Source organism: Streptomyces sp. TG1A-60 (genome assembly GCF_037201975.1).
GTDB lineage: Bacteria > Actinomycetota > Actinomycetes > Streptomycetales > Streptomycetaceae > Streptomyces.
Map to the genome: position 1 here is coordinate 6,266,632 of NZ_CP147520.1, position 461,373 is coordinate 6,728,004.

Consider the following 461,373-nt stretch of genomic DNA (forward strand, 5'->3'; position numbering starts at 1 on the left):
TGGCCATCGCCTTCCCGGACACCAGGGCCGGAAGCATGCGCTCGGCCGGGCCCGGATCGTCGAGCGCGGCCAGGAGAACCGCCGCCGTCACCGTCTCCACCAGCGGGCCCGGCACCGCGTGCCGCCCCAACTCCACGAACGCGACGGCCAGTTCGACGGGCAGGGGGCCCACCCCGTCGTACGCCTCGGGCGCCGCCAGCGCGAAGACGCCGGCCTCGGCGACCCGGGACCACAGCGCACGCCCGGCCTCGTGCTCGCCCCGCCCCCAGGCCCGTACGACCGACGGCGTGTCGGCGGCCGTCAGCATGGCGTCCAGCGACGCGGCGAACGCCCGCTGCTCGGTGTCGAGGAGGAAACGCATCAGCGCCGGCCCTTCGGCAGGCCGAGGAGGCGTTCGGCGATGATGTCGCGCTGGATCTCGTTCGTACCGGCGTAGATCGGGCCCGCGAGGGAGAAGACGTACCCCTCGGACCAGTCGGTGTCCGCCGACTCGCCCTCCTCGCCGAGCAGTTCGAGTGCCGTTTCGTGCAGGGCGATGTCGTACTCGGACCAGAAGACCTTGTTCAGGCTGGACTCGGGGCCGAGTGCCTCGCCGTCGAGGAAGCGGGAGGCGCTCGCGTAGGTGAACAGCTCGTAGGCGCGGGCACCGATCAGCGCGTCGGCCACGCGGTCATGCTCGGCGGCGGGACGGCCCCGTGCCTGCCAGAGCTCGAACAGGCGGTTCGCACCGGCCAGGAAGCGGCCGGGGGAGCGGAGCATCAGACCGCGCTCGTTGCCGGCGGTCGACATCGCGATGTGCCAGCCCCGGCCGGGCTCGCCGATGACGTCCTCGTCCGGTACGAACACGTCGTCGAGGAAGAGCTCGGCGAAGGCCGGCTTGCCGTCCAGGCGGCCGATGGGGCGGACCGTCACGCCCGGTGCGCGCAGGTCGAACATCAGGTACGTCAGCCCCTGGTGGGGTTTCGGCGTGCCCGGCTCGCTGCGGAACAGGCCGAACGCCCGGTCCGCGAAGGCGGCGCGTGACGACCAGGTCTTCTGCCCGCTCAAGCGCCAGCCCCCGTCGGTGCGCACGGCCCGGGAGGTGAGGGAGGCGAGGTCGGACCCGGCCTCGGGCTCCGACCAGGCCTGGGCCCAGACCACCGCGCCGGAGGCCATCGGCGGCAGCACGCGGGCCCGTTGCCCGGCCGTGCCGTGGTCGAAGAGGGTGGGGGCGAGGAGGCTGATGCCGTTCTGGCCGACGCGCCCCGGGGCGCCGGCCGCGAAGTACTCCTCCTCGAAGATCAGCCAGCGCGGCAGCCCCGCGTCACGGCCGCCGTACGCCGTCGGCCAGTTCACCACCGACCAGTGGCCGGCGGACAGTTCGGCCTCCCAGGCGCGGTGGGCGGCGAAGCCCTCCTCGGTCTCCAGGGAAGGGAGCGGTTCGGGCGGGACATGGGCGCGCAGCCAGGCGCGCGCCTCGGCGCGGAAGGCCTCGTCGGCGGGGGAATGGGCGAGGTCCACGGGTCACCCTTCTTGCCTGACAGACGTCTGACCGGTCCAGCAAACGTTTGACTGCCCCCGGCGAACGTTTGGTGTCCTGCCTGCCAAACGCTCTCCGGCTTCCCTAACAAGTGTTTGGTAGGTTAACGTGCCGCCATGACCGACGTCGAGAGTCCGGCCTACGTCCCCGGCCACGGGCTGCTCCGCGGACGCACCGCCGTGATCACCGCGGCGGCCGGCGCGGGTATCGGCGGGGCGACCGCGCGGCGCTTTCTGGAGGAGGGCGCGCGCGTGCTCGTCAGCGACGCCCACGCCCGGCGGCTCAAGGAGTACGAGGCCGAGCTGGCCGGAGAGTTCGGGGCGGAGTCCGTCGGGGCCGTGCCGTGCGACGTGACCGACGAGGAGCAGGTGCGGACACTGTTCGACACGGGCGTCCGGCTGCACGGACGACTCGACGTCGTCGTCAACAACGCGGGCCTCGGCGGCACGTCGCACCTCGTCGACATGACCGACGAACAGTGGTCGAAGGTGCTGGACGTGACCCTGAACGGCACGTTCCGGTGCACCCGGGCCGCCCTGAGGCTGATGCGCGCGAGCGGTGGCGGCGTGATCGTCAACAACGCCTCCGTCGTCGGCTGGCGTGCCCAGGCCGGACAGGCGCACTACGCGGCGGCCAAAGCGGGCGTGATGGCGCTGACCAGGTGCGCCGCCGTCGAGGCGGCCCAGTACGGGGTGCGGGTCAACGCCGTCTCGCCGAGCCTCGCCATGCACCCCCACCTCGTGAAGGTCACCACCCCCGAGCTGCTGGAGGAGCTGACCGCGCGGGAAGCCCTCGGGCGGTACGCCGAACCCTGGGAGGTCGCCAACGTGATCGTGTTCCTGGCGTCCGGCTACTCCTCGTACATGACGGGCGAGGCCGTGTCCGTCAGCAACCAGCACCCCTAGGACAATGGACAGCGTGCCGACCAAGAAGAAGCCCCAGGTGACCACCGGGCCCGCCGCTCCCGCCCGCCGTCGGGAACTCCTCGACATCGCCGCCGCGGTCTTCGCCGAGCAGGGCTACAACGCCACGACCGTACGCAGGATCGCGGACAACTCGGGCATGCTCGCGGGCAGCCTCTACTACTACTTCGACTCCAAGGACGCGATGCTCGAGGAGATCCTGCGGACCTTCCTCGACGAACTCTGGGACCAGTACGACACGGTGCTCGGCGCCGGACTGGGCCCCGGGGAAACCTTCCAGGCTCTGGTCACCGAGTCGTTCCGGGCGATCGACCGGCACCGGGCCGCCGTCGCGATCTACCAGAACGAGGCGAAGCAACTGATCGCGCAGGAGCGCCGGTTCGCGTTCCTGGAGGTGTCGCAGCTGAAGTTCGAGAAGACCTGGCTGTCCACGCTGGAGCGCGGGGTCGCCGTGGGAGAGTTCCGGGCCGACCTCGACACGAGGGTCACCTACCGGTTCGTGCGCGACACCGTCTGGGTCGCCGCGTCCTGGTACAGGCCGAGCGGACGGTACAGCCCGGAACAGATCGCCCGGCAGTACCTGTCGATGGTGCTGGACGGGATCGCCGTACGCACCTGACCCATCGAAGCGCAGGGGAGTCGTCATGGCCGAGGCCTACATCGTCGAAGCGGTCCGTACACCCGTCGGGCGGCGCGGGGGAGGGCTCGGCGGGGTGCACCCCGCCGACCTGGGCGCCCACGCGCTCAAGGCGCTCGTCTCGCGCGCCGGTGTGGACCCGGCAGCCGTGGAGGACGTCGTCTTCGGCTGCCTGGACACCGTCGGACCGCAGGCCGGTGACATCGCCCGGACCAGCTGGCTGGCCGCCGGGCTGCCCGAGGAGGTGCCCGGCACGACCGTCGACCGCCAGTGCGGCTCCTCCCAGCAGGCCGTTCACTTCGCCGCCCAGGCCGTGCTCTCCGGCACCCAGGACCTGGTGGTCGCGGGCGGCGTCCAGAACATGACGATGATCCCCATCGCCTTCGCCTCCCGCCAGGCCGCCGTTCCCCTCGGGCTCACCGACGGGCCGTTCGCGGGCAGCGAGGGCTGGCGGGCACGGTACGGGGACCGGCCCGTGAACCAGTTCGCCGGCGCCGAGATGATCGCCGCGAAGTGGGGCATCAGCCGCCGCGACCAGGAGGAGTACGCGCTGCGGTCCCATCAGCGGGCCGTACGGGCCGTCGACGAGGGCCGCTTCGCGCGCGAGACCGTGCCCTACGGGGACGTCACCGCCGACGAAGGGCCGCGCCGGGACACCTCCCTGGAGAAGATGGCCGCCCTGAAGCCGGTCATCGACGGCGGCACCGTCACCGCCGCCTGCTCCTCCCAGGTCTCCGACGGCGCCGCCGCGCTGCTCCTCGCCTCCGAACGGGCCGTACGGGAACACGGGCTCACCCCGCGCGCCCGCGTCCACCACCTCTCCGTACGCGGCGAGGACCCCATCCGCATGCTCACCGCCCCCATACCGGCGACCGCGTACGCCCTGAAGAAGACCGGCCTCCCCCTCGACGCCATCGACCTCGTCGAGATCAACGAGGCCTTCGCGCCCGTCGTGCTGGCGTGGCTGAAGGAGACGGGAGCCGACCCGGAGAGGGTCAACGTCAACGGCGGCGCGATCGCCCTCGGACACCCCCTGGGCGCGACGGGCGCCAAGCTCATGACGACCCTCCTGCACGAACTGGAGCGCACGGGCGGCCGGTTCGGGCTCCAGACGATGTGCGAGGGGGGCGGGCAGGCCAACGTGACGATCATCGAGCGGCTGTGACGGTCACCGGGGCGGCCCGGGCGGCTGTGACGGTCACCGGGCGGCTGCGAGGCGCTCCCGCACCTCCTCCGCCTCCTTCATGATCCGCTCCACCAGCTCCGCGCACGACGGCAGGTCGTCGATCACCCCGGCGACCTGCCCGGACGCCATCACCCCCAGGTCCGTACGGCCGTCCACCATGGCGGACCTGAGCAGCACGGGCGTGTTGGCGGCGAGCAGGACCTGGCTCCAGGTGAGGTCCTTGCCGTGCCGCAGCGCGAGGCCGTCGCGGACCATGCGGCGCCAGGTGAGGCCGGAGAGCCGCCGGAAGCCGGCCGCGTGGCGTACGGCGCGCAGCAGGGCGCGCGTACGGCCGGACGCCTCCAGGGCGTTCACGAACTCCGTGCGGAGCATGCGGTGCGGCAGCCCGTCCACGGCGGTCGTGACGGTGACGTCCCTGACCGTCGCCGCCAGATAGCGGGCCTTCACCGCGTCGGGCACGGTCGAGTCCGAGGTGAGCAGGAAGCGTGTGCCCATGGCCACCCCGGCCGCCCCGAAGGCCAGCGCGGCGAGAAGTCCGCGCCCGTCGTGGAAACCGCCGGCGGCCACGACGGGAATGCCGACGGCGTCCACGACCTGCGGCAGCAGGACGGTCGTCGCCACCTCGCCCGTGTGCCCGCCGCCCTCGCAGCCCTGCACGACGACCGCGTCCACACCCCACGCGGCCACCTTCTCGGCGTGCCGCCGGGCGCCGACGGACGGGATCACGACGACGCCCGCGTCCTTGAGCTCGGCGATCAGCTCCCTGGACGGCGCGAGCGCGAAGGACGCCACCCGGACACCCTCCTCGACGATGATCCGCACCCGTTCCCGCGCGTCCCCCGCGTCCGCCCGCAGGTTCACCCCGAAGGGCAGGCCGCCGGTGCGGGCCTTCACCTCCCGTACGGCCTCCCGGAGCCTCGCGGGCGTCATCGTCGCGGAGGCCAGGATGCCGAGCGCGCCCGCGTTCGCCGTGGCGGAGACCAGCCGGGGGCCGGCGACCCAGCCCATGCCGGTCTGGACGATCGGATGGCGGACGCCGACGAGCCGGGTGAGGGCCGTGTCCATCCCCGCTACCCCCTGACCTCGCGTGCACGGGTGTTCTCCGGGTCGATCACCTCGCGGATCAGCCTCAGCTCGGCCTCGGTGGGCTCCCGGGTGTACGGCACCTCGTCCGGGACGGCGAGGCCGAAACCGGTCGCCTCCCCGACCTGCTCGACCGTGACACCCGGATGCAGTGAGGCCAGCCGCATCGAGCGGTCGGGAGTGGCGAAGTCGAAGACGCCGAGGTCGGACACGACGCGGGCGATGCGGTGGAAGCGGGCGGCGGCCGGATGCTCGGCCACGCGGTCGTAGCCCACCCCGCACACCATGTCGACCTTCTCGACGAAGACCCGCCGCGAGTGCTTCGGCACCCAGTAACTCGTGGCGTGGTTCACGGTGTTGACGGGGGCGCCGCGCACACCGAGCAGCTGGCGGCGGGGTCGCTCCCAGTCGCCGACGCAGGAGATGTTCTGGTTGCCGTGGCGGTCGAGCTGGCTCGCGCCCATCATCACGTGCCGCCGGCCGCCCGTGACGAGCGCGAGGTGCCTGCGGTAGGGCAGCCAGCCCTCCGGCGTGCCGTCGAGACCCACGAGCATGGCCTCGCCGTCGGTCAGCAACAGGTCCGGCGAGAAGGTCCACCTGGCGAGCCGCGCCCCAAGCGACGGGATCAGACCCATGGGACTGGCGAGGATCTCCCCCGCCCCCCGCCAGGCCTCGGCACAGGCGATCACGCAGTACTCGGTGCGGGTGACTCCGCTCATGACCCCTCCCTGACCGCCGACTGGTACGCCCCCTCGTCGCCGCTGAGATACCGCGCCGCGAACTGGGGCCAGGGAGTCGTCGCGTACCTCTTCTGGAAGGCCTCGTCCCGGCCGTAGTCGGGTGCGCAGGAGGTGAAGTGCGCGCCGTTCGGGGCCTCGATCACGCCCGTCACCACATGGCGGCCGACCAGCAGCGTCTGGGGCGGGGCGTCCTTCGTCAGCTCGGCCGTGTCCACGAGCCGTTCGCAGGAGACGTACGCTGTGTCGGCCGCCTCGCAGAAGAGGTCGTCGAAGTACGGGTCCGGGCCGAGGTACTGGCCGTTGCCGAGCCGGTCGGCCCGGTTGACGTGCACGAACGCGGCGTCCAGGCGCAGCGCGGGCATGGCGGCGAAGGTCTCTCCGTCGTCGTACGGCGATGTCACGGTCCGCAGAGCGGGGTTGACCCGCATCACGTCCGAGCCGATCCCCGCCCGTACCGGCAGGAAGGGCAGCCGGTTGGCGGCGGCACGCAACCCCCACATGAACATCGCCTCGTCGACCTCCATCAGCTCGAAGGCACCCCGCTCGCGTGCGGCGCGGAAGTGCGGTTCGAGGGGGACGGAGTCGAGGGTGACGAAGGCGGCGACCAGTTTCCGGATGCGTCCGGCGGCGGCGAGCATGCCGATGTCCGGGCCGCCGTACGCAACGACCGTGAGATCGGTGATCTCCGACCGGAGCAGCGCTCTCACCAGTGCCATGGGTTTGCGGCGCGAGCCCCAGCCGCCGATGCCGAGGGTCATCCCGCTCGCCAGCCGCGAGACGGCCTCGTCGGCGGTCATCGTCTTGTCGCTCACCTAGGTCCCCTCATCCCCGGCCTCCCCGCCGTCCTTCCCCGCTGCCCGTCCCCGGTCGTCCCCGGCCCTCCCGAAGGTGCCGCGGATCTCGTCGGCCACCCCGCTGAGGTTCGCCTCGAAGGTGAAGCCCTGCTCGAATCGGTAGCTGCGGCGGACGTCGACGGGGTCGACACCGTTGATCGCGGCCTTGGCCAGCCGGAGCAGCCGACCGTCCTTCGCGGCGATCTCGCGCGCCAACTCCAGCGCTGCGGCGGGCAGTTCGGCGCGCGGTACGACCCGCCACACCGAACCGTGCGCCCGCAGCTCGGCCGCGCTCGCCGTACGGGAGGTGTAGTACAGCGCGCGCATCAGATGCTGCGGCACCAGCCGGGCCAGATGGGTCGCCGCACCCAGCGCGCCCCGGTCCAGCTCGGGCAGCCCGAAGGTCGCGTCCTCGCTCGCCACGATCGCGTCCGCGTTGCCCACCAGGCCGATCCCGCCGCCCAGACAGAACCCCTGCACGGCGGCAACCACCGGCACCGCGCACTCGTACACGGCCGCGAAGGCCTCCGCGCAGCCGTGGTTGGCGCCGATCAGCGCGCGCTGTCCCGCCGCCTGGATCTCCTTGATGTCCACCCCGGCGTTGAACCCGCGCCCCTCGGCCGCCAGCACCACACACCGCACCTCGGGATCGCGGCCCGCGCCGCGCACGGCGTCGGCCAGCTCGAACCACCCGCGCACCGGCAGCGCGTTCACCGGCGGGAAGTCGACCGTGACAGCGGAAATCCCCTTTTCCGGGGACGAGGTGGAGACACCCATCAGAGCATCAGCTACCTTCCACCTAACGTTTGTTAGGTATGTCTCTTGGGTGGAAGGTAGCAGCGGATGCGGCTCAACGGGAAGCTCGCCGTCGTCACCGGCGGCACACGCGGCGTCGGCGCCGGCATCGCGCGGGCCTTCACCGAAGCCGGCGCCGAGGTCGTGACCTGCGCCCGCCGCCCGCCCGAAGGGCCCCTCAAAGGCGCCGAGTTCATGCCACTGGACGTACGGGACGCCGGCGCCGTACACCGCTTCTTCGCCGAGCTGCCCCGCGTGGACGTCCTCGTGAACAACGCCGGCGGCACCCCGTGTCGCCCGCTCGCCGAGACCGACGCCCACCACCACGCCCGCGTCATCGAACTCAACCTCACCGCCCCGCTGACCGTCTCCCTCGCCGCCCACGACCACCTCCGGCGGGCCCGGGGCACGATCGTGATGATCGGCAGTGTGAGCGGCAGCCGCCCGTCGCCCGGCTCGGCGGCGTACGGCGCGGCCAAGGCGGGCCTGGAACACCTGGCGCGCTCGATGGCCGTGGAGTGGGCCCCCGAGATACGCGTCAACACCCTCGTCCTCGGCATGGTCCGCACGGAACTCGCCCACCTCCACTACGGCGACGAGCACGGCATCGCCGCCGTCGCCCGCACGGTCCCGCTGGGCCGCCTCGCCGCCCCCGCCGACATCGGCGACGCCGCGGTCTTCCTCGCCTCCGACGCGGCGGCGTACATCACCGGAGCCTCCCTCCTCGTCCACGGCGGCGGAGAACGCCCCGCCTTCCTCGACGCGGCGACGGTCAACGACGAGCAGCCGACGGCCGGCAAGGAGCAGGCGACACCCGGCAAAGAGCAGTCGCCGACCGACAACGAGCATGCGATGCCCGGCAGGGAGCAGGCGACGGCCGACCTGAACCAAAAGGGCTGACATGGACAAAGAGAAAAGGGAGACCGTGATGAGCGGTACCGACCGGCTCTGCGAAGGACGCGTCGTGATCGTGACCGGCGCCGGCCGTGGCCTCGGCCGCGCACACGCGCTCGCCCACGCCGCCGAGGGCGCCCGCGTGGTCGTCAACGACCTCGGCGTCGGCCTCGACGGCACCCCGCACCCCGACAGCCCGGCCGCCCAAGTCGCCGACGAGATCCGCGCAGGCGGCGGGCAAGCGATCGCCCACGACGGGGACATCGCCACGACCGACGGCGCCGCCTCCCTCGTCCGCACCGCCCTGGACACGTACGGCCGACTCGACACCCTCGTCAACAACGCCGGCTTCCTCCGCGACCGCATGCTCGTCAACCTCGACGAGGACGACTGGGACGCCGTCCTCCGCGTCCACCTCAAGGGCCACTTCCTCCCCCTGAAACACGCCGCCGCGCACTGGCGCGCCGAGACCAAGGCCGGCCGCACACCCACGGCGAGGATCGTCAACACCAGCAGCGGCGCCGGCCTGCTGGGCTCACTCGGCCAGGGCAACTACAGCGCCGCCAAGGCCGGCATCGTCGGCCTCACCCTCGTCGCCGCCGCCGAACTGGCCCGCTACGGCGTCCAGGTCAACGCCATCGCCCCCGCGGCGCGCACCAGAATGACCGAAGGTGTCCTCGCCGAAGCCATGGCCGCGCCCGACGCCGGCTTCGACGCGATGGCCCCGCAGAACGTCTCCCCCCTGGTCGTCTGGCTCGGCTCCACCGCGAGCACCGGCGTCACCGGCCGCGTCTTCGAGACAGAGGGCGGGCGCATCACCGTCATGGAGGGCTGGCACCCGGGCCCGAGCGCGGACAAGGGGGCACGCTGGAGCCCGGAGGAAGCGGGGGCGACCGTACGGAAGCTGCTCGCGGAGGCGCGGACACCCGGACCGGTGTACGGGTCCGGGTGAACAGGCGGCCAAAGCTCTTTCAGGGGCGCGGGCAACCGCGCGACCAACCACGACGAACCCGCACCCGCCGAACGCACCGCGCCCCCACCCCCTCACGCGCCCAACAGCCCACCCGCGCCCGAGAGACCTACGTGTCACACTCCAGAACCGTCCGGCACAACCCGCACCGCGCCCGGACCCGCCCCCGAACCGGCACCCTGATCCGCTGATGACACGTCGGACAAGGAAACGACACCCGCAGCGGCCCCCGCCCCTCGGACGTGAACACATACGCCACCCCCGACGCCGGCGAGGCCGACCGCAGGTCCTGCGCATGGCGCCGATCCCGCGCGTACCGCCGCCGCCCGGCCCACCCCGCCGAGGTCATCGGCGGCTGCTGCTCGTCCCGGCGAGCCCGCGCACGGCCCTGCGCGTACGCGGAATACGCCTGGGCACTGGTGAACCAGACCGAAGGGTCCTCCCCGAACAACCGCGCCCGCTTGGCCAGCACGTACCCGAACTCCTCCGGCGTCAGATACCCCAGCTTCTGCGACGACGCGGCGTCCTCCCGGTACGCGTCCAACAGCAGCCATCCCGCCCCCAGATACGTCGCCGCCGTGTCCGTGAGGATCTCGTTCTCGCGGGTGCCGGGAAAGGACAACCCGAGGCGGTGCAGACAGACATGCATGACCTCGTGGGCGAGGGCGGCCCCGATGTCTCTGCGATGTGTGCGGAAGCGGTCGTTGAGCTCGACGAAGTACTCGGGCCCGGCCGCCAGCTCGACATGCGCCGCGTGGGTCATCTCCCGGAACCCGACGATCAACCGGGCGTCCGGCAGCCGATAGTGCCGCACCAGCTCACGAGCCACCCGCTGAGCACCCAGATGGAGATCGTCCGTGTCGCAGAACGCCACGTCGACCGGGGCCACACTGGTGGCGAAGGTCTGGATCGTGTCGTACGACAGCCGTTTGTACAGCGCGGTGATCGACGCCCGCACGGTGTCCAGGTGCGGGAAGCCGTGCTCGACAGGTCCGCCGTTCGCCACGTCCGTACCCCCAAAGACGCCTCGATACGTCCACTCTAAGGCGGTGCGCACGGATCCTCGCCGACAGCCGCACCGGGCACCGCGCGCAGGCGGGCGGGGCGGGCGACGCACCGTCGGCGCCGTAGGGTGACAACCATGACCACCAGCAACACCGACGAGGCGAACACCACCACGAACGCGCCGGACGCCGAGGTCGACGCGCGGGTACGGGCGGAACTCACACGCCTGCGGGACAGCATCGACAACATCGACGCCGCCGTCGTCCACATGCTCGCCGAACGCTTCAAGTGCACCCAGCGGGTCGGCCACCTCAAGGCCGCACACCGCCTCCCCGCCGCCGACCCCGGCCGCGAGGCACAACAGATCGACCGGCTGCGCGGGCTCGCCGAAAGCGCCAAGCTGGACCCGGCGTTCGCGGAGAAGCTGCTCAACTTCATCATCGCCGAGGTCATCCGGCACCACGAACGCATCGCGGACGGCGCACTGGACGGCACGACCGGCACGACCGCCACAGCACCCGACGCAGGGGAGTGACATCGAGTCCTCCAGAGGCATCCCGCGCGAGCACTCCTAGCCAGGAAACGGCTACCCACAGCGAGAAACCGGGGGTCCGGGCGACCGATCGCGCACCACCCCACCACGAGCCGACGGTCCCCGACGTCCGCATGTCCGCCGCCTACCGCCTCCGCGTCGCCGACCTCGTCACGAAACCCGCCGCCCCATGGCCCCCGCCCAACGGGCTACAGGCGACGGAACACCAGGACAGCGGCCGTGTCCCCGCGCGGCCCGCGGGCGCGAAGAACCGGGCACAGGCCGCACACGGCCGGGCAAACGGCGCGCACGACCGGACATAGGTCGCGTACCAGGCCCGCCCCTGTCCCGTGCCCAGGGCATCAGGCAGCATGTCCCTCATGTCCGTACTGACGCGCGACGAAGCGCATGCCCGTGCCCGGATCCTCGACGTCCACCGCTACGAGATCGCCCTCGACCTCACGCGCGGCGACGAGACCTTCCACTCCCGTACCGTCATCCACTTCACCGTGCGGGGAAGAAGAAGGCCGCGGACACCTTCGTCGAGCTCAAGCCCGCACAACTGCGCTCCGTCACCCTCGACGGCAAGCCCCTCGACCCCGAGACCCTCGACGGCAACCGCCTCCCCCTCAAGGGCCTCACCCCGGGCGAGCACGAACTGCGCGTCGACGCCGCCATGCGCTACTCCCGCACCGGCGAGGGCATGCACCGCTTCACCGACCCCACCGACGGCGAGACCTACGTCTACACCCAACTCTTCATGGACGACGTCCAGCGCGTCTTCGCCGCCTTCGACCAGCCCGACCTCAAAGCCGTCTTCGGCCTCACCGTCACCGCCCCCGAAGGGTGGACCGTCCTCGCCAACGGCATCACCGCCCAGCAGAGCGACGGCAGTTGGCGCGCCGCCACCACCCCGCTCATCTCCACCTACCTCGTCGCCGTCGCCGCCGGCCCCTGGCACTCGGTACGCACCGAACACCGCGGCCTGCCCTTCGGCCTCCACTGCCGCCGCTCCCTCGCCCCCCACCTGGACAACGACGCCGACGAGATCCTCGACATCACCCGCGCCTGCTTCGACCGCTACCACGAGAAGTTCGAGGAGCCGTACCCCTTCGACTCCTACGACCAGGCCTTCGTCCCCGAGTTCAACGCCGGCGCCATGGAGAACCCCGGCCTCGTCACCTTCCGCGACGAGTTCGTCTACCGCTCCGCCGTCACCGACACCGAGCGGCAGACCCGCGCCATGGTCATCGCCCACGAGATGGCCCACATGTGGTTCGGCGACCTCGTCACCCTCACCTGGTGGGACGACATCTGGCTGAACGAGTCCTTCGCCGAGTACATGGGCTACCAGACCCTCACCGAAGCCACCCGCTTCACCGACACGTGGGTCGACTTCGGCATCGCCCGCAAGGCCTGGGGATACGACGCCGACCAGCGCCCCTCCACCCACCCCGTCGCCCCCGAGGCCGTCGACGACACCGCCGCCGCCCTCCTCAACTTCGACGGCATCTCCTACGCCAAGGGCGCCTCCGCCCTGCGCCAACTGGTCGCCTGGCTCGGCGAGAAGGACTTCCTCACCGGCATCAACGCCCACTTCGCCCGCCACCGCTTCGGCAACGCCACCCTCGCCGACTTCATCGACAACCTCGCCGGCGCCACCGAACGCGACGTCCACGCCTGGGCCGACGCATGGCTGCGCACCACCGGCGCCGACACCCTCATCCCCGAACTCCGCGCCGACAACGGAAACTGGCACCTCGACATCCGCCACCAGGGCAGCCCCGGCGTCCGGTCCGCACCCGACCCGGCCCGTGACCGCGACGGCCTCACCCACCTCTCCACCCTCCAGACGCCCGGCGCCCGACGCCCGCACCGCATCAGCGTCGGCGTCTACGACCACGACCTGAACGACCCCGGCCGACTGACCCTGCGCACCCGCGTCGAAGCCGACCTCCCCGCCGACGAGGACATCGGCATCAGCGCCACCGGCCCCCGCCCCGCACTCGTCCTCCTCAACGACGGCGACATCACCTACGCCAAGATCCGCCTCGACGCCACCTCCCAGGAAACCGCCCTCAGCCGCCTCTCCGGAGTCCCCGACCCCCTCAGCCGCGCAGTCCTGTGGAACACCCTGCGCGACATGGTCCGCGACGGCCAACTGCAGCCCGCCGCCTACCTGGAGGCCGCCCGAACCCACCTCCCCCACGAGAGCGACCTCGCCGTCGTCCAGGGCGTCCTCGCCTTCGCCACCACCCAGGTCGCCGACCGCTACCTCGCCCCCGACCAGCGGCCCGCCGGCCTGTCCACCCTCACCTCCCTGTGCCGCGACCTCATCCGCCGCACCGAGGACGGCGACAACCCCGGCCTGCGCCTCACCGCCGTACGCCACTTCATCGACGTCGCCGCCCACCCCGACACCATCGCCGCCTGGCTCGCCGACGGCACGGCCCCCGGCGGCCCCGAACTCGACCCCGACCTGCGCTGGCGCGTCCTCGCCCGGCTCGCCGTCCTCGGCGCGGTGGACGCCGCCGCGATCGCCGAGGAACTGGAGCGCGACCCGAGCGCCACCGGCCAGGAGGGCGCCGCCCGCTGCCAGGCATCCCTGCCCGAACCGGAGGCCAAGAACGCCGCCTGGGAGGCGATGTTCGCCACGGACCAGCTCTCCAACTACCTCTTCACCGCCACCGCCCAGGGGTTCTGGCAGCCAGAACAGGCCGACACCCTCCAGGAGTACGTCGAGCGCTACTGGGCCGACGCGGTGGCCCTGGCCACTCGCCGAGGGCCCGCCATGGCGGACGCAGCCGGGCGGTGGGCCTTCCCGGTGTACGCCGTGGACGCGGAGACCGTCGGACTGGGGGAACGGTGCCTCCGGGACGACAAGCCGATTCCGGCACTCCGACGCAAACTGGTCGACCAACTGGACGACCTGCAAAGGGCGTTGCGCGTGCGCCGGGCGTAGAAGCGCCACGGGGCGCGCCGGTGGGGGCGCCGCCGCGAGCGGTGCCCCCCGTACCCTCTTTTGGTGGTACTTGACGGCCTTTCCGGGCTCGGCACCCGATCGGCGTACAAGATGGGATTCCCCGTGCCCCGGAGGATCCCATGACCGCCCCGCCCCTCGCCTCAGGACCCCAAGGCCCCGGCGCCCTAAGGCCGTTGCTCGACACCGTGCTCGTCGCACTCCGGGAGGGCGCCGACGCACGGAACGGCCCCCTCCCCGCCGGGGGCCCGGAAGCGGTCACGGCGCGGATGCGGGACGCGCTCGGGGAAGCACTCCCCACCGAAGGCGAACCGGACGCGCTCCACCGACTGATCCGGGCCCTCGCGGCAGACACCGCCGACCCCGCCCACCCCCTGTGCGCGGCCCACCTGCACACCCCGCCCCTGGCCGTGGCCGCCGCCGCGGACCTGGCCGCCTCCGTACTGAACCCCTCCCTCGACTCCTGGGACCAGGCCCCGTCCGCCTCCGCACTCGAAGCCCTGGTCACCCGGGCCCTGGCCCAGGAAGTGCGTGCCGCCGACGCCCTGGTCACCACCGGCGGCACCGAATCCAACCACCTCGCCCTCCTCCTGGCCCGGGAGACACACAGCGCGACACACCGCGCGGTACAGCTCGTCTGCGGAGCCAACGCCCACCACTCCCTCCTCCGCGCCGCCTGGCTCCTCGGCCTGCCCGAACCCGTCACGATCCCCACCCCGGCCGGCACCCTGGACCCCGCCGCCCTCGACGACGCCCTCACCCACCTCCACGGACCCCTCCTGGTCGCGGCCACCGCCGGTACGACCGACGCCGGACTCATCGACCCGCTGCCCGAGATCGCCGACCGCTGCGAGGCCCACGGCGCCCGCCTCCACATCGACGCCGCCTACGGCGGCGGCCTCCTCCTCAGCGACCGGCGCCGAGACCGACTGGACGGCCTCACCCGCGCCCACACCGTCACCCTCGACCTGCACAAACTCGGCTGGCAACCGGCCGCCGCCGGCCTCCTCGCCGTACGCGACACCGCGGACCTCGCCGCACTGCACCACCAGGCCGACTACCTCAACGCGAGCGACGACACCGAAGCCGGCCTGCCCGACCTGCTCGGCCGGTCACTACGGACCACCCGCCGCCCCGACATCCTCAAAATCGCCGTCACCCTCAAGACCCTTGGCCGCACAAGACTCGGCGACCTCGTCGACCACGTCTGCGACCTCGCCCAGGAGTTCGCCGCACTCATCGAGGCACACCCCCGCTTCGAGCTCTACGACCGGCCCACCCTCAGCACGGTCCTCTTCCGCCCCGCCGGGGCCTCCGACGACACCGTGGCAGCCGCACGCCGCCACCTGCTGCACGACGGCCGGGCCGTCATAGGTCGCGCCCTCCTCGACGGCCGCCTGTGGCTCAAAGCCACCCTCCTCAATCCCCACACCCGGCCCGCCCACCTCGCCGCCCTGCTCGACCTCGCAGACCTGCTCGACCCCGCAGACCCCGCAGAAGGACACACCCCCACATGAGCACGCCCCCACCACACGAAGACCACGCACCCGAAGCCCCCCGCGACCTCGTCGGCATCGGCATCGGACCCGCCAACCTCTCCCTCGCCGCCCTCGCCCACCCCCTCGCCGAACTCGACGCCGTCTTCTACGAACAGCGCCCCACCTTCGACTGGCACCCCGGGCTGCTCATCGAGGGCGCCACCATCCAAGTGCCCTTCCTCGCCGACCTGGTGACCCTCGCCGACCCGATGAGCCCCTGGTCCTTTCTGAACCACCTCAAAACCCGCGACCGGCTCTACCCCTTCTACTTCGCCGAGCGGTTCCACATCCAGCGCGCCGAGTACGACACCTACTGCCGATGGGTCGCCGAGAACCTGCCCGGACTCCACTTCGCCCACCAGGTCGACTCCGTGCGCTGGAACCCCGAACGCGACCTGTTCGAGGTCGACTTCACCCAGCTCGACGACAACGGAGAAACCGCGGCGCCCGGCCGCACCCACACCCGGAACATCGTGCTCGGCGTCGGCACCGAACCCCATGTGCCCGAACCCCTCAAGCCGCTCGTCGAGGCACCCGGCGTGCCCGTCATCCACGCCGCGGACTACCTCGGCGAGCGCGACCGCCTGCTCGCCGCCGACCACGTCACGGTGATCGGCGCGGGACAGTCCGGCGCCGAGGTCTTCCTCGACCTGCTGCGCCACCGGCCCGCCGGACGCGAGGGACTGCACTGGCTCGGCCGTACGGAGGCGTTCGCCCCCATGGAGTACTCCAAACTGGGCCTGGAACACTTCACACCCGACTACACCCGCTACTTCCACGCCCTGGCCGAACCGACCCGGGACCGGCTCGTGGCCGCCCAGTGGCAGCTCCACAAGGGCATCGGCACCGACACGATCACCGCCATCCACGACGAGCTGTACCGCCGCACCCTCGACGGCGGCTGGCCCGACGCCGTCCTCACCCCCGGCGTCAACGTCCGCACAGCCGGCCGCCTCGCCACCACCAGGGTCGAGCTGCACCTCGAACACATCGAACAGGGCACCCGCTCCCGCCTCACCACCGACGCCGTCGTCCTCGCCACCGGCTACCACGAGCGCCCCCTGGACCGCGTCCTCGCCGGCCTCGACCCGTACATGCGGCGCGACAGCCGCGAGCGGCCCCGCGTCGACGAGAACTTCCGCATGATCCTCGACCCGTCCGTCACCGCCTCCGGCTGCCACGTCTACGTCCAGAACGCCGAACTGCACACCCACGGCGTCGGCGCCCCCGACCTCGGCCTCGCCGCCTGGCGCAGCGCCACCATCCTCAACACCCTCACCGGCAAGGAGCCCTACCCGCTCCCCAGCCGCACGGCCTTCACCACCTTCGGCCTCGAACGCCGGCCGCGGATCCCGCACGCCCGGCAGGAGAAAGCCCTCACCCCCCTGACCCCGCTCACCGACACAAGGTAATCGAAAAGTAGAGAAGTGGGGCAAGAGGGATGACGGCCGCAGAAAACCTGCCTACCTTTCGGCCGTGACCAGCACCCCCGCAGGCAAGGCCTGGATCGACGCACACCACTCCGCCGTCATCGACCCCCGCGAAACCCTCGAACTCTTCGAGGTCCGAGGCTTCACCGACCAGACCGTAGCCAGACCCTGCGCACCGCCGGCAGCGGCGAACCACTCCGCGTCCACCTCGGCAACCGCTACGGCCACACCCCCCTCCACATCGGCGGCACCACCTCGCCCGCCGCACCGAAGGCAGCGCCACCGACACCACCCTCCTCCTCGCCGGCGCCGAGACCGCCACCGTCCCGCCCGGCGAGGAGATCACCACCGACCCCGTCGAAGGCACCGTCACCGCCGGCGAGGAACCGACCCACGCCGTCATCGACATCGCCGCCGCCGTCACCGACCCGGAACAGCCCACCCGGATCCGCGACGACCACAACAGCGGCGACGGCCTCCACGTCAACGACGCCGGCGCGAAAACCATCGCCGACGCCGTCGACCTCAGCCCGCTGACCCTGTGACAGACCAGAAACCGCCCGGGAAACCCCTAGAAGACCGGCGTACCGTCCCGCGTCAGCTTCCAGTCCACCGACGCGAACTCAGCCGGATCGATCGACCCCTTCGCCTTCACCCACGCGATCATCGTGTTACGGATCTCGTCCGAGTTCGACCACAGCAGCTGGGCCGCGGCCACATGCGGGAAGTTACCGCCGCCGTTGGCCCGGTAGTTGTTCACCGCGAACACGAACTTCTGATCATCCGCCAACGGCGCACCCTCGAACCGGACATTCACGACACGCGACCCCGCCGGCCTGGCGATGTCGATCTCGTACGACAGACCGCTCACCGCGTCATAGTTGTAGTCCGGCGTACCGTCCGCATTCGTCAGCTCCGCCGGATCGACCACCGCGTCCGGCGCCGTCCGCACGAAATAGTTCGCCGAGAACTCCAGGTACGCCTTCATCTGCGCACCCGTCATCAGACGCGCCTCCAGCGTGTTCTCGAAGACATACAGACCCGCCACATCCCGGATCGTCACATCACCCGCCGGAATCCTCGCACTCCGCGAGAACGCCGCCGCCTGCGACAGCACCGGCAGCGACGCGTACTCCGTCGCGGCCAACGCCTGCCGCACCGTGTCGGCCTGAATGTGGTTGATCAGATCAATGATCGCCACATCCTTGTACGGCGCCTCCACCGACGTCATCTCCGCGGCGTTCGTACCGATCACCTGGTTGACATACGCCACGACCTTCTCGTGCTCGTCACCCAGCAGCCTGACGATCCCCGGGTCCTCCTCCACCGTGTTGGAGTTCAGGACCTGAGCACCCACCTTCTCGACCTTCCAACAACCCCTGCTCCACACCAACTCGAAGTCGAACAGCGTCAGCCGCTGCCCCCACTTCAACGGTTCCGAGAGCAGGACCCGCTGACCGGTCTTCTTGTTCGTGACGAAGTACTCCGCGATCTCCGTGTGCGCGTGCCCCACGAGAATCGCGTCGATCCCCGGCACCTGCTCGGCCACCAGCCCCGCCGCGTTCTCGACATACGGCAGCTGGTCACCGTACGACGACGTACCCGACGACCCACTGTGCGCCGACACGATGACGACATCCGCCCCCATCGACCGCAGCCTCGGCACCCACTTCGCCGCCTGCTCCTCCAGCCCCGGGAACGTCATCTTCCCCTGCACGTTCGCCTTGTCCCAGATCGCGATACCCGGATTCGTCAGCCCCAGCACCGCCACCTTCACATCACGCCCGTGCGGCGTACGCAGCCGGTGCATGCTGTACGGCGGAAACGCCGGCCGAAGCGTCTTCGCGTCCAGCGCGTTCGCCCCCAACAGCGGGAAACGACACTGCTCCTGGAACTTCCGCAGCACCGGAATGCCGTAGTTGAACTCGTGGTTGCCCAGCGCCGCCGCGTCATAGTCGATCGCGTTCATCGCCTGCGCCATCGGATGCACCGGACCACCCTTGGCGGTGATCGGGTCGACCTTCGCGTAGTAGTACGACAACTGCGTGCCCTGGATCGTGTCACCGGCGTCGATCAGCAGCGTGTTACGACGCCCCTTCTCCTCCCGGATCCGGTTCACCAGCGTGGAGATCTTCGCCAGACCGACGTCGTTGTGCGCCTTGTCGTCGAACTCCCGGTCCGTGAAGTAGTCCCAGTTGAAGACATTGCCATGCAGGTCCGTCGTCCCCATGACCGTGAACGCGTACCGCTTCGGGGCCTTCTTCCCCCACCCCTCACTGTGGCCGCCCGCGCACTCGGAGCCATCGCCGAACCGGCGACGGCAACACCCGCACCGGTCACAGCGGACTTCTTCAAGAACTTCCGGCGATTCAAGGGCATATCGGGACACTCCTCGGGCGAACGAACGATCTCAACGCGCGTAGACAGCGTCGGCACCAACGCCAGTGCCCACACCAAGACACGCGCGCGCTGACGTGACAACGCGCGTAGATTCTGACCCGCCCCCTCCCCACCGCAACAGACCCCCCAGGTTGCGATCTGGTGACCAGCCACCCCCTCCACCACCCCACAGGTGACAGAGTGGGACGTTATGACCACCAACCCCGAGGAACCCCAGCCCACCGCCCCGCCCTACGGCACCCCCGACGCACCCCGCATCGCCGTCCGCGGCGAAGCACACCTCGAAGTCGACCCCGAAATAGCCCGCATCACCGCCACCGTCCTCGCCCGCGGCAAAGACCGACGCGCCGCCCTCGACGACCTCACCCGCCGCAACACCACCGTCCTCGACCTCATCAAAACCTACGGCGAAGCAGTCGAACGACTGGAGACAGGCGCCTTCTCCATCACCCCCGAACTGAAGGAGAAAGGCAGAGGCGAACGCATCCACGCCTACCACGGCCGAGTCCACATCACCGCGGACCTCACCGACTTCACCGCCCTCGGCGAACTCACCACACGCCTCGCCGACCTCGACCTCACCCGCGTCGACGGCCCCTGGTGGTCCCTCCGCCCCGGCTCACCCGCCCACAAACAAGCCCGACAAAAAGCCGTCAAGGAAGCCGTACAACGCGCGAGGGAATACGCCGAAGCCCTCGACACCACCCTCGCCGCGCTCGTGGAACTCGCCGACATCGGCGCCGAGAACACCCAACCCCACCCCGCCGCCGGCAGCCGCATGCGCTCCCTGTCCGCCGCAACCGAGGACACCACCCCACCCCTCGACCTCGAACCCCAACGCCAACGCCTCTACGCCCAGGTCAACGCCCGCTTCACCATGCTGCCACCACACCTGTGACCCGCCCGGCCGTGGGAGGGGTCGGTGTTTGGGGCCTACGTAGGCGTCCATGAGGGCGACGGAGGCCTTCTTGGCGACGGAGATGTCGTACGGGTCGCCGTTGCGGGGTGCAGTGCGTCCACTCGACACCGAGCTTGTCCAGGGTGGCGGTGTAGAGCTGTCGGATGTCGTCGGAGACGTTGGTGCAGAAGTAGCGCGGGTACTCGTAGCGCTTGCGTACACCGCCGACGAGGCGGGTGGTCCAGTTGGTGAGGCGACATCCGTCGGAGTGGATGAGGCCCCGGACGAACTCCCACGGGTGGGCATCGACGATGTCCTGCTGCCAGGGTTCGAGCACGATCCGGCGCTCGTGCTTCTTGCCGGGGCCGTGCTGGGGGAAGAGGCATCGCATGTGCGTGGAGTACAGCTTCACCTCTCGGCAGCCTTTCCGCCGAACCCTGCACACGGAGTTCCCCGGGAGTGCCGTCCGCATGGCTCTTTCGCACAGGTCCATCAGCCCGGGATGTGCCTCGGTGCACGAGATGGACAAGCTGGGCGATCGCATGGCGCGGTTCTGGACGATGTGGCCGTCGCCCAGTTGGAGCCCGAGCAGGTAGCTGTACGCCGACTCGTCAAGCGCTCGTCCGTCGCACCGCGGGCAAAGAGTCCTGTGCCGCCCGGGGTGCTCACCACGCTTCGCCCGGTCGAGATGCTTCCAGTAACCGATCGTTCCTAGCGGCACGTTGAGCTTGCGTGCCACGCTCGCGTTCGTTGCGCCGCCGCGTAGCAGTGTAAGGGCCCTCTGTCGAACTTCAGTGCCATGGAAGTTCATGCAGTCACTTTGCGTTATCTACCTTGACGGCATGCAGCAATAAGCGGATGTTCACGGGAACGTGGACATCCGCTTGAGGGTGGTGACCTTGGACTTGAAGGAAAAGTGCCCTGGGTGGGACTCGAACCCACACTGTATGGTGTTTGAGACCATTGTCTGCTGCCAATTGGACTACCAGGGCCTAGGAATCGAAGGCTCACTCCGACTCCGTGCTCACTACTTTACCGCAGCTAGGTACTCTCTTGTCAGCAGTACCCCTGCCTGGAACAAGGAGCCCACGTGACCGCCCCCGAGTCGCCCCAGCCCCTCGACGCACCCCGCGACGACAAGTCGCACGTGCCTCCGCTGACGACCCGTGTCGTCATCGCCGAGGACGAGGCGTTGATCCGCCTCGACCTGAAGGAGATGCTCGAAGAGGAGGGCTACTCCGTCGTGGGCGAGGCCGGTGACGGTGAGCAGGCCATCGAGCTGGCCCGGGAGCACCGGCCGGATCTGGTGATCCTGGATGTGAAGATGCCGAAGATGGACGGTATCTCGGCGGCGGAGAAGATCGCCGAGGAGGGTATCGCCCCGGTGTTGATGTTGACGGCCTTCTCGCAGCGGGATCTGGTCGAGCGGGCTCGGGATGCGGGTGCGATGGCGTATCTGGTGAAGCCGTTCAGTAAGAGTGATGTGGTTCCGGCGATCGAGATGGCGGTGTCTCGTTTCACGGAGTTGAAGGAGTTGGAGAAGGAGGTCGCCGACCTCACTCTGCGTCTGGAGACTCGGAAGCTGGTGGACCGGGCGAAGTCGATTCTGCAGACGGAGTACGGGTTGACGGAGCCGGCGGCGTTCCGGTGGATTCAGAAGACGTCGATGGACCGTCGGATGTCGATGCAGCAGGTGGCTGAGGCGGTCATTCAGGATGCCGACGAGAAGAAGGCGCAGAAGTAGCGCGGCGGTTGGGTGGAGCCCTCGGTCCGGTCCTGCTTGGGCAGGGTGATGGCGGCTGGGGGTTTCGTGTTGTTGGCGCGGGTGTGGGTCGTGGGGGGGAGGGGGCGATCGGTGCTGTGCGGGTGGTGGTGAGGGTCGTTCCGGGGGCCTCGCGGTGGCTGGGATCGTGTTGGTTTCGTGCCTGCCTGTGGCTGTGTGGGGCGCGTCTGCGCACGTCAGGTGGCTCTTGTGTGGCTCTTGTGCGGTGTGCTGCCGGTGGCTGAGATGTTCGCTTGTCGGTCTGTGGTGTCCTGTTTCCGGCGTATGGCTGAGGTCACAGGGCGATCACACATCCGTCCGTGACCTATCCGTTCGGTTGGGCGTCCGAATACATTCCGGGCACACCGCACGTGTGGGTGGTGTCGGAGCAGGGGATGACGTTTCTTCTGCCGGGAGGATCGTTCGCGCCAGGGAGTCCTTACGTGCTGAACAAGACCATCGTCAGGCTGGCCATTCCGGTGGCCGTGGGAGCGTTGGCGCTGACCGGTTGTGGCGGTGGCGGCTCGGGTAGTGGTGACGGCGCTCTGAAGATAGCCTTCCAGGGCCCGCTTTCGGGTGACAATGTCGCACTGGGCGAGAACATGCAGAACGGTGTTCAGCTGGCCATTGAGCAGGCCAATGCGGGTGGTGACCTCGACTTCGAGCTCGAGTACGTCGCGGCGGACGACCAGGGTCTGCCGGACAAGGCGCCGGCTGCCGCGCAGAAGCTGATCGACGACGAGAGTGTCGTCGCGGTTGTCGGTCCTGCTTTCTCGGGTGCGACCATCTCGTCTTCGCCGCTGTATGCGGAGTCGGGGCTGGTGACGGTGTCGCCGTCGGCGACGAACCCGACCATCACGGAAGCGGCGAACGGATTCACCAGTTTCCTGCGTGGTGTGCCCAACGACAACATGCAGGGTAAGGCCATGGCCGACTTCTTCGTGAAGGAGATCGAGGCCAAGAAGGTCTACCTGATCGACGACAAGACCGACTATGGAGTGGGGCTGGCCGGGGTTGCCGAGGAGAACCTCAGGGCCGCGGGCGTCGAGGTCGTGAAGAAGAGCGTTCCGGCGAAGACGCCGGACTACAGCGCCACGGCCAAGGACGTCGTGAACTCCAAGGCCGATGCGCTGATCTACGCGGGTTACTACCAGGACCTGTCACCGTTCGCGAAGAAGCTGAAGGAGGCGGGCTACAAGGGCGCCGGTATCTCGGGTGACGGCTCCAACGACGCCAAGTTCGTCGAGCTCGCCGGTGACTCCTCCGAGAACTGGTACCTGACCTGCCCCTGCACGGACTCGACCGTGGAGGAGGGGACGAAGAAGTTCGCGGAGGACTACGAGAAGAAGTTCAACCGCGCTCCGGGTACGTACTCGGCTGAGGCGTACGACATCACCAACATGGTGATCGAGGAGATCAAGAAGACGGGTGCCGACGTCGAGCGTGAGGCGCTTCGTGATGCTCTCGCCAAGGCCTCGTACAAGGGTCTGACCAAGACCTTCTCGTTCGGTGAGAACGGCGAGTTCAAGGGTGAGGACGTCTTCATCTATCAGGTGAAGAGCGGCAAGATCGACTACCAGGGCAACGTCAAGGACCTGGTCGGCTGAGGCCGGGGCGCTAGCGGCTGACGCCAGCGACGTGGGGCCGGGAGGCAGTGGTCACCTCCCGGCCCCACGTCTGCGAGGGGCGCGGTCGCCGTCTGGTCCGAAATGTTCCACTGCGGGTCGCTCTCGCCCACGAGCGCAGCGGCTTGCCCGGTTCCCACGAGGAAGTCTGCTCCATGTCCCTTCAGGAATTCTGGGACTATCTCGTCCTAGGGTTGATGCTCGGCTCTTTGTATGCCGTCATCGCTATCGGCTACACCCTTGTTTACGGTGTGCTGCAGCTCATCAACTTCGCGCACAGCGAGGTGTTCATGATGGGCGCGTACGGCAGTCTTGTCGTCCTTACTCTTGTCGATCCGGGGGACAGTCCGTCGGCGCTGGCCTCGATCGGGTTCGTCGCGTTGGCGATGGCGGGTTCGGCGTTGTTCGGTGGTGTCACGGCGTATGGTCTGGAGAAGGTCGCGTACCGGCCGTTGCGTCGACGTGGTGCGCCGCGTCTGATCTTTCTGATCACGGCGATCGGTGCTTCGTTCTTTCTTTACAATCTGGCGGGCAAGCTGTTCGGTCGTGATCCGCTGCCGTTGCCGGAGATGTACGAGAACAAGCCGGTGTTCACTCTTTTCGGTGCCGGCGTGAATGTCACTCAGCTGCTTCAGTTCACGACGGCCGTGGTGATGATGATCGCTCTCGATCTGGTCGTGAACCGTACGAAGCTCGGCAAGGGTATTCGGGCGGTCGCGCAGGACGCCGAGGTGGCGGGTCTGATGGGTGTGGACATCGACAAGGTGATCTCCCGTACCTTCATCATCGGTGGTGTGTTGGGTGGTGTGGCGGGTTTCTTGTTCGCCAACCTCAATCAGGCCTCGTACACGATGGGTTTCATACCCGGTATCACCGCGTTCGCGGCGGCTGTTGTGGGCGGTATCGGAAACATTCGTGGCGCGATGTTGGGCGGTGTTCTCATCGGCCTGGTGGAGACGATGACGGTGCCGTTGCTCGGTGACGAGTGGCGGAGTGTGTCGGCGATGGTCGTTCTGATTCTGGTGCTGATGTTCCGTCCGGTGGGCATCCTCGGTGAGCGAGTGGGGAGGGCGGCATGAGTGTCGCGGAGACCTCCAGGGATCTGACTCCGTCGGAGGCGGGCAAGTTGCGTCGTACGGCGTGGTATCAACAGCCGCGGTTCACCCGGTTGTGGGCGATGGTGGCGCTGGGTGTGCTGCTGGCGCTGGTGACGGGTGAGCAGGGCAACACGCGGGACATCTTCTTCTCGGTCAGGTCGACGTTCACCGGCGGTGGCCTGTGGGTCTGCCTGGGCCTGACGGTGGGTGTGTGGGCGCTGCGCGAGTTCGCCGGGGAGCCCCTGAGGGGTGTTGTGGCGAAGGAGAGAGCGAAGGCGGACGCGGGTGGTCCGCTCGGTGGGGCGCGGACGTGGGTGCGGGCGGCGCGGGCGCGGGTGCAGGCGGACAAGCGGCTGCGCTGGGGTCTGTTGCTGCTGGTCGTGGTGTTGGCGCTGGTGATTCCGTCCGGTCTGGAGCGGTATTGGCAGACGGTGCTGGTGGACCAGATCGCCATCTTCGTTCTGCTGGCGATCGGCCTGAACGTGGTCATCGGGTGGGCGGGTCTGCTGGATCTCGGGTTCTTCGCCTTCTTCGCGGTGGGTGCGTACTCGACGGCGTACTGGACCGGGCATCTGCCGGTCGAGCCTCCGATGGTGCTGAACAACTTCTGGGTGATCCCGATCGCGGTGGTGACCTGTCTGATCACGGGTGTGTTGCTGGGCGCGCCGACGCTGCGTCTGCGCGGTGACTATCTGGCGATCGTCACTCTGGGCTTCCACGAGATCATCTATCTGGTGGCTAAGAACGCCGATGGTCTGACGGGTGGCCCGCAGGGTGCGCGGTTGATTCCGGACTTCTCGATCGATTTCGCCGGGATCGACTACAAGTGGTCGATCGACCCGCTGCCTTACTGGTATCTGCTGGTCTTCTTCATCGTGATCGTGATCGTCCTGTTCTCGCGGCTGGAGCACTCCCGGGTGGGGCGGGCGTGGACGGCGATCCGTGAGGACGAGATCGCGGCGGCGGCGAACGGCGTGGACACGGTGCGGTTCAAGTTGATGGCGTTCGCGATCGGCGCTTCGACGTCGGGTGTCGCGGGTGTGGTGTTCACCAGTAAGTACGGGTACATCAACCCGGAGGTGTTTCCGCTGCTCCAGTCGATCCTGGTGCTGGCCTATGTCATCTTCGGTGGGATGGGCTCGATTCCGGGTGTGCTGATCGGTGCCGCGTCGCTGGTGTGGTTGCCGGAGGTGCTGAAGGACTACGTGGACCCGTCGGACCGGTACATGTACCTGGGTGCGCTGCTTGTGATCATGATGATTTACCGGCCGCAGGGTGTCTGGCCTTCTCGTCGTCGTCAGCGTGAGCTGAGGATGGCCGAGGAGGGTGTCGGGGATGCGGATGCGATGTCCGAGCCGGCGGGAGGCAGGTTCTGATGACCACTGATGTGACGAGCGAGCCGACCGCGGCTCCCGGGCCCGCGTCCGGCGACGCGGAACTGGTGTTGCAGACGTCGGGTGTGACTCTGCGGTTCGGCGGGCTGACCTGCTTGGACCATGTTGATCTGGGGATGCGGCGGGGTGAGATCCTGGCCGTTATCGGTCCGAACGGGGCGGGCAAGACGTCGCTGTTCAACTCGCTCACGGGCGCCTACACCCCGCAGGAAGGCAAGATAGTCTTCCGGCCGAAGGGCGGCGGCGAGAAGTCCCTGCTGGGCAGCAAGCCGCATGTCGTCAACCGGCTGGGTGTGGCCCGTACGTTCCAGAACATCCGGTTGTTCTCGGCGCTCACGGCGTTGGAGAACGTGAAGATCGCGGCGGAGACCCGGCTGAAGGCGGGTCCGGTCTCGATCATGCTGGGGTTGCCGAACGCGCGCAGGGCCGAGCGGCTGAGTGACGAGCGGGCGCACCGGCTGCTCAGGTTCGTCGGTCTGGAGGGCAAGCTCAACGAGATCGCGGGCAGCCTTTCCTACGGAGATCAGCGCAGCCTGGAGATCGCGCGGGCGTTGGCCACCGACCCGCAGGTTCTGCTTCTGGACGAGCCGGCGGCGGGCACGAACCCGACGGAGAAGCTGGAGTTGGAGCAGCTGATCCGCCGTATCAATACCGAACTGGGCGTGAGTGTGCTGCTGATCGAGCACGACATGCGGTTGGTGATGTCGGTGGCGGACCGCGTGCTGGTGCTCAACTTCGGCAAGAAGATCGCCGAGGGGACGCCCGGTGAGGTGCAGCAGCATCCGGCCGTGATCGAGGCCTATCTCGGTTCCTCCGCGGAGGACGCGGCGGTGGTCCAGGAGATCATCGCCGAGCATGAGCACCAGTCGGCGGCGGACGCGGAGGACGGCCAGTGAGCACGACCACGGATGTGGAGAAGAAGCCGGGCGGTGCCGAGGGCGCGGGTGGCACGCTGCTCGAACTCAAGGGTCTGCGGGTGTCGTACGGCGCCATCGAGGCGATCAAGGGTATCGATCTGACGGTGGCCGAGGGCGAGATCGTGGCTCTGCTCGGTGGTAACGGCGCGGGCAAGACTACGACGTTGCGTACCATCTCCGGCATGCTGCAGCCGCGTCAGGGCGAGGTCTGCCTGCGTGGTCAGCGGATCGACGGCATCAAGTCGCACGAGTTGGTGCAGTTCGGTGTCGGGCATGTGCCTGAGGGGCGGCGGGTGTTCGCGACGATGTCGGTGCGCGAGAACCTGGAGATGGGCGCGTACCGTTTCAAGTCGGTGGACTCCGCTGACATGGACCGGGTGTTCAAGCTCTTCCCTCGGCTCGCGGAGCGGCGTTCGCAGCAGGCGGGCACCTTGTCCGGTGGCGAGCAGCAGATGCTGGCGATCGGGCGGGCTCTGATGAGTCGGCCGGAGTTGTTGTTGCTGGACGAGCCGTCGATGGGTCTGGCGCCGCTGATCGTGCAGCAGATCTTCGAGATCGTCCAGGAGATCAACGAGCAGGGCACGACGGTGTTGCTGGTGGAGCAGAACGCGACCCAGGCGCTGGGGCTGGCGAACCGGGGTTATGTCCTGGAGACGGGGTCGATCGCGATGTCGGGCGATGCTCAGGGGCTGCTGGCGGATCCCCGGATCCGGGCTGCGTACCTTGGCGAGGGCGCGGCCTGAGGCTTCTGGCCGACGGTGCGTGGCGGGAGCCGGGAGGCCTTCGGGCTTCCCGGCTCCGGTTGTTTCCAGGACTCGCCGGTGGCTGGTTCGGGGGAGTGGAGGTTCGTCCTGCGGGGGTGGGGTCACCGTGTGATCGCCGTGCGGGTCGGCATGTGTGCCGTGATCACCTCGATTGCCGCTCCTGATGTGCGTCGGCCGGTTCGGGAAGGGGCCCGCTGTCCCGTAGCAGACACGTCAGGCGTGCGGTGCACACCCGCTTGCCGGTCTCGTCGCTGATGACGATCTCGTAGGTCGCCGTCGAGCGCCCGCGGTGCAACGGTGTGGCGACACCGGTCACCAGCCCGGACCGGGCGCCCCGGTGGTGCGTGCAGTTCAGGTCGACCCCTACGGCGATCTTGGAGCTGCCCGCGTGCAGCATGGAGCCGACCGATCCCAGTGTCTCCGCGAGGACGGCGGACGCGCCGCCGTGCAGCAGCCCGTACGGCTGGGTGTTGCCCTCGACCGGCATGGTGCCGACGACGCGGTCCGCCGAGGCCTCCACGATCCGCACGCCCATCCGGGTCCCCAGGTGGCCCGCGGAGAACATGGCGACCAGGTCGATACCGAGGACCGCGTACTCGTCGATGACCTCTTGCGGGAACTTCACGTGGTGCTGCTCGCCCATGGGGCTCCGTTCGTCGTCGGTCGCGTTGCGCCGCCGGCGGTCGTACGCCGGCCCGACTGAGCGAACGCTCAGTCGGTCGACGATTGTTCCAGACGGACCACGACGGACTTGCTGGCCGGGGTGTTGCTGGTGTCGGCGGTGGAGTCCAGCGGCACCAGCACGTTGGTTTCCGGGTAGTACGCGGCGGCGCAGCCGGGGGCCGTCGGGTAGTGCACCACCCGGAAGCCGGGCGCGCGGCGCTCGACGTCGTCCTTCCACTCGCTCACCAGGTCCACGTACGATCCGTCGGTGAGTTTCAGCGCCCGCGCGTCCTCGGGGTTGACCAGCACGACCCGGCGGCCGTTTCTGATGCCGCGGTAGCGGTCGTCGAGGCCGTAGATCGTGGTGTTGTACTGGTCGTGTGAGCGGAGCGTCTGCAGTAGGAGGCGGCCCTTGGGCAGTCGCGGGTACTCGACCGGCGCGGCGGTGAAGTTGGCTTTGCCGGTGGCCGTGGGGAAGCGGCGCTCGTCGCGCGGGGCGTGCGGGAGCGCGAAGCCCGCGGGGTCGGCCACGCGCGCGTTGAAGTCCTCGAATCCGGGCACCACGCGTGCGATACGGTCGCGGATCGTCGCGTAGTCCTTCTCGAATTCCTCCCACGGCGTGTGGCTGTTCTGGCCGAGCACCCGCCGGGCGAGCCGGCACACGATCGCCGGCTCGGACAGCAGCCGGCCGCTCGCCGGCTCCAGGCGCCCGCGTGAGGCGTGCACCATGCCCATGGAGTCCTCCACGGTCACGAACTGCTCGCCGCCGCCCTGGAGGTCACGCTCGGTGCGGCCCAGGGTGGGCAGGATCAGAGCCCGCGCGCCCGTGACCGCGTGCGAGCGGTTCAGCTTCGTCGACACGTGCACGGTCAGCCGGGCCCGCCGCATCGCCGCTTCCGTCACCTCCGTGTCGGGGGACGCCGACACGAAGTTGCCGCCCATCGCGAAGAACACTTTCGCCTTGTCGTCGCGCATGGCCCGGATGGCCCGTACGACGTCGTAGCCGTGCTCCCGGGGCGGCGCGAAGCCGAACTCCTTCTCCAGTGCGTTCAGGAACGCCGGGGCGGGCCGCTCGAAGATGCCCATCGTGCGGTCGCCCTGCACGTTGGAGTGGCCGCGCACCGGGCACACGCCCGCGCCCGGACGGCCGATGTTCCCGCGCAGCAGCAGGAAGTTGACCACTTCGCGGATGGTCGGCACGGAGTGCTTGTGCTGGGTGAGGCCCATGGCCCAGCAGACGATCGTCCGCTCGGAGGCGAGGACCATGCGCAGCGCCTCGTCGATCCGCTCGCGGGTGAGGCCGGTCGCGGTGAGCGTCTCGTCCCAGTCGGCGGCGCGGGCGGCCTCGGCGAACTCCTCGAACCCGTGTGTGTGTTCGCGGACGAACTCCTCGTCGACGGCGCCCCCGGTCTCCAGGATCAGTTTGTTCAGGAGGCGGAACAGGGCCTGGTCGCCGCCGATGCGGATCTGGAGGAACAGGTCGGTCAGGGCGGCGCCCTTGAGCATGCCCTGCGGGGTCTGCGGGTTCTTGAACCGCTCCATGCCCGCCTCGGGCAGTGGATTGACCGTGATGACGCGCGCGCCGTTCGCCTTCGCCTTCTCCAGCGCGGAGAGCATGCGAGGGTGATTGGTGCCCGGGTTCTGGCCGGCGACGACGATCAGGTCGGCCTTGTAGAGGTCCTCGAGCAGGACGCTTCCCTTGCCGACGCCGATCGTCTCCGACAGCGCGGAGCCCGACGACTCGTGGCACATGTTGGAGCAGTCCGGCAGGTTGTTCGTGCCGAACTCGCGGGCGAACAGCTGGTACAGGAACGCGGCCTCGTTGCTCGTCCGGCCCGAGGTGTAGAAGAGAGCCTCGTCGGGGGAGCCGAGGGCGTTCAGTTCCTCGGCGACGATGTCGAAGGCACGCTCCCAGGACACCGGCTCGTAGCGGTCGCCTCCCTCGGGGAGATACATGGGGTGCGTGAGCCGCCCCTGCTGCCCCAGCCAGTAGCCACTTCTGGTCGCCAGGTCGGCGACGGTGTGGGCGGCGAAGAACTCCGGGGTGACCCGGCGCAGCGTGGCCTCCTCGGCGACCGCCTTCGCGCCGTTCTCGCAGAACTCCGCCGCGTGCCGGTGCTCCGGCTCCGGCCAGGCGCAGCCCGGGCAGTCGAAGCCGTCCTTCTGGTTGACCCGCAGCAGCGTCAGCGCGGTCCGCTTCACCCCCATCTGCTGCTGCGCGATCCGCAGTGTGTGTCCGATCGCCGGCAGCCCCGCCGCCGCGTGCTTCGGCTCCGCGACCTGCGGCGCGTCCTGGACCGGATCACTCTTCGGCGCCTTGCCGGCCATAGCTGCTCCCCATTCGCGGACATGTGCCTGTGGGCGTGAGGGTACGACTCCCGATCCTCGCACGTGTCACCGACAACGGCCGAGGCCGGTCGGCCCCGCTCCCCGGGGCGAGCTCCTTGCCTCCGCCTGTGCCGTCCCGGAGCGCTGTCCCGGCCCTTCGGGCGATATCCCGGCCGGCCCTCGACCCGTCCCTGGGGTCCGGGTGTCAGTGGCACGTGGCAGGATCGGGTCCGTGGCAGAGACAGCATCGAAGCAGACCGACAGCACCCCCGAAAGCGGCAGCCGTCCCCGGCTCATGCTCATGGACGGGCACTCGCTGGCCTACCGCGCGTTCTTCGCGCTGCCCGCGGAGAACTTCACGACGGCGACGGGCCAGCCGACCAACGCGATCTACGGCTTCGCGTCGATGCTGGCGAACACGCTGCGCGACGAGGCGCCCACCCACTTCGCGGTCGCGTTCGACGTCTCCCGCAAGACCTGGCGCTCCGAGGAGTTCACCGAGTACAAGGCGAACCGCTCGAAGACCCCGGACGAGTTCAGGGGCCAGGTCGAGCTGATCGGCGAGCTGCTCGACGCGATGCGCGCCGTCCGCTTCGCCGTCGACGGCTTCGAGGCCGACGACATCATCGCCACGCTCGCCACCCGGGCCGAGGCCGAGGGCTTCGAGGTCCTCATCGTCACCGGCGACCGCGACTCCTTCCAGCTCGTCAGCGAGCACACCACGGTGCTCTACCCGACGAAGGGCGTCTCGGAGCTGACCCGGTTCACACCGGAGAAGGTGTTCGAGAAGTACGGCCTCACCCCGGCCCAGTACCCGGACTTCGCGGCCCTGCGCGGCGATCCGTCCGACAACCTCCCCGGCATTCCCGGCGTCGGCGAGAAGACCGCCGCGAAGTGGATCAACCAGTTCGGTTCGTTCGCGGATCTCGTCGAGCGCGTCGAGGAGGTCAAGGGCAAGGCCGGCCAGAACCTCCGTGACCACCTGGAGGCGGTCAAGCTCAACCGCCGCCTCACCGAAATGGTCCGCACGGTCGAACTGCCCAAGGGCGTCGCGGACCTGGAGCGTGCCGCGTACGACCGCAAGGCCGTCGCGATGGTCCTGGACACCCTGGAGATCCGCAACCCGTCGCTGCGCGAGCGCCTGCTGGCCGTCGACCCGGCCGCCGAGGAGGGCGACGCCGGGCAGCCGGCCGTCCCGGGCGTCGCGGTGGACGGCACGGTGCTCGGCTCCGGTGAACTGGCCCCCTGGCTCACCGAGCACGGCACGGCGGTTCTCGGTGTGGCCACGGTCGACACCTGGGCCCTCGGTACCGGCTCGGTCGCCGAGATCGCGCTCGCCACGACCGGGGGGCCGGCCGCCTGGTTCGACCCGACGCAGGTGGACGAGAGGGACGAGTCCGCCTGGGCGGCCTGGCTCGCCGACACCGCCCGGCCCAAGGTGTTCCACAACGCCAAGGCCGCGATGCGCGTCTTCGCCGAGCACGGCTGGACCGTCGAAGGCGTCACCATGGACACCGCCCTCGCCGCCTACCTGGTCAAGCCGGGCCGCCGCTCCTTCGACCTGGACGCGCTCTCCCTGGAGTACCTGGGCCGCGAGCTGGCCCCCGCCGCCACGGCCGACGGCCAGCTGGCGTTCGGCGCGGACGAGGGCGCCGAGGCCGACGCGCTGATGGTGCAGGCCCGCGCGATCCTCGACCTCGGCGAGGCCTTCGAAGAGCGCCTGGCGGAGGTCGGGGCGGCCGAGCTCCTGCGGGACGTGGAGCTGCCCACCTCCGCGCTACTGGCCCGCATGGAGCGCCACGGCATCGCGGCGGACCGGGCCCATCTGGAGGCCATGGAGCAGATGTTCGCCGGCGCCGTGCAGCAGGCGGTGAAGGAGGCGCACGCGGCGGCGGGGCACGAGTTCAACCTGGGCTCGCCCAAGCAGCTCCAGGAAGTCCTCTTCGGTGAGCTGGGCCTGCCCAGGACCAAGCGCACCAAGACGGGCTACACCACGGACGCGGACGCCCTGGCCTGGCTCGCCGGCCAGACGGACAACGAACTGCCGGTCATCATGCTCCGCCACCGCGAGCAGGCGAAGCTCCGCGTCACCGTCGAGGGCCTGATCAAGGCCGTCGCCGCGGACGGCCGCATCCACACCACCTTCAACCAGACGGTCGCCGCCACGGGCCGCCTGTCGTCGGTGGACCCCAACCTCCAGAACATCCCGGTCCGCACCGACGAGGGCAGGGCCATCCGCCGCGGCTTCGTCGTCGGCGAGGGCTTCGAGTCCCTGATGACGGCGGACTACAGCCAGATCGAACTGCGCGTGATGGCCCACCTGTCCGAGGACGCGGGCCTGATCGAGGCGTTCACCTCCGGCGAGGACCTGCACACCACGGCCGCGGCCCAGGTGTTCGGGGTCGAGCCCGCGGCGGTGGACGCGGAAATGCGCCGCAAGATCAAGGCGATGTCGTACGGCCTGGCCTACGGCCTGTCCGCGTTCGGCCTCTCCCAGCAGCTGAACATCGACGCGGGCGAGGCCCGTGCCCTGATGGACGCGTACTTCGAGCGTTTCGGCGGTGTACGGGACTATCTGCGCCGGGTCGTCGACGAGGCGAGGGCGACGGGTTACACGGCGACGCTCTTCGGTCGCCGCCGCTACCTCCCCGACCTCAACAGCGACAACCGTCAGCGCCGCGAGGCCGCCGAGCGGATGGCCCTCAACGCGCCCATCCAGGGCACCGCAGCCGACATCGTCAAGATCGCCATGCTGAACGTCGGCCGTGCCCTGGACGAGGCCGGCCTCACGTCCCGCATGCTCCTCCAGGTCCACGACGAGATCGTCCTCGAAATCGCCCACGGCGAACGCGAGCGCACCGAGCGACTTCTCCGCCACGAAATGTCCAAGGCCGTGCACCTGCGGGCCCCCCTCGACGTCTCGGTCGGCTACGGCCCGGACTGGGAATCGGCGGCCCACTAGAAACCAGGAAGTTCGGTGTGGGGGCCCGGCACCACGACCGGGCCCTCACAGCCGGGCCTCTACGAACGGGCTCCCACGACCAGGGCGGGCCGCCGACCGGCCGGGCCGTCAGCGGGGCCGGGCTGCTTGCGCGGGGGCTGACTCTCCGGGCGGTTGGACCACTGACGGGGCGGGCCCCCATGGCCCGGGCGGGCCGCCGACGGGCCGGGCCGTCAGTCGGGCCGGGCTGCTTGCGCAAGGCGGGCCCTTCGCCGGATCGGTTCCCACGGACGTCCGGCAAGGAGGCGACCCCGCTCGCCACCGGTCGTACGGCGACGTCGGCGCCGCACCCGGGCGGGTTGACCCGCCTCGCCGCTCACCCCCACCCGCCGCGACGGCGAGCGACCACCACGGCGGTGGCCGACGGTGCCGGGCCGGCCGGCCCCACCGCGAGTCCCGCTCCGGCCGCCCGTATCACCCGCCTGGTCCTCGCCGAGGCGCCCCGGGCGGAGCGTCGGCGTAAGGATGCCCGCATGGGTATACGCACGCTCCGCCGCCGTACACGGACAGCTGCCACCCGCCTGTCAGGGGTGCGGACCCGGCTCACCCGGGCACACCCCGGTCTCCCCTGGGCACGCACACGCGTCCGGCGGCCCCACAGTCACTACCCCTGGGCGCTGACCCACCCCGTGGCGGCCCTCCTCGGACACGTACCGCCGTACACGCCCCGCGCCGCCGAGCCCCGCATCCCCCGCGGCGCGCCCACGCGGCGCCCCGCACTCAGCGGGGGACCGAGCTGTCCGCCGCCGCCTCGACTGCGAGCGCGGTGGCGGGAGGAGCCGGGCGCCAGACCCTGACGCCGACGCCGTGGAGGACCACGCCGAGGACGAGCCCGGCACCCGCCCCGAAGCACACGGTCGGGATCACCTCGTACGGCTTGGCGACCGACCCCCAGTACGCCCACCAGCGGGCCACCCGCTGCACCGCCGCGACCAGCGCGCAGCCCCCGATGACGGCGCCAGCCACCCACCGGTCGGCCGAGGACAGCATCGGCACGCCGACCGGCTCGACCGCCGGCTGCCGCCGCAGTGCCAGCGTCACGAAGACGACGATGACGACCGCCGCGACCGCGGAGCCGCCGTACTGGAGGTACCAGTAGAGCGGCGAGCCCGCGATCTCCTCGCCGAGGACGGGGAACAGCCGCACTCCCCACCGGTCGTGATGCGTGAACGCGTCCCACACGACATGGGTCAGCGAGCCGAGGGCCGCGGAGACGTACCACCACAGGACCAGCGAGGGACTGAACCGCCGCACTCCCGCCCCGCAGCGCACCAGCGCGGCCACCCGCCCCTGCCGCCCCCTGGGCAGCAACGCCACCAGCGGCTCACGCAGCACCAGCCACAGCCCGACCAGCGCCCAGGTGACGAGGACGTCGACGGTGAAGACCCCGGCGAAGGAGTGCGTGACATCACCGAACTCCATGGCCTCGGGCAGCACACTCGCCATGTAGTAGGTCATGTCGGGCGCGAACGAACCGGCGACGAGCACCGACGGCACCAGTGGCCCGCGCCCGGCCCCGTTCCCCCGCAGGGCGGGCAGCACGGCGGCGGCGTGGCTGAGCGTGAAGGGCAAGTCGTCCCCCTGTGACGGACTTTGGCCGGACGGTTCGGCCCGGCGAGGACCGGTCGCCAGTATGCGCGACTCGGGTCCGCGTATCCGACAAGCTCTTGGACGACAGGAAACCGATAAGGGAAACCGGTGAAAATCGGGGCACGAACGGGTGTCCGTGCGGCGGAAGTTGTCGTAGGGTCACCTGGGTCCTCGCGCCTGTGGGTCGCGAGGCCACGGGAATTCCGGAAAGGAAACACCGGAACCGGGCAACCAAAATCGGAACTCCGGAGTCGGTGTACCAGGACAGGGAAACCGGTCCGCTGAAAAAGACAAATGACTGACAGGGTAGTAAATCGGTAGAGCGCCAAGGCGGTCGACCACCGGGGAGGGGTTCACTCAATGGCGGCGCAGTTCGGTTTGAGGCTCCGCAAGGGGGCGGCGAACACCGCCCTGGCAGCGGCCACGGTAGCGGCGTTGGCCGCGTCCCAGGCCCCGGGAGTGACGACCGACAGCGCGGGCAGACAGACCATGGGAGCGCCCACGCCGGACGCGAGCCCCCGCGCCGAGGACACCGCGTCGGGCAACTCGCGGTACTACACGGACCTTCCGCCCCTCGACAGCCCCGACCCGGCGCCCGGTATCGGTGACGGCTCGACCACCACCGGCGGCACCGAGCGTGGCATACCCGCGACCGTCATCGACGCCTACAAGAAAGCCGAGGCGTCCCTGCGCGAGTCCAAGCCCGGCTGCAATCTGTCCTGGGAACTCCTCGCCGCCATCGGCAAGGTCGAGTCCGGCCAGGCCCGCGGTGGCCGCGTCGACGCCGACGGCACGACGTACTCGAAGATCCTCGGCCCGATCCTCAACGGCGGCGCGTTCGCGAACATCCCCGACACCGACAACGGGGCGCACGACGGCGACACCACGTACGACCGGGCCGTCGGCCCCATGCAGTTCATCCCCTCCACCTGGCAGTGGGCGGGCCGCGACGGAAACGCCGACGGCGCCAAGGACCCCAACAACATCTACGACGCCGCCCTCGCCGCCGGCCACTACCTGTGCCGCTTCGGCTGGGACCTGTCCAACGCCGGCAATCTGCGCAGCGCGGTCCTCAGCTACAACAACTCGACGGAGTACTACCACCTCGTCATGAGGTGGCTGAACCACTACCGCGCGGGCGCCCACGAGATCCCGGACGGCACCGGCTCCCTGCCCGAGACGCCGAGCGGCAACAGCGGCAACAGCGATAGCGGAAACAGCGACAGCGGCAGCGGCAGCCGTGACAACGGCTCCGGCGGCCCCACGACGAGCCCCAGCCCCACGCCCCCGACGACGCAGAAGCCGGGCACAGGCAAGCCGGGCACAGGCAAGCCGGGCACAGGCAAGCCGGGCGGTGGCGCGAACACGCCGGAGCCGCCCCCCACCACGCCACCCACCTCCACCGACACGGTCCACCACCTGGAGAACGCGGGTGCGGCGAACCTCACGGCCATGGCCGGCGACACCTTCACAGACAAGGTCGTCGCCCGCACCGAGACCAAGGCCGGCAAGGCCGTGACGAAGGTCCGCGTCCGCTTCACCGTCGTCGGCGACACGGACACCACCTTCACCGGCGGCGAGAAGTTCGCGACCGTCGTCACCGACAGCGCCGGCAAGGCCACCGCTCCCGCGCTCGTGGCCGGCGAGAAGACCGGGAAGGTCACGATCCGCGCCACCGTCGTGGGCCGCTCGGTCGCCGCCCTCGACTACACGGCCACCGTCACCGCCCGCCAGGCCGACGCCCTCGCCCGCACCGACGACACCGTGCTGACCTGCGTCCCCAACGGCGAGTTCGCCGAGCAGGTCGAGGTGAAGGCCACCTACAAGGGGGAGATCGCGGACAAGGTCGCGGTCAAGGCCACCCTCATCAAGTCCCTCCTCGACGTCACCGAGAACGACAAGGGCCCCTACTTCGAGGGCGACGCGGGCGAGGAGCCCGTGCGCACCCTGGCCCTGGAGACCGACGAGAACGGCCTGCTGAAGCTGCCGAAGCTCCACTCCGACGGCACCACCGGCACGTTCCAGCTCCGCATCGAGACCGAGGGCGGCGCGACCCTCACGGTCGAACTGACGGTGGAGGCGGCGCCCGAGACGCCCGAGACGCCCGAGACGCCCGAGACGCCCGAGCCGACCGAGCCGACCGAGGCTGCGTCGCCCAGCCCCAGCGCTTCGTAGTCGGCGTCGGCCCTCCACGTACGGCCATGGCGGCGCTCCTCTCCTGAGAGGGGCGCCGCCGTTGTGTGCGCGACGTGTTCTCATCTCGCCCGGCCGTTGCTACGGTGCCGGACCTGACGAACTATCAGTTCCCGTCGGGAACGGTCGGTTCCCCTCGCCAGGCCCCTAGTCGGGAGGTCCGTATGCGTGCCCTGATCGCCGCCGCGACCGGTCTCGCCCTCGCCTTCGCCCTGGCGTTCACGATCGCGCAGCTGGGCTCACCCACGGGCGAGACATCACCGAAACCGTTGCTGACGACGGTCCCCGCACATCCATAGCCGACGGTGGCCGCACCGCCACAACCGCCCGGGAGGGAGGCCGAGATGCGCCGGAGGACCGGCCTGATCCTGCTCGCGCTCGCCGTGTTCTTCACGGCGCTGTCCCCGCTGCTGCGCTGGTACGTCTTCCCCGACGTGGTCAAGGTCCCGGCGAACCAGTACCAGGACATGGTCCTGGAGGCGAAGGACGCCACCCTCCTCGACTACGGCACGATGACCGCCCGGAAGGTCCCCGAGGTCACCATCGTGCAGACCCTCAAGGGCAATGTCGAGGCCTCCGAGGAGATCGAGAAGACGGCCGGCCGGGACGTCGTCGTCTGGGACGGCCTGTCGTACATCCAGGGCCCGGACGGCGAGACGGTCTCGAGGATCCCGGAGCGCTACATCTTCGACGCCCACACCCAGGAGCCCGTCCACGCCAAGGGCGAGATGGTCGACGGCGACCCCGTCCAGCGGAAGGGCCTGGAATTCAAATGGCCCTTCCTCACGGAGAAGAGGGACTACGAGTACTTCGACGCCCAGGCCCGGATCACGGCCCCCATCCACTACAAGGGCACCCAGGACTTCCGGGGCGTGGAGGTCTACTACTTCGAACAGACCATCCCCTGGACCGAGGTCCCCTTCCCCCGCACCATGCCCGTGGAAGGCATCACCCGGGAGACGGTCGCCCAGACCGGCACCAGTCGCTGGTACACCACGGTCCGCAAGTTCTGGGTGGAGCCCGTCACCGGCGCCCCCGTCTACGGTGAGGAGATCCACGAGGAGGAACTCCGCGGCGGCACGCTCCTCGGCGACCGCGAGAAGGTGACCGCCTTCGCCGGGCACGTGAAGATGCGCGAGGACTACATCGAGCACACCGTCGGCCTGGTCAAGTCCCAGCGTCTCCTCGTCCTCCTGATGACCTCCTACCTGCCCTGGGGCTTCCTGGGCCTGGGCGTCCTGTTCCTCGCGCTCTCCCTCTACGTCGAGGCCCGTGGCCGCAGGCCCGGCGCACCGGAGTCCAGCAGGCCCCCGGCATCCGAGCCGGTCAGCGCCTGAGGCGCGCGTTCGTGTACCGGGTGGGCTCGGCGGTCGCCGGGTCCTCCGGCCACGGATGCCGGGGATACCGGCCGCGCAACTCCGCCCGTACGGCCCTGTACCCGTCCCGCCAGAACGAGGCGAGATCGGCGGTCACGGCGGCGGGCCGTCCGGCGGGGGACAGCAGATGCACCAGCACCGGCACCCCGGCCAGCACGGGCGACTCCCGAAGCCCGAACATCTCCTGCAACTTCACCGCCAGCACCGGCTGCTCGGGCCGCGCGTAGTCCACCCGGATCCGGGACCCGCTCGGCACCTCGATCCGCTCCGGCGCGAGCTCGTCCAGCCGTACGGCGTCCCCGGTGGCCCACGGCAACAGCCGCTTCAGTGCCTCCCCGGCATCGATCCGCCCGAGATCCGCCCGCCGCCGTGCCCGGCTCAGCTCGGGCTCCAGCCAGTCCTCCACGCGCGCGTGCAGGGCACTGTCGGACACATCGGGCCAGGGCTCGCCGAGCCGCGCCCGCAGGAACGCGATCCGCTCCCGCAACCGTCCCGCACCCTCCGACCACCGCAACAACCCGAGCCCTTCGACCCGCAACCCTTCGACAAGTGCCTCCCGTACGAGCCCGGCCGCGGCCTCCCGCAACGGCCGCACGCCCACCTCCACGGCCCCCAACCGCTCCACCCGCCGCGCCACGACGTCCCCGTCCCGCCACGCGACCTCCTCCCCCTGGCTGTGCAAAGCCCCGGCCGCCTCCCGGGCCACCTCTTCGTCGACGACCACTCCGAGCCGTACCCGCGCGAGCCCGGCCCCCACCCCCCGGTCGGCCACCGCCACCGCCACCCACTGCCCGCCCCGCAGCCCGGACCCTTCCCCCACCTCGGCCCGAGTCCCGGAAACCATGAGATACGACCCCCCGTCCCCGCGGGCAACCCGCTCGGGAAACGCCAGCGCCACCACCACCCCCACGCCCCGCTCGTCCCCGGCGGGCCGTTCGGAGCCCGCACTTCTCCCCGGAGTGCCGGGGCACGGTTCGCCCGGCAGCCGCGCCGCGGGCGCGGGCGCCGACGCGGACCGCAGGCGCCGGACCTCGGTGCGCCAGCGCGCGGCGTAGGCGTCACCCCCGCGCCGGACGCTCCGCAGCACGGCGGCCAGGTCGTCGCCGTACGCCCGTGAGGGCTCCTCGCTGAGCAGGGCCACGACCTCCGCCGCGCGCTCGGCACCGACCAGGGGCGCCGCGTCGAGGAGGGCTCGGGCCAGCCGGGGGTGGAGGCCGAGCCGGGACATGCGCACACCCCGTTCCGTGGCGTGCCCGGCGGAGCCGACCGCGCCGATCGCGGACAGGACGCCCCGCGCCGCCGCCATCGCCCCGCTCGGCGGAGGATCCAGGAGGGTGAGCCCGGAGGCGTCCGGATCACCCCAGCAGGCGGCCTGCAGGGCGAACGCCGTCAGGTCGGCCACCTTGATCTCCGGCGCCGGGAAGCGCGGCAGACGGGCGTCCTCGGCCTCCGCCCAGCACCGGTAGACGACGCCGGGAGCCTCACGCCCGGCCCGCCCGGCCCGTTGCCGCCCGGCGGCCTGCGAGGCCCGTACGGTCGTCAGGGCGCTCAAGCCGCGCGCGTGGTCGACGCGTGGCTCCCGGGCGAGCCCGGAGTCGACGACCACCCGCACCCCGGGCACCGTCAGCGACGACTCGGCGACGGCCGTCGCCAGGACCACCCGGCGCCGCTCCCCGCCGGCCAGCACGGCGTCCTGCACGGCAGCCGGCGCCCGCCCGTGCACCTGGAGCACGTCCACATCACCGAGATCCCCGAACTGCCCCGCCACCCGCGCGATCTCGCCCACCCCCGGCAGGAAACAGAGGACGTCCCCCTGCCGCTCGGCCAGCGCCCGCCGCACCACCGACACCACATGCGCCAACAGCGCCGGGTCCACCCGCATCCCGTGCGGCGGTCGTACGGGGCGGGCCGGCGGCGCCCACACCACCTCGACGGGGTACGAGACCCCGTCCGCCGCGACCACCGGCGCCCCGCCCAGCAGCCGGGCCCAGCCCTCGGCGTCCGTCGTCGCCGACGCCGCCACCAGCCGCAGCTCGGGCCGCAGTGTCCCGCGCACGTCGAGCAGGAACGCCGCCACCGTGTCCGCGTCCAGATGCCGCTCGTGGCACTCGTCGAGCACGACGACGTCGACGCCCGGCAACTCCTGGTCCCGCTGCAACCGTTGCAGCAGTACACCGGTCGTGACGACCTCCACGCGCGCACGTGGTCCGACGACCCGTTCACCCCGAACGGTGTAGCCGACACTCCCGCCGACCTTCTCGCCCAGCAGCCACGCCATCCGCCGCGCCGCCGCCCGCGCCGCGATCCGGCGCGGCTCGGCGACCACCACCCGCCGTACCGGCCCGCCGTCCAGGAGTCCCGCCAGGGCCAGTGGCACCAGCGTCGTCTTGCCGGTCCCGGGCGGCGCGACGAGGACAGCGCTCCCGTGCCCCTCCAGGGCGTCGTCCAGGCCGGGCAGGGCATCGCGTACGGGCAGCGCGTCCAGGGCGTCGTAACGGATCACGCCCCCAGTGTCGTACGCCCGTGAGAACGTCCTCCACGAACGTCCTCCGTGCGCGCGTTCCTCTTCTGCCGCCCCGCCGTCGCCCTGCGTCCGTCGCTCGTCGTCTCAGTCCCGCTCGCACACGAAGATCGCCGTTCCCGGGATCAGGTTCCCGCGCAGCGGCGACCAGCCGCCCCACTCGGAGGAGTTCCACGCGGGCCACTCCGGCTCGACCAGGTCGACCAGCCGCAGGCCCGCCGCCACGACGTCCCGGACACGGTCGCCGATCGTCCGGTGGTGCTCGACGTACACGGCCCGCCCCTCCTCGTCCTGCTCGACGTACGGCGTGCGGTCGAAGTAGGAACCGGAGACGGACAGGCCCTCCGGGCCGGGCTCGTCGGGGAAGGCCCAGCGGATCGGATGGGTCACGGAGAAGACGAGGCGCCCGCCGGGACGCAGGACGCGGCGCACCTCGCGCAGCACCCGCACCGGGTCGGCGACGAACGGCAGCGCCCCGTACGCCGAGCACGCCAGGTCGAAGGAGGCGTCCGCGAAGGGCAGATCACCGGCGTCCGCACACACCAGAGGGAACGATCCGCCGATGCTCAGGGCGTGCTGGAGCTGACGGTGGGAGATGTCCAGGGCGACCGGCCGGGCCCCCTGGGCGGCCAGCCAGCGCGAGCACTGCGCGGCGCCGGCGCCGATCTCCAGGACGTCCCTGCCCTTCAGCTCCTCGGGCGGCCCCAGCAACTCCGCCTCGACCTCGTCGAGCCCCTCCGGGCACCACACGAAGCGGTCGTCGCCGAGGAACGTGCCGTGCTCGGTCTGGTACTCGTCCGCGTTCCGGTCCCACCAGCCCCGGTTGGCACGGGAACTCTCCGTCACCCCGGCCTCGCGCCGGGTGGCCTCCGGCTCGGCGGCGTCGTGGCCGCCGACGGCCCCGGGGACCTCGACGGTTTCGTGGACATCGGGCTCTTGGATGATCGGCTCCCTCGTCGTACTCTTCCGTAACCCGCGTGGCGCGGCCCGCTCCGGCGGTGTCACGAAAGGGGTGTCTCAGGCCTGCGTGGCCTCCCGGGACACGTTTGGTGCCGGGTATGTGGTGTTCCGCCCCGGGTGTGCGCCTTCGCGCATTGACCCTGCCTGGCTGCCCCCGTATGCTACAAGTTGCGCTGCGGGCCTGCGCACCTCAGACGTAGCAGGCTGCGCTCGCATCTGTTGTATGTCCCCTCGGTTGTCGAGGCGTCATCACCGGTTTCCGGTGGGCGCTTCCTTGGCTGTCCGGCTTCTTCAGAGCGAAACGGGCTCCCGGCGTGAGCAGTACCTACGACTTCAATGTCCGTACCGGAGCCCTTTCCCACATGACGAGCAGCACCGAGACCACCGCAACCACCCCGCAGGTAGCGGTCAACGACATCGGTAACGAGGAAGCCTTCCTCGCCGCGATCGACGAGACGATCAAGTACTTCAACGACGGCGACATCGTCGACGGCGTCATCGTGAAGGTCGACCGGGACGAGGTCCTGCTCGACATCGGTTATAAGACCGAAGGTGTGATCCCGAGCCGCGAGCTCTCGATCAAGCACGACGTCGACCCCAACGAGGTCGTCGCCGTCGGTGACGAGATCGAGGCCCTTGTTCTCCAGAAGGAGGACAAGGAAGGCCGCCTGATCCTCTCGAAGAAGCGCGCCCAGTACGAGCGTGCCTGGGGCACCATCGAGAAGATCAAGGAAGAGGACGGGATCGTCACCGGTACCGTCATCGAGGTCGTCAAGGGTGGTCTCATCCTCGACATCGGCCTCCGTGGCTTCCTCCCGGCCTCCCTGGTCGAGATGCGCCGCGTCCGCGACCTCCAGCCCTACGTGGGCAAGGAGCTCGAGGCGAAGATCATCGAGCTGGACAAGAACCGCAACAACGTGGTCCTGTCCCGCCGCGCCTGGCTGGAGCAGACCCAGTCCGAGGTCCGCCAGACGTTCCTCACGACCCTGCAGAAGGGTCAGGTCCGCTCCGGCGTGGTCTCCTCGATCGTCAACTTCGGTGCCTTCGTGGACCTGGGTGGCGTCGACGGTCTGGTCCACGTCTCCGAGCTGTCCTGGAAGCACATCGACCACCCCTCCGAGGTCGTCGAGGTCGGCCAGGAGGTCACGGTCGAGGTCCTCGACGTCGACATGGACCGCGAGCGCGTCTCCCTGTCACTGAAGGCGACCCAGGAAGACCCGTGGCAGCAGTTCGCCCGGACCCACCAGATCGGCCAGGTCGTGCCCGGCAAGGTCACGAAGCTGGTTCCGTTCGGTGCGTTCGTCCGCGTGGACGAGGGCATCGAGGGTCTGGTCCACATCTCCGAGCTGGCCGAGCGCCACGTGGAGATCCCGGAGCAGGTCGTCCAGGTCAACGACGAGATCTTCGTCAAGGTCATCGACATCGACCTCGAGCGTCGTCGCATCAGCCTCTCGCTGAAGCAGGCCAACGAGGCCTTCGGTAGCGACCCGGCCTCGGTCGAGTTCGACCCGACGCTGTACGGCATGGCCGCGTCGTACGACGACCAGGGCAACTACATCTACCCCGAGGGCTTCGACCCCGAGACCAACGACTGGCTCGAGGGCTACGAGACCCAGCGCGAGGCGTGGGAGGGCCAGTACGCCGAGGCGCAGACCCGCTTCGAGCAGCACCAGCAGCAGGTCATCAAGTCCCGCGAGGCCGACGCCGCTGCCGCGGCCGAGGGCGGCGGCGACACCGCGGGTGCGGCTCCGGCCGCGGGCGGTGGCTCGTACTCCTCCGAGGGTGCGGACACCTCCGGTGCCCTCGCCTCGGACGAGGCGCTTGCCGCGCTCCGCGAGAAGCTGGCCGGCGGCCAGAGCTGAACACCCACGGCTGAGGTCTAGCCGATGACACCTCGGGCCCGCGTCCTGCACGGACGGGGGCCCGAAGTGTGTCCGGATGGCCCCGACAGGGGCGCCCGGAGGGGGAGTTGACGTCACCCGCGTCCGACGCTTCTCGTACCGCTCCACGACCCGCGCGGCGTTCCCGGGAATGCCGGGCAGCCGTACCACGTTGTGGAGAGGGAACACGAGGAGGAGCGGTCACAGTGCTTGATCCGCAGGGTTTGTACACATGGGAGCAGAAGGGCCTGGCAGTCGTCGACATGGCGCTCGCGCAGGAGTCGGCGGGACTTGTCCTGCTCTACCACTTCGACGGATACATCGACGCGGGCGAGACCGGCGACCAGATCGTCGACAGGATCCTCGGCTCGCTGCCCCACCAGGTGGTGGCCCGCTTCGACCACGACCGGCTCGTGGACTACCGGGCCCGCCGCCCGCTGCTGACGTTCAAGCGCGACCACTGGGCCGACTACGAGGACCCGGCCCTGGAGGTACGCCTCGTCCAGGACGCCACCGGAGCCCCCTTCCTGCTGCTCTCGGGCCCCGAACCGGACGTGGAGTGGGAGCGCTTCGCCGCCGCCGTCCAGCAGATCGTGGAGCGGCTCGGCGTACGCCTGTCGGTGAACTTCCACGGCATCCCCATGGGCGTGCCGCACACCCGCCCGGTCGGCCTCACCCCGCACGGCAACCGGGCTGAGCTGGTGCCCGGGCACCGCAGCCCCTTCGAGGAGGCCAAGGTCCCCGGCAGCGCCGAGTCCCTTCTGGAGTACCGCCTCATGCAGGCCGGACACGACGTGCTGGGTGTCGCCGCCCACGTCCCGCACTACATCGCCCGCTCGCCCTACCCGGACGCCGCCCTGACCGTCCTGGAGGCCGTCACGGCGGCCACCGGCCTGGTCCTGCCCTCCGTCGCGCACGCCCTGCGCACAGAGGCGCACCGTACGCAGACGGAGATCGACCGGCAGATCCGGGAGGGCGACGAGGAACTGGTCGCCCTCGTCCAGGGCCTTGAGCACCAGTACGACGCCGCCGCGGGTGCCGAGTCACGGGGCGACATGCTCGCAGAACCCGTCGAGATCCCGTCCGCCGACGAGATCGGGCGCGAGTTCGAGAAGTTCCTGGCGGAGCGGGAGGGCGAGGGCTGAGCCCACTTGGAGCCCGCCCCCACGACTGTGTCAGCGGCAGGGCCTAAGCTGCCGGGCATGCTGAGAGTGGGTTTGACCGGTGGTATCGGCGCCGGCAAGAGCGAGGTGTCGCGGCTGCTCGTGGAGTGCGGTGCCGTGCTGATCGACGCGGACCGGATCGCGCGCGAGGTCGTCGCACCGGGCACTGGCGGGATCGCGGCGGTCGTCGACACCTTCGGCGAGGGCGTCCTCGCGCCGGACGGCACTCTGGACCGCCCCAAGCTGGGCTCCATCGTCTTCGCGGACCCGCAGCGGCTCGCCGCGCTGAACGCGATCGTGCACCCGCTGGTGGGTGCCCGCTCCAGAGAGCTGGAGAACTCCGCCGCCGACGACGCCGTCGTCGTCCACGACGTCCCCCTGCTCACGGAGAACGGCCTCGCCCCGCTGTACGACCTCGTGATCGTCGTGGACGTGGCCCCCGAGACCCAGCTCGACCGTCTCGTACGCCTGCGCGGCATGACGGAGGAGGACGCACGCGCCCGTATGGCCGCCCAGGCGACGCGTGAGGAGCGCCTGGCGATCGCGGACATCGTCGTCGACAACGACGTACCCCTGGACGCTCTCCGACGGCGGGTACGGGAGGTGTGGGCCGATCTCACGCAGCGGGCACACATGTCCCGGGAGCGATCCGAGCACCCACAGGAATAGCCGGCCCGCCGGGTGCGTTGAAGCGTCCCAGCAAGGGAAGGATTCAGCCGTGCCCGAGACCAGCGGTTCCACCGGACGTACCCCGGAAACGCACGTCATCGACTTCCGCGCCGCCGAGCAGCTGCTCGCCGCGAGGGACCCGCGGGGCGCGGTGAAGCTGCTCGACCGGGTCATAGCCGAGCACCCCGAGAACACGGCGGCCCGGCTGCTGCGCGCCCGCGCGTTCTTCGCCGCGGCCCAGCTGCGACCGGCCGAGCTGGAGTTCACCATCGTCCTGGAGCGCGAGCCGGACAACGCGTTCGCGCACTTCGCGCTGGCCCGCACCTATCAGCGCCAGGCCCGCCCCGAGCAGGCCAGGCGTCACTTCCGGCTCGCCGCGGCCCTCGACCCGAACCCGGAGTACCTGGAAGCGGCACGGTTCGACTCCTGACGGCCCCGGCGCACTCGGCCGCTACACCGCCGGACGCCGACGACCTGCTCGACGCGTTGCTGGACCTCGCCGTGCGTCGAGCAGGTCGGCGCACATGCTGGAACGGGTGCGCGGGGCCCGCACGATGTCCCTACCGGGGGCCCCGAGGAGCGGCGCGGGACGCTCGCCACCTGCCTGCGGCATGTCGCGGACGACGGCTTCGTGCTGATGGGCAGTCGACGGAAAGCCCCTCGGCACAGTGGGGGCGGCGCCTACGTGGGGCGGCGATGGCGCTCGGCGTTCGCGGCCTCGGCCAGGCCCCGGAGGCGTTCCATGTCCCGGCGGTCGCGTTTGGTGGGGCGCCCGGTGCCTCGGTCACGGATACCGGCGGGGGCGACGGCCTCGCGGGGCGGGGGCGGCGGGGAGTTGTCGACGTAACACTCGGCGGCGACGGGCGCACCGACCCGTTTGCGGATCAGGCGCTTGACGACGACGGTCCGCTCCCGGCCCCCGGCCTGGCGGAGCCGCACCTCGTCGCCGACACGCACCGCGTACGCGGGCTTGACGCGTTCGCCGTTGACGCGGACGTGGCCGCCCCGGCAGGCGGTGGCGCTCATCGAGCGGGTCTTGACCAGGCGGACGGACCAGATCCAGCTGTCGACGCGCACGCTCTCGCCGCTCGTGGGGCGGGTGGCCTCGGCGGCTGCCGCCGCCGGGTCGGAAACCCGGTTCGTGGTGCCCGGGCCGCTCGCCCGCTCCTCCATACCTTCCGTACCTTCAGAAGCCATGCCTTGACCTTAGCTCTCCACCAGGCCCCCTCGGGGAGGCGATCGCCGGCCGTACCGTGGAGGCATGGGCAGCGGCAACGGTGGTGGCGGCGACACGGGGCTGGCCGCGCTCGACGCGCGGATCACCGGGTGCCGTGCCTGTCCCCGGCTGGTCGAGTGGCGGGAAGAGGTGGCGCGGACCAAGCGGGCCGCGTTCGCCGACCAGGAGTACTGGGGGCGGCCGGTGCCGGGCTTCGGACCGCCCGACCCGGCGCTGTTGATCCTCGGGCTCGCCCCCGCCGCGCACGGGGCGAACCGGACCGGACGGATGTTCACCGGCGACCGCTCGGGCGACGTGCTGTACGCGGCGCTGCACGACGTGGGGCTCGCCTCGCGCGGCACGGCGGCCGGCCCTGACGACGGACTGGAGCTGTACGGCGTACGGATCACCTCACCCGTGCACTGCGCGCCGCCCGCCAACAAGCCCACCCCCGAGGAGCGGAACACCTGCCGGCCGTGGCTGGTCCGGGAACTGGAACTGCTTCGGCCGACGCTGCGGGCCGTGGTCGTGCTCGGTGCCTTCGGCTGGCAGGCCGCCCTGCCCGCGCTCACCGAGGCCGGCTGGGACGTGCCCCGACCGCGCCCCGTCTTCGGCCACGGCACTCACGTACCCCTCGACGGGCTCGAGCTCTTCGGCTGCTTCCACGTCAGCCAGCGCAACACCTTCACCGGCCGGCTGACCCCTGCGATGCTGCGGGAGGTCCTGCGGACGGCGGCGAGGACCGCGGGGCTGGACGTCGCGCCGTAGACGCACACCGGGAGCGTCGGGACGGCCCGGCCCGGCGGAAAAGCGGCTGCCGATGCCGTCCTGCGCCGGTTAGGGTCCGCCAATGCCTCTCTATCCGCAGATCGGACCGTACGACCACGGCATGCTCGACGTGGGGGACGGCAACCGCGTGTACTGGGAGGTCTGCGGGAATCCGCGGGGCAAGCCCGCGGTCGTGCTGCACGGCGGGCCGGGGTCCGGGGCCAACGCGTGGTTCCCGCGTCTCTTCGACCCCGAGGCGTACCGGATCGTGCTGCTCGACCAGCGCGGCTGCGGGCGTTCGACACCGCCGGCGAGCGCGTACGGGACCGACATGAGCGTCAACACGACGGATCGTCTGATCGCCGACCTGGAGCTGCTGCGGCGGCACCTCGGGATCGGTCGCTGGCTGGTGTGGGGCGTGTCGTGGGGGTCGGTGCTGGGGCTGCGGTACGCGCAGACGCATCCGGAGGCCGTGACCGAGCTGGTCCTCACCGGCGTCGCCACGGGTTCCGACGCCGAAGTCGCCCTGCTGACCAGGGGACTCGGGCAGTTCTTCCCGGAGGCCTTCGAGCGGTTCCTGGCCGAGCTGCCCGAGGACGAGCGGGAGGGGAACCTGGCAGCCGCGTACAACCGGCTGATCGAGTCGTCCGACGAGGCGGTGAGGGCGCGGGCTGCGCGCGCCTGGACCGACTGGGAGACGGCCATCGCCGCGCAGCCGCCCCGCTCCGTGCCGCGCTACGAGGACCCCGTCTTCCGCTACGCCTTCGCCCGTACCGTCACCCACTACTGGGGCAACGGCCACTTCCTCGGCGAAGAGAACGACGAGGGGGCCGTCCTGCGCGACGCTCCGCTGCTCAAGGGCATCCCGGGGACCCTCGTCCAGGGCAGCCTCGATCCCAACAACCTCCTCGGCATCGTCTGGCGCCTCCACCACGCCTGGCCCGGCAGCGAGTTGGACGTCATCGACGACGTGGGCCACAACGCGGGCGCACCGGACATGGCGGAAGCACTGGTGGCGGCGACGGACAAGTACGCCAAGGGCTGACGAGGAGGGCGGGGCGTTCGTTGACGTGGGGTCGCTGCTCCGGCGCCCACGATCGCAGCTCCGCTCACCAGCCCGCGTCACCGGGGTTCACGGTGCGCCGTCGTGGTCTTTCCCTTCGTCGTACGCGCTGATGTCGTGGCCGTCCTCGCCGCTGTCGCCGAACAGGTGGCGCACCGTGGACCGGTAGTTCGTCCGGACGTGGGTCAGTGCGTGGGCGCGGGCCCGGTCCGGGTCGCCGGAGGCGATGGCCTCGTACAACTCACGGTGTTCGGTGAGGAGTTGCGGCCACTCGGTGTTCTGGCGGGTCAGCCAGCGCAGGCGGCCGTCGACCGGCTCCATGACGGAGATGAGCAGACTGTTGCCCGCCATGGCCAGGACACGGTCGTGGAAGCGGGTGTTGATGTCGGTGATCGTCTCGGCGTCCCCCGCGCGGGTCGCCACCGCCGCCCGGTCGAGCAGGGCCGACAGCTCCGCCAGGGACCCGGGGGTGGCGCGGGAGGCGGCGAGCCCGGCGGCGTACACCTCCAACGCCTCGCGCAGTTCGAAGAGTTCCGCCACGTCCGCCGGGGTGAGGCGGCGGACGACCGCGCGGCGCGGGGTCTCGAAGCGGACGAAGCCCTCGGCGACCAGGGCGCGGACCGCCTCGCGGACCGGGACCCGGGAGACCCCGAGGTGGTCGGCCAGCTCGCGCTCCACCAGCCGGTCGCCCGGGCGGAGCCGCCCCGCGATGATGTCCTGCCGCAGAGTCCCGAGGACACGCTCGCGCACCGCGCCGAGGGGTTCGATCTTCGCTCCTTCAGGAGCCAGGGAGCTCATGGGGCAATCTTCGCCGACTCGTGGGGTCTTTTACGTGACGTTAACAGCGGCGACATCGGTCGGAACCGTTGACGGGAGGACCATGAACGCAGTTTGGTATACCAAACTCCCTGCGGTGACTCCCTCGCCGCACCGGCACCCGCACCCGTCCCCCACACTCGTCCCCGCATCCACCCTCGTCTCCTCTCGCTCCTGGAGGCCCAGTGTCCCTCGCCGACAGTGCCGAAGCCACCGGCACCACAGCGTTCGTCCCCGACCCCCGCCTCACCAACGAAGACCTCGCTCCCGCCGGGAAGCGCAACTGGAAGGTCTTCGACCTCTTCGCCCTGTGGATGTCCGATGTCCACAACCTCGGCAACTACACGTTCGCCGCGGGTCTGCTGGTCCTCGGCATGAACGTCTGGCAGGTCTTCACCTCGCTGCTCGTCGGTTTCGTGATCATCTACATCGGGATGAACTGGATGGGGAAGATCGGGCAGCGCCACGGCGTGCCCTTCCCCGTGGTCAGCCGCATCAGCTTCGGCGTCTGGGGCGCCAACATCCCGGCCCTCATCCGGGCCGTGATCGCCATCATGTGGTATGGCATCCAGACCTACCTCGCGTCCGTCGCGGTCAACATCATGCTGCTGGCCGCCTGGCCGGGCCTGGAGTCCTGGACCCACAACTCCTTCCTCGGCCTGCACCAGCTCGGCTGGATCAGCTTCGTCGCCCTCTGGCTCGTCCAAGGGCTGATCATCAGTCAGGGCATGGAGTCGGTCCGCAAGTTCCAGGACTTCTGCGGCCCGGCGATCTGGGTGGTCATGATCGCGCTGGCCGTGTGGATCCTTGCCAAGGCCGGCTGGACCATCTCCCTCACCTCGACCCCGAACCCGGTCTCCGTCGGCGAGCAGTGGCGGCAGTGGTTCGGCGCGATCGGGCTGGTCCTCGCCACCTACGGCACGCTGATGCTCAACTTCTGCGACTTCTCCCGCTTCGCGCCGGACTACCGGACGGTCAAGCGGGGCAACTTCTGGGGCCTGCCGATCAACTCGACCGCCTTCGTGGTGTTGTCGGTCATCGTCACGGCCGGCTCGATCGAGGTCTTCGGCAAGGCGATCACCGAACCGGCCCACCTCGTCGCCGAGATCGGCAACACCTGGGTCCTCGTCCTCGGCGCGCTGACCTTCGCCATCGCCACCATGGGCGTCAACATCGTCGCCAACTTCGTCTCACCGGCGTACGACCTCGCCAACGTCTGGCCACAGAAGATCACGTTCAAGGTGGGCGGACTGATCAGCACGGTCGCGGCGCTGGTCGTGACCCCGTGGAACCTCTTCTCCAACCCCACCGTCGTCCAGTACTTTCTCGGCGGCCTGGGCGCGTTCCTCGGCCCGCTGTTCGGCGTGATCATGCTCGACTACTTCTGGGTCAAGCGCGGCCGTATCGACGTCGACGAACTCTTCAACGCCGAGCCCGGCTCCCGCTACTACTACCGCAAGGGCGTCAACCCCAAGGCGCTGTGGGCGTTCCTGCCGACCGCGGCGGTCTCGGCCGTCCTCGCCCTGGTACCGGCCTTCGACGCGGTCGCCCCGTACTCGTGGTTCATCGGAACGGCGCTGGCCGCCGGGCTCTACGCGGTGCTGTGCCGGGACGAGCGGGCGGCGGTGTCCGCGGGTGCCGGGCCGGTCGGCGCCGGCAGCGGTACCGCCGAGTCTGCGCCCGTGGAGGGCTGAGCGTGCGCATCGTCGTCACCAACTGCAACACGACGCAGGAGATGACCGAGGAGATCGTGCGAGGTGCCCGGGCCGCCGCAGGCCCGGGCACCACCGTGACCGGACTGACCCCCGCCTGGGGACCCGAGTCCGCGGAGGGCTGGCTCGACAGCTACCTCTCCGCCGCCGCCGTCCTCGACACCCTGCGGACCTATGAGGAGCCGTACGACGCCGTCGTCATGGCCGGGTTCGGCGAGCACGGACGCGAGGGCGCGCGCGAACTGGTGGATGTCCCCGTCGTCGACATCACGGAGGCCGCCGCCCACCTCGCGTGCCTCCTCGGGCGGCGCTACGGGGTCGTCACCACGCTCGAACGCTCGTGCGGGCAGATCGAGGACAGCCTGGAGGCCGCCGGGGTGGGCCGCAACTGCGCGGCGATCGTCGGCACCGGGCTCGGCGTACTCGACCTCGCCGACTCCGACCGCACCACCCGAGCCTTCCTCACCGCTGCCCAGCGGGCCCGCGAGGCCGGGGCCGAGGTGCTGGTGCTGGGGTGCGCCGGGATGACCGGACTGCAGCGGACGGTGGGGGAGAAGCTGGGCGTGCCGGTCGTCGACGGAGTGGGGGCCGCCGTGAAACTCGCCGAGTCGCTCGTCTCGCTGGGGCTGACGACCAGCCGGGCGGGGGGTTATGCGAAGCCGCTGCCCAAGCGGAGGAGCTGGGGGGCCGAGGCGCGGTAGGGGGTGTCGCGGAGGGCGGGGCGCGGGCGCCGCAGAGAGCGCCGCTCGGTCGGCGCCGGCGGCTGCGGGCCTGTGGTGGCCGGACGCGTGGTTCCTCTCACCCCCTGAAGCCGGCGGAGGTGCGGCCGGGAGCCGCAGCGGGTCAGGTGCGAGAGCCGGAGCGGGACCGTGGCTTCGGGCTCCGTCGCAGTGATGTACAGGGCCCGGGGGCCGGCTACGTCCCCGGGCCCACCTCTTTCCGGACCGTTCTCCGGATTGCGTGCATAAAGAACATGGCCTTTCCCCGTATCGTCACATCGCGGTAATACGAGCGTCCCGTTCTCTCCAGGTCCCGGATCTACGGTGGAGGCCAGCACCCTCACCCATGCCCCGGCCGCCGTCGCCCGAAGGCACATTCCCGTCCTCATCCGACGACAGGAGCCCCGTGTCCCGCCGTGCCGCCCTCGCTCTGCCGCCCTGGCTCGCCCACCCGCTGCGCGCGCAAGGGGGACCGGTGCCGTGGAACGCGGTGGTACGAGGGGCGCTGGCCGGTGGACCCCTGCTGTGCGGGGCCCTGCTCCTGGGCCGGCCCACCGTCGGCGTCCTCGCCGCGCTCGGGGCCATGCTCGCCGGGGTCAACGACCGGCCCGGCAGCCGGCGCGTCTCGGTGAAGCGGCTCGGGGTGCCCGCGCTCGCCGGGGCCTCGGGGCTGCTCGTCGGGACGTACGCCGGACAGAACGCCCACGCCGTCGTCCTCACCCTGCTGCTCACCGCGCTCGGGTTGCTCGCCGGCAGTACGAGCGCCGTCGGGCCCGTGGCGTCCGGCGCCGGTACGCAACTGCTGGTGGCGACCGCCGTCGGGGCCGGGATGCCGTTGCAGGAGCCGGGGTGGGAACGGGCGCTCGCCTTTCTCGCCGGCGCCGGGTGGCTGCTCGTCTTGCGCCTCGTCCTGCCCACCCCCGCGGCCCTCACCGCCCGTGACTACCGGTTCGACGGGGAACGGGCCGCCGTGGCCGACGTCTACGACGCCATCGCCGCGCTGCTGGACGCCGTCGGCACACCGGACGCGATCGCCCGGAGAGCCGCGCTGACCGCCGCTCTCGATCACGCGCAGGACGTGCTCGCCGGGCCCCGGCTGTGGCGGTACGCGGGCTCGTCCGCCGAACGGCGGCTGCACGCCCAGTACACCGCCGCACTGCCGCTCGCCGAGGCGGCGACCGCGCTGGCCTGGACCGGGGACGCCGTCGTCGGCCGTGCCTCGGCAGGGCCCCGGCGGCTCGCCGCCGCCGTGCGCGGCAACACCGGTACCGGCCCGCTGCCCGCTCCCTCCCGATCCGCACCCGCCCTGCGTGCCCTCGACGACGCGCTCCTGCGCGCCGCCGAGGCCTTCGACCGAGGCGGCGACCCACACGACCTGCACACTCGCCGCCGCACCGTCGGATCGCTCGCGCGGATCGCGCTCGGGTCCGGCGGACGCGAGTACGGCCTGCGGGTCGCCCTCTCGTTCGGGGCCAGCGCGGCTGTGGCGCAGGTGCTGCACCACGAGCACTGGTACTGGCTGCCCGCGACCGCCGTCTTCCTGGTCAAGCCCGACCTCGGGCCGCTCGTCTCCCGGGTGCTGAGCCGGGCCGCGGGCACCGTACTGGGCGCCGTGGTCTTCGCCGGGTTCGCCGCCGTACTGCCCCGGCCGGAAGGGCTCGTCGCGCTGGTCGCGGTCAGCGGGGCGCTCATCCCCGTCGCCATGCGGCACTTCGCGGCCCAGACCGCTGTCGTGACCGTTCTCGTCCTCGCCCTCATCATGGTCGGCGGCGATCCCCAGGCCGCCTGGAGCCGTATCGGCGAGACGCTGCTGGCCTGCGCCATCGTCCTGGTCGTCGGCCACCTGCCGATGCCGAAGGGCGAGCGCGGCGGGGGCGTACGCGCCCGGCTGACCGAAGCGGCGACCGCCGCGCACGCCTACCTCACGCACGTCCTCAACGAGTCGCACGGGCCGAGCGGGTCGAGCGGGACCTCTGGGGGGAGTGTGACCTCCGGTGGCAGTGGGGCGCCCGTATCGAGCCAGGCCCCCGTGCCGAGCGGCGCGTCCACGCCGGGGAGTGCCACGCCGAGCGGCGCGTCCAGGCCGAACGGCGTGTCCGTGTCCGTCGGCGCCGCCCTGCCGGGCGAGTCGGACGACCGCGCCGCCCGCTGGGCCCTACGCCGCGAGGCCTACCGCACGCTCGCCCGGGCCCGCACCGCGATCGCCCTCTCCGCAGCCGAACTGCCCGCCCTGGCCCGGCACACCGAGGGCACCGACGAGGTCGCCGTCACCCTCGAACGGCTCGTCGACACCACCACCGCCTGCGCCGTGCACCTCGACGACACCGGACGGCTCACCCGCCACCACACCGAGCAGCTCACCGCGGTCCTCGACGAACTCGCGCGACACCAGAAACACGCGGGCATCCGCCTCCCCGACGTACCGGACCCGGCCGACCTGCTGCCGAGGCCGGACCGCACGGCCTGACACCCCCGCCCACCCACCCGCCGAATGCCCGCTCCACACCCCTCCGGGCCCCGCCACCGTCGTACCGTGACGGCATGGCGCCGTCTCCGTCCCGCTTCCCGATCTCCGCCGATCTCCTCGTCACCGGTTGCACCGCCCTCGTAGACGTGCGGACCGTGGCACATGGAGTCACTGGAATGTGTGGTTCTTGAGAGGTGCCTCACGATCCGTCGTTGACCGAGTGTCAACTACGTCTCAGTACCGTCACTCGGCGAGCCGTTCACCCCTGGTTGTCGTTTAACTCTATGAATCACGAGTGACGAGCTCCGGGTGCAGCGCGACATGGAGGTGCAGGGTGAACGGGCGAATGGTGCTGGGTCGCTTTCCCGCCGGTGGGCCGCGCGGCTCGTGGCCGGCGGAGGAGTTCGCGCACGCGGCGCGGCTGGAGGGCCAGCAGGCCGAGGTCGTGATGGACATCGCCACGGACATGTTCCTGGTCATCGTGCGCGGCGCCGACACCTCGGCGGGTGCCGCGGCCTGAGGTCAGCCCGCCTTCGGGGCCGGCACCTTCGCCGCCGGGGTGTGTCCTGACGGCACCTTCGCCGCGAACTGCTCCGCCTGGAGGGAGTACAGCTCCGCGTACACCCCGCCCGTGGCCAGCAGCTCGTCCGGGGTGCCGGACTCCACGAGCCGGCCCTGGTCGAGGACGTGGACCAGATCGGCGTGGCGGACCGACGCCAGCCGGTGGGTGATCAGGACGACCGTCTGGCCGGTGCCCGCCAGGGCGCGGATCTTCTCGAAGACCTCCAGCTCGGCGCGGGCGTCGAGGGCCGCCGTCGGCTCGTCCACGATCAGGATGTGCCCGCGCCGGTACGCGGCCCGCGCGATCCCCAGCCGCTGCCACTGGCCGCCGGACAGCTCGTGCCCGCCGCTGAACCCGCGCACCAGGAGTGTGTCCAGGCCGCGCGGCAGGTCCTCCATCACGTCCTGTGCCCCGGCCTCCGCGACGGCCGAAGTGAGGCGCTCCTCGGTGAGCGGTGCCGAAGGGCGGCCGATCGCCAGGTTGACGCGGGCTGTGAAGGGCCACCGCTTGAAGTCCTGCGCGACCATCGCGATGCGCTCGGCGAGCTGCCGCCGGTCGGCGGTCGCCGTGTCCACGCCGTCCCACATGATCTTGCCGTGGTCCGGGGTGTACAGCCCGGCTAGCAGCTTGACCAGGGTCGTCTTGCCCGAGCCGTTCTCACCGACCAGGGCCACGATCTTGCCCAGCGGCACGGTCAGGGTGACGTCGTCCAGCGCGGGGCGGGTGGCCTTGCCCGGGTAGGCGAAGGTCACGTTCTCCACCCGGATCTCGCGTGGGTCCTCGGGCAGCGGGTCACCGCCCTCCGGGATCGCGCGCTTGGCGGCCTCCACGTACAGGCGCTCCATGTCGCCCACGAAGAGGGCCTCCTCGTGCAGGGAGTTCACCTCCAGGACGAGCGTGTCCAGGCTGGAGGATCCGGTGCGGATCGCGATGACCGCCGTACCGGCCACGGACAGCGCCATGGCGTCGGCGAGCAGCAGGCCGCCCAGCGTCGCGTACGTCGTCACGGTGGCCAGACCGGTCCAGAGGGCCGCGTACAGGCCCGTACGGGCCGCCAGCCGGGCCAGTCGTGCCTGCTCGGCCTCCGCCGTCTCGGACATGGAACGGAAGTGGCGCAGCAGGAACGGGCCGACGCCGTGCACCCGGATCTCCGGGGCGGCCTCCGGCTCGATCAGCAGGGAGCTGAGCAGATATCCCGCGCGCGCGTGCTGCACCCAGGCGTGGAAGGACTCGTAGCGTCGGCGGGCTGTCGTCAGGGCGCTCCAGGCGCTCGGCAGGGTCATCGTGAGCAGCAGCGGCAGCAGGGCCGGGTGCAGCACGGTCAGGACGCCGGCCGCGGCGATCAGCGAGATCAGGGCGTTCACCACACGGGCCGAGTAGCTGATCATGCGGCGGGCCGACTGGGCGCCGTACTTCGCGGTGTCCAGCAGTTTGTGGAAGCCGTCGTCCTCGATCGCGGACAGCTCCACGGCCGCCGCCCGCTCCAAGTAGAGCTCGGTCGCCACCCGCTCCACCTTGGGCTCCAGTCGGCCCGTGGCATACGTCGACGCCGCCCGCAGCAGTGTGGCCACCAGCATGACGACGGCGATGGCGACGAGCGCGGGGACGGCTCCCCGCAACCGCTCCTCGACCGTGCCGTCCGCCATCAGCCGGGCCAGGACGGCGTTCATCGCGAGGAGGTTCACCGCCTGGGCGAGGCCACGGCCCGTCTCGGCTGCCAGGACGGTCCGGGCGGCCCGCCGGTCCGCCTGCCAGGCCAGCCGGAAACTCGACCCGAGCAGCGACGGCAGCCGCCGCACCATCGCGCGGAAATTCAGCTCCAGGAACGCGTCGGCATGCTGCGACCAGCCCATGTCGGACCGCAGTGGCCCGCCGAACAGCAGCAGCTCCGACTCGGACGTCTCCGGCTTGCCCCTGTCACGCGCCTTTCGCACCCGCGGCCTCCCCGTCGTCGCCGACGGCCACTATTGCGGCACCCCCCGTTCCCGGCCAGGGCGCACGGTAGTGATATCCCGGCCCACCCGGAGCGCGCGGGGCGCGCGGAGGCAGGAAGGCGTGCGCGGCGGACCCACAGGCTTTCGAGGGGCTGAAGGCTCCTTCAGGGGCGCGGGGAACCGCGCGACGAGCGCCCACACACCCGCAGCGGTGAAACCACCGCACATCCCTGGACGCCAAGTGCGGGGCTCTTGGCAGTAAGGCCCCCACCCGGCGGAGTCCTACGCGATCATCGTCCGCGACCAAGCCGGCGTAGTCCCGGTGACCCGGCACAACGCCAGATACAGCGGTATCGGCGGCGTGTAGGGAATGGCGCCCTCCGGCCGCAGGATCAGCCCGGGCACGGCCGAACCGTCGGAGACCAACGCTCCGGTGGTGTAGCGGACCGGCGCGGGCCACTCCAGCGCGTGGTCGGAGTCGGCCGGCACGATCCACCACCAGTGCGCGCGGTCGGCGTAGACACAGCCCACACGGGGCAGCCGGGGCAGGACCTGCGGTCCGAAACGGGCCGGGACGGCAACCGCGTCGCACCCCATGGGCGCGGTCATGCCCTCGGGCAGGGGAAGCGGGCGCGACGCCGGGGCGGGACGGGCGCGGCGCAGACGGGTCAGGGTGTCGAGGCTCACCACGCGAGCCACTCTGCCCCCGCCGGGGAGCGGAGCGGGACCGATCGACGCGCTCACACCCATTCGGCCCCCGTCCGACGTCCCGCGTCCCCGCGAACGTCCACTTCCGTACGACGTTCGGCACCCGGATGCCGCCCGGACGCCGTACGGCCCTCGGCACCTACGTGGCCCTCCACACCCACACACCCCCCGGCGCCCGTTCGGCGGAACGCCTCCGCCTCGTCCTCGCGGTCCTCCGTGGGCGGCTTCTTCGCGCCCCAGCCCAGGTCGGACCGGGGGGCCGGCATGCCCGTGCCCGCGTCGGGGGAGACGGCACCGGCGACGAGCGCACGCGGTACCTCCGCCCACACCAGGAGCCCCAGACCGACCGGCTGTGCGCCCCAGGAGCGGCAGAGGGCCTCTATGAGGAGCAGTCCCCTTCCGTGTTCCTCCTCCGGCCGCTGCGGCGAGGGGTGCGGCTCACCGGGAGCGCAGCCCTCGTCCCGTACCGCTATGCGCACCGTGTCGGCGCCGGCCTGCAACTCGCAGACGATCTGGGTGCTCGCGGTGTGCACGATCGCGTTGGTCACCAGTTCGGACACGACCAGGGCCGCCGTGTCGCAGGTGTCCTCGCAGAGGGCCCAGCCCGTGAGCTGGGTACGGGTCACACGCCGGGCCTGGGCCACGGCACCCGGGTGCGCGGCCAACTCGAATCGAAACCGGCGCTCGGCGATTTTCTTCTCGGGGCGCGCCCCGGCGGCCGGACCGGGACCGACACGGTCTCCGGCGGCGTCTGTTCCTAACGGCGCGGGGGGCGGAATCACGCTTGCCACTATCGCCTCGCCGTGAACACTTGGCAAGTGTCACTCTGAAAATTGCAGAGTGCCGTGTGACTCTTTGAACGGTCATGGCACACTGCACGCAACAGCACGTGTAGCGGCGCCAGTTGGATATCCCTCGCACAACGTCCGTATGTACGCGCAGTGTTCGTTTGTGTACATGGGCATGTGTGGCCCGCGAGGGCTTCCGAACGGCGCCGCCGGGCTGTCAGGACCCGGACGGCCGGAGGCCGGCGCAGGTCAGTACGGCTTCATGGGGTCAAGGCAGTCACAGGGTCAGTGGGTTCAGGGTCGGATGGAGGGGCGAGATGAGCGAGCCGAGGTCCGCGCCGACGGTCGGCCAGGTCGTCCTCGGCCGACGTCTGCTGGACCTGCGTGAGCGCGCGGGCATCAGACGTGAGGACGCCGCGCGCGTCCTGCATGTCGCCGCCGCCACGATCCGCCGTATGGAGACCGCCGAGGTCGCCCTCAAGATCCCCTACCTCCAGCTCCTGCTGAAGGCGTACGGGGTCGGCGACGAGGAGGCCGAGACCTTCGTCCGGCTCGCCGAGGAGGCCAACAAGCCCGGCTGGTGGCAGCGTTACCACGACATCCTGCCGGGTTGGTTCTCGATGTACGTCAGCCTGGAGGGCGCGGCCGGTCTGATCCGCGGCTACGATCCCCACTTCGTCCCCGGGCTGCTGCAGACCGAGGACTACGCGCGGGGTGTCATGACCTCGGGCGCCATCGGCCAGACCCGGCCCGAGGACATCGAGCGCCATGTCGCCCTGCGCATGCGACGGCAGGAACTGCTCACCCGTGAGGACGCGCCCCGGCTGTGGTTCGTGATGGACGAGACCGCCCTGCGCCGCCCCATCGGCGGGCCGCGGGTCATGCGCGACCAGCTCGACCGACTGCTGGAGGCCATGGAGCTGTCCCATGTGACGCTGCAGGTCGCCACGTTCGACACAGGACCGCATCCCGGCACGTACGGGCCGTTCGTCCTGTTCCGTTTCGCCGTGCCCGAACTTCCGGACATGGTCTACAGCGAGTACCTGACCGGCGCCGTCTACCTGGACGACCGCTCCGAGGTGGCGACCCACCTGGAGGTCATGGACCGCATGGCGGCGCAGGCCGCCACGGCACAACGCACGAAGGAGATCCTCCGGGATCTCCGCAAGGAGCTCTGAAGACACCGAATGGAACTCATCAAGTCGCAGTCGCGCACGCACACGCAGTCGCACATACGCGTCTACAACGGCATGCCCGCCCGGGAGCTGGGCAGCGAGGGCTGGCACAAGCCCTGGAGCGGCGGCAACGGAGGCAACTGCCTGGAGGCCATGAAGCTCGCCGACGGCCGTATCGCCGTACGGCAGTCCACCGACCCCGACGGGCCGGCGCTGATCTACTCGCCCGACGAGATGAACGCCTTCATCGAGGGCGCGAAGGCGGGGGTGGCCGACTTCCTGCTGTCCTGAGACTTGTTGCGCACTCCCTGTTGTTCAGCCGATTCCCCTATGTTGGCCCTGAGTTGATCACCTACTGCCGCAGAACGTCATGGAGCTAGTCATGAGCGGGCGTCCCCCCGTCGGCATCAACACGAGCAGACCCCATCCCGCGCGGATGTACGACTGGTACCTCGGCGGCAAGGACAACTACCCGGTGGACGAGACGATGGGCAAGCAGATGCTCGACCTCGGCTCAGCGGGACGACGTGAGAACCGGGTGCGGCGCCGTCCCGGGGGCGGCGCCCCGCCGCGCGCACCTTCTCCGTGTTCGCCGTGAGGTTCGTCGTCATCGAGCACTCTCCAGGACCGGAGGTCGACAGGGGGACGCGAGGGAGGGGCCCTGCGCCTGACGACGGAACGAAGGACGGGCGCAGATCACCGCCGGATCGTATGGCCCCATGACGTGCAGGGTGACGTACCTCCTGGCGTCAGTGATCCCACCGTCGTCGTTCGCCTTACGACCGCGGGCCGCCTGCCCGCCAATGGTCCACCGGCCGCCGACGGCCGACTGTCACCGCGTCGCTCACCTGGGCGGCAGCACCCCGCACAGCGCCTCCACCGCCGCCCCGTACGCGTGCTCCGCGGGCGTCGCGTACCCCACGACGAGCCCGTCCGGCGCGGCCCCCGTCGCCTCGGGGTGCCGGAACCCGGCCAGTCCGTCCAGCGCGACGCCCCGCCAGGCCGCCGCCTTCACCGCGGACCGCTCGGTCCCGGGCGGCAGCCGCAGCACCGCGTGCAACCCGGCCGCGATCCCGGTGACCTCGATGTGCGGCGCCTGCGCGGCGAGAGTCGCGACCAGACGGTCACGCCGTACCCGGTACCGCTGCCGCATGCGCCGCACATGACGGTCGTACGCCCCGGAGACCACGAAGTCCGCGAGCGCCAGCTGATCCGGGACGCTCACCCACGCCTCCCGCTCGCCCTTCGTCTCCAGCACGGCGTCGACGTAGCGCTCCGGCAGGACCATCCACCCCAGGCGCAGCGCCGGCGACAGGCTCTTGCTGACCGAGCCGATGTGCACGACCCGCTCGGGATCCAGCCCCTGCACCGCCCCGACGGGCTTGCGGTCGTAGCGGAGCTCCCCGTCGTAGTCGTCCTCCAGGATCACCCCTCCACGCGCGCGTGCCCAGTCCACGACGGCGGCACGCCGGGCGGCATGCAGCGGCCCGCCCGTGGGGAACTGATGCGCGGGCGTGAGCAGCACGGCCCTCTCCCGGCCCAGCCCGTCCACACGGGCACCGTCCTCGTCCAGCGGCAGCGGAACGGTCCGTACGGAGGCCGCCGCCAGCAACTCCCGGTGGAAACCCAGACCGTACGACTCCACGGCCAGCGGCCCCCGCAGTACCCGGCCGTGGAACAGCAGCCGCAGCGCGTGCGCGAACCCGGAGCAGATCACGATCCGCGACGGCTCGGTACGCACCCCACGCGCGCGTGCCAGGTACTCGGTGAGCGCCTCGCGCAGCTCGACCCGCCCGGCCGGATCGCCCGGCCCGAACGCCTCGCTGGGTGCCCGCGCCAGCGCCCTGCGGTACGACGCGGCCCAGGCCGCCCGCGGGAACGCCGACGCGTCCGGTGTGCCCTGCCGCAGGTCGTGCAGCGGCCCACGCGCGCGTGGCGGCGCCTTTCGGGGTACGCGCGAGGGCGCGCCCAACGGTTCGGCCCGCTCGGCGACCCGCGTACCCGAGCCCTGCCGCGCCGTCAGCCAGCCCTCGGCGACCAGCTCCGCGTACGCGTCGGCAACCGTGTTGCGGGCGACACCGAGGTCCGCCGCCAGCGAGCGGTACGGCGGCAGCCGGGCCCCCGGAGCGAGCCGTCCATCACGCACCGCATCCCGCAACGCCCGGATCAGCGCCGCCCGCCGCCCACCGGAACCGGACAGTTGGAGATGCAGGTCGGCCCCGATCCGCTCCGCCGAATTGACCCACGAATCCACCATGGAAATGCACCCTACGGCAGGTCCTTCCGCCTCGTAGATTCATGGTCATGACGACGAACGCGACGACAGACGTGACGACGAACAGCAGCGCGGCGGCGACCCCGGTGGCCGCACCCCCTCGCCTCGACTTCGCGAAGTCCGCCCGGAACGTATTCCGCGCCCTCATCGGCTTCGACGCGGCGGCCCGTGAGGGCATCGACCCGGCCCTGGTCGAACTGATCCAGATCCGCGCCTCCCACCTCAACCACTGAGGCTCCGCCAAGCTCGTTTCCGCAGTTCAGTGGGGCTGGTGTGATGCGTTGGTGAGGTCCTCACGCTGGCAGGTGGCGTGATCGTCGGGGCGAGATCATCCGCCCGCTCCGTCAGCGCTGTACTTCGCTGTTCGCCAGAACGAGCAGGGCCCGCAGGAGCGTGGTCGCCTGCCGGGTGTCCGTGCGGAGTTTGGTCAGGATCCGCCATGACTTGAGGTTCGCGAAGCCATGTTCGTTGGCGGCGCGTTCGCGGCTGACCAGGCGGTTCGCTTCCCTCTCGGCGACGGTCAGCTTGTGGTTGCGGGTGGCCTTGCGGCCGGTGATGATCACCGGGTCGTCTTCGGGCTTGTCGTCGAGGCCGACGAAGCCGAGGTCGGCCAGGGCGCCGAGGCCGGCTTCCCTCAGGTGTCCGGTGATCTTGTTGTGGCGGGCGGTGGTGATCTCGCTGGACCGGCCGGGCTTGGCCGCGGAGATCCAGATCAGGTTGCCCTTCTCGTCGGTGACAGCGAGAAACAGCAGGCCATGGGCCTTATGTTTGCCGGAGTAGTTCTTCCGGTCGTCCCTCCCGGTGCGGCGGTGGGTGCGGATCAGGGTGCCGTCGAGGAGGACCACGACCCCGCCGCTGCGGGCGATCTTCTTGCATGCGCGGTCCAGGCGCGGGGCGCGGGCGGCCAGCAGCTTGACGACTTCCTTCACCCAGCGGCGGACGGTGGATTCGCCGACCTGGTTGCCGCCGGCCATGTCGGCCAGGCGCTGGTCGTGACGGAGTACGGCGAGCACGATGACGGCCTGCTTACCGGGTTCGGCCTTGCGCCAGACAGAGCGCATCCGGTTGCGGCGTTGGCGTATCAGGTCGGCGACGAGATCGATGGTCCGCTTCGACAGCGGGAGGCGGACCTGGTAGACAACATCCCGAGGGCCCTCGGCGGGCTGGTTTTTGGTCACACACTTACCAACTCCCGCCGGGGGCACTCGCGTTATGGCAGGAATCGGCCCGTCCGGCCAGCGGCGTTACTGGTCAGCGGGGAAGGTAACGCCCGGACGCGGTACGTGAGAGCCAGCCCCGGTCGGCAAGTTTGCGCAGCTGGCCCCGGACCGGCTCGATCTTCGCCGGACTCGCCTCCCGGCCCAGCCCGAGGGCGACGTCCTTGGCCATCACCGGACCGTCCGCCCCGGCCACGATCTCCATGATCCGTCGATATTCTGAGGTCAGGACCTCCAGTCCCATCCCCTCGACGCGGTCCGGCACCACTCGCATCCCGCCCGCACCCGGACCCACCGTCACAACGGCCGGCTCCGGCTCCGGCTCCGGCTCCGGCTCCGGCTCCGGCTCCGGCTCCGGCTCCGGCTCCGGCTCCGGCGACACGATGCCCGGCGGTCGCCGTCCACCATCAGTGGCCTCGGCCCACTGCCCGAACACCACCTCGGCGGCCTCCAACCGGGCGACCTCCGTTTCGAGTTCACCCAGCTCCTTGCGCAGCAGCTCGGCACGTTTCGCCAGCTCAAGCCGCCGCTCGATCGTCCACGCCAGCACGTCCGTCATGAACATCCCTCCCAGCGCAGAACCTACGCGGCGACCCCCGAACCTCACTCCAGAACCCACGAGAACACCTGCGCCAGACGATCTCGTGCTAACGATCACCCCACCTGCCAGCGTGAGGACCTCACCGACCCATCACACCAGCCCCACTGAACTGCGGAAACGAGCTTGGCGGAGCCTCACTGCGCCTACTGCCTCCACATGCACACCAACGACGCCCGCAGGGCCGGCGAGAGCGAGGACCGGCTTCACATGATCCCGGTGTGGCGCGAGGCCCGGCACTTCTTCACCGCCCGCGAACAGGCGGCCCTCGCCCTCACCGAAGCCGTCACCCTCATCGCCGACGGAGGCGTCCCCGACGACGTCTACGCCGACGCCGCCACCCACTTCGACGAGACCGAAGTAGCCCACGTCCTCGCCCTCGTCCTCACCATCAACACGTGGAACCGCATCGCCCTCGCCACGGGCAAGCAGGCGGGCACGGACGACCGTTAGAACCCGGGACCGCCCAGGCGGCGACGCGCCGGGTGCGAACAGCGCCGCTCGCGGCTCGGCGGTGCCGAACCGGGCCGCAACCCGACGACCTCGTGGGCGACTCGCCCCCACCGTTGACCTCTACGTCGTCATCGGCCGGTCGTACGGTCCGATCGGAGCCGGGAGCCGGCCGGCCCCGGTCAGCCGGTGGTCGACCGCGGCGGCCACCGCCCGCCCCTCGGCGATCGCCCAGACGACCAGGGACTGCCCGCGAGCGGCGTCCCCGGCGGCATACACTCCGGGCGCGTTCGTCGCGAAGTCCGGCCCCCGCGCGATCGTCCCGCGCGGATCGAGATCGAGGCCGAGCTGGTCGACGAGCCCGTCACGGCGGTCCGGCCCGGAGAAGCCGAGGGCGAGCAGGACGAGGTCGGCGGGCAGCGTCCGCCCGGTGCCGGGCCGCGGCTGCCGCCTCTCGTCCACCTCGACCAAATGCAGCGCCCGTACGTGCCCCGCCTCGTCCCCCGTGAAGCGGAGCGTGGACGCCGCGAAGAGCCGCACGTCCGCGTCCGCCGCGGGTGCCGTCCGAAGGTCGTGCGCCTCCTCGTGCGCCGCCGAGAGCCGGTAGACCTTCGGATACGTCGGCCAGGGGTCGACGTCCTCGTCCCGCTCCGTCCCCGGCAGCGGATAGATGTCCAGCTGGGTCACGGACGCGGCCCCTTCCCGGACCGCCGTCCCCAGGCAGTCCGCCCCCGTGTCACCACCCCCGACGATCACGACATGCTTCCCGGCCGCCGACAGCGGCGACACCTCCAGATCCCCCTCGCACACCCGGTCGGCCAGCGGCAGATACTCCATCGCCTGATGGATCCCGTCCAACTCCCGCCCAGGCACGTCCAGTTCCCGCCAGGCCGTGGCACCCGTGGCTATCACCAGGGCGTCGTACCTGGCGCGAAGCCCGGCCGCCCCGATGTCCCTCCCCACGGCGGTCGACGTACGGAACTTCGTGCCCTCCGACCGCATCTGGTCCAACCGCCGGTCCAGATGCCGCTTCTCCATCTTGAACGCCGGGATCCCGTACCGCAGCAACCCCCCGGCTCGGTCGGCCCGTTCGTACACGGCCACCGTGTGCCCGGCCCGCGTCAGCTGCTGCGCGGCCGCCAGCCCGGTCGGGCCGGACCCGATGACGGCGACCGTCCTCCCCGTCAGCCGGTCGGGCGGCCGGGGTGGTGTGAGCCCGTCCTCCCAGGCCCGGTCCGCGATGGCCACCTCCACGTTCTTGATGGTCACCGCGGGCTGGTTGATCGCCAGTACGCACCCCGTCTCACACGGCGCGGGACACAACCGCCCGGTGAACTCGGGGAAGTTGTTCGTCGCGTGCAGCCGGTCGCTCGCCGCCCGCCAGTCCTCCCGTGCCACGAGGTCGTTCCACTCGGGAATCAGGTTCCCCAGCGGGCAGGCGTCGTGGCAGAACGGGATGCCGCAGTCCATGCAGCGGTCGGCCTGCCTGCTGATGATCGGCAGGAGCGCCCCGGGAACGTACACCTCGTCCCAGTCCCGCACCCGCTCCTCCACGGGCCTACGGGGCCACTCCTCGCGTGGGGTCGTCAGGAAACCTTTGGGATCGGCCATGGCCGTCTCCCTCACGTAGTGGTACGCGTCCGGGCGCGGCCGTACACCGGCGGGCTCGGATCATCGACTTCGGATCAGTGACTTCGGATCAGCGGCTGGGACCGGTGTGAGGCGCGAGGCGCAGGGCGTATGGGGTGACGCTCGGGCGTTCTCTTGCGGCCCTTCCCGCCACGATACGACGCGTCCGCCGAGCCCGCCTCAGGCGAGCGCCAGTAGATACGAGAGGGCCGCGCCGGCCGAGGCGACCGTCCGGACGTGGTTCCACATCGTCCACTCGCTCACATATCCGCGCCAGTACGTGGCGGCCTCCGAGGTGCCCGCGTCCAGCTTGGCGAGCCTGTCGTTGCGCGGAACGTTCGCCATTATCGTGACCCCGAAGCAGCCGAACAGATACAGCGCGCTGCCCAGCAGCAACTCCACCCGGCCCTCGCCCGGCCACAGCACGAACGTCACGACGGCGAGCACCGCGCACAGCACCGCCGTACCTGCGAACACCAGCATGAACGCCGGGGTCAGCGCACTGACATTGATCGCCTGCATCGCCGCCACACCCTGCGCCGACGGCAAGGACGCCAGCCCCTTCATCACGAACGTCGAGAACCCGCAGAACACGCCCGCCACGACCCCCGTCCCGAGCAGTCCCAGCACCGTCAGCACGAAGTACGGCCCATCGATCATGTCCGCTCCCGCCTCGATCCCCAGCCCCAAAGATCCTGCCCACCACCTGTCATCACCACAAGTGAACAACCGACCGACGACGGTCACCATGGCCGAGACACGCGGCTCCGTACATGAGCGTCCACGCCGATGCGGCAACCGCCTTCCGCTGGAGTGCGGCCACGAGGACGCGGAGGCGTACTACGACGGCTGGTTCGACACCGCCGCCCTGTGGCGCGAGGTATTCGGCCCACTCGACCCCGGGGGCACGGGCCGGGTCCTGCCCGACCTGTGGGACCCCACCACCGACCGCGCGACCCGCAGCGCCTACGTCCAACTCCCTGCCGACTCCATCCTGTTGATGCATGGCCCCCTCCTCCTGAAGCACTGGTTCCCCTTCGATCTGACCGTGCACGTCCTTCTCTCCGCGGGCGCCCTGCGCCGCCGGACACCCGAGAACGAGCAGCGGACCCTCCCCGCCTTCGAGCGCTACGCGACCGAGACCGATCCGGCCGCCACCGCCGATGTTTTGGTGCGCGCCGACGACCCGCGACACCCGGCGTGGAACGCCTGACGGACGGGAGGATCCCCGATCCATCAGGCCCATCACGACGCCTTTACCTGCGCGATCGCAGGAAGCGCGTCGACCCTCCCGAGGAGAAGGACGACGAGGTCCGCGTGATCATCCGTCTCGTCCCGGAGCGGATCGTCCACGTCGCTGCCTGGACCGCAGCCCGGGGCGCGTCGTGCGGGGCCGTGTCCTTCCGCATGCGGTTCCCCCGGGGCGCGGCAAGAATGTAGGACGCCGGGACTAGCGGTGCACCCTGCGCCGCGCCGGCCGTCCGGCATCGGGAGGTACTACATGACCACCGCCGGAGACATCATGCATCGTGGCGCCCAGTGGATCCCCGCCCACGAGACCCTGGACCGCGCCGCCCAGCTGATGCGCCAGCTGAACGTCGGAGCGCTCCCCATCAGCGATCAGAACGAACGGCTCTGCGGCATCCTCACCGACCGCGACATCGTCGTCGGCTGTGTCGCCCTGGGCCGTGACCCGTCGAAGATCACAGCGGGCGAGCTGGCGAAGGGGACACCGCGCTGGATCGACGCGAACGCCGACGTCAGCGAGGTGCTGGAAGAGATGAAGGGCCACCAGATCCGCCGACTCCCGGTGATCGAGAACAAGCGCCTCGTCGGCATGATCAGCGAGGCCGACCTGGCCCGGCATCTCCCCGAAGACCAGATCGCCTCCTGGGCCGAGAGCGTCTACGCGAAGGGCGCGACGCACTGACCCGAACGATCCCCTTCTCTCCTCGCTGCCGCTGGTCCCGGAGTCACAGCCAGCCGTTGCGCTTGAAGCCCCGGTAGAGGGTGATGCAGCCGACGGCTATGACTCCCAGGACCAGCGGGTAGCCGAATTTCCAGTGCAGCTCGGGCATGTGCTCGAAGTTCATGCCGTAGACCCCGCACACCATGGTCGGAACCGCGATGAGCGCCGCCCACGCCGTGATCTTCCGCATGTCCTCGTTCTGCGCGACGCTGACCTGCGCGAGGTGCGCCTGCAGAATCGAGTTCAGCAGTTCGTCGAACGCGGCGATCTGCTCGGTGGCTCGCAGCAAGTGGTCGGACACGTCCCGGAAATAGGCCTGTATCTCCGGATCGACCACCCGGATCGGCCGTGAGGTGAGCTCCAGGAGTGGGCGGGACAGCGGGGCCACCGCCCGCTTCAGTTCGAGCAGTTCGCGCTTGAGCTGGTAGATGCGCCCAGGGTCGACACGTGCGCCGTTCGCGGCGAACACATCGGTCTCGACCTGGTCGATGTCCGTCTGCACGGAGTCCGTGACGCTCAGATAGTCGTCCACCACATGGTCCGCGACCGCGTGCAGGACCGCCGCCGGCCCCTTGGCCAACTGCTCGGGATCCGCCTCCAGTTCCTCGCGCAGCGGGCCGAGTGAGCCGTGCCGTCCGTGCCGTACCGTGATCACGAAGTCGGAGCCGACGAAGACCATGATCTCGCCCGTGTGCACCACCTCGCTGGTCGCGGTGAGTTCGGTGTGCTCGACATAGCAGACCGTCTTGAACACCGCGAACAGAGTGTCGCCGTACCGTTCCAGCTTCGGGCGCTGATGGGCCTCGATCGCGTCCTCGACCGCCAGGGGATGCAGGTCGAAGAGCTCGGCGATGCCGGCGAACTCCCGCTGCGTCGGCTCGTGCAGACCGAGCCAGACGAAGCCGTGGTCATGCCTGCGGACCTGTTTGACGGCCTCGACGACATCGCGACCGCCGGGGGAGCGGACGCCTTTGTTGTACGTCACGCAGTTCACCACGGAGGTGCCCAGCGGGGAGCGTGCCGGGTGGCTGAGGTCGACGCGAGGGCGACGCCGGGCCAGCCGTGCCATTCTGCTCAGGCCGCCTACCTTGTCGAGGCCCGTGACCTTTCGCAGATTCCCTGCCATGGACATCTGGATCTCCTTGCGTGGATCTCCTCGCACCCGTACCTCGTGCCTTGTCGCGTCAGTTTGCCAGGGTCGAACGAGGGCCGGGTAAGGCTGTGGGAACGGAACGTTCCGCTTCACTTGTGGCGTTCCCGGCCGCTCGGGCCGCTCGGGCCGCTCGGGCCGCTCGGGCCGCCGCCGGAGCGGACCTCGCGTACTGCGGGAGAGTCGTTATTACTGACAAGCGGATCAAATGGGATGATCACGACATGATGCGCACCGACGGGTATCTCCTCGACCACCGGCAGGCCGAGACGGGGCGGAGCCCCGACGCCTTCGCCACGCTCTTCGACCGCACGACCTTCCGGCACCTGGAGGGCTTCGGCCTCGGCTCCGGCTGGCGCTGCTGGGAGGTCGGCGCGGGCGGTGCCTCCGTGGTCTCCTGGCTGGCGAAGAAGGTCGGACCTACCGGCAAGGTCATGGCGACCGGTACCGACATCTCATGGGCCGTTCCCTCGGTCACCCGCCCCCCGGTCGAGGCCCTCGTCCACCATGTGGGCGTCGACCAGTCGCCGGGGGAGGGCTTCGACCTCGTCCACGCCCGGCTGGCCCTCGTCCACGCGCCCGACCGCGAGCAGGCGTTGCTGTCGATGATCAAGGCGCTACGTCCCGGCGGGCGGCTCCTGATCGAGGACGCCGATCCCGCCCTCCAGCCCTTGGCCTGCCTCGAAGAAACCGGACCCGAGCAGCAACTCGCCAACCGGCTCCGCCAGGCCGTCCGCGCCCTGCTCGCCGAACGCGGGGTCGACCCGGCGCACGGCCGCAGACTTCCGCGCCTGCTGCGCGCGGCGGGCCTGCGCGGTGTCGAGGCCGACGCCTACTTCCCCGTCGCCTCACCCGCCTGCGCCGCCCTGGAGTCCACGACGGTCCACCGGCTCCGCGAAGCGCTCGTCACGGCTGACCTCGCCACGGACGAGGAGATCGACCGGCATCTGGCCAACGTGGCCTCCGGCACGATGGACCTCGCCGCTCCACCGCTGATCTCGGCGTGGGGGCGCAAGGTGTAACTGAGGTACGGGGGCCTGCTCTGCCCCATGGCGGGGCGGTCCACGTCGCACCGTCGACGGCACGGACATCAGTGGGGCGACGGCGGCCTCCCGCCCACCTTCTCCACCGCCAGCGCCCCCGCCCCGCACCCTTCGGCCGCCGCTTCCTCAACCCCCGCGCCCGCGAGCAGCGCGGCCAGGAACGCCCCGGTGAAGGCGTCACCCGCGCCGGTGGTGTCGTGGGGCGTGGCGGGGACCGCCGGCACCCGGGACTCGACGCGGCCCGCACGGGCGACCAGCGCACCGTCGGCCCCCTGCTTGGCGACGACCAAGGGAACGAGACGGCTCAACTTGGCCGCCGCGTCGGCCGGATCGGGCAGCCCGGTCAGCAGGAACGCCTCGTCGCGATTGGGCAGCAGTACGTCGGCCCCCTCGATGAGCCCGAGGAAACGGTCCACACCGAGCCGCGTGAGGAACCCCGCCGACGCGGGATCCACACTCACCGGCACCCCACGCGCGCGTGCCGACTCCAGCGCCACGGCGACCAGCGCGCGGCTCGACTCGGAGAAGAACAGATAGCCCGACAGATGCAGTCGCGCGACCCCGTCGAGCAGGGACGGGGCCCAGTCGGCCGGGTCCAGCCGCAGCGAGGCCCCGCTGTCCGTGAGGAATGTGCGCTCGGCCGCGTCGCACGCGTCCACCAGGCAGATCACCGTCCCCGTCGCCGCCGCCGGATCGACGACCAGGTGGGGCCGCACTCCCGAAGCCCGTAGCTCCCGCTGGTGCCACTCGGCCCCGTCCGTGCCCACGCGCCCGAGCAGCCGCACGTCCGCGCAGCCCCGATAAGCCGCCCAGCAGGCCACGTTGGCACCCGCCCCGCCCGGTAGGGTCCGGATCGCGGAGGCCGTGTCGGTGCCCGGCGAGAGCGGCCCGCGGTGCCGGGCGACGACATCCGTGACCACGTCACCCACGACGAGCAGCGCCCCACCCACCGCACAGCCGGGCCCGTGCACCCCACCCTCGGACCCGGCGGCCCCGCACCGCCGTCTCATGCCCCGGCCCAGGCCGCCGCGATGCGCGACGCGAGCCGTACGTTGCCCCGTACCGCCGCCAGGTTGGCGCCGAGGGAGGCGCCGTCGGTGTGCCGTACCAGGTAGCTCAGCAGGAACGGTGTGACCGCCTGGCCCGTGACGCCCTCCGTCTCGCACGCCCGCAGCGCCTCGTCGAGCACCCGCGCGTGCAGTTCGGGATCGAGCTGCTCCTCCTCGGGGACGGGATTGGCGACGATCAGCGCCGACTGCGGGCCGTCGAGTGCGTCTTGCGCGCGCATGACGTCCGCGACCTCGCCCGGCGACCCGAGCGTCCACTCCACCGGGTGACCCGAGTCGGACAGATAGAAGCCGGGGAAGCGCTCCGTGCCGTACCCGGCGACCGCGACACCCAGCGTCTCCAGGCGCTGCAAGGTCGCCGGCACGTCCAGGATCGACTTCACGCCCGCGCACACCACGGTGATCCGGGTACGTGCCAGAAGCCCCAGATCGGCGGACTCGTCCTGGGTCACCGTCCACTCCCGGTGCACGCCCCCGAGCCCGCCCGTCGCGAACACCCGTACGCCCGCCAGGGCCGCCAACTGGGCGGTCGCCGACACCGTGGTCGCACCGCTCGCCCGCGAGGCCACGGCGAGCGGCAGATCGCGGTGGCCGAGCTTGCGGATGCCGTCCTCGTTCGCGACCCGCTCCAACTGCTCCTTGTCGAGGCCGATGTGGGGCCGCCCGTCGAGGACGGCGATCGTCGCCGGTACGGCGCCCTCCCGCCGTACGACGTCCTCCAGCTCCAGCGCCACCCGCAGGTTGCGCGGTCGGGGCAGCCCGTGCGCGACGATCGTGGACTCCAGCGCCACCACGGGGCGACGCGCGTCGAGCGCTTCCCGCACATCTTCGGACATCAGCAGCACGCGCTTGCCTCCTGTCAGACGTTCTTCCCTCATCTCTGGCAGACGGCGCGCCCGGCCAAACCCTTGCGAGCTGTGGTGCGGGACACCAGCCTGGAACGCATGACCGACAACACGATGCGTCTCGACCATGTCGTCCTCTGGGTCCAGGAGCCGGTCACCGCTGCCGACTTCTACGAGAAGGCCGTCGGCCTGGAACCCTTGAGGATCACCGAATACGCCGCAGGACAGGTCCCCTTTCCCTCCATACGCCTCAACGACGAGACCATCCTCGACCTCATGCCGCTCACCATGGCCGAGCGTATGAGGATGGTCCCCGGCGCCGCAGACAGCGCCGGCCACCCCGTCAACCACGTCTGCCTCGCCATGCCGGCCGACGACTTCGACGAGCTGCGCGCCCGCCTGGAGGAACGCGCGGTGCCCGTCTCGGACATCTCGAACGACTCCTTCGGAGCGCGTGGAAAGGCCCGGCGCAACTTCTACTTCCGCGACCCCGACGGCAACGTCTTCGAGGTACGGCACTACGCGTAGTGTCCGAACGTCCGAACGTCCGGACAATAAGGGAACTTCAGGGCCCGCGGCCCCTCAGAACAGCGGCTCCGGAAGGATCCCTTCGAGTGCCAGCAGCTTCCGCTTGGTCTCCAGGCCGCCGCCGAATCCGCCGATGCCGCCGGCGCTCTCGACCACGCGGTGGCACGGCACCACCACCGGCAGCGGGTTCGACCCCATCGCGACGCCGACCGCCTGGGCCGCGCCGGGCTGCCCCACACGCCGTGCCAGGTCGCCGTAGCCCACGACCGAGCCGTACGGCACGCCGGAGGCGAGCTCGCGCAGCACCTGTCGGTTGAACCCGGATATCAGCGACCAGTCCAGCGGCAGCTCGAAGTCCTGCCGCCGACCCGCGAAGTAGGCCTCGACCTGGCGTATGGCCTCGGCCAGCTGAGGGGCGGCGGGGTCCTCGACGGGCGCGGTGCCGAGACGTGAGGCGAGCCGGTCGAGCGCCGTGTCCCGCACCGCCTCCGTGGCGTGGAACACGACGTTCACCAGGCCGTCGTCCGTCGAGGCCAGCAGCAGCGGGCCGATGCCCGTGCCGACGACGGCCCACACGACCTGCTGCTCGTCCCGCGCATGACTGTTCATGCGACCACCGTACGGTCCGCCACTGACAACGCCCCTGGCGTGCGCCCCGCCCGGGAACGCACGCCACCGGTCAGGCCGCCCCGTCAGCTCCGTGTGGCCTCGCTGACCACGTCCGGCTTGTTGGTGATGATGCCGTCCACGCCGTAGCCCGCCACCTCGCGGGCGTTGTCCGCGTCGTTCACGGTCCAGGCGAGGATCTCCAACGGCTTTCCGTGCGGACCGTCGAGTGCGTGGATCGTGGCGACGTACGACTCGGAGATGGTCGTGTACGAGGAGTTGATCTGGTCGCTGAACGTCGCGTACTCGGGCAGGTCGGCGATGTCCGGGGTGCCGAGGAAACCGGTCTTCACCGCCGGGCGCAGCTCGTGGATCCGCCGTACGGTGTCGGCACTGAAGCTCTGGATCACCAGTTTCCTGAGCCGCGACGGGCTGAGCCAGCCCTCGTTGCCGAGCACCTTCAGGGTCTGCTGTTCGATGCCCGGATAGAGCCGGGGGTTCTTGATCTCCAGGACGAGCTTCTGGTGATTGCGTGACACACGCCTCATGTACTGCTCCAGCGTCGGCACGCGCGCGCCCGCGTAGTCGCTGCCGAACCAACTGCCCGCGTCCAGGCGGGCGATCTCGGCGGCGGTGAAGTCCGCCACGTTCCAGGGCGCGCGGTCCGGATAGAGCTCCTCGACATCGGTCGTCCGCGCCAGTGACGCGTCGTGGACGATGACGAGCCTGCCGTCCTTGGTCCGCTGGACGTCGTTCTCGACCCAGCTGAAGCCCATCTCGTCGGCCTTGTCGACGGCGGCCAAGGTGTTCTCGGGCGCGTACGCGGAGGCTCCGCGGTGCGCGACGACCAGCGGACCGTCGGTGTCGGGAGCCGCGTGGGCGGCGGAGGTGGGGAGCAGGAGGACGGCCCCCATGAACACTGTGGTCGCGGCGGCAACTGCGCGCACGTGCATGCGTACTCCTCGCGTCGATCGATCACTGTCAGCTCAAGAGTTACAGCAGAGAGTCAACGGCAGGAGGGCGCAGGATGGCCATGAAATGAATGGAGTTGTCCAAGTCCAATCACGAGCACCGCACAAGTGGGGCAAGGACGTGTTTCTTTGCCGGAAAATCGTTCGACCATTCCGGTGGGGGTCATACTCTCTGCGACAACCCTGACCGTCGTGGCGGTCCTGGGGGTGGGGCATCGCAGGGAATCCAGGGACGCGACAGGACGGGAAAGGCAGCCGCGGATGCAGGGCACGATCGACGGCTTCAGCTACGGACTCGTCACACCGGTGGTGGCCTATCTCATGGCCTGCCTCGGGGGCGCGCTCGGCCTGCGCTGCACCACCAGGTCGATGTTCGCCGACGGCCGCCTGCGGATCGGCTGGCTGGCGCTGGGCTCGGCGGCCATCGGCTCCGGCATATGGACCATGCACTTCGTCGCGATGATGGGGTTCAAGGTCCTGCAGACCCCGATCCACTACGACCCGCTGACGACGTTCGCGAGCCTCGCCGTCGCGATCGTCATGGTCGGCATCGGGATCTTCATGGTCGGCTCCAAGGGGGCGAACGGAGCCGCGCTCTTCACCGGCGGCACCGTCACCGGCCTCGGCATGGCCTCCATGCACTACCTGGGCATGGCGGGAATGCGCCTCAACGGCACGCTGCAGTACAACACCCTCACGGTGGCCGCCTCGGTCGTCATCGCCGTGGTGGCCGCGATCGCCGCCCTGTGGGCCGCCGGGCAGATCCGCGGCTTCCTGTGGAGCGTGGGCGCCAGTCTCGTCATGGGGGTCGCGGTCAGCGGCATGCACTACACGGGTATGGCCGCCCTCAGCGTCCACCTGCACAGCGCGTCGCCCGCCCCGGTCGAGGGCTCCTCGTCCGCCGCCCTGCTCGCCCCGCTGATGATCGGCCCGCTGGTCTTCCTGCTCCTCGCGGGCGTCGTCGTGATGTTCGACCCGTTCATGATCATGTACAGGTTCCACGCCCACCCCGTCGAGCGGCGGCCGGGCATCCCGGCCCAGGCAACCGCCCACACCTGCCGACGCCAGGAGTCCCACACCGCTCACAAGCACCGCGAGCGGAGTTCCCGCACCCCGCAGCGCCGCTGACCGCGCTCCCGGGAAACCACTGATCGGAGCCCGTTGTCAGTGCGGGGCCGTACGGTGGATTGCATGCGGCCCGTTTCCAAGATCGAACGCACGGTGGCGCCCTTCGAGGTCGTCAGTCCCTACCAGCCGAGCGGCGACCAGCCCACGGCCATCGCCGAGCTCGCCCAGCGCATCGGAGCGGGTGAGAAGGACGTCGTCCTGCTCGGCGCGACCGGCACCGGCAAGTCCGCCACCACCGCGTGGATGATCGAGAAGCTCCAGCGCCCCACCCTCGTGATGGCGCCGAACAAGACCCTGGCCGCCCAGCTGGCCAACGAGTTCCGCGAGCTGCTGCCGAACAACGCCGTCGAGTACTTCGTCTCGTACTACGACTACTACCAGCCAGAGGCCTACGTCCCACAGTCGGACACCTACATCGAGAAGGACTCCTCGATCAACGAGGAGGTCGAACGCCTGCGCCACTCCGCGACGAACTCGCTGCTCACCCGCCGCGACGTGGTCGTGGTCGCCTCCGTCTCCTGCATCTACGGCCTCGGTACGCCGCAGGAGTACGTGGACCGCATGGTCCCGCTCAGGGTCGGCGACGAGTTCGACCGGGACGAGCTGCTGCGCCGCTTCGTGGACATCCAGTACACGCGCAACGACCTGGCGTTCACCCGCGGCACCTTCCGCGTCCGCGGCGACACCGTCGAGATCTTCCCGGTGTACGAGGAGCTCGCCGTCCGCATCGAGATGTTCGGTGACGAGATCGAGGCCCTCTCCACCCTCCACCCGCTCACCGGCGAGATCATCAGCGACGACGAGCAGTTGTACGTCTTCCCGGCCTCCCACTACGTCGCCGGCCCCGAGCGTCTGGAGCGCGCCGCCGACGACATCGAGAAGGAACTCGGCGAGCGCCTCGCCGAGCTGGAGAAGCAGGGCAAGCTCCTGGAGGCCCAGCGGCTGCGCATGCGCACGACGTACGACCTGGAGATGCTCCGCCAGATCGGCTCCTGCTCCGGCGTGGAGAACTACTCGATGCACTTCGACGGCCGCGAGCCCGGCTCACCGCCGAACACCCTGCTGGACTACTTCCCGGACGACTTCCTCCTCGTCATCGACGAGTCCCATGTGACCGTGCCGCAGATCGGTGCGATGTACGAGGGCGACGCCTCCCGCAAGCGCACCCTCGTCGACCACGGCTTCCGGCTGCCGTCCGCCCTGGACAACCGCCCCCTGAAGTGGGAGGAGTTCCAGGAGCGCGTCGGCCAGACGGTCTACCTCTCGGCGACCCCCGGTCAGTACGAGCTGTCCCGCTCGGACGGCCATGTCGAGCAGATCATCCGTCCCACCGGCCTGGTCGACCCCGAAGTCGTCGTCAAGCCCACCGAGGGGCAGATCGACGACCTGGTGCACGAGATCCGGGCACGCACCGAGAAGGACGAGCGCGTCCTCGTCACCACCCTCACCAAGAAGATGGCCGAGGACCTCACCGACTACTTCCTGGAACTCGGCATCCAGGTCCGCTATCTCCACAGCGACGTCGACACCCTCCGTCGCGTCGAACTGCTGCGCGAGCTGCGCGCCGGAGAGTACGACGTCCTGGTGGGCATCAACCTCCTCAGGGAGGGCCTCGACCTTCCCGAGGTCTCCCTGGTGGCGATTCTCGACGCCGACAAGGAGGGCTTCCTGCGCTCCGGGACCTCGCTGATCCAGACCATCGGCCGCGCGGCGCGCAATGTGTCGGGCCAGGTCCACATGTACGCCGACAAGATCACCCCGGCGATGGAGAAGGCCATCGACGAGACCAACCGGCGCCGGGAGAAGCAGGTCGCGTACAACAAGGCGAACGGCGTCGACCCCCAGCCGCTGCGCAAGAAGATCAACGACATCGTGGCGCAGATCGCCCGTGAGGACGTCGACACCGAGCAGCTGCTCGGCACGGGCTACCGCAGGGGCAAGGACGGCAAGAGCGCCAGGTCCCCCGTGCCCTCCCTCGGAGGCAAGGGGACCAGGTCCTCCGAGGGCAAGGCCAAGGAGACCGTCCCGACCGACCGCCCCGCGGCCGACCTCGCCCAGCAGATCGAGGAGATGGCGGAGCGGATGCGCGCGGCAGCCGCCGATCTGCAGTTCGAGATCGCCGCCCGGCTGCGTGACGAGGTCTCCGAGATGAAGAGGGAACTGCGGCAGATGAAGGAGGCGGGCCTGGCCTGACGGCCCCGGTCAGCGCGGGGAAGAGATCCTGCCCCCGGCACGGGCGCGCCGTGTTGCAAGACCGACACGAAGTGCGACACCGGCTGCGGCAATGTCAGTGCCGCTGCGTAAGGTGCTGCACATCCGTGGACTCCGCGGAAGCGGGGGACAGTTCGAGAGGGGAATCAGCGCGTGACCGTCAACATGACCAAGGGTCAGGCCATCAGTCTGCAGAAGCACGACGGCGGCAACCTGACCGCGGTGCGCATGGGTCTCGGCTGGCAGGCTGCTCCCCGGCGCGGCCTGTTCGGCTCCCGCACCCGCGAGATCGACCTCGACGCCTCCGCCGTGCTGTTCGCGGACAAGCAGCCCGTCGACGTCGTCTTCTTCCGCCACCTGGTGAGCGACGACGGCTCCGTCCGTCACACCGGCGACAACCTCGTCGGCGGTGTCGGCGCAGGCGACGACGAGGCGATCCTCGTCGACCTGGCCCGGGTCCCGGTCCACATCGACCAGATCGTCTTCACCGTCAACTCCTTCACGGGCCAGACCTTCCAGGAAGTGCAGAACGCGTTCTGCCGCCTGGTCGACGAGACCAACGGCCAGGAGCTCGCGCGTTACACCCTCGCGGGCGGCGGCCAGTACACGGCCCAGATCATGGCCAAGGTTCACCGCGCGGGCACGGGCTGGCAGATGACCGCCATCGGCTCGCCCGCAAACGGCCGCACCTTCCAGGACCTGATGCCGGCGATCGTGCCGGTCCTGTAGGCAGCCCGACGCACCACGCAGGAAGCGACACAGGGGGACGAGTCGATGACGGCCGAGCTGGTCCGGGGGCAGAACCATCCGCTGCCCGAGGTCCGACTGGAGATCCGCGTCGCGGCCGGCACGCCGATCGTGGCCGGAGCCACCCTCGTCGACGAGCACGGCCGGGTGCGCGGCGTGGAGTGGATCGCCCACCCGGGGGCGCCCACCCTGCCGGGCATCGAGGTGTCCCAGCAGGCGGCGGCCGACCACCGCCTCGCCGTGGACCTCGACGCCGTGGCGCCGTCCGTGCACCGGCTGACCGTGCTGCTAGCCCTGCCGTCCGGGACCGGCGGCCCGGCGCGATTCGGCACCGTCGCCGCGCCTTTCGTCGCGGTCACCGGCCTCGACGGCACCGAGGTCGCCAGCTACACGATCACCGACCTGGAGGCGGAGTCCGCCGTCATCGCCCTTGAGCTGTACCGCAGGCAGGGCGCCTGGAAGGTCCGCGCGGTCGGCCAGGGGTACGCGGGCGGCCTCGCGGAGCTGCTCACCGACCAGGGCCTGCCCGAGGCCCAGCAGCTCGCCGGCCGCATCCACGAGGCCGTGGCCCGGGGCCTCGCCCGCTCGGTGGCCACGCCCCCGCCCCGCCCGCCGGACACGGACCGCTCCCGCCAGACGACCGCACCCGCAGCGGGCCCCGACCAGGCCCACGGCGGTACGCCACCCCAGGGCGTGACCGGGAGCACATCACCGCAGCGGGGAGACCGACCCACCTCCCCGTACGGCAGCACGCCCCCGTACGGCGCCCACGCCGCCACGCCGCCCGACCATGCGGCGGCCCAACACGGTGGCCCCGATCCGGTCGACCCGTCCAGCGGTACCCACCCCGCCGCGCCCACCGCCGGCGGCTCCGTCGACTACGCTCACCCCCGCCGCCGGACCACCGCATCGCCGCCGCCCCCGCCGACCGCGCGTTCGGCCCAGCCGGGACAGCCCGCGCAGCCCGTCGCCGGTGACGCGACCGGCTGGTCCATGGACGAGCGGCTCTACAACCAGGTGTGGGGCATGTTCGAGGATCTGTCCCGCACCACCGCCGCTTACCGCAGCGCCGTCGACTTCGCCGAGTCGCGCATGGAGCAGGAGCTCGACAAGGTCCTCTCCGACCCGCGCAGCCGCATCGGCGGTCAGGGCGACGCCGCGCGAGAGGCCGCCCGTGACAAGCACGCCCAGCTCGTCGACCAGGCCAGGACCGCTCTCGACCGCGACCTCGTCCAGCTCCGGGCCGAGGCCGAGGTCGTCGAGCCCGCGCTGCCCCCGGCGTACGCGAGCTGGGACAACCCGGTCTGGCACGGCTACCGGGTGCCGATGGAGATCCCGATGGCCCTGCGCCTCGGCGACCTCCGGCTGCCGGAGAGCGAGGGCGTGCGCATCCCGATGCTGGTCCGGTTGCCGCTGGAGCGCGGCCTGTGGGTGGACAGCGGCCGCTCAGGTTCCCGCGACGCGCTCGTCGACGCCGACGAACTGCGCCGTCTGGCGCTGGACACGGCGGTGTCGCTCGCGGCACGCCTGCTCGCCGTCCATCCGCCGGGCGAGTTCGCGGTGCACGTCGTCGACGCGGCCGGGGCCGCTTCCTCCGCGCTGGCACCGCTGGTGCAGACCGGTGTGCTCGCCGGGCCGCCCGCCGCCGGGGCCGCGGGAGCCTCGGACGTCCTGGGGCGGCTCACCCAGCGGGTCGACCTCGTGCAGATGGCGGTGCGCGGCGACGCGGCCGACTCACTGCCCCCCGGCCTCGACACGGCCGAGCAACTGCTGATCGTCAATGACTTCCCGCACGGTTTCGACGACCGCGCCGTGACCCAGCTCCGCTACCTCGCGGACGAGGGCCCGGCCGTGGGCGTCCATCTGATGATGGTCGCGGACCGGCAGGACGCCGTCGCGTACGGGCCGCTGCTGGACCCGCTGTGGCGTTCGCTGCTGCGACTCACGCCGACCCCCGACGACCACCTCGCCGACCCCTGGGTCGGGCACGCGTGGACGTACGAGCCGTCGAGCGTCCCACCCGGCAGTCGGGTTCTGCACCACGTACTGGACCGGGTCGCCGACGCCCGCCGCTCCTGGAACCGCTGACGTCCCACCCCGTACCAAGCGCTCGTAAAGCCATCCGACCAGTGGTTTTGATGCTTTCTCTGCCTCGCTCTTTACCTAATCTTGGTGATTGGGGTACTCTTTTCGGACGGAGGGGAGTACTCCCTACATGCTGCGGCGCACCCGTCAATACGGATCGATCCGATCCCGGGGCGTCGGCCCGGCGACACCAGGCGGTGTGGAACGCCCTGGAGGACCGGGTGGAAGAGACCTCCGGCAGCGACGACGCTGAATTTGCCGTTACGTACTGCCGGAGGCGCAGTGGATGTTTCCACGACCCTATGGGTCCTGACAGTTGTGGGCCTTGCCGCCCTCATCGCGGTCGACTTCTTCATCGGCCGCAAGCCACATGACGTGTCCATCAAGGAAGCCGGAATCTGGACGGTCGTCTGGATCGTCCTGGCCGCCCTGTTCGGACTCGGGCTGTTCGTCCTCGCCGGCGGCCAGCCGGCCGGAGAGTTCTTCGCGGGCTTCATCACCGAGAAGTCCCTGAGCGTCGACAACCTCTTCGTCTTCGTCCTGATCATGGCGAAGTTCTCGGTGCCCTCGCAGTACCAGCAGCGGGTGCTGCTGGTCGGTGTGCTCATAGCTCTGGTGCTGCGCGCCATATTCATCGCCGCGGGCGCGGCGATCATCGCCAGCTTCTCCTGGGTCTTCTACATCTTCGGCGCGTTCCTGATCTACACCGCCTGGAAGCTGATCCAGGAGGCCAGGGCGGACGAGCCGGAGGAGGAGTACGAGGAGAACAAGCTCCTCAAGGCCGTCGAGAAGCGCTTCGGTGTCGCCGACCGCTACCACGGCACCAAGCTGTGGATCGAGCAGAACGGCAAGCGCGTCATGACGCCGATGCTGGTCGTGATGCTCGCCATCGGTAGCACGGACATCCTCTTCGCATTGGACTCCATTCCGGCGATCTTCGGCCTGACCCAGGACCCGTACATCGTCTTCACGGCCAACGCGTTCGCGCTCATGGGCCTGCGACAGCTGTACTTCCTCATCGGCGGTCTGCTGAAGAAGCTGGTCCACCTGTCCTACGGTCTGTCCGTGATCCTCGGCTTCATCGGCGTGAAGCTGGTGCTGCACGCCCTGCACGAGTCCGGGGTGCATGTCCCCGAGATCTCCATCCCGGTGTCGCTCGGCGTGATCTGCGCGGTCCTGGTCATCACCACGATCAGCAGCCTGATCGCCTCCAAGAAGCAGGCGGCGGCCGAGGCCGACCAGGAGAAGGACGAAGACGCCGAGAAGGACAGCGTCGAGGCCTGACGGAGGCCGATACCGCAAGCACATCACTGATGGGTCGGGGCCCCGCACGACCGGAGACGCGGATCACCGCGTCGACCCGGAGTGCGAGGCTCCTTCCACGTCTGGCAGGCTCACCGCCTGCTCGCTCGACTCCGGTCGCCGGTGACGTGACGGACTGCCGTCGTCCCGGTGACCGCGGTGGTCCTGCGCGCTCCCACCTGGAGTCGCGATCTGCCCGGCGTGGCCGGCGTGATCACCGAGGCCGACCACGCCGAGGCGCCGTCGGCGCGCACCTCCGGGAACAGCGTCGGACTGCTGGGCCTTTGCGCTCGCCGATGTGGTCGGCCTCGCCGAGGGAGTCTCGCCCACCATCGAGTCCGGCGTCGGGGCGGCCCGGCCTGCCGCACACCGTCGTCGGTGTGATCATCGCGCTGCTCGTGCTGCTGCCCGAGCATGGGGAACATCCACAGCGCGGCGGCGGCGCAGCCCGTCAGACACATCGGGCGCCGCCCGTACCGGTCGCCGAGGACCGCCACCAGCGGCATCAGGGCGACCCTTCACCCACCACGGGGCCCAGGACGCAGGTCAGCATGACGGTAGTACGGCTCACGCCGAGCCGTTCGGTCCCGTAGGAGAGGGGCCAGGTCGTCACCGAGTAGAAGATCGCGTATCCGATAGAGAGCGCCCCGGCCATCAGCAGGACGAGGCGCCAGTGCCCGCGCACCACCTCGGCGAGCGGCACGCGCGCGTGGTCGTCGATCTCCAGGAACTGGAAGCTCTTCGTGAGCGACGAGCGCAGCCAGAGTGCCGCGACGGCCAGCACGCCCGCCGCCCAGAACGGTACCCGCCATCCCCAGGCGGCGAACTGCGCCTCCGTCAGGCCTGCCGACAGCGCCAGCATCACCCCGTTGGCCAGCAAAAATCCCACGGCGGACCCGACCTGCGGGAAGCCCGACCACAGCCACGCCGCTCGGCGGCGCGTGCTCGTGAGCGAGGCGGTCGCCAGTCGCAGCATGGAGGGCGGTTTCACAGCGCGTGCAGCGCGCATGCCGCGTCAACTGCCCACGGTGACGGGCGGCTACGGAGGCGCGCGGAGGCCCGTTCGACGTCGGTGCGTCCCAGGAGGCGTCAACGCGTCTCAGTAGGTCACGGTGATGCGCCGGGCGGGCCCGTCCACCCGGATCACACCTCCGTAGGGGATGACGAGCTGTGGGTCGGTGTGCCCGAAGTCCACGTCGAAGACGATCATGCTGTCGGGGGCGTACGTCCGCATGGCGCGCAGTACGGCCTCCCGCTGACCGGCCGCGTAACGGGCCGCCTCCTCGGGCGTGTTGGGCCGCTCGAAGGACCAGCTCTTGGGGCGGCCCATCAGCAGCGCGGCGAAGCGCCGGAGCAGGCCGCGCTCGCCCATATTCCGCAGGATGCGGAAGACCTCCTCGCCGCTCGGCAGTTCCTCCGAGGTCTCCAGGAAGAGCACACCGCCGTCGAGGACGGACAGGTCGCGCGGTACCTCGCGGTCGGCCATCAGCAGCCAGCCGAGGATCTCCAGACAGCCGCCCCACGTGCGCCCCTCCACCACACGCTCGGGGTTCACCCAGGTCCATCCGGTGCCGGGCACGGTCTCCGGCTCCGCGTCGAAGGTCGCAGGGTCGGCCCAGTCGCGGTTGACGTCGTTGAAACGCTCGGCGGGGCGCAGCTCGTACGGCCCCGAGGTGAACAGCGCCGCGCGCAGGGAGTCGGCGGTCAGCCGGTCCATGGCGCCGGGCCGGCCCAGCGAGGTCATCACGGTGCCGCCGTGATAGCCCACGACACCGGCGTTGTACAGGAACGCCAGCAGGTTCGTGTTGTCGCTCATGCCGAAGAACGGCTTGGGACGGTCCCGCAGCAACTCCCGGTCGAGCAGCGGCAGCACGCTGATCTGGTCGTCGCCGCCGATGGATGTGAAGACGGCCTTGACGTCCGGGTCGGCGAAGGCCGCGTGGATGTCGTCGGCCCGCTCCCGCGGCGTCGTGCCCATCTTCCGGGTCGTCGGGTACTCGACCGGTTCGAGGCCGTACTCCTCGCGCAGCCGCTCCAGGCCCAGTTCGTAAGGGCGCGGGAACAGCTCCGGCAGACCGGCGGACGGCGATATGACGGCTACGCGATCGCCGGGGGCGGGCTTCGGAGGACACGAGGGGGGTGTCATGTGGGGAGGGTACGGCCTCTCACCGTGCTGTTCACCGTGATAAACCGGGTCCGAGCAGCGGTCCCCGGCGGGCCGCGCACCCCGAACGGACCGGAGGAAACGTGCCCCGCACCCTGGCCAACGCCCCGATCATGATTCTCAACGGCCCCAACCTGAACCTTCTGGGGCAGCGGCAGCCCGAGATCTACGGTTCCGACACGCTCGCCGACGTCGAGGCGCTGTGCGCGAAGGCGGCGGCGGCGCACGGCGGCACGGTGGACTTCCGGCAGTCCAACCACGAGGGCGAACTGGTCGACTGGATCCACGAGGCGCGGCTCAACCACTCCGGCATCGTCATCAACCCCGGTGCCTACTCGCACACCTCCGTGGCCATCCTGGACGCCCTCAACACGTGCGACGGGATGCCCGTGCTGGAGGTCCACATCTCCAACATCCACCGGCGCGAGACGTTCCGGCACCACTCCTATGTCTCCCTGCGCGCCGACGGGGTCATCGCCGGGTGCGGGGTGCAGGGCTATGTGTTCGGCGTGGAGCGGGTCGCCGTGCTGGTGGGTACGGGGAAGGCCGAGGCCTAGCAGCGTCGACTTGCCGGAGCGACACCAGGTCGTTGAGGAGGGGCGGCACCTGTCGGCGTACCGCCTGGGGAGCACGACGTGCCGCAGCGCCTGCCGGTTGGCGGGGCGTGCCGGAGGGCATCGCGGGAGAGTGCGGGCGGGGCCGCCGGCCGAGGGCGGGGATGGAGAGGCCGGCGGCCCGTCCGCGCGGGAGCCGTCATCCCGTGCGGACCTGCCTCCAGTGGACTACGCCACGGGGTGCGACGGGAGCGCGCGCGTGCCACCGGCGCGTGCGTTCGATTCACACGGGGCGCGTGCGAGGTCCGCCGCGCCCGGGGCGGGCGGCTCACCGGCTGCCGTTCGGCGCGGGGGGGTCACCAGCCCCGCGCGTGCCACTCCGGCAGGTGGGGGCGCTCCGCGCCGAGCGTCGTGTCGTCGCCGTGGCCCGGGTAGACCCAGGTCTCGTCGGGCAGCACGTCGAAGATCTTCGTCTCCACGTCGTGGATCAGACGGGCGAACGCCTTCGGGTCCTTGCGGGTGTTGCCCACGCCGCCCGGGAAGAGGCAGTCCCCGGTGAACACATGCGGATGCCCGTGCGGGTCGTCGTAGACCAGGGCGATCGAGCCCGGCGTGTGCCCCACCAGGTGGCGCGCGGTGAGTTCCACGCGCCCCACCCGGATCGTCTCCCCGTCGTCGACGGGGACGTCGGTCGCCACCGGGATGCCCTCGGCGTCGTCCCGGCCCGCGTGCGTACGGGCGCCGGTGGCCGCCACGACCTCGGCGAGCGCCTGCCAGTGGTCGCCGTGCTGATGCGTGGTGACGACGGAGGCGATCCCGTCGTCACCGATCAGGGTGAGCAGGGTGCCGGCGTCGTTCGCGGCGTCGATCAGCAACTGCTCGTCGGTGGCCCGGCAGCGCAGCAGATACGCGTTGTTGTTCATCGGACCGACCGCGACCTTGGAGATCATCAGGTCCGGCAGCTCGTGCACGTCCGCAGGACCGCCGACCTTCACCGCTCCGCTGTACGTCATGGTGGCAGCCTATAGCGGGGGCAGTGACGGGAGCGCCCCTCCTTCGACGCGCAGCGCGCTGCCGTCGCGGCGCCCCGCGAGCCAGCCGAGGAGGTCGGCCCGGCTGCCGCTGACCGTGAGGTCGAGGTGGGGCGGCCGGTAGCCGCTGTCGGGCTGCTCTGCGGTGACGCCCTCGACGGCCCCGGTGGGGATCATGCGCCCGTCGTCCTGCTTGATCAGCAGAGCGGGGACACCAGGGTGGTCGCGGAACCGGTCGGCGAGGAACTTGATCTCGCGCTGGACGAACTCCGCCGGCAGGTCCTCCAGCTCGTATCCGATCCCCAGGTCCACATGGTGCAGCTCCACCTCGATCCAGCGCCGGAACGGCAGCCGGGACGCCGAATCCGTGACCCCGTTGCGGAGCTCGACGGTGCGGGACCAGTCCCCGGTGACCGAGGCGGCGTCCTGAAAGCGGCCCGCGCTGTCGCGTATGTCGGCGAGCTGGGCCTGCAGGGGCCGGGGCGCGTCCCGCTCGATGGCGGCGTCCCGGGCCTCCCCGGAGACGTACATGGGACGCCCTTCGAGGACGTTCACGAGCGCGTCCGCGTTGCGGGCGAGGTGGGCGAGGATGTGACCGCGGGTCCAGCCGGGCAGCCGTGACGGCTCGGTCACAGCTGCGTTGTCCAGTTCGGCTGCTGCGGTGAGCAGCCGGTCCGTCGCTTCCCGTACAGAGGCCAGGTCACGTGCGTGATCCATCATGACGCCGACCCTAGCCCCGCCACACCTTCGGGTTGAGGAATCCGGCCAGACCCACAAATCGAATGCACGTGCTATATGGTCGGGTGCGGCGTCGGGCATGCTGGAAGACCCGGGATTGTTGTGGAACGGGGAAACAGGACCGGTGCTGTCAGTGGCTCCCCCTAGTCTGTGGAAGACGGGGCCCAGGCCCCTGTCACCTCACTCAAGAAAGGTGCGGACCGGCGTGGCCGACCGTCTCATCGTCCGTGGCGCGCGCGAGCACAACCTGAAGAACGTCTCGCTCGACCTGCCACGCGACTCGCTCATCGTCTTCACGGGCCTGTCGGGGTCGGGCAAGTCCTCGCTGGCCTTTGACACGATCTTCGCCGAGGGGCAGCGCCGGTACGTCGAGTCGCTCTCCTCCTACGCCCGCCAGTTCCTCGGGCAGATGGACAAGCCGGACGTCGACTTCATCGAGGGGCTGTCCCCGGCGGTCTCCATCGACCAGAAGTCGACCTCGCGCAACCCGCGCTCGACGGTCGGCACCATCACCGAGGTCTACGACTATCTGCGGCTGCTCTTCGCGCGCATCGGCAAGCCGCACTGTCCCCAGTGCAGCCGCCCGATCTCGCGCCAGTCGCCGCAGGCCATCGTCGACCGCGTGCTGGAGCTGCCGGAGGGAAGCCGCTTCCAGGTGCTGTCCCCGCTGGTGCGGGAGCGCAAGGGTGAGTTCGTCGACCTCTTCGCCGACCTCCAGACCAAGGGGTACAGCCGCGCGCGGGTGGACGGCGAGACCGTCCAGCTCTCCAACCCGCCCACCCTGAAGAAGCAGGAGAAGCACACCGTCGAGGTGGTCGTCGACCGTCTCACGGTGAAGGACTCCGCCAAGCGCCGCCTCACCGACTCCGTGGAGACCGCCCTCGGCCTCTCCGGCGGCATGGTCGTGCTCGACTTCGTCGACCTCCCCGAGGACGACCCCGAGCGCGAGCGGATGTTCTCGGAGCACCTGTACTGCCCGTACGACGACCTGTCCTTCGAGGAGCTGGAGCCCCGCTCCTTCTCCTTCAACTCGCCCTTCGGTGCCTGCCCCGACTGCAGCGGCATCGGCACGCGCATGGAGGTCGACCCCGAGCTGATCGTCCCGGACGAGGACAAGTCGCTCGACGAGGGCGCCATCCACCCCTGGTCGCACGGACACACCAAGGACTATTTCGGCCGCCTCGTCGGAGCCCTCGCCGACGCGCTGGGATTCCGGACCGACATCCCCTTCGCCGGTCTCCCACAGCGCGCGAGGAAGGCGCTGCTGCACGGCCACAAGACACAGATCGAGGTCCGCTACCGCAACCGGTACGGACGTGAGCGCGTGTACACCACGGCCTTCGAGGGCGCGGTGCCCTTCGTGAAGCGGCGGCACAGCGAGGCGGAGAGCGACGCCGGCCGCGAGCGCTTCGAGGGCTATATGCGCGAGGTTCCCTGCCCGACCTGCGAGGGCACGCGTCTGAAGCCGATAGTCCTCGCGGTCACGATCATGGAGAAGTCGATCGCCGAGGTCTCCGCGATGTCCATCAGCGACTGCGCGGACTTCCTGGGCGAGCTGAAGCTCGACGCCCGCGACAAGAAGATCGCCGAGCGGGTGCTGAAGGAGGTCAACGAGCGGCTGCGGTTCCTGGTCGACGTGGGCCTGGACTACCTGTCGCTGAACCGCGCGGCCGGCACGCTCTCCGGCGGTGAGGCACAGCGCATCCGCCTGGCCACCCAGATCGGTTCCGGTCTCGTCGGCGTCCTGTACGTCCTGGACGAGCCCTCCATCGGTCTGCACCAGCGGGACAACCACCGGCTCACCGAGACCCTGGTCCGGCTGCGCGACATGGGCAACACGCTCATCGTCGTCGAGCACGACGAGGACACCATCAAGATGGCCGACTGGATCGTCGACATCGGCCCCGGCGCGGGCGAGCACGGCGGCAAGGTCGTGCACAGCGGCTCCCTGAAGGAACTGCTGGACAATGCCGAGTCGCAGACCGGGCAGTACCTGTCGGGCAGGAAGGCCATCCCGCTGCCCGACATCCGCCGCCCGCTCGACCCGACCCGGCAGCTCACGGTGCACGGTGCCCGGGAGAACAACCTCCAGGACATCGACGTGTCCTTCCCGCTGGGCGTCTTCACGGCCGTCACCGGCGTCTCCGGCTCCGGCAAGTCCACGCTGGTCAACGACATCCTGTACACGCACCTGGCACGCGAGCTGAACGGCGCGAGGAGCGTACCGGGGCGGCACACGCGCGTGGACGGCGACGACCTCGTCGACAAGGTCGTGCACGTCGACCAGTCGCCGATCGGCCGCACCCCCCGGTCCAACCCGGCGACGTACACCGGCGTCTTCGACCACGTCCGCAAGCTGTTCGCCGAGACCACCGAGGCGAAGGTCCGCGGCTATCTGCCCGGCCGCTTCTCCTTCAACGTCAAGGGCGGTCGCTGCGAGAACTGCGCGGGCGACGGCACCATCAAGATCGAGATGAACTTCCTCCCGGACGTCTACGTCCCGTGCGAGGTCTGCCACGGCGCCCGGTACAACCGGGAGACCCTGGAGGTCCACTACAAGGGCAAGTCCATCGCCGATGTGCTGAACATGCCGATCGAGGAGGCGACGGACTTCTTCGAGGCCGTCCCCGCGATCGCCCGCCACCTCAGGACGCTGAAGGACGTCGGCCTCGGCTACGTCCGGCTCGGCCAGTCCGCGACCACCCTGTCCGGCGGCGAGGCCCAGCGCGTCAAGCTCGCCAGCGAGCTGCAGCGCCGCTCCACCGGACGCACGGTCTACGTCCTGGACGAGCCGACCACCGGTCTGCACTTCGAGGACATCAGCAAGCTCCTCAAGGTACTGTCCGGCCTGGTCGACAAGGGCAACACGGTCATCGTCATCGAGCACAACCTCGACGTCATCAAGACCGCCGACTGGGTCGTCGACATGGGTCCCGAGGGCGGCGCCGGCGGTGGCCTCGTCATCGCCGAGGGCACGCCCGAGCAGGTCGCCGGGGTTCCGGCCAGCCACACGGGAAAGTTCCTGCGCGAGATCCTCGGCGCCGACCGCATCAGCGACGCGGCCTCGGTGAAGGCCCCGCGCGGGGCGGCGGCCAGGAAGACGGTCGCCGCCAAGTCGACCGTGAAGAAGACGGCGACGGCCCGGACGGCCAAGAGCCCGGCGACCGGGATGGCGGCGGCCACGGCGAAGAAGGCCGTGCCCGCGAAGAAGACCACGCGGGCACGCAAGGCCTGAGCCACCGGGGGCACCAGGTCGTGCCAACTCCAGCGGGACACGGCGGCCTGTGGGAACTCCCCGCGGGCCGCCACCCGTGCCAGGGGTTTTCACAGCGGCCCCCAGCACCTCGGCAGGCGACGTACGCCCCGTCTCGACGCGGCGAACGTCGCTTGCCGAGGCACTAGTAGTGCTCCGTTAGGTGGTGCTGACCTGCGGCGATTCGACGACGCGGTGGAACGGACACGCCCGAGCCACGGTGGTTTCCGCAGGTCGTGACCGAGGGCCTGGCGCCGCCAAGGCCCGGCGCCACTCGGTGGGTCCGCACTTGACGAAGCCCTACTAGAAGTCCTCGCCCACCTCCGCCGCGTACGGCGGTTCCGCGCCCGCGCGGGAGCAGGTGATCGCCGCGGCGCGGGCGGCGAAGCGCAGCAACCGGGTCCAGTCGTCGGCGCCGAGAGCCGCGAGGGCTGCGGCGCAGAGGGTGTCCCGGGCCGACAGACCGTGGAGGAGCGCCGCGTTGACCGTGTCCCCGGCGCCGATGGTGTCGACGACGTCGGTCTTCTCGCCCGGTACGGAGTGCTCCGCGCCGGCGCGGGTGTGGACGGTCAGACCGTCACCGCCGTGGGTGATCACTACGGCCGAGGGGCCGGAGCCCAGCCACTGGCGCGGGGCGCCGCCCAGCCACTCCGCGTCCTCCTCGGAGAGCTTGAGCAACGACACCGAGGGCAGCCAGCTCGTGAATCGGGCCCGGTAGGCGTCCGCGTCGGGGATCAGGCCCGGCCGGATGTTCGGGTCGAGGGCGGTGAACACGCCCTGGGCGGCCGTGGTGTGCAGCAGCTCCTCGTAGGCGCTCGCGCCCGGTTCCAGGACGAGTGAGCAGGTGCCGAAGGACACGGCCCGGGTGCCCTCGGGGAGCCGGGCGGGGGCCTCGAACAGGCGGTCGGCGCTGCCCTCGACGTAGAAGGAGTACCGGGCCGAGCCGCCCTCGCCGATCGAGGCCACCGCGAGAGTCGTGGGCTCGGGGCCGCGCTGTACGGGGGTCACGTCCACGCCCGCGTCGCGCAGGCCGTCCAGCAGGGCCTCGCCGTAGGCGTCGTACGACACCCGGGAGCAGAAGGCGGTGGGGGAGCCGAGGCGGCCGAGTGCGACGGCCGTGTTGTAGGGGCCGCCGCCGCGTGCCGGCCGCAGGTCCACGAGCGGCGCCGCGCCCCGGGGGACCAGGTCGATCAGGGCTTCACCGGCGACGACGATCACAAGGCGGATCCTTTCTCGGGGCTCTCGGCCGGAAAGTATCGCAAACGCGTGCGTACCACGACGGGCGACCACCTTCGTGACCGGCGAGTCACTCCCGGTCCCGGTCGATCCGGCCGCTCACTCCCAGTCCCACCCGATCCCCACGATCCCCGTCCGCACCCGGGGTTCGACGAGGTGGACCGAGCGGTGCAGGCCGCTCAGCGGAAGGGTCTGCCGGTGGCCGCGGGGGGCCGCCGCCGAGTGCTGGCTGAAGCGGTGGCAGCGCACGGGCAGGGCCCGTTCGTCGAAGCGCACCTGGAGGGCGTACTGCCCGCCCGTGGCGCGGAAGCCGCGGACGTACTCGGTGCAGACACCGGCCGTGCCGTCGTCGAAGCCGTAGCGGAAGAGGAACGTGTCGCCGCTGCGCAGCCGGGTGTCGAAGAGGAGTTCGGCGGCCAGGACCCCGGTGTCGTGGTCCCACCGCACCCGCCCCCTGCGGCAGTTCTCCAGGGCGCGGACGGCCATCCGCTCCGGCGCGCAGCCCGGGTCGCCGTGGTGGACGGCCACGTAGCGGTCCACTCCGTCCCGGTGGGCGCGCACGATGTGCTGGGACTCGCGGCCCAGCAACTCCCGGGACGCGCCGACGCGGACCCGCTCGTGGTGCCCGATGGTGTGCACCCCGCCGTCGAGCGGCACTCCCAGGTCGGTGACAAGCCGTTTCAGGACTCCGGAGGCATCCACCACGGAGCGGTACGAGCGTCCGGCGGGCCTCCCCGGCCCGGTGTGGTCGTCGGCCCGGACGAGCAGCCGGATCAGCGACTCGTCAGGGAGCTGGAGGATCTCCTCCAGGGCCCGCACGGCCCGCAGTGACTCGGGGCGCTGCGGGCGCCGGGCGCCCTGCTGCCAGTAACTGAGGCTGGTGACACCGACCTTGACGCCGTGGCGCGACAGATGGTGCTGTACGCGCTGCAGCGGCAGCCCGCGGGCGGCGATCGCGGCGCGCAGCGCGACATGGAAGGGGCCGCCCCGCAGGACCGACTCCAACTGCGCCGTGGCGACTTCCGTGACCGTCGCGACGTCCGCGTGCTCTGTGACGTGCCGCATGCAGGGGCCTTTCTGTGGAGGAGTGCGCAACGGCCGGTCGGACCGCACGGGCCGACGGGGGCGCCCGTTGGTCGCTCGGGGGCTCTCGGCGGCCGTCCGTCTTCACATCCGTACGACGGCGTTCCTCGCCCCGAGTTCCCCGCATTGAAGCGTGTTGACCAAGTCCCGACAACACCTGGTGCGTGACATGGCCGGACACCGTCGCCGAGATCCTCAATGGGCCGGGGACCCGTGATCCGGCCCCAGGAGGTCCCGCAGCGCCTGTCCCGAGAGCTTCGACTTGTGAAGAAATCCCCGGGCGGGACTGGCGGCGACGAGTTCCCGGATGTCGTCCAGCGGGTGCGTGGAGGTGAGGATGATGACGACGGACGAGGCGGTGCGCGCGAGCCTCGGCGCGAGCTCCAGCCCGCTCTCGCCGTTGAGATCGATGTCCAACAGGACGAGATCCGGGGTCAGTTCCACGGCCCGCGCGAGCGCTTGCGCACCGGTGGAGGCCACCCCGACGACACGTATCCCGTCACGCTCCAGAAGAGTGCGGGCAGCCTCCAGGAACCGGGCACTGTCATCGACGATGAGACAGCGCATGAACATGGTCACAGCATCCCAAGGTGCTCAGGGTCGCACATTCCGGCTAGCCGGAAAGTGTCGCCGCCGCCGCATTCCCGTCAGCCGGAATGTGCTGAAGTCCTCTGCCGGATCAACCGGTTCCCTCTCACCCGGGGAACCGCACACAGCACGAGGAGTACCATGTCGCTGCCCTGGGGGCCGTGCAGTCCGGTCGAGTGGGGGTGTGCGATGAAGACGCCGCGCCGGGACCTCGGAAGAAGTCGTGTCCGCCGTGCCCTGTTCGCGGGCGTGGCGGCCGTCGCCATGCTGTTGGCCGGATGCAGCGGTGTCGGAGACGGCCGGGTGGACGGAGGGGACAAGGCGCCGGGCGACACGACCTGCGACGGGAAGATCGACGGCACCGCCCACATCACCATGTGGTTCCACGCGGGACAGAGCGGTGAGCTGAGTACGCTGCGCAGCCAGGTCAAGGAGTTCAACAAGGCCCAGCGGCAGGTCCGGGTCGAACTGGTCACCCTGCCCGAGCAGCGCCCGTACACCGAACTCGTCCTGTCCGCGGCGGCCAGTGGAGACCTGCCGGACCTGCTCGACTTCGACGGCCCGAACCTCTACAGCTACGCCTGGTCCGGCACGCTCAGGCCGATCGACTCCTGCGTGCCCGCGAAGACCCGCGGCGATCTGCTCCCCTCGATCCGCCGCCAGGGCACGTACGACAAGCGGTTGTGGGGCGTGGGCACCTTCGACTCCGGACTCGGCCTGTACGTACGGCCGTCGGTACTGAAGGAGGCGGGCGTCCGCGTCCCGAAGGGCATCGACGACGCCTGGACCGCCGACGAGTTGACGAAAATCCTGCGCAAGCTGCGCACGGTGGGCTACGAGGCGCCGCTCGACCTGAACTTCGTCGACTCGGCACGGCCCGACGAGTGGAACACCTACGCCTTCGCCCCGGCGGTGTGGTCCGCGGGCGGCGACCTCATCGACCCCGAGGAGTTCCGCGCGGCCGACGGCTTCCTCAACGGCCCGGAGTCCGTCGGGGCGCTCACCACCCTGCAGAAGTGGGTGCGGGAGGGGTACGTCGACAAGGGCAAGGACAAGAGCGCGTTCGTCAAGGGCCGCAGCCCCATCTCCTGGATGGGGCACTGGAAGTACGGCGAGTTCAGCGAGGCGCACCCCGGTGACGTGGCGATCGTGCCGCTGCCCGACTTCGGCACGGGCACCGTCACCGGCATGGGTTCCTGGCAGTGGGGCATCCCCTCCGGGGACGCCGACGGCGACGCGGTGTGGCGTTTCCTGGAGTACCTGCTGCGGCCGGAGCAGGTGGTCAGGATGAGCCAGGCCAACGGCGCGATCCCGGCGACGGAAGGGGCCGTGAAGCTCTCCCCGCTGTACGACGAGGACGGCGCGGAGCGGCTGTTCATCGAGCAGCTGCGCAGCGGCGTCGCCCGGCCCAGGCCGCAGACACCGGCGTACCCGGCGGTCACCAAGGCATTCGCCGCCGCTGTCGCCGAGATCGTCTTCGCGGGGGCCCCGGCCCGGCGGACGCTCGACCGGGCGGTCGAGACCATCGACCAGGACCTGGCCGCCCATGACGGCTATCCGAAGAGCGGACCATGAGCCGTGCCACCGGACCCCGGCGCGGCACTCCGGGGGCGCCCGGCCGCCCCGGCCCTCCGAGGGCACCCCGCCGTAGGCTGCCGGCACTTCTGCTGTGCACGGCCCTGCTGCTCGGAGGCTGCGACACGGGCGGGGACGGCACCGACAACACCCGGCGGGGCGCCGACGCGACCTGCGACGGGCGGATCGACGCCCCCACGCAGATCACCATGTGGTTCCACACACCGGCGGCGCGCGGCGAACTGGAGGCCGTGCGCGCCCAGGTGAGCGCCTTCAACACGTCCCAGGACGAGGTGCGGGTCCGACTGGTCCGGCTCCCGGAGGGAGACTACGGCGACCTCGTCCGCACGGCGGCCGACGACGGCGAACTGCCCGACCTGCTCGACTTCGACGCCCCGAAGCTGTTCAGCCACGCCTGGGCGGGCGACCTCCGGCCGATCGACTCCTGCGTACCCGAGGCCCTGCGGGCGGACCTGCTCCCCTCCGTCCTCGAACAGGGCACCTACCGGGGCAGGCTGTGGGGCCTCGGCACGTTCGACTCCGGACTCGGCCTGTACGTACGGCCGTCGGTGCTCAGGAAAGCGGGCGTGCGCGTTCCGAAGGGCACCGGCGACGCCTGGACCGCCGAGGAGTTCACCGGCATCCTGAAGAAGCTGCGCGCCCTGGGCTACGAGAGGCCGCTGGACCTCCAGCTGACGTGGGCCGGCACCGAATGGGGAACGTACGGGTTCGCCCCGGCCGTGTGGTCGGCGGGCGGTGACCTGATCGAACGCCCCACCTACCGAACGGCCGACGGAGTGCTCAACGGGCCGCAGTCGGTCAAGGCGCTGACGACGCTGCAGGGCTGGGCGAAGGCGGGATACGTGGACGAGAACAAGGACTTCGACGCCTTCCAGAAGGGCCGGAGCCCCGTGTCCTGGACCGGCCACTGGTGGCTCCGGCGCTACACCGAGGCCCACCCGGACGACGTCGCGCTCGTGCCGCTGCCCGACTTCGGCACGGGCCCCGCCACCGGGATGGGTTCCTGGCAGTGGGGCATCCCCGCGGGAGCGGCCGACGGCGACGCCGTCTGGCGGTTCCTCGCCTTCCTGCTGCGCCCCGACGAGATCCTGCGGCTGACCGACGCCAACGGTGGGATACCCGCCACGGGCACCGCGATCGAACGTACCGAGGCGTTCGCCGACGACGGCCCCGGACGGCTCTACATCGAACAGTTGCGCAACGGGACCGCCCGCCCCCGGCCGCAGACCCCCGCCTACCCGGCGATCACCGAGGCCTTCGCCCGCGCGTTCGAGAAGATCATGCGGGGTGCGGCCGTCAAGCCCGCCCTGGACGAGGCGGTGCGCGCCGTCGACAAAAACCTCGCCGACCACGGCCACTACCCCCGACCGGGCCGTGAGGCCCGGCCGTGCTCCGCCCACCGTCCCGCGACCGAGGCGCCGCCCCGCGCCCGGCCATGGCGAGATTCCGCCGCCGCACGGCGGACGCCGACACCGCCCCGTTCCTGGCCCGGCTTCGCGTCGGCCCCAAGCTGATGCTGCTCGTCCTGCTGCCGGTCACCAGCCTGCTGGCCTTCACGGCCTTCGCCGCCGTCACCCAGTGGGAGGAGGCACGGACCCTGCGCGACTTCGACACCGCGATCCAGGTGTCGTTCGCGACCAGCGAGGTCGCCGGCGCCGTCGCCCGCGAGCGGATCGCCGCGGTCGAGGCCCGGCTGAGCGCCGGGCCAGACACCCCGCGCGGGCAGTCCGAGGCCCAGCGGGCAACTGACGACGCGCTGCGGCGGGCCGTCGAGGGAGCCGTCGACCGGCAGGGGCCCGACGTCGCCGGGGTCCTCGACGCCGTACGCCGGCAACTGCACGCACTCCGGGTCCGGACAGGCACCGGTTCACTCGACGCGCAGACCGTGGCCCGGCGCTACGAGGTCATCGAGAACAAACTCCTCGACGTCGTCGCCGCCCTCGAATCCGGTCGCCCCACCAGGGCCGCGGGCCGTGCCGCCGACGCCCACATCGCGATGCTGCGGGCCATCGCCGCCGCCCAGAGCGAACGGGCGGAACTCGCCATCCTGTTCCACGCACCCGGCGAGGGCCACGCCACCGCGGCGGCGGGCCGCTGGACCGAACTGGAGAAGGCCCAGCTGAGGGCGTTCCGGCAGACCGCCTCCGACGAACTGGACGCCGAACTGCACGCCGCCATCTTCCAGGCCCCCGGACGCGCCGTCCGCAAGGCCCGCGACCTGCTCGCCGACACCGACCCCCGGCCCGCCGACTGGCCCTCGTACGAGCGCTGGCTGACCGACTCCGAGGCCTACGTCGACGCCCTGCACGGAATCCAGGACCGGGCCGCCCGGGATCTCGCCGTCACCGCCGAACGCGATCTGCGCACCGCGCGAACCCGGGCCTTCACCGAACTGGCCGTCTCCCTCGCCGTCCTGGGCCTGGTCACCCTCCTCGCGCTGGCCCTGCGCCGCTCCATCACCCGCCCCCTCGGACAGGTCTCCGAGGGCGCCCGAGCCCTGTCGGACGGCGACCTCTCGTACGACATCCGCTACGCGGGACGCGACGAACTCGGGGACGTCGCCGACACGTTCCGCGAACTGCGGGTGACCAGCGAGCGGCTGGCCGGCGAGATCCGGGCCATGAACACGGCGATCGACGCGGGCCGGCTCGGACACCGGGCCGACGTCGACTCCTTCGACGGCACCTGGGCCCAGCTGCTGGGCGGCATGAACGGCACCATGGCGTCCTTCGCCGCCGCCCACGGCCGGCGCAGACGCGCCGAACGGGAGCTGGAGGGCATCTTCAACCTCTCCCTGGACCTGCTCTGCATCAGCGGCGTCGACGGCTACTTCAAGCGGGTCAACCCGGCCTTCGAACGCACCCTCGGCTACCCGATCGAGACGCTGACCTCCCGGCCGCTGCTGGACTTCGTCCACAAGGAGGACCGGGACAGCACCCGGGAGGCCATCGCCCTGCTGGCGAGCGGCACCGACGTCGCCGAGTTCGAGAACCGGTACGTCCGCGCCGACGGCACCGACCGCTGGCTGCAGTGGAGCGCCCGCTCGGTCCCCGAGGAAGGTCTCGTCTACGCCGCCGCCCGCGACGTCACCGACAGCCGCCTGGCCTCGCTCGAACAGGCCGCGCTGCGCCGGGTCGCCACCGCCGTCGCGCGCGGGGTGCCGCCGTCCGACGTGTTCGCGACGGTGGCGCGGGAGGTGGGGGCCCTGCTGGGCACGGTCGCGGCCGTCCTGCGGTACGAGCCCGACGGCACCGTCACGACCCTCGGCAGCGCGCAGGCGGGGGCCGACGCCGCGCAGGGCGTCCGCATGACGCGCCGTGAGGCTGCCCGGCAGACGATCGACGAGGTGGCCCGGACCCGGTGCGCCGCCCGCTCGGACACCTCCGCGGGCGCCCCCATCATGGTCGACGGCCGGCTGTGGGGAGTCGTCGTGGCGGCCTCGCTCCTCGACCCGCTGCCCGGGGGCACCGAGTCCCGGCTCGCCGACTTCACCGAACTCATCGCCACCGCCATCGCCAACGCCGACAGCCGCGCCCAGCTGACCGCCTCACGCGCGCGCGTGGTGGCCGCCGGAGATGCCTCCCGGCGCCGGATCGAACGCGACCTGCACGACGGCGTCCAGCAGCGCCTGGTCTCCCTCCAACTGGAGCTGCGGATGACGGAGAGCCTGGTGCCGGACCGCTCCTCGGAACTCGCCCGGCAACTGGACCACCTGGGCAAGGGCCTCGACGACACCTTCCAGGACCTGCTCCAGGTGGCCCGCGGCATCCACCCGTCCGTCCTCTCCAAGGGCGGCCTGGGCCCCGCCCTGCGCACGCTGGCCCGCCGCTCCGCCATTCCCGTGGAACTCGACCTCGGCTTCGTAGGCGCCCGCTTCCCGGACCAGGTCGAGGTGGCCGCGTACTACGTCACCTCCGAATGCCTCACCAACGCCGTCAAGCACGCGTGCGCGAGTGTGGTGACCGTGGCGGCGCGGGAGCACGCGGGCCTGCTGGAGCTGGTCATCCGCGACGACGGCGTCGGGGGAGCGGAACCGGACAAGGGTTCGGGGCTGATCGGGCTCATCGACCGGGTGGAGGCGATCGGCGGCCGGTTGACCGTGGCCAGCCCGCCGGGCAGCGGTACGACGCTGAGCGTGCGCCTGCCGGTGGCCCCGCCCACGGCGGCCGGGGACGTGCCGCCGCGCGGCTGACCGCCCGGAGCGTACGCGGTGAGGCCCGTTCAAAGGGGGGAGTGCGGGACTCGGTACGGACGTGCGTTCCGGGCGGTCGGACCGGACGGCGGAGACGGCCGTCCGGCTCTGGGGGCAGGCGGTCGGCCCGCCGTCTCTCGCCGGAGTCGGCCGGTCCACCCGCGGCTGCACTCCTTCGAGCATGGCGCGCACCCGTTCAGGTGTCGTCCCGGCCCTCCCCCAACTAGGCTTCCCGCTAGCCGTAAGACCCGCGTTCCGGCAGGCTGTCGGGACGAACGGGACGGGTCGGGCGAGGGGGAGGCCGAGACCATTGGACGCCGATCAGCATCCGGCGCGCGGACGAGTGGTGCTCGCGGACGACGACGTGCTGCTGCGGGAGGGGCTGGCGAGCCTCTGCGAGCGCGTCGGCTACGAGGTGGCGGGCCAGGCCGGCGACGCCTCCGGGCTCATGGAACTCGTCGAGACCGAGATTCCGGACATCGCGATCGTCGACATCCGGATGCCTCCGACCCAGTCCACCGAGGGACTCAAGGCGGCCGGCACCATCCGGGAGCGGTACCCGTCGGTCGGGATACTGGTCCTGTCGGCGTTCGTCGAGGTCGAGGACGCGCTGGAGCTGCTGGCCGGGGGCCGCAGCATCGGCTATCTGCTCAAGAGCCGGATCACCGTCGTCGACGAGTTCCTGGAGACCCTCGACCGCATCCGCCGGGGCGGCTGCGTCGTCGACCCCTCGCTGGTGCGGGAACTGGTCGCCGCGCAGCGCCGCGACGACCCCCTGTCCATGCTCAGCAACCGGGAGCGCGAGGTGCTGGCGCTCATGGCGGAGGGGCGCTCCAACGCCGGCATCGGCAGACGCCTGTGGGTCACCGAGGGCACGGTCGAGAAGCATGTGCGCAGCATTCTGGGCAAGCTCCGCCTGCCCGGGGAACCGGACGACCACCGCCGGGTCCTGGCCGTGCTGACGTTCCTGGAGACACGCTAGTGCCGCGACAGGCCACGTTCGCCCCGTCGCACTAGACCCCGGCGGGCGCGGCCCCCGTCCACAGGCGCCCCGCGATGTCGGTGCCCGCCAGTAGGCTGTGGAACATGGCCGATCCCTCCAGCTACCGCCCCGCCCCGGGGCAGATCCCGGACTCTCCCGGGGTGTACAAGTTCCGTGACGAGCACCGCCGGGTGATCTACGTCGGGAAGGCGAAGAGCCTGCGCCAGCGCCTGGCGGCCTACTTCCAGGATCTGGCGGGCCTCCACCCGCGCACCCGCTCGATGGTCACCACGGCCGCCTCCGTGGAGTGGACCGTGGTGTCCACGGAGGTCGAGGCGCTGCAGCTGGAGTACTCCTGGATCAAGGAGTTCGACCCCCGGTTCAACGTCAAGTACCGCGACGACAAGAGCTACCCGTACCTCGCGGTCACGATGAACGAGCAGTACCCCCGCGTGCAGGTGATGCGCGGTCACAAGAAGAAGGGCGTGCGCTACTTCGGGCCGTACGCGCACGCGTGGGCGATCCGCGACACCGTCGACCTCCTGCTGCGCGTCTTCCCCGTCCGCACCTGCTCGGCCGGCGTCTTCAAGAACGCGGCCCGCACCGGCCGCCCCTGTCTCCTCGGCTACATCGGCAAGTGCTCGGCCCCCTGCGTCGAGCGGATCTCCGCCGAGGACCACCGCGAACTGGCCGAGGAGTTCAGCGACTTCATGACGGGGCGGACGGGCGCGTACATCCGCCGCCTGGAGAAGCGGATGACGGACGCGGCCGAGGAGATGGAGTACGAGCGGGCCGCCCGCCTGCGCGACGACATCGAGGCCCTGAAGAAGGCCATGGAGAAGAACGCGGTCGTGCTCGCCGACGCGACCGACGCCGACCTGATCGCCGTCGCCGAGGACGAGCTGGAGGCGGCCGTCCAGATCTTCCACGTACGCGGCGGACGCGTGCGCGGCCAGCGAGGCTGGATCACCGACAAGGTCGAGGCCGTCACCACCGGTGACCTCGTCGAGCACGCGCTCCAGCAGCTCTACGGCGAGGAGACCGGGGACTCCGTGCCCAAGGAGGTCCTCGTCCCGGCGCTGCCCGACCCCGCCGGGCCCGTCCAGGAGTGGCTCACCGGGCGCCGCGGCGCCCAGGTGTCCCTGCGCGTCCCACAGCGCGGCGACAAGAAGGCCCTCATGGAAACCGTCGCGCGCAACGCCCGCCAGTCGCTCGTCCTGCACAAGACCAAGCGTGCCTCCGACCTCACCACCCGCTCCCGCGCCCTGGAGGAGATCGCCGAGGCCCTCGACCTCGACAGCGCCCCCCTCCGGGTCGAGTGCTACGACATCTCCCACCTCCAGGGCGACGACGTCGTGGCCTCCATGGTCGTCTTCGAGGACGGGCTGGCCCGCAAGAGCGAGTACCGCCGCTTCCAGATCAAAGGCCGTGCCGGAGACACGCAGCTCTGGCACGGCCAGGGGCAGGACGACGTCCGCTCCATGCACGAGGTGATCACCCGCCGCTTCAAGCGGTACCTCGCCGAGAAGGAGAAGACCGGCGAATGGGGGACGGCGCGGCCGAGCCCGCCGGAGCCGCCGGGGACGGTCCCGGCGGCCCCGCGAACGCCCTCAAGGACGAGGACGGCCGTCCCAGGCGCTTCGCCTACCCGCCCCAGCTCGTCGTCGTCGACGGCGGGCAGCCGCAGGTCGCCGCCGCCCGCCGCGCCCTCGACGAGCTGGGGATCGACGACATCGCCGTGTGCGGCCTCGCCAAGCGCCTGGAGGAGGTGTGGGTGCCCGGCGAGGACGACCCGGTGATCCTGCCCCGCACCAGCGAGGGGCTGTACCTGCTCCAGCGCGTCCGCGACGAGGCCCACCGCTTCGCCATCACCTACCAGCGCACCAAACGGGCCAAGAGGTTCCGGGCGAGCCCCCTGGACGACGTGCCCGGCCTCGGGGAGGCGCGCAAGCAGGCCCTGCTGAAACACTTCGGCTCGCTGAAGAAACTGCGCTCCGCCACGATCGACCAGATCTGCGAGGTCCCCGGCATAGGCCGAAAGACGGCCGAGACGATCGCCGCGGCCCTCGCCCGGGCGGCTCCGGCGGCCCCCGTCGTGAACACGGCCACTGGAGAGATCATGGAGGAAGAGGAGCCCGGCACGACGGCGGACCCCTCTGGGGATCCCGTGACCGCGGGCCTCCCGGACCGGCGGCGAGGGCAGGAGCCATGACCGAGCACACAGAGCGCCCAGAACTCCCCGGACGCGCGGAGCGTCCGGAAGAACAGCACCAAGAGCACACAGCGGGGCGCGGGGAAACCCACACCGCGGTGGGCGACCATGCCGCACAGCACCCTGCGCCACAGGAAGACGGAGCACACGTGAGTACGGGCATCGAAACGGCCGGGGTCCCCGAGGCGGCCATCCCCGAGCTGGTCATCATCTCCGGCATGTCCGGCGCCGGACGGTCCACGGCCGCCAAGTGTCTGGAGGACCTCGGCTGGTTCGTCGTCGACAACCTGCCGCCCGCGCTGATACCCACCATGGTGGAGCTCGGCGCCCGCTCCCAGGGGAACGTGGCACGGATCGCGGTCGTCGTCGACGTCCGAGGCCGCCGCTTCTTCGACAACCTCCGCGACTCCCTCGCCGACCTGGAGACGAAGAACGTCACCCGGCGGATCGTCTTCCTGGAGTCCTCCGACGACGCCCTGGTGCGCCGCTTCGAGTCGGTGCGCCGCCCGCACCCCCTCCAGGGCGACGGCCGCATCGTCGACGGCATCGCCGCCGAGCGGGAACTGCTGCGCGAGCTGCGCGGCGACGCCGACCTGGTCATCGACACCTCCAGCCTGAACGTGCATGAGCTGCGCGCCAAGATGGACGCCCAGTTCGCCGGCGACGAGGAGCCCGAGCTGCGGGCCACCGTCATGTCCTTCGGCTTCAAGTACGGCCTCCCGGTCGACGCCGACCTGGTCGTGGACATGCGCTTTCTGCCCAACCCGCACTGGGTCCCGGAGCTGCGCCCGTACACCGGCCTGAACGAGGAGGTCTCCGCGTACGTCTTCAACCAGCCCGGCGCCAAGGAGTTCCTCGACCGCTACACCGAGCTGCTCCAGATGATCGCCGTCGGCTACCGCCGTGAGGGCAAGCGGTACGTGACCATCGCGGTCGGCTGCACCGGCGGCAAGCACCGCTCGGTCGCCACCTCCGAGAAGCTCGCCGCCCGCCTCGCCTCCCAGGGCGTCGAGACCGTGGTCGTGCACCGGGACATGGGGCGCGAGTGACCGGACGTACCGCGTCGCGGCTGGGCAGGCTGCGCCGGGCCACCCCCGAGGGCCGTGAGGGCAGGCCCGTCGAGGCACGCGGGGCGAGACCCCGCCGCCGGGGCGCCCAGCCGAAGGTCGTCGCGCTCGGCGGCGGCATGGGCCTGTCCGCCTCGCTCGCCGCGCTGCGCCGGATCACCGGTGACCTCACCGCCGTGGTCACCGTGGCCGACGACGGCGGATCCAGCGGGCGCCTCCGCGACGAGCTGGGCGTCCTGCCGCCCGGCGACCTGCGCAAGGCACTGGCCGCGCTGTGCGGTGACGACGACTGGGGCCAGACCTGGGCCCGCGTCATCCAGCACCGCTTCCAGTCCCAGGGCGACCTCCACGAGCACGCGGTCGGCAATCTGCTGATCGTCGCCCTGTGGGAGCAGCTCGGCGACCACGTCCAGGCCCTGGACCTGGTCGGCAGGCTCCTGGGCGCCCAGGGCCGCGTCCTGCCCATGTCGGCCGTGCCCCTGGAGCTCCAGGCCCTGGTCAAGGGCCACGACCCGGCCCGCCCGGACGACGTCGACACCGTGCGGGGGCAGGCGACCGTCGCGCTCACCCCCGGCGAGGTGCAGTCCGTGCACCTCGTACCGCACGACCCGCCGGCCGTGCCCGAGGCCGTGGCGGCGGTCCGCGACGCCGACTGGGTGGTCCTCGGCCCCGGCTCCTGGTTCTCCTCGGTGATCCCGCACCTGCTCGTGCCCGAGCTGCTCGACGCCCTCACCGAGACCAAGGCCCGGCTCGTGCTGTCGCTGAACCTCGCTCCGCAGCCCGGAGAAACCGATGGCTTCTCCCCGCAGCGTCATTTGGAGGTTTTGGTACGACACGCCCCTAAACTCGCCCTGGACGTGGTGCTGGCCGACGAGGCCGCCGTGCCTGACCGCGACTTGCTGACCGACGCCGCCAAACGGTTCGGTGCCGCGGTCGAGCTGGCGCCGGTGGCCCGGACCGATGGATCTCCGAGGCATGACCCGGAGCTGTTGGCCGCCGCGTACGACCGTATTTTTCGGATGCATGGAAGGATCGGCCCATGGCGATGACGGCAGCGGTGAAGGACGAGATCTCCCGGCTACCCGTCACCCGGACCTGCTGCAGAAAGGCGGAGGTCTCGGCGATCCTGCGGTTCGCGGGCGGGCTGCACCTGGTGAGCGGCCGCATCGTGATCGAGGCGGAGCTGGACACCGCGATGGCGGCCCGCCGCCTCAAGCGGGACACCCTGGAGATCTTCGGCCACAGCTCCGAACTGATCGTGATGGCGCCCGGCGGACTGCGCCGGGGTTCCCGTTACGTCGTCCGGGTGGTCGCAGGCGGTGACCAGCTGGCCCGCCAGACCGGCCTGGTGGACGGCCGGGGCCGCCCGATCCGAGGCCTGCCCCCACAGGTCGTCTCCGGCGCCACCTGCGACGCCGAGGCGGCCTGGCGTGGCGCGTTCCTGGCGCACGGCTCGCTCACCGAGCCCGGCCGCTCGTCCTCCCTGGAGGTGACCTGCCCGGGCCCGGAGGCCGCCCTCGCGCTGGTCGGCGCCGCCCGCCGGCTGTCGATCGGGGCGAAGGCACGCGAGGTGCGGGGTGTGGACCGGGTCGTCGTACGGGACGGGGACGCGATCGGTGCGCTCCTGACCCGGCTGGGCGCCCACGAGTCCGTGCTGGCGTGGGAGGAGCGGCGGATGCGCCGCGAGGTCCGCGCCACGGCGAACCGGCTCGCCAACTTCGACGACGCCAACCTGCGCCGCTCGGCCCGTGCCGCCGTCGCCGCCGGTGCCCGCGTGGGCCGCGCCCTGGAGATCCTCGGCGACGACGTCCCCGAGCACCTCGCCGCCGCCGGACGGCTGCGTATGGAGCACAAGCAGGCATCCCTGGAGGAGTTGGGTGCGCTCGCCGACCCACCGCTCACCAAGGACGCCGTCGCGGGCCGGATCCGCCGGCTGCTGGCCATGGCCGACAAGCGCGCCTCGGACCTCGGCATCCCGGGCACCGAGTCCAGCCTCACCGAGGAGATGGCCGAGAACCTGGTCGGGTGACAGGACGTCAGGGGCGCGCAAGACGTCAGGGACGCGCAACTCGCCGGTGCCGGCGCCTACTTGGGCTTTCGGCACCGGCTTTCGGCTTTCTGCGTGAATTCCGTGGATGGCCCGTGAGGCACCCTTGACGCGACCTGGGTCTGACATGAGCCTGGCGTCTGTTCGCTACTGGGGCGAACCACTGCAAGGGGGGCTCATGAGACGAAGAGCGAGATCGGTCCTCGCTGCCGGCGCGCTCCTGCTGGGCGGCGGTGCGGGACTCGCACCCCTGGCCCAGGCGGCCGAGAACGACGGCTCCGAGGCGGAGGAGGTCAAGGTCTTCCGCGCGGAGGTGACGAAGCAGCAGGTGCCCCTGCTGCTCGCGGCCGGGCAGGACGGCCACGAACTCAGCGAGCGGGCGCCGGAGAAGGGCACCGCCTCGGTCGAGGTCTACCTCACCGACAAGCAGGCGGACGCGCTGGAGAAGCAGGGCGTCGACCTGAAGGAGCACAAGCTCACCAACAAGGCGGAGGCGCGCGTGGCCGCCGCCGGCGACGGGGTCTACCGCCCCTACAGCGGCGCGGGCAACATCAAGGAGGAGATCATCCGGACGGGCCGGAAGCACCCGTCCCTGACCAAGGTGGTCTCCATCGGCAAGTCCCTCCAGGGACAGGACATCCTCGCGGTCAAGCTCACCAAGAACGCGAAGAAGACCAAGGACGGCGTCAAGCCGTCGGTCCTGTACGTGTCCAACCAGCACGCGCGCGAGTGGATCACGCCGGAGATGACCCGGCGCCTGATGCACCACTACCTGGACAACTACAGGTCCGACAAGCGGATCAAGAAGATCGTCGACACCACCGAACTGTGGTTCGTGATCTCCGCCAACCCGGACGGGTACGACTTCACGCACCGGGACGCCGCCAACCGCCAGTGGCGCAAGAACCTGCGGGACATCAACGGCGACCACGCCATCACGGTCGGCGACGGCGTCGACCTCAACCGCAACTTCGCCTACAAGTGGGGCTACGACAACGAGGGTTCGTCCCCGTTCCCCACCAGTGAGACCTACCGCGGCGCCGGCCCCAACTCGGAGCCCGAGACGCAGGCCCTGGACGCCTTCGAGAAGCGCATCGGCTTCGAGTACGGCATCAACTACCACTCGGCCGCCGAACTCATCCTCTACGGCGTCGGCTGGCAGGTGGCCACCCACACCCCGGACGACGTGCTCTACGAGGCGCTGGCCGGTACGCCGGAGAACCCCGCGATCCCCGGCTACCACCCCCAGCTCTCCTCCGAGCTGTACACGACCAACGGCGAGGCGGACGGCCACGCGGCCAACGTCAACGGCACGGCGATGTTCACCCCGGAGATGTCGACCTGCCAGACCGTGTCGAGCATCGACCCGGACGACGCCTGGAAGTCCGAGGACTGCGCCTCGGTCTTCACGTTCCCGGACGACGAGAAGCTGATCCAGCAGGAGTTCGAGAAGAACATCCCGTTCGCGCTCTCCGTGGCCGAGTCCGCCGCCCGGCCCGACCAGCCGAAGTCGTCGGTCGGCGTCGACGCCCCGGACTTCACCCCGCAGCCCATCACCACCTCGTACTCGCGCGGCGCCGACCAGGCGATCTCCGTCGTCGCCCGCAAGTCGGTGCGCGACAAGGAGATGAAGTACCGCGTCAACGGCGGCCGTACGCACGACCGGACGCTCAGGCGCTGGAAGGGCGGCGAGACCTTCGGCGGTGAGGACAACCTCTACTTCGACGAGTACCGGGCCAAGGTGCGGGACGGCGAACCGGGCGACGAGGTGCAGGTCTGGTTCACCGGCGTGACGAAGAGCGGCAAGCCCACCTCCAGCAAGCGCTTCACGTACACGATCGCCGAACGCCCCAGGGCCGACACGCTCGTCGTCGCCGAGGAGGGCGCGACCGCGACCCGGACGCAGGTCTATGTGGACGCGCTGAAGGCCAACGGCAGGAAGGCGCTCGTCTGGGACGTCGCGACCCAGGGCGCACCCGACGTGCTGGGCGTACTGAAGCACTTCAAGACCGTCGTGCACTACACGGGCGCCGTCCGGCCGGGCGTCGCCACCCAGCTCGAACTGCGCGCCCACCTCAACGAGGGCGGCAAGCTGATCGAGGCGGGCGAGAGCGCGGGCGGCGCCGTCGACCTCGGCGGCGGCACTCTGTCGAACGACTTCAGCCAGTACTACCTCGGCGCATACAGCCGTACCGCCCTGTCCGACGCCAGGACCTTCGCGGGCCTCGGCAGGCTGGACGGCTTCACGGGGGCGCTCGGTGACGCGCCGGGCAGCCCGCTGAACACCGCAGGATCGTTCGGCGTCACCTCGGACGCCCTGCCCGTGGAGACGTTCCCGCGGTTCGCGAGCGCCGGCGCGGGCCAGTACCCCGGGACCGTCAACCCCTACGGCCCGTACGAGGGCGCGTCGATGGCGGCCGTCACGCACACCGACTACGCCTGGAACCGCCTCACCCGCACCCTGGACCTCACCTCGGTGAGCGCGGCCGACCGGCCCACCCTGCGTACCCGGATGCTGTGGAGCACGGAGGAGGGCTACGACCACGCGGTGCTGGAGGCGCGCACGGCCGGGGCGGACGACTGGACGACGCTGCCGGAGGCCGGCGGCGCCACCTCCACCGCCGTGCCCGTCGAGTGCGAGGCCGGGTACTTCGTCCAGGCCCACCCGGCCCTGAAGCGGTACCTGACTCCCGGTTCCGGCGGCTGCGCACCCACCGGCACCAGCGGTACCTGGAACAGCTTCACCGGGGCCTCCGACGGATGGCAGCAGGTCGAGTTCGACCTGTCCGCGTACGCCGGGAAGACGGTCGAGGTGTCGCTCGGCTACATCACCGACCCCGGCTCCGGCGGTCGCGGCGTCCTCGTCGACAACGCCACCGTCGTGATCGGCGGCACGCCCGGCGCGACCGAGGGCTTCGAGGCGTCGCTCGGTGCCTGGAGCGTTTCCGGCCCGCCCGCGGGCAGCCCGGCGGTCGTGAAGGACTGGGGTCTGTCGGGTGAACTGTTCAAGACGTACGGCGCCGTCACCACGGACGACACCGTGCTGCTGGGCTTCGGCCTGGAGCAGGTCACCACGGCGGCCGACCGCAAGGCGCTGCTCGGCAAGGCGCTGGCGGCCCTGAAGAACTGAGCGCCGACCGCGCACGGAACAGCTGACGAGTGGCTGATGGGCGGCCCTCGGGACGTCTGGAATCAGATGATCGGAAGGGCGCTCAAAAGGTAATCACCTCGTAAAACCAGGGCGGTCCGTACTCCTACTGGCGAGTATGGACCGCACCGGCATGTATAGGGCATCTCGATGTCACTCGACGGCTCCCGGGGAGGTAGGGTCGTAGGCGGTCGGGGACATCCCATACAGCTCGCCGGCACTGAGCCGGCGTACCAACGAGGAGATCGGTTCGTGACGATCCGCGTAGGCATCAACGGCTTTGGCCGCATCGGTCGTAACTACTTCCGCGCGCTGCTGGAGCAGGGTGCAGACATCGAGATCGTGGCTGTCAACGACCTGGGTGACACCGCGACCACCGCTCACCTGCTGAAGTACGACACCATCTTGGGCCGCCTCAAGGCCGAGGTGTCGAACACCGAGAACACCATCACGGTCGACGGCCACACGATCAAGGTCCTGTCCGAGCGCAACCCCGCCGACATCCCGTGGGGCGAGCTGGGCGTCGACATCGTCATCGAGTCCACCGGCATCTTCACGAAGAAGGCCGACGCCGCGAAGCACCTCGCCGGCGGCGCCAAGAAGGTCCTCATCTCGGCCCCGGCCAAGGAGGAGGACATCACCATCGTGATGGGTGTCAACCAGGACAAGTACGACCCGGCGAACCACCACGTCATCTCCAACGCCTCCTGCACCACCAACTGTGTGGCGCCGATGGCCAAGGTCCTCGACGAGAACTTCGGCATCGTCAAGGGCCTGATGACGACGGTCCACGCCTACACCAACGACCAGCGCATCCTGGACTTCCCGCACTCGGACCTGCGTCGCGCCCGCGCCGCCGCCGAGAACATCATCCCGACCACCACCGGTGCCGCCAAGGCCACCGCGCTTGTCCTCCCGCAGCTCAAGGGCAAGCTCGACGGCATCGCGATGCGCGTCCCGGTCCCGACCGGCTCGGCCACCGACCTGGTCGTGACGCTGCAGCGCGAGGTCACCAAGGACGAGGTCAACGCCGCGTTCAAGAAGGCATCCGAGGACGGCGACCTCAAGGGCTACCTGGCCTACACCGAGGACCCGATCGTCTCCTCGGACATCGTCAGCGACCCGGCCTCCTGCACCTTCGACTCCTCCCTGACCATGGTCCAGGAGGGCAACTCGGTGAAGATCCTCGGCTGGTACGACAACGAGTGGGGCTACTCCAACCGCCTCGTCGACCTCACGGTCTTCGTCGGCAACCAGCTCTGATCGACAGAGCGCGCACTTCGATGTGAGAGCAGGGCTCGGGCGGCGCGGGGACGCGCCGCCCGAGCCCTGACTCACGTACGCAACGGCCCTCCTACGATCACGAGCACCACAAGTCCTCTTCGGGAGCCCCCTCACATGAAGACGATCGACGAACTCCTCGCCGGCCAGGTAGCCGGAAAGCGGGTCTTCGTCCGCGCCGACCTGAACGTGCCGCTGGACGGCACGACCATCACCGACGACGGCCGCATCCGCGCCGTGCTGCCCACCGTGAAGGCGCTGGCCGGCGCGGGAGCGCGCGTCGTCGTCGCCTCCCACCTGGGCCGCCCCAAGGGCGCCCCGGACCCGGCCTTCTCCCTCGCCCCGGCCGCCACCCGCCTCGGTGAACTCCTCGGCAGCGGCGTGGCCTTCGCGACGGACACGGTCGGCGAGTCCGCCGCGGCCACGGTCGCGGGCCTCACCGACGGCCAGGTCGCGGTCGTCGAGAACCTTCGCTTCAACGCCGGCGAGACGTCCAAGGACGACGCCGAGCGCGGCGCCTTCGCCGACCGGCTCGCCGCCCTCGCCGACGTCTACGTGGGCGACGGCTTCGGCGCGGTGCACCGAAAGCACGCCTCGGTCTTCGACCTCCCTGCCCGCCTGCCGCGCTACGCCGGACACCTCATCGCCACCGAGGTCGGCGTCCTGAAGAAGCTCACCGAGGACGTGCGGCGCCCCTACGTGGTCGCGCTCGGTGGCGCCAAGGTCTCCGACAAGCTCGCCGTCATCGACCAGCTGCTCGCCAAGGCCGACCGCATCCTCATCGGCGGCGGCATGGCGTACACGTTCCTCAAGGCCAAGGGCTACGAGATCGGCAGCTCCCTGCTCCAGGAGGACCAGCTCGCCGTGGTCACCGAGTACCTGGAGCGTGCGGAGAAGACCGGCGTCGAACTGGTCCTGCCCGTCGACGCGCTCGTCTCGTCCGCGTTCCCGGACCTGAAGACCAAGGCTCCGGCCCACCCCACCCCCGTCGCCGCGGACGCCATCCCGGCCGACCAGATGGGTCTCGACATCGGTCCGGAGACCCGCAAGCTGTACGCCTCGAAGATCACGGACGCCGCCACCGTCTTCTGGAACGGCCCCATGGGCGTCTTCGAGCACCCCGATTTCGCCGAGGGCACCAAGGCGGTCGCCCAGGCACTTCTCGACTCGGGGGCCTTCACGGTCGTCGGCGGCGGCGACTCCGCCGCGGCCGTGCGCATCCTGGGCTTCGACGAGGAGGCTTCTCCGGCGAAATTCGATCACATCTCGATCGGTGGCGGCGCCTCCCTCGAATACCTCGAGGGCAAGACGCTCCCCGGCCTCGCCGCACTGGAGGACTGACCCTCAATGACTGTTTCCGACAAGGGCCGCCTGCCCCTGATGGCGGGCAACTGGAAGATGAACCTCAACCACCTCGAGGCCATCGCGCACGTCCAGAAGCTCGCCTTCGCCCTCGCCGACAAGGACTACGAGGCCTGCGAGGTCGCGGTCCTGCCGCCCTTCACCGACCTGCGCTCGGTCCAGACCCTGGTCGACGGCGACAAGCTCAAGATCAAGTACGGCGCCCAGGACGTCTCGGCCCACGACTCCGGCGCCTACACCGGCGAGATCTCCGGCCCGATGCTGGCCAAGCTCAAGTGCACCTTCGTCGCGATCGGCCACTCCGAGCGCCGCCAGTACCACGACGAGACCGACGAGATCGTCAACGCCAAGGTCAAGGCCGCCTACAAGCACGGCCTCACCCCCATTCTGTGCGTCGGTGAGGAGCTGGAGGTCCGCGAGGCGGGCAACCACGTCTCCCACACGCTCGCCCAGGTCGAGGGCGGCCTCAAGGACGTCCCCGCCGAGCACGCCGAGACGATCGTGATCGCCTACGAGCCCGTCTGGGCCATCGGCACCGGCAAGGTCTGCGGCGCCGAGGACGCGCAGGAGGTCTGCGCGGCCGTCCGCGGCAAGCTCGCCGAGCTGTACTCCCAGGAGACCGCCGACCAGATCCGCATCCAGTACGGCGGCTCCGTCAAGGCGGGCAACGTCGCCGAGATCATGGCGCAGGCCGACATCGACGGCGCCCTCGTCGGCGGTGCCTCCCTGGACGCCGACGAGTTCGTCAAGATCGTGCGCTTCCGCGACCAGTGAGGGCGACCCGGGAACCGCGAGTAGGCGGCAGGCGCGGAACGTCGTAGTCTTGCGGGGGCATGGCGCTGCCGCCATGCCCCTGTCGTCCATCCAGATCCGAGGAAGTTGGTCCAGCCGTGGTTATGGGGTTCTCGATCGCCCTGATCGTCTTCAGCGGGTTGCTGATGCTGCTGGTGCTGATGCACAAGGGCAAGGGCGGCGGCCTCTCCGACATGTTCGGTGGCGGCATGCAGTCGTCCGTCGGCGGCTCCTCGGTCGCCGAGCGCAACCTCGACCGGATCACCGTCGTGGTCGCTCTGTTGTGGTTCGCGTGCATTGTCGTACTCGGCATCCTGATGAAGGTCAACAACTGACCCTCAGGTCGGACACCGGCGAGACAACACGTCACGGACGCACCGATCCGCACGTAAAGCCCCATGCTGGGTACGCGACTCCGAGCGCGGCCTATCATGGGGCTTGCGTCTGGGGGCGGGAGGTAACTCCCATCACTGGACGCGCGTTGGGCCTTACGTAGACTGAGGCGCTCGCAGCGAAGCGAAACGCCGACTCGCTTCGCCGCACCATCACGCAGGGAGTTACGACCGTGGCAAGTGGCAACGCGATCCGAGGAAGCCGGGTCGGGGCGGGGCCGATGGGCGAAGCCGAGCGCGGCGAGTCCGCACCCCGGCTGCGCATCTCCTTCTGGTGCTCCAACGGACACGAGACCCAGCCGAGCTTCGCCAGCGACGCACAGGTCCCCGACGCCTGGGACTGCCCGCGCTGCGGCTTCCCCGCCGGACAGGACCGGGACAACCCACCGGACCCACCGCGCACCGAGCCCTACAAGACGCACCTCGCCTATGTGCGGGAGCGGCGCAGCGACGCGGACGGCGAGGCGATCCTCGCCGAGGCGCTCGCCAAACTGCGGGGCGAGATCTAGAAGTCGACACCGGCCGGGCACCCAGGGGTGCCCGGCCGGACGCGTGTGTGGCGCGTGACCCACGATTCCCGCGTTTCCCCTGGCCAGGCTGATTGTCAGTGGTGCCCCCCACGGTTTGGATACCGGCGCTCAAGGCGGACGTATCCGTTGTCGAGCCGGACGACGACGGGACGACAGCTCATGCTCCGTCGTGATCAATTAGGTTGGAACCGGCAGCGGGGCAAGGTACCGGCAGGACCAGGTAGGAAAGAGGCTGAAGTCCGAGATGAACGCAGAAAGCCGTACCAGGCTCGACCAGACACCCGAGTGGACCGCGCTGGCCGAGCACCGGGAGCAACTGGGCGAGGTCCAACTGCGTGAGCTGTTCGCGGCCGACCCCGAGCGCGGCGCCGGTTACACACTGGAGGTCGGCGATCTGCACGTCGACTACTCCAAGCACCTGGTCACCGACGAGACGCTGCGGCTGCTGCGCGAGCTGGCCGCCGCGACCGACGTGTTCGGGCTGCGGGACGCCATGTTCCGCGGCGAGAAGATCAACACCACCGAGGACCGCGCCGTCCTGCACACCGCGCTGCGCGCCCCGCGTGACGCGGTGATCGAGGTCGACGGCGAGAACGTGGTGCCGGCCGTGCACGCCGTCCTCGACAGGATGACCGCCTTCGCCGAGCGCATCCGCTCCGGCGAGTGGACCGGTCACACCGGCCGCCGCGTCAAGAACATCGTCAACGTCGGCATCGGCGGCTCCGACCTGGGCCCGGCGATGGCGTACGAGGTGCTGCGGTCCTACACCGACCGCGACCTGACCGTCCGCTTCGTGTCGAACGTCGACGGGGCCGACCTGCACGAGGCGGTGCGGGACCTGGACGCGGCGGAGACGCTGTTCGTCATCGCCTCCAAGACGTTCACCACGATCGAGACGATCACCAACGCGACGTCCGCGCGCGACTGGCTGCTCACCGAGCTGAAGGCCGGCTCCGAGGCCGTCGCCAAGCACTTCGTGGCGCTGTCCACGAACGCCGGGAAGGTGTCGGACTTCGGCATCGACACGGCCAACATGTTCGAGTTCTGGGACTGGGTCGGCGGCCGGTACTCGTACGACTCGGCGATCGGTCTGTCCTTGATGATCGCGATCGGCCCGGACCGCTTCCGCGAGATGCTGGACGGCTTCCAACTGGTCGACGAGCACTTCCGTACGGCGCCTGCCGAGTCCAACGTGCCGCTGCTGCTGGGCCTGCTGGGGATCTGGTACGGCAACTTCCATGACGCGCAGTCGCACGCGGTGCTGCCGTACAGCCACTATCTGTCCAAGTTCACGGCCTACTTGCAACAGCTGGACATGGAGTCCAACGGCAAGTACGTGGGCCGGGACGGGGTGCCGGTGCAGTGGCAGACCGGGCCGGTGGTGTGGGGCACGCCGGGGACGAACGGGCAGCACGCGTACTACCAGTTGATCCACCAGGGCACGAAGCTGATCCCGGCGGACTTCATCGGCTTCGCCGAGCCGGTCGCCGAACTCGGTGACCGGCTCAAGGCCCAGCACGACCTGCTGATGGCCAACTTCTTCGCCCAGACCCAGGCGCTGGCCTTCGGCAAGACGCCGGACGAGGTGCGGGCGGAGGGTGTGCCGGAGGAGCTGGTGCCGCACAGGACCTTCCGGGGGAACCACCCGACGACCACCATCCTGGCGAAGGAGCTGACCCCCTCGGTCCTCGGCCAGCTGATCGCGCTGTACGAGCACAAGGTGTTCGTACAGGGCGCCGTCTGGAACATCGACTCCTTCGACCAGTGGGGCGTCGAGCTGGGCAAGGTCCTCGCGAAGCGCGTAGAGCCGGCGCTGACGGAGGGGGCTGAGGTACCGGGGCTGGACGAGTCCACGCAGGCGCTGGTCGCCAGGTACCGGGAGCTGCGCGGCAGGCGGTAGGGGATCGGGGGAGGGGGAGGCGCCCTCTTCCTCTCCCCACCCGGCTCTCAGTGCCCCATACCGGCACCGCCGTCGACCGGGATGACGGCGCCGCGGACGTAACCGGCGCCGGCGAGGAAGGCGACTGCGTCGGCGACCTCCTCGGGGCGCCCGAGGCGGCCCGCGGGGGTGGCCCGCAGCAGGCCCTGGCGTTGCTCGGGGGTGAGGGCGCGGCTCATGTCGGTCTCGGTGAGGCCGGGGGCGACGACGTTGCAGGTGATGTCGCGGGGGCCGAGTTCCTGGGTCAGGGAGCGGGCGAAGCCGACCAGACCGGCCTTCGCCGCCGCGTAGTTGGTCTGACCGGGGGCGCCGTGCAGGGCGGCCGTGGAGGAGATGAGGACGATGCGGCCGTGGCCCGCGCGGAGCATGCCGCGCACCGCGCGTCGGGCGACGCGGAAGGCTCCGGTGAGGTTGGTGTCGAGGACGGAGGTGAAGTCCGCCTCGGTCATCCGCACCAGCAGCCGATCGTGGGTGGCGCCCGCGTTGGCGACCAGGACGGTGACCGGGCCGTGGGCCGCCTCGGCCTCCTCGAAGGCCCGGTCGACCTGTTGGCTGTCCGTCACATCGCACCGTACGGCGAGGAACGTGTCGCAGGCGGGGGGCTCGTCACCTCGGTAGGTCACGGTGACCTGGTCCCCGGCCGCCGCGAAACGGCGGGCGGTGGCCAGTCCGATGCCCCTGTTCCCGCCGGTGACGAGGACCGAACGGGCCGTTGGCTGTGTCATCGCGCTGTTCCTCTCCGTGCCGCGTCCGACGACGTCGTCCGCTCCGGGTTCGGGGGCGCCGCCCGGGTGCGCAGGCCCACGACCGCCACGGCGCACCCGAGAAGGGCCAGGGCCGCGACGGAGAGCGTGGCGGTGTCCATCGCGTCGAGGAAGGCCCGGTCGGCGACGGCCGCCAGTTCGGGCAGGTTCAGGGAATCGGCCAGGGAACGGGCGGCCTCGGCGGAGGTACGGGCCTGTTCCTCGGCGGCCGGTGACAACTCTCGCGGGGTACCCGTCAGTTCGGCGTCGGCCATCCGGTCCCGGTACACGCCGGAGAGGATCGAGCCGGCCATCGCCACGCCGAGGGTGCCGCCGACCTGCCGGGTGACGCTGTTGACGGCGGAGCCGGCGCCCACGAGCCGCGGGGGCACCCCGCGCATCATCACGGCCGTGACCGGGGTGCCGACCAGGCCCATGCCGAAGCCCTGGATCCACAGCAGTACGACGACCACCCAGAGAGGGGTGCGACCGTCGAGCCACGCGTAGGCGACGTAGGTGGCGGCGGTGGCGAGGACACCGGACGCGACGGTCCAGCGGGCCGACAGCCGACGGCTCAGCACCGGGGAGGCCTGGCTGCCCAGGACGATGCCGACCGCCGCGGCGATCATCACGGTACCGGCGTCGGCGGGGGAGAGGCCACGGGGGCCCTGGAGATAGAAGGCCGCGTAGAACAGATGACCGGCCAGGGACATGAAGGTGATCAGCAGCACCACGCTGCCCGCCGTGAAGCCGGGCTGCCGGAAGAGCCGCAGGTCCAGGCTGGGCGTCGGGGACCTGCGCTGACCGGCGACGAAGACGGCCAGCAGGACGCCGCCCAGGACCAGGGGAAGGAGGACGTGGGGGCCGTACCAGGCCCGGCCGCCGCCGAGTTCGATGATGCCGTAGACCACGCCCCCCAGGCCGAGCACCGACAGGGCGAGGCCCGGCAGATCGAGCACCCGGCGGCGGGAACCGCCCAGGTCGGGGACGACGGCCACGACCGCGAGCAGGCACAGGGCGACGATCGGCACATTGACCAGGAACACCGAACCCCACCAGAAGTGGCTGAGCAGTGCCCCGCCCGCCACCGGGCCGATGGCCACGCCGAGACCGCTCGACGAGCTCCAGATCGCGATCGCCCGGGTGCGTTTCTCCTCCGGGGTGCTCTGCACGATGACCGTCAGCGTCGCCGGCATCAGCAGGCCGCTGCCCGCGCCCATGAAGGCCCGCGCCACGATCAGCCACTCCGGACTGTCCACGAACGCGCCCGCGCCGGAGGCCACGCCGATCAGCGCCAGCCCGGCGAGAAGCGTGTTCCGGGGGCCGAATCGGTCGGCCAGCGCGCCGCCCGCGAAGAGGGTGCCGGCGACGACCAGGGTGTAGGCGCTCGCCACCCACTCCAGTTCGCCGGGGGTCGCGCCCAGACCCTCCACCGGGTCGGCGAGCGTGGTGACGGCGACATTGAGGATCGAGGTGTCCAGCCAGATCAGCATCTGCGCGCAGACCACGACCAGGAGGACGGGCCAGGAGCGGGAGGGTGTGGCCGCCGCCTGCTCCGTCGTCCGGCTCACGGCGCTCATGGGGTGCCTCCGTCGTTCACGCGGCTGCGCACGTCTTCGTGTCTGCGGGGGGCCGGTCGATCAGCGCCTCGGCCGCGGACGGTGAGGGCATCGTCAGGGCCGGTCATGCACGGCCCAGCCCGTCGCGCCAGCTCGGTCTCACCGGCTTCCAGCCCAGTGCCGTACGGGCCCGGTCGTTGGCCGCGCCGTGCGCGGACATGAGCTGGTGGGCCATGAACCAGCCGAGGAGCCGGGGCGCGAGCGCCGCCGGAACCGTACGCGGGGACGGGCCGGCGAGCACACGGGCGAGGTGCGGCAGCCACCGCGCGGCCGGGGCCGGGTCGTCGTCCGTCACATGGAACACCCCGGTGGCGTCGGCCTCGACGGCCGCCACGGCCGCGCCCACGGCGTCCTCGACGTGCAGGAACGACATGATCCCGGCCCCGTCGCCGGGCAGCGGAAGCCGTCCGGCCAGCACGGACCGGGCGGTTTCGCCGGTACGGGCGTACGCGGTGCCGGGGCCGTACAGGGTGCCGTAGCGCACCACGACGCCCTCCAGGCCGCTGCCCGTCACCTGCCGCTCCAGCTCGGCGACGGCCCGTACGGTCGCGGCCCAGCCGGGATCGGGGGCGTCCACGTACAGGGGCGCGTCCTCGTCGAGGACCGGATCGTCGGCCGGGGCGGCGGCGAAGGCGATGGACTGGGCGACCAGCCGGCGGGCGCCGGCCGCGCGGGCCGCCTCGATCAGATGGGCGGTGCCCTCGGTACGCAGGCGCGCGGTGCGGGCGAAGGCCTCCGGCGGGTCGTCGCGCAGCAGCCGCAGGGCCGACATCTGGTGGACGACCACCTCGGGCCGGGCGGCCGACACCGCCGACAGCACGGCGGCACGGTCGAGGGCGTCGGCCACCACGACCTCGTCCGCCTCGGGGGCCCGGTCCCGGGACTCCTGCCGTACCAGCGCGCCGACCTGGTGGCCCCGCGCCCGCAGTGCGCCCACCAGCGGACGCCCGACCACTCCGGTGGCCCCGGCGACGAGTACGCGCACGTCTCAGCCCTCCGAACCGTCGGCGGCGGCCGGGGCGACCCGCATGAGCAGGCGGCACGCCTGGTCGCCGTCCCGCAGACAGCTCTCGGCTTTGTTCTCCGTGAGGGCCACGCCGAGCCCCTCGGACCAGCCGGCGTGGATGGCTGTGCACGGGCAGCGGTAGCCCTCCAGCGAACCGGCCATCCGGACCATGGTGATCGCGAAGTTCCGCCGCAGGGTGAGGACGATCAGGTCGTCGTCCTCGACCTCGGTGGCGGCGTTGCGCAGCTCCGGCGGGAACATCCGGTCGCCGCAGTCGTCGTAGCGGCGGCGCAGCTCCTCCAGGTCCTTGCGGGTGTCGCCGGTGCCGGGGAGCGGGCCGGACAGCCGGGCGACCCGCTGCCCGACGTGCCGGGCGACCTTCCTCAGCGCCTCCGCGTTGATCTCGTTCGCGGTCTCCTGCCCGAACCGCGCGGCCACCCCCTGGTACCAGTGGGCGTCGTGCTGCCACCACAGCCGGTACGCCTCGCCCGCCCGTGCGCGGTGGTTGACGCCGTCGGCGTCGGTGTGCGTGCTCATGTGCGTTGCTCCTTGGCGGCGAACCGGTCGCGCATCACTCGTTTGAGAACCTTGCCGGTGGCGCCCTTGGCCACGTCGTCGGGCTTCATCAGCAGGGCCCGGGTCACCGGGGGGAACCCGGCGGCCGTCAGCACGGCGTTGACCTGCCCGGTCCATCCCTCGTCGCTGTCGCTGCTCTCCTCGTCCGCGAGCTGGAGCAGCGCGTACGCCTCGGCCTCGCCGTCGCCGTCCCAGTCCGCGCGGACGCCGTCGGGGGCGACCCCCACCACGGTGCAGTCGGCGAGTTCGGGCAGCCCGGCCAGGAGCAGTTCCTCGGTGCGGGTGCTGAAGACGATGCCCTCGCGGGTGCGGATGGCGTCCGGGGCCCGGTCGAGGTGGTAGAAGTTGCCCTCCTCGTCCTGGTGGGCGAGGTCCCCGGTGAGCCAGTAGCCGCCGAGCCGCATCCGGTTCCAGGTCAGCGAGTCGTTCCAGTAACCGGGCGTCAGCGTGGGCGACTTGAGGCCCAGGCGGCCGACCTGGCCGGGCGGCAGCGGGGTGCCGTCCTCGGCCAGTACAGCGGCCTCGGCGAAGCTGATCGGCTTGCCGACACAGCGGGAGTAGGACGAGGTGTCCTTGGTGTGCCGGTTGTGGAAGACCGAGTAGCCGGCCTCCGACGAACCGAGCCCGTCCACGAAGACCGAGCCGTCGACCCGCACGCGGCTCAGATCCCGCCGGATCTCGATGTGTCCGCCGTGCCGGACGAGCGCCCGGATGTGCGCCTCGTGCGCCGCGTCCCCGGTGTTGAACCACACCTGCACGCTGGACAGATCACGTGCCGCCAGATCCTCCGCCGCCATCTCGCCGAAGGTCCCGGCGAACGCCAGCACGGTCGTCGGCCGGAACTCCTCGACGGCGTCCAGCACGTCCGTGCCGCGCTGGCTGGAGAGCAGCTTGATGTCCGTGCGCAGCAGCAGGCAGTACAGCAGCGTCGCCACCATCGCGTTGTGCGCGCCCGGCAGCCCCACCAGCGTGCGCTCCATGTCGGCGCCGGTGGAGAAACGCAGCCGGTGCACCTGCGCGTACATCAGTGTCCGGTGTGTGTGCGGCACCCCCTTGGGCAGTCCCGTGGTGCCGGAGGAGTGGGAGATCAGCACCGGGTCGGTCTGGTCGTGCCGGTACGGGTACGACGGCGGCAGCGACACGCGGTGCTCCGGCCGGATCTCGTCGGCGGTCACACAGAAGCCCAGGCCGACCTCGGTCCCGGACAGCACCGCACGGTGTGCCCCGTCCGTGAAGGCGCCCACCGCGCCCTGCCGTCGCACATACTCCCGCGCGGCCTGCGGGGACAGATTGCCGTTGACGAACGACGGGACGGCGCCGAGCGACGTCAGCGCCAGGAAGTTCACCGCGAACTCCGCCGCGCAGTGGGAGTGGATGGCCACCGGGTCGCGGGGCCGCACACCCCGGGCCGCGTACCAGCCCGCGTACGTCTCGACCACCTCGTACAGCTGCCCGAGCGTCAGTACCTCGGGGCGGCTGCCGTCAGGCGCCCGCCAGGTGCCGTCCGTCCGCAACACCGGCTCGTCGAGCGGGCGTTCGTAGGCACGCAGCCGCTGCAGGACGTTGCCGGCGCCGAGTTCGGTGTCGGAGCAGATCCGCGCCCGCTCCTGCCTACTGATCAGCATGGGTCTCCGTCTCGTTTCCTTCCGGGCGCCGTTCGGCGCTGAGGCGGAACGCGGGCGTCCGGGCCCCGGTGACCAGGACGTGGGTGCCGCCGTCCCGCAGCAGCCGTCGGTGTGCGGCGGCCAGGTCGAGCAGGCCCCGGACGCTTCCGGGACGGGGGGCGGGAGGGGTGGGCGCGCCGTCGTGGGTCCCCGTCGACCGGACGGTCACCGGCGCGCCGGCGCCGGGGCGGGCGAGCAGTACCGCCACCGCCAGGCCGGCGGACTCGGGGAGGTCCGGGACCGGGCTGCCGCGGCCGGCGGAGAGGTCCCGGTGGACGGCGGCCGGCCGTTCGCCGCCGCCCAGTTCCACGCCGAGCACCAGGACCCGGTCGAGCTCCGGGTCCTCAAGGAGCAGGTCGGCCATGGCCAGCAGTTCGGTCACCGGGTCGTCGAGGGTGGAGAGGCTCACCATCTGGCCGGTGATCCGGAACTCCCGGCTGATGTGCCCCAGCACGGAGTTGGGGGTGGCCTGCATGAACAGCAGCGGGTTGTGCACCCGCCCGGAGACCATCCGCCGGCTCGCCAGGTCCGCGGTGGTGGTGTCACCCATCAGACTCGCCAGCGCGACCGCCGTACGGGAACCGTCTCCGGGCCGCTCGGTCAGACACCGCGCGGCGACCTCGTACGCCAGCGGGCTGAACGCCGACTCCACGAAGCCGGGCAGCCGCGGCAGCGGGATGTCACCGTCGCGCCCGGTGCCGTGGGTGGCGGTGGCGGTGGTGAGGACGCCGAGGGGCGAACGGAGAGCCGACTTCACGGCCGGCAGGGTGTTCCCGGTCTTCTCGCTCGTCGTCACGGCCGCTCCAGGACGAGTGCGGTGTTGGCGCCACCGAAGGCGGCGTTGATGGTCAGGGCCCGGCGGAGGTCGGCCCGGCGGGGCTGGTTCGGCACGTAGTCCAGGTCGCACTCCGGGTCGGCCGTGGTGAAACCGGCGGTCGGCGGCAGTACGCCGTCCATGAGGGCCAGCATCGTGATCACGAACTCCACGACGCCGGCCGCCTCCAGGAGATGGCCGGTGGTGCTCTTGGTGGAGCTGACCGGGATCGCCTCGGCCCGCTCCGGGAAGGCGGCGCGCAGCCCGCGGGTCTCGGCACCGTCGTTGTACTTGGTGCCGGTGCCGTGGGCGTTGACATAGCCGAGCGCCGACCCGTCCGGGTCCCCGGCGAGCCGCAGTGCCTGCCGTGCCGCGCGGGCCAGGCCGACGCCCTCCGGGTGCGGCTGGGCGATGTGGTGGGCGTCGGTGGCCGCGCCCCACCCGACGACGCTCGCCAGCGGCCGTGCCCCGCGCCGCCGCGCGTGCTCGGCCGACTCCAGCACGACGGCGGCGGCGCCGTCGCCGAGCAGCAGTCCGCTGCGGTCGGCGCTGAACGGCCGCACCATGCCGTCACGGGACAACGCCCGCCCCGAGTCGAACTTCCCGAACGTCTCCTCCTCCACCAGGTAGCCGCCGGCACACACCGCCGCGTCGACCCTGCCGGAGGAGATCAGCCGGCAGGCATGGATGATCGCGGCGGCGGAGGCGACACACGCGTTGGTGAACGTCAGCCGGGGCCCGGTCAGCCCGAGGCCGCCGGCCAGCGACTCGGCGAGGTACGCGGGGACGGCGTCGGCGATCCGGTCCGCAGACCCCCGCGCGTCCTCACCCTTCTCCGTCCTCGCCGCCGCGTCCCGCCAGTACCGCGTGATGCTCGTGCAGTCACCGGCGACGCCCAGCAGCACCGCCGCGTCCGCCCCCTGGGGCAGGCCCGCCATGTCGAGTGCTTCCGTGCCGCACCGGGCGAGGGCGTGGCGCAGGGCCCAGTCCTCGACCGCGTCGGGGCCGTCGGGGGCGGCGCCGGCCATCGGGGTGCGGTACGGGCCGGTGTCGAACCTGGTGGTGGGGGCGAAGGAGGGGACGCCGGCGAAGACGCCGCGCCGGAGGGGGGCCGCGCCCGTGCCGAAGGCGGTGCGCACGCCGAACCCGGTCACCGTCACGTCACCGGTCACCGCGGCCACCCCCTTCCACCGGGTCCGCCCCGGCGGCACTCAGGAACTCGGTGAGCCGCCGCAGCGAGGTGAGCCGCGCGATGTCCTCGTCACCGGGCTCCACGACCAGGCCGTACCGCTCCTCCACCACATGCAGCAGCCACACCAGCCCGAGGGAGTCCAGGACCAGTTCGGCGTCGTCGCCGAGGTCTTCGGGGACCCCGGGAAGATCTTGCGGTCGGCCAGCAGTTCCCGGACGGTGTCGGTGGTGATGACGGACGGCGCGGAGGCTTCCGCGCTCATGCCTTCGCACCGCGCCCGACGACCTCGGCGACGAGCCCGCCGAGGGTCAGGGAGGCCAGGGGCTCGATGTCGGTGTCCGGGATCGCCACGCCGAACCGTGACTCCAGCCGCAGTGTGAGCTCGATCAGGCTCAGGGAGTCCAGCTCCAGCCCGCCGACGGTCACCGGGCTCTCGTCCGTGATGCCGTCGCGGCTCAGCAGGATGTTCATCTCGTCGATGACCGTGGTCAGGACGAACTCGCGGATCTCGTGGTCCAAGGTGGACGTGCTCATGATCGCCATCTCCGTGTGGAAGGTCGTGAAGGTCATGCGAAGGGTCGTGGGCGCGGGTCGTGCGTGAGGTGCCTTCCGAGTGCGGCTATGTGCCGCTCGCGACCGCCTGGAGCGTCGCCGCCCGGCGGACCAGCTTCCCGTTGGAGGTGCGGGGCAGGGTCTCCAGCAGCCGGATGACGCGGGGCAGCTTGTAGTCGGCGAGCCGCTCGCGGCACCAGCGCAGCAGCTCCTCCGCCGACGGGCTCCGGGCCCCGGCGGCGACCGTCACGTACGCCTCGGTCACGTCCTCGTGGACCAGGACCGCCTGTTCGACGGCCGGGTGCTCGCGCAGCACGTGCTCGATTTCGGTGAGGTCGACCTTGAGGCCGCCGACGACGACGAGGGAGTCGGCACGCCCGAGCACGGTGACCGACCCGTCGGCGGCCACACCGGCCCGGTCGCGGGTGTGCAGCCAGCCGTCCGTGTACTGGGTGCCGCCCGAGTCGCAGAGATAAGGCGACTCGGCGAGCGCGACGTCCAGTTCGCCCTTGTGCTCGCGGACCACCACACCCGGTGCGGGCCGCCCGACCGAGGGCCGGAGCGTGCCGCCGACGTCGATGGCGACGATGCCGGTCTCGGTGGTGCCGTAGGCCTCGCCGACTCCGACGCCGTACCGTTCGGCGAACCGCGCCGCGACCTCGGGAGGCATCAGCTCGCCGCCGGAGACGGCGGTCCGCAGCTCCGGCAGCTCGGGGGGATCGAGGGCGGCGGCGAGCAGTTCGTAGTGCATCGGCACCCCGAACAGGGTGGTGATCCGGTGCTCGACCGAGGTCCGCAGGATGTCGCGGGCCGAGACCCGGGGCGTGAAGACGACGGAGACACCGGCCGCCAGCGAGTGCAGCAGCCCGCCGAGCAGTCCGAAGCTGTGCGCCGTGGAGCTGAGCAGCAGCAGCCGGTCGCCCTCGCCCGGCATGCCGGGGACGGTCGCGAACGACTCGATCTCGGCGGCGATCGACGCGGTGGTCCGCCCGATCACCTTGGGCCGCCCGGTCGAGCCCGAGCTGAACTGCACCAGCCGATGCCCGCCGGCGGCCGGCCGCCCCGCCCTGCGGCACCCGGTGGCGACCTCGTACTCGGAGCGGAAGCCGAACGCCGCCCGGACGTTGGAGCCAGCCCGGACCATGAACTGTGGCCGGCAGGTGGCGCAGAGCGCGTCCACCTCGGCGGGTTTCAGCCGGAAGTCGAAGAGCATCACCTGCGCGCCGAGCCGCCACAGCGCGAGCAGCACCTCGACCTGTGTGAAGCTGGGCGGCGTCTGGAGTCCCACCGTGCTGCCGGGCCCGATGTCGTAACCGGCGAACACGGCGGCCTGCTGAGCCACCCGCTCCCTCAGCTCGCCACGGGTGACGGTCTCCTGCTGATGTGTCAGATACGGCAGACCGTCGTCCCGCGCGTCGAACAGCCGCTGGAGAAGGACGCCCATCCCGTCCCCGCCCGCCGAGGCAGTCACGAGTTCGCCCATGAGGTCTCAGACCTCCTTGCAGAACTCGCCGATGGGCAGGCCGACATGGCGCTTGTCCCGCGCCAGATAGCCGAGCAGCTCGTCACCGGCCCGCAGCTCGGTGACGTTGAGGACCTTGCCGCCCGGCCCGAGCACCCGTACGTGCCAGTCGTCCTGCACGGTCAGGCTGACCAGCCGCCCGTCGTCCGCGTGCGTACGGATCTCCAGCAGCGGCCGGGACTCCAGCTTGGCCCGTCCGACCACCACCCGCCGGGTGCGGCCGTCGGCGCCGACCGCCAGCAGGGCGCTGCCGGAGCCCACCTCGCTGAGGTAGCTGGTCCGGTTGTCGGGGCCCAGCGTGTACGAGTGCAGGGCACCCGCGTTGACCCGGAACGGCCTGGTCGGCATGTACGGCAGCGGGTGGGTCTCGCTGCAGCAGAGCACGAACCCGGAGGAGTACGAGCCGACGAGGATGCCCTCGTCCTCCTCGAAGTGCGAGCAGGTGTCCACACAGACCCGGTCGCCGAGCCCGACGTGCCGGATGCTCTCGACGGTCAGTGTGGACAGCTCCAGCTGCGGGGTCGTCGCCTCCAGCAGCCGGGCCAGCGCGAACACGTCGTCGGCACCGCGCGGCGCGTACAGGATGCCGTCCGAGCCGCGTTCGAGCACGTCGAAGACGATGGCCGCCTCCTCCAGGTCCCCGACGACGGTCACCAGCTTGCCCTCGGCCGACTCGGCCGCCGCGAGCACGATCTCCAGCGGGATCTTCGTCGGGTCGGCGAAGTGGATCACCGTGTACGGCAGAGCCATCGCGCCCACGCAGGACAGCTGCAGGGTGCGGTCGTCCCGTACGTCGACGAAGCCGGCGGCGGGTGTACCGGTGGCGGCGCGGTTCTCCGCGGCGAGGGAGTCCAGCTCGTCCTGGGTGGTGAACTTCCGCAGCAGTACGTCGATTCCGGTGCCGGCGGGGGTGTCGCCCTTGCCGGCGAGCGGGGCCCTGCCTTCCTTGTCCCCCTTGTCGGAGGTCTTCTCACCGGGCTTCTCACCGGCCTTCTCGTTCGCTTTCCTCGCGGGAGCCGCAGCCGTCCCACCGGGGACCAGCACGCGGGTCACGGTCGGCGGCAGCGTCCCGAGCAGCTCGGCGTCGGCGGAGACGACCCCGGCCATCCGGGCGTGGACGGCCGCGTCCACCACCGCCTGGAGCTGCGGACGGGGGACTTCACGGAGATCGATCCACGCAAACCTCATGCGACACCTGCCACGATCGTCGAGTAAGGGGAGGGGGTAGTCATGCTCATGCCATCAGTGACTCCGGCGCCGCCGTGCACCACCGCGGCGAGCCGGGAGACCAGAGTGGCGGGGGAAGGGGAGGAGAAGATCCGGCGGCCCACGGCAAGCCCCCGGCAGCCGGCGGCCATCACGGCGGTGCCGTACTCGATCAGGTCGGAGCCGTCCGGTGGCCCGCCGGCCGCGAGGACGGGGATGGGGCTGTGGGCCACCACCTCGGCCATCCGGTCGATCGGCAGGGCGACGGAGGTCTTCACCATGTCGGCGCCGAGATCGGCGGCGACGTTCACGATGTGCGCGAGGAGGGCGGGATCGTGCGGGTTCTCGATCCGGGGGCCGCGCGGATAGACCATCGCGATCAGCGGCATGCCCCACGTGTCGCAGGAACGGGCCACCGCGCCCAGGTCGGAGAGCTGCCGCCCCTCGGTGTCCGAGCCGATGTTCACATGGACGCTGACCGCGTCCGCGCCGAGGGCCACCGCCTCCTCCACATCGCCGACCAGCACCTTGGCGTCGACATCGGAGGAGCAGGCCGTGCTGGCGCTCAGGTGCACCACCAGCGCGCACCCCTTGAGGACGTCCGGAGTGAGCGCGCGGGCTCGCCCCTTGTGGACGATGATCCCGTCGGCCCCGCCTGCCACCAGCGCCTTCAACAGCCCTTCCCACTGCCCCGGAGGGGCGACCGGACCGTCCGAAACGCTGTGGTCGAGCGGTATGAGCAAGTGCCGGTCGTCACCGGCCGACGAAAGTCTTCTCCAACGCAATGGCTTGCCAGTTTTCAGCATGGGTAAAGCGCCTTCCCGGCTCTGAAGCCGCATTTCAGAAAGTCGAACGGCGGCAACCCGCTGCGGACTCCATGTCCGAAAAACGATGGTCGTAGAACTTTCAAGTTCTGCCGACGTCAGCATTTCGTGCGTGATCGGGTGTTGGCAAGGCGTGACCTCAGGCAAATTTTTATGCAGAAGTCGGTATGAATATTGACAGCACTTTGATGGAAGTCCTGGGTTGACGCCGTGTATAGATCGTGTTCATAGGTAACTATGCAGTAAGTGGTGAGTTGGTGGATGTAGTGTGCTCTGTACGTATTGTGGCGACCTGCCCCACGCGTAGCGGCATCACCTGTTTTATTGCCGTTGACCCTTGTGGAACGGCGCTATTTCCTCGGGCCGGTATTCACCGAGGGTTCCTTGTGGGAATCGAATTTCCCGGCCTAAGGTGACAGCCGCACTCCGGTTCGTGTTACATGCGTGGCCTCCCCAGCTGGGCCCGGACCATTTGTGTCCGGGCGTACCGGAAGTGAGACCCCCCATGCCCGAATCCCCGTCCAAGACCGTCGCCGAGGCCGTGGGTCCCGCGCCGGCCGCCTTACCGTCGACGCCGGCCGAGTCGGGCAAGGCGTCCAAGGTCGCTGCCGCGAGTCTCGTCGGCACCACGATTGAGTACTACGACTTCGCCGTCTACGGCACGGCCTCCGCGCTCGTCCTCGGCCCCGCCTTCTTCCCCTCCGGCAACGCCACGGTCTCCTCCCTCGCCGCGTTCCTCACCTTCGCCGCGGCCTTCCTGTCCCGCCCCCTCGGCGTCGTGCTCTTCGGCACGATCGGCGACCGGCTGGGCCGTCGGCACGCCCTGGTCGCGTCCCTCCTGCTGATGGGTGTCGCGACGGTCGGCGTCGGCCTGCTGCCGACCTACGAGACCGCCGGACTCCTCGCCCCCGTCCTGTTGGTGACGCTCCGTCTGCTGCAGGGCGTCAGCATGGGCGGCGAATGGGGCGGCGCGGTACTGCTGGCCGCCGAGCACGCTCCGCCCGGGCGCCGCGCGCTGTACGCCGCCGTCCCGAACGTCGGCCCCTCGCTCGGCTTCCTGCTGTCCAGCGCGGTCATCCTGCCCACCCTCAACATCGTGGGCCGGGACGGCTTCACGGACTGGGCCTGGCGGATTCCCTTCCTGCTCAGCGCGGTGCTGGTCGTGGTGGGGTTGTGGGTGCGGACGACCGTGTCGGAGTCGCCGGTCTTCAGCGCGGGGGTTCGCCGTACGGCGACGGGGGCGGGAGCGGGGCCCGGCTCGGGAGTCGGCTCGGTCTCTGCGTCCTCGGCGTCCCGCTTTCCCCTCGGCACGCTCGTCACGCGGTACCCCAGGCGGTTGCTGCTCGGTACCGGGGCGGCGATCGGGGGCTCGGCCGTGTACTACCTGACGATCGTCTACAGCCTGTCCTACGCGCCGAAGGCGCTCGGGATCCCGCAGAACACGATGCTCGCCGCCGCGAGTGTCGGCGCGGCTGCGGGGATCGCCGTCACCCTGCCCGTGGCCCGGCTCGCCGACCGGGTCGGGCGGCGTCCGATCATGCTGGCGGGCGCGGCCGGGTGCGTCGTGTGGGCCGTCCCCATGTACGCGTCGTTGAGTTCGGGCAGCGGGCTTGTCATCGGCGGTGCGTACACCATCGGGCTCATGCTGCTCGCCGTGATGTTCTCGCCGGTGGCGGCGTTTCTCGCGGAGCTGTTCCCCGCGAGGTTGCGGTACACCGGGGCGTCGGCGGCGTTCATCCTGGCGAACACGCTGGGGGGTGGCTTCGCGCCGCTCGTCGCGACATGGCTGAACAGTCAGTGGTCGTCGCCGTTGGTGCTGGGGCTCTACACGGGTGGGTTGTGTCTGGTGAGCCTGTTGTGTCTGTTGGCTCTGCCGGAGACGCGTGAAGAAGAGTTCGCGGCCTGAGGAGAGGGGATCGCCCCCGCCGCCCCTACCCGTGGCGTCCTCCATGGGCTGTGCGCCTTCGCCCCCCTGGCGCGTGCGAGATCGCGGGATCGGGTGGTCTGGCGGGTGCGGGCCGTGTGTGGTTCCTCGCGCAGTTCCCCGCGCCCCTTCCAAGGGGCGCGGGGAACTGCGCGAGGAAACCCCGCTCATCCGCAGGGTGGGGTCGGCGAGGGCGAAGTCAACGCCTCACGGCGAAGCGGGCGGGTAGAGCGAGCGCGGCAGTTGTGAGGCCGCCGCCGCGTCCAGGAGCCACAAGGTCCGCGACCTGCCGTACGCGCCCGCCGCGGGGGCCTGGATCTCCCCCGCTCCCGAGAGGGCGATGGCCGCGGCCCGCGCCTTGTCCTCGCCGGCGGCGAGGAGCCACACCTCACGCGCCGCGCGGATCGCCGGCAGGGTCAGTGTGACCCGCGTCGGCGGTGGCTTCGGCGCGCCACGCACCCCCACCACCGTCCGCTCGGTCTCCCGGACGGCCGGCAACTCCGGGAAGAGCGACGCCACATGGGTGTCCGGGCCGACCCCCAGCATCAGCACGTCGAACGTCGGCACCGACCCGTGGTTCTCGGGCCCCGCCGCACGCGCCAGCTCCTCCGCGTACGCGGCGGCCCCGGAATCCACATCGGCACCCCACGGCCCGTCCGACGCGGGCATGGCGTGCACCCGCTCCGGGTCCAGCGGTACCGAGTCCAGCAGCGCCTCACGGGCCTGGGTCACATTGCGCTCGGCGTCACCCTCCGGGAGGAACCGCTCGTCGCCCCACCACAGGTCCAGCCGGCCCCAGTCGATCGCGTCCCGGGCGGGCGCCGCGGCCAGCGCGGCCAGCAGACCGTTGCCGTTGCGGCCACCCGTGAGGACCACCGAGGCGAAGCCGCGCGACGCCTGCGCGTCCACGACCTTGGTGATCAGCCGGGCCGCCGCGGCCCGCGCCATCAGCTCCTTGTCGTGGTGCACGACCAGCTGTGGAGTGCTCACTGCGTGGCCGCCTTCTTCACCGGCGGCATCTGCGCCGGAGTGGGCCGCTCGGCGTCACCGACACCGGCCGAAGCGACAGAGGCGGCCGAAGCGGCCGATCCCGTCGAACTGGCCGATCCCGCCCAATCCGACGGAGCGGCCGACGGCAACGCCGGCGCGGACGTCCGGGTCGGCGCGGCGGCCGGGGCGCCGACCGAGCCGGACTCGGAGCCGGAAGCCGAAACGGCCCCCGGAGCACCGTCCGTCGCGGTCGCCGCAGCCGTGGCCGCCGTCGACGCGCTCCCGGACGAGCCCCCCGACGTACCTCCGAGCCGGTCCACCCCGAACCGCAGCGCCGACGCGTACGTGTCGTCCGGGTCGAGCCTGCGCAGCTCCTCCGTCAGCAGCTCGGACGTCTCGCGGCGCTTCAGCGCCACCGCGCGGTCCGGCTGGTCCTCCAGTGTGAGCGTGGCGAGGCCGGCGTCCGGGCGGTGCAGCCGGATCGGCCCGGTGCTCGTGAGCATCCGCACCTCCGTCAGACCGGGGCCGGCCGACACCCCGCGCCGCACATGGACGTGGAGCCGGTCCGCCAGCCACATGGCCAGCAGTTCCACGCTCGGGTTGTACTGCTCGCCCCGCACCTCCGCGGAGATGACCTCGCAGTCCACCTGGTCGAGGGCGGCGGCCAGCATGGAGCGCCAGGGCGTGATCCGGGTCCAGGCGAGGTCGGTGTCGCCGGGCTCGTAGTTGTCGGCACGGGCACGCAGCTCGTCGATGGGCTTCTCGGCGGCGTAGCTGTCGGTGACCCGGCGCTGGGCGAGCGCGCCGAGCGGGTCGCGGGCCGGGTCCAGGGGCGCGCTGACCGGCCACCACACCACGACCGGCGCGTCCGGCAGCAGCAGCGGAAGCACGACCGACTGGGCGTGGTCGGCGACCTCGCCGTACAGCCGCAGGACGACCGTCTCGCCGGTGCCGGCGTCCGCGCCCACCCGTACCTCGGCGTCGAGGCGGGACTTCGTACGGTCGCGGGGGGAGCGGGAGACGCGCTTGATGACCACGAGCGTGCGCGAGGGGTGCTCGCGGGAGGCGTCGTTGGCGGCCTTGAGCGCGTCGTACGCGTTCTCCTCGTCCGTCACGATGACCAGCGTGAGCACCATGCCGACGGCCGGAGTGCCGACCGCGCGGCGGCCCTTGACGAGTGCCTTGTTGATTTTGCTGGCCGTGGTGTCCGTGAGGTCCGTCTTCATGGCCGGCGCCAGCTCCGTCCGTCTCGTTCGAGCATCTCGTCCGCCTCGACCGGACCCCAGGTGCCCGCCTGGTACTGCGCGGGCCTGCCGTGCTTGTCCCAGTACTCCTCGATCGGGTCGAGGATCCTCCAGGACAGCTCGACCTCCTCGGTGCGCGGGAAGAGGTTCGAGTCGCCGAGCAGGACGTCGAGGATCAGCCGCTCGTACGCCTCCGGGCTGGACTCCGTGAAGGACTCGCCGTACGCGAAGTCCATCGACACGTCCCGGATCTCCATCGAGGTGCCGGGGACCTTGGAGCCGAAACGGACGGTGACACCCTCGTCGGGCTGGACGCGGATGACGATCGCGTTCTGGCCCAGCTCCTCGGTGGCGGTGGAGTCGAAGGGGGAGTGGGGCGCCCGCTGGAAGACGACCGCGATCTCGGTGACCCGGCGGCCCAGGCGTTTGCCCGTCCGCAGATAGAAGGGGACGCCCGCCCAGCGGCGGTTGTCGACCTCGACCTTGATCGCCGCGTACGTGTCGGTCTTCGACCTGCGGTCGATGCCGTCCTCTTCGAGGTAGCCGATGACCTTCTCGCCGCCCTGCCAGCCGGCCGCGTACTGCGCGAACACGGTGTCCCGGCCCAGGTCCTTCGGCAGCCGCACCGCGCCGAGCACCTTGGTCTTCTCGGCGGCGAGCGCGTCCGCGTCGAAGGAGGCGGGCTCCTCCATCGCGGTCAGCGCCATCAGCTGGAGGAGGTGGTTCTGGATGACGTCGCGGGCGGCGCCGATGCCGTCGTAGTAACCCGCCCGGCCGCCGATGCCGATGTCCTCGGCCATCGTGATCTGTACGTGGTCGACGAAGGACCGGTTCCAGATCGGCTCGAACATCGTGTTGGCGAAGCGGAGCGCCAGGATGTTCTGGACGGTCTCCTTGCCCAGGTAGTGGTCGATGCGGAAGACCTGGTCCGGGGCGAAGACCTCGTGGACGACCCGGTTGAGGTCCTCGGCCGACTTCAGGTCGTGCCCGAAGGGCTTCTCGATGACCGCGCGCCGCCAGGAACCACCGGTCTGGTCGGCGAGGCCGTGCTTCTTCAGCTGCTGGATGACGACGGGGAAGGCGGAGGGCGGCACGGAGAGGTAGAAGGCGAAGTTGCCGCCCGTGCCCTGTGCCTTGTCCAGCTCCTCGATGGTGTCGCGCAGCCGCTCGAAGGACTCGTCGTCGTCGAAGGTGCCCTGGACGAAGCGCATGCCCTGGATGAGCTGCTGCCAGACCTCCTCACGGAACGGCGTACGCGCGTGTTCCTTGACCGCGTCGTGCACCTCCTGCGCGAAGTCCTCGTTGGCCCACTCGCGCCGGGCGAAGCCGACGAGCGAGAAGCCCGGCGGCAGCAGTCCGCGGTTGGCGAGGTCGTACACGGCAGGCATCAGCTTTTTACGTGACAAATCGCCTGTGACGCCGAAGATGACCAGGCCCGACGGCCCCGCGATACGCGGGAGCCGTCGGTCCACGGCGTCACGCAGCGGATTGCTGCTCGACAAGGTGTTCAGCCCTCCGAGGGTGCGAGGCGCTCAAGCTCCGCCTCGGTCGACTTGAGCAGGTCGTTCCAGGACGCCTCGAACTTCTCGACGCCCTCGTCCTCCAGCAGCTGCACGACCTCGTCGTACGAGATGCCGAGCTTCTCCACCGCGTCCAGCTCGGCACGCGCCTGCTCGTACGTGCCGGAGATCGCGTTCCCGCGGATCTCGCCGCTCTCCGCGGTGGCCTCCAGCGTGGCCTCCGGCATGGTGTTGACCGTGTTCGGCGCGACCAGCTCGTCGACGTACAGCGTGCTCTTGTACGCCTTGTCCTTCACACCGGTCGAGGCCCACAGCGGACGCTGCTTGTTGGCGCCCGCGTTCTCCAGGGTGCTCCAGCGGTCGGTCGCGAAGACCTCCTCGTACGCCTCGTAGGCGAGGCGGGCGTTGGCGACACCGGCCTTGCCGCGGGCGGCCCTGGCCTCGTCGGTGCCGAGCGCGTCGATGCGCTTGTCGATCTCGGTGTCCACGCGGGACACGAAGAAGGACGCCACCGAGTGGATCTTCGACAGGTCGAGGCCCCGCTCCTTGGCCTTCTCCAGACCGGCCAGGTAGGCGTCCATGACCGCGCGGTAGCGCTCCAGGGAGAAGATCAGCGTGACGTTGACGCTGATGCCGAGGCCGATGGTCTCGGTGATCGCGGGCAGGCCCGCCCGCGTCGCCGGGATCTTGATCAGGGTGTTCGGGCGGTCCACCAGCCAGGCCAGCTGCCTGGCCTCCGCGACCGTCGCGTGCGTGTGGTGCGCCAGGCGCGGGTCGACCTCGATGGAGACCCGGCCGTCCTGGCCGCCGGTCGCGTCGAAGACCGGACGCAGGATGTCGGCGGCGTCGCGGACGTCCGCCGTGGTGATCATGCGGATGGCCTCTTCGACGGTGACCTTGCGGGCGGCGAGGTCCGACAGCTGCTGGTCGTAGCCGTCACCCTGCGAGATCGCCTTCTGGAAGATCGACGGGTTGGTGGTGACGCCCACGACGTGCTGCTGGTCGATCAGCTCGGCGAGGTTGCCGGACGTGATGCGCTTGCGCGACAGGTCGTCCAGCCAGATCGCCACGCCTTCGTCGGAGAGGCGCTTGAGTGCGTCTGTCATGGAATTCCATCTCCTACTACGTGTCGTATATGGACGTCAGCGCTGAGCGGCCGCGAGGGATTCCTGCGCGGCGGCGGCCACGTTCTCGGCGGTGAAGCCGAACTCGCGGAAGAGGACCTTGCCATCGGCCGAAGCGCCGAAGTGCTCCAGCGAAACGATGCGGCCCGCGTCCCCGACGTATTTGTGCCAGGTCAGTCCGACGCCGGCCTCGACCGCGACACGTGCCTTGACGGCCGGCGGCAGGACGCTGTCCCGGTACCCCTGGTCCTGCTCCTCGAACCACTCCACGGACGGCATGGACACCACCCGGGTGGGCACGCCCTGCGCCTGGAGCCGCTCACGGGCCTCCACGGCCACGTGCACCTCGGAACCGGTGGCGATCAGGACGACCTGCGCCTCGCCGCCGTCGGCGTCGAAGAGCACGTAACCACCCTTCGCCGCACCCTCGTCGGCCTCGTACGTCGGCACACCCTGCCGGGTCAGCGCCAGACCGTGCGGCGCGCCCTTGCCGAACTCCTTGGTCCAGCGCCTGAGGATCTCGCGCCAGGCGATCGCCGTCTCGTTGGCGTCGGCCGGGCGGACCACGTTCAGACCCGGGATCGCGCGCAGCGCCGCCAGGTGCTCGACCGGCTGGTGCGTCGGACCGTCCTCGCCGAGCCCGATGGAGTCGTGCGTCCACACGTACGTCACCGGCAGGTGCATCAGGGCCGACAGCCGCACCGCGTTGCGCATGTAGTCGGAGAACACGAGGAACGTGCCGCCGAAGACACGGGTGTTGCCGTGCAGCGCGATGCCGTTCATCTCCGCGGCCATGGCGTGTTCACGGATGCCGAAGTGGATCGTGCGGCCGTACGGGTTCGCCTCCGGCAGCGGGTTGTCCGCCGGGAGGAAGGACGACGTCTTGTCGATCGTCGTGTTGTTCGAACCGGCGAGGTCGGCGGAGCCGCCCCACAGCTCGGGGATGACCGCGCCGAGCGCCTGCAGGACCTTGCCGGACGCGGCACGGGTGGCGACACCCTTGCCCGTCTCGAACTCCGGCAGGTGCGTCTCCCAGCCCTCGGGCAGCTCGCCCGCGCTGATCCGGTCGAACTCGGCGGCCCGCTCGGCGTTGCCGTCGCGCCACTCCTGGAGCTGCTTCTCCCAGACGGCCCGCGCCTCACGGCCACGCTCGCCGAGGGCGCGCGTGTGGCGGATGACCTCGTCGGAGACCTCGAAGTCCTTCTCCGGGTCGAAGCCGAGGACCCGCTTGGTGGCCGCGACCTCGTCCGCGCCGAGCGCCGAGCCGTGCGCGGCCTCGGTGTTCTGGGCGTTCGGGGCCGGCCAGGCGATGATCGAGCGCATCGCGATGAACGACGGCTTGTCGGTGACCGCCTTCGCGGCCTCGATCGCCTCGAACAGCGCGGCCGGGTCGAGGTCGCCGTTCTCCTTCGGCTCCACCCGCTGCACGTGCCAGCCGTACGCCTCGTACCGCTTGGTCACGTCCTCGGAGACGGCCGTCTCGGTGTCGCCCTCGATCGAGATGTGGTTGTCGTCCCACAGCAGGACCAGGTTGCCGAGTTTCTGGTGGCCGGCCAGCGACGACGCCTCGGCGGAGATGCCCTCCTGGAGGCAGCCGTCACCGGCGATCACGAAGACGTGGTGGTCGAACGGCGACTCGCCCCGCGGGGTCTCCGGGTCGAACAGACCGCGCTCGTAGCGGGCGGCCATGGCCATGCCCACGGCGTTGGCGACACCCTGGCCGAGCGGCCCGGTCGTCGTCTCGACGCCCTTGGTGTGCCCGTACTCCGGGTGGCCCGGGGTCTTCGAACCCCAGGTGCGGAAGGACTCCAGGTCCGCCAGCTCCAGTCCGAAGCCGCCCAGGTACAGCTGGATGTACAGGGTCAGTGAGGAGTGGCCCGCGGACAGGACGAACCGGTCACGGCCCACCCAGTCGGGGTCGGCGGGGTCGTGGCGCATCACCTTCTGGAAGAGGGTGTACGCGGCGGGCGCCAGGCTCATCGCCGTACCCGGATGGCCGTTGCCGACCTTCTGTACGGCGTCGGCGGCCAGGACGCGGGCGGTGTCGACGGCCCGCTGGTCCAATGCGGTCCACGCGAGTTCTGTAGTGGTCGGCTTGGTGCTCACCCTGGGTCAGGGCTCCTCTCCACATGTCTCGTGCCGGTGTTCTTCACGGCACCGGCCGCTGTCGAGCCTACCCCCGTGGGAACGCGCGTCTTTTCGAGTCATTCCAGACTGCCGGGACCGTCCCGGATCCGCCTCCCGACCGGCGTTCCGCATGGTGAGACCAGGGGGCTCCGTCGTTCGACATCTCAATACGGAGCCGCTCGTCCGACTGCTCAACCGAAGCGTGTCCGGCTCACCGCCGGGTGCCTCCCAACACGACCCGACCCCGTTGGAAGGCCGACTCTGGGCAACGTCTACAGTGGCGTGGTACGCGCGAGCCGTTACGGGGAGTTCACATCCGGAGGCTTGCTGGGATGTCTCTGTCAGGGGTGTGCGTGACGGCCGTCGAATCCCGTCCACCGGGAGTGCTTGGTGCGAGCAGCGCAAGCAGCAGCCGGGGCCAGCGGCCGTTCGGGGCCCGCGTCAAGGCGTTCGTGGCGCTCACGAAGCCGCGGATCATCGAGCTTCTGCTGATCACCACGGTTCCGGTGATGTTCCTCGCGGAGCAGGGCGTCCCGGACCTCTGGCTGGTGCTCGCCACCTGCGTCGGCGGCTACCTCTCGGCGGGCGGCGCCAACGCGCTCAACATGTACATCGACCGCGACATCGACGCCCTCATGGAGCGCACGTCGCAGCGCCCCCTCGTCACGGGCATGGTGACCCCGCGTGAGGGCCTCGTCTTCGGCATCACCCTCGCCGTCGTCTCCACCGTCTGGTTCGGCCTCCTCGTCAACTGGCTGTCCGCCTGGCTGTCGCTCGGGGCGCTCCTCTTCTACGTCGTCGTCTACACGATGATCCTCAAACGGCGTACGTCCCAGAACATCGTGTGGGGCGGCATCGCCGGCTGCATGCCGGTTCTCATCGGCTGGTCCGCGGTCACCGACTCGATGTCCTGGGCCGCCGTCATCCTCTTCCTCGTCATCTTCTTCTGGACCCCGCCGCACTACTGGCCCCTGTCCATGAAGGTGAAGGACGACTACGCCCGCGTCGGCGTCCCGATGCTCCCGGTGGTCGCCTCCAACAAGGTGGTCGCGCGGCAGATCGTCGTCTACAGCTGGGTGATGGTCGCGGTGTCGCTGATGCTGACTCCGCTCGGTTACACGGGCTTGTTCTACACCTCGGTGGCCCTGCTGACGGGCGGCTGGTGGCTCTGGGAGGCTCACGCCCTCCAGAACCGGGCGAAGTCCGGCGCGACCGGCGGCAAGCTGAAGGAGATGCGGCTGTTCCACTGGTCGATCACGTATGTGTCTCTGCTGTTCGTGGCGGTGGCGGTGGACCCCTTCCTCCGCTGAGTGCCCCCGTAGGGGCGCCGGGAACCGCGCCAGCGGCTCCCGAAGAACCCGCCCCGCGCAGCCACAGCGACGCGCGACGCTGAGTGGCCAAGCCCACGCACCCCGCCCGTGGCCCCCGCGGATACCCATCGGTAGCATCCTGACCATGGCAGACACCAAGCAGGTAGACGAGGCCACGGACGCCAAGGCCGCCGCGAAGGCCGAGCGCAGGGCGGCCAAGCTGGCCAGGCAGATCGGCGGCTTCGCCAAGGCCCACGGCGGCGCCGAGGCCCACGTCGCCTACCTCGGCCAACTCGGAGCGCGCATCGTCCTCGTCGGCGAGGACGGCGGCTGGGGCGACCTCGTGGCACCCTCGTACGCGATCGCAGAGGAGGCCGTGAAGAAGGCCGGCGTCACCGCGCACGAGGACTTCGACGGCGAGTTCGCGGCCAAGGTCAGGACCGGCCCGTACGAGTGGTCGCGGATGGCCGGAATCCAGGTCGGCGGACCGAGCAACAGCAACACCTGAGCCCGGCTCACCCGTTAGGACCTGTGGGAGCACACGGGTCCAGCGACGGGGAGTCCGGATGATCGAAACACCGTCCCTCGTGGACCAGTACTGCCACGGCGTGCTGAGGACGGAGCTGGGCCTCGGCACCTTCGAGGCCCACCTCGCCCACAGCGAGGGCCCGCCGGCGCCCGGCACCACCTTCTTCGACACCCAGACGGGCTTCGCGGTACGCCGCTGGTGCCCGCCCCTGCTGGGCCTGGAGCCGCACTGCCCACCGGCCCGCTATCTCGCCCGGCGCCGCGAACTGGGCGTCCTGGAGGCGGGCCGCAGACTCCTGCGGGGCAGCGGCATCACCACCTACCTCGTCGACACCGGGCGGCCCGGCGACCTCACCGGCCCGAGCGAGATGGCCTCCGGCGCGGACGCGGACGCACACGAGATCGTCCGTCTCGAACTCCTCGCCGAACAGGTCGCCGACACCTCCGGCACCGTGGAGTCGTTCCTGGCCAACCTCGCCGAGTCGGTGCACGCGGCGGCGGCGAACGCGGTCGCCTTCGCGTCGGTGGCGGGCGTACGGCACGGCCTGGCGCTCGTGCCCGAACCACCCGGCCCGGGGGAGGTGCGGGGCGCGGCGGGGCGCTGGCTCGCGCACCGGCCGGTCGGCGGGGCGCTCACCGACCCGGTCCTCCTGCGCCATCTGCTGTGGATCGCGGTCGCCTCCGGCCGCCCCCTCCAGCTCCACGCCGGGCTCGGCGAACCGGGCCTGCGCATCGACCGTACGGACCCCGTCCTGCTCACCGACTTCGTCCGCGTGACGGCGGGCCTCGGCACGGATCTGGTCCTGCTGCACGGTTACCCGTACCACCGCCACGCGGCCCACCTCGCCGGCGTCTTCCCGCACGTCTACGCCGACCTGGGCGCCGAACTCGTCCGTACCGGTGCCCGCGCCGCCGCCGTACTCGCCGAGGTCCTCGAACTGGCCCCCTTCGGCAAGCTCCTCTTCTCCAGCGGTGCCCACGGTCTGCCCGAGCTGCATGTGGTCGGGGCCCGGCTGTTCCGCGAGGCGCTGGCGCGGGTGCTGGGGACCTGGGTGGCGGAGGGCGCCTGGTCGCCGGCGGACGCGCAGCGCGTGGCGGGGCTGATCGCGGCGGGCAACGCGCGGCGGGTGTACGGGCTGGAGTGAGCCGTCGGGTGTACGGGACCGGCGGCGGCTGTACAGACCGGGCGCATGACACGCAGCGACGGGACCGTCGAGTTGCCCGGCTCCGCGACAAACACCGCGACACTGGTCGAACGCACGAGCCGACCTGGCGGTTCCTCGGCCGGCGAGCGACGGCCTGGTGGCGGCGTACGGCTGACTCAGCCGCGCGCGGCGACCGGTGTCTCCACCGCCGCCGGGCCCGGCACGGCCACCACGTCGTCCGCCGGCCTCTCCCGCAGGGACAGCAGGACCCGGAGAGTGGCGATCCATACCAGGCAGGAGCCGAACATGTGGGCGCCGACCAGGACTTCGGGGAGGTCGGTGAAGTACTGGACGTAGCCCAGGGCGCCCTGGGCGAGGAGGATCAAAAACAGGTCGCGGGTGCGGCGCAGTGGGTCCGTGGGGGCGTCGACCGCCTTGAGGACGAACCACAGGGCGAAGGCCAGGGTCACCACGATCCAGGCCAGGACGGCGTGCAGTTTTGTGACGTTCTCCCAGTTCAGGGGGATGCGCTCGACCTCGCTGGAGTCACCGGCGTGCGGACCCGCGCCGGTGACGACCGTGCCCACCGCGATCAGCAGCACGGTGACGCCGACCAGGATCCACACCAGCTGCCGCACCGCCCCGCCGACCAGGGGACGCGGCGCGGTGTCGCTCTCGCCGGTGCGGTGCCACATCACCACGGCCACGGCGATGAGCGCGGTCGAGAGCAGGAAGTGCGCGGCCACCGTGTACGGGTTGAGGCCCACCAGGACGACGATGCCGCCGAGCACAGCGTTGCCCATGACGACCCAGAACTGCGTCCAGCCCAGCTGGGTGAGGTCGCGCCGGTACGGCTTCTGAGAGCGTGCGGCGATGATCGCCCAGCCGACCGCCGCGCACAGCACGTACGTCAGCATGCGGTTGCCGAACTCGATGACACCGTGCACGCCCATCGCGCGGGTGGCGGTGAGCGAGTCCTCGGTGCACTTGGGCCAGGTCGGGCAGCCGAGGCCCGACCCGGTGAGCCGCACGGCACCGCCGGTCACCACGATGACCACCGCCATGACGAGGGCGGCGAGGGCCGCGCGCCGGACCGTTCGGGGATCCGGGGTCCAGCGTTCGGCGATGAAGGCGAGCGGGTTGCGCGCAGCGGAGACGACGTCGTCGCGGGTCACTTTCGGCACGCGCACCATGGTAGGCCGCCGCTTGTGCACGCGTTCACGAGGGGTGGGCCGGCCAGGGACCGCCGCCGTGACCCGCGCTCACTCCCAGCGGAAGAACCGGGCGGCGGCACCGAGCCCCAGCGCCGCCCACACGGCGAGGATCCCGAGGTCGCCCCACGGCATCGCGGCGCCGTGCTGGAGGACGTCCCGCAGACCGTCGGAGAGGGCGGCGATCGGCAGCAGTCCGAGCACGCTCTGCGCCGCGTCCGGGAACTTGTCCAGCGACACCACGACGCCACCGCCCACGAGCAGCAGCAGGAAGACCAGGTTCGCCGCCGCCAGTGTCGCCTCCGCCTTCAGCGTGCCCGCCATCAGCAGGCCGAGGCCCGAGAAGGCGGCCGTACCGAGGACGAGGAGGAGCAGGACGGCCAGGGGGCTGCCGTGCGGGGACCAGCCCATCGCGAAGGCGATCACCGTCAGGAGGACGACCTGGAGGATCTCCGTGACCAGCACGGACAGGGTCTTCGCGGTCATCAGACCCCAGCGGGGGAGCGGTGAGACGGCCAGCCGCTTCAGGACGCCGTAGCGGCGCTCGAAGCCGGTGGCGATGGCCTGGCCGGTGAACGCCGTCGACATCACGGCGAGCGCCAGGACGCCGGGGGTCAGGAAGTCGACCGCCCTGCCCTCGCCCGTGTCGACGATGTCCACCGAGCCGAAGAGGACCAGCAGCAGGGTGGGGATGACGACCGTCAGGAGCAGCTGCTCGCCGTTGCGCAGCAGCATCTTCGTCTCCAGCGCCGCCTGCGCCGCGATCATGCGGGAGAGGGGGGCGGCGCCCGGCTTCGGCGTGTACGTGCCCACGCTCATGAGCGCAGCTCCTTACCCGTCAGCTCCAGGAACACGTCTTCGAGGGTGTGCCGTTCCACCGAGATCCTGTCCGGCATCACCCCGTGCTGGGCGCACCAGGAGGTGACGGTCGCGAGGAGCTGCGGGTTGATCTTGCCGGTCACCCGGTAGACGCCGGGCGTCAGTTCGACGGCGGCGGAGTCCGCCGGGAGGGCCTTCAGCAGGGAGCCGACGTCGAGGGCCGGGCGGCCGGTGAAGCGCAGGGTGTTCTCGGCGCCGCCCCGGCACAGCTCCTCGGGTGTGCCCTGGGCGATGACGCGGCCGGCGTCGATGATCGCGACGTCGTCGGCGAGCTGCTCGGCCTCGTCCATGTAGTGCGTGGTCAGGATGACGGCGACGCCGTCCGCGCGCAGATCCCGGACGAGCCCCCAGGTCGCCCGGCGGGCCTGCGGGTCGAGGCCGGTGGTCGGCTCGTCGAGGAAGACCAGCTCGGGGCGGCCGACCACGGCCATCGCGAGGGCCAGCCGCTGCTGCTGCCCGCCGGAGAGCCGCCGGTAGGTCGTACGGCCGCAGCCGTCGAGGCCCAGGCGCTCGATGAGGGCGTCCACATCGAGGGGGTGGGCGTGCAGCCGGGCAACGTGCCGCAGCATCTCGTCGGCGCGGGCGCCGGAGTAGACGCCGCCGGACTGGAGCATCACGCCGATCCGGGGGCGCAGCGCCGCGGCCTGGCGGACCGGATCGAGGCCGAGGACGGACACCGAGCCGGAATCCGGCTTACGGAAGCCCTCACAGGTCTCGATCGTGGTCGTCTTCCCCGCGCCGTTGGGGCCGAGCACGGCGGTGACGCCTGCTCCGGCCGCCAGGTCGAGGCCGTCCACCGCGGTCTTGTCGCCGTACCGCTTCACCAGGGACCGGACCTGGACCACGGGGTCACTTCGCATGGGGCCGAGTCTAGGTACGCGGCAGGGTGCCGAGACGGGCGGGTCCGGAGATCTCCTCCTCACGGGGACGGTGCGTCGGGAGCCAGCGCTCGGCGTACGCCACCGCGTCGGCCACCGGGAACAGACGTACGTCCGCCGCGCCCACCCTGGTCCGCAGGATGCCGTGGTCGCGCTCGAAGTCGTACCCCAGCTCGTCGAACCGGTCCGAGTCGATCGACACCTCGGTCACCACCTCCCAGCCGTCCGGGCCGGGGCGGCCGACCTCGACCAGGGGCGAGGGGATCCGGTACTCGGCGAGGTGGAAGCTGGTGCAGGTGTCGTAGCCCGTGCCGAGCAGGAGCACGCGGGCGCCCTCCTCCTCCAGCCGGGCCAGGGGGCTGCGCTCGCCGAGGCGGCAGTCGGGGGCGTGGTCGGCGAGGATCGCCGCCGCGCGCGGGCCGATGGCCGCGAAGGACGTCTGGGGGTGCGCGCTGCGCAGGGCTCCCGGCCAGGTCCGTACGGTCTCGGGGATGACGCCGACCCCTCGGGTGGGTGTGACGCGCGGGTCGTAGGCGGGCATGGTGGCCCGGATCCGCTCCCACCAGGCCTCGGGCACCGGCGGGAACGCCCACAGGGCCGGGTCGGAGAGCTGGCCGGTCTGGCTGGGGACGACCAGGGTGCCCTCCGGACCGAGGGCGTCGAGCAGCGCCTGGACGACGGTCACGGCACCTCCGCAGACCCAGCCGAGCGCGCTGAGCGAGGAGTGCGCCAGGAGGGTCTCGCCGGGCTCGACACCGGCGGTGCGCAGGTCCGCGGCCAGGCCGACGCGGGTGACAAGAGGGCCGGTGGGAGGGGTCGTCGCCATGGTGTGGCAGTCTCCCGGAGTGGCCTTCGCGGCGCCACCCGTTTGATCGATCAGTGATCGTTCCCGCAGGTCAATTTAGGTATGCCTTAGTGACGCACGGCACCGCCGGGTGATCCGGGCGCGGGTTGCCGGGCTCTGCGGAATTACGCAACAATGGCGTTGTGAAAAAGGTGGGCGAGGTTCCGCAGGAGGAACTCGCGACCGGGGAGCGGTCGACACGCAACCGGGTCGCGCGGTCCATCCTGGACCACGGCCCGTCCACCGTGACCGACCTCGCCGGGCGCCTGGGGCTGACCCAGGCGGCCGTCCGCCGGCACCTCGACGCGCTGGTCGCCGACGACGTCGTACAACCGCGTGAGCAGCGCGTCTACGGCGCGCGGACGCGGGGGCGCCCCGCCAAGGTGTTCGCCCTGACGGACTGCGGACGCGACGCCTTCGACCAGTCGTACGACAAGCTCGCGGCGGACGCGCTCCGCTGGATAGCGGACCGGGAGGGCGGGGAGCAGGCAGTCGCCGCCTTCGCCCGCGACCGGGTCGCCGCCCAGGCCGGCGCCTACCGTACGGCCGTCGATGCCGCGGCCCCCGATCAGAGGACCGAAGCCCTGGCCAAGGCCTTGAGTGCCGACGGGTACGCTGCTACGGCGCGCAGCGCGCCCCACCCCCACCGGGGTGAGCAGCTCTGCCAGCACCACTGCCCGGTAGCCCATGTCGCCGAGCAGTTCCCGCAGCTCTGCGAGGCCGAGACGGAGCTCTTCGCCGAACTGCTCGGTACGCACGTCCAGCGGCTGGCCACCATCGCTCACGGCGACGGCGTCTGCACGACGTTCATCCCCAGAGTTTCCAAGACAGCCACCAACGCATCTGCAAGCACGGCCGGGAGGAACCCCGCATGACTCTCCCCATCGAGGAGACTGCCCACCCCGAACTCGAGGGCCTGGGTAAGTACGAATACGGCTGGGCGGACTCCGACGAGGCCGGTGCCGCTGCGAAGCGCGGTCTGAACGAGGACGTCGTCCTCGACATCTCCGGCAAGAAGTCCGAGCCGGAGTGGATGACCAAGCTCCGCCTCAAGGGCCTGAAGCTCTTCGAGAAGAAGCCCATGCCGAACTGGGGCTCGGACCTGTCGGGCATCGACTTCGACAACATCAAGTACTTCGTGCGCTCCACGGAGAAGCAGGCGGAGTCCTGGGAGGACCTGCCCGAGGACATCAAGAACACCTACGACAAGCTCGGCATCCCCGAGGCGGAGAAGCAGCGCCTCGTCGCCGGTGTCGCCGCGCAGTACGAGTCGGAGGTCGTCTACCACCAGATCCGCGAGGACCTGGAGGAGCAGGGCGTCATCTTCCTCGACACCGACACCGCGCTGAGGGAGCACCCGGAGCTCTTCAAGGAGTACTTCGGGACCGTCATCCCGGTCGGCGACAACAAGTTCGCGTCGCTGAACAGCGCCGTGTGGTCCGGTGGCTCCTTCATCTACGTGCCGAAGGGCGTGCACGTGGAGATCCCGCTCCAGGCCTACTTCCGTATCAACACGGAGAACATGGGCCAGTTCGAGCGGACCCTGATCATCGTCGACGAGGGTGCCTACGTGCACTACGTCGAGGGCTGCACGGCCCCGATCTACAAGTCGGACTCGCTGCACTCCGCGGTCGTCGAGATCATCGTCAAGAAGAACGCCCGCTGCCGCTACACGACCATCCAGAACTGGTCGAACAACGTCTACAACCTGGTCACCAAGCGCGCCGTCGCCTACGAGGGCGCGACCATGGAGTGGGTCGACGGCAACATCGGCTCCAAGGTGACGATGAAGTACCCGGCCGTCTACCTGATGGGCGAGCACGCCAAGGGCGAGACCCTCTCCATCGCCTTCGCGGGCGAGGGCCAGCACCAGGACGCCGGCGCCAAGATGGTCCACATGGCCCCGAACACATCCTCGAACATCGTCTCCAAGTCGGTGGCCCGGGGCGGCGGTCGCACCTCCTACCGGGGTCTCATCGAGATCGGCGAGGGCGCCCCCGGCTCCAAGTCGAACGTGCTGTGCGACGCGCTGCTCGTGGACACGATCTCCCGCTCGGACACCTACCCGTACGTCGACGTCCGCGAGGACGACGTGTCCATGGGCCACGAGGCGACCGTCTCCAAGGTCTCCGAGGACCAGCTCTTCTATCTGATGAGCCGTGGCCTGAGCGAGTTCGAGGCGATGGCGATGATCGTGCGCGGCTTCGTCGAGCCGATCGCGAAGGAGCTGCCGATGGAGTACGCGCTGGAGCTCAACCGGCTGATCGAGCTGCAGATGGAAGGCGCGGTCGGCTGACGCGCCACCGGATCAGCAGCCAGCGGCCCGCCTTCCTGGCGGGCCGAGGATCGCAACACGCAGGAAGAGAGCAGACCGACAGCCATGGCTGAGGCTCAGAACGCCCCCACCCTCAACTCCGTTCAGGCGGGGGGACCCCTACCGGTGGGCTCCACCACCGCCGGCTCGATCGCGGTGGCCGCCGAGTCGACCGTCGCCACGCGCATGAGCGCGCCCCCGTCCTTCGACGTGGCGGACTTCCCGGTGCCGCACGGCCGTGAGGAGGAGTGGCGGTTCACCCCGCTGGAGCGCCTGCGCGGGCTGCACGACGGCACCGCCGTCGCCACCGGCCCCGGCGTGAAGGTCGACGTCCAGGTGCCCGAGGGCGTCATCGAGGAGCTCGTCGGCCGTGACGACCCGCGCCTCGGCAAGGCCGGCACCCCCGCGGACCGTGTCGCCGCCCAGGCGTACTCGGCCTTCGAGCGGGCCGGTGTGATCACCGTCCCCAAGGAGACGGTGATCACCGAGCCGATCCGTATCGCCGTGCACGGCGAGGGCGGCGTGGCCTACGGGCACCAGCTCATCGAGCTGGGCGACTTCGCCGAGGCCGTCGTGGTCATGGACCACACCGGCGACGCGGTGATCGCCGTTAACGTCGACTTCGTCCTCGGCGACGGCGCCAAGCTGACCGTCGTCTCCGTCCAGGACTGGGACGACACGGCCGTGCACGTGGCCCAGCACAACGCCCTCATCGGCCGCGACGCGAGCTTCAAGTCCATCGTGGTGACCTTCGGCGGCGACGTCGTACGCCTCCACCCGCGCGTCTCCTACGCCGGCACCGGCGGCGAGGCCGAGCTGTTCGGGCTCTACTTCACCGACAAGGGGCAGCACCAGGAGCACCGCCTCCTGGTCGACCACAACACCCCGCACTGCAGGTCGAACGTGGTCTACAAGGGCGCGCTCCAGGGCGACGGTGCCCACGCGGTGTGGATCGGCGACGTGCTCATCGAGGCCAAGGCCGAGGGCACGGACACCTACGAGATGAACCGGAACCTCGTCCTGACGGACGGCGCCCGGGTCGACTCGGTGCCGAACCTGGAGATCGAGACCGGCGAGATCGTCGGCGCCGGACACGCCTCGGCGACCGGCCGCTTCGACGACGAGCAGCTCTTCTACCTGATGGCCCGCGGCATCCCGGCCGAGGAGGCCCGCCGTCTCGTCGTGCGCGGGTTCTTCGCCGAGCTGGTCCAGCAGATCGGCATCGACGACATCGAAGAGCGCCTTCTCGTGAAGATCGACGAGGAGCTGGAGGCGTCGGTCTGATGACCACCTACGTACGCGCCTGCGGGCTGAGCGAGCTGGAGGAGGGCACCCCGAAGCGGGTGGAACTCGACGGCACGCCGGTCTCGGTCGTACAGACCGAGGGCGAGGTGTTCGCCATCCACGACATCTGCTCCCACGCGAACGTCTCGCTCTCCGAGGGCGAGGTGGAGGACTGCCAGATCGAGTGCTGGCTGCACGGCTCCGCGTTCGACCTCCGCACCGGCAAGCCGTCCGGCCTTCCCGCGACGAGCCCCGTCCCCGTATACCCCGTAAAGATCGAAGGGGACGACGTGCTCGTCTCCCTCACCCAGGAGTCCTGAGCACCCATGGCAACGCTTGAAATCCGAGACCTGCACGTCACCGTCGAGGCCGACAACGCCACGAAGGAGATCCTCAAGGGCGTCGACCTCACCGTGAAGCAGGGCGAGACGCACGCCATCATGGGCCCCAACGGCTCGGGCAAGTCGACTCTCGCCTACTCGCTCGCGGGTCACCCGAAGTACACGATCACCGGCGGCACCGTGCTGCTCGACGGCGAGGACGTCCTGGAGATGTCCGTCGACGAGCGCGCCCGCGCGGGTCTGTTCCTGGCGATGCAGTACCCGGTCGAGGTCCCCGGCGTCTCGGTCTCCAACTTCCTGCGCACCTCCGCCACCGCGATCCGCGGCGAGGCCCCCAAGCTGCGCACCTGGGTGAAGGAGGTCAAGGAGGCCATGCAGCGCCTCAACATGGACCCCGCCTTCGCCGAGCGCAACGTCAACGAGGGCTTCTCCGGCGGTGAGAAGAAGCGCCACGAGATCCTCCAGCTCGAACTGCTCCGCCCGAAGGTCGCGATCCTCGACGAGACGGACTCCGGTCTGGACGTCGACGCGCTCCGGGTCGTCTCCGAGGGCGTCAACCGCGTCCGCGAGACCGGCGAGGTCGGCACCCTGCTGATCACGCACTACACGCGCATCCTGCGCTACATCAAGCCCGATCACGTACACGTCTTCTCCGGCGGCAGGATCGTCGAGTCCGGTGGCGCCGAGCTCGCCGACAAGCTGGAGAACGAGGGCTACGAGGCATACACGAAGGGTGGGGCATCCGAGTGACACAGCTGCCGGGCCTCCTCGACACAGAGGCGATCCGCAAGGACTTCCCGATCCTGGACCGTCAGGTCCACGACGGTCAGAAGCTCGTGTACCTGGACAACGCGGCGACCTCGCAGAAGCCGCGCCAGGTACTGGACGCCCTGAACGAGTACTACGAGCGCTACAACGCCAACGTCCACCGCGGTGTGCATGTGCTCGCCGAGGAGGCCACGGCGCTGTACGAGGGCGCGCGCGACAAGGTCGCCGCGTTCGTCAACGCGCCCAGCCGCAACGAGGTGATCTTCACCAAGAACGCCTCCGAGTCGCTGAACCTCGTGGCGAACATGCTCGGCTGGGCCGACGAGCCCTACCGGGTGGACTCCGAGACCGAGATCGTCATCACGGAGATGGAGCACCACTCCAACATCGTGCCGTGGCAGCTGCTCTCGCAGCGCACGGGCGCGAAGGTGAAGTGGTTCGGGCTGACCGACGACGGCCGCCTCGACCTCTCCAACATCGACGAGATCATCACGGAGAAGACGAAGATCGTCTCCTTCGTGCTGGTGTCCAACATCCTGGGCACGGTCAACCCCGTCGAGGCGATCGTGCGCCGGGCACAGGAGGTCGGCGCTCTCGTCTGCGTCGACGCCTCGCAGGCCGCGCCGCACATGCCGCTGGACGTCCAGGCCCTCCAGGCCGACTTCGTGGCCTTCACCGGCCACAAGATGTGCGGTCCGACGGGCATCGGCGTGCTCTGGGGCCGCCAGGAACTCCTGGAGGACCTGCCACCGTTCCTCGGCGGTGGGGAGATGATCGAGACGGTGTCGATGCACTCGTCGACCTACGCTCCCGCCCCGCACAAGTTCGAGGCGGGCACCCCGCCGATCGCGCAGGCGGTGGGCCTGGGCGCGGCGATCGACTATCTGCAGTCGATCGGCATGGACAAGATCCTCGCCCATGAGCACGCGCTCACCGAGTACGCGGTGAAGAAGCTGGCCGAGGTACCCGACCTGAGGATCATCGGCCCGGCGACGGCCGAGGACCGGGGGGCGGCGATCTCCTTCACGCTCGGCGACATCCACCCGCACGACGTGGGCCAGGTTCTCGACGAGCAGGGCATCGCGGTCCGGGTGGGCCACCACTGCGCCCGCCCCGTCTGCCTGCGCTACGGAATTCCCGCGACCACCCGAGCGTCGTTCTATCTGTACTCCACGCCGGCCGAGATCGATGCCCTGGCCGAAGGCCTGGAGCACGTACGGAACTTCTTCGGCTGAGGGGACGAGCGATCGCATGAAGCTGGATTCGATGTACCAGGAAGTCATCCTGGACCACTACAAGAACCCGCATGGGCGGGGCTTGCGGGATGGCGACGCCGAGGTGCACCACGTGAACCCGACGTGCGGCGACGAGATCACCCTGCGCGTGAAGTACGAGGGCACGACCGTTCGGGACGTCTCGTACGAGGGCCAGGGCTGCTCGATCAGCCAGGCCTCGGCCTCCGTGCTGAACGACCTCCTCGTCGGCAAGGACCTGTCGGAGGCGCGGAAAATCCAGGAGACCTTCCTGGAGCTGATGCAGTCCAAGGGGAAGATCGAGCCGGACGACGCGATGGAGGAGGTGCTGGAGGACGCGGTCGCGTTCGCCGGTGTCTCCAAGTACCCGGCCCGGGTCAAGTGCGCCCTCCTCAGCTGGATGGCGTGGAAGGACGCGACGGCCCAGGCGCTGGGCGGAGCCGACGCCGAAAGGAAGACGGCATGAGCGACACCGTGGAGATGAAGCCGGCCTCCGAGGAGGAGGTCCGTGAGGCCCTGTACGACGTCGTCGACCCCGAGCTGGGCATCGACGTCGTCAACCTCGGCCTCATCTACGGCATCCACGTCGACGACGCGAACATCGCGACGATCGACATGACCCTGACCTCCGCGGCCTGCCCGCTGACGGACGTCATCGAGGACCAGGCCAAGTCCGCCACGGACGGTATCGTGAGCGAACTGCGCATCAACTGGGTCTGGATGCCCCCGTGGGGTCCCGACAAGATCACGGACGACGGCCGCGAGCAGCTTCGGGCGCTCGGGTTCAACGTCTGAGATCCACCGGACATGGGTGTGGCCCCCGGCGATACGCCGGGGGCCACACCCATGTCCGGTGAACGGCCGGTCAGGACAGGCCCTTCACCAGTTGGTACGAGGCGTCCGCGAGGAAGTGACCGCTGTGTTCGTAGCGGTCGAGGCGGAGCTGGAAGTTCCGGTGGCGGACGAAGTAGCCGGGGTAGTTCACCGACTCCAGCATGACCGAGTCCGCGTACGCGGAGCGGGGGCAGAAGGTGGCGTCCTGCTTGAAGAGGTGGGAGCCGTCGTGGCTGGCCGCGCGGAGCACGAAGCTCGCGTGCCGAACGTAGCGGCCGTCCGCCATGCGGAAGGAGTAGCAGGAGGAGTTCGCGAGACCGGAGACGACCTTGAAGGAGGAGTCCTCCCGGGTCTCGCTGCCGCTGCGGGAACTCACCTGGTCCAGCTGGATCACACCGCTCCGCAGATGCCAGTAGCGGTCCGGGTAGTTGACGGACCGTACGGATTTGAGGGAGGTGGTGGACGGCGGCTTCCTGGTGGGCGTGGCCGACTTCGACGGCTCGTCCGTCGGCTTGGCGCCGCCCTGCTGGCTCTCGGACGAGCCGGGCTCCTTCGCGTCGTCGGAGTCCTTGTCCGCGCCCTCGCCGTTCTTCGAGCTGTCCTTGGCCTCCTGGGGCTCCGACAGGCCGCTCTTGCCGTCCGGCGCCGAGGTCGCGGGGGGCGAGGTGGGCGGGAGGGAGAGGGAGGGCAGGACCCGGTCGTCGTCGGCGGCGGTGGTGCGGCCGTCGTTCTGTGACGAGTCGTCATGTCCCGAGTCCTGCAGCATGAGCGCGGTCACACAGGAGGAGACCACGGCAAGGGCCAGGGCGCCGGCCAGCCAGAGGCGGCGCGTGCCCGGTATGCGGGTGTCGTTCGGGGCGACACCGGTCTCCCACACCTTCGCGGGTCTGAGCGCGGGGAGGTTGGGCGTGGTCCGTTCCGGATCAGGTCCGGGCTTAGTTGGCGGCATGCGCGGTTCCTTCGGCGTCGCCAAGAGCGGACGCGAATCGTCATGGGTTCGACAGGGAGGAGCCAGACGCGACCGGTGCGCGAGACCGTCGAGGTCGCCACATCCGGGAGCTTGACCGGTGAAACAGTAGTGGACCGAGTGGTGTCCGGGGAGTGCTTTCAGCCAGTGCTTCCATAACGGAACGGCCCCGAAACGGCGGCCTCCTGACCGTTCGTGATGCGCGTAGAGGTCATTGGTACGGACGATCGCCCCGAAGCCGTCCGTGAATGTGGCGGTACGGTCCGATCCGTGCGGCTCGGGGGCTCCCGGTGCTGAACTCCGCCCGTGCGTACGGCCGTACGCGTGATGTGTACGATCGTACACATGGGATACCTGTTGCTCACCGGCGCCATAGCCGCCGAAGTGGCCGCCACCACCGCCATGAAGTACAGCGAGGGCTTCAGCAAGTTGTGGCCGTCGCTGGTGACCGGTGTGGGATACCTCGTCTCCTTCGTCCTGCTCGCCCAGGCGCTGAAGTCGATGTCGATCGGCACCGCGTACGCCATCTGGTCCGGCGTCGGCACCGCGAGCGTCGCCGCGCTCGGGTTGGTGCTCTTCGGGGAGGGGCTGAGCTTCGCCAAGGTCGCGGGGATCGTGCTGATCATCGCGGGTGTGGTGGTGCTCAACCTGGGAGGCGCCCACTGATGGCCCGGCGCCACGACCCCGAGCGGCGGCAGCGGATCATCGACGCGGCGATCCGGGTCGTCGGACGCAGGGGCATCGCCGGGCTGAGCCACCGGACCGTGGCCGCCGAGGCGGACGTACCGCTCGGCTCGACGACGTACCACTTCAAGACCCTCGACGACCTGACGGTCGCCGCCCTGCGGCAGGCCAACGACGGCTTCGCGAAGTCCGTGGCCGCCCGTGACGCCCTGCGGGACCCCGGTACCGACCTCGCCGCCGAACTCGCCGCGCTGGGCAGTGAATGGCTCGCCGGCGACCGTACGGGTGTGGAGGTGGAGTACGAGCTCTACCTCGCCGCCCTGCGCCGGCCCGCCCTCCGGCCCGTCGCCGACGAGTGGGGCCGGGGCTTCGCCGACTGCCTCGCCCGCCGCACCGACGCGGTGACGGCGCGGGCGCTGGTGGCGCTGATCGACGGGATCTGCCTGCAAGTGCTGCTGACCGGGGCGCCGTACGACGAGGAGTACGCACGAGAGGTCCTGGCACGGATCATTCCCTGAAGGCTCTCCCGGGACGCCGTCGAGCGACGCGTGAACCCGACCGGGCGAGCGGCCACTCCTCCGCAGCACCCGAGCGGCGCCGACGCGCGCGCCGTGCCGGACCCGGGGCGGCTGCGCGAGAGCCGGGCGGCTCCCGGCCGCGGAAGTCCGCGCAGCTCATGGCGGAGGGGCACCCGCGTACTCCCTCACCTGCATGTCCGGTGCGGACCGGACCCTGAGACGTCCCCGCCGTGGGTTGGCCCGCACGGGCCCTGGGCGGTTAGGTTGCCCTCATGACCGACACGACTGCTCCTCGCACCACCGGCGCCGTGGCCGCCGGCCTCGCCACGATCGCCGCCGACGGCACTGTTCTCGACACCTGGTTCCCCGCGCCCGAGCTCTCCGCCGAGCCGGGCCCGTCCGGCACGGCGCGGCTCTCCGCCGAGGAGGCGGCGGAGCTGCTGGGCGGCGGCGCGACCGCGGCGATCGGCCAGGACGCGCGCCGGGGCGTCGACGTCGTCGCGGTCCGTACGGTCATCTCCTCGCTCGACGAGAAGCCGATCGACACGCACGACGCCTACCTGCGTCTGCACCTGCTCTCGCACCGCCTGGTCAAGCCGCACGGCCAGAGCCTGGACGGCATCTTCGGCCTCCTCGCCAACGTCGCCTGGACCTCGCTCGGCCCGGTCGCCGTCGACGACCTCGAGAAGGTGCGGCTCAACGCCCGCGCCGAGGGCCTGCACCTCCAGGTCACGTCCGTCGACAAGTTCCCGCGCATGACGGACTACGTGGCCCCCAAGGGCGTCCGGATCGCCGACGCCGACCGCGTCCGCCTCGGCGCGCACCTCGCCGAGGGCACCACGGTCATGCACGAGGGCTTCGTCAACTTCAACGCGGGCACCCTCGGCACGTCGATGGTCGAGGGCCGGATCTCCGCCGGTGTCGTGGTCGGCGACGGCTCGGACATCGGCGGCGGCGCCTCCACCATGGGCACCCTCTCCGGCGGCGGCAACGTCATCATCTCCGTCGGCGAGCGCTGCCTGGTCGGCGCCGAGGCGGGCGTCGGGATCGCCCTCGGCGACGAGTGCGTCGTCGAGGCCGGCCTCTACGTCACCGCCGGCACCCGCGTCACCATGCCCGACGGGCAGGTCGTCAAGGCCCGCGAGCTGTCCGGCGCGTCCAACATCCTGTTCCGCCGCAACTCGGTCACCGGCACCGTCGAGGCCCGCCCGAACAACGCGGTCTGGGGCGGCCTGAACGAGATCCTGCACAGCCACAACTGATCAACCGACCCCTCCGGCGATCACGTACGGGTTGATCGGCGTGACCTTCGACGGTCCAGGCAGATGAACTGGTGGACACGGAGTCCGATCAGAGGCCGAACCGACGAAATGAGGGCCGGACAGATGAGGAACGACCGGGCGAGGACCGTGGCACGGGTGGTGACCGGAGTGCTGACCGGGGCCGTGATGTGCTGGCTGCCGACCGGGGCCGCGCACGCCGACGAGACCAACAAGTCCTCGCACAACGGCCCCCGCATCGGGCTCGTCAACGTCGGCCAGGTCGACGACCCGATGGAGGACGTGCTGGAGCACACCCTGCTGTTCGGCGACGGATACCGCTGGGACTGACCCCTCCGTCCTCACCGGGAGTCCGGGGCTCGTACCGCGTTCGCGCGCGGTGCGGGCCCCGGTTCCGTTGACGGGAACTTTTCCGCCGCGCCGGCATAGCCGCGGACGGATCCACGCGTCACAAGGGGCAGAGGAGCGGGACACGGGCCCCGCCGGGGAAGAGAAGGTGACGATGGATGCCGCAGGGCAGGAGAGTTTCCGCGCATTCGTGGCAGGGCGGTCGTCGGCGCTGCTGAAGACCGCCGTGCTGCTGAGCGGCGGGGACCGGCACGCCGCCGAGGACCTGCTGCAGAACGCGCTGATCAAGGCTGCCGGGCGGTGGCAGCGGATCGACGAGCCGGAGGCGTACGTACGGCAGATCCTCTACCGGCAGCAGGTCAGCCGCTGGCGGCTGAAGTGGCGGAGCCGGGAGCTGACCGTCGCCGAACCTCCGGAGACCGGCGGCGCCACGGACGGGGCTGCCGGTGTGGAGCTGCGGCTCGTGATGCGGGGCGCGCTGGCCCGGCTGACCATCCGGCAGCGGACCGTGCTCGTGCTCCGCTACTTCGAGGACCTGCCCGAGGCCGATGTGGCCCGGATCCTCGGGTGCTCCGTCGGGACCGTCCGGTCCACGACCCACCGCTCGCTCGCCCGGCTGCGCGAACTGGCGCCCGAGCTGGCGGCCCTCGGTCCCGCCGCGGCCGAGCAGAAGCCGTCCCGTGACTTCTCGCCCGTGGAGGTGCGTCCGTGAACGTCGATGAACTGGTGCGCGACTCCCTGCGCGAGCAGGCCGCCGAACAGCCGCCCCTGGAGCCGGGCTTCGCCGAGCGGGTGCTGACCCTCCGGCGCCGCCGCCGGACCCGTACGTTCGCGACCGTCGCCGCGGCCACCGCCGCCGTGGTCGCCGTCGCGGTGGCCGTGCCGCTGCTGGACTCCGGCAAGGACGAGGTGCGGTTCGCCACCGAGATGAACAAGAGCGACATCATCGCCCACCCCGACCAGTCACCGCCTCGCGACCTGATCGCGGCGGGAGACGTGGCGCTGGCCGCGTGGTACACCTCGGCCGACGTCCGGACGTCGAAGGACACCGCCGTCCGCCAGCGCACGTACCGGATCCTCGACCAGAAGTCGGGCAAGTACGTCAAGGACACCCGCTGGTCCATGGTCGCCGTCGCCCCCGGGACGCGGACCGCGGCCGTCCTGGAGAAGGAGCTGCCGGCCAGGCGGATCGGGCTGCTCGACCTGCTCACCGGCGAGGTCGAGCGCTGGATCCCGGTCGACCGGGGCGCCGCGGGCGTCGAGTTCTCGTCCGACGGCACCCGGCTCGTGGCCACCACCTACAGCAAGAACCCCGACCTGCTGAGCAGGGTGGACTACGACTCCGACGGTGACGGCAAGAAGAACGACTTCGAGTCGGACAGGTCCACGTCGTACCGGACCGGCTTCTACGTCGTCGACGTCGACTCCGGGAAGAACGACTGGAACGAAGTCGCCCCCGACCACGGCGACGAGCGGGGAACCCTCAACCCCCGCCAGGACTTCGCGTTCAGCGGCGACGGAAAGCTGGTCCGCGCCGGGCTGAGTACGGAACCGTACGACCAGTACTACGACCTGAAGGGCGACAAGGTCGACAAGCCGGCCGACGAGAAGTACCTGACCTGGTCGGTGGAGGCACGGCTCTCCCCGGACGGCAGGCTCGCGGCCGGCGGCTTCGCGGGCGGCGCCAGGACCACCGCCTCCGAGATCCTCGACCCGTACACCGGCAAGCGGCTCCACAAGATCCGCGGACAGCAACTGCTCGCCTGGGTCGACAACAAGCGGCTCATCGCCTGGGACATCACGGCCGGCGACAGCGAGTTCCACAACGCCCTGGTGCTCGTCACCATCGGCAGTGACAAGACGCTCCCGCTCAGCGGCGCGCGCAAGGGCAGCGACGGCGCGGCCGGGCGCTGGACCCCGCTCTTCGCCACCCGCTGACCGCCCGCCGCCGCACCTCAGGCGGAGACCAGTCGTTCGTACGCCCTCAGCAGCCCGTCGGCCGTGTCACGGTCGGCGGGCCGCAGCGGTGCGCGGACCGGCCCGGAGGGCATGCCGAGCCGCCCCAGAAGCGCCTTCACCGTGACGGAGCCCGGCAGGCCGGAGCACATCATCAACTCGGTGAGGGCGATGGTCCGTTGCTGTAGCCGCGCCGCCTCGCCGGTGTCGCCCGCGTCGAACGCGTCGATGACCGACCGGAAGTGCCGGGGCACCACGTTGGCTACCGTGCCGACGTAGCCCGAGCCGCCGATGGCGTACAGCGCCAGCACGTACTCGTCGCAGCCCGTGTAGTACGCCAACTCCGTCTCCGCCAGCACCTGCTGGGTGCCGAGGAGGTCGTAGGCGCAGTCCTTCACCGCCACGATCCGGGGGTGGCCCGCGAGCCGGATCATGGTCTCCGGTTCGATGCGGGTGCCGGTGCGGCCGGGAATGTCGTACAGCGTGATCGGCAGCCCCGAGGCGTCGGCCAGCTCACGGAAGTGGGCCTCCACCGCGTCCTGCGGGGGCCTGCTGTAGTACGGCGTGACCGCCAACAGGCCGTCCGCACCCGCCTTCTCGGCCGCGAGCGCCAGCTCCACGGTGTGGCGGGTGTCGGCGGTGCCCACCCCCGCCACGATCGAGGCACGTTCCCCGACCGCCGCGCGCACCGCCCGGATCAGCTCCGCCTTCTCCTCATCCGTCGTCGTCGGCGACTCGCCCGTCGTCCCGGACAGGACCAGCCCGTCACACCCTTCGGCCACCAGCCGTTCGGCGAGCCGTTGAGCCCCGTCGAGATCGAGCGCGCCGGACGCGGTGAAGGGCGTGATCATCGCGCACAGGGCGCGGCCGAAGGGGGTGGGGCGAGCGGTGGCCATGGTGGGTGTGGTCATAGGGGTAGTCTCGGCGTGACGATTGTGAAGCTCCACTTAATTCTTCTACGAGATATACGGAAGACCTGCTACGGGGATATCGGAGGCCGGTGGCGGGCGGGCCGCTCCATCGGGTCACTTCACGAAGCGGTACTTCGGGTGGGTGGCGAGGGGCGTCTCGACCACCCTGACGGGTTCGAGGCCGCGCCGTCCGGCGCCCAGGCCGTCGAAGGAGCCGCAGTCCGTCTCCGAGGAGCGCGGGCACCACATGCTCGTCATCCGTCGACACCGACGGACAGGGATCCGCCAGATCGTATGCACGCATGCGCGGCCTCCTCACTCCCGGGGCCGATGCGGCCGAATGGCGAGGGCACGACCGCAAACGACGAGTCGATGCGCCGGGTACGGCCCTCCATCGCAAAGATCAGCCTGTTGCCGCCTTCCGGCGCTTCGCGCACCATGGCCACAGACTGGTCGCAGCGGACCTGACGGTCACGGCCGTGATCCGAAGGCTGTGGGCGTCCGCATCGCAGACGGACTGGATGTGCGCGGCGCACGGAACGGGGGCTCCCTGGCGCGGCGAGCGGCAACGGTCCGGTTCACGCCTGCGCGTCGGCGTCTCCTTCGGTGCCGCCCGGTTGCAGGAGCTGGTCGAGGACCTCGACCGTGGCCGTGGCGGCCAGGGGGTACGGCTGGAGGATGACGTCGGCACCTGCTTGGTCGAGCTGCTCGGCGTCGCGTGGGGAGTGGGCGGTGAGCACCACTTTCCCCTGGTAGTCGTGGTGCCGCAGACCGTGGGCGAGGGCTTGTCCGGCGTCCGGGAGGGGGACGGTACTGATGACGCAGCGCGCGTGGGAGAGGGGCAGGGATTCGAGGAGGTGCATGTCCTCCACGCTGCCGAACACGGCGGTGACGCCTTCCCGGTCGCTGCGGGCGACACGGTGGGGATCGTAGTCCACGGCCAGGACGCGGTGTCCGGCTCGGCCGAGCCTGTCGGCGATGGCCCCGCCGAAGCGGCCCAGACCGTAGAGGATCACGTCGGCCTCCATCTCGTGCCGTTCGAGGTCCCGTTTGCGGCCCTCTGTCCGTTCCAGCACCGACAGCCAGCGTTCGAGGCGTGCGTAGATCTGCTGGGAGTAGAGGATCAGGTAGGTGGATCCGCCGATGGTGATGAGACCGACGACGGTGATGAGGCTGACCGTGGCGCTGGTGATGTGGCCGAGGCTGAGGCCGAGGGCGGCGAGGATGAGGGAGAACTCGGAGATCTGCGCCACCGTGAGGCCGGCCAGGAATCCCACCCGTACCGGATAGCGCATGGCTGCCATGATCAGCACGACGATCAGCGGGTTGCCGACGAGGACGAAGACGGAGAAGAGCGCGGCGTCGGTGAGTTGCCGGGAGGCGTCGGTGAACTCCAGGCGCGCGCCCAGTTCCAGGAAGAAGAACAGCAGCAGGAAGTCCCGCAGGCTGACCAGACGGGCGCCGAGCGCGTCCCGGTACGGGGTGGTGGCGAGCGAGACACCTGCCAGGAAAGCCCCGACCTCGGAGCTGAAGCCCATCCAGTCGCTCAGGGTCGCCACCGACACCGCGTAGGCGACGCCGAAGAGGAGCAGCAGTTCCTGCGAGCGCGCCGCCTGGTGCAGCACCTTCGGCAGCACGTACCGCATGAGCAGGGCCACTCCGGCCAGCAGGCCGAGGCCCTTGGCGAAGACCAGGGTGACGTCCACGGCCAGGTTGTCGCCGGCCTGGCGGCCGAACGCGGTCAGCGCGATCATCACCAGCACGACGACGATGTCCTGGACGATGAGGAAGCCGACCGCGATGCGCCCGTGAAGCTGCTCCAGCTCCCGTTTGTCCGACAGCAGCTTCACGATGATGATCGTGGACGAGAAGGTCAGCGCCACCGCCACGTACAGCGCGGTGACCGTGTCCATGCCCAGGCCGATGGCGATCAGGTAGCCGATGACCGAGGTGAACAGGACCTGACCGAGCCCGGTCGCGAGGGCGATGGGTCCGGTGGTTCGGATCAGGTGCAGGTCCAGCCGGAGACCGACGAGGAACAGCAGGATCGCGATTCCCATACGTGCCAGCAGCTCGATCGTGCCGTCCGCCTCCACCCAGCCGAAGCCGGTCGGGCCGACCAGGATGCCCACGCCGATGAACGCGACGATGAGCGGCTGCCGCAGACGTACGGCCAGCAGCCCGACGACTGCGGAGACCGCCAGGACGGCGGCGATCAGAGCGAACCCGTTCAGCTCCATGGCTCCCGTCCGTTCACGGCGAGACGCGGACGCGGTCCACTCCGGCAGATGCATGTGCGAGGGAGCGTGACGCCTCAGTCGACTCCTGGCCCTCGAACGATCAGAACATCGCATGGGGCCCGCCGCATCAGATGCTGCGCGACACGGCCGAGGAGGGCGTGTTCCAGCTTCGAGCGTGCTCCCGTGCCGACCACGATCAGGTCGGCCGCGTGGCGCACGGCAAAGGTCGGGAATGGTGCTCGTGGGACTCCCCGAGGTGAACAGCGGAGGCGACCCGGCCGGAAGCGGCAGGGTCTCCACCATGCGCTCGATCTGCGGCCGGACCTCCTCCAGACATACCTGGCGCAAGCGCCTCAGGTCCTGTTCGCTCACCCCGTGCATCCGCAGCATGTGCTCGCCCGGTACGACACAGGTGTGCACCGCGTAGTGCTCCGCACCGGGGCTCAGCGCAATCCCGTACCGCGCCGCCGCAAGGGAGAACTCGTGCGTGTCCACCGCGAGCAGAACCCTGCGGTAGTCGTGGTCAGGCGGCCTTCTGACCACGAGCACCGGGGTCCTGCTCGATCGGACCAGGTTCTCCGGCGTCGTGCCGAGCAGCGCGTCGGCCAGCCGGGCCGTGCCATGCGCACCGACGACGAGCAGATCAGCGCCGCGGCGCTCCACCTCCAGCACGAGCATGGGGCTGACCCTGCCGGAACGCACTACCACCTCTGCGCGCCCAGCCCCCGCGTGCTGGCGCACATGCCCCGCAAGCCGGGTCCGAACGTGCTCCAGCAGATCGGCGTCGAGACGTGGCGGCACGACGCACACAGACGTGACGGGGGCCCTCGGTGGTGGAACCGGTCGAGCAGCACGGAGAGGCGCGGCTCGACCGGTTCCGGAGCCGGCTGACGAACGCGGGACCGGGGTGTCGCCGCAGGGGTAGCGCGGGGCGGGCAGGGTACCCGGGGCATCCTGATATGTGAGGAGGCGGGACACCGTGACCGGGACCACCGAGACCAGGCCGACGCGATTCGTGCGCTCCGCGCGATCCACGCGCTCCGGGCCGGTCGAACACGACCACCACTCCGTGGGCGAGCTGGTCGGGCAGGCCACCGAACAGCTCTCCCTGCTCGTACGACAGGAGGTCGCCCTCGCCAAGGAGGAGCTGACCGAGAAGGGGCGGCGCGCGGGTCGCGGCGGCGGGCTCCTCGGCGCGGCCGGCGCCGTGGCCTACGTCGGCTTCATGACCCTCGCCGCCGCCGGGGTAGCGGCGCTGTCCCTGGTACTGGACGTGTGGGCCGCCGCGCTCATCGTGATGGCCGTGCTGTTCGTGATCGCCGGCGTGCTGGCCGCGGTCGGCCGCGCGCAGCTGCGGCGGGCCACGCCTCCCAGGCCGGAGCTGGCGCTCGGCAGCGTCAAGGCGGACATGGACGAGATCAAGGGGAGGGCTCGGCGATGACGCACTCATCCGGCACGACCGGTGCCGCGGGCAGGGCCAACGGCTCGGTCGGTGCCAAGGGCCCCGACGAACTCCGGCGGCAGATCGAGCAGACCCGGGCCCAGCTCGGCGACACGGTCGAGGAACTGGCAGCCAAGGCCGATGTGAAGGCGAGGGTGCACTCCGCGTGGGACCGGGTGCCCAGGGAAGCGGTCGTCATCGGCGGCGCGGGAGTGGCGGTCGTTGCCGCCGGGGTCCTCGTGTGGCGGCACTACCACTAGCCGGTGACCGACCGTACGTCGATTGACCGACCGCACGTCAGCTGACCGGCCCGGCCTCGCCCGACATGCCCTTGCGGGCCTCGCGCAGGGCCCGCAGCCGGGGCGGCCACTTACGGGTGTCGCGGGGTTCGACGTAGGGCTCGTCGGTGGGGTACCGGCCGTCGACGATGGCGCGTTCGCGGGAGAGTTCCGCGTCGAATTCGAGGCCGAGGAGGATCGCGAGGTTGGTCAGCCAGAGCCAGATGAGGAAGACGACGGCGCCGGCGAGGGCGCCGTAGGTCTTGTTGTAGGAGCCGAAGTTGGCGGCGTAGACGGCGAAGCCGGCGGACGCGGCCAGCCACATGAGGGTGGCGAGGACGCAGCCGGGGCTGACCCAACGCAGGCCCCGGCCACGGACGTTGGGGGCGGCCCAGTAGAGCAGCGCGATCATCAGCGTCACCAGCACCAGCAGGACCGGCCACTTGGCGATGTTCCACAGCGCGATGGCCGCGTCACCGAGCCCGATCGTCGTGCCCGCGCGCTCGGCCAGCGGACCGGTGAACACCACGATCAGCGCGCTCGCGGCCAGCATCAGCATCAGCACCAGGGTCAGCGCGATACGCAGGGGTGTCAGCTTCCACACCGGTCGGCCCTCCGGCAGGTCGTACACCGCGTTGGAGGTGCGGATGAACGCGGCCACGTACCCCGACGCCGACCACAGGGCCGCCAGCAGGCCGACGAACGCCAGCACTCCGCCCGTGCCCTCGCTCTCGCCCAGCTGGACGACCGCGTCCCGCAGGATGTCGCGCGCCGGGCCCGGCGCCAAGTCGCCGATGTTGTCCAGGAGTTTGTCGGTCGCGCGCTGTCCGACCACCCCGAGCAGCGACACCAGCAGCAGCAGCGCGGGGAACAGCGACAGCACGCCGAAGTACGTCAACGCAGCGGCCCGGTCGGCCAGTTCGTCGTCCTGGAACTCCTTGACCATGCGCCGCACCACCGCCCACCAGGAACGCCTGGGCAGACCACCGGGACCATTCGCCCCGGTCTGCGTCTCGCTCTCCGCCCCGGTCTGCTGCTCAGCCCCCGCGCCGGTTTCCGCCCCGCTCTGCTTCTCGCCCCCAGCGCCGGTCGCCGGTCCCTTCCCCGCCCGCTCGGCCTCCGGCCGCTTCTCGTCCATGACCGGGCGGGTCTCCCGAATCCGGGCCCCGAATCGCGGACTTGACCTGAATCCTGCTTGAGGTTGAAAGGTGGCGGGTGCACGCACAGCTGGCACCTACCTTCGGAGAGCGGCATGACCCGTCGTACGGACCTTCACCCCGACCCCGCCCGGCCCGGAGTCGGAGCGCCCTTCTTCAGCACCTGGCGGGTGGGAACGCCCGAGCGGCAGCGGCAGACCGTCGAGGCGATCGCCGACACCTGGGAACGGCGGCCGTGGCCCACCGACGGGCTGCTGGGGTACTTCGTCCACACGGCGGAGGACGGTTCCGGTCTGCTGCACTACTCGCAGTGGGCCGACGAGCAGGCCTACGAGGCGTTCGTGAAGACGCGACGGCAGGAACGCAACGACGCGATCGACACGGCCGTTCCGGGGATCGAGCGGGTGGCGCTCGGGCGCTACCGGCACCACCGCAGCCTGACCAGGGGCGACCGTGCGGTACGGGTGCCGGGGTGCGTCGTGGTCGTCGACATCGAGTTCGACGGGCCGGACCCGGCACGGCAGCGGGCCTGGGTGGACGCCGTCGAGGAGGCGCTGGCCGCCGAGCCGAATCCGCACCCCGGCGGCATCTCCGCCCACTTCCACCTCGGCACCGACGGCACCCGCGTCCTCAACTACGCCGAGTGGGAGACCGCCCGGCACCACATCGACGCGCTCGCCGCGCCGGGTGAAGGCGTCGGTTCGCCCTCGGAGCTCTGGCGGCGCGTACAGACCTGGCCCGGCTTGAAGGGCAGCACGGTCGACCGCTACACGTACGCCCTCGGCCTCGTCCCCGACTGAGCCGCGGGCTCAGGCTCGGGCTCACCGAACACACACCACAACCGTCCGGGGCAACGAGGCTTTCGGTGGGCTGGCTGAACGGCGTGTTCAGCCAGCCCTGAGCCCCGACCGGCGAGGGCTACGGCCGGAAGCGCAGCACCTGCGGGTCGTGGTCGCTGATCTGGTCGTTGAACTCCGCGTTGGTGTGCACGCTGTCGTACGTGAACGCGCAGGAGCGCCGGATCGAGGGGCTGATCAGGATCTGGTCCAGGACCTGGGCGTTGCCCTGGTAGACGTACGAGTAACGCTCACTCTTCGGCAGTGACTTGACCGCCGACCACAGGGCGCCGTCGTCCTCCAGCAACCTGGTGGTCTCGGAGAACTCGAAGTCGTTGATGTCGCCGAGGGCGATGACGTGCGCGTTCCTCTGCTTCGCCAGGATCTCCTTGACGAAGGTGTTGACGGCGGTCGCCTGGAGGTGGCGCTCGGTCTCCGAACCGCGGGCCGGCGGCTGGAACTTCGAGTGCAGCGACTGGTCACCGCCCTTGGAGGCGAAGTGGTTCGCGATCACGAAGACGGACTTGCCACGGAAGGCGAACTCGCCGACGATCGGCTTGCGGCTGTTCGTCCAGGCGGCGTTCGCCGGGTCGATACGGCCGGGGGAGACCGTCAGCCGCGCCTTGCCGTGGGACTTCGTCACCCCGACGGCGGTCGTGGCGTCGCCGCCCGCGCGGTCGGTGAAGGAGACCCGCTCGGGGTTGAACAGGAAGACCTGGCGGATGTTACCGCCGGGCTGGCCGCCGTCCGCGAGGTCCACCGGGTCGACCGACCGCCAGTCGTACGCCGGGCCGCCGGCCGCCACGATCGCGTCGATCAGCTTCCGCACCGTCTGGTCGGCGGCGACCGTACCGTCGTTGGTGGCGCCGCTGTTGTCCTGGATCTCCTCCAGGGCCACGATGTCGGGCGACCGGAGGTTGTTCACGACCGCCGCCGCGTGGTCCGCGAAGGTGGCGTCGGACGGGTCCAGGTTCTCGACGTTGTACGTCGCCACCGCGAGCTCGCCGCGCGCCTGCCTGCGGGTCGTCTCGCGCTCCAGGCCGCCCTGCTTCAGGGTGCCGATCTCGTTCGCGACGAGCGTGTAGCCGCCGAACCGGCTGTAGTCCAGCGGGCCCGCCGTGGTGCCCTTCAGCACATCACCGACGTCCGCCTTCGGGAAGTCGGCGACCGCGCCCAGCGACTGGACCTGCAACCGGCCGGTGTTCTGCGAGGTGTAGGAGCCGTACACCGTGCCGCCGCGGCGGTTGTCGTTCTCCCGGGGCTTCACCGTGACCCACAGCTCGGTGAACGGGTCGGTGGCGCCGACCACGCGGGTGTCGGCGACCCGGACGTTCATGCCCTCCAGGGACTCGTAGTAGTCCAGGGCGTACCGGGCCGGGGCGAGCGTGAGACCGTCGATCGAACCGTCGGCCGCGGTGTCCCCGGCCGGGGCGTACCGGCCCGGCACGGACCTGGCGTCGACGCGGGTCGCGGCCGGGACGGTGTTGCCCGAGGAGACCACTGTGATCGTAGGGCGGGTGATCTGCGTCACGGACTGGTTTCCGGACGAAGTGCCGCCCGGCACGAACTCGCCGACCGTGCCCGAGACCTTCACCGCGTCGCCCACTGCGACCGTCGGCCGGGAGCTGGTGAAGACGAAGACGCCCTCGCTCGTCGCCGGGTTGTCGTCCGCCCGGGGGTCCTGGATCCAGAAGCCGCGGGAACCGTAGGTGCGGACACCCGTGACGATGCCCTCGACGTCGGTCACCTGTTGGCCGACGAGCGGGGACGTCCGGGTCGTGCCCTGGATGTCGTGGATGCGTAGGGAATCCGCATGGGCGGGCGAGGTCAGGACCACGGCGGACACCGTGGAGCAGATGGTGGCGACGGTCAGCGCGCCGATGCGCGCGGTTCTCTTGCTGGGCAAGGGGATCCCTCCGGGGACGTACGTGGGCGCCGGGACGAGGGTGGACGGGAGGTGGCCTGCGACCGGTGGGGCGGTGCGGCGCGCGTAGAACCCGATGGACTCCGACGGTCGCGCCGGTCGAGGCCCTGGATCGCCCCAGAGCTACCCGCGAGTTTCTACGCGCGTCAATCTCCTGCCTGCTCAGGCCACTTGTCAAGGTTTCAGCCACGTCCAACTCCTGGCAGGTACATGAACCGGGCGGCATGGGTGGAAATCCGTCTAGGCTGAGCGGCTGCGTACTGGTACGGGTCCGCGCGTGATCGGAGCCCCTGTTCTGCCGGTGATCGGATGCCGTGCACCGCTCGTACCTGTACTCGTAACTCGTATCGCGTACGGGTGACACCCGTGCCGTTCGTCGTCGCTCGCCACCGCTCGTTCCCGAGGAGATCTCCGCCGATGTCAGACAGCTCGCCACTGCCGCCGGTGCGGCTTCTCCCCGAAGCGGAACTGGCACGGCAGGCGCTCGCCACGCCGCTGCTCTCGCGCGCCGCGCGGCTCGCCCGCTGGGCCGGGCCGGACACGCGGGTGGCCTCCGGGGGCGAACTCCTCGACGAGCAGTTGCCTGCCGCCGCCGAGGCACTCGGGCTCACCGGCGGGGACGTCGACGGCGACGACGCGGCGGCCCTGGCCGGCGAGGCCTGGCGGGTGGCCGTCGACACCGGGCTCGTCGAGATCGCGGACGAGGAGGAGGGGACCGTCGCCCCCGGCGAGGAGCTCGCCCTCCTCACCTCCGGCGGGCCGCAGGACGTCCTCAACCTCTGGCTCACGGCCCTGGAGGCCACCCTCGCCGACGCGAGCGTGCCCGACCTCGACGGCCTCGTCGAGGCCGTGGAGTCCGGCGGCGAGGTCGACTTCTCCGAGCTGGACTGGGACCCCGACGCCGAGGCGGAGTTCCTCGACGGGGTGCTCGGCAACCTCTATCTCCTCACCGTCAACGAGGGCGGCTCCGGCGACGGGCCCGTGCCGCTGCCCGCCCTCGCCGCCTCGATGATCGTCCCCAACGGTGTGGGTGTGCCCACCAACGACATGATGGAACAGGTCTCGGACGCGATGATGCGGCTCGACGACCAGTTCCGGGTCCTGGAGCCGGTCGGACTGGTGGAGTACCAGCCCGTGGACGAGGCGCTGATGACGGACGCGGAGGAGGCCCTCGCCGACGACGGGCCGGGCGAGCCCGTCGTGGACGACACCGACGTCACGCGCTACGGCATGGTCCGCCTCACCCCCCTCGGGCTCTACGCGATGAGGGCGCGGTTCCAGGAGGCGGGCATCGCGGCGCCCGCGGTCGGCGACCTCGTCGACAAGGGCGCGGACGCTCTGCTGGACGGCACCGCCGGGTTCCCGCCGTCGGCGGCCCAGGCCGAGACCGAGCAGTGGCTCGCCCGCCGCGAGTCCCTGGACGCCGCGCGGGAGTTGCTCGCGGCGGCCCGTGGCTCCGACCGGGGCGCACCGCTGCGGCGGCTGCGCTGCCAGCAGGCGCTGTCCCTGGTGGGGCCCGTGGCCGAGCCGGCCCTCCGCGAGGTCCTCGACGACCCCGAACTGGGCGGCCTCGCACGGGTGTGGCTGACCGAGCGCGGCGCCTCGGACGTGCCCGCGCCCTCCGAAGCGATGGTCTTCTGGTTGACCATCGACACGGTTGCGGCGCAGCTGGCCGCCGAGGGCAACTCCGCTGAGCTGCGGGCGCTGGTGGAGGGGCTGGCCCAGCAGCACGGCGGCTTCTTCGCGGCGGCGTGGCGGGTGGAGCATCCGGCCACGGCCGACGTGCTGGAGGCGATGGGGCGGATCCACCCCGACAAGAGGGTGGCGAAGGAGGCCCGCAAGGCGGCGTTCAAGGCGCGGTCCCAGAGGGGGCCGGGCGCGTCCTAGCTCGGGTGGGCGCCTGGTGGCTCGGGGGCGCCGGTGCGTTGGCGGCTGCGGGTGAGTGGGGGATGGTCACGCAGTTCCCCGCGCACCTGGGAGCAAGAAGCACGGGGCGCAGCCCCTGCTTCTTGAGGGGCGCGGGGAACTGTGCGAGCAACCACACACAACCCGTGGCCGCCGACGAACGCCCACCTCCGAGCTCTCCCGCCGTCAACCCCCGTTCAGGCAGGGACGCGACAGTGCGGACGCGACCCACGGCTCCGCCACTGCCCACCGTCATCCCTGCCGGTACGGGCCGCACCCTTGCCCGCCTGGAAGATTGACATCTAACATTTCAGTTCATGGAGGCCATGCGACCGGTGGGCCGCACCCTGCTCAGGGACCGCGCCTACCAAGCCATCCGGGACGCCATCGTGGCCGGGGAGATCGAGCCCGGTGCGGTGGTGCGCGACGCCGAGTTCGCTGAGCTGCTGGGGCTGTCACGGGCGCCGGTGCGGGAGGCGTTCTCGCGGCTGGTGGACGAGGGGCTCCTGGAGAGCAAGCCGCAGAGCTACACGCGGGTCACGGCCGTCGTGGCCGCGGATGTGCGGGACGCGGCGGCCGTGGTCGGGGCCATGCACGAACTGGCCACCCGGATCGCCGTGCCCAGGCTGTTCGCGGCGGACGTCGAGATGATGCGCTCGGCCAACGAGCGGTTCGCGGCGGCCGTCCACGCCGGAGACGTCGACGCCGCCCTGGTCGCCGACGACGAACTGCACGACGTCCTGGTCCGGGTGAGCGGCAACCGCGCGGCTGCCGCCACCGTCGCCCGCTACACCCCGCTCATCCGCCGGCTGGAGCGACGGCGCTTCGGCGAGGGCGGCAACTGCCGCTCGGCGGGCCTGCACGAGCAGTTGATCGAGGCCTGCGCGACCGGTGACACGGACGAGGCGGTCCGGGTCACGGCGGAGATCTGGCGCGGCCTGGCCGCATTCGCCGACGCAGCCGATGAAGCCGGCGAAACCGATGAAGCCGGTGAAGCAGGTGAAGCCGACGCGGCGAATGAATCCAACGAGGCGGATGAAGCGGACGAAGGCGGTGAATGTGCCGGTGGGCCCGCCGACGGACCCGCCGACAAGCCCGTCGGCGAAGCGGCCCACTGACCCACTCCAACCCCCGGAGGACCCGTGCCCCTTACTTCCTACGAGCGCTACCCGCTCCTCTTCGGGCCCTCCCCGGTCCACCCCCTGGAACGCCTGACCGACCACCTCGGCGGCGCCACCCTCTGGGCCAAGCGCGAGGACTGCAACTCCGGCATCGCGTACGGCGGCAACAAGACCCGCAAGCTGGAGTACCTCGTCGCCGACGCGCTCGCCCAGGGGTGCGACACCCTCGTCTCCATCGGCGGAGTGCAGTCCAACCACACCCGCCAGGTCGCCGCCGTCGCCGCCCGTGCCGGACTCGCGTGCGTGCTCGTGCAGGAGAGTTGGGTCGACTGGCCGGACGCCGTGTACGACAAGGTCGGCAACATCCTGATCAGCCGGCTGGCCGGCGCCGACGTACGTCTCGTCCGGGCCGGCTTCGGCATCGGCGTCAAGGAGAGCTGGGAGCTGGCGCTCCGGGAGGTCGAGGAGGGCGGCGGCAAGCCGTACGCCATCCCGGCCGGAGCCTCCGACCACCCCCTCGGCGGACTGGGCTTCGCGGGCTGGGCGTACGAAGTCGCCGAACAGGAACGGGAGTTGGGGGTCTTCTTCGACACGGTGATCGTCTGCTCGGTGACCGGCTCCACCCAGGCGGGCATGGTCGCCGGCTTCGCCGCGCTGGAGGAGACGGGCGGACTGCCGCGCCGGGTGCTCGGCATCGACGCCTCGGCGAAGCCGGCCGCCACCCGCGAGCAGATCGCCCGCATCGCGCAGAACACCGGACGACTCATCGGTGTCAAGTGTGAGTTGACCGTGGCGGACGTCGAGCTGGACGAGCGATACCACGCGGGGATCTACGGTGTCCCGGACGATGCCACCCTCGTGGCGATGCAGCTCGCCGCACGGACCGAGGGCATGATCACCGACCCCGTGTACGAGGGGAAGTCCATGGCCGGGATGGTCGACCTGGTCGAGCGCGGCGAGATCGGCCGCGACTCCACCGTGCTCTACGCCCACCTCGGCGGGCAGCCCGCGCTCAACGCGTACAGCGCGGTGATCCAGTGACGTCGGCCGCGCTGTTCCCGAGCTGACCCGCCCCGCCGCCGGGGACATGTGCCGGGCACCCCCTCGAACGGGGGCGCCCGGCGCTGAGCGTATGGCCCCTCAGAGTGCCTGTGCCGAGGGCTTCACCATCCCCCTGACCGTGCGGGACTTCACGAAGTCGCCCATGGCGGTCATCTCCCACTCGCCGGAGAACTGCTTGATCAGCTTGGCCATCATGACGCCGGTCTGGGCTTCGGCGTTGGTGAGGTCGAAGCGGACCAGTTCCTCGCCGGTCGCGGCGTCGAGGAGGCGGCAGTAGGCCTTGGCGACCTCGGTGAACTTCTGGCCGGTGAAGGAGTTGACCGTGAAGACCAGACCGGTGACCTCCTGGGGGAGCCGCCCGAGGTCGACCACGATCACCTCGTCGTCCCCGCCGCCCTCACCCGTGAGGTTGTCGCCGGAGTGCTTGATCGCGCCGTTCACGATGGAGAGCTTGCCGAAGTAGCAGCTGTCGATGTGGTTGCGCTGCGGACCGTACGCGATGACCGACGCGTCGAGGTCGATGTCCTTGCCCCGGTACGCCGGCTCCCAGCCGAGGCCCATCTTGACCTGGGAGAGCAGCGGGCGGCCTCCCTTGACCAGGGAGACCGTCTGGTTCTTCTGGAGGCTGACGCGGCCCTTGTCCAGGTTGATCTTCCCGGCGCCGGGGGCGGGGGCCGCGGGCGGGGCCGGAGGGGCGGCGGGGGCCGGGGGTGCCGTGAGGCGGGGATCCAGGGACGGGGCCGGCGGGGGCTGCGTGGCGGGGGCGGGCGGGGCGACGGAGGAGGGCTGTGCCGGGGCGGGCTCCTCCACCGTGACGCCGAAGTCCGTCGCGATGCCCGCCAGGCCGTTCGCGTATCCCTGGCCGACCGCGCGGGCCTTCCACGAGCCGTTGCGCAGATAGATCTCCACGATCACCAGGGCCGTCTCCGCGCCCAGCTGCGGCGGGGTGAACGTGGCGATCACCGAGCCGTCCGCCGCGTCGCGGATCGTCGCCGTCGGCTCGATGCCCTGGAAGGTCTGGCCCGCCGCGTCCGGGCTCGCCGTGACGACGATCTTCTCGATGCCCGGGGGACGGCCGCCGTGTCGACCGTGATCGCGTCCGGGGTCGTACCGTCGCCCGAGCGGTAGGTCACACCCGGGCCGCTCGGCTGGTTGTAGAAGATGAAATCGTCGTCCGAGCGCACCTTGCCGTCGGCGGTGAGCAGCAGGCCCGATACATCGAGCCGCACGGGCGCGGCGACGTCCACCGCGACGCGGGGGGCGGGCAGCGGGATGTTCGAGCCGGGGGTCATAGCTGTCATGCCGAGTGAACGTTTCAAGCCGCTTTACCGTTCCCTTACCGAGGAGGTCGGGGCCGTTCGGGGGATGACCTTCCTCCGCGCTCATGGCCGACACCCGCTCTCCCCGCCGTGGTGCTGTGAGTTCGGGCCCGGTGGAGGCCCTGGAGAGAGTTGTCCAGCGGGCGTGCGGCGCCGACCTGGCCTGTCGCGTCCACCGGGCCTGTGGCGCGTCCGGTGAGGCCCGTCCCTGACCGTTTCGTACGGCGACGGCCCGTGGCGGACCTGGTTCGGGCGACGGGCGCGCCCGGATGCGGGGGCGGGTGACCCGCCGTCACCGTCAGTACGGCCAGATCGGCGGGTCGCTCACGAAGTGGCCGCCCAGGTTGGCGTGCGCCATGTTCTCCGGGTCCAGCTCGCCCTGCTCGGCGATCAGCTTCTCGGCGTACGGCTCGGAGTCGTCCCGCGGCTCGTAGCCCAGGGCGCGGGCGGTGGAGAGGTCCCACCACAGGCGGGTGTTGGCGGAGGAGCCGTAGACGACGGTGTGGCCGACGTCCTCGGCCGTCAGGGCCGCGTGGAGGAGACGGGCGCCGTCGGCCGGACTCATCCAGAGCGAGAGCATGCGGACGCTGGTGGGCTCGGGGAAGCAGGAGCCGATGCGCACGGAGACCGTTTCGATGCCGTGCTTGTCCCAGTAGAGCTGGGCCAGGTCCTCGCCGAAGGACTTGGAGAGACCGTAGAAGGTGTCGGGGCGGTGCGGTGTGTCGACCGGGATCAGCGCGTCCGGATCATGGGGGGCGTCTCCGTGCGGCCGGGGCGTGAAGCCCACCGCGTGGTTGGAGGAGGCGAAGACGACGCGGCGCACGCCCTCCTCGCGGGCGGCCTCGTACAGGTTGTACGTTCCCTCGATGTTCGCCTTGAGGATCTTCTCGAAGGAGGCTTCCAGGGAGATGCCCGCGAGGTGGATGATCGCGTCGACACCCCGTACGGCCTCGCGCAGGGCGTCCTTGTCGGCGAGGTCGGCGGTGATCGCGTCCGGCTCGCCCTCGACGGGCAGCAGGTCCAGGAGGCGCAGCTCGTAGCCGTGGGTCGGCAGTAGCTCCCGCATGAGGGTGCCGAGGCCACCGGCGGCGCCGGTGAGCAGAACGGTGCGGGGAGCGGGCATCCGTGGATCTCCTTGCATCGCCAGCGGTGCACATGGGCGTCCGGCATTCACATTCGTGGACACGCTAGGGAGTGCGGGTCCCGCGCGTCAAGTGGGGCATCGAGGCGGGAAATCGCTGGTGCGGTGCGGGTTGACCGGCTTGACCGGCCCCGGGCGGGCGTCTTAGCGTGCCTATGTTCAGAAATGTAAACACTGATCAGCGGCATGGCCTTGGGAGAGCCTGTGACGTCAGCCCCTCTCGCCGCCCGGCTCAGGGTCCCCAGCGGACCGCTGTTCTTCCCCGTCACGGCGTACGGGCCGGACGGCGCACTCGACCTCGACACCTGTCGCGCGCATGTCCGTCAAGGAGTCGACGCCGGTGCCGCCGCGGTCTTCGCCTGCTGCGGCACCGGCGAGTTCCACGCGCTCACACCCGAGGAGTTCCAGGAGTGCGTACGGGCGGCCGTGGCGGAGACGGCCGGCCGGGTGCCCGTCGTGGCCGGCGCGGGCTACGGCACCGCCCTCGCCGTGCGCTACGCGCGCCTCGCCGAACAGGCGGGCGCCGACGGCCTCCTCGCGCTGCCGCCGTACCTCGTCGTGGCCGCCCAGGAAGGGCTGCTGCGGCACTACCGGGAACTCGCCGCGGCGACCTCCCTCCCCGTCGTCGTCTACCAGCGCGACAACGCCGTGTTCACGCCTCGGACGGTGGTCGAACTGGCCCGCGCGGAGGGAATCGTCGGCCTGAAGGACGGACTCGGCGACCTCGACCTGATGCAGCGGATCGTGAGCGCGGTGCGCGGCGATGCCCCGGCGTCCGGTGACTTCCTCTACTTCAACGGCCTGCCGACCGCCGAGCTGACCCAGCCCGCCTACCGGGGCGTCGGGGTCCCCCTGTACTCGTCGGCCGTCTTCTGCTTCGTACCGGAGATCGCCCTGGCGTTTCACCAGGCGCTCGACAGGGGAGACGATGCGATCGTGGAGCGGCTGCTCGACGGGTTCTACCGGCCCTTCGTCGAACTCCGCGCGCGGGGACGCGGCTACGCCGTGTCGCTGGTCAAGGCCGGGGTACGACTACGGGGGCTGGACGTGGGCGAGGTCCGGCCGCCGCTGCACGAACCGGCGGAGGACCACGTCGAGCAGCTGGGCCAGTTGATCGAGCGCGGCTACGCGCTGCTGGAAGAGTGCCGGGAGGGCAAGTGAAGGCGTCGACGTTCGTCTATCCGTGGGACGTGAACGGGGACCCGGCCGCCGCCGAGCGCATCGCGGGCCTGGGCGTGCGGCAGGTGACGCTCGCCTCCGCGTACCACTCCACCCGCGCGCTCACCCCCCGCCACCCCCGGCAGCGTATCGTCACCGCCGAGCACGCGGCCGTGCTGTACCCGCCGGGCAGGCGCTGGGAGGGCCGTACGCTGCGGCCGTACGCGGCGGGTGACTGGGCGCCCGGCGACGCGTTCGGGGAGGCCGCGAGGGCGCTCGCCCACGCCGGGCTCGACGTGCACACCTGGGTGGTCCTGGCGCACAACTCCCGCCTTGGCGCCGAGCACCCCTCGACCTGCGTGGTCAACGCGTACGGGGACCGGTATCCGTGGGCGCCGTGTGTCGCGCAGGAGCCGACGCGCGAGTACCTCGTCGACCTGGCCGTGGAGGCGGCGGTCCGCCCCGGCGCGCGCGGCACCGAGCTGGAGTCCCTCGGCTGGTACGGCATCTCCCACCTGCACGCCCACGACAAGACGGGCGGGGTCGGGCTCGGGGACGCCGGGCAGTACCTGATGTCGCTGTGCTTCTGCGTGACCTGCCGCGACGGGTACGACGGGGCCGGGCTGGACCCCGACGCGCTCGCGGCGGCAGTGCGGGACGCGCTGGAGCCGTTGTGGCGGGGCGAGACCGTCGACGAGGGGTGGCCGGCTGTCGAGAAGCTCCTCGGTGCCGAGTGGGCGGTGGGTACGCGGGTGTGGCGCGACGCGATCGCGCGCTCGCTCCAGGAGGCGGCCGTCGGGGCAGTGCGGGCTGCCGCGCCCGAGGGGTTCCAGGTGCTGTTGCACGCGGACCCGGTGACCTACCACTGCGGGGCGAACCCCGGCGTCGACCCGGCGCACATCCTGGGCGTGGCTGACGGGGTTGTCGTGCCGTGCGCGGGAGGACCGGGACTCCTCCCCGCGTTCGCGGAGGTCGGGACGGAGGGGGCTGTGCTGGCCGCCAACTTCGGCATCGTGTCGGGGATGGGCGGCAGCCCGGTGACGCTGGCCGAGGACGCCGGACGCGCGGTGGAACTGGGGGCGACCGAACTGCGGCTGTATCACGCGGGGTTGGCGTCGGACCAGGACCTGACCGCGGTACGGGAGGCATTGACGGCGGTGGGCTGACCGGTCCCGGTCCCGTCGCGGTGCCGGTCGCGGGTTCGCTCCCGCCGCCCCTGCCTGTCAGCGGTGGCGCAGCAGCCAGGCAGCCGTCAGGAGATGGGCCCCTCCCACCGCGGCCGACAGCACCCGCAGGTCGACCGGTTGCACCACTGCCGCGCCGATCGCCGTCCCCACGGCCGTCGGGGCGAACAGCAGGGTGTGGGCGGTGGCGGTGGTGCGGCCCAGCAGCTCAGGCGGGGCCGCGCGTTGGACCGCGGTGAGCGCGGCGGTCAGGACGCAGGGCAGGCCGATGCCGATCGCCGCGCTGCAGGCCAGGGCGACGGTGTCGTTCGGTATCGCGCGGAGAGCCACCGCCGACCCCGTCAGGGCGATGCCGTACGCCGCGAAGGGGAGTCCGCCGAGGCGGCGCAGGAGGGGGCCCGTGGCCAGGCCGACGGTGATCGAGCCGGCGCCCTGCGCCAGGTAGAGAAGTCCGGCGTAGGCGGGCGAGTGGCCCAGGGGCTCCACCACCGCGTGGATCAGGGCGCCGTTGATCCCGGAGAGCAGCATGGTGGTGCCGCCGGCCAGGACGAGGGGGCGTAGGCGCTTGTCGGTGAGCAGATGGCGGGCGCCTTCGGCCGTGCGGGCACGCCGGCCCGCGCGGGGCCGTTGGTCATCGCCCGTGCCCGTGCCCGTGCCGGTGTCGGTGCCCGTGTGCGTGCCGGTGCCCGTGACCGTGTCGGTGTCGGTGTCGACGACGGGGGCAGAGGCGCTGCTCCGCAGCCACCGCCCGTGCCGTCCGGCCCCGGTGCGCACCGGCTCGCCTTCCCGCGCCCGCACTGACGCGTACAGTCCCGCCGCCGCGACGAAGGTGACCGCGTCCAGCAGCGCGACCGTCGCTGCGCCGTACACCGCGTAGAGGCCCGCTCCGGCCAGTGGGGCCACCAGCTTCATGCTCTCGTTGGCCGTCATGCGCAGCCCGTTGAAGTCGCCGAGGAGGGACGGGCCGACGGCCGTGGCGACGAGGGCGGACTCGGCCGCGTCATGGACGACGCCCGCCGTTCCGTAGAGGAGGAGGACCGTGTAGAGGACCCACAGGTCGCCCGGGGTGTCCACGGTGAAGAGGGTGAGGAGGAGGGCGGCCAGGCCGAGGTCGGTGGCGATGAGGAGCGGGCGGCGGCGGTGGCGGTCCGCGAGGGTGCCCAGCCAAGGGCCCGCGAGGAGCGGCGCCCACAGGGCGCACGCGCACAGCGCCGCCAGCGCGTCCGAGCCGGTGAGATCCTTGACCCAGATCCCCGCGACCAGCCACATCGCCGACGAACCGAGGCCCGAGACCACCACTGCGGCCAGGTACAGCCCCGCGTCGCGGTCCCCGAGGACCCGCCTGGTCGACCCTGCCGACCCTCTTGTCCGTGTCGTGGATGTCATGGCTGGTGATCGTGGTGCTGAGGCCCTGCCGCGCGGATCGGGCACATGCCCTAGGAAGTGCCGCCGGGGAAGACAAGTGGGCGGCGAGCGATGAGTTTCCGCTGCGCCGGGGGTCCACAGGTGGTCCCCGCGGACGAAGACAGCAGTATTCCGGGATCCGGCACGTCTCCAGGAGCACCCCATGACCCACGACGCCCCCACCACCCTCGACTTCGCCCCCCAGGCCCGTATCGTCGCCCGCCTCGCCCAGGCCGTCCGCGACGACCAGCTCTCCGCTCCCACGCCCTGTCCGGAGTACGCGGTGCGCCACCTGCTCGGGCATCTGCTCGGGCTCGCCGTCGCCTTCCGGGAGGCGGCCCGCAAGGATCTGGGCCCCACGACGGACACCGATCCGCAGGGGTCCTGCCGGATGTCGGGCCGGACTGGCGGGAGGCCCTGCCCACGGCGCTGGACGAACTCGCGGAGGCCTGGCGGGACCCGGCGGCCTGGACGGGCGAGACCCGGGCGGGCGGGGTGTCGCTGCCGGGCGCCGTCGCCGCCGCCGTGGCGGCGGACGAACTCGTCGTGCACGGCTGGGACCTCGCCCGCGCCACCGGCCAGACGTACGTCCCCGATCCGGCGGCTCTCGCGGCGACGCACTCCTTCCTCGCCGCGGCGGCCGACGACCCCGCGCGCGGCGACATCTTCGCCCCGGTGGTGCCCGTGGCGGGCGACGAACCGTTGCTGGACCGGGTGATCGGCCTGAGCGGACGTGATCCGATCTGGAAGCCGTAGGGGCATTCCCACGACAGAACGCACCAACGAGGCGCGCGCCCCCGCCCCCGCCCCCGCCCGCGTCCGTAGGCTCCCCGCATGCCCGTGAGCCTCACCGTCCTCGGCACCGCATCCCGGCCCGGACGGGCCCGCCTCCGGTCAGCGTGCCAAGGGCGGCGACACCGTCGTTCCGCTCCTCCAGCGCCTCGACGACGTACAACGCCCGCGAGTCGAACGGCGCGCTGCCCGCGACCACCTTCCTGGCCACGGGCAGCACGACGATCGGCGCGACGATGGACCAGCCGGCGGCTAGCGCCGCACCGGCCGGATCGACTCCAGGGTCGGCACCACCGGCGCGATCGTGCCGTCGGCCGCGAACTCCATGCGGTCGACGGTGGTCTCCCGGTGCGTTCCGTCACCGCCCGACGTGGTCGGGCCGTTCAGCGCGAACCGGTGGTAGACGATGTACCAGTCGTCCGTGCCCGGCGTGTTCACCACCGAGTGGTGTCCGGTGCCGAGGATGCCGTACTCGGGGCGCTTGGACAGGATCGTGCCCCGCTTGGTCCACGGGCCGAGCGGGGTCGGTCCGGTCGCGTACGCCACGTGGTAGTTCTCACTGCGGGTGTCGTCCTCGGACCACATGAAGTAGTACGTGCCCTCGCGTTTGACGACGAAGGTGCCCTCCCGGAAGTTGTCCGGGGTGATGTCCTTCACCTCACCGGCGTCGAACGACACCATGTCGTCGTTCAGCGGCACCACGTAGCCGCGTCCGTTGCCCCAGTACAGGTACGACCGCCCGTCGTCGTCCGTGAGGACCGACGGGTCGATCATCTGGCCCGGCAGCGGCCCGCCCTTGGCGACCAGCGGCTTTCCGAGGGCGTCCTTGAAGGGGCCGGCGGGGGAGTCGGCCACCGCCACGCCGATCTGCTGCTCGGCGCAGAAGTAGAAGTAGTACCTTCCGTCGCGCTCGGCGATCGCCGGGGCCCAGGCGTTCCTGTCGGCCCAGGACACGTCGGGTCCGAGGTCGAGGATCACGCCGTGGTCCTTCCAGTGGACGAGGTCCTTGGAGGAGAAGGCCTTGAACCGTGTGCCGCTCCAGCCGGGGAAGCCGTCCGTGGTCGGGTAGATCCAGTAGCGGCCGTCCATGTACTTGATGTCGGGGTCGGCGTACAGGCCGGGCAGGACCGGACCGCGGGTCGGCACCGCCTCCACCGTCCAGGTGCGCTGCGTGCCGTCCGCCGCGGTGACGGCGTACTTTTGCGGATCGCGGAAGTCGCGGAGTGTCCCGGACTCCGGGCTCACCGTCGCGTCCTCGCCGAGCCACAGCTTCGGGGCCAGCCGCCGCAGGTCGGCGCCGGGTTCCATCGGCAGGACGACCTTGCTCGTGGCCTCGGTGACGACGGCGTACGCCTTCTGGCCCTTCGCCGTGGCGTCCACGACCGAGGCGGGGCTCGCCGGGTAGGCGGCCAGCAGCCGGTCGTACTCCTCCTGTGTCACCGGCATGACCGTGCCGTGCCGGGGACTGGCGGGCAGCTGGTAGTTCCTGGACATGGTCCACTCGCCCGCGTCGAGGTCGGTGGTCTCGAACGGGACGTAGCCGCGACCGCCGTACTCGTCGATGAACAGGTACCACTTCTCCTCGGTGTTGGACTTGAACACCGTCGGACCCTCACCGCGGTCGATCGATCCGCTGCCGACGCAGTCCGAGACGAAGTCGTAGGAGGTGTCCGTGAGCGAGGTCGACTTCTCCGCTGTGATGAACTTCGAGCAGGGGTTGGACGACGTCGGGTCCCGCTCGTCCTTGGTGTAGCGGTAGTACGTGTCCTTGTGCTTCACGACCGTGGAGTCGATGACCGAGTAGCCCGGGTCGTCCCAGACCTCCGGCTCGCTGAAGGTGCGGAAGTCCTTCGTCGTCGCGTACAGCATCCTGTTGTACGTCGAGCCGGTGTGGTCCGGGTCGTCGTCGGCGTAGAGCTTCGACGCCCAGAAGACCACGTACTCACCGAGGCTGTCGTCCCAGTAGGCCTCCGGCGCCCAGGTGTTGCCGGCGTTGTCGGGGGAGACCTTCACCAGGCGCTGGTCGGTCCAGTGGACCAGGTCGGTGGACTCCCAGACCATGATGGACTTGCTGCCGTGGCGCTGGACCTGGTCCCAGCTGCCGCTGCTGTTCCGGTACATGCGCAGGTCCGTCGCGATCATGTAGAACCTGTCGCCCCGGGGAGAGCGGATCACGAACGGGTCGCGCAGGCCCTTCTCGCCGATGGTCGACGTGAGGACCGGCTTGCCGGCGTTCAGCTCCCGCCAGTGCAGCGCGTCGTTGCCACGGCTGAGGGCGTAGCGGATCTGCTCGCCGTCCGAGGTTCCCTCACCGGTGAAGTAGGCGAAGAGGTAACCGGCGTACTTGGATTTCTTCATGGACTGTTCCGGAGGCGTCGGTGGGGACTGGGCCGCACCGGGTGGGGCGGCCAGCAGGCTGAGGAAGAGAGCGAGGAGGGGGAGCAGGAGCGTGCGGGCGGTGGGGCGCATGACACATCCTGTGTGAGTCTGGTCGATTCTGTTGGGTAAGGGCTTCTGGAGTCTCACCAGTGAGGCACGATGCGTCAATGGGGATGACGTGATGGCCGCGAGCGAAATTTCCGAGGACTTCCGTGAGGGCCGCGGCAACCCTTTCCGTCCGGGCGGCGACCAGTGACCAGAAGCGGGCCGGGGCGGCCCCTCCGGCCCGCTTCGTTCCTCGTCCCCCGAGAAAGGAACACCTGTGCGGCAGAGCGGCAGCGGACGCCATCGCAGAACCCGCACCCTGTCGATCGCCGCCGCGGTGGCCGTCGCCTCGGGGGCGGGCGGCGTCTGCCTCGGCCTCTCCGACGACGGCGCCCGGGCCGCCACCACCACGGTCACCGTCTCCACCACGGCTCAACTGGAGTCGGCCGTCGCGAGCGCCGCGGCCGGTCAGACCATCCGGGTGCGCGGCGGCACGTACCGGCCGACGAAGGCGCTGAAGTCCACGGCGAACGGCACCGCCTCGGCCCGCATCACGCTCACCGCGTACGGCAGCGAGAAGGTCGAGGTCGACGGCTCCCGGCTCCCCGCCGGTTCCTGGCTCGCCGCGATCCACGGCGACCACTGGACCGTCTCGGGCATCACCTTCCAGAACTCGCCGGCCCAGGGCTTCGTCGCGACCTCGTCGGCCGGCGGGATCTTCAGGAACCTCGTCACCGCGCACAACGGCGACTCCGGCTTCACCCTGCGCGGCGACGGCACGACGGACAACCTCGTGCAGAACCTCGACAGCCACGGCAACCACGACGCCGCGAACCACGGCCGGAACGCCGACGGCATCGCCGTCAAATTCGGCTCCGGCACCGGCAACAGGATCACCGGCGCCCGCCTCCACGGCAACGCGGACGACGGTCTCGACCTCTGGCAGTTCTCCTCGCCCGTCACCGTCGAGCACTCCTGGGCCTTCGGCAACGGCCACAACCGCTGGAACGACTCCCCGTTCGAGGGCGACGGCAACGGGTTCAAGCTGGGCGGCGGCGGGGCGTCGGTCGCGCACGTGCTCGACGACAACGCCGCCTGGGACAACACGCTGCACGGCTTCACCGAGGACTCCAACGCCGGCGCGATCCTGCTGAACCGCAACACCGCCTACGCCAACAAGGAGAACGGCTTCGCCTTCGCCACCGGCAAGGCCCGCCTGGCGCGCAATCTCGCGGTGGGCAACGGCACGGGCAAGGCGAAGCTGGGGCTGTTCACCGTGTCGGCCGCGAACAACTGGGACAGCGGGGTGGCCACGCCCGGCTTCGAGTCGACCAGCGCGGCCACCGCCCACGGTGCGCGGAGGCCGGACGGCTCGCTGCCGGCCACCACGTTCCTGACGACGGGGTCCACGGCTGTCGGTTCGGCGATGAACTGATCCGCCGCGCAGGACCGGTTCAACCGGCCGCTGGTCCGTCGTGGCCTGTCGGCACTCATGCGGAAGGGCTGCCGATGCCGGGAAGGTTCCTCTACGAGCGGCCCTCGTCGGCGGAGCCGTTGTCGTCGTGGGGCTCGAAGCCGCCCGCCACCGCGAGGTCCTGGCCGTCCGCCGTCGCCGTCATCGCGTAGCGGTCGTCGCCGGCGTCCCGGCCGCCGCGCTCGTGGTCGTACTGCCCGGCGAACACGAACTCGCCCTTCGGGACCGTACGGCCGTCCTTGAGGACCCACGTGTAGACCAGGAAGCCGTCGTCCTCCTCGACCGTGAGGTCGAAGTCCTGCTCCGGCAGCGAGCGCCAGGCGCCGGCCGAGGTGACCCCGCCGGTCAGGGCGATCCGCAACTGGACCGTCAGCTCGGCGAGCTGCTCGCCCGTGCGCAGGGTCAGATTGCTCTGCGCCCAGAAGTCGTTGCTGTGCGGGTCGACCGAGCCGTCCGACCAGAGCGGGCCGTCCTCCTCGTTCCCCGAGGCGGGCAGCTTCGGCGCGGTCGTGTCCTGGGCGGGCGGGGTCTTCGACGGGCTCGGGCCGGGTTTCTCCTCCGTCGTGCCGCCGGTGCTCGGGGTCTGCTCGTCAGGGTGGGCGGGCACCCGGCTCGTCGCGGCCGGGGAGTCGCCCGGAGTCGGGGAGACCGCGACCGTCCGGTCGGCCGGCGGCGTCTCCCCGCCCTTCACGGCGGAGGCGACCGCGTAACCGCCGACCGCGAGCACGCCCGCGACACCGGCGGTGGCGGTGACCACCCGCACCCAGCCCCACAGCGGCGGCCGGGCCGCCGTGCGCCCGTGGCGCTCCTCGGGGGCGGCCATGCCGCGCTCGATCCGGGCCAGGACGTGGGCGCGGTCGGGCTCGTGCGCCTCGGCCGACTCGCGCAGCCGGGCGCGCAGTTCCTCGTGCACGTCCCTCATCGGTCCCTCCCTCCGCTGCCCGGCGCAGCCGCTCCTGGCACGCCCGCGCCGGTGATGCCCGCGCCCGTCACGCCCGCGCCCGTGATGCCCGCGCCCGTGATGCCCGCGGGCATCCGCCGCTGCGGCACCTCGGTGCCGAGCAGCTTCTGCAACTCGGCCATCCCCTTGGACGTCTGGCTCTTCACCGTACCGACCGAGACGCCGAGGGCGAGCGCGGTGTCCTTCTCCGAGAGATCGAAAGCATGCCGCAGCACCACACACGCCCGCTTGCGGAACGGCAGCCTGCGCAGCGCCGACCGCACGTCGACCACCCCGGCCACATCGGGATTCTCGGTCTTCTCCTCGCGCTGCGACCAGAACAGCGTGATCCGCCGGCGTTCCCGGACCGCGCTGCGGATCCGGGTGCGGGCCAGATTGGCCACCACCCCACGGGCGTACGCCACCGGATGGTCCGCCGCGCGGACCCGGTCCCAGCGGTGCCACATCGCCAGCAGCGCGTCCGCCGCCAGATCGTCGGCGGCGTCCGCCTCGCCGGTCAACAGGTGGGCCAGGCGGGACAGTTCGGCGTAGTGCCGTTCGAAGAAGGCGTGGAACTCCACGGAGGCTGCGTCGTCGACGACAGTGCCCACGGGGACCTCTCTTCTCGCTGCGGCCACAGAGAGGGCCGCGCCGGCCCGCTGTGCGTGTCATGTGAATGACATGTGAGCGTCCGGAAGCCACCCGGACGAGATCCGGAAGAGTAGCAGTGATCGTGAAGAGTGTTCGCACGGGACTTCGAACGCCGTCCCGCGGGGCGAACCCCGATTCCGTAACACGGAGAAAACCTGAATCGGGTTCAACACAGGAACAATCCAGCCAGCATCCGCGCGTAGTACACGCATGTCACTAGGAGTACCGTCCATGTCCGACGCACAGAAGGTGGCCGACCGGCCGCAGGCCGAGCCACCCGGGGCGAACAGCGTCGATCGCTTCTTCAGGATCACCGCCCGGGGGTCCACCTTCGCCCGGGAGATACGCGGCGGCTTCGCCACGTTCTTCACGATGGCGTACATCCTTGTCCTGAATCCCATCATCCTCGGCAACGCCAAGGACAAGTACGGCCACACCCTCGACGGCGCCGAACTCGTCACCGCCACCGCCCTCGTGGCCGCCGTGATGACGATCATCATGGGCGTCGGCGGCAACCTGCCGCTCGCGCTCGCCGCCGGCCTCGGGCTCAACGCGGTCGTCGCCTTCCAGATCGCCCCGCTGATGAGCTGGGCGGACGCCATGGGACTGGTCGTCCTCGAAGGCCTGCTGATCTGCGTGCTGGTCGCCACGGGCCTGCGCGAGGCCGTCATGCACGCCATCCCGCAGCCGCTGAAGCAGGCGATCAGTGTCGGCATCGGTCTGTTCATCGCCTTCATCGGCTTCGTCGACGCCGGCTTCGTCAGCCGTATCCCCGACCTCGCGAACACCACCGTGCCGGTGCAGCTCGGCGCCGGCGGCGCGCTGACCGGCTGGCCCGTCCTGGTCTTCTGCCTGGGCGTCCTGCTGACCGTCGCGCTGCTCGCCCGCAAGGTGAAGGGCGCGATCCTGATCAGCATCCTGGCGATGACGGTCGTCGCGATCGTGGTCAACTCGGTGGCCGACATCAAGAGCTGGGGCCTGACCACCCCGAAGGTCCCCGACGACATCGTGGCCGCCCCCGAGTTCGGCCTGCTCGGCGACTTCAGCCTGTTCGGCTCGTTCGGCGAGACCACCGTCATCACGGTCGTCCTGCTGATCTTCACCCTGCTGCTCTCGGACTTCTTCGACACCATGGGCACGGTCGTCGGCATCACCGCCGAGGCGGGCCTGCTGGACGAGGAGGGCAAGGTCCCGAACCTCGGCCGGGTCCTGCTCATCGACGGTGCGGCGGCCGTCGCGGGCGGCGCCGCCTCCGCGTCCTCCGCGACCTCCTACATCGAGTCCGCGGCCGGCGTCGGCGAGGGCTCACGCACGGGCTTCTCGAATCTGGTCACCGGCGGTCTGTTCGCCGTGGCGCTCTTCCTCACCCCGCTGCTGACCATCGTCCCGATGCAGGCCGCCGCCCCCGCGCTCGTCGCCGTCGGCTTCCTGATGATGACCCAGGTCAAGCACATCGACTGGGACAGGTACGAGATCGCCATCCCCGCGTTCCTCACCATCGCCGTCATGCCGTTCACCTACTCGATCACCAACGGCATCGGCGCCGGCTTCCTCGCCTTCGTCCTGATCAAGACGGTCCTCGGCAGGGCGAAGGAGGTCCACTGGCTGCTGTGGGGCACCTCGGCCCTGTTCCTGGTGTACTTCGCGATCGACCCGGTCCAGCAGCTGTTCGGCGTGAAGTGACACCGTCCATGTGCTGACGGCGAAGGGCCGCCCCGGGGGGAGTGGGGCGGCCCTTCTTGTTCAGGGGGTCCTCATGAACCCGGGGGTTGCCCGCCGACCGCTCCGGTGGGGCGGGCCGACGGGCTCAGAGCCTCCGCGTCGCCAGCGTCAGCCGGTCACGCGCGTCGAAGAGTGCGTCCTTGACCAGCTGCTCATGGGCCGGGGTCAGCCGGGCCACCGGGACCGAGCAGCTGATGGCGTCACGGGCCGGCGTGCGGTACGGGACCGCCACGCCGAAGCAGCGCAGCCCGAGGGTGTTCTCCTCGCGGTCGACGGAGAAGCCCTGCTCACGGATCTGGCGCAGCTCCTCGATGAGCCGCTCGCGGTCGGTGATCGTGTGCTCCGTCAGCGCCGGCAGGGTCTCCGGGAGCATCTTGCGGACCTGCTCGTCGGTGTGGGTGGCCAGCAGCGCCTTGCCGAGCGAGGTCGAGTGGGCGGGCAGCCGGCGGCCGACGCGGGTGAAGGGGCGCAGATAGTGCTGCGACTGGCGGGTGGCGAGGTAGACGACGTTCGTGCCGTCGAGGCGGGCCAGGTGGATCGTCTCCGTCGTGTCGTCCGAGAGCCGGTCCAGCGTCGGCCGGGCCAGCGCCACCACCTCGTCGCCGTCGATGTACGAGGTGCCGACGAGGAGCGCCCGTACGCCGATGCCGTAGCGCGTGCCCGTCGCGTCCGTCTCGACCCAGCCCAGCTCCACGAGCGTGCGGAGCAGCATGTAGAGGCTGGACTTGGGGTATCCGACGGCCTCCTGGACCGCCGCCAGGGAGTGCATCCCGGGGCGTCCGGCGAAGTATTCGAGCAGCTCAACGGTCCGTACCGCCGACTTGACCTGCGCTCCGCCGCCCGTCTCGACTGCCGACATCGCCCTTGACCCCTTCGTTCGACGGGAAATAGTCTCCGACAGCATATTCATCATCAGAGACGGCGTTCAGCATATCGAACGACCCTGGTGAACGGACCCCAGTAATACGTGAAGGGACCCGCGGTGGCAGCAGCACCAGTCTGGAGTGTCGACCCCCGAACCGGGAAGCAGCGCGAGCAGGTTGCGGTGGAAGCCACAGCCCAGGAGGTGGACGCCGCCGTCCGCGCGGCCCACGCGGCGCGTGGCTCTCTCGCCGACCGCGCGGTCCGCGCCGCCTTCCTGCGCACGGCCGCCGACCAGCTCCAAGCGGCCAAGGACCAGCTCGTCGAGGTCGCCGACGCCGAGACCGCGCTCGGCCCGGTCCGCCTCACCGGTGAACTCGCCCGCACCTGCTATCAGTTGCGGGCTTTCGCCGACATCGTCGACGAGGGCGCGTTCCTCGACGTGGTGATCAACCACCCCGACGACACCGCCACCCCGCCCATCCCCGACCTGCGCCGCTACAAGGTCCCGCTGGGCGTCGTCGCCGTCTACTCGGCCTCCAACTTCCCGTTCGCCTTCTCCGTCCCCGGCGGCGACACGGCGAGCGCGCTGGCCGCCGGGTGCCCGGTCGTCGTCAAGGCCCACCCCGACCACCCGGCCCTGTCCGAGCTGGTCGCGATCGTGCTGCGCCGGGCCGCCGCCGAGCACGGCGTTCCCGAGGCTGTCCTCGGCCTCGTGCACGGCTTCGAGGCGGGCGTCGAACTGGTCAAGCACCCGCTCGTCACCGCCGCCGGCTTCACCGGTTCGGTACGCGGCGGCCGTGCCCTCTTCGACGCGGCGGCGGCGCGTCCGGTGCCGATCCCGTTCCACGGCGAGCTGGGCTCCCTCAACCCCGTCCTCATCACGGAGGCCGCGGCGGCGGAGCGCGCCGAGGCGATCGGCGCGGGGCTGGCCGGGTCGATGACCCTCGGGGTCGGCCAGTTCTGTGTGAAGCCGGGCCTGGTGCTGGCGCCCGCGGGTGACGCCGGCGACCGGCTCGTGAAGTCCCTCACCGAGGCGGTCAGCGACGTCGGCTCGGGGGTCCTGCTGGACCACCGCATGCGCGACAACTTCCTCGCCGGTGTAGCCGAGCGCGCCGAGCTGCCCGAGGTGGAGTCGCCGGTGACCGCGGGGGCGGGCGGCGAGCACACCGTCAGCCCCGGCTTCCTCACCGTCCCCGCCGGGAAGCTGGCGGCCGAGGGCGCGCACGACCTGCTCCTGGAGGAGTGCTTCGGGCCGCTCACGGTCGTGGCGCGCTACGAGGACGAGGACGAGGCCACGTCGGTGCTCTCCCGGCTGCCCGGCAACCTGACCGCCACGGTGCACCTGTCCGGCGGGGAGGCCGCCGGGGAGGGGCGTGGGCCGGAGCTGCTGGCGCAGCTGACGCCGCTGGCCGGACGGGTGCTCGTGAACGGGTGGCCGACGGGGGTCGCCGTGGCACCGGCCCAGCACCACGGCGGGCCCTACCCGGCGACCACGTCGACGTCCACGTCGGTGGGCGGTACGGCGATCGAGCGGTGGCTGCGGCCGGTCGCCTATCAGGGCGCGCCCGAGGCGCTGCTGCCGGCGGAGCTTCGGGACGACAACCCGCTGGGGCTGCCGCGGCGGTTCAACGGCGTCCTGGAGCGGTAGCGCCACAAGGGGTGCGGTCGCCTGCGGGCCGCGGGTCGTCTCATGGCCGATCGCGCGGTTCCCCGCGCCCCTCAAAAGCCTGCTGCCGTGGGCCGGGAGCTGTAAGAATCCCCCAATGGACGTCGACATCCCCGAACTCCCGTTCCCTCTCCGTACCTACGGCCCCGACGGGTACTGGTCCCATGAGGACGGGGTGCTCACCGGGTGGGCCGGTGCGCGGCAGGACCGGTTCGTGCCGCCCACCGACGAGGGGCTGGATCCCGCTTCGGACGCGCCCAGGCTGCTGGGTGCGCCGGAGGGGGACTTCCAGCTGATCGCCCGTGTCACCGTCGGCTTCGCCGCCGGGTTCGACGCGGGCGTTCTCTACGTGCACGTGGGGGAGCGGGCCTGGGCGAAGCTCTGCCTGGAGTACTCGCCGGATGTGCCGACCGTGTGCACGGTGGTCACCCGGGGGCACTCGGACGATGCCAACTCCTTCACCGTAGACGGAAGTTCGGTGTGGTTGCGGGTCAGCCGCACCGGCCGGGCGTTCGCCTTCCACGCCTCGCGCGACGGAAAGCGGTGGACCTTCGTCCGGCTCTTCACACTCGCAGGGGAGAAGGAGAGCGGCGCCGCCCTCGTCGGCTTCATGACGCAGTCGCCGATGGGCGAGGGCTGCGTGGTCACGTACGACCACATCGAGTTCCGCCCCAACTGGCCGGAGGGCCTGCGCAACGGCGGCTGAGGGACGGCGGCTGAGGAAGGGCTGCCCGGGGCGGAACCTCCGGGTGCGCGGAACCACCGGGGTGCGTGGCACGTCTTCAGCGGCATGATCAAGGACCGTGTGAACCGAGTGACCGGAGCGCGCGTGATCAGGACCGCGCTCCCCGCCGAGGCGCCGGGCATCGCCGCGCTGCACGCCCGCGCCCGGGCGACGTACTACCCGGACGGCGTCCCCGATGACGGCACGGACTGGCCCGCCGCCTGGCGCCGGGCCGTCGAACGACCGGGCGGGCAGGTGCTGTGTGCGGTGGAGCAGGGGCGGATCACCGGGATCGCCTCCTTCCGTACGGCGGACGGGGCGCCCGGCGACACCGTGTACCTCGCGCAGTTCCATGTGGACCCCGAGCGGTGGCGCCAGGGGACCGGCCGGGCGCTGCACGTGGCCTGCGTGGAGGCGTGGCGGGCGGACGGCAAGCGCACGGCGGGCCTCTCGGTGCACGTGGACAACCACCGGGCCCGGGCCTTCTACGCCCGCCAGGGCTGGACCCCCGACGCGCGGAACCCCTCCGCGCCGGGCGACCACCACCTTCTCCTCACGTACACCGTCACCTGTACCGGCGCCGGGGAATGAACCGGACTGCTTGAATGTTCACCAACCAGAGAAAGCGGAGGGCGTCTCCGTACCGTGCGACCTGGAGAGAGCTGAGACCATGCGCGTCGAGATCTGGAGCGACATCGCCTGCCCCTGGTGCTACGTGGGCAAGGCCCGCTTCGAGAAGGCACTCGCGGCCTTCCCGCACCGCGACGGCGTCGAGGTGGTGCACCGCTCCTTCGAGCTCGACCCCGGCCGCGCCAAGGACGACATCCAGCCGGTCCTCACCATGCTGACCAAGAAGTACGGGATGAGTGAGGCGCAGGCCCAGGCCGGTGAGCACAACCTCCGCGAGCAGGCCGCCGCCGAGGGGCTCGCCTACCGGGCCGAGGGCCGCGACCACGGCAGCACCTTCGACATGCACCGCCTGCTCCACTTCGCCAAGGAGCAGGGGCGGCAGAGCGAACTGCTCCAGGCCTTCTACCGGGCGAACTTCGCGGAGGACCGGTCCGTGTACGCCGGCGCCGACGAGTTCCTGATCGAGCTGGCCGTCGAGGCGGGGCTGGACGAGAGCGCGGCGCGCGCGGTGCTCGCCGACCCGGTCGCCTACGCGGACGCGGTCCGGGCCGACGAGCGGGAGGCCGCGGAGCTGGGGGCGAACGGCGTGCCGTTCTTCGTGCTCGACCGGAAGTACGGGGTGTCCGGGGCCCAGCCCGCGGAGGTCTTCGAGCGGGCCCTGGTCCAGGCGTGGGGGAGAGGCCGCCGTTGAAGCCGGTCCAGGCCGGTGGCGAGGAGGCGCAGGCATGCGGGCCCGATGGATGCGCCGTTCCTCGGTAGCCACCCGAAGTGTCTCCGCTCCCGGTCAGCCGCCATGTATGAGCAACGCTTGGCCGAAGCTCGTAGAAGGTCTCAATGGACGTGAGGTTCGCGGGGGCCCACAGTGGTCTCATGGAGACCTTCGAGAGCCTGGTCCAGGCCGAGTTCGCCCCGAAGAACACCTATCTGAACACCGCGAGCACCGGGCTGCTGCCGGCCCGCGCGGTGGAAGCGATGACGGTCGGCGTGCAGTCCGTGGCGGACGGGCGGCCGGTGGACATGTTCGCCGATGTGGAGGCCGCGCGGGCGGCCTTCGCACGGATCGTCGAAGTGCGGGACGACCGGGTGGCGGCCGGGGCCTCGGTCGCCGTCTACAGCGGGCTGATCGCCGCCTCGCTGCCGGCGGGCGCCGAGGTGCTGACCGCCGAGGCCGACTTCACCTCCCTCGTGAACCCCTTCCATGTGCGCGGCGACCTCAAGGTGCGCGAGGTCCCGCTGGAGCGGGTCGCCGAGTCGGTGCGCTCCAGCACGGCGCTCGTCGCGGTGAGCGCCGCGCAGTCCGCCGACGGCCGGGTCGCCGACCTGGACGCGATCCGCGAGGCCGCGCGGGCGCACGGGGCGCGTACGTACATCGACGCGTCGCAGTCCGCCGGCTGGCTGCCGATCGACGCGGACGCGTACGACTACGTCGTCTCCGTCGGCTTCAAGTGGCTCCTCTGCCCGCGCGGAGTGACCTTCCTCGTCGTCCCGGAGGACCTCGGCGGACTCACCCCCGTCTTCGCCGGCTGGGTCGCCGGGCAGGAGCCGTGGGACAGCTGCTACGGCCCGGTCGAGGAACTCGCCCGCTCCGCCCGCCGGTTCGACGAGAGCCCCAGCCTCTTCTCGTACGCCGGTGCCCGCCGCTCCCTCGCGCTGATCGAGGAACTGGGCGTGGCGAACGTACGGGAGCACGACCTCGCGCTGGCCGACCGCTTCCGCGCGGGCCTCGCCGCACTGGGCCGGGAGCCGGTGGCGGCGCCCGGTTCGGCGATCGTGTCGGTGCCCGGACTGGGCCACCGGCAGGCGGAGTTGAGCCGCGCGGGGGTCGAGGTCTCCGACCGCGCGGGTCATCTGCGGGCCGCCTTCCACCTGTACAACACGCCCACGGACGTCGACCGGCTCCTGGACGTCCTGTCCCGCTGACTTCCGAGATCCACTGGCGCGGACCATCCCTCGGGCGCTAGTGCCGTAGCAGGGAACGTTTGCCCTGTTGTGATGTGACGCGTCGTCCGGGTGCTGTGTCGGGCGGCGCGTGTCCGTCACTCTGTCCGGGTGGCAGAACGAGTACGCGTGCGTGAGATCGATGACGACGAGGGCAGACGGCTGCTGCGGATCATCCGCAGGGGGACTGGGTCGGTGGTGACCTGGCGGCGGGCCCAGATGGTGCTGCTGTCCGCGCAGGGCATGCCGGTGGCGAAGATTGCCGAGGTGTCGTTCACCAGCGACGACCGGGTCCGCGATGTGATCCACAACTTCAACACCGACGGCTTCGAGTCGCTGTATCCGAAGTACAAGGGCGGCCGGCCCAAGACGTTCACATTGCCCGAGCGTCGCGAGATCAAGAAGATCGCCAAGTCCAAGCCCGCCGAGCACGACCTGCCGTTCTCGACCTGGAGTCTGACCAAGCTGGCGGACTTCCTGGTCGCCGAGGGGGTGGTCGACGACATCAGCCACGAGGGCCTTCGCATCCTGCTCCGCGAGGAAGGCGTCTCCTTTCAACGCCTGAAGACCTGGAAGACCTCCCGCGACCCGGACTACGCGGCCAAGAAGGCACGCGTCGAGCACCTGTATGCCATCGCCGACGGCGAGGTCATACCCGAGGAGGGCGAGCCCGAAGTCGTCTTCTGTCTGGACGAGTTCGGGCCGCTCAACCTGATGCCCCACCCTGGCCGGCAGTGGGCCGAACGCGGCGGCAAGTACAAGGACCCCGACCGTGAACCACGTCGTCGTCGGCGGGCGACCTACAACCGCTACGGCGGGGTGCGGCACCTGTTCGCCGCTCTGGACCTGGCCAAGGACAAGCTCTACGGCCACATCAAGCCCATCAAGCGACGCACTCAGTTCCTGGAGTTCTGCCGCTACCTGCGCACCCTCTACCCGGCCGGTGTCCGCATCGCGATCGTCTGCGACAACTTTTCCCCGCATCTGACCACGAAGAAGTGCCAGCGGGTCGGCACCTGGGCGGCGGCGAACAACGTCGAGATCGCCTACACCCCGACGAACTCCTCGTGGCTCAACCGCGTCGAGGCCCAGTTCACCGCTTTGCGCTACTTCACCCTCGACGGCACCGACCATGCCGACCACAAGGAACAGGGCAGCATGATCCGCCGCTACATCATCTGGCGAAACCGCCATGCCGACGACCGACGCCTACGCGCCGTCGTCGACAGGGCAAACATTGCCTGATCCGGCACTAGGAAGGCATCACGAGGTGGTGGTGCCGGTGGAGCCGACGCTCGAACAGACGCCCAGCGATGTGGAGTTGCATCGGCGGCTGGTGTACGGGGACGAGTCCGCGCTGTGTGAGGCGTACGCGGCGTACGGGGGACTGGTCCGGCGGGTGGCCGTCCGGGTCACCCGCAGCCCGGCCGCCGCCGAGGACGTGGCGCAGGAGGTCTTCGCCCAGCTGTGGAGCAGGCCGTACGGCTTCGACGCGCGCCGCGGCTCGCTGCGCACCTGGCTGTCCATGCTCGCCCACCGGCGGGCCGTGGACTGGGTGCGCGACGAGGCCCGGCACCGCAAGGACGCCCGCGCGGACGACTCGGCGCTGCACGCCATCCCCGACGCCGCACCCGGCCCGGACGAGGCGGTGGTCGACCGCGAGCGCTCCCTGCTGCTGCACAGCGCCCTCGCCGGACTGCCGCGCCCGCAGCGGGAGGTGGTCCACCTGGCGTACTTCGCGGGCCGTACCTACCGTCAGGCCGCCGTCGAACTGGGCATACCCGAGGGCACCGCGAAGACCCGGCTGCGCTCGGCCCTGCGCAAACTGGCGGAGTCCCTCGCGGACCCACCGGACCCGGCACCGGTGAGGGGCGCGTGATGGGGGCGCACGGGGCCGTCCGGACCGCAGCGGGCCTGCGTATCGTGGATGTGGCAGGGCGAAAGGGCGGCGCGCGATGACCAACGACCACGACGGCGTACGGGAGCTGCTGGCCGCCTGGGCGATCGGCGTGCTCCCACCCGGCGACGCCACAACGGCCCCCCCGCACCTGGCCGTGTGCGAGGAGTGCGCGGCGGAGGCCGAGCGGCTCCGGGACACCGTACGACTGCTGGACGGCGCCCCCGTACCGGGCGCGGCCCCGGACAACGCGCCGGGTGCCGAGTCGGGCGGCGCCGTGAGCGGGAGCGCCGACGGGATCCTCGCGTCAGCCCTGTGCTCCCGCAGTCCCCGCATCCCCATCGCCCCGCACGCCGCCCCCTACGCCGCCGCCGTGGCCGGACTCCAGGCCCTCGTCCCCGAGCTGGACGGCCGCTGGGGCAGCCCGGTCGTCCACGACTGGGACGTGCACGCCACCGTCGCGCACCTCGTGGCCGCCGACGAGCACCTAGGCGTGCACCTCGGTGTCGACGCCCGCGTGCCCGCCTCGCACATCCCGGAGGGGGTTCCCACGGGCGAGGCCTGGGCCCGGCGCACCGCCGACGTCATCGCCCACGAGCACGCCCGCCCGCCCGGGGAGACGGTCGTCACCTGGGCCGCGCAGGCCGCCGCGCTGCTGGCCACGCCCGAGGCCCGCGACCTGGAACGCGCCGCCCGCCCCGTCTCGGTGATGGACCTCCGGCTGCCGGTCGCCGACCACTTCGTGGTCCGCGCCTTCGAGACGTGGATCCACACGGACGACATCGGCCGCGCGCTCGGCCTCGCCGTCCCCCCGCCCCCCGACGACCACCTCTCGTCCCTGATCCGCCTTGCCGTCCGCATCCTCGTCCTGGCGCTCCACGAGGCGCCCCCCGTGCTCTTCGAGGTCACCGGCCCCACCCGCGCCTCCTGGGTCCTCGGCTCCGACACCGAACCCGTACGTGCCGAACTCACCCTGGACCCGGTCGACTTCTGCCTCCTGGTGGGCGGCCGTCACACCCCGGACCAGGTACCGAGGGGGGTGTCCGGCGACGAGGGGGCGGCCCGGAACGTACTGGAGACGGCGGCGTCGCTGGCCTGGCTGTGAGGAGCGCCCCGCGGACGGGCCGGACACACGCGAGGGCCGGGTGGTCGCTCAGGGGACAGCGACCGCCCGGCCCGGTCAGGGCGACGGCGTGGTCACCGCACGGGCGTGAAGTCCCGCGCGCCGATGAACTCCGGCCGCCGTACCGGCGCCGCGAACGGCTCCACCGCGGCGTTCTCCACGCTGTTGAAGACGATGAAGACGTTGCTGCGCGGGAACGGCGTGATGTTGTCGCCGGAGCCGTGCATGCAGTTGCAGTCGAACCAGGTCGCCGAACCGGCCTTGCCCGTGAACAGCTTGATGCCGTACTCGGAGGCCATGGCCGTCAGCGCCTCGTCGGACGGGGTGCCGGCGTCCTGCATCTGCAGCGACTTCTTGTAGTTGTCCTTCGGGGTGGACCCCGCGCAGCCGAGGAACGTCCGGTGCGAGCCGGGCATGATCATCAGCCCGCCGTTGGTGTCGTAGTTCTCGGTCAGCGCGATCGAGACGGACACCGTCCGCATGTTCGGCAGCCCGTCCTCGGCGTGCCAGGTCTCGAAGTCGGAGTGCCAGTAGAACCCGGACGCACCGAAGCCCGGCTTCACGTTGATCCGTGACTGGTGGACGTAGACGTCCGAGCCGAGGATCTGCCGGGCCCGCCCGACGACCCGCTCGTCGCGCACCAGCCGGCCGAACAGCTCGCTGATCCGGTGCACCTCGAAGACCGACCGGATCTCCTGCGACTTCGGCTCGACGATCGAACGCTCGTCGGCGCGGATCGCCGGATCGGTGACGAGCCGCTCCAGCTCCTGCCGGTAGACGGCGACCTCGTCCGGTCCGATGAGCTCCTCGACGGCGAGGAAGCCGTCACGCTCGTACGACTGGAGCTCGGTGAGGGAGACCGGGCCGGGTGTGCCGGGGGAGCCCCAGACGACCGGGTCCTGGCGCGGGACCGACACCTCGGTGGCCCCTCGGCTCGGGTAGAGGTCGGGAACGGTGGTGGCAGTGGTCGTGGTCGTGGTCGTGGTCATGGTGATGTCACACCTCCTCGGGCTCGGTGAGCAGTGGGTAGACGCCGTTCTCGTCGTGGTCCTCCCGTCCGGTGACGGGCGGGTTGAAGACGCACAGGCACCGGAAGTCCTCCTTGACGCGCAGGGTGTGCCGCTCATGGCCGTCGAGGAGGTACATGGTCCCGGGCGTGATCGTGTGGCTCTGCCCGGTCTCGTGGTCGGTGAGCTCGGCCACGCCCTCGACGCACACGACGGCCTCGACGTGGTTCGCGTACCACATCGACGTCTCCGTACCGGCGTACAGAATCGTTTCGTGGAGGGAGAAGCCGACCCGCTCCTTGGCGAGGACGATGCGTTTGCTCTCCCAGGTGCCGGACGCGGCCCTGACATGCCGGTCGGTGCCTTCGATCTCCTTGAACGAACGGACGATCACGGTGTTGCGATGCCTCCTCGGTTGGGTTTACAGCTGTCTGGCCGAACGTCCGGCAGAACGGGTCTCAGATCTGCCCGAGCGGTCTCAGACGGTCTCCCGTACGGCGCGGGCGAGGACACGCAGGCCCTCGTCCAGCTCCGCGGGGGTGATGGTGAGAGCGGGCAGCAGCTTGACGACCTCGCTCTCCGGGCCGGACGTCTCGATGAGCAGCCCGAGTTCGAAGGCCCGCTGGGCGACCCGGCCCGCGCGCGCCTTCTCGTGGAACTCGATGCCCCACACCAGCCCGCGCCCCCGGTACTCCTTCACATCGGCGAGGTTCTCCTCCGTGAGGGAGATGAGGGCCTGCGCGACCTGCTCACCGCGCTCCCGGGTCTGCTTCTCCATGGCGGAGCCGTCCGCCCAGTACGCCTCCAGCGCCGCCGTCGCCGTCACGAAGGCCGGGTTGTTGCCGCGGAACGTGCCGTTGTGCTCGCCCGGCTCCCAGATGTCGAACTCCGGCTTGAACAGGCACAGCGCCATCGGCAGCCCGTAGCCGCTGATGGACTTGGAGACGGTGACGATGTCGGGCGTGATGCCCGCCTCCTCGAAGGAGAAGAACGCGCCGGTCCGGCCGCAGCCCATCTGGATGTCGTCGACGATGAGCAGCATGTCCTGCCGCTCGCACAGCTCGGCGAGCGCGCGCAGCCACTCCGGGCGGGCGACATTGATGCCGCCCTCGCCCTGGACGCTCTCCACGATCACGGCGGCGGGCTTGTTCAGCCCGGACCCCTGGTCCTCCAGGAGACGCTCGAACCACAGGAAGTCGGGGACCTGCCCCTCGAAGTAGTTGTCGAACGGCATCGGTGTCCCGTGCACCAGCGGGATGCCCGCCCCGGCGCGCTTGAAGGCGTTGCCGGTGACGGCGAGCGACCCGAGCGACATGCCGTGGAAGGCGTTGGTGAACGACACGATGGCCTCGCGCCCCTTCACCTTCCGGGCCAGCTTCAGCGCCGACTCGACCGCGTTGGTGCCGGTCGGACCCGGGAACATGACCTTGTACGGCAGGTCGCGCGGTCGCAGCACCAGGTTCTGGAAGGACTCCAGGAACGCCCGCTTGGCGGTCGTCGACATGTCGAGCCCGTGGGTGACGCCGTCCCGCTCCAGGTAGTCGATGAGGGCGCGTTTGAGCACGGGGTTGTTGTGGCCGTAGTTGAGTGAACCGGCGCCGGCGAAGAAGTCCAGGTACGCGTGGCCGTCCTCGTCGTACATGCGGCTGCCCTGCGCGCGGTCGAAGACGGTGGGCCAGCCGCGGCAGTAGCTGCGCACCTCGGACTCCAGGGTCTCGAAGACGCTCAGGTCGGGCTGGGTGATGGTCACGTCGAATCGCTCCTCGATGCGTGGGTGAGGGAGGAAGGGGTGCGGGCGACAGCCGCCCTCAGGGGCGACCGCCCTCAGGGGGACAGCGGGCCGATGCGGTGGAGCACCTCGGGCTGGTGCGGGCCGTCCGGGAAGTCCTCCGCCTCGAACAGGACCGTGCGGTCGACGCTCGCGCCATGACGTTCGGCGAACGTGGCGAACAGGCGTTCGGATGCGGTGTTGCCCGGCGTGATGGTGGTCTCGACGGTGGTGAGGGGGCGTACTCCCGCCACCCGCGCGGTGAGCCCGTCCAGCAGCGCGCCCGCCAGGCCGAGCCCCCGGTGCGCCTCGTCGACGGCGACCTGCCACACGAGCAGGGTGTCCGGCCGCTCCGGACGCACGTACCCGGTCACGAACCCGACCGGTTCCCCCGCCTCGTTCCGCGCCACCGCCGAGGTGTCCGCGAAGTCCCGGCACCACAGCAGATAGCTGTACGAGGAGTTCAGGTCCAGGGCTCCGGAGTCCCGGGCGATACGCCACAGCGCCGCGCCGTCCGCCACGTCCGGGCGGTCGATCCGGATCCCTTCCGCGATTTCCGTCAGTGGGTGCGCGTGCGATTCCAGGGGTGAGGTGTGCAGGTCTGCTTGTGCGGCAGTCATACGGCTTGAATTTACCGAGGGGAATTTCGAATTGCATCACTGCACGGGGTTACGGATGGGTCGCTCATGTGTTATCACGCGGGCGTGAGTGGGGCCGGAAGGCCTGGTCGATCTGGTGCGATTTGCCCGGAAAATACCACAGAAAAGGGGTACATTGTGGAGTCGGTCACACCTGCGTAACGTTCGCGAGACCTGCTCGAATCACGCCCTCGGTGTTCGTTGGATCTTTATGTTTGGGGACGGGGAGAGCGGGCAGAAGGGCACGGGGTTCTACTCTCTTAATTCCACTGGATTTCTGTCGGAAATATGGGCCCGCATTTCCCTCGGGGAGAGGTCTGTCACTCCCAGGCCTCCGCCGCCGCCCGACGCGCCGCCCCGGGTCGACACCGGCCCCCGATTCCGCCGGCGCCGCCCCCGGCCCCGCGTGGCCGGACCGCACGGTTCCCGGGGTCGCGTCGGGGCCGTATGGTTCACCCGGACCATTTCCCTCGCGAGGGCGCCGCAGCCCCGCGGCCAGCGGCAGGGCCGGGTCCGTGGCCAGCGCCTTCGCGACCGGCTCCGACGCGTCGAACCCGCGGGCACTCGGAGGGTCGTGCGACCGGCGCGGCATCGGGGCCGCCTCGTGGACGTACTGCTCCGGGCCTCCGCCCAGGGCGAGTGTCCCCGCGCGGGTCGCCGCAGCGGCGGACGCGTGCCGGGACGAGAAGGTCTGCCCGTACGGTCCGGTGATCACGTTCAGCGCGGTCGTGGCGGGCCCGGCGGCGGAGAAAAAACTAAGGTGCACCCATGAGCGACCACGCGGTGCTGCACATAAGGGGCCGTGTCCTCGTCGGCCCCGAGGACGTCCGTGACGAACTGTGGGTGGTGGACGGCCGGGTGACGTACGACCGCCCCACCGGCCTCCAGGACGTCCGCACCGTGGAGGGCTGGGCCCTCCCCGGCCTCGTGGACGCCCACTGCCACGTCGGCCTCGGCGCCCACGGCCCGGTCGACCAGGACGTCGCCGAGAAGCAGGCGCTGACCGACCGCGAGGCCGGCGCCCTGCTCATCCGGGACGCCGGCTCGCCCTCGGACACCCGCTGGATAGACGACCGCGACGACCTCCCGCACATCATCCGGGCCGGCCGCCACATCGCCCGCACCCGCCGCTACATCCGTGACTTCGCCCACGAGATCGAGCCGGAGGAGCTGGTCGCGTACGTCGCCCAGGAGGCCCGGCGGGGCGACGGCTGGGTCAAGCTGGTCGGCGACTGGATCGACCGCGACCTCGGTGACCTGGCCGCGTGCTGGCCGCGCGAGGCGGTGGAGGCGGCGATCGCGGAGGCGCACCTGCTGGGGGCCCGGGTGACCGCCCACTGTTTCGCGGAGGACTCCCTGCGGGACCTGGTCGAGGCGGGCATCGACTGCGTCGAACACGCGACAGGGCTGACCGATGACCTGATCCCGCTGTTCGCCGCGCGGGGCGTCGCCATCGTTCCCACCCTCGTCAACATCGCCACCTTCCCGGACATGGCGGACGGCGGCGAGGCGAAGTTCCCGCGCTGGTCGGCTCATATGCGCCGACTCCACGAGCGGCGCTACGACACCGTGCGCTCCGCATACGACGCGGGCATTCCGGTGTACGTCGGCACCGACGCCGGCGGCTCCCTCGCCCACGGCCTCGTCGCGAGCGAGGTCGCCGAACTGGTCACCGCCGGCATCCCCGCGATCGAGGCCCTGTCGGCGACCACCTGGGGTGCCAGGCAGTGGCTGGGCCGCCCCGGCCTCGACGAGGGTGCCCCCGCCGACCTCGTCGTGTACGACGAGGACCCCCGCGCCGACGTACGCGTGCTGGCGGCACCGCGACGGGTGGTCCTGAACGGGCGCGTCGTCGGCTAGTGCCGCGACAGGCGACGTCCGCCCCGTCGCGACGCCCGGCACGCCCTCGCGCCCGCGCAGGCCGTAAGCCCGAGTACGTCCAGCACGAGGGCGTCCGCCCGGCACGCCCAGCGCACGCACCGGACACCGCAGTCAACGGCTTTCTCTGTCAGGGCCGTTGACTGCCGAATGAAAGCGTTTTAACTTCCCCTGGACTCGACTTCGAGGTCTGAGGGGGACCTGTGGCGGCCTTGCTCCGGGAACGTGCAGGTACGGAGGAAATCGACACGGGCCGACGCCGGACGAGAAGCGCGCCACCATCACGAAAGCGCTTCCAATCTCGGGCCCTCCTGCTGCTCATGCTCCCCGGTCTCGCCTACTTCCTGCTGTTCCACTACGGCGCGCTGGCCGGCAACCTCATCGCCTTCAAGGAGTACGTGCCCTTCGACGGCATCTGGGCCAGCCCCTGGGTCGGCACGGGCAACTTCCAGCGGATGTTCGAGGACGGTGCGTTCTGGGCGGCGGTCCTCAACACCCTCTGGATCGCGGTCCTCCAGCTCGTCTTCTACTTCCCGGTGCCGCTTGGGCTCGCCCTGCTCCTGCACACCCTCACCTGGAGCAGCGTCCGCCGCCTCGTGCAGTCGGTGGCGTATCTGCCGCACTTCATCTCATGGGTGATCGTCGTCGCCCTGTTCCAACAGGTCCTCGGCGACACCGGACTGCTCAACTCCTCGCTGGACGGCATGGGGTTGAGCACCGTCGACATCATCGGCAACCCCGACGCCTTCCGGCCGCTCACCGTCGCCCAGGTCATCTGGAAGGACGCCGGCTGGGGCACGATCATCTTCCTCGCCGCCCTCGCCCAGGTCGACGAGCAGCAGTACGAGGCCGCCGCGATCGACGGGGCGGGCCCCTGGCGGCGCTTCTGGCACGTCACCCTGCCCGCCATCCGCCCGGTGATCGTGCTGCTGCTCATCATGCGGCTCGGTGACATCCTCTCCGTCGGCTTCGAGCAGATACTGCTCCAGCGCGACGCGGTCGGCCCGCAGACCGCCGAGATCATCGACACCTTCGTCTACTACCAGGGCATCGTCGGCGGCGACTACGGATTCGCCGCCGCCGCGGGCCTGTTCAAGGGCGTCATCGGCGCGCTGCTCGTGTACGCCGCCAACAAGCTCGCCCACCGCCTCGGCGAACAGGGGGTCTACAAGTGAGTGCCCAGGTCCGTCCAGGGTGGCTGGAGAAGCCGAAACCGGTGACACAGGCCGCCAAGGCCCTCGCCCTCGGTGCCGTCGTCCTCCTGGTCTGCGTGCCGTTCCTCGTCATCGTCTCGACCTCGCTCGCCTCCACCGACGAGGTCGTCGCGAACGGCGGCTGGGTGCTCTGGCCCACCGAGCCCAACCTGGACGCGTACCGCGACATCCTCGACGGCGGCATCGTCACGCACGCCCTCGGCGTCAGCGCCGGGGTCACGCTCGTGGGCACGCTGCTCAGCCTCGCCTGCACCGTGACGCTCGCCTACGCGCTCTCCCGCCCCGGCGTCCTCGGCGGCAGGCCCGTGCTGCTGCTGATCCTGTTCACCTTCCTCTTCCCGCCCGGCATGATCCCGAGTTTCCTGCTGGTCAAGGAGCTGGGCCTGCTGGACAGTTACGCCTCGCTGGTCCTGCCGGTCCTGGTGAACGTCTTCAACCTCGTCGTCCTGCGCGGCTTCTTCCAGAACATTCCCGAGGAGCTGTACGAGGCCGCGCGGCTCGACGGGGCGGGCGACTGGCGGGTGCTGTTCTCGGTCGTACTGCCGCTGTCCAAGGCCGCGTTGGCCGTCGTCGGACTGTTCTACGCGGTGGCGTACTGGAACTCCTGGTTCTACGCCTCGCTGTACCTGGAGAGCGAGCACTGGCCCCTCCAGCAGGTGCTGCGCACCTATGTGGTGGCCGGCTCCGGGCTCACCGACGCGACGACCGGCGAGGCCACCGTCACCGCGCCGCAGACCGTGCAGATGGCGGTCCTCGTGATCGCCACCGTACCGATCCTGCTCGTCTATCCCTTCCTGCAGAAGTACTTCACCAAGGGCGTGCTCACCGGCGCCATCAAGAGCTGACACACGAGCTGACACACGAGGTGATTCACCCATGGCCCGCATGTCCCGCCGTACCCTGCTCGGATCCATGGCCGCCGTCGCGGTCCCGGGTGCGCTGACCGCCTGCTCCACGGGCTCCGGCGACAGCGACGTCTCCAGCGCCGGCAAGAAGCTCGCCCCCTGGCCCGCGTACAAGCCCGCCGGCGGTCCCAAGCCGGACCTCGCGCCCACCGAGGCCGGCGTCCAGGCGGGCTACACCGCCTACCCCGCCGACCTGGCCAAGTCGGTCTCCCGCACACCGGGCGACGGCTCCACGGTCAAGGTCATGTCCGTGTCGTTCGGTACGCCACCCAAGCCCGCCTCCGCCAACCGTCTCTGGACGGCGGTCGAGAACGCCCTCGGGGTGAAGATCGAGTACACGATCATCTCCCAGGCCGACTACCAGAAGAAGATGGCGACGGTGATGGCGGGCGACGCCGACACCCTGCCGGACATCATCAACATCTTCTCCGGGTTCGTCCTGCCCCGCGAACCCGAGTTCGTGCGGCGACGCGCCGAGGACCTCACCCCGTTCCTCTCGGGGGACGCGATCGCCGCATACCCGAACCTCGCGAACATCCCCACCCACGCCTGGCGCGACATGGGCCGCATCGGCGGTCTCCTCTACGGCATCCCCCTGGAGCGCCCGCTGCCCGGCTCCACGCTCTGGCTCAACGAGGGCATGTTCACCGACGCGGGCATGACGCAGGGCTGGACGGCCGACGACTTCGCCGCCGTCGCCCGGCGGGCCACCGGCGGTCGCACCTACGCCCTCGGCGCCGCGGCCGGCTCCCTCTTCGGCAACGCCGTCCACGCCGCCGCGCACAACGCGCCCCTGGAGTGGACCGTCACCAAGGACGGCACCTTCGAGTCCGGCTGGGCCGACGAACGCTTCAAGGCGGCCATCGCCTTCCAGGCGCGGCTGCGCGAGGACGGCTCGTACCACCCCGACGCCACGTCCGTCTCCCAGATCGATCTGACCACCCTCTACTACAACGGCACGGTCGGCTCCATGCAGGACGGCTTCGGCGCGTACCTCCCCAAGTACCGGGAGAGCCGAGGCAAGCTGACCCCGGCGGCGGCCCTCCCGTACAGCGTCGGCGGTGAACCCGGCGGGATCGTCGCCGCCCGCCGCTCCTTCGGCTACACCGTGCTGAAGAAGGCGAAGAAGGAACGGATCGAGATGCTGCTGCGCATCCTGGACTACCTCGCCGCGCCCTTCGGCAGCGAGGAGTGGGAGCTGGTCCACTACGGCGTCGAGGGCACCCACTTCACCCGCGGTGAGGACGGCTCCCCGCAGGCCACCAAGCTCGGTGAGGTCGAGAACAACACCAACCTGCCGCTGAAGTACCTCGCCGAAGGCCCCCAGGTGCTGTTCGTGCCGGGCATGCCGGACGCCGTACGGGCCCTGCACGCCTGGCAGCGGAAGACCGTGCCGCACGCCATCCGCAACGCCTCCTTCGGGCTCCAGTCAGCTACGAAGAACTCCCGGGGCGCCACGCTCAAGGCCCTCATCGAGGACACGCTCACCGGTGTCGTCGCCGGGCGCCTCCCCCTCTCCGAGTGGGACGCGACCGTGAGGAAGTGGCGCGAGCGGGGCGGCGACAGAATGGCCGATGAGTTCGCGAAGGACCACGCGGCCAACACGTGACCGGTGGCCGGCGGCAGCGGAACAGGGAGACGCGGGGGATGAGGAACGACATGGCACCCGAGGAGTCGGCACCCGAGGATGCGGCGTCCGAGGAGGCGGTGCTGGAGGAGACGGCGGTCAAGCGGACGGCATCCAGGGAGGCGGCGCCCAAGGAGACGGAGCCGAAGGGTCGGGTCACGATCCGTGAGGTCGCCGAGCGGGCGGGGGTGTCGATGGCCACCGCCTCCCGCGCCCTCAGCGGCAACCACCCGGTGCCCGCCGCCACCCGGGCCCGCGTCCTGCGCGCCGCCCGCGAACTCGACTACGTCGCCAACGCGCACGCCCGCGCCCTGGCCGGCGGCGGCCGGAAGATGGCCGCCGTCGTCGTCCGCCAGGTCACCAGCCCCTTCTACGCCCAGGTCGCCGAGGGCGTGGAGGCCGAGGCCGCCGACCGGGGCTGGCTCTGCGTGGTCGGCGCCACCGGCGGCGATCCGCAGCGCGAGATGGACTTCGTCCGGCTCATGCGGGAGGAGGGGGCACGCCTGGTGATCCTCGTCGGCGGGGTCGTCGAGGACGACGCGTATCGCGAGCGTGTCGCCCAGTACGCGCAGGCCCTGGACGCGTCCGGCGCCCGGCTGGTGCTGTGCGGCCGTCCGGCGCCGGGGCCCGGGATCCCGGCGCTCGTGGTGGAGTTCGACAACGAGGCCGGGGCGCGGGCCGTCACCGGCCACCTGCTGTCGGCGGGCCATCGGCGGATCGTCTTCCTCGGCGGCCTGCCCGGCAACACCGCGCTCGACGCCCGCGTCGCCGGCTACCGGGCCGCGCTCGCCGAACACGGGCTGCCGCCGACGGCGGCTCAGATCGTCGACTGCGGCCTCGGGCGGGCGGCCGGACTACGGGCGATGACCGAACTCCTCAAGGAGACGCGGGAGTTCACGGCGGTGTTCGCCGGGGACGACATGGTCGCCGCGGGAGCGCTCCGAGCGATCGCCGACGCGGGTCTGCGGGTCCCCGAGGACATGTCGGTCGTCGGGTACAACGACATCCCGCTGGCCGAGGACTTCAACCCGCCGCTGACCACCGTCCGTACGCCCGCCGAGGAACTCGGCCGCGCCGCCGTGCGGATCGCTCTGCGCGACCCCGAGCACGCGGCCGGGACCCACCACCTGCTGGGCACACACATCGTCGTGCGCCGCAGTGTCGCCCCGCCGGGGGCTCCGCCGGCCGGGCCGTAGGCCGACCACGGGTGATGTGTGGCTGGTCGCGCGGTTTCCCGCGCCCCTCGGGGCGCGCTGTGGCGAACCCGCGCGATCCGTCCGACGAACCTCGTCCGACAGAGGGAGGATCCACCCCCGCATGACCGCGCCGCACATGTCGCTCCCCGAGGATCTGACCCACCTCCCCCCGAGCGACCACTGCCTCTCACCGCTCACCGGCTGGACCCGTGCCCACTGGGAGGCCGTCGCCGACCGGCTGCTCGACGGGCTGGTGCCGTACGCGTCGCCGGGGCTCGCCCAGTACCGGCTGCCCGGCCGGGCCAGTCACTCCGGCCCGCTGTCCGACGGGCTGGAGGGGTTCGCCCGCTCCTTCCTGCTCGCCGCCTTCCGGATCGCGGGCTCGGGCGGGCGGGTCGGCCCCGCCCTGATCGAGCGGTACGCGGCCGGACTCGCCGCCGGGACCGACCCGTACGGCGAGGAACGCTGGCCGCCCGTCACGGACCGGGCGCAGCCCATGGTGGAGGCCGCCTCGGTCGCCATCGCCCTGCACGAGTCCCGGCCGTGGCTGTGGGACCACCTCGACGACGCCGTACGCGGCCGGGTGGCCGACTGGCTGGGCGGCTTCGTCGGGGCGGACGTCAACGACTCCAACTGGCGGCTCTTCCAGGTGATCGCCGAGGAGTTCCTCGCCTCGGCCGGCGCCCCGTACAGCCGCGCCGAGATCGACGCGGGGCTCGCCCGGCTGGAGGACTGGTACCGGGGCGGCGGCTGGTACACCGACGGCGACGGACGGAAGTTCGACTACTACAACGGCTGGGCGCTGCACCTGTACCCGGTGCTGTGGGCGCGGATCGCGGGGCCCCGGGCGGACGCGGAGCTGGTGGCCCGGCATCGTGGGCGGCTGCGCGAGTTCCTCGCCACCCACCAGCACTTCTACGGTGCCGACGGGGCACCGGTGCACCAGGGCCGCTCGCTCACCTACCGCTTCGCGACCACCGCCCCGCTGTGGGCGGGCGCCCTGGCCGACGCCACACCCCTGCCGCCCGGCCGTACCCGCCGACTCGCCTCCGGCGCACTGAGACACTTCGCGGAACGGGGCGCGCCCGACGAGCGGGGCCTGCTCACGCTGGGCTGGTACCGGCCCTTCCTCCCCGCCACCCAGCGCTACTCGGGCCCCGCCTCCCCGTACTGGGCCGCCAAAGCCTTCCTCGGCCTCCTCCTGCCCGAGAGCCACCCCGTGTGGACCGCCCCGGAGGAGCCGGCGCCCGTGGACACGGCCGACACCACGCTGGCCCTGCCCGGCCCCGGCTGGCTGCTCCACTCCACCGCCGCCGACGGACTCGTACGCCTCGTCAACCACGGCAGCGACCGACTGCCGCCCCCGCCCGCCACCGCCGCCGACAGCCCGCACTACGCCCGGCTCGCGTACTCCAGCGCGACGGCACCGGAGACCCCGGCCACCCCCGGGTCCGGCCCCGACAACCACCTCGCCCTGCTCGCACCCGACGGCACGCCCTCCCCCCGTGGCCGCATCCGCCCCCTGGGCGTCCGGGGCCGCCGCGCCGCGTCCCGGTACGGCGACGGCATCGACACGGTCAGTGTGGTGCACGGCCCGTGGGAGATCAGGGTCCACCGCGTCGACGTCCCGCCGGGCACACCCGTACGGGAAGGGGGCTGGCCCGTGGCCGACGACGCCGAACCGCCCGGGGGCGCGGCCGGCCCCGACTGGGCGCGGACGCGCCGGACGGACGGTCTGACCAGCGCGCTCGTGGGCCTGCACGGCTGGGGCGACGGGCACGGAGCCGTGGTGCGAGGCGCGGGCACCAACGCGTACGGGCACCATTCGGCTACGCCCGTACTCGAAGGACGCGCGGGACGCGATGGGAGCGCGCTGCTCCTCGTCACCCTCGTCATGCTCAGCGGTGACCCGCACACCCCGCACACCGGGGCGAGCGCGACGGTCGACGCCGACGGAAACGTGGGCATCCGCTTTCCGGACGGCACCCTGGAGGGGGTCCGCTGGGACGAACTTCCGTACTCGTCAGGGCTCCTGAGGCTCCCTTAGGGGCAGGGGCCTAAGGGGCGATCACGTCCGGGGCGGACCGCCGGAGCTCTCCCCTCAGCGGTCCGCCAGCGTCACCGCCCGGTCCAGTGCCTGGAGGAAGCCGTTGACGGTGGTCCGGTCGCGGACCGCCAGGCGCAGCCACTCCTCGTCCAGCCCGGGGAAGGTGTCGCCGCGCCGCACGGCGAAGCCGAGGGTGCGCAGATGCCGGCGCACGGCCGCCGCGCGGGGCAGCCGGACCAGTACGAACGGGCCCTCGGCGGGCTCGGCCACGACCAGGCCGTCGGGAGCGAACTCCCTGAGTCCGGCGACCAGATGGGCCCGGTCGGCGGCGATACGGCCGGCCGCGGCGGACGCCTCCGCCAGGGCCCGGTCGGACACGCAGGCCTCGGCCGCCGCCAGGGCGGGCGTGGACACCGGCCACAGGGGCTGGGCACGCTCCAGCGCGGCGATCGTCCCGGGGGCGGCGAGGACGTACCCGATGCGCAGACCGGCCAGCCCCCACGTCTTGGTGAGGCTGCGCAGGACGACGAGGCCGGGCACGTCCGTCCGGTCCGCCAGCGCCTCGCGCTCGCCCGGCACCGCGTCCATGAACGCCTCGTCGACCACCAGCGTCCGCCCCGGCCGGGCCAGTCGGGCGATGGAGGCCGCCGGGTGCAGGACCGACGTCGGGTTGGTCGGATTGCCGATGACGACGAGGTCCGCGTCCTCCGGCACGGCCGCCGGGTCCAGCCGGAAACCGTCCGACTCCCTCAGCAGAACCCGGTCCACGGTGTGCCCGGCGTCCCGCAGCGCGGCCTCGGGCTCCGTGAACTGCGGATGCACGACCACGGGTCGACGGGCCCGCAGGGCGCGCGCGAGCAGCACGAAGGCCTCGGCGGCCCCCGCCGTGAGCAGCACCCGGTCCGCCGGCAGTCCGTGCCGGGCGGCGACCGCGGCTCGGGCATCGCGCCCGTCGGGGTAGGCGGCCAGCCCGGTCAACGACCCGGCGATCCGCTCCCGCAACCAGGCGGGCGGTGTGCCGGCCCGGACGTTCACGGCGAGGTCGATGAGCCGCACCCCGTCGTCCCGCACCTCGGCGTCGCCGTGATGCCGCAGGTCGTGCCCGCTCCCGGTGGTGGATTCAGTGTGCATGAAAATGCGCGTGTCCCCAGTGGTGAGGGTGGTGCCCAAGGCCATGGTGGTGCCCGTCGCCGTCCGGGTGGGCGTGCGGCTGTCGCGGCAGCCCCGCGGTGCCCCCGACGCCGGGCGCGGTGCTGTCGTGGACGGCGGGGTCGCGGGAGTCGCGGTTCATACGCGGACCGCCCTCCACGGCCTCCCGGTACCGCTCCACGACCAGATCGAGCAACTCCGGCTCCGGTCCGATGACATCGGCCGACCGTACCTCGATCTCCGGACGCGCGGCAGCCCACCCCTCGGTCTGCTGCCGCACCCGGTCCGGCAGGACGCCGCCGAGCGGGAGGTACGGCAGCACGACGATCCGCCGGGCGCCCAGCCTCACGCACCGGTCGAGGCCGCTCGGCACGTCCGGCGCCGCCGACGACACGAACGCCGTCTCCACCCCCGCGTAACCGCGCCCCTCCCACAGCAGCCGGGCCGCCCGGTGCACCTCCGCGTTGGTCTCCGGGTCGGTGGACCCACGCCCCACGAGCAGCACGGTCACCTCGGCCCGGTCGCCCGGCGTACGCCCCGTGACCGACCCCAGTGCCTCGTCCAGCCGCCGCTCCAGGACGCTCAGCAGCGCCGGGTGCGGGCCCAGCGGACGGCCGCAGGTGTACGAGCTCTCCGGGTGCCGCTCCAACTCGCGGGCCAGCTCCGCCAGGACCTCCCCCTCAGCGCGCCCGGCGGGCCCCAGTGCCAGCGGGACGACGGCGAACCGCCGCACCCCCCTCTCCACCAGCTCACTCACGGCCCCGTCCAGCGGTGGCGGGGCCGCCTCGGCGAAGCCGCCCACGATCGGTAGTCCGGGGTGGCGGCGTCCGAGCTCCCGTACGACATCGCGGAACGCCTCGGCCCCGGCCTCGTCCCGGGTGCCATGACCGGCGGCGACGAGCAGGGCGGGCGGCGGGGTGGTCACGATTGCTCCTCGGAAACGGAAACGGAAACGGGATCGGGACGGGGGTGGGAATCGGGATCGAGGTCGGGATCGGAAAGCGAGTGGTGCGGGAAGAAACCCGGCACGGCGCCACCGAGCGCTCCGCGATCTCCCGGATCGCCGTGGGGCCCACCGTCACGACGATCATCATGCCGACCGCCCCCGGAACGAACGAAACCAGGGTCGCCCGTCGGCTCGCCCCGGTCGGACGCGAGGCATCCTGTCCGACGCTGGCCGACGCGGAGGCCCGCCTCCGCCGGGCCTCCGGCACCAGCGTCCGATCCCGGCCCGGCCGGCCGCCGGGCGACCGCGCACGTCACCCTCGCCGGCCGGCCGTCGGCCCGCGTCGACTTCCGCTTGGGGACGAGGAGTTCACCGCCGTGCACGAGCGCGGAGGCCTCGGCCACGGAAGGGGTGCCCAGGGCCGCGAGGGGGGCCTCGGAGGGATGGGGGACCTCGACCCGGGCCAGCGTGCCGGCCGGATACCCCGCCACCGGCACGCCCAGCCGCTCCGCCGCCGCGAGAATGCCGGGCTCGCCGGCCTTGGCATCCACGGTGGCGAGTTCGGCGAGGGACGCGGGGGAGAGGCCGGCGTCGCCCAGGGCGGCCTTGATCAAGGAGACGATCTCGTCCGCCGAGGCCCCCTTGGACACGCCCACACCCACGACGAGACAGGGCCCTTCGGGGCCACCCCGGACCGCGCCGACGCCCGGCGCACGTCGGCCGGTCACGTGAACCACCGGCCCGGCCGCCCCCGCGCGCCGCCCTCGCGGACGGCGTACCGCCCGCCCTGCGGCCCAGCACTGCGGGGCGCCGCGCGCGGGAACGCCCGCCGATCCGATAGCAAGGTCCCATGGCGGTCTTCGTAGCGCTCGGCGCGTTCCTGATGACGCTGGTCGGCGGCTGGACGGCACAACGCGTGACGGACCGCCGTCACCTGGTGCTGGGCCTGGCCGGCGGCCTGATGCTGGGCGTGGTCGGCCTCGACCTGCTGCCGGAGGCACTGGAGGCCGCCGGGGAGGAGGTCTTCGGCGTACCGGCCGCGCTGCTGCTGTTCGTCGCCGGGTTCCTCGTGGCCCACCTGGTGGAACGCCTGCTGGCCGCACGGCAGGCGGCGCACGGCGCGGAGGAACACAACGGCCGTACGCCCCAGGTGGGCCTGACGGCCGCCGCGGCGATGGTCGGACACAGCGCCATGGACGGCATCGCCATCGGCGCGGCCTTCCAGATCGACCAGGGCATGGGCGTCGCGGTCGCGGTCGCGGTGATCGCCCACGACTTCGCGGACGGCTTCAACACCTACACGCTCACCCGCGTGTACGGCAACGCCCGCCGCCGTGCGCTCGCGATGCTGTTCGCGGACGCGGCGGCCCCGGTGGCCGGCGCGGCCTCCACCCTCCTGTTCACGATCCCCGAGCAGCCTCTCGGCTGCTACCTCGGCTTCTTCGGCGGCGCACTGCTCTACCTCGCCGCCGCCGAGATCCTGCCCGAGGCCCACCACGAACACCCGGCCCGCTCCACCCTGCTGTGCACGATCGCCGGGGCGGCCTTCATCTGGCTGGTGGTGGGCGTGGCGGAGTGACCGCAAGCCCCCGGCGCCGGTCACCGCCACCCCGCCGCGTCCGCCGCTCATGGCGTCCGGCACCTCTCCACGAAGCGGCGGGCGACACCGGGCTCCGCCGCCCAGTGGGTGTGCAGATAACTCGCGTGCACGCCTCGCCGCACGAACCCCTCGACCCGTGGCTGCGGGGACCGTATCCCCCAGGCGGGGGCCGGACCGGCCGCCGGCTCGACGACGGTCCGGTGGAATTCGTGCGCCCGCATCCGGGTCCCGGCGGGCGCGAGCGCGCTGTCGCCGACGGCCACGGCGTCGCGGTAGCCGAGGGTCAGCCGCTGGTCCATCCGGGCCGTCGCGTCGAGCACCCCGCACATGGGCCGCCCGTCCAACTCCCGGCAGAGATAGAGCAGACCGGCACACTCGGCGGCCACCGGAGCCCCGCCGAACGCCAGCTCGGCGACCGCCTTGCGCAGCGGCTCGTTGGCCGACAGCTCGGCGGCGTACATCTCGGGGAACCCGCCGCCGATCACCAGCCCGCTCGTCCCGTCGGGCAGGCGCTCGTCGTTCAGGGGATCGAAGACGACGACCTCGGCACCGGCGGCGGCCAGCAGTTCCGTGTGCTCGGCATAGGAGAAGGTGAACGCGGGCCCGCCGGCCACGGCGACCACCTCCCGTTTCCCCGTGGCGACGACGGGCGGCTCCCACGCCGTACCCGACAACGCCCCGGCACTCCGGGCGAGCGCGACCAGCGCCTCCAGATCGCACCCGGCCCGCACCTGCGCGGCCATCGCCGCCACGGCCTCCACCGCCGCCGCCCGCCGTTCGGCGACCGGCACCAACCCCAGATGCCGGGACGGCGTGTCCACCTGAGGAGCCCGCCGCAGCACCCCGAGCACGGGCACACCCGTCGACTCCAGGGCCTCCCGCAGCAACTCCTCGTGCCGGTCCGACGCGACCTTGTTGAGGATCACGCCCCCCATCCGCACCCCGGGGTCCCAGGAGGCGAACCCGTGCACCAGCGCCGCCACCGACCGTGACTGCGACGAGGCGTCCACGACCAGCACCACCGGCGCCCGCAGCAACTTCGCCACATGAGCGGTGGACGCCAGCTCCCCCTGCCCCGAGGCCCCGTCGTACAGGCCCATCACACCCTCGACGACGGCGATGTCGCAGCCGCGCGCCCCGTGCGCGAAGAGCGGCGCGACCGCCTGGGGGCCGCACAGGTACGCGTCGAGGTTGCGCCCCACGCGCCCGCTCGCGAGCGCGTGGTACCCGGGGTCGATGTAGTCCGGCCCCACCTTGTGCGGGGACACGGCGAGCCCCCGCTCGGTGAGCGCGGCCATCAACCCCGTGGCCACGGTGGTCTTGCCGCTGCGCGAGGAGGGCGCGGCGATGACCAGCCGGGGGACGGACGGCAGGAGGGCGGACGGGGAGGAGGTCACGGCGTCACCACTCGATGCCCCGCTGGCCCTTCTGGCCCGCGTCCATGGGGTGCTTGACCTTCGACATGTCGGTCACCAGGTCCGCGAAGTCGACGAGCTTGTCGGGCGCGTTCCGCCCGGTGATGACGACATGCTGGGTGCCGGGCCGGTCCCGCAGCACCGAGATGACCTCGTCGGTGTCGATCCACCCCCAGTGCAGGGGGTACGCGAACTCGTCCAGCACATACAGCCTGTACGTCTCGGCCGCCAGGTCACGCTTGACCTGCTCCCAGCCCTCCCTGGCCTTGTCCTCGTTGTCCATCTGCCCGTCGCGCTGCACCCACGACCAGCCCTCGCCCATCTTGTGCCAGTCGACGGACCCGCCCTCACCGGACGCCCCGAGCACGCGCAGCGCGTTCTCCTCGCCGACCTTCCACTTCGCCGACTTGACGAACTGGAACACCCCGATCGGCCACCCCTGGTTCCAGGCGCGCAGCGCGAGCCCGAACGCGGCGGTGGACTTGCCCTTGCCCACGCCCGTGTGCACGAAGACCAGCGGACGATTCCTGCGCTGACGAGTCGTCAGCCCGTCGTCCGGCACGACACTCGGTTGTCCTTGCGGCATCTACGCGGCCCTCCTCGAAGTCCTTTGCGTTCCCTGTGATCCCTGCACATCCCGTACCAGCCCGGCGATGGAGTCCGCCCGCAGCTCGTCCAACGTCACCGCCGTACCGCCCAGTTCACCCGCGAGCCGCCCCGCGAGCCCCAGCCTGACATGGCCCGTCTCGCAGTCCACGACCACGGACGCGAGGCCCTCGGCCGCGAACAGCCGCGCCGCCCGCCCGGCGAGCGCGACGGGCTCCGGCCCGCCGGTCGCCCGCCCGTCCGTCACCACCACGACCAGCGGCCGTCGCGCGGGGTCCCGCAGCCGCTCCACCCGCAGCACGTCGTGGGCCTTGAGCAGCCCGGCCGCGAGCGGTGTCCGCCCGCCCGTCGGCAGCGACTCCAGCCGGGCCGCCGCCGCGTCCACGGACGAGGTCGGCGGCAACGCCACCTCGGCGGCCGACCCCCGGAAGGTCACCAGCCCCACCTTGTCCCGCCGCTGATAGGCGTCGAGCAACAGCGACAGCACGGCACCTTTGACGGCACTCATCCGCTGCCGCGCGGCCATCGACCCCGAGGCGTCCACGACGAACAGCACGAGGTTCCCCTCACGCCCCTCCCGCGTCGCCTGCCGCAGATCGTCACGGCGCACCACCAGCCCCGGCCCCGACCGCCCCCGCGTCCGCTGATGCGGGGCGGCGGCCTGCACGGTCGCAGCCAGGTGCAGCTTGGTCAGCGTGCCGCGCGGCCGGCGCGCCCCGGTCGTACGCCCCCGCTCGGTTCGCGCCCGCGAACGCCGCCCGGCGGCGCCCTCACCGAGCCCCGGCACGCTCAGCACCTTCGTACGAAAGGGCTCGGCGGCCCGTACGGGGGACTGCTCGCCGGCGGCCGGAGCCTGGGCGGGTCCGCTCTCCTGGGCCTCGGGCCGCGCACCCGTGTCACCGCCCCGCGGCCCCTCGGGCTCCGAGGAGGGCGGCTGCCCGCCACCGCCGGGCCCGTCCGGACCGGGATCAGGGTCCTCCTCGTCCTCCGGGGACTCCCCGAACTCCTCCAGCGTCTCGTCGAGCCTGTCCTCGTCGAGCCCCGGCGCGTCGAACGGGTTCCGCCGCCGCCGGTGCGGCAGCGCGAGCAGCGCCGCCCGCCGCACGTCCTCGGCGAGCACATCGGTCCGCCCGGCCCACGCGGCCAGCGCGGTGGCCGTCCGCGCCATCACGATGTCGGCCCTCATGCCGTCCACCTCGAAGGCCGCGCAGGTCGCCGCGATCTGCCGCAGCGCCCCGTCGCCCAGCACCACGGAGGGCAACAACTCCCGTGCGGCGACGACGCGTCGGCGTATGTCGGCCTCCTCCTCGGCCCAACGGGCCGCGAATCCGGCCGGGTCGTCGTCGTAGGCGAGCCGCCGCCGTACGACCTCCACGCGCTGCTCCGGCTCCCGCGAGGCCGCGACCTCGACGGTCAGCCCGAACCGGTCGAGCAACTGGGGCCGCAGCTCGCCCTCTTCGGGGTTCATCGTCCCGACGAGGAGGAACCGCGCGGCATGCCGTACGGAGACGCCCTCGCGCTCGACGTACGAGGCGCCCATCGCCGCCGCGTCGAGCAGCAGGTCGACGAGGTGGTCGTGGAGCAGGTTCACCTCGTCGACGTACAGGATCCCGCGGTGCGCGTCCGCGAGCAGCCCCGGCTCGAACGCCTTGACGCCCTCCGCCAGCGCCCGCTCGATGTCGAGCGCGCCGACGAGCCGGTCCTCGGAGGCGCCGACGGGCAGCTCGACCATGCGTGACGGCCGCCATGCACCGCCGCCGGCCTCGTGCGGCCCGTCCGGACAGTCGGGGTCCGGCTTCGCGGGGTCGCACGAGAAACGGCACCCGGGGACGACGTCGACCTCCGGCAGCAGCGCCGAGAGCGCCCGCACGGCGGTGCTCTTCGCGGTGCCCTTCTCGCCGCGCACCAGCACACCGCCGACCGCCGGCGACACCGCGTTCAGCAGCAGCGCCAGCCGCAGGTCGTCCTGGCCGACGACGGCCGTGAACGGAAACGGAACACTCACTTCTCGTCGCCCTCCCAGTCACTCTCCGGCCCGGACGGATCGCCCGTGGCCGCTCCCTCATGCCGTCCGTGTGACGTGCTCATCCGGGTGCTCCCGGAGGCACGAACGGCAGTCCCGCCGGCGCGCCCGACTCGATGAGCCGCCACAGCGCGTCCGTGTCCGCGTGTTCCTCGATCAGATCGCCGAGCCGGTCCAGTTGCTCCTCGCGCAGCGCGGCGAAGGACGTGTCGGAGGCCGGCACGAAGCGGCGCCCCGCGGCGAGCGCCACCTCCCGCAGGAAGGCCCGCCGGAACCCGTCCGACTCCAGTGACCCGTGCCAGTGCGTGCCCCACGTCTGCCCGACGCGGCACCCGTCCAGGCTGTGTCCGTTGTCATCGGAGACGAACGCTTCGCCGCCGACGACCTCGGCGACCCCGTGATGGATCTCGTACCCCTCGACCCGCTCCCCGAGAGCCTGCCCGACGGGCCGCGTGAGCGTCTTCTCCCGGGCGAACCGCACGCGGACGGGCAGCACCCCGAGCCCGTCCACACACCCCCGCCGGCTCTCGACCTCGTCCTCGATGTGCTCGCCGAGGACCTGGAACCCGCCGCAGACGCCGAGGACCGGCCGCCCTTCCGCCGCCCTGCGCACCAGGGCGTCGGCGAGCCCCCGCTCCCGCAGCCACTCCAGCGCCCGGACCGTCCCCCGGGTCCCCGGAACGACGACCAGGTCGGCGTCGGCCAACTCCTCCGCCCGGTCCACGAACCGTACGACGACCCCGGGTTCGGCGGCGAGCGCGTCCACGTCGGTGAAGTTGGACATCAGCGGAACCGCGCACACGGCGACCCGCAGCACGTCCTCCCCGACGGGCGGCGCGACGTTCGACTCGCGAACCGTCCCTCTCAGGGACACCCGCAGCCCGTCCTCCTCGTCGATGCCGAGCCCGTGCCGGAACGGCAGCACGCCGTAGGTCTGCCGCCCGGTGAGCCCGCGCAGCATGTCGAGCCCAGGCTCCAGCAGCGAGACGTCCCCCGGAACTTGTTCACGAGAAACCCGGCGACATGGGCCTGGTCCTCCGGCGAGAGCAGCGCGACGGTCCCGAAGAACGACGCGAACACGCCCCCACGGTCGATGTCACCGACGACGAGGACCGGAAGCCCGGCACGACGGGCGATGCCCATGTTGACGATGTCGGTCCGCCGGAGGTTGATCTCGGCGGGCGAACCGGCCCCCTCGCAGATCACCGCGTCATACGTGCCCCGCAACTCGGCCAGACACTCCGTCACGGTCGAGAGCAGCCGCTCCTGCCGCCCACCGTGATATCCGCGCGCACTCATCTCCCCCACGGGCTTTCCCAGCAGCACCACCTGACTGCTCCGCTCGCCCCCGGGCTTCAGCAACACGGGATTCATGAGCGCGCTGGGCTCGACCCGACAGGCCTGCGCCTGCATCGCCTGAGCACGCCCGATCTCGGCGCCCTCCTTCGTCACGAAGGAGTTGAGCGACATGTTCTGCGCCTTGAACGGCGCGACCTTGACACCCTGCCGCACGAGCCACCGACAGATTCCGGCGGTGACCACGCTCTTACCGGCGTCGGAGGTGGTCCCGGCGACGAGCAGTCCGCCGCCCAGGGCACGACCGCCCGTCACGAGCCCCCCTTTCCGGAGCGAGGCCGAGGGTCGGGGAGGGCGGGCACAGCCGACAGCGCCGGGCGCCTCGAGATCCTGCCCCGCAGCAGCGCCGCACCCGCACTGGCCCCCCACGCCAGCCAACTCACCCGCCGGGACAACCGAACAGCCCGCTCGATGTCCCCCACGACGACGGCCCGCCCCTCCCCGTTCAGCACAGGCCGATGCTCGACCCGCCCCCCGTACGACAACGTGCCCCCCAGCCGCACTCCGAGCGCCCCCGCGAACGACGCCTCCACCGGCCCGGCGTTGGGACTCGGATGCTTCCCCGCATCCTCCCGCCAGGCCCGTACGGCCCCCCGGACGTTCCCACCGGCGAGCGCGGCCAGCACCGCTGTGAGCCGAGCCCCCGGCCACCCCGCCACGTCGTCCAGTCGCGCCGCAGCCCAGCCGTACCGTCGATAACGCGGCGACCTGTGCCCGACCATGGCATCGAGCGTGTTGACGGCCCGGAAACCCAGCAGGCCCGGAACCCCCGCGACGGCGCCCCACACGAGGGCCCCCACCACCGCGTCGGACGTGTTCTCGGCGACGGACTCCACCACGGCCCGCGCGATCCCGTCCGCGTCGAGCGCCTGTGGATCCCGACCGCACAGGTGCGGCAACCGCGTCCGGGCACCCGCGAGATCCCCGGACTCCAGACACCGCCCAACGGTCCGGGCCTCCCGCCCGAGCGAAGTCCCCCCGACGACGGCCCAGGTGGCGGCGGCGTTCAACGCGACGGAAGCGGCACGCGACGGCCGCGCGGAGGACGCGGCAACGGCTCCGAGCGCCACGGCGCCACCGGCGCACACGGCGGTGTGCAGCGCGCCCCACCCCCGGTGGTCCCGCCACAGCACCCGCTCCACGGCACCGGCCGCCCGCCCGAACGCGGCGACCGGATGGCCCCGGCGCGGATCGCCCAGGAGCAGGTCACCGAGGAGTCCGGCGGCGGCGCCGTACGCGAAGACGCGATCGGCACGCATCGGTTCAGCCGGTCGCGAGGTCGGACAAGGACCTGGTGCTGGGACTCAAGCGGCAGCCGCGCATGGCGATATGTCCTCACTCAGGGTGTCCACGCCCTGGTTCGACGAGACCGACGGCGAGAGTTCCTGGCTCCCGGGGCGTTCTTCCCCGGTGACAGTGGCGGGACCGCGCCGGACTCGCACCGGCTTCCTCTCCTGCCGTCGTACATGGCCCCGGCAGTCCACCACGCCCCTGGAAGACCCGTCAACTCGCTGTTGACCTGCGGTGCAGCGGTGTGCTGAGCCCCACATCGCCGAAACGGCGCCAGACGCCCGATCGATGCTCGTCTTCCGTCACGCGGCGTGGTGTGGCTTTCCGGCGGGACCTGTGGACCCGGGAGCGGGCGGATCGTGACGATCCGCCCGGGGGACGGGAGGCGCACTCCCGGGAGACCGAGCGGGGGAAACCGCCTCGGCACGCACGGGGAAGCCGGGCACGTGGCGCGACCGGGCGGCGTCTGCCGGAGGCCCGGGCCCGGAGCCCGCACCAGCGCTGACGCTGCTGTCGCGGGAACCGGTGGAGGCGGCAACCTGCCGAGAAGACCCCCGCAACCCCCGTAAGCGCCAAAGCGCCTACGGGGGTTGCGTCTGGCGTTGTCGGTGGGTGCCCGAGAGGGTCGTGGGGTTTTCCGGTCTCAGGCCATGATGAGAGAGATTCCGTACGCCACCGCCGCCGCGCACAGCGCGAAGCACGCGTACGCCCCGGTGGCCGCCAGCGCCCCCGAGCCGCCCCGGGTCGACGCCTCCTCCTGCTTGGAGAGGCCGACGATGCCCAGGGTGAAGAGGCCGACGAGGGCCACGGTGACCACGAGGCTGACTCCGAAGACGGAGCCGAGAGCTGCCCAGTCGATGTGCATGGTGGTGATCTTCCTCAGGGAGTCGCGGTGCTCAGACGGCGGGTGTCGGCGTGGACGGGTTCGCCGGGGCTTCTTCGGCCTCGGCGGCGGTCGCGGGGGCCGGGATGGTCGCCGTGAGGTCCTCCACGGTGCCGGCCGGCGGCGGCGTCACGGCGGCCATCGCCGTGGTCACCACACCGGGCGACTCCTCGATGTCGTTGACGTTGGTGTGGTCGACCACCTCGCGGCGGGAGATCACCCAGATCGCGGCGCTGGAGGCGACGAGGAAGACCGCGACGACGGCCGTGCCCCAGCCGCCGAAGGACGTCACCCACTCCGCGAGCGCGGCGACCAGCGCGGCGGCCGGCAGGGTCAGGCCCCACGCGACGAACATCCGGGTCGCGGTGGACCAGCGGACCACGCCGCCCTTGCGGCCGAGGCCCGCGCCCATCACGGCACCGGAGACCGAGTGCGTGGTGGAGAGGGAGAAGCCGAGGTGCGAGGAGGCCAGGATGACCGTGGCCGCGCTGGTCTGGGCGGCGAAGCCCTGCTGCGGCTGGAGGTCGGTCAGGCCCTTGCCCATCGTGCGGATGATGCGCCAGCCGCCCAGGTAGGTGCCGAGCGCGATGGCGACACCGGCGGAGACGATGACCCACACCGGCGGGTCGGAGTCGGGCGCGAGGGCGCCGCCGGCGACCAGGGCCAGGGTGATGATGCCCATCGTCTTCTGGGCGTCGTTCGTGCCGTGGGCCAGTGAGACCAGGCCCGCGGAGGCGATCTGGCCGGCGCGGTAACCCTTGCCGGACGCCTTCTCGCTCGTGTGCTGCCCGAGCCGGTACGTCATCCGCGTGGCGACCATCGCCGCGACGCCGGCGACCAGCGGGGCCGCGACGGCCGGGATCAGCACCTTGGTGACGAGCACGTCGCCGTGCACCGCGCCGAGGCCGGCCGAGGCGATGGTGGCGCCGATGAGGCCGCCCATCAGGGCGTGCGAGGAACTGGAGGGGAGCCCGACGAGCCAGGTCAGCAGGTTCCAGAGGATGGCGCCGACGAGCGCCGCGAAGATGACCTCTGGCTGGATGCCGGACTCGTCGACGAGTCCCTTGGAGATGGTGTTGGCGACCTCGATGGACAGGAACGCGCCGACAAGGTTGAGCACGGCGGACATGGCCACCGCGGCTTTGGGCTTCATGGCGCCGGTCGAGATGGTGGTGGCCATCGCGTTGGCGGTGTCGTGGAAACCGTTCGTAAAATCGAACGCGAGCGCGGTCACGACCACGATCGCGAGGATCAGCGAGAAGTTTTCCATTTACCCGGGCTTCTTTCGGACGTCAGTGGCACGAGGACCGTAAGCAACCAGGGTGAACGGAAGATGAACTGGGGTGTACCTGTGGGTGTAGCGATCGAGCTGCCGCCATTCCGCTTACCGCCGCTCACCACCCCACGGGCTCACCTTGGCAGGATCACCGTATGGCTGAGCAGCGATGGAACGCCCGGGACGGGCGGGGCGCGGGTGAGGGTGCACGGGGTTCACGAGACGCACGGCGGCGGGATGTGCCGGACGACGTGGCCCGCGCGTGGGACGAGCTCGTCGCGACCGCCCGCCGGACGGTGGCCGACGGCCTGGTCGTCGGCACCTCCGGCAACGTGTCGGTACGCGTCGGGGACACGGTCCTGGTCACGCCGACGGGCGTGCCGTACGACCGCCTGACCCCCGACGACGTGACGGGCGTCGACCTCTCCGGCCGCCAGGTCCTCGGCACCCTCCGCCCGACGAGCGAACTCCCCGTGCACCTGGCGATCCACACCACCACCGACGCCCGTGCCGTCGTCCACACCCACGCCGTCCACGCGACGGCCGTCTCCACCCTCGTGCGCGAGCTGCCGCTGATCCACTACATGTCCGCCGCCCTCGGCGGCCCCGTCCGAGTCGCCCCGTACGCGACCTACGGGACCCCGGAGTTGGCCGAGAACATGCTCCACGCGTTGACGGAGCGCACCGCCTGTCTCCTCCAGAACCACGGCACGATCACCTACGGAACCACCCTCACCGAGGCCTACGACCGCACGGCCCAGCTGGAGTGGATGTGCCGAGTCTGGCTGACGGCCTCCTCGGTCCCGGGCCTCTCGCCGACGCTGCTCACGCACGACCAGCTGACGGAGGTGGGGGAGCGGCTTCGGGGGTACGGGCAGCCGGGGTAGGAGCCCCTCGGGCGGCACAGCTCTTCGACGAGGCCCGGTCGTCCCCGGTCGGCCGTCCCCTTCGAAGGTGTCTGCCGACCCCTCACCCCGCTCACATCCGAAGTCCACGCCCACTGGCCCATGGCGGGGTCCGCCAGGACACTGGAGCCGTGCGTGGAGCAGGAGCAGGTGCGGGAGTAGTAGCCGCGGCCTTCGGGGCCGTGTTCGTGGCCGGCGCGGCCAGTGTCGCCGTGGGCCGGCTGGCCAGTGATGCCGCGTTGAAGGCACCACCGGGCGGACCGCTGCCCACGGAACCCCGGCTGACCGTGCACTCCACCGCCGCGGGCCGCATCACGTTGACCAGGGCCTTCGCCGCCCAGCGCCCCGGCATGTACGGCCTCGCCGGCCACGGCTCCCACGCGGTCGTCGGCAGCGTCCTGAGCGGCGCCCCGCACGCCCCCGACACCGTCGTGCGCCGCCTGGAGCGCGTCACCCACGGCACCCTGGAACCCGGCGACAAGGTGTGGTTCACCCCCCACACCCACCTCGGCGACCCCCGCACCGCGCTCGGCCTCGACCACGTCGACGTCGACGTCCCCGGGGAACTCGGCACGCTGCCCGCGTGGTTCGTGCCCGCGGACCGGGGCACCTGGGTGATCGCCGTGCACGGGCTGGGCGCCACCCGCGAACTCTCCATGAACGTCATGGAGTTCCTGCACCGCCACCACTTCCCGGTGCTCGCCCTGGCCTACCGGGGCGACACGGGCGCACCCCGCTCCCCGGACGGCCTGAACCACCTCGGCGAGACCGAGTGGCGCGACGTGGACGCGGCCATCCGGTACGCCGTGCGGTTCGGTGCCGAGAGGGTCGTCCTGCTCGGCTGGTCCACCGGCGCCACCATGGCCCTGCGCGCGGCCACGCACTCAGCGCTGCGCGACCGTGTCGCCGGACTCGTCCTGGACTCACCCGTCCTCGACTGGGCGGCCACCCTGCGGGCCCTCGCCGCCGCCCGCCGCACCCCCGGCCCCCTGCTGCCCCTCGCGGTCCGCGCCGCCCAGGGCCGCACAGGACTGCGCACCGCCCCCGCCGACCGGGCAGCCGTCCCACCGGAGGTCACCATCCCGGCCCTGCTCTTCCACGGCCCCGACGACGTCGTCGCCCCCTGGGGCCCCTCCCGCCGCCTCGCGGCCCGCCACCCCGACCGGGTCACCCTCCGCACCGTCCGTCACGCCCCGCACGGCGCGATGTGGAACGCCGGCCCCGAGGCCTACGAAGAGGCCCTCCGCCGCTTCCTCACCCCGCTGACATAGGAACAGCCCGAAGGACCCGGTGGTGGTCCCGCGTTCGGCGCGCGCCCGGCAGGGTCCGGGAGCTCGCAGCCAGAGAGAGGTACGCCACATTCCGCTTAGCGTCGGACCAAGGCGATCCTCCCTGGTGCCGACCCCCTGCGGAACCCGTGCGTTGGCCACCCCTGTCGCCCGCTGTGACATTCCGTTTGGGTTTTCGGACCGTCAACCGGAAGACTGCCCCCGTGACGTCCCGTAATCCGCGCGACTCCAGGCTCCGACTCGTCAGCCCGCGAACCCTGGCCGCCGCCCCCCGAGCGGCAGTGTCCCAGCGCCGCAGACCGGCCCCCCGGCCCCCGGAGGGCACACCGCCACCCGTGGAACTCGCCCGCATGGCCCGCGCCGTCCTGGCGGACGCGGCCCGCGTCGCCCACTGGGCCGACGTCGCCCTGGGCCCCGGCCGCCAGGGCGCGAGTTCCGACGGCACAGGCACCCTCTCCGAGGCGAGCGCCGAACGGGCCGCCGCCGACCTGGGACTGACCCCGGATCAGGTCCGCCACGACTGGGACACGGCACGGCTGGCCGGACTCGTCGAGGTGCACGGCGACAGCGCGCGCCCCGGCTGGCGCCTGCGCGCCTGGCACCGCGACGACAGCGCCGTACTGCGTGGCTGGGTCGCGCTCTTCGACGCCTGGTCCATCGCTCACCCCGAGCCCGCGGACCGGGAGCCCGCCGCCGTCGCCGAGGTCGTCTCGGCCATGCCGCAGGTGCTCTCCTTCCTCCAGCTCTCCGCCGGGCCCGTCCCCGTGGCGCAGTTGCTCGACCTCCTCGAACAGCGGGTCACCGAACTGCGCACCGAGCGCTGCGAGGTCCCCTACGGTCCGCAGCCCGAACCCGGCGCGGAGCCGGCCGCCGGGGACACCCCGCTCGCCCCGCTCCTCGAATGGTCCCTGCGTGCCCTTGCCTCCGTCGGCGCCCTCACCTACGGCGACGCGCAGGCCACCCTCACCCCGCTCGGCAGCTGGGCGGTCTGGGTGAAGCTGGAGCAGATCTGCGTCGCCGCGCAGAGCCCCGCCGGGAACATCGAGGTCTCCGCCGAGGACATGCTCCGCGGCTGCGCCCAGCTCCGACCGAACGCGGCCCGCGCCGAGTACCGCGCCTGGCTCGCCGCCCGCCCCGTCGGCGGCGCCGTCACCGAACTCATCGAGGCGGCCCGCGGCGAGGACGCCCTCATCCGGGGCCTCGCCTTCGAGGCACTGCGCGTCGTCGGAGCCCCCGCCGAGCCGGATGTGCGCACCGTCGCCGACGGGACCCCGCTGCGCCCCTACGCCCTCCTCTGGCTCGCCGAGCACGACGGCGCCGACCCCGAGGACGCCCACGAGGTCCTCACCCGCGAGGAGGCCACCTGGCTCTGGATCGACACCGCCGCCGCCGTCGCCGACCACGGCGAGGCCCCGCTCCTCGTCCGGCACCTGGAGTCCGCCGTGCAGGCCACGGTCCCCGCGTTGCTCGACGAGGTCCGCGCGGCCGGCCACCCCCGCACCGTCCAGGTCCTGGTCGCCCTCGCCGCCGCCCACCCCGACCCGGCCCTCGCCAAGGCCGTCCGCCGCGCCGCCTTCCAGGTGCACACCGGAGGCAGCTGACCGGCGGGATGCGAGCCGGTGGTCGCCGCGCCGCGCGGGACGGAAGGTCCCGAGGGCGTCAGCCGCCCGTCTCCGGCGCGTACGTGCCGAAGCTCCACACATTGCCCTCGACGTCCCGGGCCATGTAGTCCCGCGAGCCGTAGTCCTGGTCCGTCGGGGGCGTCAGGATCTCCACGCCGTGCTCCACGGCCCGCCGGTGGTGGGTGTCCACGTCGTCCACCACGACGTACACCCCGGTGGGGCCAGCGCCCTTCATCGCGCCGTCGAAGACGCTGCCGCTGCCCTTGGAACCGACCATCACCGCGCCGTTGCCCTGCGTCAGCTCGGCGTGCCGCACCACCCCGTCCTCGCCCTCGTACACCGAGAGTTCGGTGAAGCCCAGCGCCTGAGTGAGCTGCCTGATGGCGGCCTTGGCGTCCGCGTACAGCAACGTCGGGTAGACGCTGGGGCGTCCCTCGCTCCTGCCTGCCATACCGACCACGACCTCTCCGTCGTCGGGGTCGTCGGGAATACGACCCGCTGCCCAGTTTTGCACCCACCACCGACAACGCCTCGTCGAACGAGCGCGAGGGCGGGCCTCGGGCCACCGGGCGACCGACTCCCGTAGCGGGCAGGCACCGGTGGCCGGCGCGCCGGTGACCGAGACCACGTGATCCCTTGTCATACGGGCGGAAAACCGCTTGCCGCCCCCAGTTAGAATCGGCCCATGGCCATTCTCCTCGCGCATTAGACGGCGGGAACGCCCTCAGCCGTCCACCCACCACCCCACATCGCCCTGGAGTCTGTCCGTGATCTCCGCCTCCGGTATCGAGCTGCGCGCCGGTGCCCGTGTCCTCATCGAGTCCGCCACCTTCCGTGTCGCCAAGGGCGACCGCATCGGCCTGGTCGGCCGCAACGGCGCGGGCAAGACCACCCTCACCAAGTGCCTGGCCGGCGAGGGCATCCCGGCCGGCGGCACCATCACCCGCTCCGGCGAGGTCGGCTACCTCCCGCAGGACCCCCGCACCGGCGACCTCGACGTCCTCGCCCGCGACCGCGTCCTCTCCGCCCGCGGCCTCGACGTACTGATCCGCAAGATGCGCGAGAACGAGCAGCGCATCGCAGGAGGCCAGGGCGGCACACGTGAGAAGGCGCTGAAGCAGTACGAGCGCCAGGAGACGGAGTTCCTGACCAAGGGCGGGTACGCCGCCGAGGCCGAGGCCGCCACCATCGCCGCCGCCCTCAACCTGCCCGACCGGGTGCTCGGCCAGCCGCTGCACACCCTCTCCGGCGGTCAGCGCCGCCGTATCGAACTGGCCCGTATCCTGTTCTCCGACGCGGACACGCTGCTGCTCGACGAGCCGACGAACCACCTCGACGCCGACTCGATCATCTGGCTGCGCGACTACCTCAAGAGCTACCGCGGCGGCTTCATCGTCATCTCCCACGACGTCGACCTGGTCGAGACGGTCGTCAACAAGGTGTTCTACCTGGACGCCAACCGCGCCCAGATCGACGTGTACAACATGGGCTGGAAGCTCTACCAGCAGCAGCGCGAGGCAGACGAGAAGCGCCGCAAGCGCGAGCGGCAGAACGCCGAGAAGAAGGCCGCCGCGCTGCATTCACAGGCCGACAAGATGCGCGCCAAGGCCACCAAGACCGTCGCCGCGCAGAACATGGCCAAGCGCGCCGACCGGCTGCTCGCCGGCCTGGAGGCGGTACGGGTCTCCGACAAGGTCGCCAAGCTGCGCTTCCCCGAGCCCGCGCCCTGCGGCAAGACCCCGCTCACCGCCGAGGGCCTGTCGAAGTCGTACGGCTCGCTGGAGATCTTCACCGACGTCGACCTGGCCATCGACAAGGGCTCCCGCGTCGTCATCCTCGGCCTCAACGGCGCCGGCAAGACGACCCTGCTCCGCCTCCTCGGCGGCGTCGAGAAGCCCGACACCGGCCAGGTCGTCGAGGGCCACGGCCTGAAACTCGGGTACTACGCCCAGGAGCACGAGACCCTCGACCAGGACCGCACGGTCCTGGAGAACATGCGCTCGGCCGCCCCCGACATGGACCTCGTGGAGGTCCGCAAGGTGCTCGGCTCCTTCCTGTTCTCCGGCGACGACGTCGACAAGCCGGCCGGTGTCCTCTCCGGCGGCGAGAAGACCCGTCTCGCGCTCGCGACCCTGGTGGTGTCCTCCGCGAACGTCCTCCTGCTCGACGAGCCGACCAACAACCTCGACCCCGCCAGCCGTGAGGAGATCCTCGGCGCGCTGCGCACCTACAAGGGCGCGGTCGTCCTCGTCACCCACGACGAGGGCGCGGTCGAGGCGCTCCAGCCGGAGCGGATCATCCTGCTGCCGGACGGCGTCGAGGACCTGTGGGGCGCGGACTACGCGGACCTCGTGGCGCTCGCCTGAGCGAGCGGCGTGATCGAATGGGTTGATCAACTACGTGGGGATCATTCGGCCTATCCGTGATCCATCATCTGTGTGAGATCTCCTCATATCGAGGTGTGTCCTACATCGATTTCACGGCCGAGCCCTTCTGTGTGAAGGGCTCGGCCGTCGTGCGTCTCTGACCTGGCACTTCACGGAACAACCCGTTCGGCGGAACGGACACCGCTGGCCGGAATCACAGGTTCCGCTCGTGGGGACGCGCTCCTGTCGTCAAAATCTTGTCTCACGGACCTTGCCGAATGGGTGGCCATCACGCCCCGGAGGGGTGATCATGAGGAGAACCAGAGCGCACTTCCCATGAGGAGGACCGGGTGGCCGAGACTCTGAAGAAGGGCAGCCGGGTTACCGGCGCCGCGCGCGACAAGCTCGCGGCAGACCTGAAGAAGAAGTACGACTCCGGTGCGAGCATTCGGGCGCTGGCCGAGGAAACCGGCCGCTCGTATGGCTTCGTACACCGGATGCTCAGTGAGTCGGGCGTCACGCTCCGAGGGCGTGGCGGGGCGACGCGGGGCAAGAAGGCCGCGTCGGCCTGACGCCGGGCGGCCCATCGGCTTCGATGGTGGCCACCCGGTCGGTCGTCTCCCAGAGCCCTTAAGGGACCTGGGGGGACCTTCAGATCGACCGGGTGGTTACTGTGCAGTCACTTGGCTCTGTTCTGTGACCGCACCCATCGGAGGCTCCCCATGGCTTCGCTCGAACCGCTGCTCGACCAGGACGGCGTACGGCTCACCGTCGACGACGCGATCGCCACGGTGACGCTGACCAATCCGGCCAAGCGCAACGCGCAGAGCCCCGCTCTGTGGCGGGCGCTCACCGAGGCCGGACGGTTGGTGCCGGGCTCCGTCCGTGTGGTCGTGCTGCGCGCCGAGGGCAAGTCGTTCTCCGCCGGGCTCAATCGGCGGATGTTCACGCCCGAAGGCATCGAGGGGGAGCCGTCGTTCATCGATCTCGCGCGCCGTGACGACGCCGGGCTCGACTCGACCATCGCCGGGTACCAGGAGGCGTTCACCTGGTGGCGGCGCGGCGACATCGTGTCCATCGCCGCCGTACAGGGGCACGCCGTCGGTGCGGGCTTCCAGCTCGCCCTCGCCTGTGATCTGCGCGTCGTCGCCGACGACGTGCAGTTCGCCATGCTCGAAACCGGCCTCGGACTCGTCCCGGACCTCACGGGGACGCATCCGCTGGTGAGCCTCGTCGGGTACGCCCGCGCCCTGGAGATCTGTCTCACCGGACGCTTCGTCCAGGCGGACGAGGCCCAGCGCGTCGGCCTCGCGAACCTCACCGTGCCGGCCGATCAACTCGACGCGGCGGTACGGGACCTGACGGCCGCCTTGGTGGGTGCTCCACGGGACGCGGTGATCGAGACCAAGGCACTGCTGCGCGGGGCGCAGGGCCGCTCGTACGAGGAGCAGCGGGCGGCGGAGCGGGCCGCCCAGGCCCGGCGGCTGCGGGATCTGGCCGGGGTCGGGGAGTAGCGGCTCAGCCGTCCCCGGCGGGGACGGGACCAGAACCGACGGCCGTGATGAGCACCGCCGCCGAGGGGTGGTCCGGCAGGGCATCGCTCACCGCTCGTCGTACCTCGCGTGCCACGTCCAGGGTTCGTCTTTCCTCCGTCACCGCCAGTTCCACGCGGACATGGCGGCGGGGGAGGGCGGGCCCCGCGTCGATGTGGAGGGCGCGGCCCCGGCCGCCGAAGGCGGCGGTCAGGCGGGTGACGCCGGGGACCGAGAGCGCCGCGGCGGCCGCGCGGGACTCCTCGTCGTCGCCGGAGGGCGGGGAGGGCTCGGCGGTGGTCGGTTCCGGAGCCGCCGGTGCGGGCTCCTTCCCGTCGTCCAGCAGGTCGGTCACGCGCAGGTCCACTTCCGTCACCCTCAGACCGAGTCGTTCCCCGGCGGTGGTGGCGAGGGCGGCGCGGAGGCGGGCCGCTGTCGCAGGGAAGGGCTCGGCGGTCGGAGCCGCCGAGGCCGCGAAGTCGGCGGTGATGCGGAGCGGGCCGGGTGGGAGAGCGCTCGGGGGAGGGGGCACGGCGGATTCGGGGGAGCCGTGTGCGTCCGGGGCGGCCAGGGAGATGCGCAGTGGCCCCAGGGTGACACCGCGCATCGAGGCGGTTGCCCGGCGCAGTGCCGCTTCGGCCGCGCTCTCCGTGATCCACGCGCCGTCGTGCGGGCCGCCCAGGGGGAGTACCCGGCCGAGCCGGAGCTGCTGTCGTACCGTCTTCGCCCAACCATCCGCCGTCATTACTCCAGCCTGCCGCATTCCGGGCGCGAAGTGGGGTAACCGGACTTAGTGTGGGCGAAAGAGGACGACCGGAAGGGACGTACGGCATGACTGACATGACGGATCGGAACCGGACGGAGAACCCCGGGACCACCAAGGAGTCGACGCAGGGCGGCCGCAAGACCACCCGGCGCGGTGGCGGTGACCCGGGCACACGGGGACGTACCACCATCGCCGACGGCGTCGTGGAGAAGATCGCCGGGCTCGCCGCGCGGGAAGTGATGGGCGTGCACGCCATGGGCAGCGGGCTGTCACGGACCTTCGGGGCGGTGCGGGACCGGGTCCCCGGCGGGTCGGGGGCGGTGACCCGGGGCGTGAAGGTCGAGGTCGGCGAGGTGCAGACCGCGCTGGACCTGGAGATCGTCATCGATTACGGGGTGTCCATCGACGACGTGGCCCGTGACGTGCGCGAGAACGTCATCGCGGCCGTCGAGCGGATGACCGGCCTGGAGGTCGTCGAGGTCAACATCGCGGTCAGCGACGTGAAGCTGCCGGACGAGGAGGACGAGGAGTCGGAGTCCCGGCTGCAATGACAAGGATCCCGGTAGCGATGGAACACGACTGGAGTCCTGGAGCCCCTAGGAGCACCGCATGAGCATGGCCGTGATCGGCATGATCGCCGGAATGGCGCTGGGTTTCGCCGGGTACTTCGGCGGATTCGGTGCCTTTCTGCTGGTCGCCGCGCTGGGCGCCGTCGGCTACGTCGTCGGCCGGCTCCTGGAGGGGGACCTGAACCCGGGCGACTTCTTCCGCCCGCGTGACGACCGGCGCCGATGAACCCGCAGGACACCGGCCGTCGCACGGAGGCGAAGGCCGTACCGTCCGGTGAGCGCGGGGCGACCCGGATCGCCGACCGGGTGGTCGCGAAGATCGCCTCACAGGCGGCGCGCGAGGCACTGGAAGCACCACCGCCGAACTCCGCGCCCCCGAACGCCACCGTCGTCACCTACCACGAGACCGCTCGCGTCCGCGTCAGCCTCGAACTCCGCTACCCCTCGGACATCGGTGGCCAATGCGCTGCGGTGCGTCGCCATGTCGCGGAGCGGGTAGGGACGTTGGCGGGACTGCACGTATCGGAGGTGGCGGTCCAGGTGGAACGACTGCACCTGGCGCACGCACACGACGCGGCACAGGGGAGGACGCGATGAGCGAACCCCAGCGCTCCGAAGGCGCCACTCGACGACTACCCGTCATCGAGAAGGCCGAGACGGCTGACGACACGGCCGACGGGAACGGCACCGCACACGAACCGGATCAGTCGGCGACGGCCGCCGCCTACGGCCCGTCGCCCGTCCTCGACGGCGACGACGGCGCGGAGAAGCGCTTCTGGTCCGCGCGCAGAGTCCCCGCGGGCATCCTCGCGGCGCTGCTCCTCGCAGGCGCGGGCCTCTTCCTGTACGACGTGGCCGCCGTCCGCGCCGGCCGGCCCGCCATGGCGTGGCGCCGATCGCTGGCCCGGCAGCTCGCCGAGCGGCCCCTCGACGACGTCTGGGTGCTCGTCGGCGCCGGTGTCGCCGTACTCCTCGGCCTCTGGCTGCTGGTGCTCGCCGTGACCCCGGGGCTCCGCGACGTCCTGCCGATGCGGCGCGTCCACCCCCGGGTACGGGCCGGACTGCACCGGGGCGCCGCCGAGCCGGCCCTGCGCGACCGGGCCATGGACGTGCCCGGCGTGCAGTCCGCACGGGTCCGCGCCGGGCGGAGGAAGATCGACGTCCGCGCGGTCTCCCACTTCCGGGAGCTCGACGAGGTACGGGCCGACCTGGACGTCGCGCTCGCCGACGGCATCCGGCATCTGGGCCTGTCCCGGCCGCCCGCCCTGTCGGTACACGTGCGCCGGCCCGGCCGGAAGGGATGAGATGCGATGCTGAGGATCGTCAACCGGGTGCTGATCGGAATCATCGGACTCGTCCTGGTCGTGACCGGTGGCGCCGTCCTCGCCGTGGGACTCGGCGCGGACCCGCCCTCCTGGTGGCCGCACGACGGCCGGCACGACGTGCTGCTCAGCGACGCCGAGCGGACCCGGTGGCGCGACGCCGGCTGGTGGTGGCCCACCGTCATCGCCGTGCTAGCCCTCCTGGTCCTGCTCGCCCTGTGGTGGCTGACCTCGGTCCTGCGCCGCCACCGGCTCACCGAGGTCCTCGTCGACACCGGCGACGGAGAGGGCGCCCTGCTGCGGGGCCGTGCCCTGGAGGGCGTACTGACCGCCGAGGCGGCCCGACTGGAGGGAGTCGAGCGGGTCCACACCCGTCTGACCGGCCGCCGGAGCGCGCCCGAGGCACGAGTCCGCGTACGGCTCCAGCCACCCGCTTCCCCCGGCGACACCCTGCAGCGCCTGACGGCGGAGGCAGTGGCCCACGCGAGGGATTCCGCGGGGTTGGCCGAGCTACCGGCGGAGGTCCGGTTGCAGGGTGGCAGAGACCGTACGGAACGGGTGAGTTGAGGGGCCGCACCCACCCGCCCCAGGCGGGCGGGAAACCGTGCGACCAGCCCCCCCCCACACATCCGCAGTCGGCAGCCGGCTGTCAGAACCCGTGCCTCATCCCACCGTCCACCGGCAGCATCACGCCCGTCAGGTACGACGCGGCCGGAGACAGCAGGAAGGCCGCCGTCCGCCCGAACTCCTCCGGCCGCCCGTACCGCCGCAGCGGAATCCGTGACTCGTGCGCCGCCCGCGTGGCCTCGGGGTCGGCCGACAAACCGTCCAGCTCCCGCACCCGGTCCGTGTCGATGCGAGCCGGCAACAGTCCCACGACCCGAATCCCCCGCGGCCCCACCTCGTCGGACAGTGACTTGGCGAATCCGGCCAAGCCGGGCCGCAGCCCGTTGGAGACGGTCAGTCCGGGGATCGGCTCGTGCACGGACCCGGACAGCACGAACCCGATGACACCCCCCTCCCCGAGTTCCTCGGCGGCGGCCCGCGCCAGGCGGACCGCCCCCAGGAACACCGACTCGAACGCGGCGGTCCACTGCTCGTCGGTGGTGTCGGCGACGAACCCCGGTGGCGGTCCGCCCACGCTGATCAGGATGCCGTCGAAGCCCCCGAAGTGCTCGCGGGCGGTGGCGATCAGCCGGCCGGCCGCCTCCGGGTCGGCGTTGTCGGCGGCGACACCCACCGCGTTCACCCCGAGCGCGGCAGCCGCCGCACCCGCGCTCTCCTCCTCGCGGCCCGTGACGACCACCTTCGCGCCGTCGGCGACGAGTTCCCGCGCGACCGCGTTGCCCAGTCCGCGGGTCGCCCCGGTGACGATGTGGACACGGTCCTTCAACCCAAGATCCATGGGCCCTATCCTGCCTCCTTCCCGTCGAAGAGGGCGAGGGCGGTGCCGACGAGACCGACATGGCTGAACGCCTGCGGGAAGTTACCCAGCTGCCGGCCCGCGACGGGGTCGTACTCCTCCGCGAGCAGTCCCACGTCGTTGACCAGTCCCACCAGCCGCTCGAACATCTCGTGCGCCTCGGCCGTACGGCCGGTCATGTGCAGGGCGTCCGCCAGCCAGAACGAGCAGACGACGAACGTGGCCTCGCCGCCGGGCAGCCCGTCGACGGAGGTGGTGGCCGCCGTGAGGCGGTCGGTGCTGTAGCGGCGGACGAACCCCTCGTGGCACAGCTCCTCGCGGATCGCGTCGACCGTGCCGATCACGCGCGGATCGTCCGGCGGCAGGAAACCCATGCGGGGAATGAGCAGCAGCGCCGCGTCGAGTTCGCGGGAGCCGTAGGACTGGGTGAAGGTGTTGCGGTCGGCGTCGTAGCCGCGCTCGCACACCTCGCGGTGGATCTCGTCACGCAGGGCACGCCAGCCGTCGAGGTCGCCGGACAACTCCGGGTCGTCCTCCAGCGTGCGGACGGCCCGGTCGACGGCGACCCAGGTCATCACCTTGGAGTGGGTGAAGTGCCGGCGCGGCCCGCGCACCTCCCACAGCCCCTCGTCCGGCTTCCGCCAGGCCGACCGCAGAAACTCCATCAGCGCGCACTGCATCTGCCACATGTCCGGCCTGCCGGGCAGACCCGAACGCCGGGACACGAACAGGGAGTCCATGACCTCGCCGTACACATCCAGCTGCAACTGGTGGACGGCGTCGTTGCCGACCCGGACCGGACGCGAGTCCTCGTAGCCGGACAGCCAGGGCAGTTCGTACTCGGGGATGCGTCGCTCACCGGCCAGGCCGTACATGATCTGCAGGTCGGCCGGGTCGCCCGCGACCGCGCGCAGCAGCCAGTCGCGCCAGGCCTCTGCCTCCGCCTGGTAGCCGCAGGACAGCAGCGCGCCGAGGACGAGGCTGGAGTCGCGCAGCCAGCAGTGGCGGTAGTCCCAGTTGCGGACGCCGCCGATCTCCTCGGGGAGGGAGGTGGTGGCAGCCGCGACGATGCCACCGGTCGGGGCGTAGGTGAGGGCCTTGAGGGTGATCAGGGAGCGGACCACGGCGTCCCGGTGCGGTCCGTCGTACCGGCAGTGCCCCGCCCAGGCCCGCCAGTCGTGGAGGCTGGACCGCAGCGCCTCGTACGGGTCGACGAGGCGGGGGCGGGGCTCGTGCGAGGGGTGCCAGGTCAGCACGAACGCGACCTTCTCACCCTGCTCCACCGTGAACTCCGCGTACGTGGCCCGGTCCTCGCCCCACGACCGCACCCGGGGCTCGCTGCGCAGCCACACCGCGTCCGGGCCCGCGACCGCCACCCGGTGACCGTCCGACCTGCGCATCCACGGCACGACCGAGCCGTAGTCGAAGCGGAGGCGCAGGGTGCTGCGCATGGTCACCCGACCGGACAAACCCTCCACGATCCGTACGACGTCGGGGGCGCGGTCGCGCTGCGGCATCAGGTCGGTGACCCGTACCGCGCCCTCGTCCGTCTCCCATTCGGTGTCCAGGACGAGTGAGTCCCGCCGGTACGCCCGCCGGGTACAGGCCTGAGCTCCTTTCGGCGCCATCCGCCAGTGCCCGTTCTCCTCGTCGCCGAGCAGCGCGGCGAAGCACGCGGCGGAGTCGAACCGGGGCAGACAGAGCCAGTCGATGGAACCGTGGCGGCTCACCAGCGCGGCTGTCTGGTGGTCGCCGATCAACGCGTAGTCCTCGATGTGGGAGTGCACGGGGGACGGGTTCCCGGAGTGGGGGGTGATCAGTCCGGGAACCCGCCGATCATCCCGGTCCCGTCCCGGCCGTCGTGCCGCCCACCCCGGAGAAGATCACTCCCGGGTCGGACGGGGCCTGGTTGAGGACCCACAGGCCGATCAGGGTGGCGAGGGCGAAGACGAGCAGGACGAGGACGGCGAGGACGAGGCGGCGGCGGCGTTCGCGGCGGAGCCAGTCGCCTCGGGCAGTGCGGTAGGCGTCGGGGGCGGCGTGGACGCCGCCCGCCAGTGCGGCGAGAGCCTCGGCCAGCTCCCGCTCGGTGCGGTCCTGACCGGTGTCGTTGCCGGTGGTGTCGTTCATCGCCGGGCCTCCATCGCCTGGGTCAGGGCGGCGAGGCCGCGTGCGGTGTGGGTCTTGACCGAGCCGCAGGAGATACCCATCGCCGCGGCGATCTCGCTCTCCTTCAGCCCGAGCCAGTGGCGCAGTACGAGCGCCTCCCGCTGCCGGGCGGGCAGTTGCTGGAGCGCGCCGATCAGCACCCGCTGGTCGTCGTGGAGCAGCGCGGTGCTCTCGGCGGAGGCGACCGGCTCGTCCGCCGGCGTCTCGACATGTTTGCGGGCGACCTGGAGGTGCCGTATCCGCATCCGGGTGAGGTTGCAGACCGTGGAGCGTAGATACGCCTCCGCCGCCTCGGCGTCCCTGAGGCGCCGCCACTTGCGGTAGATCTGGTAGTACGCCTCGGCCACCACGTTCTCGGGGTCGTCGGTGCCCAGCAGCACCGCGAGCCGCAGCATCGAGGAGTAGTGCAGCTCGAACAGCCGGGCGACACCGGCCTCGCGCTCCACGTCGGCGGAATCACCGAGGGCGCCCGGCGGCAGTGCGGGGTGCGGCACCAGCGGCTCGGCGGCCGGCGCGGAGGAGCCGCCCAGGTGGTCGGCGGCCGGTGCGGACGGGCCGCCCGGTGGCTCGGCGGCCGGCGCGGCCTGGCGGCCCAGGGGCTCGGCGGCCACCGGGGCCTCGGCCGCGTGGCGGCCCGGCACGCGTATGTGCTGTCTGCGTCTCACGGGTTGCTCGCTCCCGTCTCGGGGCGCCGCCTGACGGTCAGGCGGGACGGTAGGTCGGTCGCGTCGGCGCCGCGCGGGACGCCGAGCCGTTCGAGGACCGTGGTGCCGATCACGGCGACGGTCAGATTGAGCAGGAGGGCGAGCAGACCGGCGTAGATCTCCAGCGAGCCGCCGCCCAGGAGCACGATGGACGAGAACCCCTCGCGCACCACCAGGAAGGTGCCGGTCACCATGCCCACGGCCCACCCGGCGAGCAGCGCCCTCGGATGCAGCCGCCCGGTGAACAGGCCGACCGCCACGGCCGGGAAGATCTGCAGGATCCACACCCCGCCGAGGAGCTGGAGATTGATGGCGTCCTGGTCGCGCAGTCCGAACACGAACGCCACCGCCCCGACCTTCGCGGTCAGCGACACCGTCTTGGCGATGCGCACCTGCCGCTTGGGCGTGGCCGTCGGCTGGAAGTACTCGACATACACATTGCGCACGAAGCCGGTGGCGGCGGCGATCGACATCACGGCCGCCGGGACCAGCGCGCCCACCGTGATCGCGCCGAACACCAGTCCGGCCAGCGGCCCCGGCATCAGCCGGTCCACCAGCATCGGCACGGCCGCCTCGGCACCGCCCTCGGGCGCCCGCACCCCCGCCGCGAGCGCCGCGATGCCGAGGAAGCCGAAGAGCGCCAGGAGCCCCGTCCAGGCGGGCAGCGCCACCGCCACCTTGCGGACGGTACGCGGCCCGTCGGCGGCGAACCCGGCGGTGAGGACGTGCGGGTACATCAGCAGGGCCAGTGCCGAGCCGAGCGCGAGGGTCGCGTAGGCGGGCTGCTGCTCGGGGGCCAGCAGCAGACCCGGTCCGCCCAGCCGCTCGGCCGCCCCGTCGAAGACCGGGCCCGGACCGCCGAACCGCCTGAGGACCAGCCAGCACACGGCGGTCAGCGACACGAAGACGGCCACCGCCTTCAGCGCCGAGATCACGGCGGGCGCCCGCAGCCCGTGCCGGTAGGTCGCCACCGCGAGCCCCGCGAACAAAGCCACCATCACCAGATCACCGGCCGCGCCCCTCGGGTACAGGCCCCCGGCCGTCAGCACCGCCCTTATGCCGAGCAGTTGCAGCGCCAGATACGGCATCGTCGCGAGGATCCCGGTAAGCGCCACCACCAGGGCGAGCGGCGCCGAACCGTACCGGCCGCGCACGAAGTCCCCGGCCGTCACGTACCCGTGGCGCCGGGCCACCTCCCACAGCCGGGTCAGCAGCACGAAGGCGAGCGGGCAGACGATCACCGTGTACGGCACCGCGAAGAAGGCGGGCGCCCCGTTGCCGTACGCCAGGCCGGGCACGGCGGTGAAGGTGTACGCGGTGAAGATCGTGCCGCCGAGCAGCAGCCAGGTCCACACCGGGCCGAGGCTGCGGTCGGCCAGCGCCCAGCTCTCCAGGGAGGGCAGCCGGTCGCTGGGGCGCAGCCGGCGCGCGGTGACGGCGAGCAGCGACGCTCCGCCGATCACGGCGATGAACGTCGCGGTCATGGCAGCGTCCGCCATGGATCACCGTCCTTGGTGTGCCTGGCCCTCACCTGATGGTTGCGCGGACGGCCGGTTCGGAGGACAGGGAACCGGCGGGAAATCTTCTGGGAATTCGCTGTCAACCGATCCCGGCGGGTGGGCAACTCTTGCACAGACCCACAGGAAGCGGGAGAGGAGCGCAGGTCATGGCACGGACCGGTCATCACCGGCTACGGCGCGTCGCGATCGCCGTCCTGCTCCTCGCACCCGCCGCGGGACTGCTGTGGGTCCCCTGGTACGCCGGTGCCGCGCCACGGCTCGCGGGCACGCCGTTCTTCTACTGGTACCAGCTCGCCTGGGTGCCGGGATGCGGCCTCTGTCTGCTCGTCGCGTACGCGCTGACGGACCGACACCGAGACCGACATCGCTGAGCAGCACCTTCCTCTCGCCGCCTTTCCCTTCCTTCTTGTCGTCCCGCTCGCCGCACACCCGTCCAAGTCAGGAGCCGCCATGCCTACGTCAGCCATGCCCGAGTCCGGTCGTGAGGCGCCGGAAAGATCCCGGATGTCGCCCAGATCGATCGCGCTCTGGATCGCCGTCGCCCTTGTCGGCGCGACCGGCTGGGCCGTGCTCGCCCTCTCCCGCGGCGAGGAGATCTCGGCCGTCTGGCTGCTCGTCGCGGCCCTCGGCTCGTACGCGATCGCCTACCGCTTCTACTCGCGCTTCATCGCCCGCCGGGTCCTCAAGGTCGACGACACCCGCGCCACGCCGGCCGAACGACTTGAGGACGGCGTCGACTACCACCCCACCGACAAGCGGGTGCTGTTCGGCCATCACTTCGCGGCCATCGCCGGCGCCGGACCGCTGGTCGGCCCGGTCCTCGCGGCACAGATGGGCTATCTGCCGGGCACGATCTGGATCGTCGCGGGCGTGATCTTCGCCGGCGCGGTCCAGGACATGATCGTCCTGTTCCTCTCCATGCGCCGGGACGGCAAGAGCCTCGGCCAGATGGCCCGCGACGAGATCGGCAAGGTGGGCGGTGCCGCCGCGCTGATCGGCGTCTTCGCCATCATGATCATCCTGCTCGCGGTCCTCGCGATGGTCGTCGTCAACGCGCTCGCGGAGTCCGCGTGGGGCACCTTCTCGGTCACCATGACCATCCCCATCGCCCTCTTCATGGGCTTCTACCTGCGCTACCTGCGGCCCGGCCGGGTCGTCGAGACCAGCTTCATCGGTGTCGCGCTGCTGCTGCTCGCCATCCTCGGCGGCGGCTGGATCCAGGACTCCTCGCTCGCCGAGTACTTCGTGTGGAGCCCCGAGACCCTGGTCTTCTGCCTGGTCGGCTACGGCTTCGTCGCCTCCGTGCTCCCCGTGTGGATGCTGCTGGCCCCGCGCGACTACCTGTCGACCTTCATGAAGGTCGGTACCATCGCCCTGATGGCCGTCGGCGTCGTGATCGCCGCCCCGAACCTCAAGGCCGAGCCGGTGACCGAATTCGCCTCCACGGGCGAGGGGCCGGTCTTCGCGGGCTCCCTCTTCCCCTTCCTCTTCATCACCATCGCCTGCGGCGCCCTGTCCGGCTTCCACGCCCTGGTCTCCTCCGGCACCACGCCGAAGCTGATCCAGAAGGAGTCCCAGGTCCGGATGATCGGCTACGGCTCCATGCTCACGGAGTCCTTCGTCGCCGTCATGGCCCTGATCGCCGCCTGTGTGCTCGAACCGGGCCTCTTCTACGCCATGAACTCCCCGGCCGCGCTGCTCGGCCCGACCGTCGACACCGCCGCCGAGGCCGTGAAGAACCTCGGCTTCACCATCACCCCGGAACAGCTCACCGCGGCGGCCAAGGCCGTCGAGGAGGAGACGCTCGTCGGCCGCTCCGGCGGTGCGCCCACCCTGGCCGTGGGCATGTCGGAGATCTTCTCCGGGGTGTTCGGCGGCGCCGGCATGAAGGCCTTCTGGTACCACTTCGCCATCATGTTCGAGGCGCTGTTCATCCTCACCACGGTGGACGCCGGCACCCGCGTCGGCCGCTTCATGCTCCAGGACATGCTCGGCAACGTCTGGAAGCCGATCGGCCGCGTCACCTGGAAGCCGGGCATCTGGATCACCAGCGCCCTGGTCGTCGGCGCCTGGGGCTACTTCCTCTACGCCGGTGTCACCGACCCCCTGGGCGGCATCAAGCAGCTGTTCCCGCTGTTCGGCATCGCCAACCAACTGCTGGCCGCGGTCGCCCTGGCCGTCACCACCACCGTCCTGATCAAGTCCGGCAAGCTGCGCTGGGCCTGGGTCACCGGCATCCCGCTCGCCTGGGACGTCGCCGTCACCTACACCGCGGGCTGGCAGAAGATCTTCTCCGACAACCCGACGATCGGCTTCTTCGCCCTGCGGGACAAGTACGCGGCGGCCATCGACAGGGGAGAACTCCTGCCCGGCGCCACGAACATGGACGACATGCACACGATCGTGCTCAACAACACGGTCGACGGCGTGATCATGGCCGTCTTCCTGCTGCTGGTCCTCACCGTCCTGGTCAACTGCGCCGTGGTGTGCGTCCGCGCCGTACGGTCCCCGGTCCCGCTGCCGACGACCGAGGCGCCGTACGTCGAGTCCCGCATCGACACGGAGGACTCCGAGAAGCAGTTGGTGGGAGCCCGCCGGTGACCGCCCGCACCGCCCGCCACTGGGCGCGCACCGTGCGCTGGTACCTGCGGGAACTCACCGGGGAGGCCCAGTACGACCGCTACTGCGAGCGGCACCGGAGCCATCGACCGGGGGAGCCGGTGCCGACGCGGAGGCAGTACGACGTACTGCGGACACGGCACCGGGAGGAGCACCCGGAGGGCCGGTGCTGCTGACGCCGCGGTGCGAGCAGCGGCCAGAGGGCCGCTTGTGCCGAACCTGTGGATAGCTGTGGGCAAGCGTGCCGCTGGGGCGGCGTCCGTCCCACGAAGAGCGGTACCCCGCCGGCGCGGGCGAGCGAAACCCGCCCGCCCGCGCCGGCGGGCGACCGGCAACCCCACGGCGCCCACTGCCTCCCTTCCCCGGCCCCGAACCGGCCCCGAACCGAACCGGCCCCGAGATGCTGAGACGCCGATCCTTCCCGCTGATCCGCCCCGAACTCGACGACGACCCCCTGCACACGACCCTCACCGAACTCCGCCCCGCCCAGCAGCTCCACGGCCTCGGCGCTGGCCGCACCCGCCCCCCATGGGAACCGGTGGCCGACCTGCTGCGGACCACGGGACGCGACTGGGACCGCAGGGCGCACCGGCTCGCCGTACTGGCGCAACGCCTGCCCGCCGCGATCTCGCAGCGGTGGATCTCCGACCGCCCGGACGACGGCGACGCCCTCACGCTGCGCGCCTTCGTCGAGTCGGGCGGCTCAGCGTCCTCGCCTTCGCCCTGACCCGCGCGCACCGGCCGGCCGAGGCCGGCCCCGTCTTCCGACGCCTCGGCCGCCATATGACCCACCACCCCTGGGACCTGTTGCCCGAGCCGGAACGGACCTTCGCGTACTGGCGGGAGAGGGCGACCGGCCGGGGGCGGGCCTGAAGAACCGGCTACGCCCGAGCGGGTGCCGCTTCCGTCTCCTCCCGCGCGGTGGCTGCGGCCTCCTCGCGGTCGCGGCGCTCGCGGCGGGCGAGGATCACGTAGCCGATGGGGATGCCCGCGGCGAAGAGCCACCACTGGAGGGCGTAGGCGTAGTTCAGCGCCGCGTTCTCGTCGCCGGGGCTGCCGAGCTGTTGCGGAGTGTCGTCCTTCGGCTCGGGCGCCGTCTGCGCGAGGTAGCCGCCGAGGACCTCGGCGCCGAGGCGGTCCGCCTCCCGCTCGCTGTCGATCAGCATGATCTGCCGGTCCGGCAGGCCCTTGAGATCCTTGATGCCGCTCGCCTCGGTCGTCTCGTCGGGCATCAGCCGCCCGGTGACGGTGACCTCGCCGAGGGGCGGCGCGGGGATCTCGGGGAACGCGGTCTGGCTCGGGCCGTCCGCGGGGATCCAGCCGCGGTTGACGAGCAGGAGCTTGCCGTCGTCGAGGACGAACGGGGTCAGCACATGGAAGCCGACCTCGTCGTCGGCGTTGGTGCGGCGGCGGACGACGACCTCGTCGTCGGTGTCGAAGCGGCCCTTCGCGGTCACCGTGCGGTAGCGCTCCGCGCTGGTGACGGTGTGCCCGGGGGAGGTCAGCCGCTCCACGGGCACCGGCTTCGCGGCCAGCGCGTCGGCGACCAGCTGGTTCCGCGCGGTGCGCTCATCAAAGCGATGCATCTGCCAGATGCCCAGCCTGACCATCGTCGGGATCAGGACGAGCGCGAGCAGAGTGAGGATCACCCACTGCCGGGACAACAGGAAGCGGTACACCCCACGACCGTACAACTCGGTCGTGGGGTGTGTTCGGGCGGGTGTGCGCTCGGACCTCGCAGCATCTCCCCGGGAAGGTTCTGGGCCTGCCGGCCGAGCGGCGCACCACCGGCGGACAGGAGGTAGCGGAAGTGCATGACGAAGGAGAGGAGTACGGCGAGGCGTACGTCTTCTTCGTCACCGGGGCCGCCGAGGCGGATCTCCCGGCCGTCGCGTCTCGCGTGGCTGTAGCTGGCCGAGAAGGTCGATGTGGTCTTCGCGTAGTTGTTCGGCGGCCCAGGGGGCGATTGGATCGGGGATCGAGTCGCGTTGGCCACTGCGGTATTCGAGGAGTTCACGGTCGGCGTTGCCGCTGATCCAGACGAAGCGGTCGCCGAGAGAGGGCAGCCGGTCGAGAACCTGGGTCGGTTGCGGGCCGGCGGTGATGTCGCCGGTGAGCACGATGCGGTCGGCGGCGCTCACTTCTGGTTCGGGCGAGCACGGCCTCCAGGCCTCGCGTGACGATCGAGTCCGACGCCGGTGTCCGCACGCGGTACCGGGCGCTGCTGGCGTCGTCACACTTCGGGATCGCCCCGTTCCGGCCGGGCTGCCCGTGGCCGATGTCGGTGGTCGACTGCCAGCCGACGGGGATGCCGGTCATCGCGCCACGTATCGGCTGGCTGGCCGAGCACGTCGATGAGGGCCTGCTGTTCGACACGGCGGACGACTCGTCGTGCCGGGCGCCCACCGGCCCGGCGGGCAATGACCAGCTACGCCGACCAGGTAGAACGCCTGGCCGGCAGAGCGCCGTCAGCTTGCGGATGCCCGCCCAACCCCTGACGATGCGGCTTATGACACGTTGCGAAGTGTGTGGGAATGACTACGAGCTGGCGTTCACTGTGGAGACCCAGGACGGGTCACGTCACGTCTTCGATTCGTTCGCCTGTGCGATCCACCGCATGGCCCCCATCTGCGAGCACTGCCGTGTGCAGATCATCGGCCAGGGCGTCGAGGTGGAAGGCCACTGGTACTGCGGCGCCCACTGTTCGCGTGCAGAGGGAAAGGCCGGCATCGTGGACAGGGTTGGTTCTGCCGTATAAGTAGGCCCCTCCCGCGTGGAGGGCCCCGGCGTTTGTCACACAGCGATGAAGACCGGTTCGGCTCGGGCCGCGTCGAACCGGCCGCCGCGACTCTTGGCGGGATGAATGAGTACGGCCGGGAGCCCCTTCCGGACTATGATCCGCTGCCGCTCGATCGACAGGCTCTCCAGCCGTTCTCTTGCATCTGAGATGTGATGTGTAGCTTCGCATCTCGCCATGGGCCACAGGGTGCGGCGGCCGACGCGGCACGGGCGAGCGGACGGCGGGTGAGTCGCCGCCAATCACCCGTACGGCCGGCCAGGTGTCGCCCGCACCGTTCAGGCGTCGTCGAAAGCCGGCCGGGCGGGCTCCACATCGCGCAGCAGCTGACCGAACGCCGCCTCGTCGATCACCGGCGTCCCGTACTGCCGGGCCTTGACCACCTTCGACGTACCCGAGTCGGGGTCATTGGTGACGAGCAGACTGGTCACCCGCGACAGACTCGTCGCCACATGCAGCCCCGCCTCCGCCGCACGGTCCTCCAACAGCTCACGATCCACCGAGGTGTCCCCCGAGAACGCGACCCGCATGCCCTGCTTGAGAGGTTTACCCTCCTCGTACCGCCCGGGGTTGGGATAGGGGCACGCGGGCCGTTTGCGCGAGGGCCGCCAACTGCCGGACCGATAGCCCCCGGGGGACCCGTAACCACCAGAAGTCCCATGGCCGCCGGATGCCTGCCGCCCGATCGTCGTCGAGCCGTACCACTCCGTCAGCGGCCGGCATTCGAGCAGCGGCAGGCGCACGCCCCGGTTCGCCGCCGCGTGCAGACTCGGCCTGAACGCCTCCGCCAGCACCCGCGCGTCGTCCAGCGCGTGGTGCGCTCGCTGCTGCACGACCCCGAAGTGCGCCGCCAGCGACTCCAGCTTGTGGTTCGCCAGCGGCAGCCCCAGTTCCTTCGACAGCGCGATCGTGCACAGCCGCTGCCGTACCGGCGCCTCGGTCTCCGCGCGCGCGTACTCCCGGGCGATCATCGACCAGTCGAACACCGCGTTGTGCGCGACGAGCACGCGGTCCGCGAGCCGGGACGAGAACTCCTCCGCGATCTCCCGGAAGAGCGGCGCCCCTTCGAGCACGTCACTCGTCAGCCCGTGGATCCACACCGGCCCCGGATCCCGCTCCGGGTTCACCAACGTGTACCAGTGGTCCTCGACCTCGCCCCGCGCGTCCAGTCTGTACACAGCCGCCGAGATGATCCGGTCGTCCCGGGCCAGCCCGGTCGTCTCCACGTCCACGACCGCGTACCCCGGTGGATACGCGATTGGCCAAGGCGCTTGCGACGCTGCGGTCGTGTGGTCTTCGAGCATGGTCCATGAGGATACGGGCCGGGACCGACACCGCTGCGCGCGCCCGGCCGGGGAGCGGGGGCGCGCGTCCGCACGGTGCCCAACGCCACCCCGGCGGCGGGCACTTGGCCCGGCATCCGCGCCGGCTCGGCCACCGGGTCCCCGGGCGTCGGCGCTCCCAGGCCCTCAGCCGTCGACCGGACCCGGCAGCAGCCGGTACGCCGTGCCGGTCGCGCCGATGCACGCCGCCGTGCACCAGGGCGAGGAACGCGTGCTTCTTCGCGGCGACCTCGCCCGCGTGAGCGTCGGCCCGCGCCGCCGAACCGGCGAACTCCCGTTCCTGCGGCGCCTTTGGTCCGCGCACCCCCGGGCCGCCGAACGCCGTGTCCGCCTCTCCGTCGTCACGACCGTACCGCCGGCGTGCGACGGCCTTCTTCACCCGGGGCGGACGGACCGTGCCCGGGGATCACGTCGACCACACAGCTGAGCGGCGTCGCGTCCCCGCCGCCCGCCCGGTCGTCTCGGCGGCCGAGGCCGAGGCCGTGACGTTCGGGCGGGCGGTGAGCGCGGTCGCCATGGCCATCCCGAGCGGGACCGCCGCCAGACGGCGCGAGCGCTGGTGAGGCGACGCTGCCAGGCCGGACTCCGGCTCGTTCGCGAAACGAGCGCTACGAGCTGTGCGGGAACCCGGTCCCGCGAGGTCTTGGTGCTCCCCGGGCGTCGGGGCGTCTACCTCTTGACGGCCTTGAGTGCGTCGACGATGCCGAACCCGTAGAAACCGTTCACACGCGGGCCGCCCTCACACACCGCGTCCGGAGTGCCGTCGCCGTCCTGGTCGTACGTCTCCGGGCAGGCCTCCTTGTCCGCCTGCGCCTTCAGCAGCCACTGCAACTGCTGCGGGCTCGCCCACGGGTGCGTCGACTTCAGCAGCGCGGCGACACCGGAGGCGTGCGGCGCCGCCATCGACGTGCCCTGCAGGTAGCCGTACTCGCCGTTCGGCATGGTGGACAGGATACGGCCGTTCTTCGACGGCGTGTCCGGGATCTGGTAGCGGCTGTCGCCGCCAGGCGCCGCGACGTCGACGACGCGGTTGCCGTACGTGGAGTAGAACGACTTCTCGTTCTTCACGCCCGTCGCGCTCACCGTCACGATGCCCGGCAACTGGGTCGGAATGTCGAGGCACTCGCTCGGGTCGATGGTGCGCTCGACCGGGGTGGAGTCGTTGGGGCTGGAGTCGTCCAGGATCGCGTCGGAGGCGAGGTCGTGGTTGGAGTTGCCCGCCGAGGCCAGGTGCAGGGTGCCCTTCCTCGTGGCGTACTTCTGGGCCCGGTTGACCGCGTCGACGATGGCCTTCTGGTCCGGGTGGTCCACGCAGTTGTAGAGCCACGGGTCGATGTAGTAGCTGTTGTTCGTGATCTCCACGCCGTGGTCGGCGGAGAACACGAACGCGCAGACCATGGCCTCCGCGTAGAACAGGCCGTTGTCGCGGTCGGTCACATTGATGCTGGAGACCTTCACGCCGGGCGCGACACCGGCGACGCCGACGCCGTTGCGGGCCGCGGCTATCTCACCGGCCACGTGCGTGCCGTGGTAGTCCTGCGGGGTGTACGGCCGCCAGGACCCTTCGCTGGTGTCCGCGACACCGCCGTCGCAGTTGGCCGACTGGGACTTGGAGAAGTTCGGCGCGAGGTCCGGGTGGGTGTCGTCGACGCCGGTGTCGATGACGGCGACGGTGACCTTCTTGCTGCCCGGGTTGATCTTCGCGGCCTTGTCGGCGCCGATCGAGCGCAGGTCCCACTGGTCGGCCTCAAGGGGCTCGGCGTCGGGGATGTCCGCCGAGGCGGCCTCCACCTTCGCGGCCTCCACGTCCGTCAGGTAGTCGACGGCGCCCAGGTCCGTCGTACCGGCGGGGGTCAGCGGTGAGGTCCGGGTGGCGCCGGCGGACTGCACACCGCGCGCGGCGCGGATCGTCTTCGCGAACTCCGGGTCGGCCGAGTGGACCACGATCACGCCGATCTTGGTGTACGTGATCACGACCTTGCCGCCGGCCGCGGCCACCGCGCGCTTCACCGAGGCGATCGTGCGCTTGTCGGTCTTCGTGTTCACGACGTACGAGAGGTTCGGGCCCTGCGCGGTCGCGGTGGTGGACTCCGCGATCGGGGCCGCCGAGGCGACACCCGGCAGGAAGCCGAGCGAGGCGGTCAGCGACAAGGCGACCGGCACCGCGAGTGCGAGCCGTCGCCTGGAGCGCAGATGAGCCATGGGGTCTCCACATCATCCGGAAACGAGAGCCGGCCCGGACAGAGTGCTGCCTGGGCAGGTACATGACGTTGGTGCAGCTCGAAGCTATCCCTCGGCCTCCGTGGCCAGCAATCACTTCGCGGAAGGGAGGCCGAAGTAGAGGGGTAACCCTCGAAGTCGACGCACGTCCGGACCGCTTCCGCATCGGTTTTCGAAAGAAACACGCGCGGTTGAACCGGTCCTGGCGCGTCACCGTGACGTTGTGCAGGGAGCCCGAGCACGATCGCGCACCCGTCACCGTGAGGAACAGAGCAGAGCCCATGTCCGTAACCAACCCGTCCCCCGACCCGACGGAGACATCGTCCCCATCCACCGTCGCGAAGGCGGCGGAGACGCGAGGAGATCCCGTGGCAACCGACGCACCGCCCCCTTCGAAGGCAGAGCACCATCTCCCCTCCCCCGAGGAGTTCGCCGCGGTCCATGAGAGCGCCGAGTTCGCCGAACTGCGCCGCTCCTACCGCTCGTTCGCCTTCCCGCTGACCGTCGCCTTCATCGCCTGGTACCTGCTGTACGTCCTGCTCTCCAACTACGCGGGCGACTTCATGGGCACCAAGCTCTTCGGCAACATCAACGTCGCCTTCGTCCTCGGCGTCGCCCAGTTCGTCACCACGTTCCTCATCGCCTGGTGGTACGCGCGGCACGCCGCCGCGAAGCTCGACCCCAAGGCCGAGGCGATCAAGTCCCGGATGGAGGGCGGCGCATGAGCCCCGTACAGCAGACCTTTCTCGCCGCGAACGAGGCCAGCCAGCACCGGCCGCTGATCATCACCCTGTTCGCGCTGTTCGTCGTCGCGACGCTCGGCATCACCGTCTGGGCCGGCCGCCAGACCAAGGACGCCGCCGACTTCTACGCGGGCGGACGCCAGTTCAGCGCCTTCCAGAACGGTCTCGCGGTCTCCGGCGACTACATGTCGGCCGCGTCGTTCCTCGGCATCGCGGGCGCGATCGCCCTCTTCGGCTACGACGGCTTCCTGTACTCCATCGGCTTCCTGGTCGCCTGGCTGGTCGCCCTCCTGCTGGTCGCCGAGCCCCTGCGGAACTCCGGTCGCTACACCATGGGCGACGTCCTCGCTTACCGCATGCGCCAGCGCCCCGTGCGCACCGCGGCCGGCACCTCCACGATCGTCGTCTCGATCTTCTACCTGCTGGCACAGATGGCGGGCGCGGGTGTCCTCGTCTCCCTGCTGCTCGGCATCACCTCCGACGCCGGCAAGATCCTCATCGTCGCCCTCGTCGGCATCCTGATGATCGTCTATGTCTCCATCGGCGGTATGAAGGGCACCACCTGGGTCCAGATGGTGAAGGCCGTGCTGCTCATCGGCGGCACGATCCTCATTACGTTCCTGGTGCTGCTGAAGTTCAACTTCAACATCTCCGATCTGCTCGGCACCGCCGCCGAGAACAGCGGCAAGGGCGCCGCCTTCCTGGAGCCCGGCCTCCAGTACGGCGGCTCCGGCATCTCCAAGCTGGACTTCATCTCCCTCGGCGTCGCCCTGGTGCTCGGCACCGCCGGCCTGCCGCACATCCTGATCCGCTTCTACACGGTGCCCAACGCCAAGGCCGCCCGGAAGTCCGTGAACTGGGCGATCGGCATCATCGGCGGCTTCTACCTGATGACCATCGCGCTCGGCTTCGGCGCCGCCGCGCTGATCTCCCAGGACGAGATCATCGCCTCCAACCCGTCGGGCAACACGGCGGCCCCGCTGCTCGCCCTGCACCTGGGCGGCGTCGACTCGACCTGGGGTGCGATCCTGCTGGCCACGATCTCGGCGGTGGCCTTCGCGACCATCCTCGCCGTCGTCGCGGGCCTCACCCTGGCCTCGTCCTCCTCCTTCGCGCACGACATCTACGCCAACGTCATCCGCAAGGGACAGGCCTCCGGCGCCGAGGAGGTGCGCGCCGCCCGCTGGGCGACCGTCTTCATCGGCGTCGTCTCCATCGGCCTGGGCGCCCTCGCCCGCGACCTGAACGTGGCCGGCCTGGTCGCGCTCGCCTTCGCGGTCGCGGCCTCCGCCAACCTGCCGACGATCCTCTACAGCCTCTTCTGGAAGAAGTTCACCACCCAGGGCGCGCTGTGGTCGATCTACGGCGGTCTGATCGTCGCCGTCGGCCTGGTGCTGTTCTCGCCCGTCGTCTCCGGCGACCCGAAGGCGATGTTCCCGGCCGTCGACTTCGCCTGGTTCCCGCTGAAGAACCCGGGCATCATCTCCATCCCGTTCGGCTTCCTGATGGGCTGGCTGGGCACCGTCCTGTCCAAGGAGGAGCCCGACACCGCCAAGTACGCCGAGCTGGAGGTCCGGTCCCTCACGGGCACCGGCGCCCACTGACCGGCTCTCCGCCCGGGGCCGTCGTAGACACCTACGGCGGCCCCGCGTCGCGTCTTGTGGGATCGGGCCTGTGCTGTTGTCAGCGGGGTCACGTAGGCTCGCAGATGTCGGAGAATCCGTGATCCGTGATCCGCGACCGAGATCGGAAACTCGTTCGCGATCAGCAAAGACGAGGGAGGGGGCCCACGTGCTCATCGACACCTACGGCCGAGTGGCCACCGACCTGAGGGTCTCGCTGACCGACCGGTGCAATCTGCGCTGCACGTACTGCATGCCCGAGGAGGGTCTGCAGTGGCTGGCGAAGCCCGACCTGCTCGACGACGACGAGATCGTCCGCCTCATCGACATAGCCGTCCGCACCCTGGGCGTCACGGAGGTCCGCTTCACCGGCGGCGAGCCCCTGCTCCGCCCCGGCCTGGTCGGCATAGTGGAGCGCGTGGCCGCGCTGGCCCCTCGCCCCCAGATGTCCCTGACCACCAACGGCATCGGCCTCAGCCGCACGGCACCGGCCCTGAAGGCGGCCGGCCTGGACCGGGTGAACGTCTCCCTGGACACCCTCCGCCCGGACGTCTTCAAGACCCTCACCCGCCGGGACCGCCACAAGGACGTCCTCGAAGGCCTGGCCGCCGCCCGCGACGCCGGCCTCACCCCGGTCAAGGTCAACTCCGTCCTGATGCCCGGCCTGAACGAGAACGAGGCCCCGGACCTCCTCGCCTGGGCCGTCGAGCACGACTACGAGCTGCGCTTCATCGAGCAGATGCCCCTGGACGCCCAGCACGGCTGGAAGCGCGACGGCATGGTGACGGCGGGTGACATCCTGACCTCCCTGCGCACCCGCTTCGACCTCACCCCCGAGGACGCCGACGAACGCGGCTCCGCCCCGGCCGAGCGCTGGCTCGTCGACGACGGCCCCCACCGCGTCGGCGTCATCGCCTCCGTCACCCGCCCCTTCTGCTCGGCCTGCGACCGCACCCGCCTCACCGCCGACGGCCAGGTCCGCACCTGCCTCTTCGCCCGTGAGGAGACCGACCTCAGAGCCGCCCTGCGCTCGGGCGCCCCCGACGAGGAGATCGCCCGCATCTGGCGCCTGGCGATGTGGGGCAAGAAGGCCGGCGCGGGCCTGGACGACCCGTCGTTCGTCCAGCCGGACCGCCCGATGTCGGCGATCGGGGGCTAGCCCCCGGATTCGTCGGGCCGGGGCTTCTCCCAGTCCGACAGGGTCACCACGTCCTTCAGAAACCCCCGCACCCCCAAGAACTGGGCCAGGTGCTCCCGGTGCGCCTCGCACGCGAGCCACGTCTTGCGGCGCTCCGGCGTGTGCAGCTTCGGGTTGTTCCAGGCGAGCACCCAGACCGCGTCGGCACGACAGCCCTTGGCCGAACAGATGGGGGAGGACGGATCCGAGCCGGGGACGTCGAGGAGGTTCACACGTCGACCCTAGCCGCTGACAAGGCGACGCCGAGCAGCCACGGGGGGAGCTGCCCGGCGTCGGTCTGTCGCTCCGACGGGGGATGCGGAGCGCGTTTGAAGTATGTCACGGGTCACCCTCTGCCCGGCACAGGAACTCCATGATTGATCTGAGCTTTTCTTGAGCCTGGCGCGTGGTCTTACTCCGCTTCGTCCCGTTCCCGGCGCTCAGGCCGGCCCGCGCGGCTCGCTCCGGCGCCCGCCCGCGGGGTCGGCCGCGACGTCTTCCGGGACGGATTCCGCGAGGCGCCCCTCGTCGGCGAAGTCGCCCGAGCGGGAGCCCTCCGGCCCCGAGGTCGGCGCGATCATCGGACGCACGGGCGTGGTGACGAACGTCGACGGCAGCGAGGGCGCGTTCTCCCGGCCCGCGTTGGCGATCACGACGGCGATGTACGGCAGCACCGCTCCCAGCACCAGCGCGACGACCGCGACGTGCCGTTCGACGTTCCACAGGACCGCCGCGGCGATCACCGACAGGGTGCGGACGGACATCGAGATGACATAGCGCCGCTGCCGACCGCGAACGTCGTCGGCGAGCCCCTGCCGGGCACCGGTGATCCGGAAGACCTCGGCATTGCCCTGCTTCCGCATGACGTTCCACCACCCGCCTGTATCGGACGCTCCCGGCTCCTGCCGCGCCGCCCGTGCCCGCTGCGCGGAACGGGGTCCGGACAAGCTCCACGGTACGCCGCGTCCGCGCCGCCTACGAGACCGGGTCACCTCCCCCGGGAGTGGACGACATGCGCCGTACCGCGTACGGCCGCGCCCGACATGCGCCGTATCGGAGGCGGGCGGACACTGGCCGAAATGTTCACGTCGAGCCGTACGAGGAGGCAGCCATGGGCTGGCTATGGGCGATCATCGTGGGATTCGTACTGGGCCTGCTGGCCAAGGCGATCATTCCGGGCAAACAGCACAGTCCGCTCTGGCTGACGACGATCTTCGGCATCATCGGCGCCATCGTCGGCAACGCCCTCGCCCGGGCGTTCGGTATCGACGAGACCGCAGGCATCGACTGGGGCCGTCACGCCCTCCAGCTCGCCGCCGCGGTCGTCATCGTCTTCATCGGGGACATGGCCTACATGGCGACCCTGGGCAAGAGAAAACAGCGAACCTGAGCGACAGCGTGCCCCGAAGGGGCGCGGGGAACTGCGCGACCAGCCGCGACGACGCGGCACCCGTCAGTACACCCACGCCCCTACGGCGCCCAGGCCGCAGTCACCTCAACGGCGGCAAGGTTCTTCTTCCCCCGCCGCAACACCAGCCACCGCCCGTGAATGAGGTCCTCCGACGCCGGCACGGCGTCCTCCGCGGTGATCTTGACGTTGTTCACGTAGGCACCGCCCTCCTTCACCGTGCGCCGCCCGGCCGACTTGCTCGGCACCAGGCCGACGTCGGTGAACAGGTCGACCACGGGACCCACCTCGGCGACCCGGACGTGCGGCACTTCGGACAGCGCCGCGGCCAGGGTCTCCTCGTCGAGCTCGGTCAGGTCACCCTGCCCGAAGAGCGCGCGGGAGGCGGCGATCACCGCGGCGGTCTGGTCCGCGCCGTGTACCAGCGTCGTCAGCTCCTCGGCCAGCGCGCGCTGCGCCGCCCGCGCCTGCGGTCGCTCCTCCGTCTGCTGCTCCAGCTCCTCAAGCTCCGCACGGGACTTGAAGGACAGGATCCGCATGTACCGGGTGATGTCCCGATCGTCCACGTTCAGCCAGAACTGGTAGAACGCGTACGGCGTCGTCATGCCCGGGTCGAGCCAGACGGCGCCGCCCTCGGTCTTGCCGAACTTGGTGCCGTCCGCCTTGGTCATCAGCGGCGTGGCCAGCGCGTGCGCCTCGGCGCCCGGCTCCAGCCTGTGGATCAGATCCAGGCCGGCCGTGAGGTTGCCCCACTGGTCGCTGCCGCCCTGCTGGAGCGTGCAGCCGTACCTCCGGTAGAGCTGGAGGAAGTCCATGCCCTGGAGGATCTGGTAGCTGAACTCGGTGTAGCTGATGCCCTGGTCGGACTCCAGCCGACGGGCGACGGAGTCCTTCGTCAGCATCTTGTTGACGCGGAAGTGCTTGCCGATGTCCCGCAGGAACTCGATGGCGGAGAGGCCCTCGGTCCAGTCGAGGTTGTTGACCATGACGGCCGCGTTCGCACCCTCGAAGGACAGGAACGGCTCGATCTGGGCGCGCAGCCTGCCGACCCAGCCGGCGACCGTCTCCGGGTCGTTCAGCGTGCGCTCCGCCGTCGGGCGGGGGTCGCCGATCAGGCCCGTCGCGCCGCCGACCAGCGCCAGCGGCCGGTGACCGGCCTGCTGGAGCCGGCGCACGGTGAGCACCTGCACCAGATGCCCGACGTGCAGGGACGGCGCGGTCGGGTCGAAACCGCAATAGAACGTGACGGGACCGTCCGCGAGCGCCTTGCGCAAAGCGTCCTCGTCGGTGGACAGGGCGAACAGCCCACGCCACTTCAGCTCGTCGACGATGTCCGTCACGGTTCTCGTGTCTCCTCGATGGTCTTCGCAAGGGTTCGCCCGGCAGTCGGGTGACAGCCGGCCACGAACGCCTACGAGGTTATACGCCCTGGCTGACAGAACTCATATTGAAATCCGGCACCCGCAGCGCGGGCATCGCGGCCCTGGTGAAGTAGTCGCTCCACTCGCGCGGCAGCGTCTTCTCCGTGCGCCCGGCCTCCGTGGCACGGCCCAGCAGGTCCACCGGCGACTCGTTGAACCGGAAGTTGTTGACCTCGCCGGTGACCTCGCCGTTCTCCACGAGGTAGACGCCGTCGCGGGTCAGCCCCGTCAGCAGCAGTGTCGCCGGGTCGACCTCGCGGATGTACCACAGGCAGGTCAGCAGCAACCCGCGCCCGGTGCTCGCGACCATCTCCTCCAGGGAACGGTCCTCGCCGCCGTCCAGGATCAGGTTGTCGATCGTCGGCGCCACCGGCAGCCCGGTCAGCCCCGCGCTGTGCCGGGTGGTCGGCAGGTGCGCGATCTCGCCCCGGCTGATCCACTCGGTCGCCGTCAGCGGCAGCCCGTTGTCGAACACCGAGCTGTCGCCGCCGGAGGAGTGGGCCAGCGCGAAGGGCGCGGACTCCAGACCCGGCTCGTGCGGGTCGCTGCGCAGGGTCAGCGGCAGCTCGGTGAGCCGCTCCCCGATCCGCGTACCGCCGCCGGGCTTGCTGAACACCGTCCGGCCCTCGGCCGCGTCCCGCGCCGACGCCGACCACATCTGGTAGATCAGCAGATCCGCCACGGCCGTCGGCGGGAGCAGCGTCTCGTACCGCCCGGCGGGCAGCGGCACCCGCCGCTCCGCCCAGCCCAGCCGTACGGCCAGCTCCGCGTCCAGGGCTCCCGGGTCGACGTCCTTGAAGTCCCGCGTGGAGCGCCCCGCCCAGGCCGAGCGCGTACGGTCCGGGGACTTGGCGTTCAGCTCCAGCGTCCCGTTCGGCTGGTCGTGCCGCAGCCGCAGCCCCGTGGACGTACCGAGATAGCTGGAGACCAGCTCGTGGTTGGCGAAGCCGTACAGCTCCCGGCCGCCCGCCCGCGCGCGTGCGAACGATTCGCCGAGGGCCGGCGCGAAGTCGGCGAACACGGCGGAGGAGGTCTCGGCGGGCGCTTCCGTGAAGTCGGAGGACTGCTCCACACCCGTGACCAGCGGCTGGGCGTCCTCGGCGGGCCCGGCGCCGCGCGCGGCGGCCTCCGCGGCCCGTACCAGCGGCTCCAGCTCCCCGGCGGTGACGGCGGATCGCGACACGACCCCGGAGGCGGTGCCCTCCTTGCCGCCGACGGTGGCGACGACGGTCACCGACCGTCCGCGTGTGACGCCGTTGGTGGTCAGCGCGTTGCCCGCCCAGCGCAGGTTCGCCGTGGAGTACTCGTCGGCGATCACCACGCATCCGTCGGCGCGAGACAGCTCAAGAGCACGCTCGACGATCTCGTGCGGCTGCTGCGCCTTGCTGTTCCGCGCGCTCATCGACCTGCCTCCTGCGTGGTGTTCAGGCTGTGCTCGCCCGGGGGGTGACCCCCGGACCCCCAGCCGAGTCCGTGGTGCGCGCTCATCGACCTGCCTCCTGCGTGGTGTTCAGAATGGTGACGCCCTTGAAGAGGGCCGACGGGCAGCCGTGCGACACGGCGGCGACCTGGCCCGGCTGGGCCTTCCCGCAGTTGAAGGCGCCGCCCAGGACGTACGTCTGCGGCCCGCCCAGGGCCGCCATGGAACCCCAGAAGTCGGTCGTCGTCGCCTGGTACGCGACATCCCGCAGTTGCCCGGTGATCCGCCCGTTCTCGATCCTGAAGAACCGCTGTCCGGTGAACTGGAAGTTGTACCGCTGCATGTCGATGGACCACGACCGGTCCCCGACCACATAGACCCCCCGGTCGACCCCGCCGATCAGATCCTCGGTGGACATCCCGGCCGGGTCCGGCCGCAGCGACACATTGGCCATGCGCTGCACCGGCACATGCCCGGGGGAGTCGGCGTACGCGCAGCCGTTGGAGCGGCCCAGGTCGGTCAATCTCGCGATGCGCCGGTCGAGCTGGTAGCCGACGAGGGTCCCGTCCTTGACCAGGTCCCAGCTCTGGCACTCCACCCCCTCGTCGTCGTACCCGATGGTCGCGAGGCCGTGCTCGGCGGTGCGGTCACCGGTGACGTTCATCAGCTCGGAGCCGTAGCGCAGCTTGCCGAGCTTGTCGAAGGTGGCGAAGGAGGTGCCGGCGTACGCGGCCTCGTAGCCGAGCGCGCGGTCCAGCTCGGTGGCGTGGCCGATGGACTCGTGGATGGTCAGCCACAGGTTGGACGGGTCGACGACCAGGTCGTAGACGCCGGCCTCCACGCTCGGCGCCCGCATCTTCTCGGCGAGCAGCTCCGGGATCCGCGCCAGTTCGTCGTCCCAGTCCCAGCCGGTGCCCGTCAGATACTCCCAGCCCCGCCCGACCGGCGGCGCCAGCGTCCGCATCGAGTCGAACTCCCCGCTGGACTCGTCGACCGACACGGCGGTCAGCGACGGATGCAGGCGTACCCGCTGCTGGGTGGTCACGGTTCCGGCGGTGTCCGCGTAGAACTTGTTCTCGTGCACCGTGAGCAGCGAGGCGTCCACGTGGTCGACCCCGTCGGCCGCCAGCAGCCGTGTGCTCCACTCCGTCAGCAGCGCGGACTTCTCCTGGTCGGGGATGCTGAACGGATCGATCTCGTACGAGGAGATCCAGGTCTTCTCCGCGTGCACCGGCTCGTCCGCCAGCTCGACCCGCTCCTGCGACCCGGCGGCCTCGATGACCCGCGCGGACAGCTTGGCCATCGCCACCGCCTGCGAGGCGACCTTCGCGGCGGCGTCCATCGTGAGATCCACACCGGAGGCGAACCCCCACGTCCCGCCGTGCACCACCCGCACCGCGTACCCGAGGTCGGTCGTGTCCGACGACCCGGCCGGCTTCGCGTCCCGCAGCCGCCAGGACGCGCTGCGCACCCGCTCGAACCGGAAGTCCGCGTGGTCGGCGCCGAGGGCTCGCGCGCGGGCCAGCGCGGCGTCGGCCAGTGCCCTCAGTGGAAGTGCCAGGAATGACTGATCGACTTCGTGGGGCACGGGTGGAATTCCCTTCGGGCGCTTGCCTGTGGTGACCGTCGGAGGCAGTGAATCATGTCTCGCTCGCCGGATCGCTGGGAAAAGTCGCGCCCTCGGCCGGAGCGGAAGGAAGGGACGCCGGCGGCGAAAGGGGCCCGGCCGAGCCGTGGACGACCCTTTCCCTGCACCAGCATCAGCGTGAGGCCGTCGCCGCGGCGGACCGCGGGAACTCGTACCTCACGTGGGGAGTCCCGGACGATCGTCGCCAGGTGACCTTCGCGCGGTAGCACGGGCCAGGAGGACTCGGAGCAGAAGCTCCAGGTCCTGCGGAGGAAGCCGGACGTCCTCTCCTCGTGCGTCGGCTGCGGGGCGCCTGCGAGTCCAAGAACAAGCAGCCCGCGGTCTTCGGGGACACGAAGAACGAGATCGTCCGCGTCTACCAGGCGATGGCCGAGGACAGCCCTTCCCACACCCCCATCCCTCACCCCGTCTCCCGCAAGGGCGGCCCGCCACCCGCCGGGCACGGGAAACAACTCCCGTGCCCGCCCGCACACATCACGTACGACGCGGACTCAGCCGTCCGGGGGCGGGCCCGCCGCGAGCGTCGTGAACGCCACTGGGCCGAGTCGGACGCCTTCCTCCAGCTGCGAGTGACGGAGCCGCTCGCCACCGGCACGCTCGGCTTCGTGGAGACCGTACGGACCCTGGACCTCATGGGGCACCTTCCCGAAGCGACGGAGGATCTGGACGCCAGGATCACCGAGATCCTCCTCACCCGAGAGGTGCGTGACGGGGCGGCCCTCCTGGGCGGGCGCCTGAGGGCGCTGGACGCGATCCGTGTGGCCAGCGCCGTGTCACTGCGGGACGATCTGACCGCACCGGTGACGTACGACCGCAGGATGCCCGACACCGCGCGCGCCGAGGGCCTGTCCGCTCACGCACCCGGCATGGCGGAGTGACGGGAGGGCGTGACGACTGTAACGGGAGGGCGTGACGACTGTAGGGACCCGACAGCACGGAGGGTGAGCCACTGTCGGTGCCCGAATGCCCGCGGGCGGGGCGGGCCCGATAGGTTTTCGAGGAAGGCGCCTGCCGTTCAGGCACGTCCAGGCATTCGGGCAGGTGTTCAGACCGCTATGGAAAGGGTGATCCGTTGAGCCGCTCGGTTCTCGTCACCGGAGGCAACCGGGGCATCGGCCTCGCCATCGCCCGCGCGTTCGCCGACAACGGCGACAAGGTCGCGATCACATACCGCTCGGGTGAGCCGCCGTCCGGCTTCCTGGCGGTCCGGTGCGACATCACCGACCCCGAGCAGGTGGAGCAGGCCTACAAGGAGATCGAGGCCGAGCAGGGCCCGGTCGAGATCCTGATCGCCAACGCGGGCGTCACCAAGGACCAGCTCCTGATGCGCATGTCCGAGGAGGACTTCACCTCGGTCATCGACACCAACCTCACCGGCACCTTCCGCGTCGTCAAGCGAGCCAACCGCGGCATGCTGCGCGCCAAGAAGGGCCGCGTCGTCCTGATCTCCTCGGTCGTGGGCCTGTACGGTTCCCCGGGGCAGGCCAACTACGCCGCCTCCAAGGCCGCCCTGGTCGGCTTCGCGCGCTCGCTCGCCCGTGAGCTGGGCTCGCGCGACATCACCTTCAACGTCGTCGCGCCCGGCTTCGTCGACACCGACATGACCAAGGTGCTCACCGACGAGCAGCGCGCGGGCATCGTGAAGCAGGTGCCGCTCGGCCGGTACGCGCAGCCCGAGGAGATCGCCGCGACGGTGCGGTTCCTCGCCTCGGACGACGCCTCGTACATCACTGGAGCCGTCATCCCCGTAGACGGCGGACTGGGAATGGGTCACTGATCACATGAGCGGAATCCTCGAGGGCAAGCGCGTCCTGATCACCGGTGTGCTGATGGAGTCCTCCATCGCCTTCCACACCGCCAAGCTGGCCCAGGAGCAGGGTGCCGAGATCATCCTCACGGCGTTCCCCCGGCCCACGCTGACCGAGCGCATCGCCAAGAAGCTCCCCAAGCCCACCAAGGTCATCGAACTCGACGTCACCAACGACGAGCACCTCGGCCGCCTGGCCGACATCGTCGGCGAGGAGCTCGGCGGCCTCGACGGCGTCGTGCACTCCATCGGCTTCGCGCCGCAGGACGCCCTCGGCGGCAACTTCCTCAACACGCCGTTCGAGTCGGTCGCCACGGCCATGCACGTGTCGGCGTACTCCCTGAAGTCGCTGACCATGGCCTGCCTGCCGCTGATGCAGAACGGCGGCTCGGTCGTCGGCCTCACCTTCGACGCGCAGTACGCCTGGCCGCAGTACGACTGGATGGGCCCGGCCAAGGCCGCCCTGGAGGCCACCAGCCGCTACATGGCGCGTGACCTGGGCAAGCAGAACATCCGCTGCAACCTCGTCTCCGCCGGCCCCCTCGCCTCCATGGCCGCCAAGTCCATCCCGGGCTTCGGCGAGCTGGCCGCCGTGTGGGACGACCGCTCGCCCCTGGAGTGGGACCTCAAGGACCCCGACCCGGCCGGCCGCGGTGTCGTCGCGCTGCTCAGCGACTGGTTCCCGAAGACCACGGGCGAGATCGTCCACGTGGACGGCGGGCTGCACGCGATCGGCGCGTGAGCGCCGCGACCGGGGGCTCCACCGAAGGTTCGAGGGCGCGCATCCATTCGGGTGCGCGCCCTCGCCCTACTCCTCTGAGCCGAGACTGTCACTCGTTCGGCTCATCCGACGGGCCGCCGGGGCCGGGTGCCGCGCACGCTGGACGTACACCGCCCAGCCACTCGGCCGAGGAGGTCCCCCTTGTGCGCGTCTCCCGCAGCATCGCCCCAGCGGCCGTCGTCCTGGCTCTCGCACTGACCCTCCCGACCGAAGCGACACCGTACGCGCGCGTAGAGGACGAAGAGCGCCACGCGCGCGTACAGGGCGCAAAGGGCCACGCGCGCGTGGCCGGCAAGCCCGATCCGTTCGGGGCGGCCTGCCGTAGCACCGTCCTCGGCTCCCAGGTGATCGCGCACTGCTTCAACCCCCACGCGACCGTCGACCGCGTCCGGCTGCACATCGAGTGCGAGCGCTGGTGGGACATCGACAGCGACGGCGCCCCGGTCGAGACGGGGCCCGCGCAGACCGTACGGCTCACCGGGCGCTGCTGGAAGGAGGTCCACTCGGTGTGGTTCAGTCACCAGCGGCCGGACGACTGACCCGTCCCGGGCGGCAGTGGAAGGGATACCCGGCGGCCTCGGCCGCGGCGGTCTCCGCGTCGCCCGCGCGGATCGCGTCCACGAGCCGGGTGTGGTCGAGGTACGCCTCCGGGGTCAGCTCCTCGCCCACGTCACCGCGCAGCCAGTCCCGCAGCACCTCGCCCAGGTCGGCGTAGACGGCCGTGACGACGTCGTTGTGGGACGCGGCCACGACCGGCATGTGGAACGCCGCGTCGGCGGTCACGAAAACCTCCGTGTCGCCCGACGCCCACGCCTCCTCACGGCGTACGAGAAGCGCTTCCAGCTGCTTCAGCTCCTTCTCGGTGCGCCGCGCGGCGGCCAGTTTCGCGGCGCTCGACTCCAGGGCGGAGCGCAGCTCGGCGATGTGGGCGGGGTCGGCGTCCGCGAAGCGGCGGTGCATCACGCCCGCGAGTTCGCTGGTCGCGACGACGTAGGTGCCGGAGCCCTGGCGGATGTCGAGCAGACCGTTGTGCGCGAGCGCGCGGACGGCCTCGGTGGTCGTCGGCATCGTCCTGACCGCCCTCAACCTCCGCCCCGCCATCACCAGCCTCGGCGCCCTCCTCGAAGAGGTGCGCGCCGGACTCGGCATGACCGGCAGCGTCGCCGGGCTCCTCACCTCCGTACCGCCGCTCTGCTTCGCCGTCTTCGGCGTCATGGCGCCCCGGCTCGCCCGCCGCTTCGGCCCGGCCGCCGTCGTCTGCGCCGGCATGGTCGCCATCGCCTCCGGCCTGCTGATCCGGCCGTACGCCGGCGGCGCGGCCGGCTTCCTGGCCGCGAGCACCCTCGCCCTGATGGGCATCGCCGTCAGCAACGTCCTGATGCCCGTCATCGTCAAACGCTGGTTCCCCGACCGGATCGGCTCCATGACGGGCCTCTACTCCATGGCCCTCGCCCTCGGCACCTCGTCCGCCGCGGCCGTCACCGTGCCCATGACGAAGGCGCTGGGCGGGAGTTGGCAGACCGGACTCGCCGTATGGGCGCTCCTCGCGGTCGGGGCCGTGGTTCCGTGGCTGCCCTTCGTACGGGAACGCGGCGGGCGCTCCGCCGAGCGGGGCTCCCCACGTGGGGGAGGGCCCGCCGTACAGGCCCCCACGCGCGCGGAGAGGCACACCGAGGAGGCCCCCGCGCTGCGGATCACCCGGAGTCGTACGGCCTGGGCGCTCGCCGTGTTCTTCGGGCTTCAGGCGACCGCCGCGTACATCACGATGGGGTGGATGGCGCAGATCTTCCGTGACGCGGGGGTCGCGGCCGGCACGGCGGGGCTGTTGCTGGCCGTCACGATGGTGATGGGCGTCCCGCTGGCCTTCGTGATCCCCCGGCTCGCCACCCGGCTGCCCCGCCAGGGGCCGATCGTGGTCGTACTGGGCGTCTGCGGGCTCCTCGGGTACGGCGGCCTCCACCTCGCCCCGGTGGCGGGCGCCTGGGCGTGGGCGGTGCTGATCGGCATAGCCAACTGCTCCTTCCCGCTGGCGCTGACGATGGTCGGTATGCGGGCCCGGACCGGCGCGGGCGTGGTCAAGCTGTCGGCGTTCGCACAGAGCACGGGGTACCTGATCTCGATCCCCGGCCCGCTCCTCGTCGGCGTCCTCCACCAGCACAGCGGCGGCTGGGGCCTGCCCCTGGCCCTCATGGCCGCCCTGATGCTCCCGCAGGTCGCGGCGGGCATCCTGGCCGGCCGTGACCGGGTGGTGGAGGACGAGGCGGCCCGTTGAGCCGGACCCCGACGGCTTCACCGGGCGGCAGGGGTGCGAGACTGGGCGCATGCCAGTGCTCGACCCGAACCCCCAGAACGGCCAGAAGAAGATGCTCCTGGTCTTCGGCTCGTTCCTCGCCATCTTCATCGTCATCGGAGTCATCGCGGCCATCGCGTCCCCCTGACGCACCACGCCGGTCGGGCCGTCGGAGCCGGTCGGCCCCGACGCCGCCGGCCCCGACGCCGCCGACGCCGAGGGGTGGAGCCGGCACCCGCGTCCCCTAGGGGTGAGTCTCAGGGTGAAGTGGGTGGATCACCGGATGGGACGAACCGTCGGCATTCCGTAGTTTCGAGGGTGTGGCCGCAGGAGACCCGCGAGGGCCCACGGAGGACCGGGCCACGCAGGACCCGAGAGACCACGGAGGCGGCATGTCGGCCCGTACGCACACCCGGCCCCACCCGGCGACCACGAGCGGCGTCGACGTCCGGCTGCGGTGGTGGGCGGTCGCCCTGCCCGCCCTCGGCTTCGTCACCCTCCTGTTGTTCCTCAACCCCGCGGAAGCCCGCGCGGCGAGCGGCGACCCCATGATCGCCCACCTCTGGGACCGCCTGCAGCAGGCACTGCTGAGCCACATACCGTGACGGGCGGCCCGGCCCCTGGAGCACCTGTACGGGCGTCGGGCGGACGCACTCCAACTCCCTGCGCCCCATGGCGTGGTTCGTGCGAAGCTGGGACACATGAGCGTCGCAGAACCTCGCAGGATTGTCCTCTTCCGGCATGCGAAAGCCGACTGGCCACAGGTGTCCGACCACGACCGGCCGCTCGCCGACCGGGGCCGCATGGACGCCGCCGTCGCCGGACGCAGGCTGGCCGACTCCGGCATCCCCTTCGACCTTGCCCTCTGCTCCACTGCCGTCAGGACCCGGGAGACCTGGAAGCTCGCCGTCCATGAACTTCCCGAGCGGCCGAAAACGGTCTACGAGGAGCGGATCTACGAGGCCTCGCCCGGCGAGTTGATCACCCTGCTCAACGAAACCCCGGACGACGCGCACAACGTCCTCCTGATCGGCCACAACCCCGGAGTCCAGGGCCTCGCCGACATCCTCGCCGGCCGCGCCGAGGGCGACGCCCGCGACCGCATGAACCGCCACGGGTATCCGGCCGCCGCCTTCGCCGTGCTCTCCTTCGAGGGTTCCTGGAAGAGCCTGGAGCCGGGCGCGGCCACACTGGCCGGCTACTGGGCGCCCACGGAATAGCCCGGCCGCACCGCCGCACTGCCTCGCCGCCACACTGCCTCACCGGCACCGGGCACGACGAAGGCCCGGCACCGCCTCGGTGCCGGGCCTTCCCGTACGCCGCGCTACTCGTCGTGGGTGTCCGCCGCCTCGACCTCTTCCCGCGTGACCCCGAGCAGGTACAGCACGGTGTCGAGGAAGGGGAAGTTCACCGCGGTGTGCGCGGCCTCGCGGACCACCGGCTTGGCGTTGAAGGCGACGCCCAGACCGGCCGCGTTGAGCATGTCGAGGTCGTTGGCGCCGTCGCCGATCGCCACGGTCTGGGCCAGCGGCACGCCCGCCTCGGCGGCGAACCGACGCAGCAGCCGCGCCTTGCCCGCGCGGTCCACGATCTCGCCGACGACCTTGCCGGTGAGCTTCCCGTCGACGATCTCCAGCGTGTTGGCCTGAGCGAAGTCGAGCCCCAGCCGCACCATGAGGTCGTCCGTGACCTGGGTGAACCCGCCCGAGACGACACCGACTTGGAAGCCGAGCCGCTTCAGCGTCCGGATGAGTGTGCGCGCCCCCGGCGTGAGTCGCACCTCGCTGCGCACCTTCTCCACCACCGAGGCGTCGAGCCCCTCCAGCAGCGCCACGCGCGCGTGCAGCGACTGCTCGAAGTCCAGCTCCCCGCGCATCGCGGCGGCCGTCACCTCGGCGACCTCCTTCTCGCACCCGGCGTGCGCGGCGAAGAGCTCGATCACCTCGTCCTGGATGAGCGTGGAGTCCACGTCCATGACCACCAGCCGCTGGGCCCGCCGGTGCAGCCCCGCCGCGACCACGGCCACGTCCACACCCAGCGCCACCGACTCGGTCACCAGCGCGGTCCGCAGCACCTCCGGCTCCGTACCGGACACCGCGAACTCCACGGCCGTCACCGGGTACTTGGCGAGCCGGAAGATGCGGTCGATGTTGCCGCCGGTCGCCGTGATCCGCGCGGCGATCCGGGCAGTGGACTCGGCGGTCAGCGGGTGGCCGAGGACGGTGACGTGCGAGCGGCCGAGGCCACGCGGCCGGTTGTCGCCCAGGCCGGAGATGATCTCCGCCTGCATCTTCATCGACTCCGCCCAGCTGTGGACGGTCGCCCGCAGGTCGCCCTCCCGCCCGGCGGGCGGCGCGGTCACGAGCGCGCACAGCACGATCCGGCCACGGGTGACGACCTGCTCGATGTCGACCACGTCGACGGAGTACGCGGCAAGGATGTCGAACAGCCCGGCGGTGATGCCCGGCCGGTCCTTGCCGAAGATCTTGACGAGAAGAGTGGGGACGTCAGAGGAGGTCTGCGAAGCGCTCATGATGTGCCCACCGTATCCGGCGCCCCGTGCCTTTTGCCCTTGAGGTCCGCCCAGCGGACGGAGAACACCGGGTCACCGGCGACCGAAGCGCACCCGGATCGTGTACGACGCCCGGAGCGCCCCTCGGTCACCCCCGTCCCGGGAGGTACCTCAACGCCCCCGTGGACCCCGCGGGGGCGGCGGCCCCTCCTCCGGAGGCGGCGGTGGCGGAGGCCAGACACCCGATCCGGACCCCGACCCCTGCCTCGCCCCCGGTCCGGTACCCGCCCCTGTCCCCGCACCGGACCCCGGCCGTCGCCCCGGCCGCCGGGGCGGCGGCGTGAGCCGCCGCACCACCGTGGGCGCCCCGTGCACATCCGGAGGCCGCGGCGCTCCTGGGCCTCCGGAGCCCTTCGAGGCACCCGGGTCGCCCGCACCCCGTCCCTCCACACCTCGCCCCGCCGGTCCCTGCCCGTCCTCCCCGGACCGGGGCTCCCGCGACCTCGGCGGTTCCTGTGGCCTCCGCAGTTCGTCCGGCAGCCGCAGATACGGATTGGTGTCCGGGTTCGGCGGCCGGTACGGCGTGCCCGGCGCGTACGGTCCCGAGGCGGAGACCGAGGCATGGGCCTCGGCGATCCCCGCCGGCCCGGCCCCCTGCGTGTCCCCCCGCGCCAACGGCGAGGCCCGCCCCCCGGCAGCCCCGGTCGCACACGCCACCAGCGCCCCAGCAGCCCCCGCGCCCCCGCCCCACAGCATGCCCAGCACCAAGGCGGTCGCCGCCCGCCCGCGCAGCTCGATCCCCGCGTCGAAGGCGTCGATGCCGAAGAGGGCGAGAGAGGCGTCCACGGAGACCTCCGACAGCCGGACGAGCAGGGGCAGCGCCACCGCCGTCGCGAGACCGAGCCGAAGAGCGCAGCGCCCCGCGAAGCCGAGCGCGCCCCCGACCCGTACATCCGCACCGGTCGTTCCCCCGGCAGCGGTGCCGGTCAATACCCGCGCAAAAGGCGTACGTACGGCGGTCAGGACCCCGGCGAGCAACATCATCAGCGCGGTGGCGACGCCCAACAGCCAGACGCGGTCGTCCAGTTCGGCGAGGCGCCCGAGCGTGACGGGTTCGGTCGCGTCGACGCGGAGCAGCTGGTCGATGGGGTCCGGCAGGAGGTCGGCCAGTCGGCCGGTGACTTCGCCGTCCCAGGGGACGAGGAGGCCGATGGGGACGCCGAGCCAGACGCCGTTGGGCGTGCCGAGAAGGGCCGCGCCGGCGATCCGCCTGGGGTGGGGATCGCCGATCGCCGCGTACACCGCCGCCGCGAGCCCGGCCAGGACCGCCACCAGCAGCACGGTGACCACGGCGGACACGGCCGGCCGTACGGCCCGGTGCACGGCGGCCAGGCCGCGCGGCAGGGGAGTGCGGCGCGAGGCCAGCAGGGCGATCAGCAGCACTCCGGCGCACCAGAGCAGGCCGCCGAGCAGGGTCGGAGCGGTGTCGACGGTGAAGCCGACCTCGGCGTTCGCGTCCGCCAGGCCACCCAGCCGGTCCGGCAGCAGCCCGCCGCCGATGTCCCCGAGGTCACCGAGCCCCGGGATCTCCACGTTGTCGAGGCCGTCGCCGCCCGGCAGCTCGTCGATCTCCAGCCGGCTCCCGTCGAGGGTGACGACGGCGTCGCCGGCCCAGGCCAGTCCGCCCATCAGCGCCACGAAGAGCGCGAGCACCGTGCCCGCGCGCGCGAGGAGTTCGGTCGGCGCGAGCACAACTCCCGCGCCGCGCAGGGACCGCAGGAAGAACCACGACAGCACGAGCGCCCCCACCAGGCCGACCCCCAGTGGCGTGATCTCGATGGCGGTGGTCGCCTGAGCTCCTTCCAGGCCGAAGACGGACACATCGCCGGACGGTGTCACCGACCCACCCGCCCCGAGCGCCACAACCGCCGCCGTCATGGGACCGAGTTCGCCGGCCGAATCGGCCTCCAGCAGATGCAGACCGAGCGCCGCCGTCGCCGCCATCCCGATCAACGCCCAGCTCACGGCGGCGATCGCCGAGAACAGCACGTCCCCCCACGGCACGCTCCGGCCCCGGCCGGCGTTCTGCTCGCTCATGGTCGGACCCCCCGATCCGCATCGCGGCGTTGCACCGCCGATGTCCCCCTCGCGTGGGAATACCACTCTCCGGCCTGGTTTCAACCCCGTCAACGGGACCGGTCGATGCCTCCGTACGCACTCTTCGCAAGGCCCGACTTTCGGTCAGGGGACCGAGCCTGAAATAGTTCCCCCCGATGTTCGCCATCCCTAGACTCCCTGTGTTGGGGGTAATTCGGGGACAACTCAGTGGGGCATGGAGTGCCGGAACTCGTACTGGAATTGAACGGACAAACCTGGACGCTCGATCCGTCCAGGGCATACACCCTCGGACGTGATCCGCAGGGGGACATAGTGTTCGACGACGCCAGGGTGTCCTGGCGTCACGCCACGATCAGCTTCAGCGGCCGTGGTTGGGTGATCGAGGACCACGGCAGCACCAACGGCACCTTCGTACAGGGCCAGCGGATCCACCAGGTGGAGGTCGGCCCCGGCTCGGCCGTGCACCTGGGCAACGCGACCGACGGCCCGAGACTCAACCTCTCCGTCGCCGCCGCGGGCGTCGCCGCGCCGCCGCGGCAGCCGTACGCCGCTCAGGGCGCGAGCGCCGGCTACGCCGCCCAGCAGGTCCCGCAGCAGCAGGCACCGCAGGCGGGCTGGCAGCAGCCGCCGCAGGCCCAGGTCCCGCGACAGCAGGGCTACCCCCAGCAGGGCCCGGGTGGTGGCGCTGGGGCGCCTCCGGTCCACGGCGACCGCAGCCCGACCACGTTCCACCAGCTGGCACTCGGCCGTGTCATGCGCATCGGCCGTGCCCTGGAGAACGACCTGGTCGTCTCCGACCTGCAGGTCTCGCGCAACCACGCCGAGTTCCACGCGACGCCCGACGGGCGCTTCGAGATCCGCGACCTCGGCTCGCACAACGGCACGTTCGTCAACGGTGTGCCGATCGCCAAGGGCGGCACGGCACTCCTCGGCCCGAACGACGTCGTCGGCGTCGGACACTCGACGTTCCGGATCACCGGCGACCGCCTGGAAGAGCTCGTCGACACCGGTGAGGTCTCCTTCTCCGCACGCCATCTGACGGTCACCGTCGACGGTGGCAAGCAGATCCTGAAGGACGTCTCCTTCGGCGTGCCGGAGAAGTCGCTCATCGCCGTCATCGGCCCCTCGGGCTCCGGCAAGTCCACCCTGCTGAAGGCGCTCACGGGCTACCGCCCCGCCAACCAGGGCGACGTCCTCTACGACAACCGGAACCTGTACAAGCAGTTCGCCGAGCTGCGCCAGCGCATCGGTCTCGTCCCGCAGGACGACATCCTGCACAAGGAACTGACCGTCAGGAAGGCGCTGACCTACGCGGCCAAGCTGCGCTTCCCCGCCGACACCACCGGCGTCGAGCGCGCGGCCCGGATCGACGAGGTGCTGCGCGAGCTCAAGCTCGACATCCACAAGGACAAGAAGGTCACCTCCCTCTCCGGCGGCCAGCGCAAGCGCGTCTCGGTCGCCCTGGAGCTGCTGACCAAGCCGTCGCTGATCTTCCTGGACGAGCCGACCTCCGGCCTCGACCCGGGCATGGACCGCGACGTCATGCAGCTGCTGCGCGGCCTCGCCGACGACGGCCGTACGGTCCTGGTGGTCACCCACTCCGTGGCCGAGCTGGCGATCTGCGACAAGCTGCTGGTGATGGCCCCGGGCGGCTCGGTGGCGTACTTCGGTCCGCCCGAGGAGGCCCTGAACTTCTTCGGCTACGAGACCTGGGCCGACGTCTTCTCCGCCTTCGAGAACTACCGCGACTACGACTGGGCGGGCCGCTGGAAGGGCTCGCAGCACTACCAGATGTACGCGGCGGACATCGACGCCGTCGCCGCGCAGTCGGTGCACATGCCGCCGCCGCGGTCGATGCGCCCACCGAAGCCGCAGAGCTGGTTCTCCCAGCTCGGCACGCTGGTCCGGCGCTATGTCTCGGTGATCGCGTCCGACAAGGGCTTCCTGGCGCTGACGGTGGTCCTGCCGGCTGTCCTCGGCGCGGTGAGCCTGCTCATCGACCCCGACAAGGACCTGCTGGTCAGGGGCATCAACCCGCAGACGCAGATGCCCGTCCCGAACGGCACGGCCGCCACCGTGCTGCTGATCCTCGCGGTCGGCGCGTGCTTCGCGGGCGCCGCCAACTCGGTCCGTGAGCTGATCAAGGAACGGGTGATCTACGAGCGGGAGCGGGCGACCGGCCTGTCGCGTTCGGCGTACCTGATGTCCAAGGTGATCGTCCTCGGCGCGGTCACCGTGTTCCAGGGCGCCATGGTCGGCGTGATCGGTTTCTCCAGCCGCACGATCCCGGACGAGGCGCTGATCTTCGGCACCGGCAAGCTCGCCGTCATGCTCGAACTCTCCATCCCGATCATGGGGCTCGGCTTCACGTCCATGATGTTCGGCCTGGTCATCTCCTCGCTGGTGAAGACCGCCGAGAAGACGATGCCGCTGCTGGTCATGTTCGCGATCGTCCAGGTCGTGTTCACCGGCTGCCTCTTCGCCCTGCACGGCAGCCCCGGCGTCAACGAGTTCTCGTACCTGATGCCGTCGCGCTGGGCGGTCGCCGCGGCGGGCGCCACGCTGGACTTCAACAACATCAGTCCGCCCAAGGAGAAGGGCGACACGGACCCGCTGTGGGACCACACCGTCGGCGCCTACGGCATCGACATGATCGCCCTGATCGTGCTCGGCGTGGTCTGCGGTGTCCTCGTGGCCCGCTTCCTGCGTCGCCACGAGCCGGAGGTCATGCGGAAGTAGCCCGGGGCACGGACGCAGGAAGGGCGGCACCCGCACAGGGTGCCGCCCTTTCACGCCTCAGAGGTCCGCGCGGCCTCAGTACGCGCTGTTGACGTTGTCGATCGAGCCGTAGCGGTCGGCCGCGTAGTTGGCGGCGGCCGTCAGGTTGGCGACCGGGTCGTACTGGCTCCAGGCCGTGCCCGGGACGTGGTAGGCGTCGAAGGTCGGCTTGATGACCTGCAGCAGACCGATCGACGGAACACCGTTCTTGGCGTTGATGTCCCAGTTGTTGATGGCGTTCGGGTTGCCCGAGGACTCCCGCATGATGTTCTTGTGCAGGCCGTTGTAGGTGCCCGGGATCTTGTGCTTCTTCATGATGTCGAGTGCCTCACGGATCCAGCCGTCGAGGTTGTCCGGGTACGTCTTCGCGGCGGCGGCCTTGAGCTCGGCGGCGCGCTTGGCGGACCGGCTCGCGGCCTCCTTCTTCGCGCGCTCCTGCTCGGCCTTCTTCTTCGCCGCCGCCGCCGCGGCGGCCTTCTTGTCGGCGGCGGCCTTCTTGTCGGCGTCGGCCGCCTGGTCGGTGACGCTCGCCTTCACCGCCTGGGCCGTGTTCTGGCTGAACGCCACCGGAGCCGCGGACACCGTCTGCGCGGAGGTCTGAGCCTCGGCCGGCACCAGCGAGAACGCGAGGGAGGCGGCGCCGACGGCGGCCACTCCGGCGAACGACAGCTTGTGGGTCTTGGTCAGGGCGAGACGGTTGCGGAGGATGTTGGCGTTCTTGGGCATGAGTGATGGACCTCTTCGAATAGCGCGGAGGTCGCTCTCGGGCCGGTTCAGGACACTGCTCTTCCAGCGCAAACGCCGCGGGGAAATCCGCGGCGTCGAGCGACGTCAACCATTCTTAGCGGCCGCAAAATCGGGTGGCAAAGGTGTGACGTACGAAGCTTCCTAGTTGACGCGGAAACGGCAAAACGGGACAGAATGGTGCGTCTGTCCCGCTCAAACCATCTCATTCATCTCCTAAAGAACTTCGTAAGTGACGCGCACCCTATGTGCGGGCTCACACCGAGCGCACCGGACCTTCACCGGCAGTTGCTGGAGCAATGCACTACGTGAGGCCTTCTTCGGGGAGGATCAGATGCACATCCCCGAACTCGTGCCACAGGTAGAGCCCCTCGACCGCCTCCTCGTACGCCCGGCCGATCGCCGCCCGCCCCGCGATCGCCTCCAGCATCAGCAGATGCGAGGCCTCCGGCTCGTGCAGCCCGGTCAGCAGCCCGTCGACCACCCGCACCCCCCGCTCAGGCGTCACCACCAGATCCGTCCAGCCCTCCCGCGCCCGTACCACGCCGTCGGGCCCGGCGGCCGACTCCACGGCCCGCACCGCCGTCGTCCCCACCGCCAGGACCCGCCCTCCCCCCGCCCGCGCCGCGTTGACCAGCCGCGCCGACGCCTCCGGCACCGCGAACCGCTCCGGATACGGCGGCTCGTGCGCCTCCGCCGACGCCACCCCGGTGTGCAGCGTCACCGGCGCGACCTGCACACCCCGGCTCACCAGCTCCGCCACCAGCCGCCCCGTGAACGGCCGCCCCGCACTCGGCATCTCCGCACTCCCCGCCCCGTCCTCGGACGGCAACGCGAACACCGTCTGATACACGGACAACGGCTGATCCCGCTCCGTGTAGGAGTAACGGATGGGCCGCCCGTGCTCCCGGAGCATCCCGGCGACAGCCGGCGGCGACACACGGGCCCACCACAGCCGCTCGCCCCGCCCGCTCAGCGGCTCCTCCAGCACCAGCCGTACGCCGCCCGGCAGCCGCACCTCCGTCCCCGGGGGACCGCCCGCCCGCGCGCGCGTGGTGCCCCGGCCGTCCGGATCCCGCAGCTCGACGGCCCAGCGCCCGTCGTCGCCCCGTGTGGAGAAATGCACCACCACGCGCCCGGGGCCGGTCGTTGCGTCCACGGCCGCCGCCAGCGTCGGCGAGGTGTTGACGACCAGCAGATCGCCCGCCTTCAGCAGCCCCGGCAGCGCCGCGAACGCGTGGTGCGACACCTCCGTACCCCGCGAGACCAGCAGCCGTACGGCGTCCCGGTCGAGACCCGGTCCGCGCTGCTCGGCGGGCACGCGCGCGTGCAGTTCGTCCGGCACCCGCACCGCCGCCGTCGTCATCGCCTCTCCAGCAGGGACCGCGCCGCACAGCGCCCACTGGGCGGCCGTTCGTCGAGCAGCCGCAGAAACGCCGGGACCACACTCTCCGGGCTCGGCCGCGGAGCGTCGTCGTCCGGCACGGCCGCCGCGTACAGGCCCGTGCCCATGTCCCCCGGATCGACGGCCCAAACCCGCAGCCCCGGCTCCTCCTCGGCCAGCACCGCCGACAGATGGTCCAGCGCCGCCTTCGAGGCCCCGTACCCGCCCCACGTCTCGTACGCCTCGGCCGCCGCGTCCGAACTGACGTCGATGACCGCACCCGCCGTGGAGGCCCGCAACAGCGGCAGCGCCGTCTGGACCAGCCCCAGCGCGGCGACCACATTGACCTCCAGGGCCCGCCGCAGACCGTCCAGGGCCAGCCCCTCCAGCCGTACGAGTGGCTCGGCGCCCAGCGCGCTCGCGTTGTTCACCAGCAGATCGACCCCGCCCAGCCCACGCGCCGCCGCCACCAGCCCGGCCCGGTGCCCGGCGTCCGTGACATCCCCCGGAAGGGCCTCCACCCGCGTCCCGTACGCCGACAGCTCCGCCGCCGTCTCCCGCAGAACCTCAGCGGTCCTGGCGTCGAGCACCAGGTCCCACCCGCGTTCCGCCAGCGCCGCGCCGAGTGCCCGGCCCAGCCCCTTCGAAGCCCCCGTGATGATCGCTACCGGCATGACATCCGTCCCCTCGCCCTCGAACCGCCGCCCGACCCGACCGGCGGTGATCCCAACGTAGGGACGGCACCGCCCCCACCGCCTCGTGCGCGGGTCGCAAGGCGCCGGGGCCCTTCGCCCTAGGTGTATCGCCCTCGGACCAGGTCCCGAGGCCTAGGTCCGAGGGTCCGGACGCGGCCTGCGGCGGTCCGATCCGCGCTGTCGGACCCCGCCGGTACGGTGGGGTCATGAGTCAGGGTCCACGGTCCGGCCTCGCCGCGGTCAGCTCCGCGCTGCTGGCCATGAGCAGGCACCTGGAGGTGCGCGACGTCCTCAAGACGATCGTCGCCTCCGCCCGTGAGCTGCTCGACGCGGAGTACGCCGCGCTCGGCGTCCCCGACGACCACGGGGGCTTCGCCCAGTTCGTCGTCGACGGCGTCAGCGACGCCGAGTGGAAGGCCATCGGCCCCCTCCCGCGCCAGCACGGCATCCTCGCCGCGATGCTCCACCAGGCCGCCCCGGAGCGCCTGGCCGACGTCCGCACGGACCCCCGATTCGAGGGCTGGCCGAGCGCCCACCCCGACCTGGTCGACTTCCTGGGCCTGCCCGTCCGCGACGGCGACGAGGTCATCGGCGCCCTCTTCCTCGCCAACAAGCGATGCCCCAGGCCCGAAGGCGGCTGCGGCTTCACCGAGGACGACGAGGAACTGCTGGCGATCCTCGCCCAGCACGCCGCGATCGCCCTGACCAACGCCCGCCTCTACGAACGCAGCCGTGAGCTGACCATCGCCGAGGAACGCTCCCGGCTCGCCCACGAACTCCACGACGCCGTCAGCCAGAAGCTCTTCTCCCTGCGCCTGACCGCCCAGGCCGCCGCCGCCCTGGTCGACCGTGACCCCTCGCGCGCCAAGGGCGAACTCCAGCAGGTGGCCGCGCTCGCCGCCGAGGCGGCGGACGAACTGCGCGCCGCCGTCGTCGAGCTGCGCCCCGCGGGGCTCGACGAGGACGGCCTGACCGCCACCCTGCGCACCCAGATCCAGGTCCTGGACCGCGCCCACAGCGCCCGCGTCACCTTCGCCGGGCGCGGCGCCCGTGCCCTGCCCGCGGCCCAGGAGGAGGCCGTGCTGCGCGTCGCCCAGGAAGCCCTGCACAACGCCCTGCGGCACTCGGGAGCCGAGCGGGTCGACGTCACCCTCGACCGGCACGGCGGCGGTGCCGTCCTGCGGGTCACGGACGACGGCGACGGCTTCGATCCCCAGGCCATACGCCGCGCGGGGCGTCACCTCGGCCTGGTCTCCATGCGCGACCGGGCGAGCGGGGTCGGTGGCCGGCTGACCGTGGAATCGGCGCCCGGAAAGGGCACCACGATCGAGATGGAGGTCCCCGGTGGCTGACGCGATCAAGGTGCTGCTCGTCGACGACCACCAGGTGGTCCGCCGCGGTCTGCGCACCTTCCTGGAGGTGCAGGACGACATCGAGGTCGTGGGGGAGGCCGCCGACGGTGCCGAAGGAGTCTCCCGCGCCGAGGAACTCCGGCCCGACGTCGTCCTCATGGACGTCAAGATGCCCGGCATGGACGGCGTCGACGCGCTGCGCAAACTCCGCGCACTCGACAACCCCGCGCGCGTGCTCATCGTCACCAGCTTCACCGAGCAGCGCACGGTCGTCCCGGCCCTGCGCGCCGGCGCCGCCGGATACGTCTACAAGAACGTCGACCCCGACGCGCTCGCCGGCGCCATCCGCTCGGTGCACGCCGGACACGTCCTTCTCCAGCCCGAGGTCGCAAGCGTGCTTCTGTCCCAGGAGGAGGCCAGCTCCGGGCAGGGCAGAGGCGGTTCGCTGACCGAGCGGGAGCGCGAGGTGCTCGGCTTGATCGCCGACGGCCGCTCCAACCGCGAGATCGCCCGCGCGCTGGTCCTCTCCGAGAAGACGGTCAAGACCCACGTCTCGAACATCCTCATGAAGCTCGACCTGGCGGACCGGACGCAGGCCGCACTGTGGGCGGTCCGTCATGGTATGACCAGATGACGGGGGGATTGTCCGGCAACCTGGAAGGTTCCCCTCCGGGCTGAGATTCATACCGTCGGGCGTATGTCCCCCGGATGGCGCATCCTGCCGGAGGCTCCGCCGTTCTTCAGTGCGTGCTGCGTGCGACCGCCGCAGTGATCGCAAGGAAGGGCTCAAAGTGAAGAACCTGAAGAAGGCCGCCGCTGTCACGATGGTGGCCGGTGGCCTCGTCGCCGCCGGTGCCGGCATGGCCTCCGCCACCGACGGCGGGGCGCACGCCGACGGCCAGGCCATCGGCTCGCCGGGCGTCGTCTCGGGCAACGTCATCCAGGCCCCGGTCAACATCCCCGTGAACGCGGTCGGCAACAGCGTGAACGTCGTCGGCATCCTGAACCCGGCCTTCGGCAACCTGGGTGTCAACCACTGACGTGCCCGCCCCGGAGCACCAGTGACCACCGGCCTTCCAGGCGCTCCCTGGAAGGCCGGTCAGGTTTCCCCTGCCTCTTCACCGGGCGTTCGGCGAGGCAGGCATGAGCGACCGCTCCAGCCGCCCGCGCACCAGCCCGCGCCGGGTCCCGCCCCGCACCGAACGGCGCATCATCAAGGTCCGTGTTCTGCGCCGCTGGGGGCCGGCCCGCATCGCGCACCTGCTGCACCTGGTTCCCTCGACCGTGCACCGCGTGCTGACCCGCTACGGCCTGGCCCGCCTCACCCACCTGGACCGGGCCACCGGCCGAGTCATACGCCGCTACGAACGTGAGAGGCCCGGCGAACCGGCCCACGTCGACATCGAGGAACTCGGCAACATCCCCGACGGCGGCGGCCACAAGGCCGTCGGCCGGCCAGCCGTCCTCGACCACGCAACGGGCCAGACGCAGGCGGCCGGTCTCGGTCAGGGGTGCATTACGGTGAGGCACGAGGGCCGTTCTGCCGTACGGCGTAGATGCCGCAATCCACACCGAGCCAGAAGGCCCTCACCCATTTCAAGATCCGTCAGCCGTGAGCCCTGTCACCGTCCGCAACTCCCCGGACAGAACACCTAGCGCCCCCGCTCCCGTTCCTCCACGAACGCGTTGTACGCCGCCACCTGGGCCCGCCGGGCCGTCCGCTCCACCGGGCGCAACGCGACGGTGCGGGAGGCCATCTCGGAGGCGCTCACAGCGCCGCCGTGCCCGTTCTCGAAGGCCACCGAGATCAGCAACCCCACTCGCTGCGCCAGCTCCAGCACCCGTACCGCCCGCGGCGGGTACCCCGGAGCCAGCACCGCCCGCCCCCGCTCTGCCCGCGCCCGATACGCGTCGATCGCGGCCTCGGCCACCGGCCCGGAAGCCGCGACGTCCAGCCGCGACAACACAGCGGTCGCCTCACGCAACGCCTCCGCCAGCTCCCGCTCCGCCTCCCCGAGCGACGGCACATCGGCAGGCGGAGCCTCCCGCACCTCAAGACAGTGCCAGACGACCTCCACGTGCTCGTCCCCGGAGGGTCCCGCCGCGTACACCTCCGGCACCAGCCCCAGCGCACCCCCGTGACAGACGACCGCCTCCTCCGCCTCCAGTGCCCGCTTGTTGAACTCCGGCGGCCCGCTGAGCCCCAACGGATGCCCCGGCGCGGGCAGGGCGACCCGCAGTCCGGTCACCCGGAGCGCCCGCAACCGCCCGAGCGCGAGCGTCAGCCCGACAGGCCCCGACTCCCCGGGCAACCCATCCACCCGGTGGACCGCGTCCTCCCCGACGATGGCGAGGACCGCGTCATCCGGCGAGACAAGTCCGGCAAGAAGGGCATTTCCCCATGAGGTAAGGCGCCCTGAGCGTGGTTCCGAGAGCATGCCCCCACCCTAAGGACCGACCGATGGAATGGACGGCCCGACCGGTGGCGTAGATTTCCTTGAGGGCTGCGCCCACCCGGCGGTGGCTCCAACCACAGGCGTACGCGACAGCCGAGACAGGCCGACACTGCAAGGGGAGACAGCGCGCTCATGAGCGATGTTCTGGAGCTGGAGGACGTATCCGTGGTCCGCGAGGGCCGGGCTCTGGTGGACCAGGTCTCCTGGTCGGTCAAGGAGGGCGAGCGCTGGGCCATCCTCGGCCCGAACGGCGCCGGGAAGACGACCCTCCTGAACATCGCGTCCAGCTACGTCTACCCGAGCAAGGGCACCGCCACGATCCTCGGCGACACCCTCGGCAAGGTCGACGTGTTCGAACTGCGCCCCCGCATCGGCATGGCCGGTATCGCCATGGCGGAGAAGCTCCCCAGGCGTCAGACCGTCCTGCAGACCGTGCTGACCGCCGCGTACGGCATGACGGCCACCTGGAACGAGGACTACGAGGAGATCGACGAGCGGCGCGCCCGTGCCTTCCTCGACCGTCTCGGCATGACCGAGTACGTCGACCGGAAGTTCGGCACCCTCTCCGAGGGCGAGCGTAAGCGCACCCTCATCGCCCGCGCCCTGATGGCCGACCCCGAGCTGCTGCTCCTCGACGAGCCCGCCGCCGGCCTCGACCTCGGCGGTCGCGAGGACCTCGTGCGCCGTCTCGGCCGCCTGGCCCGCGACCCGATCGCCCCCTCCATGATCATGGTCACGCACCACGTCGAGGAGATCCCCCCGGGCTTCACCCACGTCCTGATGATCCGTCAGGGCAAGATCCTCGCCGCGGGCCCGCTCGAACTCGAACTCACCTCGCGCAACCTCTCCCGGTGCTTCGGCCTTCCGCTGGTCGTCGACCAGATCGGCGAGCGCTGGACCGCCCAGGGCCTGCCGCTCACCTGACCTTCAGGTTCTCCCCGGCTTTTGCCGGTCGGGCGCCCCGGGCTCACAACCCGGCCCGGACGCACCCGACTTGGCGGCAGTCTGTGCACGATCTCTGACCGTGCGCCCTGTTCGGCGGGAGGACCGCGGCTTTACCATTGACGATGTGGACAGCATCGACGCATGGGTGTGGTGGCTGATCGGCGCGGCCGGGCTCGGGGTCGCCCTCGTCGTGACCGCGATGCCCGAACTGGCAATGCTCGCCCTGGGCGCCGTCGCCGGGGCCGTGACCGCGGGGCTGGGCGGGGGTGTCGTACTCCAGGTCGTCGTCTTCGCGGTCGTCTCCGTCGCGCTCATCGCCGTCGTACGGCCCATCGCGGCCCGGCACAGATCCCAGCGGCCCCAACACGCGACCGGGGTCGACGCGTTGAAGGGCAAGCACGCCGTCGTCCTGGAACGGGTCGACGGCGCGGGCGGCCGTATCAAGCTGGGCGGAGAAGTCTGGTCCGCCCGCGCACTCGACAGCGGACAGGCCTACGAGGTGGGTCAGGAAGTGGATGTCGTGGAGATCGAGGGAGCCACCGCGATCGTCATGTGACCTCGCACGACGTGGTCACGACGCGATGACGCGATGAGCGCAACGCCCCACCTGGCAGGCGCCGTTCTGCCAGACTCGACCAGCGTGATCTTCAACAGTCCCGACAGGCATAAGATCTTCCGGAAGCGCTACGGCGAAGAAGGGCACGGGGAGCAACGATGGAACCGATCATCATCGTCCTGATCATTCTGGTGGTGTTGGTCTTCATCGCCCTGATCAAGACCATCCAGGTCATCCCACAGGCCAGCGCGGCGATCGTCGAGCGCTTCGGCCGCTACACACGGACACTCAACGCGGGTCTGAACATCGTCGTCCCGTTCATCGACTCCATCCGTAACCGCATCGACCTCCGTGAACAGGTCGTGCCGTTTCCGCCCCAGCCGGTGATCACCCAGGACAACCTGGTCGTGAACATCGACACGGTCATCTACTACCAGGTGACCGACGCCCGTGCCGCCACGTACGAGGTCGCCAGCTACATCCAGGCGATCGAGCAGCTCACCGTCACCACCCTCCGCAACATCATCGGTGGTATGGACCTGGAGCGGACCCTGACCTCCCGCGAGGAGATCAACGCGGCCCTGCGCGGCGTCCTCGACGAGGCCACCGGCAAGTGGGGCATCCGCGTCAACCGCGTCGAGCTGAAGGCGATCGAGCCGCCCACCTCCATCCAGGACTCGATGGAGAAGCAGATGCGCGCCGACCGGGACAAGCGCGCCGCGATCCTCACCGCCGAAGGTACGCGCCAGGCCGCCATCCTCACCGCCGAGGGCGAGAAGCAGTCCCAGATCCTCCGCGCCGAAGGCGAGGCCAAGGCCGCCGCGCTGCGCGCCGAAGGTGAGGCCCAGGCCGTCCGCACGGTCTTCGAGGCCATCCACGCCGGCGACCCGGACCAGAAGCTCCTCTCCTACCAGTACCTCCAGATGCTCCCGAAGATCGCCGAGGGCGACGCCAACAAGCTCTGGATCGTCCCCAGCGAGATCGGCGACGCCCTCAAGGGCCTCTCCGGCGCCATGGGCAACTTCGGCAACCTGGGCGGCGGCCCGACCGTCCCCAGGCCCAGCGACGGCGGCAGCGAGCGCCGCGAGAAGCCGGCCATCGACTGACCAGGCCCCGAAACCAGACGTTCCCCGCGCCCACCCGTCTTTCAGGGGCGCGGGGCTTTGTCGATATGCGGCTCCGCCGCGTGGGCGCGATCAGTCCACTCCACCCGCAGCCCGTCGGCTACAACAGCCACTGCGACGCTCAGGCGGGGCTTCTGGCGGAGCCCTACGCGGCCCCTTGTGAAAGCCAGTCCGGCAGCGCGTCGAAGTCGTCATGGCCCAGAGACAGAAGCATCGCGTCCGCCGGCGTCGGCTCGAACGGCTGCCGCAGCAGCGGCATCCCCGCCTGCTCCGGAGTCCGGTCGGCCTTACGGTGATTGTCCTCGGCGCACGACGCCACCGTGTTGAGCCAGGTGTCACCGCCACCCCGCGACCGCGGCACCACATGGTCGACCGTCGTCGCCCGCCTGTCGCAGTAGGCGCATCTGTGCCGGTCCCGTACCAGCACACCCCGCCTCGACCACGGCGCTTGTCTTCGGAACGGCACTCTCACATACCGGCAGAGCCTGATCACCCGGGGCGCCGGTATGTCGACCGCGGCTCCGCGCATGCGCAGTTCGGGGTGGGTCTGCTCGACGACGGCCTTGTCCTGCAGTACCAGAACGACGGCTCGGTTGAGCGTCACCGTCGACAGCGGCTCGAAGCTCGCGTTCAGTACCAGCGTGTCCCGCATTCCAGCCCACCTCCTGTGCCAGCCCACCCCCCGGCAGGCTTGGATCAACTCTGGCCGGGCACGTCGAGATGGACAACGCAATAAAAATGCCCGTCTCTGATCACTTCCATGACCGGAGACGGGCAAACGCTCAACGAACGCCGGCTTCGTTACTCTTCCGCTACAGCGGCGTACTCACCGATGAGTTGAGCGCGCGCCAGCGTGTGGAAACGCAGGTTGAAACCGACCACCGCGGGCGAAGCATCCGCATCAGGACCGAGCTTCTCCTCGTCCACGGCGTACACCGTGAACACATACCGGTGCGCCGGATCCCCGGGCGGCGGCGCGGCGCCACCGAAGTCCTTCGTCCCGTAATCGTTGCGCACCTGGACGGCACCCCCGGGCAGCCCTTCGAACTTCCCCGAGCCGGCACCCGCCGGCAACTCCGTCACCGACGCCGGGATGTCGAACACCACCCAGTGCCAGAACCCGCTGCCCGTAGGGGCGTCCGGGTCGTAGCACGTCACGGCGAAACTCTTGGTCTCAGGCGGGAAGCCCTTCCAGCGCAGCTGCGGCGAGGTGTTCCCGCCCGCGTAGACCTGAGCGTCCTTGAGCGTCGCACCCGCCTCGACGTCCTCGCTCGCGACCGTGAACGACGGCACGACCGGGTGGAAATCGTGGGGGAGCGGCGGCCTCTTCGGCTCGGTCACCTCGGTACCTCCTGGTGGTTCTGTGGTCGGTGTGCTCAGAGCCTAGAACCAGCTGCGCTTGCTGCCGACCTCCGACAGCCACTGGTTCAGATACGCGGCCCAGTCCGTGCCCTGGTAGTCGTGCAGCCCCACCTTGAACGCGCGGAACGAGTCACTGCCCTCGCTGAACAGCCCCGGCTTCTTGTCCATCTCCAGCACGACGTCCATCTCGCGCTCGTCGGCGACAAAGCTCAACTCGACCTGGTTCAGGCCGTGGTACTGCTGCGGCGGGAAGAACTCGATCTCCTGGTAGAAGGGCAGCTTCTGCCGCGTACCCCGGATGTGACCGCGCTCCAGGTCCGCGTTCTTGAAGCGGAAGCCCAGCTGGATGAAGGCGTCCAGGATCGCCTGCTGCGCCGGCAGCGGGTGCACGTTGATCGGGTCCAGGTCTCCGGAGTCGACCGCACGCGCGATCTCCAGCTCGGTGGTCACGCCGATGTTCATGCCCGGCAGCGTCTGCCCCTGGATCGTGGTGACCGGCGTCTCCCACGGGATCTCCAGCCCGAACGGCACCACATGGACCGCCTCGGCCTTGAGCTCGAAGGCACCACCGAGCCGCTGCTTGGTGAATTCGATGTCCTGCTTGTACTCCGTGTCCTGGCCCTCGACCTCGACCTTGGCCTGCAGCCCGACAGACAGTGCCTCGATCTGCTGGTCCACGGAACCGCCCTGGATCCGCACCTCACCCTGGACGACACCGCCCGGGACGACATTCACCTCGGTCAGCACCGTCTCGACCGAAGCCCCACCGGCCCCCAGGCTCGCGAGCAGTCGCTTGAACCCCATGTCTGTTCCTCCCGTCAGGCAATGCCTGCGTGTCTGTGTGGCTCTGTGTTCTGTGTGGTGTGGATCGCTGTGTGTGGCGTGGATCCTTGATCCCTAGAAACGCAGACCGACGGCGACCGGTTCCGCGTCCTCACCCTTCCAAACCCTTCCAAGGAGAACGCCCCCTCTCCACCGTCGGTGCGCACCTGTCTGGACTACGCTCGTACGCCATGATCGCGAGCTCCGACCGTACGCCCCTCGCCCGCGAGTTCTTCGACCGCCCCGTCCTGGAAGTGGCGCCGGACCTCCTGGGCCGTGTCCTCGTACGCACCACCCCGGACGGCCCGATCGAACTCCGCCTCACGGAGGTCGGGGCCTACGACGGCGCCAACGACCCCGGCTCCCACGCCCATCGGGGTCGTACCGCCCGCAACGGCGTCATGTTCGGTCCGCCGGGCCATGTCTATGTCTACTTCACCTACGGCATGTCAAGGCGGTCAGCATGAATGTTGACGTCCTCGCCCATCCTGCCGAAGAGGTTGCCCCCAGGCTGCTCGGGAGCGTCCTCACCTGCAGGACCCCCGAGGGAACCGTGAGCATCGCCATCACGGAGACCGAGGCGTATTCCGGTACGGCTGACCCAGCTTCCCATGCCTACCGAGGCCAGACACCCCGTAACGCCGTCATGTTCGGACCCGCAGGACACCTGTACGTCTACCGGTCCCACGGTCTCCACTGGTGCGCCAACGTCGTCACCGGGACGGACGGCATCGCCTCGGCTGTCCTCATCCGGGCAGGCAGGGTCATCGAGGGGGAAATCCTGGCACGCAAGCGACGAGGGGAGAGGGTCGAGAGTCCACGGCTTGCCCGAGGTCCGGGGAACGTCTGCCAGGCACTCGGCATCACGGCGGAGCACAACGGCGCGGACCTCCTGACAGGTACCTCGGTCGTGTTGTCCGAGGGTGAGTCGGTACCTGGCGCGCTCATCCAGGTTGGTCCTCGGGTAGGCGTGAGCAAGGCCCACGACTGGCAACACCGGTTCTACCTCGTCGGTGATCCGACGGTCTCGGCGTACCGGCTGAGTCCGCGAGCCAAGCCCGCCGGAGCCTGAGCCGCTGTGCGCCTTGCTCACGGCTTGTCGGCGAGTCGGCGCGGAGGTTGGGCCAGAAGGTGGGTGATCGCTCGCGACCGAGGCGCGTGACGCGTTCCCGGCCGGTCGAGTGACTGCCGACGTGCGCCGACTCGGGCCGGACGGGTGGGGGATGGCCGGGTGCATCAGCGGATGGCCGAACAGAGCAGCACCACACGGGCGGGCTCCCTGAACGGGGTCCTCCCTCCTTCGTGTACGATCCCTCGGCCAGGTCGCCGCCGTCGCTCCCGACCGCACGAGACCGAGTCCAGGCCCGAAGGCTTGGGCGTCCACCTGTGAAGAGAGACCGCGCCATCCGTGCACGGTCCACCCCGGCAACGAAAGGGAGGTACATGTCCCGCCGTCCGGCGGGGGGCACTGGCGCATCCGTGTGCGCCTCACAGGAAGGAGCCACACTCGGTGGCTATCAGCTTCCGCCATGACCGCCCGTGGGGCGGAGTCTCCCAGCGCGAGTACCGGCGCATGGCGCAGCACCCCGGACACCCGCTCGCCTACCGTGTCCACTTCGCCGCCATCGGATGGGCGGACCGGCAAGGACACGCAGGCTTCGAGCCGGGCCGGCCGGCCGCGCTGCTGGGCAAGAGCGGCAAGCCGTTGTCCGATCAGAGCACCCGCAACGCAGTGGCCCGAGCCAAGGAGCCGGAGCAATGCTCAGGACTTGTGGATCGGCTCCCCGGGAGCACGCGAAGGGCGTACCTTCCCGGGTGATTGATCGACCAGTCACCGAGTAGACCCGCGTTCGCAGTGCGGGTCGGGAAGGCACACCCGTGCTCAGCGTAGTGAACGCCGACGGCTCCACCGAGTCCGGCTCCCTGATCGACGAGATCGTCCGCGAGGGCGCACGGCGGATGCTCGCCGCCACGCTGGAGACCGAAGTCAACCAGTGCATAGCAGAGTTGGCGGCCGAGAAGGACGAGGCAGGGCGCCGCCTGGTGGTCCGTAATGGCCACCACCGGCCCCGCGCGTGAACGACAAGCGGGTGGATGCGGACACCGGCGAACGGATGCGGTTCTCTTCGAAGATCCTGCCGCCGTGGTGCCGCAAGTCCCCCAAGGTCAGCGAGGTGCTGCCGCTGCTCTACCTGTACGGATTGTCTTCTGGGGACTTCGTGCCCGCGCTGGAGCAGTTCCTCGGCGCTGCGGCCGGTCTGCCGCCGGTCACCGTGACCCGGCTGACGAAGCAGCTGGCCGAGGGGTCGCGCGAGTCCACCGACTCCCGGGCCGATCTGCTGCGGGACTGCCGCCGTCGGGGCATGTGTGATCCCGAGCTGGTCGTCGGGGACGGCGCGATGGGCTTGTGGAAGGCGCTGGCCGAGGTGTTCCCGACCGCCCGCCATCAGCGGTGCTGGGTCCACAAGGCCCGGAATATCACGAACGCCTTACCGAAGTCCGCGCAGCCGGGCGCGACGAAGGCGATGCAGGAGATCTACAACGCCGAGGACCGCGCGCACGCGGAGAAGGCCGTCGAGGCGTTCGCCAGGACCTGCGGGGCGAAGTGGCCCAAGGCCGTCGCGAAGATCTCCGACGACGCCGAGGAGCTGCTGGCGTTCTACGACTTCCCGGCCGAGCACTGGATCCATCTGCGGACCACGAACCCGATTGAGTCGACGCTCTCCACCGTCAAGCTCCGCACCAAGGTCACCCGCGGCGCCGGCAGCCCGGCCGCAGCCCTCGCGATGGTGTTCAAGCTCGTCGAATCCGCCCAGGCCCGCTGGCACGCGGTCACCGGAGCCCACCTCGTCGCCCTGGTCCGCGCGGGCGCCACGTTCGGAAACGGCGTCCTCGTCGAACGCGAGGCGGCAGCATGAGCCGGCCTTCGCAGACACAGCCGGAGAGCCCGCAGATGCGGCTGCACCCCTTGACCGAGACCGGGGCGCACCAGATCGAGCACTGGTTCGACCACCCCGAGGTCCACAGGCGCCTGGGCGGCCGGTTCTGGATCCACCGTCAGCTGCGGCTGATCAGCCAGTACCCCTGCACCACCTTCCGCGGCGCGATGGTGCTGCGCTCCCACGGGTGGATCGGCCTGGATCAGGCCGGGACGCCGGTCGCGTTCATCTGCGGCGACGTCTATGACCGCTGGGTCCGCTACCACGGCGAGGGCCCCGAGGGCCCCATCCTGTCCCACGCCGACCCCCGGCTTGCCATGGGCCTGGCCTACCTGGTCGACCCCGACCGGTGGCGGCACGGATACGGCCGCTCCGCCCTCCAAGCCGTCCTCACCCACCCCGACGTCGGCGATGTCCAGACGTTCTTCTGCGGGATCGACGCCGACAACCGCGCCAGTCGCAACTGCGCCGAATCCGCCGGCTTCACCCTCCCCGACCTCGAACCAGACCACGAAGGGATGCTCTACTACCGCAGCACCCGACCAAGTTGACAACCGAGAACATGCTGATCCACAACTTTTGACAGCTACTCCCCGCCCGCTGCGGGTTGACCTCGCGACGATGACGGCGAACGTTGCCCAGGCCATCGCTGATCCGCAGACGTGGCAGATGACGCTACTGGGGGCTTACGAGGCGCTGCGGCCTGGCGGGCATCTGGTCTTCGAGACGCGCGATCCGGCCAAGCGCGCCTGGGAGGAGTGGACCCGCGAGAACTCCTACCGTGTGACGGAGATCCCCGGTGTCGGCTCGGTCGAGAGTTGGGTCCAGCTGATCGAGGTGAGCTGGCCACTGGTGACGTTCCGCTGGGCCTACGGGTTCGCAGCGGATGGACAGGTGCTGACGTCGGATTCGACCCTGCGTTTGCGCGAGCGGGAGGAAGTCGAGCGGGATCTGGTCGCGCAGGGACACGTGGTGGATGACGTTCGCGACGCGCCCGACCGTCCGGGAAGGGAGTTCGTCTTCCTGGCGCGACGTCCGTGATCGTCGGTGATTCGCGCCACTCGAACTTCGATGACGCACACTCACCCGGGAGTTTCGTCGTTGATCTCGACGGTGCGATGATCGGCCAGATCCTGCTCAGGAGAGCAACGGGGCACCGTCGCCCGGCTGCCGCGGGGAAGGTCGATCTTCGGCTACCTGTTCCTTCCGCGGGCGTGGGGATTCGGGTACGCCGCCGAGGCGTGCGCGGCGGCACTCGACTGGTTCGACGGTGTCCTTCCCGGCGAGCCGGTGGTGCTCACCACTCAGCCCGCCAACGTCGGCTCGATGCGCCTCGCGGCAAAGCTGGGGTTTCACCGAGGTAGAGCGGTTCCATGCCTGGGATGCCGAGCAGTGGCTCGGCATGCGGTCCCCGGTCACCGCTTGAGCGTGTGTTCGAAAGGGGTGGGGTGCCGGCCGTCAGTCCTCGTCGTCCTCGACGGCGTCCGGGGGCTGCCGTACGTGGCGGTAGATGGTCGATGTTGCGACCTTGAGCATGGCGACGATGCTGGGGGAGGGGTGGCCCCAGCGTGCATCTGGCGTGCGAGATCGGCCTGTTCGGGGGTGAGCTTGGGAGGGGACCCAAGACGTTGTCCGCGGGCACGGGCGGCGGTCTGTCCCTCGGTTGTGACTTCGGCGATCCACGCGGCTTGGAGTTGCAGGGTGGCGTCGACGGCGCGGATGACGAGGTCGCCGTCGGGCGCGGTGGTGTCGATCGGCTCTTCCAGGGAGCGCAGTCCGACGCGTGCGTCATCGAGTTGGTGGAGCAGGTCATGCAGGTTGCGCAGGCCGGCGGCGAACCTGGAGAGCCGCACGATGACGATGCAGTCGCCGGGGCGGATGTAGCGGAAGGCTGCGTCCCGGGCCGGTCGCGGACCGGTGGTGCGGTGAGTGATGTCGAGGAAGACCGTGTGGCAGCCAGCGGCGAGGAGAGCACCGGCCTCGGCGGGTCGCGCAGGGCCGCGCTCGCACCGATCGGACCGTGATCCTTCTCAGCGCCAACGGCTGTACCGATGTAGAGCTCGCACTGCCTGTCTCCTGCCTGTCGTCGCCTTTGCCGACGATGCCGGACTAACGACATACATGCTTGGTGAGTCACCTACGGCATGTGGCACCGCATGAACCTCGTATGCGGTCCGGAGGGTCGGGCGAGCGCCGTCCTGCTGCGCGCCGGCGAGATCATCGAAGGTGCCGGCCTCGCCCGCAAACGTCGAATCCCAGCCCGAAACGACAAGGAACTGGCTAAAGGTCCCGCCCGCCTGGCCACGGCCCTGGACGTGGACCGAGCCCTCGACGGCACGGACGCCTGTGCCCCCGGAGCTCCGACCCTGACCGTCCTGAACGGCAGCCCTGTCAGCCCTGACCAGGTGCGCAACGGACCCCGCACCGGTGTCTCCGGGGACGGCGGCGTTCACCCCTGGCGCTTCTGGATCGCCAACGACCCGACTGTCAGCCCCTATCGGGCCCACGTCCTTCGCCGACGTTCAACTTGACTTGCTCCTGGGTGGTCCGTAATGTAGCCCGAGCCGCTTGAACCGGTTACGGCGATCAGCCAGCAGCCGAGAGCGGCCAACCCACTACCTACGACATCTCCTCAGCGGGGGCGAATTAGGCGTGCCCTGATTCCAGCCCGCAGCACTCAATTATGAGTTGCCGAGGGAATCGGCTAGCGTAGTGAATGTCGAAAGGCCGCAGAGAGAAACCGCTAGGCCTAAAGGCAGTAGAAAGACAATCCCGCCGACAGGGAATCGGATCGGAAAAGGATCTGATAGAGTCGGAAAGGTAAGACCGAAGGGAAGCGCCCGGAGGAAAGCCTGAGCCGGTTGGTTTGGGTGAGTACAAAGGAAGCGTCCGTTCCTTGAGAACTCAACAGCGTGCCAAAAATCAACGCCAGATATGTTGATACCCCGTTCCTGGCCGGTTTCGGTCGGGGCGAGGTTCCTTTGAAACAAACACAGCGAGGACGCTGTGAACGGTCGGGCTTATTCCGCCTGACTGTTCCGCTCTCGTGGTGTTGCACCCGATTACGGGTACACATTCACGGAGAGTTTGATCCTGGCTCAGGACGAACGCTGGCGGCGTGCTTAACACATGCAAGTCGAACGATGAACCACTTCGGTGGGGATTAGTGGCGAACGGGTGAGTAACACGTGGGCAATCTGCCCTTCACTCTGGGACAAGCCCTGGAAACGGGGTCTAATACCGGATACGACACCGGGAGGCATCTCCTCGGTGTGGAAAGCTCCGGCGGTGAAGGATGAGCCCGCGGCCTATCAGCTTGTTGGTGAGGTAATGGCTCACCAAGGCGACGACGGGTAGCCGGCCTGAGAGGGCGACCGGCCACACTGGGACTGAGACACGGCCCAGACTCCTACGGGAGGCAGCAGTGGGGAATATTGCACAATGGGCGAAAGCCTGATGCAGCGACGCCGCGTGAGGGATGACGGCCTTCGGGTTGTAAACCTCTTTCAGCAGGGAAGAAGCGCAAGTGACGGTACCTGCAGAAGAAGCGCCGGCTAACTACGTGCCAGCAGCCGCGGTAATACGTAGGGCGCGAGCGTTGTCCGGAATTATTGGGCGTAAAGAGCTCGTAGGCGGTCTGTCGCGTCGGATGTGAAAGCCCGGGGCTTAACCCCGGGTCTGCATTCGATACGGGCAGACTAGAGTGTGGTAGGGGAGATCGGAATTCCTGGTGTAGCGGTGAAATGCGCAGATATCAGGAGGAACACCGGTGGCGAAGGCGGATCTCTGGGCCATTACTGACGCTGAGGAGCGAAAGCGTGGGGAGCGAACAGGATTAGATACCCTGGTAGTCCACGCCGTAAACGGTGGGAACTAGGTGTTGGCGACATTCCACGTCGTCGGTGCCGCAGCTAACGCATTAAGTTCCCCGCCTGGGGAGTACGGCCGCAAGGCTAAAACTCAAAGGAATTGACGGGGGCCCGCACAAGCAGCGGAGCATGTGGCTTAATTCGACGCAACGCGAAGAACCTTACCAAGGCTTGACATACACCGGAAACGGCCAGAGATGGTCGCCCCCTTGTGGTCGGTGTACAGGTGGTGCATGGCTGTCGTCAGCTCGTGTCGTGAGATGTTGGGTTAAGTCCCGCAACGAGCGCAACCCTTGTTCTGTGTTGCCAGCATGCCTTTCGGGGTGATGGGGACTCACAGGAGACTGCCGGGGTCAACTCGGAGGAAGGTGGGGACGACGTCAAGTCATCATGCCCCTTATGTCTTGGGCTGCACACGTGCTACAATGGCAGGTACAATGAGCTGCGAGGCCGTAAGGCGGAGCGAATCTCAAAAAGCCTGTCTCAGTTCGGATTGGGGTCTGCAACTCGACCCCATGAAGTCGGAGTTGCTAGTAATCGCAGATCAGCAGTGCTGCGGTGAATACGTTCCCGGGCCTTGTACACACCGCCCGTCACGTCACGAAAGTCGGTAACACCCGAAGCCGGTGGCCCAACCCCCTTGTGGGGAGGGAGCTGTCGAAGGTGGGACTGGCGATTGGGACGAAGTCGTAACAAGGTAGCCGTACCGGAAGGTGCGGCTGGATCACCTCCTTTCTAAGGAGCACTTCTTACCGGCTTCGGCTGGTCAGAGGCCAGGACATCAGCGAACGTCTGATGCTGGTTGCTCATGGGTGGAACGTTGATTATTCGGCACGGTTCAGTATGGGTGAGAGCGTTAGTACTGCTTCGGCGTGGAACGCGAAGCTCATCGACTGATCGTGTCGGGCACGCTGTTGGGTGTCTGAGGGTATGGCCGTATGGCTGCCTTCAGTGCCGGCCCCAGTGCACTCGGACCGCTCTGGTTCGGGGTGATGGGTGGTTGGTCGTTGTTTGAGAACTGCACAGTGGACGCGAGCATCTGTGGCCAAGTTTTTAAGGGCGCACGGTGGATGCCTTGGCACCAGGAACCGATGAAGGACGTGGGAGGCCACGATAGGCCCCGGGGAGTCGTCAACCAGGCTTTGATCCGGGGGTGTCCGAATGGGGAAACCCGGCAGTCGTCATGGGCTGTCACCCTTGCCTGAACACATAGGGCAAGTGGAGGGAACGCGGGGAAGTGAAACATCTCAGTACCCGCAGGAAGAGAAAACAACCGTGATTCCGGGAGTAGTGGCGAGCGAAACTGGATGAGGCCAAACCGTATGCGTGTGAGACCCGGCAGGGGTTGCGTATACGGGGTTGTGGGATCTCTCTTTCACAGTCTGCCGGCTGTGAGACGAGTGAGAAACCGTTGATGTAGGCGAAGGACATGCGAAAGGTCCGGCGTAGAGGGTAAGACCCCCGTAGCTGAAACATGAACGGCTCGTTTGAGAGACACCCAAGTAGCACGGGGCCCGAGAAATCCCGTGTGAATCTGGCGGGACCACCCGTTAAGCCTAAATATTCCCTGGTGACCGATAGCGGATAGTACCGTGAGGGAATGGTGAAAAGTACCGCGGGAGCGGAGTGAAATAGTACCTGAAACCGTGTGCCTACAAGCCGTGGGAGCGTCGGACAAGCACGTGTGCTTGTCTCGTGACTGCGTGCCTTTTGAAGAATGAGCCTGCGAGTTTGCGGTGTGTTGCGAGGTTAACCCGAGTGGGGTAGCCGTAGCGAAAGCGAGTCCGAACAGGGCGTTTCAGTAGCACGCTCAAGACCCGAAGCGGAGTGATCTAGCCATGGGCAGGTTGAAGCGGCTGTAAGAGGTCGTGGAGGACCGAACCCACCAGGGTTGAAAACCTGGGGGATGACCTGTGGTTAGGGGTGAAAGGCCAATCAAACTCCGTGATAGCTGGTTCTCCCCGAAATGCATTTAGGTGCAGCGTCGTGTGTTTCTTGCCGGAGGTAGAGCACTGGATAGGCGATGGGCCCTACCGGGTTACTGACCTTAGCCAAACTCCGAATGCCGGTAAGTGAGAGCGCGGCAGTGAGACTGTGGGGGATAAGCTCCATGGTCGAGAGGGAAACAGCCCAGAGCATCGACTAAGGCCCCTAAGCGTACGCTAAGTGGGAAAGGATGTGGAGTCGCAGAGACAACCAGGAGGTTGGCTTAGAAGCAGCCACCCTTGAAAGAGTGCGTAATAGCTCACTGGTCTAGTGATTCCGCGCCGACAATGTAGCGGGGCTCAAGCGTACCGCCGAAGTCGTGTCATTGCAGCATGTACGCCCAACGGCGGCTGTGATGGGTAGGGGAGCGTCGTGTGCCGGGTGAAGCAGCCGCGGAAGCGAGTTGTGGACGGTTCACGAGTGAGAATGCAGGCATGAGTAGCGATACAAACGTGAGAAACGTTTGCGCCGATTGACTAAGGGTTCCTGGGTCAAGCTGATCTGCCCAGGGTAAGTCGGGACCTAAGGCGAGGCCGACAGGCGTAGTCGATGGATAACCGGTTGATATTCCGGTACCCGCTGTGAAGCGTCAAACATTGAACCAGGCGATGCTAAGTCCGTGAAGCCGTCCCGGAGCCTTCGGGCAAAGGGGAGTGGTGGAGCCGACGGACCAGACCTGCAGTAGGTGAGTGATGGGGTGACGCAGGAAGGTAGTCCATCCCGGGCGGTGGTTGTCCCGGGGTAAGGGTGTAGGCCGTGCGACAGGTAAATCCGTCGTACATGTGGCTGAGACCTGATGCCGAGCCGATTGTGGTGAAGTGGATGATCCTATGCTGTCGAGAAAAGCCTCTAGCGAGTTTCATGGCGGCCCGTACCCTAAACCGACTCAGGTGGTCAGGTAGAGAATACCGAGGCGTTCGGGTGAACTATGGTTAAGGAACTCGGCAAAATGCCCCCGTAACTTCGGGAGAAGGGGGGCCATCACTGGTGAGAGGACTTGCTCCTCGAGCTGGGGGTGGCCGCAGAGACCAGCGAGAAGCGACTGTTTACTAAAAACACAGGTCCGTGCGAAGCCGTAAGGCGATGTATACGGACTGACGCCTGCCCGGTGCTGGAACGTTAAGGGGACCGGTTAGCTCACTTTCGGGTGGGCGAAGCTGAGAACTTAAGCGCCAGTAAACGGCGGTGGTAACTATAACCATCCTAAGGTAGCGAAATTCCTTGTCGGGTAAGTTCCGACCTGCACGAATGGCGTAACGACTTCTCGACTGTCTCAACCATAGGCCCGGTGAAATTGCACTACGAGTAAAGATGCTCGTTTCGCGCAGCAGGACGGAAAGACCCCGGGACCTTTACTACAGTTTGATATTGGTGTTCGGTTCGGCTTGTGTAGGATAGCTGGGAGACTTTGAAGCAGCCACGCCAGTGGTTGTGGAGTCGTCGTTGAAATACCAGTCTGGTCGTGCTGGATGTCTAACCCGGGTCCGTGATCCGGATCGGGGACAGTGTCTGATGGGTAGTTTAACTGGGGCGGTTGCCTCCCAAAGAGTAACGGAGGCGCCCAAAGGTTCCCTCAGCCTGGTTGGTAATCAGGTGGTGAGTGTAAGTGCACAAGGGAGCTTGACTGTGAGACCGACGGGTCGAGCAGGGACGAAAGTCGGGACTAGTGATCCGGCGGTGGCTTGTGGAAGCGCCGTCGCTCAACGGATAAAAGGTACCCCGGGGATAACAGGCTGATCTTCCCCAAGAGTCCATATCGACGGGATGGTTTGGCACCTCGATGTCGGCTCGTCGCATCCTGGGGCTGGAGTCGGTCCCAAGGGTTGGGCTGTTCGCCCATTAAAGCGGTACGCGAGCTGGGTTTAGAACGTCGTGAGACAGTTCGGTCCCTATCCGCTGTGCGCGTAGGAGTCTTGAGAAGGGCTGTCCCTAGTACGAGAGGACCGGGACGGACGAACCTCTGGTGTGCCAGTTGTCCTGCCAAGGGCATGGCTGGTTGGCTACGTTCGGGAGGGATAACCGCTGAAAGCATCTAAGCGGGAAGCCTGCTTCGAGATGAGGACTCCCACCCCCTCTGAGGGGTTAAGGCTCCCAGTAGACGACTGGGTTGATAGGCCGGATGTGGAAGCCCAGTAATGGGTGAAGCTGACCGGTACTAATAGGCCGAGGGCTTGTCCTCAGTTGCTCGCGTCCACTGTGTCAGTTCTGAGACAACGAACAGTTGTCGGCTTTGAGCTGAGCATTTAACTGAAAAGTGTGCTTGTTCGCTCGAAACCAATAGGGTTTCGGTGGTCATAGCGTGAGGGAAACGCCCGGTTACATTCCGAACCCGGAAGCTAAGCCTTACAGCGCCGATGGTACTGCAGGGGGGACCCTGTGGGAGAGTAGGACGCCGCCGAACAATCTTTGAAGGACCCCTGGTCACCAGCGTTCAGCTGGGACCAGGGGTCCTTTTTTGCTTGTTCTGAAACACACACAGCCCGGAGCGCGCCGGGTAGCCGGCTGCGCGAGAATGACTTGCGGTACCGAAGACAGGAGTCACCATGTCCACCAACTCTCCCGACGATCGACCGGATCGCGACCAGCGGCGACGGGACAGTGGTGACCGTGGCGGCTATCGCGGTGGACCGCGTCGGGACAACGACCGGCGCGACAACGATCGCGGTGGCCACGGCCGACGGGACGATCGCCGTGGTGACGACCGAGGGGGCTTCCGGCGTGACGACAGCCGTGGCGGCGAGCGCGGCGGGTTCCGGGGCCGTGACGACCGCCCCGGGGGTGACCGTGGGCCTCGCCCCGCGTTCCGCCGTGACGACCGCCCCGGGGGTGACCGTGGGCCTCGCCCCGCGTTCCGCCGTGACGACCGCCCCGGCGGGCCGCGTCGTGACGACCGTGACGGTGACCGTGGTTTCCGCCGGGACGGGGACCGTCCGGCTTTCCGCCGGGACGACCGGCGTGACGAGCGCCGCGACGACGACCGTGGTGGCCACGGCCGTCGCGATGACCGCCCTGCGTTCCGTCGTGACGACCGCCCCGGCGGGCCGCGTCGTGACGACCGTGACGGTGACCGTGGTTTCCGCCGGGACGGGGACCGTCCGGCCTTCCGCCGGGACGACCGGCGTGACGAGCGCCGCGACGACGACCGTGGTGGCCACGGCCGTCGCGATGACCGCCCTGCGTTCCGTCGTGACGACCGCCCCGGCGGGCCGCGTCGTGACGACCGTGACGGTGACCGTGGTTTCCGCCGGGACGGGGACCGTCCGGCCTTCCGCCGGGACGACCGGCGTGACGAGCGCCGCGACGACGACCGTGGTGGCCACGGCCGTCGCGATGACCGCCCTGCGTTCCGTCGTGACGACCGTAGGGACGATCGCCGGGACGACCGGCGTGACAGTGGAGACCGCGGCGGCTTCCGTCGCGACGACCGTGGCCGCGATCAGGATCGTGACCGTGGCTTCCGTCGCGAGGGTGACCGCCCCTCGTACCGCCGTGATGACGACCGTGGTGGCTTCCGGCGTGACGACAGCCGTGGCGGCGAGCGCGGCGGGTTCCGTGGCCGTGACGACCGGGGCCGCGACGATCGACGTGGGGACGACCGTGGTGGGCGTCCGCCGTTCCGCCGTGATGATCGGCGGGATGACTTCCGCCGGGACGGGGACCGGCCGGCCTTCCGCCGCGACGACAGGCGGGATGACCGCCGTGACGATCGGCGGGACGACCGTGGTGACCGTCGCGAGGGTGACCGTCCCTCGTACCGGCGTGATGGCGACCGTGGTGGCTTCCGGCGTGACGACAGCCGTGGCGGTGAACGCGGCGGCGAGCGCGGTGGGTTCCGTGGGCGCGACGACCGCGGCCGGGACGACCGGAGCCGTGGGCCGCGTCGGGACGATCGTGGTGGTCGGCCCAGTGGCTTGCGTGGCCGGGACGACCGTCGAGGTGGCGACGACCGGCGCGGCGGCGGACGTTTCCGCGACGAGCGCGACCGGGACCGCGAGCCGATCAAGCGGCTGCCGATCCCGGAGGACGTCACCGGCGAGGAGATCGACAAGGACGTACGGCAGGAACTGCAGAGCCTGCCCAAGACGCTCGCCGACGATGTCGCCAAAAACCTGGTGATGGTCGCGCGGCTCATCGACGAGGACCCCGAGGGTGCGTACGGCTACTCCAGGGTGGCCCTGCGGCTGGCGTCGCGCGTCGCGGCCGTGCGTGAGGCGGCCGGCTTCGCCGCGTACGCGAACCACAAGTACAGCGAGGCGCTCGCGGAGTTCCGGGCGGCCCGGCGGATGACCGGCAACGTCGACCTGTGGCCCGTGATGGCCGACTGCGAGCGTGGTCTCGGGCGGCCCGAGAAGGCGCTGGACATGGCCGGTGCGCCCGAGGTGCACAAGCTGGACAAGGCCGGTCAGGTCGAGATGCGGCTCGTGGCCGCCGGCGCACGGCGCGACATGGAACAGCTCGACGCTGCCATCGTGACGCTGCAGAGCCCGGAGCTGGCCTCCAACTCCGTACAGCCGTGGACCGCGCGCCTTCGCTACGCGTACGCCGACGCGCTGCTCGCGGCCGGTCGTGAGGGCGAGGCGCGGGAGTGGTTCGCCAAGGCCGTCGAGGCCGACAAGGACGGCAGTACGGACGCCTCCGACCGGCTCGCGGAGATGGACGGTGTGGAGTTCGTCGACGCCCTCGACGAGAACGAGGGCGCGGACGCGATCGAGGGCGCGGACGGACTCGCGGGTGACCAGGCGGCGCAAGGTGCGTCTGCCGTAAACCACGAGATCGTCGACGACGTCAAGGACAGCGACGTCGAGGGCAGTGACGACAAGGGCAGTGACCACACGGACGGCGCCGCCGATGACGAGGGCGACGAGGCCTGACGTCCAGCCGGTGAGAGTGTGAAGGGCGGGATCCCCTCCAGGGATCCCGCCCTTTCGTATGCCGACGTGCCGCCGACGCCGCTCAGAGGTCCAGCGTGCGCAGCACCAGCCCGGATGCCGGCTTCGGGCCGAACGACGTCGACTTGCGGGGCATGGTGACGCCCTGGCGGGCGAGGTCGCGCACGACCTCCTCGCGGACCGGGTGCATGAGGACGGCCGTGCCGCCGTCGCGTTCGGCCTTCTCGACGGTGGCGATGGTGCCGTGGATGTACGCGACGTGGGCCGGGGAGTCCTCGGGAATGCGCCAGACGTGGTCGAGGAGAGTGGCGTGCAGGACGGTCGCGTCCAGGGTCCGCCAGGCGGCCGGGCGGTCGGCGGGGATCGTGCGCGCGAGGAGGCCGGGGTCGGGGCGGTCGACGAGATGGAAGGCGCCGTCGCCCGCGAGGAGAAAGGCGTTGCCGGCGGTGGCCGAGTCCGCCAGGGCTTCCAGGGCCTCGGGGAGCGGGACTCGGAGATGCCGTACGCGGAACAGTCCGTCCAGGGCGGTCAGCGCGTCGGCGACCGGGAGTTGGGGCAGGAGTCGGTGGATCGCGCGGACGCGGAGGGGGTAGTGGACGGTGTCCACCAGGAGGACCAGGCCGTAGTCCCAGGGGCTGGGGGAGGGGTGCTCCGTGCGTAGCCGGAGGTACGTCGCCCAGCGGTGGTGGCCGTCGGCTATCAGGGCCTGGTGGTGTGCGAGGTCCGACTGGATCTCGGCGAGGTCGGCCGGATCAGTGACCGACCAGAGGCGGTGCCTGAAGCCGTCCTCCGTAGTCGTCGAGAGCAGGGGCGCGCGTTCCGTGGTGCGCTCGACCACGGCGGTCGCTCCGGACGTGGCGCCGTTGCCCCGGTAGGTCAGGAGCAGGGGCTCCATGTTGGTGGAGGTGGCGCGCATCAGGGCCGCGCGGTCCGCGATGACGTGGGGGATGACGTCCTCGTGGGGGAGGACCACGCCGGCGGAGGGCTCCGGCAGGCGCAGGGCGCCGATCAGGCCGCGCTGGAGGATGGTGCCGTCGGCCTGCTCGTAGACGTAGAGGCCGGGCTCGGGGTCGGGGGCCAGGACTCCGTCGGCGAGCCAGCGGCGCAGGGTGTCGGCCGCCTGTTCGTCGCGGGCCGTGGGAGTACCGGCCTGGGGGAGTATCAGGCGGACGATGTTGTGCGGGTCGGCCGATTCGAGGTGCAGCAGACCGTCCGGCCGTACGACCACGTCGTACGGCGGGGATGTCACGGCGGCCAGGCTGCCGACCCGGTCGGGGTCGTAGCGAAGGCCCCGGAACGGGGTCAGCTCGAGGCCGCTGCGCGCCGGGATCTCCTCCGCGTGACCTGCGTAGTTCATTGAGGCATCGTATGTGTGTCAGTGCTGTGCGGGATGATCGGGGAAGCGATCGGACCGGATCGAAGCGAGGAGCGGTGTGCAATGAGCCAGACATTCAGGACGCGGCCCGACGGCAGTGGGCAGGCCCTGAGCGAGGCGTACGACACGGCGCTGCTCGATCTCGACGGGGTGGTGTACGCGGGCGGCAGCGCGATCGCGTACGCCGTGGAGTCCCTGGGGACGGCCCGCGTGGGCGGGATGCACCTCGCGTACGTCACGAACAACGCGCTGCGGACGCCGGACGCCGTGGCCGCGCACCTCACGGAGCTGGGGATACCGGCCGCGGCCGATGACGTCATCACGTCGGCGCAGGCCGTGGCCCGGCTGATCAGTGAGCAGGTGCCCGCCGGGGCGCGGGTACTGGTCATCGGCGGTGAGGGACTGCGGGTGGCGCTGCGTGAGCGAGGGCTGGAGCCGGTCGAGTCGGCGGACGACGATCCGGTGGCCGTGGTGCAGGGGTACGGCGGCCCCGACCTGCCCTGGGGCCGGTTCGCGGAGGCCAGTTACGCCGTCGCGCGCGGGGTGCCGTGGTTCGCTTCCAACACCGACCTGACGATTCCGAGCGCGCGGGGCATCGCGCCGGGCAACGGTGCCGCGGTGCAGGTCGTCCGGATCGCGACCGGGGCCGAGCCGCAGGTGGCGGGCAAGCCGCTGCCGCCGATGCACCGGGAGACGATCCTGCGTACGGGCGCCGAGCGGCCGTTGGTGGTCGGGGACCGGCTGGACACGGACATCGAAGGAGCGTTCAACGGGGAGGTCGACTCGCTGCTCGTGCTGACCGGGGTGACCGACGGCGCGCAGCTGCTGGCCGCGCCGCCGCGCCACAGGCCGACGTTTGTCGACGCCGATCTGCGGGGGTTGCTCACCGGTCAGCCGGAGGTCGTCGGGGCGGGCGCGGGCTTCCGCTGCGGCGGCTGGACGGCGACCGCCGGGAGCGAGCGGCTGGAACTGGACGGCGAGGGCGAGGCGACGGACGGGCTCCGGGCCCTGTGCGCGGCGGCCTGGACGGCGGCCGGTGGGGGCACCTGCGAGCTGGACGGAGGGAAGGCGCTGGCACGGCTGGGGTGGTGAGGTGCCGGGGCCGTCGGTCCGGGCGATCGCGTGGTGTCCGGGGCCGGGGGTGTGTGAGGACGTTTCACCGTACGTCCGTGCGGTGCCCATGGGCGGGATCGAGCCAAGAAGAGAGGATAGGCTAACCTAACCGGGTGTTGGTCGACAGTCCCCCCGAACCGAGCGTGGAGACCCCTCCCGCGCCCCCGAACCGTCAAGCGATACGAGCCGCGGGGCTCCTCGTGTCCCTCGTGATCCTCGCCCTGGTCGCACTGGCGAGCATCGCGATCGGAGCGAAAGAGCTGACTCTGGAACAGGTCTGGCACGGCTTGTTCGAGGACACGGGGACCTACGGCGACGTCGTGGTCGGAGAGCGGATCTCGCGCACCCTGCTGGGGCTGCTCGCCGGGGCCGCGCTCGGGCTGGCCGGTGCCGTGCTCCAGGCGCTCACCCGGAACCCGCTGGCCGACCCCGGTCTGCTCGGTATCAACGCGGGTGCGTCCGCCGCGGTCGTCACCGCCATCACCTACCTGGGCGTCACCTCGCTGAGCGGGTATGTGTGGTTCGCGTTCGCCGGTGCCGCCGTGGTCGGGGCGCTGGTCTGGTTCCTCGGTGGCAGCCGGGGTGCGACACCCGTGCGGCTCGCGCTCGCGGGTACGGCGATCAGCGCCGCGCTCTACGGCTATCTCCAGGCCATGATGATCATGGACGGCGCGGCGCTCTCCAAGATGCGCTTCTGGACGGTCGGTTCGCTGGCCTCCGCGACCGACGAGACCATCGAGCAGGTTCTGCCGTTCCTCGTCGTCGGCACGGTCGTCGCGCTGCTGCTCGCCCGTCCGCTGAACGCGATGGCCATGGGCGACGACACCGCCCGCGCGCTCGGCGCCAACCTCAACCGCACCCGGGCGCTCTCGATGGCCGCCGCCACGGTTCTGTGCGGTGCCGCGACCGCGGCCTGCGGGCCGATCGTCTTCGTCGGGCTGATGGTCCCGCACGTCGTGCGGTCCTTCACCGGGCCCGACCTGCGCTGGATCCTGCCCTACGCGACCGCCCTGTCGCCCGTGCTGCTGCTCGGCGCCGATGTCATCGGCCGGATGGTGGCGCGGCCTGCGGAGCTTCAGGTCGGCATCGTCACCGCGATCCTCGGCGGGCCGGTCTTCATCTTTCTCGTACGACGGCGGAGGACGGCGCAGCTGTGAAGACGCAGGCCATGAGCAAGCCCGCCGAACGCAACCGCGCGGTCCGCGCCCCAGGTGGGCTGTCGCTGCGCCTGGACGTACGGGCGCTCACCGTGGTCGTCCTGCTGACGCTGGCGGCGATGACCGCGAGTGTCGTGCTGATCGGCACCGGCGACTTCCCGATCCCGCCCGGCGACGTCCTCAGGACGCTGTTCGGCAACGGCGACGCGGGCCAGGAGTTCATCGTCAACGAGCTGCGGCTGCCGAGAGTCCTGGTCGGGCTGCTGGTCGGGGCCTCGCTGGGGCTCGGCGGGGCGCTGTTCCAGTCCATCTCCCGCAATCCGCTGGGCAGTCCGGACGTGCTCGGCCTCTCGCAGGGCGCCACCGCCGGGGCGCTGGTCATGATCGTGCTGTTCTCCGGGAGCGCCAGCCAGGTCGCCCTCGGGGCGCTCGTGGGCGGCATGGTCACCGGCCTCGCCATCTACGTGCTGGCCTGGAAGCGAGGGGTGCACGGCTACCGGCTCGTGCTGGTCGGCATCGGTGTCTCCGCGATCGTCACGGCGGTCAACGGCTATCTGATCACCAAGGCCGACCTCGTCGACGCGGCCCGCGCGGTCGTGTGGATGACCGGCTCCCTCAACGGCCGTGACTGGTCCCAGGTCCGGCCGCTGCTGATCATGTGCGCGGTCCTCGTGCCGCTGGTGCTCGGCAACGCGCGCGGGCTGCGGATGATGGAGATGGGCGACGACGTGTCGTACGCCCTCGGGGTGCGCGTCGAGCGCGTACGGCTGCTGCTGATGGTGTCGGCCGTGCTGCTCACCGCCGGGGCCACCGCCGCCGCCGGGCCGGTCAGTTTCGTCGCCCTCACCGCGCCCCAGCTCGCCCGTCGGCTGACCCGCTCCCCGGGTCCGAACCTGGTGCCCGCGATGTGTATGGGCGCGACCCTGCTGGTCGTCGCCGACTGGGTCTCGCAGCGGGCCTTCGGTGCCGACCAGCTGCCCGTCGGCGTCGTCACCGGCGTACTCGGCGGCGTCTATCTGCTGTGGCTGCTGGTCACCGAGCGGAAGGCCGGGCGGATATGAGCCACGTGACCCAGCGCGAGGGCCGGGCGGATATGAGCGCGTCGGCGAACGAGAACGACAAGAGGAGCACCGTGAACCGCCTGTCCGCCGAGAACGTCACCCTCGCCTATGACCAGCGGGTCATCGCCGAGCAGCTGTCGGTGGAGATCCCCGACAACTCGTTCACCGTGATCGTCGGCCCCAACGCCTGCGGCAAGTCCACGCTGCTGCGCGCCCTTTCGCGGATGCTGAAGCCGTCCCAGGGGCGGGTGGTGCTCGACGGGCAGGCCATCCAGTCGATGCCCGCCAAGAAGGTCGCGCGGACGCTCGGCCTGCTGCCGCAGTCGTCGATCGCGCCCGACGGGATCACGGTCGGCGACCTGGTCGGCCGGGGCCGCTACCCGCACCAGGGGCTGCTGCGGCAGTGGTCGGCCGAGGACGAGCGGATCGTCCGGGAGTCGATGGAGTCGACGGGGGTCGCCGAGCTGGCCGACCGTTACGTCGACGAGCTGTCCGGCGGCCAGCGCCAGCGCGTGTGGATCGCCATGGCGCTCGCCCAGCAGACCCCGCTGCTGCTGCTCGACGAGCCGACCACCTTCCTGGACATCCAGCACCAGATCGACGTGCTCGACCTGTGCGCCGAACTCCACGAGGCGCAGGGCCGCACGCTGGTCGCGGTGCTGCACGACCTCAACCACGCCGCCCGCTACGCCACCCATCTCATCGCCCTGCGCGGCGGCTCGTTGATCGCCGAGGGCGCCCCCTCCGAGATCGTCACGACCGAACTGGTCGAGAAGGTCTTCGGGCTGCGCTGCCAGGTCATCGACGACCCGGAGACGGGAACACCGCTGGTGGTGCCGGCGGCACGCAGGGCCAGGGCCCACGCGGCAGTCAGAGAAGCTTCCTGAGCTGGAGCAGATCCCGGAACCCCGCCTCCAGCCTCACCCGGCCCGAGCCCCAGGCTCTCGCGAAGTGCAGCTCGCCGCCGACCATCGCGACCAGATCGTCGCCGGTCATCGTCAGCCGGATCTCCGCCTTCTCCCGGGGTGGGCCCTGGAGGGTGTCCAGCACCTCGATGCGGCCGTCCTCGACGCAGCCGACGAAGGTGACGTCCAGGTCGGTGATGTGGCAGCTCAGCGAGCGGTCCAGGGCCGCCGCCGCGCGTACGTCCCCGCCCGTGCCCGCCAAATTGTCCGAGAGCTTGTCGAGTGCGCTGCGGCACTCCTCGATCGTGGCCATCGCGATCGACGGTACCCCAGGGCTTCGGGGTAGCGTCGGGGCATGAGCGACTCTGTTCCAGAGGCCGGGAAGCCTGTGGAGGAATTGGTTCCGGATTCTGCGGAGGCCGGACCGGCGAGTGGGGCCGTCCCCCAGCCGGAGCCCGCGGTCGTCGAACCCGAGTACGACCCCGCCGCCCCGGCCCCGCTGTACGTGCCCCGCACCGCCACCGGGCACCCCGACGTCGACGCGGCCCTCGGCCGGCTCGCCGACGCCGACCACCTCGCCACCGACGGCCACGTCGCGGTGTACGAGGATGTGCACCGGGGGCTGCGCGACGCGCTCACCGCGCTCGACGCCCGCCCCGGACCACCGGCCCCCACCCGTCTTCCGACGGCCACCCCTCGACGAGACCCATCGGGTCGCCCCTATCGACCGCCGCACGAGAGCAGGAGCTGACCCACCGTGGCAGGAGTCGCACGCCGCCGTCTGGACGCCGAACTGGTCCGGCGGAAGCTCGCACGGTCGCGTGAGCACGCGAGCCAGCTGATCGCCGCCGGGCGGGTCACCGTCGGCAAGACCGTCGCGACCAAGTCCGCCACCCAGGTGGAGACCGCGGCCGCGATCGTGGTCGCGACCGGCGACGGCGACCCGGAGTACGTGTCCCGAGGCGGCCACAAGCTCGCCGGCGCCCTCGCGGTGTTCGTCCCCCGGGGGCTGGCCGTCGAGGGCCGGCGGGCTCTGGACGCAGGTGCCTCCACCGGCGGTTTCACCGACGTACTGCTGCGGGCCGAAGCCGCGCACGTCGTCGCCGTGGACGTCGGATACGGCCAACTCGCGTGGACTCTCCGAAGTGATGAACGCGTCACCGTCAAGGACCGTACGAACGTACGCGAGTTGACGCTCGAAGCGATCGATGGGGAGCCTGTGGACCTTGTCGTGGGGGATCTGTCCTTCATTCCGCTCGGCCTGGTACTGCCCGCCCTGGTGCGGTGCGTGAAACCGGACGCCGATCTGGTCATGATGGTCAAGCCGCAGTTCGAGGTCGGGAAGGAGCGGCTGGGCAGTGGGGGAGTGGTCCGGAGTGCGGAGCTGCGCGCCGAGGCGGTGCGCGGGGTGGCCCGGCGGGCCGGGGAGCTGGGGCTCGGGGTGAAGGGTGTGACGGCGAGTCCGCTGCCCGGACCCTCGGGCAATGTCGAGTACTTTCTGTGGCTGCGTGCCGGGGCACCCGCACTGGACCCGGCCGACGTCGACCGAGCAGTTGCGGAGGGGCCGCGTTGACTCAGGACCGAGCGCGAACTGTTTTCCTGCTCACCCACACCGGGCGGCCGGCGGCCATCCGCAGCGCCGAACTCGTCGTCAAGGGACTGCTGCACCACGGCATCGGTGTGCGCGTCCTGGAGTACGAGGCCGAGGACATCCCGCTGCCGGACGAGGTGGAACTCGTCAAGGAGGCCACCCCGCAGTGCCTGGACGGCTGTGAGCTGCTCATCGTCCTCGGCGGTGACGGCACGCTGCTGCGCGGCGCCGAGTTCGCCCGCGCGTCCGGGGTGCCGATGCTCGGCGTCAACCTCGGCAGCGTCGGCTTCCTCGCGGAGGCCGAGCGGGACGACCTCGACAAGGTTGTCGACCGTGTCGTGACCAGGGCGTACGAGGTCGAGGAGCGGATGACCGTCGATGTCGTCGTGCACCAGAACGGGGACATCGTCCACACGGACTGGGCGCTGAACGAGGCGGCCGTGCAGAAGGCGGGCGCGGAGAAGCTGCTGGAAGTCGTGCTGGAGATCGACGGGCGGCCGGTCACCGGGTTCGGGTGCGACGGGATCGTGCTGTCGACGCCGACCGGGTCGACCGCGTACGCCTTCTCGGCGGGCGGGCCTGTGGTGTGGCCGGAGGTCGAGGCGCTGCTGATGGTGCCGATCAGCGCGCACGCGCTGTTCGCCAAGCCGCTGGTGACGTCGCCGAACTCGGTGCTGGCGGTGGAGGTGCTGCCGCACATTCCGCCCGGGGTGCTGTGGTGCGACGGGCGGCGGACGGTCGAGCTGCCGCCGGGGGCACGGGTCGAGGTGCGGCGGGGAGCTGTGCCGGTGCGGCTGGCTCGGTTGCACCACGCGTCGTTCACGGACCGGCTCGTGGCGAAGTTCGCGCTGCCCGTTTCCGGATGGCGGGGTGCTCGGCACTGACAACGCCCGGCACTCCGCGCATGAGCCGGGAGCCGTCAGGCCAACGAGGACCGCGCCGGGAAGGTAACGCACGGCTCTCTGTGCCGCGACGGGGCGGACGTCGCCTGTCGCGGCACAATGAGGGGGCGGCGTCGCGCTGGTCCGGGAAAACCTCGTATGGTCGGGGGCGTGTTGGAGGAGATGCGGATACGGTCGCTCGGAGTCATCGACGACGCGGTCGTCGAGTTGTCACCCGGCTTCACAGCCGTGACGGGTGAGACGGGCGCGGGCAAGACCATGGTGGTCACCAGCCTGGGCCTGTTGCTCGGCGGGCGGGCGGACCCGGCGCTTGTGCGGATCGGCGCGAAGAACGCGGTCGTGGAGGGTCGGATCGCCGTGCCCGAGGGCGCGTCGGCGGTCGTACGGGCCGAGGAGGCCGGAGCCGAACTCGACGACGGGGCGCTGCTGATCAGCCGTACGGTCTCCGCCGAGGGGCGGTCGCGGGCGCACCTGGGCGGACGCAGCGTGCCCGTGGGCATGCTCGCGGAGCTCGCCGACGAACTGGTGGCCGTGCACGGGCAGACCGACCAGCAGGGGCTGCTGAAGCTGTCCCGGCAGCGGGCGGCGCTCGACCGGTACGCGGGGGACGCGGTGGCCGTGCCGCTCACCAAGTACGGCGAGGCGTACCGGCGGCTGCGGGCCGTGTCCGTCGAGCTCGAAGAGATCGTCACGCGCGCGCGGGAGCGAGCGCAGGAAGCCGACATGCTGCGGTACGGACTCGACGAGATCGCGGGCGTCGAGCCGCGGGCCGGCGAGGACGTGGAACTGGCCGAGGAGGCCGAGCGGCTGGGCCACGCGGAGGCGCTGGCGTCCGCCGCGACGTCCGCGCACGCCGCGCTCGCGGGTAATCCCGAGGACCCGGAGAGCGTGGATGCCTCGACGCTCGTCGCGGGCGCCCACCGGGCGCTGGAGACCGTGCGGTCGCACGACCCGGTGCTGGCCGCGCTCGCCGACCGGATCGGGGAGATCGGGATCCTGCTGGGCGATGTGGCGGGGGAGCTGGCGGGGTACGCCGACGACCTGGACGCCGATCCGCTGCGGCTGGCGGCGGTCGAGGAGCGGCGGGCCGCGCTGAACGGCCTCACCCGGAAGTACGGCGTGGACATCGCCTCCGTGCTGACCTGGGCCGAGCAGGGCGCCCAGCGTCTCACCGAACTCGACGGCGACGACGAGCGCATCGACGAGCTGACCGTCGAGCGGGACGCGCTGCGCGCCGAACTGGGCGGTCTCGCCCAGGCCCTGACGGACGCCCGCGCGGAGGCCGCCGAGCGGTTCGCCGCCGCCGTCACGGCCGAGCTGGCCTCGCTCGCCATGCCGCACGCGCGCGTGTCGTTCGAGATCCGGCAGACGGACGATCCCGAGGGCGTCGAGGTGGGCGGGCGTACGGTCGCGTACGGGCCGTCCGGTGCCGACGAGGTCGAGCTGCTGCTCGCCCCGCATCCGGGGGCGCCGCCCCGGCCCATCGCCAAGGGCGCGTCCGGCGGTGAGCTGTCGCGGGTGATGCTGGCCGTGGAGGTGGTGTTCGCGGGGACCGACCCCGTGCCCACGTACCTCTTCGACGAGGTCGACGCCGGTGTCGGCGGCAAGGCCGCGGTCGAGATCGGCCGGCGCCTGGCCCGGCTCGCCAAGTCGGCCCAGGTCGTGGTCGTCACCCACCTGCCCCAGGTGGCCGCCTTCGCAGACCGGCAGTTGCTGGTGGAGAAGACCGACGACGGTTCCGTGACCCGGTCCGGGGTGAAGGTCCTGGAGGGCGAGGACCGCGTGCGCGAGCTGTCGCGCATGCTCGCCGGGCAGGAGGACTCCGAGACGGCGCGGGCGCACGCGGAGGAGCTGCTGGCGACGGCGCGCGCGGACGGGTAAGGGCCGGGGCGGGAGCCGTGCCGAGGGGCAACCTCGTGCGGGAGTTCACTCGTGTGGGTGACCCTGGGGCCGGGGTTGCCCGGTCCTTCGGCTCCCGCTCTGTCCGGCTGTCCCGGAACACCCTTGCGACCTGGCATCCTTGGACGGGTACGACGTAACAGGACGTGCTGCGTGGACCACACGCCAAGCGCCGCGTGCGGTCCACCCCCACCGCGGGATCCTTCTGTACGTTGCCTCGTGACCGTCCGACCCGAACCAGGAGCCCCGGCCACGTGAGTCACGTGAGCAGCCCCTCACCGCAGGGCCAGTCGCCGCTGCGAACCGTGCAAGTGCTCGGCGGTGGAAGCCCGGTGAGCGGCGCGCACGTGCGGTCGCTGGCCTCGGGTCTCGTCGCCCGGGGCGTACGGGTCACCGTGTGCGCCCCCGGCGAGACCGACGGTGTGTACGACTTCACCGGTGTCGGCGCCCACCATGTCCATGTGCCCCGCAGCAGCGACCCGGCCTCGGTGGCCAGCCTGCGCAGTGCCTGCGCGGACGCGGATCTGGTGCACGCGCACGGGCTGCACGCGGGCTTCCGGGCCACCCTCGCGCTCGGCCGGCGCGCCACCCCGCTCGTCGTCACCTGGCACACCCGTTCGCATGCGGAGGGGGCGCGGGCGCATCTGCTGCGGCTGCTGGAGCGGCGGGTCGCCAGGGCCGCCGCCGTGGTGCTCGGCACATCCTCCGAGCTCGTCGACCGGGCCCGCAGCCGGGGCGCGCGCGACGCCCGGCTCGCCGCCGTCGCTCTGCCCGTGCCGCGTCGGACCGGCTCCCACGACGACACGGACCGGCCCTCCGCCAAGGTCCGGGCCGAAGTCGGCGCCACGGAACGCCCGTTGCTCATGGCCGTCGGCACGCTCGACCGGCACCGGGGCCACGAAACCCTGCTCGACGCCGCCCGGGAGTGGCGTGGCCTCGACCCCGCACCGCTGCTCGTCATCGCGGGCGAGGGGCCGCTGCGGAGTGTCCTCCAGCGGCGCATCGAGGACGAGGAGCTGCCCGTACGGCTCGTCGGGCGGCGGGACGACATCTCCGAGCTGATCGCGGCGGCCGATCTCGCGCTGCTGCCCGGCGGCCCGCAGGCCCGTTCCGTCCTCGCCCAGCAGGCCCTCCACGCGCGCGTGCCGCTCGTCGCGGCCGACGTCGGCTCGGTGTCCGACCTGGTCGGCGACGGCGCCGAACTCGTCCCGTACGGCGACGCCGAGGCACTCGCCGCGGTCGTCGTACGCCTCCTCGGGGATCCCGCCCTGCGCGAGGTGCTGCGAGAGCGGGGCACACGGCAGGTCGCCACCTGGCCGACCGAGGACGAGACGGTGGCCCAGGTGCTCAGCGTCTACGACGAGCTGACGCAGGTGAGGCCGCTCACCTGACGGCCCCGCCTGAGCCCGACCTTCAACCCCGACAAGACGATCTTGTCGGGGTTGAAGGTCAGGCTCAGGTGACGTGTCGGCGGGCCCGTAGGGCCAGGCTCAGGGTCAGGACCGCCTGTGGGTCGTCCAGGTCGCTGCCGAGCAACTCGCCGATGCGGGCGAGGCGGTTGTAGAGGGTCTGCCGGTTGAGGTGCAGCTCGCGGGCGGTCTCCGCCTTGCGGCCGGCACGGGCCAGATAGGTCTCCAGGGTGGGCAGCAGCGGGGGCTTGGCGCGGTCGTCGTGGTCGCGCAGGGGGCCGATCGCACGGTCCACGAAGGCGGCCAGGTCGGGGTGGTCGCGCAGCCGCCACAGCAGCAGGTCGATGTCGAGGCGCCGGGCGTCGTACCAGAGGCGGTCGGTCAGGCCCTGCGCGGCCGTCGCCGTCTCCGCAGCGTGCCTGAGGCCCGCCGAGACGGTCGCCCAGCCGCCGGGCGCCCCGACGACCACCACGGGCGGCCGGCCGCCCGGCCGTTGCATCCCGGCACGCTCCGCGCCCGCCCGCAGCGCCGCCGCGACCTTGTCCGCCACCGCCGGGCGCTCCGACTCCGCGCGCAGGCCCAGCAGCAGCGGGACGCGGCCCTCGACGGGGCGTACGCCGAGCAGGAGGGGCACGCCCACCGTGGCCAGCTCCTCGGCCACCGCGCGGGCCAGGACGGCCCAGCCGCCGCTCGGGGACAGGCCGTCGGCGAGGCGCATCACCACGGGCAGCAGGAGGCCGCCGCCCGGTCTGAAGCCCAGGACGCGGGCCTGCGCGGGGGCGTCCTGCGCCTGGACGCGGCCCTCGGCGAGGTCGGTGAGGAAGTCACCGCGTCCGCGCGCCGCCAGCTCCTCCTCCTGGCGGGCCTGCATCAGGACGACGGCGAGGATGCCGGCCGCGCGCTCGGCGGCCATCCGGTGCACGGAGGCCAGCGGGGCGACGACGGGCAGGAGGACCAGGCGGGCCCGTACCGAACCCGGCCCCGGGCCGCCGGCGGGGACGTCGACGAGGGCCGTCCCCGTCGGCGGCTCGTCCTTGTGCTGGGCACGCAGCCCCTCCCACACCTGGAGCGGGTCGGTGCCCGCCGGGCCGGTCCCGGCGGCGTACAGAAGCTGTCCGTCGGCGGTCTCCAGGAAGACCGGGTTGCCGCTGAAGTCGGCAAGGATGCCGAGGACCTGGGGGACACCGCCGCCGCCGAGCAGGGCCGCGGTGCAGCGCCGGTGGACCTCCTCGGCCTGCTGGAGGAGCGCGTAGTGGCCGTTGACGATCTCGGTGTGGATCTCCTCGGTGACCGTCACGAACGCCACCTCCCGGTGCAGCTGGACGAGCGGCAGACCGGCCGAGCGCGCGGTCTCGACGAGAGCCGGGGGAGGCGGCTGAAGCGGGGCCCCAGTTCGACGACGAGGGCCGCGATGCCGCGCTCGGCCAGCGTCCGGACGAACGCGCGCATGTCGGCGGGGCGGGTGCCGAGCCCGTACCCGGTGGTCAGCAGCAGTTCCCCGCCCTTGAGGAGCGAAGCGATGTTCGGGACCTCGCCCGCGTGCACCCAGCGCACGGTCCGCTCCAGCCGGTCGGCGCCCGCCAGGATCTCCGGCAGCCCGCCGCGCAGCCCGGGCAGCTCCAGCGCCCGCCGCACGGTGATACCGCCCTGCGCCTCGCGGCCCGCACCGGATGCGCGGCTGTCACGGGTGTCCATGCAGCGGACGGTACCCGGTCCTCACGCCGGCGGGATGTTGTGGTTGAAGCGGAAGACGTTGTCGGGGTCGTACCGGGTCTTCACCGCCGTCAGCCGCCGGTAGTCGTCGACGCCGTGGCCGGCCACCACCCGGTCCGCGCCCTCGTCGCCGACGAAGTTGAGATAGACCGCGCCGGTGCTCCACGGCCGGACGTCGGCGCGGACGTCCCGCACCCACCGTACGCACCGCTCGTCGTCGGCCGGGTCCTCCCAGATGCCGAACGGGTGCACGGCCCACTGGGAGTCCCGGTACGGCACCGGGTAGTGGTCGGGGCCCTCGGCGATCGCGCCGCCCAGCGGGAAGAGCAGATGCTGGGTGCCGGTCGGCACGGGCATCGCCTGGGCGCGGGCGGCGAAGACGTCCACCAACTCGTCCGGCAGACCCCTCAGGTACTCCGCCGACCAGTAGTTCCGCATGCCCGGCGGATCGTCGATCATGCACTGCACGTCCGCGTAGGGCATCGCGCCGACCACCGCGGCCTCGTGCGGCAGCGCCAGCAGCGGCTGGGCGATCTTGCGCATGTCGTCCTCGGTGCCCGCGTACGTCAGGAGGGCGCCGCACGTGAGCCTGCCCACCAGGCGCTCGGGCACGAACTCCTCGGGCGGACCGGTGAGATAGAGGACGCCGCCGCTCGCCTCCGGCGGGCCGGTCTCGATGACCTCGCGGTACACCCGCACCACCTCGGGGCCGTGTTCCGGGCGGTAGAGCACCAGGGCGATGGCGAACGCGGGCAGTTCGTGCAGCCGGAGGGTGAGCGCGGTGGCCACGCCGAAGTTCCCGCCGCCGCCGTGCAGCGCCCAGAACAGGTCCGGGTGCTCCTCGGCGCTCGCCCGGACCGTGAGGCCGTCGGCGGTCACCAGGTCCACGCCGAGCAGATTGTCGACGGCGAGCCCGAAGAGGCGGTCCAGCCAGCCGCTGCCGCCGCCGAGGACGAAACCGCCCACGCCCGTGGTCGAGGCCCGGCCGCCCGTGGTCGCGAGGCGGTGGGGCTCGGTGGCGCGGTCGAGATGGCTCATGGTGGCGCCGCCCTCGACCCGGACGCTCAGCGACGCCGGATGGACGGTGACGGCGTGCATCCGGCGCAGATCGATGACGAGCCCGCCGCCGTTCACCGCCATTCCGGCCACGCTGTGACCGCCGCCGCGCACCGCGATCGGCAGATCCAGATCGCGGGCGAAGCACACCGAACGGACGACATCGGTCTCGTCCACGCACTGCGCGATCACGGCCGGACGCCGGTCGATCATGGCGTTGAAGACCGTCCGGGCCCCGTCGTACCCCGGATCGCCCGGGGCGAAGACCGCGCCTGCCAGATCCTCGCGCAGCGCGGCGAGAGCCGCGCCCGCCTTCGAGAGGGGAGCCATGGCAGCCGCCCCCTTTCCGCCGGGGACAGGACTCTTCCCAGGCTAGGCGGGGACGGCGGATCGTTCCTGTTCACGGCGCAGGGGCGCGGACACCCGCGCCCGAGGGACGCAGGCACCCGCACCTGCGGGGCGCGAGCACCCTCACCAGCGAGCGCAAGCGCTTGCCGCACGCGCCTGCCCGCGCCCCGGCCCGCCGCCGTGTGCGCCGGACCCGGCGGTGTGCTCAGCCGCCGTACGCCCCCGACGCGGTCAGGCGCAGGGCCGTGTCGATGAGCGGCACGTGGCTGAACGCCTGCGGGAAGTTGCCGACCTGGCGCTTGAGGACCGGGTCCCACTCCTCGGCGAGGAGACCCAGGTCGTTGCGGAGGGAGAGCAGCTTCTCGAAGAGCTTGCGGGCCTCGTCCACCCGGCCGATCATCGCCAGGTCGTCGGCCATCCAGAACGAGCAGGCGAGGAACGCGCCCTCGTCGCCCGGCAGCCCGTCCACGCCCTCCTCCTCGCCGGAGGTCGGGTAGCGCAGGATGAAGCCGTCCGCGGTCGACAGCTCGCGCTGGATCGCCTCGATGGTGCCGATGACCCGCTTGTCGTCCGGCGGCAGGAAACCCATCTGCGGGATCAGCAGCAGCGAGGCGTCCAGCTCCTTCGAGCCGTACGACTGTGTGAAGGTGTTGCGCTCCTTGTCGTAACCCTTCTCACACACGTCCCGGTGGATGTCGTCGCGCAACTCGTGCCACTTCTCCAGCGGGCCGTCCGCGTCCCCGGACTCGATGAGCTTGATCGTGCGGTCCACGGCGACCCAGGCCATCACCTTGGAGTGCACGAAGTGGCGGCGCGGGCCGCGCACCTCCCAGATGCCCTCGTCCGGCTCGTCCCAGTGGTCCTCCAGGTAGCGGATCAGCTTCAGCTGGAGGAGGGAGGCGTAGTCGTTGCGGGCCAGACCCGTCATGTGGGCCAGGTGCAGGGCCTCGGTGACCTCGCCGTACACGTCCAGCTGGAGCTGGTGGGCGGCGCCGTTGCCGACCCGGACCGGCGCGGAGTTCTCGTACCCGGGCAGCCAGTCCAGCTCGGCCTCGCCCAGCTCCCGCTCACCGGCGATGCCGTACATGATCTGGAGGTTCTCCGGGTCGCCGGCGACCGCCCTGAGCAGCCACTCGCGCCATGCGCGGGCCTCGTCGCGGTAGCCGGTGCGCAGCAGGGAGGAGAGGGTGATGGCCGCGTCCCGCAGCCAGGTGTAGCGGTAGTCCCAGTTGCGGACACCGCCGACGTGCTCCGGGAGGGAGGTGGTCGGCGCAGCGACGATGCCGCCGGTGGGGGCGTATGTCAGGGCCTTGAGGGTGATGAGCGAGCGGATCACGGCCTCGCGGTACGGGCCGTGGTATGTGCACTGCTCCACCCAGTCGCGCCAGAAGTCCTCGGTGGCCCGCAGTGACGGCTCGGGCTCGGGCAGCGGCGGGGGCTGCTTGTGCGAGGGCTCCCAGGAGACCGTGAACGCGATCCGGTCGCCCGGCGTCACGGTGAAGTCGGAGTACGTGGTCAGCGCCTTGCCGTACGTCTCGCACTCGGTGTCGAACCACACGGAGTCGGGCCCGGCGACGGCCACCGTGCGCCCCTCGTGCTTGTGCACCCAGGGCACGACCCGGCCGTAGGAGAACCGCATGCGCAGCGCCGAGCGCATCGGCACCCGTCCGCTGATGCCCTCCACGATCCGGATCAGCTGAGGGGCGCCGTCACGGGGCGGCATGAAGTCGGTCACACGGACCGTACCGCGCGGGGTGTCCCACTCGGATTCGAGGATCAGCGAGTCGCCGCGGTACCGGCGGCGGGAGGCCGTCGGCGGCTCGGCGTCCGACGCGTGGGCGGGGCCCAGGCGCCAGAATCCGTGTTCCTCCGTGCCGAGCAGTCCCGCGAAGACGGCATGGGAGTCGAAGCGGGGCAGGCACAGCCAGTCGACCGTGCCGTCCCGGCAGACCAAGGCGGCGGTCTGCATGTCTCCGATGAGTGCGTAGTCTTCGATGCGCCCGGCCACGTGCAACTCCAGTCGAACGGCCACGTCGCCCCCCGAGGGGCGGTCGCTGTGCGGTGTGCGGTCAAGGGACCCAAGGGATCGACAAGGGATCCATGTTTCCAGAGTGATCCAAGGGACGGTGTCATGCGATGTCGCTCAACGATTCTCAACGCATTCGAGGCGATCGTTGCTCAACGGACTGACGAGCTCTCGTGATTACCGGAGACGGGCGGGGGTGGTGCCGTTTCGCCGGGCGGGCTCGGCAGCGAGTGTCCGAAGAGGATACGACGCACCGGACGGCTCCGCGTGCCGCTCCGGGCAACGCGAGTGGGTCGAACGAGTGAGCCATGTGTGAAGACCGACCGGGACGCGCCGACTGTTGTACGAGGTCCGTGGCCGTCTGTGCGCGGAGCGTGGCCGGAAGCGATCGTGTTCCTACGCTGATACCCTGGTAGCCCGTGGACCGGTGGGCGCCCCGACTTGCAAGGGACCCCCGAACCGCAGCGAAGGCACCCCCCGACGATCCGATCGGGCGGCGGCCGACCCGCACACAGAACCGCGACCACGGGAGCCCCCTCTTGGCCATGCCGCCCGCTGCTTTTCGAAACAGCACCACGACGACCAAGCACATCTTCGTCACCGGGGGTGTCGTCTCCTCGCTCGGCAAGGGTCTGACCGCCTCCAGCCTCGGCATGCTGCTCAAGGCCCGGGGCCTGCGGGTCGTGATGCAGAAGCTCGACCCGTACCTGAACGTCGACCCCGGCACGATGAACCCCTTCCAGCACGGTGAGGTGTTCGTCACCAACGACGGCGCCGAGACCGACCTGGACATCGGCCACTACGAGCGCTTCCTCGACCGCGACCTGGACGGGTCGGCCAACGTCACCACCGGTCAGGTCTACAACACGGTCATCGCCAAGGAGCGGCGCGGCGAGTACCTGGGCGACACCGTCCAGGTCATCCCGCACATCACCAACGAGATCAAGCACCGCATCCGGCGCATGGCCTCCGACGAGGTCGACGTCGTCATCACGGAGGTCGGCGGCACGGTCGGCGACATCGAGTCGCTGCCGTTCCTGGAGACAGTCCGCCAGGTCCGTCACGAGGTCGGCCGGGACAACGTCTTCGTCGTGCACATCTCGCTCCTGCCGTACATCGGGCCCTCGGGAGAGCTGAAGACGAAGCCGACGCAGCACTCGGTCGCGGCGCTGCGCAACATCGGTATCCAGCCAGACGCGATCGTGCTGCGTTGCGACCGCGAGGTGCCCGCCGCGATCAAGCGCAAGATCTCGCTGATGTGCGACGTGGACGAGGCGGCCGTGGTCGCCTGTCCCGACGCCCGCTCGATCTACGACATCCCGAAGACCGTGCACGGCGAGGGCCTGGACGCCTACGTCGTCCGCAAGCTGGACCTGCCGTTCCGCGACGTGGACTGGACGACCTGGGACGACCTGCTCGACCGCGTCCACAACCCCCTGCACGAGGTCAGCCTGGCGCTCGTCGGCAAGTACATCGACCTGCCCGACGCCTACCTCTCGGTCACCGAGGCGCTGCGCGCGGGTGGCTTCGCCAACAAGGCCCGCGTGAAGATCAAGTGGGTCACCTCGGACGACTGCAAGACCCCGGCCGGTGCCGCGACCCAGCTCGCCGACGTCGACGCCATCTGCATCCCCGGCGGCTTCGGCGACCGGGGCGTCTCCGGCAAGGTCGGCGCCATCCAGTACGCCCGCGAGAACGAGATCCCGCTGCTCGGCCTCTGCCTCGGTCTGCAGTGCATCGTGATCGAGGCCGCGCGCAACCTCGCCGACATCCCGGACGCCAACTCCACCGAGTTCGACTCCGCCACCGCCCACCCGGTCATTTCCACCATGGCCGAGCAGCTCGACATCGTCGCCGGCGAGGGCGACATGGGGGAACGATGCGGCTGGGCATGTACCCGGCCAAGCTCGCCGAGGGCTCGATCGTGCGCGAGGTGTACGGCGACAAGGAGTACGTCGAGGAGCGCCACCGCCACCGCTACGAGGTGAACAACGCCTACCGTGCGGAACTGGAGAAGCAGGCCGGTCTGCAGTTCACCGGAACCTCGCCCGACGGCAAGCTCGTCGAGTACGTCGAGTACCCGCGCGAGGTCCACCCGTACCTGGTCGCGACGCAGGCGCACCCCGAGCTGCGCTCCCGCCCGACCCGCCCGCATCCGCTGTTCGCGGGGCTGGTCAAGGCGGCCGTGGAGCGCAAGACCGGTCAGTGAAACCGAGCGGCGCGAGAGCTGTACGGTGACCGGGGTGCGCCTCTTTCGAGATGTGTGCCCCGGTTTCCGCGTTGCGCGTGTGGGAGGACGAGTCGACATGACGATCAAGGACACCGCCGAGGAGTGGGAGGTCCGGGCGAGCGAGACGCCGTTCGTCGGCAAGAAGACCTCCGTGCGCACCGACGACGTGGTCATGCCCGACGGCTCGGTCGTCCGCCGCGACTACCAGGTCCACCCCGGGTCCGTCGCCGTCCTCGCCCTCGACGACCAGGACCGGGTCCTGGTCGTCCGGCAGTACCGCCACCCCGTCCGCGAGAAGCTGTGGGAGATCCCGGCCGGGCTGCTCGACGTGCCCGGCGAGAACCCGCTGCACGCCGCCCAGCGCGAGCTGTACGAGGAGGCGCACGTCAAGGCGGAGGACTGGCGGGTGCTGACCGACGTCTACACCACGCCCGGAGGCTGTGACGAGGCCGTGCGGATCTTCCTGGCCCGGGGCCTCTCCGAGGCCGAGGGGCGGCGGTTCGAGGTGGAGGACGAGGAGGCCGACATGGAGGTGGCCCGCGTTCCCCTGGACGAGTTGGTGCGGGGGGTCCTCGCGGGCGAGCTGCACAACAACTGCCTGGTGGTGGGAGCGCTTGCGCTGGTCGCCGCACGTGCGCGTGACGGTGTCGGGGCACTGCGGCCCGCTGAGGCGCCGTGGCCCGCGCGACCGTTTGAGGCGTGACCGCTGCGCCGGGGGAGCCGGGGAGTACGGGGAAGTCGGGCTGATTCGTCGGCTGCGCGCTCGTCGTGGCTGGTCGCGCAGTTCCCCGCGCCCACAAGGAAACCGGGACGCGGCTCGTCTTCACGGCACCCTGATGGCACCAGTCGTACGATCTGCTGATCCGATCGAGCGACCTGCCCGTTGCGCTCCGCCCAGATCGTCGCAGAGCGTGAACTAGGCTCGGGAAATGCCCGAACCGGAGTCCCGGCGGGCTTGCTCGTGCGGTGGGACGGGAGTGTGGCCCGTGGCGGAACAGGCGGTGGACATCGAGGGTGCCCGGGTGTCCGGAACAGGGCGGTTCCCGGCTGTCGAGACCGCCCCCACGGACAGTCAGTTCCTCGGCCGGGCAAGAGAGTTGAAGGAGCTGCGGGCCGACATCGGCCGGGCGGGGCTCAACACCCTCGCCGGGCGGAAGGCCCCCCACGCGCGCGTGCTGCTCATCGCCGGTCGGCCCGGCTTCGGCCGTACCGCGCTCGCCGAGGAACTCGTCCGGCAGGTTGCCGATGGTTACCCCGATGGTGTGCTGCGGGCCCGGCTCACCCAACCCGACGGCACCCGGGTTCCGGTCGAGAGCGCGGCGCGGGAGCTGCTCGGGGAACTCGGACATCCGGCGCCGGCCGGCGCCGACGAGGACGACCTCAGTGAGGCACTGCGAAAGGCCCTGGCCGACCGCCGGGTCGTGCTCCTGCTGGACGACGCGGCGGATGCCGAGCAGGTCGACGCGCTGCTGCCGGACACCCTCGACTCGCTGGTCGTGGCGGTCTCCGAGGGGCCGCTGACGGGCATCTCCGACGTCCGCCCGTGCACCCTGGGCGGACTGGACACCAAGTCCGCCGTGGCACTGCTGGAACGCTGCACCGGCTCGGTGCGCGTCACCGTGGACCCGCGCTCCGCCGAGATGCTCGCCGAGGTGTGCGGGGCCCAGCCGGCCGCGCTGCGGCTCGCCGGGGGCTGGCTGGCGGCCCGGCCCGCCGTCGCCGTCGCCGACCTCGCCAAACAACTGCGCGCCGAGGGCGGCGACGGCCCGCCGCTCGCCAAGGTGTTCAAGCTGGCGTACGCCTCGCTGCCGAACGCCGCGGCCCGGATACTGCGCCTCCTCGCGCTCGCCCCGGCAGGCCTGGTCGACCCGCACATCGCCTCCGGGCTCGCCGGCTGCTCGGTCGGCGCCGCCCGCACCACGCTGGACGACTTCGTGGCCCTCGGGTTCCTGCACCCCGTCGACTCGCCGCTGCCGCAGTACGAGGTCCCCGGCTGCCTCCAGCCGCTGCTGTGGTCCCTCGCCGAGAGCCAGGAGCGGCCGGGCGAGCTGCAGTTGGCCCGCGCGCGGATGCTGGAGCGGACGGTACGGCTGCTGCAGTCCTGCCGGGCCATCACCGAGACCGACAGCCCGCTGGCCCGCGAGAAACTGCTCGGGATGCCCAAGGTGCTGCGGTTCCCGAGCCCTCGGGCCGCAGAGGAGTGGCTGCGCATCCGCCGGCCCGCGCTGCTGGCCGCGGCCCGCCTCGCGGTCGCCGACGGGGAGCTGGACACCCTCGCCCGGCGGCTGATGTCCCAGCTGGTCCGGGCCATGGTGGCGCACTTCGGCACACAGGCCGCCGCCCCGGACCTGTACGGCATCCACCGGCTCGTCCTCGACGTCGCCGAGCGCCGCGACCTGCCCCGCGAGCAGGCGGCGGCCCTGCTGAACCTCGGCGACCTGGATGCCCGGACCGGCCGTACGAAGGCGGCGCTGGCCCGCTACCGGGCCGCGCTCGACGCCGGACGGCGGGCGAACGATCCGTACGCGACCGGTCGCGCGATGGAATCCGTGGGCGGTGCCCACCAGGAGCTGGAGGACTACGAGCGGGCCGCCGACTGGTACGGCAGGGCGCTCGCCCAGCGGCTCGCCCGCGACGAGCGCGAGGACGCAGCCCGGCTGTACGGGCGCATCGCCAGCGCGCACACCTACGCGGGCCGCTACGGCGAGGCACTGCGTAACTGGCGCTCGGCGCTCACCGGCCACCGCAGGCTCGCCGACGTGGGCGGCCAGGCGAAGGCGTTGAGCGAGATGGCACGCGTCCAGGAGTACGCCGGGCGGCCCGAGGAGTCGCTGCGGACCTGCCAGGAGGCGGTGGAGTGGGCGCGGCGCGCCGACGACACCCGACTGCAGGCCGCGCTCCAGCTCCGGCTCGCCGACACCCTGGAGAGGCTCGGCGACCCGGCGGCGGCCCGGCTGCACCGGGTCGCCGCCGGGCGACTGCTCGGCGACGAGCTCCCGGACGCCGAAACCGGCGAAACCGAGACGGAACAAGGTCCTGACGCCTGCGAAATCCGTAGTGCATCCGCGAAAGATTGATGCATTGAAAGGCTAGACAGCGAGGAAGCCTTCATTAAACTGGCCATGCCGCCGGTTCTCCTGCGGTGTCTCCCGGTGCGCCGCGATGCGTGCGGGTATGTCCTGTGATGTGCGGGCATGTTCCGCCTGTGTGCGCGAGCCTCCACACCCCTCCGAGCCAAGGACCGTGATCGACGTGAAGGTCGGCATCCCCCGCGAGGTCAAGAACAACGAGTTCCGGGTGGCCATCACCCCCGCCGGCGTGCACGAGCTGGTGCGCCACGGCCACCGGGTCGTCATCGAGCAGGGCGCCGGTGTCGGCTCGTCGATCCCGGACGCCGAGTACGTCGCCGCCGGCGCTGGGATCCTCACGACCGCCGACGAGGTGTGGGCCACCGCCGACCTGCTGCTCAAGGTCAAGGAACCCATCGCCGAGGAGTACCACCGGCTCCGCAAGGACCAGACGCTCTTCACCTATCTGCACCTGGCCGCCTCCAAGGAGTGCACGGACGCCCTCGTCCAGTCGGGCACGACCGCGATCGCGTACGAGACCGTCGAACTGCCCAGCCGGGCGCTGCCGCTGCTCGCCCCGATGTCCGAGGTCGCGGGCCGGCTCGCCCCGCAGGTCGGCGCCTACCACCTGATGCGCGCCAACGGTGGGCGCGGGGTGCTGCCGGGCGGCGTGCCGGGCGTGCCGGCCGGCCGGGCCGTCGTCATCGGCGGTGGCGTGTCGGGCTGGAACGCCGCGCAGATCGCCATAGGCATGGGCTTCCACGTGACCCTGCTCGACAAGGACATCAACAAGCTCAAGGAAGCCGACAAGATCTTCGGCACGAAGATCCAGACCGTCGTCTCCAACGCCTTCGAACTGGAGAAGGCATGTCTGGAGGCCGACCTCGTCATCGGCGCCGTCCTCATCCCGGGAGCCAAGGCCCCGAAGCTGGTCACCAACGAGCTGGTGTCGCGGATGAAGCCGGGAAGTGTCCTTGTCGACATCGCGATCGATCAGGGCGGCTGCTTCGAGGACTCCCGGCCCACCACCCACGCCGAGCCGACCTTCCCCGTCCACGGCTCGGTCTTCTACTGCGTCGCCAACATGCCCGGCGCGGTGCCCAACACCTCCACCTACGCGCTGACCAACGCCACGCTGCCGTACGTCGTGGAGCTCGCCGACCACGGCTGGGTCGAGGCGCTGCGCCGCGATCCGGCGCTGGCCAGGGGGCTCAACGCCCATGACGGCAGGGTCGTTTACCGCGAGGTCGCCGAGGCGCACGGCCTGGAGCACGTCGAGTTGGCGTCCCTGCTCGGCTGACCGGCGGCTTTAAGTCACCTTTCGGTAAAAGGCGATACGTCAACACAGGTCGTCAACAGCGGTTTCCCGGCCGGATCTTGCCCGACAAGGTCCGGCCGGATGTGTGTATGGTCACTTTGCGACACTTGCGCAACTCGCCTCGAACGTAACCGTTCGGATGTTTCGCGCACCGGTGAAACCTGCCGTGCGACGGCCCTACGCCCTTGACAGCCGCATGTTTCATTGCCGACACATCGGGCCGGGTCCGGCGGATTGTGTTGCTGCGGACCGCCGACACGCCATAGAGTCGCCAACCGTCGGCATGGTGCCACGCTGACCTATCTAGAAGTTTCCTGGTCACCAAGGAGGTAAGACGACTTGTGAATGAGTCGACATTTACTCCCGGGGGTGGTCAACCAGGAATGCCTGCGCCGGTCTCGGGCCCCACGGGGTTCGCGGCTGTCGGCTCCGTCGCTGTCCGCACCTTCGCAGCCCAGCAGAGTTCGCAGGCAACTCAGACAGCACTCCAGAGCATGGATGGCCAACACGTGAACGCCATGGCCGGCGACGCAAGTGGCGGGGTCCACAACCACTTCGCCGACTACGACGAGCTGCCCGACGGGCACTTCTACGACCCCGACGCCGAGTACGAGCCCGATCCGGAGTACGCGGCCACGCTCGCGCCCGACGCGGCCCGCCAGCGCCGCGAGCGCATCGGTCCGACCGGTCGCCCGCTGCCGTACTTCCCGATCCCGGGTCCGCTGACCGACCACGGCCCCGCGACGATCATCGCGATGTGCAACCAGAAGGGCGGCGTCGGCAAGACCACGTCGACCATCAACCTGGGTGCCGCGCTCGCGGAGTACGGCCGCCGGGTCCTGCTCGTCGACTTCGACCCGCAGGGCGCCCTCTCGGTCGGCCTCGGTGTGAACCCGATGGAACTCGACCTCACGGTCTACAACCTGCTCATGGAGCGGGGCATGTCGGCCGACGAGGTCCTGCTGAAGACCGCGGTCCCCAACATGGACCTGCTGCCGAGCAACATCGACCTGTCGGCGGCCGAAGTCCAGCTGGTCTCCGAGGTCGCCCGCGAGTCCACCCTGCAGCGGGCGCTCAAGCCGCTGTTGGCCGACTACGACTACATCGTCATCGACTGTCAGCCCTCACTCGGCCTGCTCACCGTGAACGCTCTGACGGCCGCGCACAAGGTGATAGTGCCACTGGAGTGCGAGTTCTTCGCCCTGCGCGGTGTCGCGCTGCTGACGGAGACCATCGAGAAGGTCCAGGAGCGGCTCAACCCCGACCTGGAGCTCGACGGCATCCTCGCCACGATGTACGACTCGCGCACCGTGCACAGCCGTGAGGTCCTCGCGCGGGTCGTCGAGGCGTTCGACGACCACGTCTACCACACGGTCATCGGGCGCACGGTCCGCTTCCCGGAGACCACGGTCGCCGGTGAGCCGATCACCACGTACGCGTCCAACTCCGTCGGCGCCGCCGCCTACCGCCAGCTCGCCAGGGAGGTGCTCGCCCGGTGTCACGCCGAGTGAGTCTGCCGGGGGCCGACGAACTCTTCCGTACGACAGGGGGAATGGCGCTGCAGCCGTCCGCTCCCCGGCGGGGGCCGGGCGGAGAAGCCCGGGTGCCCGGTCCCGCCGGAGAGAGCGACCCGGGGGCCGCGGCGGAGGACGCGCCGCCGTCCGTGCCCGTGCAGGGCGGTGACGGCGAGGGGTCCGAGCATGTGGCCGCGGAAGCCGAGAGCGACGGCGAGCAGCCGCGCAGCCGGTCCGCTGCCGCCGGTGCCGAGCGGGCCGCTGCCGCCGCGCGCCAGCCCAAGCCGCCGCAGGAAGGTTCTGCCGCCGGCGCCGTGCCGCGCAAGCGGGGGCGGGCCGGCGGGCGCCGGCCCAGCGGGCGGGAGCGGCACGACGAGAAGATCACCGTGTACGTCTCCGCCGAGGAGCTCATGGATCTTGAGCACGCCCGGCTGGTGCTGCGCGGGGAGCACGGGCTGGCCGTCGACCGAGGGCGCATCGTGCGCGAGGCGGTCGCCGTGGTGCTGGCGGACCTGGAGTCCCGCGGGGACGCGAGCATCCTCGTACGGCGGCTTCGCGGGCGGTAGGGGTAGCCTGCGGGGGCTATGACCTCGTTCGACTCCTCTGCGTCGGCCTCCGGCGGTTCAGCCGGTCGTCGACGTGCGCTGGGGAGGGGGCCCGGGGCCGCGCCCCCGGCTCCGGAGAGCGGATCCCTGGCCGAGAAGCGTTCCCCGGCTGAGGCCGGTGGGACGTCGTGCCCACCCGTTCCTCCCTGCGGAACGCCTGCCCACGACGCCGGCAGCGGTGACGAGGCGCACTCTCCTGTCGTCCCCCCGGAAGCCGAAGCCGCCGGTGGCGGTGCCGAGGGGTCGCCCGCGGGCACCTCCGCCGAAGCCGCAGCCGGGGCGGAAGTCGATGAGGAGTACTCTCCCGTTGTCCCGGCCGGAGCCGGAGCCGGAGCCGGAGCCGACGGCGGCGGGGGCTTCAAGGTTCGGCTCTCCAACTTCGAGGGGCCCTTCGATCTGCTCCTTCAGTTGATCTCCAAGCACAAGCTGGACGTCACCGAAGTCGCGCTGTCCCAGGTGACCGATGAGTTCATGGGGCACATCCGGGCCATGGGGCCGGACTGGGACCTGGATGAGACGACCGAGTTCCTGGTGGTCGCGGCGACCCTGCTGGACCTGAAGGCCGCCCGGCTGCTGCCCGCCGCCGAGGTCGAGGACGAGGCCGACCTCGCGCTCCTCGAAGCCCGGGATCTGCTGTTCGCCCGGCTGTTGCAGTACCGCGCGTACAAACAGATCGCGGAGATCTTCAACGGGCGGCTGGACGACGAGGCGCGGCGGTATCCGCGTACCGTCGGGCTGGAGCCGCAGCACGCGGAGCTGTTGCCCGAGGTGGTGATCAGCATCGGGGCGGAAGGATTCGCCAGGCTCGCTGTGAAGGCGATGCAGCCGAAGCCCAAGCCTCAGGTGTACGTCGATCACATCCACGCGCCGCTGGTGAGTGTGCAGGAGCAGGCCCAGATCGTGGTCGCGCGGCTGCGGGAGCTGGGGGAGGCGTCCTTCCGTGTGCTCGTGGAGGACATCGACGACACCCTCACCGTCGTCGCCCGTTTCCTCGCGCTGCTGGAGCTGTACCGGGAGAAGGCCGTGGCGCTCGACCAGGAGACCGCGCTGGGGGATCTGACCGTGCGGTGGACCGGTGGGGACGGGGGCGAGGAACCACTGGTCACGGACGAGTTCGACCGCCCACCTGAGCCTCCCCCACTCTCGACTCCGCTCGGGCGGGCGGTACCCCCACCGGAGGAGAAGACGTGAGCGAGGAGAGAACCGGGGTGCCCGAGGGCCCGCCTGCCGTCGCCGACCTCGACCTCAGGCCCGCCCTGGAGGCGGTCCTCATGGTCGTGGACGAGCCCGCGACGGAGGAGCACCTGTCGAAGATCCTGGAGCGGCCGAAGCGGCAGATCGCCAGGGCGCTCAGGGAACTGGCCGACGAGTACGCCGTGCAGGGGCGCGGGTTCGAGCTGCGGCTGATCGCCGGGGGGTGGCGGTTCTACACCCGGCCCGAGTACGCCACCGCCGTCGAGCGGTTCGTGCTCGACGGGCAGCAGGCCCGGCTGACCCAGGCCGCTCTGGAGACGCTGGCCGTGGTCGCGTACAGGCAGCCGGTGAGCCGGAGCAGGGTCTCGGCCGTACGAGGAGTCAACTGCGACGGCGTCATGCGCACCCTCCTCCAGCGGGGTCTGGTCGAGGAGGCGGGCGCGGAACCCGAAACAGGTGCGATCCTGTACAGGACGACGAACTACTTCCTGGAGCGGATGGGCCTGCGCGGCCTGGACGAGCTCCCGGAGCTCGCGCCCTTCCTCCCGGAGGCGGAGGCGATCGAGGCCGAGACCCAGGAAGGCGTACCGTCGTTCGATCCGGATGCCCCGGACACGGACGACGGCCCCACGTCGGCCATGACTGACACGACGACGACGGAACTTTGATGCGAAGCAGTGGTAGCGGCAAGAGCGGCGGCGGGCGCGGTAACCACCGCGGTGCCGGCAACAACAGGGACCAGAAGCAGGGGCAGGGCCAGAGTCAGGGACGCCCCCGCAAGCCCCGCCCCGAGGAGCGCCGCTACGACGTGGGCCCCGGGGCGACGACGGACGGTCCGAAGTCCGGGCGCGGTGCCTCCGCGCGCGGCGGTGCCAAGGGCGGGCCGAAGCAGCCTCAGGAGCCCCGTGGGCGCGGCCGTTCGGCCCCGGCGACCTCCCGTGAGTACGACGCGCGGGCGGAGGAGCGCAACCGGGAGCGGTACGCGGGCAAGAAGGACGTCAAGCCGCCCAGGACCTTCCCGGGCGCCGAGCAGGAGGGCGAGCGGCTGCAGAAGGTCCTCGCGCGCGCGGGCTACGGCTCCCGGCGGGCCTGCGAGGAGCTGATCGAGCAGGCGCGCGTCGAGGTCAACGGCGAGATCGTCCTGGAGCAGGGCAAGCGCGTCGACCCCGAGAAGGACGAGGTCAAGGTCGACGGCCTGACCGTCGCCACGCAGTCTTACCAGTTCTTCGCGCTGAACAAGCCCGCCGGTGTCGTGTCGACCATGGAGGACCCCGAGGGCCGGCAGTGCCTCGGCGACTACGTGACCAACCGTGAGACGCGGCTGTTCCACGTCGGGCGGCTCGACACCGAGACCGAGGGCGTCATCCTGCTCACCAACCACGGTGAGCTGGCGCACCGGCTGACCCACCCCAAGTACGGGGTCAAGAAGACGTACGTCGCGCACATCGTGGGCCCGATCCCGCGCGACCTGGGCAAGCAGCTCAAGAACGGCATCCAGCTGGAGGACGGGTACGCACGCGCGGACCACTTCCGCGTGGTGCAGCAGACCGGCAAGAACTACCTAGTCGAGGTGACCCTGCACGAGGGGCGCAAGCACATCGTGCGCCGGATGCTGGCCGAGGCCGGCTTCCCCGTCGACAGCCTCGTGCGCACCGCCTTCGGGCCGATCACCCTCGGCGACCAGAAGTCGGGCTGGCTGCGCCGCCTGTCGAACACCGAGGTCGGAATGCTGATGCAGGAGGTCGACCTCTAGGTCTTCGCCGCGTTCGAGCGGTGGGCCGGTCCCGGGTTCGCCTCCGGGGCCGGCCCTTTGCCGTTCGCGGCCCCGGTCCTGGCCTTCCTTTCCCCGTAAAAGGGTTGTGCCCCGGCGCCCGCCTGTTTATAGTCGTTATGACTATTAGTCGAGGTGACCATAAAGGGGGCGGAGGTGACCGAACCCGTCGGAGCGTCGAACGGCGACGCACCCGAGGGCTATGACAAGTACGCCTACGAGCCCTTCGCCGTCACCGTCGACCTGGCCGTCTTCACCGTCCGCGCGGGCACCCTCCAGGTGCTCCTCGTCGAGCGCGGGCAGGAGCCGTACGCGGGTCGCTGGGCGCTGCCCGGCGGGTTCGTGCTGCCGGACGAGTCCGCGGAGGAGGCCGCCTGGCGCGAACTCGCGGAGGAGACCGGTGTCACGGACGCCTCCGGGCTCCACCTGGAGCAGCTGCGGACCTACAGCGAGCCGGGGAGGGACCCGCGGATGCGGGTCGTCACCGTCGCGTTCGCCGCGCTGCTCCCCGGCCCGCCCGTCCCACACGGCGGCGGTGACGCGGCCCAGGCCCAGTGGCTGCGGTTCAACGCCATCGGTCCGCTCGCCTTCGATCACGACCGCATCCTCGCCGACGCCCACGAACGCGTCGGCGCCAAGCTCGAATACACCTGTCTCGCCACCTCATTCTGTCCGCCCGAGTTCACCCTGGGCGAACTGCAGCAGGTCTACGAGACCGTGTGGGGCACTCCGCTCGACCGGCCCAACTTCCGGCGCAAGGTGCTGGCCACGCCGGGCTTCGTCGAACAGGTGTCCGGCGCCGCCCGCCTGACCGGCGGTCGCGGCAAGCCCGCCGCGCTGTACCGCGCGGGTGGGGCCACCGCTTTGCACCCGCCCCTGCTGCGACCCACCTCGGAAGGACGGCCCCGATGACCACGACGCTGCGTACGAAGCGCTCCGCCACCGGTTCCCTGATCGGACTCGCCCTCGGGGACGCCCTCGGCTTCCCGACGGAGTTCAACGACGTTCCGGCCATCCTCGCCAAGTGCGGTCCCTGGCGGATGATGGAGCTGCCGAAGCCCGCGATCGTCACGGACGACACCCAGATGACACTGGCGCTGGCGCACGGGCTGCGGACGGCCATGGACCGCGGGTCGCTCGGCGCCGAGGCTCTGGAGCGGGCCGTCCGCAAGGAGTTCGTGGAGTGGTCCCGCTCCCCGGAGAACAACCGCGCTCCCGGCGTCACCTGCATGGTGGCCTGTGACCACCTCGCGGTCGAGCGCCGGCCCTGGCAGTTCGCCAGCCAGATGCACTCCAAGGGCTGCGGCGCCAACATGCGGGTCGCGCCCCTCGGCCTGATCGGCCCCCTCAGTGACGAACAGCGCGCGGGCTCCGCCCAGTTGCAGGCCGCCCTCACCCACGGTCACCCGACCGCGCTCACCGCGGCCGACCTCACCGCACACGCGATACGGCTGCTCGCCCAGGGCGCCGAACCGATGGGCCTGGTGGGCCGGCTGCGGTCGTACGCCTACGAGAACCGCTCCCGCTACCACGCGCGCTGGCTCGGCGACCTGTGGACCCACAGCCAGGATTCCTCGCCCGAGGAGTACATCGCCCGGGGCTGGGACGAGTGCCTGGACGTCCTCGACCGCCTCGACCGAGCGGTGCGGAACCCCTCGCCCGAGACCGACCCCTGCCTGGCGACGGGCGAGGGCTGGGTCGCCGAAGAAGCCCTCGCCACCGGGCTGTTGTGCTTCCTGCTCTTCGTCGACGAGCCCGTCACCGCACTGCGCCGCGCCGCCTGCACCGCGGGCGACTCGGACTCCATCGCCTGCCTCACCGGTGCCTTCGCGGGCGCCTACCACGGACCCGGCGCCTGGCCCGCCGAGTGGGCGGACCGGATCGAGTACCAGGGCGACCTCGTGTCGCTGGGGGCCCTCTGGGACGCTTGAGGGATGACCGACGCCCTCGACATCGACCTGGCCCCCGTGGTCGCCGAACAGCCCGACCCCCTGCTCTTCGCCACCGTCTCCGGAGCTCATCTGTACGGCTTCCCCTCGCGCGACTCGGACGTCGACCTGCGCGGCGTTCATCTGCTGCCCACGGCCGAACTGATCGGGCTGCGCGAGCCGGAGGAGACCCGGTCGAGAATGTGGGACCGGGACGGTGTGGAGATGGACCTCGTCACGCACGACCTGCGCAAGTTCGTACGGCTCATGCTGCGCCGCAACGGCTGTGTGCTGGAGCAGTTGCTCTCCCCGCTCGTCGTCCACACGAGCGAGGCGCACCGCGAACTGATCGCACTGGCGCCCGGCGCCCTCACCCGCCACCACGCCCACCACTACCGGGGGTTCGGTATCACTCAGTGGCGGCTCTTCGAGAAGACCGGTGAACTCAAGTCGCTGCTCTACACGTTCCGGGTGCTGCTCACCGGCATCCACCTGATGCGCAGCGGTGAGGTGCGGGCCCATCTGCCCACGCTGCTGCCGGAGATCGGTGAAGCCCCCGAGTATCTGCCGGACCTCGTCGCGGCGAAGGCGGCGCGGGAGCACGGCAAGGCCGAGGTCGACCAGGAGCGCGTGGCGGAGGACGTGGAGCGGCTGCAGAGGGTGCTGGACGAGGAACAGGCCCTGTCAGCGCTGCCGGAGAACCCTGCCGCGTACGACGCGCTGCACGACTTCGTCGTCCGGGTGCGCCTCGACGGCCTGACAGGCTGACGCGCGCCGGGTCCGGACGACGAAGTCCTCGACCCGGGCCCGGTCCGGCTCCGGCGGCAGCGGGCTGCGGGCCGCCGCCTCCTCGGCCTCCGCGGCCAGCCGGGTCATCCAGGACTCGACCTGGGCCCACGGGACCTCGCCGCGCTTCACCGCCAGCAGGGGATCGCGCTGGTCGCCCACGTCGATGGCCAGCGCACCCGTGCGCAGCAGGTCCCGGCAGCTCATCAGGAGACGGAGCAGATGCATGGCGTGCTTCCAGCGCGGGGCGCCGTGTGTGCGGAAGTCCGTGTCCAGCTTCTTGCGCTGGCCGAGGGCGTAGCGGGCGAACGTCTCATGGGCCTGGCGGGACAGGAACGCCCCGCGCAGGGCGAGCAGTTCACGTCCCGTGGCGTCGACGTGCTCCACCAAGGGGGAGTGCAGGCACTCCAGGATGTTGGGATTGGCGCGCAGGGCCAGTCGGCAGAAGCGCTCCAGCTCCCAGCCGAACTGCTCCCGAGCCGGCCCCTCCACATGCGTCGGCGGCTTCTCGAAGCGCCAGAACAGCGCGGTGGGTGCCAGGAAGACACCCCGCCGGTCCGTGTCGCTGTCGTCCGTCGCGAGACCGAAGGCGCGCGAACCCATCACGCAGGCGTAGATCGTGTGATCGCGGACCAGGGCGTGCGGATGAGGGGGCTGCATGCCCGGGAGCGTACGTGGTGGGCTCAGGCCAGCTGAATCGAGTTTCCCGAGACCTTGATCTCCTCGGCGGGCAGCGGCCTCGTGGCCGGGCCGTTCGCCACCGCCCCGTCCGCGATCTGGAACCTGCTGCCGTGGCACGCGCAGTTGATCGTCTCGTCCGAGACGCTGCTGACGATGCAGCCCTGGTGCGTGCAGACCGCCGAGAAGGCCTTGAAATCGCCTTCCTCGGGCTGGGTCACGACGACCTTCCGGTCCTCGAAGATCCTGCCGCCCCCCACCGGGATGTCGGCCGTCCTGGCCAGCTCCTCGGCGCCGCCCGTGTCGGCCGCCCCCGGCGAGGTCTCCTCCACGGTGTCCCCGCCCGCGTCGGCGCCGTCCTCGCCGCACCCCAGGAGCAGCGCCGCCGTGCCCACCGCGCCGGTCGCCAGCACCGTGCGCCGTGTCGAACCCATCGTCATGTCGTCACTCCGAACGTGTGGAAGAACCAGAGGGCGGAGGCCGGCCGGACGACCGTGAGAGCGGCGAAGACGAGGCCGCTGGCGATCGGCAGGAGCCAGCCGGGGAGTCGCTCCGAGCGGAGCAGCAGCATCTTCGCACTGAAAACACCGAAGAAGAAGCAACCAGGAGAGAGCGCCACAAAAGGCGTTATTCGCCCGTTTGGCAGCCGAGCGCGTACAGACAGCGCACCGCCACCGGCACCGCGACCAGGAACGCCACCCGTCGCGACCAAGCGGTGCGGCACCGCCTGTCACGGCCGTCTCGGCAGGCGGGCGCCGCACGCCGGCTCGGGGCGGGCTGATTAGGCTGGTTGTGCAGAGAATCGACATGTACAGCAGCGAGGAGCAGAGCCGTGGCGGTACGAGCGGTCCGGGGCGCCGTCCAGCTTGAGCGGGACGAGGCAGGGCACATGGACGAGCAGGTCGGCGAGCTGCTCACTGCGGTTCTGGAGCGCAACGGTCTCACCCCGGACGATCTGATCAGCATCTGTTTCACGGCCACGCCCGACCTGCACAGCGACTTCCCGGCCGCCGCGGCCCGCAAGCTCGGCATCGTCGACGTGCCCCTGATCTGCGCGCAGGAGCTGGACATCGAGGGGGCCATGCCCCGGGTCGTACGGATCCTCGCGCACATCGAGTCCGACCGGTCGCGCGCCGAGGTCGCGCACGTCTACCTGGGCGCCGCCGCCGCACTCCGCAAGGACATCGCCCAGTGAGGACCGCACTCGTCATCGGCACCGGGCTGATCGGCACGTCCGCCGCCCTCGCCCTCGCCCAGCGCGGTGTGGCCGTGCACCTCACCGACCACGACCCGGAGCAGGCCCGGACGGCGGCGGCGCTCGGCGCCGGTACCGACGAGGCGCCCGAGGGCCCGGTGGACCTCGCGATCGTCGCGGCGCCGCCCGCGCATGTGGCGGCGACGCTCGCCGACGCGATGCGCCGGGGTCTCGCGCGGGGCTACCTGGACGTGGCCTCCGTCAAGGGCGGCCCACGCCGTGAGCTGGAGGAGCTGGGCCTCGACCTGTCCTCCTACATCGGTACGCACCCCATGTCCGGCCGTGAGAAGTCCGGCCCGCTGGCCGCCACCGGCGACCTCTTCGAGGGGCGCCCCTGGGTGCTGACGCCCACCCGGGACACCGACACCGAGGTGCTGAACCTCGCACTGGAGCTGGTCTCGCACTGCCGGGCCGTGCCGGTGGTCATGGACGCGGACGCCCACGACCGGGCCGTCGCCCTGGTCTCGCACATGCCGCACCTCGTCTCCAGCCTGGTCGCCGCGCGTCTGCAGCACGCGGAGGAGTCGGCCGTACGGCTGTGCGGTCAGGGCATCCGGGACGTGACCCGGATCGCGGCCTCCGACCCGCGCATGTGGATCGACATCCTCTCCGCCAACCCCGGTCCGGTCGCCGACCTCCTCGCCGACGTCTCCGCCGACCTCGACGAGACCGTCCAGGCCCTGCGCTCCCTCCAGGCCTCCGACGAGGCCAAGCGCCGTGAGGGCGTCACCGGAATCGAGGACGTCCTCCGCCGCGGCAACGCCGGCCAGATCCGCGTCCCCGGCAAACACGGCTCCGCTCCGCGGTCCTACGAGGTCGTGGCCGTCCTGATCGACGACCAGCCGGGCCAACTGGCTCGCATCTTCGCCGACGCGGGCGCCGCCGGGGTCAACATCGAGGACATCCGCATCGAACACGCCACCGGGCAACAGGCCGGCCTGGTCCAACTGATGGTGGAGCCGAAGGCGGCGGTGGTACTGACGGGGGCGCTGCGGGAGCGGGGCTGGGCGATTCGGCAGTAGGGGCGGCGGGAGGACCCGACAGCGGGTGCGGCCGGATGGGCTACGGGCAACCAGTACCCTGGTCCGGGGCGCTTTCCGTGCCGCCCCACCACCTCGGACCAGGAAAGGTGCTCCCCAGTGGAACGCGCCACAGTGATCGTTGCCATCGACGGCCCTTCCGGCACGGGCAAGTCGAGCACCTCGAAGGCCGTGGCCGCGCAGCTCGGACTGAGCTACCTGGACACGGGCGCCCAGTACCGGGCGATCACATGGTGGATGGTCAACAACAGCATCGACATCGAGGACCCCTCGGCGATAGCCGCCGTCGCGGGGAAGCCGGACATCGTCTCGGGGACCGACCCGTCGGGCCCGACCATCACCGTGGACGGTACGGACGTCGCCGGGCCGATCCGCACCCAGGAGGTCACCTCCAAGGTCAGCGCGGTCAGCGCGGTGCCGGAGGTGCGGGCGCGGATCACCGAGCTGCAGCGTTCCATCGCGTCGGGTGCCGGGAACGGCATCGTCGTCGAAGGCCGCGACATCGGCACGACCGTACTGCCGGACGCGGACCTGAAGATCTTCCTCACCGCCTCCCCGGAGGCCCGCGCCGCCCGCCGCAGCGGTGAGCTGAAGGGCACCGACGTCCACGCGACCCGCGAGGCCCTGCTCAAGCGGGACGCGGCCGACTCCAGCCGGAAGACCTCGCCGCTCGCCAAGGCGGACGACGCGGTCGAGGTGGACACCTCGCACCTCACCCTCCAGCAGGTCATCGAGTGCGTGGTCACCCTCGTCGAGGAGAAGCGGGCGGGAAAGTGAGCGGGGCTCTTTCGGCAGAGGCTCCTTCGGTACGGGGTGCCGAGGTCGGCCGGCGTATCGGCGTCGGGCTGATGTACGGGCTGTGGAAGCCACGCGTCCTGGGAGCCTGGCGGGTCCCCACGACCGGTCCGGTGATCCTCGCCGTCAACCACTCCCACAACATCGACGGCCCGATGGTCATGGGCGTGGCACCCCGCCCGACGCACTTCCTGATCAAGAAGGAGGCGTTCATCGGTCCCCTCGACCCCTTCCTGCTCGGCATCGGGCAGGTGAAGGTGGACCGTTCGACCGCCGACCGCGCCGCCATCACCCAGGCGCTCGCCGTCCTGGCGGGCGGCGGAGTGCTGGGCATCTTCCCGGAGGGCACCCGCGGCGAGGGCGACTTCGCCTCGCTGCGCGCCGGGCTCTCCTACTTCGCCGTGCGCAGCGGAGCGCCGATCGTCCCGGTGGCCGTCCTGGGAAGCACGGAGCGGCGAGGACGGTTGATGAAGGGGCTGCCCCCGCTGCGCTCCCGCGTCGACGTCGTCTTCGGAGACCCGTTCGAGGCGGGCGACGGCAGCGGACGGCGAACGCGCAAGGCGCTCGACGAGGCCACGGAGCGCATCCAGAAGCAGCTCGGCGCACACCTGGAAAACGCCAGGCGGCTCACCGGCCGCTAGGCGACACTGAGTAGTGGATCAGCCGGCGCGACAGCCGGGCGCTCCACCGATCACCACGATGAACGAGGTACGGACTTCATGAACGACCACACTTCCTCCGAGGGCTCGGCGGAGTACGAGCACGGAGAGCTTGGCGACGCCGAGTATGCGGACTTCATGGAGCTCGCCGCGGAAGAGGGCTTCGACCTCGAAGACGTCGAGGGCGCGATCGAGGAGGCCGGCCACGGCCCGCTGCCCGTCCTCGCCGTCGTGGGCCGCCCGAACGTCGGCAAGTCGACCCTCGTGAACCGCATCATCGGCCGTCGTGAGGCCGTCGTCGAGGACAAGCCCGGCGTCACCCGCGACCGTGTCACCTACGAGGCCGAGTGGGCGGGCCGCCGCTTCAAGGTCGTCGACACCGGCGGCTGGGAGCAGGACGTCCTCGGCATCGACGCCTCCGTCGCCGCCCAGGCCGAGTACGCCATCGAGGCTGCCGACGCGGTCGTCTTCGTCGTCGACGCCAAGGTCGGCCCCACCGACACCGACGAGGCCGTCGTACGCCTGCTGCGCAAGGCCGGCAAGCCCGTGGTGCTGTGCGCCAACAAGGTCGACGGCCCGAGCGGCGAGGCCGACGCGTCGTACCTTTGGTCCCTGGGCCTCGGTGAGCCGCACCCCGTCTCCGCGCTGCACGGCCGCGGCACCGGCGACATGCTGGACGCCGTCCTGGAGGCCCTGCCGGAGGCCCCCGAGCAGAGCTTCGGCACGGCCGTCGGCGGCCCCCGCCGCATCGCCCTCATCGGCCGCCCGAACGTCGGCAAGTCCTCCCTCCTCAACAAGGTGGCGAACGAGGAGCGCGTCGTCGTCAACGAGATCGCGGGCACCACCCGTGACCCGGTCGACGAGCTGATCGAACTCGGCGGCGTGACCTGGAAGTTCGTCGACACGGCGGGCATCCGCAAGCGCGTCCACCTCCAGCAGGGCGCCGACTACTACGCCTCGCTGCGCACCGCCGCCGCCGTCGAGAAGGCGGAGGTGGCCGTCATCCTCATCGACGCCTCCGAGTCCATCTCGGTCCAGGACCAGCGCATCGTGACGATGGCCGTCGAGGCGGGCCGCGCGATGGTCATCGCCTACAACAAGTGGGACACCCTCGACGAGGAGCGCCGCTACTACCTGGAGCGGGAGATCGAGACCGAGTTCGGCCAGGTCTCCTGGGCGCCCCGGGTCAATGTCTCGGCGCGCACCGGCCGCCACATGGAGAAGCTGGTCCCCGCGATCGAGACCGCACTCGCCGGCTGGGAGACCCGCGTCCCCACGGGCCGCCTGAACGCCTTCCTCGGTGAGCTGGTCGCCGCCCACCCGCACCCGATCCGGGGCGGCAAGCAGCCCCGCATCCTCTTCGGCACCCAGGCCGGCACCAAGCCCCCGCGCTTCGTCCTCTTCGCCTCGGGCTTCATCGAGGCGGGCTACCGCCGCTTCATCGAGCGCCGCCTGCGCGAGGAGTTCGGCTTCGAAGGCACCCCGATCCACATCTCGGTGCGGGTGCGGGAGAAGCGCGGCAAGAAGAAGTAGAGGGGCGCAGAACGGACACGAAGAGGCGGCCACCCGGTCATCCGGGTGGCCGCCTCTTGGTGTGCCCGCTTCAAAGACCTCGGCGGGGGCCCGGCGTCAGCGGGGACGGGATGTGGTGCATCCCCGTGGTCCCGGTGGGCATCCGGCCGACCGGCTGCCACACGGCGGTCGTCGTGGCCGTGTGACCGGGCTGGGGATCGCGCTGGGTGGCGAGATGCCCCGCCGCGTGCAGGGCACCGAACGAGCCGGAGTTGTACGAGCCCGTACCACGATGGCCGCCTGGGCCGTGCGGGTTCCCGAACCCCGTGAACCCCAGCTCCTCCTCGCCGTGCCGGTCACCCGGCAGGGTCCGATACGTCCTGACCCACTCCGCGTAGAGCGCGTCGTAGATGGGCGTGGCCGATGGGCCGCCCGAATGATCCTGAGCCGGCCGCATGGACGGGATCGACTGATAGGACTGGCGGTGGGGAACGTCGTATGCGTGCACGTCTGTGCCAACGACCCCGCCCGGGAAGAGATGCGCAACCTCCACCATTCAGCCTCCGGTGGGGCCTTGCTTTCAAGGGGGTGCCGGGAACCGTGCGACCGGTCGCACGGCCCGTACCCGGCCGGTCGGCGAATGCCTTGCGGCGAGAGTCCGGAGCGGACCCCGAGGCGCGACGATCAGGTGCCGGCCAGCGGCAGAGTGGCGGCCACCAACTTGCCGTTGGCCGCGGCCTTGTCGAGCGCGTCCCGCAGCAGGTCCTCCCGCGGCTGCCGCCCGATCGACCCCACCGGCGCCGCGAACATCAGCACCTGCTGGCGCTTGTTCGCGGCTGCCCGCCACGCGTCGGCGACCTGGAGTGCCTGATGGGCCTGCCACCACGCGACCGGCGAACCACCGGCGGTCCCCGGCTGCAGGATGGCGTGCAGCTGGCCCATGGCGAGCAGGACGGACCAGCCGTGCAGCACGGGCGGTACGGAGTCGATCCGGGGGAGCGGCATGAAGCCCTGCTCGATGAGCAGCGGCAGGAAGTCGTCACCCGCGCCGGTCGTGCCCGGCCGGGCGATGGGGGCGGTCGGCTCGACGACCAGCGCGGGGTGCAACTCGCCGCCGAGCAGGATCAGTCCGCTGGTGACGCCGAGCACGGCCTGCTCGGGCGCGGCCTGGGCAGGGCTGTCCCCGGCGATGGAACGGGCCGCGCCCCGCAACTGCTCCTCGGTGACCTGGACGACCTGGGAGGGCAGGCAGGTGGCGTGGGCGAAGGCGAGCACGGCTGTCTCGTCGCCGACGAAGAGGACGGTGCTGGTGCGCTCCTGCTCGGAGTCCCCCGGGGTGCGGCACGACGTGCAGTCGTAGCCGCCCGGGGCGTTCACTCCGGCGAGCAGCCGGTCGGCTTCTTCGTCGCCGATCTCGGCGCGTACCTCGTCGCTGACCTCGAGCATGCGCGGCACGGGTGGCTCCTCGGGATGCGGTGCGTGTCGGTGCCGGGCAACGCCCGGCCCATGAGCGCGGAGGTTCCGGCTCATGAAGGAGACAACGGGCGATCTGTGGCCGGAGTCACGCTCGACGACGAACGGAATCGAACCAACCGGCGTGCGGGGCGGCTCCCCGGGTGGAACCGGTCACTTCTTGTCAACTTCCTTGATTGTCGAGGAAGTTGAGGCGGTGAAGTGGGTCACGGGTCACCAGGCCGCCTGGTTGACAAATCCGGAAATCAGGGAATGAAATGGGTGGCTGGAAATAGCTGCTACGCATGGTCGACTTCGCGCTGCCCGACTTCCGCGCCGCCGCCGACATCCAGGAGCAGGGCGCCGAACTGGTCTTCGACGCCATCGACGGCCTGGCAACGCCCGGCTCTGCCGGGCGATGGACGAGGCCGGCGCCGATGTCACGCCCAAGGTCACCAACGTCCGGAACCGGACCTCCACGGTCGCAGAAGGACTACAGGGGCGCCCCGCGGCTGCCGCAACGCCCTGTGGGCCACCGGGTTCAGTCGCGACCACGCGGACACCGGCGACGAGGTGCGGGAGTTCCGGGACGCGTCCAAGGCGCTGAAGGCGCACTCCCGGTTGCGGCTGGAGGGGTGGGGGCGGCGATGTGGTTCACGGACGCGGCGAGATCGTGCGCCGGGAGCCGGGACGGCGTCACGCGCGTGTGTGTCGACCGTTTCATGAACCGCGCCGAGCCCGACACCGCCGACGGACTGCTCGTCCCCGTCCGCTTTGAACGGCTCGCCGAGCCATCGAAGGCCCGCAGGACCTGTCTGTCCGTGGCGCGCCGGCAGGACGGCGAGGGGTGGGTGAGCCAGGAGGACATGAACGACAACTGCTTCGACGTACCGCAACTCCCTTACCAGCCCTGACGCGTTGGGCGGCGAACAGGTTCCCTCTCCCGGCTACCGATCGCGCAACTGTTCCAAAACGAGTTGGTGATGCCGTCCAACCCTTCTCCTGTATCCGGGGTCTGACCGTGTGGTGGTGGACCAGCACCGCCACAGATGGATGACCAGCACCGCCACAGATGGACGACCGGAGAAACAGGGGGTTCGGGGGACGCATGCACATTTCCTTCCTGATACACAACGCGTACGGAATCGGGGGAACGATCCGCACGACGTGCAACCTGGCGAACACCCTGGCCGAACAGCACGACGTGGAGATCGTCTCCGTCTTCCGCCACCGAGACGAGCCGGTCTTCGACGTGGACCCGAGGGTCCGGCTGCGTGGACTCGTCGACATCCGGGAGGGCGGCGCCGACAGGGACCATGCCGACCTGCGGCGCCCCGCCAGGGTCTTCCCGCGAGCCGAGGGCCGCTACCACCAGTACAGCGCCCTGACCGACCGGCGCGTCGCCGAGCACCTCGCCTCGGTCGACGCGGACGTCCTGGTCGGCACCCGGCCCGGACTGAACGTGCACATGGCCCGGCAGACCCGCCACGGCCCGATCCGGGTCGGCCAGGAGCACCTCACGCTCGACAGCCACTCCCCGGCCCTGCGCGCCACCCTGCGCGGCGTCTACCCGCGGCTCGACGCGCTCACCACGACCACCGAGGCGGACGCGCGCGCGTACGGCTCGAAGATGCGGCTGCCGGGCGTCCGCCTGCAGGCCGTGCCCAATCCGGTGCCCCCGCCGGGCGTCGACCCCGCCGACGGCACCGGCAAGTGGGTCGTCGCCGCCGGACGGCTCGCCCCCGTCAAGCGCTACGACCTGCTCGTCAAGGCCTTCGACAAGGTGCGCGACGAGCAGCCCGAATGGCGGCTGCGGATCTACGGCGGCGGCAAGCAGAAGGACAAACTCCGCGCCCTCATCGACAGACTGGGCCTCTACAACCACGTCTATCTGATGGGCCCCGCCAACCCCATCGAACCCGAGTGGGCCAAGGGTTCCGTCGCCGCCGTCACCTCCAGCCTGGAGTCCTTCGGCATGACCATCGTCGAGGCCATGCGCTGTGGCCTGCCCGTGGTCTCCACGAACTGCCCCCACGGCCCCGGCGAGATCATCGACGACGGCGTCGACGGCCGCCTGGTCGAGGTCGGCAGCGTCCAGGCCATCGCCGACGGTCTCCTCGAACTGATCAACGACGACGACAAGCGGCAGCGGATGGCCCACGCCGCGCTCAAGGACTCCGAGCGCTTCGACCCGTCCCGCATCGCCGAGCGCTACGAGACGCTCTTCGGCGACCTCACGGCGCGCGGCGCCGTCTCGTCGTCGGTGGGCCGCATGCGCGGCTCCCTGCACCGCACGCGAGGGGCGCTGCTGGGCCAGGCGTACGCCGTTCGGGATGCCGGACGTTCCGCTTTCAAGAGGGCGCGTACCGCATGACGACCCTGGCCCCGCAGCAGCCCACGCACCGTGACGACGAGGAGGACACCGCCACGTCCCCGCGCACCGATTGTGTCGCCGACTTCGCAGGCGGCCTGACCTTCGAGATCACCGACCGCGGCGGGTCCGGCCCCGCCCACGTGGTCCTCTGCCGCCGCGCCGGCGAGCAGGAGGTGCGCCTGCCGCTCACCCCGGCCGGCGACGGCTGCCTGAGGGCCGCGCTGCCCGGCGGCGTGGACGTCCCCGAGGGCCGCTGGGACGCCTACCTCCAGGTGGCCGACGACGAGCCGCGACGGCTGTCCCCAGGCCTCAACGACCTGCGCTCCCTCGTCGACCGAGCCCCCACCCCCACCGCGGACCGGGTCGCCGTCCGCATCCCGTACGGCACCAAGCACGGCAACCTCACCATCCGCAGCTGGGAGCGCTCCCCGCACGCCGAGGCCGGCGAACTCCACATCGGCGGCGGCGAGCTGGAGGTGACTCTCCAGGCTTACGGTGCCGCCCCCGCCCCCGACGCGTACGCCGAACTCACCGACCGGGAGGGAACCGCATCCGCCCTACGGGCCGGCCTAACCTCCGACGACCGGGGCGGCCTCCGCTTCACCGTGGCCTACGGCGACCTGCGGCCCGGCACCTGGGACCTGTGGCTGCGCCCCCAGGGTGAGACCGGCCCGCGCGTGCGCATCGCGCGGCTGCTCGACGACATCGTCGACAAGATCCCCGTCTTCGTCTATCCCAAGACCCGCGTCGAGACCGAGCACGGCCCGGTGGAGGCCAGGCCCCACTACACGGTCGACAACGACCTGTCCGTCACGGTCGTCGCCGTGGACTGAGCGGAGGTCCGGCGGTCGAGGGCAGGTCGAGGACGCGACCTGCCCTCGACCGCCGGCGGACTCGCCCCATGGTGGAGTCCTCGGCACGGCTGCTGAGGCTGCTCTCGCTGCTGCGGGCCCACCGGGAATGGTCCGGCTCCGAGTCGCCCGACCGGCTCGGGGCCACCCCGCGCACGGTCCGCCGGGACGTGGACCGGGCTGCTCGAACGGGGCGGTCCCGTCAACGTCGGCCCCGGCGCGGGCGGCGGCCACCAGCTCGGCGCCGGGGCCGGACTGCGTCCCTGCGCCACCCTCGGTGCCCAGCCGGTGCCGCGCCAGGCCGCCCACAGCATCGGACGGTCGGCCTTCTTGTGGTCCGCGCATACGGGGGAAGTGTGCGGGAACAGCGTATTTCCCGTGTGGTACCGACTTTCGGGAGTCCGTCCGGGAATCGGAGGGAAAAGGCCGGACACGAACCCGGCACGCGGCCTCTCGGAATCCTTTTCGACGGGCCGTTCGAGAGGGTGCCGAACTGGCCCGGAATTTACGTTCGGCAGCGCTCCAAAGGCGTACGGAACCGCTCGTACGTGTGACGGCCCGTTGCGCCGTCGGTGGATGTCGGGGCGGCCGGGACGCGTGTTGTCGTTCTGTGACAGAAGCGTGACCGTGGGAGGACAAGGGGCTCTCGGCGGCCTAACGTGGCGGCCATGGCACCCATTCCGCACCGCCCCGAAGAACCCCAGGACGACCCCGACGCGTACGTCGGACTGGAAGCGCCGAGCGCCGAGCGCCGTGCCCGGGAGCGCGGCTGGTCCACCGTCAGAACGCTGCCGCCGGGCGCGATCATCACCATGGAGTACCGCTTCGGACGGCTGAACTTCGAGGTCGAGGAGGGCCGGGTGAAGCGCGCCTGGAAGGGCTGAGTCCGACCGCCGTCCGGACCGGGACGGGCGAGGGCCCGGCTCGTCACGAGCCGGGCCCTCGCCCGCGGGGGATGGGTGGTGCGTACCGGCCCCGCGGTCTCGTGTCAGCCGCCCGCGACCGGCCGGGCCGAGGCCGTGTTCCGTGCGACCCGGTCCGCGTGGGGTGGTCGGCGGGTACCGATCGGGGTCATCGGGGCCCGCTCCGACCTGGTCAGATGCGGTCCGGACGGCAGATGCAGCGGCACGATCGGGGCATGGGCGGCACGGGCCGCGATGCCGGTGTCACGGACGCTCGCGGGCTCGTCCCCGGGCGCCCGCAGCGAGGCCGTGCACACGGGGGTGGGTGTCGGCGCGGGGGTCGCCGCCGGCAGCGCACCACGGTCGCGCCAGATGTCCCGCAGCGAGAAGATCCACGCTTCGGCGCGGGCGATCAGCGGCTCGAACCAGGGCAGCGCCAGCAGGATCAGCAGACCGGCGGCCCAGCCCAGCAGGACGTCGCTCAACCAGTGCGTACCGAGGTAGACCGTGGTGAGGCCGACGCCGAGCGAGGTCACGGCGGACAGTGCGGACAGCCAGCGTCTGGCCCTCGGCGTCGACGCCAGATAGGCCAGGATGCCCCAGGTCACCACGGCGTTGGCGGTGTGGCCCGAAGGAAATATGTCGCCGCCCAGCCACATCTCGTTGGAGCCGATCTCGGTGGCGTAGTGCGGACCGAGTCTGCCCATGCCGAGCTTGGCGGCGCCGACGGTGATGTTCAGCAGCAGCAGCGAGACGCCGAGTGCGAGCATCGGGCGCAGGGTGTGCTGTCTCCAGGAGCGCCAGCCCAGCCAGGCGGCGACCATCACGGCGGTGGGGCCGCGCTGGCCCAGGACGACGTAGTAGTCGAGGAACGCGTGGATCTCCGGCCACTGCTGGTACGGCCGGAAGAACATGATCTGCCAGTCGAGCCGCACCAGCCAGGACGTGATGATCACGGCCCACACGATGGCGACGTAGAAGGCCAGGGTGGAGGAGAACAGCACCACCCTGTGCCGGGTCATCCCTGGCACATCGATGTGGGCCGGCCGTTCCGGCTCGCGGTCCAGCCTGGAGAAGACCCGGTCCAGACGGGTCGGGTTTCGTTCGGTACGCACTCAATCGACGTTACAGCGAGTGAGCTCGGACGCGGCGTGAATCACCGGCTTTGTGATGACGCCGTGATGTGGCATTGCTCTCATATTGATGTTTATTTCTGCTGAATGATGAATCGTCGCGGACGCTCCGTCTGTAATTCCATGACTCAATGCGGGGTGTCGGTTTTACGGGCCTTTTAATTCGTTCACCGAATGCTCGCGTGGAATTAGCCCGGCCGCTCGCCGTGTGTCACGGGCCGGTCACGGAGGGCCGGAGCCGTTGAGCCAGAACGCCCCGTAGACCGCCGACGCCACCGCGACACCGCCGAGAACCGTCGCTGACGTGGGCGTACGGGCCCGTGCCAGCGTCCGGGCGAGCGGCAGCAGCAGCGGGAAGGCCGGCATCAGCAGACGGGGTTTGGAGCCGAAGTAGCTCGACGCGCACAGCGCCAGCGCGGTGACGACGCCGGCGTACACCAGCAACGGAAGCGGCTGCCCCTGCCGTACGCACACGACGTACAACCAGATGATCAGTGCCACCCCGATGGTCAGCCCGACGCCCGCGAGGGCCGACGGGAACGACGTGAACTTGTCGGCGACGAACCGGGCGAAGGCCCAGCCGCCGTCGAAGCCGTTGCGCCACCCCGCCTGGACGTCGAGATAGCCGAGCGGCCCCTTGCCCGTGTGACGGCCCACCCACAGGACATAACCGCCGACGCCCAGGGGCGCGAGAAGCATTCCGAGAGCACGTGGCCAGAGAGAGGTGCCTCCCGACGCGTCCGCACTCCGGTTCCCTCCGGACGAGGGAGCGCGGGTCGGGCCTTCGGCGGTGGGTGTCGCACCGGACCGCCGATCCCGTACGGACGACGCGATCGCCGCCGCCCACACCGCCGCGACCACCGCGAGCCCCACCGGGCGGGTCAGCCCGGCGAGTGCGGCCAGGGTGCCCGCGATCACCCAGCGGCCGGTCAGCACCGCGTGCAGCGACCACGCGGCCAGCGCGGTGAACAGCGCCTCCGTGTACGCCATCGACTGCACGACGCCGACCGGCAGTACGGCCCACAGCAGCACGGCGCACACCCCGGCCCGGCGCCCGTACACGTGGTCGACGACCGCGAAGACGCCCCAGGCCGCCGCGAGCGAGGCGAGCATGCCGACGGCCAGGCCGGCGTGGGCGTACGACAGCGGGGTCACCGCCGACACCGCCCGCTCCAGCCAGGGCAGCAGCGGGAAGAACGCCAGGTTCGAGTGGACGTCGCCGTTCGGCAGGCGCACCTCGTAGCCGTAGCCCAGTTCGGCGACGCGGGTGTACCAGAGCGAGTCCCAGCGGGCCGAGAGCAGCGTCAGGGCGCTCCTGTCGCGCGCCGCGCTCCACAGGGTGAGGGCGACGAGCCCCAGGGCGCGCACGCAGGCGTACCCGAGGAGTGCGGGGGCGGCCCGCCTCCACAGGGGTGCCGCCGGGCGCGTAGCAAGATCGGTCACGTGCTCGATTATCGGCGGAGCCAGGGACCGGCCGGGCCACCCGTCACGTGATGGCCCGTCAGAGACCGCGACGGACGAACCACGGGTGAATCCCGGACGCATGATGAACGCCCCATGGAGGACCGGTGCCCGTCCAGCGGCGTGACCTATGGCACACGTCACATGAGAGTTCGATGAGACACCCGCCACGCTGCACCGTCTGGAACTCGCGTACGCTGACGGCTCACTCGCCTTTCGTTGCGCGGGCCCGGGACGCCGCTCCTCCTGGGCCGTAGCCGCCGGGGAGTCCCCGCCCCGTGGTTCCGCCGAACGCGAGAGCAACTGGGAGGTACGTACATGTCCGGGACGCCCACGGCCGCTGCGCGACGCCGTCGGCAGGCCGGGGCCGGTACACACCGCTGGGTCGTCCTCGTGGTCCTCTGTACCAGCCTGCTGCTCGTGGCCGTCGACGCCACCGTGCTGCATGTGGCGGTGCCCGCCGTCACCGAGGACATCAAGCCCGGCGCCATGGAACTGCTCTGGATCGTCGACGTCTACCCGCTGGTCTGTGCCTCGCTGCTGATCCTCTTCGGCACGCTCGGCGACCGGGTCGGCCGCAGACGGATCCTCCTCCTCGGATACGCCCTCTTCGGCGTCGCCTCCGGCCTCGCTGCCTGCGCCGACAACCCGCAGGTCCTGATCGCGGCCCGCGCCCTGCTCGGCGTCGGCGGTGCGATGATCATGCCCGCGACGCTGTCGATCCTCCGCCAGGTCTTCCCCGACCGGCGCGAGCGGGCGTTCGCCATCGGTATCTGGAGCGCCGTCGCCGCGGTGGGCGCGGCGGTCGGACCACTGCTCGGCGGGTTCCTGCTGGAGCACTTCTGGTGGGGTTCGGTCTTCCTCGTCAACATCCCGCTGATGCTCGTCAGCCTGCCGCTCGGACGACTCCTCCTGCCCGAGTCGACGGGCGACCGCGACGGCCCCTGGGACATGGTCGGCGCCCTGATGGCCGCCGTCGGCCTCTTCGGCATCGTCCTCGGCGTGAAACGACTCGGCGGCGGCCACCCGCCGTTCGACCCCGGCACCGCGCTGGCGCTCCTCGGCGGCGGCGCGCTGCTGATCGCCTTCGTGCGACGGCAGCGGCGCCGGACGCATCCGCTGGTCGACCTGCGGATGTTCGCGCGCCCCGCGTTCAGCACCTCCGTCGGCTGCATCGTGCTGGCCATGCTCGCGCTGGTGGGGCTGGAGCTGATCGCGGCGCAGTATCTGCAACTGGTCCTCGGGCTGTCGCCCTTGGAGACGGGGCTGCGGCTGCTGCCGCTGACCGTCGCCGCGATGGCGGCCGGGCTCGTCGGCTCCCACCTGCTGCACCGCTTCGGGCCGCGCCGCATGGTGTCCCTCGGCTTCTGCCTCACCGCCTTCGCCGTCGTGCTGCTCACGGCGATGGGGCGCCACGACAACGCGGGCCTGCTTCTCGCCGGGTTCGTCCTGCTGGGCTTCGGGCTGGAGACGACCCTCTTCGGGGCGTACGAGTCGATGCTGAGCGAGGCGCCCGCGTCCTCGGCGGGCGAGGCAGCCGCGATCGGCGAGACCTCCTACCAGCTGGGCGCCGGCATCGGTATCGCCCTCCTCGGCAGCGTCATGAACGCGGCGTACGCGCCCGGGCTGTCGTCGGTGCCGGGGGTGCCCGGCTCGGCGTCCACCGCCGCCGGTCACTCGCTGGGCGAGGCGTACGAGGTCGCCGACCGGCTGGGCGGGCCCCCGGGCGAGGCCCTGCGGCATGCCGCCCGCGACTCGTTCGTCCATGGGCTGCATGTGACGCTACTGGTGAGTGCGGCCCTGCTCCTCCTGGGGGCGGTGATGGCGTTGCGGCTGCCCCGGCTCATGGAGTGCGCGGCGGACGCGGACGTGCCAGGGCCGCGCGAGGCCAAGGCGACCTCTGTCCGCGCGGAGTCGATGCGCTGACCCGCGCTGACCTGCTTGGGGCGCGGCGAGACGGTGCTGAAAGGCCGACTGAGTTGTCTTTCACACGCCCGCTACGGAATCGTGTGGGGCTCGATGGAGGCCGCGCGGGCATGTTTTCGAGGCGGCCCTCGAATACGCCAGGACGCGGGAGCAGTTCGCCAAGCCGATCGGGGGATTCCAGCTGACCCGGGCCAAACTCGCCGACATGGCGGTCGGGTTGCACAAGGGGAATCTGCTCGCCCACCATCTGGGGCGGCGGATGGACGCGGGACGGCTCCGTCCCGAGCAGATCGGCTTCGGCAAACTGAACAACGTACGAGAGGCTGTCGTGATCTGCCGTACCGCCCGGACGGTACTACTCGGCGCGAACGGGATCTCTAATACCCCGTGATGCGGCATGCGACGAATCTGGAGTCCGTGCTCACCTACGAGGGAACCGTCGAAATGCATCAACTGGTGCTGGGCAAGGCGCTCACCGGTCTCGACGCCTTCCGGTGAGCCGCGTCGCGTGACCCGCACCGGAGGGCGGGGCCGGCGAGCGGCCCTGCCTCAGCTCTGGTTGAAGAAACCGTCGGCCGGACGGCTCGCGACCTCGCCGCTGACGATCTCCGTGTCGGCGGGGGACAGCAGGAACACGCGGGTGGACACCCGCTCGATGGAACCGCGCAGACCGAAGATCAGACCGGCCGCGAAGTCGACGACCCGCTTGGCGTCGGCGGGCTCCATGTTCGTGAGGTTCATGATGACCGGGACGCCGTCCCGGAAGAGTTCGCCGATGTGCCGGGCGTCACGGAAGCTGTCCGGTGTGACCGTGCCGATCCGGCGCCCCTGCTCCTGCGCGGACTCGGACGCGACCTTGACGCGAGGGTCGGTGACCCACGCCTCGCCGGAGCCGGACTCCCGCTCATCGGCGTAGTCGTCGTCGTAGTAACGCTCGTCATCGTTGTCGTCGACGAGGCCAAGCCAGGCACTCGCCTTGCGCACCGATCCCATGGACGCCTCCTCTCGCAGCGGTCTTTCGTGCTTTCCGCATCCCTATCGTCGTCCATGATGCGGATGTCTCGCCAAGTGGTTAGACGCCGCACGGGGGTTTCGTGACGGTACTGGTGCAGAACGAATTCGTCGAGAGTCCATGTGCCCCAAGGGCTGTGCCGTACACGTCTGCTGACTGAGAGTGAAATAATATTGTTCGCGGCGTTTGGGTGAGCGTCGGTGCGTCCGGGTGAACGTTCCGATGGCTACGATGCGGCGAACTGCGATGAACGCGCGGTAGACACGGGGAAGCCACGGGGGAATGTCGTGTTCGGAATCGTGAGGCCCTGCGGCCACCGGCTGGGCGAAGGGCTGCGGACCCAATGGATGGCGCATCTGTGCGGGCTCTGTCTCGCGCTGCGCGAGGACCACGGGCAGTTCGCCCGGGTCGTCACCAACTACGACGGCCTGCTCGTCTCGGTCCTGACGGAGGCTCAGGCCGGGCGCACCACCGACTGGCGGCGGACCGCCGGACCCTGTCCGCTGCGCGGGATGCGCACCGCCTCCGTCGCGCGGGGCGAGGGCGCGCGGCTCGCCGCCGCCGTCTCGCTGGTGCTCGCATCGGCCAAGGTGCGCGACCACGTGGCCGACGGGGACGGACTGCTCGCCCGTAAGCCGGTGGCGCTCGCCGCGCGCCGGGTCGCGGGGAGCTGGGGGCGCGCGGGGGCCCGTACGGGATCGGACATCGGGTTCGACACGGCGGTGCTGGTCGACGCCGTGGACCGGCAGGCCGGAGTCGAGGCGCTCGCAGGGCCGGGCACCCCGCTGCCGGCGGTCACCGAGCCGACGGAGACGGCGACCGCGGCGGCCTTCGCGCACACCGCGGTGCTGGCCGGCCGCCCCGGCAACGCCGAACCGCTCGCCGAGGCCGGACGCCTCTTCGGACGGCTCGCCCACCTGCTGGACGCGGTGGAGGACCGGGCCGCCGACGCCGCCGTCGGCGCGTGGAACCCGCTGACCGCCACGGGGACCTCGCTCGCCGAGGCCCGGCGGCTCTCCGGCGACGCCCTGCACGGCATCCGGCTCGCCCTGCGCGAGGCCGACTTCGTGGACGGCGAGCTGGCCCATCTGCTGCTCGTGCATGAGCTGCGCCGGTCGGTGGACCGGGTCTTCGGGTCGGTGCCGGTGTGCTCGGCCCATCAGCGGGGCGGGGCGCCGCGACCGGGTGATCCGAACGCCGGGGGCGGAAGGAACCCGTACGGCGGGGGCGACGGAAACCCGTATGCCGGAGGCGGTGGAAATCCGTTCGGTGGCGGCGGCGCCTACGGCGGCGGTGGTGGCGGTGGCTTCGGTGGGGCGCCGTCGCCGCAGCCGCCGAAGCGGCGGGGGTTCTGGGCGGGGTGCGGGATGTTCTGGCTGCTGTGCTGCACCTGCCAGTTGTGCTGCGCCAAGGAGTACGAGGGTCCCTGGTCCCGGAAGAAGCGCGAGGGGTGCTGCCGGGACTGCGACTGCTGCGAGTGCTGTGACTGCTGAAGGGGAAGGCGAACGCGGGGGATCACGGCGCGTCGCCGTGTGCGCAGGAGGCGCCGCGCTCGCGTCTCGGGCCGACTGGGCCTGTTCGGCGGGCCGAGCGGCTGAGGAGTTCGGTGCACGACTTCCGGACAGCCGCGGGCCGGGGCCCGCGCACCCCGACCGGCGGTCGGCGGCGGTGCTCGGCGACGCGGGCGACGGCGCCGGCCGTCGCCGCTCCCGGGGGTCGCGGCCTGCTACGACGACTCCTTCGGCGAGGCCCGGTGAAGTGCTCGGGATTCGCGCAGAACCCACACATACTCCCTGCTGGGGTCAACTGCCGCAGACAGGGCGCCGGTTGGGTTCCGGGAGGCCGAAAGGCACTCTTGCGTGGATCGGCGGTTCGGCCGAATACTTCCCATCAGCGTCTTGTCAGGGGCACGGCATGTCCGGAATCCGGACCGGTGTCCCTGATCTGCGCCTCACGGGCCCCGACCCCACGCGGGCCCCCGACTTCCCTTTGGAGGGAACGAACAGTGAGGATCAAGCGCACCACCCCCCGCAGCGGCATCACGAGACGGACCCGGCTGATCGCCGTGACCACCGGACTCGTGGCCGCAGCCGCCGTCACGGTCCCCGCCGCACATGCGGCAGGCACCCAGACGTTCAGCGCAGCCGAGCTGAAGAGCGCCAGCTCATCGGTGCTCAAGGCCGACATCCCGGGCACCGCCTGGGCGATCGACACGGCGACGGACAAGGTCGTCGTCACCGTCGACAGCACCGTCTCCCAGGCCGAGCTCGCGAAGATCAAGGAGTCGGCGGGCGAGAACGCCGACGCCCTGACGATCAAGCGGACCCCGGGCAAGTTCAGCAAGCTGACCAAGGGCGGCGACGCCATCTATGCGAGTAGCTGGCGCTGCTCCCTCGGCTTCAACGTCCGCAGCGGGAGCACCTACTACTTCCTGACCGCCGGTCACTGCACCGACGGCGCGGGCACCTGGTACTCCAACTCCGGCCGCACCACGGTCCTCGGCCCGACCACCGGGTCGAGCTTCCCGGTCAACGACTACGGCATCGTGCGCTACAGCAACACGTCCATCGCCAAGGACGGCACCGCGGGCAACGTGGACATCACCAGGGCGGCCACCCCGAGCGTGGGCACCAACGTCATCCGCAGCGGCTCCACCACCGGTACCCACACCGGACGCGTGACCGCCCTCAACGCGACCGTCAACTACGGCGGCGGCGATGTCGTCTACGGCATGATCCAGACCAATGTCTGTGCCGAGCCCGGCGACTCCGGCGGCCCGCTCTACGGCAGCAACGGTGTCGCGTACGGTCTGACCTCCGGCGGCAGCGGCAACTGCACCTGGGGAGGTACGACCTTCTTCCAGCCGGTCACCGAGGCCCTGAGCGCGTACGGCGTCAGCGTCTACTAGGCCGACCGGGAGCCGGCGCGCTTCCCACGGCACCGGCCCCCACCACAGCTGTGGCCGGCAGCGGCGAGCCCCCGCACCCCATGTGCGGGGGCTCGCTCTCGTTCGGGCGGCGGGGTTGTCGTCGGGATGCGTGCGGATGCGCGCCGAGGCGCGTGCGCCGCCCGTGAGTACTCCCTTTCATGCGCCCACTTCGGACCCTGGGGGCCGTGGTGGTCGAGGAGCCGGTGACGGCGGGGGCGGCCCTCGCGTCCTTCGGCGCGGTCTGTGTGATGTCGGCGGCGCGGGTGGTGAAGCAGTATCAGCGGGGGGTGGTCTTCCGGCTCGGCCGGCTGAGGTCGAGGGTGCGCGGGCCCGCCCGGCGCCGAGATCGGCTGAGCCTCGGCACTCCGAGGTTTTTTCTTCAGGGCCGCCATCACCACGGTGATGGCGGCCCCCGCTGTTGCCCAGGCCGCGAGCTCCAGCAGTGGGCCGGTGATGTCGGTGCCCTCGAAGTACGCGATCGAGTGATCCACCCGCACGCCGCGCCCGGTGGCGGCGCCGGAGCGATCGTCGCCCGGAACGGCGGCGGCAGCGCCCCCCCGCGCGCTCGGGTTGCCCGGCGATCACCACCGGCAGGGCGGCATCCCGATGCCGGCGATCCCGAAGACGCACTGGAAGCTCAGAAGCTCGTACGAGGAAGGATCCGGGGGCGGGACCGGACGTCTGCGTCCTGCCTCCACGGCCCGGGGCGGGCGACGTTTGTGCAGGTGGGACAGGGTCGAACGGTTGTCGTACAGAAGTTCGAAAAGTGGTCTATGGTGGAGGCGGGAAGGCTGTGAACTGATGTTCGAGTGATCGAGTGCGGGAGGTGCGCGTGTCGGCGTTCACGCATCTGCACACCGCTTCCGGGTTCTCCCTGCGTCATGGCGCCTCGCACCCGGAGCGGCTCGTCGAGCGCGCCTCCGAACGGGGCATGGACGCCCTAGCGCTCACCGACCGGGACACCCTCGCGGGCGCCGTCCGGTTCGCCAAGTCGTGCGCCGGAGCGGGGATCCGCCCGCTGTTCGGGGTGGACCTGGCGGTGGGGGCGCCCGTAGCTCCCGTGCGGCAGGCGCGGCGGCGCGCTCCCGTGCGCGGCGGTGCATTTGTCGATGAGTCGACTCCTCGTACGACGTTCCTCGCCCGGGAGGGGGCGACCGGCTGGGCCGAGCTGTGCAGAATCGTTTCGGCAGCGCATGCGGGCGCCGGCGAGGCCCAGGGCCGGGGCGCGGGTCCGCCGCTGCTTCCCTGGTCGGAGTGTGCCGCCGAGGGCCTGACCGTGCTCCTCGGTCCCGCTTCCGACGTGGGGCGCGCGCTGGCCGCCGGGCGCCCCGACCGCGCCGCGAAGCTCCTCGTGCCCTGGCGGGAGATCCACGGTGACGCCCTGCGCCTCGAAGCGGTGTGGCACGGCCGTGAGGGCACCGGTCCCGGCTCCCTCCGGCTGGCCGCCCGCACCGTCGGCTTCGCCGCCGAGCAGCGGATCCGCCCGGTTCTCAGCAACGCCGTCCGGTACGCCGACCCCGGCATGGGCCCGGTCGCCGACGTCCTGGACGCGGCCCGCCGGCTCGTCCCCGTCGACCCCCGGGGCGAGCTGGACTCCGGTGAGGCCTGGCTCAAGGGCGCGGACGCGATGCTGGCCGTCGCCGAGCGGGTTGTGGAGGCCGCCGGATACCGCCGCGACACCGCGTACCGCCTGCTGGAGCAGACCCGGGCCACGGCCGCCGAGTGCCTGGTCGACCCGGAGGACGACCTCGGACTCGGCACCGTCCACTTCCCCGAGTCGCACCTCGTCGGCGCGGGCCGGCGCACCGCCCAGCGGGCGCTGGCGTCACGGGTGGCGGCGGGGATGGTGCGGTTCGGCTACGACACCCGGCGTGCGTACTGGGACCGGATGCACCAGGAGCTGGACGTCATCGCCCACCACGGCTTCGCCTCCTACTTCCTGACGGTCGCCCAAGTCGTCGACGACGCACGGAAGATGGGTATCCGGGTCGCCGCGCGCGGCTCCGGCGCGGGCTCCCTGGTCAACCACCTCCTCGGTATCGCCCACGCCGACCCCGTCGAACACGGCCTGCTGATGGAGCGGTTCCTCTCCAAACGGCGGACCGTGCTGCCCGACATCGACATCGACGTGGAGTCCGCGCGCCGGCTCGAGGTCTACCGCGCGATCATCGCCCGCTTCGGCGCCGAGCGGGTCGCGACCGTCGCGATGCCGGAGACGTACCGCGTCCGTCACGCCGTCCGTGACGTGGGTGCGGCCCTCTGTCTGGACCCCGCCGACATCGACCGGATCGCCAAGTCCTTCCCGCACATCCGGGCGCGGGACGCGCGGGCGGCGCTCGAAGAGCTGCCCGAACTCAGGAAGCTGGCGGGGGAGAAGGAACGGTACGGCCGACTGTGGGAGCTGGTCGAGGCGCTCGACGCCCTCCCGCGCGGGGTCGCCATGCACCCGTGCGGGGTACTCCTCTCCGACGCCTCCCTCCTCGCCCGTACGCCGGTGATGCCGACCAGCGGCGAGGGGTTCCCCATGTCCCAGTTCGACAAGGACGACGTCGAGGACCTCGGGCTGCTCAAGCTCGACGTGCTGGGCGTGCGGATGCAGTCGGCGATGGCGCACGCGGTGGCGGAGGTGGCGCGGGCCACGGGGGGGCGGGTCGACCTGGACGCCCTCGACTTCGAGCGCGGTGCGGGCGACCCGGAGACGTATCAACTCATCCGTTCCACCGAGACGTTGGGCTGTTTCCAGATCGAGTCGCCGGGCCAGCGGGACCTGGTGGGGCGGCTCCAGCCGGCTACCTTCCACGACCTCGTGGTGGACATCTCGCTGTTCCGGCCCGGTCCGGTCGCCGCCGACATGGTGCGGCCGTTCATCGCGGCCCGGCACGGGCGGGCGCCGGTCCGCTACCCGCACGACGATCTGGCGGAGCCGCTGCGGGAGACGTACGGCGTGGTCGTCTTCCACGAGCAGGTCATCGACATCGTGCACCTCATGACCGGGTGCGGCCGGGACGAGGCGGACCGGGTGCGGCGCGGGCTCTCCGACCCCGAGTCGCAGGGGCGGATCCGGGTCTGGTTCGCGCAGCACGCCGCCGTGAAGGGGTACGACGCCGAGACGATCCGGCGGACGTGGGAGATCGTCGAGGCCTTCGGGTCGTACGGCTTCTGCAAGGCGCACGCGGTGGCCTTCGCGGTGCCGACGTACCAGTCGGCGTGGCTGAAGGCGCACCATCCGGCGGCGTTCTACGCGGGGCTGCTCACGCACGACCCCGGGATGTACCCCAAGCGGCTGCTGCTGGCGGACGCGCGGCGGCGCGGGGTGCCGATCCTGCCGTTGGACGTGAACCGGTCGGCGGTCGCCCATCATATCGAACTGGTGTCCGATCAAAGGGAGTCGGATGTCGAACTGCCGGATGTCGAACCGACCGGGTCGTCTCCGTCCGGTTCCCCGGGCCGCTGGGGTGTCCGGCTGGCACTCTCCGACGTGCACGGCATCAGCGAGGCCGAGGCGGCGCGCATCGCGGACGGGCAGCCGTACGCCTCACTGCTGGACTTCTGGCAGCGGGCCCGGCCGAGCCGGCCGCTGGCCGGGCGGCTGGCCCAGGTCGGCGCGCTGGACGCGTTCGGTGCCAACCGGCGTGATCTGCAACTGCACTTGACGGAGTTGCACCGGGGCAGCCGGGGGGCGGGCGGCAGCCAGCTGCCTCCCCCACTGCCGAACGTGTGGGAGGTACCCCCAGCGGGTGGGCGGCGGACCGCGCCGGCCGGTCTGCCGGACCTGACCTCCGCCGAGAGACTCAGCGCCGAGCTGGGTGTGCTGTCGATGGATGTCTCGCGCAATCTGATGGACGACCACCGGGAGTTCCTCGACGAGCTGGGCGTGGTGCCGGCGCGGCGGCTGCGCGCGGCGCGACACGGGGAGACGGTGCTGGTCGCGGGCGCCAAAGCGGCGACCCAGACCCCGCCGATCCGCTCCGGCAAGCGGGTCGTCTTCACCACCCTCGACGACGGCACCGGCCTGGTCGACCTCGCCTTCTTCGACGACTCCCACGACGCCTGCGCCCACACCGTCTTCCACTCCTGGCTGCTGCTGGTGCGCGGGGTGGTGCAGCGGCGCGGACCGCGCAGCCTCAGCGTGGTGGGCGCGGCGGCCTGGAACCTCGCCGAACTGGTGGAGCTGCGGCGCGAGGGCGGCCTCGACGCGGTGGCGCCCCGACTGGCGGAGCCGGTACCGCGAGGAGACGGCGACCCGACGCACGGCCGTCGCGTCCACCTGCCCACCGGCTACGAGATGCACCCGTGGGCCGATCTGCGGCCCGCTGGCGAAGAGCCCTCGAAGGTACGGAAGTTGTGGCACCAGAGTCCGGGGAGTGCGGGATGACCATCCTCTGCGTACGTTTCCAGCTGCCGCCGGGGTACGAGGCGGCCCTGCCCGGCCTGCTGGGTCTGATCGAGGACCTCACCCCGGTCGTGGAGGCGCTGCCGCCCGACGGGGCGCTGGCCGATCTGCGGGGCGCCGAGCGGTACTTCGGCCGGGACGCCGAGGCGCTGGCCCGGCTGATCCGGGTCCGCGCCCTCGCGCTGTACGGCGTCGACTGTGTGATCGGCGCCGGGCCCGGACCACTGTCGGCGCGGCTGGCGCTGGGGGCGGCGGCGCCCGGAGCACCGTGCGCGGTCCCCGAGGACCTCGTCGTGGACTTCCTCGCCGAGCTGTCCGTGGCCGCGCTGCCCGGCGTGGGCACCGCGACCGCCCGCACGCTGTGCGAGTACGGCCTCGGCACCCTCGGCCTCGTCGCCGCCGCGCCCCTGTCCACGCTCCAGCGGCTGGTCGGCGCGAAGACCGGCCGCGAACTGCACGAGAAGGCGAACGGCATCGACCGGGACCGGGTCGTACCGAACGCGGTCGCCCGCTCGCTCGCCACCGAACAGCCCTTCCCCCGCGACGAGTTGAACCCGGACCGGCACCGGCGCGCCCTACTCGCCGCCGCCGGGGAACTGGGCGCCAGGCTGCGCGCCCTGGACAAGGTCTGCCGCACCCTGACCCTCACCGTCCGCTACGCCGACCGCTCCTCGACGACCCGCACCCGCACCCTCAGGGAGCCGACCGCCCACTCCCCGGCGCTGACCTCGGTGGCCTACGGCATGTACGACGCGCTCGGCCTCCAGCGCGCCCGGGTCCGCGCGATCGCCCTGCGCGCCGAGGGCCTGACCCCCGCCGACCAGGCCTCCCACCAGCTCGCCTTCGACCCCGTCGACGAGAAGGTCCGCCGTATCGAGGAGGTCGCCGACCGGGCGCGGGCGAAGTTCGGCCCGCACGCGGTGATGCCGGGCACGCTGGCGGCGTGACTCCCCTCATGCGGAGCCCGGTCGGCCCGGGGGGCGCCCGGCGTCAGTCGGCCAACAACTGGCCGGGCCTCGCGCCGTACCTCGTGCACCGCGGCTACTCCCTCGTACGGGTCCACGCTCCCGCCGCCGGTCCGGGCGGGATTCTCCTCGGCGCCGACGGGCCGTGCGTCGGCGCATCGTAGTCACCGTGGCCGCCGTGCTCGACGGCCGACTTGTCGGCACCGTCCTCGATCTGCTCCTCGGAGGGGGCGGAGGCCTCGTCGTCGCCTGTTGGCACCGCCGGAGCCGGAGCCGGAGCCGTCGCCGGCCGCGACCGCCGCCCGGCAGGCCGCCGGCCTCGGGCTCTCGGCGTAGCACCGGGCCGCCCGGCTCACCGGGTCGCCGAGCGAACCGTGCGCGACGGCGCGCTCTCCGCCATGGACCTCACCGCCCGCCACCTGCGCACCGGAGAGCCGCGTCAACGCCCTCACGGCCATAGCCGGACCATGATCAATCCCAGGGCCAACGGCTGTACCGCCAGAACCAAGAACGTCGTCCTATTGTTGGCTGATGCGCGCACACCCTATTGACCGCCCAGCCGATCTCGACGTGGTCCGTGAGTCCTATGACCGGGTGGCCGACAACTACGCCCACATGGGTGGTGACGACGGGAGTCGGCGACATCCATAGACATCCATGGCTCAAGGCATCGATCGACGCCTTCGCTGACACCGTGAGAGACCTTGGCCCTGTCCTCGACGTCGGCTGCGGACCCGGAACGGTGACCGCTTACCTCGCCGAACGCGGACTCGACGTGTCCGGAGTCGATCTCTCACCCCGCATGATCGAAAACGCGCGCCGCCTTCATCCGCGATGCCGCTTCAGCGTCGCCTCTGCCACCGACCTCGGCCTTGGAGAAGCGTCTCTCGGCATACTCGGGTGGTGGTCACTGTTCAACCTCCCGCGCGACGTCCTTCCACAGGTACTCGCCCTGTTCGCGCGCGCACTGAAGCCAGGCGGACACCTCATCACCGCGACACACGTCGGCGACGAAGACGCGGTGCGCACCGAGGCCTACGGAGGTGTACCCGTCCGTTGGACGACGCACAAATGGCGGCCGGAACAGCTCGTGGACCTGATCGAGCAGGCTGGACTGCGCCCGGTCGCCGAACTCCGGCTCCCCCGGAGGAGTACAGCGGGCCGTGTCTGGGCGTCATGGCCGAGCGCCCCGCCTGAGGACCAAGCGCCGGAGGCGGCACGGGGGCTCGTGCCGGGACCCGTCACCTGACGCCTACCGCTGTTTTCCGTTCGGATACCCCCAGGGGCCGGTTCCCTCCCCACGAGAGGGGGGCATGGCCGACCTGGTCCACAAGCGGGTGTCGACCGACCAGTAGTCGACCGGTCGACGGAAGCCCGTCCTCGGCGAGGCCGGGAGTGACGTTCGAGGGAGAGGCCGGCACCTCCTCGTCCGCGTGGTCCGACGGCCGGTTCCCGTGGTCGGGCAGCCGGTGGCCGCAGGTGCTCAGCCGTCCGGCCACCAGGTGCGCGCGATGTCCTTTCGCACTTCCCGGCGCTCGACGGGGCGCTCGTCGGCCTCGTCCCGCACACGGCGGGCCGTGGACTTCCTCAGGGGCTTCTGCACGGTCGTACGGCGCATGGCTGCCTCCTTGCGTCTACCGTGTTCCGCGGTTTCACGGAGGTAGACCTTTTCCGGGAGCGTTACTCATAGTTCGTGCTCTGTCAGTGGCGGCTGTCACCATCTGGACTGTCAGTGGCAGGTGTCACTCTGGCGGCATGACCAACATCGACGACGGCGAAACCTCCCGAGCCCTTCGAACACCGAAGAACCCGGCGGCAGGTGACTCTTCGAAGACCGTCGACTGGGACGCGGAAGCACTCACTTTCGACGACGAACCCGATCATGGCCTGCGGGATCCCGTCGTCCGGGAGGCCTGGGCGGCCCGGCTGAGGGACTGGCTGCCGCACCGCGCCCGCGACGTGCTCGACCTCGGCTGCGGCACCGGCAGCCTGTCACTCCTCGCGACCGCGCAGGGGCACCGGGTGACCGGAGTCGACGCCTCCACGGTCATGGTCGCCCGCGCCCGCGGCAAACTCACCGGGCACCCCGCCGTCTTCCTCGTCGGCGACGCGGCGGCCCCGCCCGTGGGGGAGCAGCGGTTCGACGTCGTCCTCGTCCGGCACGTCCTGTGGACCCTGTCCGACCCGGGGCGCGTCCTGCGCCGCTGGTGCGGACTGCTCCGGCCCGGCGGCCGGCTCGTCCTGGTCGAGGGGGTGTGGGGCACGGTGAGCCCGGTCGGCATACCCGCCGAACGACTGTACGAGCTGGTCGCGCCGCTAGTCTCCGACGCGGTGGTGGTGTGGCTGGGGGACGACTCGCCGCTGTGGGGCAGGAAGGTCGAGGACGAGCGGTACGCGGTGCTGGCCGATCTCTGACCGCCCGCGCCGACGCGGGCAGCGGCTCGTCCTAGGCCTCCCGTGCCCGGTCAGCTCGGCAGGGTCGTGAAGCCGCCCTGCCGGGCGAGGAGTTCGAGCTCGTCCAGCGCGGCCAGCGCCGCCGCCGCGGCCTGTGGGTCGCTCTCGGCGAGGCCGCTCTGTGCGAACTCGTGCTCGTCCAGCCGCAGTACGGTGGTGCCGTCGGCGGAGCGCCACAGATCCAGGTCGAGGTCCTCGACGACGAGCTCCCCGCCCAGGAGCACGACCGGACGCGTGATGTCGCAGTACCAGCCCTTCAGCCCGCCCCGCGCGTCACGGACCTCCTTCACGGCGTACCACCGGTCGCGCCAGTAGTACTCGGTGAAGACGTCGCCGGGCCCGAACCGGACGAAACCGAAGTCCCGTACACCGTCGGTCGCCCAGGAGGCGTGGACCGCGATCCGGTCGCCGTCGTCGCTCAACAGTCGCGCGGGGTAACGGATCTTCGTACGGCCCGCCTTGAGCAGGACCACGTCCACGTCGTTCAGCGCCTCGCCGGGCTCAGCCGGCTTCGCGGACATACCGCACCTCCGTCGCACACACCTCGTACCCGAACCACTTGTTGACCGCGAGCATCGGACCGTTGTCGCTGTCGTTGCCCGTGAACGCCTCCGCGTAGCCGGCGGCGCGGGCGCGGTGCAGGGAGTCGTTCTTGGCGAGCTTGGCCAGGCCCCGGCCCCGGAAGGCGCGGGCGGTGCCCGTCATCCCCGTGAAGTACCGGTCCCGGCCGTCCGTACGGACCGCCGTGAACGCGACGGGCGCGCCCTCCACGACGACCACCGTGCTCAGGGCGCGGTCCAGCAACGGGTGGCGAAAGGTCTCCACGAGCCACTGCTCGTAGTCGTCCAGCTCGGCGCCGACGTCGTTCGGTTCGTCCGCCGTGGTCTCCGCGTCCAGGTCGAACAGGGGGCGCGGGTCGTCGGCGAAGTCGGCGGCCGTGCGCAGTTCCACACCTTCGGGAGGGGTCCGGCGCGGGGGAAGGGTGCCGTGGGCCAGGTCCAGGCGGAGGAAGTGGGCGGAGCGGCTGGCCGTGTAGCCGCGCCGCTCGGCGAACGCGCGGTTCTCCGGGGTGTCCAGCACCCACGACAGCAACCGCGTCGCCCCCACCGCCGTCAGTCGCTCCTCGGCGGCGCGCACCAGCGCACCGCCCGCGCCCCGGCGCAGCCGCTCCGGATGCACGTAGACGTTGACATTGCCCTGCCCCGGTACGGGGCTGTCGTAGGCCACGTACACCCGCGCGGTGCCGATCACCTCGCCGTCCGCCTCGGCGACCAGCTGCTGGTGGTGGGCTTCGGGCGGCGCGTGCGCGACGTCGTGGAGCAGGGACTCGGCGGTGTCGACCATGAAGGGGAGGGCATGCCGTCGTATGTTGGCGAAGGCCCCGGCGTCCGCCCGGTCGGCGGCGCGGAGGTCGCGCACGGTCAATGTCATGGGTGCGCACGCTACGCGGGCCGCGGTGGGAGTCGCCTCCGATTTTCCGGCGGGTACGGGACAATCGCCGCGTGACCTTGAAGATTCGCATCGCAGAGGGGGGCGCGCCCTACGAGCAGGTGCGCGCCCAGATCTCCGAACAGGCCCGCTCCGGGGCGCTGCCCGTGGGGTACCGGCTGCCCACCGTACGGGGGCTCGCCGAGCAGCTCGGGCTCGCTGCCAACACCGTCGCCAAGGCGTATCGCGCGCTGGAGACGGACGGGGTGATCGAGACGCGGGGACGCAACGGAACGTTCGTGGCTGCCGCCGGCTCGGCCGCGGAGCGGGAGGCCGCGGCAGCCGCCGGGGCGTACGCGGAGCGGGTGCGTCGACTCGGGCTCAGCCAGTCGGAGGCTCTGGCGGCGGCCAGGGACGCCGTGCGGGCGGCGTACGCGGAGTAGGGCGCGCCGGGTGGGGTCGGACCGCAGGGCGACTCTGCTGCGCAATTCGGCCGGGCGGCAGAGACCGGCAGGAGAAGCCGCGACGGCCACCGCGTTGCCGCAGGTCGCGGTCCGCGCATCGGAGCCGCCTCAGAACTGCGCAGCAGAGTCCCGGGCACCCGCAAAGCCTCGGAAACCGCGGACATCGACCGCTCTCAGTCTGCCGCCGGCCGTTCCGGGGTGCGCGTCGGCCGCAGGCCCGCCCTTCTCGCCGTCCGTGCGAACGTCATCGCGTCCTGCACGGCCGCCGCGTGGGGGTCGTTGTTGAAGTACGCGTACACGTCGGCGGTGGCGGGCCAGGTGTCGGCGAGGCGGTGGGACCAGGTGCTCAGGGACCGGCGGCCGTAGTGGGGCCAGGGGGCGGCCCGGCCCTGGTGGAAGCGGACGTAGCCCCAGTCGGTCGTCCGCCACAGCGGGGCCGCCGGGCGGGACCGTACGTCGGCCCAGCACAGGGCCGCGCCGTGGGACCCCAGGACCTCGCGCACCTCGGGCGTCCACCAGGAGTCGTGGCGGGGCTCCACCGCGACCCGTGTGCCGGAGGGGAAGCACCCGAGGCAGGTGTCCAGCAGCCCCGCGTCGCCCCGCAGCGTCGGCGGCAGCTGGAGCAGTACCGGGCCCAGGCGGTCGCCCAGACCCTCCGCGCGGCTCATCAGGCGGTGCACCGGCTCCTCTGGCTCCCGCAGCCGCTTGATGTGGGTCAGGTACCGGCTCGCTTTCACGGCGACCACGAAGCCGGGCGGGGTGCGGTCGCGCCAGGACTCGAAGGTCTCGCGGGACGGCAGCCGGTAGAACGCGTTGTTGTTCTCGACCGTGGCGAACCGCGCCGCGTACTCCTCCAGCCAGAGCCGGGTGGGGCAGCCCTCCGGGTAGAGGGCGCCCCGCCAGTCCTCGTACTGCCACCCCGACGTGCCGACGAACAGGGTCATGGCTCCATCAAAGCACTACAGGTACAGGCCCGCGTCCGTGGCGCCCCTCGGCTCCGGCAGTGATGTGGGCGAGGTGCCGCGCCGCAGCGCGTACAGCTCGGCCAGGGTCGCGCCCTCGCGGCCGACGCCCTCCTCCGTGCCCAGCCAGTGCACCGCCTCCGCGCGGGTCAGGGTGCCCACCTCGATACGGGCGAGACAGCGGCCGGGGCGGACCACGGCGGGGTGGAGGCGCTCCAGGTCCTCGTTGGTGGTGACGCCGACCAGGACGTTGCGGCCCTGGCCGAGGAGGCCGTCCGTGAGGTTCAGCAGACGGGAGAGCGCCTGGCCGGCCGTGTGCTTGGCCTCGCCGCGGATCAGTTCGTCACAGTCCTCCAGGAGCAGCAGCCGCCAGCGGTCCCTGCCGCCGGCGTCCTCCTCGCCGATGGCGATGTCCATCAGATAACCGACGTCGGAGAAGAGCCGCTCGGGGTCCAGGACGCAGTCCACCTGGCACCAGTCCCGCCAGGAGCGGGCCAGTGTGCGCAGCGCGGAGGTCTTGCCGGTGCCGGGCGGGCCGTGCAGCAGCAGGAGACGACCCGCGATGTCCTCGGGGGTGGTCTTCATCAGGCGGTCCAGGGCGTCCGCCACCGGGGCCGTGTAGTTGGGCCGGACCTCTTCCCACGTACCGGCCGAGATCTGCCGGGTCGTGCGGTGCGGGCCCCGGCGCGGTGAGACGTACCAGAAGCCCATCGTCACGTTCTCCGGCTGCGGCTCGGGCTCGTCGGCCGCGCCGTCGGTGGCCTGGCCGAGCACCTTCTCCGCCAGCTCGGCGGTGGTCGCGGTGACCGTGACGTCGGCTCCGCGGTTCCAGCGGGAGATCAGCACGGTCCAGCCGTCGCCCTCGGCGAGGGTCGCGCTGCGGTCGTCGTCCCGCGCGGCGCGCAGCACGCGGGCGCCCGGCGGCAGCAGGGTGGCCCCGGACCGTACCCGGTCGATGTTCGCCGCGTGCGCGTACGGCTGCTCGCCCGTCGCGAAACGGCCGAGGAACAGCGCGTCGACGACATCGGACGGTGAGTCGCTGTCGTCGACGTTGAGCCGGATCGGCAGTGCGTCGTGTGGGTTGGCAGACATGTCGCCATGATCCGTCACCGAGGGCTCCCCGCGCATGCGCTTTCCGCTGCGCGAAGGCCGTGTCCGTCCTGCCCCGTTCGGTGGCGCGCGCCGGTGGTGTCCGCCGGAGCGCGCGCTCCTCGTCCACACGATCGGTCCCCCTTGCCCGGGAGTTCACCGACGGAAGCTCCCCTACCGCAGCCCCGCACGGTTACTGTTGCCCATGATGGGACGTCATGGGTGGAATTCGGGGGAGGGGCGGTGGCGGCTCACCGCGCTCCTCGGCGTGGGGGCCGCCGCTCTGGCCCTGATCGTGACCCTGCTCAACACGCTTCCCGGGAACGGCGGCAGCACCGCCGGCACCTCGCCCGACGGCGACAAGGTGCACGGCACGCCCGCGTCCCCGCCGCCCACCACCGGACCCGACGTCGGCTGGGGCTTCACCCACACCCAGTTCAGCGCCGACGAGGGCAGCGAGGCCGCCGTCGAGCGGGTCGAGAAGCGTCTCGGTGAGCAGCCCCTGCCGCAGATCCAGCACATCATGGGCTGGGGCGCCGACAACCCCGAACCCGTCAAGGGGCGTTACGACTTCGAGGAGATGGACCGGCGCATCGACTTCGTCCGCGCCACCGGCGGTACCCCCGTGGTCACCCTGTGCTGCGCGCCCGACTGGATGAAGGGCGGCAGGTCCGGCAGCACCGACTGGAGCCGGACAGCGCTGGAGACGGCGCCCGAGCCCGATCACTTCGCGGACTACGCCGCCCTCGCCGCGACCGTCGCCAGGCGCTACCCCGACGTACGGCACTTCATCGTCTGGAACGAGTTCAAGGGGTTCTGGAACGACGCGGAGGCCCGCTGGGACTACGAGGGGTACACCGAGCTGTACAACCTCGTCCACAAGGCCCTGAAGAAGGTCGACAAGGACATCATGGTCGGCGGGCCCTACCTGGTCATGGACAGCCTCGACCCGCGCCAGGAGCAGGACGCGTCGACGGCTCTGAAGGGGCCGTGGGGGGCCATGGACCAGCGGGTCCTCGACGCCTTCGACTACTGGAACGAGAACAAGGCCGGCGCGGACTTCGTGGTGGTGGACGGGTCCAGCTACACCAAGGACGACGACCTGGTCCCCGACGAGTTCGCGGCCACCGAGAAGTTCACGGCGGTCGGTCGCTGGGTGCGGGGGCGGGCCGGTGATCTGCCGCTCTGGTGGGCCGAGTACTACGTGGAGCCGGCCGACGGCGACGACAACCGCCATGGCTGGTCCGAGAACCGCCGCGTCGCCGTCCACGCCTCCGGGCTGATCGGCATGGCGCGTGGGGGAGCGACCTCCGGGTTCTACTGGAACCCGGAGGAGGAGAGGGGGCCTGAATGTCCTGGGTGTCTGTGGACTCCCACGGACCCGAAGGACGGCGGCCGGCAGTTGCCCATGTACGGCCTGCTGTCCCGGTTCGCCGAGGAGTTCCCGCCGGGGACGCGGTACGAGACGGTGTCCGTGGCCGATGACGACAAGCCCAACGTCCGGGTGCTGGCCGACGACGAGGCGGTGCTCGTCGTCAACACCCTCGACCGCGAGATCAGCGCGGACATCGACGGCGAGAAGTTCGACATGGGCGCGTACGAGGTGAAGTGGCTCAAGAGGTGAGCCTCACGGTGAGCCCATCGTCAGGAACCTCTGTACCAGCGACGCCAGCAGCACCGCCAGCAGCGGCAGGCTGAACCAGAAACTGCTCTGGAGCCAGCGCAGTTGGCGGGCGCTCGGGCGTACGGCGACACGGACGACCTCCCGGGCGCTCAACAGGACGATCAGCGCGATCGCGGCGAGACCGCCCACCACCGACCACGGGGTCCAGGTGATCTGGGGGCCGACCGGGCCGGGGTCGGGGTCCGGGGCCGTGCCGGTCTGGTCGCGCAGGGCGAAGACCGTGGCGTCGGTGTGGGAGAAGACCCGCTTCAGTTCGTCGCGTTCGTCGAGGTTCCGGATGAGCCGGGACTCCCAGTTCCCGGAGTAGCCGGAGTTCAGCTGGAGCGAGATCACCTGACTGCGGTTGACGATCAGATAGGAGTGGGGGCCGGCCTCCTTGAGCGCCTTGGCCAGGCCGGACACCAGGACCGGGTCGCTCGGCGCGAGCGTCGGCACGTACTCGACCTTCTCCATGTCCCGGGCGCCCCACGGCATCGCGGGCGTCACGTTGTCCACCGGGTCGTCGCTGAGCCAGAGCAGCCGTACGGTCGGGTCGTCGTGGGCGTAGACGTACTCCATGGCCGCGACCTCGCCCGTGCGGACGCGCTCGAACGGCTCGTTGCCCCAACGCGCGACCAGGAAGCCGCCGACGAGGACGAGGCCGGCCATGAGGGCGGCCAGGGGCGCGAGGCTCCTGCGGTTCCTGTCGCGCTCCTCGGCGCTGACGCCGGCGCGCGGGAACAGCGCGAGGCCGGCCAGCAGGGCGGCGCCCGGCAGGGCGAACATGAACACGCGCAGGGCCATCTCGCCGCCGTACGACTGCATCCCGAAGCCCAGGAACGGCACGAAGGTCAGGACGAGCAGTGAGCGTTCGCGGTACCGGTTCGCGCGGCGGCGCCAGAAGCCGTAGCAGGCCAGGAGCATGACCAGGCCGGCGAGGGCGACACGGGCGTACAGCACGAGCTTGTGGGCGGAACTGCCTTCCCCGATACGGCCGGAGACCGAGGACGTGACGTTTCCGCCCACGCCGCCGACCCCGCCGAAGAGTTCGTCGAAATGGCCGGACCAGTACGGCTCGGCGAAGAACCCCACCCACACGGCGACCATGACACCGAACAGGATGGGCAGGCCCCGCAGTTCGGAGCGGCCGATCAGGACGAGGACCGCGAGGACGCCCAGCATCACGAACGGGGTGAGCTGGTGGGCCGGGACCGTCGCCGCGTACAGCGCGATCAGGACCGCCAGGAGGACCGCGCGCTGACGACGGTCGGTGGGCTCCACCTCGGCCTCGCCGGGACGCACCCTGCCCCACAGCATGCGCGGCGCACGGAACCAGACCAGGAGGATCGCCACGAAGGCCAGGTAGAGGAGGTAGGTGAAGCCCTGCGGGGAGAAGTAGTCCTGGCCCACCCAGCCGCTCAGGACGAAGATCCAGACGCCGGTCCACCTGGCGCGCCAGCCCGCCCGCATATGGCGGGTGAGCAGGAACAGCGGAGCCAGATAGAGGACCTGGACGGTCGTCGGCCACCAGCGGATGATCTCGGTGAAGTCACTGACCCCGCAGGCCTGCGCGACGAACGAGGCCGCCGCGAAGAAGCCCGGCCAGCTCCAGCGGGCGTCGAGGTCGGGCACGGCCGAGCCGGTGCGGTCGATGTGGTCGATGAAGCCGAGGTGCTGCCAGGCCGTCGCGAACCGGGGTTCCGTCTCGACCACGGCCGGCAGCGCGTGCAGCGACACGACCGTGGCCAGCAGGGTGATCAGCAGCAGCCCCCGGCGCTCGCGGGCCGGCCACAGCAGCGAGGCGAACACCGTGGCCAGCAGCGCCGCCCCGACCAGCGTCGGTGTGGGCAGCACCGAGATCAGACCGAGCCCGCCCATCCCGTCCAGGTCCGAGTCGTCCAGTGCCAGCGCGGGCACCCAGTAGAGCAGAAGCGCGGAGAGCAGCAGGAGCCCGAGGACCACACCGGTGATCGTGGGGTGCGGCAGCCGCTCCCGGAAGGGCACCCGGCTTCCCGCCTGAGCGGACGGCACCTCCGCGGACGGCACCCGCACCGGCTCCGGCACGGGCACGTCGGCTTCCTCCGGCTCGCGTACGCCGGCCGCCTGCCGTACGGCCTCCTCGCACGGGGCGTCCGCCCCGGGCGCCCGCGCCGGGCCCGGCGCGGAGGGCAGGCCCGGCGCGGGCGGCGTCCTCAGGGGCAGGGTCGGCCGGTCCTTGGCCCAGGTCGGCCGGTGTTCCCCGCGCACGGGGGCGATGCCGGTGGGCGGAGTGCCCGGGCCGGGGCGTACGTCCGGGCGGCGTTCCAGGTGGTCGAAGTCCAGGTGGATGCCGAGCGCGAGGGTGTCGGAGTCGAGCCGTCGGCTCCAGGTGCCGCTCTGCTTCTTCGCGGCGGAGGCCACCCGGCCCAGGTCGGCGAGGTCGCCGTCCGGTGCCGCGTTTGCGGGTACCCCGGCGGGGCCGGCGGTGCGCAGGATCCGGTACAGCCGGGGCGCGGCGATCAGCATGATCACCGTGAGACTGGAGATCTCGGCGACGCCCGCGCCGACCAGGCCCATCCGGGGCAGCAGGAGCACTGTCAGGCCGAGGACCAGGACGCACAGCAGGCCCTGCAGCCAGGCGAGTCCGGCGGTGCGGCTCTGGGCGCGCAGCACCGCGAAGTACGTCTCCATGACGACCCGCAGCGCCGCGCCCACCGCGAACCAGCGGAGCAGCGGGGTCGCCGCGTCCGCGTAGCCCTGCCCGAAGACGGCCAGGATCCAGGGCGCCCCGAAGAACAGCACCGTGCACACCGGCAGCATGATCCGGGCCATCCGCTTCAGCGCGGCCCGGGTGTTGGCGGCGAGCCGCGCCGGATCGTGCGAGCCCTCCACGGTCAGCGAGGCGCCCATGTTGATGGCGAGCAGGTTGACCGTGCCACCGATGGTGGTGGTGATGTAGAAGTACGCGTTGTCGGCGGAGCTGACCCGGGCGGCGACGATCACCGGGACCAGATAGACCACGGCCAGCGAGAACAGCGAGCCGGTGTAGTCGCCCGCCAGGAAGCGGCCGATCTCCCGCAGCGACGGCGGACGCGCGTGGTCCGCGGTGGCCTTGACATGTCGGGGGGCCAGCCGCCGGAACACCAGCCAGCCCAGCGGCAGCACGGACACCCCGATCGCCGCCACCCAGGACACGAACACGCCCATGGTCGGGATCGCGGCGGCGAACACCACCAGCAGCACCAGCTTCACCGCCGAGAACACGGTGTTGCCGACCGGCACCCACATAGCGCTGCGCAGCCCGGTCAGCACCCCGTCCTGGAGGGTGAGCACCGACCAGGCGACCACCGCGAGCACGAAGAACACGGCGTTCACCGGGTCGTGCAGGAAACGGTACGACGGCCCCCACAGGCCCAGCGTCAGCAGGAACACGCCTGCCGCGAGCGCCACGACCACCGAACTGCCCGCGTACGTGCGGAAGATCAGCCGGCCCGTGCCCCGGCCCGCGACGGGGATGAACCGGGCCAGGGCGCCCATCAGCGTCACCGCGGTGAGCCCCGCCAGGAGCTTCATCGCGGCGATCGCGGCGGAACCCTGACCGACCGAGGACTCGCTGTAGTAGCGGGCCGCGGCCAGCCAGAAACCGAGGCCCAGCACGGCCGAGATGCCGGTGTTCAGCATCAGGGCGTAGGCGTTGCGGAACAGCTGGTCGCCGCCCGCCCCCCTGCCCAGTCCGGGAAGCCGCAGCCTGCGGCCCGGACCTGCCCGCCGCTCGGCGTCCTCGGTCGTGCTGCCCCCGGCCTGCTGTGCCGTGGTGGTCGTCGTGTCAGACACGGGAACGGATGGCCTTCCGGACCTGTCGTGCTCTGCGGACCATGGCGTACCCCTTGGTGAGGGCACGGTCCCGGGCGAAGGTGCGGGCGATCGCACGGCCCTCGATGAGCCGTTCGAACTCCGCGGCTTCGGTGGAGCGCCGCACGGTGACCCGCCGCAGCGCGTACGGGCCCTGCCGGCGCCGGGCGAGCGCGTTGCCGACCGAGAGCGCCTGGGCGAACCCCGCCTCCCGCACAGCGAGCCGCACCCGGCCGCTGGAGTAGCCGTACGGGAAGGCGAACGAGACGGGCCGGGTGCCCAGTTCGTCGCCGACGATCTGCCGGCAGCGCCGCAGCTCGAACCGGAGCCGGTCCTCGCCCAGCGTGTCGAGCTGCGGATGGGTGTGGCTGTGCCCGCCGATCTCCACGCCGTGGCCGGCGAGTTCGCGCACCTGGTCCCAGTCGAGCATGGTGTCGAGGGCGTCGCCGCTTTCGTACGGGCCCTTGATCCAGCCCGTGGTGACGAACAGCGAGGCCACGAAGCCGTGTTCGGCGAGGACGGGCAGCGCGTGGCGGTGCACGCCCTCGTAGCCGTCGTCGAAGGTCACCAGGACGGGCCGGGCCGGAAGCGGGCGGCCCGACCGCCAACTCGCCGCCAGACCGGCCGTGTCCACAGGGGCGAAGCCCAGGTGGTCGATCAGCGCCATCTGCTCGGCGAAGGCCTCCGGGGTCACCGAGAGGTCCCTGGTGGCGTCGTTCGGCGCGGTGGACACCGCGTGGTACATCAGGATCGGTACGGCCGTGTCTCTGTCCGTCATGACGAGCCCCCCTCGCCCCCCCTGCCGGTTGTGCCGACGGTGCCGTCGGCGAGTTCGCCGACCGAGAACGTGACGTCGCCCCCGCGGGCCCGGACGCTCCCGACAACGTACCCCCCGGCCGCCGCCGCCACCCCCGCGACGATCGCACCCGCGCGCCCCGCGCCCCCCGCGCGGCCGAGCAGCGCGTCGCGCAGCCCGCGCGCCACCCCGGCGGGCAGGACGCGGGTGGTGTACCGGCGCTCCGACTCCAGCCCCTTGCCGGCGCCGACGCTCCTGGCCACCAGCGCCTTCGACAGGCCCTCCGCGTACGTCCGCGTACGGAAGTACCCGAACCGCTCGCGTGTGTCCGGCACCCGGTGGTGGATCACCGCCCGGTCGTCGAGCAGCAGCACCGCGTCCGGTCTGGCCCGGGAGAGACGGATGCACAGCTCCGTCTCCTCGCAGCCCAGCGGGCGCTTGTCGCCGTCACGGCCGATGCCCGTGGCGAAGCCCCCGGCCGCGTCGAAGGCGCTGCGGCGGAACGAGGCGTTGCCGCCGAGCACGTTGCGGACCCGGGCCACGCCTGTCGGCAGGCCCTTGTAGGCGCAGCCCACCACCCAGTCGAACTCCTCGGGAAACCAGGCCGGGCGGCGGCCGGACGCCCACACGGGCACCGTACGGCCGCCGACGGCCATGACGCGGGGGTCGGCGTACCCCTCGACGAAGTACCGCAGCCAGTCGCGCTCGGCGACGGCGTCGTCGTCGAGGAAGGCGATGATCTCCCCGTGCGAGGCGGCGATGCCCGTGTTGCGCCCCGCGGACAGCCCGCGGGGGCCCGCGTTGGCGAGCACCCGGACCCCACCGGTCTCCTGGTGTTCCTTGTACTCCCTGGTCAGACGCTCCAGCAGGGCCTGGTTGTGGTCCACCACCAGGAGCGTCTCCAGAGCCGGCCGGGACTGTGCGCGCACCGAGGCGACCGCCGCGAGGATGTCCTCCCAGCGGTCCTCGGTGTACACACAGACCACGACCGAGACGGCCGGCTCGCTCAAGACGACTCTCCCCGGCCGGCGGTGAGCATCGTCGCGCGCGAACGGCGGCGCAGCGCACGCCGGTTGGAGCGCTCCCGCAGGATCACCCGCAGCACACGCAGCCCGTCGCGCACGGCGCGCAGATTGCTCGCGCCGTGGATGCGCAGATACTCGTGGCTGGGGATCTCCTGCACCTTCAGGCCGGCCTTGACGACCCGGATGTTCATCAGGGTCTCCACCTCGAAGCCGGTGCAGTCGAGCTCGATCTTGTCCAGGCAGTGCCGCCAGAACGCGTTGTAGCCATAGCACAGGTCGGTGTAGCGGGCGCCGAACTTCCGGTTGACGGTCGTGCACAGCGCCCAGTTGCCGAGCTTGCGGATCAGGGTCATGTCGTCGGTGCCGCCGCCGTTGGCGAAGCGGGACCCCTTGGCGAAGTCCGCGCCCGAGACGAGGGCGGAGACGTACGACACGATCTCGTGGCCGTCTGCCGAGCCGTCGGCGTCGATCATCACGATGATGTCGCCGGTGCACGCCTCGAACCCGGCGATCAGCGCGTCCCCCTTGCCCTTCCCGCGCTGTGGGACGACCTTGACGTCCGGCCACAGCTCGCGGGCCACCTCGATGGTGTCGTCGGTGGAGTTGCCGTCGACCAGGACCACTTCGTGGATCCAGCCCGGCAGCGTCTTGAAGACGTACGGAAGGTTCTCCGCCTCGTTCATGGCGGGGATCACCACACTCACCGGTGGCGCGATGGCCAGGTGGTGGGAGATGGGCCGGTACTTCTCGAGCGCCGGTGATTCGGCGCTCGTCGTATCGGACTCCGCTTCTGATGCGGGTATGGCCGGGCGCAGAACTGAGCTCATGAGTCTGGTCCCTCTCGTCCGGTGAACCACCCGCCCCTGTGGGTGGTTCGGCCTTGGTCCGGTTCGAAAGGGGGGTTCTCACTCACGGCATGCCGAGATCGATCTCCGTGCATGCCGGGTGAGCTGGCAAAAGCCGGCCGACTGCCGCGACTTGGCAGTCGGTCGCGCGGCACGACTCGGCGATCGGTGCGATCACCGAGCACGGCACCCCCCTACCGCGCCCCGCGCCGGGACCGTCGCGCTCCTCGAGCCCTCCCCTTGGAGCATGTGCCGACGGACCGGTGCGGGTGGATGTATGACGGTATTGATGATTGAGCCCGTATGGCAAGACCTACTATGAGACCTCACATTTTCGTCGTTGTGTCCCTTGCTTGGCCTCCCGAGCGGATTCTCCCCATCCGCTTCAATAGCCGGTCCGCAGGTTCGAACAGTTCGGGTCGCGCCACCACCGTGTTCCGCAGCACCCGGACCGGAGCTCGCCGAGCCCGGTGCCCGAGCGCCACCGGATGGCGTCGGGTGACCCATCCCTCCGACACGGAGATCTCCCGGGTCTTCAGGGAATCCTTGTACTGCTTCTGCCCCCGGCCCAGATCCAGGTAGGCGATGCCGTCGGCGGCGCCCTCCTCGGCCATGTGCAGATGCAGGAGCAGGCCCGGCGAGAATCGCGCGAACGCCGGGTCGTACGCCGGGAACCAACAGGTCAGCACCCGCTCGGAGCGCAGCCCGAAATGGGCCGCGATCGGCTTGTCGTCGGCGTACAGCACCGACAGCTGGCCGGCGAAGGAGTCGGAGCGGGTGTGGAAGAGCCGGTGCGTGAGCCGGGTGATCCACGGGTGCGCGAAGCGGTCACTGCGGCCCGTTCGGCGGTACTGCGCGGACTTCCAGTCCATCAGGGTGCGCAGCGCCCTCGGGTCGCGCTCGTCGTGCACGTAGCGCACCTCGTGCACGGCGCGGCCGAGTCTGCGTTCCTTGGCGAACGTCGACCGGACGAACTTCGGTGAGCGGGCGCGTAGTTGGCCGAGATACGCCTCATAGCCCTCTTCCAGGTCCATGACCGGTGACGGGAAGGTGTCGGTGACGTGGGCCGCGAAGGGCGTCTGGCCCTCCGACAGGTGGTCGAACTCCCACACGGCGAGTCCGCAGGCCCGCAGCAGCTCCCGGGCGTCCCAGGTGAATCCGGGGCGGTGGACCACGCCCTGGCAGTCGGAGAGGCCGAGGCCGATCGCCCTGCCCACCCCGACGGCGGTTCTCTGGTACGGGAAGAAGGCCGCCGGCTGGCCGTCCTCCCGTACGACCGCGATCCGCACCCCGCGCCGGCAGCGGCCCACCGCGAGCGCGAACTCCGGTGACAGGAACGGGTTCGCCAGCTCGGGCGCGCCGTGGAGATGAGCCTTCGACTGCAGAGCGGTCCACACCGCCCGGTCGGCGGCGGTCAGTTCGCCGGGGCGGTACACACTGATGTCCACGTCTCAGGTCCGTCTTCTCTCCGTACGGCCGCGCAGGCGCCGTACCAGGCTCGGCAGGAGGACGAGCGAGCTGATCACGGTCACGGCCGTGATCCCACCGGTCACCGACCACGAGTGGGTGGCGATCAGGCCCTGGGCGACGAGGAGGTTCACCGCGATCGCACCCGCGAGGGATGCCACGACACGGCCGAACGGTTCCAGTCCGCGCAGTGCGGCCCCGATGGCGGCTCCTGGCGCGACGAGGAGGAAGAGCAGGGTGAACGGGCCGCGCAGGACCGAGTCCGCGTCGGTGAACGCGAGCACCGCGCCGACCCCAGCCACGGCCGCGGCCACACCCGCGAGCAGTGGTCCGCCACCTTCTGACAGGGATGGCTTGATACGTATGGTCTGCATTGGCGACTTTGCCCCCTGAAGCGCCGGATGCCGGGCTTCAATGTCGCTCAGCGGACGCGGGGCAGTCAAGACGCGGTGCGCGACCGCGCGCCGATTTGTCACGCGGCGGCAAAGAGAGGGGCCGCAGGAACGAGGTTTCCCCGGAGGCGTCACGCGCTTCCGGGGAAACTCGCGTTCACAGGGGGGTGGTCGCCGTTACGGGACGATCTGCAGCAGTCGGTTCGGGGAACCGGAGCCCGCGCTGGTGACCTTGCCGGTGACGGCGCCGGCGGTCAGTGCCGAGGCGACCTGGGCCGGGGTGGCCGAGGTGTGGCCGGCCAGGTAGACGGCGGCGGCGCCCGCGACGTGCGGTAGCGAGGGTTGAACGCGGGGCGTGCGTTCCGTTGGGAGCGGGAAAGTATTGACATGAACACTTCCGATCAACACGCGTAGTTGCTACGACGGTTGAGGCAGAGATCCTGCTAAAGGGAGGTTCCATGAGACGTTCCCGACTTACGGCATACATGACCTCACTCGTCCTCGCCGTCGGCACCGCCCTCACCGGGGCCACGACGGCGCAGGCGTCCCAACAGGCCGCCGCCACCGGCTATGTGGCGCTCGGCGACTCCTACTCCTCAGGTGTCGGAGCGGGCGCCTACATCTCCTCCAGCGGCGGCTGCAAGCGCAGCACGAAGGCCTACCCGTACCTCTGGGCCGCCGCCAACGCCCCCTCCTCCTTCGCGTTCACGGCCTGCTCGGGCGCCCGAACGGGTGATGTTCTCTCCGGTCAACTGGGACCGCTGGGCGCGGGCACCGGGCTGGTCTCGATCACCGTCGGCGGCAACGACGCCGGGTTCGCCGACGTGATGACCACCTGCGTGCTGCAGTCCGACAGCGCCTGCGTCTCGCGCATCAACACGGCGAAGGCGTACGTCGACTCGACGCTGCCCGGCCAACTGGACAAGGTGTACTCGGCGATCAGCGCGAAGGCACCGGCCGCCCATGTGGTGGTGCTCGGTTATCCCCGCCTCTACCGGCTGGGCGGCACCTGCCTGGGCCTGTCCCAGGCCAAGCGGTCCGCCATCAACAACGCGGCCGACTATCTGAACACCGCGATCGCCAAACGCGCCGCCGACCACGGCTTCGCCTTCGGCGACGTCCGCCCCGCGTTCACCGGGCATGAACTGTGCTCCGGCAGCGCGTGGCTGCACGGTCTCAACCTGCTGAACACCGGCGACTCCTACCACCCGAAGGCCGCGGGGCAGTCGGGCGGATACCTGCCGGTGTTCAGGAGCGCGGCCTGACGGCCCCGTCGAGGGCTCCGGCTTCGTCCTCGTAGCCGTCGGAGTCCTCGGGGTCGTCCGAGTCGGAGGGGGAGGAGGCCCCGCCCGTGGTCGGGGCCTCCGTCTCGCAGGTCACCGAGAACGCGACGGAATCGGACTTCGCGCGCACCGGGCCGCGCACCTCGACGCCGATCTCGTCCGCGTGGCTCCCCGACGTCGAGACGACGACCCGGTCCTGCTTGGTCCTCTCGCCGCCGGACGGGAACGACAGCGTCTTCCAGCCGGTGTCCTCGACCTCGCCGTCCCGCGCCACCCAGCGGTAGTCGACTTCCACGGGGACCCTGCCCACGGTGAACGTCGCGGTGAAGGTGGGCGCCTGCCCGTCCGGCGGCGGACAGGCGCCCACGTAGTCGGTGTTGGCGCCCTCGACCGTCACCTCGACGGACTGGGTGGGCGGCTCGCTCGTGGTCCCGCTGCCGTCGGACGGGGCCGAGGGGGTGTCGCCCTCGTCGCTCGGGGTCTCGCCGCCGCCCGTCGACTCGCCCGCACCCCCGTCACCGGTCTGTCCGCCGGTGCCGCCCGTCGTGCCCGCCCCACTGGTGGTGTCGGCGTCACTCCCGCCGCCGTCACGGGTGATGAGGGCGTACGTCAGCCCGGCGATGGCGAAGGCGACCGCGGCGATACCGGCGATCAGGAAGACGAGGGCGCGACGGTCGCGGTCCGGCCCGGCGGCGGGCACCGCCGAGGGCCGGGCCGCGGCGGCCGGGGCGGGACGTGGCGGGGTCGGGGGGCCGTACCGGTGCGCGTCCGGATCCGGACTCCCGCTCGCGCCCGGACTCGGGAAGGCGGCCACCGTCGGGCTGTTCGGGCCCGAGGCGGCCGTGTCGGCGCGCGGGGTGCCGCCCGCGCCGATGATCCGCAGGTCCTGCTCCGCCCGCTCGGTGGAGATCCGCTCGGCCGGATCCTTGCGCAACAGCCCCTCGATCACCGGGGCCAGCGGGCCGGCCCGGAGCGGCGGCGGAAGCTCCTCGTCGACGACCGCGCGCAGGGTGCTCAGCGGAGTGTTCTGCCGGAAGGGCGAGTTGCCCTCGACCGCCGCGTACAGCAGAACACCGAGCGACCACAGGTCGGACTCGGGGCCGGGCGTACGGCCCAGCGCGCGCTCGGGGGCGAGGAACTCGGGGGAGCCGATGACCTCGCCGGTCATGGTCAGCGCGGAGCTGCCCTCGACCATGGCGATGCCGAAGTCGGTGAGGACCACCCGGCCGTCGTTGGACATGAGCACGTTGGCCGGCTTCACGTCCCGGTGCAGCACGCCGGCCTCGTGCGCCGCGCGCAGGGCGGCCAGCACCTCGGCGCCGAGGTGCGCGGCGCGCTGCGGGGAGAGCGGACCCTCGGCGTCCAGGAGATCGGCGAGCGAGAGCCCGCGCACCAGCTCCATCACGATCCACGGGCGGCCGTCCTCCATGGCCACGTCGTACACCGTGACGACGTTGCGGCTGGCGACCCGGGCCGCCGCCCACGCCTCCCGCTCCAGACGGGCGTACATCCGCTCGACGTCGGAGGCCGGGACACCGCCCGGCGCCCGTACCTCCTTGACCGCGACCTCACGGTGCAGCACCTCGTCCCGGGCCCGCCACACGGTTCCCATGCCGCCCTCGCCCAGCGGGGTCAGCAGCCGGTAGCGGCCGGCGATCACACGTTCGCTGCCTGGCTCTCCGGACACGGACATCCCCCATCGGTCGCACCCGCCTGAAATCTCCACTCCGTGCGATTTCTTGACAAAAGTAGCTCAGCCGAGGGCGGATGCCGCCCCCCTGAGCACCAGACCGGCCCCCAGAGCGACGACCAGCAACGCCGAGGCCAGCGGTACGGTCCGGCGCACCAGTGCCGCCGTCGGCCCGCCGAGCCGGCCCTCACCCTTGTCCAGCACCCGCGTCGCCCAGCCGCCCGCCTTCACCACGGCATACCCGGCCGCCGTCAGCGTGAGCGCGAGGCCGATGCCGTACGCCAGCACGAGCAGCAGCCCGAACCACGCCTTCCCCAGCGCCGCCGCGCCGACCAGCACGACCACGGCCGACGGGCTCGGCACCATCCCGCCCGCGAAACCGAGCAGGATCGTGCCGCGCAGGGTGGGCGCGGTGGGGTGCGTGTGTGTGAAGCCGCCATGGGTGTGGGTGACGCCGCCGCCGAAGAGGGAGCGCTTCGGGGTGGGGGCGCCGCTGTGCTCGCGGCTGTGGTCGTGGGCGTGACCGTGTGCCCTGGCCGGCGCGTGCTCGTGGGTGTGCGCCTCGACCGGCGTGTGGGTGTGCGCCCGCGCCTGGGCGAGCACGAGTTGGCGCTCGCGCGCGTGGTCGTGGGAGTGGCCGTGCCCGTGGTGGGGCTCGTGCTCGTGGTCATGGTCATGGTCATGGTCGTGGCTGTGCCTCTCCGTACGCCCGTGCCCGTGTTCATGGCGGTGCTCGTGGCCGTGTCCGTGCCCCGGCGTGAGCGCCGGCTTGCGGTTCAGCCACGCGCGGCGTGCGAGCGTCAGGCCCGCCGCCATCACGAAGAGGCCGCTCGCGATGCCCAGCCAGGTGATCACGGACGGAGCGGCGGCCGACCCGGCGAGGACGAGGAGACCGAGGGCGACGACGCCGAGGGTATGGGTGACCGTCACGGACGCGGCCATGGGCAGGACGTCGCGCATCCGGGCCCGGTCGCGGGCGGCGGCCGTCGCGGCCATCAGGGTCTTGCCGTGGCCCGGGCCGAGGGCGTGCATCGCGCCGAGGAACATGGCGATGCCGAAGGCGAGGGCGCCGAAGCCGAGGGTGAGGTCGCGGCTGGAGACCAGGTCGTCGAGGGCCCGGGTCCAGCGGTCGGCGCCGCGTGGGAGGACCGAGGCGCCGGGCGCGTCACCGCGCTGCTCGGCCAGCGCGGGGCCGCCGGGCCGCACCTGGAGCGAGGCCGTCGCCGTGTCCTCCGGCGACTGCAGCAACTCCTCGGGGTAGCTGCTGAGTTCCCGGGAGATCGACTCCTCGGGAACGTCCGACCCGGTGAGGGTCATGCCGTCGCCCCGGGCGGTGACCTCGCGCCAGCCGGGACCGGAGTCCACGGCGGCGTGGAAGCGTACGTCGGCGGCGCGGTCCGGCAGCGGAGCCGTCAGCCGGCACTCCACGCGCAGCGTCTTCAGCCCCGCCTGGCCCGGCCGCTCCTCGGCCCGGCTGGACCTGAGCGTCACCTCGACGGCACGTCCGTCGACGGTGACCTCACTGCCCTCGGTGGCCGTCTCGCACCGTTCGCGGGCCCACTTCCCGCTGCCCTGCCGCTCGATGGCGGGCTCGGCCTGGGTCGCCGGGATCTCCGCGAGGTCCTCGACATGGAAGATGCTCAGCTGCCCGTCGGCGGCGACGAGGCCGTCGTACCGGTTGACGGTGAAGTTGCCGAGCGGGTGGGCGCTCGCGGTCCCGGCGGGGACGAGGACGAGCGCGCAGACGGCCGGGAGGACGGCCGCGCAGGAGGCGAACACGCGCCGGGGGGACTTCACTTGCCGGCCTCCAGAGCCTTCAGGGTCCTACGGGCCTGCGCCGCGCCGAGCGGCGAGAATCCGGGGTTGAGGTCGAGCGCCGCCCTGAGCGAGGTCCGGGCGTCCCGCTCGTCGCCGGCCGCGTACTCGACCATGCCGCGGTGGTACAGGAACGTCGCGTCCTGGTAGCCGGTGGCCGTGGCGCGGCGGGCGTACGGCAGGGCCTCGGCGTCGCGGCCGTTGACGTGCAGCGCCCAGGCGAGGGCGTCCGCCGTGTGGACCGTCTCCCGGCGCTTCCACTCGGCCTCGGCCGCCCGCAGCGCTGCCTTCTCGTCGCCGTGGTCGGCTGCGGCGAGCGCGGTGTCCAGGTCGGCGTTGACACCGTTGGAGCGGGCCAGGGCGGTGTAGGCGTCCACCAGCGTGTACTGGTCGCCCGCCCTGGTCGCGTCACCCTTCGCCTCGTACAGCTCGCCGAGCACGACGAGCGGTCCCGGCAGCGGATGGGCGGACACGACCTGCTCCAGGCCGCGGATCGCCTCCGCGCCGTCGCCGCTCGCGGCCTGGGCGCGGGCGCGGCCCTCCAGCGCGGGAAGGTAGGTGTCGTCGGCGCCGAGAGCGCGCGCGTAGTGGTCGAGGGAGGTCTTGTGGTCGCCCTGCTTCCAGGCGAGCTGGCCGAGCTGGGTGGCCACGTAGGCGATGTCGCCGCGGGTCGCCGCCGAGTCGAGCGCCTGCTCCAGCACACGCCGGGCGGTCTTCACGTCGCCGCGCAGCTCGTGCACGTAGGCGTACCGCGTGAACACGGGGATGCCGGGGCGCCGGGTGTCCGCCAGCCGCGCCGCCTTCAACGCCTCGTCGTAGCGGCCGAGTTCGACCAGGGCGTCGATGCGGCTGCACAACGCCCGTTCGCTGTAGGGGTTCTCCTTCAGCGCCCGGTCCGCGTACCGCAGCGCCCCCTCGAACTCGTGACGTGCGGCGGCGAGCGCGGCGAGCCCCGCGAGCGCCGGGTCGTTGTCCGGCCGCAGCTCCAGCGAGCGCTCCAGGGCCTTCTCGGCCTGCGGGTAGCGGGAGGGGTCGCCCTTGACGCGGGCCTGCTCGACGTACGCGAGGCCGAGCGTGGACCAGGAGCCGAAATCCTTCGGCTGTTCCTTGAGATGGGCCTGGAGCCGGGTGACCGCCGAGTCGAGGTCACCACGGGCGAGCTGTGCCGCCGAGACCCCCGGCGAGGTGGACGCGGCGAGCGTCCGGTCCTCGTCCCGGGCGCCCAGGGCGACCGCGAACCCGGTGAAGGCGACGGCCAGCGCCGCCGCGCACGCGGTGAGCCGCAGCAACCGCCCCCCGGCGGACGCGGGAGCGGGACGGCGGGCGGGCTCGGCAGCGGGCTCCGGGCGGGGCCCGTTGCCGGACGCGGTGCCGGTCGCCGGGCCGGACTCGGCGATGTCGCGCCGGTCGTCCCCGGAGGTCCCCTCGTCGGGACGCGGACGCCCGTCCTGCGACGCGCTCTCGTTCGTACGCGGGGACATGCCCTCTCCTCAACAGCCGTGCGTGGTGCGGTGGTGGTGATCGTGGGGCGCGGCCCGCGCCATGGGGATGGGTACGAGCGGGCCGCGCCGGTCGGTGGGCCGGGCCCGCTGAAGGGGCCCGGCCGGGGCGGACTAGTAGTACGCCCGGTCGTTCATCCGGCGGCGCCACCACAGCAGACCCGTGCCGATGAGCAGGACACCGGCCGCGCCGGCACCGGCCGAGGTCGCGATCAGCGTGGTGTCGTCGGTGCCGCTCTCGACACCGGTGCCGAGGGCGCTGCGCACACTGTTCGTGGTGTTGCCCTCGACGGTCTTGCCGCGCGAACCGGCCGTCGGCAGACCCACGTACGGGAAGGACTTGCCGAACTTCTTGTCGTTCTTGTCGACCGCGTCGCCCAAGTCGTTCTTGGCGCCGAGCAGTTCACCCTCGACGACCTGCAGTGCGATGTCGATCACGTCGTCGGTGAGCCGGCGGCCGTTCGGGAAGCCCTGGTTGTCGCCGTCGAGCACGCCCAGCCGCTTCGGCTTCTTGGTGGGCTCGATGGAGGTGTTGAGGCGCAGCTGCTCCGACGGGGTCACGTGCGGGGGCTGGTTGAGGCCCTCGACGCCCTTCAGGAAGACGTCGACGAGGTCGTTGCGCGGCTCCTCGGGCGCGGGGATCTGGTAGATCGCCTCGATGAGCTTGGGCAGCTCCGGCTCGGTGACGTTCTTCAGGAACTGCGCGTCGTCCACCGGCGAGGACGCGTTGAACGTGTCCTTGTCCCTGATGGGGTTGACGACTTCGTTGACCAGCGGCATGCCGAGGCGCGACACCTGGTGGAACCGGCCGTTGGCGCCCTTGCGCTGGGTCGTCGACCAGATGCCCACGATCGGCTGGTCCTCGGACTCAACGAGCGCCTCGCTCGGCACCTGCAGGGCGATGGAGTTGACGTTGTACTGCTTGAGCGTGTCCCGCCCGACCTCGGAGAGGTCACCGCCGTACAGCAGGTCGAAGACGCGCAGGTCCAGGAAGAACGGGTCATCGGCCTGGCCGGCGTACGTCGTCACCCCGCTCGCGGTCTTGTAGACGGCGTCGTCGCGCAGCTTCTTGTAGTTCGGCATCGACGCCTTGCCGACGTTCGACGGCGCCACCCGCACGTCGTCCGCGAGCTTCGTCTTGGAGACCGCGCGCCGGTTCTTGAGCTTGATGAGCTCGATGTCGTACGTCTGCGTGATGTTGAGGTCCGGGTCGTCGAGGCTCTCCACGACGCCCGTGTTGTACAGGAACGTCTTGTCGTTCTTCGTCTTCGTCTCGAACGTGTAGCGGAAGACCAGGTCCTCCTGCGCGTCGCCGTCCTGGTCGACGCGGATGTCGTACTGCGCGTCCTCGGCGAACGTGAAGAAGTTCGGTCCGCCCGCCGGTTCCTCGAAGGGGATCCAGTTCGCGATGATCGTCGTCGTGTCCGGCTTGTCCGGGCTGACGAACGCGTACACGTCCGTGTTGTCGAACTGGGGCTCCCCCGAGATCAGCGGGGCCTCGCGATGGCTGGAGGCGGAGGCCGCCCCCGGTTCCAGCGCGGTGACGCCGGCGGCTGCGAGCCCTCCGGCGGCCAGCGAACCACAGATGAGGGACGCGACGCTCCTGCGCCCCGCGCCGCTCCTGGAAGTAGGTGTCATGCCGTCCGTCCTCTGTCCAACTTGCCTGACGAACGCCATTCGGAGCGGTCGGCAGGGTGGATTGGTCGAATCCCAAACGTTCTTACGGCGCGTTTGACAGGTTGTTTCAGCGCGGAGCGCGATTCGTCGATCGGGATCTCGTCCCACCCGGTGCGGTCGCATCCGGGCCGACCGGATCCGTCGGCGGGCGACCCGCGTTTCGGGCAGGCTGATCCGTACCCCCATCCGGAGGTGGGTTCGTTGCGAATGCCTTACGCGCGGGGATGGCCGTGCTCGGCCGGAGGCGAGGGGGAGCCAGTGGAGGCGGACAGGCTGCTGGTCCGGGTGGCCGGCGGCGACCAACGGGCCTTCGAGGACCTGTACGCGGTGGTGTCCGGCCCGGTGTTCGGGCTGGTCCGCCGGGTCGTCCGGGACCCCGCGCAGTCGGAGGAGGTGGCTCAGGAGGTGCTGCTCGAACTCTGGCGCTCCGCGGGCCGGTTCGACCCCGCCCGGGGCAGCGCCCTGTCCTGGGTCCTCACCCTCGCGCACCGGCGCGCGGTGGACCGGGTGCGCAGCGCCCGCGCCGCCACCGAGCGCGAACGGCGCGAGGGGCGGCGGTCCCACCTCACCGCCTTCGACCAGGTCACCGAGGAGGTCGAGGCCGGACTCGAACGCCAGTGGGTGCGCCACTGCCTGGAGAAACTCACCTCCCTGCAGCGCGAGTCCGTCACCCTCGCCTACTACGACGGTTACACCTACCGTGAGGTGGCCGAGCGGCTCTCCTGCCCGCTCGGCACGGTCAAGACCCGTATGCGCGACGGACTCACACGGCTGCGCGAATGCCTGGGAGGAGCCGCATGAGCGCCCTGAACGGCCGGCCCGGGAGAGGTGCCGCGTGAGCCTGTTCCGCCGCGAGGACCTCCACTCGCTCGCCGCCCCCTACGCGCTCGACGCCCTGGAGCCCGACGAGCGGCGCCGCTTCGACAAGCACCTGGAGCGGTGCGACCGCTGCCCCGCCGAGGTGCGGGCCCTGTCCGAGGACGCCGTCCGCCTCGCCTGGTCCACGGCCGCCCCGGCACCGGCCGCGCTGCGCGACCGCGTCCTCGCCGCCGTACGCGACACTCCGCAGGAGGCCCCGGCCCAGGCGCGCCCCCAGCAGCATCTGCCGCCGCATGTCTGGGGGACCGCCCCGCCGCCGAAGACGCGCGCCCGTGCGCCCCGGATGCGCCCTTTGTTCGCCCCGCTGGCCGCCGCCACGGCCGCCGCCGCGCTCGTCGTGGCCTCCCTCTTCGCCGTCCAGGCGGACCGCGCCCGGGACCAACTGGAGGCGGAGCGCGCGCAGGCGAGTGAGATCGCCCACGTTCTCGCCGCCCCGGACGCCCGCGTGAGCGGTGACCGGGACGCGGAGGGCCATGGAATCGGAGTGATCGCTTCCGCCGAGGAGGGGAGTGCGATCGTGACCCTCAGCGGATTCGAGGACCTCCCGGACGGCCGGGTGCATCAGCTCTGGCTCATGCGCCCCGACGTGCAACCACGCTCCCTGGGTCTCTTCGACGGCGACACGCCCGTGGTCGCGAACGGGATGGACTCCGACGCGACGTCACTCGCAGTGACCGTTGAACCCGACGGTGGATCACCGCAACCCACCAGCCAGCCAGTTGTCCAACTCGCCCTGGAATCGGTAGGATTCGGAGAGTAATCAGCAACGACCCCGCGGGGTAGGTGAATACCAGGAGCGTGATTCCCGAGTGCTCCGACGGGGCGATATGGTTACGCTGCCCGGGCCGGGTGGACGCGTACGGGTGGGGAGTGACATGGAACAGATGACAGTGCGCAGGGCGCGAGTCCCTGCGATCACCTGCGGGAGCAGCGCGACCAGTTCGCGTCTCGACCGCCATCTCTCGGTGCTGAGCGGCCCGGCGGTTCCGCAGCGCGAGACGGCCGAGGCGACCTCGCTGATGCGCGAAATAACGGCACGTTCCCCGCACGAGCGCCGTGACAGCAAGAACACGCGCGTCGGCCGGGTCTCGCTGTTCGCCCCCCTGAAGAGGCTGCGCCGCTCGCTGTTCGGCAGCCGCTAGCACCCACGGCACCAGCTTTCCCGGCAGAGGGCACGCTCTCAGGCGACCACACCACCCCGGCGCAGCGCCGCGCTCCCGTCGTCCGTCATCCCCGCGGCACGCGGCAGTGACCGGCGTGCTCCCCGAGCGCGGGCACCACTCCCGTCCAGGCCTCGTCCCCGCCGCTCTTCCTCACAGCAGCGTGAACTGGCCCTCCGGGCCCTCCTCGTGGTGGTCCAGTACCGAGGCGGGTCTGCGGGTCGTGTCCGGCACGGGAAGGACGCCCGCCTCGCGCAGCATCGCCGGCGTGATCGGCCTCTGGATGGTCAACGCGGCCTGTGAGGGGCGCAGTTCCGCCAGCAGGGCCAGCACGGTGATCAGCTCCAGCAGCTCCGAGGTCCAGGGCTGCGGCCAGGTCGTCGGGCGTACCGCCTCCAGCGTGCCCGGCTCCGCCGGTTCCGTGCGGCGGGCGAACCACTCCTGCAGGGCGCGGACTCCGCCGACGTGGAAGTCCCAGGCCTCGGCCGGCACGGGGGAGATGCGGCCCTCGTCGATGAGCAGGGCTTCTTCCCCGGGGTCGTAGCGCAGTTCCAGAGGGCGGGAGGGGAACGGGGCGCGGACGTAGGGGCGGCGGCCCCCGGGGAGCTTGGGGCGGTCGCCGTTTCGGCGCATGAGCCAGAGGGTGCGGCGGCCCAGTCCGACACCGTGGTCCCAGGTCTCGGGGTCGGTGGTGAGCGGGACTTCGATGCCTCGGGGGCCCGGACGGGCGGCGACCAGGAACCAGGCGAGGACGTCGAGGGGGTCGACGGGATCGGTGCCGAGGCGCTCGGCGAGGTGCTCCGGCAGTCCCGGCGCCAGGTTCGGTTCCTGTCCGCCGGGCCGTCGGTACAGCGGGCGGACACGGCCGATGCGGGGGCCGTGTGGCGGGGTCAGCGGCAGGACGGGAGAGGCGAGGAGGAGGGGGCCGGACGGCTCGGGTGTGACCGACTGTTCGACGACGAAGACCTGGTGGTCGTCCGCCACACGCCACAGCTCGGGTCGGGCGGAGTCGATCAGGCGGTGGTCGGGAAGGAGCCACTGCTCGTCGAAGGGGGCCGCCAGGACCCGCACGGGCTCGGGGCAGGGGCCCGACTCGCGGGCCAGCCGGCCGGTGCCGCCGGACCGGCCCGGCAACTGGGGCACCGCCGAGGCGAGGGTGCGCGAGCGGGTGGGAGCGAACAGGGCCTCCCGGTCCGGGCCCTCGGCCTTCAGCAGGGCGCGCCAGCGGGCTTTCAGGGAGGCCGTGTCGGGGGCCGTCGGCCACCCCCGGCCCAGCCGCGGCGGTGCGACGGACCACGGCATGAGGTCCGCGAGCAGCGGAGCGTCGTCGGGCGTCACGCCGGGCATCGTACGGCCTGGGGGGTGCTGCGAGTCCACGCACCGGACGCCGCGGGCACCGCACGCAACTCTCGCGGCACCACCGGTCACGGTGCGTCGAGGGTGACGGTGAAGGAGAAGCGGTCGCCACGGTAGTGGATGACCGCCACGTCGAGGACGCGGCCGGAGTCGTCGTAGGCGACGCCCGTGTAGTGGAGGATCGGGCTGAGGAGCGGGACCCGGAGGAGGCGGGCCGTCTCCGGGTCGGCGATACGGGCCTCGACGGTGTCGGTGATCCGGCCGATGGACACGCCCACGACGTCCCGCAGGACCTTGGTCATCGGCCAGCGCAGCAGAGCGTCCCGGTCGATGCGTTCGGCCAGCTCGGGGCGGACGTAGTTGCGGGCGTGGTTGGTGGGCTCGCCCGTCTTCTCGTCGCCGCGCAGCCGGTGGTACGTCGCGACCTCCGTCAAGTCCGGGAAGTACGCCGAGAGTTCACCCGACAGGGGGGTGCTGCCGTGGTCCAGCAGCTCCGTCGTCATGCCCGACTGCTGGGCCACGATCGCGTCCACCGAGCCGAGCAGCCGCACGGGCGAGCCCCGCTGGGCGCTCGGCTCGATGAACGTGCCGCGCCGGCGGTGCCGGGTGATCAGCCCCTCGTCCTCCAGCTCCTTCAGCGCCTGCCGCATGGTCAGCACGCTCACCCCGTAGTGCCCGGCCAACTGTTCCTCGGTGGGCAGCCGCAGGGGTTCCTGGGGCGACCGGCCGAGTATCGAGGCGCGCAGGGACTGCGACACCTGGTACCAGAGCGGCAGTTTGCGGTTCAGGACGATCGAGTCCGGAGCGAAGGAGGTCACCACGGTATCCCTACCCGGCGGGACGCCTTCAGCGCAACGGGCCGAAGTGGCGCTGGAGCCCGGCCCACACATCGTCGTACCCCTGCTGCAGGTGCTCCGCGCGGGCCGCCTGCGTGGTCGTGAGGATCGGCCAGCGCGTCTCGAACATGAACGCCAGCCCGTCGTCGACCCGCTGGGGCTTCAGCTCCGCCGCGCTCGCCCGGTCGAAGGTCTCCCGGTCCGGCCCGTGCGCCGACATCATGGTGTGCAGCGAACCTCCCCCGGGCACGAAGCCCTCCGCCTTGGCGTCGTAGGCGCCCTCGATCAGGCCCATGTACTCGCTCATCACGTTCCGGTGGAAGTACGGCGGCCGGAACGTGTCCTCACCCACCAGCCAGCGCGGCGCGAAGACCACGAAGTCCACCTCGGCCAGCCCCGGGGTGTCCGACGGCGACGTCAGCACCGTGAAGATCGACGGGTCCGGATGGTCGTACGAGACCGTACCGATGACGTTGAAGCGGCGCAGGTCGTACACGTACGGGGTGGAGTTGCCGTGCCAGGCGACCACGTCGAGCGGGGAGTGGTCGTACCTGGCCGTCCAGAGGTTCCCGCAGAACTTGTTCACCACCTCCACCGGGCCCTCGACGTCCTCGTACGCGGCGACCGGCGCCCGGAAGTCGCGCGGGTTCGCGAGGCCGTTGGCGCCGATCGGGCCGAGGTCGGGGAGGCGGAAGGGGGTGCCGTAGTTCTCGCAGACGTAGCCGCGGGCCGAGCCGTCCAGGAGGTCGACGCGGAAGCGGACACCGCGGGGGACCAGGGCCACCTCGCCGGGCTCCGCGTGCAGCAGGCCGAACTCCGTGCGCACGAGCAGGCCACCGCGCTCCGGGACGATCAGCAGTTCGCCGTCCGCGTCGCCGAAGACCCGCTCCATGGCGGAATTGGCGTGATACAGGTGCACGGCCATGCCCGTCCGCCGGGCCGCGTCGCCGTTGCCGCCGAGCGTCCACAGACCGGCGACGAAGTCCGTGCCGGCCGGCGGCTCCGGCAGAGGGTCCCAGCGCAGCCGGTTGGGGTCGGGGACCGTCTCGGTGAAGGGGGCCGTACGGAGGGTGCCGTTGTCCGCCCGCGTGAAGGCGGGGTGCGCGGCCGACGGGCGGATCCGGTAGAGCCAGGAGCGGCGGTTGTGGGCCCTCGGTTCGGTGAACGCGGTGCCGCTGAGCTGCTCCGCGTACAGGCCGAGCGGGGCGCGCTGCGGGGAGTTGCGGCCCTGCGGCAGCGCGCCCGGGACCGCCTCCGAGGCGTGTTCGTTGCCGAAACCGGAGAGGTACTCCAGCCCCTCGGCCGTCTTCCTCGAGTCCCCGCTCATGCTCGCTCCCTCGCGCTCCTGATTCCTCTGCATCACCGTAGGATTCCGTCGGGGCGGGTGCAAGAGGACGGGGCGACAACCGGTCGCCGGTGAGGCGTCGACAGGCCGGGTGCATCGGGCGGGGGAGAACCGGACCGGGAGCGGATCCGTGTTGTCAGTGCGGTGCTCTAGTCTCCCGGCAGGCCGTGCATGTGCGGATGTGCGCTGTCCGTGCCGCTCCACGGCTGAGCGGAAGTGGCGGTACCGGCCGTACAGACATTCGGAAGGCTCATCGGACCTCGGCGGAAAGGCACCATGAAGCCCATGTCCCAGGCGACCTCCTTGCGCCGCGCACCCGTGCAGCGGCGCAGTGCGGAACGACTGACCAGGATCCTCGACGCCTGCGCCGACCTCCTCGACGAGGTGGGGTACGACGCGCTGAGCACCCGTGCCGTGGCGCTGCGCGCGGGTGTGCCCATCGGCTCCGTCTACCGCTTCTTCGGCAACAAGCGCGCGATGGCCGACGCGCTCGCCGAACGCAACCTGGACCGCTTCACCGACCGCGTCACCCGCCGCCTCCAGGCGACGGGCGGCCGGGGCTGGCGCACCGCCATGGACGCCGTCCTCGACGAATACCTCGACATGAAGCGCAACACCCCCGGCTTCGCCCTCATCGACTTCGGCAACCAGATCCCCGTCGGAGGCCGCCGCCGGGAACCCAACCACCGCGTCGCGGACCGGCTGTCCGACCTGCTCTCCGCGTTCATCGACCGCACCCCCGACGACGACCTCCGCCGCACCTTCCTCATCGCCGTCGAGACCGCCGACACCCTCGTGCACCTGGCGTTCCGGGTCTCGCCGGAGGGGGACCCGCGGATCATCGAGGAGATGCGGGAACTGCTGCGGGCGTATCTGGCGCGCGTACTGGACTGATGCCGGACGTATCCGGCGCGCGTACCGCACCGGACCGGACCGGGGTCCGGCGGTTTCTCCGACAAGACTCCGGCGGGGCCTCCCCGCGCGGCATACCGGTCGGTATCCTCGGTCTCGGTGCCGCGCGTCCTCCGCGCGCGGCCCGAGTCCGAGCGCCATCGCCACCCCCCGGGAGGACCCGTGTCCACCACCGCCGACTCCCGCACCGCCCTGCGCGTCTGCCCGCTCTGCGAGGCGACCTGCGGGCTCACCCTCACCATCGAGGGCACGCGGGTGACCAAGGCCCGCGGCAACCGGGAGGACGTGTTCAGCAAGGGGTTCATCTGCCCGAAGGGCGCCTCGTTCGGGGCGGTCGACGAGGATCCCGACCGGCTGCGCACCCCGCTGGTCCGCGAGGACGGGGAACTGCGGGAGGCGACCTGGGCGGAGGCCTTCGACGCCGTCGCCGCCGGACTGCGGCCGGTCGTCGAGGCGCACGGCCCGCACGCCGTCGGCGTCGTCCTCGGCAACCCGAACGTCCACACCATGGCCGGCGCCCTCTACCCGCCCGTCCTCCTCGCCGGACTCGGCACCCGCAGCGTGTTCACCGCCTCCACCGTCGACCAGATGCCCAAGCACGTCTCCAGCGGACTGCTCTACGGCGACGCCCACGCCATCCCCGTCCCCGACCTCGACCGCACCGACCATCTGCTGCTCCTCGGCGCCAACCCCCTGGAGTCCAACGGCAGTCTGTGTACCGCTCCCGACTTCCCCGGCAAGCTCAAGGCCCTCAGGGCGCGCGGCGGCACCCTCACGGTCGTCGACCCGCGTCTGACCCGCACGGCCAAGCTCGCCGACCGGCACGTGGCGATCCGTCCGGGCACGGACGCGCTGCTGCTCGCGGCGATGGCGAGCGTCCTCTTCGCCGAGCAGCTCGTCGACCTCGGGGACCTTGCCCCGCATGCCCAGGGGTTGGACGAACTCGCCGACGCCGTAAGGGAGTTCACGCCCGAAGCCGTCGCCGGGGCCTGCGACGTCGACGCCGGCACCATCCACGCGCTCGCCCGGGAGCTGGCCGCCGCGCCCACCGCCGCCGTATACGGACGCATCGGCAGCTGCACCGTCCCGCACGGCACCCTCGCCAGCTGGCTGGTCGACGTCCTCACCATCCTCACCGGCAACCTCGACCGGCCCGGCGGCGCCCTCTTCCCGCAGTCCGCGACCGACAGGACACCCCGGCCCGCCGGACCCGGCCGCGGCTTCAGCCTCGGGCGCTGGCACAGCCGGGTCAGCGGCCACCCCGAGGCCAAGGGCGAGCTGCCGCTGTCCGCGCTCGCCGAGGAGATCGACACCGCCACCCCTGAGGGCAGTCCCGTCCGCGCCCTCATCGCCGTCGCCGCCAACCCCGTGCTCTCCGCACCCGACGGCGACCGCCTCGACAAGGCGCTCGACTCCCTCGACTTCATGGTCAGCGTCGACCCGTACCTGGGCGAGACCGCCCGCCACGCCGACGTCGTCCTGCCGCCGCCCCCGCCCTCCCAGGCCCCGCACTTCGACTTCGCGTTCAACGCCTTCGCCGTACGCAACCAGGTCCGCTACCACCGCGCCGCCGTCCCCCTGGAGGACGGCCGCATGTCCGAGACCGAGATCCTCGCCCGGCTGACCCTCGCCGCCACCGGCATGCACGGCGCCGACCCCTCCGCCGTGGACGACCTGGTCATCGGCCAGACCCTGGGCAAGGCCGTGAAGGAGACCCACTCGCCCGTCCACGGCCGGGACGCGCGCGAGCTCGCCGCACAGCTGACGGGCGACAGCGGCCCCGAGCGGCGGCTCGACATGATGCTGCGCCTCGGCCCGTACGGCGACGGCTTCGGCGCACTCCCGGGCGGGTTGACCCTGGAGAGGGTGCTCGCCCACCCGCACGGCATCGACCTCGGCCCGCTCAAGCCCCGGCTGCCGCAGCCGCTGAAGACGGTGAGCGGCAGGGTCGAACTGCTGCCGCAGCCGATCGTCGACGATCTGCCGAGGCTGCGGACCGCCCTGCGGGAGCGCCCGGACGGACTCGTCCTCATCGGCCGCCGGCATCTGCGGTCCAACAACAGCTGGCTGCACAACATCCCCGCCCTCACCGGCGGCACCAACCGCTGCACCCTGCACATCCATCCCGACGACGCCGAACGCCTCCAACTGGTCGACGGGGACGCCGTACGGATCAAGGGCGCCGGGGGCGAGGTCACCGCTCCCGTCGAGGTCACCGACGTCGTACGGCGCGGTGTGGTGAGCCTTCCGCACGGCTGGGGACACGACCGTCCCGGCACCCGGATGAGCCACGCGGCGGTCGACCCCGGGGTGAACGTCAACCAGCTTCTCGACGGCTCGCTGCTCGACCCGCTGTCCGGCAGCGCGGTCCTCAACGGGGTGCCGGTCGACCTCGCCCGAGTAGACGCAACGCTGTGACCTGGAGTTCTGCTCTTATTGCTCGCATGTCAACGTCTTGTTAAGGCTTGTGGGCCCGCCCTAACGTCGTCGCACCGCCGGTGCCCTGGTGGGAGTTCAAGGGCGAACGTTAGGTATCCACATGTTGACCATCCTCGGCTTCGCCATGATCGCGACCTTCCTGGTCCTGATCATGATGAAGAAGATGTCGCCGATCGCGGCGCTCGTGCTGATCCCGGCACTCTTCTGCGTGTTCGTCGGAAAGGGAGCCCATCTCGGCGACTACGTCATCGAGGGGGTGGGCAACCTCGCGCCCACCGCGGCGATGCTGATGTTCGCCATCGTCTACTTCGGCCTCATGATCGACGTCGGCCTCTTCGACCCGATCGTCCGAGGCATCCTGAAGTTCTGCAGGGCCGACCCGCTGCGCATCGTCGTCGGCACGGCGCTGCTCGCCGCGATCGTCTCGCTGGACGGTGACGGCTCGACCACCTTCATGATCACGGTCTCGGCGATGTACCCGCTGTACAAGCGCCTGAAGATGAGCCTGGTCGTGATGACCGGGGTCGCCGCCACCGCCAACGGCGTGATGAACACGCTGCCCTGGGGCGGCCCGACCGCCCGCGCCGCCACCGCGCTCAAGCTCGACGCCGGCGAGATCTTCGTCCCGATGATCCCGGCGCTCCTTGTCGGCCTGCTCTTCGTCTTCATCCTCGCCTACGGCCTCGGCCTGCGGGAGCGCAAGCGCCTCGGGGTGCTGAGCCTCGACGAGGCGCTGGAGCAGGAGAGGATCGTCAAGGACCAGGGGACGACCGGGTCCGAGGAGGCCGTGCTGGTCGGCGCGGGCGCCTCGTCCTCCGCCGCCGTCGGCTCCGGCGACGACGAGGTCCGTACGGCGAAGGCCACCGGCGGCGCGGGCTCCGGCACCGACGCCGACGCCGAGGACGACGAGGCGGACGACGTACGCCTCCAGGGCCTCGACCCCGACCGTCCGACGCTGCGCCCCAAGCTGTACTGGTTCAACGCGCTGCTCACGGTCACGCTGCTGACCGCCATGATCATGCAGTGGCTGCCGATCCCGGTGCTCTTCCTGCTCGGCGCCGCGCTCGCACTGACGGTCAACTTCCCCCACATCCCCACCCAGAGGGAACGGCTCGCCGCCCACGCCGACAACGTCCTGAACGTCTCGGGCATGGTCTTCGCCGCCGCCGTCTTCACCGGCGTCCTCCAGGGCACCGGCATGGTCGACTCGATGGCCCAGTGGATCGTCGACGGCATCCCGTCCGGCATGGGCCCGCACATGGCCCTCGTCACCGGTTTCCTGAGCCTGCCGCTCACCTACTTCATGTCCAACGACGGCTTCTACTTCGGCGTCCTGCCGGTCCTCGCCGAGGCCGGTGCCGCGCACGGTGTCTCGCCGCTGGAGATCGCCCGCGCCTCGCTCGTCGGCCAGCCGCTGCACATGTCGAGCCCGCTGGTGCCGGCCGTGTACGTGCTGGTGGGCATGGCGAGGGTCGAGTTCGGCGACCACACGAAGTTCGTGGTGAAGTGGGCGGCGGCGACCTCGCTGGTCATCCTCGGCACGGGCATCCTGTTCGGCATCATCTGAACCGTGCCACCCGACTCCCGCGCACGGAGCGACGTTTCCCCCGACCCGGGTGAAGTCCCCGCGACCCGGCGTGAACTTCCTTCAAGGAGGACCGCATCGTGAGGCCCGGTAGGAACCGCGGCTGGCTGCTCCGCCTCGTCATCGCCTTCAGCTTCGCGCAGGGGGCGGTGTCGATGGCCCGGCCCGCCGTGTCCTACCGGGCCCTCGCGCTGGGTGCCGACGAGCGGGCGGTCGGCGTGATCGCGGGGGTCTACGCCCTGCTCCCGCTGTTCGCCGCCGTCCCGCTCGGCCGCCGGACCGACCAGGGGCGGTGCGCACCGCTGCTGCCCGTGGGTGTCGTCCTCATCGCCGGCGGCTGTGCGCTGAGCGGCCTGGCGAACTCGCTGGTGGCGATGGCCGTGTGGAGCGGCGTGATGGGCCTCGGCCACCTGTTCTTCGTCATCGGCGCACAGTCCCTGGTCGCCCGCCAGTCCGCCCCGCACGAACACGACCGCAACTTCGGCCACTTCACCATCGGCGCCTCCCTCGGGCAGTTGGTCGGCCCGGTCGCCGCGGGCGCCCTGATCGGCGGCCCGGACATGGCCCGTACGAGCGCCCTGGCGCTGGTCGTTGCGGGCGCGGGGGCGGCGGTCGCGTTCACGTCGCTGTGGCGGACAGAGCGCCCCGTCGAACCCAAGTCCGGTACGGCACAGGGCGAGCGGGTGCCCGTGCACCGCATCCTGCGCACCCGGGGAGTGCCCGGCGGCATCTTCATCAGCCTCGCCGTGCTGTCGGCGACCGACATCCTCACCGCCTATCTGCCGGTGGTCGGTGAGGACCGGGGCATCGCGCCCTCGGTGATCGGGGTCCTGCTGAGTCTGCGCGCGGCGGCGACCATCGTGTGCCGACTGGTGATGACGCCGATGCTGCGGCTGCTCGGCCGGACCGCGCTGCTCACCGTCACCTGTGTGCTGGGGGCCGTGCTGTGCGCCGGCATCGCGCTGCCGGTCCCGGTGTGGGTGTTGGCCCTGATGCTCGCCGCCCTCGGGTTCTGTCTGGGGGCCGGGCAGCCGCTGTCCATGACGACGGTGGTGCAGGCCGCGCCGGAGGACGCCCGCTCCACCGCCCTCGCGTTGCGGCTGACCGGCAACCGGCTGGGGCAGGCCGGGGCGCCCGCAGCCGCGGGACTGATCGCCGGTGTCGCGGGTGTGGCCGCGCCGTTCGTGATGCTCGGCGCGCTGCTGCTGGTGTCGTCGGGGATCGCCCTGCGGTCACCGGCGGAGCCGGAGCGGGGGAGGGACGGGGAGGAGGCGGGCGCGGGGGAGGACGCACGGTCCGGTGCGTCCATGAGCCGGTAGAGGGACATCTGACGGGTCGTTGGGCGCGGCTCCCGCCGTGCCCGGTGTGATGTGACAGAGAGTCAGGCGAAAGAGCGATTTGTATGAAAATCGTCTGACTCGGAGGTCTTGCATGTCCACCTCGTCCCGCCCGACCCGTGCCGGAGTGCGCGCGAGCGCCACCGCCGTTCTCGCGGCACTCACCGTCACGGGAACCGGCCTGCTCACAGCGCCGGCCGCCGTCGCCGCCCCGGGCGACCCCGCAGTCGTGATCCACAAGGTGGGCTTTCCGTTCGACAACAAGCGCAACCAGCCGCTGGTCTGCGACTTCTATCTCTCCGCCTTCAACTTCACGCCGTCGCAGCGCATCGCCTGGTCGATCGTCAGGCAGCCCCCCGCCCCGGCCGCCGCCCCCATCGCCACGGGCGACATCACGCCCGGAGCCGACGGCACCGGGCACAGCACGCCCGTGATGCCCGAAGGCGCGGTGCGGCTCCCCAACGGAGAGTACGTGCTGACCTGGAGGACCGTCGGCGGGCCGGTCGAGGAAGGGCGCAGGACGCTCAGGGTCGCGTGCCCGCCCGCCGGGCCCAACGGCGGCCCCCCGGCCGGCGGCGGCGGTCTCGCCATGAGCCAGGACTTCTCGCCGGTCGCCGGCGCGGCGGCCTCGGGCCTCGCCGCCGTCGGCGGAGTGGCCTACCTGCGGCTGCGCCGTCGTCGCGCCGATGGTACGGCGTAGACGCCGGCCGAGGCCCTGGTACCGGACGCGCGCCTACCGCCTGACGCGGACGGTCGTGGTGACCTTCGCGCTGGTGGCGGGCGGCGTCCATTGGGCGCGGGACGGCGAGGGGTTGGGACGGGCCGAGGCCGGCACCGCATGGGCCGACGCTGGGTCGCGTGGTGCGGGGGCACCGCGCGACCCAGCGTCCCCGTCCTTCACGCCCGCGCCCCCCGACGCACCTTCCCGCGCCGCGTCCCCGGGAACGACACCCGACGAGCGGAGCGGGCGGGCCGAGCGGGTGAGTCCGAGGCCCACCGAGCCGACGCGGCCCGCCCCCGCCGAACCCGCGAGACCGACGCCCACCAAGCCGCGCCTCACGGAGCCCACGAGATCGGCGCCCGGCGCCCCCACCGCTCGGGCGCCCACCGAGCCCGTGCGGCCCGCCCCCACCGGCAGGCCGGCCGCGCCGAAGAGGCCTGTCCAGCCCCGTACGCTGCCGCCCTCCCCGGCGAGGACCGTCACCATCCGGTACCTCGGTATCAAGGCCCCGGTGATCGGGCTCCGCCTCGACAGCCGGCGGAGGCTGCCCGCGCCTCCGGACGACAAACCCACGCTGGTCGGCTGGTACTCGGAGGGGCCCGCGCCCGGCGGCCCCGGCACCGCGGTCGTCGTCGGCCACCGGGACACCCGGACGGGTCCCGCCGTCTTCGCCTCGCTGGAGATGATCAAGCCCGGCCGTGTCGTGGAGGTCCGGCGGACCGACGGCCGCACCGCCGTCTACACCGTGGACGCCGTGAAGACGTACGAGAAGGCGCGCTTCCCCGACAAGGAGGTGTACGGCCACCGCGACCGCCCCGAGCTGCGTCTGATCACCTGCGGCGGCACGTACGACCGGCGCACGGGCTACGCGAGCAACGTCGTCGTCTTCGCGCACCTCACCGCCACCCGGGGACCCGCGCGCACGACGTGAACCGGCCCGCAGGCGCGTGACATTCGCCTTCGCGAGCTCCAGGGGCGCACGGGCGCACGGGCGCACGCGCGGCCCGGCCCGGCGCGGCCGGCGGGTCCGCGGCGCCGGGCCGGCCGGAGGTGGAGACATGACCTGGCCGCGGCCGTCGAGGGCGGCGGGGGCGATGACGAGTCCTGCCTCACTTCCCGATGCTCTGGTGCCGGAAAACTATCAGGGCTAGTTTTTGGTGCGGACGACACGGCCCCCGCCCGGAAGGCAGCGTGATGAAGGCACACGACGGCATGTACATCGGCGGTACCTGGCGGCCCGCCGCCGGATCCGACACGATCGAGGTCGTGAACCCGGCCGACGAGCAGGTGATCGACCGCGTCCCGGCGGGTACCGCCGAGGACGTCGACGACGCCGTACGTGCCGCCCGAGCCGCCCTCCCCGGCTGGGCCGCGACCCCGCCCGCCGAGCGGGGCGCGCTCATCGGCGCGCTGCGCGACTCGCTGGCCGCGCGCCGGGAGGAGATCGCCGAGACGGTGACGGCGGAGCTCGGCTCGCCGCTGCCGTTCTCCCGGAAGGTGCACGCGGACCTGCCGGTCGCGGTCGCCGGTTCGTACGCCGGACTGGCCGCGGAGCACGCCTTCGAGGAGAAGGTCGGCAACTCGACGGTCCACCACGAGCCCGTCGGCGTGGTCGGCGCGATCACCCCCTGGAACTACCCGCTCCACCAGATCGTCGCAAAGGTCGCCCCCGCCCTCGCCGCGGGCTGCACGGTCGTGCTGAAGCCCGCCGAGGACACCCCGCTGACCGCCCAGCTCTTCGCGGAGGCCGTCCACGAGGCGGGCGTACCCGCCGGGGTGTTCAACCTGGTCACCGGGCTCGGCACGGTCGCCGGGCAGGCGCTCGTCGAGCACTCCGGCGTCGACCTGGTGTCCTTCACCGGCTCCACGGCGGTGGGCCGGCGCATCGCCGCGACCGCCGGGGCCGCCGTCAAGAAGGTGGCGCTGGAACTCGGCGGCAAGTCCGCCAACGTGATCCTCCCGAGCGCCGACCTGGCCAGGGCGGTGGGTGTCGGCGTCGCCAACGTCATGTCCAACTCCGGCCAGACGTGCAGCGCCTGGACCCGCATGCTGGTCCACACCTCCCAGTACGACGAGGCCGTCGAGCTGGCCGCCCAGGCCGCCGCGAAGTACGGCGACCGCATCGGCCCGCTGGTCAACGCCAAGCAGCGGGGGCGGGTGCGGAGCTACATCGAGAAGGGCGTGGCCGAGGGTGCCCGTCTGGTCGCCGGCGGCGCCGAATCCCCGCGCGAACAGGGTTACTTCGTCAGCCCCACGGTCTTCGCCGACGTCACCCCCGAGATGACCATCGCCCAGGAGGAGATCTTCGGCCCGGTCCTGTCCGTCCTCCGCTACGAGGACGAGGCCGACGCCCTGCGGATCGCCAACGGCACGGTCTACGGGCTGGCCGGTGCGGTCTGGGCCGGCGACGAGTCCGAGGCCGTGGCCTTCGCCCGCCGCATGGACACCGGCCAGGTCGACATCAACGGCGGTCGCTTCAACCCGCTGGCGCCCTTCGGCGGCTACAAGCAGTCGGGAGTGGGCCGCGAACTCGGCGCACACGGGCTGGCGGAGTATCTGCAGACCAAGTCCCTTCAGTTCTGAACGGGTCCCAGACGAGTTGTAGGAGAGTCATACCCTCATGGCCGTTCGAGCCGCCGTACTGCCCGCCGTCGGTGCCCCGTTGGAGATCACCGAGATCGAGCTGCCGGATCCCGGGCCCGGCCAGGTCCGGGTGCGGCTCGCCGCAGCCGGGGTCTGTCACTCCGACCTGTCGCTGTCCGACGGCACCATGCGGGTGCCGGTGCCCGCGGTGCTCGGCCATGAGGGCGCGGGGACGGTCCTCGCGGTCGGCGACGGTGTCACGCATGTCGCGCCGGGCGACGGTGTCGTCCTCAACTGGGCGCCTTCCTGCGGGAATTGCCATGCCTGCTCGCTGGGCGAGGTGTGGCTGTGCGCGAACGCGCTGCTCGGCGCCGGGAACGTGTACGCCCGGCGCGCCGCCGACGGCGCCGACCTCCACCCCGGTCTGAACGTGGCCGCCTTCGCGGAGGAGACGGTCGTGGCCGCCGACTGTGTGCTCCCCGCCCCGGACGGCGTCCCGCTCACCGACGCGGCCCTGCTCGGCTGCGCGGTCCTCACCGGCTACGGCGCGGTCCACCACTCGGCAGGGGTCCGGGCGGGGGAGACCGTCGCCGTGTTCGGGGTGGGCGGGATCGGGCTGGCGGCGCTCCAGGCGGCGCGGATCGCGGGCGCGTCCCGCATCGTCGCCGTGGACGTCTCCACGGCGAAGGAGGAGCTGGCCCGGTCGGCGGGGGCCACGGAGTATGTGCTCGCCTCCGAGAACACCGTCCGCGAGATCCGCGCGCTGACCGGCAAGCAGGGCGTGGACGTCGCCGTGGAGTGTGTCGGCCGCGCGGCCACCATCCGGGCTGCCTGGGAGTCGACCCGGCGCGGCGGTCGCACCACCGTCGTCGGCATCGGCGGCAAGGACCAGCAGGTCACCTTCAACGCGTTGGAGATCTTCCACTGGGGTCGCACCCTGTCCGGCTGCGTGTACGGGAACTCCGACCCGGCCCGGGACCTGCCTGTCCTCGCCGACCACATCCGCGCGGGGCGTCTGGACCTCGGCGCCCTGGTGACGGAACGGATCTCCCTGGACGGCATCCCGGCGGCCTTCGGCAACATGCTGGCGGGCAGGGGCGGCCGGGCACTGGTGACGTTCTGATCCGGGTGCGGGTGACCCGTGGTCGCTCGCGCGGTTCCCGCGCCTCTGGAAGGCTCCGGCGCACCCCGTGCTTCTGAGGGCGCGGGGAACCGCGTGACCAGCCTCCACCCACCCGCAGCCGGACAAATCACCCCTCAGGCGAACCGAACCGAGCGAGACCGTTGACTGCATACCGTCCGGTCAGTACGTTCCCGGGAACGTCCCCGCACCCACCGGAGTGTGCTCGTATGGACACCGCTCCCCCCTCCCGCCCCCAGCCGCCCGCACCAGCCACCACCCCCCGCCCCCAGAGCCACCGCAAGGTCGCCACCGCCGCGGCGCTCGCCTCGGCGGTGGAGTGGTACGACTACTTCGTCTTCGGTATAGCGGCGGCCCTCGTCCTGGGCGACCTCTACTTCCCGGCGGGCAGCTCCTCCGCAGGAGTCCTCGCCGCGTTCGCCACCTTCGCCGTCGGCTTCCTCGCCCGCCCCCTCGGCGGCATCGTCGCCGGCCACCTCGGCGACAAACGGGGCCGCAAGCCGATGCTGGTCCTGGCCCTCACCCTGATGGGCCTGGCCACCACCGGCATCGGTCTGCTCCCCACGTACGAGACGATCGGGATCGCCGCTCCGGTCCTGCTCGTCCTCCTCCGCATCGCCCAGGGCGTCGCCGTCGGCGCCCAGTGGGGCGGCGCGATGCTGCTGGCCACCGAGTACGCCCCCGAGGGCAAACGCGGGGTGTACGGCAGTTTCGTCCAACTCGGCGTCCCCATCGGTGTGGTGAGCGCCAACACGATGTTCCTGGTCATGGGCGCCGCCACCGACGACGCGGCGTTCACCGCGTGGGGCTGGCGCGTACCCTTCCTGATCGGCCTGTTCGTCCTCGGGCTCGCCTGGTACATCCACCGTCATGTCGAGGAGACCCCCGAATTCCGGGCGGCGGAACGGGCGTTGGCGGAGAAGGAGAAGAGCGAGAAGGGCTCCCCGCTCAGAACCGTCCTCCGCGGCCACCTGGGCACGGTCTTCCTCGCCGGTGGCTCCTTCGCCGTGAACACCGCGACCTTCTACATCCTCATCACCGGCGTCCTCGACTACACCACCCGCGAACTCGACATGAAACGCAGCGCGGTCCTCGCCGTCTCCCTCTGCGTCAGCCTCACCCAACTGGTGCTGATCCCCGCCGCCGCGGCTCTCTCCGACCGCGTCGGCCGCATCCGGATCTACGCGTTCGGCGCGGCCGGCATCGCCCTGTGGGCCGTCCCGCTCTTCCTGCTCATCGACACCGGCTCCCTGCTGTGGCTGGCCGTCGGCACCTTCGTCGCCAGCTGCTTCCTCAGCATCATGTACGGGCCCCAAGCCGCCCTGTTCGCCGAGCTGTTCACCCCCGAGATGCGTTACACGGGCGCCTCCCTCGGCTACCAGATCGCCGCGGTGCTCGGCGGCGGCCTCGCCCCGTTCCTGATGGTCCTCCTTCTGGAGGCCACCGGCACGTCCATGGCGGTGTCCGCGTACATCATCGTCCTCTCGGTGATCGCCCTCGTCTCCATCAAGGTCCTTGCGGGGAGGGCGAGTTCACGAGCGGAGAGCTAGTGTCACGGCGGGCCACGGGTGCCCGTGAAGGAGCGGCGTCCGGTGCGTGCTATCGGTGTGCCGGCCGGAAGGCGTCATCCGCCCGAAGGGCCTGGACGTACTCGGGCTTTCGCCCGGTGCGGCGAGGGGGCGTGCCTGGCGTCGCGACGGGGCGAACGTCGCCTGCCGCGGCACTGGTCCAGCGCCGGCCACGACATCAGGGCGACCAGCGCGGGCACGGCGTACCGGGGCGCGCCCATCCGGCTCGCGGTCGTATGGGCGAGGGCGCGGGCCCAGGTGGTGAGGGCCGGCGGCGGACGCGCCGCTCCCGGCGAGACAGCCGAACGTGGTCAGCCGGAGCGCGCTCGCCGAGCCCGGCGCAAGCTTCTGCGCGACGGCCCCGGCCGCGTACGCGACGGCCGCCGGGGCGCGGAGGGCGACATCCGGTACCGAGGCCCCACCCTCGCCGGACATCGACAGTCCCGCGGCGACCGCGCCCGCGCTGGGGCGGCAGGAGTGGGAGCGGGGGGCGCGCGGCGGCACCCGTCAGCGCCGGCAAGCACCTCTGACCGCCGCCCAGTGCCGGCCGCGGACCCCTCAGCCTGACGTTCGGCCCCGACAAGATCCTCTCTTGTCGGGGCCGAACGTCAGGCTGAGGGACCCCTGAAGCCCGCCGTCCCGCCGCAGCTGCTCGTACTGCGAGGCCAGTCCGTCCAGCAACGCCCGCAAGCCCACCTCGAACGCCCGCTCGTCCACCTTCTCCTGCTGCTCGGCCAGCAGATGGGCCTGCCCGAGATGCGGATAGTCCGCCGGATCGTAGGCGCTCTCGTCGTCCACGAACCCCCCGGCGAACGACCCGATCGCGGACCCCATGATGAAGTACCGCATCAACGCCCCGATGGACGTGGCCTGGGCCGCCGGCCACCCCGCCGCGACCATGGCCCCGAACACGGCGTCGGCGACCCGCAGCCCGGCCGGCCGCCGTCCGGGCCCGCGCGCGAGGACGGGCACGATGTTCGGATGGTCACGCAGGGCGGCCCGGTACGAGACGGCCCAGTCGTGCAGCGCGGTGCGCCAGTCCCGTCCGTCCTCGAACATCGACAGATCGACCTGCGCGCTCACCGAGTCGGCGACCGCCTCCAGGATCTGGTCCATGGTGCGGAAGTGGTTGTAGAGGGACGGCCCGCTCACGCCCAGCTCGGCGGCGAGCCGCCGCGTGGAGGCCGCCGCCAGCCCCTCGGCGTCCACCAGGGCCCGCGCCGTCTCCACGATGCGGTCGGTGCTCAGCAGGGGCTTGCGTGGTCGGGCCATAGCGCACATAGTAGGGCTGCGCAATTAAACTAGCAGTGATAATTCAAGTGGGAATGGGCGAGGCCCGAGCCTGATCTCGTGATGGGGGATCCGACGTGAACCTGGAGCTCAGCGAGGAGCAGACCGCCGTACGCCGGCTCGCGAGGGACTTCGTGGAGCGTGAGATCGCCCCGCACGTCATCGCCTGGGACCGTGCCGAGAACGTCGACCGGTCGATCGTGAAGAAGCTCGGCGAGGTCGGCTTCCTCGGGCTCACCGTCGACGAGGAGTACGGCGGCTCCGGCGGCGACCACCTCGCGTACTGCCTGGTCACCGAGGAACTCGGTCGCGGGGACTCGTCCGTGCGCGGCATCGTCTCCGTCTCGCTCGGGCTGGTCGCGAAGACCATCGCGGCCTGGGGTGACGAGGACCAGAAGCGCCGCTGGCTGCCGGGGCTCGCGGCGGGGGAGTACGTCGGCTGCTTCGGCCTCACCGAACCCGGCACCGGCTCCGACGCGGGCAACCTCGCCGCCCGCGCGGTCCGCGACGGCGACGACTACCTCGTCAGCGGCACCAAGATGTTCATCACGAACGGCACCTGGGCCGATGTCGTCCTGCTCTTCGCCCGCTCCACCGACGCCCCCGGTCACAAGGGGATCTCCGCCTTCCTCGTCCCCACCGACACTCCCGGCCTGACCCGCCGCCCCCTTCACGGCAAGCTCGGCCTGCGTGGCCAGGCCACCGCCGAACTGGTCCTCGAGGACGTCCGCGTCCCCGCCTCCGCGATGCTCGGCCCGGAGGGCAAGGGCTTCACCGTCGCCATGTCGGCGCTCGCCAAGGGCCGGATGTCGGTCGCGGCCGGCTGTGTCGGGATCGCCCAGGCCGCACTCGACACGGCGGTCCGGTACGCCACCGAGCGCGAGCAGTTCGGCAAGACCATCGCCCGTCACCAGCTCGTCCAGGAACTCATCAGCGACATCGCCGTCGATGTCGACGCCGCCCGCCTGCTCACCTGGCGCGTCGCCGACCTCGTCGACCGGGGGCAGCCTTTCGCCACCGAGGCGAGCAAGGCCAAGCTCTTCGCCTCCGAAGCCGCCGTGCGCGCCGCGAACAACGCGCTCCAGATCTTCGGCGGCTACGGCTACATCGACGAGTACCCGGCCGGCAAGCTACTGCGCGACGCCCGCGTGATGACCCTCTACGAAGGCACCAGCCAGATACAGAAGCTGCTCATCGGGCGGGCGCTGACGGGAGTGTCGGCGTTCTGAGCCGGTGCTCCGGGCGGGGTCCTGGGTCGGCGCCCTGGATCCGCGGTACCGGTCGGCGGTCTGAGTACGCGGGCTCGCCGGCTGAGTATCCCGGCGGATGTGGTCCGAGCCGTATTCGTCGAACCATGTTCCCATGAGTGAGACACCGGTCAAGCAGCAGAGCACGGCGGCCTTCTACGGCCAGGCCGTCGTGTCCTTCGCCGTCGCCATGGCGGCCACCACCGTCGGCATCTACAACCTGGATGCCGACGTCTGGGTCCGTTCCTTCCTGGCCATCGCCGTCCTCTACCTGGTGACCTCGTCCTTCACCCTGGCCAAGGTGATCCGCGACCGGCAGGAGGCCGGGCAGATCGTCAGCCGCGTGGACCAGGCCCGACTGGAGAAGCTCCTCGCGGAACACGACCCCTTCGAGAAGCTCTGAGCGGCCTCGGCTGTGCACCGCACAGCGCTGAGCGGGCCTTCTAAGCGCTCGCTCACCTTCGGCGGTATGGTGGTGCCCAGCCATCGGAAGGGGCGAGCGAGCGATGAGTACGGCGGAGGAGACGGCCGGCGGCGAGCCGCAGCCGTGGGGCGAGGTCAACCCGGACGCGGCCCGGCGGCTGCTGGTGGCCGCCGTGGAGGCCTTCGCCGAGCGGGGCTACCACGCCACGACGACCCGCGACATCGCGAGCCGCGCGGGCATGAGCCCCGCGGCTCTGTACATCCACTACAAGACCAAGGAAGAGCTGCTCCACCGGATCAGCCGCATCGGTCACGAGAAGGCCCTCGACGTCCTGCGCACGGCGGCAGCGGGCGAGGGCGGTCCGGCCGACCGCCTCGCCGAGGCCGTGCGATCCTTCGTCCGCTGGCACGCCGGGCAGCACACCGTCGCCCGCGTCGTCCAGTACGAACTCGACGCCCTCGGCCCCGACGCCCGCGCCGAGATCGTCACCCTCCGCCGCGAGAACGACGCGGCCGTCCGCGGCATCATCGAGGACGGCGTCGCCGCCGGCGACTTCGACGTCCCGGACGTACGCGGCACGACCATCGCCGTTCTCTCCCTGTGCATCGACGTGGCCCGCTGGTTCAACGCGAACGGCCCCCGCACCCCCGACGAGGTCGGTGCCCTGTACGCGGACCTCGTCCTGCGGATGGTCGGCGCGAGGAAGTAACCCCGGTGCCCTGGTCCGGCTGAGTCCGTCGCTGATCGACTCGGAGATCTCCACGTCGACTCGCAGGAGTGGAACGGCGCCGGCGCGGACGCGATCGTGCGGCCCGCCGCACGGTTCACCAACGGCCGGACCGTCCTCTCGCACCACCGGTTCGCGAACACGCTCGCGGCGATCCCTCGTATCGAGCGGGGGGCTGGCCGAGCCTCAGAAGTAGTACCGGGACAGCGACTCCGCCACACACACCGGCTTGCCCCCGCCCTCGCGCTCCACGACGACCGCGGCGGTGACCTGGACGCCGCCGCCCACCTCGGTGACGTCCTGGAGGGTCGCCGTGGCACGCAGACGGGAACCCACCGGTACCGGCGCGGGGAAGCGGACCTTGTTGGTCCCGTAGTTGACGCCCATCCTGACGTTGTCGACCCTGAGGATCTGGGGAACCAGGAGGGGCAGCAGCGACAGGGTCAGATAGCCGTGGGCGATGGTCGTACCGAAGGGGCCGGCCGCGGCCTTCTCGGGATCGACATGGATCCACTGGTGGTCGCCGGTGGCCTCCGCGAACAGGTCGATCCGCTCCTGGCCGACCTCCAGCCAGTCGCTGTGACCCAGCTGCTCGCCCACCGCCGCCTTGAGTTCCTCGGCGGACGTGAAGATCCTCGGCTCTGCCATGTCCCGGCCTCCCGCATCCCGGATGCTGCCGCATCCGTGTCAACCATGTCCAGCGTGCCTGTCCCGTATGCCTAAGCAACTGCTTAGCATGGTCGGCCGCACGGCCCCTGTCAACGGACCGCGACCGTACGAGGAGTGGGTAGGGTCGGAGGGGTGCCCCAGATCCCTGAGAAGATCCACGAGTTGACCGTCGGCCAACTGTCCGCCCGTAGCGGTGCCGCCGTCTCCGCCCTGCACTTCTACGAGTCCAAGGGGCTGATCAGCAGCCGCCGCACCACGGGCAACCAGCGCCGCTACAGCCGGGACACCCTGCGCCGCGTCGCCTTCATCAGGGCCGCGCAGCGGGTCGGCATCCCGCTCGCCACGATCCGCGACGTCCTCGCCGAGCTGCCCGAGGCGCGGACCCCCACCCGTGAGGACTGGGCCCATCTCTCCGAGGTCTGGCGGTCCGAGCTGGACGAGCGGATCAAGCAGCTCAACCGGTTGCGCGACCACCTCACCGACTGCATCGGCTGCGGCTGTCTGTCCCTGGCCACCTGTGTGCTCTCCAACCCCGACGACGTCTTCGGCGAAGGGCGGAGCGGTTCCCGCCTCATGGCCGAGCGACGGACCGCCGGCGGACGGACGGGGCTGCGGACGCAGTCGCGGCGGGAACGGGAGGAGCCCGGCAGCCGCCGCTGAGCAGCTCCGGGGCTTCCCGGCGTCACGGGTCCCCCGAAGATCCCGTGTGAGGTCCGACCCGACCCGACTCGTCCTCGTTCACACTCGGTTCACCCCTTGCGGATCAGACAAGCCCGGACTGACCGCCTTCGCGATGGCCCGCCCGCCGGTCGCCGGGCCGTACCGCTCGACGGCCGACCGCGAGGGATGCGTGGCCGGTAGGGTCGCGATCTTCGGCCGGGGGTACGGAGAGAATGTGCCCGGCGTGAAGTGCCGACGGGACCGACTCCCTTGTTCTCAGCCGCCCTTGAGGCCGCTCTCGTGGCATCACGGACGCCGCGCGCACCCGGGGCGCGCAGTGCCGGACCTGCATGTGGCAGATGTTCGTGCGCAAGGGCATGCCGCTCGGGCTGAAGACATCGGCGCGTGGCCACGGGGACACGACCGGGCCACACCGCTCACCCTCGCCGAGTTCAAGCCGGCCGTCCACACGGGCGACAAGAGGCCGTAGCCGTCCACGCCGGGCCCGTCGGTCCGCGCGTGCGAGCACGGGGGTGCGGCGTCCCCGGCGCACCCCCGCCGCGTTGCCGAAACGTCCTCATGGCGGAGCTATGGGGACGCTCCGGTGCCTTGCGATCGCACGCGCCGGGGGCCCGTTCGCCTGACAGCCGGAGGTCACCCGACAGGCTGGTAGGGCTTCGTCAGGTGCGGACCCGCCGAGTGGCGCCGGGCTTTGGCGGAGCCCGGCCCTCGGTCACGACCTGCGGAAACCGCCGTGGCTCGGGCGTCGTCCGTTCCACCGCGTCGTCGAATCGCCGCAGGTCAGCTCCACCTAACGGAGCACTACTAGGCCGAGACCAGCAGCCGTCCGCGCCTGGACTCCGCCAGGGCCTCGGGTGTGAGCACCGGTCGTGGCACCACGATTCCGCACTCCGTGCAGACCGGGCCCGAGGACGGTTCATGGGCCAGGTCGTACATCCAGACGAGGCGCTCGCCGTCGCACACCGGGCAGGTCGAGCCCGGTTCGCGCTCCAGCGCGGCGATCAGCCGGCGCAGCACCTCCGCCAGTGGTTCATGGGGATGCACCTTCGGATCGTCGCACCAGGCGACTCCGAACCCGCCCCAGGTCAGCCGGTGCCAGTCGTCGACACTGCCCGGCCGGCGCAGCCCGTCGTGCTTCTCCTTCTTGCGGCGCTGCGCGAACTGCACCTCGTAGTCGAGCCAGACAGAGCGGGCCTCCTCCAACTCCTCCAGTGCGGCCACGAGCCGCGCTGGATCGGGATTGCGGTCCTCGGGGCCGAACCCGGCCCGGGAGCACAAGTGATCCCAGGTCGCGCGGTGCCCATAGGGGGCGAACCTCTCCAGGCACTTGCGCAGCGAGTAACGCCGTAGTGCCAGATCACACCGGGGATCTCGCACCTGTCTTGCCAGACTCCGGAAACCGGCCATCGCCCTGCACCTCCGTCACACCTGCACCTGTACTTAGGTCACTTCGGCGTCGTCGTACGGACGTCGCCGAATAGACGTATCGACACGCGATTCGGCTCCATCCGATTTCCGGTGACCTCCATAAGTCGTCTGCTGAGCCGCTCGCGGACCGTTCCTGCCTCTGTCTGACTGCTTTTATCTTCTTCTTGCCTGCTTGCGCCTACTTCTGACTACCTGTTCACGCTGTCAGTCACCTGTCCGGGGGCGCCCGAGGGTCGGGGAGGCGCGGTCCTCCGAAAAACATGACGCATGCTCATCTTCAATCTCGGGGATACCGGCGGTAACATCCCGCCCACCCCCGTCGGGAGGAGCTGCCATGCCTTGGCGCACCCCACGCACCACACTCGACAGACTGAGAACTCCCCGTAGATTCCCGGAGTTCCTCAAGGCCGCTTCGATATGCGTGCTCGCCGCCGGTCTTTTGTCACCACTTTCCCCGGCCTCCCCGGCAGCAGCGGCCGACACGCGGGCCGCCGACACGCAGGCCGTCGAGGCGGCAGCCGTGACCGACCACTGCGGCGGGCAGTGCTCCGACATCCTGCCGCCGGGCCAGAACGGCAACGCCACCCTCGCCCAGATCCTCTTCAACCAGGCCTTCGGCAGCATGCCCGAGAACGCGAGCAACCAGCTCGGGCCCTACAACAACCTGGCCACCGGCTACTCGGGCCTCACCAACACCACGATCAACGACTTCTTCAACGACGCCTCCTTCGGCGTCGCCTCCGGCCAGGTGGCCTCCACCCTGAAACCGGCCGGCCGCACCGACGTCACGATCGTCCGTGACAAGAAGACCGGTGTGCCGCACATCACGGGCACCACCCGCTACGGCACCGAGTTCGGCGCGGGCTACGCCGCCGCCCAGGACCGCCTGTGGCTGATGGACGTCTTCCGGCACGTCGGCCGCGGCAAGCTGACCCCCTTCGCGGGCGGCGCCGCGTCCAACCAGGGCCTGGAGCAGGAGTTCTGGCGGCACGCGCCGTACACCGAGGCCGACCTCCAGGCGCAGATCGACAAGGCGGTGGCCGCCAACGGCGAGCGCGGACAACTGGCCCTCGACGACGTCGAGGCGTACGTCGACGGCATCAACGCCTACATCGACGCCTCCGACAGTGGTCGCTACTTCCCCGGCGAGTACGTCCTGACCGGCCACAAGGACTCCGTCACCAACGCCGGCACGATCGAGCGCTTCAAGCCCACCGACCTGGTCGCCCTGGCCTCCGTCATCGGCGCCCTCTTCGGCTCGGGAGGCGGCGGCGAGGTCAACAACGCCCTGTCACTGCTGGCCGCCCAGGAGAAGTACGGCGTCACCGAGGGCACCAAGGTCTGGGAGTCCTTCCGCCAGCGCAACGACGCCGAGGCCGCCCTGACCGTCCACGACGGCAGCTTCCCCTATGCCACCAAGCCCGATGACCCGCAGGGCATGGCCCTGCCCGACGCGGACTCGGTCAGCGAGGAGCCGCTGGTCCACGACCGCACCGGCAGCGCCGCCACGACCGCCTCCAGGAGCGTCTCCTCCGAGGCGACCGAGAGCGCCCTCAGCTCCGCCCGACGTGGTATGTCCAACGCCCTCGTCGTCAGCGGCGAACACACCGCGAGCGGCCACCCCGTCGCCGTCTTCGGGCCGCAGACCGGCTACTTCGCCCCGCAGTTGCTCATGCTCCAGGAGATCCAGGGTCCGGGCATCAGTGCCCGGGGCGCCTCCTTCGCCGGCCTCAGCATGTACGTCGAACTCGGCCGGGGCCAGGACTACGCCTGGAGCGCCACCACCTCCGGCCAGGACATCATCGACACCTACGCCGTGGAACTGTGCCAGGACGACGTCCACTACCTGTACCACGGCACCTGCACGCCCATGGAGAAGGTCGAGCAGACCAACGCCTGGAAGCCCAGCACCGCCGACTCCACCCCGGCCGGCTCCTACCGTATGCAGGTCTGGCGCACCAAGTACGGCCCCGTGACCCACCGCGCGACGGTCGACGGCAAGAAGGTCGCCTACACCACCCTGCGCTCCTCGTACCTGAACGAGGCCCAGTCGATCATCGGCTTCCAGATGCTGAACGACCCCGACTACGTCAAGGGCCCCCAGGACTTCCAGAAGGCCGTCCAGCACATCAACTACACCTTCAACTGGTTCTACGCCGACTCCGAGCACACCGCGTACTACAACAGCGGCGACAACCCGGTGCGCGCCACGGGCGTCGACGCCGAGTTCCCGGCCTGGGCGCGGCCGGCGTACGAGTGGCGGGGCTGGAACCCGACCACGAACACCGCCGACTACACCCCGCCCTCCGCACACCCCAACTCCATGGACCAGGACTACTACATCTCCTGGAACAACAAGCAGGCCAAGGACTACACCACCGCCCCCTGGGGCAACGGCTCCGTCCACCGCGGCAACCTCCTCGACGACCGGGTGAAACGGCTGGTCGCCGCGGGCGGCGTCACCAGGGCCTCGCTCACGAAGGCCATGACCGAGGCGGGCCTCGCCGACCTGCGGGCCGAGGACGTCGTGCCCGACCTGCTGAAGGTCATCAACAGCAGCACTGTCACGGACGCCACGGCCGCCGCGGCGGTCGGCAAGCTCCAGAGCTGGGTCACCTCCGGCTCCAAACGCACGGAGACGTCCGCCGGTTCGAGGACCTACGCCCACGCCGAGGCGATCCGCATCCTGGACGCCTGGTGGCCGCTGCTGGTGAAGGCCGAGTTCGAGCCCGGGCTCGGCACCGACCTGTACACCGCCATCACCGCCAACCTGCCCGTCGACGAGTCCCCCTCGACCGCGCACGGCCCGACCGGCTCCCACGCCGGCAGCTCCTTCCAGTACGGCTGGTGGAGCTACGTCGACAAGGACATCCGCTCGGTGCTGGGCGAGACGGTGCGGGGCCCGCTCGCGCGCCGGTACTGCGGCGGCGGCAGCCTCGACGCCTGCCGCGCCGTCCTGATCGACACCCTCAAGGAGGCGGCCGGCAAGACCGCAGCGCAGGTCTACCCCGGCGACGAGCACTGCTCGGCGGGCGACCAGTGGTGCGCCGACTCGATCATCCAGCGGACCCTGGGCGGCATCAAGCACAACAAGATCAGCTGGCAGAACCGGCCCACCTACCAGCAGGTCGTGGAGTTCACCTCACACCGGTGAGCACCGCTGATCGCCGTGCGGCGGCGGGCCGTTCACACGACACGGCCCGCCGCCAGCACCACCCGTGCCAGCTCCTGGTGACAGATGTCGCTGTGTGCGCCGGACGGCGCGCCGCCGCTCTTCACGACGGCGGCGGCGTCGATGTTCACACAGCCGGACGTGGGCAGTCGGGTCTTGAGGGCGTCGGCCAGCTTGAACGAACGGGTGCCCTTCACCGCCCGGATCCCGCCGTAGCCGAGCGCGCCCCACCTGGCGCCCAGGAGGCTGTTCACACTCAGGCCCAGCACCGACCGTGAGTCGCCCGCCATCCGGGAGGCGAGCGGGTAGATCGTGCCGAGCGCCGAGTCGTGCCTGGAGTGGCAGCACACCAACGGGCCGTCGATCCGCTTCTGTTGGCCGTTCAGTACGCCGCTCGCGCGCGTGTCGTGCGGCAGCCGCGCCGCGAACGCGTAGTGCGAGAACGCTGCCTGGAGGAGGGTCACCGACTTCACCGTGCGTACGCCCTTCGGCAGCCCGCGCAGCGCGAACGACACCAGACGCGCGCCGAAGCTGTGTCCCACGAGGTGTACCCGCACCGTCGGCGCCGCTTGCGCGAGCTGCCCCAGCAGCCTCCCGAGGCCGCGCTCGCCGACGGTGCCGGCGCGGCGCTTCATCGCGAAGTACGTGGCCTGGCGAAGGAGTTCATGGGCGCCGTCCCAGGCCCGGGACGGGCGGACTACGGCTCCGGTCCGGACGGCCGAAGGTGCCGTGGCAGGCTCCCCTCCGACCTCCGACAGCGCCGCCGCGAAGTCCGCGCACACCGTCACCGTGTCCCCGCACAGCATCCCGGGCGTGCCCTCCGGCACCCCATCCGCGATCGTGTCCGCCGTGAACGCGCTCTGCGGCCCCTGCGGCGGCACCTCCACCAGCAGCCTCACGAGTCGCCCGAACTCCTCCAACGAGGCGCTCTCGTCCGGCCGTTGCTCCAACAGCCGTGCGAGCTCCCCGACGACGACGGCCCGCCCGGGGAAGACCTCGACGAGCGCGTGCCGGGTGTTCTTGTCGAGCGCGTGCCGGGCGGGCGCCACGGCCGGGACCGGCTTGAAGTCCGGGATCGGCTCGTCCGAGAACCGCATCGAGGGCCACAGCACCCCGGCGTACCCCAGCCTCGCGTGCGGCGCGAGCGCCGGGAACGGGGCGAGGAAGCGGCTGTAGAGCCGGGTCGCGCCGGACCGGTCGTTGTTCCAGCCGTGCGCGAAGACGACCAGATCCACCACCCCGCGCCGCACGACTTCGTCGAGCAGCCGGTCCCGCTGACCGGCGTCCACGTCCCCGTCCGCGTCGAAGGTCAGCTCCCAGTAGGGAGTCACGCTCATCTCCGAATCCGCCATGACGAGCCCCCTTGGCCTCCGTTGGTGGTGCGCTCAGGCGCATGGTCCTGCCAACGGCGAAGGATGGCCATACGTCACGTACGGCCCTTGTCCGGATCGGCGCAGCGCGTACCCCTTGTGGCGGTTACCGGTAGAGCGGGTACTCCTCGCGCACCCGGCGGAAGGCCGTCAGCTCCTCCTGCCGGCCCGCCACGACCTCGTCCGTGTCCGCCCCCGCGTCGATCATCGTCCGCCCCCGCGTCGAACCGGCCAGCTTGTCGATCCAGTGGTCCGGACGCCGGGCGAAGCCGCTCCACACCCGCCTGGCGGTCACGAGAAGACCGATCCCGGCGCGGCGCCTCGGGCGAGGCGGCGGGGGAGGTGCGGTGGGAGAGGCGCACGGGGTGACCTCCGGGTTGTGGGAAGCGGCGTCCACACAAGCTGAGCGCTTCCGCGGGTGGTGCGTGACCTGCGGGACGGTTGTGGCCGGTTGCGCAGGGCCCCGCCCCCTTCGGAGCTGCCGCCTGTCGCGACTCCGAAGGGGCGCGGGGCCCTTCTGCAGGGCATACCGACCGGTTAGTCTGGAGGTCGCAGTGGAGCCGTTCGTGGTACGTCGTGTCGAGGGAGACCGATCGTGGGTGTCGTGCGGGATGCGGGCGTCGTCGTCACGGGAGCCGGTGGCGGGATCGGGGCCGCGCTGGCGCGGCGGTTCGCCGCCGAAGGGGCCCGGGTGGTCGTGAACGACCTGGACGGGGACCGGGCCAAGGCCGTGGCCGACGAGATCGGGGGGATCGCCGTACCCGGGGACGCGTCGTCGGTCCTCTCCTCGGCGCGGGAGGCGCTCGGCGGGACCGTGGACGTGTACTGCGCGAACGCGGGGCTCGCCTCCGGCGGCACGGAAGCGGCCGACGAGAAGGTCTGGGCGCTCGCCTGGGACGTGAACGTGATGGCACACGTACGGGCGGCCCATGAGCTGCTGCCGGCGTGGCTGGAGCGGGGGAGCGGGCGTTTCGTCTCGACGGTGTCGGCGGCGGGGCTGCTCACGATGATCGGCGCGGCGCCCTACAGCGTCACCAAGCACGGGGCGTACGCCTTCGCCGAATGGTTGTCCCTCACCTACCGGCACCGGGGGATCAAGGTCCACGCGATCTGCCCTCAGGGTGTGCGCACCGACATGCTGACCGCCTCCGGCAGTGCGGGCGACCTGGTGCTCGCGCCGACCGCGATCGAGCCGGAGGCCGTGGCCGACGCGCTCTTCGAGGGCATCGAGAAGGACCGCTTCCTGATCCTGCCGCATCCCGAGGTGGCCGGTTACTACCAGGCGCGGGCCGCCGACCCGGAGCGCTGGCTGACCAACATGAACCACATCCAGCAGAAGTGGGAGGCGGCCGACTGACCGCCCTGCCCGGCGGCCGGGTGGCGGGGAATGGGATGATCCTGCGACGGGAGCCCTCGATCCCGGCCACCGGTCGGGAACCGACCGGTGGCCGTGGACGACCGGCAGGCGACAACAGAACCTCGGAAGGCAGGTGGCGGCAGTGCCCAGGACGACGGACGGGGACGGTACTCCCGTCCCGCAACGGCTGCTGGCCGCCGCCACCCGGCTCTTCGCCGAACAGGGCTACGACCGCACCTCCGTGCAGGAGATCGTCGAGGCGGCCGGCGTCACCAAGGGCGCGCTCTACCACTACTTCGGCTCCAAGGACGACCTGCTGCACGAGGTGTACGCGCGCGTGCTGCGGATCCAGCAGGAGCGGCTGGACGCGTTCGCGGGGGCCGACGCGCCCGTCGAGGAGCGGCTGCGGGGGGCCGCCGCCGATGTCGTCGTCACCACCATCGACAACCTCGACGACGCGATGATCTTCTTCCGCTCCATGCACCACCTGAGCCCCGAGAAGAACAAGCAGGTCCGCGCCGAGCGCCGCCGCTATCACGAACGCTTCCGCGCCCTCGTCGAAGAGGGCCAGGAGTCGGGCGTCTTCTCGAAGGCGACCCCCGCGGACCTGGTCGTGGACTACCACTTCGGCTCGGTCCACCACCTGTCGACCTGGTACCGCCCCGACGGCCCGATGAGCCCCCAGGAGGTCGCCGACCACCTGGCGGACCTTCTCCTGAGAGCGCTACGACCGTAGGGCTGCGCCAGTGGCTCGGGGCTTTCGGGGGGCAGGTGGCCGAACGGCCCGCAGGGCCGTTCCAAAGCTGGGCGCGGCCCCGTCTTCCAGTGGCGCGGGGAGCTGCGCGAACAGCCCCCGGCCACCCGCACCCGCCGACGAACCCCCGGCCACCCGAGTGGGCGTGGCGGCCCCAGCGGAGGTCACACGTACCGCTTCAGCTCCCGCCGAGCCAGTGACCGCTGATGCACCTCGTCCGGCCCGTCCGCGATCATCAGCGTCCGCGCCCCCGCGTACAGCTCGGCAAGCGGGAAGTCCTGACTGACACCTCCCGCGCCGTGCAGCTGGATCGCCCGGTCGATGATGTCCACCACCGTCCGCGGCGTCGCGATCTTGATCGCCTGGATCTCGGTGTGCGCGCCCTTGTTCCCGACGGTGTCCATCATCCAGGCGGTCTTCAGCACGAGCAGCCGCAGTTGCTCCACGGCCACCCGCCCGTCGGCGATCCAGTTGTGCACGACCCCCTGCTGGGCGAGCGCCCTGCCGAAAGCCTCACGGCTCACCGCCCGCCGGCACATCAGCTCGATCGCCCGCTCGGCCATGCCGATGAGCCGCATGCAGTGGTGGATGCGACCGGGCCCGAGCCGCGCCTGCGCGATGGCGAAACCGCCTCCCTCCTCGCCGATCAGGTTCGACACCGGCACGCGCGCGTGGTCGAAGATCACCTCGGCGTGGCCGCCGTGGTAGTGGTCCTCGTACCCGAAGACCCGCATCGCGCGCTTCACCGTGACGCCCGGAGTGTCGCGCGGGACCAGGATCATCGACTGCTGACGGCGGATGTCGGCCCCGCCCGGGTCCGTCTTGCCCATCACGATGAAGATCCGGCAGTCCGGGTTCATGGCCCCGGAGATGTACCACTTGCGCCCCGTGACGACGTACTCGTCCGCGCCGTCGGGGGCTCGCTCGATCAGTGTGGTGATGTTCGTGGCGTCCGAGGAGGCCACCTCCGGCTCGGTCATCGCGAAGGCTGACCGGATCTCACCGGCGAGCAGCGGCTCCAGCCACTGCTTCTTCTGTGCCTCGTCGCCGAACTGGGTCAGCACCTCCATGTTGCCCGTGTCCGGCGCCGCACAGTTCAGCGCGGTCGGCGCCAACTGCGGGGAACGCCCGGTGATCTCGGCGAGGGGCGCGTACTGGAGGTTGGTGAGCCCGGCCCCGTGCTCGGAGCCGGGCAGGAAGAGGTTCCACAAACCCTGCCTGCGGGCCTCGGCCTTCAGCTCCTCCACCACGGCCGGCGTGTCCCACGGCGAGGCCAGAGCGGCCCGCTGTTCCTCGGCGACGGCCTCGGCCGGATAGACGTACTCGTCCATGAAGGCGAGGAGCCTGGCGCGCAGCTCCTCCGTACGGGCGTCGAATGCGAAGTCCATGGTGGGTCAGCCTTCCTGGGAGCCGGCGCGAAGAGTCGTCAGGCCGTGTGCGATGAAGACGGGGACCAGGTCGCCGATGCGGTCGAAGCCGCGACCGACCGTCTGGCCGAGCGTGTACCGGTAGTGGATGCCCTCCAGGATCACGGCGAGCTTGAACCACGCGAACGCCGTGTACCAGGACACCGAGGAGACGTCGCGGCCCGAGCGCGCCGCGTAGCGCTCCACGATCTCGGCCGGATGCGGATGCCCGGCAGCCGCCGCGGTGGTGGAGACGGGGGAGTCGGGCATGGCGAGCGGCACGCTGTACATCACCAGCAGGCCAAGGTCGGTGAGCGGATCGCCGAGCGTGGACATCTCCCAGTCGAGGATCGCGGCGATCTCGTCGTCCCGGCCGAGCAGGACGTTGTCGAGCCGGTAGTCGCCGTGCACGACGGCCGGGGCGGGAGAGCGGGGCAGCTGCCGGCCCAGGGAGGCGTGCAGCTCGTCGATACCGGCCAGCTCACGGTTGCGGGACGCGTCCAACTGCTTGCCCCAGCGTCGCAGCTGCCGGTCCAGGAAGCCCTCCGGGCGCCCGAAGTCGGCGAGGCCCACCTCGGCCGGATCCACCGCGTGCAGTCCGACGAGGGTGTCGACCAGGCCCAGCACGGCGGCCCGGGTGCGGTCCGGTCCCAGCGGGGCCAACTGCTCGGCGGTGCGGTAGGGAGTGCCCTCGACGAAGTCCATGACGTAGAAGGGCGCGCCGAGCACGTCCTCGTCCTCGCAGAGCAGCACGGGGCGCGGTACCGGTACGTCCGTCGGGTGCAGCGCGCTGATCACGCGGTGTTCTCGCCTCATGTCGTGCGCGGTCGCCAGCACATGGCCCAGCGGAGGACGCCGTACGACCCACTTCGAGACGCCGTCCGTGACCTCGTACGTCAGGTTCGACCGTCCGCCCTCGATCAGCCGGCCGGTGAGCGGACCGCCCACGAGTCCGGGCCGCTCGGCGTCGAGCAGGGCGCGGAGCCGCTCGGGGTCGGGACCTGGCGGGTGGTCTGGGTGCATCATCGCTCCTACGGACGGTCTACGGGACCCGACTTATGATGCCGACCGGTCGGTATGTCGTCCAGTAGGTGACGGCGAAGTGATCGGATTCTCGACGGGATCCGGCCGTGCGGCCGGATCCCGGGACGAGCCGTCACGCGTGGGAGGGCATCATCTCGCCGCCGTTGACGGCCGCCATGTCGAGGAAGCCGGCGAACGGGTCCACGCCCTCACCTTCCCCGGCCCCGTCCAGTTCGGCGTACGCCCTGCGCAGGTTCGCCACCAGCCGCTCGCTCTCCGGCAGGGCGGCGTACTCCCCGAGATCCGTGCTCCGGGCGGCCTCCAGGGGCGTGAGCCCGGCCGCGTGGGACTTCTCGGCGATCTCGGCCACGAACCGCACATACCGCTCGGCCCGGTCGAACGCCGACGGGTCGGTCACCGGCCCGTGCCCCGGTACGACGGTCTCGGCGCCCAGTTCGCGCAGCAGCGCCAGCGCCCGCAGCGAACCGCTCAGCGAGCCCATCAGGAAGAACGGCGTCCCGCCCTCGAAGACGAGGTCCCCCGCGAACAGCACCCGCCGGTGCGGCAGCCAGACGACGGAGTCGCCGACCGTGTGCGAGACGCCCGGGTGGATGATCCGGGCCTCGATGTCGCCGACGTGGACGGTCATGTGGCCGTCGTACGTCAGGTCCGCGCCCTTGATGCCGACGTCCCCGAAGTCCGTCCGCGGCCACAGCAGGTGCAGGTGCTGCCCGCTGGCCAGGGTCTCGCGGCGGCAGGCCGAGTGCGAGACGAGGGTGGCGTCCTGCGTGAAGAAGCCGTTTCCGTAGGTGTGGTCCCCGTGGTGGTGGGTGTTCACCAGGAAGCGCGGCCCGGGGGCACCGGTGGCGTCGAGCGCGGCGCCCAGGGCGCGGGTCCGGCGCTCGGTCGCCGCCGTGTCCACGAGCAAAGTGGTGCTGCCGTCACTCACGAAGCCGGAGTTGTTGAGACACCATCCGCCGTCGGGCTGCACATACGCGTACACATCGCTCGCGAGTTCGACGGTGTACGGCTCTTCTGCGGTCATGGTGACCCCCTTCGTCCCCCGGAATCGTCGCAGACCGGTGGTCGGAGCCTGCGGGTCGGCGACGAGCCGCGGGGATCCGGGGTGTCCGGGAACGGCACGGGTGAGTGGTGGAGGCGCCGACCGTCGACCGTCAGTGGTCGTCCCAGTGTCCGTCGTGGGCGGCGTGCCGGTGACCGTCGTGCACGTAGTCCACGTGGTCCCCGTGCGTGACCGCCCGGTGTCCGCAGTCCTCACCGTGCTCGTGGGCGTGTCCGTCGTGCGCGGTGTGCCCGGTGGGCTCGCACTCGTCCCAGTGCCCGGCGTGCTCGCGGTGCAGATGCCCGTCGTGCGCGTAGTCGGTGTGGTCGCCGTGCGACACGGCGGTGTGTCCGCAGGCCGGGCTGTGCTCGTGGTCGTGGACGGGGTGTTCCCGGTGCGGTGCGGTCATGGTGCTCACCTTCTGTGATGCGGGGGTGACATATACAGGCTAGTCACATCAGCCCCAGTTGTTCCTTTTGGGAACTCCATGCGTGCACAAAGGCTTGTCCTGGCTTGGGTTTGCTCCGTTGCGCCCCGTTGCTCTCCGCTACCTTCCACCGCTTTCGGAGTGCTGGACCGGGCGGGCCTGCGCGATCAGGACACCAGGGCCGCGCCGCACACCGCGAGGGCGACCGTGCACAGGACGGCCGCCGTGGCGATCCGGGGCGCGAGGGCGGGTGGGCGGGCCGCGGCCAGGGTCTGGATGCGGCGGTGGGCGAGCCACAGGAGGCCCAGCCACAGCACCGCGCACAGCGCGGCGGCCACCACTCCGGGCGTCGACGGCCCGCCGTGCAGCGCGGACTTCCCGGCGAGCATGGCGATCACGGCCCCCGTGAGGGTCGTACGCCGCCAGGCGAGCCTGGTCCGCTCGGGCTGGAGGCCGGGGTCACGCCGGGGAGGACCGGGAGGATCGGCGGGCCCGGGGGGCTCGGCAGGGCCGACAGGTCCAGGGGGTCCAGGAGGGGCCGGAGGCGCGGGGCTCATCCCTCCCACCTGAGCAGGACGACGGCGACCATGGCGACGGCGACCACGGCGACCACGGAGCTGAGCACCGCCGGGAAGCGGGACACCGGCAGATCCTCCCCGCGCCGCATCGCCCGCTCACAGCGCACCCAGTGGTTGACCGCCCGCAACGCGCACAGCGTCCCGGTGGCCAACAGGGCGAGGGCGAGCCCGACGCGCCAGCCCCAGCGCAGGTCCGGCAGGAACTGGTCCACCGCGAAACCACCGCCGATGAGCGCGAGCGCGGTACGCAGCCAGGCCAGGAACGTCCGCTCGTTGGCCAGGGAGAACCGGTAGTCCGGGGTCCGGCCTTCCTTCCGGACCTCCTCGGGGACGAACCACAGCCGGACGTTCCGCACAAAATCGCTCACGCACAGGACATTACCGGTCGTCTCCGGAGCCCAGGTCCCTCGGCCCCGCCCCGGCTCAGCCCACCAGGCATCTCGGCCCTCCCCCGGCCACCGCGCGCCCGCGTCAGCCCTCCCCGCGACGGGCCCTCAGCCGCTCGTACGCCGCCACGCCGTCCGGCACCCACTCCCACTCGCCCAGCCTCCGCTCCACCTCGGTCACGGTCAGGAAGCCGTGCCAGGCGACCTCCTCCACCTGCGGGTTCACCGGCAGGTCGCAGCGGACCTCGTACACGGCCGACCACCATGTCCGCCCGGCCCCGTCGTCATACAGGAACCGGAAGAGCGGCACGGGGCGCGGCAGCCCGAAGACGCCCAGTTCCTCCTCGGCCTCGCGCAGCGCCGCGTCGTCGTAGGACTCGCCCGCGCCGACGACCCCGCCCACGAACATGTCGTACAGCGAGGGGAAGACCATCTTCACGGCCGTACGACGATGCACGAAAACCCGCCCCACGCCGTCCCGGACCAGCACGAACACGGCCCGGTGCCGCATCCCCCGCGCGTACACCTCCCCACGCGGGGCCCGCCCGATGACCTGGTCGTTCTCGTCCACGATGTCGAGGATCTCGTCAGCGGCACTCATGACCCCATCCAAGCAGGGCCCCGCCGACTGCCGATGGCCGACCGCGGTCGGGGCGGCGAATCGGGCCGCACCGCCGAGGGTCTCCGTAAGAGGAGACACAACCGGGCAGTTGACTAGGTCACTCTTCTGCCGAAGGATCTGATGCCAAAGCTGCTGACCGGCCGGTAACAAAGCGCTGGGCGGTGCGTGGCCTGCCGTGGCGCGCCCCCGCCTGCCTGACCCGTTCCCGAGAGGACGTCCCCCATGTCGTACGACGCAGATGTGATCGTGATCGGGGCGGGCCTCGCCGGGCTCGCGGCGACCGCGGAGCTCGTCGACGCGGGTCGCAGGGTGATCCTCCTCGACCAGGAGCCGGAGCAGTCGATCGGCGGCCAGGCCCACTGGTCCTTCGGCGGGCTCTTCTTCGTCGACTCGCCCGAACAGCGCCGGCTGCGTATCAAGGACAGCCACGCCCTCGCCCTCCAGGACTGGATGGGCACGGCCGCCTTCGACCGCGAGGAGGACCACTGGCCCCGCAAGTGGGCCGAGGCGTACGTCGACTTCGCGGCCGGCGAGAAGCGTTCCTGGCTGCACCGGCAGGGCGTCCGGTTCTTCCCGGTGGTCGGCTGGGCCGAGCGCGGCGGCTACGACGCCAACGGGCACGGCAACTCCGTCCCCCGCTTCCACATCACCTGGGGCACCGGCCCCGGCCTCGTCGCGCCCTTCGAGCGGCGGGTCCGCGAGGGGGTGGCCCGGGGACTGGTCCAGCTGAAGTTCCGGCACCGCGTGACCGGGCTCTCGCGCAGCGCGGGCGCCGTCGACACGGTCACCGGCGAGATCCTGGAGCCCTCGAAGACCGAGCGCGGCCAGGCCAGCGGCCGGGGCGTCACCGGCGCCTTCGAACTGAAGGCGCAGGCCGTGATCGTCACCTCCGGCGGCATCGGCGGCAACCACGACCTCGTCCGCGCCAACTGGCCCGAGCGGCTCGGCAACCCCCCGGAGAAGATGATCTCCGGAGTGCCCGCGCACGTCGACGGCAAGATGCTCGCCATCGCCGAGGAGGCAGGCGCGCGCCTCATCAACCGCGACCGCATGTGGCACTACACCGAGGGCATCCAGAACTGGAACCCCATCTGGGAGAACCACGGCATCCGCGTCCTCCCCGGGCCTTCCTCGCTGTGGCTCGACGCGCGGGGCAAGCGCCTGCCCGTCCCGCTGTTCCCCGGCTTCGACACCCTGGGCACGCTCGAGCACATCATGAAGACCGGCTACGACCACACGTGGTTCGTGCTCGACCAGAAGATCATCGGCAAGGAGTTCGCCCTCTCCGGCTCGGAGCAGAACCCCGACCTCACCGGCAAGTCCGTCAAGGACGTCTTCGTCCGGGCCCGCGCGGACGTCCCCGGCCCGGTCAAGGCATTCATGGACCACGGCGTCGACTTCGTCGTGGAGAAGGACCTCGGTTCGCTGGTCCGCGGCATGAACGCGCTCACCAAGGAACCGCTGATCGACGAGGCGGAGCTGCGCCGCGAGATCGTCTCCCGGGACCGCGAGGTCGCCAACCCCTTCAGCAAGGACCTCCAGATCATGGCGATCCGGGGCGCCCGCAACTACCTCGGCGACAAGCTCATCCGCACCGCCACCCCGCACCGCATCCTCGACCCCAAGGCCGGTCCCCTCATCGCCGTCCGCCTCAACATCCTCACCCGCAAGACCCTCGGCGGCCTGGAGACGGACCTGTCCTCCCGCGTCCTCACCGAGGGCGGCGACCCGCTGGAGGGCGTGTACGCGGCGGGCGAGGCCGCGGGCTTCGGCGGCGGCGGCGTACACGGCTACCGCTCCCTGGAGGGCACGTTCCTCGGCGGCTGTCTGTTCTCCGGCCGTACGGCGGGCCGGGCGGCGGCGAAGGCGACGGCCTGACGCACCCCGGTGCGCAGATGACGGAATCCTGACGAACACCCCCCGCCCCTGGCCCCGCCGGGGCGGGGGGTGTTCGAATCGGTACGTGAACCCTGAACACCCCGAAGCACGGGAAGCGCCCCCGGAGCCCACAGAGCCCGTGGAGCCCTCCGAGGAGCGCGGCGCACCCATCGGCCGCCGTGTCCTCCTCGGCACCCTCGGCCTCGGCGCCCTGGGCGTCGTCTCCGCGCCCGTCCTCCAGCGCGGCATGGAGGCGTTCCTCGGCGAGGCGGCCCAGAGGGACCCCACCGGCCTGACCGGCCTGCTCCCCAACGGCGGCGGCTTCCGCTACTACTCGGTGACGTCGTCCGTCCCCCGCAAGACGGCCGGGAACTACCGCCTCACCGTCGACGGCCTGGTCGACAAGCCGGCCACGTACACCCTGGCCGACCTGCGGGCGCTGCCGCAGACCCGGATGGTCAAGGACGTCCAGTGCGTCACCGGCTGGCGCGTGCCGGACACGCCGTTCGAGGGCGTACGGCTGTCCGCGCTGCTGGACGCCGCCGGGGTCCGCTCCTCGGCGGGCGCGGTCCGCTTCACCTGCTTCGACGGGGCGTACAGCGAGAGCCTCACCCTGGAGCAGGCCCGCCGCGCGGACGTCCTGGTGGCCCTGCGCATGCAGGACAAGGACCTCAGCCACAACCACGGCGGCCCGGTACGCCTGTATGTCGCCCCCATGTACTTCTACAAGTCGGCCAAGTGGCTCTCCGGCATCGAGGTGACGGAGAAGGTCGAGCCCGGCTACTGGGAGGAACGGGGCTACGACATCGACGCGTGGGTGGGCCGATCGAACGGGCGGGACGATGAACCGACGACTTGAGAACCACCGCCTCGACGGCCGGCGCCTTGAGGACCAGCGCCTTGAAGTGTTGTCGGTGCAGGCCGGGCCCGAGCCCCGCGTCCGGCGCTTCACCGCCGTCGAGCGCTGGATCCACCGCTCGACGGCCGCCCTGACGGGCATCTGCGTGGCGACGGCGTCCTGCCTCTACGTCCCCGCCCTCGCCGAACTGGTCGGCCGCCGGGCCCTGGTCGTGACGATCCACATCTGGACGGGCCTGCTCCTGCCCCTCCCGGTCCTCGCGGGCCTGGCCTCCCGCGCGTTCCGCGCCGACCTCGGCCGCCTGAACCGCTGGGGCCCGCACGACCGCCTCTGGCTCCGCGCCGCCCGCCGCCGCGTCCCCGGGCCGCGACCCGCCGCCAAGTTCAACGCCGGCCAGAAGCTCTACGCCGCCTGGCTCGCCGGCGCCACCCTCGTCATGCTCGCCACGGGCCTGATGATGTGGTTCACCCACCTCACCCCGTTGATGTGGCGTACCAGCGCGACGTTCGTCCACGACTGGCTGGCCCTGACGATCGGCATCGTCCTGGCGGGCCACATCGGCATGGCCCTGGGCGACCCGGAGGCACGGCGGGGTCTCCGTACGGGCCTGGTGAGCAGGGAGTGGGCGGACCGGGAACACTCCTTGTGGCGCCCGTAGCGGCGGTTCGGCCGCCGCGGCTGCGGGGCCGCCCGGAATCGCCGCGGCCACGGACGCTGTCGCGCTGCCGAACGCCGCCTGGATGCCCGGTCGTTCATCGAAGCCCCGGCCTTGCCTGCCCGCCGCCGCGGCCCTCGGTCACGACGGCGGACTCCGACGGGGGCCGAACTCCCGGCCCCCGCCCCAGAGATGGAGAACGGGGCGCCGAGCAAGGCAGAGCCCCACGACGACGCCCCGGCTGAACTCTACGACGACGCCGGGCGGGCATCCTGACGACGACGCGGGCCGATGACCCGACCACGGCGCGGGGCCGATGACCCGACCACGGCGCGGGGCCGATGGTCCGAGCACGGTGCCGGGCCGATGACCTGGCGGCGACGCCGGATGGAATTCCTACGACGAGGTCAAAGCCCCGGTTCCTACGACGAGGTCGAAGCCCCGGCTTCTACGACGGCGGCCGGCCGAGGTCCCGCAGCGCGGTGACCGCCCGGTCGGCGATCTCCTCGGGCGCGCCCGCCACATCGACCGCGACGCCCGCCTCGTCCGCCTCCAGCGGCTGCAGCGTGGCGAACTGCGAGTCGAGCAGCGCCGTCGGCATGAAGTGCCCCTTCCGGTGGGACACCCGGTTCTCGATCAACGCGCGGTCACCGACGAGGTGCACGAAGACCAGCCCGGGCTCGGCCGCTCGCAGCCGGTCCCGGTAGACGCGCTTGAGCGCCGAACAGCTCACCACCCCGCCGAGCCCGGCCCGGCCGCGGGCCCACGCGCCGATGGCGTCCAGCCACGGCCCCCGGTCCGCGTCGTCCAGCGGTGTCCCGGCCGACATCTTGGCGACATTGGCCTCGGGGTGGAAGTCGTCGCCCTCGGCGTACGGAACGCCGAGCCGGGCCGCGAGCAGGAGACCGATCGTTGTCTTCCCGGTGCCTGACACGCCCATCACCACCACGACGACATGAGGGGTACGCATCGCTACCTCGCTGTCTTCGTCGACATCTGAGACGTCACCCGACGTCGACGACACTGAAAATCATTAGATAAGATGAATTCAAGCCCTTGACCTCAATAAGTCTGACTTTTCCTTCCCTCCCTCATCCTCGTACCTTGAGCCCCATGACCACACCGGGCTCGGGCTGCACGGGCGCTTACTGGAGACCCTCGGGTCGGCGATCACCGCGGGCGAGTACCCACCGGGCAGCGTGTTGCGCACGGACGAACTCGCCCAGACCTTCGAGGTGTCCCGCTCGGTGATGCGCGAGGCGGTCCGCGTCCTGGAGTCCTTGCACCTGGTCGAGTCGCGCCGCCGGGTCGGCGTGATCGTCCGCACGCCCGCCGAGCGGAACGTCTACGACCCCCAGGTCATCCGCCGGCGCCTCGCCGGCGCCGACCGGACCCGCCGACTGCGCTCGCTCACGGTCCTGCGCTCCGCCGTCGAACCCATCGCCGCGGGCCTCGCCGCCCGCCACGCCACCGCCGAACAGTGCGCCGAACTCACCGAGTGCGCCGTCGGTATGGTCGCCAACTCACGCGGCCACAGGCTGGAGGGCTACCTCCACCACGACGTCATGTTCGACGATCCCGATCCCGCCGCCGTGACCCTCCACGCCCAGGTGGCCATCCGCGAACACGACGCCCCCCGAGCCGAGCGACTCACCCGGGAAATCACCGTGGGCGCGCTCCAGGAGCTGGACACCCTCGCCCCCGACGGCCACTCCCCGACCGCCGATTGAACAGGGGCCGTTGAGAAGGTCCGCCAGCTCTCTAGGCCAGGAACTCCCCGTCCACATACACCCAGGCCCCGTCCACCCGCTCGAACCGGCTCCGCTCATGCAGCGAGCCACCCCGGAACGAGGCGCGGAAGGTGACGCTCCCGGTGGAGTGGAAGGCAGAGCCGTCGCTCGTGTCGAGGATGTCGAGGCCGGTCCAGCGCATGGTCGTGTCGAAGTCGACGCCGGCGGGCCGCGTCCGGGTGTGCCAGGTCCGCAGGAGGTACGCCTCGTCCCGTACGACGAACGCGCTGTACCGCGAGCGCATCAGCGCCTCGGCGGTCGGCGCGGCGGCGGCACCGGAGTGACAGCGCCCGCAGCAGGCCTCGTACACCTCGGGCAGCCCGCAAGGGCACGTACGAGGAGCCTGCGAAGAGGCCCTCGGAGAACTCTTCGACCTACCCTTGGAACCGCTGCGGCGCGACGACATGACCGCCATTCTGCCCGGCCCGCCGCCCGCCGCCCGCCGCCCGCCGCCCGCCGCCCGCCGCCCGCCGGCCCCGAGCGGAGTCCGCGTCGGCCTGCGCGGAGCCCGCGTTCGTCGGCGATACGGCGGCCGGGCCGGAAGTCCGGAGCCCTTCGGTGACGGCAACGGCGGCAGCGCGACCTCGTGTGGCCACGCCCTGAACAGGTCGTCCAGCGGCCCTTCCGCGTACCGCGCGGCGGGCGCGGTGAAGGCCGTCGTCGTGACGGCGCCGCGCGGGTGGACGGTCGCCCACCCGCGCAGCATGCGGAAGAAGGCGTCGACGCCGAGGGCGCAGCGGACGGCATGGACCGTGAGGCCGCCGCGTTCGTAGAGCCGGTCGTCGAACATCAGCTTGCGGCCGGGGTCGGCCGGCCGCAGATCCCGCGGGAGCGCGGCGAGCTTCCGGTGCGCGACGCCGGCCAGTTGCCGCGCCGTGGCGCCAGGCCAGCCACATCTCCTCGCAGGACGCGTCGAAGGCCACCGACAGCCCGGCCATCACGGGCCCCACCGAGAAGCGGGCCGATCCGTCGAGTCCCTCCGCCGGTTCCCCGTCGAGCAGGGTGAGGTCAGGACTCTCGTGCACGGCGGCCAGCGGGTCCTCGCCTTTCGAACCCGGGCCATCCGGGGGCGCCGAAGGGCCCGCAGGTCTGCCTGGGGACCTTTCCGGGCCGGCGCCGAACAAGCCCCACACGGTAGTGCTCGGGTGCCTACGGCCTGTCGTGTCGGCCAAGCGGGGGCATCCGCAGAGCGAACCGCAGGTGCGCGGGCACATCATGTGACCTGGGCTTTCTCGGGCGGAGAGAGAAGTCTCCCACTCCCACATCGGCCCTCACACGCACGAGGGCCGCGACCTGATGGTCGCGGCCCTCGCCACTGTGTGTCCGAGGGGGGACTTGAACCCCCACGCCCGATAAAGGGCACTAGCACCTCAAGCTAGCGCGTCTGCCATTCCGCCACCCGGACAGGGTGTCTGTCGTGCGGGTTTCCCTCGCGGCGACGGAGAAAACACTACCAGGCTTTCGGGGGCTCTCGATCACACCCCGTCCAGGTGACGGCTGGGCGTGAACGGCTTGTGACGGGCCGGTCCCGGTCTTGGGGCGAGCGGTGGGACAGGAGGAGGATGCGGGGGAACCAGCAGCAGCGACAGTGGGAGGAACCAGCGTGAGCGAGACGGACACGGGCAGGCGCGTGACCGGCGAGGACGAGGTCGTCGACCTCTGCCGTGAGCTGATCCAGATCGACACCAGCAACTTCGGCGACCACTCGGGCCCGGGTGAGCGCAAGGCGGCCGAGTACGTCGCCGAGAAGCTCGCCGAGGTGGGGCTCGAACCGAAGATCTTCGAGTCGCACCCGGGCCGCGCCTCCACGGTGGCCCGCATCGAGGGTGAGGACCCGTCCCGGCCCGCGCTGCTCATCCACGGCCACACCGACGTCGTACCGGCCAACGCGGCGGACTGGACCCACCACCCGTTCTCCGGAGAGGTCGCGGACGGCTGTGTGTGGGGCCGGGGCGCGGTCGACATGAAGGACATGGACGCGATGACGCTGGCGGTCGTCCGCGACCGGCTGCGCAGCGGTCGCAGGCCCCCGCGCGACATCGTGCTCGCCTTCCTCGCCGACGAGGAGGCCGGCGGCACGTACGGGGCGAAGCACCTCGTCAAGAACCACGCCGATCTCTTCGAGGGCGTCACCGAGGCGATCAGCGAGGTGGGCGGGTTCTCGTTCACCGTGAGCGAGCAGCGGCGGCTCTATCTGATCCAGACGGCCGAGAAGGGCATGCACTGGATGAAGCTCACCGTGGCCGGCACGGCCGGGCACGGATCGATGATCCACCGGGACAACGCCATCACCGAACTGTCGGAGGCGGTCGCGCGGCTCGGCCGGCATACGTTCCCGGTACGGGTCACCAAGACCACCCGGGCCTTCCTCGACGAGCTCGGCGACGCGCTCGGCACCGAGCTCGACCCGGAGAACATGGAGGGCACCCTCGCCAGGCTCGGTGGCATCGCCAAGCTCATCGGCGCGACCCTCAGCAACACCGCCAACCCGACGCAGCTCGGCGCCGGCTACAAGGTCAACGTCATTCCGGGCGAGGCCACCGCGCATGTCGACGGGCGGTTCCTGCCCGGGTTCGAGGAGGAGTTCCTCGCCGACCTCGACAAGATCCTCGGCCCGAAGGTGCGACGCGAGGACGTGCACTCCGACAAGGCCCTGGAGACCTCCTTCGACGGGGCGCTCGTGGACGCCATGCAGTCCGCGCTGCTCGCCGAGGACCCGGCGGCCAAGGCGGTCCCGTACATGCTCTCCGGCGGTACGGACGCCAAGTCCTTCGACGACCTCGGCATCCGCGGCTTCGGCTTCGCGCCACTCAAGCTGCCGCCTGAGCTGGACTTCGCGGGCATGTTCCACGGCGTCGACGAAAGGGTGCCGGTGGAGGGTCTGAAGTTCGGTGTGCGTGTGCTCGACCGTTTCATCGGCGCGTCCTGACCTTCCGCGACGGGTCCCTGGCGATCCCCGACCGGCCTGAACTGCCTTGGTCCTGTTCGGAATTGCGCGCTGAAACGAGGCCCCGTCGCTCCGTGAATCGGTCGCATGTGCGAAGGTCAACCGTGTCGGGTGAATCCGACCATAAGCTCGTAGCTCCATTACTCCTTCCTCGTTACAGGTGGTGTGACTCGCTACTTGGGGTCGCTTTGCCAACAAGGAGGAACAATGCTCAAGAAGGTCGTCGCCACTGCGGCTGCCACCGGTGGTCTGGTTCTCGCGGGTGCGGGTCTGGCCGTCGCCGACGCCGGCGCCCAGGGTGCCGCCGTGCACTCCCCGGGTGTCGCGTCCGGCAACGTCGTCCAGGTGCCGGTTCACGTCCCCGTGAACGTGTGCGGCAACACGGTCTCGGTGATCGGGCTGCTGAACCCCGCCTTCGGCAACACCTGCATCAACAAGTGACGTTGTGTCTCACCCGGTGAGGGTCTGAATAACCGTCGGCCCCGGAGTGCGCGCCATGCACTCCGGGGCCGTCCGGTCTCTCGACAAGGTGCAGAAGAATCAGAACATAGGGCTAAGGCAGGTAATTCAGCAATGCGACAGGTCACCCGCAAAGGCCTCGTGACGGTGGCAGCCGCGTCCGGCGTGTTCGCCGCGGCGGGAGGTTACGCGCACGCCGACTCCGGTGCGCAGGGCTCCGCCATGAACTCGCCGGGCGTGCTGTCCGGTAACACCGTGCAGGCGCCGGTGGAGGCCGAGGTCAACGTCTGCGGCAACACCGTGAACGTGGCCGGGCTGCTCAACCCCGCGGCGGGCAACAAGTGCTCCAACGGCGCGGCCGGCCAGCACGGCGGCGGTTCCGGTTCGTCGCACGGGGGCTCCCAGGCCCGCGGTCACGCCAGTGACTCGCCGGGTGTGGCGTCCGGGAACAATGTGCAGGTTCCGGTCCATGTGCCGGTCAACGTGTGCGGTAACGGTGTCGATGTGGTCGGGGTCGGTAACCCGGTCGCGGACGGCGACTGTTTCAACGGCGGTTACGGTTCGTCGTACGGTGGTGGGTCGCACGCGGACGGTCATGCCAGTGACTCGCCGGGTGTGGCGTCGGGGAACAGTGTGCAGGTTCCGGTCCATGTGCCGGTCAACGTGTGCGGTAACGGTGTCGATGTGGTCGGGGTCGGTAACCCGGTCGCGGACGGCGACTGTTTCAACGGCGGTTACGGTTCGTCGTACGGTGGTGGGTCGCACGCGGACGGTCATGCCAGTGACTCGCCGGGTGTGGCGTCGGGGAACAGTGTGCAGGTTCCGGTCCATGTGCCGGTCAACGTGTGCGGTAACGGTGTCGATGTGGTCGGGGTCGGTAACCCGGTCGCGGACGGCGACTGTTTCAACGGCGGTTACGGTTCGTCGTACGGTGGTGGGTCGCACGCGGACGGTCATGCCAGTGACTCGCCGGGTGTGGCGTCGGGGAACAGTGTGCAGGTTCCGGTCCATGTGCCGGTCAACGTGTGCGGTAACGGTGTCGATGTGGTCGGGGTCGGTAACCCGGTCGCGGACGGCGACTGTTTCAACGGCGGTTACGGTTCGTCGTACGGTGGTGGGTCGCACGCGGACGGTCATGCCAGTGACTCGCCGGGTGTGGCGTCGGGGAACAGTGTGCAGGTTCCGGTCCATGTGCCGGTCAGCCTGTGCGGCAACAACATCAGCGTGATCGGTATCGGCAACGGGGTCACGGGCGACGACTGCGGGAACTCAGGCGGCGGAGGGGCGCACGAGAACCCGCCCGTCGGCCACCAGAACCCGCCGGGCGACTCCGCCGAGTCGTCCCCGCAGGTACCGGGTGAGCCGGGACAGCCCGCCGACGGGGTACCCGCCGGTGACACCAACACCCCGGGTACGCAGACCGTCACCCAGCCCGACGGCGGGGCGCAGCTCGCCCAGACCGGCGCCGACCTGCCGTTGGGTCTCGCCATCCCGGTGGGCGCGGGCGCGCTGATCGGCGGCGCGCTGATCTACCGCAAGGCGCGGGCCGCCGCGCTGTAACCGGGCCCTGCGGACACGAACGGAGCGGGCCCCGCACCAGCGGGGCCCGCTCCGTTTCGCTCTGCCTACTCACCATGTGGCGCGCACCTGGCGGATGATCCGTCGGCGTAACCGCACCCTGCGGCTGCCATCACGCAGCAGGCTCAGTCGGTCCAACTCCCAGTGTCCGTACTCGGCATGGTCCGTCAGCAGGCGTGTGGCGTCCTTGCGGGAGATCCCGCGCGGTACGTACACGTCGACAAATTCGTATTCCGGCATCGGTATCTATTGTGCGGGCTGGGGCCCGGTACGGATAGCGTCTGCACTATGTCTGATGCTGCGCAGCCCACCGCTGCCGAGGTACGCGCCGCCGCCGAGGCGGTCAAGACCGCGCTCGACCGCCACCTGGCCGCGGTCGAACGCCGGTCGGGTGAGGACGACCCGGCCGTCTACGAGGCGTTCAACGAGCTGGCCGCGGCCGCCGAGGAGTACGACGAACTGCTCTACGACCGCTACGACGAGGTCACTCCCTTCGAGATCCCCGGCACCGAGGACATGCCGCCGTACACCGGCCCCGAGGAACCCAGCGCGCTCAGCGTGCTGATCCGCCGGGACTACGCGGTGGTCGAACCGCAGCGGTTGCTGGCGCAGGCGCAGCGGGTGGAGGCGGCGGAGGAACCGCCGGCTTCGGCGCCGGCCGCAGTGGCCGGCGGCACGGTGCACGGGGCGCTGAGACTGCTCTTCGGGGAGTTCGAACCGGACGAGATCGCTTCCCGGCACAAGGAGTTCGGTCTGGAGGAGGGCGACTCCACGCTCTGGGTGACCGCCGCGGACGACGCCGCCGAGCCCGGCGAGTGGCTGGAGGCGCCGTTCGAGCAGGTCGATCCGCAGCGGGTCGTATGCCGCTTCGACGTCAGCGCGGTCTTCGACGAGGAGCCGGATGACGACGACCTCGACGACGACCTCGTTCTCGAACCCGTCCTAGACGAAGACGAGGACCTGGACCCCCTGGACGCGAACCGCTAGCGCGGGGCTGGGTGGTTTGGGCGCCCAGTAGCCCGGGGTGTCCGCTGGTTGGTTCGGCGGGTGCGGGTGCGGGTGCGGGTGCGGGTGCGGCGTGGCTGGTCGCGCAGTCCCCGCGCCCCTGAAACGGCCCGGCCCCGCCCAGCTGCGGGCAGTCGTGCCGCTGGGGGCGATGGGGGAAGGCGGGCACAGCGGCACCCCGCTCGCGCCGGTGAGCGAAATCCACCCCCGCTCAGCCGTGGCCCTCGCGGCCTGTCAATCGGCTGAGGGCCCCTGGGCCCGCAAGAGTGCCGGCAGCCGTGTGGTGCGTGGCTTGGCGGGGATCTCGGCGACCGCGCGGGGCAGGGCCTGCTCAACGCCGTGGACCACGGACAGGTGCCGCTCGGCGCGACCGAAGGCCGTGTAGACCCAGGGTCGGGACAGCGCCTGCGCCGCGTCACCGGGCAGCACCACGACCGCGGCAGGCCACCGGTGCCCCACGGCCTGGTGCGCGGTCAGCGCCCACCCGTGCCGCACGGTCCGCTCGACGCGCTCCTTCGCTACGACGACGGCCGTGCCCGCGCACTCCAGGTGCAGCCCCTCGGCGTCGGCCTTCACCACCCGACCCGGGGTCGTCCGGCCCGGCGCGGGGGAGTAGGCCACCCGGTCCCCGGGGTCGAACCCGCCGAAGCGGCCCGGCCCGGGGTTCAGCCGCTCCTTGAGCGCGGTGTTGAGCGCACGTGTACCCGCCGCGCCGCCATGCCCCGGGGTGATCACCTGCACCTGCTCGGCGGGGATCCCGAACGCTCTCGGCACCGAGTCCACGACGAGCTGCGCGGTCCGGTGCACCGCCTCACCGGCGTCCCGCACCGGCACGATCACGACCTCCTTGCCTGGAGCGTCGACCTGGTTCAGCTCCCCGATGCCGATCCCGGAGACCAACTCCCCGAGGGGCCCGGGGTCGGGCGTGCGCGAGGCGACCTGCGGGCAGGTGCGGGCGGCAAGCAGATCCGCGAAGACGCGGCCCGGCCCGGCGGACCACAGCACCCCTGGATCGCCGCTGAGGACCAGCCGCACCCCGTCGGGCAGCGACTCGGCGAGCACCGCTGCGGTCTCGACGTCCAACTGGGGAGCGTCCAGGACCACGAGAAGATCGAGGTCCAGCGCACCGTCGGCATCACGGCCCGGCCCCTCGGTGCCGGACAGCAGCCCGGTGAGGGTCGTCACGGCGGTGTCGCCTGCCTCGCCGGCGCCCAGCCGGGACGCGAACCGCCTTCGTCCGTCCGCGCTGTGCGTCGCCGCGTACGCCCGCAGCCCGAACGCCCGCGCGGCGGTGATCAGCGCCGCCGGTTCCGCGAGGGCCGCCTCGCCACCGGTGTGCAGCACGAGCCCGTGTGCGGCCACGGCGCGGATCAGCTCCCCGGTGGGACGCGGTACCGACGCGGCTGCCGAGGACCAGTCCGTCGCGTCTTCCCCGGGCAGGGAGTTCACGACCCGGGCGAGTCCGTCGGCGAGGCTCTCCTCGGCGAGGGCATAGCGCTCCAGGCCGATGAGGACGCGGACCGGGCGCTCCTCCCGCGCCCCGTCGTCCTCGGCGTCGCCGACCGCGTCGGCCGACACGGCCGCGGATCGCGTCGCGGAGGGGGCGTCGTCGAGGACGTCCTGGAAGACCAGGGCCTCGCCTTCGGCGACAGTGCTCTGCACGGCACCGTCGGGGTCGGGAACGGACCGCTGGGCGAGCGCGGCGGCGAGGGCCGGCGCCTCCAGCGCGGTATGCCCGGCGACAGCCGCCTGTTCCAGCAGCCACACGGTGACCGCCCGGCCCCGCCGCTCGTCGTCCGGGCCGCACTCCGCGCCGAGCAGCGCCCGCGCGAACCCGTCGGCCTGCTCCGGCCGGACCCCGGGAACCCGCAGCAACTGCCAGGGATCCTCGCGCAGCCGAGCGCCCGCACCCTCCCCCAGTGCTTCGGTGACCTGCGCCACCAGCGCCTCGGGGGCGCCGCCCTCGGCCAGCACCGCGCGCACGGCCTCGACGGTCTCGCCCGAGGCGGCCGGCGGACCAGCTGCGGGCGCCACGGTCCGCGGTCGCCGCGCCGGCTCCGGCGAGGGCCGACGCGGGGCCGGCTCCGGCTCATCGAAGACGGTGGCCGGCGGCTTCCGGCCGCCTTCCACGGCCCGTACGGCGGCCAGCAGTTCGGCGGCCGTCCCGCTGAGCTTGGCCCCGCTCGCGATCGGCGCCGCCTTCTCGGCCTTCCGCCGCTCGATCCGCTCCCGCTCCAACCGCTGCGCCGCCAACTCGCCCCGCGCCTCGGACACATCGGGCGCGGCTTCGGCGCCGTCGGTTCCGGTGCCCGCCGAGTCGCCGTCCCCGTCGATGGCCTCGCTCGCGTCCACGGCCTCCCGGTCGCCGGGTGTGCCGTCGGCCGGGGGGGTCCCGTCGGCGGGCGTGCCCTCGCCCCGCCCCCCGGCTCGTCCGTCTCCGTGGTCGCGGGCTCCGTGCTCACAGCGTGCTCCAGTCGTGATCGGGATAGCGGTGCACAGGCGCCGACACGTCGTCGAGGGCCCGGCAGATCTCGTCAGGAAGACTAAGGGTTTCCGCTGACAATGCCCCCGTGAGCTGCAGCGCGTTGCGCGCGCCGATGATGGGCGCGGCCACGCCGGGCCGGTCACGCACCCAGGCGAGGGCCACCTGGAGCGGGGTCACGGCGAGGCCGTCCGCGGCGGTCTGCACGGCGTCCACGATGCCGGTCGCCGTGTCGTCGAGGTAGGGCGCGACGAACGGTGCCATGTGCTCCGAGCCGCCTCGCGAGTCCGGGGGAGTGATGTGGCGGTACTTGGCGGTCAGCACCCCGCGGCCCAGCGGCGAGGACGGGAGCAGACCGACACCCAGATCCAGCGCGGCGGGCAGCACCTCGCGCTCGACGCCGCGTTGCAACAGGGAGTACTCCATCTGCGTACTGGCCAGGCGGGTGCGTATGCCGGGGGCCGCGAGCTGCCAGGTGGCAGCCTTCGCGAGCTGCCAGCCGCAGAAGTTGGAGACCCCGGCGTAACGGGCTCGGCCGCTGCTGACGGCCAGGTCGAGGGCGTGGAGTGTCTCGTCCAGCGGCGTCTCAGGGTCGTAGGCGTGGATGTGCCAGAGGTCGACGTGGTCCGTGCCGAGGCGGGCGAGGGAGGCGTCGAGGGCGGCGAGCAGATGGCCCCGGGAGCCGTCGAAGCGGCGGTCGGGGTCCGGGACACTGCCGGCCTTCGTGGAGATGACCAGGTCGCGGCGGGGCACGAGCCCGTCCATCAGCTGTCCGAGCAGATACTCCGCCTCGCCGTCGCCGTACACGTCGGCCGTGTCGACGAGGGTGCCGCCCGCTTCCCAGAACAGCTTCAACATGTCCGCGGCGTCATGCTCGTCCGTGTCGCGGCCCCAGGTCAGGGTGCCGAGCCCGATCCGGGACACACGCAGGCCGGTACGGCCGAGATGCCTCTGCTCCATGAACGCCGACACTACTGGCCGGACTTCACGGTGTGGGGGCCTGTGGACAACCGATTTCACCGCGCGACCGGCCACGACCCACCCGCACCCGCCCCACGGCCCCACTCCCCGGTAGTGTCGGCCCGACAAGGGACGTTACTGATCGGTAAGGGGAAGGCCATGCAGCTCGGGATCAACCTCGGCTACTGGGGCGCCGGAATGGACGCGGACAATCTGGCCGTGGCCCAGGAGGCCGACCGGCTGGGATACGCGGTGTGCTGGGCCGCGGAGGCCTACGGCTCGGACGCGGCGACGGTGCTCAGCTGGGTCGCCGCCAAGACCGATCGCATCGACGTCGGCTCGGCCATCTTCCAGATCCCGGCCCGGCAGCCCGCGATGACCGCGATGACCGCCGCGACGCTGGACTCGCTCTCCGGCGGGCGTTTCCGGCTGGGGCTCGGTGTGTCCGGACCGCAGGTCTCCGAGGGCTGGTACGGGGTCAAGTTCGACAAGCCGCTCGCCCGCACCCGCGAATACGTGGAGATCGTCCGCAAGGCGATGACCCGCGAGCGCCTGTCGCACGACGGGGAGCACTGGACCCTGCCGCTGCCCGACGGCCCCGGCAAGCCGCTGAAGCTGACGGTGCACCCCACCCGCGAGCACGTCCCGCTGTACATCGCCGCGATCGGCCCGAAGAACCTGGAGCAGACCGGCGAGATCGCCGACGGCGCGCTGCTGATCTTCCCCTCGGCCGCGCACCTGGAGGAGACCGCCGTCAAGTACCTGCGGGCGGGGCGGGAGAAGGCCGGAAAGACCCTCGACGGCTTCGACATCTGCCCGACGCTGCCCCTCGCCGTCGGAGACGACAAGGACGTGGCGACGCTCGCCGACACCTTCCGCCCGTACACCGCGCTGTACGTCGGCGGCATGGGCAGCCGCAAGCAGAACTTCTACAACCAGCTCGCGCGGCGCATGGGTTACGAGAAGGAGGCCGCCGAGATCCAGGACAAGTACCTGGCCGGTGACAAGGCCGGTGCCGCGGCGGCCACCCCGCACGAGCTGATCGACCAGACGACACTGCTCGGTTCCGTGGAGCGCATCGCCGACCGGATGCAGGCCTACGCCGCGGCCGGGGTCACCACGCTCACCCTGGCCCCGGCGGGCTTCACCCTGGACGAGCGGATCGCCTCTCTGCGGGCCGGCTCGGAGGCCATGGAGCGGGCCGGACTCGCGTAACCCGGTCGGCGAGCGGCTGCCGCCCCGGCGGGAACCGACGGGCGACAGCCGGACAGCGGAGCCGGAAAGCACTACGGCCGTGGTGGGGGCTCGGGGGTCTTCCCCGCCACGGCCGTCACCGGGGACAACGCGGCACGGACCCGCTCGGTTACGCACCTTCGCTTCTCGGGCATCCTTCGTTCGGTGGATTTGTCCGACACGGCTATCGCCTGGCTCCTGGTACCCCGTTTGACTCGTTTTCTACTGGGCCCTTGCCGGGATCCCCGCAGAGAGCGGAGAGGTGCCTCAGATGCTGTCGGCCAAGACGGGACGTCAGTCTCGCGTGATGGACCGGATGGGGCGCATCCTGGGCTGGCCGGAGGCCAAGGCAGCCGTCCTCGCCGGCGGCATCCACGTCACGTACGCCTGCGAACGGGCCTTCTTGCTGGCGCCGCATGGTCACGCTGGAGATGCCGGCACGCCGTGACGCACTGGGCGGCCCGGCGACGACGGCCCCGGAGTTCGCCTGAGGCAGGGCACCGGCGCGCCCGCCACGACCGCGCGCGTGGAGCACGTACACACGACAACCGTCTGCCCACGCGCGCGTGCGCATGCACGACGGCTACAGCCAGCCCCGCCGCTTGAAGAGCCGGTACACCAGCAGCTCCGTCACGGCCAACAGCGCGATCAGCGCCGGGTAGGACCATGTCCAGCGGAGTTCGGGCATGTGATCGAAGTTCATGCCGTAGACACCGGCGGCCATGGTGGGGATCGCGGCCATGGCAGCCCAGGCGGAGATCTTCCGCATGTCGTCGTTCTGGCGGACGCTCATCTGCGCCAGATGCGCGGACAGGATGTCGGAGACCAGCCGGTCCAGGCCCTCGACGGACTCGTTGACGCGCGTGAGGTGGTCGCTGACGTCACGGAAGAAGGGCTGGGCCGTCTCGTCGACGAAGGGCACCGCGGTGTTGTGACTGCCCGTGCCCGAGAGCCGGACGAGCGGTGCGGCGAGGGGGCCGGTGGCCCGGCGGAACTCCAGGACCTGGCGCTTGAAGGTGTAGATCCGGGAGGCCGTGTTCCGTGAGCCGCCGGCATCGGGGGAGAAGACCTCCGCCTCCAGTTCCTCCAGGTCGGTCTGGAGCTCGGTCGCCACGTCCAGGTAGTGGTCGACGGTGGCATCGGTGATCGCGTACAGCACGGACGTGGGCCCCTTGCCGAGCAGTTCGGGCTCTTGCTCCAGGCGGTGGCGTACGACGCCCAGGGGTGAGCCGTCGCCGTGGCGGACGGTCACGACGAAGGCGTGGCCGAGGAAGACCATGACCTCGCCGGAGGTGACGGTGTCGCTCGTCGGCTCGTACGCGACCGGCTTGAGGACCATGAAAAGCGAGTCGTCGTACACCTCCAGCTTGGGCCGCTGGTGGGCCTTCAGCGCGTCCTCCACGGCCAGCGGATGCAGCGCGAACTCCTTGGTGACCAGGGCGAACTCCTTCTCCGTCGGCTCGTGCAGGCCGATCCACACGAAGCCGCCGGAGGCGCGGGCGGCGGCCAGGGCGCCGGAGAGGTCGTCGGGGCCCTCGGTGCGGTGGCCGTCGTGATAGACGGCGCAGTCGACGATCACAGGGAGTTCCTTTCTCGGGGAGCATCCCGCCCCCGCCGGAAGCGGGACGCATGCCGCGCGTCTCCATGGAGTTCCGCCGGACGCGGGGATGTCCCGCTTGTCCACAGGGCCCCGGGGCGGTCGCCTGCCACGGCACCGGTGCCGCGACAGGCGGCACTAGGCTGGGCCGCATGCCCACGTTGATCCTTGTCCGGCACGGACGTTCCACCGCCAACACCGATGGAGTGCTCGCCGGGTGGACGCCCGGGGTCGCGCTCGACGAGCGAGGCACCGCGCAGGCCGGGGCGCTGCCCGGCCGCCTCGCCGGGCTGCCGATCGCCGAGGTGGTCACCAGTCCGCTGCAGCGCTGCCGGGAGACGATGCGCCCGCTCCTCGACGCCCGGCCCGAACTCGGCCCGCACACCGACGACCGCATCGGCGAGTGCCACTACGGCGACTGGTCCGGCCGCAAGCTCGCCGAACTGAAGGACGAGCCGCTGATGGAGGTCGTACAGGCCCATCCGACGGCGGCCCGGTTCCCCGGCGGTGAGTCGATGCGCGCCATGCAGCACCGGGCCGCGGAGGCGGTACGGGAGTGGAACGAGCGCGTGGAGCGCGAGCACGGAGCGGACGCCGTGTATGTGATGTGCTCGCACGGCGACATCATCAAGTCGCTCGTGGCGGACGCCCTCGGACTTCATCTGGACCTCTTCCAGCGGATCACTGTCGAACCGTGTTCCATCACCGCGATCCGTTACACACGCCTCAGGCCGTTTCTCGTCCGTCTCGGCGACACCGGGGACCTCTCGTCCCTGGCGCCGCGCGAGGAGCCCCCGGGCGGTGACGCGACCGTCGGGGGCGGTGCGGGAGCACCGTGATCGTCAACCGCAGTAGGGTGAAGCGGTCGCGACGGCGCTGAACCAGTCAGCAGCCCCGAGCGGCCGGCCCCGACGTCGATTCCCATGGAGACAGGCGTGTCCCGTCAGGTGTTCCTCTACGACCCCCCGGACCGCTTCGTGGCCGGCACGGTCGGGCTGCCCGGGCGCCGGACCTTCTTCCTGCAGGCCTCCTCAGGGCAGCGTGTCACCAGTGTGGCCCTGGAGAAGGCCCAGGTCGCCGCGCTCGCCGAGCGCATGGACGAACTGCTCGACGAGGTCGTGCGGCGCAGCGGCGGCAGTGCCGCGGTGCCGGCCGTCGCGCCCACCGAGGTGTCGGACACGGCGCCACTGGAAACCCCCATCGAGGAGGAGTTCCGGGTCGGCACCATGGCGTTGGCCTGGGACGGCGACGAGCAGTGCATGATCATCGAGGCGCAGGCCCTGGTCGAGCTGGACGCCGACTCCGAGGAGGACCTGGCCGAGGCGGAGGAGCGGATGCTCCAGGACGAGGAGAACGGCCCGCCGATGCTCCGCGTCCGCCTCACCGGCACGCAGGCCCGGGCCTTCGCCAAGCGCGCCCTCGACGTCGTCAACGCGGGACGGCCGCCGTGCCCTCTGTGCAGCCTGCCGCTCGATCCGGAGGGACACGTATGTCCGCGCCAGAACGGATACCGGCGCGGGGAGTGACCTCCTCCGCCTCCGCCGAGCCGCCACCCGCCCGGCCATCGGTCGATTCGCCGGCCGGGCCGTTGGTCGAACTGCTGGCCGAGGGTGAGCTGACCGTGCGCGGACAGGTGCGGGAGGCGTCCAACGCCGTGCTGTACTGCACGGTCTCGTACGAGGGACGGCAGGCCGCCTGTGTCTACAAGCCCGTCGCAGGGGAGCGGCCCCTGTGGGACTTCCCCGACGGGACGCTGGCGCAGCGGGAGGTGGCCGCGTACGAGGTGTCCGAGGCGACCGGTTGGGGGCTCGTCCCGCCCACCGTGCTGCGGGACGGTCCGTACGGCGAGGGCATGTGCCAGTTGTGGATCGAGGGCCAGCCCGGGTCCGAGCTGCTGGCGCTGATGGACGGCGAGGAGGCCGGGGAGGGCTGGAAGGCCGTCGGATTCGCCGAGGTCGGGGACGGGAGGGCCGCGCTTCTCGTGCACGCCGACGATCTGCGGCTGCGCCGGCTCGCCGTCCTCGACGCGGTCGTCAACAACGCCGACCGCAAGGGCGGGCATCTGCTCCCCGCCGCCGAGGGGCGGTTGTACGGTATCGACCACGGGGTCACCTTCAACGTCGAGAACAAGCTGCGGACGTTGTTGTGGGGATGGGCCGGGGAGCCGCTCACCGGTGAGGCCGTCGAGGTGCTGCGGCAGCTGCGGGACGCGCTCGGTCAGGGCGGGGAGCTGGCGGCGAAGCTGTCGGCACTGATCACACCGGCCGAGCTGGACGCCACGCGGGAGCGGGTCGCCGCGCTCCTGACGAGCGGACGGCACCCGGAGCCGAGCGGCGAGTGGCCGGCGATCCCGTGGCCACCGGTCTGAGGGCACCCCTCACGTGTGGAGCAGGGGGCGTGCTTCGTCAGGGGCACGGGGAACTGTGCGCTCAGCCACATACCAGCGGCAGCCGCAGGACAGGGCGCACACCGAGTCAGGCGCCCTGTCCACGTGTCAGCCGCGGTCGCGCAGCAGGGCGTGCCCCCGAGCGGACAGGCACCCGGCTTGGCCGCGCGGCGATCGGGTTAGGCTCGTGCCATGTATGCCTGGCCCGCTTCTGAGGTCCCCGCCCTGCCCGGCAAGGGCCGCGACCTTCGGATCCACGACACCGCGACCGATGGGCTCGTCACCCTCGCCCCCGGTCCCGTCGCCCGTATCTACGTGTGCGGTATCACCCCGTACGACGCGACCCACATAGGTCACGCGGCGACCTACAACGCGTTCGACCTCGTACAGCGCGTGTGGCTCGACACCAAGCGGCAGGTTCACTACGTCCAGAACGTGACGGACGTCGACGACCCCCTGCTGGAACGGGCCGCGCGCGACGCCATCGACTGGGTGGCCCTCGCCGAGAAGGAGACCGCCCTCTTCCGTGAGGACATGACCGCCCTGCGGATGCTGCCCCCGCGGCACTACATCGGCGCGGTCGAGGCCATCCCCGGCATCGTTCCGCTCGTCGAGCGGCTCAGGGACTCCGGCGCCGCGTACGAACTCGAAGGGGACATCTACTTCTCCGTCGAGTCCGACCCCGACTTCGGCAAGGTGTCGGGCCTCGACGCCGCCGCGATGCGGCTGCTGTCCGCCGAGCGCGGCGGGGACCCGGACCGGGCCGGGAAGAAGAACCCGCTCGACCCGATGCTCTGGACGGCCGCGCGGGAGGGCGAACCCAGCTGGGACGGCGGCTCCCTCGGGCGCGGCCGTCCCGGCTGGCACATCGAGTGCGTCGCCATCGCCCTCGACCACCTGGGCATGGGCTTCGACGTACAGGGCGGCGGTTCCGACCTCGCCTTCCCGCACCACGAGATGGGCGCCTCGCACGCGCAGGCGCTGACCGGCGAGTTCCCCATGGCCAAGGCGTACGTCCACGCCGGCATGGTCGCGCTGCACGGCGAGAAGATGTCGAAGTCCAAGGGCAACCTGGTCTTCGTCTCCAAGCTGCGCCGCGACGGGGTCGACCCGGCCGCGATACGGCTCGCGCTCCTCGCCCACCACTACCGGGCCGACTGGGAGTGGACCGACCAGGTGCTCCAGGACGCCGTGGCCCGGCTCGACCGGTGGCGCGCCGCCGTCTCCCGGCCCGACGGACCGCCCGCCGAGGCCCTGGTCGAGGAGATCCGCCAGGCCCTCTCGAACGACCTGGCCGCGCCGGCGGCGCTCGCCGCGGTCGACCGCTGGGCCGCGTTCCAGCAGGAGCATGGCGGTACGGACGAGGGCGCACCCGGCGTCGTGTCGCGTGCCGTGGACGCCCTCCTCGGCGTGGCCCTGTGAAGTAACGACTCTGCACAGGCGCCCGCGACGGCGCACGGGCCACACGACGCGAGAGCGTGGGGCGCCTCCTCCAGCCCGGAGGAGGCGCCCCACCGTCTTGTCCGGAACCCGCCGTCGGATCCACCGGATCCGTACGCCTCACCTCCTGGCTGTTGTCGGAACTTCGGCCGACCGAACCGACCGAGCCGACCGAGCCAACCGAGCCGACGAAGGCCGGTTCTCCCCGTCCCTGGGGCGGGCCGCGCCCGCGGGGCACAACCGAGCACGCGAACGGCGAGGCGTCCAGAACGCAACAATCCGGCCGACGGCTGTCATGAGGCTGTCAAGAGCCTGTCGGTCGTTTGTCGAAGGGCTGCGGGGCCTGTCGGCATGTGATGGGGTGACAGACGTCAGCTGAAAGGCCGGACCGGCCAACTGCCGGTCCCTTCGTGGAAGGGACGAACAGTGGCACCCCCGCAACCCGCCCCCGCTCGTCACATCGGTCGGCGCCGACTGCTCACGACCTCGGCCGCCACCGCAGGCGCCCTGCTCGTCGGATCGTCGGCCGCGACCGCCTCGGCCACCGAACACCCGTGGCCCGACGTCATCCCGCTGCCCGACGGCTTCCGCCCCGAGGGCATCACCATCGGCGGCGGCCCCTACGCCTACCTGGGCTCCCTCGGTGACGGTTCCATCTACCGCGCCGACCTGCGCACCGGTGAGGGCCGCATCATCTCCAAGGGCCCCGGTACGCCTTCCGTCGGGCTCGAACTCGACGACCGGGGACGGCTGTTCGTCGCAGGGCGCGGTCAGGGCGCGCGGGTGGTGGACGCGCGCACCGGCGAGATCATCGCGTCGTACGTGCTCACCACGAAGACGCCGACCTTCGCCAACGACGTCTTCCTCACCCCGAAGGCCGCCTGGTTCACCGACTCCTACCAGCCCGCCCTGTATGCCCTGCCGCTCGGCCGCCACGGCCGGCTGCCGGATCCGGACGAGGTCGTCGCGGTCACCCTGAGCGGCGACTGGAGCCAGACTCCCGGCGAGGTCGTCAACGCCAACGGCATCACCCGGACCCCGGACGGCAGGGCCCTGCTGGTCGTGCAGTCCGGCGTCGGCGGACTGCACCGGGTCAACCCGAGGACCGGAGTCACCGAACTCGTCGACCTCGGCGGCGCGGCCCCCCTCACCAACGGCGACGGGCTGCTGCTCCTCGGACGGCGGCTGTACGTGGTCCAGAACCGCCAGAACGCCATCGACGTGTTCAGGCTCGCCGAGGACGGCCGCAGCGGCATCTTCGAGGGCCGCCTCACGGACGCGCACTTCGACGTCCCGACGACTGTCGCGGCCCACAGGAAGCGCCTCTACCTGCCCAACGCCCGCTTCACGACGACCCCGACCCCGGACACGACCTACTCGCTGGTGGCAGTGAAGCGCTGAGTGTTGCTGTCGCCTGTCGCGGCACTGGACACCGGTGCCGTCCCCGCGCTCCCTCCGAGGGGCGCGGGGATCTGCGTGATCAGCCACGGCGGGGCCCCCGGTGTCCGCGCGGCGTCTCCCCTCCGTGTCCCGGTCTCAGTCCTCCGACGATTCCTCGTCCTCGCCGCCGGCGCGCGGGGGCTTCGGCGGTCGCGGGCGGCCACTGGGATTGTCTTTCGGATTCCACGCGCCGGCCCCCGTGTCGCCCCCGTCAGCCGTGGCGTGGCCCCCTGCCGATCCGCCGGGGCCGCCGCCGGGACCACCGTCGCGGTGCCTGAGATACCGCTCGAACTCTCGTGCGATGGCCTCACCCGACGCCTCGGGCAGCTCCGCGGTGTCCCGGGCCTCCTCCAGCGTCTGCACGTACTCCGCGACCTCGCTGTCCTCGGAGGCCAACTGGTCCACGCCCACCTGCCAGGCGCGCGCGTCCTCGGGCAGCTCGCCCAGCGGGATGCGCACGTCGATCAGATCCTCCAGGCGGTTCAGGAGGGCCAGGGTCGCCTTCGGGTTGGGCGGCTGCGACACGTAGTGCGGCACGGCGGCCCAGAGCGAGACCGCAGGGACACCCGCGTGCGTGCACGCCTCCTGGAGGATGCCGACGATGCCCGTGGGGCCCTCGTACTTGGTCTCCTCCAGGTTCATGCGCTGCGCCAGATCCGGGTCGGACGTGACACCGCTGACCGGCACCGGACGCGTGTGCGGGGTGTCGCCGAGCAGCGCGCCCAGGACGACCACCAGCTCCACGCCCAGCTCGTGGGCGAAGCCCAGCAGTTCGTTGCAGAACGAGCGCCAGCGCATCGACGGTTCGATACCTCGGACGAGTACGAGATCGCGGGGCTTGTCGCCACCGACCCGGACGACCGACAACCTTGTCGTCGGCCAGGTGATCTTCCGTACTCCGCCGTCCAGCCACACGGTGGGGCGGTTGACCTGGAAGTCGTAGTAGTCCTCGGCGTCCAGCGCCGCGAACACCTCGCCCTTCCATTCCTTGTCCAGATGCGCGACCGCGGTGGAGGCGGCGTCGCCGGCGTCGTTCCAGCCTTCGAACGCGGCCACCATCACTGGGTCGATCAGCTCGGGAACCCCCTCCAGCTCGATCACCCAGCGCCTCCTTCCGACGTGCCCTCGCGTACGCCCCAACCTTACGGCGTGCCGCGGGGGCCTCCGCAGCCCCCTTGCACGGGGGGTGAACGGATCAATGCCCCGTTCGCACGGACGAAACACTCCCGGGCCCACCCGGGCCATGAGTGATCGTTTTCGCCCAACGGCCCCGTTCCGGCCCCGGAGCGGTCGCCCCGGCGCGGGGACGTTCACCCGTCACAGCGAGGACCGCAGCCACTGCTCCACGCTCGCGATATGCACCGTCGCCCAGGAGCGCGCGGCGTCGGCGTCGCGGTCGCGGAGGGCGGCCAGGATGGCGCGATGCTCGTGCAGGGTGCGGCTGACGGCGTCCTCCTGGGTCAGGCCGCGCCAGCTGCGGGCCCGGGTGGTCGGGCCCGACAACCCGTCAAGAAGCGAGCAGAGCACGGAGTTCCCGGAACTCTGCACGATGCCTCTGTGGAACTCCAGATCGCACGCGACCAGCTCCTCCACCGACGGGTCGGTGCCGAGCTTGTCCAACTGGGCACCCAGAGCGTCCAGTTGCTGCTCGCTGATGCGCAGGGCAGCCATCGCGGTCGCCGCCGGTTCCAGTATGCGCCGTACGGCGAGGAACTCCAGGACCGTGTCGTCGCGATGGAAGTCGACGACGAAACTCATCGCCTCCAGAAGGAGTTGGGGGTCCAGGCTGGTGACATAGGTGCCGTCGCCCTGCCGTACGTCCAGGATGCGGATCAACGACAGGGCGCGCACCGCCTCGCGCAGGGAGTTGCGGGACAGCCCGAGATCGGCGGCGAGCTCGCTCTCCTTCGGGAGTCGGTCGCCGGGGCGCAGCGCGCCAGAGACGATCATGCCCTTGATCTTCTCGATCGCCTCGTCGGTGACTGCCACGGCGACCCCTCCCACTCGTTCAGACATCCGATGTCTCAGGCCATTATGGGGGCTCTCTCAGCCTCCGGAGCATGGGTGGTGCTGGACCGTAACACCGTTCTCCGGACGCGCGCCCCGGTGTCTCGCCCTGTGGCTCCCGCCCCACCCGGCATCACCCCAGGCCACGGCGTACGAAAGGGGGCGGCCCCATCGCCGTACCGGCATGGATGGAGCCGCCCCCTTCGATGGATCCGGGCCCGGAGCGGAAGGGGCTCGTCCCCGCTCGGTGCTCGCCCCCGGTCAGGGGAGGGGGCCGGCACCGGGTCTACTTCCGGTCGAGCAGGTTCTGCACCTTCGCCCGGACGTCGTCCGTGGCCAGCCCGCGGATCGTCAGGGTCGTCCGGCGGCGCAGCACGTCGTCGGCCGTCTCGGCCCACTCGGTGTCACGGGCGTAGACGACCTGCGCCCAGATCTCGGGGGCGTCCGGGTGGACCCGCTCGCCCAGCTCGGGGTTCTCATTGGCGAGGCGGGCGATGTCGAAGGCGAGCGAACCGTAGTGGGTGGCCAGGTGCCGCGCCGTGTCGGCGCCCATACGGGGGCCGGGCGCGGGGCGGTCGACGAGCAGCCGGTGGGCGACCGCGCGCGGGTTGGCGACCCCCGGCAGCGGCAACCTCTTCGGCAGCGCGGAGACCGGCTCGAAGTCCTCGCCCAGCGGATGTCCCGGCAGCGCCTCCAGCTTCTTCATGATCGTGCGCCCGATGTGCCGGAAGGTCGTCCACTTGCCGCCCGCGACGGACAGCATGCCGCCCCGGCCCTCGGTGACGACCGTTTCGCGCTTGGCCTTGGCGGTGTCGCCGGGCCCGCCCGGCAGCACCCGCAGCCCCGCGAAGGCGTACGTGATCAGCTCACGGTCGAGCTGCTGGTCCCGGATGGAGAACGCGGCCTCGTCCAGGATCTGGGCTATGTCCTTGTCGTCGACAGCGACGTCCGCCGGGTCGCCCTCGTACGCCTCGTCGGTCGTGCCGAGCAGCAGCATGTCCTCCCAGGGGAGGGCGAAGGTGATGCGGTACTTGTCGATGGGGGTGGCGAGCGCGGCCTTCCACGGAGCCGTCCGCTTCAGCACCAGGTGGGCGCCCTTGGACAGCCGGATGGACGGAGCCGCGTTCGGGTCCTCCATCTTGCGCAGGTGGTCGACCCACGGCCCGGTCGCGTTCAGCACCAGCCGCGCGCCGACCCCGAACTCGTCGCCGGTGAGCCGGTCGCGCAGCTCGGCACCGGTGACCCGCCCCTTGGTGAAGCGCAGCCCGGTGACCTCGGCGTGGTTGAGCACCACCGCACCGGACTCGACGGCCCCGCGGACCGTCATCAGCGCCATCCGGGAGTCGTTCATCTGGTCGTCGCCGTACACGGCCACGGCCTTCAGGTTCTCGGTGCGCAGCTCGGGCACGTCCTGCGCGGCCTTGGCGGGGGAGCGCAGGTGGCCGACGCCGTCACCGAACGCCGACAGCGCGGAGTAGGCGAAGACGCCCGCTCCGAGCTTCGCCGCGCCGTGCGGCCCGCCCTTGTACACGGGGAGGTAGAACGTGAGCGGGTTCGCCAGGTGGGGGGCCACCTGGCGGGAGACCGCACGGCGCTCGAAGTGGTTCTCCGCCACCAGTTTCACCGCGCCGGTCTGCAGATAGCGCAGACCGCCGTGGAGCAGCTTGGAGGAGGCGGAAGAGGTGGCACCGGCGAAGTCGCCGGCGTCGACCAGCGCCACCCTGAGCCCGGACTGCGCGGCGTGCCAGGCGGTGGAGATGCCCAGGATGCCGCCGCCGATCACGAGAAGGTCGTACGACGCCTTGGAGAGCTGCTCCCGGGTTCCGGCTCGGCTCGGGTTCGAGCCGGACGCCGGGTGCGTCCCCAGGGCAGGCAGGGTCTGCAGGGTGGACTGACTGGTCATGTCGGGTACTTACTCCTCATCAGAGCCGGGGGTGGGAGCCTTCGCGGCCCGTCTCAGCTCTCGTCAGTTCTCGTCCTCGAGCCAGCCCATGGTCCGCTCGACGGCCTTGAGCCAGCTCTTGTACTCACGGTCGCGGATCTCCGCGTCCATGCGGGGGGTCCACTCGGCGGCCCGGCGCCAGTTGGCACGCAGGTCGTCGGTGCTGGTCCAGAAGCCGACGGCGAGACCGGCGGCGTAGGCGGCGCCGAGGCAGGTGGTCTCGGCGACCATGGGGCGCACCACGGGGGCGTCCAGGAAGTCCGAGAGGGTCTGCATCAGCAGGTTGTTGGAGGTCATGCCGCCGTCGACCTTGAGGGCCGCGAGTTCGACGCCGGAGTCCTTGGTCATGGCGTCGGTGATCTCACGGGTCTGCCAGGCCGTGGCCTCCAGGACGGCCCGCGCGAGGTGCGCCTTGGTGACGTACCGGGTGAGACCGGCGATCACACCGCGGGCGTCGGAACGCCAGTACGGGGCGAACAGACCGGAGAAGGCCGGCACGAAGTACGCGCCGCCGTTGTCCTCGACCGAGAGGGCGAGCGTCTCGATCTCGGCGGCGGTGGAGATGAGCCCCATCTGGTCGCGCATCCACTGCACCAGCGAACCGGTGACGGCGATCGAGCCCTCAAGGGCGTAGACCGGCTTCTGGTCACCGATGCGGTAGCCCACCGTGGTCAGCAGCCCGGAGTACGAGTTGATGATCTTCTCGCCGGTGTTCATCAGCATGAACGTGCCGGTGCCGTACGTGGACTTGGCCTCGCCCTCGGCGAAACAGGTCTGGCCGAACAGGGCCGCCTGCTGGTCGCCGAGCGCGGACGCGACCGGGATGCCGCCGAGCAGGTCGCCCAGCTTGCCGCCGGTGATCTCGCCGTACACCTCGGCGGAGGAACGGATCTCCGGCAGCATCGACACCGGGACGCCGATGGACTCGGCGATCTTCGGGTCCCACTCCAGGGTGTGGAGGTTCATCAGCATGGTGCGGGAGGCGTTGGTGACGTCGGTGACGTGCCTGCCGCCGTCGACGCCGCCGGTCAGGTTCCAGATGACCCAGCTGTCCATGGTGCCGAAGAGGATGTCGCCGGCCTCGGCGCGCTCACGCAGGCCCTCGACGTTGTCCAGCAGCCAGCGGGCCTTGGGACCGGCGAAGTAGCTCGCCAGCGGCAGGCCGGTCTCGCGGCGGAAGCGGTCCTGGCCGACGTTGCGGCCGAGTTCCCTGCAGAGCGCGTCGGTGCGGGTGTCCTGCCAGACGATGGCGTTGTGGACGGGCTCACCGGTGTTCTTGTCCCAGAGCAGCGTGGTCTCACGCTGGTTGGTGATGCCGATGGCCTTGATGTCGTCACGGGTGATGCCGGCCTTCTCGATGGCTCCGGCGACGACCTCCTGGACGTTCGTCCAGATCTCGGTGGCGTCGTGCTCGACCCAGCCCGGCTTCGGGAAGATCTGCTCGTGCTCCTTCTGGTCGACGGAGACGATACGGCCGTCCCGGTCGAACACGATGCAGCGGCTGGACGTGGTCCCCTGGTCGATGGCGGCGATGAACGGCCCATGGCCGTGGGATGCGATGCCGGCGGTGTGGGCGTCGGTCACGGTGTGCTCCTGAAAGTTCACTGGTCGAAGGGCTGTACTTACGGCGCGTGCTGAGCGTTTCGGGACATCATGTGGTTCCGGGATCAGCGGGTGGTGCTCTTAGACGAATGCGACGTTGTAGATACCCGCGGCGACAGCGGCGCCGATCAGGGGACCGGCCACCGGGACCCAGGCGTAGCTCCAGTCGGAGCCGCCCTTGTTGGGCAGGGGCAGCAGGGCGTGGACGATACGCGGACCGAGGTCACGAGCCGGGTTGATCGCGTAGCCGGTCGGGCCGCCGAGGGACAGACCGATGGCCACCACGACGAGCGCGGTGATCAGGGCGCCGAGGGTGCCGAGGCCCTTGCCGCTGTCGTTCAGGCCCTGTGTCAGGACCGCCAGGACCAGGATCACGGTGCCGATGACCTCGGTGGCGACGTTCTGCACCGCGTTGCGGATCTCGGGGCCGGTGGAGAAGACGCCGAGCACGGGGCCCGCGCCCTTCTCCCGGGCCTCGACGGCCTTGGCCTTGGTGGTCTCCGCACCCGGACCGCCGACGATCTCCCTGTCGGTGAGGTGGGCGTGGAACTGGCCGTAATAGGCGACCCAGACCAGAGCGGCACCGATCATGGCGCCGAAGAGCTGCCCGCCCCAGTAGACCGGGACCTGGCTCCACGCGATGCCGTCGTCCTTCAGCGCGAGCGCGAGGGTCACGGCCGGGTTCAGGTGGGCGCCGGAGAGCGGCGCGGAGGTGTAGACGGCCGTCAGAACGGCGAAACCCCACCCGAAGGTGATGGCGAGCCAACCGGCGTTACGCGCCTTGGAGGCCTTGAGCGTCACGGCGGCGACCACTCCGCCGCCGAGCAGGATGAGTATGGCGGTACCGATGGTCTCGCCGATGAAGATGTCGGAGCTGGACACCCGCGACTCCTTTGTCCTTCGTCCAGGGGAAGGCGAACCCCGGGTCCCTACCGGAGGTCCGCGCCCTCGGGGGTGAGAGCTGTACCGGCCCTTGGCGTTGTCACACCCTAGCGTGGATTGCCGGTAGGTGTTCGACAATGCCGACCGATGGACGGGAGTCTCGCTGCGGCGTGAGTGCCTAGTCAAGGGTCCTGTTATCGAAAACGCGATCGTTATTGATCGAAGTGGCTCATCGATCTTTCGACGACTGGTAGGGGGGCGCACCGGGAAGGCCGGGGCGCCTGGCGGCGCCCCGGCCTTCCCGGGTCTGGCGGTGGCGTACGGCGGTCAGAACCGCCCGGCGCCCAGGTCCCGTGACACCGCGCGGGCGCAGTCCCGTACGGCCGCGATCAGCTCGGGGCGCAGCTCGCCCTCCCGGCACAACCGCTCCACGGCGCCGGTGACGCCGACCGCACCGACGGGCATGCGCCGCCGGTCGTGGATGGGGGCGGCGATGGACGCGACGCCCTCCCAGGTCTCCTCGACGTCGGCCGCGTACCCGCGCGCGCGGGTGATGTCCAGGACGCTCTCGAAGTCACCGAGCTCGTAGACGGTCCGCTCGGTGAACGCCTCGCGCTCGCTCTCCAGGACCTCGCTGTGCGCCACGGGGTCGTACGCCGCGAGGACCTTGCCCAGGGCCGTGGAGTGCAGCGGCTGCATGGCTCCTATCTCCAGGACCTGCCGGCTGTCGTCGGGCCGGAAGACGTGGTGCACGATCAGCACGCCCTGTTGGTGCAGCACCCCCAGGTGGACGCTCTCGCCGCTGGAGCGGGCCAGGTCGTCCGTCCAGACCAGGGCGCGGGCGCGCAGCTCGTGGACGTCGAGATAGGTGGTCCCGAGCCGTAGCAGCTCGGCCCCCAGCTGATAGCGCCCGGAGGCGTCGTCCTGCTCGACGAAGCCCTCCTGCTGGAGGGTGCGCAGTATGCCGTGGGCGGTGCCCTTGGCCAGGCCCAGCGACGAGGCGATGTCCGACAGGCCGAGCCGTCGCTCGCCGCCCCCGAGCAGCCGCAGCATCGCGGCCGCCCGTTCGAGCGACTGGATGTTCCGTGCCATCGCCGTCCTGCCTCCGTCCCCTTCGACCGCCGTACGCGAGTGAACTTCCATCGTTCGGCAATGCCGAACACTACCGGTCGTTGCCGACCTCTCGCTAATGGCCGTCAGTACCTTTTCGGCCATGTGGCTCGCCCGGTGACGTTCCCGTGCCCGAGGCGTGCCCGTGCCGTGCCGTGCCTGTGTCGTGCCCACCGGTGTCCACCGGTGTCCACCCGATGATCGTGCGGTGTTCGTACGGTGCGGCCCGGCGCCGAGCGCGCGTGCGTCGTCGGAGTAAACCGCACCCGGTCGTCCACGCCACGCCACGCCCGTCCGTCCCGTGGACTGCCCTGACCATCCGCGGCGCTCCGGGCTACCCTGGCGGCGTGCGGCTTCCACGGGAAGTCGCAAAGCCGACAGCCGTCGCACTCCAGGGAGCAGCTCCATGGCCTCGTCGCCGAACCCGTCCCCCTCGTCCGCCGCCGCCGGCCGGGCCCGATCCGACGCACTGCGCGAGGCCCTCGCGACCCGCGTGGTGGTCGCCGACGGCGCGATGGGCACGATGCTCCAGGCGCAGGACCCGACGCTCGAGGACTTCGAGAACCTCGAAGGCTGCAACGAGATCCTGAACCTCACCCGCCCCGACATCGTGCGCTCCGTCCACGAGGCGTACTTCGAGGTCGGCGTCGACTGTGTCGAGACCAACACCTTCGGGGCCAACCACTCCGCCCTCGGCGAGTACGACATCCCCGAGCGCGTGTACGAACTGTCCGAGGCCGGTGCCCGGATCGCCCGCGAGGTCGCCGACGAGTTCACCACCTCGACCGGACGGCAGCGCTGGGTCCTCGGCTCCATGGGCCCCGGCACCAAGCTGCCGACCCTCGGCCACGCCCCGTACACCCTCCTGCGCGACGCCTACCAGCAGAACGCCGAGGGCATGATCGCGGGCGGCGCCGACGCGCTGCTCGTCGAGACCACCCAGGACCTCCTCCAGACCAAGGCCGCGGTCCTCGGCTCCCGCCGTGCCCTGGACACCCTGGGCGTCGATCTGCCGCTGATCGTCTCGGTGACCGTCGAGACCACCGGCACGATGCTGCTCGGCTCCGAGATCGGCGCCGCGCTCACCGCGCTGGAGCCGCTCGGCATCGACATGATCGGCCTGAACTGCGCCACCGGCCCGGCCGAGATGAGCGAACACCTGCGCTATCTCGCCCGGCACTCCCGCATCCCCCTGTCCTGCATGCCGAACGCGGGTCTGCCGGTCCTAGGCAAGGACGGCGCCCACTACCCGCTGACGGCCCCGGAGCTGGCCGACGCCCAGGAGACCTTCGTACGCGAGTACGGCCTCTCCCTCATCGGCGGCTGCTGCGGCACCACCCCCGAGCATCTGCGCCAGGTCGTCGACCGCGTCCGGGACCTCGCCCCCACCGCGCGGGACCCGCGCCCCGAACCCGGCGCCGCCTCCCTCTACCAGACGGTCCCCTTCCGTCAGGACACCTCCTACCTGGCCATCGGCGAGCGCACGAACGCCAACGGCTCGAAGAAGTTCCGCGAGGCCATGCTGGAGGGCCGCTGGGACGACTGTGTCGAGATGGCCCGCGACCAGATCCGCGAGGGCGCCCACCTGCTCGACCTGTGTGTCGACTACGTGGGCCGCGACGGCGTCGCCGACATGGCCGAACTCGCCGGCCGCTTCGCCACCGCCTCCACCCTCCCCATCGTCCTCGACTCCACCGAAGTGCCCGTTATCCAGGCCGGGTTGGAGAAGCTGGGCGGGCGCGCGGTCATCAACTCCGTCAACTACGAGGACGGCGACGGTCCCGAGTCCCGCTTCGCCAAGGTCACCCGGCTCGCGCGGGAGCACGGTGCCGCGCTGATCGCGCTGACCATCGACGAGGAGGGCCAGGCCCGCACCCCGCAGAAGAAGGTCGAGATCGCCGAACGGCTGATCGAGGACCTGACCGGGAACTGGGGCATCCACGAGTCGGACATCCTCATCGACACCCTGACCTTCACCATCTGCACCGGCCAGGAGGAGTCCCGCAAGGACGGCATCGCGACCATCGAGGCGATCCGCGAACTCAAGCGCCGCCACCCGGACGTCCAGACCACCCTCGGTCTGTCGAACATCTCCTTCGGCCTCAACCCGGCCGCACGCATCCTCCTCAACTCCGTCTTCCTCGACGAGTGTGTGAAGGCCGGCCTGGACTCGGCGATCGTGCACGCCTCCAAGATCCTGCCGATCGCCCGCTTCGACGAGGAGCAGGTCACCACCGCCCTCGACCTGATCCACGACCGCCGCGCCGAGGGCTACGACCCACTGCAGAAGCTGATGGCGCTGTTCGAGGGCGCCACCGCCAAGTCGTTGAAGGCGGGCAAGGCCGAGGAACTGGCCGCTCTCCCGCTGGAGGAGCGCCTCAAGCGCCGCATCATCGACGGCGAGAAGAACGGCCTGGAGGCCGACCTCGACGAGGCCCTGGAGGCTCGTCCCGCCCTGGACATCGTCAACGAGACCCTCCTGGACGGCATGAAGGTCGTCGGCGAGCTGTTCGGCTCCGGCCAGATGCAGCTGCCGTTCGTCCTGCAGTCCGCCGAGGTCATGAAGACGGCGGTGGCCCACCTCGAACCGCACATGGAGAAGTCGGACGCCGAGGGCAAGGGCACCATCGTGCTGGCGACCGTGCGCGGCGACGTCCACGACATCGGCAAGAACCTCGTCGACATCATCCTGTCCAACAACGGCTACACGGTTGTCAACCTCGGCATCAAGCAGCCGGTCTCCGCGATCCTGGACGCCGCCGCCGAGCACCGCGCCGACGTCATCGGCATGTCCGGGCTCCTGGTGAAGTCCACGGTGATCATGAAGGAGAACCTGGAGGAGCTGAACCAGCGCGGCCTGGCCGCCGACTACCCGGTCATCCTCGGCGGCGCCGCCCTGACCCGCGCCTACGTCGAGCAGGACCTGCACGAGGTCTACGAGGGCGAGGTCCGCTACGCCCGCGACGCCTTCGAGGGCCTGCGCCTGATGGACGCCCTCATCGGCGTCAAGCGCGGTGTGCCCGGGGCGAAGCTGCCCGAGCTGAAGCAGCGCCGGGTCCGGGCGACGGCCGCGACCACCGTGATCGAGGAGCGCCCGGAGGAAGGCCACGTACGCTCCGACGTCGCGACCGACAACCCGGTCCCCGCACCGCCGTTCTGGGGCACCCGCGTCATCAAGGGCATCCAGCTCAAGGAGTACGCCACCTGGCTCGACGAGGACGCCCTCTTCAAGGGCCAGTGGGGACTCAAGCAGGCCCGCACCGGCGACGGACCGAGCTATGAGGAACTCGTCGAGACCGAGGGCCGGCCCCGGCTGCGCGGCCTGCTGGACAAGCTCCAGACCGAGAACCTCCTCGAAGCGGCCGTCGTCCACGGCTACTTCCCGTGTGTGTCCAAGGACGACGACCTGATCATCCTGGACGACGCCGGTAACGAACGCACCCGCTTCTCCTTCCCCCGCCAGCGCCGTGGCCGCCGGCTGTGCCTGGCCGACTTCTTCCGCCCGGAGGAGTCCGGCGAGAAGGACGTCGTCGGCCTCCAGGTCGTCACCGTCGGCTCCCGCATCGGCGAGGAGACCGCCAAGCTCTTCGAGGCCAACTCCTACCGCGACTACCTCGAACTCCACGGCCTGTCCGTGCAGTTGGCCGAGGCACTCGCCGAGTACTGGCACGCGCGGGTCCGTTCGGAGCTTGGCTTCGCAGGGGAGGACCCCGCCGCGATCGAGGACATGTTCGACCTCAAGTACCGAGGCGCCCGCTTCTCCCTCGGCTACGGCGCCTGCCCCAACCTGGAGGACCGCGCCAAGATCGCCGAACTCCTCGACCCCGAGCGCATCGGCGTCCACCTCTCCGAGGAGTTCCAGCTCCACCCCGAGCAGTCCACGGACGCGATCGTCATCCACCACCCCGAGGCCAAGTACTTCAACGCGCGCTAGTAGGGCTTCGTTAGGTGCGGACCCGCCGAGTGGCGCCGGGCTTTGGCGGCGCCCGGCCCTCGGTCACGACCTGCGGAAACCGCCGTGGCTCGGGCGTCGTCCGTTCCACCGCGTCGTCGAATCGCCGCAGTTCAGCGCCACCTAACGGAGTACTACCAGGGCGTTCTTCGAAGATCCCGTCTGGCTCGCGGCGTCTGGCACGGCACCGCGCCGCGTTGTCGGGATCGCCCGCGTACGCCCGGTACGCGGGCGACCCTCCGCCTTGCGACGCACCGCCCCAGACGCCGCGAGCCCGCCCTCCGGGCGGACGACGCTACCTTCGCAACACGTCCTGGGGCCGCGACAGGCGACGTTCGCCCCGTCGCGACGCTGGTCGTCCTGCCCTGTGAGGCCGACAACGCCTGGTCAGCGGTCCGACACGTTCGTCGGCCGGGCAATCGGTCGGACGGCGTCGTACACTGGTCGGTCCACCGCAGGCCGGTTCCCCACCCGGGAACCGGCCTGCTCGTCCCACAAGGAGGTGCGCCGGATGACGACGACGATCCCCGCGCTAGGAACCCGTACGGCCGAAGGCTCCGCGCTGCAGGCCGTGCTCCTCGACATGGACGGCACCCTGGTGGACACCGAGGGTTTCTGGTGGGAGGTGGAGGTGGAGGTTTTCGCCCGCCTCGGCCACACACTCGACGACTCCTGGCGCCATGTCGTGGTCGGCGGCCCCATGAGTCGCAGCGCGGGCTTCCTGATCGAGGCCACCGGCGCCGACATCACCCTCGCCGAGCTGACCGTGCTCCTCAACGACGGCTTCGAGGGCCGTATCGGGCGGGCGCTGCCGCTGATGCCCGGCGCCTCCAGACTCCTCGCCGAGCTCGCCGCGCACGGTGTCCCCACCGCCCTGGTCTCCGCCTCGCACCGGCGCATCATCGACCGCGTCCTGGCCTCCCTCGGCTCCCACCACTTCGCGCTGACCGTCGCGGGCGACGAGGTCGAGCGGACCAAGCCGTTCCCCGACCCCTACCTCCTGGCCGCCGCCGGTCTCGGCGCGGATCCGGCCCGGTGCGCGGTCGTCGAGGACACCGCGACCGGCGTCGCGGCGGCCGAGGCCGCGGGCTGCCAGGTGGTCGCGGTCCCGTCCGTGGCCCCGATCGCCCCCACCGCCCGGCGCACCGTCGTGACCTCACTGGAAGAGATCGACCTGCCCTTTCTGCACGGCCTGATGGTCATCTGACGACAAACAATTGAAAGCGCAATGAATTACCAGGTCACTCATGCGCTCCCCCTTGGGAATTCCGCCGGTCGCAATGAGTGAATTCCCGCATACGGGAACCCCTTCAAGGCTGTGACCTTTACCACTCGCACGGGGAATCGGTAGCGCGCTCCACGCGCGTCCGATCCTCGTGTGAGGGGTGTTCGGCATGCCCATGTGTCCCGATTGGTGAAGGGTGCACCCAAACATTCCGTCGGCGTTTCATCGGTGCGTCCACACCCGGTTCCGCAGCGTGATGGGAACTCAACTCCGGTGCGTACGGGACGCTCTGGCGGTGCGGGCTAATCTCGACGCGAGAACATCGCCGTACTTCCCGAGACGCGCTCGCACCACCCCGCCAGCACCCGTCCCGGACCACAGTTCTGGAGAACGCGAGCATGAACCGCAAGACCTTGGTGCTGCCGGCCGTGATCGGTCTGCTCACCCCGGTACTCGCCGCCTGCGGTGCCCCCGACGGCGCGGGCGGCAGCGGTGACGCGATCGTCGTCGGCACCACCGACCGGTTCACCGCGTCCAAGGAGGCCCCGGCGCCCATCGACCCGGCGTACGCCTACGACGTCGGCCCCCGGAACATCCTCCGCCAGACCGTCCAGACCCTCCTGGTCCAGCCCCGCGGCGACGGCGAGCCCGAACCCGAGGCCGCCTCCCAGTGTGCCTTCACAGACACCGGCAACGAGCGCTACGCCTGCAAGCTCCGTGACGGACTGAAGTTCGCGAGCGGCGACCCGGTCACCGCCGGGGACGTGAAGTTCTCCATCGACCGCGCCCGCTCCATCAAGGCCGACAGCGGCGTCTTCGCCCTGCTGTCCACCATCGACCTCGTCGAGACCAAGGGCGACAACGAGGTGATCTTCCACCTCAACAGCCCCGACGCGACCCTCCCGTACAAGCTGTCCACCCCGGTCGCCGGCATCGTCAACCCGGCCGACTACGACAAGGGCAGGCTCCGCGACGGCTTCGAGGTCGACGGCTCCGGCCCCTACATCCTGGACGCCGAGGTCGAGGACGACGAGCTGGTCAAGGCCGTCTTCACCAAGAACCCCCACTACAAGGGGCAGTTGGACCCGAAGAACGACAAGGTCGAGCTGCGTTCCTACGCGAGCGCCGACGCCATGGGCGCCGCGCTCGAAGACGGCGACATCGACCTGATGACCCGCACCATGACGCCGGAGCAGATCACCAAGCTCTCCAAGTCCGACGACGGCGACATCGACCTGATCGAGTCCGCCGGCCTGGAGATCCGCTACCTCGCCTTCAACACCGAGGCCGCCCCGGTCAGGAGCACCGCCGTCCGCCGGGCCATGGCCGAGGTCGTCGACCGGGGCGAACTCGTCTCCAAGGTCTACGGCTCACAGGCCGAACCCCTGTTCTCACTGGTCCCGGCCGGCATCACCGGCCACTCCAACTCCTTCTTCGACAAGTACGGCGACCCCGACGTCACCAGGGCGAAGTCGACCCTGGAAGCGGCCGGCGTCACCACCCCGGTGAAGCTGACCCTCCACTACACGACCGACCACTACGGAGCCGCCACCAAACGGGAGTTCGAGCTGTTGAAGAAGCAGCTCAACGACAGCGGCCTGTTCGACGTGACCACCAAGGGCGCACCCTGGTCGACGTTCCGCCGCGCCGAAAGGGAAGGCGAGTACGCGGTCTACGGCATGGGCTGGTTCCCGGACTTCCCCGACGCCGACAACTACCTCGCGCCCTTCCTCGACAAGGACAACTTCCTCGGCTCGCCGTACGCCAACAGCCAGATCCGCGGCAAGCTGATCCCCGAGTCCCGCCGCGAGGCCGACCGCGTCGCCGCCTCGGGGAGCCTCACCGGCATCCAGGACATCGTCGCCGACGACGTGCCGATCCTCCCGCTGTGGCAGGGCAACCAGTACGTCGCCGCCCGCGACGACGTCACCGGCGCCGAATACGCCCTCAACGCCGTCTCCACGCTGCAGCTCTGGGAGCTGAGCCGTGGCATGGGCAACTGACCCGACCTCACCATCCGCCCCGGGCAGAGGCCGACCGGCCTCGGGGGATCCCGGAGCGCCCGCAATGCACCGACGACACAAGGCATCCATACGTGAACATACGCACCCAGTGGCCCGTCCTGACCATGGCGACAGGGCTTGCCGCCGGCCTGCTGACCGGTTGCGGCTCCGAATCGGGGGACCCGGGGGCTCCGGCTCCAACATCGTGATGGGGATGTCCGACGACGTCCTGGCCACCGACCCCGCCTCCGGCTACGACCCCGGGTCCTGGCTCCTCTTCAACAACGTCTTCCAGTCCCTGCTGAGCTTCCCCAACGGCGCCACCGAGCCCGAACCGGACCTCGCCGAGGAGTGCTCCTTCACGGACAGCGGAACCAAGGTCTACGAGTGCACCCTCAAGGACGGCCTGAAGTTCAGCAACGGTGAGGCGCTCACCGCGAAGGACGTCAAGTTCTCCTTCGACCGCATGCTGAAGATCAACGACGACGCCGGCCCCGCGATCATGTTTCCCATGCTCGACAAGGTCGAGACACCGGACGACAAGACCGTCCGCTTCGACCTCAAGTACGCCGACGCCACCTTCCCCAGCAAGATCGCATCCGGCGCCGGCTCGATCGTCGACGAGAGCTCCTACGACGCCGACGGCCTCCGCGAGGACGGCGGCGCGGTCGGCTCCGGCCCCTACAAACTGGAGTCCTTCGGCGAGAACGAGGCCGTCTTCTCCGTAAACGAGAACTACCGGGGCACCGCCGACGTCGAGAACAGCGGCGTCACCCTCAGGTTCTTCCACGGCGACCAGGACGCCCTGAAGAAGGCCCTGCTGGAGGGCGAACTCGACGTCACCTACCGAGGCCTCAGCGCCTCCGACATCTCCGACATCGAGACCGACACCTCCACGGCCAACGGCGTCGACATCGTCGACGGCACCGGCGCCGAGGTCCAGCACCTGGTCTTCAACATGAACGACCCGGTCACCGGCAAGCTCGGCGTCCGCCAGGCCATCGCCCACCTCCTCGACCGCGAGGCCCTCGTCAACGAGGTCTACCAGGACACCGCCACACCGCTGTACTCGATCATCCCGGCCGGTATCACCGGCCACAACACCGCCTTCTTCGACACCTACGGCGCCCGTCCCTCCAAGGCCAAGGCCGAGGCAGCGCTGCGCGCCGACGGCATCACCGACAAGGTCGAACTGACCCTCTGGTCGACGCCGTCGCGCTACGGCCCCTCCACCGACCAGGAGTTCGAGGCCATCGCCGACCAGCTCAACGACAGCGGGCTGTTCGACGCCAAGGTGAAGTCCGTCGCCTTCGGCCAGTACGAGAAGGACATAGCCGCCGGCAAGTACGGCGTCTACGTGAAGGGCTGGGTCCCCGACTACCCGGACCCCGACAACTTCACCAGCCCCTTCTTCGGCGACGACAACGTGCTGGGCAACAACTACACCAACGACACCATCACCGGTGAACTCCTCACGAAGACCGCCGCCGAGAGCGAGCGCTCCTCCACGGAGAAGGAATACGCCGAGCTGCAGAACATCGTCGCCACCGACGTCCCCCTCATCCCCATCTGGCAGGCCAAGCAGTACGCCGTCGTCGGCGACAACGTCTACGGCCTGGAGTACTGCCTGGACGCGTCGACCGTCTTCCGCTTCTGGGAGATCAGTAAGGGCTGACGCCCGACAGTCACGCACGGCCGAGGGCGCCCTCTTCACCGGAAGAGGGCGCCCTCGGCGCGTTGGCGCGGCGTGCGCCGGCCTCGCCTACTGCGCGCCGGGACGCACCAGCCCGCTCTCGTACGCGTACACCGCCGCCTGCACCCGGTCGCGCAGCCCCAGCTTCGTCAGCACATGCCCCACATGCGTCTTCACCGTGGTCTCGCTGACGAACAGATCGGCCGCGATCTCGGCGTTCGACAGCCCCCGGGCCACCAGCTTCAGCACCTCGACCTCACGGTCGGTCAGCGTGTGCAGCGTGTCCGGCACCGGTTCGTCACCCGACGGCAGGTGCACCGCGTACTTGTCGAGGAGCCGGCGCGTGATGCTCGGAGCGAGCAAGGCCTCCCCGGCGGCGACCACCCGGATCGCCTGCACCAGCTCATTGGCCGGCGCGTCCTTGAGCAGGAACCCGCTGGCACCGGCCCGCAGCGCCTCCACCACGTACTCGTCCAGATCGAACGTGGTCAGCACCAGCACCTTCGCCGGACCGTCCCGCTCCGGCCCGGTGATCTGCCGGGTCGCCTCCACCCCGTCCATCCGGGGCATACGGATGTCCATCAGCACCACGTCGGGCTGCAGCGCCCGCACCTGGTCGAGTGCCTGAAGACCGTCCCCGGCCTCCCCGACGACCGCGATGTCCGGCTCCGCCTCCAGAATCATCCGGAAGCCGGTACGCAGCAGTGGCTGGTCGTCGACCAGTAGGACGCGGATGGCCACGAAAGTCTCCTTCGGCTGAGGGCCTGTCGTTCAGATCATGCCGGTTTCGGGCTGCGGTTCCTCACGGCTGCCGGTGAGCGGGGCTTGGCACGCGCAACCGCAAGGCGGAGGAGGGCGTCGACGTGGAGTATCGGCAACCGACGACAACGCCGCAGACGGTGTGTCAAGCCCCGCGCCCCAGGCGTGATCCGAACAACAGGCCCTAGTCCGGGCCCATTCTGCCCTGCCCGTCGCCGGCCGACTCGGGCGACCTCACCTGCAGGGGGTACGGCGGGGGAGTACCGCCGAATTCCGGGCAGACCGACTGGTGGTCGCACCAGCCGCACAGCTTGGTAGGCCGGGGCCGCCAGTCCCCGCTCTCCGTGGCCAGCCGGATCGCCTCCCACAGCGCGAGCAGCTTGCGCTCCACCCGCTCCAGATCCGCGATCACCGGGTCGTACGTCAGGACGTCACCACTGCCGAGATAGACGAGCTGGAGCCGCCGCGGCACCACCTGCTTCAGCCGCCACACCACCAGCGCGTAGAACTTCATCTGGAACAGCGCGCCCTCGGCGTACTCGGGCCTCGGCGCCTTGCCCGTCTTGTAGTCGACGATCCGCACCTCGCCCGTCGGCGCCACGTCCACCCGGTCGATGATCCCGCGCAGCCTGAGCCCCGAGTCCAGCTCCGCCTCCACGAACAACTCCCGCTCGGCGGGCTCCAGCCGGGTCGGGTCCTCCAGCGTGAACCAGCGCTCCACCAGCCGCTCCGCCTCGTCCAGCCAGCGCGCCAGCCGCTCACCTTCGGGGTCGTCCGCGAACAACTCCACGACCTCCGGCCTGCTCTCCCGCAGCCGGTCCCACTGGCCGGGCACCAGAGACCTGGCCCGCGGCGCCGTCCGCTCGGCCGCCGGCGCGTCGAAAAGTCTCTCCAGCACCGCGTGCACCAGCGTGCCGCGTGTCGCCGCCTCGCTCGGCTTCTCCGGCAGCCGGTCGATCACCCGGAACCGGTACAGCAACGGGCACTGCATGAAGTCACTGGCGCGCGACGGCGACAGCGAGGCAGGCGGCGCGGCGGCCCGCACGGCAGGACGGTCGCCCTCGCCGCCCACGGGGACGGTGCCGGTGCCGTCGGTGCTGATTTCCATGACCCCAGACCATACGGCCCGCCACTGACAGTGACAGCCACCGGCCCGTACGACCGCCGGACGACGCGACACACACCGACACACGTGTGCCCCGTGCGACGCGGGGCACAACAGAGGGGGTGCCGGGGCCGAACGTACCCCGGCGACCGCATAGCATCGACCGCAGACCCTTCCGCCCGGCCACCGGGCGCGGAAGACGCTTCGAACGAGGGGACACCGTGGAGACGAGCGGCGGGAGCGGGCAGCCGCAGTCCGACAACGACGAGGCGCCCGAGCGCACGGACCGTGACGCGACCGAAACACCGGCGGCCCTCCGCCGCGACGCCGACGAACCCACCGACACCCCCCCGGCTCACCCCGAACCCCCCCGAGCCTCCGCAGCTCCCCAGGACACCGGCGACCCCCATAGCTCCGGCGGCTCCGAGACCACGAAGCCGTCGGAAGTCCCTGCGCGTGAGGCGGCGGCAGTCCCGGAGCGCGCGGCATCGCACACCCCGACGCGCGAGCCCTCGAAAACCCCTGTGCATGAGCCGTCGGCCGGCCTTCCCCACGAGCCCTCGGCGGACTCGGCGACCCCGGCGGACCTGATCAAGGCGCCAACCGGCGAGCCGAAGCGCACGGTCACCTCGACACGCCCCCACACCCCCTCGGGCGCCGCACCCAAGCCACCCGAGCGCCCCAAGGACCCCGGCGGCGGCATCCTCATGGGCCGCCCCTTCGGCGTACCCGTGTACGTCGCACCCAGCTGGTTCCTCGTCGCCGCCCTGATCACCTGGGTCTTCGGCGGTCAGCTCGACCGCGTCCTGCCCGACCTCGGCGGCGCCCGCTACCTGGTGTCCCTCTTCTTCGCGGTCGCCTTCTACGCCTCCGTCCTCGTCCACGAACTCGCCCACACCATCGCCGCCCTGCGCTTCAAACTGCCGGTGCGCCGCATCCAGCTCCAGTTCTTCGGCGGCGTCTCGGAGATCGAGAAAGAGTCCGAGACCCCCGGCCGCGAATTCGTCCTGGCCTTCGTCGGCCCCCTGCTCTCCCTGGCCCTCGCCGGCATCTTCTACGGCGCCCTGCAGGCCGTGGAACCGGGCACCGTCCCCGGCGTCCTACTCGCCGGCCTGATGATCTCCAACTTGATCGTCGCCGCGTTCAACCTGCTGCCCGGCCTCCCCCTCGACGGCGGGCGCATGCTCCGCGCCGTCGTCTGGAAGATCACCGGCAAGCCCATGAGCGGCACCATCGCCGCCGCCTGGGTCGGCCGCGCCCTCGCCCTGTCCGTCCTCGTCGGACTGCCGCTGCTCACCCAGTCCGGCCTGCTCGGCTCCGCCGCCGAGGACAGCGTCGGTATGGACACCGTCCTGGACGCCCTGCTCGCCGCGATCCTCGCCGCGATCATCTGGACCGGCGCCGGCAACAGCCTCCGTATGGCCCGCCTGCGCGAACACCTGCCCGAACTCCAGGCCCGCGCCCTCACCCGCCGCGCCGTCCCCGTCGAGACCGACACCCCCCTCTCCGAAGCCCTGCGCCGCGCCAACGAGGCCGGCGCCCGCGCCCTCGTCGTCGTCGACCCCGGCGGCGAACCCGTCTCCCTCGTCCGCGAGGCCGCCATCGTCGGCGTTCCCGAACACCGGCGTCCCTGGGTCGCCGTCAGCGGCCTCGCCCACGACCTCACCGACGGCATGCGCGTCTCCGCCGAACTGGCGGGCGAAGAACTCCTCGACGCCCTCCGCGCGGCCCCGGCCACCGAGTACCTGGTCGTGGAGGAATCCGGCGAGATCTACGGCGTCCTCTCGGCGGCCGACGTGGAGCGAGCCTTCGTCAAGGCGATGGCAAGGCCCTCCTGAACGCACCCCCTGAACTCCGGTCGCCCGCGGCGCCCCGTTCCCACGGCCTCAGCACACCGAGACCGTGGTCGGCGCGCCCCCCGGGGACCGGTACGCTGGTCACATGTCCGAACCGACCGGTGCCGCCCGCCGTCGCGGGCCCTTCAAGGTCGGGGACCAGGTCCAGCTCACCGACCCCAAGGGACGCCACTACACGTTCACGCTCGAAGAGGGAAAGAACTTCCACACCCACAAGGGTTCCTTCCCGCACGACGAGCTGATCGGCGCTCCCGAGGGCAGTGTTGTCCGCACCACGGGGAACGTCGCCTACCTGGCGCTGCGCCCCCTGCTCCCCGACTACGTCCTGTCCATGCCCCGCGGCGCCGCCGTGGTCTACCCCAAGGACGCGGGGCAGATCCTCGCCTTCGCCGACATCTTCCCCGGCGCCCGCGTCGTCGAGGCCGGCGTCGGCTCCGGCTCGCTCAGCAGTTTCCTGCTGCGCGCCATCGGTGACCAGGGCATGCTGCACAGCTACGAGCGCCGCGCCGACTTCGCCGAGATCGCACAGGCGAACGTGGAACGCTACTTCGGCAGCCCCCACCCCGCCTGGCAGCTCACCGTCGGCGACCTCCAGGACCACCTCTCGGACACCGACGTCGACCGCGTCATCCTCGACATGCTCGCCCCCTGGGAGTGCCTGGACGCCGTCTCCAAGGCCCTCGTCCCCGGCGGCATCCTCTGCTGCTACGTGGCGACCACCACCCAGCTCGCCCGGACCGTCGAATCCATCCGCGAGATCGGCTCCTTCAACGAGCCGACCGCCTGGGAGTCGATGATCCGCAACTGGCACATCGAAGGCCTCGCCGTCCGCCCGGACCACCGCATGATCGGCCACACCGGCTTCCTGCTCACCGCCCGCCGCCTCGCCGACGGTGTCGAGCCCCCCATGCGCCGGCGCCGCCCCGCCAAGGGCGCCTACGGCGAGGACTACGCCGGCCCCAACGCCGACGGCGGCTCCGGCCGCTGAGCCGCCCCCGCCCCGCCGACACGGCCCGCGTCGCCCGCCCCTCACCACGGGGGCCCCGTGCCGTGTACAACGCGCCATCGACGTGGCCGAGTTCCCGGCAGCGCCCGGGAACTCGGCCACGTCGCTCTCCCGTTGACGCGCCACCAGAAAGCCGCCGGAACCACCCACCCCGAGGTTCACCCCCTCTGTGACGTATGGCACCATGCGGGGCACCCCAACCGGCACAGCACCCTCGGGAGACGCTCCTAGTGCAGCAATCCGCCGTCCCGGAACTGGCACACGCGCAGACCCGCCCGATCCACTGGCTCGCCACGGCCACCGCCCTCGCCGCGGTCGTGGCCGTGTCGTCCGCCCTCCAACCCGACGCGGCGAGGGCGGCCCAGCCCGGCCCGGCGCCCCGACCGGCCCCGCCCGCCGCGGTGGCCCCCGACCCCACCGAGGTGGACCTCCCCCTCGACTGCGGAACCGTCGCAGTCGTCGTCAAGCACAAGCGCTCCGGAGACCTCGACGGAGACGGCCGCCCCGAGACCGTGGCCGTAGCCCACTGCGACGCCAGCATGGGCACCCCGCCCGACGGCGTGTACGTCCTCACCCGCTCAACCGACGCCGCGGCACCCCGGGTGGTCGCCACCCTCGTCAAGCCCGGGGACCGCAAGACCGTCACCGACTTCGCAGTCCGTGACGGCGGCGTCACAGCGAACCTGCACGGCTACTCGTCGGCCGACGTACCCAACTGCTGCCCCGACGTGACGGATTCCGTCAAGTGGCAGTGGAAGAACGGGGCGTTCGTACGCTCCACGCCCGCCGGAACGCGAAGCGTCTGACACCGGCGCCGACAGACCGGCGGGACGTGATCACCCGGCGCACCCGCTGTGACAATGCAGACACAGTGCGACGCGGGGTTGCCCGTCGGGTCACTCCGCGTCCGGTCCGAAGACCTCCACCCCGTCCGAAACCCGACGCACATGGATGCACTCGCCCGGACACTCCTTCGCCGAGTCCACCACATCCGTGAGAAGCGGCAGCGGAACGGGTGTTGTGGCCCCCGGGGCCTGCAACAACTCGTCCCCCGGGCTCTTCACATAGGCCAGTCCGTCGATGTCCAGCTCGAACACCTCGGGCGCGTACTGGGCACAGATTCCGTCACCGGTGCAGAGATCCTGGTCGATCCAGACCTCCAGCTCCCTGCCCCGGGCCCCGGTCTCCTGCTGCACGCTCATCTCTCCTGCCGTTTCTTCGTCGAGCCCGTCGGGAACGATGCAGGCTCTGACGGGTGTTGAACACTTCGACCCTACCCGGGGCCGCTTCCCAATCACGTTCGGTGGGTATTCCCCTGGCGTGAGGGAGAGCGCAAGGGTGAAGATCGGACATACCCCGACCGTCTTTGTGATCTAGGGGTTTCAATCGACACCCACCCAGGTAGGGTCTGGAAGCGTCCAGCTCCCCTTGGAGGAGGTGAGGACCGTGGCAGCCCACGACGACGACATGAACCGCGGCATCCGCCCGGGACGAGGGTCCGACGACCCTGCCGGGCAGATTGCCTACCTTGAGCAGGAGATCGCCGTCCTGCGACGCAAGCTCGCCGACTCTCCGCGACACACGAGGATTCTCGAAGAGCGGATCGTCGAACTGCAGACCAATCTGGCCGGCGTGTCCGCACAGAACGAGCGGCTCGCCAACACGCTCCGTGAGGCCCGCGACCAGATCGTGGCCCTCAAGGAAGAAGTCGACCGGCTCGCACAGCCACCGGCCGGCTTCGGTGTCTTCCTCACGGCGAACGAGGACGGCACGGCCGACATCTTCACCGGAGGCCGAAAGCTCCGGGTGAACGTCAGCCCGAGCGTCGACCTGGAAGAGCTGCGGCGCGGCCAGGAAGTGATGCTCAACGAAGCGCTCAACGTGGTCGAGGCCATGGAGTACGAGCGGGTCGGGGACATCGTCACCCTCAAGGAGATCCTCGAGGACGGCGAGCGCGCCCTGGTGCTCGGGCACACCGACGAGGAACGGGTGGTACGGCTCGCCGAGCCGCTGCTGGACGTCACCATCCGCCCCGGCGACGCCCTCCTGCTCGAACCCCGCTCCGGCTACGTCTACGAGGTCGTACCGAAGAGCGAGGTCGAGGAACTCGTCCTCGAAGAAGTCCCGGACATCGGCTACGAGCAGATCGGTGGCCTCGGCAACCAGATCGAGATGATCCGCGACGCGGTCGAGCTCCCCTACCTCTACCCGGACCTGTTCAAGGAGCACGAACTGCGCCCGCCCAAGGGCGTCCTCCTCTACGGGCCCCCAGGATGCGGCAAGACGCTCATCGCCAAGGCCGTCGCCAACTCACTGGCCAAGAAGGTCGCCGAAGTCACCGGCCAGGCCCAGGGCAAGAGCTTCTTCCTCAACATCAAGGGCCCCGAGCTCCTCAACAAGTACGTCGGCGAGACCGAGCGACAGATCCGCCTCGTCTTCCAGCGTGCGAGGGAGAAGGCCAGCGAGGGCACCCCCGTCATCGTCTTCTTCGACGAGATGGAATCCCTCTTCCGCACCCGCGGCTCCGGCGTCAGCTCGGACGTGGAGAACACCATCGTCCCCCAGCTGCTCGCCGAGATCGACGGCGTGGAAGGCCTGCAGAACGTCGTGGTCATCGGCGCCTCCAACCGCGAGGACATGATCGACCCCGCCATCCTGCGCCCCGGCCGCCTCGACGTGAAGATCAAGATCGAGCGTCCGGACGCCGAAGCGGCCAAGGACATCTTCCAGAAGTACCTCACCGAGCGCCTCCCGCTGCACGCGGACGACCTCGGCGAACACGGCGGCTCCAAGGCCACCACCGTCCAGAGCATGATCCAGACGGCAGTGGAACACATGTACACCGAATCCGAGGAGAACCGCTTCCTGGAAGTCACCTACGCCAACGGAGACAAGGAAGTCCTCTACTTCAAGGACTTCAACTCCGGCGCCATGATCGAGAACATCGTCGGCCGCGCCAAGAAGATGGCGATCAAGGACTTCCTAGACAAGAACCAGAAAGGCCTCCGCGTCTCCCACCTCCTCCAGGCATGCGTGGACGAGTTCAAGGAGAACGAGGACCTGCCCAACACCACCAACCCGGACGACTGGGCCCGAATCTCCGGAAAGAAGGGCGAACGGATCGTCTACATCCGTACGCTCATCACCGGAAAGCAAGGCGCTGACACCGGACGCTCCATCGACACCGTGGCGAACACCGGACAGTACCTGTAAAACACAGGGCGGCTGCGGGTGCCCTCGGCGGGTACCCGCAGCCGACTGCTTTTCGGGGCACGGCTGGAGCAAGGCAATGACGCAAATGATCTCCCCACCAGCGCAGAGCCGTTCTAGGCTCTTTCGTACCGCCGAGTCGCGCAGTGCGGGGACGGGCACCGCACACGCACCGGAGCGCCAGCGGTACTTGAGCGGCGTCCCCGACCGAGGACGCCGCCGGGCAAGGAGGGCCGCATGACCGTACGGCGAGTAATGGGCATCGAGACGGAGTACGGGATCTCCGTCCCCGGCCACCCCAATGCCAATGCCATGCTCACCTCGTCCCAGATCGTCAACGCCTACGCCGCGGCGATGCACCGGGCCCGCCGGGCCCGCTGGGACTTCGAGGAGGAGAACCCGCTGCGGGACGCGCGAGGCTTCGACCTCGCTCGCGAGGCCGCCGACTCCAGCCAGCTCACCGACGAGGACATCGGCCTCGCCAATGTCATCCTCACCAACGGCGCGCGGCTCTACGTCGACCACGCACACCCCGAATACAGCGCCCCCGAGGTCACCAACCCCCTGGACGCCGTCCTGTGGGACAAAGCCGGCGAACGCGTCATGGCGGAAGCCGCCGAACGCGCCGCCCAGCTCCCCGGCGCCCAGCCGATCCACCTCTACAAGAACAACACCGACAACAAGGGCGCCTCCTACGGCACACACGAGAACTATCTGATGAAGCGGGAAACCGCTTTCTCGGACATCGTGCGCCACCTCACGCCGTTCTTCGTCTCCCGCCAGGTCTTCGCCGGCGCCGGCCGCGTCGGCATCGGCCAGGACGGCCACGAACACGGCTTCCAGCTCAGTCAGCGCGCCGACTACTTCGAGGTCGAGGTAGGGCTGGAGACCACCCTCAAGCGCCCCATCATCAACACCCGCGACGAGCCCCACGCGGACGCGGAGAAACACCGCCGCCTCCACGTGATCATCGGCGACGCGAACCTCTCGGAGATCTCCACCTACCTGAAGCTGGGCACGACGGCCCTGGTCCTGTCCATGATCGAGGACGGCTTCATCGCCGTCGACCTGGCCGTCGACCAGCCTGTACGGACGTTGCACCAGGTCTCCCACGACCCGTCCCTGCACCACCTCATCACCCTCCGCAGCGGCCGTACCCTGACCGCCGTACAACTCCAGATGGAGTACTACGAGCTGTCGCGCAAATACGTGGAGGAGCGCTTCGGCGCCGACGCCGACGCACAGACCAAGGACGTCCTCACTCGTTGGGAGGACACCCTGAACCGCCTGGAGAACGACCCCATGAGCCTCTCCGGAGAGCTCGACTGGGTCGCCAAGCGGGAACTCATGGAGGGCTACCGGCGCCGCGACGACCTCGACTGGGACGCCGCCCGGCTGCACCTCGTCGACCTCCAGTACGCCGACGTCCGCGCCGAGAAGGGCCTCTACAACCGTCTCGTGGCCCGCGGCAAGATCAAGCGGCTCCTGGACGAGGCGGACGTCGACCGGGCCCGTACGAAGCCGCCGGAGGACACCCGGGCGTACTTCCGCGGGCGCTGTCTGGAGCAGTACGCGGACGACGTCGCGGCGGCCTCCTGGGACTCGGTGATCTTCGATCTTCCGGGCCGGGATTCACTCCAGCGCGTCCCAACCCTCGAACCGCTTCGCGGAACGCGAAATCACGTCAAGGAGCTCCTGGACCGCTGCCGCACGGCAGAAGACCTGGTCAGGGTCCTGTCCGGTAACTGAACCGGGCTTTGATCCGGTTCCGCCGGGCAGGGTGGAAGCAGTGGCGTCCGGGAATCATCGAGGTGGTCCCCGGACGTTGTGGAAACAACGGGGCCAATGTCAGACCCGGCTTGTAGGGTCTGATCATGACCGATCGGCAGGAAAGCCGACCTGCCGACCATGTCGGGCGAACTGAGCGGGGTGAGGGTTATGGCGACCAAGGACACCGGCGGCGGACAGCAGAAGGCCACGCGTTCCACCGAAGAGGTCGAGGAAGCACCCGAGGCGCAGGCTTCGGAGGACCTCAAGGAGCGACAGGAGAAGCTGGGCGACGACGTGGACTCGGTTCTGGACGAAATCGATGACGTGCTTGAAGAGAACGCAGAGGATTTCGTGAGGTCCTTCGTTCAGAAGGGTGGGGAGTGATTTCATCTTTGCGTCAAAGATGAAATCGTGGGATTCGTGAGTGATCGAAGGGTTCGGGATCGCGACGCTGCTCACGGTGCAGGCATTGTCTGTCGGGGACGGCGTTCGCCAGCAACAAGTCCATGACCGACGGTCTCCAGGCGTACTGCCGGGAGTGCTCAGCCGAGTACTACCGGCAGTGCCAGGAGGCCAAAGGGTCCGGCCCAAGGTGCCGGTCCCGCGTGAGCACCAGCGTTGCCCGCAATGCGAACAGGTCAGGCCGCACTCCGAATGGGAGCGCAACAAGACCTCTTCGGACGGCTGGGCCAGCTACCGCCGAACGTGCCGTGCAGAGCGCAACCGGATCAGCTGTTTCAAGCGCAAGTACGTCTCACCGCAACTGGGTTGGACGCGATGGTTGCCGAGCAACAGGGCATCTGTTGCATCTGTCTCGCTGCCCCCGCCGAGCATGTGGATCACTGCCACGAGACGGGTAGGGTCCGAGGCGTACTGTGCTTCAGCCGCAACGCGGCGGGGCAGTTCAAGGATCGGCCCGACGTCATGAGGCGGGCTGCGACATACGTGGAAGGAAACGCGTGGAAGCCAACACTCGTAGCACCGGGCGTCTACCAGCTGCCTTCCTGACGCCTGGGTCGTCGTCCTTCATGGACTTCCTGTCGGACCACCAGCCGGAGCTGTTGCCCGGCAAGCGGCAGCTGCCGCCGACCCAGGGCGTCATCGAGGCCCCGCACGGCACGACGATCGTGGCCGTGACGTTCCCCGGCGGTGTGGTGCTCGCCGGTGACCGCCGGGCCACGATGGGGAACATGATCGCGCAGCGGGACATCGAGAAGGTGTTCCCGGCGGACGAGTACTCGGCGGTGGGCATCGCCGGCACGGCCGGTCTGGCCGTGGAGATGGTGAAGCTGTTCCAGCTGGAGCTGGAGCACTTCGAGAAGGTGGAAGGCGCTCAGCTCTCCCTGGAGGGCAAGGCGAACCGGCTCTCCACGATGATCCGTTCCAACCTGGGCATGGCCATGCAGGGGCTGGCCGTCGTCCCGCTCTTCGCCGGGTTCGATGTGGACCGCGCGAAGGGCCGCATCTTCTCCTACGACGTGACGGGCGGCCGTTCCGAGGAGAGCGGCTACGCGGCCACCGGCTCGGGATCGATCTTCGCGCGCGGTGCCATGAAGAAGCTCTTCCGTGAGGACCTGACCGAGGACCAGGCCACGACTCTCGTGATCCAGGCCCTGTACGACGCGGCAGACGACGACTCGGCGACCGGTGGTCCCGATGTCGCCCGCCGGATCTACCCCATCGTCACAGTGATCACCGAGGACGGCTTCCGCCGGCTCACCGACGAGGAGTCCTCCGGGATCGCGCGTTCGATCCTGGAGCGGCGTCTGGAGCAGCCCGACGGCCCGCGCGCCGCCCTGCTCTAGCCGATCCGGTCGACGGCCTTCTTATCAAGGTGATCCAGTGACTTCGACAGAAAGGGACGGATAACCGGTGTCGACGCCGTTCTATGTCTCACCCCAGCAGGCGATGGCCGACCGGGCGGAGTACGCCCGCAAGGGCATCGCCCGTGGCCGCAGCCTGGTCGTGCTGCAGTATGCCGACGGCATCGTGTTCGTCGGCGAGAACCCGTCCCGCGCGCTGCACAAGTTCAGCGAGATCTACGACCGGATCGGCTTCGCCGCCGCCGGCAAGTACAACGAGTACGAGAACCTGCGGATCGGTGGTGTGCGCTACGCCGATCTCCGTGGTTACACCTACGACCGGGACGATGTGACCGCCCGGGGGCTCGCCAACGTCTACGCCCAGACCCTGGGCACGATCTTCTCGTCGGCGGCGGAGAAGCCGTACGAGGTGGAGTTGGTCGTCGCCGAGGTGGGGGAGACCCCTGAGGGTGACCAGATCTATCGGCTGCCGCATGACGGTTCGATCGTCGACGAGCACGGCTCGGTGGCGGTCGGTGGCAACACCGAGCAGATCAGCGGCTATCTGGACCAGCGTCACCAGGACGGCATGTCCCTGGCGGAGGCTCTGAAGCTGGCCGTGCAGGCCCTGTCCCGCGATACGAACGGCACCCAGCGGGAGATTCCCGCCGAGCGTCTGGAAGTCGCCGTCCTCGACCGTACGCGCCCCCAGAAGCGCAAGTTCAAGCGCATCGTCGGCCGCCAGCTCGACCGCCTCCTGGAGACGGACGGCGCGTCCACGGAGGCCGAGAGCTCCGAGGAGGAGTAGGCAGGCCGAGTGCCCCGCCGCCAGTCCGTAGCGCGCCCCGGCCGGTCCTGGCCGGGGCGCGCGGCGTTGGACCGCCTCACTGCGGCGTGCCTTCCAGGGGGTGCGGGGGGAAGTGACCGTGCGACGAGCCACCCCGCCCGCGGGCGGACGAGCCCCTCAGGGCCCTGGTGGTGCCGTGGACCCCCGGACCACCAGCTCCACGGGAATGTCCCCCTCCGTCGGTGTGCGGCCCTCCAGGACCGCGAGCAGGGCCTCCATGCCCCGCTCCCCGAACCGTTCCGCGTCCAGCCGCACGGTCGTCAGTTCCGGATCGAGTGCCGTGGCTAGGGCCAGGTCGTCGAGCCCGGTCACCGAGACGTCCTCCGGCACGCGCAGCGCCAGCCGCCGCGCGGCCTTGTAGACCCCGGCCGCCAGTTTGTCGTCGTCGCACACCACGGCGGTGGGCCGGGTCCCCGGCGCCGGCTCGCCCAGCGCGGCTTCCGCCGCGGCCAGCGCGCCCTCGATGGAGATCGGCGCGGCGGCCGTGCGCAGGGACGTGTCCGGCACCGAAGCGACCCGTGCCGCCAGTTCCCGTGCGCGTAGGTCGAAGGTCCAGGAGGGTACGTCGGCGGCCAGGTGGAGGAAGCGGCGGTGGCCCAGTGCCAGCAGGTGTTGGGCGACCTGCCGTACGCCGTCCCGGATGTCGAGGTTGACGGTGGCGGCCCCGAGGCTGCCTCGCGGGTCGCTGTCCAGCATCACCAGGGGCAGCTGGTCGCCCCGGATGGCGGTCAGCGCCTCGGCGGCCATCGAGGAGGCGATGACGCCGTCCAGGGCGGCCCGGGCGGAGGCGAAGGGGTCGCGGGCGGGGCCGATGCCCTCGGGCGAGGGATACAGCACCACGCCGAAGCCGTGCCGTTCGGCGACTCGGGCAGCGCCTGTATAGACACCGGCGAAGAATTCCGTCGTCAAGGCCGGTACCACCAGCAGTACGGTCCGGGTGCGGCCGAGGCGGAGGTTGCGGGCGGCGAGGTTGGGTCGGTAGCCGAGTTCGCGTGCGGCTTCCCGTACGCGGTGTGCCGTGGTTTCCGAGACGCGTCCGCGCCATTTGTCGCCGAGGACCAGGGAGACGGCGGCCTGGGAGACGCCGGCTGCCTGGGCGACGTCGCGGCTCGTGGGCCGGGTGCTACCTCGTGCCACCGCGGCGTGCTCCTTCGTCTGGACTCGGGGACTGGGCACATGGTACGTATGACGGAGCACGTTATACGTAACACTTCATCTGTCGAAAAGCAGTTGAGAGGCAGGGCATGGCTGCCGGGTACCTGGAGATCCTCAGAGCGCGGCACGCCGCGCGACTGCTGGCCGGAACGCTCGTGGGCCGGCTGCCGAACGCCACCGCCGCGATCGCGATCGTGCTCTTCGTCCGTGCGGAGGGCGGGACGTACAGCCTCGCGGGCGCGCTGGCGGCGGTGTACGGCGTCGCCAACGCGGCCGGGCAGCCGCTGCTGGGGCGGCTGGTGGATCGTCACGGGCAGCCGCGTGTGCAGTTGCCGGCGGCGGTGGTCTCGGCCCTCGGTATGACCGTCTTCGCCGTGTCGGACCTGGACCGGTTGCCGGTGGCCTATCTCTGCATGGTCGTCGCCGGGCTGTTCACGCCTCCGCTGGAGGGTGGTCTGCGGGCCCTGTGGTCCTCCGTGCTGCGCAGGCAGGAACAGGTGCACACGGCGTACGCGATGGACGCGGTGGCCCAGGAGCTCTTGTTCACTGTCGGGCCGCTGCTGGTGACGCTGTGTGTGTCGCTGTGGTCCGCGTCGGCCGCGCTCGTCGTACTGAACCTCGTCGGGGTGCTCGGTGCCCTGTGGGTGGTCGTCTCGCCGCCCTCGCGCGCCTGGCGTTCCGCCCCGCGCGAGGCGCACTGGCTGGGGGCGCTGCGCTCGCCGGGGCTGCTGGCCCTTCTCGGCGCGTTCCTGTTCGTCGGCATCGCGCTCGGTTCCATCACGGTCGCCGCGCTGTCGTACGCGGACGGTCACGGCGGGGACGCCGTGTACGGCTGGCTGATGGCGGGCGTGGGGCTCGGTGCTCTCGTCGGGGGCACGGTGTACGGGGCGCGGCACTGGCGGGGGGCGCCGGAGCGTCGACTGCAGGTGCTGGTGGCGCTTCTGGCGGTCTGTTATGTGCCGCTGACGCTGCTGCCGGGCCCGGTCGGCATGACGGGGCTCACGACGCTCGCCGGGGTGTTCCTGGCACCGGCCATAGCCTGTGCGTTCGTCCTGGTGGACCGGCATGCGCCGCGTGGCACGGTCACGGAGGCGTTCTCCTGGATCGTGACGACGTTCACGGTCGGTCAGTCGCTCGGTGCCGCCGCCGCGGGGCCCGTGGTGGAGTGGGGCGGCACGCTGTGGGGGTTCGTCGTGCCGGGTGCCGCGGGGGCGGTGTCCCTGCTGGTTCTGCTGGCGACGGGGAGGGTTCTGGCTGGTCCCTCTGAGGGCGCGGTGGTCGCGGTCTCGTCGGAAAATGATCCGAACCGTGCTGTCGAACCTCGTTTCAGCTCGGTGGATCGGGCGTAATGTTCAGTCATGGACCGCCGCATTTTCGGGCTGGAGAACGAGTACGGCGTCACGTGCACGTTCAGGGGACAGCGCCGTCTGTCTCCTGACGAGGTGGCGCGGTACCTCTTCCGCCGTGTCGTGTCATGGGGCCGCAGCAGCAATGTGTTTCTGCGGAACGGGGCCCGCCTCTATCTCGACGTGGGCTCACATCCGGAATACGCGACACCCGAATGTGACAACGTGACCGAACTGGTCACTCACGACAAGGCCGGCGAGCGCATTCTCGAAGGACTGCTGGTCGATGCCGAACGCCGCCTGCACGAGGAGGGAATCGCGGGCGACGTCTATCTCTTCAAGAACAACACGGACTCCGCGGGCAACTCGTATGGTTGCCATGAGAACTATCTGGTGGCGCGGCACGGGGAGTTCTCCCGGCTCGCGGACATCCTCATTCCGTTCCTCGTCACCCGGCAGTTGCTGTGCGGCGCGGGCAAGGTGCTGCAGACCCCGCGTGGTGCGGTGTACTGCGTGAGCCAGCGCGCGGAGCACATCTGGGAGGGCGTCAGCTCGGCGACGACCCGCTCCCGGCCGATCATCAACACCCGTGACGAGCCGCACGCGGACGCCGAGCGGTACCGTCGTCTCCACGTCATCGTGGGCGACTCGAACATGTCCGAGACGACCATGCTGCTCAAGGTCGGTGCCACCGACCTGGTGCTGCGGATGATCGAGGCGGGCACGGTCATGCGTGACCTCACCCTGGAGAACCCGATCCGGGCGATCCGCGAGGTCAGCCATGACATCACCGGCCGCCGCAAGGTGCGGCTGGCCAGCGGCCGTGAGGCCTCCGCGCTGGAGGTGCAGCGCGAGTACTACGAGAAGGCCGTGGACTTCGTCGAGCGCCGCGGCATCCGTACGGGCACCGTCGAGCAGGTCCTGGAGCTGTGGGGCCGCACGCTGGACGCGATCGAGGCGGAGGACCTCGACCGGATCGGCACCGAGATCGACTGGGTGATGAAGTACAAGCTCATCGAGCGGTACCGAGCCAAGCACAACATGACCATGTCGCATCCGCGGGTCGCGCAGATAGACCTCGCTTATCACGACATCCACCGCCGTCGTGGCCTGTACTACCTGCTGGAGAGAAAAGGCCAGGCCGCCCGTATCTGCAACGACTTGAAGATCTTCGAGGGCAAGTCGGTGCCGCCGCAGACCACTCGGGCCCGGCTGCGTGGTGACTTCATCCGGCGTGCCCAGGAACAGCGTCGTGATTTCACGGTCGACTGGGTGCATCTCAAGCTCAACGACCAGGCACAGCGCACGGTGTTGTGCAAGGACCCGTTCCGTTCGGTGGACGACCGGGTGGAGAAGCTGATCGCCGGAATGTGAGCGGAAAATGTTCCGGTCCCTGATTCCCGGAACGCAACGCGGGGCGCCGTACGTTTGCCGTACGGCGCCCTTCTCACGCCGTAGAGTTGCGCGCACGCCATCCGACAAGATCGACCGATACGAGGCCTTCACCGTGCGCCGACGCTCCCTGCTCATCGCTGTTCCCGCTGGACTGGTCACGCTCGCCGCCTGCGGCGACGGCGAGTCCGACTCGGCCAAGGCCTCCAGCAGCCCGTCCGCGTCGGCGAGCGGGGCGAAGCCGCCGAAGATCGTGGACGGTCCGCTGCCCGCCATCACGGACGGTACGAAGTTCGACGAGAAGCCGACCGTGGCCAAGGGCAGCGGTGACCCGTCGAAGAACCTGGCGGTGAAGACGGTCATCGCGGGCACCGGCCGGACGGTCGCCGAGGGTGACTATGTCCAGGCGAACTACCTGGGGCAGATCTGGGCCACGGCCAAGGTCTTCGACAACTCCTACGACCGTAAGACGCCGCTGGTCATCCAGCTCACCCCGCAGGGCATCATCGACGGCTGGCGGTACGGGCTGGCCGGGAAGAAGGCCGGCAGCCGTGTCGAGCTGGCCGTGCCCCCGACCTGGGGTTACGGCACCGAGGGCAACGCCCGGGCGGGCATCAAGGGCACCGACACGCTGGTCTTCGTCGTCGACATCCAGAACACCTTCAACGCCAAGAGCTCCGCCCAGGGCACGAAGGTCGCGCAGGACAACGCGGATCTGCCGAAGGTGGGCACCGACACCGACGGCAAGGCCCCGGCCATCGAGGTGCCGAAGGCCGACCCGCCGGCCGAGCTGGTGGCGAACTACGTCATCGAGGGCGACGGCCCCGAGGTCGGTGCCGAGGACAGTCTGCTGGTGCAGTACAGGGGCGTCATCTGGGACACCGGCAAGGAGTTCGACTCCTCGTACAGCCGGGAGGCGCTGAGCTCGTTCGGGTTGCAGCAGGTCGTCAAGGGCTGGTCGCAGGGCATGACCGGCAAGAAGGTGGGCAGTCGCCTCCTCATCGTCATCCCGCCGAAGCTGGGTTACGGGGACACGCCGCCGAGTGGCAGCGACATCGGGAAGGACTCCACGATGGTGTTCACGGTGGACATCCTCGCGAAGATGTGAGCCCCCGGGATGCGAGACTGTCCCGCGTTGTCTCGTTCGTACACAAGCAGGAGCCTGAAGACGTGAGCATTGAGAAGCCCGAGATCGACTTCCCCGGCGGCGAGCCCCCGAAGGACCTTGAGATCAAGGACATCTGGGTGGGCGACGGCCCGGAGGCCAAGGCGGGCGACACCGTCTCCGTGCACTACGTGGGTGTGGCGTTCTCCACCGGTGAGGAGTTCGACGCGTCCTGGAACCGCGGCACACCGCTGGAGTTCCGGCTCGGCGTCGGCCAGGTCATCTCCGGCTGGGACCAGGGCGTGCAGGGGATGAAGGTCGGCGGTCGCCGTCAGCTGATCATCCCGGCGCACCTCGCGTACGGCGACCGGGGTGCGGGTGGCGGCCGTATCGCCCCCGGCGAGGCGCTGATCTTCGTCTGCGACCTGGTCAAGGTCTGATCGACCGAGGCGGGGTCTGACCGTCGTACCGGATGGTCGTCCGGTCGATCGATCCGCTTGATCGTTGTTCCCTATGGGTCCGGGATCCGTTCGGGCCTGATCACCTGGGGTCCATGCCTGTCCGGGCATGGGCCCTCGGCTTTTGCCGCGACGCTTCGTAGCGGTACGGTCGTGCCGCGGAAACACCCATAGGAAGGGCGTCGATGGCCATTGCCAAGGCCGAGCGGTTGATGAACCTGGCGCTGTGTCTGCTGGGGACGCGCCGGCCGCTCAGCAAGCGGGAGCTGCGGGATTCCATCGAGGCGTATGTCGAGGCCGCCGGCCCGGG

At 70.9% G+C, this 461,373-nt stretch carries 386 protein-coding genes, 2 tRNA genes, 3 rRNA genes, 43 pseudogenes and 1 riboswitch (2 of these 435 cut by a window edge); of the genes and pseudogenes, 256 read left to right on the forward strand and 178 right to left on the reverse strand.

The features are described from left to right. Positions 1 to 361: the 5' portion of an acyl-CoA dehydrogenase family protein gene (locus WBG99_RS27265; RefSeq protein WP_338898831.1), read on the reverse strand. It extends 617 nt beyond the left edge of the window; the window shows 361 of its 978 coding nt (coding positions 1-361); the start codon lies at positions 359 to 361; its stop codon lies off the left edge, out of view. Further along, a complete protein-coding gene (locus WBG99_RS27270) occupies positions 361 to 1,500 on the reverse strand; it encodes an acyl-CoA dehydrogenase family protein (protein WP_338898832.1) in 1,140 nt (379 codons plus the stop codon). The genes WBG99_RS27265 and WBG99_RS27270 overlap by 1 nt, the downstream gene beginning before the upstream one ends. Before the next feature lie 135 nt (positions 1,501 to 1,635). Here WBG99_RS27270 and WBG99_RS27275 point away from each other — a divergent pair, with 135 nt between their 5' ends. From WBG99_RS27275 to WBG99_RS27285, 3 genes are read left to right on the forward strand one after another with little or no spacing between them, the layout of a single operon-like run. Continuing rightward, on the forward strand, positions 1,636 to 2,424 hold the full coding sequence (locus WBG99_RS27275) for an SDR family oxidoreductase (protein WP_338898833.1): 789 nt from the start codon (positions 1,636 to 1,638) through the stop codon (positions 2,422 to 2,424). A 13-nt stretch (positions 2,425 to 2,437) separates the two neighbouring features. Then, a complete protein-coding gene (locus WBG99_RS27280; protein WP_338898834.1) occupies positions 2,438 to 3,061 on the forward strand; it encodes a TetR/AcrR family transcriptional regulator in 624 nt (207 codons plus the stop codon). A 25-nt stretch (positions 3,062 to 3,086) separates the two neighbouring features. Next, complete coding sequence (locus WBG99_RS27285) at positions 3,087 to 4,244, forward strand: acetyl-CoA C-acetyltransferase (protein ID WP_338898835.1); 1,158 nt, start codon at positions 3,087 to 3,089, stop codon at positions 4,242 to 4,244. Positions 4,245 to 4,277: 33 nt separating this feature from the next. Here the strand turns inward: WBG99_RS27285 and WBG99_RS27290 are convergent, their stop codons facing one another. The 4 genes from WBG99_RS27290 to WBG99_RS27305 are packed head-to-tail and all read right to left on the reverse strand — an operon-like array spanning position 4,278 to position 7,698. Beyond that, positions 4,278 to 5,330, reverse strand: a complete 1,053-nt coding sequence (locus tag WBG99_RS27290) for a nitronate monooxygenase (protein WP_338898836.1) — start codon at positions 5,328 to 5,330, stop codon at positions 4,278 to 4,280. A 5-nt stretch (positions 5,331 to 5,335) separates the two neighbouring features. Further along, positions 5,336 to 6,067 (reverse strand): CoA-transferase, encoded by a 732-nt coding sequence (locus WBG99_RS27295; RefSeq protein ID WP_338898837.1) that lies wholly within the window; start codon positions 6,065 to 6,067, stop codon positions 5,336 to 5,338. Further along, a complete protein-coding gene (locus WBG99_RS27300; protein WP_338898838.1) occupies positions 6,064 to 6,900 on the reverse strand; it encodes a CoA-transferase in 837 nt (278 codons plus the stop codon). Before WBG99_RS27300 ends, WBG99_RS27295 begins: the two co-directional genes overlap by 4 nt. Further along, the gene (locus WBG99_RS27305) at positions 6,901 to 7,698 is read right to left on the reverse strand and encodes an enoyl-CoA hydratase family protein (RefSeq protein ID WP_338898839.1); all 798 of its coding nucleotides are present in this window, start codon (positions 7,696 to 7,698) and stop codon (positions 6,901 to 6,903) included. Between the two features lie 66 nt (positions 7,699 to 7,764). Between WBG99_RS27305 and WBG99_RS27310 the strand changes: the two genes are divergently transcribed. Then, on the forward strand, positions 7,765 to 8,616 hold the full coding sequence (locus tag WBG99_RS27310; protein WP_338898840.1) for an SDR family oxidoreductase: 852 nt from the start codon (positions 7,765 to 7,767) through the stop codon (positions 8,614 to 8,616). Between the two features lie 28 nt (positions 8,617 to 8,644). After that, entirely contained in the window at positions 8,645 to 9,562 is a 918-nt protein-coding gene (locus tag WBG99_RS27315; RefSeq protein ID WP_338898841.1) for an SDR family oxidoreductase, read from the forward strand. Positions 9,563 to 9,689: 127 nt separating this feature from the next. Here the strand turns inward: WBG99_RS27315 and WBG99_RS27320 are convergent, their stop codons facing one another. After that, positions 9,690 to 10,586 carry a hypothetical protein gene (locus WBG99_RS27320; protein WP_338900509.1) on the reverse strand — a complete coding sequence of 299 codons (897 nt, stop codon included), beginning with the start codon at positions 10,584 to 10,586 and terminating at the stop codon, positions 9,690 to 9,692. 135 nt (positions 10,587 to 10,721) lie between these two features. On the opposite strand from WBG99_RS27320, the gene WBG99_RS27325 reads away from it, so the two are divergent. From WBG99_RS27325 to WBG99_RS27340, 4 genes and pseudogenes are all read left to right on the forward strand, one after another. Further along, on the forward strand, positions 10,722 to 11,120 hold the full coding sequence (locus WBG99_RS27325; protein ID WP_338898842.1) for a chorismate mutase: 399 nt from the start codon (positions 10,722 to 10,724) through the stop codon (positions 11,118 to 11,120). Positions 11,121 to 11,488: 368 nt separating this feature from the next. Further along, positions 11,489 to 14,079: pseudogene (gene pepN, locus WBG99_RS27330) on the forward strand (aminopeptidase N). A 140-nt stretch (positions 14,080 to 14,219) separates the two neighbouring features. Continuing rightward, a complete protein-coding gene (locus WBG99_RS27335) occupies positions 14,220 to 15,614 on the forward strand; it encodes an aminotransferase class V-fold PLP-dependent enzyme (protein ID WP_338898843.1) in 1,395 nt (464 codons plus the stop codon). After that, positions 15,611 to 17,047, forward strand: a complete 1,437-nt coding sequence (locus tag WBG99_RS27340) for a SidA/IucD/PvdA family monooxygenase (protein WP_338898844.1) — start codon at positions 15,611 to 15,613, stop codon at positions 17,045 to 17,047. Before WBG99_RS27335 ends, WBG99_RS27340 begins: the two co-directional genes overlap by 4 nt. A 236-nt stretch (positions 17,048 to 17,283) precedes the next feature. Here WBG99_RS27340 and WBG99_RS27345 read toward each other — a convergent pair whose 3' ends face one another. Then, on the reverse strand, positions 17,284 to 17,547 hold the full coding sequence (locus tag WBG99_RS27345) for a hypothetical protein (protein WP_338898845.1): 264 nt from the start codon (positions 17,545 to 17,547) through the stop codon (positions 17,284 to 17,286). A gap of 89 nt (positions 17,548 to 17,636) precedes the next feature. After that, positions 17,637 to 19,444, reverse strand: a pseudogene (locus WBG99_RS27350) (5'-nucleotidase C-terminal domain-containing protein). A 211-nt stretch (positions 19,445 to 19,655) separates the two neighbouring features. On the opposite strand from WBG99_RS27350, the gene WBG99_RS27355 reads away from it, so the two are divergent. Continuing rightward, a complete protein-coding gene (locus WBG99_RS27355) occupies positions 19,656 to 20,363 on the forward strand; it encodes an SIMPL domain-containing protein (RefSeq protein WP_338898846.1) in 708 nt (235 codons plus the stop codon). Positions 20,364 to 20,387: 24 nt separating this feature from the next. On the opposite strand, the pseudogene WBG99_RS27360 reads toward WBG99_RS27355, so the two are convergent. Together WBG99_RS27360 and WBG99_RS27365 are read right to left on the reverse strand one after the other, a co-directional pair. Further along, positions 20,388 to 21,174, reverse strand: a pseudogene (locus WBG99_RS27360) (helix-turn-helix domain-containing protein); the annotation flags it as partial. 106 nt (positions 21,175 to 21,280) lie between these two features. After that, positions 21,281 to 21,355 (reverse strand) — tRNA-Leu (locus WBG99_RS27365). Positions 21,356 to 21,453: 98 nt separating this feature from the next. Between WBG99_RS27365 and WBG99_RS27370 the strand changes: the two genes are divergently transcribed. From WBG99_RS27370 to WBG99_RS27395, 6 genes are all read left to right on the forward strand, one after another. Then, positions 21,454 to 22,107, forward strand: a complete 654-nt coding sequence (locus WBG99_RS27370; RefSeq protein WP_338898847.1) for a response regulator — start codon at positions 21,454 to 21,456, stop codon at positions 22,105 to 22,107. 461 nt (positions 22,108 to 22,568) lie between these two features. Beyond that, on the forward strand, positions 22,569 to 23,732 hold the full coding sequence (locus WBG99_RS27375; protein WP_338898848.1) for a branched-chain amino acid ABC transporter substrate-binding protein: 1,164 nt from the start codon (positions 22,569 to 22,571) through the stop codon (positions 23,730 to 23,732). Positions 23,733 to 23,905: 173 nt separating this feature from the next. Beyond that, positions 23,906 to 24,829 carry a branched-chain amino acid ABC transporter permease gene (locus tag WBG99_RS27380; protein WP_338898849.1) on the forward strand — a complete coding sequence of 308 codons (924 nt, stop codon included), beginning with the start codon at positions 23,906 to 23,908 and terminating at the stop codon, positions 24,827 to 24,829. Next, positions 24,826 to 26,223 (forward strand): branched-chain amino acid ABC transporter permease, encoded by a 1,398-nt coding sequence (locus WBG99_RS27385; protein WP_338898850.1) that lies wholly within the window; start codon positions 24,826 to 24,828, stop codon positions 26,221 to 26,223. The genes WBG99_RS27380 and WBG99_RS27385 overlap by 4 nt, the downstream gene beginning before the upstream one ends. Continuing rightward, the gene (locus WBG99_RS27390) at positions 26,223 to 27,137 is read left to right on the forward strand and encodes an ABC transporter ATP-binding protein (protein ID WP_338898851.1); all 915 of its coding nucleotides are present in this window, start codon (positions 26,223 to 26,225) and stop codon (positions 27,135 to 27,137) included. Before WBG99_RS27385 ends, WBG99_RS27390 begins: the two co-directional genes overlap by 1 nt. Continuing rightward, a complete protein-coding gene (locus WBG99_RS27395) occupies positions 27,134 to 27,901 on the forward strand; it encodes an ABC transporter ATP-binding protein (protein ID WP_338898852.1) in 768 nt (255 codons plus the stop codon). The genes WBG99_RS27390 and WBG99_RS27395 overlap by 4 nt, the downstream gene beginning before the upstream one ends. Before the next feature lie 163 nt (positions 27,902 to 28,064). Here WBG99_RS27395 and WBG99_RS27400 read toward each other — a convergent pair whose 3' ends face one another. Together WBG99_RS27400 and WBG99_RS27405 are read right to left on the reverse strand one after the other, a co-directional pair. After that, positions 28,065 to 28,565, reverse strand: coding sequence for a hotdog fold thioesterase (locus WBG99_RS27400; RefSeq protein WP_338898853.1), 501 nt, complete (start codon positions 28,563 to 28,565; stop codon positions 28,065 to 28,067). A gap of 68 nt (positions 28,566 to 28,633) precedes the next feature. Then, on the reverse strand, positions 28,634 to 30,913 hold the full coding sequence (locus WBG99_RS27405; RefSeq protein WP_338898854.1) for an FdhF/YdeP family oxidoreductase: 2,280 nt from the start codon (positions 30,911 to 30,913) through the stop codon (positions 28,634 to 28,636). A gap of 232 nt (positions 30,914 to 31,145) precedes the next feature. On the opposite strand from WBG99_RS27405, the gene polA reads away from it, so the two are divergent. Next, positions 31,146 to 33,875, forward strand: a complete 2,730-nt coding sequence (polA, locus tag WBG99_RS27410) for a DNA polymerase I (RefSeq protein ID WP_338898855.1) — start codon at positions 31,146 to 31,148, stop codon at positions 33,873 to 33,875. A gap of 759 nt (positions 33,876 to 34,634) precedes the next feature. Here the strand turns inward: polA and WBG99_RS27415 are convergent. Beyond that, positions 34,635 to 35,486: a DUF4184 family protein gene (locus WBG99_RS27415; RefSeq protein ID WP_338898856.1), complete on the reverse strand. Its 852-nt coding sequence runs from the start codon at positions 35,484 to 35,486 to the stop codon at positions 34,635 to 34,637. A gap of 378 nt (positions 35,487 to 35,864) precedes the next feature. Here WBG99_RS27415 and WBG99_RS27420 point away from each other — a divergent pair, with 378 nt between their 5' ends. From WBG99_RS27420 to WBG99_RS27430, 3 genes are all read left to right on the forward strand, one after another. Next, positions 35,865 to 37,679, forward strand: coding sequence for a lytic murein transglycosylase (locus tag WBG99_RS27420; protein ID WP_338898857.1), 1,815 nt, complete (start codon positions 35,865 to 35,867; stop codon positions 37,677 to 37,679). 182 nt (positions 37,680 to 37,861) lie between these two features. Continuing rightward, complete coding sequence (locus WBG99_RS27425; RefSeq protein WP_338898858.1) at positions 37,862 to 37,996, forward strand: SPW_0924 family protein; 135 nt, start codon at positions 37,862 to 37,864, stop codon at positions 37,994 to 37,996. Positions 37,997 to 38,041: 45 nt separating this feature from the next. Next, positions 38,042 to 39,034, forward strand: a complete 993-nt coding sequence (locus tag WBG99_RS27430; protein ID WP_338898859.1) for a DUF3068 domain-containing protein — start codon at positions 38,042 to 38,044, stop codon at positions 39,032 to 39,034. Here WBG99_RS27430 and hrpB read toward each other — a convergent pair. Then, complete coding sequence (gene hrpB, locus WBG99_RS27435) at positions 39,024 to 41,576, reverse strand: ATP-dependent helicase HrpB (RefSeq protein WP_338898860.1); 2,553 nt, start codon at positions 41,574 to 41,576, stop codon at positions 39,024 to 39,026. The two genes, WBG99_RS27430 and hrpB, sit on opposite strands and share 11 nt — an antisense overlap. 105 nt (positions 41,577 to 41,681) lie before the next feature. Beyond that, entirely contained in the window at positions 41,682 to 42,599 is a 918-nt protein-coding gene (locus WBG99_RS27440) for a class I SAM-dependent methyltransferase (RefSeq protein ID WP_338898861.1), read from the reverse strand. Between the two features lie 317 nt (positions 42,600 to 42,916). On the opposite strand from WBG99_RS27440, the gene rpsA reads away from it, so the two are divergent. The 4 genes from rpsA (at position 42,917) to WBG99_RS27460 (ending at position 46,696) form a co-directional block, all read left to right on the forward strand. Continuing rightward, positions 42,917 to 44,416, forward strand: coding sequence for a 30S ribosomal protein S1 (rpsA, locus tag WBG99_RS27445; RefSeq protein ID WP_338898862.1), 1,500 nt, complete (start codon positions 42,917 to 42,919; stop codon positions 44,414 to 44,416). Between the two features lie 224 nt (positions 44,417 to 44,640). Beyond that, positions 44,641 to 45,579, forward strand: coding sequence for a PAC2 family protein (locus WBG99_RS27450; protein ID WP_338898863.1), 939 nt, complete (start codon positions 44,641 to 44,643; stop codon positions 45,577 to 45,579). Between the two features lie 57 nt (positions 45,580 to 45,636). Then, positions 45,637 to 46,266 carry a dephospho-CoA kinase gene (gene coaE, locus WBG99_RS27455; RefSeq protein ID WP_338898864.1) on the forward strand — a complete coding sequence of 210 codons (630 nt, stop codon included), beginning with the start codon at positions 45,637 to 45,639 and terminating at the stop codon, positions 46,264 to 46,266. Positions 46,267 to 46,315: 49 nt separating this feature from the next. Next, entirely contained in the window at positions 46,316 to 46,696 is a 381-nt protein-coding gene (locus tag WBG99_RS27460) for a tetratricopeptide repeat protein (RefSeq protein WP_338898865.1), read from the forward strand. A gap of 251 nt (positions 46,697 to 46,947) precedes the next feature. Here the strand turns inward: WBG99_RS27460 and WBG99_RS27465 are convergent, their stop codons facing one another. After that, on the reverse strand, positions 46,948 to 47,463 hold the full coding sequence (locus WBG99_RS27465; protein WP_338898866.1) for an RNA-binding S4 domain-containing protein: 516 nt from the start codon (positions 47,461 to 47,463) through the stop codon (positions 46,948 to 46,950). A 64-nt stretch (positions 47,464 to 47,527) separates the two neighbouring features. On the opposite strand from WBG99_RS27465, the gene WBG99_RS27470 reads away from it, so the two are divergent. Together WBG99_RS27470 and pip are read left to right on the forward strand one after the other, a co-directional pair. Further along, positions 47,528 to 48,250: a uracil-DNA glycosylase gene (locus tag WBG99_RS27470; RefSeq protein ID WP_338898867.1), complete on the forward strand. Its 723-nt coding sequence runs from the start codon at positions 47,528 to 47,530 to the stop codon at positions 48,248 to 48,250. 82 nt (positions 48,251 to 48,332) lie between these two features. Beyond that, positions 48,333 to 49,295, forward strand: a complete 963-nt coding sequence (gene pip / locus WBG99_RS27475; protein ID WP_338898868.1) for a prolyl aminopeptidase — start codon at positions 48,333 to 48,335, stop codon at positions 49,293 to 49,295. An 87-nt stretch (positions 49,296 to 49,382) separates the two neighbouring features. Here pip and WBG99_RS27480 read toward each other — a convergent pair whose 3' ends face one another. Continuing rightward, positions 49,383 to 50,111 carry a GntR family transcriptional regulator gene (locus tag WBG99_RS27480; protein ID WP_338898869.1) on the reverse strand — a complete coding sequence of 243 codons (729 nt, stop codon included), beginning with the start codon at positions 50,109 to 50,111 and terminating at the stop codon, positions 49,383 to 49,385. Positions 50,112 to 50,314: 203 nt separating this feature from the next. On the opposite strand from WBG99_RS27480, the gene WBG99_RS27485 reads away from it, so the two are divergent. From WBG99_RS27485 to WBG99_RS27500, 4 genes are all read left to right on the forward strand, one after another. Beyond that, positions 50,315 to 51,823, forward strand: a complete 1,509-nt coding sequence (locus WBG99_RS27485) for an NCS1 family nucleobase:cation symporter-1 (RefSeq protein WP_338898870.1) — start codon at positions 50,315 to 50,317, stop codon at positions 51,821 to 51,823. 2 nt (positions 51,824 to 51,825) lie between these two features. Beyond that, positions 51,826 to 52,542, forward strand: a complete 717-nt coding sequence (locus WBG99_RS27490; protein WP_338898871.1) for an aspartate/glutamate racemase family protein — start codon at positions 51,826 to 51,828, stop codon at positions 52,540 to 52,542. Between the two features lie 424 nt (positions 52,543 to 52,966). Next, on the forward strand, positions 52,967 to 55,027 hold the full coding sequence (locus tag WBG99_RS27495) for an FUSC family protein (RefSeq protein WP_338898872.1): 2,061 nt from the start codon (positions 52,967 to 52,969) through the stop codon (positions 55,025 to 55,027). Positions 55,028 to 55,361: 334 nt separating this feature from the next. Then, positions 55,362 to 55,547, forward strand: a complete 186-nt coding sequence (locus tag WBG99_RS27500; RefSeq protein ID WP_338898873.1) for a hypothetical protein — start codon at positions 55,362 to 55,364, stop codon at positions 55,545 to 55,547. 2 nt (positions 55,548 to 55,549) lie between these two features. Here the strand turns inward: WBG99_RS27500 and WBG99_RS27505 are convergent, their stop codons facing one another. The 3 genes from WBG99_RS27505 to WBG99_RS27515 form a co-directional block, all read right to left on the reverse strand. Beyond that, the gene (locus tag WBG99_RS27505; protein WP_338898874.1) at positions 55,550 to 57,523 is read right to left on the reverse strand and encodes an ABC transporter ATP-binding protein; all 1,974 of its coding nucleotides are present in this window, start codon (positions 57,521 to 57,523) and stop codon (positions 55,550 to 55,552) included. 282 nt (positions 57,524 to 57,805) lie between these two features. Further along, entirely contained in the window at positions 57,806 to 58,273 is a 468-nt protein-coding gene (locus tag WBG99_RS27510) for a hypothetical protein (RefSeq protein WP_338898875.1), read from the reverse strand. Continuing rightward, positions 58,264 to 59,022 (reverse strand): ATP-binding protein, encoded by a 759-nt coding sequence (locus tag WBG99_RS27515; RefSeq protein WP_338898876.1) that lies wholly within the window; start codon positions 59,020 to 59,022, stop codon positions 58,264 to 58,266. Before WBG99_RS27515 ends, WBG99_RS27510 begins: the two co-directional genes overlap by 10 nt. A gap of 314 nt (positions 59,023 to 59,336) precedes the next feature. Here WBG99_RS27515 and WBG99_RS27520 point away from each other — a divergent pair, with 314 nt between their 5' ends. The 3 genes from WBG99_RS27520 to WBG99_RS27530 all read left to right on the forward strand — a co-directional run bounded on the left by WBG99_RS27520 (position 59,337) and on the right by WBG99_RS27530 (position 60,792). Beyond that, positions 59,337 to 60,197, forward strand: coding sequence for a helix-turn-helix transcriptional regulator (locus WBG99_RS27520; protein WP_338898877.1), 861 nt, complete (start codon positions 59,337 to 59,339; stop codon positions 60,195 to 60,197). Positions 60,198 to 60,206: 9 nt separating this feature from the next. Next, a complete protein-coding gene (locus tag WBG99_RS27525) occupies positions 60,207 to 60,485 on the forward strand; it encodes a DUF397 domain-containing protein (protein WP_338898878.1) in 279 nt (92 codons plus the stop codon). Between the two features lie 79 nt (positions 60,486 to 60,564). Further along, on the forward strand, positions 60,565 to 60,792 hold the full coding sequence (locus WBG99_RS27530) for an SAM-dependent methyltransferase (protein WP_338898879.1): 228 nt from the start codon (positions 60,565 to 60,567) through the stop codon (positions 60,790 to 60,792). A 246-nt stretch (positions 60,793 to 61,038) separates the two neighbouring features. On the opposite strand, the gene WBG99_RS27535 is transcribed toward WBG99_RS27530, so the two are convergent. Next, complete coding sequence (locus WBG99_RS27535) at positions 61,039 to 62,451, reverse strand: PLP-dependent aminotransferase family protein (RefSeq protein ID WP_338898880.1); 1,413 nt, start codon at positions 62,449 to 62,451, stop codon at positions 61,039 to 61,041. A 47-nt stretch (positions 62,452 to 62,498) separates the two neighbouring features. On the opposite strand from WBG99_RS27535, the pseudogene WBG99_RS27540 reads away from it, so the two are divergent. After that, positions 62,499 to 62,699 (forward strand): annotated as a pseudogene (locus tag WBG99_RS27540) (carboxymuconolactone decarboxylase family protein); the annotation flags it as partial. 114 nt (positions 62,700 to 62,813) lie between these two features. On the opposite strand, the gene WBG99_RS27545 reads toward WBG99_RS27540, so the two are convergent. Then, positions 62,814 to 63,647: a transposase family protein gene (locus WBG99_RS27545; protein ID WP_338895175.1), complete on the reverse strand. Its 834-nt coding sequence runs from the start codon at positions 63,645 to 63,647 to the stop codon at positions 62,814 to 62,816. A gap of 73 nt (positions 63,648 to 63,720) precedes the next feature. Next, the gene (locus WBG99_RS27550) at positions 63,721 to 64,245 is read right to left on the reverse strand and encodes a hypothetical protein (RefSeq protein WP_338895218.1); all 525 of its coding nucleotides are present in this window, start codon (positions 64,243 to 64,245) and stop codon (positions 63,721 to 63,723) included. Between the two features lie 177 nt (positions 64,246 to 64,422). Here WBG99_RS27550 and WBG99_RS27555 point away from each other — a divergent pair. After that, positions 64,423 to 64,737 (forward strand): annotated as a pseudogene (locus WBG99_RS27555) (carboxymuconolactone decarboxylase family protein); the annotation flags it as partial. A 120-nt stretch (positions 64,738 to 64,857) separates the two neighbouring features. On the opposite strand, the gene WBG99_RS27560 reads toward WBG99_RS27555, so the two are convergent. Both WBG99_RS27560 and WBG99_RS27565 read right to left on the reverse strand, forming a co-directional pair. After that, the gene (locus WBG99_RS27560; RefSeq protein ID WP_338898881.1) at positions 64,858 to 66,345 is read right to left on the reverse strand and encodes a glutamate synthase subunit beta; all 1,488 of its coding nucleotides are present in this window, start codon (positions 66,343 to 66,345) and stop codon (positions 64,858 to 64,860) included. A gap of 198 nt (positions 66,346 to 66,543) precedes the next feature. Then, positions 66,544 to 67,023: an anthrone oxygenase family protein gene (locus WBG99_RS27565; RefSeq protein ID WP_338898882.1), complete on the reverse strand. Its 480-nt coding sequence runs from the start codon at positions 67,021 to 67,023 to the stop codon at positions 66,544 to 66,546. Positions 67,024 to 67,165: 142 nt separating this feature from the next. Between WBG99_RS27565 and WBG99_RS27570 the strand changes: the two are divergent. Next, a pseudogene (locus tag WBG99_RS27570) lies at positions 67,166 to 67,576 on the forward strand (uridine kinase); the annotation flags it as partial. A gap of 288 nt (positions 67,577 to 67,864) precedes the next feature. Beyond that, a complete protein-coding gene (locus tag WBG99_RS27575) occupies positions 67,865 to 68,293 on the forward strand; it encodes a CBS domain-containing protein (RefSeq protein WP_338898883.1) in 429 nt (142 codons plus the stop codon). Between the two features lie 43 nt (positions 68,294 to 68,336). Here WBG99_RS27575 and WBG99_RS27580 read toward each other — a convergent pair whose 3' ends face one another. Continuing rightward, positions 68,337 to 69,464: a magnesium and cobalt transport protein CorA gene (locus WBG99_RS27580; RefSeq protein ID WP_338898884.1), complete on the reverse strand. Its 1,128-nt coding sequence runs from the start codon at positions 69,462 to 69,464 to the stop codon at positions 68,337 to 68,339. Between the two features lie 242 nt (positions 69,465 to 69,706). Here WBG99_RS27580 and WBG99_RS27585 point away from each other — a divergent pair, with 242 nt between their 5' ends. Further along, positions 69,707 to 70,504, forward strand: coding sequence for a methyltransferase domain-containing protein (locus WBG99_RS27585; RefSeq protein ID WP_338898885.1), 798 nt, complete (start codon positions 69,707 to 69,709; stop codon positions 70,502 to 70,504). A gap of 68 nt (positions 70,505 to 70,572) precedes the next feature. Here WBG99_RS27585 and WBG99_RS27590 read toward each other — a convergent pair whose 3' ends face one another. After that, positions 70,573 to 71,475 (reverse strand): PfkB family carbohydrate kinase, encoded by a 903-nt coding sequence (locus WBG99_RS27590; protein ID WP_338900510.1) that lies wholly within the window; start codon positions 71,473 to 71,475, stop codon positions 70,573 to 70,575. Between the two features lie 56 nt (positions 71,476 to 71,531). Beyond that, complete coding sequence (locus WBG99_RS27595) at positions 71,532 to 72,428, reverse strand: pseudouridine-5'-phosphate glycosidase (RefSeq protein ID WP_338900511.1); 897 nt, start codon at positions 72,426 to 72,428, stop codon at positions 71,532 to 71,534. Between the two features lie 108 nt (positions 72,429 to 72,536). Here WBG99_RS27595 and WBG99_RS27600 point away from each other — a divergent pair, with 108 nt between their 5' ends. Then, a complete protein-coding gene (locus tag WBG99_RS27600) occupies positions 72,537 to 72,965 on the forward strand; it encodes a VOC family protein (protein WP_338898886.1) in 429 nt (142 codons plus the stop codon). Positions 72,966 to 73,019: 54 nt separating this feature from the next. Here WBG99_RS27600 and WBG99_RS27605 read toward each other — a convergent pair whose 3' ends face one another. Beyond that, entirely contained in the window at positions 73,020 to 73,574 is a 555-nt protein-coding gene (locus WBG99_RS27605) for a methylated-DNA--[protein]-cysteine S-methyltransferase (RefSeq protein ID WP_338898887.1), read from the reverse strand. 83 nt (positions 73,575 to 73,657) lie between these two features. Further along, the gene (locus WBG99_RS27610; RefSeq protein ID WP_338898888.1) at positions 73,658 to 74,524 is read right to left on the reverse strand and encodes a glycerophosphodiester phosphodiesterase family protein; all 867 of its coding nucleotides are present in this window, start codon (positions 74,522 to 74,524) and stop codon (positions 73,658 to 73,660) included. A gap of 279 nt (positions 74,525 to 74,803) precedes the next feature. Here WBG99_RS27610 and WBG99_RS27615 point away from each other — a divergent pair, with 279 nt between their 5' ends. From WBG99_RS27615 to WBG99_RS27635, 5 genes are all read left to right on the forward strand, one after another. Beyond that, complete coding sequence (locus WBG99_RS27615) at positions 74,804 to 75,670, forward strand: MHYT domain-containing protein (RefSeq protein ID WP_338898890.1); 867 nt, start codon at positions 74,804 to 74,806, stop codon at positions 75,668 to 75,670. A 63-nt stretch (positions 75,671 to 75,733) separates the two neighbouring features. Then, positions 75,734 to 77,863: an excinuclease ABC subunit UvrB gene (uvrB, locus tag WBG99_RS27620; RefSeq protein ID WP_338898891.1), complete on the forward strand. Its 2,130-nt coding sequence runs from the start codon at positions 75,734 to 75,736 to the stop codon at positions 77,861 to 77,863. A gap of 171 nt (positions 77,864 to 78,034) precedes the next feature. After that, the gene (locus WBG99_RS27625) at positions 78,035 to 78,610 is read left to right on the forward strand and encodes a TerD family protein (RefSeq protein WP_338898892.1); all 576 of its coding nucleotides are present in this window, start codon (positions 78,035 to 78,037) and stop codon (positions 78,608 to 78,610) included. A 45-nt stretch (positions 78,611 to 78,655) separates the two neighbouring features. Further along, positions 78,656 to 80,716 (forward strand): TerD family protein, encoded by a 2,061-nt coding sequence (locus WBG99_RS27630; protein WP_338898893.1) that lies wholly within the window; start codon positions 78,656 to 78,658, stop codon positions 80,714 to 80,716. Positions 80,717 to 80,995: 279 nt separating this feature from the next. After that, the gene (locus WBG99_RS27635) at positions 80,996 to 81,997 is read left to right on the forward strand and encodes a TerC family protein (RefSeq protein WP_338898894.1); all 1,002 of its coding nucleotides are present in this window, start codon (positions 80,996 to 80,998) and stop codon (positions 81,995 to 81,997) included. 428 nt (positions 81,998 to 82,425) lie between these two features. On the opposite strand, the pseudogene WBG99_RS27640 reads toward WBG99_RS27635, so the two are convergent. Together WBG99_RS27640 and WBG99_RS27645 are read right to left on the reverse strand one after the other, a co-directional pair. Beyond that, positions 82,426 to 82,937 (reverse strand): annotated as a pseudogene (locus WBG99_RS27640) (MFS transporter); the annotation flags it as partial. Positions 82,938 to 83,114: 177 nt separating this feature from the next. After that, positions 83,115 to 84,161: a S66 peptidase family protein gene (locus WBG99_RS27645; RefSeq protein ID WP_338898895.1), complete on the reverse strand. Its 1,047-nt coding sequence runs from the start codon at positions 84,159 to 84,161 to the stop codon at positions 83,115 to 83,117. A gap of 101 nt (positions 84,162 to 84,262) precedes the next feature. Between WBG99_RS27645 and aroQ the strand changes: the two genes are divergently transcribed. Then, positions 84,263 to 84,736 carry a type II 3-dehydroquinate dehydratase gene (gene aroQ / locus WBG99_RS27650; RefSeq protein WP_338898896.1) on the forward strand — a complete coding sequence of 158 codons (474 nt, stop codon included), beginning with the start codon at positions 84,263 to 84,265 and terminating at the stop codon, positions 84,734 to 84,736. Between the two features lie 353 nt (positions 84,737 to 85,089). Here aroQ and WBG99_RS27655 read toward each other — a convergent pair whose 3' ends face one another. After that, positions 85,090 to 85,746, reverse strand: coding sequence for an MBL fold metallo-hydrolase (locus WBG99_RS27655; RefSeq protein WP_338898897.1), 657 nt, complete (start codon positions 85,744 to 85,746; stop codon positions 85,090 to 85,092). Between the two features lie 9 nt (positions 85,747 to 85,755). Continuing rightward, the gene (locus tag WBG99_RS27660) at positions 85,756 to 86,484 is read right to left on the reverse strand and encodes a maleylpyruvate isomerase family mycothiol-dependent enzyme (RefSeq protein ID WP_338898898.1); all 729 of its coding nucleotides are present in this window, start codon (positions 86,482 to 86,484) and stop codon (positions 85,756 to 85,758) included. 223 nt (positions 86,485 to 86,707) lie between these two features. Here WBG99_RS27660 and uvrA point away from each other — a divergent pair, with 223 nt between their 5' ends. Beyond that, positions 86,708 to 89,737 (forward strand): excinuclease ABC subunit UvrA, encoded by a 3,030-nt coding sequence (gene uvrA, locus WBG99_RS27665; protein ID WP_338898899.1) that lies wholly within the window; start codon positions 86,708 to 86,710, stop codon positions 89,735 to 89,737. A 321-nt stretch (positions 89,738 to 90,058) separates the two neighbouring features. Here the strand turns inward: uvrA and WBG99_RS27670 are convergent, their stop codons facing one another. The 3 genes from WBG99_RS27670 to WBG99_RS27680 form a co-directional block, all read right to left on the reverse strand. Beyond that, positions 90,059 to 90,973 carry a carbohydrate kinase gene (locus WBG99_RS27670; protein WP_338898900.1) on the reverse strand — a complete coding sequence of 305 codons (915 nt, stop codon included), beginning with the start codon at positions 90,971 to 90,973 and terminating at the stop codon, positions 90,059 to 90,061. 117 nt (positions 90,974 to 91,090) lie between these two features. Then, entirely contained in the window at positions 91,091 to 92,056 is a 966-nt protein-coding gene (locus WBG99_RS27675) for a hypothetical protein (RefSeq protein WP_338898901.1), read from the reverse strand. Positions 92,057 to 92,269: 213 nt separating this feature from the next. Further along, positions 92,270 to 92,647, reverse strand: a complete 378-nt coding sequence (locus WBG99_RS27680) for a response regulator transcription factor (RefSeq protein ID WP_338898902.1) — start codon at positions 92,645 to 92,647, stop codon at positions 92,270 to 92,272. Between the two features lie 204 nt (positions 92,648 to 92,851). Between WBG99_RS27680 and WBG99_RS27685 the strand changes: the two genes are divergently transcribed. From WBG99_RS27685 to pgi, 15 genes and pseudogenes are all read left to right on the forward strand, one after another. Continuing rightward, positions 92,852 to 94,237: a sugar ABC transporter substrate-binding protein gene (locus WBG99_RS27685; protein ID WP_338898903.1), complete on the forward strand. Its 1,386-nt coding sequence runs from the start codon at positions 92,852 to 92,854 to the stop codon at positions 94,235 to 94,237. Continuing rightward, positions 94,234 to 95,772 (forward strand): extracellular solute-binding protein, encoded by a 1,539-nt coding sequence (locus tag WBG99_RS27690; RefSeq protein WP_338898904.1) that lies wholly within the window; start codon positions 94,234 to 94,236, stop codon positions 95,770 to 95,772. The genes WBG99_RS27685 and WBG99_RS27690 overlap by 4 nt, the downstream gene beginning before the upstream one ends. After that, the gene (locus WBG99_RS27695; RefSeq protein WP_338898905.1) at positions 95,694 to 98,450 is read left to right on the forward strand and encodes a nitrate- and nitrite sensing domain-containing protein; all 2,757 of its coding nucleotides are present in this window, start codon (positions 95,694 to 95,696) and stop codon (positions 98,448 to 98,450) included. Before WBG99_RS27690 ends, WBG99_RS27695 begins: the two co-directional genes overlap by 79 nt. A 310-nt stretch (positions 98,451 to 98,760) precedes the next feature. Further along, on the forward strand, positions 98,761 to 99,432 hold the full coding sequence (locus WBG99_RS27700; RefSeq protein ID WP_338898906.1) for a response regulator transcription factor: 672 nt from the start codon (positions 98,761 to 98,763) through the stop codon (positions 99,430 to 99,432). 104 nt (positions 99,433 to 99,536) lie between these two features. Further along, positions 99,537 to 101,644: pseudogene (gene uvrC / locus WBG99_RS27705) on the forward strand (excinuclease ABC subunit UvrC). After that, positions 101,641 to 102,693: an RNase adapter RapZ gene (rapZ, locus tag WBG99_RS27710; RefSeq protein WP_338898907.1), complete on the forward strand. Its 1,053-nt coding sequence runs from the start codon at positions 101,641 to 101,643 to the stop codon at positions 102,691 to 102,693. Before uvrC ends, rapZ begins: the two are co-directional and overlap by 4 nt. Then, entirely contained in the window at positions 102,690 to 103,760 is a 1,071-nt protein-coding gene (yvcK, locus tag WBG99_RS27715) for a uridine diphosphate-N-acetylglucosamine-binding protein YvcK (RefSeq protein WP_338898908.1), read from the forward strand. Before rapZ ends, yvcK begins: the two co-directional genes overlap by 4 nt. Continuing rightward, a complete protein-coding gene (gene whiA, locus WBG99_RS27720) occupies positions 103,751 to 104,740 on the forward strand; it encodes a DNA-binding protein WhiA (RefSeq protein WP_338898909.1) in 990 nt (329 codons plus the stop codon). Before yvcK ends, whiA begins: the two co-directional genes overlap by 10 nt. 196 nt (positions 104,741 to 104,936) lie before the next feature. Further along, on the forward strand, positions 104,937 to 107,888 hold the full coding sequence (locus WBG99_RS27725) for a M14 family zinc carboxypeptidase (protein WP_338898910.1): 2,952 nt from the start codon (positions 104,937 to 104,939) through the stop codon (positions 107,886 to 107,888). 270 nt (positions 107,889 to 108,158) lie between these two features. Further along, on the forward strand, positions 108,159 to 109,169 hold the full coding sequence (gene gap, locus WBG99_RS27730; protein ID WP_338898911.1) for a type I glyceraldehyde-3-phosphate dehydrogenase: 1,011 nt from the start codon (positions 108,159 to 108,161) through the stop codon (positions 109,167 to 109,169). A gap of 135 nt (positions 109,170 to 109,304) precedes the next feature. After that, positions 109,305 to 110,528 carry a phosphoglycerate kinase gene (locus WBG99_RS27735; RefSeq protein WP_338898912.1) on the forward strand — a complete coding sequence of 408 codons (1,224 nt, stop codon included), beginning with the start codon at positions 109,305 to 109,307 and terminating at the stop codon, positions 110,526 to 110,528. Between the two features lie 6 nt (positions 110,529 to 110,534). Further along, a complete protein-coding gene (gene tpiA / locus WBG99_RS27740) occupies positions 110,535 to 111,323 on the forward strand; it encodes a triose-phosphate isomerase (RefSeq protein WP_338898913.1) in 789 nt (262 codons plus the stop codon). A gap of 122 nt (positions 111,324 to 111,445) precedes the next feature. Beyond that, the gene (gene secG, locus WBG99_RS27745) at positions 111,446 to 111,676 is read left to right on the forward strand and encodes a preprotein translocase subunit SecG (RefSeq protein ID WP_338898914.1); all 231 of its coding nucleotides are present in this window, start codon (positions 111,446 to 111,448) and stop codon (positions 111,674 to 111,676) included. Positions 111,677 to 111,906: 230 nt separating this feature from the next. Then, a complete protein-coding gene (locus WBG99_RS27750; RefSeq protein ID WP_338898915.1) occupies positions 111,907 to 112,242 on the forward strand; it encodes an RNA polymerase-binding protein RbpA in 336 nt (111 codons plus the stop codon). Positions 112,243 to 112,507: 265 nt separating this feature from the next. Then, the gene (pgi, locus tag WBG99_RS27755; RefSeq protein WP_338898916.1) at positions 112,508 to 114,163 is read left to right on the forward strand and encodes a glucose-6-phosphate isomerase; all 1,656 of its coding nucleotides are present in this window, start codon (positions 112,508 to 112,510) and stop codon (positions 114,161 to 114,163) included. A gap of 47 nt (positions 114,164 to 114,210) precedes the next feature. Here pgi and fabG (WBG99_RS27760) read toward each other — a convergent pair whose 3' ends face one another. From fabG (WBG99_RS27760) to WBG99_RS27815, 12 genes are all read right to left on the reverse strand, one after another. Further along, positions 114,211 to 114,927 (reverse strand): 3-oxoacyl-ACP reductase FabG, encoded by a 717-nt coding sequence (gene fabG / locus WBG99_RS27760; RefSeq protein WP_338898917.1) that lies wholly within the window; start codon positions 114,925 to 114,927, stop codon positions 114,211 to 114,213. Then, positions 114,924 to 116,525, reverse strand: a complete 1,602-nt coding sequence (locus tag WBG99_RS27765; RefSeq protein ID WP_338898918.1) for an MFS transporter — start codon at positions 116,523 to 116,525, stop codon at positions 114,924 to 114,926. The genes fabG (WBG99_RS27760) and WBG99_RS27765 overlap by 4 nt, the downstream gene beginning before the upstream one ends. A 103-nt stretch (positions 116,526 to 116,628) precedes the next feature. Then, the gene (locus WBG99_RS27770) at positions 116,629 to 117,549 is read right to left on the reverse strand and encodes an NAD(P)-dependent oxidoreductase (RefSeq protein ID WP_338898919.1); all 921 of its coding nucleotides are present in this window, start codon (positions 117,547 to 117,549) and stop codon (positions 116,629 to 116,631) included. A gap of 3 nt (positions 117,550 to 117,552) precedes the next feature. Next, the gene (locus WBG99_RS27775) at positions 117,553 to 118,107 is read right to left on the reverse strand and encodes a hypothetical protein (protein WP_338898920.1); all 555 of its coding nucleotides are present in this window, start codon (positions 118,105 to 118,107) and stop codon (positions 117,553 to 117,555) included. Beyond that, positions 118,104 to 119,771, reverse strand: a complete 1,668-nt coding sequence (locus WBG99_RS27780) for a long-chain fatty acid--CoA ligase (protein WP_338898921.1) — start codon at positions 119,769 to 119,771, stop codon at positions 118,104 to 118,106. The genes WBG99_RS27775 and WBG99_RS27780 overlap by 4 nt, the downstream gene beginning before the upstream one ends. Continuing rightward, positions 119,758 to 120,606 carry a hypothetical protein gene (locus tag WBG99_RS27785; RefSeq protein ID WP_338898922.1) on the reverse strand — a complete coding sequence of 283 codons (849 nt, stop codon included), beginning with the start codon at positions 120,604 to 120,606 and terminating at the stop codon, positions 119,758 to 119,760. The genes WBG99_RS27780 and WBG99_RS27785 overlap by 14 nt, the downstream gene beginning before the upstream one ends. Beyond that, complete coding sequence (locus tag WBG99_RS27790) at positions 120,603 to 121,796, reverse strand: beta-ketoacyl-[acyl-carrier-protein] synthase family protein (protein ID WP_338898923.1); 1,194 nt, start codon at positions 121,794 to 121,796, stop codon at positions 120,603 to 120,605. The genes WBG99_RS27785 and WBG99_RS27790 overlap by 4 nt, the downstream gene beginning before the upstream one ends. After that, a complete protein-coding gene (locus WBG99_RS27795) occupies positions 121,786 to 122,088 on the reverse strand; it encodes an acyl carrier protein (RefSeq protein ID WP_338898924.1) in 303 nt (100 codons plus the stop codon). Before WBG99_RS27795 ends, WBG99_RS27790 begins: the two co-directional genes overlap by 11 nt. Then, positions 122,075 to 122,386, reverse strand: coding sequence for an acyl carrier protein (locus WBG99_RS27800; protein ID WP_338898925.1), 312 nt, complete (start codon positions 122,384 to 122,386; stop codon positions 122,075 to 122,077). The genes WBG99_RS27795 and WBG99_RS27800 overlap by 14 nt, the downstream gene beginning before the upstream one ends. A 49-nt stretch (positions 122,387 to 122,435) precedes the next feature. Beyond that, the gene (locus WBG99_RS27805; protein WP_338898926.1) at positions 122,436 to 123,851 is read right to left on the reverse strand and encodes a class I adenylate-forming enzyme family protein; all 1,416 of its coding nucleotides are present in this window, start codon (positions 123,849 to 123,851) and stop codon (positions 122,436 to 122,438) included. A 6-nt stretch (positions 123,852 to 123,857) separates the two neighbouring features. Next, positions 123,858 to 125,078 (reverse strand): 3-dehydroquinate synthase II family protein, encoded by a 1,221-nt coding sequence (locus WBG99_RS27810; protein ID WP_338898927.1) that lies wholly within the window; start codon positions 125,076 to 125,078, stop codon positions 123,858 to 123,860. Next, entirely contained in the window at positions 125,075 to 125,902 is an 828-nt protein-coding gene (locus WBG99_RS27815) for a class I fructose-bisphosphate aldolase family protein (protein WP_338898928.1), read from the reverse strand. Before WBG99_RS27815 ends, WBG99_RS27810 begins: the two co-directional genes overlap by 4 nt. A gap of 523 nt (positions 125,903 to 126,425) precedes the next feature. Here WBG99_RS27815 and WBG99_RS27820 point away from each other — a divergent pair. Further along, a complete protein-coding gene (locus tag WBG99_RS27820; protein ID WP_338898929.1) occupies positions 126,426 to 127,826 on the forward strand; it encodes an MFS transporter in 1,401 nt (466 codons plus the stop codon). 225 nt (positions 127,827 to 128,051) lie between these two features. Here the strand turns inward: WBG99_RS27820 and pgl are convergent, their stop codons facing one another. From pgl to tkt, 5 genes are read right to left on the reverse strand one after another with little or no spacing between them, the layout of a single operon-like run. Further along, entirely contained in the window at positions 128,052 to 128,834 is a 783-nt protein-coding gene (gene pgl / locus WBG99_RS27825) for a 6-phosphogluconolactonase (protein ID WP_338898930.1), read from the reverse strand. Then, a complete protein-coding gene (opcA, locus tag WBG99_RS27830; RefSeq protein WP_338898931.1) occupies positions 128,831 to 130,060 on the reverse strand; it encodes a glucose-6-phosphate dehydrogenase assembly protein OpcA in 1,230 nt (409 codons plus the stop codon). The genes pgl and opcA overlap by 4 nt, the downstream gene beginning before the upstream one ends. Next, entirely contained in the window at positions 130,057 to 131,580 is a 1,524-nt protein-coding gene (gene zwf / locus WBG99_RS27835; RefSeq protein WP_338898932.1) for a glucose-6-phosphate dehydrogenase, read from the reverse strand. Before zwf ends, opcA begins: the two co-directional genes overlap by 4 nt. A gap of 5 nt (positions 131,581 to 131,585) precedes the next feature. Next, positions 131,586 to 132,704 carry a transaldolase gene (tal, locus tag WBG99_RS27840; RefSeq protein WP_338898933.1) on the reverse strand — a complete coding sequence of 373 codons (1,119 nt, stop codon included), beginning with the start codon at positions 132,702 to 132,704 and terminating at the stop codon, positions 131,586 to 131,588. Positions 132,705 to 132,740: 36 nt separating this feature from the next. Beyond that, complete coding sequence (tkt, locus tag WBG99_RS27845) at positions 132,741 to 134,828, reverse strand: transketolase (RefSeq protein ID WP_338898934.1); 2,088 nt, start codon at positions 134,826 to 134,828, stop codon at positions 132,741 to 132,743. Between the two features lie 374 nt (positions 134,829 to 135,202). Here tkt and WBG99_RS27850 point away from each other — a divergent pair, with 374 nt between their 5' ends. The 3 genes from WBG99_RS27850 to WBG99_RS27860 all read left to right on the forward strand — a co-directional run bounded on the left by WBG99_RS27850 (position 135,203) and on the right by WBG99_RS27860 (position 137,832). Further along, positions 135,203 to 136,159 carry a heme o synthase gene (locus tag WBG99_RS27850; protein WP_338898935.1) on the forward strand — a complete coding sequence of 319 codons (957 nt, stop codon included), beginning with the start codon at positions 135,203 to 135,205 and terminating at the stop codon, positions 136,157 to 136,159. A gap of 145 nt (positions 136,160 to 136,304) precedes the next feature. Beyond that, entirely contained in the window at positions 136,305 to 136,667 is a 363-nt protein-coding gene (locus tag WBG99_RS27855; RefSeq protein WP_338898936.1) for a hypothetical protein, read from the forward strand. Between the two features lie 58 nt (positions 136,668 to 136,725). Next, positions 136,726 to 137,832, forward strand: coding sequence for an amidohydrolase family protein (locus tag WBG99_RS27860; protein WP_338898937.1), 1,107 nt, complete (start codon positions 136,726 to 136,728; stop codon positions 137,830 to 137,832). Between the two features lie 176 nt (positions 137,833 to 138,008). Here WBG99_RS27860 and WBG99_RS27865 read toward each other — a convergent pair whose 3' ends face one another. The 4 genes from WBG99_RS27865 to WBG99_RS27880 all read right to left on the reverse strand — a co-directional run bounded on the left by WBG99_RS27865 (position 138,009) and on the right by WBG99_RS27880 (position 141,626). Further along, positions 138,009 to 139,025, reverse strand: a complete 1,017-nt coding sequence (locus WBG99_RS27865; RefSeq protein WP_338898938.1) for a COX15/CtaA family protein — start codon at positions 139,023 to 139,025, stop codon at positions 138,009 to 138,011. A gap of 69 nt (positions 139,026 to 139,094) precedes the next feature. After that, positions 139,095 to 139,862: an ABC transporter permease gene (locus WBG99_RS27870; protein WP_338898939.1), complete on the reverse strand. Its 768-nt coding sequence runs from the start codon at positions 139,860 to 139,862 to the stop codon at positions 139,095 to 139,097. Further along, positions 139,859 to 140,782: an ABC transporter ATP-binding protein gene (locus WBG99_RS27875; RefSeq protein ID WP_338898940.1), complete on the reverse strand. Its 924-nt coding sequence runs from the start codon at positions 140,780 to 140,782 to the stop codon at positions 139,859 to 139,861. Before WBG99_RS27875 ends, WBG99_RS27870 begins: the two co-directional genes overlap by 4 nt. Positions 140,783 to 140,792: 10 nt before the next feature. Next, positions 140,793 to 141,626, reverse strand: coding sequence for an AAC(3) family N-acetyltransferase (locus WBG99_RS27880; protein WP_338898941.1), 834 nt, complete (start codon positions 141,624 to 141,626; stop codon positions 140,793 to 140,795). Positions 141,627 to 141,787: 161 nt separating this feature from the next. Here WBG99_RS27880 and WBG99_RS27885 point away from each other — a divergent pair, with 161 nt between their 5' ends. The 8 genes from WBG99_RS27885 (at position 141,788) to WBG99_RS27920 (ending at position 148,399) form a co-directional block, all read left to right on the forward strand. Next, a complete protein-coding gene (locus WBG99_RS27885) occupies positions 141,788 to 142,519 on the forward strand; it encodes a metalloregulator ArsR/SmtB family transcription factor (protein WP_338898942.1) in 732 nt (243 codons plus the stop codon). Then, entirely contained in the window at positions 142,516 to 143,940 is a 1,425-nt protein-coding gene (gene sufB, locus WBG99_RS27890; RefSeq protein WP_338898943.1) for a Fe-S cluster assembly protein SufB, read from the forward strand. Before WBG99_RS27885 ends, sufB begins: the two co-directional genes overlap by 4 nt. Before the next feature lie 84 nt (positions 143,941 to 144,024). Further along, positions 144,025 to 145,242 (forward strand): Fe-S cluster assembly protein SufD, encoded by a 1,218-nt coding sequence (gene sufD / locus WBG99_RS27895; protein ID WP_338898944.1) that lies wholly within the window; start codon positions 144,025 to 144,027, stop codon positions 145,240 to 145,242. Then, positions 145,242 to 145,562: a bifunctional 3-phenylpropionate/cinnamic acid dioxygenase ferredoxin subunit gene (locus tag WBG99_RS27900; RefSeq protein ID WP_338898945.1), complete on the forward strand. Its 321-nt coding sequence runs from the start codon at positions 145,242 to 145,244 to the stop codon at positions 145,560 to 145,562. The genes sufD and WBG99_RS27900 overlap by 1 nt, the downstream gene beginning before the upstream one ends. A gap of 6 nt (positions 145,563 to 145,568) precedes the next feature. After that, the gene (gene sufC, locus WBG99_RS27905) at positions 145,569 to 146,333 is read left to right on the forward strand and encodes a Fe-S cluster assembly ATPase SufC (protein WP_338898946.1); all 765 of its coding nucleotides are present in this window, start codon (positions 145,569 to 145,571) and stop codon (positions 146,331 to 146,333) included. Beyond that, positions 146,330 to 147,586 (forward strand): cysteine desulfurase, encoded by a 1,257-nt coding sequence (locus WBG99_RS27910; RefSeq protein WP_338898947.1) that lies wholly within the window; start codon positions 146,330 to 146,332, stop codon positions 147,584 to 147,586. Before sufC ends, WBG99_RS27910 begins: the two co-directional genes overlap by 4 nt. 16 nt (positions 147,587 to 147,602) lie before the next feature. Next, entirely contained in the window at positions 147,603 to 148,070 is a 468-nt protein-coding gene (gene sufU / locus WBG99_RS27915; protein WP_338898948.1) for a Fe-S cluster assembly sulfur transfer protein SufU, read from the forward strand. Continuing rightward, complete coding sequence (locus WBG99_RS27920; protein WP_338898949.1) at positions 148,067 to 148,399, forward strand: metal-sulfur cluster assembly factor; 333 nt, start codon at positions 148,067 to 148,069, stop codon at positions 148,397 to 148,399. Before sufU ends, WBG99_RS27920 begins: the two co-directional genes overlap by 4 nt. 70 nt (positions 148,400 to 148,469) lie before the next feature. Here WBG99_RS27920 and WBG99_RS27925 read toward each other — a convergent pair whose 3' ends face one another. Next, the gene (locus WBG99_RS27925) at positions 148,470 to 149,387 is read right to left on the reverse strand and encodes an AbfB domain-containing protein (RefSeq protein WP_338898950.1); all 918 of its coding nucleotides are present in this window, start codon (positions 149,385 to 149,387) and stop codon (positions 148,470 to 148,472) included. A 363-nt stretch (positions 149,388 to 149,750) separates the two neighbouring features. Between WBG99_RS27925 and WBG99_RS27930 the strand changes: the two genes are divergently transcribed. The 6 genes from WBG99_RS27930 (at position 149,751) to WBG99_RS27955 (ending at position 154,173) form a co-directional block, all read left to right on the forward strand. Continuing rightward, positions 149,751 to 150,071 carry a multidrug efflux SMR transporter gene (locus WBG99_RS27930; protein ID WP_338898951.1) on the forward strand — a complete coding sequence of 107 codons (321 nt, stop codon included), beginning with the start codon at positions 149,751 to 149,753 and terminating at the stop codon, positions 150,069 to 150,071. Beyond that, positions 150,071 to 150,607 (forward strand): TetR family transcriptional regulator, encoded by a 537-nt coding sequence (locus tag WBG99_RS27935; protein WP_338898952.1) that lies wholly within the window; start codon positions 150,071 to 150,073, stop codon positions 150,605 to 150,607. The genes WBG99_RS27930 and WBG99_RS27935 overlap by 1 nt, the downstream gene beginning before the upstream one ends. Before the next feature lie 272 nt (positions 150,608 to 150,879). Then, positions 150,880 to 151,869, forward strand: coding sequence for a 2,3,4,5-tetrahydropyridine-2,6-dicarboxylate N-succinyltransferase (gene dapD / locus WBG99_RS27940; protein WP_338898953.1), 990 nt, complete (start codon positions 150,880 to 150,882; stop codon positions 151,867 to 151,869). A gap of 123 nt (positions 151,870 to 151,992) precedes the next feature. Beyond that, positions 151,993 to 152,217 (forward strand): hypothetical protein, encoded by a 225-nt coding sequence (locus tag WBG99_RS27945; protein WP_338898954.1) that lies wholly within the window; start codon positions 151,993 to 151,995, stop codon positions 152,215 to 152,217. Positions 152,218 to 152,389: 172 nt separating this feature from the next. Further along, positions 152,390 to 152,947: a SigE family RNA polymerase sigma factor gene (locus tag WBG99_RS27950; protein ID WP_338898955.1), complete on the forward strand. Its 558-nt coding sequence runs from the start codon at positions 152,390 to 152,392 to the stop codon at positions 152,945 to 152,947. Further along, the gene (locus tag WBG99_RS27955; protein WP_338898956.1) at positions 152,944 to 154,173 is read left to right on the forward strand and encodes a WD40 repeat domain-containing protein; all 1,230 of its coding nucleotides are present in this window, start codon (positions 152,944 to 152,946) and stop codon (positions 154,171 to 154,173) included. Before WBG99_RS27950 ends, WBG99_RS27955 begins: the two co-directional genes overlap by 4 nt. 17 nt (positions 154,174 to 154,190) lie before the next feature. Here WBG99_RS27955 and dapA read toward each other — a convergent pair whose 3' ends face one another. The 3 genes from dapA to WBG99_RS27970 form a co-directional block, all read right to left on the reverse strand. Next, positions 154,191 to 155,102, reverse strand: coding sequence for a 4-hydroxy-tetrahydrodipicolinate synthase (dapA, locus tag WBG99_RS27960; RefSeq protein ID WP_338898957.1), 912 nt, complete (start codon positions 155,100 to 155,102; stop codon positions 154,191 to 154,193). Positions 155,103 to 155,216: 114 nt separating this feature from the next. Next, complete coding sequence (locus WBG99_RS27965) at positions 155,217 to 155,360, reverse strand: hypothetical protein (protein ID WP_338898958.1); 144 nt, start codon at positions 155,358 to 155,360, stop codon at positions 155,217 to 155,219. A gap of 320 nt (positions 155,361 to 155,680) precedes the next feature. Next, positions 155,681 to 157,342, reverse strand: coding sequence for a cation:proton antiporter family protein (locus WBG99_RS27970; protein ID WP_338898959.1), 1,662 nt, complete (start codon positions 157,340 to 157,342; stop codon positions 155,681 to 155,683). Between the two features lie 1,015 nt (positions 157,343 to 158,357). On the opposite strand from WBG99_RS27970, the gene WBG99_RS27975 reads away from it, so the two are divergent. Both WBG99_RS27975 and WBG99_RS27980 read left to right on the forward strand, forming a co-directional pair. After that, on the forward strand, positions 158,358 to 158,783 hold the full coding sequence (locus tag WBG99_RS27975) for a phage holin family protein (protein WP_338900512.1): 426 nt from the start codon (positions 158,358 to 158,360) through the stop codon (positions 158,781 to 158,783). Continuing rightward, entirely contained in the window at positions 158,780 to 159,043 is a 264-nt protein-coding gene (locus tag WBG99_RS27980) for a DUF3618 domain-containing protein (protein WP_338898960.1), read from the forward strand. Before WBG99_RS27975 ends, WBG99_RS27980 begins: the two co-directional genes overlap by 4 nt. A gap of 37 nt (positions 159,044 to 159,080) precedes the next feature. Here the strand turns inward: WBG99_RS27980 and WBG99_RS27985 are convergent, their stop codons facing one another. Beyond that, the gene (locus tag WBG99_RS27985; protein ID WP_338898961.1) at positions 159,081 to 160,199 is read right to left on the reverse strand and encodes a YihY/virulence factor BrkB family protein; all 1,119 of its coding nucleotides are present in this window, start codon (positions 160,197 to 160,199) and stop codon (positions 159,081 to 159,083) included. 114 nt (positions 160,200 to 160,313) lie between these two features. Here WBG99_RS27985 and WBG99_RS27990 point away from each other — a divergent pair, with 114 nt between their 5' ends. Beyond that, positions 160,314 to 161,018, forward strand: a complete 705-nt coding sequence (locus WBG99_RS27990) for an antibiotic biosynthesis monooxygenase (protein WP_338898962.1) — start codon at positions 160,314 to 160,316, stop codon at positions 161,016 to 161,018. Positions 161,019 to 161,136: 118 nt separating this feature from the next. Here WBG99_RS27990 and WBG99_RS27995 read toward each other — a convergent pair whose 3' ends face one another. Continuing rightward, positions 161,137 to 162,960 carry an endonuclease/exonuclease/phosphatase family protein gene (locus WBG99_RS27995; protein ID WP_338898963.1) on the reverse strand — a complete coding sequence of 608 codons (1,824 nt, stop codon included), beginning with the start codon at positions 162,958 to 162,960 and terminating at the stop codon, positions 161,137 to 161,139. 435 nt (positions 162,961 to 163,395) lie between these two features. Here WBG99_RS27995 and WBG99_RS28000 point away from each other — a divergent pair, with 435 nt between their 5' ends. The 3 genes and pseudogenes from WBG99_RS28000 (at position 163,396) to WBG99_RS28010 (ending at position 167,045) form a co-directional block, all read left to right on the forward strand. Then, on the forward strand, positions 163,396 to 164,865 hold the full coding sequence (locus tag WBG99_RS28000) for a hypothetical protein (protein WP_338898964.1): 1,470 nt from the start codon (positions 163,396 to 163,398) through the stop codon (positions 164,863 to 164,865). A 335-nt stretch (positions 164,866 to 165,200) separates the two neighbouring features. Beyond that, positions 165,201 to 165,842: pseudogene (locus tag WBG99_RS28005) on the forward strand (GntR family transcriptional regulator); the annotation flags it as partial. Between the two features lie 183 nt (positions 165,843 to 166,025). Next, a complete protein-coding gene (locus WBG99_RS28010; protein ID WP_338898965.1) occupies positions 166,026 to 167,045 on the forward strand; it encodes a 1-aminocyclopropane-1-carboxylate deaminase in 1,020 nt (339 codons plus the stop codon). Between the two features lie 99 nt (positions 167,046 to 167,144). Here WBG99_RS28010 and WBG99_RS28015 read toward each other — a convergent pair. Together WBG99_RS28015 and WBG99_RS28020 are read right to left on the reverse strand one after the other, a co-directional pair. Then, positions 167,145 to 168,367 (reverse strand): annotated as a pseudogene (locus WBG99_RS28015) (TerD family protein). A 316-nt stretch (positions 168,368 to 168,683) separates the two neighbouring features. Further along, positions 168,684 to 169,508 carry an NAD(P)-dependent oxidoreductase gene (locus WBG99_RS28020; protein WP_338898966.1) on the reverse strand — a complete coding sequence of 275 codons (825 nt, stop codon included), beginning with the start codon at positions 169,506 to 169,508 and terminating at the stop codon, positions 168,684 to 168,686. 204 nt (positions 169,509 to 169,712) lie between these two features. On the opposite strand from WBG99_RS28020, the gene WBG99_RS28025 reads away from it, so the two are divergent. Further along, entirely contained in the window at positions 169,713 to 170,687 is a 975-nt protein-coding gene (locus WBG99_RS28025) for a 5-dehydro-4-deoxyglucarate dehydratase (protein ID WP_338898967.1), read from the forward strand. Continuing rightward, positions 170,684 to 171,850, forward strand: a complete 1,167-nt coding sequence (locus tag WBG99_RS28030) for a hypothetical protein (protein WP_338898968.1) — start codon at positions 170,684 to 170,686, stop codon at positions 171,848 to 171,850. The genes WBG99_RS28025 and WBG99_RS28030 overlap by 4 nt, the downstream gene beginning before the upstream one ends. A 57-nt stretch (positions 171,851 to 171,907) precedes the next feature. On the opposite strand, the gene WBG99_RS28035 is transcribed toward WBG99_RS28030, so the two are convergent. Beyond that, positions 171,908 to 173,254 carry an MFS transporter gene (locus WBG99_RS28035; RefSeq protein ID WP_338898969.1) on the reverse strand — a complete coding sequence of 449 codons (1,347 nt, stop codon included), beginning with the start codon at positions 173,252 to 173,254 and terminating at the stop codon, positions 171,908 to 171,910. 181 nt (positions 173,255 to 173,435) lie between these two features. On the opposite strand from WBG99_RS28035, the pseudogene WBG99_RS28040 reads away from it, so the two are divergent. Next, a pseudogene (locus WBG99_RS28040) lies at positions 173,436 to 174,028 on the forward strand (TIGR03086 family metal-binding protein). A gap of 155 nt (positions 174,029 to 174,183) precedes the next feature. Next, positions 174,184 to 174,306, forward strand: a pseudogene (locus WBG99_RS28045) (pectate lyase); the annotation flags it as partial. Positions 174,307 to 174,316: 10 nt separating this feature from the next. On the opposite strand, the gene WBG99_RS28050 reads toward WBG99_RS28045, so the two are convergent. Continuing rightward, the gene (locus WBG99_RS28050) at positions 174,317 to 176,533 is read right to left on the reverse strand and encodes a family 43 glycosylhydrolase (protein ID WP_338898970.1); all 2,217 of its coding nucleotides are present in this window, start codon (positions 176,531 to 176,533) and stop codon (positions 174,317 to 174,319) included. 232 nt (positions 176,534 to 176,765) lie between these two features. Between WBG99_RS28050 and WBG99_RS28055 the strand changes: the two genes are divergently transcribed. Further along, complete coding sequence (locus tag WBG99_RS28055) at positions 176,766 to 177,923, forward strand: right-handed parallel beta-helix repeat-containing protein (RefSeq protein WP_338898971.1); 1,158 nt, start codon at positions 176,766 to 176,768, stop codon at positions 177,921 to 177,923. Between the two features lie 91 nt (positions 177,924 to 178,014). Here WBG99_RS28055 and WBG99_RS28060 read toward each other — a convergent pair whose 3' ends face one another. Both WBG99_RS28060 and WBG99_RS28065 read right to left on the reverse strand, forming a co-directional pair. Beyond that, positions 178,015 to 178,884 (reverse strand): hypothetical protein, encoded by an 870-nt coding sequence (locus tag WBG99_RS28060; RefSeq protein ID WP_338898972.1) that lies wholly within the window; start codon positions 178,882 to 178,884, stop codon positions 178,015 to 178,017. After that, entirely contained in the window at positions 178,881 to 179,513 is a 633-nt protein-coding gene (locus WBG99_RS28065) for a SigE family RNA polymerase sigma factor (RefSeq protein ID WP_338898973.1), read from the reverse strand. The genes WBG99_RS28060 and WBG99_RS28065 overlap by 4 nt, the downstream gene beginning before the upstream one ends. A 271-nt stretch (positions 179,514 to 179,784) precedes the next feature. On the opposite strand from WBG99_RS28065, the gene WBG99_RS28070 reads away from it, so the two are divergent. Continuing rightward, positions 179,785 to 181,236 (forward strand): NCS2 family permease, encoded by a 1,452-nt coding sequence (locus WBG99_RS28070; RefSeq protein ID WP_338898974.1) that lies wholly within the window; start codon positions 179,785 to 179,787, stop codon positions 181,234 to 181,236. A gap of 124 nt (positions 181,237 to 181,360) precedes the next feature. Here the strand turns inward: WBG99_RS28070 and WBG99_RS28075 are convergent, their stop codons facing one another. After that, on the reverse strand, positions 181,361 to 182,134 hold the full coding sequence (locus WBG99_RS28075; RefSeq protein WP_152167890.1) for an IclR family transcriptional regulator: 774 nt from the start codon (positions 182,132 to 182,134) through the stop codon (positions 181,361 to 181,363). Between the two features lie 123 nt (positions 182,135 to 182,257). Between WBG99_RS28075 and WBG99_RS28080 the strand changes: the two genes are divergently transcribed. The 8 genes and pseudogenes from WBG99_RS28080 (at position 182,258) to WBG99_RS28115 (ending at position 190,099) form a co-directional block, all read left to right on the forward strand. Continuing rightward, positions 182,258 to 183,787, forward strand: a complete 1,530-nt coding sequence (locus tag WBG99_RS28080; RefSeq protein ID WP_338898975.1) for an aldehyde dehydrogenase (NADP(+)) — start codon at positions 182,258 to 182,260, stop codon at positions 183,785 to 183,787. Positions 183,788 to 183,902: 115 nt separating this feature from the next. Continuing rightward, positions 183,903 to 184,511 (forward strand): DUF1349 domain-containing protein, encoded by a 609-nt coding sequence (locus WBG99_RS28085; protein ID WP_338898976.1) that lies wholly within the window; start codon positions 183,903 to 183,905, stop codon positions 184,509 to 184,511. A gap of 84 nt (positions 184,512 to 184,595) precedes the next feature. Next, positions 184,596 to 185,120: a GNAT family N-acetyltransferase gene (locus WBG99_RS28090; RefSeq protein ID WP_338898977.1), complete on the forward strand. Its 525-nt coding sequence runs from the start codon at positions 184,596 to 184,598 to the stop codon at positions 185,118 to 185,120. A 79-nt stretch (positions 185,121 to 185,199) separates the two neighbouring features. Continuing rightward, positions 185,200 to 185,918, forward strand: a pseudogene (locus tag WBG99_RS28095) (DsbA family oxidoreductase). A 111-nt stretch (positions 185,919 to 186,029) separates the two neighbouring features. Then, entirely contained in the window at positions 186,030 to 187,079 is a 1,050-nt protein-coding gene (locus tag WBG99_RS28100) for an aminotransferase class V-fold PLP-dependent enzyme (protein ID WP_338898978.1), read from the forward strand. Positions 187,080 to 187,208: 129 nt separating this feature from the next. After that, entirely contained in the window at positions 187,209 to 188,342 is a 1,134-nt protein-coding gene (locus WBG99_RS28105) for an IS630 family transposase (protein ID WP_338896412.1), read from the forward strand. A 25-nt stretch (positions 188,343 to 188,367) separates the two neighbouring features. Beyond that, complete coding sequence (locus tag WBG99_RS28110; protein WP_338898979.1) at positions 188,368 to 188,976, forward strand: sigma-70 family RNA polymerase sigma factor; 609 nt, start codon at positions 188,368 to 188,370, stop codon at positions 188,974 to 188,976. Between the two features lie 76 nt (positions 188,977 to 189,052). After that, the gene (locus WBG99_RS28115; RefSeq protein WP_338898980.1) at positions 189,053 to 190,099 is read left to right on the forward strand and encodes a maleylpyruvate isomerase family mycothiol-dependent enzyme; all 1,047 of its coding nucleotides are present in this window, start codon (positions 189,053 to 189,055) and stop codon (positions 190,097 to 190,099) included. Positions 190,100 to 190,191: 92 nt separating this feature from the next. Here the strand turns inward: WBG99_RS28115 and thpD are convergent, their stop codons facing one another. The 5 genes and pseudogenes from thpD to WBG99_RS28140 form a co-directional block, all read right to left on the reverse strand. Then, positions 190,192 to 191,106: an ectoine hydroxylase gene (thpD, locus tag WBG99_RS28120; protein ID WP_338898981.1), complete on the reverse strand. Its 915-nt coding sequence runs from the start codon at positions 191,104 to 191,106 to the stop codon at positions 190,192 to 190,194. 7 nt (positions 191,107 to 191,113) lie between these two features. Then, on the reverse strand, positions 191,114 to 191,518 hold the full coding sequence (locus WBG99_RS28125; RefSeq protein WP_338898982.1) for an ectoine synthase: 405 nt from the start codon (positions 191,516 to 191,518) through the stop codon (positions 191,114 to 191,116). Positions 191,519 to 191,602: 84 nt separating this feature from the next. Continuing rightward, positions 191,603 to 192,874, reverse strand: a complete 1,272-nt coding sequence (gene ectB / locus WBG99_RS28130) for a diaminobutyrate--2-oxoglutarate transaminase (RefSeq protein ID WP_338898983.1) — start codon at positions 192,872 to 192,874, stop codon at positions 191,603 to 191,605. A 74-nt stretch (positions 192,875 to 192,948) separates the two neighbouring features. Further along, positions 192,949 to 193,512, reverse strand: coding sequence for a diaminobutyrate acetyltransferase (gene ectA, locus WBG99_RS28135; protein ID WP_338898984.1), 564 nt, complete (start codon positions 193,510 to 193,512; stop codon positions 192,949 to 192,951). Positions 193,513 to 193,850: 338 nt separating this feature from the next. Next, positions 193,851 to 194,212 (reverse strand): annotated as a pseudogene (locus WBG99_RS28140) (alanine--glyoxylate aminotransferase family protein); the annotation flags it as partial. 86 nt (positions 194,213 to 194,298) lie between these two features. On the opposite strand from WBG99_RS28140, the gene WBG99_RS28145 reads away from it, so the two are divergent. The 6 genes from WBG99_RS28145 to WBG99_RS28170 all read left to right on the forward strand — a co-directional run bounded on the left by WBG99_RS28145 (position 194,299) and on the right by WBG99_RS28170 (position 202,397). Beyond that, a complete protein-coding gene (locus WBG99_RS28145) occupies positions 194,299 to 195,390 on the forward strand; it encodes an amidohydrolase family protein (RefSeq protein ID WP_338898985.1) in 1,092 nt (363 codons plus the stop codon). Positions 195,391 to 195,728: 338 nt separating this feature from the next. Next, positions 195,729 to 196,583 carry an ABC transporter permease subunit gene (locus tag WBG99_RS28150; protein ID WP_338898986.1) on the forward strand — a complete coding sequence of 285 codons (855 nt, stop codon included), beginning with the start codon at positions 195,729 to 195,731 and terminating at the stop codon, positions 196,581 to 196,583. After that, complete coding sequence (locus WBG99_RS28155; protein WP_338898987.1) at positions 196,580 to 197,467, forward strand: carbohydrate ABC transporter permease; 888 nt, start codon at positions 196,580 to 196,582, stop codon at positions 197,465 to 197,467. Before WBG99_RS28150 ends, WBG99_RS28155 begins: the two co-directional genes overlap by 4 nt. A 31-nt stretch (positions 197,468 to 197,498) precedes the next feature. Beyond that, entirely contained in the window at positions 197,499 to 199,136 is a 1,638-nt protein-coding gene (locus tag WBG99_RS28160) for a sugar ABC transporter substrate-binding protein (RefSeq protein WP_338898988.1), read from the forward strand. Positions 199,137 to 199,174: 38 nt separating this feature from the next. Further along, on the forward strand, positions 199,175 to 200,350 hold the full coding sequence (locus WBG99_RS28165; protein ID WP_338898989.1) for a LacI family DNA-binding transcriptional regulator: 1,176 nt from the start codon (positions 199,175 to 199,177) through the stop codon (positions 200,348 to 200,350). Positions 200,351 to 200,471: 121 nt separating this feature from the next. Beyond that, positions 200,472 to 202,397 (forward strand): DUF2264 domain-containing protein, encoded by a 1,926-nt coding sequence (locus tag WBG99_RS28170; RefSeq protein WP_338898990.1) that lies wholly within the window; start codon positions 200,472 to 200,474, stop codon positions 202,395 to 202,397. Positions 202,398 to 202,451: 54 nt separating this feature from the next. On the opposite strand, the gene cobC is transcribed toward WBG99_RS28170, so the two are convergent. From cobC to WBG99_RS28185, 3 genes and pseudogenes are all read right to left on the reverse strand, one after another. Further along, entirely contained in the window at positions 202,452 to 203,528 is a 1,077-nt protein-coding gene (gene cobC / locus WBG99_RS28175) for an Rv2231c family pyridoxal phosphate-dependent protein CobC (protein ID WP_338898991.1), read from the reverse strand. After that, on the reverse strand, positions 203,518 to 204,471 hold the full coding sequence (locus tag WBG99_RS28180) for a sirohydrochlorin chelatase (protein ID WP_338898992.1): 954 nt from the start codon (positions 204,469 to 204,471) through the stop codon (positions 203,518 to 203,520). The genes cobC and WBG99_RS28180 overlap by 11 nt, the downstream gene beginning before the upstream one ends. Before the next feature lie 311 nt (positions 204,472 to 204,782). Further along, a pseudogene (locus tag WBG99_RS28185) lies at positions 204,783 to 205,166 on the reverse strand (cobalamin biosynthesis protein); the annotation flags it as partial. A gap of 176 nt (positions 205,167 to 205,342) precedes the next feature. Between WBG99_RS28185 and WBG99_RS28190 the strand changes: the two are divergent. After that, positions 205,343 to 206,071 (forward strand): ZIP family metal transporter, encoded by a 729-nt coding sequence (locus WBG99_RS28190; protein WP_338898993.1) that lies wholly within the window; start codon positions 205,343 to 205,345, stop codon positions 206,069 to 206,071. A gap of 47 nt (positions 206,072 to 206,118) precedes the next feature. On the opposite strand, the gene WBG99_RS28195 is transcribed toward WBG99_RS28190, so the two are convergent. From WBG99_RS28195 to WBG99_RS28225, 7 genes and pseudogenes are all read right to left on the reverse strand, one after another. Then, on the reverse strand, positions 206,119 to 207,489 hold the full coding sequence (locus WBG99_RS28195; RefSeq protein ID WP_338898994.1) for a cobyrinate a,c-diamide synthase: 1,371 nt from the start codon (positions 207,487 to 207,489) through the stop codon (positions 206,119 to 206,121). 4 nt (positions 207,490 to 207,493) lie between these two features. Further along, entirely contained in the window at positions 207,494 to 208,093 is a 600-nt protein-coding gene (cobO, locus tag WBG99_RS28200) for a cob(I)yrinic acid a,c-diamide adenosyltransferase (RefSeq protein WP_338898995.1), read from the reverse strand. Next, complete coding sequence (locus WBG99_RS28205) at positions 208,094 to 210,118, reverse strand: putative cobaltochelatase (RefSeq protein ID WP_338898996.1); 2,025 nt, start codon at positions 210,116 to 210,118, stop codon at positions 208,094 to 208,096. 79 nt (positions 210,119 to 210,197) lie between these two features. Next, a pseudogene (locus WBG99_RS28210) lies at positions 210,198 to 211,729 on the reverse strand (cobyric acid synthase). Between the two features lie 14 nt (positions 211,730 to 211,743). Next, positions 211,744 to 212,751, reverse strand: coding sequence for a cobalamin biosynthesis protein (locus tag WBG99_RS28215; protein WP_338898997.1), 1,008 nt, complete (start codon positions 212,749 to 212,751; stop codon positions 211,744 to 211,746). A 120-nt stretch (positions 212,752 to 212,871) separates the two neighbouring features. Then, a riboswitch (cobalamin riboswitch) is annotated at positions 212,872 to 212,945 on the reverse strand. Positions 212,946 to 213,425: 480 nt separating this feature from the next. Beyond that, positions 213,426 to 213,647 (reverse strand): hypothetical protein, encoded by a 222-nt coding sequence (locus WBG99_RS28220; RefSeq protein ID WP_338898998.1) that lies wholly within the window; start codon positions 213,645 to 213,647, stop codon positions 213,426 to 213,428. A 31-nt stretch (positions 213,648 to 213,678) separates the two neighbouring features. Continuing rightward, positions 213,679 to 214,935, reverse strand: coding sequence for an inorganic phosphate transporter (locus tag WBG99_RS28225; protein ID WP_338898999.1), 1,257 nt, complete (start codon positions 214,933 to 214,935; stop codon positions 213,679 to 213,681). Between the two features lie 161 nt (positions 214,936 to 215,096). Here WBG99_RS28225 and WBG99_RS28230 point away from each other — a divergent pair, with 161 nt between their 5' ends. The 3 genes from WBG99_RS28230 (at position 215,097) to WBG99_RS28240 (ending at position 218,736) form a co-directional block, all read left to right on the forward strand. Further along, positions 215,097 to 215,828 carry a class II aldolase/adducin family protein gene (locus WBG99_RS28230; protein ID WP_338899000.1) on the forward strand — a complete coding sequence of 244 codons (732 nt, stop codon included), beginning with the start codon at positions 215,097 to 215,099 and terminating at the stop codon, positions 215,826 to 215,828. 149 nt (positions 215,829 to 215,977) lie between these two features. Next, the gene (locus WBG99_RS28235; protein ID WP_338899001.1) at positions 215,978 to 217,117 is read left to right on the forward strand and encodes an alpha/beta fold hydrolase; all 1,140 of its coding nucleotides are present in this window, start codon (positions 215,978 to 215,980) and stop codon (positions 217,115 to 217,117) included. 368 nt (positions 217,118 to 217,485) lie between these two features. After that, positions 217,486 to 218,736: a hypothetical protein gene (locus WBG99_RS28240; RefSeq protein ID WP_338900513.1), complete on the forward strand. Its 1,251-nt coding sequence runs from the start codon at positions 217,486 to 217,488 to the stop codon at positions 218,734 to 218,736. Positions 218,737 to 218,794: 58 nt separating this feature from the next. On the opposite strand, the gene WBG99_RS28245 is transcribed toward WBG99_RS28240, so the two are convergent. After that, positions 218,795 to 219,208: a VOC family protein gene (locus WBG99_RS28245; protein WP_338899002.1), complete on the reverse strand. Its 414-nt coding sequence runs from the start codon at positions 219,206 to 219,208 to the stop codon at positions 218,795 to 218,797. Positions 219,209 to 219,524: 316 nt separating this feature from the next. On the opposite strand from WBG99_RS28245, the gene WBG99_RS28250 reads away from it, so the two are divergent. From WBG99_RS28250 to WBG99_RS28260, 3 genes are all read left to right on the forward strand, one after another. Next, complete coding sequence (locus WBG99_RS28250; RefSeq protein WP_338899003.1) at positions 219,525 to 221,123, forward strand: ABC-F family ATP-binding cassette domain-containing protein; 1,599 nt, start codon at positions 219,525 to 219,527, stop codon at positions 221,121 to 221,123. 350 nt (positions 221,124 to 221,473) lie between these two features. Beyond that, a complete protein-coding gene (locus WBG99_RS28255; protein ID WP_006123601.1) occupies positions 221,474 to 221,695 on the forward strand; it encodes a helix-turn-helix domain-containing protein in 222 nt (73 codons plus the stop codon). 150 nt (positions 221,696 to 221,845) lie between these two features. Then, positions 221,846 to 222,637, forward strand: a complete 792-nt coding sequence (locus WBG99_RS28260) for an enoyl-CoA hydratase/isomerase family protein (RefSeq protein WP_338899004.1) — start codon at positions 221,846 to 221,848, stop codon at positions 222,635 to 222,637. Positions 222,638 to 222,641: 4 nt separating this feature from the next. On the opposite strand, the gene WBG99_RS28265 is transcribed toward WBG99_RS28260, so the two are convergent. Then, positions 222,642 to 223,400: a nucleopolyhedrovirus P10 family protein gene (locus WBG99_RS28265; protein WP_338899005.1), complete on the reverse strand. Its 759-nt coding sequence runs from the start codon at positions 223,398 to 223,400 to the stop codon at positions 222,642 to 222,644. Positions 223,401 to 223,486: 86 nt separating this feature from the next. Here WBG99_RS28265 and WBG99_RS28270 point away from each other — a divergent pair, with 86 nt between their 5' ends. From WBG99_RS28270 to amaP, 5 genes are read left to right on the forward strand one after another with little or no spacing between them, the layout of a single operon-like run. Further along, positions 223,487 to 223,972 carry an Asp23/Gls24 family envelope stress response protein gene (locus WBG99_RS28270; RefSeq protein ID WP_338899006.1) on the forward strand — a complete coding sequence of 162 codons (486 nt, stop codon included), beginning with the start codon at positions 223,487 to 223,489 and terminating at the stop codon, positions 223,970 to 223,972. Between the two features lie 58 nt (positions 223,973 to 224,030). Continuing rightward, complete coding sequence (locus tag WBG99_RS28275; RefSeq protein WP_338899007.1) at positions 224,031 to 224,216, forward strand: hypothetical protein; 186 nt, start codon at positions 224,031 to 224,033, stop codon at positions 224,214 to 224,216. After that, positions 224,213 to 224,587 carry a hypothetical protein gene (locus tag WBG99_RS28280; protein WP_338899008.1) on the forward strand — a complete coding sequence of 125 codons (375 nt, stop codon included), beginning with the start codon at positions 224,213 to 224,215 and terminating at the stop codon, positions 224,585 to 224,587. The genes WBG99_RS28275 and WBG99_RS28280 overlap by 4 nt, the downstream gene beginning before the upstream one ends. Beyond that, positions 224,584 to 225,294, forward strand: a complete 711-nt coding sequence (locus WBG99_RS28285; protein WP_338899009.1) for a DUF6286 domain-containing protein — start codon at positions 224,584 to 224,586, stop codon at positions 225,292 to 225,294. Before WBG99_RS28280 ends, WBG99_RS28285 begins: the two co-directional genes overlap by 4 nt. A 6-nt stretch (positions 225,295 to 225,300) precedes the next feature. Then, positions 225,301 to 225,879 carry an alkaline shock response membrane anchor protein AmaP gene (gene amaP / locus WBG99_RS28290; RefSeq protein ID WP_338899010.1) on the forward strand — a complete coding sequence of 193 codons (579 nt, stop codon included), beginning with the start codon at positions 225,301 to 225,303 and terminating at the stop codon, positions 225,877 to 225,879. An 82-nt stretch (positions 225,880 to 225,961) separates the two neighbouring features. Here the strand turns inward: amaP and WBG99_RS28295 are convergent, their stop codons facing one another. The 5 genes from WBG99_RS28295 to WBG99_RS28315 form a co-directional block, all read right to left on the reverse strand. Then, the gene (locus WBG99_RS28295; protein ID WP_338899011.1) at positions 225,962 to 226,717 is read right to left on the reverse strand and encodes an SDR family oxidoreductase; all 756 of its coding nucleotides are present in this window, start codon (positions 226,715 to 226,717) and stop codon (positions 225,962 to 225,964) included. 5 nt (positions 226,718 to 226,722) lie between these two features. Beyond that, positions 226,723 to 228,522, reverse strand: coding sequence for a glycoside hydrolase family 15 protein (locus WBG99_RS28300; protein ID WP_338899012.1), 1,800 nt, complete (start codon positions 228,520 to 228,522; stop codon positions 226,723 to 226,725). 49 nt (positions 228,523 to 228,571) lie between these two features. Continuing rightward, positions 228,572 to 228,865: a hypothetical protein gene (locus WBG99_RS28305; protein ID WP_338899013.1), complete on the reverse strand. Its 294-nt coding sequence runs from the start codon at positions 228,863 to 228,865 to the stop codon at positions 228,572 to 228,574. Continuing rightward, a complete protein-coding gene (locus tag WBG99_RS28310) occupies positions 228,862 to 229,401 on the reverse strand; it encodes a sigma-70 family RNA polymerase sigma factor (RefSeq protein ID WP_338900514.1) in 540 nt (179 codons plus the stop codon). The genes WBG99_RS28305 and WBG99_RS28310 overlap by 4 nt, the downstream gene beginning before the upstream one ends. Before the next feature lie 164 nt (positions 229,402 to 229,565). Continuing rightward, on the reverse strand, positions 229,566 to 231,107 hold the full coding sequence (locus tag WBG99_RS28315; protein ID WP_338899014.1) for a sodium:solute symporter: 1,542 nt from the start codon (positions 231,105 to 231,107) through the stop codon (positions 229,566 to 229,568). Between the two features lie 167 nt (positions 231,108 to 231,274). Here WBG99_RS28315 and WBG99_RS28320 point away from each other — a divergent pair, with 167 nt between their 5' ends. From WBG99_RS28320 to WBG99_RS28335, 4 genes are all read left to right on the forward strand, one after another. After that, positions 231,275 to 231,499, forward strand: a complete 225-nt coding sequence (locus tag WBG99_RS28320; RefSeq protein WP_338899015.1) for a DUF3311 domain-containing protein — start codon at positions 231,275 to 231,277, stop codon at positions 231,497 to 231,499. Between the two features lie 79 nt (positions 231,500 to 231,578). Further along, positions 231,579 to 233,729: a carbon starvation CstA family protein gene (locus WBG99_RS28325; RefSeq protein WP_338899016.1), complete on the forward strand. Its 2,151-nt coding sequence runs from the start codon at positions 231,579 to 231,581 to the stop codon at positions 233,727 to 233,729. Further along, positions 233,726 to 233,923 carry a YbdD/YjiX family protein gene (locus WBG99_RS28330; RefSeq protein WP_338899017.1) on the forward strand — a complete coding sequence of 66 codons (198 nt, stop codon included), beginning with the start codon at positions 233,726 to 233,728 and terminating at the stop codon, positions 233,921 to 233,923. The genes WBG99_RS28325 and WBG99_RS28330 overlap by 4 nt, the downstream gene beginning before the upstream one ends. 224 nt (positions 233,924 to 234,147) lie before the next feature. Continuing rightward, the gene (locus WBG99_RS28335) at positions 234,148 to 234,474 is read left to right on the forward strand and encodes a hypothetical protein (protein WP_338899018.1); all 327 of its coding nucleotides are present in this window, start codon (positions 234,148 to 234,150) and stop codon (positions 234,472 to 234,474) included. Positions 234,475 to 234,628: 154 nt separating this feature from the next. On the opposite strand, the gene WBG99_RS28340 is transcribed toward WBG99_RS28335, so the two are convergent. Beyond that, the gene (locus tag WBG99_RS28340; RefSeq protein WP_338899019.1) at positions 234,629 to 235,426 is read right to left on the reverse strand and encodes an SURF1 family protein; all 798 of its coding nucleotides are present in this window, start codon (positions 235,424 to 235,426) and stop codon (positions 234,629 to 234,631) included. A gap of 237 nt (positions 235,427 to 235,663) precedes the next feature. Further along, positions 235,664 to 235,955, reverse strand: a pseudogene (locus WBG99_RS28345) (metallophosphoesterase); the annotation flags it as partial. Between the two features lie 301 nt (positions 235,956 to 236,256). Here WBG99_RS28345 and WBG99_RS28350 point away from each other — a divergent pair. After that, positions 236,257 to 236,505 carry a hypothetical protein gene (locus WBG99_RS28350; RefSeq protein WP_338900515.1) on the forward strand — a complete coding sequence of 83 codons (249 nt, stop codon included), beginning with the start codon at positions 236,257 to 236,259 and terminating at the stop codon, positions 236,503 to 236,505. A 317-nt stretch (positions 236,506 to 236,822) separates the two neighbouring features. Here the strand turns inward: WBG99_RS28350 and WBG99_RS28355 are convergent, their stop codons facing one another. Then, entirely contained in the window at positions 236,823 to 237,848 is a 1,026-nt protein-coding gene (locus tag WBG99_RS28355; protein ID WP_338899020.1) for a DEDDh family exonuclease, read from the reverse strand. 434 nt (positions 237,849 to 238,282) lie between these two features. On the opposite strand from WBG99_RS28355, the gene WBG99_RS28360 reads away from it, so the two are divergent. Then, positions 238,283 to 238,450 (forward strand): hypothetical protein, encoded by a 168-nt coding sequence (locus WBG99_RS28360; protein WP_338899021.1) that lies wholly within the window; start codon positions 238,283 to 238,285, stop codon positions 238,448 to 238,450. Between the two features lie 106 nt (positions 238,451 to 238,556). On the opposite strand, the gene WBG99_RS28365 is transcribed toward WBG99_RS28360, so the two are convergent. Continuing rightward, the gene (locus WBG99_RS28365; protein WP_338899022.1) at positions 238,557 to 240,089 is read right to left on the reverse strand and encodes a S8 family serine peptidase; all 1,533 of its coding nucleotides are present in this window, start codon (positions 240,087 to 240,089) and stop codon (positions 238,557 to 238,559) included. 386 nt (positions 240,090 to 240,475) lie between these two features. On the opposite strand from WBG99_RS28365, the gene WBG99_RS28370 reads away from it, so the two are divergent. From WBG99_RS28370 to moaA, 3 genes are all read left to right on the forward strand, one after another. Beyond that, complete coding sequence (locus WBG99_RS28370; protein ID WP_338899023.1) at positions 240,476 to 240,832, forward strand: DUF485 domain-containing protein; 357 nt, start codon at positions 240,476 to 240,478, stop codon at positions 240,830 to 240,832. Continuing rightward, positions 240,829 to 242,454, forward strand: a complete 1,626-nt coding sequence (locus WBG99_RS28375) for a cation acetate symporter (RefSeq protein ID WP_338899024.1) — start codon at positions 240,829 to 240,831, stop codon at positions 242,452 to 242,454. Before WBG99_RS28370 ends, WBG99_RS28375 begins: the two co-directional genes overlap by 4 nt. Before the next feature lie 187 nt (positions 242,455 to 242,641). Further along, positions 242,642 to 243,631, forward strand: a complete 990-nt coding sequence (moaA, locus tag WBG99_RS28380; protein WP_338899025.1) for a GTP 3',8-cyclase MoaA — start codon at positions 242,642 to 242,644, stop codon at positions 243,629 to 243,631. Here moaA and WBG99_RS28385 read toward each other — a convergent pair. Continuing rightward, positions 243,628 to 243,882, reverse strand: coding sequence for a hypothetical protein (locus WBG99_RS28385; RefSeq protein WP_338899026.1), 255 nt, complete (start codon positions 243,880 to 243,882; stop codon positions 243,628 to 243,630). The two genes, moaA and WBG99_RS28385, sit on opposite strands and share 4 nt — an antisense overlap. Positions 243,883 to 244,089: 207 nt before the next feature. After that, on the reverse strand, positions 244,090 to 244,512 hold the full coding sequence (locus tag WBG99_RS28390; protein ID WP_338899027.1) for a DUF3099 domain-containing protein: 423 nt from the start codon (positions 244,510 to 244,512) through the stop codon (positions 244,090 to 244,092). A 248-nt stretch (positions 244,513 to 244,760) separates the two neighbouring features. Here WBG99_RS28390 and WBG99_RS28395 point away from each other — a divergent pair, with 248 nt between their 5' ends. Then, positions 244,761 to 245,039: a GlsB/YeaQ/YmgE family stress response membrane protein gene (locus tag WBG99_RS28395; protein WP_338899028.1), complete on the forward strand. Its 279-nt coding sequence runs from the start codon at positions 244,761 to 244,763 to the stop codon at positions 245,037 to 245,039. An 80-nt stretch (positions 245,040 to 245,119) separates the two neighbouring features. Here the strand turns inward: WBG99_RS28395 and tyrS are convergent, their stop codons facing one another. From tyrS to WBG99_RS28410, 3 genes are all read right to left on the reverse strand, one after another. Further along, the gene (gene tyrS / locus WBG99_RS28400) at positions 245,120 to 246,397 is read right to left on the reverse strand and encodes a tyrosine--tRNA ligase (protein ID WP_338899029.1); all 1,278 of its coding nucleotides are present in this window, start codon (positions 246,395 to 246,397) and stop codon (positions 245,120 to 245,122) included. Positions 246,398 to 246,476: 79 nt separating this feature from the next. Further along, positions 246,477 to 247,880 (reverse strand): metallopeptidase TldD-related protein, encoded by a 1,404-nt coding sequence (locus tag WBG99_RS28405; protein ID WP_338899030.1) that lies wholly within the window; start codon positions 247,878 to 247,880, stop codon positions 246,477 to 246,479. A gap of 82 nt (positions 247,881 to 247,962) precedes the next feature. Then, positions 247,963 to 249,486, reverse strand: coding sequence for a TldD/PmbA family protein (locus WBG99_RS28410; protein ID WP_338899031.1), 1,524 nt, complete (start codon positions 249,484 to 249,486; stop codon positions 247,963 to 247,965). Positions 249,487 to 249,818: 332 nt separating this feature from the next. Here WBG99_RS28410 and WBG99_RS28415 point away from each other — a divergent pair, with 332 nt between their 5' ends. The 4 genes from WBG99_RS28415 to WBG99_RS28430 all read left to right on the forward strand — a co-directional run bounded on the left by WBG99_RS28415 (position 249,819) and on the right by WBG99_RS28430 (position 252,673). After that, a complete protein-coding gene (locus tag WBG99_RS28415) occupies positions 249,819 to 250,424 on the forward strand; it encodes a hypothetical protein (protein WP_338899032.1) in 606 nt (201 codons plus the stop codon). 194 nt (positions 250,425 to 250,618) lie between these two features. Next, a complete protein-coding gene (gene fabG / locus WBG99_RS28420; protein ID WP_338899033.1) occupies positions 250,619 to 251,323 on the forward strand; it encodes a 3-oxoacyl-[acyl-carrier-protein] reductase in 705 nt (234 codons plus the stop codon). A gap of 4 nt (positions 251,324 to 251,327) precedes the next feature. Continuing rightward, complete coding sequence (fabI, locus tag WBG99_RS28425; protein ID WP_338899034.1) at positions 251,328 to 252,095, forward strand: enoyl-ACP reductase FabI; 768 nt, start codon at positions 251,328 to 251,330, stop codon at positions 252,093 to 252,095. Between the two features lie 182 nt (positions 252,096 to 252,277). After that, positions 252,278 to 252,673, forward strand: a complete 396-nt coding sequence (locus tag WBG99_RS28430) for a hypothetical protein (RefSeq protein WP_338899035.1) — start codon at positions 252,278 to 252,280, stop codon at positions 252,671 to 252,673. Here WBG99_RS28430 and WBG99_RS28435 read toward each other — a convergent pair. After that, positions 252,648 to 253,187, reverse strand: a pseudogene (locus WBG99_RS28435) (FCD domain-containing protein); the annotation flags it as partial. The gene WBG99_RS28430 and the pseudogene WBG99_RS28435 overlap by 26 nt on opposite strands. Between WBG99_RS28435 and WBG99_RS28440 the strand changes: the two are divergent. From WBG99_RS28440 to WBG99_RS28455, 4 genes are all read left to right on the forward strand, one after another. Beyond that, positions 253,147 to 254,406: an MFS transporter gene (locus WBG99_RS28440; protein WP_338899036.1), complete on the forward strand. Its 1,260-nt coding sequence runs from the start codon at positions 253,147 to 253,149 to the stop codon at positions 254,404 to 254,406. The pseudogene WBG99_RS28435 and the gene WBG99_RS28440 overlap by 41 nt on opposite strands. A 49-nt stretch (positions 254,407 to 254,455) precedes the next feature. Then, positions 254,456 to 254,572 (forward strand): SGM_5486 family transporter-associated protein, encoded by a 117-nt coding sequence (locus WBG99_RS28445; protein ID WP_338899037.1) that lies wholly within the window; start codon positions 254,456 to 254,458, stop codon positions 254,570 to 254,572. Between the two features lie 244 nt (positions 254,573 to 254,816). Then, positions 254,817 to 255,029, forward strand: a complete 213-nt coding sequence (locus WBG99_RS28450) for a hypothetical protein (RefSeq protein WP_338899038.1) — start codon at positions 254,817 to 254,819, stop codon at positions 255,027 to 255,029. Positions 255,030 to 255,125: 96 nt separating this feature from the next. Further along, positions 255,126 to 255,644, forward strand: a complete 519-nt coding sequence (locus WBG99_RS28455) for a histidine phosphatase family protein (protein WP_338899039.1) — start codon at positions 255,126 to 255,128, stop codon at positions 255,642 to 255,644. A gap of 104 nt (positions 255,645 to 255,748) precedes the next feature. Here the strand turns inward: WBG99_RS28455 and serB are convergent, their stop codons facing one another. Together serB and WBG99_RS28465 are read right to left on the reverse strand one after the other, a co-directional pair. Further along, on the reverse strand, positions 255,749 to 256,957 hold the full coding sequence (serB, locus tag WBG99_RS28460; protein WP_338899040.1) for a phosphoserine phosphatase SerB: 1,209 nt from the start codon (positions 256,955 to 256,957) through the stop codon (positions 255,749 to 255,751). 150 nt (positions 256,958 to 257,107) lie between these two features. Continuing rightward, a complete protein-coding gene (locus WBG99_RS28465) occupies positions 257,108 to 259,033 on the reverse strand; it encodes a streptophobe family protein (RefSeq protein ID WP_338899041.1) in 1,926 nt (641 codons plus the stop codon). A 240-nt stretch (positions 259,034 to 259,273) separates the two neighbouring features. Here WBG99_RS28465 and WBG99_RS28470 point away from each other — a divergent pair, with 240 nt between their 5' ends. Beyond that, positions 259,274 to 261,793, forward strand: coding sequence for an FHA domain-containing protein (locus WBG99_RS28470; protein ID WP_338899042.1), 2,520 nt, complete (start codon positions 259,274 to 259,276; stop codon positions 261,791 to 261,793). A gap of 75 nt (positions 261,794 to 261,868) precedes the next feature. On the opposite strand, the gene WBG99_RS28475 is transcribed toward WBG99_RS28470, so the two are convergent. The 3 genes and pseudogenes from WBG99_RS28475 to WBG99_RS28485 all read right to left on the reverse strand — a co-directional run bounded on the left by WBG99_RS28475 (position 261,869) and on the right by WBG99_RS28485 (position 264,634). Continuing rightward, on the reverse strand, positions 261,869 to 262,558 hold the full coding sequence (locus WBG99_RS28475; protein WP_338899043.1) for a transglycosylase SLT domain-containing protein: 690 nt from the start codon (positions 262,556 to 262,558) through the stop codon (positions 261,869 to 261,871). 296 nt (positions 262,559 to 262,854) lie between these two features. Beyond that, positions 262,855 to 263,942 (reverse strand): annotated as a pseudogene (locus WBG99_RS28480) (S-adenosylmethionine:tRNA ribosyltransferase-isomerase). Beyond that, the gene (locus tag WBG99_RS28485) at positions 263,939 to 264,634 is read right to left on the reverse strand and encodes an SDR family NAD(P)-dependent oxidoreductase (protein WP_338899044.1); all 696 of its coding nucleotides are present in this window, start codon (positions 264,632 to 264,634) and stop codon (positions 263,939 to 263,941) included. The pseudogene WBG99_RS28480 and the gene WBG99_RS28485 overlap by 4 nt, the downstream one beginning before the upstream one ends. Positions 264,635 to 264,861: 227 nt before the next feature. On the opposite strand from WBG99_RS28485, the gene WBG99_RS28490 reads away from it, so the two are divergent. The 4 genes and pseudogenes from WBG99_RS28490 to WBG99_RS28505 form a co-directional block, all read left to right on the forward strand. Beyond that, positions 264,862 to 266,007, forward strand: a complete 1,146-nt coding sequence (locus WBG99_RS28490; RefSeq protein ID WP_338899045.1) for a GAF domain-containing sensor histidine kinase — start codon at positions 264,862 to 264,864, stop codon at positions 266,005 to 266,007. Next, positions 266,000 to 266,641, forward strand: a complete 642-nt coding sequence (locus WBG99_RS28495; protein ID WP_338899046.1) for a response regulator transcription factor — start codon at positions 266,000 to 266,002, stop codon at positions 266,639 to 266,641. Before WBG99_RS28490 ends, WBG99_RS28495 begins: the two co-directional genes overlap by 8 nt. A gap of 157 nt (positions 266,642 to 266,798) precedes the next feature. Further along, entirely contained in the window at positions 266,799 to 267,047 is a 249-nt protein-coding gene (gene chpE, locus WBG99_RS28500; protein ID WP_338899047.1) for a chaplin ChpE, read from the forward strand. Positions 267,048 to 267,126: 79 nt separating this feature from the next. Then, positions 267,127 to 267,468, forward strand: a pseudogene (locus WBG99_RS28505) (helix-turn-helix domain-containing protein); the annotation flags it as partial. Here WBG99_RS28505 and WBG99_RS28510 read toward each other — a convergent pair. Both WBG99_RS28510 and WBG99_RS28515 read right to left on the reverse strand, forming a co-directional pair. Then, positions 267,460 to 267,573, reverse strand: a pseudogene (locus WBG99_RS28510) (IS481 family transposase); the annotation flags it as partial. The pseudogenes WBG99_RS28505 and WBG99_RS28510 overlap by 9 nt on opposite strands. Before the next feature lie 86 nt (positions 267,574 to 267,659). Then, positions 267,660 to 268,445, reverse strand: coding sequence for a hypothetical protein (locus WBG99_RS28515; protein ID WP_338899048.1), 786 nt, complete (start codon positions 268,443 to 268,445; stop codon positions 267,660 to 267,662). A gap of 150 nt (positions 268,446 to 268,595) precedes the next feature. On the opposite strand from WBG99_RS28515, the gene WBG99_RS28520 reads away from it, so the two are divergent. From WBG99_RS28520 to WBG99_RS28530, 3 genes are all read left to right on the forward strand, one after another. Beyond that, the gene (locus WBG99_RS28520; protein WP_338899049.1) at positions 268,596 to 269,387 is read left to right on the forward strand and encodes an ABC transporter ATP-binding protein; all 792 of its coding nucleotides are present in this window, start codon (positions 268,596 to 268,598) and stop codon (positions 269,385 to 269,387) included. A gap of 145 nt (positions 269,388 to 269,532) precedes the next feature. Then, positions 269,533 to 269,964, forward strand: a complete 432-nt coding sequence (locus WBG99_RS28525; protein ID WP_338899050.1) for an NfeD family protein — start codon at positions 269,533 to 269,535, stop codon at positions 269,962 to 269,964. Between the two features lie 158 nt (positions 269,965 to 270,122). Further along, positions 270,123 to 271,070: an SPFH domain-containing protein gene (locus WBG99_RS28530; RefSeq protein ID WP_338899051.1), complete on the forward strand. Its 948-nt coding sequence runs from the start codon at positions 270,123 to 270,125 to the stop codon at positions 271,068 to 271,070. 163 nt (positions 271,071 to 271,233) lie between these two features. Here WBG99_RS28530 and WBG99_RS28535 read toward each other — a convergent pair whose 3' ends face one another. From WBG99_RS28535 to WBG99_RS28545, 3 genes are all read right to left on the reverse strand, one after another. After that, complete coding sequence (locus WBG99_RS28535) at positions 271,234 to 271,740, reverse strand: HNH endonuclease (protein ID WP_338899052.1); 507 nt, start codon at positions 271,738 to 271,740, stop codon at positions 271,234 to 271,236. A gap of 149 nt (positions 271,741 to 271,889) precedes the next feature. Next, entirely contained in the window at positions 271,890 to 272,429 is a 540-nt protein-coding gene (locus WBG99_RS28540) for a YbhB/YbcL family Raf kinase inhibitor-like protein (RefSeq protein WP_338899053.1), read from the reverse strand. A 42-nt stretch (positions 272,430 to 272,471) separates the two neighbouring features. Continuing rightward, positions 272,472 to 273,254, reverse strand: coding sequence for a sporulation protein (locus WBG99_RS28545; protein ID WP_338899054.1), 783 nt, complete (start codon positions 273,252 to 273,254; stop codon positions 272,472 to 272,474). A gap of 209 nt (positions 273,255 to 273,463) precedes the next feature. On the opposite strand from WBG99_RS28545, the pseudogene WBG99_RS28550 reads away from it, so the two are divergent. From WBG99_RS28550 to WBG99_RS28615, 14 genes and pseudogenes are all read left to right on the forward strand, one after another. Then, positions 273,464 to 273,721: pseudogene (locus WBG99_RS28550) on the forward strand (DNA-3-methyladenine glycosylase); the annotation flags it as partial. A 14-nt stretch (positions 273,722 to 273,735) separates the two neighbouring features. Next, a complete protein-coding gene (locus WBG99_RS28555) occupies positions 273,736 to 274,344 on the forward strand; it encodes a DNA-3-methyladenine glycosylase (protein WP_338899055.1) in 609 nt (202 codons plus the stop codon). A 438-nt stretch (positions 274,345 to 274,782) separates the two neighbouring features. After that, the gene (locus WBG99_RS28560) at positions 274,783 to 275,091 is read left to right on the forward strand and encodes a hypothetical protein (protein WP_338899056.1); all 309 of its coding nucleotides are present in this window, start codon (positions 274,783 to 274,785) and stop codon (positions 275,089 to 275,091) included. Between the two features lie 59 nt (positions 275,092 to 275,150). Continuing rightward, positions 275,151 to 276,190: pseudogene (locus tag WBG99_RS28565) on the forward strand (IS256 family transposase). Further along, complete coding sequence (locus WBG99_RS28570) at positions 276,187 to 276,762, forward strand: GNAT family protein (protein ID WP_338899057.1); 576 nt, start codon at positions 276,187 to 276,189, stop codon at positions 276,760 to 276,762. Before WBG99_RS28565 ends, WBG99_RS28570 begins: the two are co-directional and overlap by 4 nt. Before the next feature lie 40 nt (positions 276,763 to 276,802). Next, positions 276,803 to 277,252: pseudogene (locus tag WBG99_RS28575) on the forward strand (SAM-dependent methyltransferase); the annotation flags it as partial. Between the two features lie 44 nt (positions 277,253 to 277,296). Then, positions 277,297 to 277,637, forward strand: a pseudogene (locus tag WBG99_RS28580) (GNAT family N-acetyltransferase); the annotation flags it as partial. Between the two features lie 142 nt (positions 277,638 to 277,779). After that, complete coding sequence (locus tag WBG99_RS28585; protein WP_338899058.1) at positions 277,780 to 278,235, forward strand: hypothetical protein; 456 nt, start codon at positions 277,780 to 277,782, stop codon at positions 278,233 to 278,235. 111 nt (positions 278,236 to 278,346) lie between these two features. Continuing rightward, positions 278,347 to 278,742 (forward strand): annotated as a pseudogene (locus WBG99_RS28590) (DNA-3-methyladenine glycosylase); the annotation flags it as partial. A 544-nt stretch (positions 278,743 to 279,286) separates the two neighbouring features. Then, positions 279,287 to 280,815: ribosomal RNA gene (locus WBG99_RS28595) — 16S ribosomal RNA — on the forward strand. Positions 280,816 to 281,123: 308 nt separating this feature from the next. Beyond that, positions 281,124 to 284,245 (forward strand): 23S ribosomal RNA (locus WBG99_RS28600). Positions 284,246 to 284,350: 105 nt separating this feature from the next. Then, a 5S ribosomal RNA gene (gene rrf, locus WBG99_RS28605) occupies positions 284,351 to 284,467 on the forward strand. Together the 16S, 23S and 5S rRNA genes form the textbook arrangement of a ribosomal RNA operon. A gap of 206 nt (positions 284,468 to 284,673) precedes the next feature. Continuing rightward, entirely contained in the window at positions 284,674 to 286,182 is a 1,509-nt protein-coding gene (locus WBG99_RS28610; RefSeq protein ID WP_338899059.1) for a hypothetical protein, read from the forward strand. Continuing rightward, the gene (locus WBG99_RS28615) at positions 286,074 to 286,937 is read left to right on the forward strand and encodes a hypothetical protein (RefSeq protein ID WP_338900516.1); all 864 of its coding nucleotides are present in this window, start codon (positions 286,074 to 286,076) and stop codon (positions 286,935 to 286,937) included. The genes WBG99_RS28610 and WBG99_RS28615 overlap by 109 nt, the downstream gene beginning before the upstream one ends. Before the next feature lie 82 nt (positions 286,938 to 287,019). On the opposite strand, the gene WBG99_RS28620 is transcribed toward WBG99_RS28615, so the two are convergent. Then, the gene (locus tag WBG99_RS28620; RefSeq protein ID WP_338899060.1) at positions 287,020 to 288,312 is read right to left on the reverse strand and encodes a DUF1015 domain-containing protein; all 1,293 of its coding nucleotides are present in this window, start codon (positions 288,310 to 288,312) and stop codon (positions 287,020 to 287,022) included. A gap of 81 nt (positions 288,313 to 288,393) precedes the next feature. Between WBG99_RS28620 and WBG99_RS28625 the strand changes: the two genes are divergently transcribed. The 4 genes from WBG99_RS28625 to WBG99_RS28640 all read left to right on the forward strand — a co-directional run bounded on the left by WBG99_RS28625 (position 288,394) and on the right by WBG99_RS28640 (position 292,548). Continuing rightward, on the forward strand, positions 288,394 to 289,422 hold the full coding sequence (locus tag WBG99_RS28625) for an HAD hydrolase-like protein (RefSeq protein ID WP_338899061.1): 1,029 nt from the start codon (positions 288,394 to 288,396) through the stop codon (positions 289,420 to 289,422). A gap of 134 nt (positions 289,423 to 289,556) precedes the next feature. After that, positions 289,557 to 290,600, forward strand: coding sequence for an iron chelate uptake ABC transporter family permease subunit (locus WBG99_RS28630; protein WP_338899062.1), 1,044 nt, complete (start codon positions 289,557 to 289,559; stop codon positions 290,598 to 290,600). A gap of 11 nt (positions 290,601 to 290,611) precedes the next feature. After that, positions 290,612 to 291,661, forward strand: a complete 1,050-nt coding sequence (locus tag WBG99_RS28635) for an iron chelate uptake ABC transporter family permease subunit (RefSeq protein WP_338899063.1) — start codon at positions 290,612 to 290,614, stop codon at positions 291,659 to 291,661. Positions 291,662 to 291,693: 32 nt separating this feature from the next. Beyond that, positions 291,694 to 292,548 (forward strand): ABC transporter ATP-binding protein, encoded by an 855-nt coding sequence (locus tag WBG99_RS28640; protein ID WP_338900517.1) that lies wholly within the window; start codon positions 291,694 to 291,696, stop codon positions 292,546 to 292,548. On the opposite strand, the gene WBG99_RS28645 is transcribed toward WBG99_RS28640, so the two are convergent. Further along, a complete protein-coding gene (locus WBG99_RS28645; RefSeq protein ID WP_338899064.1) occupies positions 292,532 to 292,879 on the reverse strand; it encodes a sterol-binding protein in 348 nt (115 codons plus the stop codon). The genes WBG99_RS28640 and WBG99_RS28645 overlap by 17 nt on opposite strands. Positions 292,880 to 292,921: 42 nt before the next feature. Here WBG99_RS28645 and WBG99_RS28650 point away from each other — a divergent pair, with 42 nt between their 5' ends. The 5 genes from WBG99_RS28650 to WBG99_RS28670 all read left to right on the forward strand — a co-directional run bounded on the left by WBG99_RS28650 (position 292,922) and on the right by WBG99_RS28670 (position 298,349). Continuing rightward, positions 292,922 to 293,317 (forward strand): hypothetical protein, encoded by a 396-nt coding sequence (locus tag WBG99_RS28650; RefSeq protein WP_338899065.1) that lies wholly within the window; start codon positions 292,922 to 292,924, stop codon positions 293,315 to 293,317. Positions 293,318 to 293,323: 6 nt separating this feature from the next. Next, positions 293,324 to 294,139, forward strand: coding sequence for a TlyA family RNA methyltransferase (locus WBG99_RS28655; protein ID WP_338899066.1), 816 nt, complete (start codon positions 293,324 to 293,326; stop codon positions 294,137 to 294,139). Further along, complete coding sequence (locus WBG99_RS28660) at positions 294,136 to 295,041, forward strand: NAD kinase (protein WP_338899067.1); 906 nt, start codon at positions 294,136 to 294,138, stop codon at positions 295,039 to 295,041. Before WBG99_RS28655 ends, WBG99_RS28660 begins: the two co-directional genes overlap by 4 nt. Before the next feature lie 156 nt (positions 295,042 to 295,197). After that, on the forward strand, positions 295,198 to 296,940 hold the full coding sequence (recN, locus tag WBG99_RS28665) for a DNA repair protein RecN (RefSeq protein ID WP_338899068.1): 1,743 nt from the start codon (positions 295,198 to 295,200) through the stop codon (positions 296,938 to 296,940). A 272-nt stretch (positions 296,941 to 297,212) separates the two neighbouring features. After that, the gene (locus tag WBG99_RS28670; RefSeq protein WP_338899069.1) at positions 297,213 to 298,349 is read left to right on the forward strand and encodes a glycosyltransferase family 4 protein; all 1,137 of its coding nucleotides are present in this window, start codon (positions 297,213 to 297,215) and stop codon (positions 298,347 to 298,349) included. A 64-nt stretch (positions 298,350 to 298,413) separates the two neighbouring features. On the opposite strand, the pseudogene WBG99_RS28675 reads toward WBG99_RS28670, so the two are convergent. From WBG99_RS28675 to WBG99_RS28685, 3 genes and pseudogenes are all read right to left on the reverse strand, one after another. Then, positions 298,414 to 300,062, reverse strand: a pseudogene (locus WBG99_RS28675) (PucR family transcriptional regulator). A gap of 21 nt (positions 300,063 to 300,083) precedes the next feature. Then, positions 300,084 to 301,466 carry an FAD-binding oxidoreductase gene (locus WBG99_RS28680; protein ID WP_338899070.1) on the reverse strand — a complete coding sequence of 461 codons (1,383 nt, stop codon included), beginning with the start codon at positions 301,464 to 301,466 and terminating at the stop codon, positions 300,084 to 300,086. Between the two features lie 223 nt (positions 301,467 to 301,689). Then, entirely contained in the window at positions 301,690 to 303,492 is a 1,803-nt protein-coding gene (locus WBG99_RS28685; protein WP_338900518.1) for a glycoside hydrolase family 15 protein, read from the reverse strand. 563 nt (positions 303,493 to 304,055) lie between these two features. On the opposite strand from WBG99_RS28685, the pseudogene WBG99_RS28690 reads away from it, so the two are divergent. The 12 genes and pseudogenes from WBG99_RS28690 (at position 304,056) to WBG99_RS28745 (ending at position 317,906) form a co-directional block, all read left to right on the forward strand. Further along, a pseudogene (locus WBG99_RS28690) lies at positions 304,056 to 305,719 on the forward strand (CTP synthase). A gap of 97 nt (positions 305,720 to 305,816) precedes the next feature. Beyond that, positions 305,817 to 306,443: an NUDIX hydrolase gene (locus WBG99_RS28695; protein ID WP_338899071.1), complete on the forward strand. Its 627-nt coding sequence runs from the start codon at positions 305,817 to 305,819 to the stop codon at positions 306,441 to 306,443. A gap of 283 nt (positions 306,444 to 306,726) precedes the next feature. Continuing rightward, positions 306,727 to 308,817, forward strand: a complete 2,091-nt coding sequence (locus WBG99_RS28700; RefSeq protein WP_338899072.1) for a tetratricopeptide repeat protein — start codon at positions 306,727 to 306,729, stop codon at positions 308,815 to 308,817. A 166-nt stretch (positions 308,818 to 308,983) separates the two neighbouring features. Next, complete coding sequence (ald, locus tag WBG99_RS28705; RefSeq protein WP_338899073.1) at positions 308,984 to 310,108, forward strand: alanine dehydrogenase; 1,125 nt, start codon at positions 308,984 to 308,986, stop codon at positions 310,106 to 310,108. A 401-nt stretch (positions 310,109 to 310,509) separates the two neighbouring features. After that, entirely contained in the window at positions 310,510 to 311,637 is a 1,128-nt protein-coding gene (locus WBG99_RS28710) for a ParA family protein (RefSeq protein ID WP_338899074.1), read from the forward strand. After that, complete coding sequence (locus WBG99_RS28715) at positions 311,622 to 312,206, forward strand: hypothetical protein (protein ID WP_338899075.1); 585 nt, start codon at positions 311,622 to 311,624, stop codon at positions 312,204 to 312,206. The genes WBG99_RS28710 and WBG99_RS28715 overlap by 16 nt, the downstream gene beginning before the upstream one ends. Before the next feature lie 18 nt (positions 312,207 to 312,224). Continuing rightward, positions 312,225 to 313,436, forward strand: coding sequence for a segregation/condensation protein A (locus tag WBG99_RS28720; RefSeq protein WP_338899076.1), 1,212 nt, complete (start codon positions 312,225 to 312,227; stop codon positions 313,434 to 313,436). Next, on the forward strand, positions 313,433 to 314,107 hold the full coding sequence (gene scpB, locus WBG99_RS28725) for an SMC-Scp complex subunit ScpB (RefSeq protein ID WP_338899077.1): 675 nt from the start codon (positions 313,433 to 313,435) through the stop codon (positions 314,105 to 314,107). The genes WBG99_RS28720 and scpB overlap by 4 nt, the downstream gene beginning before the upstream one ends. Further along, the gene (locus WBG99_RS28730) at positions 314,107 to 315,192 is read left to right on the forward strand and encodes a pseudouridine synthase (RefSeq protein WP_338899078.1); all 1,086 of its coding nucleotides are present in this window, start codon (positions 314,107 to 314,109) and stop codon (positions 315,190 to 315,192) included. The genes scpB and WBG99_RS28730 overlap by 1 nt, the downstream gene beginning before the upstream one ends. A gap of 174 nt (positions 315,193 to 315,366) precedes the next feature. Next, on the forward strand, positions 315,367 to 316,122 hold the full coding sequence (locus WBG99_RS28735) for an NUDIX domain-containing protein (protein ID WP_338899079.1): 756 nt from the start codon (positions 315,367 to 315,369) through the stop codon (positions 316,120 to 316,122). Next, positions 316,119 to 317,141, forward strand: coding sequence for an ADP-ribosylglycohydrolase family protein (locus WBG99_RS28740; RefSeq protein ID WP_338899080.1), 1,023 nt, complete (start codon positions 316,119 to 316,121; stop codon positions 317,139 to 317,141). Before WBG99_RS28735 ends, WBG99_RS28740 begins: the two co-directional genes overlap by 4 nt. Positions 317,142 to 317,144: 3 nt before the next feature. Next, positions 317,145 to 317,906, forward strand: coding sequence for a nucleotidyltransferase domain-containing protein (locus WBG99_RS28745; RefSeq protein WP_338899081.1), 762 nt, complete (start codon positions 317,145 to 317,147; stop codon positions 317,904 to 317,906). Here WBG99_RS28745 and WBG99_RS28750 read toward each other — a convergent pair. The 3 genes and pseudogenes from WBG99_RS28750 to WBG99_RS28760 all read right to left on the reverse strand — a co-directional run. After that, positions 317,823 to 318,584 carry a nucleotidyltransferase domain-containing protein gene (locus WBG99_RS28750; RefSeq protein ID WP_338899082.1) on the reverse strand — a complete coding sequence of 254 codons (762 nt, stop codon included), beginning with the start codon at positions 318,582 to 318,584 and terminating at the stop codon, positions 317,823 to 317,825. The genes WBG99_RS28745 and WBG99_RS28750 overlap by 84 nt on opposite strands. A gap of 23 nt (positions 318,585 to 318,607) precedes the next feature. Then, positions 318,608 to 319,042, reverse strand: a complete 435-nt coding sequence (locus WBG99_RS28755; protein ID WP_338899083.1) for a Rieske (2Fe-2S) protein — start codon at positions 319,040 to 319,042, stop codon at positions 318,608 to 318,610. Beyond that, positions 319,039 to 319,313 (reverse strand): annotated as a pseudogene (locus WBG99_RS28760) (DUF6529 family protein); the annotation flags it as partial. The pseudogene WBG99_RS28760 and the gene WBG99_RS28755, both read right to left, overlap by 4 nt. Positions 319,314 to 319,434: 121 nt before the next feature. Here WBG99_RS28760 and aroH point away from each other — a divergent pair. From aroH to der, 5 genes are all read left to right on the forward strand, one after another. After that, on the forward strand, positions 319,435 to 319,797 hold the full coding sequence (gene aroH / locus WBG99_RS28765) for a chorismate mutase (RefSeq protein WP_338899084.1): 363 nt from the start codon (positions 319,435 to 319,437) through the stop codon (positions 319,795 to 319,797). Then, complete coding sequence (locus tag WBG99_RS28770) at positions 319,794 to 320,879, forward strand: prephenate dehydrogenase (protein WP_338899085.1); 1,086 nt, start codon at positions 319,794 to 319,796, stop codon at positions 320,877 to 320,879. Before aroH ends, WBG99_RS28770 begins: the two co-directional genes overlap by 4 nt. Before the next feature lie 117 nt (positions 320,880 to 320,996). Then, a complete protein-coding gene (gene cmk, locus WBG99_RS28775) occupies positions 320,997 to 321,674 on the forward strand; it encodes a (d)CMP kinase (RefSeq protein ID WP_338899086.1) in 678 nt (225 codons plus the stop codon). Continuing rightward, positions 321,632 to 322,333 carry a lysophospholipid acyltransferase family protein gene (locus WBG99_RS28780; RefSeq protein ID WP_338899087.1) on the forward strand — a complete coding sequence of 234 codons (702 nt, stop codon included), beginning with the start codon at positions 321,632 to 321,634 and terminating at the stop codon, positions 322,331 to 322,333. Before cmk ends, WBG99_RS28780 begins: the two co-directional genes overlap by 43 nt. Before the next feature lie 78 nt (positions 322,334 to 322,411). Then, complete coding sequence (der, locus tag WBG99_RS28785) at positions 322,412 to 323,884, forward strand: ribosome biogenesis GTPase Der (protein WP_338899088.1); 1,473 nt, start codon at positions 322,412 to 322,414, stop codon at positions 323,882 to 323,884. 70 nt (positions 323,885 to 323,954) lie between these two features. On the opposite strand, the gene WBG99_RS28790 is transcribed toward der, so the two are convergent. Then, a complete protein-coding gene (locus tag WBG99_RS28790) occupies positions 323,955 to 324,320 on the reverse strand; it encodes a hypothetical protein (protein ID WP_338899089.1) in 366 nt (121 codons plus the stop codon). A gap of 227 nt (positions 324,321 to 324,547) precedes the next feature. After that, on the reverse strand, positions 324,548 to 325,318 hold the full coding sequence (locus WBG99_RS28795) for a hypothetical protein (RefSeq protein ID WP_338899090.1): 771 nt from the start codon (positions 325,316 to 325,318) through the stop codon (positions 324,548 to 324,550). Positions 325,319 to 325,391: 73 nt separating this feature from the next. Here WBG99_RS28795 and WBG99_RS28800 point away from each other — a divergent pair, with 73 nt between their 5' ends. The 6 genes and pseudogenes from WBG99_RS28800 (at position 325,392) to WBG99_RS28825 (ending at position 329,424) form a co-directional block, all read left to right on the forward strand. Then, positions 325,392 to 325,592: a hypothetical protein gene (locus WBG99_RS28800; RefSeq protein ID WP_338899091.1), complete on the forward strand. Its 201-nt coding sequence runs from the start codon at positions 325,392 to 325,394 to the stop codon at positions 325,590 to 325,592. Between the two features lie 7 nt (positions 325,593 to 325,599). Continuing rightward, positions 325,600 to 326,229, forward strand: a pseudogene (locus WBG99_RS28805) (ABC transporter substrate-binding protein); the annotation flags it as partial. 194 nt (positions 326,230 to 326,423) lie between these two features. Beyond that, positions 326,424 to 327,689: a glycosyltransferase family 4 protein gene (locus tag WBG99_RS28810; RefSeq protein WP_338899092.1), complete on the forward strand. Its 1,266-nt coding sequence runs from the start codon at positions 326,424 to 326,426 to the stop codon at positions 327,687 to 327,689. Beyond that, complete coding sequence (locus WBG99_RS28815; protein WP_338899093.1) at positions 327,686 to 328,522, forward strand: hypothetical protein; 837 nt, start codon at positions 327,686 to 327,688, stop codon at positions 328,520 to 328,522. The genes WBG99_RS28810 and WBG99_RS28815 overlap by 4 nt, the downstream gene beginning before the upstream one ends. A 68-nt stretch (positions 328,523 to 328,590) precedes the next feature. Further along, positions 328,591 to 328,804: pseudogene (locus WBG99_RS28820) on the forward strand (HTH domain-containing protein); the annotation flags it as partial. Positions 328,805 to 329,208: 404 nt separating this feature from the next. After that, on the forward strand, positions 329,209 to 329,424 hold the full coding sequence (locus tag WBG99_RS28825) for an I78 family peptidase inhibitor (RefSeq protein WP_338899094.1): 216 nt from the start codon (positions 329,209 to 329,211) through the stop codon (positions 329,422 to 329,424). 104 nt (positions 329,425 to 329,528) lie between these two features. Here the strand turns inward: WBG99_RS28825 and WBG99_RS28830 are convergent, their stop codons facing one another. Together WBG99_RS28830 and WBG99_RS28835 are read right to left on the reverse strand one after the other, a co-directional pair. Next, entirely contained in the window at positions 329,529 to 330,557 is a 1,029-nt protein-coding gene (locus tag WBG99_RS28830) for a phosphatase PAP2 family protein (RefSeq protein ID WP_338899095.1), read from the reverse strand. 240 nt (positions 330,558 to 330,797) lie between these two features. Further along, positions 330,798 to 332,018 carry a glycosyltransferase family 39 protein gene (locus WBG99_RS28835; RefSeq protein WP_338899096.1) on the reverse strand — a complete coding sequence of 407 codons (1,221 nt, stop codon included), beginning with the start codon at positions 332,016 to 332,018 and terminating at the stop codon, positions 330,798 to 330,800. Between the two features lie 336 nt (positions 332,019 to 332,354). Between WBG99_RS28835 and WBG99_RS28840 the strand changes: the two genes are divergently transcribed. Further along, positions 332,355 to 333,962 carry an MFS transporter gene (locus tag WBG99_RS28840; RefSeq protein ID WP_338899097.1) on the forward strand — a complete coding sequence of 536 codons (1,608 nt, stop codon included), beginning with the start codon at positions 332,355 to 332,357 and terminating at the stop codon, positions 333,960 to 333,962. A gap of 36 nt (positions 333,963 to 333,998) precedes the next feature. Then, a pseudogene (locus tag WBG99_RS28845) lies at positions 333,999 to 334,460 on the forward strand (acyl-CoA dehydrogenase family protein); the annotation flags it as partial. A 51-nt stretch (positions 334,461 to 334,511) separates the two neighbouring features. Here WBG99_RS28845 and WBG99_RS28850 read toward each other — a convergent pair. Then, entirely contained in the window at positions 334,512 to 334,955 is a 444-nt protein-coding gene (locus WBG99_RS28850) for a cell division protein SepF (RefSeq protein ID WP_338899098.1), read from the reverse strand. Positions 334,956 to 335,261: 306 nt separating this feature from the next. Here WBG99_RS28850 and WBG99_RS28855 point away from each other — a divergent pair, with 306 nt between their 5' ends. The 6 genes and pseudogenes from WBG99_RS28855 to WBG99_RS28880 all read left to right on the forward strand — a co-directional run bounded on the left by WBG99_RS28855 (position 335,262) and on the right by WBG99_RS28880 (position 343,425). After that, positions 335,262 to 336,467, forward strand: coding sequence for a DUF5685 family protein (locus WBG99_RS28855; RefSeq protein WP_338899099.1), 1,206 nt, complete (start codon positions 335,262 to 335,264; stop codon positions 336,465 to 336,467). A 512-nt stretch (positions 336,468 to 336,979) separates the two neighbouring features. Continuing rightward, positions 336,980 to 337,882 carry a S1 family peptidase gene (locus WBG99_RS28860; protein WP_338899100.1) on the forward strand — a complete coding sequence of 301 codons (903 nt, stop codon included), beginning with the start codon at positions 336,980 to 336,982 and terminating at the stop codon, positions 337,880 to 337,882. A 209-nt stretch (positions 337,883 to 338,091) separates the two neighbouring features. Then, a pseudogene (locus WBG99_RS28865) lies at positions 338,092 to 338,214 on the forward strand (slipin family protein); the annotation flags it as partial. Positions 338,215 to 338,735: 521 nt separating this feature from the next. Next, the gene (gene dnaE / locus WBG99_RS28870; protein WP_338899101.1) at positions 338,736 to 342,278 is read left to right on the forward strand and encodes a DNA polymerase III subunit alpha; all 3,543 of its coding nucleotides are present in this window, start codon (positions 338,736 to 338,738) and stop codon (positions 342,276 to 342,278) included. After that, positions 342,275 to 343,243: a hypothetical protein gene (locus WBG99_RS28875; RefSeq protein WP_338899102.1), complete on the forward strand. Its 969-nt coding sequence runs from the start codon at positions 342,275 to 342,277 to the stop codon at positions 343,241 to 343,243. Before dnaE ends, WBG99_RS28875 begins: the two co-directional genes overlap by 4 nt. Beyond that, the gene (locus WBG99_RS28880; RefSeq protein ID WP_338899103.1) at positions 343,240 to 343,425 is read left to right on the forward strand and encodes a hypothetical protein; all 186 of its coding nucleotides are present in this window, start codon (positions 343,240 to 343,242) and stop codon (positions 343,423 to 343,425) included. The genes WBG99_RS28875 and WBG99_RS28880 overlap by 4 nt, the downstream gene beginning before the upstream one ends. Here WBG99_RS28880 and WBG99_RS28885 read toward each other — a convergent pair. Both WBG99_RS28885 and WBG99_RS28890 read right to left on the reverse strand, forming a co-directional pair. Beyond that, positions 343,338 to 343,520, reverse strand: coding sequence for a hypothetical protein (locus WBG99_RS28885; protein ID WP_338900609.1), 183 nt, complete (start codon positions 343,518 to 343,520; stop codon positions 343,338 to 343,340). The genes WBG99_RS28880 and WBG99_RS28885 overlap by 88 nt on opposite strands. A 25-nt stretch (positions 343,521 to 343,545) precedes the next feature. Beyond that, positions 343,546 to 343,647: pseudogene (locus tag WBG99_RS28890) on the reverse strand (chitin-binding protein); the annotation flags it as partial. Positions 343,648 to 343,792: 145 nt separating this feature from the next. Here WBG99_RS28890 and WBG99_RS28895 point away from each other — a divergent pair. Continuing rightward, positions 343,793 to 344,458, forward strand: a pseudogene (locus WBG99_RS28895) (class I SAM-dependent methyltransferase). A 286-nt stretch (positions 344,459 to 344,744) separates the two neighbouring features. Here WBG99_RS28895 and WBG99_RS28900 read toward each other — a convergent pair. Further along, a complete protein-coding gene (locus tag WBG99_RS28900; protein WP_338899104.1) occupies positions 344,745 to 344,879 on the reverse strand; it encodes a hypothetical protein in 135 nt (44 codons plus the stop codon). Positions 344,880 to 345,016: 137 nt separating this feature from the next. Here WBG99_RS28900 and WBG99_RS28905 point away from each other — a divergent pair, with 137 nt between their 5' ends. After that, positions 345,017 to 345,676 carry a class I SAM-dependent methyltransferase gene (locus WBG99_RS28905; RefSeq protein ID WP_338899105.1) on the forward strand — a complete coding sequence of 220 codons (660 nt, stop codon included), beginning with the start codon at positions 345,017 to 345,019 and terminating at the stop codon, positions 345,674 to 345,676. Between the two features lie 50 nt (positions 345,677 to 345,726). On the opposite strand, the gene WBG99_RS28910 is transcribed toward WBG99_RS28905, so the two are convergent. Further along, a complete protein-coding gene (locus WBG99_RS28910; protein WP_338899106.1) occupies positions 345,727 to 346,236 on the reverse strand; it encodes a DUF402 domain-containing protein in 510 nt (169 codons plus the stop codon). Further along, a complete protein-coding gene (locus WBG99_RS28915; RefSeq protein ID WP_338899107.1) occupies positions 346,217 to 347,146 on the reverse strand; it encodes a GNAT family N-acetyltransferase in 930 nt (309 codons plus the stop codon). The genes WBG99_RS28910 and WBG99_RS28915 overlap by 20 nt, the downstream gene beginning before the upstream one ends. Positions 347,147 to 347,217: 71 nt before the next feature. Between WBG99_RS28915 and WBG99_RS28920 the strand changes: the two genes are divergently transcribed. Next, complete coding sequence (locus tag WBG99_RS28920) at positions 347,218 to 347,586, forward strand: GntR family transcriptional regulator (RefSeq protein WP_338899108.1); 369 nt, start codon at positions 347,218 to 347,220, stop codon at positions 347,584 to 347,586. Positions 347,587 to 347,780: 194 nt separating this feature from the next. Here the strand turns inward: WBG99_RS28920 and WBG99_RS28925 are convergent, their stop codons facing one another. Continuing rightward, positions 347,781 to 348,551 carry a DUF72 domain-containing protein gene (locus WBG99_RS28925; protein ID WP_338899109.1) on the reverse strand — a complete coding sequence of 257 codons (771 nt, stop codon included), beginning with the start codon at positions 348,549 to 348,551 and terminating at the stop codon, positions 347,781 to 347,783. Positions 348,552 to 348,566: 15 nt separating this feature from the next. Next, positions 348,567 to 349,697 (reverse strand): DUF5925 domain-containing protein, encoded by a 1,131-nt coding sequence (locus tag WBG99_RS28930; protein ID WP_338899110.1) that lies wholly within the window; start codon positions 349,695 to 349,697, stop codon positions 348,567 to 348,569. A gap of 169 nt (positions 349,698 to 349,866) precedes the next feature. Between WBG99_RS28930 and WBG99_RS28935 the strand changes: the two genes are divergently transcribed. Further along, positions 349,867 to 351,282, forward strand: coding sequence for a xylan 1,4-beta-xylosidase (locus WBG99_RS28935; protein ID WP_338900519.1), 1,416 nt, complete (start codon positions 349,867 to 349,869; stop codon positions 351,280 to 351,282). 3 nt (positions 351,283 to 351,285) lie between these two features. Here the strand turns inward: WBG99_RS28935 and WBG99_RS28940 are convergent, their stop codons facing one another. From WBG99_RS28940 to WBG99_RS28970, 7 genes and pseudogenes are all read right to left on the reverse strand, one after another. Beyond that, positions 351,286 to 355,134, reverse strand: a complete 3,849-nt coding sequence (locus tag WBG99_RS28940) for a lipopolysaccharide biosynthesis protein (protein ID WP_338899111.1) — start codon at positions 355,132 to 355,134, stop codon at positions 351,286 to 351,288. Beyond that, positions 355,127 to 355,930 (reverse strand): polysaccharide deacetylase family protein, encoded by an 804-nt coding sequence (locus WBG99_RS28945; RefSeq protein WP_338899112.1) that lies wholly within the window; start codon positions 355,928 to 355,930, stop codon positions 355,127 to 355,129. Before WBG99_RS28945 ends, WBG99_RS28940 begins: the two co-directional genes overlap by 8 nt. Then, on the reverse strand, positions 355,927 to 356,958 hold the full coding sequence (locus WBG99_RS28950; protein ID WP_338899113.1) for a glycosyltransferase family 2 protein: 1,032 nt from the start codon (positions 356,956 to 356,958) through the stop codon (positions 355,927 to 355,929). Before WBG99_RS28950 ends, WBG99_RS28945 begins: the two co-directional genes overlap by 4 nt. Continuing rightward, the gene (locus WBG99_RS28955) at positions 356,955 to 357,800 is read right to left on the reverse strand and encodes a glycosyltransferase family 2 protein (RefSeq protein WP_338899114.1); all 846 of its coding nucleotides are present in this window, start codon (positions 357,798 to 357,800) and stop codon (positions 356,955 to 356,957) included. The genes WBG99_RS28950 and WBG99_RS28955 overlap by 4 nt, the downstream gene beginning before the upstream one ends. A gap of 344 nt (positions 357,801 to 358,144) precedes the next feature. After that, positions 358,145 to 359,266, reverse strand: coding sequence for a GNAT family N-acetyltransferase (locus tag WBG99_RS28960; protein WP_338899115.1), 1,122 nt, complete (start codon positions 359,264 to 359,266; stop codon positions 358,145 to 358,147). A gap of 3 nt (positions 359,267 to 359,269) precedes the next feature. After that, positions 359,270 to 359,659, reverse strand: coding sequence for a hypothetical protein (locus WBG99_RS28965; protein WP_338899116.1), 390 nt, complete (start codon positions 359,657 to 359,659; stop codon positions 359,270 to 359,272). A gap of 195 nt (positions 359,660 to 359,854) precedes the next feature. Continuing rightward, positions 359,855 to 360,010, reverse strand: a pseudogene (locus WBG99_RS28970) (S8 family peptidase); the annotation flags it as partial. A 125-nt stretch (positions 360,011 to 360,135) separates the two neighbouring features. Here WBG99_RS28970 and WBG99_RS28975 point away from each other — a divergent pair. Then, positions 360,136 to 360,942, forward strand: a complete 807-nt coding sequence (locus tag WBG99_RS28975) for an SGNH/GDSL hydrolase family protein (protein ID WP_338899117.1) — start codon at positions 360,136 to 360,138, stop codon at positions 360,940 to 360,942. Here the strand turns inward: WBG99_RS28975 and WBG99_RS28980 are convergent. The 4 genes from WBG99_RS28980 to WBG99_RS28995 all read right to left on the reverse strand — a co-directional run bounded on the left by WBG99_RS28980 (position 360,926) and on the right by WBG99_RS28995 (position 367,602). Next, on the reverse strand, positions 360,926 to 362,653 hold the full coding sequence (locus WBG99_RS28980; RefSeq protein ID WP_338899118.1) for a serine/threonine-protein kinase: 1,728 nt from the start codon (positions 362,651 to 362,653) through the stop codon (positions 360,926 to 360,928). The genes WBG99_RS28975 and WBG99_RS28980 overlap by 17 nt on opposite strands. 60 nt (positions 362,654 to 362,713) lie before the next feature. Then, on the reverse strand, positions 362,714 to 364,447 hold the full coding sequence (locus WBG99_RS28985) for a nickel transporter (protein ID WP_338899119.1): 1,734 nt from the start codon (positions 364,445 to 364,447) through the stop codon (positions 362,714 to 362,716). Next, a complete protein-coding gene (locus WBG99_RS28990) occupies positions 364,444 to 365,946 on the reverse strand; it encodes a tetratricopeptide repeat protein (RefSeq protein WP_338899120.1) in 1,503 nt (500 codons plus the stop codon). Before WBG99_RS28990 ends, WBG99_RS28985 begins: the two co-directional genes overlap by 4 nt. Before the next feature lie 132 nt (positions 365,947 to 366,078). Continuing rightward, a complete protein-coding gene (locus tag WBG99_RS28995) occupies positions 366,079 to 367,602 on the reverse strand; it encodes a DUF4331 domain-containing protein (protein WP_338899121.1) in 1,524 nt (507 codons plus the stop codon). Positions 367,603 to 367,899: 297 nt separating this feature from the next. Between WBG99_RS28995 and WBG99_RS29000 the strand changes: the two genes are divergently transcribed. The 3 genes from WBG99_RS29000 to WBG99_RS29010 all read left to right on the forward strand — a co-directional run bounded on the left by WBG99_RS29000 (position 367,900) and on the right by WBG99_RS29010 (position 369,662). Continuing rightward, entirely contained in the window at positions 367,900 to 368,442 is a 543-nt protein-coding gene (locus tag WBG99_RS29000; protein WP_338899122.1) for a sigma-70 family RNA polymerase sigma factor, read from the forward strand. Between the two features lie 34 nt (positions 368,443 to 368,476). Further along, positions 368,477 to 369,280, forward strand: a complete 804-nt coding sequence (locus WBG99_RS29005) for an anti-sigma factor (protein ID WP_338899123.1) — start codon at positions 368,477 to 368,479, stop codon at positions 369,278 to 369,280. A gap of 115 nt (positions 369,281 to 369,395) precedes the next feature. Continuing rightward, a complete protein-coding gene (locus WBG99_RS29010; protein WP_338899124.1) occupies positions 369,396 to 369,662 on the forward strand; it encodes a hypothetical protein in 267 nt (88 codons plus the stop codon). 171 nt (positions 369,663 to 369,833) lie between these two features. Here the strand turns inward: WBG99_RS29010 and WBG99_RS29015 are convergent, their stop codons facing one another. The 3 genes from WBG99_RS29015 to hmgA all read right to left on the reverse strand — a co-directional run bounded on the left by WBG99_RS29015 (position 369,834) and on the right by hmgA (position 373,199). Beyond that, positions 369,834 to 371,027: a type ISP restriction/modification enzyme gene (locus WBG99_RS29015; protein ID WP_338899125.1), complete on the reverse strand. Its 1,194-nt coding sequence runs from the start codon at positions 371,025 to 371,027 to the stop codon at positions 369,834 to 369,836. Positions 371,028 to 371,104: 77 nt separating this feature from the next. Then, complete coding sequence (locus WBG99_RS29020) at positions 371,105 to 371,854, reverse strand: GntR family transcriptional regulator (protein ID WP_338899126.1); 750 nt, start codon at positions 371,852 to 371,854, stop codon at positions 371,105 to 371,107. A 28-nt stretch (positions 371,855 to 371,882) separates the two neighbouring features. Further along, entirely contained in the window at positions 371,883 to 373,199 is a 1,317-nt protein-coding gene (gene hmgA / locus WBG99_RS29025) for a homogentisate 1,2-dioxygenase (protein ID WP_338899127.1), read from the reverse strand. A gap of 294 nt (positions 373,200 to 373,493) precedes the next feature. On the opposite strand from hmgA, the gene WBG99_RS29030 reads away from it, so the two are divergent. The 9 genes from WBG99_RS29030 (at position 373,494) to WBG99_RS29070 (ending at position 385,485) form a co-directional block, all read left to right on the forward strand. Beyond that, positions 373,494 to 374,111 carry a TetR/AcrR family transcriptional regulator gene (locus tag WBG99_RS29030; protein ID WP_338899128.1) on the forward strand — a complete coding sequence of 206 codons (618 nt, stop codon included), beginning with the start codon at positions 373,494 to 373,496 and terminating at the stop codon, positions 374,109 to 374,111. Positions 374,112 to 374,291: 180 nt separating this feature from the next. After that, positions 374,292 to 376,547: a molybdopterin oxidoreductase family protein gene (locus tag WBG99_RS29035; RefSeq protein WP_338899129.1), complete on the forward strand. Its 2,256-nt coding sequence runs from the start codon at positions 374,292 to 374,294 to the stop codon at positions 376,545 to 376,547. Positions 376,548 to 376,668: 121 nt separating this feature from the next. Next, the gene (locus WBG99_RS29040) at positions 376,669 to 378,135 is read left to right on the forward strand and encodes a citrate:proton symporter (RefSeq protein WP_338899130.1); all 1,467 of its coding nucleotides are present in this window, start codon (positions 376,669 to 376,671) and stop codon (positions 378,133 to 378,135) included. A 98-nt stretch (positions 378,136 to 378,233) separates the two neighbouring features. Beyond that, on the forward strand, positions 378,234 to 379,472 hold the full coding sequence (locus WBG99_RS29045; protein ID WP_338899131.1) for an MFS transporter: 1,239 nt from the start codon (positions 378,234 to 378,236) through the stop codon (positions 379,470 to 379,472). Between the two features lie 112 nt (positions 379,473 to 379,584). Beyond that, entirely contained in the window at positions 379,585 to 380,190 is a 606-nt protein-coding gene (locus tag WBG99_RS29050) for a hypothetical protein (RefSeq protein ID WP_338899132.1), read from the forward strand. Further along, positions 380,177 to 381,142, forward strand: coding sequence for a class F sortase (locus tag WBG99_RS29055; protein WP_338899133.1), 966 nt, complete (start codon positions 380,177 to 380,179; stop codon positions 381,140 to 381,142). The genes WBG99_RS29050 and WBG99_RS29055 overlap by 14 nt, the downstream gene beginning before the upstream one ends. Before the next feature lie 263 nt (positions 381,143 to 381,405). After that, a complete protein-coding gene (locus tag WBG99_RS29060) occupies positions 381,406 to 382,794 on the forward strand; it encodes an aldehyde dehydrogenase family protein (protein WP_338899134.1) in 1,389 nt (462 codons plus the stop codon). 37 nt (positions 382,795 to 382,831) lie between these two features. Further along, positions 382,832 to 383,917: a Zn-dependent alcohol dehydrogenase gene (locus WBG99_RS29065; RefSeq protein ID WP_338899135.1), complete on the forward strand. Its 1,086-nt coding sequence runs from the start codon at positions 382,832 to 382,834 to the stop codon at positions 383,915 to 383,917. A 227-nt stretch (positions 383,918 to 384,144) separates the two neighbouring features. Next, positions 384,145 to 385,485 carry an MFS transporter gene (locus tag WBG99_RS29070; protein WP_338899136.1) on the forward strand — a complete coding sequence of 447 codons (1,341 nt, stop codon included), beginning with the start codon at positions 384,145 to 384,147 and terminating at the stop codon, positions 385,483 to 385,485. Positions 385,486 to 385,559: 74 nt separating this feature from the next. Here the strand turns inward: WBG99_RS29070 and WBG99_RS29075 are convergent. Continuing rightward, a pseudogene (locus WBG99_RS29075) lies at positions 385,560 to 385,965 on the reverse strand (EamA family transporter); the annotation flags it as partial. A gap of 96 nt (positions 385,966 to 386,061) precedes the next feature. After that, positions 386,062 to 386,775 (reverse strand): TetR/AcrR family transcriptional regulator, encoded by a 714-nt coding sequence (locus WBG99_RS29080; RefSeq protein ID WP_338899137.1) that lies wholly within the window; start codon positions 386,773 to 386,775, stop codon positions 386,062 to 386,064. 95 nt (positions 386,776 to 386,870) lie between these two features. On the opposite strand from WBG99_RS29080, the gene WBG99_RS29085 reads away from it, so the two are divergent. The 4 genes and pseudogenes from WBG99_RS29085 to WBG99_RS29100 all read left to right on the forward strand — a co-directional run. Further along, positions 386,871 to 388,022, forward strand: coding sequence for an acyl-CoA dehydrogenase family protein (locus WBG99_RS29085; protein WP_338899138.1), 1,152 nt, complete (start codon positions 386,871 to 386,873; stop codon positions 388,020 to 388,022). Between the two features lie 133 nt (positions 388,023 to 388,155). Next, positions 388,156 to 388,443 (forward strand): YiaA/YiaB family inner membrane protein, encoded by a 288-nt coding sequence (locus WBG99_RS29090; protein WP_338899139.1) that lies wholly within the window; start codon positions 388,156 to 388,158, stop codon positions 388,441 to 388,443. Between the two features lie 103 nt (positions 388,444 to 388,546). Next, complete coding sequence (locus tag WBG99_RS29095; RefSeq protein WP_338899140.1) at positions 388,547 to 389,173, forward strand: TetR/AcrR family transcriptional regulator; 627 nt, start codon at positions 388,547 to 388,549, stop codon at positions 389,171 to 389,173. Between the two features lie 54 nt (positions 389,174 to 389,227). Continuing rightward, positions 389,228 to 389,365 (forward strand): annotated as a pseudogene (locus WBG99_RS29100) (polysaccharide deacetylase family protein); the annotation flags it as partial. 12 nt (positions 389,366 to 389,377) lie between these two features. On the opposite strand, the gene WBG99_RS29105 reads toward WBG99_RS29100, so the two are convergent. After that, positions 389,378 to 389,839 (reverse strand): MaoC family dehydratase, encoded by a 462-nt coding sequence (locus tag WBG99_RS29105; RefSeq protein ID WP_338899141.1) that lies wholly within the window; start codon positions 389,837 to 389,839, stop codon positions 389,378 to 389,380. 153 nt (positions 389,840 to 389,992) lie between these two features. Between WBG99_RS29105 and soxR the strand changes: the two genes are divergently transcribed. Continuing rightward, a complete protein-coding gene (gene soxR / locus WBG99_RS29110) occupies positions 389,993 to 390,520 on the forward strand; it encodes a redox-sensitive transcriptional activator SoxR (RefSeq protein ID WP_338899142.1) in 528 nt (175 codons plus the stop codon). Between the two features lie 825 nt (positions 390,521 to 391,345). Here soxR and WBG99_RS29115 read toward each other — a convergent pair. Next, positions 391,346 to 391,948: a hypothetical protein gene (locus WBG99_RS29115; protein ID WP_338899143.1), complete on the reverse strand. Its 603-nt coding sequence runs from the start codon at positions 391,946 to 391,948 to the stop codon at positions 391,346 to 391,348. A gap of 355 nt (positions 391,949 to 392,303) precedes the next feature. Between WBG99_RS29115 and WBG99_RS29120 the strand changes: the two genes are divergently transcribed. Further along, positions 392,304 to 395,123: a penicillin acylase family protein gene (locus tag WBG99_RS29120; protein ID WP_338899144.1), complete on the forward strand. Its 2,820-nt coding sequence runs from the start codon at positions 392,304 to 392,306 to the stop codon at positions 395,121 to 395,123. Positions 395,124 to 395,155: 32 nt separating this feature from the next. Here the strand turns inward: WBG99_RS29120 and WBG99_RS29125 are convergent, their stop codons facing one another. Both WBG99_RS29125 and WBG99_RS29130 read right to left on the reverse strand, forming a co-directional pair. Then, positions 395,156 to 396,493: a serine-threonine protein kinase gene (locus WBG99_RS29125; RefSeq protein ID WP_338899145.1), complete on the reverse strand. Its 1,338-nt coding sequence runs from the start codon at positions 396,491 to 396,493 to the stop codon at positions 395,156 to 395,158. 124 nt (positions 396,494 to 396,617) lie between these two features. After that, positions 396,618 to 396,827 (reverse strand): annotated as a pseudogene (locus tag WBG99_RS29130) (DUF1343 domain-containing protein); the annotation flags it as partial. A gap of 276 nt (positions 396,828 to 397,103) precedes the next feature. On the opposite strand from WBG99_RS29130, the gene WBG99_RS29135 reads away from it, so the two are divergent. Together WBG99_RS29135 and WBG99_RS29140 are read left to right on the forward strand one after the other, a co-directional pair. Continuing rightward, positions 397,104 to 397,868: an SDR family oxidoreductase gene (locus tag WBG99_RS29135; protein WP_338900520.1), complete on the forward strand. Its 765-nt coding sequence runs from the start codon at positions 397,104 to 397,106 to the stop codon at positions 397,866 to 397,868. Between the two features lie 142 nt (positions 397,869 to 398,010). Further along, complete coding sequence (locus WBG99_RS29140; RefSeq protein WP_338899146.1) at positions 398,011 to 398,604, forward strand: TetR/AcrR family transcriptional regulator; 594 nt, start codon at positions 398,011 to 398,013, stop codon at positions 398,602 to 398,604. A 182-nt stretch (positions 398,605 to 398,786) separates the two neighbouring features. Here WBG99_RS29140 and WBG99_RS29145 read toward each other — a convergent pair whose 3' ends face one another. The 7 genes and pseudogenes from WBG99_RS29145 to WBG99_RS29175 form a co-directional block, all read right to left on the reverse strand. Then, complete coding sequence (locus WBG99_RS29145; RefSeq protein WP_338899147.1) at positions 398,787 to 400,010, reverse strand: acyl-CoA dehydrogenase family protein; 1,224 nt, start codon at positions 400,008 to 400,010, stop codon at positions 398,787 to 398,789. A gap of 6 nt (positions 400,011 to 400,016) precedes the next feature. Further along, positions 400,017 to 401,051 (reverse strand): phosphotransferase family protein, encoded by a 1,035-nt coding sequence (locus tag WBG99_RS29150; protein WP_338900521.1) that lies wholly within the window; start codon positions 401,049 to 401,051, stop codon positions 400,017 to 400,019. A 133-nt stretch (positions 401,052 to 401,184) separates the two neighbouring features. Beyond that, positions 401,185 to 402,096, reverse strand: coding sequence for an MBL fold metallo-hydrolase (locus WBG99_RS29155; RefSeq protein ID WP_338899148.1), 912 nt, complete (start codon positions 402,094 to 402,096; stop codon positions 401,185 to 401,187). A 130-nt stretch (positions 402,097 to 402,226) separates the two neighbouring features. Further along, positions 402,227 to 402,523 carry a hypothetical protein gene (locus WBG99_RS29160; protein WP_338899149.1) on the reverse strand — a complete coding sequence of 99 codons (297 nt, stop codon included), beginning with the start codon at positions 402,521 to 402,523 and terminating at the stop codon, positions 402,227 to 402,229. A 185-nt stretch (positions 402,524 to 402,708) separates the two neighbouring features. Then, positions 402,709 to 403,005: pseudogene (locus WBG99_RS29165) on the reverse strand (DUF202 domain-containing protein); the annotation flags it as partial. An 89-nt stretch (positions 403,006 to 403,094) separates the two neighbouring features. After that, a complete protein-coding gene (locus WBG99_RS29170) occupies positions 403,095 to 403,487 on the reverse strand; it encodes a DUF202 domain-containing protein (RefSeq protein ID WP_338899150.1) in 393 nt (130 codons plus the stop codon). A gap of 103 nt (positions 403,488 to 403,590) precedes the next feature. After that, positions 403,591 to 404,106 (reverse strand): NUDIX domain-containing protein, encoded by a 516-nt coding sequence (locus WBG99_RS29175; protein WP_338899151.1) that lies wholly within the window; start codon positions 404,104 to 404,106, stop codon positions 403,591 to 403,593. Between the two features lie 243 nt (positions 404,107 to 404,349). Here WBG99_RS29175 and WBG99_RS29180 point away from each other — a divergent pair, with 243 nt between their 5' ends. The 3 genes from WBG99_RS29180 to WBG99_RS29190 all read left to right on the forward strand — a co-directional run bounded on the left by WBG99_RS29180 (position 404,350) and on the right by WBG99_RS29190 (position 407,522). Then, the gene (locus tag WBG99_RS29180; RefSeq protein WP_338899152.1) at positions 404,350 to 406,005 is read left to right on the forward strand and encodes an FAD-binding dehydrogenase; all 1,656 of its coding nucleotides are present in this window, start codon (positions 404,350 to 404,352) and stop codon (positions 406,003 to 406,005) included. An 85-nt stretch (positions 406,006 to 406,090) separates the two neighbouring features. Then, the gene (locus WBG99_RS29185) at positions 406,091 to 406,864 is read left to right on the forward strand and encodes a molybdopterin-dependent oxidoreductase (RefSeq protein WP_338899153.1); all 774 of its coding nucleotides are present in this window, start codon (positions 406,091 to 406,093) and stop codon (positions 406,862 to 406,864) included. Further along, positions 406,848 to 407,522 carry a cytochrome b/b6 domain-containing protein gene (locus WBG99_RS29190; protein ID WP_338899154.1) on the forward strand — a complete coding sequence of 225 codons (675 nt, stop codon included), beginning with the start codon at positions 406,848 to 406,850 and terminating at the stop codon, positions 407,520 to 407,522. The genes WBG99_RS29185 and WBG99_RS29190 overlap by 17 nt, the downstream gene beginning before the upstream one ends. A 445-nt stretch (positions 407,523 to 407,967) precedes the next feature. Here WBG99_RS29190 and WBG99_RS29195 read toward each other — a convergent pair whose 3' ends face one another. Beyond that, positions 407,968 to 408,489, reverse strand: a complete 522-nt coding sequence (locus WBG99_RS29195; protein WP_338899155.1) for a gluconokinase — start codon at positions 408,487 to 408,489, stop codon at positions 407,968 to 407,970. Between the two features lie 163 nt (positions 408,490 to 408,652). Between WBG99_RS29195 and WBG99_RS29200 the strand changes: the two genes are divergently transcribed. After that, positions 408,653 to 409,249: a GntR family transcriptional regulator gene (locus WBG99_RS29200; protein WP_338900522.1), complete on the forward strand. Its 597-nt coding sequence runs from the start codon at positions 408,653 to 408,655 to the stop codon at positions 409,247 to 409,249. Between the two features lie 31 nt (positions 409,250 to 409,280). Here the strand turns inward: WBG99_RS29200 and WBG99_RS29205 are convergent, their stop codons facing one another. Further along, positions 409,281 to 409,715: a YchJ family metal-binding protein gene (locus WBG99_RS29205; protein ID WP_338899156.1), complete on the reverse strand. Its 435-nt coding sequence runs from the start codon at positions 409,713 to 409,715 to the stop codon at positions 409,281 to 409,283. Between the two features lie 914 nt (positions 409,716 to 410,629). Then, positions 410,630 to 410,714: transfer RNA gene (locus tag WBG99_RS29210), tRNA-Leu, on the reverse strand. Between the two features lie 198 nt (positions 410,715 to 410,912). Between WBG99_RS29210 and WBG99_RS29215 the strand changes: the two genes are divergently transcribed. The 4 genes and pseudogenes from WBG99_RS29215 (at position 410,913) to WBG99_RS29230 (ending at position 414,275) form a co-directional block, all read left to right on the forward strand. Continuing rightward, a complete protein-coding gene (locus WBG99_RS29215; RefSeq protein WP_338899157.1) occupies positions 410,913 to 412,238 on the forward strand; it encodes a M20/M25/M40 family metallo-hydrolase in 1,326 nt (441 codons plus the stop codon). Positions 412,239 to 412,463: 225 nt separating this feature from the next. Further along, on the forward strand, positions 412,464 to 412,697 hold the full coding sequence (gene chpH, locus WBG99_RS29220; protein ID WP_338899158.1) for a chaplin ChpH: 234 nt from the start codon (positions 412,464 to 412,466) through the stop codon (positions 412,695 to 412,697). Positions 412,698 to 412,829: 132 nt separating this feature from the next. Then, a pseudogene (locus WBG99_RS29225) lies at positions 412,830 to 413,402 on the forward strand (chaplin); the annotation flags it as partial. Between the two features lie 108 nt (positions 413,403 to 413,510). Next, a complete protein-coding gene (locus WBG99_RS29230; RefSeq protein WP_338900523.1) occupies positions 413,511 to 414,275 on the forward strand; it encodes a chaplin in 765 nt (254 codons plus the stop codon). Between the two features lie 69 nt (positions 414,276 to 414,344). Here WBG99_RS29230 and WBG99_RS29235 read toward each other — a convergent pair whose 3' ends face one another. Then, positions 414,345 to 414,533 carry a DUF5703 family protein gene (locus tag WBG99_RS29235; protein WP_338899159.1) on the reverse strand — a complete coding sequence of 63 codons (189 nt, stop codon included), beginning with the start codon at positions 414,531 to 414,533 and terminating at the stop codon, positions 414,345 to 414,347. Between the two features lie 48 nt (positions 414,534 to 414,581). On the opposite strand from WBG99_RS29235, the gene WBG99_RS29240 reads away from it, so the two are divergent. Next, complete coding sequence (locus tag WBG99_RS29240; protein ID WP_338899160.1) at positions 414,582 to 415,280, forward strand: hypothetical protein; 699 nt, start codon at positions 414,582 to 414,584, stop codon at positions 415,278 to 415,280. A gap of 252 nt (positions 415,281 to 415,532) precedes the next feature. On the opposite strand, the gene WBG99_RS29245 is transcribed toward WBG99_RS29240, so the two are convergent. Together WBG99_RS29245 and WBG99_RS29250 are read right to left on the reverse strand one after the other, a co-directional pair. Beyond that, on the reverse strand, positions 415,533 to 417,650 hold the full coding sequence (locus tag WBG99_RS29245) for a helix-hairpin-helix domain-containing protein (protein WP_338899161.1): 2,118 nt from the start codon (positions 417,648 to 417,650) through the stop codon (positions 415,533 to 415,535). Positions 417,651 to 417,756: 106 nt separating this feature from the next. Beyond that, the gene (locus WBG99_RS29250; RefSeq protein ID WP_338899162.1) at positions 417,757 to 418,740 is read right to left on the reverse strand and encodes an aldo/keto reductase; all 984 of its coding nucleotides are present in this window, start codon (positions 418,738 to 418,740) and stop codon (positions 417,757 to 417,759) included. A 159-nt stretch (positions 418,741 to 418,899) separates the two neighbouring features. On the opposite strand from WBG99_RS29250, the gene WBG99_RS29255 reads away from it, so the two are divergent. After that, complete coding sequence (locus WBG99_RS29255) at positions 418,900 to 419,955, forward strand: LLM class F420-dependent oxidoreductase (protein ID WP_338899163.1); 1,056 nt, start codon at positions 418,900 to 418,902, stop codon at positions 419,953 to 419,955. Between the two features lie 305 nt (positions 419,956 to 420,260). Beyond that, positions 420,261 to 420,464 (forward strand): annotated as a pseudogene (locus tag WBG99_RS29260) (ferritin-like domain-containing protein); the annotation flags it as partial. Between the two features lie 92 nt (positions 420,465 to 420,556). Here the strand turns inward: WBG99_RS29260 and WBG99_RS29265 are convergent. Continuing rightward, positions 420,557 to 421,552, reverse strand: a complete 996-nt coding sequence (locus WBG99_RS29265; RefSeq protein WP_338899164.1) for a magnesium and cobalt transport protein CorA — start codon at positions 421,550 to 421,552, stop codon at positions 420,557 to 420,559. Positions 421,553 to 421,722: 170 nt separating this feature from the next. Here WBG99_RS29265 and WBG99_RS29270 point away from each other — a divergent pair, with 170 nt between their 5' ends. From WBG99_RS29270 to WBG99_RS29290, 5 genes are all read left to right on the forward strand, one after another. Then, positions 421,723 to 422,409, forward strand: a complete 687-nt coding sequence (locus WBG99_RS29270) for a histidine phosphatase family protein (RefSeq protein ID WP_338899165.1) — start codon at positions 421,723 to 421,725, stop codon at positions 422,407 to 422,409. A gap of 96 nt (positions 422,410 to 422,505) precedes the next feature. After that, positions 422,506 to 423,096: a DUF3090 domain-containing protein gene (locus WBG99_RS29275; protein ID WP_338899166.1), complete on the forward strand. Its 591-nt coding sequence runs from the start codon at positions 422,506 to 422,508 to the stop codon at positions 423,094 to 423,096. Beyond that, positions 423,060 to 423,938: an SCO1664 family protein gene (locus WBG99_RS29280; RefSeq protein WP_338899167.1), complete on the forward strand. Its 879-nt coding sequence runs from the start codon at positions 423,060 to 423,062 to the stop codon at positions 423,936 to 423,938. The genes WBG99_RS29275 and WBG99_RS29280 overlap by 37 nt, the downstream gene beginning before the upstream one ends. Positions 423,939 to 424,148: 210 nt before the next feature. Then, positions 424,149 to 425,378 carry a cysteine--1-D-myo-inosityl 2-amino-2-deoxy-alpha-D-glucopyranoside ligase gene (gene mshC / locus WBG99_RS29285; RefSeq protein ID WP_338899168.1) on the forward strand — a complete coding sequence of 410 codons (1,230 nt, stop codon included), beginning with the start codon at positions 424,149 to 424,151 and terminating at the stop codon, positions 425,376 to 425,378. A gap of 444 nt (positions 425,379 to 425,822) precedes the next feature. Continuing rightward, positions 425,823 to 426,797, forward strand: a complete 975-nt coding sequence (locus tag WBG99_RS29290) for a superoxide dismutase (RefSeq protein WP_338899169.1) — start codon at positions 425,823 to 425,825, stop codon at positions 426,795 to 426,797. Between the two features lie 135 nt (positions 426,798 to 426,932). On the opposite strand, the gene WBG99_RS29295 is transcribed toward WBG99_RS29290, so the two are convergent. The 6 genes from WBG99_RS29295 to WBG99_RS29320 form a co-directional block, all read right to left on the reverse strand. Next, positions 426,933 to 427,937, reverse strand: coding sequence for a PAC2 family protein (locus WBG99_RS29295; RefSeq protein WP_338899170.1), 1,005 nt, complete (start codon positions 427,935 to 427,937; stop codon positions 426,933 to 426,935). A 216-nt stretch (positions 427,938 to 428,153) separates the two neighbouring features. Then, positions 428,154 to 428,825, reverse strand: coding sequence for a FadR/GntR family transcriptional regulator (locus WBG99_RS29300; protein ID WP_338899171.1), 672 nt, complete (start codon positions 428,823 to 428,825; stop codon positions 428,154 to 428,156). A gap of 304 nt (positions 428,826 to 429,129) precedes the next feature. Continuing rightward, a complete protein-coding gene (locus WBG99_RS29305; protein ID WP_338899172.1) occupies positions 429,130 to 430,746 on the reverse strand; it encodes a glycerol-3-phosphate dehydrogenase/oxidase in 1,617 nt (538 codons plus the stop codon). A 63-nt stretch (positions 430,747 to 430,809) separates the two neighbouring features. After that, entirely contained in the window at positions 430,810 to 432,369 is a 1,560-nt protein-coding gene (gene glpK, locus WBG99_RS29310; RefSeq protein WP_338899173.1) for a glycerol kinase GlpK, read from the reverse strand. Between the two features lie 99 nt (positions 432,370 to 432,468). After that, positions 432,469 to 433,269 carry an MIP/aquaporin family protein gene (locus tag WBG99_RS29315; RefSeq protein WP_338899174.1) on the reverse strand — a complete coding sequence of 267 codons (801 nt, stop codon included), beginning with the start codon at positions 433,267 to 433,269 and terminating at the stop codon, positions 432,469 to 432,471. A gap of 327 nt (positions 433,270 to 433,596) precedes the next feature. Beyond that, positions 433,597 to 434,361: an IclR family transcriptional regulator gene (locus WBG99_RS29320; protein WP_338899175.1), complete on the reverse strand. Its 765-nt coding sequence runs from the start codon at positions 434,359 to 434,361 to the stop codon at positions 433,597 to 433,599. Between the two features lie 424 nt (positions 434,362 to 434,785). Here WBG99_RS29320 and metH point away from each other — a divergent pair, with 424 nt between their 5' ends. From metH to WBG99_RS29340, 4 genes and pseudogenes are all read left to right on the forward strand, one after another. Then, on the forward strand, positions 434,786 to 438,313 hold the full coding sequence (gene metH, locus WBG99_RS29325) for a methionine synthase (protein ID WP_338899176.1): 3,528 nt from the start codon (positions 434,786 to 434,788) through the stop codon (positions 438,311 to 438,313). A 529-nt stretch (positions 438,314 to 438,842) separates the two neighbouring features. Next, on the forward strand, positions 438,843 to 439,538 hold the full coding sequence (locus WBG99_RS29330; protein WP_338899177.1) for an HAD family phosphatase: 696 nt from the start codon (positions 438,843 to 438,845) through the stop codon (positions 439,536 to 439,538). Between the two features lie 416 nt (positions 439,539 to 439,954). Continuing rightward, positions 439,955 to 441,559 (forward strand): ABC transporter substrate-binding protein, encoded by a 1,605-nt coding sequence (locus WBG99_RS29335; RefSeq protein WP_338899178.1) that lies wholly within the window; start codon positions 439,955 to 439,957, stop codon positions 441,557 to 441,559. Positions 441,560 to 441,651: 92 nt separating this feature from the next. Further along, positions 441,652 to 443,234, forward strand: a pseudogene (locus WBG99_RS29340) (ABC transporter substrate-binding protein). An 87-nt stretch (positions 443,235 to 443,321) separates the two neighbouring features. Here WBG99_RS29340 and WBG99_RS29345 read toward each other — a convergent pair. Beyond that, complete coding sequence (locus WBG99_RS29345; protein WP_338899179.1) at positions 443,322 to 443,993, reverse strand: response regulator transcription factor; 672 nt, start codon at positions 443,991 to 443,993, stop codon at positions 443,322 to 443,324. A gap of 202 nt (positions 443,994 to 444,195) precedes the next feature. Beyond that, positions 444,196 to 445,119: a RecB family exonuclease gene (locus WBG99_RS29350; RefSeq protein WP_338899180.1), complete on the reverse strand. Its 924-nt coding sequence runs from the start codon at positions 445,117 to 445,119 to the stop codon at positions 444,196 to 444,198. A 218-nt stretch (positions 445,120 to 445,337) separates the two neighbouring features. Here WBG99_RS29350 and WBG99_RS29355 point away from each other — a divergent pair, with 218 nt between their 5' ends. From WBG99_RS29355 to WBG99_RS29365, 3 genes are all read left to right on the forward strand, one after another. After that, on the forward strand, positions 445,338 to 446,954 hold the full coding sequence (locus WBG99_RS29355) for a site-2 protease family protein (protein WP_338899181.1): 1,617 nt from the start codon (positions 445,338 to 445,340) through the stop codon (positions 446,952 to 446,954). Positions 446,955 to 447,057: 103 nt separating this feature from the next. Next, positions 447,058 to 447,960 carry a tRNA (adenine-N1)-methyltransferase gene (locus tag WBG99_RS29360; protein WP_338899182.1) on the forward strand — a complete coding sequence of 301 codons (903 nt, stop codon included), beginning with the start codon at positions 447,058 to 447,060 and terminating at the stop codon, positions 447,958 to 447,960. 248 nt (positions 447,961 to 448,208) lie between these two features. Beyond that, positions 448,209 to 448,784: a hypothetical protein gene (locus WBG99_RS29365; RefSeq protein ID WP_338899183.1), complete on the forward strand. Its 576-nt coding sequence runs from the start codon at positions 448,209 to 448,211 to the stop codon at positions 448,782 to 448,784. A gap of 90 nt (positions 448,785 to 448,874) precedes the next feature. Here the strand turns inward: WBG99_RS29365 and WBG99_RS29370 are convergent, their stop codons facing one another. Next, positions 448,875 to 449,180, reverse strand: coding sequence for a ferredoxin (locus tag WBG99_RS29370; protein ID WP_338899184.1), 306 nt, complete (start codon positions 449,178 to 449,180; stop codon positions 448,875 to 448,877). 244 nt (positions 449,181 to 449,424) lie between these two features. On the opposite strand from WBG99_RS29370, the gene arc reads away from it, so the two are divergent. From arc to prcA, 6 genes are all read left to right on the forward strand, one after another. Then, the gene (arc, locus tag WBG99_RS29375) at positions 449,425 to 451,191 is read left to right on the forward strand and encodes a proteasome ATPase (protein ID WP_338899185.1); all 1,767 of its coding nucleotides are present in this window, start codon (positions 449,425 to 449,427) and stop codon (positions 451,189 to 451,191) included. A gap of 234 nt (positions 451,192 to 451,425) precedes the next feature. Beyond that, positions 451,426 to 452,937: a depupylase/deamidase Dop gene (gene dop / locus WBG99_RS29380; protein ID WP_338899186.1), complete on the forward strand. Its 1,512-nt coding sequence runs from the start codon at positions 451,426 to 451,428 to the stop codon at positions 452,935 to 452,937. A 189-nt stretch (positions 452,938 to 453,126) separates the two neighbouring features. After that, positions 453,127 to 453,342: a ubiquitin-like protein Pup gene (locus WBG99_RS29385; protein ID WP_338899187.1), complete on the forward strand. Its 216-nt coding sequence runs from the start codon at positions 453,127 to 453,129 to the stop codon at positions 453,340 to 453,342. Positions 453,343 to 453,735: 393 nt separating this feature from the next. Then, entirely contained in the window at positions 453,736 to 453,966 is a 231-nt protein-coding gene (locus tag WBG99_RS29390) for an endonuclease domain-containing protein (protein WP_338899188.1), read from the forward strand. Next, a complete protein-coding gene (prcB, locus tag WBG99_RS29395) occupies positions 453,918 to 454,763 on the forward strand; it encodes a proteasome subunit beta (protein WP_338899189.1) in 846 nt (281 codons plus the stop codon). Before WBG99_RS29390 ends, prcB begins: the two co-directional genes overlap by 49 nt. 67 nt (positions 454,764 to 454,830) lie before the next feature. Beyond that, positions 454,831 to 455,568 carry a proteasome subunit alpha gene (gene prcA, locus WBG99_RS29400; RefSeq protein WP_338899190.1) on the forward strand — a complete coding sequence of 246 codons (738 nt, stop codon included), beginning with the start codon at positions 454,831 to 454,833 and terminating at the stop codon, positions 455,566 to 455,568. A gap of 156 nt (positions 455,569 to 455,724) precedes the next feature. On the opposite strand, the gene WBG99_RS29405 is transcribed toward prcA, so the two are convergent. Continuing rightward, positions 455,725 to 456,744 carry a LacI family DNA-binding transcriptional regulator gene (locus tag WBG99_RS29405; protein WP_338899191.1) on the reverse strand — a complete coding sequence of 340 codons (1,020 nt, stop codon included), beginning with the start codon at positions 456,742 to 456,744 and terminating at the stop codon, positions 455,725 to 455,727. Positions 456,745 to 456,851: 107 nt separating this feature from the next. Between WBG99_RS29405 and WBG99_RS29410 the strand changes: the two genes are divergently transcribed. From WBG99_RS29410 to WBG99_RS29430, 5 genes are all read left to right on the forward strand, one after another. Continuing rightward, positions 456,852 to 458,111 carry an MFS transporter gene (locus WBG99_RS29410; protein ID WP_338899192.1) on the forward strand — a complete coding sequence of 420 codons (1,260 nt, stop codon included), beginning with the start codon at positions 456,852 to 456,854 and terminating at the stop codon, positions 458,109 to 458,111. 9 nt (positions 458,112 to 458,120) lie between these two features. Continuing rightward, entirely contained in the window at positions 458,121 to 459,482 is a 1,362-nt protein-coding gene (gene pafA / locus WBG99_RS29415) for a Pup--protein ligase (protein WP_033531667.1), read from the forward strand. Between the two features lie 133 nt (positions 459,483 to 459,615). After that, positions 459,616 to 460,608, forward strand: a complete 993-nt coding sequence (locus WBG99_RS29420; RefSeq protein ID WP_338899193.1) for an FKBP-type peptidyl-prolyl cis-trans isomerase — start codon at positions 459,616 to 459,618, stop codon at positions 460,606 to 460,608. Positions 460,609 to 460,670: 62 nt separating this feature from the next. Next, on the forward strand, positions 460,671 to 461,045 hold the full coding sequence (locus WBG99_RS29425; protein ID WP_338899194.1) for an FKBP-type peptidyl-prolyl cis-trans isomerase: 375 nt from the start codon (positions 460,671 to 460,673) through the stop codon (positions 461,043 to 461,045). A gap of 203 nt (positions 461,046 to 461,248) precedes the next feature. Next, positions 461,249 to 461,373, forward strand: the 5' portion of a protein-coding gene (locus tag WBG99_RS29430) for a WYL domain-containing protein (RefSeq protein WP_338899195.1). Its footprint extends 853 nt past the window's final position; only the first 125 of its 978 coding nucleotides appear in the window; its start codon is at positions 461,249 to 461,251; its stop codon lies beyond the right edge, outside the window.

Bases quoted from the DNA above. Each gene is read 5' to 3' on its own strand.
- WBG99_RS29040 (WP_338899130.1), top strand. From the start codon at position 376,669: ATGTTGACCATCCTCGGCTTCGCCATGATCGCGACCTTCCTGGTCCTG.
- hmgA (WP_338899127.1), bottom strand. From the start codon at position 373,199: ATGAGCGGGGACTCGAGGAAGACGGCCGAGGGGCTGGAGTACCTCTCC.
- WBG99_RS27880 (WP_338898941.1), bottom strand. From the start codon at position 141,626: ATGGCGACGACCCCTCCCACCGGCCCTCTTGTCACCCGCGTCGGCCTG.
- WBG99_RS27685 (WP_338898903.1), top strand. From the start codon at position 92,852: ATGAAGACGCCGCGCCGGGACCTCGGAAGAAGTCGTGTCCGCCGTGCC.
- rpsA (WP_338898862.1), top strand. From the start codon at position 42,917: ATGACGAGCAGCACCGAGACCACCGCAACCACCCCGCAGGTAGCGGTC.
- WBG99_RS27405 (WP_338898854.1), bottom strand. From the start codon at position 30,913: ATGGCCGGCAAGGCGCCGAAGAGTGATCCGGTCCAGGACGCGCCGCAG.
- WBG99_RS27530 (WP_338898879.1), top strand. From the start codon at position 60,565: ATGGAGCTAGTCATGAGCGGGCGTCCCCCCGTCGGCATCAACACGAGC.
- WBG99_RS27340 (WP_338898844.1), top strand. From the start codon at position 15,611: ATGAGCACGCCCCCACCACACGAAGACCACGCACCCGAAGCCCCCCGC.
- WBG99_RS28355 (WP_338899020.1), bottom strand. From the start codon at position 237,848: ATGCTCGAAGACCACACGACCGCAGCGTCGCAAGCGCCTTGGCCAATC.
- WBG99_RS28160 (WP_338898988.1), top strand. From the start codon at position 197,499: ATGGCCCGCATGTCCCGCCGTACCCTGCTCGGATCCATGGCCGCCGTC.
- WBG99_RS27725 (WP_338898910.1), top strand. From the start codon at position 104,937: ATGAGACGAAGAGCGAGATCGGTCCTCGCTGCCGGCGCGCTCCTGCTG.
- WBG99_RS28145 (WP_338898985.1), top strand. From the start codon at position 194,299: ATGAGCGACCACGCGGTGCTGCACATAAGGGGCCGTGTCCTCGTCGGC.
- WBG99_RS27325 (WP_338898842.1), top strand. From the start codon at position 10,722: ATGACCACCAGCAACACCGACGAGGCGAACACCACCACGAACGCGCCG.
- WBG99_RS28980 (WP_338899118.1), bottom strand. From the start codon at position 362,653: ATGTCCGTGTCCGGAGAGCCAGGCAGCGAACGTGTGATCGCCGGCCGC.
- WBG99_RS27390 (WP_338898851.1), top strand. From the start codon at position 26,223: ATGACCACTGATGTGACGAGCGAGCCGACCGCGGCTCCCGGGCCCGCG.
- WBG99_RS29320 (WP_338899175.1), bottom strand. From the start codon at position 434,361: ATGGCACGGAACATCCAGTCGCTCGAACGGGCGGCCGCGATGCTGCGG.
- WBG99_RS29240 (WP_338899160.1), top strand. From the start codon at position 414,582: ATGTCTGATGCTGCGCAGCCCACCGCTGCCGAGGTACGCGCCGCCGCC.
- WBG99_RS28350 (WP_338900515.1), top strand. From the start codon at position 236,257: ATGACACGTTGCGAAGTGTGTGGGAATGACTACGAGCTGGCGTTCACT.
- WBG99_RS28395 (WP_338899028.1), top strand. From the start codon at position 244,761: ATGGGCTGGCTATGGGCGATCATCGTGGGATTCGTACTGGGCCTGCTG.
- WBG99_RS29180 (WP_338899152.1), top strand. From the start codon at position 404,350: ATGTCGTACGACGCAGATGTGATCGTGATCGGGGCGGGCCTCGCCGGG.
- WBG99_RS29390 (WP_338899188.1), top strand. From the start codon at position 453,736: ATGGTTGCCGAGCAACAGGGCATCTGTTGCATCTGTCTCGCTGCCCCC.
- WBG99_RS27595 (WP_338900511.1), bottom strand. From the start codon at position 72,428: ATGTCCGAAGATGTGCGGGAAGCGCTCGACGCGCGTCGCCCCGTGGTG.
- WBG99_RS29160 (WP_338899149.1), bottom strand. From the start codon at position 402,523: ATGACCGCACCGCACCGGGAACACCCCGTCCACGACCACGAGCACAGC.
- WBG99_RS27480 (WP_338898869.1), bottom strand. From the start codon at position 50,111: ATGAGCTCCCTGGCTCCTGAAGGAGCGAAGATCGAACCCCTCGGCGCG.
- WBG99_RS29115 (WP_338899143.1), bottom strand. From the start codon at position 391,948: ATGGCCGGTTTCCGGAGTCTGGCAAGACAGGTGCGAGATCCCCGGTGT.
- WBG99_RS29255 (WP_338899163.1), top strand. From the start codon at position 418,900: ATGCAGCTCGGGATCAACCTCGGCTACTGGGGCGCCGGAATGGACGCG.
- fabI (WP_338899034.1), top strand. From the start codon at position 251,328: ATGAGCGGAATCCTCGAGGGCAAGCGCGTCCTGATCACCGGTGTGCTG.
- WBG99_RS27520 (WP_338898877.1), top strand. From the start codon at position 59,337: ATGAGCGAGCCGAGGTCCGCGCCGACGGTCGGCCAGGTCGTCCTCGGC.
- WBG99_RS28745 (WP_338899081.1), top strand. From the start codon at position 317,145: ATGACCGACGCCCTCGACATCGACCTGGCCCCCGTGGTCGCCGAACAG.
- WBG99_RS27780 (WP_338898921.1), bottom strand. From the start codon at position 119,771: ATGCTGATCAGTAGGCAGGAGCGGGCGCGGATCTGCTCCGACACCGAA.
- WBG99_RS28790 (WP_338899089.1), bottom strand. From the start codon at position 324,320: ATGCGGCCGGCTCAGGATCATTCGGGCGGCCCATCGGCCACGCCCATC.
- WBG99_RS27600 (WP_338898886.1), top strand. From the start codon at position 72,537: ATGACCGACAACACGATGCGTCTCGACCATGTCGTCCTCTGGGTCCAG.
- WBG99_RS28825 (WP_338899094.1), top strand. From the start codon at position 329,209: ATGGCACCCATTCCGCACCGCCCCGAAGAACCCCAGGACGACCCCGAC.
- WBG99_RS27865 (WP_338898938.1), bottom strand. From the start codon at position 139,025: ATGGTGCGCGTGCCGAAAGTGACCCGCGACGACGTCGTCTCCGCTGCG.
- WBG99_RS29360 (WP_338899182.1), top strand. From the start codon at position 447,058: ATGTCCGAACCGACCGGTGCCGCCCGCCGTCGCGGGCCCTTCAAGGTC.
- WBG99_RS28710 (WP_338899074.1), top strand. From the start codon at position 310,510: ATGCCTGCGCCGGTCTCGGGCCCCACGGGGTTCGCGGCTGTCGGCTCC.
- WBG99_RS29095 (WP_338899140.1), top strand. From the start codon at position 388,547: ATGAGTACGGCGGAGGAGACGGCCGGCGGCGAGCCGCAGCCGTGGGGC.
- sufC (WP_338898946.1), top strand. From the start codon at position 145,569: ATGGCAACGCTTGAAATCCGAGACCTGCACGTCACCGTCGAGGCCGAC.
- WBG99_RS28075 (WP_152167890.1), bottom strand. From the start codon at position 182,134: ATGTCGGCAGTCGAGACGGGCGGCGGAGCGCAGGTCAAGTCGGCGGTA.
- WBG99_RS28930 (WP_338899110.1), bottom strand. From the start codon at position 349,697: ATGCGCGGGGAGCCCTCGGTGACGGATCATGGCGACATGTCTGCCAAC.
- WBG99_RS28800 (WP_338899091.1), top strand. From the start codon at position 325,392: ATGAAGGAGACAACGGGCGATCTGTGGCCGGAGTCACGCTCGACGACG.
- WBG99_RS27680 (WP_338898902.1), bottom strand. From the start codon at position 92,647: ATGTTCATGCGCTGTCTCATCGTCGATGACAGTGCCCGGTTCCTGGAG.
- WBG99_RS27690 (WP_338898904.1), top strand. From the start codon at position 94,234: ATGAGCCGTGCCACCGGACCCCGGCGCGGCACTCCGGGGGCGCCCGGC.
- WBG99_RS28455 (WP_338899039.1), top strand. From the start codon at position 255,126: ATGAGCGTCGCAGAACCTCGCAGGATTGTCCTCTTCCGGCATGCGAAA.
- cobO (WP_338898995.1), bottom strand. From the start codon at position 208,093: ATGCCGCAAGGACAACCGAGTGTCGTGCCGGACGACGGGCTGACGACT.
- WBG99_RS28875 (WP_338899102.1), top strand. From the start codon at position 342,275: ATGACCATCCTCTGCGTACGTTTCCAGCTGCCGCCGGGGTACGAGGCG.
- WBG99_RS27290 (WP_338898836.1), bottom strand. From the start codon at position 5,330: ATGGACACGGCCCTCACCCGGCTCGTCGGCGTCCGCCATCCGATCGTC.
- WBG99_RS27380 (WP_338898849.1), top strand. From the start codon at position 23,906: ATGTCCCTTCAGGAATTCTGGGACTATCTCGTCCTAGGGTTGATGCTC.
- WBG99_RS29070 (WP_338899136.1), top strand. From the start codon at position 384,145: ATGGACACCGCTCCCCCCTCCCGCCCCCAGCCGCCCGCACCAGCCACC.
- WBG99_RS29010 (WP_338899124.1), top strand. From the start codon at position 369,396: ATGGAACAGATGACAGTGCGCAGGGCGCGAGTCCCTGCGATCACCTGC.
- WBG99_RS27615 (WP_338898890.1), top strand. From the start codon at position 74,804: ATGCAGGGCACGATCGACGGCTTCAGCTACGGACTCGTCACACCGGTG.
- WBG99_RS28740 (WP_338899080.1), top strand. From the start codon at position 316,119: ATGACCACGACGCTGCGTACGAAGCGCTCCGCCACCGGTTCCCTGATC.
- WBG99_RS28000 (WP_338898964.1), top strand. From the start codon at position 163,396: ATGTCAGACAGCTCGCCACTGCCGCCGGTGCGGCTTCTCCCCGAAGCG.
- WBG99_RS27430 (WP_338898859.1), top strand. From the start codon at position 38,042: ATGCGCCGGAGGACCGGCCTGATCCTGCTCGCGCTCGCCGTGTTCTTC.
- WBG99_RS28115 (WP_338898980.1), top strand. From the start codon at position 189,053: ATGACCAACGACCACGACGGCGTACGGGAGCTGCTGGCCGCCTGGGCG.
- WBG99_RS27335 (WP_338898843.1), top strand. From the start codon at position 14,220: ATGACCGCCCCGCCCCTCGCCTCAGGACCCCAAGGCCCCGGCGCCCTA.
- WBG99_RS27675 (WP_338898901.1), bottom strand. From the start codon at position 92,056: ATGCGGCACGTCACAGAGCACGCGGACGTCGCGACGGTCACGGAAGTC.
- WBG99_RS27305 (WP_338898839.1), bottom strand. From the start codon at position 7,698: ATGGGTGTCTCCACCTCGTCCCCGGAAAAGGGGATTTCCGCTGTCACG.
- sufB (WP_338898943.1), top strand. From the start codon at position 142,516: ATGACTCTCCCCATCGAGGAGACTGCCCACCCCGAACTCGAGGGCCTG.
- WBG99_RS28270 (WP_338899006.1), top strand. From the start codon at position 223,487: ATGACTGACATGACGGATCGGAACCGGACGGAGAACCCCGGGACCACC.
- WBG99_RS28315 (WP_338899014.1), bottom strand. From the start codon at position 231,107: ATGGCGGACGCTGCCATGACCGCGACGTTCATCGCCGTGATCGGCGGA.
- WBG99_RS27820 (WP_338898929.1), top strand. From the start codon at position 126,426: ATGCCCGAATCCCCGTCCAAGACCGTCGCCGAGGCCGTGGGTCCCGCG.
- WBG99_RS27560 (WP_338898881.1), bottom strand. From the start codon at position 66,345: ATGGCCGATCCCAAAGGTTTCCTGACGACCCCACGCGAGGAGTGGCCC.
- WBG99_RS27965 (WP_338898958.1), bottom strand. From the start codon at position 155,360: ATGACGAGCATGTGGTGCCCGCGCTCCTCGGAGACGGACTGCGGCTCC.
- WBG99_RS29030 (WP_338899128.1), top strand. From the start codon at position 373,494: ATGAAGCCCATGTCCCAGGCGACCTCCTTGCGCCGCGCACCCGTGCAG.
- WBG99_RS28680 (WP_338899070.1), bottom strand. From the start codon at position 301,466: ATGGCTCCCCTCTCGAAGGCGGGCGCGGCTCTCGCCGCGCTGCGCGAG.
- WBG99_RS28850 (WP_338899098.1), bottom strand. From the start codon at position 334,955: ATGGGATCGGTGCGCAAGGCGAGTGCCTGGCTTGGCCTCGTCGACGAC.
- WBG99_RS27800 (WP_338898925.1), bottom strand. From the start codon at position 122,386: ATGACCTTCACGACCTTCCACACGGAGATGGCGATCATGAGCACGTCC.
- WBG99_RS27400 (WP_338898853.1), bottom strand. From the start codon at position 28,565: ATGGGCGAGCAGCACCACGTGAAGTTCCCGCAAGAGGTCATCGACGAG.
- WBG99_RS27275 (WP_338898833.1), top strand. From the start codon at position 1,636: ATGACCGACGTCGAGAGTCCGGCCTACGTCCCCGGCCACGGGCTGCTC.
- WBG99_RS28225 (WP_338898999.1), bottom strand. From the start codon at position 214,935: ATGGAAAACTTCTCGCTGATCCTCGCGATCGTGGTCGTGACCGCGCTC.
- WBG99_RS29280 (WP_338899167.1), top strand. From the start codon at position 423,060: ATGTCCGCGCCAGAACGGATACCGGCGCGGGGAGTGACCTCCTCCGCC.
- WBG99_RS27970 (WP_338898959.1), bottom strand. From the start codon at position 157,342: ATGGAGCTGAACGGGTTCGCTCTGATCGCCGCCGTCCTGGCGGTCTCC.
- WBG99_RS27610 (WP_338898888.1), bottom strand. From the start codon at position 74,524: ATGCACGTGCGCGCAGTTGCCGCCGCGACCACAGTGTTCATGGGGGCC.
- WBG99_RS28445 (WP_338899037.1), top strand. From the start codon at position 254,456: ATGCCAGTGCTCGACCCGAACCCCCAGAACGGCCAGAAGAAGATGCTC.
- rapZ (WP_338898907.1), top strand. From the start codon at position 101,641: ATGACCGAGCACACAGAGCGCCCAGAACTCCCCGGACGCGCGGAGCGT.
- WBG99_RS28915 (WP_338899107.1), bottom strand. From the start codon at position 347,146: ATGACATTGACCGTGCGCGACCTCCGCGCCGCCGACCGGGCGGACGCC.
- WBG99_RS28465 (WP_338899041.1), bottom strand. From the start codon at position 259,033: ATGAGCGAGCAGAACGCCGGCCGGGGCCGGAGCGTGCCGTGGGGGGAC.
- WBG99_RS28190 (WP_338898993.1), top strand. From the start codon at position 205,343: ATGGCGGTCTTCGTAGCGCTCGGCGCGTTCCTGATGACGCTGGTCGGC.
- cobC (WP_338898991.1), bottom strand. From the start codon at position 203,528: ATGCACACTGAATCCACCACCGGGAGCGGGCACGACCTGCGGCATCAC.
- WBG99_RS28070 (WP_338898974.1), top strand. From the start codon at position 179,785: ATGTCCGACGCACAGAAGGTGGCCGACCGGCCGCAGGCCGAGCCACCC.
- WBG99_RS28485 (WP_338899044.1), bottom strand. From the start codon at position 264,634: ATGCCGGTAGCGATCATCACGGGGGCTTCGAAGGGGCTGGGCCGGGCA.
- WBG99_RS28635 (WP_338899063.1), top strand. From the start codon at position 290,612: ATGAGCAAGCCCGCCGAACGCAACCGCGCGGTCCGCGCCCCAGGTGGG.
- WBG99_RS28325 (WP_338899016.1), top strand. From the start codon at position 231,579: ATGCCTACGTCAGCCATGCCCGAGTCCGGTCGTGAGGCGCCGGAAAGA.
- WBG99_RS27810 (WP_338898927.1), bottom strand. From the start codon at position 125,078: ATGAGGTTTGCGTGGATCGATCTCCGTGAAGTCCCCCGTCCGCAGCTC.
- WBG99_RS27925 (WP_338898950.1), bottom strand. From the start codon at position 149,387: ATGCCGCCAACTAAGCCCGGACCTGATCCGGAACGGACCACGCCCAAC.
- WBG99_RS28955 (WP_338899114.1), bottom strand. From the start codon at position 357,800: ATGAGCTCAGTTCTGCGCCCGGCCATACCCGCATCAGAAGCGGAGTCC.
- WBG99_RS29410 (WP_338899192.1), top strand. From the start codon at position 456,852: ATGGCTGCCGGGTACCTGGAGATCCTCAGAGCGCGGCACGCCGCGCGA.
- WBG99_RS29145 (WP_338899147.1), bottom strand. From the start codon at position 400,010: ATGGACTTCGCATTCGACGCCCGTACGGAGGAGCTGCGCGCCAGGCTC.
- WBG99_RS29205 (WP_338899156.1), bottom strand. From the start codon at position 409,715: ATGTCGTCGCGCCGCAGCGGTTCCAAGGGTAGGTCGAAGAGTTCTCCG.
- WBG99_RS28910 (WP_338899106.1), bottom strand. From the start codon at position 346,236: ATGTCCGCGAAGCCGGCTGAGCCCGGCGAGGCGCTGAACGACGTGGAC.
- WBG99_RS27735 (WP_338898912.1), top strand. From the start codon at position 109,305: ATGAAGACGATCGACGAACTCCTCGCCGGCCAGGTAGCCGGAAAGCGG.
- WBG99_RS29335 (WP_338899178.1), top strand. From the start codon at position 439,955: ATGAACCGCAAGACCTTGGTGCTGCCGGCCGTGATCGGTCTGCTCACC.
- WBG99_RS28405 (WP_338899030.1), bottom strand. From the start codon at position 247,880: ATGAGCGCGCGGAACAGCAAGGCGCAGCAGCCGCACGAGATCGTCGAG.
- WBG99_RS28365 (WP_338899022.1), bottom strand. From the start codon at position 240,089: ATGGCTCATCTGCGCTCCAGGCGACGGCTCGCACTCGCGGTGCCGGTC.
- WBG99_RS27385 (WP_338898850.1), top strand. From the start codon at position 24,826: ATGAGTGTCGCGGAGACCTCCAGGGATCTGACTCCGTCGGAGGCGGGC.
- WBG99_RS28945 (WP_338899112.1), bottom strand. From the start codon at position 355,930: ATGACGGACAGAGACACGGCCGTACCGATCCTGATGTACCACGCGGTG.
- WBG99_RS29080 (WP_338899137.1), bottom strand. From the start codon at position 386,775: ATGGCCCGACCACGCAAGCCCCTGCTGAGCACCGACCGCATCGTGGAG.
- WBG99_RS27990 (WP_338898962.1), top strand. From the start codon at position 160,314: ATGACCCGTCGTACGGACCTTCACCCCGACCCCGCCCGGCCCGGAGTC.
- serB (WP_338899040.1), bottom strand. From the start codon at position 256,957: ATGAGCGCTTCGCAGACCTCCTCTGACGTCCCCACTCTTCTCGTCAAG.
- opcA (WP_338898931.1), bottom strand. From the start codon at position 130,060: ATGAAGACGGACCTCACGGACACCACGGCCAGCAAAATCAACAAGGCA.
- WBG99_RS29150 (WP_338900521.1), bottom strand. From the start codon at position 401,051: ATGCACCCAGACCACCCGCCAGGTCCCGACCCCGAGCGGCTCCGCGCC.
- WBG99_RS28295 (WP_338899011.1), bottom strand. From the start codon at position 226,717: ATGGATCTTGGGTTGAAGGACCGTGTCCACATCGTCACCGGGGCGACC.
- ectA (WP_338898984.1), bottom strand. From the start codon at position 193,512: ATGACTGCCGCACAAGCAGACCTGCACACCTCACCCCTGGAATCGCAC.
- WBG99_RS28730 (WP_338899078.1), top strand. From the start codon at position 314,107: ATGCGAAGCAGTGGTAGCGGCAAGAGCGGCGGCGGGCGCGGTAACCAC.
- WBG99_RS29055 (WP_338899133.1), top strand. From the start codon at position 380,177: ATGGTACGGCGTAGACGCCGGCCGAGGCCCTGGTACCGGACGCGCGCC.
- WBG99_RS27630 (WP_338898893.1), top strand. From the start codon at position 78,656: ATGACGGCCGAGCTGGTCCGGGGGCAGAACCATCCGCTGCCCGAGGTC.
- WBG99_RS28280 (WP_338899008.1), top strand. From the start codon at position 224,213: ATGAACCCGCAGGACACCGGCCGTCGCACGGAGGCGAAGGCCGTACCG.
- pgi (WP_338898916.1), top strand. From the start codon at position 112,508: ATGAACGCAGAAAGCCGTACCAGGCTCGACCAGACACCCGAGTGGACC.
- WBG99_RS27815 (WP_338898928.1), bottom strand. From the start codon at position 125,902: ATGCTGAAAACTGGCAAGCCATTGCGTTGGAGAAGACTTTCGTCGGCC.
- WBG99_RS28170 (WP_338898990.1), top strand. From the start codon at position 200,472: ATGACCGCGCCGCACATGTCGCTCCCCGAGGATCTGACCCACCTCCCC.
- WBG99_RS27510 (WP_338898875.1), bottom strand. From the start codon at position 58,273: ATGGGTGTGAGCGCGTCGATCGGTCCCGCTCCGCTCCCCGGCGGGGGC.
- WBG99_RS27870 (WP_338898939.1), bottom strand. From the start codon at position 139,862: ATGAGCGTGGGCACGTACACGCCGAAGCCGGGCGCCGCCCCCCTCTCC.
- WBG99_RS27655 (WP_338898897.1), bottom strand. From the start codon at position 85,746: ATGACGTACAGCGGAGCGGTGAAGGTCGGCGGTCCTGCGGACGTGCAC.
- WBG99_RS29250 (WP_338899162.1), bottom strand. From the start codon at position 418,740: ATGGAGCAGAGGCATCTCGGCCGTACCGGCCTGCGTGTGTCCCGGATC.
- WBG99_RS27605 (WP_338898887.1), bottom strand. From the start codon at position 73,574: ATGAACAGTCATGCGCGGGACGAGCAGCAGGTCGTGTGGGCCGTCGTC.
- mshC (WP_338899168.1), top strand. From the start codon at position 424,149: ATGTATGCCTGGCCCGCTTCTGAGGTCCCCGCCCTGCCCGGCAAGGGC.
- fabG (WP_338898917.1), bottom strand. From the start codon at position 114,927: ATGACACAGCCAACGGCCCGTTCGGTCCTCGTCACCGGCGGGAACAGG.
- WBG99_RS27805 (WP_338898926.1), bottom strand. From the start codon at position 123,851: ATGGGCGAACTCGTGACTGCCTCGGCGGGCGGGGACGGGATGGGCGTC.
- WBG99_RS27930 (WP_338898951.1), top strand. From the start codon at position 149,751: ATGGGATACCTGTTGCTCACCGGCGCCATAGCCGCCGAAGTGGCCGCC.
- WBG99_RS27285 (WP_338898835.1), top strand. From the start codon at position 3,087: ATGGCCGAGGCCTACATCGTCGAAGCGGTCCGTACACCCGTCGGGCGG.
- WBG99_RS27575 (WP_338898883.1), top strand. From the start codon at position 67,865: ATGACCACCGCCGGAGACATCATGCATCGTGGCGCCCAGTGGATCCCC.
- WBG99_RS29050 (WP_338899132.1), top strand. From the start codon at position 379,585: ATGTCCACCTCGTCCCGCCCGACCCGTGCCGGAGTGCGCGCGAGCGCC.
- WBG99_RS28305 (WP_338899013.1), bottom strand. From the start codon at position 228,865: ATGAACGACACCACCGGCAACGACACCGGTCAGGACCGCACCGAGCGG.
- WBG99_RS29015 (WP_338899125.1), bottom strand. From the start codon at position 371,027: ATGCCCGGCGTGACGCCCGACGACGCTCCGCTGCTCGCGGACCTCATG.
- der (WP_338899088.1), top strand. From the start codon at position 322,412: ATGAACGACCACACTTCCTCCGAGGGCTCGGCGGAGTACGAGCACGGA.
- WBG99_RS28650 (WP_338899065.1), top strand. From the start codon at position 292,922: ATGAGCGACTCTGTTCCAGAGGCCGGGAAGCCTGTGGAGGAATTGGTT.
- WBG99_RS28285 (WP_338899009.1), top strand. From the start codon at position 224,584: ATGAGCGAACCCCAGCGCTCCGAAGGCGCCACTCGACGACTACCCGTC.
- WBG99_RS28645 (WP_338899064.1), bottom strand. From the start codon at position 292,879: ATGGCCACGATCGAGGAGTGCCGCAGCGCACTCGACAAGCTCTCGGAC.
- tpiA (WP_338898913.1), top strand. From the start codon at position 110,535: ATGACTGTTTCCGACAAGGGCCGCCTGCCCCTGATGGCGGGCAACTGG.
- sufD (WP_338898944.1), top strand. From the start codon at position 144,025: ATGGCTGAGGCTCAGAACGCCCCCACCCTCAACTCCGTTCAGGCGGGG.
- WBG99_RS27980 (WP_338898960.1), top strand. From the start codon at position 158,780: ATGACGCACTCATCCGGCACGACCGGTGCCGCGGGCAGGGCCAACGGC.
- WBG99_RS27920 (WP_338898949.1), top strand. From the start codon at position 148,067: ATGAGCGACACCGTGGAGATGAAGCCGGCCTCCGAGGAGGAGGTCCGT.
- WBG99_RS28555 (WP_338899055.1), top strand. From the start codon at position 273,736: ATGAATGTTGACGTCCTCGCCCATCCTGCCGAAGAGGTTGCCCCCAGG.
- WBG99_RS28840 (WP_338899097.1), top strand. From the start codon at position 332,355: ATGTCCGGGACGCCCACGGCCGCTGCGCGACGCCGTCGGCAGGCCGGG.
- WBG99_RS29065 (WP_338899135.1), top strand. From the start codon at position 382,832: ATGGCCGTTCGAGCCGCCGTACTGCCCGCCGTCGGTGCCCCGTTGGAG.
- sufU (WP_338898948.1), top strand. From the start codon at position 147,603: ATGAAGCTGGATTCGATGTACCAGGAAGTCATCCTGGACCACTACAAG.
- WBG99_RS28215 (WP_338898997.1), bottom strand. From the start codon at position 212,751: ATGCGTGCCGATCGCGTCTTCGCGTACGGCGCCGCCGCCGGACTCCTC.
- WBG99_RS27420 (WP_338898857.1), top strand. From the start codon at position 35,865: ATGGCGGCGCAGTTCGGTTTGAGGCTCCGCAAGGGGGCGGCGAACACC.
- WBG99_RS28150 (WP_338898986.1), top strand. From the start codon at position 195,729: ATGCTCCCCGGTCTCGCCTACTTCCTGCTGTTCCACTACGGCGCGCTG.
- WBG99_RS28530 (WP_338899051.1), top strand. From the start codon at position 270,123: ATGGAACCGATCATCATCGTCCTGATCATTCTGGTGGTGTTGGTCTTC.
- WBG99_RS27875 (WP_338898940.1), bottom strand. From the start codon at position 140,782: ATGCGAAGTGACCCCGTGGTCCAGGTCCGGTCCCTGGTGAAGCGGTAC.
- WBG99_RS28570 (WP_338899057.1), top strand. From the start codon at position 276,187: ATGAGCCGGCCTTCGCAGACACAGCCGGAGAGCCCGCAGATGCGGCTG.
- pafA (WP_033531667.1), top strand. From the start codon at position 458,121: ATGGACCGCCGCATTTTCGGGCTGGAGAACGAGTACGGCGTCACGTGC.
- WBG99_RS28750 (WP_338899082.1), bottom strand. From the start codon at position 318,584: ATGCAGCCCCCTCATCCGCACGCCCTGGTCCGCGATCACACGATCTAC.
- WBG99_RS27660 (WP_338898898.1), bottom strand. From the start codon at position 86,484: ATGATGGATCACGCACGTGACCTGGCCTCTGTACGGGAAGCGACGGAC.
- WBG99_RS27565 (WP_338898882.1), bottom strand. From the start codon at position 67,023: ATGATCGATGGGCCGTACTTCGTGCTGACGGTGCTGGGACTGCTCGGG.
- WBG99_RS29190 (WP_338899154.1), top strand. From the start codon at position 406,848: ATGAACCGACGACTTGAGAACCACCGCCTCGACGGCCGGCGCCTTGAG.
- tal (WP_338898933.1), bottom strand. From the start codon at position 132,704: ATGACAGACGCACTCAAGCGCCTCTCCGACGAAGGCGTGGCGATCTGG.
- WBG99_RS27765 (WP_338898918.1), bottom strand. From the start codon at position 116,525: ATGAGCGCCGTGAGCCGGACGACGGAGCAGGCGGCGGCCACACCCTCC.
- WBG99_RS29330 (WP_338899177.1), top strand. From the start codon at position 438,843: ATGACGACGACGATCCCCGCGCTAGGAACCCGTACGGCCGAAGGCTCC.
- WBG99_RS29370 (WP_338899184.1), bottom strand. From the start codon at position 449,180: ATGAGCGTGCAGCAGGAGACCGGGGCCCGGGGCAGGGAGCTGGAGGTC.
- WBG99_RS28245 (WP_338899002.1), bottom strand. From the start codon at position 219,208: ATGGCAGGCAGGAGCGAGGGACGCCCCAGCGTCTACCCGACGTTGCTG.
- WBG99_RS28995 (WP_338899121.1), bottom strand. From the start codon at position 367,602: ATGACACCTACTTCCAGGAGCGGCGCGGGGCGCAGGAGCGTCGCGTCC.
- WBG99_RS29350 (WP_338899180.1), bottom strand. From the start codon at position 445,119: ATGGAAATCAGCACCGACGGCACCGGCACCGTCCCCGTGGGCGGCGAG.
- WBG99_RS29305 (WP_338899172.1), bottom strand. From the start codon at position 430,746: ATGACCAGTCAGTCCACCCTGCAGACCCTGCCTGCCCTGGGGACGCAC.
- coaE (WP_338898864.1), top strand. From the start codon at position 45,637: ATGCTGAGAGTGGGTTTGACCGGTGGTATCGGCGCCGGCAAGAGCGAG.
- WBG99_RS28085 (WP_338898976.1), top strand. From the start codon at position 183,903: ATGGACGTCGACATCCCCGAACTCCCGTTCCCTCTCCGTACCTACGGC.
- WBG99_RS27580 (WP_338898884.1), bottom strand. From the start codon at position 69,464: ATGTCCATGGCAGGGAATCTGCGAAAGGTCACGGGCCTCGACAAGGTA.
- WBG99_RS27900 (WP_338898945.1), top strand. From the start codon at position 145,242: ATGACCACCTACGTACGCGCCTGCGGGCTGAGCGAGCTGGAGGAGGGC.
- WBG99_RS27645 (WP_338898895.1), bottom strand. From the start codon at position 84,161: ATGACACCCCCCTCGTGTCCTCCGAAGCCCGCCCCCGGCGATCGCGTA.
- WBG99_RS28025 (WP_338898967.1), top strand. From the start codon at position 169,713: ATGGCCTTGGGAGAGCCTGTGACGTCAGCCCCTCTCGCCGCCCGGCTC.
- WBG99_RS29175 (WP_338899151.1), bottom strand. From the start codon at position 404,106: ATGAGTGCCGCTGACGAGATCCTCGACATCGTGGACGAGAACGACCAG.
- WBG99_RS27310 (WP_338898840.1), top strand. From the start codon at position 7,765: ATGCGGCTCAACGGGAAGCTCGCCGTCGTCACCGGCGGCACACGCGGC.
- WBG99_RS29155 (WP_338899148.1), bottom strand. From the start codon at position 402,096: ATGACCGCAGAAGAGCCGTACACCGTCGAACTCGCGAGCGATGTGTAC.
- thpD (WP_338898981.1), bottom strand. From the start codon at position 191,106: ATGACCACGACCACGACCACGACCACTGCCACCACCGTTCCCGACCTC.
- uvrB (WP_338898891.1), top strand. From the start codon at position 75,734: ATGCGGCCCGTTTCCAAGATCGAACGCACGGTGGCGCCCTTCGAGGTC.
- WBG99_RS28815 (WP_338899093.1), top strand. From the start codon at position 327,686: ATGACGACCCTGGCCCCGCAGCAGCCCACGCACCGTGACGACGAGGAG.
- amaP (WP_338899010.1), top strand. From the start codon at position 225,301: ATGCTGAGGATCGTCAACCGGGTGCTGATCGGAATCATCGGACTCGTC.
- WBG99_RS28440 (WP_338899036.1), top strand. From the start codon at position 253,147: ATGTCGAGCAGACCGTTGTGCGCGAGCGCGCGGACGGCCTCGGTGGTC.
- dapA (WP_338898957.1), bottom strand. From the start codon at position 155,102: ATGACCACACCCACCATGGCCACCGCTCGCCCCACCCCCTTCGGCCGC.
- WBG99_RS29060 (WP_338899134.1), top strand. From the start codon at position 381,406: ATGAAGGCACACGACGGCATGTACATCGGCGGTACCTGGCGGCCCGCC.
- WBG99_RS28375 (WP_338899024.1), top strand. From the start codon at position 240,829: ATGAGCCCCGTACAGCAGACCTTTCTCGCCGCGAACGAGGCCAGCCAG.
- WBG99_RS27945 (WP_338898954.1), top strand. From the start codon at position 151,993: ATGAGGAACGACCGGGCGAGGACCGTGGCACGGGTGGTGACCGGAGTG.
- WBG99_RS27935 (WP_338898952.1), top strand. From the start codon at position 150,071: ATGGCCCGGCGCCACGACCCCGAGCGGCGGCAGCGGATCATCGACGCG.
- WBG99_RS27695 (WP_338898905.1), top strand. From the start codon at position 95,694: ATGGCGAGATTCCGCCGCCGCACGGCGGACGCCGACACCGCCCCGTTC.
- WBG99_RS28335 (WP_338899018.1), top strand. From the start codon at position 234,148: ATGCTGAGACGCCGATCCTTCCCGCTGATCCGCCCCGAACTCGACGAC.
- WBG99_RS27355 (WP_338898846.1), top strand. From the start codon at position 19,656: ATGACCACCAACCCCGAGGAACCCCAGCCCACCGCCCCGCCCTACGGC.
- WBG99_RS28165 (WP_338898989.1), top strand. From the start codon at position 199,175: ATGAGGAACGACATGGCACCCGAGGAGTCGGCACCCGAGGATGCGGCG.
- WBG99_RS28975 (WP_338899117.1), top strand. From the start codon at position 360,136: ATGAGACGTTCCCGACTTACGGCATACATGACCTCACTCGTCCTCGCC.
- WBG99_RS28755 (WP_338899083.1), bottom strand. From the start codon at position 319,042: ATGACGATGGGTTCGACACGGCGCACGGTGCTGGCGACCGGCGCGGTG.
- WBG99_RS28900 (WP_338899104.1), bottom strand. From the start codon at position 344,879: ATGCGCCGTACGACCGTGCAGAAGCCCCTGAGGAAGTCCACGGCCCGC.
- WBG99_RS28935 (WP_338900519.1), top strand. From the start codon at position 349,867: ATGGGACGTCATGGGTGGAATTCGGGGGAGGGGCGGTGGCGGCTCACC.
- WBG99_RS29105 (WP_338899141.1), bottom strand. From the start codon at position 389,839: ATGGCAGAGCCGAGGATCTTCACGTCCGCCGAGGAACTCAAGGCGGCG.
- WBG99_RS29385 (WP_338899187.1), top strand. From the start codon at position 453,127: ATGGCGACCAAGGACACCGGCGGCGGACAGCAGAAGGCCACGCGTTCC.
- WBG99_RS29120 (WP_338899144.1), top strand. From the start codon at position 392,304: ATGCCTTGGCGCACCCCACGCACCACACTCGACAGACTGAGAACTCCC.
- WBG99_RS28090 (WP_338898977.1), top strand. From the start codon at position 184,596: ATGATCAAGGACCGTGTGAACCGAGTGACCGGAGCGCGCGTGATCAGG.
- WBG99_RS28625 (WP_338899061.1), top strand. From the start codon at position 288,394: ATGAGCCAGACATTCAGGACGCGGCCCGACGGCAGTGGGCAGGCCCTG.
- WBG99_RS28230 (WP_338899000.1), top strand. From the start codon at position 215,097: ATGGCTGAGCAGCGATGGAACGCCCGGGACGGGCGGGGCGCGGGTGAG.
- WBG99_RS28260 (WP_338899004.1), top strand. From the start codon at position 221,846: ATGGCTTCGCTCGAACCGCTGCTCGACCAGGACGGCGTACGGCTCACC.
- WBG99_RS28320 (WP_338899015.1), top strand. From the start codon at position 231,275: ATGGCACGGACCGGTCATCACCGGCTACGGCGCGTCGCGATCGCCGTC.
- WBG99_RS28620 (WP_338899060.1), bottom strand. From the start codon at position 288,312: ATGAACTACGCAGGTCACGCGGAGGAGATCCCGGCGCGCAGCGGCCTC.
- WBG99_RS28060 (WP_338898972.1), bottom strand. From the start codon at position 178,884: ATGAGGGACGTGCACGAGGAACTGCGCGCCCGGCTGCGCGAGTCGGCC.
- WBG99_RS28810 (WP_338899092.1), top strand. From the start codon at position 326,424: ATGCACATTTCCTTCCTGATACACAACGCGTACGGAATCGGGGGAACG.
- WBG99_RS28390 (WP_338899027.1), bottom strand. From the start codon at position 244,512: ATGCGGAAGCAGGGCAATGCCGAGGTCTTCCGGATCACCGGTGCCCGG.
- WBG99_RS28720 (WP_338899076.1), top strand. From the start codon at position 312,225: ATGACCTCGTTCGACTCCTCTGCGTCGGCCTCCGGCGGTTCAGCCGGT.
- WBG99_RS28490 (WP_338899045.1), top strand. From the start codon at position 264,862: ATGAGTCAGGGTCCACGGTCCGGCCTCGCCGCGGTCAGCTCCGCGCTG.
- WBG99_RS28520 (WP_338899049.1), top strand. From the start codon at position 268,596: ATGAGCGATGTTCTGGAGCTGGAGGACGTATCCGTGGTCCGCGAGGGC.
- WBG99_RS28925 (WP_338899109.1), bottom strand. From the start codon at position 348,551: ATGACCCTGTTCGTCGGCACGTCGGGGTGGCAGTACGAGGACTGGCGG.
- WBG99_RS27855 (WP_338898936.1), top strand. From the start codon at position 136,305: ATGGCAGACACCAAGCAGGTAGACGAGGCCACGGACGCCAAGGCCGCC.
- dapD (WP_338898953.1), top strand. From the start codon at position 150,880: ATGACCGACACGACTGCTCCTCGCACCACCGGCGCCGTGGCCGCCGGC.
- WBG99_RS28450 (WP_338899038.1), top strand. From the start codon at position 254,817: ATGTCGGCCCGTACGCACACCCGGCCCCACCCGGCGACCACGAGCGGC.
- WBG99_RS28220 (WP_338898998.1), bottom strand. From the start codon at position 213,647: ATGCACATCGACTGGGCAGCTCTCGGCTCCGTCTTCGGAGTCAGCCTC.
- WBG99_RS27950 (WP_338898955.1), top strand. From the start codon at position 152,390: ATGGATGCCGCAGGGCAGGAGAGTTTCCGCGCATTCGTGGCAGGGCGG.
- WBG99_RS28990 (WP_338899120.1), bottom strand. From the start codon at position 365,946: ATGTCCCCGCGTACGAACGAGAGCGCGTCGCAGGACGGGCGTCCGCGT.
- chpH (WP_338899158.1), top strand. From the start codon at position 412,464: ATGCTCAAGAAGGTCGTCGCCACTGCGGCTGCCACCGGTGGTCTGGTT.
- WBG99_RS28535 (WP_338899052.1), bottom strand. From the start codon at position 271,740: ATGCGGGACACGCTGGTACTGAACGCGAGCTTCGAGCCGCTGTCGACG.
- WBG99_RS29090 (WP_338899139.1), top strand. From the start codon at position 388,156: ATGAGTGAGACACCGGTCAAGCAGCAGAGCACGGCGGCCTTCTACGGC.
- WBG99_RS27425 (WP_338898858.1), top strand. From the start codon at position 37,862: ATGCGTGCCCTGATCGCCGCCGCGACCGGTCTCGCCCTCGCCTTCGCC.
- recN (WP_338899068.1), top strand. From the start codon at position 295,198: ATGGTCGGGGGCGTGTTGGAGGAGATGCGGATACGGTCGCTCGGAGTC.
- WBG99_RS28275 (WP_338899007.1), top strand. From the start codon at position 224,031: ATGAGCATGGCCGTGATCGGCATGATCGCCGGAATGGCGCTGGGTTTC.
- WBG99_RS29195 (WP_338899155.1), bottom strand. From the start codon at position 408,489: ATGCGTACCCCTCATGTCGTCGTGGTGGTGATGGGCGTGTCAGGCACC.
- WBG99_RS27535 (WP_338898880.1), bottom strand. From the start codon at position 62,451: ATGGTGGATTCGTGGGTCAATTCGGCGGAGCGGATCGGGGCCGACCTG.
- WBG99_RS28905 (WP_338899105.1), top strand. From the start codon at position 345,017: ATGACCAACATCGACGACGGCGAAACCTCCCGAGCCCTTCGAACACCG.
- WBG99_RS27465 (WP_338898866.1), bottom strand. From the start codon at position 47,463: ATGGCTTCTGAAGGTACGGAAGGTATGGAGGAGCGGGCGAGCGGCCCG.
- WBG99_RS27525 (WP_338898878.1), top strand. From the start codon at position 60,207: ATGGAACTCATCAAGTCGCAGTCGCGCACGCACACGCAGTCGCACATA.
- WBG99_RS28020 (WP_338898966.1), bottom strand. From the start codon at position 169,508: ATGCCCGCTCCCCGCACCGTTCTGCTCACCGGCGCCGCCGGTGGCCTC.
- WBG99_RS28050 (WP_338898970.1), bottom strand. From the start codon at position 176,533: ATGCGCCCCACCGCCCGCACGCTCCTGCTCCCCCTCCTCGCTCTCTTC.
- WBG99_RS28545 (WP_338899054.1), bottom strand. From the start codon at position 273,254: ATGGGGTTCAAGCGACTGCTCGCGAGCCTGGGGGCCGGTGGGGCTTCG.
- WBG99_RS27775 (WP_338898920.1), bottom strand. From the start codon at position 118,107: ATGAGCACGCACACCGACGCCGACGGCGTCAACCACCGCGCACGGGCG.
- whiA (WP_338898909.1), top strand. From the start codon at position 103,751: ATGGCGATGACGGCAGCGGTGAAGGACGAGATCTCCCGGCTACCCGTC.
- WBG99_RS27985 (WP_338898961.1), bottom strand. From the start codon at position 160,199: ATGGACGAGAAGCGGCCGGAGGCCGAGCGGGCGGGGAAGGGACCGGCG.
- pip (WP_338898868.1), top strand. From the start codon at position 48,333: ATGCCTCTCTATCCGCAGATCGGACCGTACGACCACGGCATGCTCGAC.
- WBG99_RS28515 (WP_338899048.1), bottom strand. From the start codon at position 268,445: ATGCTCTCGGAACCACGCTCAGGGCGCCTTACCTCATGGGGAAATGCC.
- WBG99_RS28265 (WP_338899005.1), bottom strand. From the start codon at position 223,400: ATGACGGCGGATGGTTGGGCGAAGACGGTACGACAGCAGCTCCGGCTC.
- WBG99_RS27295 (WP_338898837.1), bottom strand. From the start codon at position 6,067: ATGAGCGGAGTCACCCGCACCGAGTACTGCGTGATCGCCTGTGCCGAG.
- WBG99_RS27860 (WP_338898937.1), top strand. From the start codon at position 136,726: ATGATCGAAACACCGTCCCTCGTGGACCAGTACTGCCACGGCGTGCTG.
- WBG99_RS27470 (WP_338898867.1), top strand. From the start codon at position 47,528: ATGGGCAGCGGCAACGGTGGTGGCGGCGACACGGGGCTGGCCGCGCTC.
- WBG99_RS27550 (WP_338895218.1), bottom strand. From the start codon at position 64,245: ATGACGGACGTGCTGGCGTGGACGATCGAGCGGCGGCTTGAGCTGGCG.
- WBG99_RS27315 (WP_338898841.1), top strand. From the start codon at position 8,645: ATGAGCGGTACCGACCGGCTCTGCGAAGGACGCGTCGTGATCGTGACC.
- secG (WP_338898914.1), top strand. From the start codon at position 111,446: ATGGGGTTCTCGATCGCCCTGATCGTCTTCAGCGGGTTGCTGATGCTG.
- WBG99_RS29270 (WP_338899165.1), top strand. From the start codon at position 421,723: ATGCCCACGTTGATCCTTGTCCGGCACGGACGTTCCACCGCCAACACC.
- dop (WP_338899186.1), top strand. From the start codon at position 451,426: ATGACCGTACGGCGAGTAATGGGCATCGAGACGGAGTACGGGATCTCC.
- metH (WP_338899176.1), top strand. From the start codon at position 434,786: ATGGCCTCGTCGCCGAACCCGTCCCCCTCGTCCGCCGCCGCCGGCCGG.
- WBG99_RS28240 (WP_338900513.1), top strand. From the start codon at position 217,486: ATGGCCCGCGCCGTCCTGGCGGACGCGGCCCGCGTCGCCCACTGGGCC.
- WBG99_RS28475 (WP_338899043.1), bottom strand. From the start codon at position 262,558: ATGCCCAAGAACGCCAACATCCTCCGCAACCGTCTCGCCCTGACCAAG.
- WBG99_RS28695 (WP_338899071.1), top strand. From the start codon at position 305,817: ATGACGATCAAGGACACCGCCGAGGAGTGGGAGGTCCGGGCGAGCGAG.
- WBG99_RS29125 (WP_338899145.1), bottom strand. From the start codon at position 396,493: ATGGCGGATTCGGAGATGAGCGTGACTCCCTACTGGGAGCTGACCTTC.
- WBG99_RS28035 (WP_338898969.1), bottom strand. From the start codon at position 173,254: ATGACATCCACGACACGGACAAGAGGGTCGGCAGGGTCGACCAGGCGG.
- WBG99_RS29235 (WP_338899159.1), bottom strand. From the start codon at position 414,533: ATGCCGGAATACGAATTTGTCGACGTGTACGTACCGCGCGGGATCTCC.
- WBG99_RS28640 (WP_338900517.1), top strand. From the start codon at position 291,694: ATGAGCGCGTCGGCGAACGAGAACGACAAGAGGAGCACCGTGAACCGC.
- WBG99_RS28965 (WP_338899116.1), bottom strand. From the start codon at position 359,659: ATGCAGACCATACGTATCAAGCCATCCCTGTCAGAAGGTGGCGGACCA.
- WBG99_RS27585 (WP_338898885.1), top strand. From the start codon at position 69,707: ATGATGCGCACCGACGGGTATCTCCTCGACCACCGGCAGGCCGAGACG.
- WBG99_RS28100 (WP_338898978.1), top strand. From the start codon at position 186,030: ATGGAGACCTTCGAGAGCCTGGTCCAGGCCGAGTTCGCCCCGAAGAAC.